Raw genomic sequence first — 461,373 nt, forward strand, 5'->3', positions numbered from 1 at the left:
ATGTCTGACGAAGAACTCACCGAACTCTGGGAAGAGATTAAGCGTCATGTAAACGCTGATCTCTCCGTTGGACCCGTCTATGGGGCACAGTTGTTGCTCGCCACTCCGCGGGGTGTTGCAGCGGGCACGCTCTACCTTGCGGTCCAAACTGATTTCACCTTGAAGCTGCTAGACGGCCGCCTTCGCCCGCCGATCATGGGCGCTCTCGCCGGCCTCACGACGGCAGAGAGTATCGACAATTTCGTTGTGATTGTTGATGAAGACGCGGTGCCGGCCCCCGAGCCGGAGGCGTTTGAGCGGAGCGAGTTTGTTTCGCCGCCGGCCCAGGTACGCGTCGACCGACCAATTCAGGAGCCGCGAAGCAGGCACGCCGCGGCAGTTCCATATGAGGATCCGCACCTGAACGAGAAGTACGACTTTGATTCGTTCGTGATCGGCCAGTCCAACAGGCTTGCGCATGCGGCAGCGCTGGCGGTATCTGAATCTCCGGCTCAGTCATACAATCCACTGTTCATTTATGGCGACTCAGGGCTTGGCAAGACTCACTTGCTTCACGCTATCGGCCATTACTCCCGAGAGCTGTTCCCTGAGATCCGAGTTCGTTACGTGAGTTCTGAGGACTTCACCAACGATTTCATCAATTCGATCGCGAACAACCAGGGTGCCCAGTTCCAAGATCGCTATCGCAACGTCGATGTCTTGCTCGTCGACGATATTCAGTTCCTTGAGGGTAAAGCGGAGACACAAGAAGCGTTTTTCCATACTTTCAACACGTTGCACAGCCATAACAAGCAGGTGGTCATCACGAGCGACGTGCAACCGAAGCAGCTGCGAGGCTTCGAGGAGCGGATCACGTCTCGTTTTGAGTGGGGGTTGTTGACTGACATCCAGGCGCCCGACCTCGAAACGCGAATCGCAATTCTCCGCAAGAAGGCTCAGCGCGAGCACCTTGACGTCGATGACGCAATTCTCGAGTTCATCGCCTCGAAATTCTCGTCAAACATTCGTGAGCTCGAGGGAACCCTCATTCGCGTGACGGCGTATGCCAACCTCAACCGGCAGCGCATCGACATGCCCCTGGTGAAAACAGTCTTGAAAGACCTCATCTCGATCGATAGCGACAACGAGGTGCAGCCCACAGACATCATTAGCCGAACCGCCGAGTACTTCGATCTTTCAGTCGACGAGCTCTATGGCCCGTCACGCGCTCAGCAGATTGCGTTGGCCAGGCAGATCGCAATGTATCTCTGCCGCGAGCTGACCCAGCTGTCACTTCCGAAGATTGGCCAGCTCTTCGGTGGACGTGATCACACAACGGTGATGTATGCCCACAAGAAGATTGCCCAGCTCATTACCGAGCGGCGCTCCGTGTACAACCAGGTGTCTGAACTCACCACGAGAGTAAGGCAGAACGGGCGGTGACACTCCACAACCCACAGGCCCCCTGTGGATAACTGTGGATAACTTCGCAAAAATGTGGAGGGTTCGGGTTCGGCTGTGAATTACAGGATTTTTGTGAGTTTGCCGTCTTCATGCGGATCTGCGGCTATCCACCCCTTGCAAACAAGTCACATGGGTGTAGTTCCAAGGCAGGACAAGGGAACGACCAAGTTATCCACAGTTTCCACAGCCCTTATTACTATTACAAGTTTTCTAATTCTTGTAAGCGACTCAATCACGCTCCGCTTCGCACCGGCCGGTTTCACCAAACACCAAGGTGTGCAAAGATTGTGGGGCTGGCGCCCCGTGCGCCTATGAAGGGAAAACACATGCGATTCACCGTCAACCGTGACGTGTTCAGCGACGCAGTGTCGTTCGCGGTGAAGTTGCTTCCTCAGCGCCCGACACAGCCGCTGCTGAGTGGAGTGCTTCTTCACGCCGAGGACGCTGAGCTCACTATTTCGTCTTTCGATTACGAAGTGTCGGCCCGCACGGGTGTTGTCGCCGATGTCGCTGAGGCAGGTAGGGCACTTGTCTCTGGTCGCCTTCTTGGTGAAATCGCGCAACGACTGCCGCACGCCGACGTTCAAGTTTCCCTTCTTGAAAGCCGTGTAGAAGTACGCTGCGGAAGTGCATCCTTCAGTCTTCCGGCTATGCCTGTCGAAGAGTATCCGCAGGTTCCTGTCGTTGATTCAGTCTCAGGCGCAGTTCCAGCGCAGGACTTTGCTGACGCAGTGGCGCAGGTGTCTCTTGCGGCCTCAAAGGACGACGTAACGCCCGTCATTACGGGTGTCCAGTTCGAAGTTTCTGAAAACTCACTCACGCTCACCGCAACTGATCGCTACCGTGTTGCAACTCGTGGCCTCGACTGGGAAGATCGCGGTGCAGGCGAGCATCTCAGCGCTTTGGTTCCGTCGAAGATTGTCACGGAGGTCGGCAAGACTTTCTCAAACGACGGCGAAGTGCGAATCACGATCGTCAAAGATGGCGAGCGCGAACTCATCGCTTTCACTGGCGGAAGCAAGACGGTTACGTCGCTGCTCATTAAGGGTAACTACCCGCCGGTTGGGCGCTTGTTCCCTGAGAACGTCGATAACTACGCAGTCGTAAATACCGCCGAGCTCATTGAAGCCGTTGGTCGTGTTGGTCTGGTCCTCGAACGCGAAGCAGCGCTTCGCTTTTCCTTTGCTGAAGGCGCGGTGATGCTTGAGGCAGCCGGCACTGAGTCAGCTCAGGCAGTTGAAAGTGTTGACGTCCACCTGCAGGGTGACGAGATGATCGTCTCCCTCAAGCCTCAGTTCTTGCTTGACGGACTTCGTTCGACTCATTCGGAGTTCGCACGGATCGCATTCACGCGAACCGATAACCCTGGCAAGCCCGGGCCGGTGCTCATCACGAGCCAGCGCAGCAAGGACGAAGCCGACGATGCTAGTTTCCGGTATCTGCTGCAGCCGAACCTACTGCTCCGCTAGACAATGAGGGTCGCTCACCTTTCACTCGGCGACTTTCGGAATTACGCGGCTGCCGAGCTGACACTGCATGAGGGCCCGAACCTCATCATTGGTAAGAACGGCCAGGGGAAGACAAACCTCGTCGAGGCAATTTCTTACTTTGCGACGCTGAGATCGCATCGCGTCTCTACTGACTCTGCGATGATTCGTGCCGAAAGGCCGGCCGCAATCTTGCGGATGAGGGTCGTGGCTGGCGACCGGGATGTGCTGCTTGAAACACAGCTCAACCGGGTTGGAGCGAATCGTGCCCAGGTAAACGGCAACATGGTGCGCTCGCGTGTGTTAACGCGGTGGTTCACGTCGATTATGTTTGCGCCTGAAGACCTCAGCATTGTTCGAGGTGAGCCCGCGGTGAGACGACGCTTCATGGACGACGCGCTCATCGCGCGCTTGCCCGTTGCCGCAGGGGTGATTGCTGACTACGAGCGTGTGGTTCGGCAGCGAACATCACTCCTCAAATCAGCGCGATCCGCGTCGCGGGGGACCGCGGCACTGCAAGCGACGCTTGAAGTCTGGGACGAGCAGCTGATTGAGCACGGGGTAAAGATCATGCTTGCGCGACGTGAGCTCGTTGCCGACCTGCGTCAACCACTCATTGACGCCTACTCAAACCTCGTTGACGCGGATCATGCGCCGGGCTTAGCTCTGAGCGAGTCCGTCTACGACAGCGTAGATGATGTTTCACGTGGAACGACGGGACTAGCCACCGGCGATCAGGTTTCACGTGAAACACTCGCGTCGGATTTTCGCAGCGCACTGAGTGCCGTTCGGTCGCGGGAGATTGAGCGGGGTGTGACTCTCGTCGGGCCTCATCGAGATGACATGGTGTTGGCCCTGAACGCACTGCCTGTCCGTGGTTACGCGAGCCACGGAGAGTCTTGGTCGTTCGCGCTCTCCTTGAAGATCGCCCTTGCCACAGTGATTCGAGCAGAGTCACCGGCCGGCGACCCAGTGATTATCCTCGACGATGTCTTTGCTGAACTCGACAGAGGCCGGCGTCAGCGACTGATGGCCGTCGTTGGTGACTTCGAGCAAGTCGTCGTAACAGCAGCAGTCGAGGGGGATGTGCCCGAGGGGCTTCCATGGCACCGCATTGAGGTATCTGCAGGTACGCTTCTCGAGCGAGATGCCGTTGAGTAGCCCAATCGATTCGTTCTCGACCTCCGCATATCTGCGGGCAAAGAGCGTGTGGCGCGGGAAGATTCAACGCAAGCGCCCGAGAAGAGCAGGAGACGATCCACTCTCCCGGCCGTTCGGCAGCGGCCGAGACCCGCGGTCTCTTAGCCTTGTGCTTGAGTCTGTTGTAGTAGACATGGGCTGGTCAAGCGAGCTTGAACAGGCCCGAATCATTGAAGAATGGCCGACATTCGTCGGCATTGCCACAGCTGAGCACACGACGGTAACTGGCATCCGCGATGGAGTGCTCGAGATCCAGTGCGATTCGACGACGTGGGCGACGGAACTTCGCAGACTTCGAGCCGAGATGCTCACTCGACTACTCACCGAGTATCCGGATTCAGATATTCGTGATCTTCGATTCAAGGCTCCCGGGGCGCCATCGTGGCGTCACGGACCACGTGTTGTACCAGGGCGAGGGCCGCGCGACACGTACGGATAGCGCATTCAACGCCATTCCGACGAGTGTTGAGTTTTTTCGGGGACGATCCTTCCAAAAAAACGGCCACCAGACGCCCCAGAAAGCCGTTTTGCGGGGCGATTCTTGATAGAGTTGGGGTGAAGTGTGCCTCAGGCCAAAAATGGCCCGTGGTTATCCGGGAGAGTGTGCATTAGAAAATGACTTTAGAACAAACTGCGGCTGAAGAATACGGCGCTGGAGAGATCCAGGTCCTTGAGGGACTCGAAGCCGTCCGCAAGCGGCCCGGTATGTATATCGGCTCGACCGGTCCACGTGGCCTTCATCACCTTGTCTACGAGATCGTAGACAACTCAGTGGATGAGGCGCTGGCTGGGCATTGCGATACGATCAACGTCACGATCCTGAAAGACGGGGGAGTGCGTGTTGTTGATAACGGTCGCGGTATCCCCGTCGACATGCACCCCACTGAGGGACGATCGACTGTGGAGGTTGTACTTACGGTACTCCACGCGGGCGGAAAGTTTGGCGGCGGGGGCTACGCGGTCTCCGGTGGACTTCACGGCGTTGGCTCGTCAGTTGTGAACGCGCTCTCCACACGATTTGACGTCTCGGTTATGCGACAAGGTTTCACGTGGAACATGTCCTTCACCAATTCGGTCCCAGACGCGCCTCTCGCGCAGGGAGAACCTACAGAGCAGACGGGCACGTCGATCTCGTTCTGGCCGAGCGCTGAGATTTTCGAGACCATTGAGTTCGACTACCAGACGCTTCGGACCCGGTTCCAGCAAATGGCCTTCCTGAACAAGGGCCTGAAGATCACGCTCACAGATGAGCGGCCACAGGAACCCGTCGAGAACGAAAGCGGCGAGCTCGTTGAGCCCAAGGCACCTTCTGACGAGTTCATGTATGAACGTGGCATCGAAGATTACGTGCAGCACCTCAACACAGCCAAACGTGCCGAGCTTGTGAACGAAGAAATTATTTCGTTTGAACTTGAGGATCCGGAGCGCAAGATCTCTGCTGAGGTCGCGATGCAGTGGACGACTTCCTACTCCGAGAGCGTCCACACCTACGCCAACACGATTAACACTCACGAGGGTGGCACTCACGAAGAAGGATTCAGGGCGGCGCTCACAACGCTTGTGAATCGATACGCTCGAGAGAAGAACATCCTTCGGGAGAAGGATGACAATCTGTCGGGGGAGGATGTTCGAGAGGGACTCACCGCGGTGGTCTCGGTGAAGCTTGGCGAGCCCCAGTTTGAGGGGCAGACAAAAACCAAGCTCGGAAACACCGAAGCCAAGGCGTTCGTCCAGAAGGTCGTCGGCGATCAGCTCGGAGACTGGTTCGAACGCAACCCAGGCCCTGCGAAAGACATTATCCGTAAGTCCATTCAGGCCGCCTCCGCCCGCCTTGCAGCGCGAAAGGCGCGCGAGACAGCCCGTCGAAAGGGCCTGCTTGAGTCAGGTGGAATGCCAGGCAAGCTCTCAGATTGCACGAGCAAGGACCCCACTGTCTCCGAGATCTTTATTGTGGAGGGCGACTCCGCCGGTGGCTCGGCCAAGACCGGCCGAAACCCAGAGACACAGGCAATTCTCCCGCTCAGAGGCAAGATCCTGAACGTCGAGAAGGCCCGTCTTGACCGTGCGCTTGGGAACGCCGAGGTACAAGCGATGATTACTGCCTTCGGTGCGGGCATCGCCGAGGAGTTTGATCCTGAGAAAGTCAGGTACCACAAGATCGTCCTGATGGCCGACGCTGACGTCGACGGCCAGCACATCACGACGCTCCTCCTCACTCTCCTCTTCAGGTACATGCGCCCGCTCATCGACCTCGGCTATGTCTTCCTCGCTCAGCCTCCGCTCTACCGCATCAAATGGACGAACGCAGAACATGAGTACGTCTACAGCGACGCCGAGCGCGACGAACGGCTCGAGGCTGGCGCGGCCGCTGGCCGCCGCCTCCAGAAGGAGAGCGGTGTCCAGCGATACAAGGGCCTTGGCGAGATGAACCACGAAGAGTTGTGGGATACCACGATGAACCCGGAGACCCGCACGCTACTGCAGGTCACCATGGACGATGCGGCTATTGCTGATGAGGTCTTCTCCACGCTGATGGGTGAAGACGTAGAGGCACGCCGCAGCTTTATTCAGCAGAACGCGAAGGATGTGCGCTTCCTTGACATCTGAAAACACCACACCAGAAGACGTGGCCGACGAGGCCCAGGCCGAGCCACAGGTCGAGCCGAATCACGGTCGCATCGACCAGGTGGAACTCAACGTCGAGATGCAGCGCTCGTACCTCGATTATGCGATGAGCGTTATCGTCGGGCGGGCCCTGCCAGACGTGCGTGACGGGCTCAAGCCCGTGCACCGCCGTGTGATTTACACGATGTACGACGGTGGATACCGCCCAGACAAGGCATTCTCGAAGTGCACCCGTGTCATCGGTGACGTCATGGGCCAGTTCCACCCGCACGGTGACACGGCAGTATACGACTCACTCGTTCGCCTCGTGCAACCGTGGTCGCTGCGATACCCGCTCGCGCTTGGTCAGGGCAACTTTGGTTCGCCGGGCAACGATGGTGCAGCTGCGCACCGTTACACCGAGACCAAAATGTCTCCACTTGCCATGGAGATGGTGCGGGATATTGACGAAGATACAGTCAATTTCCAGGACAACTACGACGGCCGCACGCAAGAGCCGACGGTGCTCACAGCGCGTTTTCCAAACCTGCTCGTGAACGGCTCTGTCGGTATTGCAGTCGGCATGGCGACAAATATTCCCCCGCACAACCTTCGAGAGGTTGCAGCGGGGGCAAAGTGGCATCTCGAGCACCCCGAGGCGACTCGTGAAGAGCTGTTTGAGGCGCTCATGGAGCGCATCAGCGGCCCCGACTTCCCAACTGGCGCGCAGATTCTTGGAACCAGCGGCATCCGCGACGCCTATCGCACGGGGCGCGGCTCCATCAAGATGCGCGCGGTTGTGAACATCGAGGAAATCCAGGGGCGCACATGCCTCGTTGTGACTGAGTTGCCGTATCAGGTCAACCCAGACAACCTTGCCGTGAAGATTGCCGACCTTGTGAAGGAAGGCAAAGTCCAGGGCATCGCAGACATTCGTGATGAGACAAGTGGCCGCACCGGCCAGCGTCTTGTCATCGTGATGAAGCGTGACGCGATCCCGAAGGTTGTGCTGAACAATCTCTACAAGCACACGCAGTTGCAAGAGAACTTTGGCGCGAACATGCTTGCCATTGTGGACGGTGTCCCTCGAACTCTCGCCATCGATGGCTTCATCACCTACTGGGTGAAGCACCAGATTGAGATCATCGTTCGGCGCACCCAGTTCCGTCTGCAGAAGGCCGAGGCTGAAGCTCACATTCAGCGCGGCTACCTCAAGGCACTCGACGCGCTCGACGAAGTTATCGCTCTGATCAGGCGTTCTTCGACGGTTGATGACGCGCGGGAGGGGCTCATGAGCCTGCTCGGTGTCGACCAGATTCAGGCCGACGCGATCCTCGCGATGCAGCTCCGCCGACTGGCAGCGCTTGAACGACAAAAGATTCTCGACCTCGCCGCCAAGCTCGAAGCTCAGATCAAGGAGTACGAGGGCATCCTCGCATCGCCTGAGCAGCAGCGTGGAATTATCGTTGAGGAGCTCGACGAGCTCGTGACTCGGTACGGTGATGACCGCCGAACGACGATTCTGCACGGTTACGACGGTGACATGTCGATGGAAGACCTCATTCCCGAAGAAGAGATGGTCATTACCGTCACTCGCGGCGGATACGTCAAACGAACGCGAATCGACAACTACAGGTCGCAACACCGCGGCGGCAAGGGCGTCCGCGGCGCACAGCTGCGCGCTGACGACATCGTCGAACACTTCTTTGTCACGACAACCCATCACTGGCTACTGTTCTTCACGAACACCGGCCGGGTCTATCGCGCGAAGGCGTACGAGGTTGCAGAGGGTGGCCGTGACGCGAAGGGCCAGCACCTTGCGAACCTGTTGGCCCTCGCTCCCGACGAGCAGGTCACACAAATCCTCGACCTGCGGCAGTATGACGACGCGAGCTACCTGCTGCTCGCGACACGCGATGGTCTTGTCAAGAAGACACCGCTTACCGAGTACGACACAAACCGTACTGGCGGCATCATCGCGATCAAGCTCCGTGAAGGGGACGAGCTCGTCCAGGCTCTCATCGCGGGTGCAGATGACGACATTCTGCTGATCTCACGACAGGGCATGTCGGTGCGATTTACCGCAACTGATCAGGCACTTCGCCCAATGGGTCGGTCGACGAGCGGCGTACGAGGCATGAACTTCCGTGACGGGGACGCACTGCTTGCAGCATCTCGACTCAGCGACGACGAGGGCTACGTCTTCGTCGTCACCGAGGGCGGCTACGCGAAGCGCACAGCAGTCAGCGAATACAGGGTCCAGCAGCGCGGCGGTTACGGCATTAAGGTCGCGAAGCTTGACGAGACGCGTGGAGATCTTGCGGGCGGCTTCATCGTGGACGAAGGCGACGAAGTGCTCGTCGTACTGGCGAGCGGTAAGGTTGTTCGATCCGGCGTCGCAGAGGTGCCGGCGAAGGGACGCAACACCATGGGAGTGGTGTTCGCTCGCTTCCCAGAAGGGGATCGTATTATTGGGATCGCCCGAAACGCCGAACGCGGTATCGACGATGGGGACTCGGAGGAGTCCGACGCGGAGAACTCCGTAGAGAAGGAAGACGTGAATGAGTAACACAGTCGCAGACCGGCTTGCGAAGAAGACTCGCAAGAAAGCACCCGCGAAGCAGGTTCGCCTGAAGCTCGTCTACGTCGACTTCTGGTCGGCAGTGAAGTTCTCCTTCCTCGTATCCATTTGTCTTGCCATTGTCGGGATCGTGACTGCAATTCTGGTCTACGTTGTGCTGCAGACGACCGGAGTCTTCGGGCGCATTGATGCGCTCTTCATGGACATCGTTGGCGAAGAGAACAGTTTGATGAACTTCATCGGTTTCCCGCAGGTCGCGTTCTTCTCTGTCGTCGTAGGCGTGCTCAACACGATCGTCGGTACGGCGCTTGGAGCCATCGGATCGCTCGTGTACAACCTGCTCGTGCGTGTTCTCGGCGGATTCCAGCTCGGTTTTTCGAGCAATTAGGCCAAAAGAGGCAACTCGATTTCGCATTCTCGTCCGGAACCGGTAATGTTGTCTCTTGGTCAAGGGGCTATAGCTCAGGTGGTTAGAGCGCTTCACTGATAATGAAGAGGTCCCAGGTTCAAGTCCTGGTAGCCCCACTGAATTTCACAAAATCGGCGAAAACCGGTAGTGTTATTCACAACGGGTCCTTAACTCAGTTGGTAGAGTGCCTGCTTTGCAAGCAGGATGTCGGGAGTTCGATTCTCCCAGGATCCACAACAGATACAAGAAATGCCTCGCCTTACGGCGGGGCATTTCTTGTTGTGTGAGAGGGCCCGAGTTTTGTCTGGTTTCCCCGATCTACGCGACACGCCGAAGCGTGGATTTCAGCGGTCATTTTCCAAAACTTCTTCTGAAGTGCCCGAGAGGAACCCCGCAGCAGTTCAATGCACAAACTGTGCATTCGACACGCCCGGGCCCTCAACAGTCGTGCATATTCGACTGGGGAAGGCTCGTCGGGGAATGACGTCTCGCAGCTCCTAGAGCGTTGCAATCCATCGCCTGGTGTCGCCAGGGTCGATGACGTCGTCGATGTCGAAGACCATTGCAGCACTCAACGCGCGTCCCTCCTCGTAGAGATCTGCCAATAGCTCTGAGAAGCGCCTGTCGCGATCCTGCGAGCTCGAAGCCGTGGCGAGTTCTTTGGCGTATCCCAGCCTGACTGCGCCTTCGAGACCCATCGCCCCAAGCTCTCCGCTCGGCCAGGCCACCGTGAATTGGCTCTCGCGAAGGGATCCCGTCGCCATGGCCATAGCTCCAAGGCCATAACTCTTTCGAATGATGATCACCCCTACTGGCACACTAAGCCGCGCCCCGGCAGCGAACAATCCACCAAATACCTTCACTCCTGGCTCTTCCTCCGCCGCAGGTCCCACCATGAAGCCCGGTGTATCGATGAATGACACGACAGGAATGCCGTGCGCTTCGGCAAAGGTCAGATGCTCGACAAACGAACGCGCTGCCTCGACGTCAATCGCGCCACCCAGGTGCTGATTGTTGTTTGCGATAATCGCAACGGCACGTCCCTCGACTCTCGCAAGAGCTGTAATTGCGCCAGGCGCAGCAATTTCGCGAACCTCAAAGAAGGAGCCGATGTCAACGACGCTTTCAATGGTTGCACGCATACTGAAGGCGCGGAGCCTATCGTGAGGCACAGCTAAGGCAGCAGCGGTTGGATCAGGTTCGGAGAATGAATCGCTTCGATCGCCAAAGTACGCCAGAAACGATTGCGCAGCTTGAACAGCAGCAGCGTCGTCCGGGACTAAGAGATCTATTGCTCCGGTGCGCGCGTGCTGCGAGGCAGGTCCAATGTCCTCGGCGGACCATTCGCCAAGCCCTCCGCCTGCAATCATTGCGGGCCCACCCATCCCGATGTTTGCGTCCTCAGTGGCGATAATGAGGTCGCCCAGACCGGCAAGTGCGGCATTCCCAGCGAAGCACCGGCCAGAGACGATCGTCACGATGGGGACTTTTCCCTTGAGCGAAGCGAATGCGGCGAAAGTCTGCACGCCAAGATGCGATCCTGGCGCAATGTCGGTGTCACCGGGGCGCCCTCCGCCGCCCTCTGCAAACAGAATCACGGGGAGCCGTTTGGCTGCGGCAACTTGCAGGAGTCGATCAGTCTTGGCGTGGCCCCGGGCACCCTGTGTGCCTGCCATAACCATGTAGTCGTAGCTCATCACGACCGCTTGACGCGAGCCCACCGGCGTCTTGACGTGGCCAATGCCCCCGACGATTCCGTCGCCACTCGTGTTCTTGATGAGCTCTGAGACCTCTCGACGTGCGGTCTGGGCCGCGATTGCCAAGGGCCCGTACTCAACGAACGATCCGGGAAGGAGGAGATCGCCAAGATTCTCTCGGGCTGTGCGGCGACCCCGCGCGTGGACGGCTGCAATGGCCTCAGGGCGCGCGTCGTCGATGGCCTTCGCATGGCGCTCGAGCACCTCTGTGATGCCCGGATGGGGTGTACTTGTCTGGTTCGTTTGGGGGAGATGCTCCTTCTCCGCAGGAACGATTGCGAACACCGCCTGGCCGCTGGCTACCTGATCGCCGACCTCGACAAGAGCCCGTGCGGCGTCATAGGGCGGCGAGGAGATGGCGTGATGCATCTTCATTGCTTCAATGAGCCCAAGCTCGCCAGGAGTCTCCTCGAGGGAGACCACCGTTCCAGTGACTGGAGACACGACGACTTGTTCGCCAGGTTCGAGCACAACGGGGGGCTCAGCCTGCTGTGCATACCGAGAGCTCCAGGGTTCCTTCCGGTCGCGGGAATCATCGCGAATATCGAGCGGGGGAAGCTTCTCTCCCGACGCCGAATCGAGCAACTCCGGCAAGTGATCATCGACCCACCGGGTCGTGCTCTCACCGAGAGTCGCGCGCGAAAGCACGGCCATGAGGAACGCGGCGTTTGTCGCGACACCGGTGCATTCGAACTCCGAGAGCGCCGCTTGCGCCCGTCGTTTCAGCGTCGCAACGTCACGGCCAGAAACGATGACCTTCGCAAGTAGGGTGTCGTATCTCGTGCTGACCCGACTGCCCGGCCGCACCCACGTGTCAATCCGGATGCCCAGCCCAGTGGGAAGGCCGAGGTGGCGAACGACACCGGCGGCGGGCTGCGGTGTTCCTTCGGCATCCATTGTCTCCGCCGCAACCCGGAGCTCGACGGCGTAACCTCCGGCTGCGGCGTCCAGGCGAGCAGGAGGGAGTTCAAGCTCGTCGAGCGAACTCCCCAGGCCTATCTCGATCTGGCACGCGACAAGATCCACACCGGTGGTGGCTTCAGTAACTGGATGTTCAACTTGGATGCGGGGGTTGACCTCGAGAAGTACCCACTCTGAGCCGTTCACGAGGAACTCGACTGTTGCAAGCGAGGTGAAGTCAATCGCGGTCAGTAGCCGCCAGGCGGCGTCATGAATGGCCTCGCGAACCGACTCGTCGAGTCGCGGTGCGGGAGCGATCTCGATGAGCTTCTGACGCCTGCGCTGTAGTGAGCAATCTCTATCCCCAAGAGTGCGAACGCCGCCTGCCGCTCCAATGGCCTGGACCTCGATGTGACGCGCCCCGTGAATGAGTCGCTCGGCGAAGACGCGATCGTCTCCAAAACCATGCAGTGCCTCTGACCGGCAGCGGGTGAGGGCCGCAGGAAGGTCGTGTGCATCAGTGACAATCGCGATGCCGCGTCCGCCCCCGCCGGCTACGGCCTTGAGCGCTATACCTTCGGGATACCGCGAAAGCAGCTCGAGCGCAGCATCTGACGATGTGAGTACGGCCGTCGCCTCGGGCACCGGAATGCCGAGAGCTATGGCGAGGTCACGCGTTGCGGTCTTGCTGCCGGCGGTGAGTAGAGCGTCAGGGGAGGGACCGAGGAACGTGAACCCAGCATCGGCACACGCTCGGGCGAAGTCAGCAGATTCTGAGAGAAATCCGTATCCAGGGTGAACGAGTGTGGCACCCGCCCGGCGTCCAGTAGCAATGATCGCCGGCCCGTCAAGATAAGCGGCCGGGCCAGAACCGGGCAGCTCGACCGCTGTGTCTGCGAGCCGAACGTGCATGCTGTCTGCGTCGTCGAGGGAATGGATGGCAACTGTCGAAAGACCGAGGTCGCGTGCCGCACGAATGATGCGCACTGCGATCTCTCCGCGATTCGCAATAAGTAGCGATGTCACTTTGCAGCGACCTGCTTCATCAGGTCGACCTTGCGTATCTTCCCAGTCGCGGTCATCGGCATCGAATCAACGAGGACAATCTCTGGCACCTTGTTGGTCGCCATCTGTTCCTTCGCCCACACGCCGATACTCCCCGCGGAGACCTGGACCTGCGCGCGTAGCTGGACGAATGCGACAGGGCGCTGGCCCGAGTCAGCATCCTCACGGGGTACAACGGCGACCCGCTCAATGTGCGGGTGCGACATCATGAGCGACTCGATCTCCGTGGGGAAGGCACTCATGCCGTTCACTTTGATCATCTCTTTGCTGCGGGCGAGATATGAGAGTCCACCGTAATCATCGAACTGGCCTGCATCACCCGTGAGCAGCCACCCATCGACGATGGCGTTTCGGGTTGCCTCCGGCTTCTTGTAGTAGGCGCGCAACACCGAGGGAGAACGTACAAGGATCTGGCCAGGGACGCCGACATCGACAGGGTTCAGGTCTTCGTCGACGACCACGATCGCGGTCCCGGGCACCGGGTAGCCGCAGTAGGTCGGTTGAGCGCGGAGATCCTGGCTATTGATGTGGAGGCCGAAGGTGAACGTATCTGCGGTGTGAGTCTCGGTCATTCCGTAGGAGGCCTCATGAAGCACAACACCGGTTGCGGTGAGCCACTGCTCACGCAGCTCGCAGTCGAGTTTTCGCACGAATGAGATTGCCACACACTCCTCGAGCGACGAGGTGTCGGTCTTCGCGAAGCGAGGCGTATCCAGCATCTCGACGTAATTGTCAGCCTGCGCTGCGACCCAGGTCACCTTCTCGCGCTCAATAAGGGCGAGTGCACTCTCGGCATTCCAGCGAGTCATTATTACGACCGTGGAACCATCGATGAGTGGATTCAGCATACCCATGTCCTCACCCGCTATCCAGAACATCGGGAGGAAGCCGAGCGACACATGCGCCTTGCCAGTTTGCGCGCTGACCGTCCCGGGTTCCCGCCCCTGGCCTTGGAGTGTGCTGAGCGCCGTGTAGACCATGTGACCTTCCGTATGCTCGCAGCCCTTGGGCATCCCAGTTGTGCCTCCGGTATAGTTCAGCGCAGCGAGTGCTTCACGGTCGCAGCGCATCGGAGCGACGGGGCTCGTAGCCATGATTGACGACCAGTCGCTCGGTACCCCGCCATGCGCATCGGGGAATGGTGGCGGCGGTGTTGGGGGAGAGAGCAGCATGTCACCAAGCTGCGTGTAGGCGACGCGCATCGTGGGGTGTACTCTTTCGTGGGCGGCACCGGCAAGTACCTCCGACGGGATCGCTCGAGCTGCCTCGACGACGCCGACGAGAGCAGGATCGGCGAGCAGCACAGATGCGCCCGAATCTGCGAGCTCGTAGGCGAGTTCGCGTGCTTTGAACATCGGATTGATGGGAACGTAGACGGCGCCGATGCGCAAGATGCCGAGCATCGCAATGGTCAGTTGTGGGCAGTTGCCAAGGTACACACCTACCCTGTCACCCTGAGCAACGCCCTGCGCGAGCAACCAACCTGCGAACGCGCCTGCGCTGCGCTCAAGGTCGGCATAGGAAATATCAGTCCCGTAGAAGTGAATCGCGGTGGTCTGGGGCCGCTCACGGGCCCACCGTCGGAGGTAGTCGTTGAGACCCGCTGCCGGATCTGGGTCGATAAACTCTCTGGCGACCGTTGCTGGCCACAGGGTGCGCCTGGCGGCGAGAGCGATCGCGGCCTCGTTCCAAAGCGTTGTTCTTGGCGTCATTGCCACTCCTCAGGGATCGTATAACTCCCCGCCGTGGGTGCATCCCCTTGGTTCTTTCCTACCCGCGAGTGTCGAGAAACTCAAGGGATTGCTCAATGTGTGCCTCAGGGATACCGCTTCAGTAGGCGCGCAATCAGCGTCTGTTGCCCCTAGTTCAGTCGTGGATCGTAGCTTGGATCCGGAAGCGGCGCGGGGCAGCCAGCTGCCTGGGCACCGTCAACGATCTCGAAGTGCCAGGGCTCATTCTCGTAGAGCTTGCACAGGCCGTACTCGGAGCCGTATTCGGGGGGGGGGGGGGGGCATGCTGTCGCTTCCATCGGGCCGAGATCGACAGCGTCGCCAAGCACGTGTGCCGAGGACTCTGGTGTGGCTACCCAGCGCGCTGCCTCCGCTTCGGAGCCGTACTCGGAGATGGCCTCGGAAAGGAGCTGCTGTTGGTCCGCTGCGGACCGCCATCCGCTAGTAACTGTGAACTCGATGCCGGAGTCGCTGGACGCTTGCCGTAGCGTCGCGAGAAGACCTGGGTCGAGTCCCTCGATCCCGTAAAAGCCAGTGGCAAAGACACTCGTGCCATTCGGCAGGTCTCCCGACGGGGGCACATCGTCCGGCCCTGCGGCCGCTTCTTCATGCTGTGCCGCAGCTGGCTGCTGTGGAGTTGATTCTGCGTCGAGAGAAGACAAGCTGTCTGCGTGAGCCGGTGTCTCAGCTCCAAAGGGCCTGCCATCGCCGTCGATCCCCTCGACGATGATGAATCCCGCCGCAACCGTGGCGGCAACTGCGCCCACAACGAGAATGGGGATCCTCAGCCGGCGGAATCTCAGCTCGGCAACTGTGTATCGCATGAAACCTAGTCCACACGGTTGCCGGTTGTCGGAGCGTATTGCGTTTTCGATACGCTGCGCATACGCAGCGCTTCGTACGATAGAGACATGCGTGTCCTGATCGTCGAAGACGAGCCCTTCCTGGCCGAGGCGATCCGCGATGGTCTCCGTCTCGAGGCAATCGCCGCCGACATCGCGAACGACGGCGACACGGCGCTTGAGCTACTGAGCGTGAACGAGTACGACATCGCGGTGCTCGACCGCGATATTCCCGGTCCGAGTGGCGACGATGTTGCTGCGACAATCGTACGCTCGGGCAGTGGCATGCCTATTCTGATGCTCACCGCGGCAGACAGGCTCGATGACAAGGCGTCCGGGTTTGAGCTCGGGGCAGACGACTACCTCACCAAGCCCTTCGAGCTACAAGAACTCGTGCTTCGCCTCCGGGCGCTCGATCGTCGACGCGCGCACCACAGGCCACCAGTGCGTGAGATCGCGGGGCTTCGCGTTGACCCGTTTCGTCGAGAGGTGTACCGAGACGGGCGGTATGTAGCGCTCACACGCAAACAGTTCGCAGTGCTCGAGGTTCTTGTCGCCGCGGAGGGCGGCGTGGTGAGCGCCGAGGAGCTCCTCGAGCGCGCATGGGACGAGAACGCTGATCCTTTTACAAACGCGGTGCGGATCACAGTCTCGGCTCTGCGCAAGCGGATCGGCGAGCCAGCAATCATCGCGACAGTGCCGGGCGTCGGCTATCGTATCGACGAGAGTGCAGGGAAAGATGCAGCCGCGGCAGAATAGCGCGCGCGGTGCCAGCGCGAGGCTGAGGCTCACGCTCAGCTACGCCGGCTTCCTGCTCGTGACAGGTGCACTGCTGCTCGCTGTCGTCTGGGCGTTTCTGCTGCGCTACGTTCCGCCAGATGCGATCTGGAACAACCACGAGTTCTTTCCTGGCCGTGACGACCTCATTCGCGCGTTCGTGCCGCGCGCACTCCTGGTGCTGGCATTGCTACTGCTTGTCGGGCTCGTTGGCGGGTGGCTTCTTGCAGGGCGGATGCTCGCACCGCTCGAACGAATGACGAAAGTCACGAGGCAGGTCAGTGCTGGGACACTCGGGGCGCGCATCAGGCTCGAGGGCGCACCTGACGAGTTTCGCGAACTCGCCGATGCGTTCGACGCGATGCTTGACAGGCTCGAGGCTCACGTCGCCGAGCAGGAGCGGTTCGCAGCAAATGCATCGCATGAACTGCGCACGCCCCTGGCGATCACACAGACGATGCTCGAAGTCGCACGGAAAGATCCGAGCGGGGTGTCGCCGGAGTTCGTCGACAGGCTGTGGACAGTGAACGCCAGGGCGGTTGAGCTGACTGAGGCGCTACTGCTCCTTGGCCGAAGCGGGAGGCGCGGATTCACTCATGAAGCAGTTGATCTCTCACTGCTCGTTGAGGAGGCTGTCGAGACACTCCTCCCGCGTGCCGAGTCCCGGAAGGTCACTATCGAGGTCGCAGGCGACCCGGTGCTCGCCTCGGGGTCGCCTGCACTGCTCCTGCAGGTCGCAAGCAACCTCATTCTCAACTCGATTCTGCACAATCTCCTTGCCGGTGGGAACTCCACCATCACAACGTGGGAGGCCGGCGGTCGTGCGCTGCTGTCTGTCGAGAACACGGGTCCGCGCGTGAGTGAGGGGCTTGTTGAGACGCTCACCGAGCCGTTTCAGCGAGGGAATGAGCGAACTCGAGCAGACGACTCGGGAGTTGGGCTGGGGCTCGCGATCGTACAGAGCATCATCCAGGCGCACGATGGAACCCTGACACTGCGTGCCCGGCCGGGCGGAGGCCTGGTGGCGAGCATAGCCCTGCCTCTGGCCCCCTCACCTGTGGCAGGACTACTGGGCGAGAGACACGACGGCGAAGGCTGAGCCGACGAGCGTGACAAGCAGTGCAAATCCACTTGCCCGCTGCAGTACTGCACGGGAGCCAAACTTCGAGTGTGTCCGAGCGCACGCGAGAAGGGCGAGGCCCACGGCGCCACCAGCGGTATTCACGAGCACGTCGGTGACGTCTGCGGCCCCAACAGCGAACACGAACTGCAGCGTCTCGTAGGTCACACTGATCGCCGCAATGAGCAGCACGCGAACCCACAACGCGCGCCGGGGCCGGAGAGCTCCAAGCAGCAAGCCGAGCGGCACAAATGCAAGGAAGTTCGCCGCTACCTCGTACGGCGCGCTCGGACCGAAGACCGTGGTGGGCGCGAACGGAACCCATTTCACGGGGGAAAAGGTGTCGCCCATGTGGGGTAGCCGTAGCTTCCACACGATTGCCCAGGTGAGCAGTGCCAGGTAGGCGCTGAACGCCGCGATGAGCACGGTCTCGGCCGCCCCCGGCGCACGCGCAGAGTTCCGTGGTCGCGTTGGGGAACCCAGTGTGCGAGTCGTATCGAGCATGACACCAGTCAAGTGTGAGGGGTGTTGCGAGAGCGTTCAGAGTTTTCGATATGCTCACGAAACATCGGGCTGGCGCATGACAGTTCGCGCGATAGTGTGATGGCGTGACTAGCGTCGAAGAACCGAACCCCGAGAATCGGGTGCCGCGTGGCAGGGCTCGCAACGGGCAGTCTCGTGCATCGGTCATTGCCGCAGCGCTCAAGAGCTTCGCAGCGAAAGGCTACTTTGGGGCGTCGATGCGTGACATCGCCTCCGAGGCGAAGATCGGACTCGCTGGGATCTACCATCACTTCGGCAGTAAGCAAGACCTGCTCCAAGCTGTCATGACAATGACGTTGCAGGACGTGCTCGCGAGCACTCGGGCTCGCGTGGCCGCGGCTCCCGCGGATGATCCCGCAGCGAGGCTTGACGCCCTCGTCCGCGCCTGGGTCGAGTTTCACACGGTACGCCAGGAGGAGGCTCGGGTCGGAGCGTCCGAGGTACACTGCTTGGAGGGGCAAGGACGCGAGCGAGTAATCGCCCTGCGGGACGAGCAGGAGCGGCTCTTCGTCGAGGTCGTCGAGCACGGCGTTCGTCTGGGGGTCTTCACCACGCCGTACCCGCGAGAAGCCGCGCGCGGGATGATCAACATGGGAATCGCCGTTGCGACCTGGTATCGGCTCGATGGCGACATCAGCCCACACGGCCTTGCTGAGCGGTACGCGCGAATGTCGCTCGACATGGTGGGCGCGCTCGCGACACGGAGGTGACGGCGCCACGACGACCATCACCGTGCGTGTGCGTGTGCGTGTGGTGTGGCAGCGTGTGAGAAGACCCTGTGTGCATACGTGCACACGGTAGGTGAATCTGTGCGTGTTGTATTTGAACGATCGTTCGTTTACGCTCGCAGTAACCGGGGAGCAATCCACAAGATCGCCTCCGAGAGTCGATGACACCTGGCCCGAAGGAGCGCCCAATGACCACTGTCGCACACCCACCACATCCCGGTGAAGCGCGAGTGCTCACCCACTTCATCAATGGAGAGCACGTCGCCGGAACATCGGGAAGGTTCAGCGACGTCTATGATCCGAGCGTTGGCCTCGTGCAAGGGCGGGTGCCGCTCGCAAGCACGGCAGAAGTCACCGCTGCCATCGACAATGCCGCTGAGGCGCAGCTCGAGTGGGCAGCGCTCAACCCGCAGCGCCGGGCGCGTGTGCTTCTGCGCTTTCTCGACCTCATCGCCCGCGATACACCCGAGCTCGCAAAACTCCTTTCGCGCGAACACGGCAAGACAGTACCCGACGCGATCGGCGACATTCAGCGAGGCGTCGAGGTCATTGAGTTTGCCGTCGGTGGGCCACACCTGCTGAAGGGGGACTACTCAACTGGCGTCGGCACTGGCGTCGACGTCTATTCGATGCGTCAGCCTCTGGGCGTCGTCGCAGGCATCACCCCGTTCAACTTCCCGGCGATGATTCCGCTCTGGAAGGCAGGACCGGCCCTCGCGGCAGGCAACTCGTTCATCCTGAAGCCCTCTGAGCGCGACCCGTCCGTGCCGCTGCGCATCGCGGAGCTTCTGCTTGAAGCGGGGCTGCCACCTGGGGTGTTCAACGTCGTGAATGGCGACAAGGAAGCAGTCGACGCACTGCTCCACGACGATCGAGTGCGTGCGATCGGGTTTGTCGGGTCGACGCCGATTGCGCAGTACATCTACGAGACTGCCGCAGCTGAGGGCAAGCGGGCTCAGTGTTTCGGAGGTGCGAAGAACCACATGATCGTGATGCCAGACGCTGACCTCGACCAGGTCGCAGACGCCCTCATCGGGGCCGGGTACGGGTCGGCAGGTGAACGCTGCATGGCGATCTCGGTCGCTGTTCCTGTGGGCAAGGAAACCGCTGACGCGCTCGCGGCGAAGCTTGTCGAGAGACTCGGCGACCTCAAGATCGGCCCGGCGCTCGACGAGACCGCTGACTACGGCCCGCTTGTGTCTGCGGAGGCCAAGGCGAGAGTCGAACACTACATTCAGTTGGGAATCGACGAGGGTGCCACGCTGCTCGCAGACGGTCGAGGCCACGTTGTTGAGGGATATGAGGGCGGCTACTACCTCGGACCGACACTCTTTGACAACGTTACCCCCGATATGACGGTCTACCTTGAAGAGATCTTCGGCCCGGTGCTGGTGATGGCTCGCGCTGAGACCTACGAGGAAGCGCTTGCCCTTGCGAGCGACCACGAGTATGGAAACGGTGTTGCGATCTTCACCCGTGACGGCGACACCGCTCGCGATTTCACAGCCCGCGTGAACGTCGGAATGGTCGGCGTGAATGTACCGATCCCAGTGCCAATCGCCTATCACACCTTTGGGGGCTGGAAGCGGTCTGGCTTTGGCGACCTGAATCAGCACGGACCCGATGCGTTCCGCTTCTACACGAAGACGAAAACAGTCACGAGCCGTTGGCCGTCGGGCGCAAAAGAGGGCGCAAGCTTCGTCATCCCAACGATGCAGTGAGCGCCGCCATGAGGGATACCGCCGCAGAAGAACGCGAAGCGCTTGTCGAGGCCGTGCGCGGCTTCGCGAACGCCCAGCTCGCACCGTTCGCGGCTGAACGCGACGCGCAAAAGATCTTCCCCATCGACGCGCTGGCGGCTGCGGGGGAGCTCGGGCTCGGAGGCATCTACGTTCGCGAGGAGTATGGTTCGGGGCTTTCGCGGCTCGACGCTGTCGCTATTTTCGAGGAACTCGCGAAAGGTGACGTCGCTGTCGCTGCGTACATCTCGATCCACAACATGACGGCCTGGATGATTGACACGTTCGGTTCAGTGCAACAGCGCGAACGCTGGCTCCCCGGCATGGTGTCGATGCAGCAGTTGGGCGCATATTGCCTGACAGAGCCGGGCGCCGGCTCTGACGCCGCCGCGATCACAACGAGTGCTCGCCGCGAGGGTGACGAGTACGTCTTGAACGGAACGAAGCAGTTCATCTCCGGTGCGGGTGCCGCGTCTGTCTACGTAGTGATGGCTCGGACAGGTGGGCCCGGTCCGGCGGGAATCAGCACGATCGTTGTCGAGAAAGACACTCCTGGCCTGAGTTTCGGCCCGAACGAGCACAAAATGGGCTGGAACGCGCAGCCCACCCGCCAAGTGATCTTCGAAGACGTCAGGGTGCCAGTCGCCAACCGCCTGAGTGAGGAAGGTGACGGCTTTCACATCGCAATGCGCGGGCTCAACGGTGGTCGAGTCAACATTGGTGCCTGCTCGATTGGGGGCGCACAGTGGGCGCTCGACCGGGCGATCGCCTACGTGCAAGAGCGCCACGCGTTCGGTGCGCCTCTCGCGGCGAACCAGTCGATCGTGTTCACGCTCGCCGACATCGCGACTGACATCCAAGCTGGCAGGGCGCTGCTCGAGCGCGCCGCCGCCAAGATGGACAGCGGTGCGAGTGACACCGCAGTCGCATGCGCACTCGCGAAGCGGTTTGCGACGGACGCAGCCTTTGACGCCGCCAATAAGGCGCTGCAGCTGCACGGCGGCTACGGCTACTTGCACGAGTACGGGATTGAGCGCGTGGTGCGGGACCTACGGGTGCACCAAATTCTCGAAGGAACAAACGAAATCATGCGAACCATCATCGGACGTGACCTGCTGCGAGGCGGGAAGCGCTAGCGTGCACGGGCCGACTGGCGTTCAAAAGGAGAGAACATGACAACGATTGCGTTTATTGGGCTCGGGCACATGGGGCGGCCAATGGCGGCAAACCTCGTGGGCGCCGGATTCACGGTCCGCGGTTTTGACCTTGTGCCTGAGCTCTGCGAGGCGGCTCGGGCTGCCGGTGTTGACATTGCAGAATCTGCCGTCGCTGCCGCGACGGATGCAGATATTGTGCTGACAATGCTGCCAGCTGGACAGCATGTGCTCGCCGCCTACGGGAGCTCCGAGGAGCCGGGGCTGCTCAGCGCGGCGCGCCCAGGCACGCTCTTTCTTGACTGTTCAACAATCGCAGTTGACGAGGCTCGTCGTGCTGCTGAACTTGCCGTCGCCGCGGGGCATCGCCCGCTCGACGCGCCGGTCTCAGGAGGTGTCGTCGGCGCTGAGAAGGGAACGCTCGCGTTTATGGTTGGTGGTGAGAGAGCTGACTTTGAGGCAGCGGCCCCCGCACTTGAGGCGATGGGTGGCAGGATCGTGCACTGCGGCGGTTCCGGTCTTGGCCAGGCGGCCAAGGTGTGCAACAACATGATCCTCGGGATCTCACAGATCGCTGTCGCCGAGGCGTTTGTGCTCGGCGAGCGGCTCGGACTGTCACATCAAGCGCTCTTCGATGTTGCGAGTAACGCCTCGGGCCAGTGTTGGGCGCTGACGACGAATTGCCCCGTGCCGGGCCCGGTCCCGGCGAGCCCAGCAAACAACGACTACGAGCCTGGGTTCGCGGGCTCCCTGATGGCGAAAGACCTCGGGCTTGCTGAGCAGATGATCTCACTCACAGGGGTCGACGCGCGGCTCGGCCTGCTTGCACACGAGCGTTACGCAGAATTCGCGGCAGGGCCAGGAGCGCTGCAGGACTTCTCTGGGATCATCAACACGATCCGCGCAGAGAGCCAGGAGTGATGGCTCTCTGCGACTATCCGCGCGCGTAGAGCCGAGTGGTGTGCTCGACGAGGGCCTCGATGCCGCTTGGAGACTCGTCGCGCCACCAGACCAGCCGCACTGCGATGCGCGGCGCGTCGGTGATCGAGATGAAACGCACGCCTGCTCGAGCATGATGAACTGCCGTCGCTTCGGCAGACACGCCAACGGCCTCGCCCGCTGAGAGTGTGTTGAGCCAGTCTTCGGTGTCTGCAACGGTGATGAATGACGCCGGTGCGGGCCCGCCATCCCAGAGTTCTCGCTTTGTCGTGCCTGAGCGCGGCTCGGCTGCAACCGTGCGCCCAGCGAACTCCCGCATTCTGAGCGAGCGACGTTTCGCCCAGATGGGGTCGTCGGCTGAAAACACAGCGTGCCTTCGTTCGAGTCCGATCACGGCGCTTGAGAACTTGGTGGGATCCGGCGGGCTCCGCATGATGGCCACGTCGCAGCGGCCTTCGGCGAGGCCTGAAGTTGGCGTGAAGTGTTGCTCGAAGTGGAGCTCGATGCTCGGCTGGTCTGAGCGCCATTCACGCAGCAGCGTGGTTGTGTGCTTGCCGAGCGCTGACCAGGCGTAGCCAAGCCGCAGTCTGTCGTGCTCGCGGGCGGCGAGTGTGTTGACAGCGTCAACCTGTGCGAGGAGGCGACGGGCTTGGGGAAGGAGCGCCTCGCCAAACGCTGTTGGCTCGCAGCCGTGACGCCCGCGACGAAGAACCCGCTGACCGAGGGCCCGTTCGAGGCCCGCGATTGCGCGGGAGGCTGAGGCTTGCGAGATGTGTAGTTCGACGGCTGCGTCAGTGATCGTGCCAAACGTCGCGGCGACGACGAAGCAGCGAAGTTCGCGCAGTGACCATTCCATACGGTAAGCGTATGCAACGAGCAAAACTTGCACAATGCGAATTGAAGCCGACGCCCTATGGTTGATCCGTGACGACCCAGCGCATGCACCTACAGGACGGCTCTCAGAGGCCGCGGGGCCCGTCCGCGCTCAGCCGCGGGGTGGCGCTGACACAGGTCGCGTCACTCGGCAATCAACTCGGCGCGGCAACCGGCGCCCTCGCATTTCCAGCAATCGGACCAGTGGGCGTTGTCGCCGTCAGGCAACTCGTCGCCGCAGCGGTGCTCATGCCCGTCGGCCGCCCAAAGTTCCGCGCCATGAAGCGCTCGGACTGGCTTGCGGTGACGGCCCTTGCGCTCGTGTTCAGCATCATGAATACCTCGGTGTACATCACTATCGAGCGACTGGGGCTGGGCCTCGCCATCACACTCGAGTTCCTTGGGCCGCTCGCGCTCGTGATCTTGAGTGCGCGCAGAGTCATTGACCTTTTTGGCGGACTCTTTGCAGTCGTTGGAGTGGTTGTGCTCGTGAACCCGGGCCCGACTTCGGACCTGCTCGGCGTCGCGGTCGGCCTCGTCTCCGCGGCTGCGTGGGCAGCCTACATTTTGCTGAACAGGCGCATCGGTCAGACGCTGCCAGGGATGCAGGGAGTCGCAACGGCGAGCCTCATCTCGGGCGTCATCTGGATCCCACTAGCCATCGCGTGGTTCGCAGCACACCCTCCGCCGCTGTGGGCGCTCGGCTTGGCGGTAATCTGTGCGCTTGCCTCGTCAGTGTTGCCGTTCTCGATCGACGTGGTTGCGCTCAGGCTCCTGCCAGCAAGCCTGTTCAGCACGCTGCAGAGCATGCATCCGGTGTGGGCAGCGGTCGTCGGGCTTGTGCTGCTCGGTCAGCAGCTCACTGCACACGAGCTCATCGGTATCGGTCTTGTTGTTGCGAGCAATGTGCTTGTCACCTCGACAAACGCGGTCCGAGTTCGCCGCTAGCCTCCTTCGCCTGCGGGCAATCCGCTCCTAGACTGGCAGCATGATTCAATGGCGACCCGATGTGCTCGGCGACGGCTTTGAGCAGCTCACCTTTGAGCTTGGCGCCGACGACGATCCAGCCTTTACTGATGGCAAGGGAAGTCACGTTGGTGACGGGGACGAGCAGCAGCGGCCACGACTTGTCGCGACCCTCGTCAGGTCGCTCCCCACGAACCGGTCTCTGTGGCAGCGCATCATCGGCCGCGCACGAGATTTCGAAGACGTCGATGTGCTCTACGTGCACGGCTGGTCAGACTACTTCTTTCAGACTGATCTTGCGAGGTTCTGGACAGAGCGCGGCGCGAGGTTCTTCGCGCTCGACCTCCGGCGCTACGGAAGGAGCCTGCGGCCCGGGCAGACAGCAGGTTACGTCGACGACCTCGAGGATTACGACGTAGAGATTGACTTCGCGCTCGCAGAGATGCGGGCCTCGAGCCAACGCAATGCAGGCGAACGGAAGATTCTGCTGCTCGGGCATTCGACAGGCGGACTTGTGCTCAGCCTGTGGGCGAGCCGACACCCGGGCGTCGCAGACGCAGTTGTGCTGAACAGTCCGTGGCTTGAACTGCAGCTCTCGACGCGCGGCAGACAGATGATCGCGCCGATCGTGACCTTGGGGGCGAAGCTGAGTCCGCTGGAGGGGATTCCGCAACTTGACTACGGCTTCTATGCGCGCGCCATGCGCGAGGTCGGGCCGGATGCGGATGTTGCGCGCATCAACCAGGAATGGCGGCCCGAACAGAGCCATCCGGTCCACACCGGATGGCTCAAGGCTATTCTTGCCGGTCACGATCTTGTGTATCGCGGCCTCAACATAGACGTTCCTGTGTGCGTACTCCTCTCAGCCCGATCCGCGATTCCCGCACGCTGGAGCCCGGAGCTCACTCGTGCCGACAGCGTGCTCGACGTCGACGGCGTTGCCAGGGCAGCGCTTCGCCTTGGCCCGTCCGTGACGATTGAGCGGATCCAAGGGGCGCTACACGACGTATTCGTCTCGGCAGAGGAGCCGCGCCACGACGCGTACACGCGGATGGAGCGCTTCGCGAAAGGGTGGCGTCGGGCGGTTGAGTGAGCCTCGCGGTAGGCTCACTATATGGATCTACGGGTAGCGGCTTACGCGGTCATTGAGCGCCGCGGCAAGATCCTGCTTACCCACTGGCGTCGGGGGCACCTACACGGATGGACGTTGCCCGGTGGGGGCATCGATCCTGGTGAGGATCCGAAGGATGCTGTCGTACGCGAGGTCTTCGAAGAGACGGGGCTGCACGCGAAGCCCGGACGGCTGCTCGGTGTCGACTCCAGGGTCATGGTGCGCGAGGAAGTTCCCGAGGGCACCGACCCTGAGATGCACACAATCAGGATCGTATATCGGGCAACCGTACAGGACGGTCCGCTTCGCAACGAGGTTGATGGCTCGTCCGACGAAGCCAGGTGGGTCTCGCTCAAGGACGTGAGCTCGCTCAAGACGCTCTCGCTCGTGCAGACTGGGCTACGGATGGCGGGTCTCAGCCGCCGCGGTACAGGCCAGGGCCGTGGCGGGCAGGGCCGTGGCGGTGCCACGAAGTCTGGCGGGGGCAGGGCCGGAGCGGCGAAGCAGGGCTCGCCGAAGAACGCAGGAGCTAAGGGCGGTGCCGCTAAACCTGCTGCGTCGCAGGGGGTTGGAAGCACGAAGGCTAGCGCCGCGCGACCAAGCGCTGGACGCTCGAAATCACGCGGTCGCTAGCCAATCGGTAGCACTCGAAACGCGCTGTTAGCTTTCTGGGGCAACCCAGAGCTCGTCGTCGGTGCGGAACGCCTGCCAGAGGGCATACCCGACACCGACCGCTGCTGCGGCCCCGAGTGTGAGTGCGATGATGCCTGAGACGTTGCGCTTCTTCTTCACAGGCTCAAGATAGCCGGCGCGCACACCGAAGTCGCGAACCTGCGCCGCGGCCTTGGGATTCTCGATCTCGTCGAGTGTGCGAATCGTCGAGGCGAGCGCACTCGCGACGGCGGGAGCAGTCGCTCGGCGCACTGTGCGGGCCGCGCTTCGCGCTGATGCGACTCCTCGATCAACAACAGGGCGCACACGGTCGACGGCCTGGTTGACGCGGGGCGCTACGTGCTCATCGCTGAGCAGGCGAGCCTGGTGGCCGGCGTGCTTGACAACCGTACCCGCGTTGCCGAGAACCTCGAGCTGCTGGTCGAGGAGTAATTGGGCGTCAGAGCGCAGTTCGCGGAGCTCGCGACGACGCTTGCGTGAGAGTTTCATTCCGGATCCTCCTTCAAGTAGCACGGGACGCGTCCACTTGGCTTCCCACGCTACACCGTACACTTGTGACATGACCATTCACACCGCAGTAGCGACTATCCACACCAACCACGGCGACATTGTTATCAACCTTTTTGGTGATCATGCACCGAAGACGGTGAAGAACTTCGTTGACCTTGCAGAGAAGGGGTTCTACGACGGTGTGATCTTCCACCGCATCATCCCGAACTTCATGATCCAGGGCGGTGACCCGACAGGCACTGGCACCGGCGGGCCTGGCTACAACTTCGATGACGAAATCCACCCCGAGCTCGGCTTCACCAAGCCGTACCAGCTGGCGATGGCGAATGCAGGCAAGCGCCCGGACATGACCGGACGCCTCGCGGGCACGAACGGCTCGCAGTTCTTCATTACGACGATCGCTCCTGACTGGCTCAACGGCAAGCACACAATCTTTGGTGAGGTTGCCGACGATGAGTCGAAGGCGGTCGTCGACACGATTTCGGCAGTGCAGACAGGCGCGGCCGACCGCCCCGTCGAGGACGTGGTGATGACCGGCGTCGACATCGCCGCGGTCTAACACCTTGGCGACCAGCGGCCCGAGCTACGGGGAGCGGGCGGAGTACGGAGAATCTGACGTCTGCTACCGCCACCCCGGGCGACAAAGCTTTACGCTCTGTCAGCGCTGCGGACGAACGATCTGCCCCGAGTGCCAGATCGCCTCGCCCGTTGGGGTGCTGTGCCGGGAATGCGTGAAGCAGACGAGCGCGGCGCCAAAGGGCGCGGCACGGTTCAGTCGCTCAGCTCGGGTCGCTGGGCGGCGTATTGCCGCCCTTGACTACCCGGTAACGACCTCGATCATTGCGCTCAACGTCATTGTGTTCGCACTCCAACTCCTCAGTCATTACTTCGGTAAGGACGGCGTGACGAGTGCCCTCTGGTACGTGCCGACGTATTCACTCGCAGACGGGACTCACCAGGTTGCCGCGGGGGCATTGCCTGGGTATCCCGACGGAGCGTACCTCAACGCCGAGTTCCAGCCGTGGCGCATGCTCACGGTGATGTTTACTCACTCGGTAGGTTTTCTCCCGCACATCCTGTTCAACATGCTTGCCCTGTACATGTTTGGCAGGAACCTCGAGCAGCTCATTGGCAAGTGGCGCTTCCTGGTGCTCTACTTGTTCGCGGGTATCGGTGGCTCCCTTGGTGTCATGCTGTGGGGCTACGCCGACACGACAGGATTGTTCACCCCAACTGTTGGTGCCTCGGGAGCCATCTTCGGCGTCCTCGCTGCGACAGTTGTCGCGTTCAAATCAATGAACGCGAACGTAACATCGTTGATCGTGCTGCTCGCGATCAACTTCGGCATCGGGTTCATGCCAGGAGCAAACATTTCGTGGCAGGCGCACCTCGGCGGAATGGTTGTCGGCGCGCTCACTATGTGGGTCATTGTGCAGACGCGCGGGCCGCGCCTGAAGACACGCCAGATCGTCGGCCTCTCGGCAGTCGGTGCGCTGCTCGTCGCGCTTTCTTGCGCGTTCCTCGTGGTGTCACCGTTGTAGGGCAGTAGGGCTGCCAAAAACGGCGTACCGTACGAAAGCGGCGCGAGTGGGAATACCCACTCGCGCCGCTTTCGTATCTTGAGGTGTCAGGCGGATGGACGCAACGGTGCGCTCATATGCCCGGGCTCCGGGCCCTGCACAATCTCAAAACTTGTGAAAAGTTATCCACAGGGTTCTCCCCAGCTGGGGAGAATTACACCGATGTAGTTCAGACGAGCCTGTGGATTACTTCCACCAGGGAGTCATCAGAAACCCGATGAGCACGAAGCCGAACCCAACGAAGATGTTTGCCTGACCCAGCTGCGGAATCGGGAGCTGAAGGTTCGAGCTCGTGATGTAAAACAGGACGATCCAGAGGAGCCCGAGCAGCATGAAACCGAACATGACGGGCTTGAACCACACAGGGTTCGGTGCATCCCGTCGCGCGGCTTCCTTTTGCTCACGTCGTGCCGCGGCCTCCGCCGCGTTGCGCTTGCTTACTTCTTTACCAGCTGCTGCCATGGTGACAGTCTACCCAGTTCGTGGTGTCTGCCCAGTGTGCTCGGCTTAGAATGGCTACAAATGAACGATGTAACTCCACGCAGAGGCCGTCGCCGTCGCGCCCGGCTGAGCCCGTTGACGGTGATCGGCGAGCTGTTGATCGTCGCCGGCCTCGCCGTGTTCGGTTACATCGTCTGGCAGCCATGGCACACAGGTCTCGTTGTGACGGGCAAGCAACTTGAGCTTTCGCACGCAACTTCTGCTGAGTGGGACAAGGCTGCCGCCGAGCAACCTCCGTTCGACGGCACGGTCCCGGTTCCTGAGGTCGGTGGTCCCGGCGAAGTCTTCGGCCAGCTCCACGTGCCAGCATTTGGCACGACCTTTGTGAACAATGTCGCCCAGGGCACCGACCCATGGGAGACGCTGAATCTTGAGGACAAGGGAATCGGGCACTACACGAACAGTGCACTGCCTGGCGAGCCAGGAAACTTTGCGATCGCCGCCCACCGCTCCGGCGGCTACATTACGCCGTTCAAGGAAGTCATGAATCTCCGCGTCGGCGACCCACTGTTCTTCGAAACGCAGGACGGGTGGTACACCTACCGTTTTCGGTCGCTTGAGTATGTGTGGCCGACCGAGGGTGAGGTGCTCAACTCGTTTCCGCGCATCGACGGAATTGAGCCGACCGATCAGATCATGACGCTGACGACGTGCCATCCGAAGAATTGGGGCACAGACGAGCGAGCGATCGCGTATTCGGTGTTCGAGAGCTTCCAGCCACGCGCCGACGGCCCGCCGGCCGAGCTTATCGAGCTCAACCCCGCGATTATGGAAGGACGGGCATAGTGTTCTCACTACTCTGGCGATTCTTTCCAGGCCCAGCCTGGTTCCGTGTGATCGTGCTTCTCGGTGCGGCAGTCGCGCTCGTGTGGGCGCTCATTACATACGTCTATCCGTGGGCACTCGAAATGCTCCCCGAACAGGAATCGACGGTTGCAACATGACCCGCGTACTCGTTATCGATAACTACGACAGTTTCGTCTACACACTCAACGGTTATCTCCAGCAGCTTGGAGCAGAGACGAGGGTGATACGTAACGACGATGTGTCAGTCGGCGAGCTCGAACAGCTCGTCACGGGTTTCGACGGCGTCCTCATCTCGCCAGGCCCTGGCACCCCGGCAGCCGCTGGCGTCTCGATTCCGATGGTCGGTATCGCTGTGCGCACGGGAATCCCGTTGCTTGGCGTTTGCCTCGGCCACCAGGCGATCGCCGAGGCGCTTGGGGCGACTGTGACTCACGCCGAGGAACTCATGCACGGCAAGGTGTCGCGAGTGCGTCACGCCGACGATGAGTTCTTCGCGGGCGTGCCAGCGGAGTTTGATGCGACGAGGTACCACTCGCTCGCGGTTGTGCGCAGCACAGTGCCTGAGAGCCTCACAGTGACCGCTGAGACTGCCGGAGGCGTGGTGATGGCGCTTCGTCACCGGGAGCTGCCGATGTTCGGCGTGCAATACCACCCCGAATCGGTGCTCACTGAGGGGGGCTACCAGCAGCTGGGTAACTGGCTACGGGTTGTCGGCCTCGAGAATGCCGCTGAGATCGCGGCAACGCTCTCACCACTCATCGCAACCGAATAGGCCAGACGGGGCGTGCTTGGCGCCTGCTTCACGCTCCGTCCGGCCTAGCCGGCGCAGTAGCTCAGCGTGATCTGCGATCCCTGCGGGCTCGACCCCACGACAGTCTGACCAGTGATGAGCAGCTGCGGGTTGTAGGTGCAGCCGGTCGCAGACGCCATCTGGGCATCAATTGTCACGTCGAGCCCCAGTCCACTCAGCGCGTTCTGGGCGGTATCAAGCGACTGATTCACGACGTCTGGAACATCAACCTTGCCCGAAGCCACTGTGAGGTCAACTGCGGCGCCAGAGTCAAGTTTGCTTCCGGCCTCCGGTGAGATGCCGAGGACTCGTCCGTCAGGCGCAACCGGGTCGTCCTTCGTAATGACCTTTCCGACGACAAGGCCGAGGTCAGCAAGTTCTTTGGTGAAGTCGTCCTGCGACTTTCCAGCGAAGTCGGGCACCACGGCCTGAACCGGACCAGACGAGATCAGCACAGTGACCTCGTCACCGATGTTCACAGTCGTACCGGCCTCTGGGTCCGTTGAAATGACGTGGTCGCTCGCGACCTTCTCGTCAGGTTGCTCGATCTGAATGACCTCAAGATCGAGGGCAGTAAGCTTTTCGACAGCCTCAGATCGGGTGAGGTCCGTGAGGTCTGGGATTTCACGCACGTTCGAAGGGGAAATCTCGTTCGGCACGAGGTTTACGAGCCAGAAGACCACGGCAATGACAATTGCCGCGATTGTCAGGATCGCGGCCCACGTCCACATGACTGGTGGGCGGCTCTGAGTGCGGCTGCCGCCGCCTTCTGCGAGCTGACGAATCGCGAGGTCAGACTCGGATACCTCTTCGCCTGCGGAGAAGAGGACAGTGTTCTGGGTGTCGTGTCTCGGCAGGTCGGGCATCTTGCCGCTCGACGCGACAGCGAGTGCCTCACGGAACTCCGCTGCGGTCTGGAAGCGACGGGCGCGGTCCTTTCCAAGGCCGTAGAGCACGACGCGGTCGAGCTCTGGCGTGACCTCGGGGTTTCGTTCGCTTGCTGGCCGTGGCCGTTCGCTGACGTGCTGGTATGCAACAGCCACTGCGGTGTCGCCGCGGAACGGGACATCCCGGGCAAGGAGTTCGTACAGCAGCACTGCGGTCGAGTAGAGGTCGGTGCGTGCGTCGACTGATTCGCCCTTCGCCTGCTCAGGCGAGAAATAGGCGGCCGTGCCGAGTATGGCGGTGGTCTGCTGCAGCGTCGACGAGGTGTCCGAGACCGCGCGCGCGATACCGAAGTCCATGACCTTGACCTGGCCGGCCTTCGTGATCATGATGTTCGCGGGCTTGATGTCCCGGTGGACGATGCCCGCACGGTGCGAGTACTCGAGCGCGGTCAGCACCGACTGAACGATGCGGGACGCCTCGGTGAGCGACAGGTCGTTCTCTTCGATGAACTGTCTGAGGTTTGTGCCCTCGACGTACTCCATCACGATGAACGGCAACCGCTTCGCGCCCTCGGCGGTTTGGATCAGGTCGTCGCCGGCATCGAAGACACGCACAATCGTTGGGTGCGCCATCCGGGAGGCAGACTGGGCCTCCTGTCGAAACCGCGAGCGAAACTGCTCGTCGCCGGAAAGCTCCGACTTCATTATCTTGATCGCCACCTGGCGGCCAAGCTTGATATCGGTGCCCCGGTAGACGGTGGCCATGCCACCCTGCCCGATGAACTCGCCGATCGCGTAGCGCCCCGCAAGAACTCGCGAGTTTCCCCCGCTCGCGGTTTCCGACATGTTCACCTCTTCCGCACTCGTCGACATAACTGAACCAAAGTCTATTGCTTGGTCCCCTGATCAAAAGCTCGAATGGCTAGCTTTCTTCATCCTCGTTGCTGTCTTGTGGCTGAATCGTGACAGTCACGGGAGCCGACACCTCGGACACGCGCTGCTGGGGCCCCTCGCAGCGGTAGCTGTAGGTGACGTTGAGCGTGCCCGGAGCGGTAGCGCGGAGCGTTGCTCCACTCGCTGAGGCGTTGTTCGTCAGCTGCGCGAGCGACTCGTCGGAGAGCTGCACCTCGTAGGCGCCGAGCTGCAGGCCGGCAGGGCACGCGGATGCGAAACTCTGCAGCACGATCGGATCGCCGACCTTGACGGTTGAGTTCGCGACGCCGGGCGCGCCGGGCGTCTGGATCGTGCCGAACGCGATGTTCACGGTGACAGTGATGAGCTCGTTGAACTCGGCCTTGCCTGTCGGCGAGATGTCGGACACCAGGCCGACCTCGCCGTCGGGAACCGGGGAACCGTCCTTCTTTGCGATATTCGTGAAGCCGAGACCCTCGAGGTACCCCTTGGCCTCCTCGAACGACTTACCGATTACCTGGTTCGAGTCGATCGAGGCGCTCGTGACAGGCGGCGGGGTAGTCGTTTCAGTTGGCTTCGTGGTTGTCTTCGTCGGTTTGGTCGTCGTCTGGGAAGTCTCGGTGGGCTTCTTGTCACCGCCGTTGTTCAGAAGCGCGATGGCTGTGCCGCCGCCGATGAGCAGCAACAAGGCGAGAAGAGTGATGAGCGGCCACGTCCAGCGGCTGCGCTTCTTCTTCTCTTCCTCCTCGGACTCCTCACCAAGAGGCTCGCCGCTCTCAGTGAGTGCGACCGTCGGGTCGAGCACCTGGGTGCTTGGCATGACGGTGGTCGCAGCGTCTCCTCCGGGCTGCTGCATAACGACTGTCGCCGTCGGGTCTTCCTTCTCACCAAGGATCTGTGGCACGTAGCTCGCGGCAAGCTCGATGTTGCCACGGTGCAGCGCCGCAGCGGCCTGGGCGAGCTTCGCCGCAGACTCCGGGCGGTTTGCGGCATCCTTCGACAGGCAAGACATGACGAGGTTGCGCACGGGCTCCGGTACGTCAGCCGGAAGCTCCGGCGGCGTGTCGTTGATCTGCGCCATGGCGATGGCCACCTGTGACTCGCCGGTGAAGGGGCGCTTGCCTGCGAGGCACTCGTACGCGACGATGCCGAGCGAGTAAATATCGGTTGACGGGGTCGCGGCGTGGCCGCTCGCCTGTTCAGGCGCCAGGTACTGGACTGTGCCCATGACCTGACCAGTCGCGGTCAGGGGCACCTGATCAGCGATCCTGGCGATGCCGAAGTCGGTGATCTTCACGCGACCCTCAGGCGTGATGAGCAGGTTGCCAGGCTTGATGTCACGGTGCACGAGACCCGCGTCGTGGGCCGCCTGTAGCGACGTTGCTGTCTGCGCGACGATGCCGAGCACGCGGTTTGCTGGGAGGCGCCCTTCGCGGTCGACGATCGCCGAGAGCGGCTCTCCCGGCACGAGTTCCATGACGATGTAGGCGGAGCCCTGCTCCTCGCCATAGTCGAATACGTTTGCGATGCCCTCGTGGTTCACGAGCGCAGCGTGGCGGGCCTCCGCGCGGAAGCGCTCGAGGAAGCCGGGGTCGCCCATGTACTCGTCTTTCAGGATCTTGATGGCGACGGTGCGACCGATGATGCTGTCGCTTGCGCGCCACACCTCGCCCATACCGCCGACTGCGATACGGGAACTCAGCTCGTAGCGCCCGCCGAATGTGATCCCTGCCGCTGGTCTCATCCGTTCAACACCGCTTCCATCACTCGTTTACCTACTGCCGTCGGGAGTTCGTACGAACCTCCCTGAAAATCAAAGCTCTCGCCGCCCCCGTTAGCGATTACGACAGCGACCGCGACCTTGGGGTCGTCCACTGGCGCAAAGCCCGTATACCAAAGGGTATAGGGAAGATCGTTCCCGTTGGCGTCTATACCTGTCTGCGCCGTACCTGTCTTACCCGCGACGCGTACGCCGTCGATCGCCGAGAGGTGGGCGAAGCCAGTCGAATCGGAGACGCCCTTTTCCATCATCCCAGCGACGGCCTGCGCTGTCTCTGGTGAGATTGGTTGGCTCAGCTCCTCCGGATCGAACTCTTGCTCGACGCGGAGGTCAGGAGCAATAACCCGATCAACGAGCTGCGGCGTCATCACCTTGCCACCGTTCGCGATCGCCGCAGAGACCATCGCCACCTGCAACGGGGTGGTACGAACGTCGAGCTGGCCGATCGAGGAGAGCGCTACCTGTGCCTTGTCGAGTGGAGTCGGCGCGACGCTTGGCGTCACCTCAAGCGGAATCGTGAGATCGTGCTCGAACCCGAAGGCGCGCGCCATCTTGGGCACCTCGTCTTTGTCCATTCCCATCGCCATCTCCGCGATCGGGATATTGCATGAGTACATGATTGCAGTTTCGAGGGAGGCTTTCGCGCCCGTGCCGCAGGTCTGCTGGTCGGAGTTGCGCATCACGGCGTTTGACTGGGGGAGCGTGAGACTTGCTGGGTTCGCAAACTCAGTCGACGGCTTCGCCGCTCCGCTTTCGATAGCGGCGGAGGCTGTGACGAGCTTGTAGACAGAGCCCGGATGGTAGAGATCCCCGGCAATCGCACGGTTCATGAGGGGTTGCATCTCTTCGGCGCTGAGCGCCTCGTAGTTCGCGATGATCTCGCTGTCGTCGTTTGAAGAGAGCAGATTCGGGTCGTAGCTTGGCGTCGACACGAGCGCGAGGATGCGGCCAGTCTTCGGCTCGATCGCGACGACCGCGCCCTCGAACGAGTACTCCTGCATCGCCTCGTAGGCGGCTTTCTGGACCTTCCCGCTAATCGTGGTGTCGATCGAGCTTCCCTGCGGCTTCACACCGTTCAGCGTGTTCTGGATGCGGGTGAAGAACTGACCGTCGGCGTTGCCCGTGAGCTCTTTATTCATCGCGGCTTCGAGGCCGGTCATGCCCTGCTGCCTGGAGTAGTAGCCGGTGACCGGCGCGTAGAGCACGCCAGGGTCGTAGTTTCGGAGGTAGCGGAACGTGTCCTGCGTTGGGGTTGAAAAGGCGACTGGCTCACCGTCGACGATGATTGAGCCGCGCTCAACCTTGTAGCCATTCTTGATTGTCCGCTGGTTCAGCGGGTTATTGCGCAGTTCGTCGGCGTTCACGAACTGGATCATCGTGACAGAGAAAAACAGCACGAGAAACATGCCGAATACCGCGCGGGAGAGAAACTTCAGCTGCTTGTTCATGAGCGGATCACCAGCTTAGGTCGGTTGCGCACCGAGTTTGAGAGCAGAAGTAGCAGCACGACAATGATCCAGTTCGATACGAGCGAGGAGCCGCCGGCTGCGAGGAATGGTGCCGTCAGACCAGTGAGCGGGATCACGCGGGTGACGCCGCCAACGACGACGAACACCTGGAGCGCGATCGCGAATCCGAGACCCGAGGCGAGGAGTTTGCCGAAGTCGTCCTGCCCAGCAAAGCCGATGCGCAGCGCGCGGCCAACGAGCAACAGGTACGCGGCGAGCACTACGAAGAGACCGATCAGACCGAGCTCTTCGCCGAGGCTCGGGAAGATGTAGTCGCTCTCGGCGACAGGGGTATCTGCTGGATAGCCCTGGCCGAGCCCGGTTCCGGTCATGCCGCCGTTGGCCATCCCGAAGAGCCCCTGCACCATCTGCAGGCCCGCGTCGTAGGGGTCTGCGAACGGATCCAACCAGTTCGCGAATCGGCGCTGCACGTAGGGCAGCGTCTGGCTCGCCGCGATCCCGCCAACAAGGAAGAGGCCGACGCCCAAGATGACCCAGCCGATGCGCCCCGTTGCGAGGTAGAGCATCGACAAAAAGAGCCCGAAGTACAAAAGCGAGGTACCGAGGTCGCGCTGGAACACGAGAACGGACATGGCAACGAGCCAGAAAGCGAGCAGCGGCCCAAGGTCGCGGCCCCGCGGGAAGCGGATGCCCGCGAACTTCTTTCCGACCATCGACAGTGCGTCGCGGTTGCGCACGAGGTACCCCGCAAAGAAGATCGCGAGGAAAATCTTCGCGATCTCGCCAGGCTGGAATGAGAACGAGCCGACCTTGATCCAAACGCGTGCGCCCCACTCCTCGTGCCCGATAAAGGGCAGCATTGGCAAGAGCAGCAGTACAAGCGCGCCGAGGCCGAACAGGTAGGTGTAGCGGTACAACACCAGGTGGTTCTTGATGACGAGCAACACAACACCGGCGAGCACGAGTGCGATTGTCGACCAGAGCAGCTGACGAACGCTTGTCGCGTCCCAGCCAGTCAGGCCGCGCGCGAGATCGATGCGATAGATCATCGCGACGCCAATTGAGTTCAGCATCACTGCGATTGGCATGATCAGCGGGTCAGCGTCGGGCGCGATGCGGCGAACAAGCAAGTGCAGCCCGAACACCGCGAGAATGAACGGGATCCCGGTTGCAAGGAGCGCCGGGGTGACCTCTTGGTTCAGCGTGAGGTCGATCGTCACGACGGCGGCAATGCCGATGCCGAGGGCGAAAATCAAGAGCGCGGTCTCGAGGGTGCGGAGCTTGCGGGGCGCGCGGATCGCTGTGATCCGCTGGAGCACCGTCTCGCTCGTCCGATTCTTCTCGAAGCTGCGTGGTTCTGACTTTTTCGACGAGTTAGGCATCTGGGAGATCTCCCAACCTGTCGACGATGTCGCGCGCATCCTGCAGCGAGCCCGCGGCGAGCGTGCGCTCGATCGTACGCCGCTCGAGACCGTCAAGGGCAGCAAGCGGGATCCCGGTGTCCTCGGCTACCGAGTAGAGCGACAGCGAACCCAGATCCTGATTGACGCCCTGGTAGATGATGACTGTGTCGCCGTCTGTGCCAACGAAATAGCGTGTTTGCGTCCACTGGTACCCAACAAGCAGCGCGCCGCCGATTGCGGCGAGCACTGCGATAACGCCGAGAAGCCACATCGCGCGCCGGCGCCGGTTACTTCTTCTCGTTTCAGCGAGCAGCTCCGCGAGATACTCGTCGGCCCTTGCCTCAAAGTGGCTTTCTTCGACTGCGGGGACACGGCGAATGCGCCTGCGACTCGCGAGACGCGTGCGAGCCGTATTCGTCGTTCCGTCGCGGAGCTGTGGCGCGTTCGCGGCTGAGCCAACGAATCGCGGGTTTCGTGGGCCGACTGGATCGCCGTCCGCGTTCGTGAGGTCTGGCAGCGGGTCGTCGTCCTCGAACAGCCGGCCGCCGATCTCAAGCGTGTCTCCTGGGCGCTGCACCGATGCGGGAGCGTCGACCTCCAGCTCCTCGGCCTCCTCGGGTGTCGTGGTCTCCACGAGCACGACGGTGACGTTGTCTGGCGCACCGTGCGAGAGGCTCTTGTCAATGAGATCGTCGACCGCGCTCTGCAACGAGCGGCGGCGGCGGAGCACTTTTTCGATGTCGTCGTCACTGACGTATCCGCACAGCCCGTCAGAACAGAGCAACCAGATGTCGTCCGGGCGGGTGTCGAGCACCATCGTGTCGACCTCGGGGGCCGACTCGACGTCTCCAAGCACACGCATGAGCACCGAGCGACGCGGGTGGTATTGCGCCTCTTCTTCAGTGATCCGCCCGCTGTCTACGAGCCGCTGCACGAAGGTGTGATCCTTCGTGATCTGCTGGAGAACGCCGTCACGAAATAGATAGAGTCGCGAGTCTCCAATGTGTGCCGCAGCCAGCTGATCGCCGACGGTGAGAAACCCGACGAAGGTCGTGCCAAGGCCTGCGAGCTCGTGATGCTCTTTGACAGTGTCGCGGAGCATCGTGTTCGCAACGAGCAGCGACTGTCGGAGCCGCTCAGCGGCGTCTGCCGGGTTCCCAGTCTGCGGTTCGTCGAGCTTCGCGACGTCGCGAGTGACGAGCGCCGAAGCGACATCGCCGCCCGCGTGCCCACCCATGCCATCGGCGACGAGGAACAACTGATCCCCGGCGTACCCCGAGTCCTGGTTGTTCGCACGAACCATACCAACGTGCGAGGCGACCGCGCTCGCGTACCCGTATGACACGCCTACGGCCTCAGCTCAAACGTTGTCTTACCGATCGTAACCGGAGTGAACGTCGGCACATTGACTGAGCGGCGCACTTTCTCGCCATTGAGGAGCGTGCCGTTTGTTGAGTCGAGGTCAGTGAGCACCCAGTTGTCGCCAGAGCGGGCAAGGCGCGCGTGATAGGTGGAGGTGTACTCGTCGACGATGACGAGTGTCGAGTCCGAGCTTCGGCCGATTGAGACAAAGTCTTCGTCGAGTGGGATCGAGGTGCCTGTCGCAACCCCCGATGTGATGACGAGTGATCGAGCCGGGCCCGACGATCCAGCAGACGGAAGCGCCCCGCCAGACGGCGTAATCACTGGTGACGGGCTAGCAGACTGCGGGCTCGGAGCGGGCGCGGCAGCAGCGTGCTGGAGCTGCGGCGCCGGTGCCGGGGGCGCAGGCTGCACTGTCGGGCCCTCGGTCTTGAGCTTCCGAGCCGGGGCACCGAAGAGGTCGCTCCTGAGCGCATAGACGATCGAGAAGATGAAAAACCAGAGCAACAGCAGAAAGCCGATGCGCATGATGAGCAACGTGAGTTCGCTCACTTGGCCCCCCAGAAATCTTGGTCGACACTTGCTGAGCCGCGCGTTGACGAACCCGCTGAGTAGCCCTGCCGTGGTGCCCGGCTTCGACCCGGCACCAGTTGGAAGCGTAGCGCAGTCTGGCCAATCATGATCACTGACCCGGTTTGCAGTCGCGCCTCGCGGAAGCGCTGCCCCTCGATTTTCGACCCGTTCGTTGAGCCGAGATCGCGGGCAAGCCCACTGGCGCCATCCCAAATGATCTCGAGGTGCTTGCGAGAAGCTGCGCTGTCAGTGATGCGAATGTCGCAGTCGGAACCACGGCCAACGACTGTCGTGCCGCGGCGGAGCTCGTGGCGCTGGCCATCGACATCGATTGCCGCGACCCAGTCGACGCTGCCCTCAACCTGGGTCGCATCGACCTGCAGCACGCCACCAGTCAGTGATCCGTCAGACACGATCTCGACGTCTGGATCTCCAAGAAACTGGTAGTTCTGTCGAGCCGCGTGCTTGCGCACAATCTCGCGGAGCTCGTTCTCAAGGGTGTTGCCGAGACGGATCAGCCTGTCGGCGTCCTGCGGAGATACGCGGACGACGAAGCGGTTCGGGGCGAGTACGCGATCGCGGTCGACAACGACAGCTCCGATATCAAGCTCGCGTTTGAGCGCGGAGCCAATCTCAACGGGCTGCACGCCCGAACGGAATGTGCGGGCGAAAGCGCCATTCACGGCGCGTTCGAGAGAGCGTTCGACGCTGTCGAGAAATCCCATGTCCCGCTCCTTTCAATTCAACCGCACTACGAGCCTTGCGAATTCGCGCAGCAGAGATGATCCGCCACGCGGGTAATTCTGCAATAGTGTACTCACTTTGTCTTGGATTGCCGTGTGCTGCTAAGCTGTACGAGTTGTCCACGCAGCTCATGCGGGGGCGGCAGACTCGCGCAAGTGGCGGAATTGGTAGACGCGCTGGCTTCAGGTGCCAGTGCCCGCAAGGGCGTGGGGGTTCAAGTCCCCCCTTGCGCACGAGTATCGAAGCATAATGACCGAGAATCCTTTGGGTTCTCGGTCATTGTTCGTTTTGGCCTGTGAATGGCTCGCGTAGGGCCTATCGTCAAGCAAAGGATTCCCCGCTTCTCTCCAGTGGCCGCAGGATAGATTTGTCGGACGAGACGGCTGCGCTGACGGCGGGTCATGACCAAGGCTTGAACCGAAAGAACGACGAATGACAGCTGTTGACGTGAAACGCGGGTTGACCGAGGCGGAGGCAGACGCACGAATGCGTGCGGGCCAGGGGAACGCGTCGCCCGACGGTTCGAGCAGGTCCCTCGGTGAAATCCTTGCAGCGAACGTCTTCACAGTCTTCAACGGGATCGTGTTTGCCGGCTTTGGAATCTTGCTGGTGCTCGGGCGTTGGCAGGACGCACTGTTCGGGCTCCCAGCACTCTTTAACACTGTCATCGGGGTTGTGCAGGAATTCAACGCAAAGCGCACCCTCGACAGGCTCGCTGTGATGAACGCGCCGTCGGCCCGGGTGCTCCGCGACGGTGTCGCACGCGAGATATCTCCTGAACTCGTAGTCCTCGGAGACCTCCTCGTTCTCAGGCCTGGCGACCAAGTGACTGCCGACGCACACGTCGTACACACAGATCACGGCGGTCCACGCGGCCTTGAAGTCGACGAGTCGATGCTCACTGGAGAATCAGACCCGATTCGGAAAGCACCTGGAGACGAAGTGCTGTCTGGCTCGAACGTCGTGGGCGGAAGCGCGCTCGCCGAGGTTGTACAGGTCGGGGCAGACTCCTACGCAGCGAAACTCACGCTTGAAGCCCGACGCTTCTCCCTCGTGCGATCCGAGCTTCGCGGGAGTATCGATACGCTCCTGCGCTGGATTTCGTGGGCGCTGATCCCACTGATCCTGATTGTGGTGAACGGCCAAATGCAGGCATTCGGTGGCTGGGGTGCCGCGATCGCTTCGGGCGCGTGGCGTGAAGCAGTCGTCGGCGCCGTTGCTGCGGTAATCGCGATGGTTCCCCTTGGGCTCGTATTGATCACGAGCATCGCTTTCGCCGTGAGTGGCCTGAAACTCGCGAAAGACAACGTGCTCATCCAGGAGCTTCCCGCGGTGGAAGGACTGGCGCGAGTCGATGCCCTCTGCCTCGACAAGACTGGCACCGTCACGACAGGCGAGATCGTCTTCAACCACGTCGCACAGCTCGCCGAGCGAGCCGGATGGGAGTCCGTGCTTGGCGCGCTTGGCACTGCGCCCGATGCAAACGGCACTGCACAGTGCCTAGCGGATCCATTCGGTGACTTCCGCACGCCGCGTGTGTGTGGTGAGATCCCGTTCGATTCTGCGCGAAAGTGGAGCGCGCTCCTCACAGACGAGGCCGACGGGTGCGAGCCCGGCAGTTGGATCTTCGGCGCTCCCGAGTTCGTGCTCGCGACAACAGATACCGAGGAATCGCGGGACGCGCTGACGCAGGCAGGTGCGATTGCAGAGTCTGGCCTTCGCACGCTCCTCCTCGCCCATTCGTACGAGCCCGTCGGTGGCGGGGAGCAACCAGAGCTGCCCGGTGGCCTCGTGCCTGTCGCGATCCTGAGCTTTCGCGAGGAGGTGCGCACAGATGCCCTCGAGACGATGGCGTTCTTTGCGAAGCAGGGCGTGGTTGTGCGCATTATTTCCGGCGACGATCCACGTACCGTCTCGGCCGTCGCCCGAGAAGTCGGAATCGAGCATGCTGGTGGCGTCGACGCCCGAACACTCCCTGAAGACTTTGACGAGCTCGCTGAGATCCTCGAGCGTGAGCGCGTGTTCGGTCGTGTCACCCCCCAGCAAAAGCGGGCGATGGTCCACGCGTTGCAGAGCCGCGGCCATGTTGTCGCCATGACTGGTGACGGCGTGAACGACGCGCTCGCCATCAAAGATGCGGACCTCGGGATTGCGATGGACACGGCAACTCCCGCCACCAAGGCAGTCGCGCGGCTTGTGCTCCTCGACGGCAGGTTCGACAGGATGCCGGGCGTCGTGGCGGAGGGTCGCCGCGTGATCGCAAACATTGAGCGCGTGTCGAAGCTCTTCTTGACGAAGACCACATACGCCCTGGCGATAGGCGTGATTTTCGGACTTCTCGCGTGGGCATTTCCATTCCTGCCACGGCAACTCTCGATCACCGACGGGCTGACGATCGGTATTCCCGCGTTTTTCCTGGCACTCATGCCGAACGCGTCACGGTACCGGCCCGGTTTCATGAAGCGATCGCTGACATTTGCGGTGCCTGCCGGGATCATCGTCACTGTCGGCATACTTGCGCTTCACCTCGTCGCTCCACGAGTCGGCGATTTCACTGTCACCGAAATGCAGTCTGCTGCGACGCTCACGCTTGCCGGAATCGCGCTGTGGGTACTCGCTGTCCTCGCCCGCCCAGTTCATCCGTTCCGCGTGCTCATCGTCCTCTCGATGTATGCGGGCCTTGGGCTCGTTTGGGCCGTGCCGCTCACGCGAGACTTTTTTGCGGTTGCGTGGCTCCCCAACGCTCTGGGGCTGCTGGTGCTCACTATCGTCGGCATTGGGATCGTACTGGTTGAGATTCTGCGGGCCTGGCACACACGGCGGATCGAATCGAGTGATGTTTCATTAACATAAAGAATCAAAATCATGCGTAGTTGAGGTATACGCAAGTGGTTTCCATCGCATAGTGTGTGTAACAAATGTGCAGGCTTGCCATCGGCAAGCAGGTGAGTAGAACTGAGCGATGGGGACAACGTGGGGCGTTTTGAGAAAGCGAAAAGATCGGGCACTCGCGGCGTAGCACTCGCGATCGGTGCCGCGCTCACCGTTGGCATGGCAGTCACAGCCCCACAGGCAGCAAGTGCTGCCGAGACCTCGGCGGTGCTGGAAGTCAAGAAGACTGCATCGGCCACGGAGCTCAAGCCCGGTGAGACGATGGAGTATCGCATCGAGGTCGGTTGCTCGTCGATCACCGACCTGGGCTGCCGCGACGCAGTGCTCTCAGACCTCATTCCTGCTGAGTTCGAGATCATCCCTGGCAGCGTCGCGGTCTCGAACGTCTCTGCCGCCCCGCCCGTCGTTGACGGCAACCAGGTGACGGTCACATTCACCGAAGAGCTTGGTGACGGCACCATCGGACTCACCGACAACACTGACGGCGTCATTACGATCCAGGTGAAGCTGCGCGAGGACTTGGAATACGAAGAGCCCGCGAAGCCGATCGTGAATACCGCCACCCTCAACGCGGACAACGCCGAGCAGGTCTCGGACAACGCCACGGTCACACCAATTGTGGATCTCGACCTGCGCACGACGGTCGAAAAATCCTTCAACCCGAAGGCTGGCCAGGCCAAGCCCGGCCAGCAGACACAGCTCACGGTTACTGGCACCAACACCTCGAACGCTGGCGTCGACGCCCTCTCGCTCACTGACCCCATCGACCCGACGGCAACGCCCAATCCGTTCGACTACCTCGAGATCACCGCGATGGAGACCCTCACATTCCCCGAGGGCGCCACAGATACGGCAACAGTTGAATACTTCATCGACGGGAACTGGGTACCGTTCGAACTGAAGTCGAGCGACATGCCCCACGCTCCGCCAAGCGCAGACGCGAAGGGCGTACGAGTCACCTTCCACGCAGCAGATGGTTCAAAGATTCCCGTGAATGCGGGCGGCGGCTTCACACTGAACCTCGAACAGCGCGACGCCGTCGCTGAGCTCACCGAGACGACACAGGTTCTCAACGACGTTCAGAGCGAGGTCACCCTCGGCGACGAGAACAAGACCGCCGAGAATGAAGCCGACTACACGATCGCTGTCGAAGACCTTTCCGTCGGCGCGGCCAAGGAATTCGACACCGACGAGCTGCTTGCCGGCGAGACGACGGGTGTCACAATCTCAGGCACAAACACCAGCCTCGTCGACCTCGAAACCCTCACGATCCGAGAGCCAGCCACCGGCGTGTTCGGCGAGGTCGACGGGACGAAAATGCTCGAGTTCACCGGCTTCACGAGCACCGTCCAGTTCCCGAGCGGGGCCACGGGCGGCGAACTCACGCTGGAGTACATCGCCTCTGACGGCACGACACAGTCTGAGACCTTTACCCTGCAGGACGGGCAGCCGTTCCCAGAACTTCCAGGTGACTTCAAGTCGCTGAACTACTTCGAAGTCACATTCACCTCCCCGGCTCCCGGCTCGATCACCTCGGGCGGTTCGAGCGAGATCAAGTTCGATGTCGTGGCAACCGAAGACTCGGAGCCAAATGCCCAGGTTGTCAACGAGATTGCAGTCACCGGAACCAACGAGAACGGCGAAGCAAACAACGACGCCGACGACACGCTGACCTTCGCGGAGCAGCACCTTGAACTCGAGACCGTCAAGAAGGTCAACCCCGGCGAGATGTGGGGCTACAAGGGCGAGACGGCCACAGTGCAGCTGCCGACGACCCTGAAGAAGCCCGAGTCGAACGCAAACGCGCACCACATCGTCATCACTGATCCTGCGCTGACCGACCCGAGCGACCCCGACAGCGCTCCAGTGAGCTCTTCGTTCTGGGACTCATTCCAGCCTAAGCAGATCACTAAGACCGACGTGCCAGCGGGCGCAACGCTCACCATCCGCTACTACGACAAGGTCGATGGCGCATGGAAGGTCCTTGAAGGTGCCGAGAACATCGTCGGTGCCACGAGCTTCTCGATGACGATCCCCGAGGAGCTCCGTGATCGCATCGGCGGCCTCCAGTTTGACTTCGCGAACGAGGACCCTGGTTTCGCACCAGGAAACACAGTGCAGCCAAACTTTGCGTCCGAGCTCAAGGAAGGCCTTCCCGCTGTCGAGGCTCCAGGCGGTCAGCACGAGATCGTCGAGAACTGCTCGGCATCAGTCGCGACCGGCGGAGTCGGCGTCGAGCCTGGCGTCTCGCCCGAGAGCTGCAACGAAGTGCAGATCAACAACCCAATTATCGGCGTGCATGATCTGCTCGAGAAGCGGTGGATTGATCCCGCCGATCAGATCCTGCCGTCGCGTTCGGGTGCGCACGCCACATCGCGCCTGTACTGGTCGACAGGTGGACGCACAGGCGTTGACCAGATGGTTATTTCTGACTCCCGCCTCGCACCGGGCGGCGTCTTTGACCCTGCCGCTGGTCCGAGTGACGCCATCGAGAAGAGCGTCTACAACGCGCTCAACCTGGTAAAGATCAAGGCGATCACGCCCGAGCTCGATCCGTCGCTCAAGTGGGACCAGGTTGCCGACGTGCAGCTCTGGAACTCCTCGACAGGCACGTGGGACACCATTTCTGCTGCCGCGGGCAAGCTGCCATTTGTTGGCAGCGTACCTGAGCTTGCGCTCACCCCTGCTGAGCAGGTCTCGACCACAGCGGTGCGACTCATCTTCGAAGAGAATGCCGCCGCACGCGAGGCGTCGAGCGACCCGCTGGCCCCTGCCGTTGGTTCAGGCGTTGCGAAGACCAACAGCGCGAGCCCGATCTCGGAAGGCGTGCGTTCGCTCGACCTCGAGTGGGAGCTTCGCGACTCAAAGCGCTCTCCCGCGGGTGAGCCAGTACTGGGAACCGAGATCTTCAACACTGAGACCGAAGGCGATGTGAACAACATCGCGAGCGGTACCTCTGTTGATGGTGATGGAACCGTGCTTGGTCACGACGACGACGGTGACATCATCTCGATCATCGACAGGCCCGTCACTGTGACCCTGAACAAGGGGTGGGCAGGCGGCGCGCTCGGGGTGCCCCCCACGGATGTTCCACAGGATCAGTACCCGACGAGTCGTGTCACTCTGGTCGCAAAGAACACCTCGGTGACCCAGCTCGAACAGCTCGACATTATTGACGCGGGCCCCGGGGGCGCAGACCCATTCGATGTGTTCAATGTCAGCCGCATCGTGTCGGCCTCGAACAATGTCGCGGGAGCAGACCCCGACAAGACCGTCGTGGTGCTCACGGACGCCGCTGGGGTTGAAACCCGACTTGCGCCGGGACAGGCCGTCGCGCTTGCCGATACTGCTGCCGGGCGTGAAACTCTCGCCAGCACGGTCAAGGTGCAGCTACATCACGAAGGAAAGGCCGACGCTGAGGGAAACACGAACTCGATCCTCAGTAACGCAACTTCCACGCTCGTCATGGACCTGCAACTGCGAAAGACGCACCGTGACGGCGGGGCGCCAGTCACGACAGTCGATTCGCCGGTCAAGAACGGCGCGATTGCGCTCGCCTGCGATCTCTGCGGTCTCCCGAGTGCACCGACCGGATCGCACGCGGAGGCGGAGGATGACGCGCAGATCAAGCTCGACACATTCGACATCGCCGTGCAGACGACAAAGGGATTCGCGCCCGACCAGCAGCTCGTCGAATACATCCGCGGTGAACCCGAGTACGACGCTGAAGAGTGGGATGCGATTCAGATGAACCTCACCGCGCGCCCGACTGGTTCGGGCCGCGTGGACAAGCTTGTCGTGACGGACTCCGGCGAGAACCGCGTTGCGGGTCAGGCCTCAGCAAAGAGCTTCTGGAACGCCTTCAGGTTCGTCGGGTTCACGGGCGATACCCTCGCTGTGCCGGCGCCGATCACCCACGTGCAGGCCGAGGTGCTCTATGGAGACTTCAGCGAACAGGCCGGAAACCGACTGAACTTCACGCCGCAGGGAGCGGGCTGGGTCGCAGGGTCAGACGTTCCGGTTGCTGCCACTGGCGGCAAGATCGACGGCGCCCGCGCTGCGCTGTTGGCAAACGTCGCAGACGCCGACTTCGACAAGATCCGCGGCATTCGACTGACCTATACGCGTGTGGGTGCTGCAGATGCTCGCGTTGCCTTCGAGAACCCCGCGAACCCCGAAGTCAAGATTTCGCTTGATGTGAAGCGCCGCGCGTATCTTGTTTCAACTCCGACAGAGCCTGTGCCGAGTTCAGGGGCCGCGATCAGCGCTCCCGGTGAGCCGGCAAACGCGCCAGGTGGACTCTTCAACAACACCGTGGACGCTGACACCGAGAGCTTCGTAAAGCAGTCGGGGGGTTCCGGGCCCATGCTGACAGCTCACGACGATGCGACAGCTCGAGTCACCTATCTGTCTGACGGCATTGAGGTCGCAGTCGAGAAAACCCCGGTCGGCGCCCAGCGCCCAGGCGAGGTTATTCCCTTCAAGCTGAAGACGACGAACACGTCAAAGCGTTCGACTGATCCGGACGAGAATGAGGAGAGCGGCATTCTGGATCCGTTCATCATCGACTACTTCCCGGTTGCCGATGGCAAGCCGCAGCTCGTCTTCGATCCCGACATGGATCCTGAGAAGTACTTCAGCTTCGAGCTCACCAACCCGCTGTACCCGTCAGCTACGAAGGTGATGCCGATCGACCCTGCCAAGATCACCGTCACCTTCCTTGACGAGACCCTCGAAGGTCCGGCAGCGCCAGGCGACGAGATCTTCGGTGTGAAGTTCGAGTTCCCACAGGGCACGGTGATGTACCCCGAAGAGGCCTACACCATCACCGCGAACATGATGTTCCGTCCAGGTCTGGTCGCCGGTTCAGAGAACGCGGTGACGAACAGATTCGCCGTGGTGTCGCCGCATCAGAACTTCAACAGCTGCAATTTCGCGTCTGAGCATGAAAGCAAGGAGTGCTGGGCCGACACTGAGGTGTACCCGACTGAGTCGGGCGCGCTGCGTGGGAAGAAGTACGTGCGTGCCAACGACACCGAGCTTGGGATCGCCGACGTGCCAAACCCGGCCGCTGGCCGCGAGTGCCAGCCTCAGTTCGCCGAGGAGTACTCGTTCAGCAACTGTGTTCCGGTGACCAAGCCATTGGGTAAGGAGACCTGGCGCGAGGAGCTGCAGAACACGGGCACGCTGCCGATGGATACCGTCGTGACGATCGACTCGCTTCCGCGCGTTGACGACCAGGGTGCCATCGTGTTGCTGCCACGCAAATCTGAGTGGCAGCCTGCGTGGATCGGGAACTCGGCGATCGTGAGCGACACCGCGCCCGATGGGCAGAGATACCGCGACGACGTCACATTCACGCAGTTCTACTCGAGTTCTGCTGGCGCAGCATGCACGGCAGACCTGAAGCCGAGCGAGGCGGTGCAGTGCGACGGTTTCTGGCAGCCCCTCACCGCAAGTGTGGACCCGGCGACAGTGTTGCACGTGAAGACGGTATTCGACTTCACTGCGAAGCCGCTGGCACCTGGCGAGCGCCTCGCATACACATTTGAGACGCGCACCCCCGCGCAGTCTCCAAAGATGACCGCTGACACCGTCGCGTGGAACTCGATTGCTGTCGGTGGGCAAACTGTCGGTGGCGACGGGCGCACATCAAGCGTTCTCCCCACCGAGGGCATTCGCGTTGGCGTCTCCCTCGCAACGGGCCCGCTTGCCGTGGAGAAGCTCGTCACTGGACCAGGTGCCGAGTTCGCCCCCGACGAGTTCCAGGTTGAGGTCCTGTGCACGGTTCCCGCACGCGAGGGCGCGGCTGCAGTCACGCTTGACCCGATCTCGGTCACCGTCCCGGCCGGCGAGGTCGTGACGCTCGACGAGCAGTTCCCGTGGGGCGCTGAGTGTGAGCTGCGCGATGTTCAGGGCGCGAACGGCGAGACTTCCTCAGAAGCCGTCAAGGTGACCGTTGGCGCGGATGAGACCACGCCCGTCGCGACCCTGACAAACACCTACGAGGTTGGGTCGTTCGAGATTCAGAAGCAGGTTGAGGGCGCTGAGAACCAGGACCAAGAGGCGATTGATTACGGCGCCTTCCCGGTGAAGGCCGAGTGCACGTTCCTTGGCGAGGAGCTCGAGCTCCCTGTTGCGGAAGCAGAGCTCACCGCAGGCGGGCTGAAGTGGCTCGTGCAGAACCTCCCTGTCGGCGCGACGTGCACAATCACGGAACTCGACGCACAGGGCGGCGCCGCAAGCCTCACGCTCAACGGTGAGGTCGTCGCGCCGAATGAGGATGGATCGTGGACGATCACCGTCACCGAGGGTGAAGCGGCGCTCAACCTGCAGCTCACGAACGTCATGCCGCTTGGGCAGGTCGAGATCGAGAAGCAGCTTGTGGGCGAGGGCGTCTCCCTCGTGCCAGACGCGACAGTCTTCGAGTTCACAGTCGAGTGCACGTTCGAGGGCAAGACCGTCTGGGCTGGCGCGCTGGAGCAGACAAAGGCCGAGGCGCTCGCGGGCGAGAAGCTCACGATTGGGAAGCTTCCTGTCGGGGCCGAGTGCGGTGTGACTGAGACGGCGACAGGCGGTGCCTCGCAGGAGCCCACAATCACGCCTGAGTCGCTCACAATTGGGTCCGACGAGGGTGCCACCTTCGCTGTCGTGAACACCTTCGACGCAGGAGACCTGCACGTCACGAAGGAAGTTGTCGGCGACGGCGCTGAGCGCTGGGGCGCTGGCCCGTTCGAGGTGAGCCTTGAGTGCACGTTCAACGACACTTCGATTCCGGTGCCTGGCGGCGCGGAGCGCGAGCTCACCGCTGAGGGCGGCTTCGAAGCCGACTACACAGGCCTGCCTGTCGGCGCCGAGTGCGGCCTCACTGAGACTGTCACTGGCGGGGCGACCTCGAGCGAAATCCTAACTGCCGAGGGCGAGGCAATCACGGGTCCCGTCACGATCGGTGGCGGAGACGCACTCCAGCTTCGGGTCGTAAACACCTTTGATGTCGGGAGCCTGCAGGTGACGAAGCAGATCGCTGGTGACGGCGCGAGCCTCGCCGCCGACAAGGTGTTCACAGTTGCGCTCACCTGCTCGGTTGAGCGTGATGGTGAGACAGTCGAGATCGAGGTGCCGGAAGGCGCCGAACGTGAGCTGTCTAAGGCTGGCGGCCTCACTGCGACTTATGAGGAGCTGCCTGCCGGCGCGGAGTGTGAGCTGCGCGAAACCGACGCTGGCGGCGCGAGCGCCGTGACTATCACCCCGAATGCCGGCGATGCGGCGGTCGGTGCGGCGACGGTTGCTGCTGACGAGGTCATCGAGCTCACTGTGGTGAACGAGTTCGTGCTTCCGCCGGTCACACCTGAGCCCCCGACAGGCGGGAAGCTGCCTGGTACTGGCGGCGGGCTGCCGGTGAGCTGGCTGCTTGGCGGAGGCGCACTGCTGCTTGCCGGTGCGGTGGCCTTGGTGGGCACACGCGTGCGGCAGCGCAACAGTGCTGAGTAAGGCCTCTGTCTCGGCAGAGTAATGCGATAAAGAAGCGGGTGGGAGCCCTGAGTTCCCATCCGCTTCTTTGTGTGTGGAAGGCCACTCGCCAGTTGATGTGTTTTCTGCTTCACCGGATGGCGAACCGTGAATTCAAGCTAACTTTGTCCGGCGTGTGACGTTCGAGGGAAAAGTAGCGCTGCCACGCGTCAGCCCGATAGGATTTCCGACGGGGGATTCAGACCTGTTTGGGCAGGTCGAAACCAAATTCTGGGGCTGCTTGAGTGGCCCTTACGCAGGGACGCGTGTGTGTATTGCGCGTCCCTCTTTTATTTGTTTCTGGGGGGAAGCGACGATGTCTGAGTACATCGCGCCGCGTTCGCGCGCGCGCATTTTCATAAATTGGTTAGCGGGGGCACTTGTTGCGCTGCTTGTCGTCGGTGGCTTCAGCGCACCGGCGATGGCCGCGGGCGGCAAGTTCTCGGTGCAACAGCCCGAGTCAGGCGAGACGTACAACGGCCTTCCCGTTCTTGTCGAGGGCCAGACCTACGACCTCGTGTTCGGTTACGGCGTGATGGACGACGGCGAGGAAGTCCGAGTCACGCTGCCGAAGGGCATTTCGATACCCGAGTCCGCGCTCGTTGTGCAGCCGGGCAACAAGGTTGTCGAATCGCTCACGATGAACGACGCAGGCGAGCTCGTTGTCAAGTTTAAGAACCCGTTCCCGAGCGGGATCAACCAGGGCTCGTTCGGCGTTAAGTTCACCCTCGACACCCTCGAGAACGTCGGCGTGAGTGAGCTCGAGTGGGGCATCAACGGCGACCCGACCACGCAGACCGTGATCGTCACCACGCCCGACAACAAGCCGCAGAAGACCGAGACCTGGTCGGACAAGCGCGTGGGGATCAATTCGATCCCGCACACAGTCAGCGACGATGGCGTCGTCACCATCGACCAGAGCGTGCTCGACACCGAGTTTCCCTACACGGTTCGCGTCTCGAGCAAGGACGCTCGCACGGTGAAGCTTTCGGACGCGCTCGACGAGGGCCTTGCGCTCGTGCCAGCCTCCCTGACCGGCACCAAGGTGGTTCGAGATGAGAACGGGATGAGCCCCGTCGAGTCCGCAATCGACGGCCTCCCCTCGATCTCGGGCACGTCGTTCGACTACGAGTTCAACGCCGAAGCGAACTCCGTCTACACGTTCACCTACGCGGCGAAGATCGCAGACTCTGACGCGCTCGCGAAGATCCAGGCCGCGCTCCAGGCTCAGCACGATGCAATCGATGCAGACAAGGGTGGCGACTACAAGGTCACCCTGAACAACAACGTCACCATCGCGGGCGAGAAGAAGAGCGCGGGCATCACGCTTCAGGGCAACGTCAAGGCCGCTCCAAGCCCCGGAGTAGGCGAGGCGTTCACGAAGTCCGTGGATCCGCGCGACGTTGCGCTCGCCGACGAACTCGTCGGCGGCGCGAAGCTCGACGAGCCCATCAAGCTGGACTACACGCTCGGCGCAGATCTCACGGTCTTCAAAGACTTCGCGGACAACCCCAAGCACAAGCTCGCGCAGAACGTCGTCATCAGTGACAACCTGCACGCTCCCGCAGTGTGGACAGGCAGCGCGCCGGTCCTCACCGACGCCGCCGGCAACGCCATTCCGCTCACGGAGGCGACCGGCCTGACCGGCGGTATCGAGACGGCGATCGCCGCCGATGAGTACGTGAATACGTACCTCTTTGACGGCCAGCGGCTCTACGTCAACATCGGCAAGGACGTCACAAAGAAGTACACCATCAAGGTTGCCGCGGAGCTTCCTGAGCTTCCGGCAAATCCTGCCGATCAGACGCAGTACGTTCTGAAGTTCCGCGCCGACAACGAGGCGAAGTTCATCTACGGCGGCGACAAATCGGTCACTAAGTGGGCGACGACCGTCATTACGACGCCCAAGGACCTCGACGGCGCGGTGATCGACGACAACCAGAAGTTCTCCAAGACGACCGCCGGCGGACCAATCACCGTCGAGGAGGGCACCTCGGTCGCCGTCCCGTACACCTTCAAAGTCGGAGCAAAGGTTGGCGACGCGGCGAAGTCGCGCATCATCGATGCGGTCGACCACGAGATCTTCAACGTTTCTGCGGCGACGCTCCCCGAGATCGCCAAGTCGATCACTGGCTCCTACGGGGGCCACAAGCTCGACGGCACGATGTTCGACCTCTCCATCGACGATAAGCAGCAGCTCGTCATTGAACCGAACGACGCGTTCACGGCGAAGCTCAAGGCCGAACAGGACGCCGACGGGAAGCTGCTCGGCGGCTGGAGCATCAAGCTCGAGCTGTCGACTTACGTGCTGAAGGGCAAGCAGACCCTGAGCGTCAAGAACTCGGCTAGCTACGAGGGCAGCGATCTCGAGTACACGCTCACGTCGTCGTCGTCGACGAAGGCAACGAGCTACGGCGACGAGATGGAGGTGCGGAAGCACGTTTACGTTCCCGGCAGCGGTGGGAAGGACTTCACGACGAACTTCCGCGCTGAGGTCGACGAAAAGTCCGGCGAGCTCATCAAGGACGAGTTCACGTACCGGGTCGAGCTCGAGCCACACGGCAACTTCAACAGCATGGTGTTTGACGTTGCTGACGTACTGCCGAAGGAGCTCGAGTTCCTCGGGTTCGTTGCAGAGCGGGATCTCGACAGCAGCAACTACAGCGCGACGAACGAGTACAACATCCCCGGTTCGCAGCTGAAGGCGATCTACGACAAGGCAAGCAACACTCTCACCGTGCCGAAGGGCAAGCTCGAGAGCGGCAAGACCGTGAGCCTGTACTTCAAGGTCAAGCTCGTTGGCGCCAAGGAAAACGTCGGTGTCACGAACCTCATCGGAACCTCCGGTGCGACGATCACCCCGACGAACGACTACCCGTTGAGCCTGCTGAAGCGCGATAGCGCGGACGCCACAAAGCTCATTACCGACGAGGATGCGGTCTTCTCGGTCCTCGACGCCGACAAGAAGACTGTTGTACTCACCGACCTGCGCGTTGAGAACGGCAAGATTGTCACCGCGGAGGGCGGCACACCCGTCGTCAAGAAGCCCGGAACGTACTGGCTCCGCGAGGACGTTGCCCCTGGCGGGTACAAGAAGGCAGACGAGCTCCTCGAGATCGGGTTCAAGGCCGACGACAGCGCGAAGGAGGTCGTGCTGTACAACGACCGCCAGAACTACGCGATCGGTGATTTCACCTGGATCGACGCGAACCGCGACGGTATCCAGGACGCCGACGAGGAGATCCTTGCTGGCGTGACCGTTGAGCTCATTAAGGACGGCAAGGTCATCGCGACCACGACGACCGACACCGAGGGCCGCTACCTCTTCGACGAGCTGCCTGCGGGTGAGTACCACGTGAAGTTCACGCTGACGGAGGAGCAGCAGAAGCTGTACACCTTCACGACGCAGAACTCAGGAAAGAACGGCGCCGCCGATTCGGATGCGGATCGCGGGACCGGCCTCACCACCAAGATCGTGCTTGGTGAGTCAAACAAGAACCTGACAAAGAGCTATGAGCACGGCAAGGTGAAGGCAACCGAGGGCATCGACCCGACGTGGGACGCCGGCGTTGTGCTGAAGAGCTACGCGATTGGTGATTACACCTGGATTGATGAGAACAACAACGGCGTGCAGGACGAGGGCGAAGAGATCCTTCCCGGCGTGACCGTTGAGCTCATCAAGGACGGCAAGGTCATTGGTTCAACTGTCACCGACGAGAACGGCCTGTACCGGTTTGACGACCTGCCTGCTGGCGAGTACCAGGTGAAGTTCACTCTCACTGAGGAGCAGCAGAAGGAGTTCCGCTTCACTGAGCAGACCGTGGGATCCGACGACGCGGTTGATTCGAACGCGAACCCCGAGACTGGGCTTACCACGACAATCGTGCTCGGCGACACGAACAAGAACCTCACCAAGGATCCGAAGTTCGGCGAGCTGAAGGCCACAGAGGGTATTGATCCGACGTGGGACGCGGGCGTGATCCGCAAGACCTACGCGATTGGTGATTTCACGTGGATCGACGCGAACCGTGACGGTATCCAGGACGCTGATGAGGAGATCCTTGCTGGCGTGACCGTTGAGCTCATCAAGGATGGCAAGGTCATCAAGGAGACGACGACGGACGACAAGGGCCGCTACATGTTCGATCGCCTGCCTGCAGGCGAGTACGAGGTGAAGTTCACGCTTACGCCCGAACAGCAGAAGCGGTACGTCTTCACTGACAAGCTTGCTGGCGAGGACGGCACTGTCGATTCGAATGCCGACCCGAAGACCGGCCTGACGTCGAAGATCGTCCTGGGTGACAGCAACGAGAACCTCACCAAGGACTACGATTTCGGCACTGTCGAGGCGACCGAGGGCATTGATCCGACGTGGGATGCCGGTGTGGTGTTGAAGACCTACGCGATCGGTGATTTCACGTGGATCGATGCGAACCGTGACGGTATCCAGGACGCTGACGAGGAGATCCTTGCTGGCGTGACCGTTGAGCTTCTGAAGGACGGGGAAGTCATCAAGACGACCACGACCAATGAGCGCGGCCACTACATGTTCGACGAGATCCTTGCTGGCGAGTACGAGCTGAAGTTCACGCTCACGCCTGAACAGCAGAAGATCTACACGTTCACGAAGCTCACCGCGGGATCCAACGACGCGCGAGACTCGAACGCCGACAGGTCGACGGGACTCACCTCGAAGGTCGTACTCGGTGACTCGAACACGAACCTGACGAAGGACTACAAGACCGCTGCGGTGAAGGCGACCGAGGGCATTGACCCGACGTGGGATGCCGGTGTGGTGTTGAAGACCTACGCGATCGGTGATTTCACGTGGATCGATGCGAACCGTGACGGTATCCAGGACGCTGACGAGGAGATCCTTGCTGGCGTGACCGTTGAGCTTCTGAAGGACGGGGAAGTCATCAAGACGACCACGACTGACGACAACGGCCGCTACGTATTCGATGGCCTCAACGCCGGCGAGTACCAGGTGAAGTTCACGCTCACGCCTGAGCAGCAGAAGATCTACACGTTCACCGACCTTACGGCCGGCGAGAACGACGCCACGGACTCGAACGCTGACCGCGGAACAGGTCTCACGACCTCGATCGTGCTCGGCGACGACAACGCGAACCTCACCAAGAAGTACGACTACGCAGAGCTCGACGCAACCGAGGGAATCGATCCCACCTGGGACGCCGGTGTGGTGTTGAAGACCTACGCGATCGGTGATTTCACGTGGATCGATGCGAACCGTGACGGTATCCAGGACGCTGACGAGGAGATCCTTGCTGGCGTGACCGTTGAGCTTCTGAAGGACGGGGAAGTCATCAAGACGACCACGACTGACGACACCGGACACTACATGTTCGACAACCTCAACGCTGGTGAATACGAGGTTCGGTTCACGCTGACTGACGAGCAGAAGAAGGTCTACACCTTCACAAGCCACGTGATCGGTGAGAACGGTGCAGTGGACTCGAATGCCGACCGAAAGACCGGTCTTACGACAAAGATCGTGCTCGACGACTCGAACCCGAGCCTGACGAAGGACTACCCCTTCGGCACCGTTGAGGCGACCGAGGGCATCGATCCAACGTGGGACGCCGGTGTGGTTGTGAAGACCTACGCCGTCGGTGACGTGGTGTGGATCGACGCGAACAAGAATGGCGTCCAGGACGGTTCCGAGAAGGTGCTCCCGGGCGTCACCGTGGAGCTCTTTAAGGACGGGGAAGTCATTGCGACGACTACGACCGATAAGAACGGGCGCTACAAGTTCGATGACCTGAACGCTGGCGAGTACCAGGTGAAGTTCACGCTCACCAAGGAGCAGCAGAAGATCTACAAGTTCACGAAGCCGTCAGTCGGCTCGAATGGCGCTGTGGATTCGAACGCTGACCCGGAGACTGGCTTCACCGCTACGATCGTGCTTGGCGATAGCAACACGGATCTCACGACCGAGTACGAGTTTGGCGAGGTCAACGCGACCGAGGGCATCGACCCGACCTGGGACGCCGGTGTCGTCGTGATCGACATCCCAGCGACTGAGGTTCCGGGCGCTGAGAACCCGGGCACCCCGGGTGTGAACGAGCTGCCGCACACCGGTGGCCCGCTCCCGCTCCTCTTTGGCGGGATCGCTTCGCTGCTGCTGCTTGCTGGCGCTTCGCTGATGATCTGGCGACGTCGCACCGCCTAGTACTGGTAGGGCGTTTAGCGTAGCGCGGGCTCCTCTCGGCACATGCCGGGAGGAGCCCGTTCTGCATTCCGTGAGGATGCTGTAACGCACGTCTGCGTGTCAGTGGTCTGCCCTAGCCTGGCTGCATGGTGAAACGTCAGGTGAAACATACTCCGAGGGTCGAACCACTCGTGCTCGCGCATCTTGCCCCAGGCATTGCCGCGGATCTGACGGCGGGCGCTGATGTGGACGGCAGGCGGATCGAAGTCGATACAGTGACGGATTCGCTCGTGGGCATGACGCTCATGGAGAGCGAAGTCGTGGGGCTCGCGGGTGATCAGGTGGATCTCCGCGGAGCCCGCTTTATCGATTCGCGCCTGACGCAGTGGGCAGTGCCTGTGTTGTCGGCCCCGGGGAGTACCTGGCGCGATGCCGAATTGCAGGAGTCACGAGTTGGCGCGCTCGACATGAGTGACGCGGAGGTGCGGCGGGTCACGATTTCTGGGGCAAAGGTCGGGTGGATCAATCTGCGGGGCTCGGTTGTTCATGATGTGGTGTTTCGTGACTGCACGTTCGACGAGGTCGATCTCGGCGGTGCGAAGATTTCGAGGGTGGCCTTTGTTGACTGTGTGACCGAGAAGCTGTCGCTCACACAGGCTCGCGGAGAGGCGCTCGACCTGCGTGGCCTCGAGTTTCACGCGCTTGAAGGCTTTGAGGGGCTTCGTGGTGCAGTTATGACGAGTGAGCAGGTTGCATTCATGGCTGACGCGTTCGCATCTCACTTTGGAGTAGTTGTCGAGGGGTAGCCGCCGTGGCTGGGCGGGAATAGTCTCGGGTGAACATTGGTTCTGGTGATTGATACCCCTGGGGGGTATGTTTAGAGTGATCCAGAAGCAACCCGAGGGGAGTCAGGATGGACAACCAGCAGAACCACCCGACGAAGCACATCGATCATGTGGACCACGCCCAGCACGCCGACGATACGCCGCACACCCACGAAGCGGGGCACGCGAGCGGAGAGAATGGTGCGCATGCTGGTCACGAAGGCCATGAACGTTCTCGCGACCACGCAGGCCATGACGCGCACGCCGGCCACAGCGGCCAGGGCGGCCACGAGAGCCACGACGGACATGCAGGCCACGGCGGCCACGAGGGGCACGTTGCGCAGTACCGGCGCATGTTCTGGATCATGCTTGTGCTTGCGATCCCGACAGTCGCGCTGTCAGGCATGTTCGCCTCGATCGTTGGGTACAGCCTCCCCGAAGTGACGTGGCTGGCTTGGGTGTCGCCGATCCTGGGCACCATCATGTACGTGTGGGGCGGCAAGCCGTTCCTCACCGGAGCAGTAGATGAGATCAAGGCTCGCAAGCCCGGAATGATGCTCCTGATCGCGCTCGCAATCACTGTGGCGTTCCTCGCCTCTTGGGCTGCGAGCCTTGGCATCGTTCACCACGAGCTCGACTTCTGGTGGGAGCTCGCCCTCCTCGTCGTGATTATGCTGCTCGGCCACTGGATCGAGATGCGCTCCCTCGCGCAGACGACGTCGGCGCTCGATTCACTCGCCGCGCTGTTGCCGGATGAGGCTGAGCGTGTCGAGGGGGACGAGATCGTCACGGTGTCGCCGAGCGCGCTCCGCGTCGGCGATGTGGTCGTCGTGCGGCCCGGCGGCAGCGTCCCCGCGGACGGTCGAGTTGTCGATGGGCGGGCATCGTTTGACGAGTCGATGGTTACTGGTGAATCTCGCACAGTAGGCCGCGGCGTCGGCGAGCACGTGTCGGCTGGCACCGTGGCGACTGACTCCGGTGTGCGGATCGAGGTCACGGCGATCGGCGACGATACCGCCCTCGCCGGGATCCAGCGCCTCGTCACGGAGGCGCAGAACTCATCGTCGCGCGCCCAGCGGCTCGCAGATACCGCCGCGGGCTGGCTCTTTTGGTTCGCGCTCGCCGCTGCCGTCGTCACGGCGATCGTGTGGACGCTCGTCGGCAACCCGGACGACGCTGTGGTTCGCACGATTACCGTGCTTGTGATCGCCTGCCCGCATGCGCTTGGCCTCGCGATCCCGCTCGTCGTCTCAATCGCGACTGAGCGTTCGGCTCGCGCCGGAATCCTCGTGAAGGATCGCCTCGCGCTCGAGAGTATGCGCCTCGTGGATTCGGTGCTCTTTGATAAGACGGGCACACTCACGAAGGGCGAGCCGACAGTCACGAGCGTCGAGCCTGCGGGCGAATACGCGGCGGACGACGTCCTCGCCCTCGCCGCAGCCGCGGAGGGAGACAGTGAGCACCCGCTCGCTCAGGCCATCGTGCGAGCTGCGCGCGATCGGGGGCTCGACGTACCCGCCGCTGCCGATTTCTCGTCCTCTCCGGCGGTTGGCGTGACCGCGACGGTGGGCGGTTCTGTCGTGCGTGTTGGTGGGCCGTACATGCTGCAGGAAGAGGGTGAGCGCGAGCTCGACGTTGCCGAGGAATGGCGGAGCCGCGGCGCAATCATTCTTCATGTGCTGCGCGGCGGTGAGGTGATTGGTGCCCTTGCGTTGAGCGACGAGATTCGCGCGGAGTCGCGTGACGCGGTTCGTGCCCTGCATAAGCTCGGGGTCGAAGTTGTTATGATCACGGGCGATGCTGAGGCGGTTGCGAACACCGTCGCCGACGAGCTCGGGATTGACAGGGTGCTCGCCGGGGTCCGACCCGAAGACAAGGCCGCTGAGGTGCTCAAGCTGCAAGGCGAAGGCAAGCGTGTTGCGATGGTCGGCGACGGCGTGAACGATGCGCCGGCGCTCGCGCAGGCAGATGTTGGGCTCGCGATCGGCGCCGGTACCGATGTCGCGATCGCATCGGCCGGCGTGATCCTCGCAAGTGACGACCCGCGTTCGGTCGTGTCAGTGATCGAGCTGTCGAAGGCCACCTACCGGAAGATGCGACAGAACCTCTGGTGGGCGGCAGGCTACAACCTCCTATCGGTGCCGCTTGCTGCAGGGGTGCTCGCGCCAATCGGGTTCGTGCTGCCAATGTCGGTCGGCGCGATATTGATGTCGCTTTCCACAGTCGTGGTCGCGCTGAACGCGCAACTGTTGCGCAGGCTCGACCTTCGGCCAGAGGTCACAACGCAACGAGTGCTTCAAAGCTGACAAACGCGTGTGCCACCGGTAGTCTCGGTGGCACACGTAAAGTCTGTTTCTGCGGGTCGGGGGGCCTGCGAGGACGCAGACGGCAGAAGGGGGAGTGCCGTGCCAGAACTCGGCCAAGGCGAGCGGGAGATCGAGCTTGCCGATCAACTGACGTTTCAGCTCTACGCAGCGTCGCGGGCGATGGTCGCCGCGTACCGGAAAGAACTGCAACCGTTCAACCTGACCTACACGCAGTATCTGACGATGCGGGCGGTCTGGAGCGGCGACGGGAGGCCGGTGACTGAGTTGTGTGCTGAACTTGAGCTCGACTCGGGCACAATCTCGCCGCTGCTCACACGGCTCGAATCCGGCGGTTTTATCTCGCGCGAGCGTGTGGGGAACGACGGCCGCCAGGTGCGAGTGTTCTGCACCGAGCTTGGTCGTCACCTGCAGGCGCAGCTCATGCACCTGCCTGGCAGCGTCGCTGAGGCCTCCGCGATTAGTGAGCCCGAGATTGAGCGTCTCTGTGGCATGCTCGGCTCGCTGCGGGAGGCTGTTCGCGGGGGCGTTTAGCGCGCCTTGCCCCGCTAGTTGGGTGGCTCGATGCCGTCCACGTAGAACCAATTGCCGTGCTCGCGCGCGAAGCGACTGCGCTCGCGCTGCTCAAAGCGCCCCTCCGGGGTTCTGCCGATGGCGGAAAACGTAACGTACCCCGTGTCGTCAAACGGTCCGCCAAGCTCGGCCTCTTCGACGATGAGTCGCAGCCACCGTGTGGTCCCATCGAGCTCAAGCTCTCTCGGTCTCGTGCCCGGATGCCAGGTGCGCAACAGATACGCCTCGTCGCCGATGGCGAACGCACTGTATCGGGACCGCATGAGCTGGGCGGCGGTGGGGGCTGGGCTCCCGCCATGGATGGGGCCACAGCACTTCAGATAGGGGTCGCCAAAGCCGCACGGGCAGGGGGCTGATGGGTTGAGCGCGGTCACGGTTCCACGCTACCCGCAACGCGGCTTGCAATCTGTACCACTGTCGTAATACAGTGGTACATGACGGGTGCTAGCCCCGTCGAAGGAAGGATCACAGCATGCAACTCGACGATTCCCGGCCCATTTGGGCGCAGCTCGTCGACGAGTTCAGGCGACGGATCGCCTCGGGGGAATGGCCGACGGGCCTCAAAGTTCCTTCGGTGCGCGAACTCGCACTCGAACTCGGGGTGAACCCAAACACCGTGCAGAAGGCGCTCGGCGAGGTCGACAGGCTCGGCCTCACACTCGCCGAACGAACGGCGGGCAGATTCGTGACCCGCGACGAGGTCGCCATCGCCAGTGCGCGTACCGCGCTCGCCGCAGCCCAGGCAACCGCGTTCGTCGCGACCGCCAAGGGCCTCGGCATGACACTTCCTGAGACTGTGCAACTGCTTGAACAACGCTGGGCGGAAGCCTCCGACGCAGCGCAGACCGAAAGGACACCCGATGAGTGAGCACCATCTGCCACCGTCGTCACCCGCGATCGAGGTGAGGGGCCTCTCAAAGGCATACCGCGGCCGTCCGGCGCTTGCCGGCCTCGACCTGAGCCTGCAGCCCGGCCAGATTGTCGGACTTATGGGCGACAATGGCTCCGGCAAGACTACGCTGTTGAAGATCCTTGCTGGGGTCCTCGCCGAGTGGGAGGGTGGTGTGCAGATCGCGGGAAGTGAGCCCGGCGCGGCGTCCAAGGCGCTCGTGTCCTTCCTGCCAGACGCGTCGTTCCTGCCCGACGCCCACAAACCCGCCGACTCAATCGCTCAATACGCGAGGTTCTTCGAAGACTTTGACACCTCTCAGGCGCGCGAGATGGTCGACTTCTTCGGCCTCCCGTGGGACCGAAGCCTGAAAGAGATGTCGAAAGGCATGCGGGAGAAACTCCAGATCTCGCTCGCGATGAGTCGCCGAGCGCGTGTGTACCTTCTCGATGAGCCGATCTCGGGCGTCGACCCGGCGTCGCGCGATGTGATCCTGCGCGGGATCCTCTCGAACTTCGCTGACGACGCGCTCATGCTCGTCTCCACCCACCTCATCCAAGATGTCGAGTCGATCGTCGACTCGGTTGTGTTTCTTCGGGGAGGCAAAGTGCTTCTCCAGGGCGCCGCAGACGACCTCCGCGAAGAACACGGCGTGAGCCTCGACGCGCTCTTCAGAAAGGTGTACGCAGCATGATCGCCAAGCTGTTGAGCCAGGAATTCATTACAACCCGCAAGACACTCCTGACCACAGTCGGAATACTGCTCATCGTGATCCTGATGGGGTACGCGATCGCGATCTTGCGCGTACCCGTTCTCGACGGGCTCGGGCTCGGCGCGGGCATAGCCGGAACGATCGCGCTCACGCCTGTCGTGCTGGCGGTGCTCGTCGCGAGCTATTGGCGCACAATGTACGGCGCGCAGGGCTACTTCACGATGACTCTGCCGGTGAGGGGCAGAACAATCTTTGCGGCAAAGGTGCTCTACGGCATCCTCGTCTCGTTTGTCGCAGCCGCGCTGACTGCCGCCCTGCTCGCACTCGCGGCGGTTGCCCTCGCAGTGTCGAAGGGCGTCGCGCCGGCAGACTTCATCCGTGAACTGCTCACGACAGTCGACCCAGGGCTCGCCTGGTTCGTAGTGGTCGCGCTGCTCATGCAGCTCGTATTCGCAGTGATAGCCGGCGCCGCGCTCATGTCAATTGGCGCCGAGGGCCGTTTCAACCACCTGGGGTTCGCAGCCCCAGTGATCTTCACCGTGGTGCTCTACTTCGTGATGCAGCTACTCGGGCTCGCGGCGATGTTGTTCATACCGTTCGGCATCCGAATCGGCGGCCCAGACGCGGGCACGTTCGTCGCGCAAGGAATGTTCCAGGACTTCCTCGCAGCGCTGAAACCTGGAGACCCGGCGGGAGCCGACCCGAGCGTCCTCGGCCTCGGAGTGCTCTTCATCTCGCTCGTGCTCGGCGTGGTGCTTGCCTGGTGGGGCGCGCTTTCGGTCGACCGACGGACATCCCTCCGCTAACGCACGACCTGCAGCTCGTGCCGTACGGCGCCCCTGATCTCAGTGAACTCGGGCGCCGTACCTGCATTCTCGATGCCGTACACCGGCGGAACCGGGAGCGAGTTGTAGTGAAACGGGTTGCTCGCGTAGTAGGCGCCGGTGTCAAGAAGCGCAACGAGGTCGCCGGGTTCAAGAAGCGGAAGCTCGCGGCCGCGAGCAACGAGGTCGCCCGCAAAACAGCACGGACCAGCGACGTCCTGCACCTCTGTGATAGCTGTCGGCTTCGAACCGCCCGCGCTATCGAACCCCTCAACCCGAAGCGGCCACGCATCGGGCATGAACACTGTGCGGGTCGCGACCTGTGCACCCGCGTGAGTGATCGCCACCCTGCGGCCACCAACCTGCTTCGTGTACTCGACATACGTTGCGATGAAGCCATGCTTCGCGAGGATACTCCTACCGAACTCGGTGACAATCTCATAGTCGCCAGAGAACAGTCGCGGGGCGCCCTCTTCGAGCGCGGCGACGTAGTCGTCGAACGCCGAGAGTGGATTGTCAGTTGCAAAGTCGACGGGAAGACCGCCGCCGATGTCTAGGGTTCTGATTTGTGCATGCCCGGCACGCGCGTTCACCTCGTCGGCGAAGCGGACGAGCTCGTTCACGCCCTCGGCGATGAGCTCGAGCGGGCAGCCCTGCGATCCGACGTGCGTGTGAGCCCTCCGTAGCCACGGTGAGGCAAGGTATGCCTCGATGAGCTGCTCGCGCATTCCAGGGTCGCGAAGCGGCACACCAAACTTCGAGTGTGCACTTGCCGTGCTCATTGCGGCGATCGAGCCCGCCCCCACCTGCGGATTCAGGCGGATTCCGATCTCTGAATCTGATCCGGCGTCCGCGAGTAGCGCCCTGACGCGTGCGAGCTCCTGGAAGTTGTCGACATTGAGCGCTGCGCCAAGCCCGAGCGCCCTGCGCAGCTCACCCCACGACTTCGCGGGGGAATCAAACACGAGCTTGTCAGGAGTGATTCCGGCCGCCAGCGCAGCGCTCAACTCGCCATCGCTCGCGACCTCGGCTCCCATGCCAAGCTCCCCGAGCCGAGCAAGTACGGGCACAAGCGGATTCGCCTTCACCGCGAACGCGTGGAGTACCGGGATGTCCCGTGGGAAGGCGCCAAGCAGGTGCTCCACGTTGAGCTGCACGCGCTCCCAGTCGAGGAACGCCACGAGTGGCGAGTGCTCTTCGTGGAGCAGCCCCTGGGCACGGGCAGCGGTGAGGATCTGTGATCGCCGGGCTGAATCGTTCATGGTTGTCGGTATCTGCGCTCTCGTGCTCGCGGTTGTGGTGCGGAAAGCGGTCGTGTGACCCCGCCCGTCAGACCAGGCTAGGAATGAAATGCACACGGCGGATCCGTCTCACAGGATGAATTCTCGTCGCATACTCGTGTCCACCGGATGAACACCGACGAGGCTCCTCCTCGTAGGGTGAAACCAAGACGGCCGGACTGCACACCTGCAGCGCGTTGAAGCCGAAAGGGGGCGCTGGATCTGTGCAGACTCATCACCAGGTTCGTGCCCCTGCCATCGCTGCCCGCGGTACGCGTCGCCGCGACCTCACCCCGGATCGTGAGGGGGCGCTGGCCGAGCCGACAAAGATCGTGCTCGTCGAGGACCACCCGATCGTGCGGCTTGGTGTTGCCACTGTGCTCGGAGCACGCGACGACCTCACGGTCGTCGCTGAAGCTGCCAACTCGGCCGCTGCGCTCGCCGCCGTCGCAGACACCTCGCCGGGGCTTGTGATCTTGCCACTTCGGCTTGGCGGAGTGAACGGCGGACTCGAACTCTGCCGCGCGCTTAAGTCCACCGAGCGGGGCCCACGCGTGATGATGTACACGTCGTACACACACCACACGGACGCGACACTCGCGTTCCTCTCGGGCGCTGACAGCTTTCTCACGAAGGATCACCCCGAGGGGCGGCTGGTCGAGACTGTGAGAGCGACTGCGCGTGGCAACCGTGTGTGGCTTGTCGGGCCAGACGCCGAGGGAGAGACCCGAAGCATCGAAGCGCGGGTGCGGGGCGCCTCACTCACCCAACGCGAGCAGGAGGTGCTCGGATTCATGCTGCAGCGCTACACGAACCAGGAGATCGCGAAGGAGCTGTTTGTGGGGGTGCCGACGGTGAAGACGCACGTGTCGAACGTTCTGCAGAAGCTTGGCGTCAACAGCCGCAAAGCTCTCTTTGCGTGACCCAAGGCCCGGGGCCGGGCAGCCCTAGCTCTGCCGGGCGCCTCATAGTTCCGCCGGGCACCTCATAGCCCCGCGATCTGCACGTGCAATGCCCAATTCGGGCGAAACCGGCATTGGGTCTGCAGATTACATACGCTGTGGCTGTGGCTGTGGCTGTGGCTGTGGCTGTGGCTGTGGCTGTGGCTGTGGCTGTGGCTGTGGCTCGGTGGTGAGAGAGCTGTGGGGCGTCGCAGCGCCCCACAGCGACTACTCGGCGCGGCTGAAGACCGCGAGTGACTCGAAGTGGTGCGTGTGCGGGAAGATGTCGAAGGCGCGAAGCTCAAGCAGATCGTAACCAGAGTCGAGCAGTGACTTCGTGTCCCGAGACAGCGCAACAGGGTCACAGGCGACGTAGACAATGTTCGCGGGCGCAAGCTCGGCGAGCTGCTGAGTGACGTCTCCGCCCGCACCCGAGCGCGGCGGATCGAGCACAATAGTGCCGCGGCGTAGGCGATCGCGCACAGGCGCTGCCGCATCGAGGAGCTCGCGGAGATACTTGTCGACGCGAGCAGTCAGCGCGCGGGCCCCGACGATCTCGGAGAGGTTCTCAGCGGCGTTGTCTGTCGCATCGGGATCGGACTCGACCGAGGTGATCTTCAGCCCAGGCCCTGCAGCTTCGGCCACAGCGGCCGCGAGCAGGCCGGCGCCGCCATACAGGTCAAGGTTGCCGGCCGCGGGGTCGAACTGGCCCGCCTCGATGAGGTCGGAGATCGCGTCGTGCACCGCCCCGAAGAGCATCGCGGGTGCCTCGCGGTGCACCTGCCAGAAGCCACCGGCGCGTACGATGAAGCCGCGATCCTCGACGAGTTCGGCGACGAGATCCTTCTCTCCCCGACGCTCCTTCTGCCCGGTTTCGGTGATGAGCATGCGGGGGTCGTCGTTCGCGGGGTCGATAAGGTCGATCGTCTGCAGACCCTGCATTGCCTCAGTGAGCGGCGCAATCTGGTTGACGCCTGCAGTCGCGAGCGGCAGTGATGACACCGGGACGACTGTGCGGCTGCGAGCCGCGTAGGGGCCGACAGCACCGGTCTCGGGATCGACGTGGAGGCGAACGCGCGTGCGGTAGCCGAGGCCATTCGCCTCGTCGTCGCCGTCGGCCGGCTCGACGAGCTCCGCGAGGGTTTCCCGGAAGTCTTCGCCATCTTCGCCAGCGAGCTCGATGTCGCCGAAGCGCGCCATCGAGTCGACGAGAACTTCAGCCTTCAGTACGCGCTGGCGCGCGAGGTCGATGTGGCCAAACTCGGCGCCGCCAGCGCGCTCTGCCGGGTCACGCTCGAGCGAAGCCTCTGCCCACACGTGCTCGCGGCGATCTTCTGAAGCGTCGATGACGCGCGTGACGGCGGCACGGGCGAACGACTTCTTCTTCTGGTCGGTGACGCGCGCGAGCACGCGCTCGCCGGGGATCGCGTCGGCGACGAACACCACGCGCCCCTCGTGGCGAGCGACGCTCACGCCGCCATGTGCAATTCCGGTGATTTCGAGCTCGATCTCGGAGCCGATTTCGAGGGGCGTGCCCTCGCGCTGTTCAGACATGAAGACTATTCTCCCACGCCAGCGAACTGATCGCGCAGGGCACAGAAAAAGGGGCCAGGGAGTAATCTCCCTGGCCCCTGATCTGAGGTGTGAAACTAGCCCTGCAGTGACGATGCGTCTGCGATCTGGTCCTTCGCGGGAGCTTCGACCTTGACAGGCTCGCCCCACTTCGTGTACTCCTGCGTACCGGTGCCAAGCCCGCCGATGTTCGGCATGACGATACGGCGCGGAAGGTCATCGGGGCCGACGAACATGTCGTAGACCATCGACTCGCCGATAGTCGAAACGAGTGCGTCGATGTCGACGCCCTCCTGCGGCTGCGCCTCGAACATCTTGCGTGTATCGAGGGTGAGCGTCAGCTGTGTGGTCTTGACGCCGTCGATCTCTGGCCCCTCGGGGTCTGCCTTGAAGTCAGTGAGGGCTTCGCCGAAGCCTTCGACCTGGGAGCCCGGGTTGACCTGATCGAGGATCGCGCCAATGTCGCCGGCGCCGCCCGGCATCGTCGACATGTCAAGGAACTTGTCGCCTGAGAGCGAGCCCATATTCATGTACATCGTGCCGTCGACAACGCGGATGTCGCCATCCATGCCGCCAGTGTTCATCTTCATCTGCATCTGGACCTTCTTCGGGTCCTTATCAATGACGACGTCTGCCTCGACAGTGCCCTCAACTGAATCGCCCATCTGCATTGACATGTGCACCGAACCCGCCGCGAACTGGGCGTCTGCGATGCGCTGCGCGAAGTCGTCCTGCGTGAGCGGGGTGCCCTTCGCAGCGGGCTCTTGAGTGGTTGTCGAGCCGCCGTCGGCGGGGGTGGAGGAGGAGCTGCACCCGGTGAGCGCGAGCCCGCCAGCGAGCAGAATGGACGTGACAAGTGTGGCCCTGCGTGAAAGCTTCATGGTTCAACGGTAACCCGCACTGCAGACATTTCGCGATTCCCCCGGGTGAATTCAGTATGTATTGCATAGGCTTGCGCGTATGCATTTGATCCTCGCCTCAACCTCACCCGCACGGCTCTCGGTGCTGCGCGGAGCAGGGATTGAGCCCGCCTGTTTCTCGCCCGAAGTTGATGAGGAAGCGGAGGTACATGCGCGGGAGGCCGAGCTCGACCGTCCGCTCACCGCTCCCGAACTCACCGAGTACCTGGGGCGGCTCAAAGCTGAGGACGTGGTGCGGCGCTACGCTGACGAGATCGCCGCACTCGGCGGCGGGCTCGTACTTGGCGGTGACTCGATGTTTCTGCTTGGCGATGAGGTTCTTGGCAAGCCACACGTCCCCGACGTCGCGCTCGAACGCTCGAAGCAGCACCGCGGCCGTACCGGAACGCTGCATTCGGGGCACTGGGTCATCGACTGCACGGCTGGCCCAGCTGACGGTGACGCAGCGCGGCTCCAGCTTGCCGACTTCGATGGGGCTCCCGCCGTCGGCAGCGTTGACACCGCGACGGTCACCCTCGCCGCAGACGTCACCGATACGGAGCTCGCACGTTACGTTGCGACAGGCGAACCACTCGAGCTGGCCGGGGGCTTCGCAATCGATGGGCTCGCAGGCGCGTTTATCGAGAAGATCGAGGGGGCGCCGAGCTGCGTTATGGGCCTCTCGCTCCCAGCGCTTCGCCGCCTTGTCCGCGACCTCGGTCACGACTACACGGCGCTGTGGAGTGGCGGCTCCCCGCTCGCGTGATAGGGGCTAGGCGCGGTCGCGTGCGAGGAGCGCGACAGTGAGCGCTGCGATAGTTTCGCCATCGGCGAGGTCGGCGCCGAGCAGTTCTTCGATGAGGGCGATCCGCTGGTAAAACACCGACCGCGACAGCCTCGCTCGTTGCGCAGCGAGTGAGCGGTTCGTTGGGTGCGCGAGGTACGCGGCGAGCACCCGCACAAGGTCTCCAGAGTGCCCGGCGCCTGCACCAGCGTCGTGCTCGACAAGGGGCCCAAGAGCAACGGCTGCGAACTCCTCGAGTTCTGGCACCCCCGCCAGTCCGCGCACGAGGTAGGCGAGTGGCCTGGCTTCCGCGAGCTGCACCGTGACGCGCGTGGCAGCGTTCCCTGCCTGCCGAACTCGCGCACCTCCGACGGGGACCGCGCCTGCGGCGGCGACCCGCTCGAGCGAGGCGATGAGTGCGCGCGGCCGCGAGGCCCCGACACCGATACTGAGGTGTGCGTGCCAGCTCGCCGGAGTCGGCTCGGGGAGCATCATCGTGAGCTCGTGGGCGAGTCGTTCTGCAAGCGGGTGAGTAGCGGGAGTGAGTGACGCGCTCGCGCGCGGGTCGTTCTGCGGGAACGACAGTAGCGCGAGCAGCGTGCGTGGCCCTGCAACCCCTTCGGGCGCCGGCGCAAGGAGTACCCGGCCCTCGGGTGCGACAGCGCGCCGGAGCGCTGTCGAGAGGATCGCCGCCTCGAGCGACTCGTGCGATCCAAAGTCCCCTGCCCCCGTGAGGGTGGCCCCAATGAGCGCCCTACCCTCGACGGGGAGGCCGCCTGATGCGAGCTGCGCTGAGAGCTCACGCTCGCCCGAGAACCTCCCGGATAGGGCCGCATCGAGCAAGCGCTTCGAGCTGAGGTCGAGCCAGGTTTCACCGTCAGGATCGGCGAGCCGCGCGAGTGCAAGCGCGAACGCCCCGAGCTCGAGGACTGTCTCTCTCCCAGCCGCATGTGGGGGGCCGTCGAACGCAGTCAGCCACCCCCAGCGGTTTCCCTGTGCCTCAACTGGAACGCGGGTCGTGCCCGCAGGCAGCGACGGGTCGGAGTCGCCTGCCGCCTGAGCGCCCGCCCAATGGTCAAGCACGGTTGCATCTGATCCTGACCAGGCAACGACACGGTGGCCTGCGTCCTCCAGCACGACAGGGGCGCCGAGGGTCGCGGCGATCCTGTCGACGACGTAGTCGACGGGGCTTCTGTTGAGTCCGAGCTCGGTGAGCATCGCGTGCACTTCGGCACGTGCCTCGAGTGCCTCGTTCTGTGCAGCGAGCACGCGCTGGTGCACGCGTTGCGTGATCTGCACGAACCTGACGACCCGGTGCAGCACGATGAGCGGGATGCCGCGCTCGCCGCAGGCCGCAACGAGCGGCGCGGGAGCCTCGCCGAATCGTGCCCCAAGCTCAAACACAATCGCTGCAGGATCGGCATCGACAAGGGCGGTCACGAGCGCGTCGAGGGCCGCGGCCTGTTCGGGGGAGGAGGTGGTGCGCGAAGGATCGGCGCCGGCTGGGGAGGCCTCTCCTCGGCCGAGGCCTACGGGGTCTGGCCAGCCGGCCCCTGTCGTAAGTACGAGCTCGCCGCCGTCGAGCAGCGCGGGGGCGTCGCTGCCTGCGACGACGTGTGCCCAGCGCACGCCGCGATCGAGGCCCACTTCTCCGGTGACGAGTTCGGGGGCACCCGCGGTGAGTTCGGCGAGTCCGAGGACATCGCGGACCGAGGGGAGGGGGCTTGCGAGTGCGTTCACATACAAAGTGTACGAAACTTTGCGGAATTGGCGATACTTTGCCGGGTGCCTACGGAGTAATTCGCTGAAAGACTTGCATGTATGCGGGCATTGCGGCCCGAACACATTGCTCGAATGCGAGCGATACTCGAGAGGAACACAGAAATGGCGCACATTCCCCACGTCATCGGCGGCGAGAAGGTCGAAGCGGCTGAGCGCACTCAGCCCGTCTACAACCCGGCGACCGGCGAGCAGCAGCACGAGCTCGGCATTGCCTCGGTCGCAACTGTCGAGCAGGCAATCGCCGCGGCTCAGGCGGCGCTCCCGATGTGGCGCAAGACAAGCCTCACCAAGCGCGCAGACGTGTTCTTCAACCTGCGCCAGCTGCTCAAGCAGCGCACCCCCGAGCTCGCGGCGATCGTCACGAGCGAGCACGGCAAGGTGCTCTCGGACGCGGCGGGCGAGATCGCCCGTGGCCTCGAGAACGTTGAGTTCGCGTCGGGCCTCCTGCACGTGCTGAAGGGCGAGCGCGACGAGCAGGTCTCGACAGGCGTCGACGTGCACTCGGTCAAGCAGCCGGTTGGCGTTGTTGCAGCAATCACCCCGTTCAACTTCCCCGTCATGGTGCCGCTCTGGATGATCGCCTCGGCAATTGCCTGCGGCAACACCGTCGTGCTGAAGCCCTCTGAGCGCGACCCCTCCGCCTCGGTCTTCATCGCCGACCTCTTCCGTGAGGCTGGCCTCCCCGACGGCGTGCTCAACGTCGTGCACGGCGACAAGGTTGCTGTCGACACGCTGCTCGACAGCCCGACAGTCAAGGCGATCAGCTTCGTTGGCTCGACCCCCATCGCGAAGTACATCTACGAGCGCGCAGCAGCAAACGGCAAGCGCGTACAGGCACTCGGTGGCGCAAAGAACCACATGATCGTGATGCCCGATGCTGACCTCGACATGTCGGCTGACGCAGCCGTTTCGGCGGCGTATGGCTCGGCCGGCGAGCGTTGCATGGCAGTTTCGGTGGTTGTCGCAGTTGGCGGCACCGGCGACGCACTCGTGCAGAAGATCGCTGACCGCATGAAGGATCTGAAGATCGGCGACGGCACCGACCCCACCTCCGAGATGGGCCCGCTCATCACGAAGGAAGCCAAGGAGCGCGTCGAGTCGTACGTCGCGGGCGCCGAGGCCGAGGGTGCAACTGTTGTCGTCGACGGTCGCGAGACCAAGTTTGAGGGAGGCGGCTTCTTCACCGGCGTCTCGCTCATCGACAACGTGCAGACCGACTCGAAGGTCTACCGCGACGAGATCTTCGGCCCAGTACTCGCGGTTGTGCGCGTTGACACCTATGAAGAGGGCCTCAAGCTCATCAACGACCACCAGTTCGGCAACGGCACTGCGATCTTCACCCGCGACGGTGGCCTCGCACGTCAGTTCGAGTTCGAGGTTGAGGCCGGAATGGTCGGCATCAACGTGCCGATCCCCGTGCCCGTTGGCTCGTTCTCGTTCGGTGGCTGGAAGGATTCGCTCTTCGGCGACTCGCACATCTACGGCCCCGAGTCGATCCACTTCTACACCCGCTCGAAGGTCATCACCACCCGCTGGCCGAACCCGGACCAGTCGAAGGTTGACCTCGGCTTCCCGAGCAACAGCTAATTCAGGAAGAGAGGGAGAGACAGACATCATGGCTGACTACATCGACCTGAACGGTGCCGAGCAGGCATTCGGCGACACCGACGCCCAGCGCGAGGTGCGCGAGAACGATCGTGGCTACGTCTTCCACTCGTGGTCGGCGCAGGGCGCGATCAACCCGATCCCCGTCGCAAAGGGCGAGGGCGTGCGGTTCTGGGACTACGACGGCAAGGAATACCTTGACTTCTCGTCGCAGCTCGTCAACCTCAACCTCGGGCACCAGCACCCCGGCCTCGTGAAGGCAATCCAGGAGCAGGCTGGCCGCATGGCGACGATCCAGCCCGCGATGGCGAATGACGTGCGCGGCGAACTCGCAAAGCGCATCGTCGAGAAGTCGTTCGACGCTGCTCGCTCGGTGTTCTTCACCAACGGCGGCGCAGAGGCGAACGAGTACGCTGTGCGCATGGCGCGTCACCACACGGGCCGTCAGAAGGTGCTCGCGCGGTTCCGCTCGTACCACGGCTCGACCGCGACGGCGATCACCCTCACCGGTGAAGCACGTCGCTGGCCGAACGGCACGCCCGACGCCGGCGTTGTGCACTTCTTTGGGCCGTACCAGTACCGCTCAGAGTTCTACTCGGAGAGCCCCGAGCAGGAAGCGGAGCGCGCGCTCACGCACCTCGAGCACACAATCGAGCTTGAGGGACCGAACACGATCGCCGCGATCATTCTTGAGACCGTCACCGGCACCAACGGTATCTTCGTGCCGCCGCCCGGATACCTCAAGGGTGTGCGCGAGATCTGCGACCGTCACGGCATCGTGCTCATCTGCGACGAGGTCATGGCCGGCTTCGGCCGCACCGGCGAGTGGTTCGCGTACCAGGGCTTCGATGTGCAGCCCGATCTCGTGACCTTCGCAAAGGGTGTCAACTCGGGCTACGTGCCGCTCGGCGGCGTCGTTGTCTCGGAAGATATTCACAACACCTTCGTTGACAAGGCGTTCCCCGGCGGCCTCACCTACAGTGGTCACCCGCTCGCGTGTGCGGCAGGCGTCGCTACCTTCGACATCTTCGAAGAAGAGGGAATCATTGAGCGCGTTCGCGACCTCGCAGCGCGCGTCATCGAGCCCCGCCTGCGCGAGCTCGCGGCGAAGCACAAGTCGGTCGGCGAGTACCGCGGCACCGGCATGTTCTGGGCGCTTGAGCTCGTTGTGGATCGCGACAGCCGCGAGCCGCTCGCTGGCGACGCGTACAACGCGGTCATCGCGGCGTGCAAGAACGCCGGCCTGTGGCCGTTCGCTGCGGGCAACCGCCTGCAGATCGCGCCGCCGCTCGTGATCAGCGAAGAAGACCTCGTGAAGGGCCTCGACATCATCGACGCTGCGCTCGAAGTGGCAGATAGCTACTACACCGGTAACTAATTCGTCAGCACTGAGGGGCCTGGTTTGCAAAAACCAGGCCCCTCGTTGTTTGCCCCTGTTTCTTTCTGTGCAGGCGGGTCAGAATAGAACAGTTCCTCCAAAGGCGGGGGAAAGAGTTTCTAGGAAGGATCCGTTCATATGAGCGCTCTCGAAGATATTCAGAAGTACGCCCCGGGCGCGAGCCCAGCGGTTGTCGCGGAGCTGGAGCGCGTGTACGCGCTCGCACTGCAGGACGCCGACGCTCGGCTTGTCTCGTACAGCGACTCGGCTGAGCTTGCGCTCGTGCGCGAGAACTTTGTCAAGGGCAAGCTCGGAGTGGCCGAGTCTGACGCCGCAATCGATGAGGCGATTGCCACCGTCGGCGACAGGGTTCCCGGCCACAAGCAGCGCCTCACGGTCTACTACCTGCTCGCCGCGCACTACGGCAAGCTCGGCGTCTTCGGGGGCTAGCCGAGGGCGGACGGCGCAGCACAGGTACACCTTTCACTCGCGACCACGGGACATTTGGCCTCATTTGGCTGCGTTCTCGTGAGGTAGATGTGCTCGGTGTCGGTGTCGGTGCCGATGTGAAGGTCGAGGTGCAGACCGGGCGCCGCAGCCCACCGCGCGGCCGAGTAGGCTGGCAACAGACCGGCCACCCACGGAGGATCGCCCATGCTCGACGCCCTCACAGGTTTTGTGGTCGTGGGGTTTGCGATTTTCATCGGCTGGGTGCTCGGGAGGACTGGCGTCCTTGACGTCTCCTCCCGGGCGGTGCTCGCGAAGCTTGTCTACTGGGTACTGTCGCCAGCGCTGCTCTTCGTCGTGCTCTCAAGCGCCGACGTTGACGCGCTGTTCTCCTCGCTGCTGCCAGTCTCTGCGATCGCAGCGCTCACGGTAATCGTGACCTACGCGGTCGTTGCTCGTGTCGTGTGGCGCCGTCCGGCCGGCGAAACGGCGATCGGTGCGCTCTCGGCGGGGCAAGTGAACTCAAGTAACATTGGAATCCCACTGTCGCTCTACCTACTTGGAAGCGCTGCGTTTCCCGCCCCCGTCGTGCTCTTCCAACTGCTTGTGCTGACCCCCGTTGCGCTCTCGATTCTTGAGGTCTCGGCCGGCGGGAGGTTTCGAGTGAGTGCGATTGCGCGGGCGCTCGTGAGTCCGATTATCGTTGGATCTGCGCTTGGAGTGCTCGTCTCAGTGCTCGGCATCAAGCTGCCCGAGGTTATCTTCGCGCCGATCGAGCTCATCGCGAACGCGTGTGTGCCAGTGCTGCTCATCAGCTACGGCGTTTCGCTGCACGGCCAGCGCGTGCTGGGAGCCGGCGGCAGGCGAGGAGAGGTCATTCTCGCGAGCGCCTTGAAGTTGCTCGTGATGCCCACGCTCGCCTGGTTCTTCGCGACCGCAGTGTTTGGGCTCGGAGCGCAGGAGACGTTCGTCGTCGTGGTGCTCGCAGCCCTGCCGACAGCCCAGAACGTATTCAACTACGCACAGCGGTTCGGCGTCGGCGAGGATGTCGCGCGAGACACCGTGTTTGTGACGACGCTCGGCTGCATTCCCATACTCGTCCTGGCGACGGTAGTGCTCGGCTAGCCGAGCACGGACTACGGTGTTGATCCGGTTGCTACGGGCATGTCAGGGGTGTTCGCCCACTGCGACCATGATCCCGGAAAGAGTGCACCGTTCCCGCCAGTCAGCGCGAACGCAAAGAGCGCGTGGCTCGCGGTGATGCCAGAGCCGCAGGAGAATCCGACCCCAGACCCGGTTGCTGCTTCGAGTGAGAACCTTGCCCGGAGCGCCTCGGTGGGAAGGAACCTGCCGGCATCGTCGAGGTTCTCAGAGGTCGGAAGGTTGATCGCCCCAGGGATGTGTCCCGCAATGGGATCCATCGGCTCGACGTCACCCCGGTAGCGTTCTGGCGCACGCACGTCGAACAACACGTGTTCCTGAGCGAACTGCCCGACGTCCTCGAGCGCGAGTGTGGGGAGGTGGCCCGGGGTGAGGATCACGGTTCCCGGGGCAGGAGAAGGCTCTGTAGTCTCGAGTGCAAATCCGGCCCCAATCCATGCTGGGAGCGCGCCATCGAGCAGTCGAACGCGATCGAAGCCTGCGTCGCGCAATAGCCACCACAATCGCGCAGAGGCAAGATTTCCGCCCCCGTCGTATGCAACAACCGAGTCGTCTGGGTGGAGGCCCCAGCGACGGGCCGAGTGCGTGAGCGCTTCGCCCCCCGGCAGTGGGTGCCGCCCGAGCTCGGCGACGCCGTGCGCGGAGAGCTCGGACTCGAGGTCGACGTAGACAGCGCCCGGGATGTGCCCGGAGCGATAGTCGCTGTGGCCCGAAGGCTGCGTGAGCGTCCAGCGGACGTCAAGCACTCTGGTTCGTGGCCCGTCGCCCGCGAGCGCCTGGGTCTGGAGGATGTCGTGGAGCTCCGCTGGGGTCACGAGAAGGTCGCGCCGTGCGTCGTCGGTGGGGTCGCTCATGGGGCGATCGTACGCGATGGCGCTCCGCGCGCGCTCAGCCAGCGAGGCGAATAGTGCATAGCACTATTATGTAAATTCTGTATACTTGCACCGTGACCGAACTCAACCAGCCAAATCCGACGCCCGACCAGGGTCCGCTCGCGCTCGAACTTGCCCGTGCGGCCGCCCGCCTCACTCGGGCCGCGAGCAGGATCCCTGGCGTGACATACTCATCGATCGCGTGGCGCGTGCTTGCCGACCTCGAACGAGACGGCGCTGCCAGGGTCACGGAGCTTGCGCTCGCGCAGCGGGTCACGCAGCCGAGTATGACCACGCTCGTGCAGCGGCTCGAAGGCGAAGGCTGGATCGTTCGCTCACCCGACGCGAGCGATGGGCGCGCGACCCTCGTCGGCATCTCCGAGGCAGGCGTGCGAGCGCTCGCTGGTTACCGCGAAGGCGCTGCCGCGCTCATCGTGCCAGCGTTGAGTCGGCTGGATGGACCCGACCGTGCAGCGCTCGCCCGCGCTGCCGAACTGATGCTCCAGATCGCTGACGAGGTCTAGCAGGAGGCGCCGTTCGAACCTTGCTCTCCTTCACCGGAGCGCAGTGACCACGAACACCTACACCCAACCAACCCACACTCACAAAGGAACGCTTACGAATACAACGGAGCCCCGCACATCACTGTTCAGGCAGCCCACGGCAGTCTGGGCAATCGCATTCGCCTGCGCGATCTCGTTCATGGGAATCGGACTCGTAGACCCGATCTTGCCGAAGATCAGTGAAGCGCTGAACGCGAGCCAAAGCGAAACCATGTTGCTCTTCACGAGCTACCTGTTCGTGACAGGCATCGCGATGTTCTTCACAAGCTGGGTCTCGGGTCGAATCGGCGTGAAGTGGGCGCTGATTGCCGGGCTGACACTGATCGTCGTGTTCGCGGGCCTCGCGGGTCTCGCAGGCTCGGTCGACGCGATCATCGGCTTCCGTGCAGGGTGGGGGCTCGGCAACGCGCTCTTCCTCTCAACTGCTCTCGCCGCAATTGTGGGAGCAGCGTCGGGCGGATCGCGGCAGGCAATCGTGCTGTACGAAGCGGCCCTGGGCGTCGGTATGGCTGTCGGCCCGCTCGTTGGTGGAGCGCTTGGCGAGATCTCGTGGCGCGGTCCGTTCTTCGGAACGGCGATCCTGATGGCGATTGCTCTCATCGCCATCCTCGTGCTCCTGCGGTTCCCCAAGCAGAGCGCGGCTGAGCGCTCGGCCGCCCGCGCGGCGGCGCCGTCGGTGACTGCGAGCTTTCGGGCGCTCGGTAACCCCGCGCTGCTCTCGCTGTCGCTCGTCGCGGTCTGCTACAACTTTGGGTTCTTCACGCTGCTCGCCTACAGTCCGTACCCTGTCGAGGCAGCGGCGCAGGCGGCCGGCTTGGACTTCGGGGCGCACGAGCTTGGCCTCGTGTTCTTTGGGTGGGGCCTCGCGCTCGCCGTCACCTCGGTCGTCGTCGCGCCGATGTTGACTCGCAGGCTGGGGCTTCGGCCCGTGCTATTCGTGGCGCTCAGCCTCTTCGCGGTCTGCCTCGTGTTGCTTGGCGTGTGTGTTGCTTCGCTTGCAGCTCTTGTGTCGCTCGTCATCGTGAGTGGGCTTTTGCTTGGTGTGATGAACACTGCGCTGACCGAGGCGGTTATGGAGGCCACTGACCTGCCAAGAAGTGTCGCCTCATCAACGTACTCGGGTGTGCGTTTCATCGGTGGAGCGGTTGCGCCCGCCATCGCCGGCCCTGTTGCGGCAGCGCTCGGTGCGCCTGCCCCATACTGGATAGGCGCCGCGGCGGTTGTCATGGCGATCCTTGTGCTCGCGTTGATGGGAAAGCATCTCGCTCACATCGGCGAAGAGCGCGACGGAGGCTCGGTACCGTCGGAAATTGCCGAGGCCCAGGCTGTTGGCGTGGGAGACGCGAGCTAGCGGCCAGGTGCCACCGGCGAGTGCGCCGCATCGCGTTGTTCAAGGACCTGCCCGAGCCGAGCAGCCAGCACGTACAGGCGATCGTCGAGCTTCTCGAGGCGTGCATCGGTGGCGATGAGGCGCGCCTCGAAGCCATCGAGCCGTGCGGTGAAGGTCTCCTCGAAGCCGTCGAGTCGTGCGGTGAAGGTCGCTTTGAAGCCGTCGAGTCGTGCGGTGAAGGTCTCCTCAAAGCCGTCGAGCCGTGCGGTGAAGGTCTCTTCAAAGCCTTCCAGCCGTGCAGTGAAGGTCGCATCGAGTGCGTCGATCCTGCGTGTGAACTTCTCGTCGAGTGCGTTGGTTTGCAGGGCAAAGGTCGTGTCGAGTGTGTCGATTCTTGCGGTGACGTTTGTGTCGAGTGCGTCGATTCTTGCGGTGACGTTTGTGTCGAGTGTGTCGATTCTTGCGGTGACGTTTGTGTCGAGTGTGTCGATTCTCGCGCCGACCGCTCCGAGCCAACCGGTGAGCTTTGCGTCGAGAGTGTCGGCTTGCCCCGAAAGCCTCACGTAGAGTGTCACCATCTGGCGAGTGAGCTTCGCATCAAGCCCCGAAACGGCCTCGTCGAGCCTCGTCGCAAGGCGCCGTTCCAGGCGTCGAAAGCCCTGGGTCATGAGCCCGCCGAGGGTTGTGGCCGCGAGGGCGATTCCGAGCAGGCTCGCCACCGTATCGAGATATTCCAAGGATGCCCTCCTATCGCCGCGATCGAGTTGCTTTTACGCTACGCCTGTTGTGTCCAGGATGGGGGGGTGAAGTGCGATATCTGTGGAAAACTCTCCACCCTGGCCAGGTCGGCCGCGGGTGGAGAGCTCGGATTTGGTGCGCGACGAAGCTCTGGGCTTCGCAGCTCCGGTAGTGCGTGTGCGACGCGAGTTAGCGCCCGCCAGCCGCCAACCGCATGAGATCTGAGTCAAGGTTGATGCCGAGCTCGGTTCCACCGGCGCTGCCGTAGGAGTGCTGGTAGGAGTCCCAGCCCTCGCCGCGCGCGTTCTCACGGAATCCACTCGCGACGAGTGCCATGAGCTCAGTCGCCGCCCTGTCGACGCGCCCGCCGAACTCGCTGCTGTTCCAGTCGTCAGGCGAGCTGACGAGCGACGTCGGGGCCGTCACCGTACGCAGGTAGGAGAAGAAGCCGCGGAGTTGATCGTCGACGACAAGTGAGTGCCTGGGGCTTCCTGCGGTGGCCGCGAGGAGTACAGGCGTGCCGATGAGGAGATCGTTGTCGAGCACCTGGAAGAACGAAGTGAACAGGCCACTCGCGGCTGCCTTGTACACGGGCGTCGCGGCGATGATCGCATCGGCGTCGCGCAGGATGTCTGACGCGCGCTCAAGCTCCGCTGAGACGAGCTGTGTGGTGAGGGCCGCCATGATGTCGCCTGCGAGCGGGCGAAGGTCGATGACGCGGGCTTCCATCTCGATGCCGCGGCGCTTCGCCTCTGCGAGCGTTTTCGTGGTTGCTCGGTCTGCGAGCAGGCGAGTGGTCGAGGGGTCGCTCGTTCCGGCGTTAACGATGACGAGCTGTTTGGTGTCTGCCATGATTGGGTTCTCCTGCATTCTGCAATCGAAAGTTCGGGTTGTGTCGCTCGCGGTCACTCGGACCGTGAAGCGATGAGTTTCTGGGTGAGGCGTTGGAGCTCGCGGAGCTCGTCAGGTGAGAGCGCGCGCATGGCTTGGCCGACGTCGCGCCCGTGCGCGCGCCCAACCTCTCGTTGCACGCGCGCCCCCTCGTCGCTGATCTCGATGAGTTTCGCGCGGCCATCCTCTGGATCCGGCTTGCTCAGCACGAGGCCGCGCGTTGCGAGGCGATCCACCATCCGTGACAGGGCTGGCTGGCTGAGCAGCACCTCTTCCTGAAGGTCACAGAGGCGCATCGCTTCGCCGCGTTTGACGAGCGTGTAGAGCACGTCGTACTCGCGCATGCTGGCTTCGCCCCAGATTGGCTTTGCACTGAAGTCGCTCGAGAGGCGCGAGTGCGCGGTCATGAGTGACTCCCAGGCCTCGTTTGCGAGCCGGATATCGGTTCTATGACTGCTCACTGTCGTGATCCTCTCAGAGTGTGGTGGGCGCGTGGGGCAGCAGGTGCAGGCTGCGGGCTACAGGCCGAAAGCCGAGCCGGCCTTCGCTGGGCTGTCCTGGTAGGGCGAGCCGCCGGTGACGTTGTCGCCGCGGTTCGGGTTCGGGCGCGGCTCGCGGGGTGCAGCGTCACCGTACTTCGCCTTGATGAGATCCGCGTGCGACGGCGCCTCAGGCACCTCGGGGTCGCGGAGCTTCGCGAGCTCGGCGCGCAGCACAGGCAGCACCTCCGAGCCGAGCAGGTCGAGCTGCTTCAGTACAGTGTCGGTGGGGAGCCCGGCGTGGTCGACGAGGAACATCTGGCGCTGGTAGTCGCCGAAGATCTCGCGGAACGAGAGGGTCTTGTCGATGATCTCCTGCGGGCTGCCGACACTCAAGGGCGTCTGGTGCATGAAGTCCTCGAGCGACGGGCCGTGACCGTAGACGGGCGCCTCGTTGAAGTATGGGCGGAAGTCGCGAAGCGCGTCTTGCGAGTTCTTTGCGACGTATGCCTGGCCGCCGAGGCCGACGATCGCCTGCTTCGCCTTGCCGTGTCCGTAGTGCTCGTAGCGCTGGCGGTAGAAGTTGACGAGGCGCAGCGAGTGGGCTGACGGCGCGAAGATGTGGTTCGAGAAGAAGCCGTCGCCGTGGAAGGCTGCCTGCTCGGCGATCTCTGGGGTGCGGATCGAGCCGTGCCACACGAAGGGCGGCACGTCGTGAAGTGGCCGCGGCGTTGAGGTGAAGCCCTGCAGCGGAGTGCGGAAGTTGCCCTCGTAGTCGACGACGTCCTCGCGCCAGAGGCGGTGCAGCAGGTTGTAGTTCTCGAGCGCGAGTGGCAGCGCCGAGCGGATGTCTTTGCCGAACCACGGGTAGACGGGGGCGGTGTTACCGCGGCCAAGCATGAGGTCCATGCGGCCGTCTGCGAGGTGCTGCAGCATCGCGTACTCTTCGGCGATGCGCACGGGGTCGTTTGTGGTGATGAGCGTCGTGCTCGTCGAGAGCTTCAGGGTTTTCGTTTGCGCCGCAATGTATGCAAGGAACGTCGTGGGGGTCGAGGAAAAGAACGGCGGGTTGTGGTGTTCGCCGATCGCGAAGACGTCAAACCCAACGTCTTCTGCGTGCTTCGCGATTGTTGCGAGGCCCTTGATGCGTGCCGCCTCGCTCGGGGTGTCTCCCGTGACTGGGTCGCGGGTGACGTCAGAGACGGAGAAGATCCCGAATTCCATTGTGTGCTCCTGGGTGTTGGTGCGGTCTGGTGCGCGAGTGCGGTGTCCGGGAGGCCCCGTCCGCACATTTATATGCGCTTGCATGTAAATGTAACGGGGAATGCTGAGAACTATTCCCGATCCCGAAAAATCGAATCTGGGACCGGGGCGAGCGCGTGCCTAGAAGACCATTGGGCGGTCGTAGTCGTCTTCGAACGTGCCGCCGAGAAGGGCTGGGTCGATTTCGGTGACGACCGGAACGTGGTCGCTTGGCGCATCACCGCGGCGCTCATCGCGGTGAATGCTCGCGCCTGTCACCGTATCCGCGAATGCCTGCGACCCCATAATGAAATCGATGCGCATCCCCTCGTTCTTCGGGAAGCGGCCTGCCTTGTAGTCCCAGAACGTGAACCCCTCGGGCACGATCGGCCTCACGACGTCGCTCACGAGCGGGGCGAACGATTCGAACGCGGCTCGCTCAGCGGGTGAGATGTGCGTCGAGCGGCCGTGGACGAAGCTGGGGTCGCCCATGTCGGCATCGACCGGCGCAATGTTCCAGTCGCCCATGAGGGCGAGTGGCAGATCAGGATCCTCGTTGAGCCATGCCTCGGTGTTGTTTCGCAGCGCGGCGAGCCACTCAAGCTTGTACTCGAGGTGAGGGTCGTCGAGCGCGCGGCCGTTCGGCACGTACAGGCTCCAGAGGCGCAGGTCGCCGACTGTGACGCCGAGCGCGCGGGCTTCGAGTGGCAGGCCGTTCGGGCCGATACCTTGAACCTCTTCTTGGCCTTTGATGGGTTTGCCGAAGCCGGGCATGCCCTCAAAGCCCCGTGCCACATCGGTCATTTCGTGCCGACTCGCGAAGGCGACGCCGTTCCACTGGTTGAGCCCGTTGATCTCGAGGTGGTAGCCGGCCTGCTCGAAGGCTTCGGCGGGGAACTGGTCGGGGCGACACTTGATCTCTTGCATCGCGAGGACGTCGATATCCTCGCGCTGTAGCCAGTCAACGACGCGGCCGAATCGAGTGCGGATCGAGTTCACGTTCCAGGTAGCGATGCGCATGGGTCAAGCCTAGCCGGGTTGCGCTTCACAGAATGGGGTCGGGGTTAGCGTCGCACCCCAGCGAGCGCCGCGGCGTCGGCGCGAAGGGTTGCTCGGCGGGTCTCCGGGGTGGTGTCGCCGGTCAGGATCGTGTCTGCGACTCGCGACAGGGTCCACCATCCGACGACGAGTGTCACGATCGAGAGCAGGAGCTGCTCGGCGTGCTCGAGATCGGGGGTGGGGAGTGCCGCCTCGAGGCCAGTGGCGAGCTCGTGGCAGCTCAGCGACCGGCATTCGAGTGCGACGGCCTCGGTAAGCTCGAGGCTCTCCCAGGCCAGGAGGCGCGCAAGGCCTGGGCGCGCCTCAAGGCGATCGAAGAGTGCGAGCGCGTAATTGCCGACGGCCTCGGGCCCCTCTCCCTCGATTGGAATTCCCGCAAGCATGTCGGAAAGCTCGTTGTCGAGCACTGCCGCAAAGAATCCGCTCTTTGAGCCGAAGTACGAATAGACGCGCTCTTTGTTGACTCCCGACTCGCGCCCAATGGCGTCCATCGTTGTTCCGGCGAAGCCGTGGCGCGCGAAAAGCGTTGATCCTGCGTCGAGCAGTTGCCGTCGCGTCTGTTCGGTGTCCCAGGCCATAACTCCAGGGTACCCCAACTCCAAACGAGCGTTTGCAGATTCGTCGAGATTCCCATATTGTCATTTCCAAACGATCATTTGGAGAATGTTATGCCCCCGATTCCACTCGCCGCCCGCCTCGTCATTACCTGGCTTGCGATCTTCCCGCTCGTCGCAATCGCGCAGGCGATTCTGCAGCCGCTGCTCGCAGACTGGCCGCAGTTGCTGGTCACCGCAGCTGTGATGACCGTCGTCGTACCTGCCGCCGTCACTGTGGCGGTACCGGCGCTCAGCCGCGCCTACCTGGCGCTCACTGGACGGCGCGCGAGCGTCGCGGGTGACGCATGAGGGCGCTCGTCCTCGGCGGCACAGGGGCGGTCGGGACAGCTGTCGCCTCGGCCCTCGAAGCGCGGGGACACGTTGCCCTGCGCGGGAGCCGCCGAGCTCCGAACGGGCCAAGCGGTGTGCAACTCGACCTCGCGAGCGAGGCGGGTCGCGCGCGGATGCGGGAAGTCGCACGTAGTTGCGATGTCGTCATTGACGCTTCGGGCCGCGAGGATCCCGCGATCGCCCGCGACCTGACGGGCGTGCCCTACGTCGACACCTCGGCGAACACGGCGTACCTCGCCGCGCTCCGCTCGGCGGCCGGGGTCGCAACGCTCGTTCTCGGCGCGGGAATCGCGCCCGGGGCGAGCACGATTCTCGCCGCGGCAACCGATCCGCGACCCGGCGACGACATCGACATCTCCGTGCTCCTCGGCACGGGGGAGGTCCACGGGCCAGCAGCAGTGGAGTGGACGGCGGCTCTCGCCGGGACTGAAGTGTATGCGGCGCCCGAGACTGCGCCTGTGCTGAACTATCGCGAACGGCGCAGGATCCAGATCGATGGAAAGGCCCGGACGCACCTGCGCACTGACTTCCCCGACCACCTGCTCCTTGACGCTGCGGGCGCGCGCATTCGCACCTATCTGACACTCGGCAGCCCGCTCGCCACCGCGGGCCTCGCGCTCGTCGGTGCGGTGCCGGCGCTTCGCGGCATCCTCGCCGCGGCTCCGCACTGGGGCGACGACAAGTGGCGTGTGGCGGCAACAAATCGGCGGACCGGTGTGTCCCTTGCCGCCTCCGGTTTCGGGCAGTCGCGCGCGACAGGCGAGCTCGCCGCCCTCGCAGGGATTCAGGCCGCCGAGCGGCCTGATCTCGGAGCGGTGACGATGGCGATTCTGTTTGGCACGGAGGTGTTCGACGAAGCGGCGAGCGTTACCTCTCGCCGCTGAACTCGGCCGGCTCGGCCGCCGCGTCGCCCTGCAGCCTCAGCGCGCGCAGGGCGACAACGAGCTCAGCCGATTCCGCAGGGTGCGTTAACCGGCGGCCCGTGAGCTCAGTGATTCGCTGCATTCGGTACAGCACTGTGTTGCGGTGACAGTGCAGCATTCGCGCCGCCTTGGCTGTCGAACCACCCGCCGTGATCCAAGCCTCGAGCGTTCGTAGGAGCGGTCGGGAGCCTGCCTCGCCGAGTGCAAGCACGCCGCCAAGCACCGACACTGTGAGCTGTTGGGCGACGTCCGGTCCAGCCGAAATTGCGAGCTCGAGTGGCAGATCGCCGTAGCGGCTCAGTGTGCGCGAGCCCGGCGCGAGGCACCGCATCGCACGCCGGGCCTCGACTGCCCCGAGGGGCGCCTCGGCGAGCCGCTCGAAGGGGCGGCTCGCGCCCGTTCGAGTGACTGTGCTCGCAGCGATCTCCTCGAGGGCTGCCTCGAGGAGATCGCGGGTGCGCGCGCCGACGATACCCGTGTGCATCCCAGCGTCGAAGGTCCACACGACAGTCGCGCCGCGGGTTGTGATCCCGGCCGCCGGTTCAGCGTCGTAGCCCGAGCCCCCAAGCGCGGCGACGAGCACCGTGTACCAGCCAGGCGTGGGAAGCCCAAGCAGCTGTTCCGAATCAGCCGGGTGCGCGGTGCCCGAGAGGAGGGCAAGGAGGTGCAGTCGGCTCGACTGGCCGCTTCGGCGCTCCTTCGCGTCAACAACCTCGCGGTACGCCTCGACCGCGAGCATCGAATACCTGTCGAGGATCTGCCAGAGCTCAGATACAGCCCCAAAGACGGCGTCTGTGTCATTCGTGCCCGCCGTCACCTCGCGGATATCGCTGAGCACGGCGAGGCCGGCGAGCCTGTACGCGTGCAACAGGCTCGCCATCGATATCCCGTTCTCCGCCTTTGCGCGCCCTGCCCACTGCGCGGGAGCCGCCGACTCTGGGCCGCCGCACAACTCGGCGATGAGCGCGGTAACGTTCGCTTCGACGATTTCGTAGAGCTCCGCTCCGACGCGATGATCGCGATAGACGGCTTCGTTCGCGACGATCTCCTCGACAACACGGGAGACGAGGCGCTCACGCCGTGCCGATATTTGTAGCAGAAACCACGCTGGCGCTGGGCGCGTCGCCGTCTGCCGCTTCGAGGACTCCGTCGTGACCATGCCGCGAGTCTAACCCCGCCGAGGTGCAGAATTGTGACGCTGCACAATGCGGGGCCCAAAATCTTGAGCCCTGGCATCTGGCCGGGGAGCGAAAGCCGCGCCAGACTGTGCGTGTACGCAGGCACGGGCAGGAAACGGTTGCGTCTCCACGCCCAGCACAGCGCGCAAGCGATCATCGTCAGCGACGCTCAACACGCCATTCAAAGGAGAAGCCGTATGTTCAAGAGCCACCATCCAGACGTCGAGATCCCGAACCTCAGTATTTTTGACTACCTGTTTGGGAGCCTGCGGCCCGACGAACTCGACAGGATCGCGCTCATCAATCCGGCGACGGGGGCAGAGACCACGTACGGCACGTTGCGCGACCAGATTGAGGCCGTCGCCGGTGCGCTCGCGGCGCAGGGCGTCGGGCCAGGATCTGTCGTTGGCCTGCTGAGCCCCAACATCCCTGAGTTCGCCACAGTCTTCCACGGAGCGCTGCGCGCCGGCGCGACAGTCACGACACTGAACGCGCTCTACACGCCCGCCGAAATCGAGAAGCAACTTCTTGACGCGAAAGCGACCTGGCTCTTCACAGTCTCCCCGCTTCTCCCACAAGCGCAGGCGGCGGCAGCGGCTGTCGGGATCCCCGCCGAGCGACTCGTCGTACTTGACGGTGCCGCCGGCCACCCGAACCTTCGCGACTTGCTGACAACCGGTGCGCCCGCCCCAGACATCACGATCGACCCGGCGACAACTATCGCCGTGCTGCCGTACTCGTCGGGTACGACAGGGATCCCGAAGGGAGTCATGCTCACGCATCGAAACCTCGTCGCAAACGTCGAACAGAGCCGTCACGTGATGGATCTGAACGGCGACGATCGGGTGCTCGCAGTGCTTCCCTTCTTCCACATCTACGGCATGACCGTGCTCCTCAACATCGCATTGCACACGCGGGCCTCGCTCGTGACAATGCCAAAGTTTGACCTCGTGCAGTTTCTCGAGAACATCCAACGGTTCGAGTGCACCTACGTCTTCGTCGCCCCACCGATCATGGTCGCGCTCGCAAAGCACCCAATCGTCGACAAGTACGACATTTCGAGCGTGCGCACGCTCTTCTCGGGCGCCGCGCCGCTCGACGGCGCGACAGCCGAGCGAGCAGCCGCCCGGCTCGGCACGAAAGTGCTCCAGGGCTACGGCATGAGCGAGCTGAGCCCCGTCTCGCACCTCATCCCTGCCGAGCGCACCGATATTCCAAGATCGTCGATCGGCCTGTCGATTCCGAACGTCGTGTGCAAGCTTGTCGACACCGAGACAGGCGAGGAACTCACCGAATACGGCGAAGACGGGTTGACGAAGCCCGGAGAGCTGTGGGTGAAGGGGCCGAACGTGATGGTCGGATACCTCGGCAAGCCAGAAGCGACTGCCGAGTCAATTACTGAGGACGGGTTCTTGCGGACGGGCGATATCGCGGTGCGGTCGAAAGACGACTGGTACGCAATCGTGGACCGCGCGAAAGAACTCATCAAGTACAAGGGCTATCAGGTCGCGCCGGCTGAGCTTGAAGCGCTGCTGCTCACGCACCCCGAGATCGCGGACGCCGCCGTCATCGGTGTGACAGCGGAGGACGGCGAGGAAGTGCCCAAAGCATTCGTTGTGCGGGCCGAGGGGAGCGCGCTCGCGGAGACCGACGTCATTGAGTTCGTGACTGAGCGCGTGGCGCCATACAAGAAGGTGCGACGGGTCGAGTTCATCGACGCAGTTCCGAAGTCGAGTGCGGGAAAGATTCTTCGAAAGGACCTGCGTGAGCGTGAGAGGAGTCTCGCGGGCTCGGTGTGACCCGTCGCAGCCAGCTGTGACCAACGCACGTCACGGGTGAGCGCGGACGAGCATACCGGCTTCGCACGTGCAATGTCTGAGCTCTGAGTACTGAATCACTCACCCTGAGCTACGCACTTAGCGCGCTGGCCAGCATCCGTGCCGTCTATAGCGGCTTAACTGGAAGTGACCCCCGGCGTGAGCCGACAACCCCGCACACCTCGGTGAGCCACAAGTCATCCCGGCCGCGCATGTCCCGCGCGGCCGGGCAGTCCTGCAGGATCATGAGGATTCGGAATCGTCGTTATTGTAGGTATCCACTCACGTCGGGGGTCAACTCGGAGCTCGCTGCGCTTCCCATGCCGGGCCTGCAGGCGCGTGGCCGGTTGTATCCGCTAATCAGGGTAGGAGAAGGATCGAAGCGCGTCGACACTGCCCAAGTCGCGACGCTTTTCAACATTCGCCTTCTTCATGAGCCTGTGCATGTGGCTCTCGACAGTTCGCCGTTCAGTTGCGCGATACGCGCCCACCGGCAGAGAAGGTGCAATTGCTCGGCAGCCGGGGCATGAGGCAGTTTTTGAGGTACCGACCAAGCTCAGCTAGTGAGATGTGGTGAGCGGGGAGACATTGCGACTGACGCTTTACATGCAACTGCAGCAGGTCTTTGGGGATACCGAGCGGCCTCTGAGGATGAGTGGGGGCGTAGCCGGTGGCACCATCTTTCAGGGCGAGAACCCTCACCCGTAGCCTCGCCTAGCTATGGCGATGCCCAGCTCCTGCATAGAATTCAATGTGTTTGACTTGAGGGGATGCGTATGGGCGCTGTCGAACACACTCGCCGCCTCGGAGTTCGCAAGATGCGGCCACGGGACCCCCTCGAAATGTTCAGGTCATCGAGCCCCCTCGAACTGTTCTTCGACCTCGTGTTCGCGATCGCAGTGTCGCTCGCGTCAGCGCAGCTCTTCCAGGCCGAGACCAGTGCGCACGTTGGCGAGGGCATTGTGTCTTACCTGATGGTCTTCTTCGCGGTGTGGTGGGCGTGGATGAACTTCACGTGGTTCGCGAGCGCCTTCGACGCCGATGACTGGTTGTACCGCGTGCTGACCCTCACGCAGATGGCTGGTGCGATTGTTCTCGCGGTCGGCGCCACACCCGCCATGATCGACGGCGACTTCGGCCTCATCATCGGCGGCTACGTTGTCATGCGTCTCGCGCTCGTGGCCCAATGGATCAGGGCGGCCCAAAGCCACCCATCGATGCGGCGCACAGCGTTGCGCTTCGCATGCGGCATCGGCGTGGTGCAGGTGTGCTGGGTGCTGTTTGCGTTCGTCCCGGACTCACTGGCGAAGATCGTCTTCTGCGTGCTTGTCCTCGCTGAACTTGCGGTTCCGATCTATGCAGAGAGCGCAGGAACCACGCCGTGGAACGCCGGCCACATCGTTGACAGATTCGGGTCATTTACGCTAATCGTGCTCGCCGAGTCTGTCCTCGCTTCGGTGACCGCTGCCGCGGGTGCCGCCGAACAAGTCACGCACCTTGCTGATCTCGCGCTCATCGGAGTGAGCGGGTTTCTTCTTGCCGCCGGAATGTGGTGGGTCTACTTCTCAGCTGACGCGAGTGCATGGTTGCAGAGCCGTCGAAGCGCGATGGTGTTCGGGTTCGGGCACTACTTCGTGTTCGCCGCGGCCGGCGCGTTTTCGGCAGGAGTCAAAGTGTTGCTTGACTACGAAGTCGGGCACGCACGGGTGGACGGCACGCTCACCTCTGTGCTGCTTGCCGGCCCGATCGCGGTGTTCCTACTCGGGGTCTGGGCCCTGGTGCTCCGCCCCCACTTCAGCCGGCCGTATGCTTCGCTGTTCGTCATCGGCGCCATGCTTATCGGCCTGAGCCCGCTCGCGTCGGTGCTGGGGGCTGCCCCGCAAGTGACCGCGCTTGTCGCTGCCGCGATCATGGTGGCTCTCGTCGTTGTGATTGAGATATCCGGGATCCGGCGCCGAGCGTAGCGGCGAGAGAGATCACCCTACGCTGCCGCCATTGGATCGAGGAATGACCGTCTTAGACATGCCGACCATGTCGCTGCGTTGAAAACCGACTTACTCGTAGCGGGCCTGTTTTTCCTTGGGCGAGAACAGGGTTACCGATGCCGCAGCCGGGGCGCGCTCCGATATGAGTCACAGCGACCGTTCAAGCGGCGCCGTGCCAATTCCACCTCTCTGAAACTCAGGTTCGACCCTAGATCCTGACCCCGGCCCCGAGCTTTGCGGAACAGGCCTGGACGCTACTGAAGGGCTCTGGCTACCTACTGGGTGGGGCGGACGGTCATGACCTGCCCGGACCTTCACACACATTCTGGCCGGTAACCCGGCAACCTGCGAATTCGCAGGCCCGTCGGCTTCCGAAGCCGGAAGCAGGAAAACGAAAAATCCCCCGCCGCTTCCGCGACGGGGGATTCAGACGTGCGCCCCAAGGGATTCGAACCCCTGACCTATCGGGTCAGGCTTCCTGTTCGAGTTGCTTCAACTCTGTAGCTTCTTCAAGAGTAGCTGCGGGCGTGTTCTAGTGAGCCTCGATTACCCGTGGGAAGTCGCGGGTCTTCAGCACGAATGGCTGTGCGACGCCTATCCTGCCGCTGGCTTGAATGCGGGACCAGGCCACGCATAGATGCGTAATGCGTCTCTCGAACTCCCGCCGGGCAACTATGTCCGTCTCGGAGGCGAGCGCGGTCGGAGTCACGGACGCCTGTAGTAAATCGTTTCGTTCAGCTTCAGCGCCCTTGCTGTGTGCCTCCCGAATCGACTCCGGCTGGCACGTAAATCCCTGATCAGGGGTACTCTCGGAACACTGACGCGCCTCGAGAGAACGGGGAGGCCGGGTCTCTTTCGTGGTGGTCTTGGGCGTACTCGAGTGCTACATGTTTTGCCTGCTCGCGGTGAACTTTCGCCAGGTCCTCGTCGCGGCGAGTAAGCCGTGGATCAGTGCGTGACCCCCGCAGCAGACCGGCCAGAGGACTTCGTGAACGGCCCTTGGCTGGATGTGCCCGCGCCGTCGGTTTGCGCCATCTTACCGATCCCAAAATGCACAGATCGAGCCGGCAGGGCGCCCAGGTCCCCTTTGTTTCATTGAGCAGGTCGACCCGCAGCGAACTCACGTCAGATTACTGGGCAGAAAAATGTCTGATATCCAAGAGAAGTAACCATCGCTCAAGGTCTAGGGGGACTGTGTGAAGAAAACAGCAAGCAAATCGGCGCGTTGGCGCCCGAGCTTCCTGTCCTGGAGTATCGCCGTTCTGGCTATCGGCGGCATGGTGACAGCTCTTTACCCTATGACTGCATCATGGCTGTCTTCGTACAACCAGTCGCAGGTTATTGAAAATGCCTCGTTTGACCTTGAGAACCTCAACCCTGGAAAGACAGAGCAGCTTGAGCTCGCACGGGTATACAACGATGCTCTGGCTGCCGGAGTGAAGCTTGAAGCGGGCGGTAATGTCCCGGTTGGTACCGGCAATCTTGCCGGCACTGATCTCAAATACAACGAACTGCTCCGAGCAAGCGAAGACGGGCTGATGGCCCGAATCCGCATCCCCGCAATTGACGTGGATCTCCCCGTGTACCACGGGACATCGGACGAGACACTCCTCCGAGGCGCGGGGCACCTTGAAGGATCCCACCTGCCCGTAGGTGGGCCCAGTACCAGGTCAGTGATTACCGCTCACCGCGGGCTCGCAAATTCCACTATGTTCACGAACCTCAACGAAGTGCGCAAGGGTGACACTTTCTCCGTTGAGGTAATGGGTGAAGTACTCACCTACCAAGTTTTCGAGGTCGAGGTCATCGAGCCCACCGAAACGAGCTCACTTCGTGCTCGAGAGGGCGAGGACCTTGTCACACTGATCACCTGTACCCCTTTGGGGGTCAATAGTCACCGAATTGTGGTGACCGGCAAACGAATCACCCCCACGCCACCTCAAGGCCTAGCCGCTGCAGGTAAGCCGCCGGTTATCCCGGGCACCCCCTGGTGGGCCGTCATTGGCGCGGGAGGAACACTGGTGATTGCGGCATATGTCGTTCATCGAGGATTCATCGACCGTCGCGGCACCCGCCGCGACGGGTGAATACATTGAAAAGCCACAGTTCAGGCAAGGGAAACAACATAGATATTGTCTGAACCGCACATGTAATCGACCAAAACACACGAACCAAACTGCGCGCACCTCTAAAAAAACAAAAACTTAGAACCCCGCGTCAGATTACGACTGCGTGTATGGTCTCAATGGGGGACGCTGTTGAATACAGTTGCGTCAATTTCCCGAGAGCCATAGGGGCACTCTCTATTAGGAAGGAGACGTTCAGTTGACTGAACGAAACACACCGCGGCGGGTTGCCGCAACGATTGGCGCAGCCGCCATCGGGCTGACCGCTCTCTTCGGAACCAGCAGCGCAGCAGTTGCTGCACCGCAGAGCTTCGGGGATATCGACTTCGACCGCACAGGGTCGCTCACGGTACACAAGTACCTGCACCAGGTCACCCCGAAGGAAGGTGACATCAGCGAGGCTCCTGCTGACGGTGATTTCACCGATCCAGTCGAAGGTGTGATCTTCACCGCTTACCCCCTGCTGAAGGACGGCGTAGCAGTTGATCTCTCCGTCGCATCGAACTGGGACGCTCTCGCAAGCCTCACCCCTGGCGATAACTGCACGGCACCCGCAGGCTACGAGCTCGGTAGCGCAATCACTCTGCCCGGTACTGACGCTAAGGGTGCAGCAAACGTAGCACTCCCGATTGGCGCGTACCAGGTCTGTGAGACTGATGCTCCGGCACAGATCATTGACTCGGCAGCGCCGTTCATCGTGACGGTCCCAATGCCGCACGAAAACGGTTGGGTATACGACGTACACGCATACCCGAAGAACGGCGAAGCATCGATCGAGAAGACGATCGACCCGCAGCAGGACATGGGCCTTGGCTCAGTCGTGAAGTTCCCGGTTACCGCTCCGATCCCCACCACGGGCGAGGACTGGACTGGGTTCGCTATCCGAGACACCCTTGATTCACGCCTCACCCCGGTTGACCCCGCTGACATGGCTGTGACCGTCGATGGTGCGGCACTTGATGCGTCGTACTACACGCTCACTGTTGATGGCCAGCAGGTTACGATGAACTTCACCGCTGCAGGTCTTGCATGGCTGAACGAGGGCCCGAACGCCCAGGCCGGCAAGAAGATCCAGGTCGTGTTCGCAGGTACCGTCACCGAACTCGGCAACGGTACGATCACTAACCAGGCTGAGCTGTGGCCGAACAACCCCGGCTTCGATCCGAACACCAACCCGCCGGTACCTTCGAACGAGGTCAAGAGCAACTGGGGCAGCCTCGAAGTTCAGAAGCGTGCCGCCGGCACCACTGGTACCGAGGGTCGCCTGAACGGCGCAACGTTCGAGGTGTACAACGCAGTTGACCCGTACGCAGACGACTGCTCGGCTGCTGAAGCAACCGGTGATGCAATCGCCGTTGCAGGTGAGACTTCATTCACCTCGGCAGGTACCGGTGTCATCTCGATCCCTGGCCTCTTCGTGAGCGACAGCGAGAACCCCGTGATCGACGCGCAGCAGCGCTGCTACGTCCTCAAGGAGATCGCTGCTCCCGCCGGTTACGTCCTCCCGGACAACCCGTTCACTGCAGTGACCGTCAAGAAGGGCGAGACGACCGTATCGGATAACGTCGAGATCCTGAACACGCAGCAGGAAGTCCCTGAGCTTCCGCTCACCGGTGGTTCGGGCCAGTTCCTGATCATCGCAGGTGGCGTTGCCGCAGTCGCAGTCGCTGCTGGCCTTGTACTGATGAACCGTCGTAAGACCTCCATCCAGTAACCCCTTCGGGGATAGCGGAGGCGTCGACGATTCCATTCGCCTGCGCCTCCGCTGTCCTCTCCCTCGAGAGGTGCATGTACTCATACATCTACTGTGTCCCGTAAATGGGGGAAAGTGACACTTCAATGTCCACACCACAACTCGCCCGGCACAGAACACGGCGCTCTCGCTCCGGTTCTGCGCCCAGAACGTCCAGCCCGTGGAGACGGGTCAAGACCGTAGCTGCAACCATCCTCACCACCGCTCTTGTGGGCTCGATGGGGTGGGCTGGCGGCGCTACCGCAGCACAGGCCGACACGGTCTACGAGATCGTCGGCAACTGGCAGCCCGGAACGCCCGACACCCTGAAGAAGGGTGACAACGTAGCATCAGTCTGGCGATTCAATGTCAATGATGATGCGCCGGCTCCATCGAACGACCCCGTTGATAACGTCACCGTCACGTTTACAGCTCACGGCGGTGAGTTCACCGAGATCCCCGGCGCTTGCCTGACTGAGGCCGCGGATCCGGCGGTACCTCTCGATCCGGTGTCAGCGATCCAAGACGGCGGTTCCACGCTGGTCTGTAACGTGGGTACCCGAGACCAGGGCACATCAGAACTGATGCTCACTGGCCTCCGAGTCGTGGGTAACACCGGAGAAATCACTTTCGTCGAAGCTGAGGTCGGCGGTGTGACCGCGGAGCTCCCCCCGCTGAACATTGTGAATCCGTTCGCAATGGACATGAAGTTTGATGGCGGAGCTATCAGCTCCATCGGCGAAGGCTCGGAGCAGTTGATCCGTTTCCCGTGGTCACTTCGTCACGGCCCTGGCGGTGAGCCCGGCCCCGACTCGGTGTCATACACCCTGAGCTTTACTCATACCGGAGGCAGTAACCTTCGGCTGAAGCCCAACGCGTGCGCACCGATTGATCGGTCGTTTGGGAACCACCCGTTCTCAGACGATGCTCACGCGGCGGAGAAGACCGCACCATTCCCTGCGACCTGCACTCTCACCAAGACAACGGGTACTGACCGGTACATTTTGACGATTTCGGGTATCGATTATTCGAAGAACACGCTTCCTTCCGAGGACAGCATGAACGGTCAGGTCCCGCTCGAGCAGGGGTGGGACGTTGTTGCTTCGGGCATGATGCAGTTGGCAATCACCTACGGTGAGCCGGGCCAGGTGAACTTCACCTCCACTGAACCCACTTACACAGGCGCGGTCACGGGGACCCAAGTAACCGGCCTTACTGCGAACAACGCGAACCAAGTCGCAGTGTCACGCGGTAGCCGAACTGGCGGTTGGGTCTTGAACCAGGTCGGGCTTCCTGGCACTGTCTGGGCTGACACTTCTCGTGCTGCGCCTGGCGACCTCGTCCGTGCAGCGGTATCGTTCCGCCCGCCAGAGACCGCCGGAAAAACCAACTATGGATGCAGCATTCTCGACACCAAGTATGTAACCTTCGAACGAGTGACAACTGGCTCTCTAGGCGCGGGGTCTGAAGTGAATCCCTACCCAGGCTCAGGTGGTATCCGCTACTGGTATTACGTGGGGAATGGTGTCTCAAATAACGTAAACCCGAACAGCCCTAACTACAACCCGGACACTTTCTCGTGCGAGACAGGTTGGGGTACATCGGACTGGACGAATTCTCCCCCAGCGGACTTGGGGGCGGTTAAGGCCGTAAGAATTCACATTCCGTACTCGGCAGCAGCGGGTATTAACGAGACCGATAGTGCAGGCATAGCGCGGAACCAGATTGAGTCGCGCGTAAAGCAGGGTGTTGCTGCTGGGCAGGATGTTTGGACTTGGGCGGGATTCTACGACTCTGAAGCCAAGGACCCAAAGTGGCAATATCCATTTAGGCTCGCGAGCGACGGTAAGCCAGGTTATGGCGTGTATACCCCCGGGACGCGCTACCCCTGGACAAGCATTGGCCGAGATCTCCTGCGTGTGGTTTCTGCAAAGCCGGTGATTGAGAAGACTGCTGATCAAGACGTCACGATGCCTGGTGCAACAGTCCAGTTCTCGCTGACGTACAAGGCGGCAGCTTTGTCGACGTTTGACGCGCATGACGCTGTCATTGTCGACGTGCTTCCTGAAGGCACCGAATACGTGCCGGGGAGCGCCTCAGTTGAGCCGACTTCGGTCAATGGGCGCACGCTTACTTGGGAAATCCCCACTCTCCCGACAAACCAGGAGCGGGTACTCACCTACTCCGTGCGTGTATCGGATGATGCGGAGCCTGGACAGACGTTCACGAACAACGCCTCGTTCAGCATCGCCGGTCAGACGGCCAAAGCCTCTGACTCAGTGAAGATCCGTGACGGCGGATTCGTGCAGCTCACGAAGAACGCTGAGGCGGACAAGGTTCCGCATGCCTCAGGTACCGCGGAGAACTCGTGGACTGTGCGCTTGACGTCGCATGACACGCAGCCCACTGCATTTACTGACACGATCGATGTGCTGCCGTTTAACGGTGATGGGCGAGGTACCTCGTTCAGTGGCACGTACAAGCTGAAAGAGGCAGTTCAGGCAGTTTCAGGTGCCACTGTGTACTACACGACCGCTGACCCGGCTACGCTCGTCGATGATCCCAAGGACCCCAGTAACGGGGCCCCCGGGGACGTGTCGGGAAACACCGTGAACTGGTCGACCACGTACACAGAGGACGCCACTGCGGTTCGAGTGATCGGACCTGCGTTGAAGCCTTCACAGCAGCAGGAGTTCACCATTTCTGTGGTGACTGCGGATGCGACCTACGAGGATCGGTACGTAAACCGCGCTGAGTCGCGGTCTGCGCGCCATCAGCTGAAGATGCGTACCTCGAGTGCTTTCGAGATCGGGGCAGTGAACTCTGTCACGATCAAGAAGTTCGTGCAAGACACGAACGGTGTCTGGCATGACGCGAACAACATCGACAACTATCCGAAGTACCAGGCTGGTGACACGGTGCCATACCGGCTCGTTGTGACGAACACTGGCGATGAAACCCTGAAGAACCTCGTGATTGAGGATGACAAGGTGGATCTCGCAAAGCTCGACCCACTCCCGGAGGGCCTGACGTTGCTCAACGGTAAGGCGGTAATCGCTGAGCTTCTCCCAGGGGAAGCGAACCGTGTGGTGATCACGTATGACGTCACCCTTGCTGCTGGTACTGGTGAAGGTAGCCTGGTGAATATCGCATGTGTCGTTCCCGACGCAGAGGCAGAGGGCGCGCCCGAAGAGGACTGTGACCCCGCAGGTATCACGGTGCTGCCTTCGTCGCTCGCATGGGAGAAGATCGCTGCAGGAACTCCTGACGTTGAACGTCTCGCGGGTTCCGAATGGGAGCTCACCCCGGTTGACGCAAACGATCAGCCTACTGGCGATGCGATCGCAGTCACCGATTGCGTCGTAGTGTCAGCTGCAGACTGTGATGGTGCGGATATCGATCCGGAGCCAGGCAAGTTCCTGGTGAAGCCGCTCGATGACGGCCGCTACCGTCTTGTTGAAACTCGCGCACCAGCGGGATATCAACTTGACCCGACACCTCGTTACATCGATGTGCTCGGCGCCACAGTGATCGAACAGCCAATTGAGAACGAGCAGTCGACGGGCCCTGTGCTCCCCCTGACGGGTGGCATGGGCACCTTCGCCATCTTCCTCGGAGCTGGTGGAGTTGGAGTACTCGTGCTTCTTGGCTTGTGGCTGCAACGCCGTCGAGGTCAGGTAGTCCGGAACTAGCCTGCTATGAAAGCCGGATCTGTCTTCTCACGAAGCGGATCCGGCTTTCTTTTCCCCGGCAGATCGCTACCCGTGAAACCCGCTAAAACGAAAGTGCCCGCTTGCCGGGACGGGGGGTCCCCGGCAAGCGGGCATGCGATGTGGTTATTCGAAACTTCCGCTGGGGGGGGCGCGGACATCTCGCTCACACTACAGGCAAGGCGATGGACCAACCAGAGAGATTCATCACCCGACCAGATACATAGACGCATATGGCGCACAGAATCTGACGCGACTCTGAAAATACTTCAAGCACTAGTCCAAACAACTATCCAGCATGGGTTTATGCTGGACCGAACCCGCAGAGACAACAATGCCTAAAATTGACATCTCAAACGCATCCGACATGGCTCTTGTCGAGCTCACGCGAAGCGGCATCAATGACGCATATGCAGAGTTGTGGAAACGGCACTCACCGAATCTCACCGTCGCGATTCGATGCTTCACTGGGTTCGACGCGGACGATATTGCCCAAGAGACGTTCATGCGCATCCTCCAGCAGATCCAGGCCGGGAAAGGCCCGCAAACAGCATTCCGGGCGTACGCGATGATGACTGCGCGAAATATCGCTACAAACATGTCCCGGAGTAACGCCGAATCAGAGATCACAGGCAACGACGATGACGTGTTTGAACTTTCCTCAGCTGGATCGCCAGATATTGGCGACACCATCCTTGAGAAATCATTCACTTACCAAGTGTTCAATACACTCCCCACGCGCTGGCAGGAAGTTCTTTGGTACCGAGAGGTGGAAGACCTCCCTGTAAAAGACTTCTGCGTCTTCCTCGGAATGAACGAGAACAGCACCTCAGCACTGCTGCTTCGCGCGCGAGAAGGGTTTAAGCAAGCATGGATTGCAGCGAATCTTGAACCTCAATCAGATCTCCCCGAGGGGTGCAGGCGGGTTGTTGAGAAACTCCCGCAGCTCGCGCGTGGAAAAACTAGCGCCGCCGCAAAGAGAAAGCTGGACGCCCACCTCGTAGACTGCACAAGGTGCTCAATCCTTGCGGGGCAATCCGAGGAAGTCCACTCGCGCCTCGCCCTTGTATTGCTGCCAGGAATTCTCGGTGGAGTGGGTGCTCAACAGTTTGTCGCAGGGCTTCAATCGGCAGCTTCAGCACCTGCTGCAGCTGAAAGCTTCGCGGCCGCACTTGCGTCGCAGCCTTCACTATTGTCCCCCGAGGTCAGCCTCGCTAAAGCAGGCGCGATCAAGTCATTTACGACGCCCATGGCGCTGATCTCGGCGGGAGCCCTTGCTGCGACCCTTGCTCTCTCTGCGACGGCAGCAGCACCCACAACCGCTCCAATTAGTCGTCTACCGGGAACTCCAACGTCCATCGATACAAAACGATCCGAACAAACCGCTGAGGATCAGAATGACAACGCGACCAACGATCAGGAAGACGCTGCTGCGGATAGTGAGTCGGAGGTTTCAAGCGAAACAGAAGCTGCACGCCAAGACCCGATTCCAACCGACAATGCAACGCCTTCAGACGTAGGTGCCACTGATGCTCTCACGCCTCCTCAGCCGGCGGCGGTGGCCCCGTCACCTTTAAGCGCGATACCAGCAGATGGCATCGAGGTGGGCGTCTACCCCAGACTCGTTGGATCCGGAGCCCCACATGCTCGTATCGACCTCACGGTTACCAATGAACGAGGTGAGGCGTTTAGCCAGAGTATCGTGGCTGACGGGCAAGGACGTTGGGTCTTCACACCTACGAAATTGATGGGAACAATCACCGTCACCGGCGTCCAGACCTACTTGCACAAAGGCTCCGAGGTCACAGATGCTATCGCCAACATCGGGACCTATCAGGTTGGTAGGGGTCTTGCGATAAGTGTTGAACAGACAGCACCGCAACAAACCACGATTCGGGTCACGGGGCTTGATACCCCGACCCTCAACCAGGTGGTGAACATTCAATCGACCGCACTGGGAGCGCTTGCCACTCACCAGCCTGCAACGGGCCCCGGCGAGTACGTGCTGACAGTCCCCTACGCGCGGTCTGAGCTCGGAGATCTTCGATACTGGCAAGGGAACTCCTCGGTGGGGCCTCAGCGCGTCTGGTGGCGAATGGCGACCTAACCGGGCCCGCGCGATGAGTTGGTTCTGACGCACGTCTAGCTGGCGAAGTCATCATCGGTGCGGAAGCCAGCGACATTGCGGTTATGCCGGGCTTTTGGCCCGGCCGTGCCTGCAGTAGTACTCGATGGAAATAGCCAGCCGGCAATTCTCGGCGACATCTCCTTTGCCAGCGAAGAAGGAGAGACGCACCAGCTTGTGGTCGTTCTCGGCACGAGTAGAGCAGCACTTTCAAGTTGCTGGAACGCTGGGTGGTGCCAGGAGCGGGCACTTGGTAGACCTCAGAGCGGGTTCTTAGGTGATCGGCATCTCCTCAGATACGAGAGTCAGGTACGACTGGGCTGTCGTCCTCAACTCCCGGGGCGCGGGCTGCCTATAGTGGAAAAGGGTACAAAGCCCGTTACCTACCTGGCCGCGGCAACATGTGGGGTAAGTACGATGGTTCCCGCGGGTGCGGCTGGGGCGGCAGTGGTGGTGGCGTCATCAAATGGAGCAACGTCGCATGGACCAAACAGGTTCAGATGATGTCCGCCTCGGTTAGCTGCCGCGTCCAGGTGTGTAGTGAAGGGTGCTCTCGCGAGATCTGTAGTGCCCGAACATTACGCTGACTCCCAAGTGCGTTTCTAGATCGCGGCACCTGTCACCGGTCTGGTTCAAGTACTCACATCTAGGTCAGTAGACATGACAGCAGGTACAGGGCTCCCTATGCGCATTGCGCAACCCTTCAAATCGCGCTTCAATCCTTTAAGGCGGATTCGGGGTTAAATGCTAACGCGCTTAGGGCGCTCCGGGCGACACGCTACGAGCGTTGGGCGGAGAGCAATTCTCCTTGTCGCCCGATGGCAGCTCGTGCAGACACCGGGAAGTCTGTGATAATCGCGTGGACTCCCAATTTCGCAAGTTCGTACCAGAGGGCTGAATCGTTGACAGTCCAGGCACGGATGGTAATTCCTGCTTCCAGTAGTCCGACAACGGTTTGCTTGTCGCGGAGAGAAGTGAAGTGCGGATGCACCTCCTGGATATCGATGCCCGCGAGATAGTCCCACGGACGAATGAGGCCGTCTGCATAGAGCGCCGCGAGCGCGAGGCCCGGTGCGTGGGTGCGCAGGTCGAGGAGCAACCTGTGGTGAAATGCGCTCACCACGATGCGGTCTGCCATGCCGGAGGCCGCGACAGAGGCTGCGATTGTCTCGGCCATCATCGGGTAGCGGCGTTCGAGGTTCTTTGCCTCGATGTTCAGCCGCATGCCCGTTGGCCGGAGAAGCTCGTAGACCTCGTCGAGCCTGCTGACACGCCCCTCAGGGCCTGTGGTTCGCGGATCGACGTAGTGACTCAGCTCGGCATAGTCGAGCGCCCCGATATCCCAGGCCTTGCCGGCCTCGTCGTAGAGCACAGGGTCATGCGCGCAGACGAGGTGGCCGTCGCGGGTGCGGTGCACGTCGAGTTCAAGGCCGTCGGGGGCTTCGAGCACCGCCTGTTCGTAGGAGGAGAGGAGGTTTGCAATTGGGGCGCCCTCGCCTCGTGCGTGGGCCCAGATCTCTGTCATTCTGCGTCTTTCTGTGCGGGGCGAGCGTCGCGCACCCGGTGGTTGGTGACAATGTGCGCGGTCGCTGCAACGGCTTCTAGGGCCCGATCGTGGTCGAGCTGGGCGATGCGGGTGTAGAGAATATCGACGAGCAGTAGTTGCCCGTGTCGCGCGGCGAACGAGGCGGTGCGGTACGTTGTTCCGGTGCCCATCGTGGTGAGGTGCAAGTCTGCGACAAGCGCCACTGGTGAGGCCGGGTCGCTCGTCAGGGCGATGGTCTTCGCCCCGCGCTCTTTCCCGGTGAGCAGCGCCTCGTAGGTTTCGCGCGTGCGCCCCGAGGCCGAGATCGCGACGATCGCGTCGGAGGAGCTGCGCAGGGCAGCCGACGTGGCTGCGGCGTGTGTTTCGACCCAGGCCCGGATGGGCACGCCGAGGCGGAAGAGCCGCAGCTCGAGCTCTTGCGCGATGAGGCCGCTCGCACCGACGCCGTAGACGTCGGTGTGTCTGGCGCCGGCGATCATCTGGGCCGCGGCCTCAATTGCCGCGAAGTCGAGCTGGCGGGCGACGAGTTCCATCGCGTCAATGTCGAGCCTGGTGAGGGTGTTCGCGACCTGCTCCAGGCTGTCGTCTGGGCTGAGCCCGCCGACAAGCGGACGATTGAGGGTCGCGTTGCCGTGCCCGACCTCTTCTGCGACGCCGAGCAGCAGCGCCTGGTAGCTCGCGAGCCCGAGCGCCTGGCAGAACCTCGTCACGGAGGGCTGCGAGACGCCCGCAGCTGTGGCGAGTTGCGCGGCCGACAGGTGGGTCACCTGCTCGATGTTGCCGAGAATGTAGTGCGCGATGTGCTGATGCGCCTGCGAGAGGCGCGGCAGCGCGAGCTGAATGCGATCGGTGATGAGCGCACCGCGCGTGGCTTCGGCCCCTGCTGCTGGGGTGGGGTGTGTGTTCATCTTGGCTCCGATCGTAGACGCGAATGCGAGATTTCGTGCGGCGAAGTAGGCGGCTTTGACATTCAATTCACCCAGAGTTCACGCAACGTGTAATAATCATTCACACTCACCCGGTTAAGTGTATTAGAGATTCACTAGTCGTGGATCAGACGCATCAAAGGAGAACCTGATGACAGAACGCATCGTGGAGTTTCACGATGAAGTCGCGCGCCGACTCGCTCAGCTGACATGCACCGCCGAGGAAGGCGGCTTTGACGCCGCCATCGAACTTCTCAGTGAAACCGTCGCGGCTGACGGGGTGATCCACGCATTTGGCACCGGCCATTCCGAGGCTTTCGCGATGGAGATTGCAGGTCGCGCCGGTGGCCTGATCCCGACGAACAAGGTCGCGCTTCGAGACGTCGTAATCCGCGGTAATCGTGACGTCAGCGCTCTCACTGGATTCCCGCCGCTGGAGCGCGATCCCGAAATAGGCGATGAGCTCTTCTCCACGATCCTTCGCGAGCCGCAAGATGCTTTCATTATCGCCTCGAACTCCGGGGTTAACGGTTCCATCGTAGGTATGGCGTTGCGCGCAAAGGCTGCAGGCCACCCTGTCATTGCGGTCACGAGTCTCCAGCACACCTCACGGGTCACCCCAACCCACCCGAGCGGAAAGCGCCTGAGCGAAATCGCCGACATTGTTATCGACAACCTCGCCCCCTATGGCGACGCCGTGCTCTCCGGATCCACGCCGGTCGGCGCTGTCTCCTCGATCACTTCGGCGTTTATCGCGCAGCTGCTCACCGTTGGCATCTCGGAACGACTCGAGCGGGCGGGGCAAGCACCCCCCGTGTTCCTCTCCGCAAACATCCCTGGAGGCGACGAGCACAACCGCCGCCACGAAACCCACTATGGCGAGCGCATCCGTCGCATCGCCTAACGCTCTGCCCTAATTTCAACGGACTTGAAGGATCACCATGTATACACCACGTTTCACCATGTCCCGTCGCGTGCTCACGGCAGCAGCGGGAGCAACCGTGCTCGCGCTTTCCCTCGGCGCGTGCGCGGCAACGCCCGGAGGGCCAGCCGAGCGCCCGAGCCAGGGCAGCGACACCACGGGTGATGCGAAGAATCCGTTCGGCGTCGCGGCAGGCAGCACCGTCGACGCGGTGATCTTTGATAACGCGAACAACGTCGCGTTCTTCGACACCGTCACCCCGACCATGCAAGAGCTCCATGAGGTTGACCTGAAGGTCACCCCGTCGACGCAGATCGCCCAGCAAGTGCAGCCCCGATTCGTCGCTGGCACACCACCAGACTTGCTGCACTCCGCCGGCTCAGGTTCCATCCCCGTCGCGTCGATGCTCCCAGACATCGAAGACCTCACCTCGGTCACGAACGCGATGAACCTGGATGGCGAGCCCATCGCCGACACGCTGTACCCCGGCGTGCTCGACCTCGCAAAGTACGATGGCAAGCTTGCGGCGGTCAACTACTCGCTCAACGTTCATGCAATGTGGTACTCGAAGTCGATGTTCGACAAGTACGGTTGGGAAGCGCCAAAGACCTGGGATGAGGCCATGGAACTTGGCGCCGCCGCAAAGAAAGAGGGGAAGTACCTCTTCACCTGGGGCAAGGAGGGTTCGGCCTACTATCTCTCGCTCGCCATCGACAGCGCAGTGAAGGAGGGCGGCCGCGATGTGCTCGCTTCCCTTGCAAACCTCGAGGCCGACTCCTGGAGCCAGCCAGAGGTGCAGCAGTCGTTCACCGCCCTCAAGGAGATCGTCGATGCTGGCTACTTCATTCCCGGCGGCGCGGGCACGCAGTTCAAGGCGGCTCAGGCGCAGTGGAGCCTCAAACAGGAGGCCCTGATGTACCCGACCGGGTCGTGGATCGAGGGCGAGATGGGCGACGAGATCGCCGATGGCTTCGAGATGGTCGGAGCCCCGGCGCCGACGATCACCACACAATCAGCTCTGCCATATGAGGCGATGCGTTTCGCGGGCGGCAACCGCTTCGTAGTGCCGTCTGATGCCGCGAATGCCGCGGGCGCAAAAGAGACGCTCCGCGTCATGCTCTCTCCTGATGCGGCCGCAGAATTCTCGCGCATCAACAAGTCGCTCACTATCGTGAAAGACACCGTGCCAGCTGACGGATTCGGCTCCACATCGCTGGTGTCGGCCCGAGACCTGCTCGACAACGCAGGCGAAAATGCGTTCGCGTGGGATTTCACCGACGCATACCCCTTCGGCGACGACAAGACCCGCATCTGGAACGACTTCCTCTCGGGCAGTATCGACGTCGACACGCTCACAAGTGAGATGCAGAAGCTCTCGGACAAGATTCGCGAAGACGACTCGATCGTGAAGATCAAGGTGGGCAAGTGACCGAGACCGTCACCGCACTACCAGGGGCCCCCGGTCGCGCTCGCGCCCGGGGGCCCCGCGGGGGCTTTGACCGGGTCTCTATGCTCGCCGTATTCGTCGGAGTGCCCCTCGCGCTCTACCTCGTCTTCGTGATCTGGCCGATGCTGCAGGCGGCCGTCTACTCGTTCACCGATTGGAGTGGCTTCAGCGGCAGTTTCGGCTTCGTTGGGCTGAACAACTACGTCGAACTCTTTCGCGACGAGTCGTTTCTCATCGCGATCCGCAACAGCCTCATTATTCTCGCGGCGCTTCCAGTTCTGTCGCTCGCGATTGGTCTGCTGCTCGCGGTCATGGTCACTATCGCCGGTCCCTCCCGCGGCGGTGTGCGGGGCGTGCGCGGCTCAGCGTTCTACCGGGTGGTCGCCTTCTTTCCTGCCGTGATCCCGTCGATCATCATCGGCATTATCTTTGCGCAGGTCTACGACCCGAACAACGGCATCCTCAACGGCGCCCTGACCGGGATCGGGCTCGAACAGTTTCAATCCTTCGCGTGGCTTGGGGAGGCATCGACCGCGATGGCAGCGACAATCGCCGCCATGGTGTGGGCCACGTCGGGTTTCTACATGGTGCTATTCATCGCAGCGATTCGCGGCATCGACACCGAGCTGTTTGAGGCAGCGCGGCTCGATGGCGCCGGCCGCATGCGCATCACCCTGTCGATCGTGCTCCCTGGTATTGCCGCGAACGTGAAAACCTCGTACGTGTACGCGGGCATCGCTGCCCTCGACTCATTCGTCTTTCTCCAGGCGTTCAACCCGAGCGGGGGGCCCAAACGGTCGACCCTTGGCATCACCCAGGAGATCTACTCGACAGCGTTTCAGGAGGGCCGGTTCGGGCTTGCGTGCGCCATGGGTATCCTACTCACTCTGCTCACATTCGCTTTTGTCGGACTCACACACAGGCCACGAAAGAAGGCTGCACGGTGACCTCATCCATTTCTACACCGAACAGGGCGGCGCTCACACCGACTCGCGCGGCCGGCCCCCGCGCGCGCAGGAAGCGCGCATCGGCACCGTCAGAGCGGCTCGTCGGAATTGGCTCGCAGGCTGTGCTCGTCATTTGGACGGTGGTGATCGCCGTTCCGCTGCTCTGGACAGTCATGAGCTCGTTCAAGTCGAGCCGGGAGATTCTTGCCTCCCCGTTTGCCTTACCGAGCTCGTGGTCATTCACCAACTATGCGACCGCTTGGGCTGACGCACGCATCGGCGAGTTTTTCATGAACACGCTTGTTGTCGTCGGCGGGGCGCTCGCGCTCACGATGTTGCTCGGCGCAATGTGCGCATACGCGCTCGCCCGCTTCGAGTTCCCTGGGCGCACCGCGATCCGGAACCTGATTCTCGCCGGGCTCACGTTCCCCGTGTTCCTCGCGGTCGTGCCGCTGTTTTTCGTCGTGCAGCAGTTTGGGCTGATGAACTCGCTCGCGGGGCTCATCGTCACCTATACGGCCTACGCGCTCCCATTCACAGTGTTGTTTCTCACCGCGTTCTTTGAACGTCTTCCGCACGAGATCGCCGAGGCAGCTGCGATTGACGGCGCCTCACAGTGGCGAACCTTCTTCTCAGTAATGCTGCCGATGGCAGGGCCAGGTATGTCGGCGATCGCCCTCCTGAATTTTGTAGGCCTGTGGAACCAGTACTTGCTTCCCGTGATCCTCATCACCGACCCCAGCAAGTCAGTGCTCACACAGGGCATACAGGTCTTCGCGGTGCAAGCAGGGTTCAACGTAGACTTTGGGGCACTGTTCGCCGCCGCGGTGATGACTATCCTGCCTGTGCTCATCGTGTACGTCATCTTCCAGAAGCGGCTTCTCGCCTCGGTCTCACAAGGAGCGCTCAAATGATGCTCATTGCCGTCGATGCCGGTGGCACCCGCACTCGCGCTGCAGTCGTAGATGACACAGGAAAACTTCACGGTTTCGGCATCGCTGGCTCTGGTAACCCGACAGCCGTTGGTAGGGAGGCCGCCGATGGGGCGGTAGTCGCAGCACTGACGGCGGCTCTCGACGCCGCGGGAACACCGGGGGAACGCATCCTGGGGGGTGCCGTGTGCTCGGCCGGACAACACGACGCTGACCGAGTTCGGTCGATCTTGACTGGCGCGGGGATCCGCACGGAGACCCCAGTGGTGCTAGTGGGCGATGCAGTGGGTGCCTATCTCGCAGTCGCCGACGAACCGACCGGCCTCGCCCTCGTAGTCGGCACAGGGAGCGTCGCTATCCGAGTCGAAGGCACAGTAATCACGGAAGTATTTGACGGAGCAGGATGGCTGCTTGGCGACCTGGGCAGTGGATTCTGGCTCGGCCAGGCCGTCGCACAGGCCGTTGCGGCAGATATCGACGGACGCGGCCCAAAAACCTCGCTCACGCAGGATGTCCTCAAACGGATCGACCGAACAGACAGCTCGCACTGGGGTTCGGGTAGACATCCGGACCTGCTGCAGCTTCTACGGCACAGCTATTCAGAATCCCCTGTGCGCCTCGCACGCCTCGCCAAATTAGCTTTCTTGCACTCGCGTACCGATTCGGTGGCAGCAAAAATCGTCGACGTCGGCGCGAAACACGTGGCAGCGACGCTTCGGGCCGCCCGCGCATCGGACACTGACCTCCCTATTGCCTGCAGTGGGTCCATCCTCATTCACGGCTACCTTGGCGTCAAAGCTCCTTCGAACTCGCTCGCAGTCGAGCTTTCTAACGCCGATTTTCGGCGATGTGAGGATGGAATTGTTGGAGCCGCAGTGCTGGCACTGCACGAAGCAGGAGTACCGCGTTCTAAAGAGCTTCGCGAAACGCTTGGAGCTGTGTTTTCGCAGGTGAAGGCGAGAAGATGAGCGCCGCCCAGGCTGAAGTGGGCTTGCGTTCTGGTAACCAGCCGACTGCACGAGTGACTTCGATTCCGAGTCGTTGAGAGCTTGATGCGTCATCTCGCGGGGGTCTTCGGAGAGGTCGCGACATACGCTAGACCTTAGAACTAACCCGCCACCTCTGGCAGCAAGCGTCATGTGGGCTCTGTCAGACGGAGGCGAGTGCGCTCCGAGACCTGCCTACTCGATCTCATCAAAGCTCTTGACTTGGTCCTCTAGCTGATGGCGCATCACCGGGTGAGGGGGTAGAAGTCAACGATGACGAATCGAACTACGCGCAACGAAGCTGTATTCGGAGATTCACCGACGTCGCTGGCGCGGACAACATGCGCGAGCTCGGTTGGTGCCACTGAGCCTTGAGGCACCCGGGCGCGCCGACGCTGAACGTTCAGTTTCATGTATAACAAACCTCTCCATCTGTCCGACGGCTCAGGACGTTTCCACCTAAAGGAACGTCCGACGTCGATATGCCAGGTGGCGGCAAGGCATTCTGAACTCATCGGCGTTTGCCTTCTAGACGCCAACTGAGAGTGCCCCCTGTTGCTGATGCCTTTAGGACGGTGTTGCAACGGCATTTCGTTTGCCTGTGTCAGTAACGCCCGAAAGTCGAGATCCTGTTGCTGCCATGTCGCCTTCGGCTCGATAATTGCTTTGTGCAAGCCGTGCCTTGGCCGAGTCAGCCCACGACGTCGGCTCCATGTAACTCTCGGTGCCATCCAAGACCGGAACGCACATAGGCGCGTTCTGCGCACAAGACTCTGACCCGCTCGCACTCGGTGCGCGCCGCGCGACTCGACAACGCCTCACGCGCGCTCCTGAATCAGAGGTAATCGGCCAGAAATGAAGCGCCTCGAGGAAACCGGACAGATAGCTTTCCTTCTCGCTCATCTCGGACGTACCCGAGTGCGACATGGTTCGCTTGCACACGAGAGAGCTTCCGCTACGTCTTCGTCGACGTCAGAAGGTCGTGGATGAGTGTGTGGCAGCCTCGGCAGAGGGCCAGAGGTCTTCGTGTTCTTCCGCGCCGAGCCGGTCGTAGGTGATGTGGTGGAGGTCGTCCTGTTTGAGTTTCCACGGCTTCCCGCAGCCCAGACATACGATTGTGCCGCCGGCAGGCAAGAGGCCGGCTTCTTCTTCCGCCCACTGTTACCGTCTTCGGTACCAAGCTGGTGATCGCATGTAGCCGGCGTAGCTCTGGCGGTGCGCTTCCCTTCCGCCTGAGCGCACCGCCCAAGGGTTCAGCTCACGCACGGTACCCGGCCTGCATCTTCGCGATAGCGTCCCCGTACTCTGACGTGTCCCGTAGATGCTGTTCGAGATTCTTCGCATCTTTCTGACACTCCGCGAACCGGGGATGCTCATGAAATGGCCTGGTCTTCGGGAGGAACGGTGGCAGGTTTCGGTAGAACACGAATGCCATGCCCTTCTCAAGCGTCCGGATCTCGTGGCCCTCAAAGATCGCCCGCTTCTCTTCAGAGAGCTGCATGTGGGCAGGACCGTTCAAAGCCATTGAATACGCCTCCCGCTCGACCCAAGTCTCACCGATGAGCTTTGACATGTCTTCGAGCGCGCGGGGGTCACCGCCGCCGGGGAGCACAATCTTGGCTGTCGCCGCGTCCCAGAGGGTGCCTGCTCCTTCTTGTCCGCCGTACTGCTGCAGCTGCGATTTGGACTGGAATACCGCGACTCCGATGCGGCCGACGCCGCCGCCGGCGGTGATGAGCTCGTACATGCCCTGGTAGTCGAAGTTGCCTGCCTCATCGAGTAGATACGTGAGCGGCGGGTCAAGGCGGCCGCCGGGGGAGCCTGCGGCGATCGCTTTGGACACGTAGTCAACTTCTGAGAGAAAGCCGTCAAGGTTCCGGAGGAAATTTGCTGACGTCTTTTTGTCACCGATGAGGTAGACGGTGCCCTTCTGGAGGATGAAATCGGCGAAATTGAAGTTGGCATCGTCTGGTCCGACCTTCATCCAGTCTCGGGCGCTTCGGGAACCGAGAAACGCGAGCACCGTCGGCAGGACCGCCCACTGGGAGGCGCGCTGCTCTGCAGACATGTTGATGACCGTCTCAATCATGGTCGCGTGCCCTGGGGTTCTCGCCGGCAGGAGTGTCGCGCAGAATGACTGGAGATACCTGGTCGCTGAATGAAACTCGGCGTGTCGCAGAGCTTCTGGATAGCACCGTCGCCTTCATTGGGGGCGAGACGGATGACCCTGCTCGACCTAAGTCAGAGATTGAAAACGAAAAATCCCCCGCCGCTTCCGCGACGGGGGATTCAGACGTGCGCCCCAAGGGATTCGAACCCCTGACCTTCTGGTCTGTAGTCGCGGAAGATTCGGAAGCTTGCATGCGCTGTCCATGGTGCACCATTGAACTCCCCGATTGGGAGGCTAAAAGTCTGCATATGACGAGCTGTGAAGATGCCACTTTTTGGCGTCTTGTCGCGCCCACTCCCGACACTGCTGAAGCGCTGTGCCGGCCGTAGAGCTCAACCGCTAGAACCGATTCACCGTTGACTGAAGCAACGTCGCTTCTAAGTGAACGGGGCAAAACTTTTCGTCTGGCACGCGCGTACCCTGCTCAACAGACTTCCTCACGGCACCGAGGCTGCGCGGGGTTACTTAAGTACCGGCGTGCCGACCTTGAACCCAGGAACATCTGCCCCAATATGTAATGTGTCATACCTGACAATTTGGGGGGAAATACTTGACCTCAAATTAGGAACAAATGATCGACCCTCGCCGGTTACCGATACCCAGCATGTGGGAAAAGGAAATTCAGGGGTACCTCAAATACTGTCGAGCCTTGGGTCTCCGGGAACAGAGCATTCGAACGTTTGAGCAAAGACTCGCTCAACTTGCGCGAAACGTCGATTCCGGCCCTTACGAGGTGACTCAAGAACAGCTGACGGATTTCTTGGCAGATCAAGGCTGGCACCAAAACACGCGGAGATCACGACTCCAGACCTATCGTGGGTTTTGGAAGTGGGCGCGGGAATACTCCAAAACGGACCATGATCCTTCCTCGGGTATCCCAAAAGTGCGGGCCTTGCCGCCCTCCCCAAACCCAGTCCCATATGTTGTATACCTCGAGTCGCTCCTTCGCTCAGATGCTCGAACGCGTCGTGTACTTCGCCTGGCTGGGGAGAACGGTCTTCGTCGAGGTGAGATTGCCGTTGGGCACAGCCGTGACGTTCTAGTCTCAGCCGAAGGGCCAAGCCTCGTCGTTCATGGCAAGGGTGGGAAAACCAGAGTGGTTCCACTTACCGATGACCTGGCGCATGAATTACTCTCGCTGCCGGAAGGGTATTTCTTCCCAGGCAAAATCAACGGACACCTATCAGCACGAAGAATTTCCGAGCTTGCAAAAGACAGGCTTCCAAACCCCTGGACGATTCACAAGCTCCGACACATGTTTGCCTCCCGAAGCTTCGCAGTGAGCAAAGACATCGTCGCTGTTCAAACCATGCTCGGGCATGCGTCGATCGCAACAACACGCGACTACGTCGCTGTCGACAAACAAGAACTTCGATCCATCGTGAATGAAGTAGCAATACGATCACTAGACGAAGCAAATGACCGTTGGATCCGCGAAAACCCGACGAACGTCGTAACAATCGACATCGACACCGTTTCAAAGAACGAAGCGGCGCGGATTATTTCAATCCTGAGCCAGAAGCTACTCGCATCGACCGGGTAGACCAGTCCCCCACCCCATCCCCAGACACCAGCGAAAGAGCACAGGCCAATGAGCGCGACCCCCGACGATCAACCACGCCAGGGCAACGAGAGGAAGGCGGAACCCAAAGGTCACCTCTTGACTCCTGCAGAAGCACTGAAATCTGCGATAGTTCCCGGAACTCATGGACTCAGAAAGGGAGACTCGATCCGCCTCGCCTGGTGGTCAAACGTCGGCTACTGGCACGGCGCCACCAAACCAACATCTGGGCGCGTAATGAGCACATTTCTAGGGCTAGCTTGGTGGCCGGTCGCCCCAGTTCTGTTGATCGCATCTCCTCTGCTGGTGCATCGTCCCTCCGTCCGATACTTCTTCAGTGAACAACACGACGCATCTATCGCGATCCGCGCAACTGCAAAGGGGTGGACCATTGGGGAACATCAGAGTTCAAAGCCCGGAACCGGGCAGGGAGGGCGACTGCGAGAGACAATGATGCCTAGCCTGGTCAGGATTGCTGATGAAAACCAGGTGACAATCTACGCCGACGCGGCAACCCCGGACCTGGCGGATCGGTACATTGCGGGCCTGCCCGGCCTTGAAGACGTTGGCCCTGCCCTCCCTCGAGGCCGTCGACTACGCCGAGATCCCCAACCCGTTGACGGAACCCGAACGCCAGGCAGCTGAACCGGACCGCTGGGCCGCGCCAGGCTGCGCGAGGGTGCTCATCTTTCAGGTAGCGGTCCACCTGGACTGTTGAGACGTTCAGTGAAATGAGTACAAAAGATGCTTGAGCAATTCGAACTACTGATACCGATTCTTTTGGTCGTCATTATCGTGTGTGCTTTGTTAGTCGCTGCTTTCATGGACTCCTGGTGGTCGCTCCTCTGGGTTGTCGTGCTAGTAGGTCTACCCGTGCTGCTGTACTACCTGGTCCAAGAAGTTGAACTCGTGTAAGAAAGGCGGCCGCTCGCGAAACCCTCGAATGCGGAGATCTCCTCAATCCCGTCCACGGTTCTACCGCGGACGGGATTCGTTCATCTAGCGTGCTTCAGCGGTGCGACTTTGGTGAATGTCCGCAGCGGGACTTACCATTGCGTTCGAACATAAGTTCGAGTCGGGGGGGTTGTTGTGCAAGTCGTGGAAGTGCGCGAGCTTCGTGCAGACGCGCCAAGCGTCGTCGTTGCCATCGCGGGCGTCGACGCCGCGTGCGGTTTCCCTTCCCCTTCGCAGGATTACCAGACCAGCGAGATCGACCTCAATGAACATCTCATGCCGAACCGGCTCTCAACATTCGTGATTCGTGCTCGCGGGCACAGCATGACCCGTGCCGGCATCTTCGACGGCGACGAACTCATCGTAGACCGGTCAATCCGTGCCCAGGACGGGCACGTCGTCATCGCCGTGGTCGACGGCGAAATGACAGTCAAGCGACTCCGTATCGAAAGCGGCCGCGCTGTGCTCGCTGCCGAAAGCTCCCAGTACCCCGACATCGAGATCCCGGAGCTCTCGGAGCTGCACATCTGGGGTGTCGTCACCCGGAGCCTTCACCGTGTCAGTCGTGGATAGCGTCGCGCACACAGTCCTGCGTGGGCTGCAGTCTCCACAATTGCCAACCCCGTCGTCCGTGCGCAGAGCGGCATGCCACATTCTTGGAAGATGACATACCCGCCAGATGGATACATCATTCCCCACGGTGCACCCCCCTGCCCGGGCTGCCATGCTCCTTACATGTCGTGGTGGCCCGACCCGGCCTGCGGCGGCTGGTGGGAGTGTGTGCACTGCAATGAAATGAGGTTGCCGGAAGGGTGAAGTTCGCAGTGGCGGTCTTGTCGTGGAGGGCCCTGTGGGCGGCATCACGAATCCTTGCTGTAAAAAGTTGACAGGTGGGCGATTGGGCTGTAAACTATTTACAGAAGCCAAGGAGGGCGACGTGATTACCAGAACCGCCACCACAGGCGCCATCGCATACACCTACACAATCGACGGCATCGAAGTCTCCGAGCTCGTTCTCGACGTTGATACCCGCAAGGTCATCAATGTCGAAACCCTTGCCAAATACCAGGGTGAAGGCTTCGCGCGAGCCCTCTGGGACCACGCCAACACCGAAGCCGAAGCATTCCACGCCCTCGAGCACCACCGCACGCCCGAAGGTGACGCATTCGCACGCGCCGTCGGCGGCGAAACCATCGCCCACGAAGACGACTTCGTGGCCGAGTGCTCCATCTGCACAGGAGAGTAGCCATGCCACAGCAACACGAAATCACCGCATGGCTCGAGGATGCTGATTTGACCCCCGACCAGATCGAAGAATTCACGCGCCTCGTCACCCTCCATGAAGACACCGTGATCCCCGCGCGACCCGACTACGGCACCCCCGATTACTCGTCCGCCGACTATGCCGACGAAGATACCGCGGCATGGATCGCGGCCCTCGAAATCGTGGAAGGCACATTCGACCTCGAAGCACGCGGCAAAGCGCTGCTGGCAGCACGCGCAGACGCACAGCAAGGCGCAATCATGGCGGTACTCGCAGGCAATGAAGAAGCCCCGACCGCCAGGGCGGCCGCAGTATCCCGGCCATGGCTTCGCAAGCAGATCGGCAAGTAGATGCTGCTCACGAGTATCCCATCCGTCACGCTCGTATCCCGAGCCGAAGCAGCCCCGCAGCTCGGATACACGGCAGCGACCCTTGGCGCAGTCATGTCCCGCAACGCAGACGCCTGGCCAGCGCCCATCGCCTGCAGGCTCAAGACCCGAGCGCTGCAGTACGACCTCGACGCGATGCTCGCCACGGCACAAGGCGACGAAACGCCGCTGTCCAGGAAACCAGCCACCGTGACCGGCGCCACAGGGCTCATCACCTGCCTCGAGTGCGGCATCGACATGCGCTCACTGGGCCGCCACCTCGTGGCAAAGCATGAGATGAACAGTGCAGAATATCGAGAAAAGTACGGGATGCCGCGCACCGCCGCACTGGAAGCACCCGGCACGCGTCGACGCAGGGTCAGGACCGCCCGCGCAGACCTTCAGGCAAGGCTCGACACGCTCGCCCCGTACCAGTCTGCCGGGCACCTCGCGGAGCTCCAGGTGAAAGGCGTCGAGAATCTTCGCGACAGCACAGCCAATCGGGCGGTCGTGAAGCAGCACCGTGCTCCCGTCCAGCGCAAAGGGGTCGCAGCCATGCGAGAGGCCCGAGCCAAAATCTTCGAGGCCAAGATCATTGAAGCCGGTTACACGTCGCTCGAGGACGCGATACGACAGACAGCGCACCTGAGTGGAAGCGGCGCAGCGAAGCGGATCGGTATCGGGGCGACCTCGGTCAGGCGGTGGCGTCAACGCCTCCTGTAGGCACTCGTGACACTGGTGGGGCGTACACTGTTCGAACAAACTTTCGGACAGGGGAAGTCATGACGCGCACCGACAAGACCAATGACATCGAACGCGAACGCATGCCATACGTGCAAATCGAGACAAACCTATCGGCCGTCAGGGGCGACACCAAAGCCCGGAGAGCGACAGCGATCATCGGCGAAATGCCGACCCTGTGTGCCAGTCAGAATTTGGAGCCGGTCCGTGAACATCGCCCATCGTCGTTCAGGATGGAGTCATAGCCTTGGTGCGGGTACTTGACCCCCAATCGCTTGGAATTCAAGACGACACTCGCACTCGCGGGTCCATTGCCCTCGTCGACTGCGTATCTTTCTACGCCTCATGCGAGCGCGTCTTTGAGCCAGCGCTCGACGGCCGCCCCATCATCGTGCTCTCCAACAACGACGGCTGCGTCGTCGCAGCCTCGCCCGAGGCGAAACAGATCGACCCCGACATCATGGGCAAACCGTGGTTCAAGATCGAAGCCTGGTCACGCATGGCCGGCGTCGTCGCCCGCTCAAGCAACTACGAGTTGTATGGATCCTTGTCGGCGCGCGTCATGGCAATCATCGGGAAGCACTCGGCCTGGCAAGAGGTGTACTCCATCGACGAATCCTTCATCGGTCTCACCGGTGAAGGATTCGAGCTCATCGCGACCGGTCAACGCATCCGGTCAGAAGTCATGCAGTCCACCGGCGTGCCAGTCCGGGTTGCGATCGGCGCCACCAAGACCCTGGCAAAAGTCGCGGCCCTCGGAATCAAGCGCACCCCGGAAATGAATGGTGTCTGCGACTTCAGCGCGTACACACCCGCGCAGCAGTCACGCATTCTCGCGTCGATCCCCGTCACGGATCTCTGGGGTGTTGCGTCACGCACTGGGAAGAAACTCGCAGCGCTCGGGATCTTCACCGCGAAAGATCTCCGAGACGCCGATGCCGCGCGGATCCGCAAACGCTTCTCCGTCGTGCTCGCCCGCACCGTGCTCGAGCTACGCGGGATCCCCTGCATCGAACTCGAAATGCAGCCACCCGCCCAGAAAGAACAACTGATCTTCTCCAGATCGTTCTCGAGGAAACTCACCAAGCCTGACGAAATGGCGCAGGTCACCGCCATGTACGCCCAGCGAGTCGGGCAACGCCTCCGAAAGCAGGGCTCGCTCGCCGGCATGATGCAGGTCTGGGCCGCGACCGGGTGGGCCGACGAGGGCACGCCCCCACACAGCACGAGCGTGACCGTGCGACTTCCCGCGCCGACGGATGATCCGATCGAGCTCGCGAGAGCGGCAGCGTTCATCCTCCCCAAGCTTTTCCCCAAAGAACTGCCCGGTGTGAGGTATGCGCGCCTCGGCGTCGTCCTGAACGACCTTCGCCCTGCGGCATCCACTCCAATGCTTGACCTCTTCAGCGCTGACGATCGCGAGCTCGGGGCAACGCTCGACGGCATCACCCAGAAACTCGGACGCGACGCGATCGGCGTCGGCGTCGGAGGATTGAAAACCCCGCCCGGTTGGGAGATGAAACGAGCAATGCTGTCCAAGCGGGCAACAACCGAATGGGACGAACTGTGTGAGGCGGCCGCGTAACCTTCAAGGGTGAAACGGCGGGCAACTTGCCAGTCCAAGATGTAGGCAAGCCCGCTTCGCGGTCTTGCGGAAAAGCGAGGGCTTGGTGACGTCCGTAGTCATCGACGTGTGCACGATGCCGAGATTCGCTGAGCCTGAAATTGGGGTGCGGGAATCATTGACGCCGCGAAACAGATGATCGAGAGTCAGCGGACGAAGAGGAGGCCTTAGCGGCTGAGCTCTCGCGAGCGAGAGGCGCCTTGAAGGGCGACTGGTCGTTGTCCTGACGCGGACAGTGAATGCAGTACGGGTTACGAACTCGCGGGAAGGAGGAGCTCTGGCCCGTCGCCGCGCAGAGGCGCGACCTCGTACTCGCGCAACTGCATGCTCAACGGCATAGACGCCTCAGCCACCGCGTCGAGAAGGAGCTGATCGCCAACGGTACCTGGGTCGAGCCAATCGCCAAGCAGCTCATCGGCAAGGAAGACCGGCATTCGGTCATGCAGCGGCTCCATCACCCCAGCGGACGCTCGAGTGAGTATCGTCGCGGTCAAATGCCATCCCTCATCATCGCCCGCGTCGGGCTCGTGCCACCACGAGTACAGCCCTGCCATGGGAATGATCGGGTCAGGGCCGAAGATCGCGTGCGGGATCCTCGAAGACTTCGGACCAGTCCACTCGTAGAACCCTGTCACCGGAATCACGCACCGCCGGTTCTTCACCGACGCTTTGAACGACGCCTTCTCAGCCGCTGTCTCGGAGCGCGCGTTGAAAGTCGGAAACTTGGTCTTGAGCTCCTTTGACCAGATCGGCACGAGCGACCAGTATGCGTACTCGAGGCGTTTCGTGCCGTCCTTGTGATCCGTAAACGCTGCAGGGATCGGCTGCGTCGGCTTGAGGTTCCAGGACGGCTCGTAGCCGGCGGGGCGCTCCCGCATCCAGTCAGCGAGCTCGCTGCCACTCGCGACCGCCATGTTCTCGTCGTAGTCGACGATGACTCTCCCACACATGTCACCAGGCTACGTCGATACGTGGCGGACGGAAACCCTGAGTATCGCGCGACCCGCGTCGTAGGCCTGCAGCGACGGGATCGCCGGGGGATTAGACAGTTTGAACATGCAGCATCGTCCATCCCTCGGGGACAAGTGCTGCAAGCTCGTCCCGGGTCGCTGCGGAGATCTCCTGTGTCTTGTCTCGACGGTGGTAGGTGCCTACTGCGGTGATCGTGCCCCCGGTTGCCGTCATCTTCACTGGAGCTTTCACGAGCTCAAATCCATCAGGGCGCTGCTCAGCGAGCTGTGAATGCACCTCCTCGAGCGACTCCCCGGCCACCTCAACCTCACGGACTTCCACCTGACGAATCGTCGCACGCAACATAACCCTGAGGATACCGGCTCGGCGCCGCACATCCCCGGGCCTCGGCAGAGTCCGGCTGCGCACCACGCGAGGGGGCAGGGCCCCCTCCCGCACCCCCTCACACCGCTTCGCGGAAGGCATCCGCTCCGCTCCTGCCAGAAGGTCACGCGCTCCGCGCGCGGCTCAGCAGGCTGCGCCTGCAATCCTTTTGCCGGGAAGCAAGCGACAGGATAGCGCCGCTCCGCCTCCACGCCAGCCGGCCGGGGATCTCTTCCGCAAGCTCCAGAGTTCTCCCGGGCGTCGCAGTCTCGCTCGTCTTCCGCTGCGCTTCAGCCGCGCGGTGTCTGCTCCTCCTGCTGGCGTTCCGGCTTCGCGTCACTGTCGGCGATTCTCGCCTCCCCGGCAAAAAGAAATCAGGGGGAGGAAACAACACGAGAAACACTCACAGAAAGAGACACACAATGACTTCCACGACCACCCCCGGAATCATCGAACACCTTGACCCGGCCACCCTGCTACTTGAAACGAACGTCCGAACGGACACCGCGATCAGCGACGCATTCCTTGAAAGCATCAAACAACTCGGAGTGCTCACCCCAATCCTGGGCCACCGCGTCGCCGACGGCACCGTGCAAGTACGTGCAGGCCAGCGGCGGACCACCGCAGCAATCCAGGTGGGCCTGGCAACCGTGCCCGTCTACGTCGTCAACGCTGCAGGCGCAGAAGCAGAGCGCATCATCGAGCAGCTCATCGAGAACGAGCAGCGCACCGAACTCACTGAAACTGATCGGATCGAGGCATGGAAGCAGCTCGAATTTGAGGGCCTCAGCGTCGCTCAGATCGCCAAACGCACCGGCACCAAGCGCGACCGAGTAAAGACCGGGCTGAACGTCGCGAAAGCCGAAACCGGTGCGGCACTAGTCGACCAAGGCGTCACCCTCGACCAGGCAGCAATCCTGATCGAATTCGCCGACGATGCCGAACTCACCGAAGAACTCACCGGCGCCGCCGTCAACGACCCGGACTACTTCCCGCACGCCGTCGAACGAGCACGACGCGACCGGCAAGAACGCATCGCCGCGCAGCCACACATCGACGCCGCGCGCGCAGCGGGCTACGAGATCCTTGAAGAAATCGGGTACTACGACGAAAGCCCGTACCCGCTGCACATTCTCCTGACCGCAACCGGAGAAACGGTGCGAAAGAGCGACGTGGAAGGCAAAGAAGGGATCGCTGTCTACATTCGTTGCTGGAACGGCGAACCTAGCATCCGCTACTACGTCACCGACCCCACAGCACATGGGTTCACCATCAACAACCAGTACGGCGGCCGCCCGGCCAAGGGGCCGATGACTGATGACCAGAAGTCCGAGCGCAAGCAGCTCATCGAGAACAACAAAGCATGGGATGCCGCCGAAACTGTCCGCCGTGAGTGGCTCGCCCAGTTCCTGTCACGAAAGGCGCTCCCCAAGAACACGGTCAACCTGGCCGCGTGGGCGCTCACGGAGAACATCTACTCGGTCGCGAACAACCTCAGCGACGGGCGCACGCTGGCCTGCGAACTCCTGGGCGTCAAGTCAGCCGGGAACCACCTCGCCGCACAGCCAGGAAAGGCCGGGAACGTGCTCCTCGCCGCAGTGATCGCGACACTCGAAAAGTCCACAAGCAGGCAGTCCTGGCGCTACCCCGACGAGCATGTCGCGCACTACCTTGCCCAGGTCGCGGACTGGGGATACCCGCTCAGCCCAGTCGAGAAAATCGCAGCCAAGATCACTGACGAGACCGCAGACGAGCCGGACGTAGCCCAGCAGTAACCCGCCCGCAAAGCCCGGTGCTCACACAGTCACGTGGGCACCAGGCCAGGCCCGGCAGTGCGGCTTCGCCCCACGCGAGAGGGGCACAGCCCCCTCGCACACCCCCAGTGTTCCGCTTCGCGGGAGGCATCCGCTTCGCTCTTGCCAGAAGGACACGCGCTCCGCGCGCGGCTGAACCGGGCTACGCCCGGATTCCTTTTGCCGGGAAGCAAGCGACAGGGTAGCGCCGCTACGCCTCCACACCAGCTGGCCGGCCGATCGGTTCCGCTTCGCTTCATCGATAGTCCGGGCGTCGCAGTCTCGCCCGTCTTCCGCTGCGCTCCAGCCGTGCGGGCCCACTCCTCCTGCTGGCGTTCCGGCTCCGCGTCACTGTCGGCGATTCTCGCCTCCCCGGCAAAAAGAAATCAGAGGGAGGAGAAACACACAGACTGCGCGGCACCAAACATCACAGCAGTAGAGACACACCGGAGGAACATCATGAACGACAACACCAACCAGAACACTGACGTACTGGTCACCGTCTACTCCAAGCCTTCCTGCGTGCAGTGCACCGCAACCTACCGCGCGCTCGATACCAAGGGCATCGCCTATGAGGTCGTCGACCTTTCAGAAGACGACGCCGCGCTCGCACTCGTACAGGAACTCGGCTACATGCAGGCCCCCGTCGTCGTCGCAGGCTCCGTCCACTGGTCAGGGTTTCGTCCCGACAAGATCCAGGGCCTCGCGTAAGGAGCATGAGCATGTACACACAGTCGCTTGAACCCGGCACGATCCAGACCCTGCTCTTTGGCCGTGACGGACGCCCCGTCACAGGAGAACACCGCAGCTTCTATGAAGCGACAAGCCCACAGGTCAGCCTCAAATTCGGGACCATCCCCGGCCACGAAATGCACGTCGTCATCGCGAACGGCGCATACATCGTCGTCACCAGGTCACGCTCGTCATCCCGGCCCTTCTACGTCCAAGACCGCATTGTCGACAGCCTCCACGCAGGCATCGATTACATCCAGAGATGGCTCCCGAAAGACGCAGCTTCGTTTTCCGGTTGAGAGCCGGCCTCCCCGTCGACGGAACCAAACAGTCTTTCGATCCCGAGCACCCCATCCCACCTGGAAGGACATTCAAATGCAAACTTTTGGCCCATCGTGCACACCACGCCTCACGAGCTCAGTAAGGTCCCGATTCTCTGCATAGGCGCAGTGGAACAGGACAATTCTGAACGCCGCATGGCCGAGCGCGATACCCAGAGTGAGGAACGAAGTGGCAAGTATTGATGACAAGGTGGAGGCGCTCAATTTCAGAGCGCAAACCACAAGGACGGCCGAGCAGATCGCTCAGCTGCTTTCAGACGCGGCCGAGGTCGGAGGGACCATCGCGATCACCCGGGTGGGCTCCGGCATGTACCGGGGTTCAGTGCAGAACTTGGTGCGCGTCGAGCAAGCCGAATTCACGGTGAAACTCACGAAGGCCGCAGGCGGAGCCGTGTACGACGTCCGTTTCACCGTCGACGACTACCTGCGCGCTCGCTCCGTGATTGGGTTCACCCCTGTCTCGCCCTGGCGCGCGCCGGCATACGAGCCGCTGCGTACCTTCGCCGAGCGACTGCAGAACGGACTGTAGGCGAACTGATCATGACCGGCTCCCGAAAGCGGAGTTCCATCCAACGCCTGCGGTTCGGACGCACCCCAACCGCCACCAACGAACAGGACCCCTCATGAACACTCTCAACACCCGTCAGAGAATCACCGCATTCATCGACCTTGCCCAAGCCCTGATCGAAGCTATCGAAACCGAACAGGCGACACCCCTCAAAATCGGTACACCCGCATACCAGGGCAACTGCCGGCACCACCCAGCCGCATTCTTCCCGCTCCGCGCCACACGCTCCGGTGCCAGCGAAGACACCGCGAGCCACAGCCACACGGCCGGCAGCCACTACGTCGAGATCACGCAGATCCCTAACTGGGACCACGGCCTCACACGGGACGAGATCGACGACCTCACCACACCGCTCACAGTAGAAAGCAGGACCCACGAATGACTCAGAACCCCACTCCCTACGACAACGGCACAAGACTGGAACCAAAAACCTGGGTCCAAGACGGGACTGCCGGCAGCGACGACCCAAGACCAGCAACACTTGACGACTACGGCCGCGTCGACTTCGACAACGACGAAGGCGCAACCGAACTCACCGTCTGGGCGATCCCCACCGAAGACGGCATCGTCCTCCGCGTTGACTCCATGAGCGACACCCCCATCACGATCGAGACCGAAGCCGACCGGCTCACACGCGAGACACAGGTCGCATCCCTCCACGACAAGCTCGAAGCTCTCGCCGCGGAAGCACATGACTACGTCACGTGGGATGACGAAGGAGATCCCTCAGCGTTTTCCCCCGGACACTACGAACTCGCGTCATTCGACCCAGAAGGCGAGCAGTTCTACGTTGAGCTCACCTACACCGGTACGAACCCATACGAGGACGAAGCCGCAGTTCCCACCGGCGCCACCTGGCACACACGTTCCCTCGAGTGCGACGGACACGGCTCCCGCCGCCAGCTCTACTCTCCTAACACCTCAGTTCCCATCAGCGAGGCCGAGACCGTGGTAGCTGCAGCCAGAGAATGGGTGACCGCGGTTGCAAACAAGCACACCCAATACGTCCACACGCAGACTCCGCCGCAGTACATTGACGTGCGCGTCACCGGCCCCGGCCTGAGCTGACTGGCCATGGCAGCATTCAAAAGAGGCAGAGCCCGAATCGCGGCCGCGATCGTCACGTTCGGCGTCCTGATTACTTGCGCCCACGTGCTCGCCCTGCAAGACGACCCGCACTCACGAACAGAAACCCGAGCCCCAGCACGCGTCGGCGAGATCGCGACCGTTATCCGCGTCGTTGACGGGGACACCATCGTCGTCCAGCGCACCGGCACCAACGACACAGACCGCGTTAGGCTCATCGGCATCAACACGCCAGAGCTCGCCCACGGGACAGGGGCAGATGAGTGCTTCGCGGCCGAAGCGACAGCCATCCTCCAAGCCATGCTCCCGGAAGCGACCAAGATAGAACTCCGGAGAGATCCGACGCAACTCCAATCCGACAAGTACGGGCGCTTACTCCGACACGTCGACGCCGAAGACACCGGTACGAACATAGTCCTGGCCCTCCTCGAAGCAGGCGCCGGCCCCGAATACACATACGACAAGCCCTACGCCGGCCAGCCCGAGTACCGGGCCGCCGAAGCGAACGCCAAAACGCACGCCACAGGCTACTGGGGCGCTTGCCAGTAACAACCCCATTGAAGGAGAACATCATGAGCTACATCACACGCGTTGGAAACCTGGCCAGCGCCCCTACCCTCCGCCACAGTGAAAACGGACCATACCTGTACGCACGGGTACTCGTCACCGACCGCATCAAACGAGACGGCAAGTGGGTAGACGGACCTCTCGTGCCATACGAAGTGCTCGTGAAGGGCTCATACGCGACGCATCTCAGCGAAACAGTGGAAACATGCGGCAACGTTCGCCTGCACTTCTCAGGCCGGTACTGGACGGAGGAGTACCACCCAGCAGATGCGCCCGCGCGAATCGTGCACAAAGTGAGCGCTGACGAGGTATCTGTCTCGCTCCAGTTCACCGCAGTCACTGAAACCGGAAAGACAGAGACGCAGACCTCACCCGCTCTACTCCCATCAGATGCAGCCACTTCGCCTTGGGACACCGTCGCAGAGATCCGACGGGACCTCGAGGAAAGCTGACCCTGACTGACCCACGTTGTAGACCCCCATAGCGTGGGGCGAACCGCCTCAGAACAGAATTCCCCGCTACCGGCACTGCCAGTAGCGGGGAATTCTTGTTGAACGGGAGTGTAGGTGGACTCAGTAGGGGTTCTCGGTTCCTTCTCCCACTTCCACCTGCCCGGGATCAGCAAGGATCTCTATGATCATGTCTCCGTTCTCGCGGTTATCGATCCACCATCGTGCAGCAGTGACGAGGCGTGCCGGCGCCAACACGTCGGCCTCGAACCTGTCCTCATCGAGAGCTCCTTCCTCGACGAGCGAGGTGTATGCATCCCGGAGGAGTTCATACCGGACACGAAGCGCCCAGGAGATTTGTTTCGATGAGCCGATGAGAATTGGAAGCTGTGATCGTTCTTGATCCTCGAGAGCATGTTCCTCTAGCTCAGCGCGTTCAGTCTGGACTTCCTTGGAGAGCTTCCTGTCTTGTCGTTTCTTCCAGCATTCGGTACAGGGCTGGTTTGCGAGCCATGCAGCAAAGCCCGCGCGTTCGCCGGCGGGTTTGTCAGCAAGGTCTCGCTCCTGGGTGTGTCCGCATTTGTGCTGGACATTGAACTGGGTAGGGACAGCCATGTGGGCTCCTTGGTGTCGTCGTATGAGGGGGGACACCCCGACGGGGTTCAACCGTCGATGATGTCCAGCGCGCAGGTCGCGAGTGCGACAGCGAATAGGACATGACGGGACAGCTGCGTGATGTCGGGGACATGCACCCTGTCCATCTGCGGTGGACAGGGTGCGGTGGGGACTGATGGACGTCTTGGCACTTGTCGTCCGTTTGGTTGCGATGCTGGGCAGTGGCAGATGTCTCGACACCTGGTGGTGTCTATCTGCTGCTGTCCAGCACCGCGTATTTGGGGAAGAGGGGGAGGACACGCGTTGTGTCCGAGGGAGTACCGGGGTGTCCAGGGCGAGGGGACACCCCGGGGGTCATGCTGAGGGGACGGCGAGGGACACTTCGAGTGTCCCGAGTTTGAACCGGGGAGACATGAGCGGTGTCGCGACACCGGGCTCGAGGACAACCTCAGTGTTGTCCTCAGCGAGGACGGACACGCCGTTGACCGAACCGAGGTCTTCCACGCACCACTGTGTCCCGTCAAACCAGACGCGTGCATGTGTCCTGGACAGTGTCTTTGTCGCGTCGGGGAGCGCGAGCGTCTGGACATGCAGGGACGCTTCGGGACGGCGTCCCACGATCGTGTCCGTGGACAACGGATACTCGCTGCCGTCCGGAAGGACAAGGACACAGTTCGTCTCCGCACTCCGGGACACCATCACCGTATTGTCCATGTCCTCTACTTCTCGGCTGACCGCGACAGTCATCGCGGACACGTCCACCTCTGACACGCGGGACATCATCCCGGACGTCGCCGGGGACAGGAGCACCGGGGCGACCGGTGCAACTGGGAACGGGGCTGGCGAGACGGGCGCCAGCGGGGGGACACCCTGTGCGGGTGTCCCGGGTGAAGGCCGTACGGGTGCTGCGCTGCTCGCGGGGGTGTCCACCTCTTCGAGGAGCTGATCGAGTAGTGACGGGGTAGGAGAATCTGTCGGTGTGCTGGCTGCGAGATTGTCTCGTGTCGGTTCGTGGCCGAGCTGAGCAAGCAGCACGCCGACGTCAAGTGGGCGGAGGTGCGCGGGGACACTGAGGTCGAGCCCGCAGCGCGTGCAGAGCGGCGCCGGCTCGCCGTCGACGTACTCGTTCAGGGTGCTGCAGAACCGGCAACGCGCGAGTCTGTTCGCTGCCGCAGGTGGAAGGAGCTGTGGCTCCGGGGCGGGGGAAACGAATGTGTCAGTCATACCCTCCGACGGGCAGTGCTGCGCACGACGGAGAGGACGTCTGGCGAGAGGGACAGGGAAGTCCTTCTCAATTCCAACTGCACATTGTCCAGCTGCGCTGTGCTGCTTTTCTCGTCTCTCATTCTTCGTTCCTCGCTTCGCGCGTTCCTCCTTCGCTTCGCTCGTCCGTCACTTCCCGAATCCTCCTCCTTCGTCGGAGTTTCTCCTTACACGACTGGCATTTGAGGGGGAACGCGTCCCCCGTTGCGTGACCTCGGGTTCTCTGGCAGCATTCGAGCATGGCCAACAAGTACGTTGCAGCACTGCACTTGCCCTCTGGTGAGATTGTGACTCTGGCAGATGTCAACGACAGCTACGGAAACGGGTGGCAGTGCCCGACGGAGGGATGCACGGTCCCTCTGAAATTCACTCCTGGGAAGTACTCACATCGTGCTGGGAATAGATTTTGGGTGAGTGCGTTCTGGAGCACATTCGACGGCCAACTGCATATTGATGGCTGTTCGGCCGAGAACGCTTCGAGTAGGTCGACGACATATTTCAGCAACGACCTGGGCCGGGAAATCAAACGATCCGATACTGTGCTGCTCTCCTTTGGAAAGCGGACAATGCAGCAAGGTGGCAGCAAGCTTGAACCGCGTCGAGGGCCTGAATACGGTGGCGATGCCGCTGAGTACGCGGGCCGGTCTGGGACTCTAGGGAACTTGCTCTCGAAGTTTGCCTATCACGGCGGACACGATGGGATGCGGAAATACTTTTACACCCACGATGGCAGACAGTACACCTGGGACGATATCGCTTACGCCTCTACGGTCGAAGGCCACCAGCGTCTGGAGAGACAACTCAAGATAGTCGTGAACGATCAAGAGAACTGGCCTTGGATCGTTGGCGGCACCATCGGTAAAGCCGGTAAAGGGGCGAGCAACGGCCGGCTACAAACCAGCATCTATGTTCCGGGCTCAGATGTTCCGCTTCTCGTCTACTGTGACGGAAAACCTGAGCTCATCGACCACCTTTCCTCATTTCAAAACGGTGACCAGGTCGTCGTGCTTCTGAACAAAATCTCAATGGGCGGACCAAATCTCGCCTCGGTCACGGGTACCTTCTTCGAAAGCAACGAGCTCCTGATCGGGAAGAACCTCAAGTCCCCGAAGGGGACGCTCGTCCTTTTCTAAAGCGCTAAGCATCGGCATCATCGGGCGCACCAAGAGCAGGATCCTCTACAAACTTGCTCCAAAATTGTTTACGGTTGAGGCGTCCTGCTGCTGTGAGCTCGTAACCGCTGCCATTTCGCTTGATCGTTCCTTTGCTTTGCAGTGCGGCGAGTACGTCTGTGGGGAAAGCCATTACCGGTAGCGCGCAAAAATAGTCAGCCAGCGAGAGCAGAATATAACTGGTGTCTCCGCGCTCGCTTGTCGTGGTGTGTGCGCCGCGGTTTTCCCAGAGTTCGAACCAACACAACACGCGATTTTCCACGATGATCATCGGATCTGTGACGAGCGCGGGGGAAGACGCGAGCTCCTCACGCACGACTTCTTCCCAAGGACGAAACCTTACAGAGAATCCAGCTTGGCGTCTCAGCTCGTCAGCGGCCAGGATTCCGTCGATTGTGGGCTCGTAGCCGAGTCCCGTCAGAACTAGCCAACCTTGTTCATATGCGCGAAGTACACCACGCCGCGGTCCTTTCAACGGCGGCTTGCAGGGCCGGGGTCCTGGGTAAGTGACTCCTAGCCGGCACCAGAGCTGGAAGACAGTGTCCAACGCCACTGCATCGTCGTCGGAAAACGTTGTCGGGCCGTACATATCCCGCACGGCCAGGATCTGCTCGTGCTCTCTGGCCTCTTGCGACCTGATCTGTTTTTGCGGCTTAGTCATGCTTTCTCCGGTTCTGGTGGGAGCTGCTCGTTCGCAGCGTCGGCTGGGACTGGTCGCCTCTTCGTCCAGCAACCTTCGACCGCATTGGGTGCGCAGACGCGTCCCGTTCTGCGTGACGTGTGCGCGGAGGGTCCGGTCGTAGGGATGAAGGCGGCACACTGTCGCCTCCCAAACAGAGGAGAAGCGATGATCTTGATATCCGCGAGTTCCAATCTCGCAGGCACCATTCTCACGGTCGTTGGGGCAATGGAAGGGGATAGAAAGCTTCGCGAGTCTGAGCGTGAAAACTATGTTGTGCCTGGTGATGCTCACAAGATTGCGGAGGAACTCAACAAGCGGCCAGGGACGCGTCTACTGAAAGCGATTGCGATGGATTGGGGTCTCGTCCCCAAACGTTTCACCTGGCGAGACTTACCACCTGAAGCTTTTCGGGTGCAGGTGGTATCACCTGACGAGCAGAGAGCAGCTGAGGGGCTCACAGTCGAGGAACGTGACTACATTTTCGCCTCTGCGTTTGAACGGTACGAGATCTTCGAGGTCATCGTCGACCGTTATAAGTCCGAACGGATGCAGGACAAGGCGGATCGGGCCGCGAAGATTCGGGCAGACCTCGATGCGATGGTTCCCATCAACGACGACAAGAACACAGACCAGTGAAGTCAACCGACCAGGAGCGAGGAACGACAATGGCGACACAAAGTGCAGGACAGTCAAGCACCGGTTCAAAGGCAACCGTGAAGCAACGATTTCGGGCCTGGTGGAGTGCCAGCCACGACGAGGTGTTTTGGGGGCTGCGTCATGCAGCCGGGACCATTATCGGAGTTGTTGGCCTGTTCGCTATCGGATATGTGGCAGGCAGAGTCTGGGCAGCTGCAGGCGGCGACACACGGATCGAGGGAACGCTGATCGCAGGGGGATTTTGGGTGTTGGCTCTCGCCCTCCTCTTCCAGAGGAACTTCGGGATGCTCGGGGCCCGCAGTACCGTCACGAGATCGGCTGCAGCACCTCACGGTGCCGCCCGTCTTCGTGCAGAAGGTTCAGGAGTCATGCATCGTGAGGCGCGCCACGCGGCCCTCCACATTGTTGTCGGCTGGCGGCTCGGGTTCATCATCACTTCGTCAGACATTCGCGACACCAGCTGCCTCTACGGTTGGTCCTTCAACGCGTCCAACAGCTCTGGCGCAGATGCTCGCTTTGCAGGTATCACCCTCCACCTCGCAGGGCTCACTGAGGGTGAGCCAGTCACCCTGGCGCAGAGCCGCGATGCAGTCCATGCTGTTTCCCTCGCCACGGAGCTCGTCGCAGCGGGTGAACGTCCGAGCGGCTACGAGGGTGTGTTTGAGATAGGGAGCCTGATCGAGGCTGCGGCTTCCAAGGCCCGAGAAATTGTGGCCGAGGAAACAGGACTGATCGCTCAGATAGCGAACGTGCATGCGCACACTCATTTTCTCGACGAGCGACTGATCGCGGAACTTCTGACGCCGTTTCTCGCCGAGTCGACCCGTGCGTGATGAAGACCGCCGCACAACGTCGCTATGAAGCGTCCCTCCGCCGAAACGCGATTGCGCATCCCGCGGCGCCTGCAGAGGACAGCGGGTGGAGCATCACTTGTGAACGCACCGGCTGTGACACCACGTTTGTGAGTCCCACCAGGCAACGAAAGTACTGCAGCGAACCGTGCCGGCGTCTTGTTGAGAAAGCTCGCCAGCGCCGCTTGTCCTTTGTTGAAGGGCTGTTACTCATGGGCTGTGCCGCACCGCGGTGCCGAGAAGTGTTCGTGCCTGTCTCGCCGGAACATCAGTACTGCTCATCGAAGTGTCGTAAGCGTGCGCACCGCGCCCACTCACACCTCGGGGCGACCAAGTGCGTATGGTGTGGCACTGCGCTTCCTGAAACAGCCACACGACGCCGGAAGTACTGCGGTGCACGGTGCAGACAACGAGCCGCTCGCGCCAAGCACACATACCGGAAACCCGTGCCGAAGCTCCCCTGAACCGGCATTCTGCTCAGCAATAGCTTTCTCAGCTCCCCCAGCACAACTACCTCACAGAAACGGAACAACCATGACCATTCCCAAGACCACCATCACGGTCAAAGCCGCACCAGTCACAGCACATCGCCTCGAATTTCCCGAGATCTACGAGGAGACCGGGCAGCCATATACGAGCGTCTGGTACGACTCTTACGATGAGGCCGTCAGGTCATGGGCTCGGCACGGCTTCACGCGTGTAGAGACCGCAGACATGCGGGTCTATGAACTCAAGAAGGTCGTTGATCAGCTCCAGCGCGCGTTTGACGAGGGCGGCAGCGAAGCAGTCACGCTCGAACTTGCTCGCATCCAGCGTGAGCACGCTGAGGACGACTACCTCGAAGCAAGCGCAGACATCGAGATGGGCGTAATTGTCCGAGACGACTTTCCGATACGCGTTGCATACGAACGCGCACTCTACTGCGACACGTTCAGGGACCCGGACAACGACGATTGGCTGATCGCTGGCCTGTCCATGATGGTCTTGTTCGACCAGGAATTTCCGCCGTCTAGAAATAACGACGAACCAGCCGGGGCTCACACACTCCAGTCAACTTTGCGGGTCTCATACGATCAAGAAGGTGGGCTTCAGTTCCACCCTGAAGCGTCCACTCCGAAGTTCAGCGTGCACCGGTACCTAGTGAATGTCGAAACCTCGGCCGCGATGTTTCATACGTTCGAGGTTGAACAGTCGACGTTTGAGTCGATCCTCGAACGGCATAGGGACAAGTTCTCTCCAGACAGTCACCTGCAGTCAGGGTCCTACGAGATCGTGCGCGGGGATCTTCCTCCAGCGCGCACCACTCTGTGCAGCCCGGAGCTGCTGCACGATCTCGCATGGTGGCAGCGGGTCTCAGGGCAGGATGAGGAATACATGAACCAGTGGACTACCGGTGAGTGGGAAGCCTGGAGCACGTCCATGCGGGCGGACCCCGACGGCGACAACCCCGCACTGCCCGACTGGGTTCACCCGCTCATCCGTACACGCTGGTATGGGGACTTCTCAATCCCGTTCCCCCACCTTGCTACGTTGCACCCCACCGAGCACAACTGGTTTCAACTCGCAGATGAGCATCCTGAATTCGAGCTCTTTCTCGAAGTCCCGGGAAACGAGGGGTTCGAGTTGAACGACCTGCGTGCCGCGTTTGAAACGGCGAAAGAGCGTGGTTGGACACCGCTACTTACAATGCGTCTGATCCCGATGGAGACACGTGGAACCTTTGCTGGAGCGATAGAGGCCTTTCACGTGGCCGCGCCAGAGGCTGACTCGGAAGCCGTCGAAGCGCTCCTACGCAAGCACAAGCTCCCCCGAATCAGCACCACGCTAGTCGCCCCCTACCTCAACGCAGCCCATCTTCTCGGCCGTGACGGGACTGGATTGGTCACGTGGGCGTCCGAGTGGATGTATGTCTAACGCCGGAATCCTCCGCCATGAGACCGGCTCATCTAACGGTAGACACATTCACCATGCAGATATCGGAGAACACTCTTGCTCACAATGACCACTATCGGTGCTGACCGAAACGCGTGGGGCTACCTCATGGGAACCGTCTCTACCGAGCACACGCTCGACCGGGCAGACAGCCGCGCCGCTTACTACATGGCCAATGGCACCCCGCCTGGAGCTTGGGCCGGCAACGGTGCGGCCGAGCTCGGACTCACCACCGCTACCGGGGACGTCCGGAAGGAAGACCTCGAAGCACTGTTCGGGGAGGGCACGCACCCGCTCACGGGTGCAGCCTTGGGGAAGCGGTTCATCACCAAAAGCGCTGTTGAGGAAAACGGCAAGAAACGGCAGTCAGTTGCAGGGTTCGAGTTCGTGTTCTCACCGCCCAAGTCCGTGAGCTCATGGTGGGCGCTTTCGGACCCGGACTTGAAGGACAAGATCCGTGCCTGCCACCAGGCCGCGATCGACGCGACGATCCACAAGCTCGAGTCAGACATCATCCGTACCCGCACCGGCGTCGACGGTGTCGCCCAGCAGCACGTTGAGGGCATCACTGCGGCGCTGTTTGACCATTGGGATTCACGCGACGGAGATCCACAGCTCCACACGCACATGCTCGTCTCGAACCGCGTCCAAGGCGCGGACGGGCGGTGGCGGACGATCGACTCGCGCTGGTCACTGTTCCCAGCTGTCGCAACGGCCGGCGCCTACTACGACACGGTTTTGATGGACGAGCTCGCGATGCGGTTCGGTGTGGATTGGACGACGCAGGCTGTCCAAGAGCATCCCACGGAATACCAAGGATGGCTGGCTGACACAGCGCGACCGGACACCGCGTCGGCGCGGCACCAGTTCGCACTCGAGCAAGGCGAAGCACCGGGGTCTGTCGCGTGGCAGATCGCCGATGTGCCGCAGGATCTCAACCGAGAGTACTCGACCCGCTCACGAGACATCGCGGCCGCGAAGGACCAACAGATCGCAAACTACGTGAAGAAGCATGGCCGGCAACCGACCGCGAAGCAGATCATCAAGTTCAGGCAGCAAGCGACACTCGCCACACGCAAGGCAAAACAGAACCGGTCGCTCAAAGCCCTCACATCACTCTGGAGGGAACGCGCGACGCGTCACGTGGGCGAATCCTTCCTATTCGCAGATCGAGTCCACGACGCCGGCAAAGCGCGGCTTGATGACCTCCCTCTGTGGTCATTCAGGCACGATGACGTCGACACTAACGCGGTGCAAGACGCGGCCGCGTGCGCGCTGACGGCGCTCTCGATCGGGAAGTCTACGTGGGGCAGGCGCAACGCCGAGACAGAAGCGTTGCGCGCGATCGCGGGCTGGCGGTTTAGGTCACCCGCGGACCGCGACCAAGTCGTTGCCAGGATCGTCGACCAGGTGCTCGCTGAAGCGATCACCCTCACCCCGAGAAACACACTCCGAGCCCCAACACGGTTCCGCACGGAATCCGGCGAATCCACGTTCCACCCTGCCGCACGGGATCTGTTCACTACTCGCGAAGTATGGGACGCAGAAGAACGCATGATCGAAGCCGGCCGCACCGTGAGCGCGGCCGCCATCGACCAGGAGCTCACGAACGCACTCGTCCACACGAAGGTCGCAGGCAGCGACCTTATCCTTGGTGCGGACCAAGCTGCTGCAGTGCAGAACATTGCCTGCTCCGGGAGGCTCGTCGACGTGCTCGTAGGCCCCGCGGGATCTGGGAAGACGACGTCGCTTGAGAAGCTCCGCGAGATCTGGGAAACACAGTACGGTGCCGGGAGTGTGCGTGGCCTCGCCCCGACAGCTCGCGCTGCCGAGGTGCTTGCCGAGTCGCTCGGGATCCAGACCGAGAACACCGCGAAATGGCTGCACGAGACCGGGCAGGGCACTGTCGAAGCAGACGGCTTCTCATATGAGCTCAATGCAGGCGACCTCATCATCATCGACGAGGCATCCATCGCCGGAACGATCGCACTCGACACCCTCCGTGCTCAGGCCGAAGCAGCAGGGGCGAAGCTCCTCCTCGTTGGCGACTGGGCGCAGCTTGCCGCAGTCGACGCCGGCGGCACGTTCGGGCTCCTCGCGGCAGACCGCGACGACGTCGCCGAACTTACCGAGCTCCACCGGTTCAAATCCGAGTGGGAAGCTGACGCGTCAAAGCTCTTACGTCTCGGGAAAGCCGCCGGCCTCGCTCAGTACATCGAGCAGGGCAGGATCACGCATGGCCTCGACGAGACCATCGTGCAAGACGCCGTGGACGCGTGGAAAGCGGACGAGCAGACACCCGGCGGGGACGGGACACTCGTGTCCCTCCTCATCGCACCTACGAACGACATGGTCGAACGGCTCAACCAGATCGCCCGCGACTGGCGGATCGAGACCGGACACGTCGACGGGACACACGAGACACGTGTCCAGTCAGGTGTCGCGTCACCGGGGGACAGGATCGTCACGCGCCGAAACGAGCGGACACTCAGGACAGACCACGACCGGTGGGTGAAGAACAACGACGAATGGGTTGTCCAGGACATTAACCCGGACACCGGGGACATTACGGCAGTGTCCGGGGACGAAACCGTTGTCCTCCCTGGCGAGTATTGCCGGGAGCATGTCCAGCTCGCATACGCGACAACCGCACACCGCTCCCAAGGACGAACAGTGGACACCGCTCACGCGATCATCGACTCCTCCGCCTCCAGGGAGACGTTCTATGTCGCAATGACTCGTGGCAAGTACTCCAACCGGGCGTATGTCGTCGACGATGAGGAAAGTGTCCTCGGGGACAACGCGGCGCTAGGGATGGAACGCGATTGGAAGGACACCCTGGAAGCTGTCCTCCGTAAGCAGAGCGCGCCGTCTGCTCACCAAGCTGCCGCCGATGAACTCGAACGAGTGTCCTCGATCCGGCAGCTCGTGGCCGAATATCAGACGCTGATCGCGACACAGCTCGAGGACGAATACCTGCCCCTCCTCACTGACCTAGGGGTTCTAGATGAAGAGGCTCACGAATCGCCATACCTCGGCCCGGTACTCGCGAACGTTCGACGTATCGAACAGCTCGGGTATGACCCGCGCGACACCATCGAAGAAGCCCTCGCGAGCCGCGAACTGGGGTCCGCGCGGGAGACCATCGCTGTCCTCCACTATCGGCTCGGGAAGCTCGTCGACGACCACACAGAGCTGGACTACCTCGCAGGCGAGTACGCGCCGATGCTGAACAACTTCGGCATCGATCTCACCAGAGAAGACCCCGCCCAGTACCGAAGCAGTCTGAAACTCGCGCGGACCCTCGCAGCGCTCGACGATCAAGGCACAGTTCCTGTCGAGGGTGCCGTGCGCGAAGCGCTGGAATCGATCGACCGACAGGAGACGAAGAACTTGCCGGCGCGCCTCGCCGGGCTGCTGCAGGCACGTCTTAATCTCACTGTCGATGCGAACATGACAGCCGCGAGACACCGAGGGGCTGGCAGGCTCGTTGCCGGCCTCATCGAACGAGCACCGGCGCATCCTGATCCTGACTTCCAGGCCGCGCTTGAAGATCGCGAGCAAGCGATCCTGTTGCGCGCCGAGCACCTGGTCGAGCAGGCGATCGCCAATAAAGAGCCATGGCTGTCAGAACTTGGGGAGCCAATACCCGGAGCATCGGAGGAGTGGCGTCGACGGGCGGTGACTGTCGCTTGCTATCGCGAACTCTACGGTATCGATAGCGAGACGGCACTTGGACCTGACGTGCATGTTGCCCGCAATAGGGAACGAGACCGGGCGATTGCGGGAGCCTCGCTTATGAATCCGGTTGTCGTTCCTCAGGCCGCTCCTAGCCAGGGACAGGACCGACTGCACTATTCGCAGCCTGACCGGTGGGTAGCGCCTACACCGTAGAACACGACAGCGGGGCGGGTACGAAATGTCGTACCCGCCCCGCCGCTTCTGTGTTATAGCCCGAGTGATGGACCATTCTCAACGATCTGATCGATGTTCGGCTGGTGAGGGGCCGGCTCAGGCTGAGCCGGCCCTATGGCTTCTTCCTCGAGCTGCCCGAGGATTTCAGCAAGTTGCGACTGCACCGCGGCAAGCTCACCTCGTTTCGGCCACTCTTCTTGCTCTAGGCGACGCAATTCCGCGACTTCCTCGGCCGCGGCCGCCACAGTCTCTTCGTGCTCCTTGATCAACCGGGGGAGGTCTCGAGCCTGCATTTCGAAGGACTGTGCGATGCCTGAAGCGTCGCCGTCTTGGATGCGTGACCAGGCCATGCGGAGCTGCATCGCCTTGTGCGTGCGACCTGCCGAGAATTCGACGATCGGGTCTGACTGCTTATAAGCATTCCACCTGAGCTGGGTTTCCCACTCGAGCCCAGCAACAGACACTTGGATACCCAATGGCCTTGGGTAGGCAGCATTGTTCGATGTAAACCCGTACGGTCCCAGCGCGTCACGTGCTCGTTCGACGGCAACCCTGAGTGCTTGCCCGAACTGTTTGCGCTCACGGTAGTTCGGTGCTTCCGCCCAGCTCTTCGGCCTGACTCGGCCCGTGAAGTTGTCGCCACGGGTATCCACGACGTTCGGCGCGAGGTTCCGCATGACTTCAAGGTCATGCTTTGCAACTTCCATGCCCTGCCCGAGTGCAAGCCGGCGTGCCTGCACCGATGAGATCTTCCTCGAGTGCGCGCGCTCCTGCCGGGACAGCTTCTGCACCTCGTTCTTCAGGTGCGCGGCTTCAAGAATGCGCATGTCGCCGGCGGCGATCGCCTGCATCTCGGAGAACTGCAACGCCATCTCGGTCGAGTTCTCGACCTCTCTGACATCGAGCCTTCCCGTGAGGACTTGCTCGATGAACGTCGCCTTCCGCGCGAGAATGCCCCACATGTACGAGTCGAATGATCCCTCGGTCGCGTAGCGGAGGATCCGAAGTTCGTCGTTCTGGTTGCCCTGCCGAATCGCGCGCCCTTCACGCTGAGTCACGTCCGCCGGTCTCCACGGTGCGTCGACGTGGTGCAGTGCGACCGCGCGGGCTTGCACGTTCGTCCCGACGCCCATCTTCTCGGTCGACCCGAAAAGCACCTGGACGCGGCCGTCACGCGCCTGCTGGAACAGTTCAGCCTTCGCCTTGTCGTTGCCGGCCTCGTGAATGAATCGAATCTGCGACGCAGGGATCCCCTTCTGGATGAGTTGCTCACGGATCTCCGTGTAGGCGTCCCAACGGCCGTCCGTCGACGGCGTCCCAAGGTCAGCGAACACGATCTGCAATGCCCCTCGGTTAGCGGCGATCTCGCCCCATTCGTCGAGGTACTCACGGTCCCGGTTTTCGGCCCAGATGTCGTACACGTTGTCGGCAACAACGTTCACTTTCGTGGTTTCCCCTTCCGCAGGCTCGCTCCCGCCGTAGAGGCGGGCGTCGAGGGCGAGTGCTCGCCCGTTCGACGTGATCTTCAGCATGTTGTCCGTCTCGGGCTGCACCATTCCTCGACGGACTGCGTCGCCCCGCTCCACCAGATCAGCCATACCCGCGGCCTGTTCCTCATTCGCCGGGACAATCACCATCTCGGGGGATCGTTCCCCGTCGACGTTTCTCGCGATCGCCGGCACAGGCAGCGCGAGATCCGCCTGCGTCTTCACATCGCCAGGCACGTGCCACATACGAAGCAGCTCCGGAACGTTCCTGAACTTCGTCGTGCGAGTTTTCACCTGGAAGCCGCCACCATCGGGTTTCGCCTCCACGGCGGTGACTTGCTCGGTGAATTGCTGCGCCCAGTCGTCAGCCGAATAGACCTGTGCGTCTTTCAGGAGGTCAGGCCGCATGTACCGCATCATGACGTACATTTCGATGATCGAGTTCGGCAGCGGTGTCGCCGTCGCGAGCGTCGCGACCCTGGATTGTCCGAGGTGTTCGCGGTGGTACCAGAGCTTCATATCGAGATCCGTCGTCTTGTCGTTGCCCTGTTTTGCGAGATCTTCCACGGACGACTGAACCGTGATGTTCTTGTACAGGTGGGCTTCATCGATACAGAGATAGTCGATGCCGGTCTCGTCCCAGGTCACGTCCTCGTCGTGGTCGAGATCAAGCATCTGCTTGAGCTTCTGTTCTTGCTTGGACAAGCTCTCCTCGAGTCGTTTCACTGACTTGTCTGACAGCTCGGACGCTAGCTTCTGCTCGAGCACGTCGCGTAGCTCATCAAGTCGCTGTTGCGCGTAATCGGCTCGCGCGGCGCCGAGCCCAATCTTCCCGAACGCACCATGCGTCATGATGACGGCATCCCAGTTCCCGCTGCGGGCCCGCGCCACGAACAGCTTGCGGCCGTCCTTCCCGCCAACGCGGGCAATATCCTCGCTGCCGGCAGACAGGACACGTGCTCGGGGGTAAATCTGCTTGAACTCGCGTGTGAACTGCTCAAGCATCTGATTCGGGACGATGATCGCAGGCTTCTCGGCCATACCAAGCCGCTTCAGCTCCATCACCCCGAGCACCATCTCAGCCGTCTTCCCTGCCCCGACCTCGTGGAACAGTCCGACTGCCGGCTCTGCGAGCATACGCGCGACGGCCGCGTGCTGGTGCGGCCGCGGGTTGAACGACTTCGCCTTGCCCGGGAACACGAGCTCGACGCCATCGTAGGAGCGGAGCGCGATCCCGTTGTACATGTCGTTGTAGCGCTCTTGCAACCGGATCACACGTTCCCCGTCCCGCCACAACCAGTCCTGAAAAACGTCGTGCAGCTCGGTTGCGCGTTCCTGTAACGCTTCGGTCGCGACCTGGTCCAACACGGACGGGCCGTCCTTGTCCGGCCGGTACCGCAGCTCCAGCTTCTCGCCGTTCATTACCTTCTTCATGACCTGGGCGGCGCCCAGTTTCACGTGGTCACCGGAGACGCCCCACTTCGCTTCAGCAGTCTCAGGAGATTTACCTGCGAGTTGGAACTTCCATTCCCCGTCGATGCGTTCGATCGTCTTCACGCCCCGCTTGAGCTCGTGCTCAAGGAACGCAGACACGTCACTCACGGGCACCCAGCCGGCACCGAACCGGACGTCGATCTCCGCTGGCCCCACCTCTACAGGGATGACCTCGGTGAGGGCGTCGACGTGGCGCTGGAACGTCGCGTCGACGACGGCGAGCTCGCGCACTTCCTTGAGCTTCTTCCGCACGTTCCCGGAGAGGTACTCGGCCGCTGGCAGATACCGGGTACGGTCCTCAGGGTCGAGAAACACGAGATCTGCGACCTGGTCGACCGCGGCAGCCTCGTCGACGTCAAGGAGTGAAGCAACAAGTGGTACGTCGACGTAGCCGGTGCGCTCGAGCGACACTCGGATTGCGTCTTCCGGGGTATCGACGCGGTCGACCAGAGTGACCGCTCCCACGACACGTTCACGGAAGATCGTCGCCTTCCTGGACGTCTGGGTGTCCTCGTTGTAGTGCTCGAGTGCTGCGACGGTGGCGTAGTGCGGGTCGATGCGGAGCGCACGGATCGCGGCCGGGAACCGCCTGGTGATCACCGGGTCTTTCCCTGGCCGCTCGCGAACAGTCGTGGTCGATCGGCCGATCGGGCCGTACGACTCGAGGTAAGAGTCGTAGATCCGGTTGAGATCCTGACGCAGGACAGCAATGTGCTCGGTGTCTTCCGCAGACGATGCTTCTGCTTCGAGGAGGGACACCGCAGCGGATCTGAGGGACACCAGGTGTGAGAGCTCACGCATTGCATTCTTTGGGACATTCACCGGTTCAAGCTCGGTGACGCCCTGCTGCATGAGGACACCGTCCTGGACGCTGATATGCCCGATGGACAGTTTCGAGTCCTGGACGATGCCTGCGACAGGACGGTCGGACACGACCTGCCCGTCTGCCGCCCATGTCCGCCCGGTGACTTGGGCGTCCTGGACAATGTCCCGGAGCCTGTCCGCAAGGAGCGGCGCGACAACGGTGGGGGAGACGTCGACAGCGGATACGGACACTTCTGGCCCGAACTGTCCACTCCGTGTCCCAAGCCGGCCAAGCACGTGTCCTGGACGTTCGTTGAAGTAGCTGTTGACGCGGGCTGTCCCCGCGTCCCCGTCGATGTCCACTGTCCGAAGCCAGGCCGGCTCGCCTTCAGGTGTGTCCCCGAGGTGCCTGCGGAGGACCAGGACATCGACGACTGCGTCTGTCCCCGCTGTCTCTCCGTGCGCGCCTGCAGGCATCCTCACCGCGCCAAGGAGCTCCCCGTAGGTGGAGATCTCGCGGCGTGCTTGTTCGGCCTTCGCGTCCATCGTCCACCTGGACGTCATCACCATGACGATGCCGCCAGGTTTTGTCTGCCGGAGCGCTTTCACGATGAAGTGGTTGTGGAGTGAGAGGTTCGCCCGGTTGTAGGCGGGATCGTAGAGCCGGGTCTGCCCGAAGGGGACGTTCCCGATGACGGCGTCGTAGCCGTCATGCGTGAGGAACGTGTCCCCGAACGACTCCGCCCGAATCACCGCCTGCGGGTTCAGGACCTGCGCGATCGCGGCCGAGGTGGGGTCGAGCTCAACGCCCGTGACCTGGTGCGTGCCGGCTGCCTTGATGAAGTTGCCCGTCCCGCACCCAGGCTCCAGTACATGTCCGGTCTCAGGGACGCCGAGGGCGTCGAGTGCTTCCCACATCGCGGCGACGTAGGCGTCGTTTGTGTAGTGGGCGTTCAGGACCGTGCGGCGCGCGGCCGCCCACTCTTCCTCGCCCCACAGGTCCGTGAGCTCGTCGCGTTCCGTCTGGTACTTCGAGTGCTTCGGGTCGAAGAGTTCTGGAGTAGCGCCCCATCCCGGGAATCGCTGGAGCTCTGCCGTTTCTAGGGGAGTGGGTGTGCGGCCTTCTGATAGAACTCGCTGGAGAGTGCGGACTGCAGACACTCCGCCTGCCACCCGGGAGACTTGTTCAAATCGTGGTCCAACGCCCGCACGACGAGCATCAAGATCGTCGCCTGGGTGAGCGTCATCAGCGGCGCCGGGGATCCGTGACGGGCCGCGGTCTGCTTCGCCCACTCGACGAGCTTCTCCTGCAACTCCGGCAGAGCCCACAACATCGCGTCGTACTCGTCGCGGAGCTCCAGAGGGGGCGACACTTCGAGAACCTCCGGAGTGGACTCCTCGCCCGCTTCGTACAGTTCCTCCTGGTCCGTATGGAACTCGAGAAACTTCGGAACCGTCAGCCTCGACTGAACCACGATTCCCTGTTGATTCAAGAACCGGAGAACTTCCATCGCTGTCGGGGTCTTCATAAAGTCGTCCTCGCTGTACCCCAGGAGTTCCAGCCATGACGGAATGTGCTCGTCCGCTGCTTTCATCTCCCTGAGTACCATCAGGTCGTTGTTCAACTGTCCGAGCTTCGTCAGGTAGTCGGTCGTCTCCGGCCACGTCGCCTGCAGCTTCGCGAGCATCTCCTGGTCGTACATGTGTTTCCTCCTGGTCTATGCTGTCGAATTCGCCCCAGAGGTCAAAAGCTAACTGGGTATCAGCAACACGCTGCCTTCTGGCCATTCTCGGTCTAACCTCCGACACATCCGAAATTCACTATCGAAAGGTCGACGTAGGAGCTCGCGCAGACTGACGCCTTGTGTGGGCTGCACTTTCTGCTGCAACGCGCAAGGAGAGGGGCTAGTACGATATTGCAGGTGCCTGCTGTTGTGGCGCTGGATGAGTGAACAATGAGGCATCCACTGCAGAAGGCGGGAGATGGGGCATTGCTGAAATTGCCGCGGGCACGCCGCGAATGTTGTTGAACGGCTCTCGAAGGTAGGTTGCGTGCCCTTCCCACAGGCCGCAACCTTGAGACGCCTGGTCGAGGCTTCGCCAGACCGAAGTATTGGAATGATCGCGTTCTGAGTGCAAAGCAAGTCTGAGATCTGAGGCCTGCTGGTCGGTGACGTATCCGTGCTGTACTAGCGCCTGGATTCGTGCTGCAACGTCCGCGCGAGCGTCTGCTACTTCTTGAACGGACACCTCACTGCCGTGGATCCGAAAAGTGCTTGTGTCAGTCAGCGTCCTATACAGCTCCATACGAGCCTCGTCCTGCACGCCGGCAGCCAGCGCTTCCGCCCACAGCGACGGGCCAAAGGCCTCCGCAGCTTCAACGGAGGCAAGCATCCCGTCAGTGCGCGTTTGATGATAGATGTCCTCCAGAAAACGCGGGTATGCAAACGACTCGGCGTCGCTATTGTTGGGAAGCGATTGCGCCTGCTCAACTGAGACCTGCCCGAGCTCGACATCGTCGTCATCGTCAGGATCTATATCCGCAAACACCACCGCGTCCATCCACGACCTTCGCTCACCCAGCAACTCAGAATACATGTCGTGGACAGTGATGAGCTTGTCGCGGACCTGCGCATCCGGGATTCCTTGAAGCGCGGCTCGAGCGATTGCAGGATCAGCCGACTGGTTGATTGCATCAACTTGTGGGCGAGACCACAAAGACGCTTGTTGTAAGGAATCTTCCCACAAGCGCGCAGGAGCTCCCGCCACATAGCGGTCGTCATAGACCCGGCTGAGGAACTTCTCAACTGCTCGGCCTTCGGTACTGTCTCTGGGGAGGCTATTTGTGACCTTGACTAGATGGGAAGCTAACGACGTCTTGCTCCGCGCACTGAAATCGTGAGCGTGGACGAGATCGTCGCGTCTGATTACGTTGGCGCTGCGGTCCCCACCCGCTACGGGGATTTCTTTCGGCAGCCCCGACAGCAGGTGACGCCGTTCTTCAAACGCTGTTGCGTTGTCCAACCGGATCTGAGGAAACACTCTCATCGGAGGGCACCTCTGTAAGCGTGAATGTTGTCCATAATCTTGTCCTGTCGTAAATGCGAAGCCTGACCTTCAGGGTTCACTTACTTGACGGATGCGCGCGCGCAGTGGCGAGGGTTCGACTTCCGCGCAAACGGAGACTGGACAGCGAAGGGGGCCGTGCCTTCCAACACAGCCCCCTTCATGTTTCAATGCTCAATAGGTCATTGCTGGCCTTGACTTCGCCACCATCTCGTGAGGCGGTACCGTGGGGACACGGTAGAGCGCTTCGTTTGCCGGCGCCGCACTCGCCGCACTCCACGACATCGGTTCCCCTCCCTCAGTGGCACTCTTTGGTACAGACTGCAGGTACTCGCGTTCGGCCCCGCTGATTCCGCGTCCCTCGCATACCCTGTCGACCTGGGTCGCCCAATCGTCGACAGAGACTTCGCTGGAGGTCGCATTGTGAAGCGCTGTTGCGTTGCTGACTGACAGCCGGTTTGCCTCTGTGAGCTCCTGCACACGTGCCCTGAAATGCCGTTTAGCGACCACAACGTTCACCGTTGGGCTGGGGCCGAGCGAGCTGGTGGCGTCCCGTTGGAAACTGTCCTCGTGCTCGGTGTCGAAGGGGGACACTAGGTAGTTTCTGTCTTCTTCCGTGAGGTCGGAGCGGTCAAGAGCGGAGCTCACTCTCTCCCACACTGGTGTGGCGTCATCCAACTGCAGCGAGTCCTTGATTGCTGCGGCGTCTGCGGTATTGAGGTGGCCCCTGGCTTCGAGCCCGTCCACGCGAGAGAGGACTGTTGCCCTGATGTCGGCCACTTCGGTGGGCGTAACTTCGGCGCCGTCCAAGCGAAGGTATGCGGTGTCGACGAGCACTCGATACTGTTCCATGCGGAGTTCGTCTGCTTGGCCAGCCTCAAGCGCTTCGCCCCATATTGCTTTCGCGTCGTGCTCGACAGTGTCCGGGTTGAGGAGTCGACCGTCAGTTCTGACTGGAGAGTAGATGTTCTCGAGGAATCGTGGGTATGCGAAGGAGAGGGCGTCGTCCTGGTTGGGCAGGTGCTGCTGTTGTACTCGAGCAGCTTGCCCTCGGACGTCCTCGACACCCCACACCGGATTGGAAGCGCCGAAATCCACTTCCTGAAACCAGTCAGTTCTCCCGTGGGACTGTTCGGAGAACTCATCATGGACCGAAATCAAAGCGGCCCGAACATCTGGGTCAGGGACCGCTTGTAGGGCGGCTCGCACATGTCCGATCGGCGCCGATGCAGACAAGTTCGAATCGGTGTTGGTGCCGGCCGGCTGCAGCTGCTCCCAGAGCTCCTGAGGTGTCGGCGGAGCGTCGAGCGCATGGGACTCGGAGTCGTACACATCGAGCAGGAACTCACGCACTGCCGCACCGCCGCGGACATCGGGCTGGACAATTTTCGCGATCCGGTTGCGATGCTCGTCGAGTGACTCGGCAAGCGCTGCGGCTTGGTCGTGGAGCGACAGCAGGTCGGAGCGTTCGATCCTTTGAACACCTCCGAAGCCGTTGGGGAGCACGACTTCCTCTGGAAAGCCCTGAAGGTACTGCCGGCGTTGCTCGAGGTCCTGCATGTTTGCAAATCTGTGTGTCGGAAAAACTCTCATAATGATTCCCTTCTGTTGGATAGCAAAGGTCCCCCAAGCATGGTTCGGGTTGGTTTTGTCAGGTTTGGGGTACCTGAAAGAACGACATGGGGTCTTGCGCAGTGGACGCACGTGGGGGCTGCACCGTGCCGGCGCAGCCCCCGGTGTCCTACATCGCTAGGCCGTGTGTTTGAGGCGATATGGAATGGGCCTCCGGCCGCTGAACCGCTGCCAACTCTGCTGACTGGCTCGACACTGGCGCGCGCTCCTCAACGAGCCTTGTGTACTCCTGCAAGCGCTGGTACTTCGCGAGGTCTGTCACCGCCCAAGCTAGCGTTATCCCCCACATTGAATCGGAGCCCGTGTCGTATTTGTCGCGATTTGGGGAATTGCAGTAAATGCCGTCGGTGTATGCGGTGATTGCGAATTCCTGAGCTGATATGCCAGTCGGCTGCAGGTCTTCCAGTCGTGACGGGAACTCATCGAACGGGACACGGTCACGCACAAGCTGGTCATGCCGCTGAATCATGTTGTTCCTGACATCCTCGTCAGGAATATGACTCAACAGAGTCCGGCTTTCCTCCGCGTAGTGCAGGTAATCGAAGTCTCGCTCATAGTCAGCGAAGCGTGTCATCTTGATCTCTTCTCGGTAGCGACTGAGCGCGAATCGCCCAGCTTGGCAACCGACAGCCCGCGACGCGCATACAGCGAGTCAGAGGTAGTCCCGAAGCGCCGCCGAACCGCGAGGGAACGGAGTCTTCAGCTTTCCTTCGCGCTCATCACGGACATACTCGAGTGCGACAGAGTTCGCCTGCGACCGGGGAAGTTTTCGCCATGTCCGTGTTGACTCGAGTAGATCGTGAATCATCGTGTGGCAGCCGCGACACAACGGCCACAAGTCCTCGTGTTCTTCTGAACCGAGGCGATCATAGGTGATGTGGTGCAAGTCGTCCCGGCTGAGCACCCACGGATTACCGCAGCCGCGGCAGACAATACCCGCGCCTTCCGGTAGGAGGCCGGCTTCGTCCTCAGCCCACCGAAACCGGCGCCGAAACCATGCGGGGGAGCGCATATATGCGGCGTAGCGCTGACGGTGCGCTTCCCGTCCGTTGGAGCGCACCGCCCACGGGCTCAGCTCACGCACGGTACCCGGCCTGCATCTTCGCGATCGCGTCCCCGTACTCGGACGTGTCCCGAAGATGCTGTTCGAGGTTCTTCGAGTCCTTCTGACACTCCACGAACCGGGGATGCTCGTGAAATGGCCTGGTCCTCGGGAGGAACGGCGGCAGGTTGCGGTAGAACACAAACGCCATCCCCTTTTCAAGTGTCCGGATCTCGCTGCCCTCAAAGATCGCCCGCTTCTCTTCAGACAACTGCATCTGGGCCGGTCCGCGAAGCGCCATCGAATGCGACTCCCGCTCCACCCACGTCTCACCGATGAGCTTCGACATGTCCTCGAGCGCGCGAGGGTCACCTCCACCCGGCAGCACAATCTTCGCAGTAGCCGCATCCCACAGCGTGTCAGCGCCTTCCTGCCCGCCGTACTGCTGCAGCTGCGATTTCGACTGGAATACCGCGACTCCGATGCGGCCGACGCCGCCGCCGGCGGTGATGAGCTCGTACATGCCCTGGTACTCGAAGTTCCCTGCCTCATCAAGTAGATACGTGAGCGGCGGGTCGAGCCGGCCGCCGGGGGAGCCTGCCGCGATCGCTTTGGACACGTAGTCAACTTCTGAGAGAAACCCGTCGAGGATCCTGAGGTAACTTGCTGACGTCTTCTTGTCACCGATGAGGTAGACGGTGCCCTTCTGGAGGATGAAATCGGCGAAATTGAAGTTGGCATCGTCTGGTCCGACCTTCATCCAGTCGCGGGCGCTTCGGGAACCGAGAAACGCGAGCACCGTCGGTAAGACCGCCCATTGAGATGCGCGCTGCTCTGCAGGCATGTTGATGACCGTCTCAAGCATGGTCGCGTGCTCAATGAGCCCTTTCGGGTGGTCTCGGATCAAACGAACAGCTTCTTCTGCTGCGCGTGGCGAGGCGACCCAGCTCCAGATGTCGTCGACAGTGCGGCCGCCACACGCGGCCGCGTGAAACAGCGCGGTCGAGAGCTGCTTACCGAGGGTATCCCAGTGACCACCGTTCGTGGTCGACCCGGAGAACGCGTCAGCAGGGATGAGCCCGTTGATCCGACGAATCAACGTTTCTTCGTTGACGCAGCCGGCGACGGCGTCCCACTTCAAGACATGGCCGAAGTCTTTCCCGCTCTGGATCCCCGGGGCGAAAATCCACACCTTCGACCCTGCCCGTTCACGCGCCTGCATCGTCATCTGTGCGTTGTCGAGTTTTGAGGTCGTCGTCACGACAGCACCTGGTGCGTCCATGATCCACGGAAGCACCAGATTCCAGCCCTTGCCCGCGCGGGAGGGACCGATCACAATCATGGGGTCTTCCACCCGCAGGAAACACTCGATGCCCCGGAACATTCCGACCCGGTACCCAACGTCTGTGGCAGTCAGCCGTGAAGCCGGAAGCGCCGGCCGGAGCACAGGTGCTCGCTCTGCGAGAAGCTGCTCCTCGCCGAGCTCCTCACGGACTTGCTCACGTGATGCGAGGCCGGGCCTGCGCTGTGGGTCCTTCCTGCGCTTCGACCCTGCGCGTACAAACAGGAACACGACGGTTGCGATCGCAGCTGAGATGCACACGATGAGTGCCCAATGCAGCACGCCGGCACCGTTCACCCCATAGCGTGCTGCAGGATCCGCAGCACCCCAGAGCCCGAAATAGCGGAACACGGGAAGCGGCGTGAACGACTCTGCCCCGGTGAGGAACGTCACGAGCATCTGGACGAAGAACTGCAGCCCCAGGAGCACAGCTGCCGGGAGACCGATCACGAGCGCGAGTATCTCCGCGAAACCGAAGGTACGCAACCGTTTCTCAAAGCCCGTCGCAGGGGCGGTACGGTCTTGGAAGTGAGACATGGTGTTTCCGTTCTAGTCGTTGGCGATCGCCATCGGGGGTACCGCCCGTACGAGGCAGTCGGTGAATACGGCGCCGGCCCGCACGGCGAGATCTAAGACGTCGACGACCGGGCGCGACTGTCGGCCTTCCGCCCGGATGAGGTACTCACCGAACGCTGACGCTACTGCCGGCACCTCTGTGAGGAACGCGACGAGCTCAGTACTGTCGTTCGTGTCTGCGATGTAGCGGCCTGCAGCGCGCAGCGGCCTTGCTGCCAGGCGCGGCACCCTGAGCGGGGATCCCTCGATCACGTTCTCGACCCGCTCAAGGTGAGCGACGTAGAGCCGCACTTCCGCGGCCGCCGAGAGGAACGGTCCGTGAGCCTGTTCAAGGAACCGGGATCCTGCTTCGTTGGTGACGGACACACACAGCTCCCACACCTCACTCAGCAGCGGGTCGTCGCTGGTGGCGGAGAGCTCCCTCAGGGCCTTTCGTGCTTCGGTCGTGAGCACTGTCACGCTGTCTTTCGTCATACTGTTTCCCCCTGCATATGTGTGTTGTCCGTTTGTCCGCCAGGTTGGTCGGTGTCGCGGCCGAGATGCCGCATGGCCGCATCAGTGTCAAAGAGTCGCCGTTCCCAAGCCGTTGACGTCGGGTTGCCGTCGATGACGTAGCTGCGCTCCCCGGCACGGAACATAAACTCGCCACGACCGAACCCCTTGATGAGGTTCGCCTCACCCTGACGGAGTGTGCCGGCCTGGACTGCGCGCTTGAGCGTTGATTCGTTTTGATAGAACGTGATTGTGTTCGCATAGCCTCGGAGGAGTTTCTGGGCGAGGTTTCGTTCTTCGTCCCCGCCGGTATCGAAATCGCCGTCCTCGTGGACGATCATCATCATCGTGATGCCGTACTCTCCAGACAGTTTCAGCTGCAGCTCGTGCGCTTCGAGCGCCGCCTTCGTCTTCATGTCACGCCACCCTTCCTCGCGGATGACGAGGTGACGGCGTCCTGACGCCTTGTTCGACACCATGTTCTGCACCCATGAGTTCGTGATGGTTTGCGTGATCGCGAGTGCGAGGTCTCCGCGCTTCTCCATCGCGTACGTGTCAAACACTGTGTACGGGGACTCTGGGTCGAGTTGGATGGTGCCTTCGTCTTCGAACATGCCCGACAGGTTTCCCTGGAGGAGGAGGTCGAACATGAGCACCAGGTCGCGCGCCATGTCTTTCTCAAACATGCCGCCGCGGGCCGTGGTGAGCTCCGGTGAGTCGATCTTCTGGATGACTTTCCGGATTGTCGGGTGGTCGTTCGTTTCTCGAATCACTTCGCTGAGTGCCCAATTCAAGATCGCAATCTCGGCCGGAAACAGGTTCCTGGAACCGGGGGAGAGGAGTGCGCCGATGAGCTGGAGCACTTGCTGCCGAGATGCGAGCATGCGCTGTGCGTGCTCCGCTTCAGATTCTCCGAAGTGGCGCTCGCCTGTCTGGAGGGGATTCACGCGGATATCGGTGCCGAACGACCCAACTTTGAACACCTGTCCGCCGAGCGCTTCCGCAACAACACCGTGCTCGCCTTTCACATCACTCGTGTTGATCGAGTACACGCCAAACAGGGCGAGAAGTGTGACGAGCCGCTTCACGATGAACGACTTACCTCGGCGGAGGCTGCCCTTCACAAGAATGTTCGGGGACGACACCATGCCGGACAGATACATGTTCCATGGATGCATCACGAAACCGCGGCCTCCGGATAGCCTCTCGACCCCAATTACGGGACCGACAATCTGAGGGAGGTCTGAGGCCGCGAATGGATTTGCTGCCGCAAACTCCCACCCTGTGCCTACATGTGGTGGAGGGCTCAAGCGTCCGATGGAGCGGAAACGATCACCCATTTGTAGAAACGGAAGATCATCCACTTCCGGTGTTCCGACGGGCTCGCCGCGCGTGAGCTCGTCCTGCAACTCTCTGAGGATCCTTCGTTCTTTCCGGGTGAGTGTTCCCGGGTCGAACATGACTTGGCTGCGGCCCACTACTTCATCCCCATCCCAGTGGGATACGCCACAGAGATCAGACCGGCCTGTTGCTCGTATGCGAGGACAAGCAGTTCGATACCAGCGTTCGCGGCCGAGATCTCCATCGCCGCGCACGCTTCCTCGAGCTCGTCACGAGTGACCGCCGTGACAACGAGGTAGCCGGAGAACTCAAGCTGTCCCTGCCCGTCAACAAGATCTTGCTCTCGCGCGTCAAGATTGTGCCAGTCCGCATTGTCCGCGATCGTCGTTCCGGCACGATCTTGCTTGAACCTCGCGTTTTGCCGCCAGGTCTTTCGCTCCTGCGCGATTCGTTTCATCGCGTCCTTCATCAGTACGGGTGTGCCGACGAGTGAAAACGTGTGCCGAACAGCGAACCCGTGATGCGACTCCGCGAACGCAACATTTCCCATAAACCCAGGGATCGTCTGGATACGGGGCCATTCGGCCACCCAATACGTGCGGTGAAACGCGGAATCTGTCTCCGCATAGTCTTTGTCCTCGTCAAGCGACATCGGGCCTGCCAGTTCCGGCGCGACTCCTTCAAACGCTTCCCCGATGCGTGCATCGATCGCTGTCTCCCCAACAGGGTCGACGGTTCCTCGCCCGGCCGCTGCCCACTCACGTGGCGTACACCATGCGACACGGGTGAATCCTGCCTGCATGAGCGCTTCAGTGGTGGACCCCATCTCTTGTTCGCACACTCCGAGCACGCCAGCCTTCCCCCCGCCGTGACTCTTTACGAGGGAGCGGCCTTCGCGGCCTCCCATGTCGAGCGTGAGGGTGATCGTGGAGGGCCTCCACACGACCTCCTGCGCGAGGAGGTTCAATGCTTCCTGGTAGGACTCCGCGAGCGGGCCGGTTTTCTTCAACGCGTCGAAGTGCTGTTGCTCAACAACGATGGAGCCGGGTCTGGTGCGTTCCTGCACCGTGACTTTCGCGATCTGTCTGCGTCTTGTCCACGCGCCCACAACGGTCATCCAGCCAGCGATCAGTCCTTCTCGTTCCTCTGGGGTGGCGACAGACACCGAGTGTTGAGCCATACCGGGAGACGCGACCACGCACGTGATCGATGCATGTTGTGACTGTTTGTCCCAGATCACGACCGAACCTTTACTTGTTTCCCAGATTTCGAATCGGTTTGGGTATCCAGGAAGTTCCAGCTGGCCCTTCACGATGGGCCCGGTTTTCTTCCGGTACTTTGCCATGCCAGTTGCCTTTCTGCGATGGAACTTGAGAATCTTCAGGACTTGGACCGTCCAAGGGATGCCTGCTTCGGTCTTGAGGAACCCGCCGAGTGCAAGCGGGGACATGATGAGGGCTGCAGTGAGCGCGCCGCCAAGGTTTCGCGCGACCAAAAAGACGAGCACAGGGGCGATCGCGATGCCGATAGACCACACCCCGTACTTGTCGATGCCGAGGATGACGCCTTGGGTGGGGCGCCTGGAGTATTGAACTTTCGCGATCTCGTAACTGTCGGTACTCATCGGACACCCCTCGTGGGTTTCGGCGCTGCCGGCCGGGCCCGTTGCCCCGGCGTCTGCCCTTGGCCTTGCGTCTTGGGGGCTGGTGTCTCAGGTGCACGGCCCCTTTGTGCGGGAGCTCCGCCCTGCTTGGGCGTTGTTGGCGTACTGCCCGGGGCCTGCTTCCCCGAAGGCCCCGTGCTGCCTGGTTTAGCGTTCTGGCTAGACTTCCCGCCCGTCTTTGACGTGCCCGAAGTTCCCTTCGGGCCTGCCGGGGCACGATTCCCTGTACTACCGCTGCCGCCGCGCGTTGCCGCGCCGCCACCGCTGCCACCGCGCGTGAGTACAGACGTGACGTTTCGCACGGCGGTCTTTGAAGACTGGCTGACGCTACGGCCCATCTGAGAGCCGGCCTGGTCGCCGGCCACTCCGTCTGCTCCGAGGAAGTCGAAGAACTTCACGACCATGAGTGGCATAAATGCCGTCATGAACAATCCAATCCCCAACGTGAGAGTGCCGCCGTCAAACAAGGTTGCGCCCTTGGTTGCACGAAGAATCATCGCGAGGAGACCAAACATGAGCGGTTCGGCGATGAGGAGCGCGATTCCAGCGTTCATCCACTTTTTCGCGAGGCCCCATCCGCCCTTCGTGGTGACAGCCATAAACGCCAGCGGCGCGAAGGCAATGAGGACCATGATTGCGAAGTTTCGAAACGCGAGCGCAAAGTTTAAGACGATCATCCCGAGGATGAGTACCAGCAGCAGGATCAGCATCGGGAGAAACCCCACGCCTAGCACTGAAAGGACCGCACCGGTTTTGTCGCTGCCTGTGCCAACCTGCATTGTTGTGCGGATCGCTGCGGCAAAGCCGTCACCGCCTCCGATCCGGTTCAGTAAGTCCTTGCTGATCTCTGCGGACACTTCCAAAAGTTTCCCACCGACCGTCAGCGCCAATATCGTTGACGGGATGCCCGAGAGCACTCCGATGATGGGCCACTTGATGTCACCTTGGAAGACACCCCGCATAATTCCCACGGAGAGGATGCCGAGGGAGACCACGATTGCGAGGCCGAACCAGTACCCGGACTCACCAATAGCGCTGTCCCAGAGCTTTGATCCGGGGGCGATGGAGTGGTTCCCGAGAGTGATATCGGCAACCCACGACAGGAACTCCGTGAGTCCCTGCGTCTGGCTCTCAAACGATTTACAGATCAGATCGACCGGGCCGCACTCGAAATCGATATCGAGGGTGTCTTCCATGTGGCGCATACTGTGCTCCCGCTAGAACAGCGGGATGCCTCCCACATACGTCATCGCTGCCGTAGCAGAACCGAGGAGCATCACGCCGCCGAGGGCAGACGCCAACACAATCCAGCCGATGTGCTGTTTGCGTTCACTCAGCTTTCCGACCGCCAGCAGAATGACTGAGAGAACCACAGCGAGAAGACAGACAGCGGTAGCGATAGCAGCCGCCATATTCACAAGGTGCATCACTGCACCCACGCCTGGAGCTCCGAAGTCTGGTTGAATATCCGGCACCTTGATAGCGGGCAGGACACCAACAGCGTCAATGAGTGAGGGAATGAAATCCATGTGAGTCTCCGTTTTCGTACCGCCACCCGGTGTGGCGCTACAAAAACGACGGGGCTGCAAGCGCACTTGGCGCTCACAGCCCCGACACATGGGACACGTGCCTCTACAAGTTGATTCCCCGCGCCGACATGACAGGTCTCGGGTCAGTCGGGATTCCATGGACGAGGGTCTCAAAGTGCAGGTGCGGGCCCGTCGAGTTTCCGGTGCTACCGACATAGCCGACGTGCTGGCCGGCTTTCACTTTCTGTCCGACCTTGAGCGCTGTCTGCCTGACCATATGTCCGTAGAGTGTGGAAAGACCCCCGGCATGCTCGATGACGATGTACCAGCCATATGAGTCCTGCCCCGCCCAATGCGTCGCAGTCACTGTCCCGGAAGATGCCGCGTAGATCGGTGTCTCCTGCGGCGCGGCAAGATCCATGCCGGTGTGCCCGTAGTAGCCCCACCATTCCGTCGTGATGATGTACGACTGCACAGGAGACGCCCAGTCCCCAACCACCGGCACCGTACCGGGAGGTCCTGGTGGCGCTACTTCCTCGGTCTCGTCCGTCGCCTGCGCGACCGCGCCAGCCACGGTCGTGCCGATGAGGACGAAGGGCAGCATGATGATCGTAAGAATGACGGCAAGGACGCCCAGGATGATGTTTCTGCCGGTCTTGCTTTGCGCGGCATGGACCGCAACTTTGACGGCTACTGCTGGCGCTGCCATTGCTTCGGGTAGCTCTTTGTCAGTGCGGCGACACCGCAGATACCGCCGTTCTCTGGCGCGTCACAGTAGATGAGCATCGACGTCGCGTTCCGGACCCTGTGAACGCCCGACCCGGACTCACCGCCAGAGTTGATCGCGCTCTCCACCCGCACCCAATACTTCGAATACGTGCCGGGAAGTGAATCGGCCTCCCAGGTCTCCTCGATGGTCGTGTTCACGTCGTAGCCTTCAGCGACCGCTTGCTCAGCATTTAGAGCCTCGATTGGGTGAGACGTGTAGGCGATGCCATGCCCGATGAGTGCGTTGTACCGTTTCTCATCGCCAAGCTCCCACCAAGCGCCGCCGTCAGGGTTCCACGTGGATTCCCTTGCCACGTCCACTTCAGTGTCGACAACGTTGCCCGTCACCCATTCAGTGTGGCCGAGGTTGGACTTGGAACGGTCAATGGTCGACCGGATCACGCCCTCAGCACCTACATAGTCAGGGGACGGATGCATGACCCGCGTGAGCGCTTCATTGAGGAAGTCTTCATAGAACGGCTGTTTACTCGCGTCCACAGACCACAGCACCCTCGCCGCAGATAAGGCTGCTTGTTCCGGATCTGTCGTAACCACCATCTCGGCCATCCCCGTGCTGTCAAGCTTGGCTGGCTCCCACAATGACATGTCCGGCTCCGAGTCCGCCGGTGCGTCATCATCGCCGGTTTTGCTTGTGTCAGTGTTCGCGCCAGGTGTCGGCCTTTGCTCCGCCTCTGACCCGTTCGGGTTCATGTCGCCGCCAGGTAGTAGCAAGAAGATCGTGATGGCGATCGCGGTGAGAACCACCACTACGCCGGATACCACACCGATCACCGTGTTCCGGTTCCACTGCTTCTTCACCATCACTCCTTCACGCCCGCGTTGCCCGCGCGGACTGTTTTCACGTGGTCTTCGAAGTCGACGACCCAGGTACTGTTCCGCACGCTACCCGGCACTACCCACACTGCGGGCGTCGTATCGTGGTGCTCTGCTGAGTTGCATCCCGTCGACGTCGTCCAATTCGTGAGCCTGCGGATCGCGAGATCGAATTGGTAATGGAAATCGAGCATCGCGGACGGCGGCGCCGTTGGTTGTACCTGTTGCTGGTTGCGGTACTGAAACAACGCGAGGAGTTCTTGTACGAGGGCTTCGTGCAGATACCAGCAGGGAGGCACGACCGAGTCGCGCAGCCCGTACCTGAGCATGAGCGTCGGGACCCACTCACCCAGCACTTCGAGTGTCTCTGCACGCTCCTCGTCGTCCAGCTTCCACCAGTCAATCGGAGAAGGGAGTGGAGCCCGAGGGGGCAACGGCGGCGGAGGAGGAGAATCGTCCTTGGGGCGGTTGCCCCGTTTGCGGCCTGTTGTTACCAACGCCTCTTCTGGCCTGCCGCCGGCCTCATGAGTTTCTTTCACCTGAGTTCCCTTCAATATCTCGTTTCCTTACTCGATGCCTGCTTTGGCGCAGGGGAACGGAGGGGAGGGAATTGTGAAGGTTTGTAGGGGAAGAGGATCTCATTGCCTGAGATCGGGCATCAAGCTGAAGGCGCCGCCCACAGAGACGTGGACTACACGGAGCTCAGCATGCCTTGTCTCCACCTCTTTGGTGGCCGGTGCGGACTGAGGCTGGTAATCGGGAAATAGCGCGGAACGCTCAAATGTGTGTAACAGACCGCTTGCGTGCCGCTTTCCACGCGGCGACTGGAAGGCCTCCAACGACTCCTGCCCCGGTAGTGGCGCTTCCGACATACATCACCTGCATGTTGTTGTGATGTGGCCCGTAGCCTTGATAAGCGCGAACTATAAAGACTCTCCCCCTTCTCGGGTTGAAGCTCCAGAACCACGCATCTTGTCGAGCCCCATCACGGTGCTCCACAATGCACTTTGTTCCGCGACGTGCGACCTGATAGACGTGGATTACGCGCACCATAACGAGGTTGTGGGCGAGGGCCCAGCTCGTGGCATCGTCGTATTGAGTCAGCAGGTGCGCATTCCGGCTGCGGGGAGCAAAAATGCCCCACCGGACAGGCCCTTTTAGCCACCATAGGACGATGCTGGCCGTGATACACGCCAGTATCGACACAACGGTCAAGGCGAGAGCAAACATGCTCACCAGCCTCAGTGCGTAAGCCCAAGAAGATGAGGGGAGAAAGCCAGCAGCGACCTGCAGCACAAACATGACAAGTAGGCATACCCAGCCGATGACGAAGGAGACCCTCCGGAACTTTGACCACAGTTGTCGATCCATGCGTCGCTTCATGTTTTGGACTGTAGCATCAACGGTTCTTTACGCAATCGTCTCGAACGGTCCTTAGAGCCGTATGCAGTGGCTCTAGCCCCCTTCTTAAGGGTCGACTGGAAGGGCAGCTGTTGGCGCCGGCGCGTACGTATCAGGCAGGAGCAGTAGAACAACGACGGCCCAGATCATGCCTGAACAGGCAGGATCGTCTGAGGCGCAGAGGCAAAGTCCTCCTCGGTGTTAGCCAAGCCTTAGGCGCTGAGATCTGTAAAAGTCAGAGATGCCGTTGAACGGCAGCAGTTCGCAGAGTGCAGCTCTCCGAAATGGGCTGTGCCCTCCCCAAGCAGCGGGGAAGGGCACAGTCTCAGAGTTTCAACGAGCTATGTTCTACGCGCCGTCCTCCTGGAGAACAGGGACGCCAGCAGCTTTCCGCCGACGCTGCACAGCGAGCAGGCCGACAAGCCCGCCACCACCCAGCAGCGCTGCAGCGAGCACGCCGAGGCTGACCGCGCCGCCGCCAGTGACCGCGAGGGGCTTTGCGGGCGCCTTCGCGTTCCACGGATCCGAGTCTGTGACTTTCTTCCCCGTGTACACGGATTCGCCAGTCACTGTCGCAGTGTCGGAGTGCACGTCGCCGAGCCCCATACCTTGCAGGATGCCGGTGCAGTTGATCGACTCGCCAACAGCAAAGGTGTTCTTCAAGCCGTCCTCGAGCGAGTCGCCTTCGGGAAGCACACACTCGATGTCCTTCACGGTGCCGGCCTTGCCCTTGTCGGTGAGATCCGAGAGCTTCACGTTCACGAGCGGCACGTCACCCGTGTTCGTAATCCGGAACCCAACCTTCACTCCATCCTTCAAGTCCTTCTTGGAGAGCGGGAGCGCTTCAGCAGGCTTGTCACGGTCGCCGTCCTTCACGCCCTCAGAGAAGGTGTACTTGACGAGCTCAACCGCCGGGTGCTCTGGCGTGCTGGTGACTACCTCGTTCGATTTCCTTTCGACCTCGTTGTAAGTTTCGGTGTGCTCGTTGACCACCTTGTCAGCGGGGGCGATACGAATCATCTTCGTGTACGCCGACCACTGGTGCTCCAGGTCATCACGCGAGTTCACCAGCCGGAAGAAGTCCTCCTGCGCGGAGATCTCGAAGGTGTAGCTCGCCTCATCAAACGATGCCGCGAACAGGGTGTCCGAGACACCGCCACCGTCCGAGTCCTGCAGGAGGTCGCCGGCCTTCGCAATCAGTTCATCACCGTCGTACAGGTCGGTGTCTGCGTACACAGCCCACATTCCCGTGTACTGGTCATGCACTCGGTCGAACGTGTCGAGGATCGACCACTGGGAGGCTTCGTATGCGCGCTTCGCGGGGAGCTTTGACGACTGCAGACGGTAGTTGAACTGGCTGTCGAGCTTCAGGGCGGTGCCGTCGATCGACTCGTCAGTGCCGGCCTCGATCACGACGTCCTTCTTGGGGTTGATTTCCTTGAGCGGGTTCGAAACGATCTTTGTCTGCTGGTGGCTGTTCTCCACGTTCTGCACCGCCTGGTTCTCGATCACATACCCGTCAGTGGTCTTGATGACCTTGGCTGGCATCGTGATCCAGTAGTGCTTGCCCATGATGTTCTGGTCAATGATCGGAGTGACTGACGGATCAATCTCGGCCTCGTTGTACGCCTTGAGATCAGTGGGCTGGGGGTCGCCCTTGATCTCGTCACCGTTCGGGCCAACTGAGTCGACCTGCTTCGCGAAGACGTACGCGACACCATCCTTCACCTGGATGTTGAACTTCCCGGTGACGTCGGCGCCGGTGGCCTTTTCAGTGATGCGAATGTCCTCAGCGTTGACTTCCAAGTATTCCTCGTCGTAGTCATCGACCATGCCGAACTTGTGCACGTTGTATGCGAGCTCGGAAGATGCCGGCATCGCGTCGAGGAGGATGCGGTACACGATGGTGTCACCCAACAGGACAGTCTTCCCGTCGATGTCGACGAGGTTCGTGTTCAGGTCTTCCTTGTCCGGCTTCGGGTTCGGGATCTTCACCTCGGGGATCTCTGTCGCCGTCGAAACGCCGTTGAGGATCTCAAAGCCCTGGTTCTTCACGGTCGACCCCGGGAGTGCTTCCTTCTTCACGGTGCCCGTGAAACGAGCCGTGAGCCAACCCTGGGTGAGCCATTCCGAGTTCGGGCCGAGGTTCTTTGCCAGCCACTCGTCAGTGAACGTTGCCGTCCACGAGTGCTCCTTGTCGTCCCACGACAGCTTGTACGCCGAACGCGGGAGCGGCTTGGGGCCCTTCGGGTCACGAGAGTCCCAGAACTCGACGCTGTCCTTGTCCGGGGTGAACATGGGATCGAACACGTCCTTCACCGCGAGCGACTTCACACCACGGGCGGTGTTGCCCGGGATGCGCAGGTCGATGCCGAGCGAGTACTCGAGCTTCTGGCCGGGCCACACGCTCATGCCGTGGATGTCCTCGTGGCCATGATCGCCAGACTCGCTGGTGTTTCCAAGAACCTGCTTGTTCGGGTCAGGAGTCCACGTGTACACGGGAGGCTCATTCGTTGGGATCTCTTCGTTGTTCCAGATCTCCGAACCGTTGTTGTGCAGCACAACGGTCTTGCCGTCGGTGTCGTAGTCCGTGCGGAACTCACCCGAGATCACGAGCTTCACCGCGCGATCGGCAGACTGGTCCTTCGTCTGGGACAGGAACGCCGGCTTCGCGGTTGCGATGGTGCGAGTCCCGTCTACCTTTACCGTGAACTGGTCAGTGACCTTCGTGTACTTCTTCGATCCAGGAGCGGTCTCGTAGAAGACGTTTGCTTTCTTCGCGTCACTGAAATCGACGTACTTCGCCGCCTTCGTCCAGTCGTCGATGATCTGATAGTTGTCGAGGTTCGAAGGCAGCTTGCCCTTCACCTTGCCATTCACCACAGCCGACACAGCGTCACCCTGGAGGAACACCTTCTCGTCGGCGCCCTCCTTGTTCGTCCAGTCAGGATCCTGCGTCGTGAGCGCGCCGTTCTCGTCAAGGACCCACACCTTGTCCGGTGTCGGGGTGACCTTGCGAGTCTGCTCGGTCGGCCCGTCAATACAGTCCTTGTCGGTTGCGGTGTAGCACACGCTGGACCTGTCCTTGATGGTGTAGTCCGCCTTGGTCGGCATCACATACGTCGGCACGACCAGCGTGTACGGCAGGTTCTGGAACTTGTTCGGGATCGACTTCACCGAAGCCGAAACCGTGACCTTGCCGCCGGCACGGTCAAGCTTCACACTCGCGCCAGAGACTTTCTTGCCGTCCGGGTCGAGCACATGGACCGCGTTCGAGTCGTCCTTTGTAGTCGACCCGACGTACACGTCAGAAGTCTCAACCAGATCAGTGATCGTCATCGACGATGCGTACCCGTTGGGGTAGGCGGTAATGACTGCGTTATGCATCATCCCGGAGGCGAGCACGTCCTGGTCGGTGAGCTTCCGGCTCATGTCCGCCGTCCACAGCTCCTTCTCCGGCGCCACTGGCGTGAGCTTCCACGTCTCGCGGGGATCCCGGTCAGGAGTGTTCACGCCGGCACTCATCATGCCCTGTTTCGGGACGATGACGTCGAACCAGTGTGTGCTCTGTGGCCACGTGCTCCAGCCGAAGTCGGCCGGGACGAAGTTCGGGCTCTTGGTGTCGCCGTGGTTCTTGATTGTCGTGTTCTTTGTGACCGAGCGGGCGTTACCTTCAACGCCATCCCAGTGCATGACGACCTGCGCGTCCACGTTCTCACGAATGTCTGAGGACCCGGCAGAGGCGTGGATCGTGTCAGACACCGCCTGAGTGCCGCCGGCCGCCGTGAAGCTCACGTTCTTGTCCGTGGTGATGGACAGGTTGTATTCCTGTGGAGGCTCGTTCTGGTTCAGCGCGATGCACACCGCAGAAGGAGTCGCACCGCCACCAGCGAGGCCTTCAGGCCAGTACTGCTGCATGAACGAGCCGGCCTTGGTGTAAATTCCGGGGAAGCCCTTGCCTGCGACTTCCTCGTTCCAGCGATCCTGGAAGAACGAAGCCGACGCTGAAGCCTTGTCTGCCCACGGGCTTGTCGGGGTGCCAACCCACATAATGCCGACGACACGGGACTTGCCCTGGTTGCCCCCGCGCGACTCGGCCCGGTTCAGCGCGATCGAGCACGCCTCACGAATCTTTGTCTTCGCGCCCTCACCCTGTGAAACATTTCCACCGTTTGAAGCGAGATTCGCGAATGAGTTGATAAACCACTCGGTGGATGCGCCCATCGAGCCCTGCATCGGAGCGTTCTGGTGCAGCTCGTCGTATTGGAAGTTGTAGAGCATGAAGTTGCCGTTGACGATGCCGCCTCCGCCAACTCCGCCGCCACCTCCGCTGTTTGCGTTCGCAAGGGACGCAGGCCCGCCGACGAGGAGCGCGGCAAGCGCAACAGCTCCGACTTTCTTCGCCAGGTTGCGGGCGAGATTTGGCGCTCTCCCGCGCTTCCTGGAACTGAGATTGGTATCCAAAATGGATCCTTCCGTGTATCCGTGAGTGCCTAGGCGGGCGCGCAGCTCACAGATACAAACAACTGCGCGCCCACAACACAGATGTGAAGGGGCGCGCAGCTTGCACAGAAAGGCTTTGGCTACAGGTAGCAGTTTCCGAGACAAACCCCGTCGCCGCCCTGCCTCGGCGGAATGACAGTGCCGCTTCCACCCCCAGTGCCTGAGCCACCGCCGTTACTGGGTGGTTGTGGTGCGGCCGGCGCAGATCCGCCACCGCTGCCAGAGTCACCGCCACCGCCAGTGCCGCCGTTTCCGTACCCGTAATCGGTGTAGCCAGGGTCGACATACTGCTCTGCCGGCGCAGTCCACTGCTCGGCTGCAGCCTGCTCGGCAGCGGCCTGTGCCGCCCGCTCCGCGGCAGCCTTCGCCTCCGCAGCCTTCTTCTTCGCAGCTTCCTTTTCCGCAGCAAGCCGTGCAGTTTCCGATTCCTTGAAATCGGTGACCGCAGCTTCGAGCTCCGCAACTGCTGCAGAGAGAACCGCGGCATCATCAGAGAAACCCTTTGCCTCGGCCTGCAACGCCTGGGCGGCCTCGCGAGTATCGCACTCAAGCGTGAGCACCAGGCCCACAGTGCGTTTCTCACCGTCCTGGACAGCCTGGATGAGCTCAGCCGCCGACGCCCGGGCCGTGATCTTCTTCTCTTCGTCTGCTTCAATCGCTGCAACCTTCGAGAACGCGGCCGCGCCGGGCACAGCTTCCTGAACAGCTGTGTCGGACGCCGCTTCAAGCGCCGCCCGCGCGTCCTCCGCGCTCTTCATGAGCTCGTCCTCGAACGCGATGGACTTGTCCATCATCGCCTCGGTGCACAGGCGAGTGGTCTCGGCCTTGTGATTATTGACCGCAATGGCCGCGGTCACCGTCCCACCAGAGAGGACAAGGCCGGCAGCGACTCCCACAGCGATGAGTGTGCGCTTCCTCAAGGCCGGCCGCTTCGACACTGCGTCAGGAGCGGCAGCTTCAGTAGCTGGGAGGTGTGGATCTGGGGTGATGTTCGTCATTGCTCTTTCACTCTCGTGACAAAAGTTGTTCTTTCCCCCTACAAGACACTGTAGAGGATGATGGAGACTTTCCTGGATGAGGCAGTAGCAACCTCACACGTCGAAGCAGTGAATCAAGCCGCAATCGAGACTTGAGGCTCCGCGTCGGTATCAATGTCATCCCATGCCAGTGGAGGCGCCCAGCCGTGTCGCCGGGCGTGACCTTTGGCACGGCTCGCAGCCCCTTTGTCCGCAGATGTCGCAAGCGGCGGGGCCGCGTCCCACAGATCATCAAACAGGGCCTGGACTGCGCGATGAGTGCGGACCTCGACCTGCCCGCGGCGAAGCATCGCTGACAGGTTCTGCACTTCCCATCCCAGCTGTGCGGCCAGTTTGGAAAGCGACCAACCGTTGTACACCAGCGCCTGTAACCGGCGGTGAGTACCTCGAGCTGAGACAAGCTGCCCTGCCGCGAGAAGATCAGGCGACGGCGTGACAGCCATGATCCGGTCAGCGGTTTCTCGCTTCACACGCTTCAACCACTCGCGATTGCGTGGCCCTGGCGCAGACCGACCGTTGAGCAAGTTCCGGACAGCGGTCTGTCCGACGCCAGCGAGCTCAGCAATCCGCGCGTACCCCAACCCGGAGTCTCTCAGAGCATGCAAGTGATAGCGGACGGGAACGGCGTCGACGAGGCCCGAGTCGTACCGGCCGTATGCCTGGAGCTTGATGCGGCGATTCGTGCGCTCCTTGTGCGCGACCCGACATTCGAGACAGCCGCATCGGTGCGTGATGTAACAGGTACTGCTTGCATCATGCCGATGCTCTACCGGGCAAATGGGTCTAGTCAATGTGACCCCTCCTCGCCACTCACGTGGGCTTCATAGAAACCCTTCCCCGGGGCGGTGCATCCCGACGCAGTAACCACGTAGGGGCTTTCCCGCGTACCCTCCCCTGAACACCGCGGCAGAGACGTACTTGGAATGAGGCCAAACAGAGTGAAGGCGACTAACACACTCATGAGTGCTGAGAAGAGAGCAATGGTACGGGTTTGCCCCTCCGGGTCTACGTCGTCGGGCCACTGAAGCATTGCTGCCGGGACCGAATGGAGCTCGAGCCGAATCAGCGAAGCCGTCATGCCAGGACCCCCGAAACATTTGCTGACACACTGACCGGCTCGGTCGCTGCCGTCAGGTCACCGGAATCCTCGAGCTTCTGAAGGAACCGCTGACCGGTCTTGTAACTCTTGCCAAGCCATTCGCCAACGATCGCGCCCGTGGGCTTCTCTCCATGCTCTGCGATATGGGCGAGGACTTTCTCTCGCACCTCAGCCTGATCAGCCGAGGCAGGTTTCTCCTGCTCCACGAGCCGTAACGACGTGGCCGGCGCAGGGGCGGCGGCAACTGCTGCTGCAGGCGCTGCCGGAGCAATTCGAGCGGCTGCCGGCTGCTGGGCAGTCTGACGATGTCGCGCTTCGGCCTCGGCCTGCTTCTCGCGTACCACCTGCAGCTTCGCGCGTTCTTTCTCATCCGGGATGAGCATCATCACCAGGTGCGTGATCGCGAGCAGCGCCGCAGGCGGGGTTGCCGCGAGGATCGCTGCCGCCCACGGTGTCGTGACCGTCATGTCTGCTGCACGCCACGCGTGCGACGCGTTCGCGACGATCGACACCGCGGACAGGGCGATGAACGCGACGTAGGCGAGCCAACGCCCGTCGATACCGCGGAGCCTGAATTGTGCGGCCGCGATCATCGTCGCGACCGTTCCGACGTCGATGAGGACAGGGAAGAGCTCCGGGAGCGGGAGCCCGTTCACGCGAGCAACGTCGATGAGGGTCGCGTAGGAGATCGCCATTGCGGAAGCTCCGACGATGGTGAGAGGGATCCCGAGCGTGAGCACGAGATGCCAGTTGCGTGACGGTTTCTTCACAGCGCACCTCCAAGAGCAACGCCGCTGTCCGTGTTTTGAGTGCGGCGTTCAGCGAGTGAGATCGAGGCGTAGAAGTGCACTGTCAGCGCGACAATCGTCGCTGTGCCGATGAACATGTTGAGCCCCAAAGCGGTGAACTCGATATTCAGCTCCTCAACGAAGCGCCCTTCTCGCATTGTCGCTACGTGCGAGTTCAAGCTCAGCAGGGCCGTAGCACCGGCCCAGAAGATCCCTAACGCGCCAGTCAAGTCAGTTCCGAGCCTGATGGCGGTCATCTTGAACTCGAGGCCGAGCATCCACCGAGCAACGAGGATTACAGCCACACTGGCCCAGACGAAGAACACCCAGCGAATCACCACACCGGCGAAACTGAGTCCCGTCTCGACTGCCTCTGAGGCCATCCCTTCGAGGAGTTCTAGAATGAGATTCACAGTGTCATCTCCAATCTGTGAGCATGCGCGAGCCGCCTTCGCCCGCACGCATCTGCTTTTTGAAATATGTGAGCGCCCGTGCATGTGTGGGCGATTCTGAGGGACGGAAGAAGTCATCGAGCAAGTACTGCCCGAATAAGCTTGTGTCCGCCTGGCGGGGCCTGCCGCCCCACGCGATATTCATCACGGCCGTGACCTGCATAATCGAGAACGCTGGCGCGAACCGGTGCGCTGCGACCTTGTCGCCGGTCTCGTAGGAGAGCCGCTGTGGCGGGTTCGTAGCAAGCCACCGCAACAGTTCCAGAAGCTCCGGGTGGAGCCGTTCAGGAGTATGGGGTGAGAGTGTCTCGAAGGTGAGCCTGACGACCTCTTCGAGGGGGGTCAGATCGTCCTCCGGTTTGCCGCCTGCCGGTACGACGTCCTCGAGAGTTTCGAGTGAGCTGCCGCGGTGTCCCCACTGCTGACGTGCCCACCCTTTGAGGCACGTGTAGAAGTACCCCCAGGGCTCTCCATCGGCGGATGCGATGTAGCGGGAGATGCGTCCGTCCTGCTCGGTGAGGAGCAGGATTGCGCCGTTGACGACGTCGTCGGGTTCGAGGACGAAGTCCATCTCGCGGGCTTCCCATACGATCATGTTCGCGGTACGGTGCCGGATCTGCTCGATGAGCGCAGCACCCTCGGCAGTGTTCAGAAAGTCGGGGCTGTCGGCGAGAGCTGTGAATGCCATGCGTTGTCGCCACACGTCGAAGTACTCGATCTGGGTTCCCATGTCACGCCCCCAGCCCAAGCTGTTTGACCGTCAGCATGTTGAGGAGCTCAAAGACTTCCTGGCCGACCGTTCCAAGCGCCGCCGTCGCGTCCTGAGACGCCCGGCACTCCACTGCGATCGCGCCAGCGAGCGCGTGAGTGAGAGCGACTCGGATCGCGCGCACGCTCTCACCTCCAGCTGGAACAACGCCGGCTGCTTCCACAAGATCGCTCCCAAGCTCACCGCTGTACTTCTCAGCAAGGAGCGTTGACTCAGTGACCTGCTTATCGAGCGTCTTCTCCAGAGCTTCCGCGCGACGCTCCGTTGGGGCTTGCCCCTTCTTGTTGAAGGCTTCCTTGAGCTTCAGGAGTTCCTTGTGGACCGGGTCGACCTTCGCCCCAGGCTTCGAGAGCTTCTCGATACCGCGCTCGGCAGCGGCCTTCAGCTCTTGTGGTGCAGTTTTTGATTCCGCGAGGGCACGCACGTCGGTGACTTTGTTCAACCAATCGATATCGCGGCCGATAGTCTCGCGCGCAACCGTAACGATCGCAGGTCCCCTATCCACGGTATTACCGTGGATAGGGGTTTCACCCGCACGGACGCCCAGGTTCATCTGGTTTGCCCGTGCCCGCTGCCTGGCGGCTGGTTCGTAGTGTTCTTTCCAGATGCGCTCAAGCTCGACCGGGCTGAAGTCCTTGCGAACGATATTCGCTTCGGCTTCAAGGATTGGCCGGTCTTCCTCGGTGACGCCGGTCCAGATGAGTGCGGATATGAACTCCCACCCTTCACGGCTTGCGGCTTCGAGTCGGTGTGCGCCGTCGATAAGGATCATTCGTTCATCGAGCACGATTGGTTGCAGCTGGAGCTGTCCACCAAGCTCTTGGAACGAGCGCCGGATGCGGTTGACGTGATCCTCATCATGGGCGCGGAGCCGCTCCTTGACGATCACGTCATCGAGACGGACGAGTTTCCAGTCTTGCTGGATTGGGGTTTGGATGATGCCGTCGTTCATGACATGACCTTCCTGAAATCAGTGACCATTTCTGGCGTTGAGATTGCGTCCCAGACGAGGTTGGCCGCTTCTCGGTTGTGTGACGTGCAGAGGGCTGCGCGCTGCGGGTGTTTTCGGCAAGTGCAGTCCCAGCAGCGGTCTGAATGTTCGAGACAGTACGTTCGAAGCTGTGGGTGGAGTACAAGTGACCAGCCGAGCGAAACGAGTCGTTCGAGCTCCTGCAGATGGTCATGCCATGTTCCGGACGCGGGGTACCCGAGATGGGTCCGAACGATCTGGTCACAGCTGCGGAGTTCGCAAGTGAACCCGACGATCTCGCGTTTGATGATCCTTCCCATCAGTTGCTCCCTTCGAACATGCGCGCTTCGATCGCCGCGTAGTCCGCGTCGACCCTGCGGCGGGCCGTGTTGCAGCGGGCTCGCACGCAGTAGCCGCGGTCGCTTTCGGCGAGCCAGGCATCGCCCCAGTCGTGTTGGCCGGCGGCGCATCCTGAATCCTGAAAGGGAGTTGGCCGGTGGTTGTCTGGTTCTTCGAGTGAGCGTTCGAGTTCAGTGAGGCCGAGGTAGGGCTTCGAGGACACCCACCGGCGTGGATCCGCTACCAGACTCTTTGCGACGTACGCGGCTGGGTGGGTTACCCCGCCGGGCTTCTTGTTCGCGTTGAGGATCTCGATGCAAGCGAGTGCCAGATCGAGCGATGCAATATCCACGCGGCCACGTACTTGGTGGGCGATAGCTGCGTAGCTCAGCGTCGGGTGGATCGCATTGAGTTGCGCATCGAGGTCGCCGCGTTCAGGAACCCCGTGTGCGGGATTGGACTGGGATGGGATGGGAGTTGTTGTCTTAATCCCATCTCTAATCCCATCCTCTTCTCTGCCTATAAAGGACTCTTGATTTTCAAGAGTGGCTTGCAAGTTATCCACAGGGCCCTTGGCTGACTCTTGATTTTCAAGAGTGGCTGCGACCTGCGGTTTTGGCGCCCACTCTTGATTTTCAAGAGTGGGCCGTGAAGCCACTCTTGATTTTCGCGAGTGGCTTTGACCTGCGGTTTCACCACGAAGGCTGACGGGCTCATTGGCCTCGACGATCGCATCCTGAAGCTCTACGAGTGTCCCTTCTGGTGGGTCTTGCAGGACCAGACGAAACCTTTTCTGGCCCCCACACGGGGTGCCGTCAGCCCTGCGCGCGTTAGATGGGTACCGATCGCGAATTTCGATCAGGAAGCCTGCCTGCATAAGGTTCTCTTTGGCGCTGCGCCAAGCAGATTGGCCAAGCCCAATCGAGTTCTGTAGCTCGGTTTGGTTGATCTCATGGGACTGATCGTGTGAAAGCAGCGCGAGGAGCACCTTGATGGCGTTTCCGGTGAGTGCGTCTCCACGGACCCACCAGTTACGGTGCTGGCCAAACTCGCGTTCAAAAGAGAGCCTGGGGCGGAAAATCGTTGTCTCGCTCATCGCAGACCCTGTCGAGCTGGAAGACTAGGGCCGTTGTTGATCAACTGGCGAACTGCACGAGACAGAACAACGGCCAAGAAGGAAAGCCCGATAGCGGCAACGAGAGCAAGCCCAGTTCCCGCAATCTGCAGATCGGGTTGCTCTGGGTTAGATCCGATCGCTGAGGCTGTGGTCCACGAGAACCTAAGGAACAGGATGATTAGTAGCTTCACGAAGGTGACAGCTACTGCAAGGAGCGCAGCGATCCACGCAAGGCCTGCGCAGTACATGAGCACGTAGGCCTTGAGGAGGAATCCAACAGGTTCGTGCGGTGAGGTGGGAAGATGGACTTCCTCGGGTGCATCACCTGTGCTGCTAGGCCCTGGTTCTGCGCGCGAGGCAGTGTCATTGGTAAGTGACACGAAGATATTCCTCTCTGGTTTATCTCTGAGCCCTCGGAGCTGCAACTCTGGGGGCTCAGTTGTTTAGAAGGATGCGGGGGTCATGCAGGCACGTTTGCTCCACGCAATTCAGCGATCTGGTCGATTGATTTGCGGATTGACGAGTACTCGTTCACACGCATGTCGACAAAGCCGTTAAGTCTCCTGCTGAGCCACGACTCTGTTACCCCCATGTGGCGAGCAACTGCTCGCGCGGTAACTCCGCGAGATTTGAGCAGAAGCGAGAGTTCTGTCGCGGCACTTTCGTTCGATTCTGGCATTTCTTCACCTCCATAATTTCTGCTGAGCGCAACTCTACGCAATTATTTGCGTTGAGCGCAAGTCGCGCCGTCTTGGCGGATAATGGAAAAGATTGCAGTATGCGCAATTTGTGAGATAATTTAGCCATGACGATGATGATTCCGGACCACGCAATTGAGCCCGACGTGGACGACGTGCTGAATGGCAGGCTGTCAGCTCTGATGATTCGAAAAGGCGTCTCAAAGGGACAGCTCGCGGAGACGATCAATGTTTCGCCTTCTGGCGTGACTCGCCGCTTTCGAGGGCAGACCGAGTGGACCCTGCAGGAGATGAAAGCTGTAGCTGGCCTTCTCGGTACCTCTGTGGGCTTTTTGCTTGGGGAAACCGACGTTTCAACTGTGTCCGAGAACGCAGAAACCCCCGCCGCTTCCGCGACGGGGGTTTCTGGTGATGCTGTGCGCCCCAAGGGATTCGAACCCCTGACCTTCTGATCCGTAGTCAGATGCTCTATCCAGCTGAGCTAGGGGCGCAGTGTTGATCTCTCAACTTGGAATACGTTACACGAGAATTCTGTGGAACTCAAAACGAGACGGGCGAATCTGCGGCAAACCGTTCTCTCAGCTCGCGTTTGAGGATTTTGCCGCTCGGGTTTTTCGGGAGCGTCGCGACGACGTGCACGACTGTTGGCACTTTGAACGCGGCGAGCCGCTCGCGCGTGTGGGCCCGCAACTCTTCCTCGGTAGCAGTTTCTCCCGCGGTGAGCACGACTGCGGCTGTGACTGTCTCGACCCACTTCGGGTGCGGTGTCGCGAATACGGCGCACTCGGCGATTGCGGCGTGTTCGTAGAGGGCTTCCTCGACCTCGCGACTTGCGACGTTCTCGCCGCCCGTATTGATCATGTCTTTGCTGCGGTCAACGATTCGCAGCCTGCCGTCTTCGTCGAACACTCCGAGGTCGCCCGAGTGGAACCAGCCGCCGCGGAACGCCTCGGCTGTCTGTTCGGGGGCGTTCCAGTAGCCGAGGGCAAGCTGGGGGCTGCGATGCACGATCTCGCCGACTTCGCCGACGGGCACCGGGTGACCGGCCTTGTCGACGACGCGGGTCTCGACGTGCAGCACTGGGCGTCCGGCAGAGCCTGCGTGGCTGAGCTGTTCGTGCGGCGGCAGGATCGTCGCGACGGGCGCGAGCTCTGTCTGGCCGTAGAAGTTCCAGAGTTGCAGGTCCGGTAGTCGGCGCTGCAGTTCGAGCAGCACCTCGACGGGCATGGCTGCGGCACCGTAGTAGCCCTTCTTGAGGCTCGACAGGTCGGCGCTGTCAAACTCTGGTGAGCGCAGGAGCGAGATCCAGACGGTGGGAGGGGCGAAGAACTTCGTCACCCGGTGTTCAGCGATCTTGCGCAGGATCGTCGCCGGATCGGGCGCGGGGAGCAGGATGCTCGTCGCCCCGAGCATGATGTCGGGGCCAAGGAAGCAGTCGAGCTGCGCACAGTGGTAGAGCGGGAGCGCGTGCAGATCGACGTCGTCGCCGTCCATGCCGCCTTCAACAACCGAGCTGAGGTATTCGGATCCGAGCGAACGACTTGAGTGCACGGCGCCCTTCGGCCGTGACTCGGTGCCGCTCGTAAACATGATGCGAATAGGGTCGTCGGCGGAGAGCGCCAGATCTGGCGCATCGTCGCGCGAGGTCGCGAGGATCTCGTCGAATGGGATCCATCCTGGTGAAGCGGCGGTGGCGGCTTCGGCGATGATCTCGACGAGCGTTGCAATGGCCGTGCCCGATTTCGCTACCGCCAGTTCTGCGGTCTCAACGAGCTCCGTCTGGGCGATAAGGATCTGTGGCTCAACAACCTCAAGGAGCGGCCCGATCTCGCCTGCGGTCAGCACGAAGTTCAGCGGGACGAGGATCGCGCCGGCCCGCACCGCCCCGTACGCTGCGACGGCGAACTGCCAGCAGTTGCGGCTGAGCAACGCGATCCTGTCGCCGCGACGCGCGCCACACTCGGTGAGCGCGTTCGCGAACCTGTTCGCGAGCCGATCGAGCTCCGCGAAAGTGAGCGTCGTGTCGCCGTCGATGAGTGCGATCTTGTTTGGGCGACGGGCGGCGGAGCGCCTGAGGTGCTCGCCAAGCGTGTCAGCTCGGGCGGAGGAGATCGTGGCCGAGAGTGCCTCGTCAAACAGCAAAGTCATACCTCACTTCGTCGTAAAGTACTCGCCCGGTCGGGCGGGGTGCTGGCAACGATAGCAACGCTCGCCTGGGACTACCACCCTCGTCGGGAGGTACGATGAAGTACGTGCCTACGAACACTGACAGTAACGAGCTTGCGATGCCGCACTTCCCTGAGCCGAGCGCCGAGCTCGCGCGCGCGGAGAAGCTGATTCTCGGGATCCCGGACCACCCGGCGCCGGGCATCGTCTTCCGCGACATCATGCCGCTGCTCGCTGACGGCCCGGCGTTCAAAGCGACAGTCGATGCGCTCATCGCCCCGTTTCTCGGCACGTTCGACGTGATCGCTGGGCTTGAGGCGCGCGGGTTTCTGCTCGCGAGCGCAGCTGCGTACTCGACGGGTGCCGGGCTGCTCCCGATCCGTAAGGCAGGCAAGCTGCCCCGCCCGGCAGCGTCGGTGGGCTACGAGCTCGAGTACGGGGTCGCCGAGGTTGAAGCTCACAACGACTTGCCCGCAGGTACCCGAGTGCTGTTGATTGACGATGTTTTGGCGACTGGCGGTACGCTCGAGGCCGCTCGCGAGCTCGTCGAGCTGCTCGGCTACACAGTCGCCGGAACCGCTGTGCTGTTTGAGATCAACGGGCTCGGCGGTCGCCTCGCGGTCGCAGACCCGAACCTGCACACCGTGTTCGCGAGCGGCGAGTAAGCGCGCTCCGGGCAGCACCAGGGACGGAGTCGGCGCGTGAAGCGAAAGCGGGAACAGTCAAGCGCCGTCGCCGAACTTCTCGATCTCGCTGGCTCCGATCCTGATCTGCTGCGGTCGGGGAGGATCCCGGACCCGCAGCCGGCGCACACGCCGCTCTTTCGATGGCTCGCCCGCGTCCTCGGGACGCTTGAGGCGTTTCTCCGCGCGCGCGGCGGTACGGTCTTGCGCAACGCGATTCGCGTCTTCTGGGCGGTGCTTGCGGCCGTCGGAATCGTGCTCCTCGTTGGCCCGGTCATCAACAAGCCGATGGACTTCGACGAAGTTATCGCTTCGGCCAAGGTTGCGGATGTGAAGTGGGTCGCGCGCGACGCGGCGATTGACTATGAGGTCGCGCGTGAGCCTGACGGCACGTTTTCGGCAGTGGTCACTGAACGCTTCACCGCGAGCTTCGTGAATGGGCCTGAGCGCAGCGTGCTGAGAACGCTCGTCACCGAGGTCGACGGGAAAGACACAGAGTTCGCGCTACGGGAGGCAACTGTCGATGGTGAGCCTGCGCTGACGGCGGTGACACGCCACGCGACAACAATTGACATCACGCTCCGCACGCCGAAGGGTGAGGCGTTCGAGGGTGAACGCGAGATCGAGCTGAGCTACGAGCTGCACCACCTTGCGCGGCAACAGACCGACGTGGCCACCGGCAACGCGGTCGACGCGTGGCAGTGGCCGTTGTTTGCCCCGAGCTGGCCGCAGGCCACGAAGGGCCTCGCGGTGTCGGTGAAGCTACCGGGTGAGCTCGACAGGGCTCTCGTGCGCCAGCCACACGCCTCCGTCGGGTGGCTGCTAGTCAGCGGAAACATCTGGCTCACGCCAGGCGAGACGGCCGGGGGCGCAGTCACCTATTCGTTCGAGAACGACGATTCGCTCCCGCCGCACTCAGACGTGTGGGTCGAGTTCACCTTCGCCGAGGGCACGTTCGCTGAGCCGCCAACGACGGCGCTCTTCTGGGTGCAGACTTGGGGCCCGGTGCTGCCGCTCGCGGTGCTTGTCGGACTCATGCTGTTTGCGCTTGCGGCTCGCTGGGTGGTGTGGGCGGACTCTGCGGGGGACCCGTGGTTCGTCGCGCGTGACTCGGCCCCGCATGGGATCTCTCCGCTGCTTGCGGCGGACCTGCTCGGTAAGCCACGGTACGCCGAGCTCGTCTCCGCGCTCGCCGCAGCCCCCGCGCGCGGGACGGCGGACGCCACCGACAGGTGGCTGCGATCCGTTGCCCGTGCCGGGCGCCGAGCTGGCAGGGTCGGTAATCTCCCCGCGGTTGTGGGGTGGCGTTCGCGGTGGGCGCGCGCGGGCGCGCCGGTGGCCGAGAAGCTCCGCTGGGTGCCCGACAGCTACGTGCGTGACACATTCTTGCTCGCTCCGCTCGCGGTAACGCTTGTGCAGTGGGGCATTCTGCGGCAGCTGTCGCACCAGGTCATCTTGAGCGTCGTCTGGTGGCCGGCGGCGTTCGTGCTCGGCTCGACCGTGATCGCGGGCGTCACGCTGTGGGCAGTCTGGCGTCCGCGCCCGCTCACGAGAGCTGGCGCGCTGGCCAAGCAGCAGTTGAGCGGCATCGCTGTCTTTGCGCGGGGAACCCGGTTGTCTGAGCGGGGTCCTGTCGATGATCCGCTGCTCCCGTATGCCGCGCTGTTCGAGCCGCCGCGCCGAGCCGGGAACGCCGTCATTGAACTGGCCGCTCGCGAGACCGGCGACCGTCGCGTCTCAGCCGGGTGGCGCGGCGAGCATTTTCTCTCAGTGCCAGCGATCTTGGCCACAGTCGCGGCTGGAGCGCTCGCGGCGGGATCGATTGTGCTCGTGAGCACGCAGCCGGCGCCTTACGGGGAGGCCGAGTACCTGACGTGGCCGTCATCGGAGGCGAGCGGGGTCATCTGGACGCAGACCGAGGGTTTCGAGATTGAAGCCGAGCTCTCGCGCGGCGACGATGGCGGCGCTCGGCTCGACGTGACTGAGCGGCTCACCGTCGGGTTTGAGCCCGGCGGAGCATCGGTGCCCCAGTTCGAGCGCGAGTGGCCGCGAGAGCGGCTGGGTCAGGATCTTGGCCTCGTCGTGGAAGAGGTTCGCGTCGACGGGGCTGTGGTGCCGTTTCACGAGACGACGGGTAGTCGGACGACGAAGGTGACGACGAAGCTTGGCGAGGTGCTCACCGGAGACCTTCCTGTCGAGGTGCGGTACGCCCTCACGAGCCCGGCCGTTGAGGTTCGAGACGGCGGTGACACCGCCCAGCAGGTGCGATGGACCGCAATGCACTGGTTCTGGGATGACACGTTCTACTCGAACCAAGCGAATCCGTACGACGGATCCGAACCTGTGCGGCCGCTCCGCGTCCAGCTCACGATCGCCCCGGAGCTCGCGGGAGAGCTCCGATCGGGCGGGTGGATCAGTCACGGCGATGCCGAGCGGGTGCCTGGCGAAAGCGGGCAGGGGTTCGAGCCGTGGGTCGCCGAGCGCGACATCTACAACGACTCGGGCCGCGTCGAGCTCGTGGTCGGGTCTCAGGCGACGGGCGCCGATGGGGAGCTTGTCGTCACGCTCGATGCGGCTGCCGTCGAGTCTCGCCCCGCACCGCTCCCTGGCGATGGCGACGGAGAACCGGGCGAGCCATTCGCGATCGACGCGGCCCTGAACGCGACACTTGGCCAATACGAGCTCGGCCTCACGGGTGACCTCGGCGCAACGCTGAACTTTACGGCCGACACGTTCTCGAACGTCGTCGATGGAGCTGCCGAGCGCTACAGGGTCTCCTACGGCGCACCGCTTGCCCTGCTCGTCGGCCTGACAGTTGCAGCGCTCGCCGCTGCGGCCGCCGTCTTTGTCGCGGCCGTGCGCCGCGGTAGGGCTGCAGGATCGTCGATCGCGCTCGTCTCGTTCGCGGCCGTTTCCCTGCTCGCCGTCGCTCAATCCATCGTGTTCTGGTGGGTCACCGGGCCGATGCCTGGCGACTCGGCTGTCGTTCCGGCGATGGTTGCCTGCTCGCTCGCGATGTGGGGCGCGGTCGTCGCGCAGTGGGTCGCGGTGGTTCGTGCCGGATCGGCCGTTGGGAAGGCGCCGGCGAAGAAAGCCGCCAAGGCGCAGTAGCGCATCACCTGGGTTACGATTGTCAATCGATTGTTGCGCTCGCTCGAGAATTCGCGGCATCCCCGTAGTCTTGGGAGGGTGAGTGACTCCTTTTTTGCAGCAAGAGATCAGCTTCTCGACCTCCAGGGGGACCCCGCACGGGCGCGGGCCGAGTTTCGCTGGCCAGACGTTGGCGACGCGTTCAACTGGGCCCACGACGTGTTCGATCGCATCGCCGACGGCAACGATACGACCGCGCTCTGGATCGCCGAGGAGGACGGCTCGGAGGTCAAGCGAAGCTTCCGCGAGCTGAAGCAGCGTTCCGACCAGGTCGCGAACTGGCTGCGCAGCCTCGGCGCGAAGCGCGGCGACATCGCGATGCTGATGCTCGGCAACCACGTCGAGCTGTGGGAGATCATGCTCGCCGCGATGAAGCTCGGCGTCGTGATCCTGCCAACCTCCGTCGTCCTCGGCCCGCAGGAGCTCGTCGACCGGGTGGCGCGAGGCAACGTGAACTGGGTGTTCGCCGGCCCGCAGGACGCGGTGAAGTTCGCGGGGATTCCTGGCGGCTTCCGCGGCGTTGGCGTACGGATCGACTCGGGCACGATGGATCAGCGTGCTGCACTGTATGACTGGGCGCGATTCGAGGAGTCGCGCTCGGCGTCGCTTGCGCCGATCGTGAAGCAGACGAAGAGCGTGGATCCGGCGCTGCTGTACTTCACCTCAGGCACGACGAAGCTGCCAAAGATCGCCGTGCACTCGCACACGAGCTACCCGCTCGGGCATTTCACCACGATGGCGTGGCTTGGCGTGCGCCCCGGCGACATTCACTCGGTCATCAGCGCACCGGGCTGGGCGAAGCACGCCTGGTCGAGTTTCTTCGGGCCGTGGAACGCTGGCGCGACTGTGTATGTCGCGAACTACGGCAAGTTCAAGGCCGAGCGAATCATCGCCGAGCTTGATCGCGTTGGAGTGACGAGTTTCTGCGCGCCGCCGACTGTGTGGCGCATGCTCATCCAGAGCGACCTTGGGCAGAAGCCGTCGGGGCTCCGTGAGGTTGTCTCGGCGGGCGAGCCGCTGAATCCCGAGGTGATCTCGCGCATCGAAGAGAGCTGGGGTCTCGTGCTCCGCGACGGCTACGGTCAGACCGAGACAACAGCCACTGTCGGCAACATGCCTGGCGACCTCGTCGTGCCGGGCGCGATGGGTAAACCGCTTCCCGGCGTAGACATCGTGCTCGTCGACCCGATGACAGGAGACGAGGGCGACGAGGGCGAAGTCTGCCTTCGACTTGGTCCTGAAGACGGCGGCCAGGGCGCCGCGCGTCCCGTCAACCTCATGAGTGGCTACTTCGGCAACGCGGAGGCGACGGCCGAGGCGCTCGCGGGCGGGCTCTACCACACGGGCGACGTCGCACAGCGCGACGAGCACGGGTCGCTGACCTTCGTTGGCCGCACCGACGACATCTTCAAGTCGAGCGACTTCAAGGTCTCGCCGTTCGAGGTTGAAAGCGTCATGCTCGAACACGATTTCGTCGCCGAGGCGGCAGTGATAGGCGCCCCAGACGACACCCGCCTGAACGTGACGAAGGCGTACGTATCGCTTGCTGCCGGCGTTGAGGCATCTGAAGCGACAGCGAGGGAGATCCTGTTGCACGCGAGGCGTGCGCTTCCCGCGTACATGCGTGTGCGCCGCGTTGAATTCTTCGAGCTGCCGAAGACGACCTCGGGCAAGATTCGCCGAGTCGAGCTACGCCAGCGCGAGGAGGCAGCCCATGCCGCAGGCGAGCGGGTCACCTCGGAGTGGCGCGAGGAAGACTTCCCTGACCTGAAGGCCTGACAGCCTCAGCTGGGCAGGCCGACGGGGTCGAGTGCCTCGTAGCACCGCTCGATCCGATCCCGCCACCAGCGGGTCCGCTCGGGTGGCGCCGCGAACCTGTCGATCGCCGCGCTGTCGAGCGTCGGGCGTGTCAGCGGAAGCTTCCCGTCTACTGGAATGAGGGGCGCAACCGCGACGTCGCCTTCGAGCAGCGCGACGGTGCCGAGACCGCACGCACCGGCCAGCAGGTGGTTGGGGAGTGCTGCCGCGAGGTGTAGCCCCATCGAAATGCCAACCGAGGTATCGAGGGCACTCGACACGATCACGGGAAGCCTGGCCTCCTTGATGATCCGCAGCGCCCCAGCAATGCCGCCGAGCGGTTGCGCCTTCGCGACGATGAGATCTGCGGCGCCGGCGCGGGCAACCGCGAGGGGATCCTCAGCTTTTCGAACGCTCTCATCGGCTGCGATCCGCACCGCGATGCCAGCGCTGGCGAGCAGCGTGCGCAGCTCCGCGAGCTCCGCGACCGACGCGCACGGCTGTTCAGCGTACTCCAGGCCAAACGGGGCGAGGCGCGCGAGCGCGGCGAACGCCTCGGCGACGGTCCAGCCGCCGTTCGCGTCGACGCGAACCGCCCCATCGGGCCCGAGCGCCTCGCGCACCGCCTGTACGCGGGCCACGTCGTCAGCGAGAGCCTGCCCGCGCTCAGCGACCTTCACCTTCGCGGTGCGGCAGCCGGGGAACCTGGCGAGAATCTCAGGTACGGCCCCGGCGGGAACCGCCGGCACCGTTGCGTTCACGGCGATCGCTTTGCGGTGAGGCAGGGGCGGGCGCTCCCAGCCGAACTCCATCGCCGCTGCGAGCCAGCGCGCGCTCTCAGCGTCGTCGTACTCAAGGAAGGGTGAGAACTCACTCGCGCCTTGCGGCCCGGTAAAGATCACGGCCTCCCGCTCGGAGATGCCGCGAAACCTGGTGCGGGTTGGGATCGACACCACACGAGCCGTGTCGAGGAGCTCTGAAAGCGTTGGGGCGGTAGCCATGTTCCGATTGTCTCACCACCCTTCGCTGCTCGACCCAAACCAGCGAATCATCTGACTAAGGTAAGCCTAAAAAATGTACTCTGACCAGGGGAAAGGCTAGCCTTCCCTTGCTTGCGGGGGTGGCGAAACAGGAGCACACTGGAGCCAGAACAACCCGCACGACGGGGGAGGGATACCCATGACACTCGAAGCAACTCGCGGCAGCAACATCAACTCCGTGGCGCCCGCTCAGGCGGCCCAGCACCCAGACTCGGCGCCCGAGCACGCAGACCCGACTGCCGGTGAGCCGCGCTCGGCGCGCATCGGCCAGAAGCTCAATTGGCTGCGCGCTGGGGTGCTCGGAGCGAACGACGGCATCGTCTCAGTCGCAGGCGTCGTCATCGGTGTCGCGGCGGCGACGCCGGGAAACACGGTGGCGGTCGCGACAGCTGGCGTCGCCGCGCTTGTCGCGGGCGCGTTCTCCATGGCTGGCGGCGAGTACGTCTCGGTGAGCACGCAGCGCGACACCGAGAAGGCACTCATCGACCAGAAGCGCCGCTCGCTCGCGTTGCGGCCAGCGGAGGAGCTCCGCGGTCTCGCCGGCTTCTACCGCCGCCGCGGTGTGTCCGCGGCGCTCGCGACCGAGGTCGCCAAGGAGCTCAGCGCGCACGACGCCCTCGCTGCACACGCTGAGGTGGAGCTCGGTATCGACCCTGACGAGTACACGAGCCCCTGGGCCGCGGCGATCTCCTCGTTCATTGCGTTTACTGTCGGCGGGGTGCTGCCGCTCATCATGATCCTGCTGCCGCTCGGCGCCGGCAGGATCCCCGCGGCAGGCTTCGCCGTGCTCCTCGGCCTCGTGCTTACCGGTTGGATCTCAGCAGCGCTTGGGGAAGCGCCGCGGGCCCGGGCGATCCTCCGCAACGTGCTGATGGGCGGGGCGACGATGATCGCGACCTACCTCATCGGCCTCATCTTCGGGGTCGCCGTCGGCTAGGCACAGCAGCACGGAAGTGCCCCCGGCCGAATAGGCTGGGGGCATGACCACACAGGTTTCTGACATCTTCGACCCGAGCGTCTGGGAGATTGCCCCCGGCGCCGAGGGCTACACAGACATCACCGCGCACCTCAGCCTTGACGGGCGCATCGCCCGCATCGCGTTCGACAGGCCTGAGGTGCGCAACGCGTTTCGTCCGCACACAGTCGACGAACTGTTTGACGCCCTCGACCGCGTGCGCGTCAACCCGAAGGTCGGCGTCGTGCTGCTCACAGGCAACGGTCCAAGCCAGAAAGACGGCGGCTGGGCCTTCTGTTCCGGCGGCGACCAGCGCATCCGCGGCCGCGATGGCTACAAGTACTCGGACTCCGAGACCGCTGTCGGGCCCGAGGCTCTCGCGCGGGCCGGCCGCCTGCACATCCTCGAAGTGCAGCGCCTCATCCGCTTCATGCCGAAGGTTGTCATCGCGCTCGTGCCAGGCTGGGCCGCCGGCGGCGGGCACTCGCTTAACGTGGTCTGCGACCTCACGATCGCGAGCCGTGAGCACGCAAAGTTCAAGCAGACGGACGCCGACGTTGGTTCGTTTGACGCTGGCTACGGCAGCGCCTACTTCGCGAAGCAGGTCGGCCAGAAGAACGCGCGCGAGATCTTCTTCCTCGCACGCGAGTACGACGCCGAGCGCGCCCGCGAGATCGGCGCCGTGAACGAGGTCGTGCCGCACGCAGAGCTCGAGACGACTGGCATCGAGTGGGCCCGCACGATCCTCGGCAAGTCGCCGACCGCGATCCGCATGTTGAAGTACGCGATGAACGCTGTCGACGACGGGATCGTCGGCCAGCAGCTCTTCGCTGGCGAGACGACACGCCTCGCATACGGCACTGACGAGGCAGTCGAAGGGCGAGATTCGTTCCTCGAGAAGCGCGATCCTGACTGGTCACCGTTCCCCTACCATTTCTAGGCAGCGGGGGAGGGGCGGCGCCCGCCGCGCCCGTCACCCATCCTGGCGCGGTACCCTAGGGGGGTGACGGCACACCACGTTCTTCGCGCGATCCCAGTTGAGGATCGAGCCTGGCTCATCGCCGCGCTCGACGACGCTCTTGCGGGTGGGGCTCCAATCCTGCCGCTCGCGCACGGGGAGGATCCCGGGGCGAGCGACATCGAGGAGATCAGGGCACTGCCGCTCCCTGAAGACCTTGCAGTCGTCGTGCGCACGTCAGGATCCAGCGGGGTTCCTAAAGCCGTTGCGCTCTCGCGGTCGGCGCTCGTCGAGAGCGCTGTTGCGACGCACGAGGCGCTTGGCGGGCCGGGGCAGTGGCTTGTCGCGCTCCCCACACAGCTCATCTCCGGGCTGCAGATGCTCGTGCGTAGCTCTGTCGCGCGCACCGAGCCCGTGTTCGCGCCAGAGGGCGCAGACGCCCGCCAGCTGCTCGAGGCAGCCGAGCAGCTCGATCACGAGCGCCGCTACGTTTCGCTCGTGCCCGTGCAGCTCGCGCGGCTGCTCGACCTTGCCGAGGGTGACGCTGAGGCCGCCGAGGCGCTGCAGCGATTCGACGCAGTGCTCGTTGGCGGCCAGGCAGTCTCGCTGGAGCTTCGCAGGCGCGCGCACACGCTTGGCGTGAGCCTTCGCCGTTCCTACGGAATGACCGAGACCGCGGGCGGCTGCGTCTACGACGGTGTTGAGATCGGCGACACGCTCGTGCGCATTCGCGGCGGCGAGGTGCAGCTCGCGGGGCCGACGCTCGCGCTCGGCTACCTCGGCGATGAGGCACAGACCGACGAGCGCTTCATCACCGAGCCGAACCGCGCGGGAGAAGATATCCGTTGGTACCGCACGGGCGACGCTGGTGAATTGCTTGGCGGAATGCTCACTGTCACGGGAAGGCTCGACAGGGTCGTGATTTCTGGCGGCGTCAACGTCTCGCTCGACGAGATCGAGCGGGTTGCGCGGGAGTTCCCGGGCTGGGGGAGCGCAGTTGCGCTTGCTACCGACCATCCAGAGTGGGGCGAGCGGCCAGTTCTCGTCGTCGAAGTTGACCCGGCGGCCGCGCCGTTCGACGAGGTGCGCGAGGGCATCCGGGCGAAGCTCGGGGCCGCAGCTGTGCCAGAGTGGGCGAACGAAACCGAGCGCCTGCCGCGCCTGCCGGGAGGCAAGCCAGATCTTCCCGCGATCCAGGCGTGGCTTCAGACACTGCGGGCAAGCTTTGCGCAGTTGCGCGATGACCGGGCCGAGACGCCTCGCTTGGCCGACGAAGGGGAGACAGAGTGAGCACGAAGAACCCGAAGCGGTCAGGCAACCCGGCACTGCGAGCTGCCGCCGATAGCCTCATCGAAGCAGGCGAAACCGCACACGTCACCTGGCGTGACTGGGTGTCGGGTGCTCGCCTTCGCACGCTTCCCCTCGCGGTCGCCCCGGTCGCTGTCGGCGCCGGAATCGCGCACATGCTGCAGGCGTTCTCGCTCACGCTCAGCCTGCTCGCGCTCGCCGTCGCGCTGTTGCTGCAGATCGGCGTGAACTACGCGAACGACTACTCGGATGGGGTGCGCGGCACCGACGCGTTTCGTGTCGGCCCGGCGCGGCTCACAGGCTCGGGCAGGGTGAACCCGAAGCACGTGCTCACCCTCGCGCTCGTCTTCTTCGGCCTCGCAGCAGCAGCGGGCCTCGCCGCAGTCGTGATCAGCGGCCGGTGGTGGTTCCTCGCCGTTGGTGTCGTCGCGATTATCGCGGCATGGTTCTACACCGGCGGCAAGCGGCCGTATGGCTACGCTGGCCTCGGCGAACTCGTCGTGTTCGTGTTCTTCGGCATCGTCGCAACAGTCGGTACCGTGTGGCTACAGACTGAGATCTCGAACCAGGAGATGTGGGTCGCGGGAGCAGGCGTCGGCTTCTTCGCGGTCGCGGTACTTGTGGTGAACAACCTGCGTGACATTCCGACGGATCGGGCCGCTGGTAAGCGCACCCTCGCCGTCAGAATAGGCGAGCGCTGGACCCGCGTGCTCTACGTCGTGTGCATGGTCCTGCCATTCGGGGTGCCGCTCCTCTACGGGTGGGCCTACTCGGGCATGCTGCTCGTCTGGTTCGTGCTCGCAGCAGCCATCCCTGCGATCATCATCACGCTCACTGCGCGAACCGCGCGCGAGCTCATTATTGTGCTGCAGCTCACGAGCTTTGCCGCGCTCGGCTACGGCCTGCTGCTCGGAACCGCGTTCGCCTTCTGACGCCGCTCGAGGCAGATCACGATTGCCGCCGCAAGTAGGGCGGCTCCTGACAACCAGGCTGTGAGGGATCCGGTCGCTGCGAGGATCACGAGCACACCGCCAGCGCCGCTCAACACCGCGAGCGTTGTTCGTGCTGCTGCGGGGCGTGCGATGAAGCGGAGCCCCGGGAGTATGCGACGCTCGAGACGTGTCGCGGCGGCGACTGAGCAGGCGACGACTATCGCTACGGCTACAAGCCAGACCGGCCGCGACAGCCACCAGTCGGCGCTGAGCGGGCGGGAAAGCGCCGCCTCAGCGTCGCCGCCAAGGTGAGCGGTGACGAGCAGCGCGCCCGCGAGCAGCACTGTTGCCGGCATGTGCCACGAATAGATCGTCATCGCGCGCCCGTTGAGCGCCGCAGCGCCCCAGCTGATCGTTGGAAGGGTCGCGAGGCGCGCGAGCGCCGGTCGCACAGCTGTGAACACCGCGAGCTGAATGACGCCGAGGAAGGCGAGTGCTGCCGTCGGTGGGTTGAGCGCCTCGAACAGGTTCATTGGAGACGCCCCGATAGCGATCCACAGTGCCCCACCCGCGAGCGCGGCCACCGCGGTGCGCGGCCCCACGATCACCCCGTCTGCGAGGAGGAAACCGAGCTGTTGCACAAACAGCCAGACGAACCCGAGGTTGACGAAGCCGATCGCGTCGACGCCTGTCGTGTGCCGCGCGAGGTCCACGAGCATGACGCACACTCCGAGTGCCGCGAGCGTGAGCCGTGGTGCCCGCTCGTGCAGGGCGAGCATCGCCGGAACGAGCGCTGAGCACAGCACGTACACTCCGAGGAACCAGAGGGGCTGGCTGATCCGCCAGCCAGCAGCCGCAACGATCTCGGGGCTTACGCCAGCAGCCGAGAGCCCAGCAAGCACACACGTCGTCGCCATTGCCGCAAGAAGTGGGACGGGGAGGAGCCTGCCGAGCCTCGCCGTGACGTACCCGGACGGTGTGACTCCCCGCGCGCGGAGCCGCCTATAGTGGGCCGCCGACGCGAAGCCGCCGGCGATGAAGAACAGTGGCATCATTTGGGTAAACCACGAGAACACGGTGAAGCCTCCCCACGATTCGAGGGCGTTCTCAAGCACGACCTCACCACCCTGCACGCTGACACCGACCATGAGCGCGTGGACAGCGACGACCGCGAGCAGACAGGCGGCCCGGATGAGGTCCACCGCGGAGTCGCGTGCGGTGCCGTCGCCTTCGGGGTCCCTGCCTGGGGACGGGGCGGTCGGGGCCGGGGGAATGCTGATGAGCGACATGGGGTTCCTTTCGGGCGGACCCCTAGCGTCCCGTCACGGTGTGGGGTGGCGCGTCACCTGCGCGAGCGAATCGGTGCCCCTACCTGGGGACTAGGGGCGACCCTGAGTTGGGGCAAGCCGGGCCCCTGCGCGAGGCCACCCGGCGCCGCACTGGCCTGGCCCTGGCCCCCGCCCCCTGGCCTGGCCCCCAGGCCGCCCCATCCAGTCTCCATCCCCTGGCTCCACCCACGCCGCGCCTGGCCCGCCCACGTCGCGCGAACGAGCACTTTCCCCGCAGGATGCCCCCTTCCCAACCGTCGGTATGGGGGTGTTCTGCAGGGAAGGTGCGAGTTCGCGAAATGCGGGCGCGGGTCCGCTGGGCCAGACCCCCTGCGCGCGGGCACCCGGCGTGGCGAACAATTGGTGCTTGCGTCGTCTCGCGAGATGTGGGTAGGGTGTCTTCTTGGAATCCCTACGACCTGGAAAGGAGAAGACAATGTTTGAAATCATCACGTTCACGAAGTCTCTCCGTCCAGGCAACCCGCTGACCGGACACTAGACCTCGGCCGTTTCTGGCCCACTCTCACTCCACAGCATTCCGCGCTTCACGAGCGCACCTCTCTCGTTTTTAGGGACCATGTCTTCTTCATCCACTGCTTCACTGTCTCTGCCCAAGGCGCTCGCCAGGCTGATTCCCTTCGCTAAGCCCGCCAGGTGGTGGGTACTTGCGGGGCTGCTCGTCGCACTTCTCGGGTCGGTCGCGAGCCTCGCCATCCCGATCGTCCTGCAGGAGGTCGTTGACGGGCCACTCCTCACCGGCAACCGTGCCGCGATCCTGTGGGGCGTTATCGCCGTGCTCGCGCTCGGCGTCGCCGAGGCGCTCTTTATCTTCCTGCGCCGACGCTTCGTGCTCCGCCCCATGACCGAGGTTGAGTTCACGATCAGGCAGACCTTTTACGAGCGTCTGCAACGCCTGCCCGTGGCGTTCCACGACAGGTGGCAGTCGGGCCAGCTGCTCAGCCGAATGATGCAGGACATCGGCATGATTCGCCGCTGGCTGACATTCGGCATGATCATGCTGATTGTGAACGTGCTCACGATGCTCATCGGCATCGGGCTCCTGTTCCGCTGGCACTGGGTGCTCGGCACGGTGTTCTTCGTCTGCTCGCTGCCAATCTGGATTGTCGGGTACAGCTTCGAGCAGAAGTACGGCGTGCTCTCGCGGCAGAGTCAGGATCAGTCTGGCGACCTCGCGACCGCTGTCGAAGAGAGCGTGCACGGCATTCGAGTGCTCAAGGCCTTTGGCCGCGGCGCGCATTCGCTGCAGCAGTTCCGCGAGCGGGCTGAGTCGCTGCGGGGAACCGAGATGCGCAAGGCTCGCGAGGTTGGGCTGATCTGGTTCTGGTACGACCTCGTGCCGTTCCTCGCCCTCGGCGCCTGCCTGTTCACGGGTATCGTGCTCGCGAGCATGGGGCAGCTCTCCGTCGGTGAGCTCTTCGGCTTCTTTGCGCTCGCCGCTGCGGTGCGCTGGCCAATGAACTCGCTCGGGTTCCTGTTCTCGTTCATGATCGATGCGCGTACTGCGACGGACCGCGTCTTCGAGGTGTTCGATGCTGAGATCACGATCACCGACCCGGAGCACCCGCGCACAGTCGAGCACCCTCGCGGTGAGCTCGCGTTCCGCGATGTGCACTTTAGGTTCCCCGACGCGCGCGACAGCGAACGAGACCTTGTCGACGGCCTTGACCTTGTGCTGCGGCCGGGCGAGACGATGGCGCTTGTCGGGGCGACGGGCTCGGGCAAGACGACACTGACAGCGCTGCCGACGCGACTCTACGACGTGACGGCTGGCTCGGTCGAACTCGACGGCGTCGACGTGCGCGAGCTCAGGCTCGAAGAGCTCAGGCGACGCATTGGCGTGGCGTTTGAGGATCCGATCCTCTTCTCGGCAAGCGTGCGCGACAACGTGCTGCTCGGTCGAGACGATCTCGACCCGGCCGGGCCCGAGGCCGACCGAGTGCTGCGAGAAGCGCTCGAGGTCGCGCAGGCTGGGTTCGCCTACGATCTGCCTGACGGCCTCGACACCGAGGTGGGCGAGGAGGGCATGAGCCTCTCTGGCGGCCAGCGCCAGCGCCTCGCGCTCGCCCGCGTGGTTGCTGCGGCGCCCGACGTGCTCGTGCTCGATGACCCGTTGTCGGCGCTCGACGTTGACACCGAGGCGCTCGTTGAGGCCGCGCTGCGGCGGGTGCTCGCGAGTACCACGGCGCTGATTGTCGCTCATAGGCCGTCGACAGTCTCGATGGCGGACCGCGTTGCGGTGATGCAGCGCGGCCGCGTCGTCGCGGTGGGCACACACAGCGAACTGCTTCGCACGAGCGAGCACTACCGCTACCTCATCACCTCGCTTGAGGCGGGTGAGGAGCCAGCGTCGGAGGAGCCCGCGGCCACCTCGGATCGGCACGCCGACAGCCCGGGACTCGACCGCACGAACGACACCAAACCGACAAACGATCCAGACACGACTGGCACCGAGGAGGTGGCACGATGAGCCCCGAGAGCGTCCGCGGAACGCGCGGCGAAGACCGCAACAGCTACACGCGCGAGGAGAGTCGCGCCATCAGACGGCGATCGCTGAGGCTGCTCGCGTCGCTTCTTGGGCCGTTTCGGCGGCTCATCATTCTCACCGCCGCGGTCGTCATCGCGTCGGCAGTGTTCCGCGCGATCGGGCCATCGCTCATCGCGTTTGGCATCGACGAGGCGCTGCCGCGCGCGGTCGAGCAGGGCGACTGGGTGCCCGCGATTGGGATCTCGCTTGCCTACCTCGTGATCGGGGGCGGCGGTGCCGCGCTCGTTGGCTGGTACGTCGTGCTCATCGCGAAGCTCACCCAGGCGGTGATGCTTGAGCTGCGCACGCGCATCTTCAGGCACACGCAGCGGTTGAGCCTCGAGTTCCATGAGGGGTACACGTCGGGACGCATCATTTCGCGCCAGACGAGCGACCTCGAGTCGATCCAGGAGCTGCTCGATGGCAGCCTTTCAGAACTCATCGATGCTGTGCTGCTCGGCTCGTTCACGCTCATCGCGCTGTTCCTCATCGACTGGCGCTCAGGGGTGCTGCTCGTGTGCATGGGCCTGCCGCTCGGCTTGCTCATGTGGTGGTTCGTTATCGAATCCCAGAAGGGCTTCCGGGCGACCCGCACCGTGAGCGCCAGGCTTATCGTGCAATTCGTTGAGACGATGACTGGCATCCGCGCAGTGCAGGCGTTCCGCCGCGAGAAGCGCAACGACAAGGCGTTCGCGAAGGTGTCTGACGACTACCGCCGCGCGAACCTGCGCGTCGTGAACCTCTTCGGTGTCCTTGACCCCGGGCTCGTGCTGCTCGGCAACATCACGATCGCGGTGGTGCTGCTCTGGGGCGCGTTCCGTGTCACAGATAACGCGCTCGCGGTCGGCGTACTGCTCGCCGCCGTGCTTCACGTTCGCAACTTCTTTGGCCCGCTTGAAGACGTCGCGATGTTCCTGAACTCATACCAGTCGGCTGTCGCCGCACTTGAAAAGGTGTCTGGTGTGCTTGAGGAGGAGCCGACTGTGAAGGATCCCGAACAGCCTGTCGCTTTGTCTGAGGCTCGCGGCGAGCTGAAGTTTGACGGCGTGAACTTCCGTTACGGCGGAGCAGACGACCCGCGGGTCGTGCTTGCGGACTGCAATCTCGAGATCCCGGCAGGGCAGACGATCGCACTCGTCGGAACGACGGGTGCGGGCAAGTCGACGCTCGCGAAGCTCGTGGCACGCTTCTATGACCCGACCGAGGGCAGGCTGACACTTGACGGTGTCGACCTGCGAAAGCTCGACCCTGTCGATATGCGTCGGGCGATTGTGATGGTCACGCAGGAGGCGTACCTGTTCAGCGGCACGATCGCGCAGAACATCGCGCTCGGGAAACCGGACGCGACGCGGGATGAGATCGTCGCGGCGGCCGCTGCTGTCGGCGCCGACGAGTTCATCGAGGCCTTGCCTGACGGCTATGACACCGACGTGAATAAGCGCGGTGGTCGAGTTTCGGCAGGTCAGCGCCAGCTCGTCTCGTTTGCGCGCGCGTTCCTCGCAGACCCGGCTGTGCTGATCCTCGACGAGGCGACAGCGTCGCTCGATCTGCCGAGCGAACGCCTCGTGCAGGATGCGCTGCAGCGCTTGCTCGCGGATCGCACAGCGATCATCATCGCGCACAGGCTCTCCACTGTCGCGATCGCTGACAGGGTTCTGGTGATGGAGCATGGCCGCGTGGTCGAGGACGGTTCCCCGGCGGAGCTCATCGCCGCGGGCGGCAGGTTCGCCGGGCTCCATGCGGCCTGGGAAGACTCGCTCGCGTAAGGTGGAACCGTGCAAAAACGGTGGGGCGAGGGGCTGCGTGCGCTCATAACGAGCACGCAGCCCCGCCTCCCGTGGCGCAGGATCGCGTTCGCCGCCATCGGTACGGGCGCAGCTGTCGCCCTGCTCGGGGCGCTCGGCACGTCGATGGATCTCACGCTGTTGTTTCTCGGCTTCGCGCCGAGCTGCCTGCTTGTTTTCGCGTTGCCAGAGGCCCCCGTTTCGCAACCGATCGCTGTCGTCGGGGGGCATATGGTCTCGGCGGCAGTTGGGCTCGGCGTCGGCGCGATCCCGCACACGGGGTGGTGGAACGGCGAGCTCGCCTCCGCGCTCGCGGGGGCGCTCGCTGCCGCCCTCTCGGTCGTCGCGATGCTTGTGCTGCGGGTACTTCATCCACCCGCGGTTGCGAACGCGGTTGTCGTGTGCGTCACGGGTGCGGGGTGGAGCTACCTTGTGGCGCCCGTGCTGCTGAGCGCGGTGTCAATCGTCGTGATTGCGCTCGTCTGGCACCGGATCACCGGCGCGACCTACCCGCACCGTTCCGCCATTCGCTGAGGCCCGTGTGCCCCGCGGCGCGTGGCGCTATAGGTACGGGTGAACGGTCGCCCGCTCGGCCTCAGTGTCGCGGATGAGCTGCGGGTCGGTCATGCCTTTGCGCGGGTCGGCGTCGGGGTCGTCTGCCTCGGTCGCGCCGTCGAGCACGGGCTCATCGACGGTATCCGGTGAGTCTTCGTGTTCGGCTGCGGCAGCCGCGGCCTTGTCGGCGTCGTGAGTGCGCTTGACATTCATTTGTGCCTCCTAGGTTTTGCGTGGGTTGCCACCGTAGAACGCGAAGCTGAAGGATTGCGCAGTAAGAGCTGAGTGCCGCCGGCCTATTCCTCGCGGCTTGAGTTCCAGAAGAGACGTGATCCATCGGCCTGCGTCGCCTGCCAGAAATCACCGCACTTTTCGGTCTGCTGGATGCCGACGTCCATGAGCAGCAGTAGGCTCGCGTACGGACCAGGGCCGTCGGTGCTTGGCACGCAATCGGCATCGATCGGGCTGCCCTTCCAAGAGGCCGCGACCTGCTTGCCCTGCTGCGCGACGCGAACGTCCTTGGCGTCTGACGGGAAGCCCTCGGGGAAGGTGCCGTCGGCGATGAACTTCTCGATCTCTGCGGCGGAGGGCGCCGAGTCCGTCGGTGCTGCAGGCTCCCCAGTGCCGGAGCAGCCCGCAAGCAGCGAGCCTGTGAAAACGATTGCCGCGACGGCGGCGAGTGGGTGCTTCATGTCGTGCCTCCCGGAGTAGCGGATGCTCAACGCTATCCAAGTACCCTGTGGGATTCACAGGCGATGCCTGAGAGAACCCCTGTTACAAGCGCTGCCGTGAACCGGCGATGAGTGTCATGCCGAGAATCGCTGCCCCACCCGCGATAAGGATCGTCAGCAGCGCCGAGGGAGAGCCGGCCCGAGCGATCCGGGGATCCTCAGCCTCCTCAGGTTTGGAGCCCTGCGGGGGAGGCGAAGGGGAGGGCTCTGGGGTGGCCCGATCCTGATCTGGGTTGTCATCCGGTGTCGCCGCGGCGTCGCCTCGCGAGGGCGCATGTGCGTCTGGTTCGGTGTGCTCGCGCTCCGCCTGTCCCTGAGGTTCCGGGGGGCCTTCGACATTGCTCTCCGCGGGGGCCTGCGCCCCGGTGTCGCGCTCCACGGGCTCGACAGTAACCGAGCAGCCGGCGACCGTGAGCGCGTGCGGCGCGCCCGGCACCCAGGCCCCCGACCCGCTGTTGAACGTCGCGTCGGTGTGGCTCGAAGTGAGACCGCTGAACAGGACGACCTCGCCGGCGGCGGCGTCGGGGACGGTGAGTGTGAAATCGAGCACGCCGGCGGACGCCGCCTTGAGCTCTGCCGCCTTGCCGCCAGCCTGTGGCGTGACCTGGCTGCCTCGCTCGTCGCTGCGCGCATCGATGTCTTGCAACCAGGTGATCGAGTGTTCTCCGACGTCGACGCGCTCCCACGGGGCGGGCTCGAGCCGGAGGTAGTTCGCGATCGGCTCATCCGTCGCGGTCCCCGCCGGCTCGAGTGCTACTGCCTGCGAGATCGACACATCTGAGACCGCGAGCCCGTCGCCAAGCTCGACCGTATTGGTGCCGACCCGCAGGTTCGGCTCAAGCGGTAGCGGCGCGAAGGCATCACCAGTCGGGTTTGGTTGGGAGACGAGCGTGAAGTCGGTGATCGCGACCCTGAAGCTGCGGCCGGCGAGCCAATCCACACGAACGTGGAACGAGTCGGCCTCGCCGCCCCAATACGAGCAGACCGTGCCGGGGTGATCGGCGTGTGCGGGAGACGGAGACGCGGCGAGCAAGCCCCCGCCGGCCGTGAGGCCGACGACGGCCACGGTGATGGCGCCTGCAAACGTCTTCCGCATCACTCCCCCTGGTGTGAGTGCCTACACGCTACCCCAATGCGTCGGGAAGGTCGAGGATGCGCGCTGGGAGTTACCATTCGCTGCGGTTACGTGCCGCACAAACACGAAGGCCCCGCTCCGAGGAGTGGGGCCTTCGTGTGTTACCTGTCTATGGCGGAGACGGGGGGATTTGAACCCCCGGTCGAGTTTAACCCCGACCCTTCATTAGCAGTGAAGTCCGTTCGGCCGCTCCGGCACGTCTCCATGAGCAGGCAACGCCACTTAGTCTAACGGGAAAATCCTGAGCCAGGAAATCCTTGGACTAGTAGTTTGTGCGACCCACCGAGCAACTTTCGACATCTGGCTTCAGGCCGGTGATCTCGGGGGGCAATTGCACGCGGTCGCCACCGCTCGAGGTGCCGCCGTCGGTCGCGGGGGTCTCGCCCTCTGGCGTCGCGGGAGCTTCGGTGGCTGGCGCTTCCGTCTCTGGCGTCGCGGGGGTCTCAGTTGTTGCGTCGTCTGGCGTTGCGACAGCGCCACCGGTGCCGGTGACATCGAACGCCTCACCGCTCTGCAGCGTCTCCATGAGCACCGCTGCAAGCTCGGTGTTCGGCAGGAGGCGGCCCGACTGGTATGGGTGGTCGACAGTCGGGTACTGCACGAAGTTGATGTTGCCAAGATCGATGTCGCGAACAGTTCCAGCGGCAGCTTGCATGAACTGGATGCTCTTCATGCTTTCGGAGAGCAGCATGTTGTCAACGGCTGCCTTTCCGAGGTTCCAGACCTTGAACGGGTCAGACAGCGTCTCGGCGCTCTTCAGCTTCCGCATGAGCGAGGACATGAAGACCTGCTGGTTGTTGATGCGCGAGATGTCGCTGCCATCTCCAACGCCGTAGCGGGTGCGGAGGAACTGGAGGGCTTCCCAGCCCTCAAGCGTGTTCATGCCCGCAGGTAGATCGAGGTCAGTCTTCGGGTCGACGAGTGGCTCGGTCAGGCAGACTTCGACGCCGCCGACTGCCTCCGAGATGCCGACAACGCCGTCGAACGTGATCATGGCCGCATAGGGGATATCCATACCCGTGAGCTCAGAGATCGTGCGCGCGACGCAGGGGAGCCCGCCGTAGCCGAGCGCAGTATTAAGCTGCTGCTCGCTCATCGCGGGGTAGTAGCCCTCCTCGCCGTCCTCACTCGGGCAGCTCGGGATGGGGACCATCAGGTCGCGCGGGAAACTGACAACCGTGGCGTTCTTGTGGTCGGCGGAGATGTGGAGCAGGAGGTTGACATCGTTGAGCTCGCCCTCCTCACCATCGTCGTAACCCTGGCCAGCGCGCGTATCAGAGCCCGCGAGCAGGATCGTGAGCTCGCCGTCGATTGTCTGCTTCCCGGCTCCGATGGCCTCGTTTGAGGTGCCAAGGTCAATTGTCTTTGCGCTGTTGACGAACCCCCATAGCGCATACGCGGCAGTAGCGACGCCCGAAAAAGCGATCACGAGGACAGTGGTGAGCAGAAACCTGCTGAAGTTCTTGACTGAGGAGGAACGGGAGAGCTTTCCATGGCGTACGACTGATCGGCGCGGCTGTTCTGCCTGCGTCCTTCTCGCCATGCGGTGTTCCCCTTGCTAGTCGCTGCGGCACAGAAAAGTCCCGCAAGATTTCCCTAATTTACCCGACAGCCCTGAGGGCAGCCTGAGGCGAGCCGGGAGAATCCTGTCAATGAGAAAGCCCCCGACCCCGGTACGAAGTACCTGATCGGGGGCTTTCACCTGGCGGAGGGTAGGAGATTTGAACTCCTGAGACGGGGTTACCGCCTGCTTGTTTTCAAGACAAGTTCCTTCGGCCGCTCGGACAACCCTCCGCAGAAGAGCCTACCAAATGTTCGCGGGGAATCGTTCCACTCGGCGTGAAAGGGGTTACAGAATTCGGGTTCGGGCCATGCAGCCAGGCCCGGAGCTAGGCCGAGAGGAGCTCGGGGAAACGCTTGCGCAGCGCGAGCAGCAGCCCGCCAGCTTCGGCGGATGCAGTGACCTCAGTTGCTGCAGCCTTCACTTCGTCGACGGCCTGACCCATCGCGACCGAAACGCCAAGCCGGCCCGCCCACTCGAGCATTTCGATGTCGTTGCGGCCGTCGCCGGCTGCGAAGACGTTCGCTGCGTTCACGCCGAGCTTCTCCCGCAGTACCTCAAGGGCGCTCGCCTTTGTTACGCCGTCAGGCGCGATGTCGAGCCAGGAGCTCGTGCCGACAGCGTAGGAGACGTGGGTGAGACCGAGCGACTCGATTGCGCTCATGAACTCCTCGACGCGATAGTCGGGGGAGAACACGATGACGCGGGCGGCCTGAACGCCGAGGAGATCCTCAAACGCGACGCGGCGCTGGTTCGCTGGGAGCGTCCCTGACGGGATCTCCTTCGTGTAGAGGAATGTGCCGTCTGCGAGCTCGACAGCGAAGTGCGCGGTGGCGAGCTGCGGGCGAATCTTCTGCAATGCATCGGTCGGGTTGAACGCCTCCACGTACTCGCGGCGGTACCCGCGGGTGCCGAAGGGGTCACGCTTCAGCGTGACGGCCCCGTTCGCCGTCACCACCCACTCGGGGCGAATGCCGAGGCGTTCGACGATCGGCAGCGTCGCGTCGACCGACCTGCCTGTCGAGACGATGACCTCCTGGCCGGCCTCGTGTAGCGTGCGGATCGCCTCAGCGAGCTCGGGATCGATGATCCCACCAGCGGCATGGTCACCCGCGCCTTCAAACCCGTGACGCAGCACGGTTCCGTCGAGGTCGAGGGCGATGATGTGGCGATCCTGCATTGATTACGTTCCTTCTACCGGGCTAAGTACTTCAAGTCCACCGAGGTACGGGCGGAGCGCCTCGGGTACCGTCACGCTGCCGTCAGCGTTCTGGTGAGTTTCGAGGATCGCGACGATCCAGCGAGTCGTTGCGAGCGTGCCGTTCAGCGTCGCAACCGGGGCGGTCTTACCGCTTTCGGTGCGGAACCGCGTCTGGAGCCTGCGCGACTGGAACGTCGTGCAGTTCGACGTCGATGTCAGTTCGCGGAAGGTGCCCTGCGTCGGCACCCACGCCTCGATATCGAACTTGCGCGCAGCGCTCGAGCCGAGGTCGCCAGCCGCCACATCGATCACGCGGTAGCTCAGGCCGAGCGCCTGCAGCATCTCTTCCTGCCATGCGACAAGGCGGTCGTGCTCGGCCTCGGCGTCCGCGGGGTCGGTGTAGACGAACATCTCAAGCTTGTTGAACTGGTGAACGCGGAGGATGCCGCGTGTGTCCTTGCCGTGCGAGCCTGCCTCGCTCCGGTAGCACGTCGACCAGCCGGCGTAGCGGACGGGCCCACGCGAGATGTCGAGGATCTCGTCGGAGTGGTAGCCGGCGAGCGCGACCTCGCTTGTGCCTGTGAGGTACAGATCCTGATCCTTGAGGTGGTACACCTCGTCGGCGTGCTCGCCCAGGAAGCCGGTTCCGCCCATGATCTCGGGCTTCACAAGCGTCGGGGTGATGAGCGGCGTGAAATCGTTGCGCATCGCGAGGTCGAGCGCCATGTTCATGAGTGCGATCTCGAGGCGAGCGCCGACGCCGCGCAGGAAGTAGAACCGTGCGCCCGAGACCTTCGCTCCGCGCTCCATGTCGATCGCGCCGAGCAGCTCGCCGAGGGCGAGATGGTCGCGTGGTTCAAAATCGAATTCGGGGACCTCGCCGACAGTGCGGAGCGTGACGAAGTTGTCTTCGCCGCCCTCGGGGACACCGTCGATGACGATGTTCTCGATGCGCGATGCGATGCGTTCGAACTCCTGATCAGCGTCTTTCGCACGAGCCTCGGCCGCTTTTACCTGCGCGGCAAACTCCTGTGCCTTGGCGATGAGTGCAGGCTTGTCTTCCTTCGCCGCGGTCTTCACGGTTTCGCCGACCGACTTCTGTTCCGAGCGCAGTCGCTCGAACTCGCCACGTGCCTCACGGCGCGCAGCATCAGCCGCAAGCGCCTCGTCTACAACCGACTCATCGTTGCCTCGGGCGCGCTGTGAGCGCTTCACGACGTCGGGATCGTTGCGGAGAAGTACTGGATCGATCACCCTCTTAGCCTAGCGCGCCGGGCTCGCGGCTACGATTGATCCATGACCATGGTCCCCAGTCGTACGCAGCCGCACGCCGCGGTCGTGTACCACCCGCTGAAAACTGACATCGCGGGGCTGCGGAGCGCCGTCGAAGCGGCCGAGTCGAAAGCCGGCTGGTCGGGCACGCGATGGTACGAGACTGAAGCCGACGATGCTGGCCTCGGTGCGGCGAAGCGAGCCGTCTCCGACGGCGCGAGCGTCGTGCTGGGGGCGGGCGGCGACGGCACGATCCGGGCGATCGCCGAGGGGCTGAGGTACACGGAGGTGTCGCTCGCCATCGTGCCCCAGGGCACCGGGAACCTCCTCGCCCGCAACATTGGCATGCCGCTCGGCGACCTCTCGGCCGCGGTGGAGGCAGCATTCTTCGGGTCTGGCCGGACAATCGACCTCGGGAGTATGACGATCGTGCGCCCTGCGGATGAGAGCGGTGCCTCGGAAGAAGAGGAGCACGCGTTCCTCGTGCTCGCCGGAATGGGCCTCGACGCCCGCGCCATCCGAGCGACCCGGTCGAGGCTGAAGAAGCGAGTCGGTTGGCTCGCCTACGTCGACGCGGGCGTGCGGACGATGGTCAAAGATAAGCCGCTCGAGATCCAGTACTCGATGGATGGATCTGAGGCGAAGCGCCTGACCGTTTACACGGTGATGATCGGCAACTGTGGTTTGCTCCCTGGCGGCGTGCTCCTCATTCCCGACGCGAGCCTAGACGACGGACTCCTCGACGTGGTCGCGCTTCGGCCGCTCGGTCCGTTCTCGTGGATCAGGATCTGGAACAAGATCGGTTGGGAGAACGGCGTGCTTCGGAAAACGAAGGCGGGGCGCCGGATCATCGACCTCGTCAACGATACGAAGAATGTGACCTATGTCCGCGCCCGCGAGTACGCGCTTGCCGTGGAGGGCCCTGAGCCTGTTCAGCTCGACGGCGATGACTTCGGCCTTGCGGTCAAGGTCCGAGGCCAGGTGGACCCGGGTGCCCTCATCGTCCGCGTGCTTCCCGGGTGGCAGCGGCCTGAATAGCATCTCACTGCCTCGCTGTGGTCTGATTCGCTGGCGTGACTGCGGAGGTCGTCGTGGCGTCGGGCGGGGTCGAGCCGTCGGCTGGCCGCTGTTGCCGGGTCGCTCCCTCGGCTAGTGTTGACTCCTCCCCCTGCTTTGCGCCCTCGGTGATGTCGCCCTCTGCCGCGGGGTTGTCGCCTTCCTCGGCGCCGTCGGCCGCCCCCTCGGCGCTCGCCGCCGGGTCGACACAGTCGCGAGACAGTGGCGGAAGTTCGCGCTTCTGGGGCTGCGCGGCCGCGGGGGTGCCTGCCTCGCCCGTGACGTCGGAGTAGGGCGCGTTGCTGAGTGGGAAGACGTTCCACGCCTCGGCATCGCGGGCGGCGGGGTTGAATGAGTGCGCGTAGCTGCGATCCTCAGCTTGAACCCAGCTGTCTGGCGCAGTCGACTCGTCTTCGCCCATGGTGGTGATGGGCTTGCCGTCTTGATCGTAGAGCCGAACCGAATCCAGGAGGTTGCCAGCGCAGTCATACGCGTAGATGTTCGTGACCTGGCCGCCGTTGTGTGCGAGGCCCTGAGTGCTCGCTTCCTCGACGACGTAGTCGTAGTGCGGAGTGCTGATGTTGGCCCACCCCGCTGCGAGGAACGGCACTGTCAGGATCACCGCTGCGACGTTGGCGATGTCGCGCACCCGCACGATCCACTGCTGCGGCAGCCATCGGCCCCGGCCCCACTGCACGCTTACGACGATCAAGCCGAGAGTGAACACCAGTGACCAGAACGAGACCGGGAAGCCGTTCACGAGTGGGTGCCGGAGGAGCAGGAGAGCAACCCAGGCGCCGACGACAGCACGGAGTACCCACCAGACAGGCCTCAGTGAGGCCATCAGGTCGCGGAAGCCCTGCCTGCCTGGGGTCGCGTCGAACCAGTCTGCGGCCCGCTGCTTCAAGCTGGTGAACTTCTCGGCGACTGTGACCTTCGCGGGCTTCTCGGGGCCGCGGGGCGGGAGCCCGGCAGCCTGCCGGAGCTCTTCGGCGTACTGGGCTGCATCCCCTAGGGCATCGCCTTCATTGAGGCGTTCGGTGAGGTCTGCGCCGAGACCGTCGAGCAGTTCGTCGAGCTCGTCTGCGGGGAGGTCGCTCAGGTGAGCCCGCACCTCGGTCGTGAACGCCTCGGCCCGCTGGGCGTTGGTGAGTGAGACGCTGGCGTTCATTCGGTGACTCCTTCGGGGCTCGTCTGGGGAAGTGATGGCTGGGGGTGAGGCGGGGGCTGGTGCGTCGGCTGCGGTGAGATCAATGCGCTGAGAGTCTCGGAGAACTGGTGCCAGCTGCCACGCTGCTCTTCGAGCAGTTCTCGCCCACCCGGGGTGATGCTGTAGTACTTCCTGTGGGGCCCGCCATCAGAGGGAACGACGTATGTCGATAGCGCCCCGGCTGCGTAGAGTCGCCGCAGCGTGCCGTAGACCGAGGCGTCGCCGACCTCGTCGAGTCCAGCCTCTCTGAGGCGCCGCACCACGTCGTAGCCGTAGCCGTCTTCGCGCTCGACTACCGCGAGGACGGCGGCGTCGAGTACGCCCTTGAGTAGCTGCGTTCCGTCCACTCGGACCCCCTCATATGTTCGCTGTTACGCACTAGTGTGCATTACGCAATAGTGCGCTGTCAAGAAGACTAGGCGCTATGGCACAGGTGCGTTCTGTGGGTCGTTCGGCTGTCGGGCGGCCTGCCTGTCTGTCGGCCTGCCTGTCTGTCGGCCTGACAGCCTGTCGGCCTGACTCTGCGGCTACGCGCCTGTTCCTTGGCTCGCCGACCAGGCCGACCTTGCCCCAAAGCTGCGCCACTCCGGCACATGGTTGTAGCGAGCGCACGCCTTGCACAGTTGGTTCAAGGTGTGCGCTCGAGATGTTTGTGCGCCGAAGCAGATCAGTCGGCGAGCCTGCCGCTGCGGACGGCTCAAGCGCTGGTTGGTAGCCCGCTTGATTTTCTGGGCCTCGACTGAAACCAAGGCGACCCTCAGTGTCGTATCTTGCTACAAGCGATATTAAATTGAGAGATATTCATCGCCAAATGTGAATTAGAGTGTTCGTACGTGCTCCTGTTCCGGCCTGCCAAGTGGCGAGGGACGCCCGTGGCATTTCATCAGAGCAGCAGCCCAGTCAATTTCAAGAAAGGGTTATGTATGCGCCTAAATTCACACGGTCTCTGGTCGCCACTGTTGTGACGGCACTCGCACTTACGTCTCTGGGCACTGGTGTTGCTAGCGCAGCCGAGCCTCCGGCAGGCGAAACCCAGGTCTCATACGATCAGGTAGGCAATGAACGGTCCGCTTACCCTGCAGGAGATGGCCTCAAGCTGAACATAGTTGAAGGCGACTCTGTAAACATCACTGACGATGTGGCTTTGTGGAGGGATGAGAATGGCGCCGTCATCGCTTCAATCGAACTCGACAACAAAGGAAACCAAAATATCACGTTCCGTTTCGATGAGGAGACGCAGACCATTCTCGCTGAGCCGAAAGGCGGCCAAGGGCCTAACGGGGCAATTTCGGCTCGGGTCTGCATGCCAAAGTGGGTGGCCTGGGCGTTTAATATCGCGTGGGGCGGGCTTGTATGCATTCCCGCAACACTTGGCGCCAGCGGTGTCGCAACTCCGATTGCTGGCATTGTAACGGGCGCTGCCTGTAATGCTGCGGGAGGCGTCTTGACTACTGCAATCTCTTGTTAGGGGGAGGCCTGTCTAGAAGGAGGGCGCGTGAGTCCATGGGAAAACTTACGAAGGCGAATCACGTATTCAATGTGCTGATCGCGGTTGTCGCGACTGCAGTAATAATCCCTTTTCACCCAGGTATCCCTTGGTTTGCGTGGATCGGAGCGTTTATGCTTTTCCTGCTCAGCGCTGAGTTCTTTTCGACCCTCATTCAACCCAAGGATCAAGAAAACCAAAAAAGAAGCAACCTGACGGCCTTCTTCATCGCCCTTGTAGCAGCGGTCGCACTGGGGCTCCTGGCGGTCGCTTATCTTATGTGGTGACGGAGGGCTCTCCAGGGAAATGGGAGTAGCTTTTGGATCTGCTTCGTAACTGCACGCGTCAAATTTCCGCGGGGAGGGGCACGCGAACTCGGCTAGCCCCTCCCCACGGCGATTCGCCCGCCACACCGCACACGTATAGCTGCAGGAGGCAGCTGACGTGCCGGGTGTGCTTGCCTGCCTAGCGCTTCATCTTGCGGGAAAGGGGGCAAGGAACGAAGCAACGGAATAGGCGCTACCGCTCGGACGCCTCGTCCACTCCCTCGATGACCTCGCGCAGCCAGTCTCGGGCGTCGCGGAAGCGGTTGTCGTCGTGCACGGGTCGAATCTCTGCAGAGACCCTGTCGGCCCGCGGATAGGATCCGAGGAACACGACGTTCGGGCTCGACCGTTTCACGCCGAGCAGGGCGTCAGCCACGCGCTCATCCTTGATATGTCCCTCGGCGTCGATGACGAACCGGTACCGGCCCATCCGATCGCCGATCGGGCGCGACGCGAGCAGCGTGAGGTTCACGCCGCGGGTCGCGAACTGTTCGAGCAGGTCGAGAAGCGCGCCCGAACGGTCCTCTGGGAGCTCGGCTATGAGCGAAGTCTTGTCGGCCCCGGTCGGCTCGCGGACGGGGCCGACTCGACTCACAAGCACGAAGCGGGTGACGGCGTCTGGATTCTCTGCGATCCCTTCGGCGAGTACCTCGACGTCGTAGTGGTCTTCGATTCCCGGGGGAGCGATTGCAGCGTCAACCTGCTTGGCATCGTCGAAGAGGTCGGCGGCCGCCTGCACGTTTGAGGTCGCTGGGAGGTGGCGGTGCTGGGGCAGAGCGCCATCGAGCCAGGCACGGCACTGGCCGTACGCGACGGGGTGACCCGCGACCACGGTCACGTCTTCGAGCTTCACGCCGGGCCGGGCGACGAGCACGAATCGCACAGGCACGAGGTACTCGCCGATGATGCGCAGACCGGGGATCGTCGCCAGCGCGTCCTGCGCGACTGTCACCCCGCCGTCGATGGAGTTCTCGATCGCGATCATCGCCGCGTCGCTGACACCCGTCACGACATCGTTCAGTGCCTCGCCAAGGTTCGATACGGGCCGCCAGGTCTGTCCCCGAGCCGCGTCGACCTGTTTGAGGGCCGCCTCGGTAAACGTCCCCGCGGGCCCCAGGTAGGAGTAGCTGCGCGTGGGTTCCGAGGAGTGTGACATGAGCCCAAGCGTACCGCGAGCGGGCGTGCGGTCGGGGGCATGCGAGCGGCGAGCTTATGCGGCGTTGCAGTAGTCGCAGCCGCACGCACCGCAGCGACTCTGCGCTGAACCGGGGCCAGCTCCCGGACTGCGCCCGGCCAGCGCCCGGCAGCGCGGAACCTAGCTCAGCACCCGCGCGACGAGCGCCTGCGCCGCCGCCTGCACCTCGATGAGATGGTTCGGCCCCGCGAACGATTCGGCGTAGATCTTCATGACGTCCTCGGTGCCCGACGGGCGGGCGGCAAACCAAGCGCGCTCGGTCGAGACCTTGAGACCGCCGATGGCCGCACCATTTGACGCCTCCGTTGCGATCGACGTGATCGGGTCGCCGGCGAGCTCGGACTCGGCAACGTCCGACGCCGAAAGCGCCGCGAGCCGGGCCTTCTGCTCGCCTGTCGCTGGAGCGTCGATGCGCGCGTAGGCTGGCTCTCCGAACCGCTCAACGAGGGCGCTGTAGCGTTCGGACGGTGACTGCCCAGTGACTGCCTCGATCTCTGCGGCGAGGAGACAGAGCAGGATCCCGTCCTTGTCCGTGCTCCACGGAGTCCCGTCGAACCGTTGGAAGGACGCGCCGGCGCTCTCCTCGCCGCCGAAGACGACGCTGCCCTCTGAGAGTCCTGGCACGAACCACTTGAACCCGACGGGAACCTCGTCGAGCCGGCGCCCGTGCGCGGCGACGACTCGGTCGATCATTGCCGACGAGACGAGTGTCTTTCCGATGCCCGCCGTGGCAGGCCAGTCTGGGCGGTGTTCGAGCAGGTAGTCGATCGCGACGGCAAGGAAGTGGTTCGGGTTCATGAGCCCGCCGTCGCGGGTCAGGATCCCGTGCCTATCCGCGTCTGCGTCGTTGCCTGTGACGATCGCGTACTCGTCGCGGTAGGGGGCCACTGTCGACATCACCTGGGCGGAAGACGGATCCATCCGGATCTTCCCGTCCCAGTCAAGGTGGAGGAACGCGAACTGCGGATCCACGCCTGCGCCGAGCACCGTGAGGTCGAGTTCGTAGCGGTCGCGGATCGCCGACCAGTAGGCGACGCTCGCCCCGCCGAGGGGATGGGCCGCGACGCGGATCCCTGACTCGCTGATCGCCCGCATGTCGATCACGTTTGCGAGCCCCTCGACGTACGCGCCGAGGAAGTCGTAGGCGCCAGGCACGACTGGCGCGCTCGGCGGCTGGGGGGCCGCGAGCGCCCACCACTCGCCGCTTTCGAGCAGGGCGTTGGCGCGCTTGGCGATCCAGCTCGTGGCGTCGGTGTCTGCGGGCCCGCCGTGCGGGGGGTTGTACTTGATGCCGCCGTCGCCCGGCGGGTTGTGGCTCGGGGTCACGATGATGCCGTCAGCGCGATCAGGATCGTCTGCCGCCCGGCCCCGGTTATGCATGAGGATTGCGTGGCTCAAGGCAGGGGTTGGCACGTATGCTTCGTCGCCCTGCCCGGCGTTTGTCAGTACGTGGACGCCGAGCGTGGTGAGCACGGAGACCGCGGTGTGCTCCGCGGGAGCGGAGAGGGCGTGGGTGTCAGCCCCGATGAAGAGCGGGCCGCGGATGCCCTGCGCCTCCCTGTACTCTGCGATGGCGGCGGCGATGGCGGCAATATGGGCCTCGTTGAAGGAGCCCGTGAGGGCCGAGCCGCGATGGCCTGAGGTGCCAAACACCACTCGCTGTGACGGCACTTCGGGGTCGGGTACGACCTCGGTATACGCGCGCACGAGCGCAGCGATATCGACGAGGTCTTCGGGGCGCGGAAGCATGCCTGCACGAACATCCATGCCTCTAGTGTGCCAGGCCAACAAAGCCACGTCGCGTTCACCTTCACGGAGTAGTCTGTGAACCATGAGCGAGATGCAGCAAGACCGTCCGTCCATTGAGTGCTGGCTGACTGACATGGACGGTGTGCTCGTGCACGAGAATCGGGCTATCCCGGGCGCCGCCGAGCTCATCGCGCAGTGGACTGCGAATGAGCAGCCCTACCTGGTGCTCACAAACAACTCGATCTTCACGGCGCGCGACCTCTCTGCCCGACTCGCCGCGAGCGGCATCAAGGTTCCCGAGGAGCGGATCTGGACGAGCGCGCTCGCCACCGCCGCCTTTCTCAAGCAGCAGAAGCCTGGTGGCTCGGCGTTTGTGCTCGGCGAGGCAGGGATCCTGACCGCGCTGCACGACGCCGGCTACGTCATGACTGAAACCAACCCCGACTTCGTCGTCGTTGGCGAGACCCGCAACTACTCGTTTGACGCGATCACGAAGGCGATCCGCCTCATCAACAAGGGCGCCCGGTTTATCTCGACGAACCCTGACGCTACTGGGCCGAGCCCAGACGGCGTGCTCCCCGCGACCGGCGCGATCAACGCCCTCATCACGAAGGCGACAGGCATGGAGCCCTACGTCGTCGGCAAGCCAAACCCGATGATGTTCCGCTCGGCGATGAACAAGATCGGCGCCCACTCGCACAACACCGGGATGATCGGCGACCGAATGGACACAGACATTGTCGCGGGTATCGAGGCAGGCCTGCACACTGTGCTCGTGATGACTGGCATCTCAGACAAGGCAGAGATCGAGAAGTTCCCGTTCCGGCCAAACGAGGTGCTCGGCTCGGTCGCCGAGCTGCTCGACTAGCGCCAGCGCGGGGCGCTACTTGGCAGCCTTGCCCCTGATCTTGCGCACGAGCATCTGCGTCGCGATGAACGCGAGGTACGCGGAGAAGGCGATGTTGCCCCAGAACGGGTCGATCCACCCTGCGAACATCGACCCGAACGGCACGCAGACCGACGCGGCGATGCCGATGTAGGCGGCGGCGCGCAGATCAACGTTGCCGCGCTTGAAATTCCCGATCGTGCCCGAGAGCGAGCCCGGGATCATCATGAGCAGCGAAGTGCCCTTCGCGATGAGGTCGCTCGCGCCGAAGAAGAACATCAGGATCGGTACCACGACAACCCCGCCGCCCACTCCGAGCAGGCCAGACAGGATTCCAGTCACGAAGCCCGTCACGACGAGCAGGGCGCCCATGAGCGCGGTCATCGTGATCTCGTCGTCGCGTTGCGGCACGACGAACCAGAGGCTCACGATCACGACAGCGAGGAAGGCGATGAAGCCCCACTGGATCGCGCCGACCGGCAGCTTGGACAGCAGGTGGCTGCCGACCTGCGCGCCAACGACGATCCCGACGGCGAGCAGCGCTGCGGCGATCCAGTCGACGTTGCCCTGGAGTGCATACGTCGTCGCGCCAACGATCGCCGTCGGCAGGATCGCCGCGACCGACGTGCCAGCAGACAGCTTCTGCGGCATGCTCAGCCAGAGCGCGAGCGCGGGCACGATGATTGTTCCTCCGCCGATGCCGAAGAGACCCGAGAGGAGCCCTCCGAGGATGCCGATGGCGATGAGGGGGAGCGGGCTTGGTCGCACTGAGGCGTTCATGGTCTGAGCTACTTTGCTTGTCGGAGTGGGGCCTGACAGGCTCGCCGCGGAACAACGCGGAAGCCGTCTCGTGACCCCGGAGGCGTGCGGCGTTTTGGTCCAGGACACGTGCGGCGTCAGGCCCGGGAAAACCCGGGCCGAGGGCCGCTACTGTGGGGCGAGGCCCAGATCTTCGAGGCCGATCGCGAAGCGGTACTCGTAGCCGGCTTCTTCGATGCGTGCCTTGGCGGGAGCCTGACGATCCACAACAACCGCGACGGCGACGACCTCGGCGCCAACCTTTTTGAGCGCTTCGATGGCGGCGAGCGGTGAGCCGCCAGTCGTCGACGTATCTTCGACAACGATGACGCGCTTGCCTGCGAGGTCCGGGCCCTCGACCTGGCGGCCGCGGCCGTGATCCTTCGGCTCCTTGCGCACAACGAACGAGTCGTACACCTCGCCGCGAGCGACACCCTGGTGCATGATCGCCGAAGCAATCGGGTCCGCGCCCATCGTGAGGCCGCCGACTGCGACGACGCCATCGATATCTGCGATGAGGTCGAGCATGACCTGGCCGATGAGCGGGGCAGCGCGGTGATCGAGCGACAGCTTACGCAGATCGATGTAGTAGGTGGCCTTCTTGCCGCTCGTGAGCGTGAAGTCGCCGTGGAAGACGGCCTCCGACTTGATGAGTTCGATGAGCTTTTCGCGTGCGGTGGTCATGCTTCGATTCTAGTGTTTGGTGACGTTACGCCGGCAGCGAGAGTTCGGTGACGAGGGGGCGTTGGGGCTCTAAGCTCGAAAGCGTGAACGTGGGAATCTCTGAAGCGCAGCTTGCTGAACTTAGTGAACTGTTCGAGCGCGGCCCTGTCGCGGTACTCACGGGGGCAGGCATGAGCACTGACTCGGGCATTCCCGACTATCGCGGGGCCGGCACTCCGCCTCGCAACCCGATGAACATCGCGCAGTTCACGGAAGACCCGCACTATCGGCGCAGATTCTGGGCAGGCGCCCGGATCGGGCAGAACCGAATGAACACTGTCGAGCCGAACGATGGGCACCGCGCGTTGGCGCGGCTCGAAGCCGCGGGACGCATCGACGGCGTCATCACGCAGAATGTCGACGGCCTGCACAAGCGCGGCGGATCGCGAAACGTGGTCGAGCTCCATGGCGGCGGTGGGATCATGCGCTGCATCCAGTGCGGAGAGCGTTGGACACGGAGCGAGGTGCTCGGCTGGTTCGACACGTTGAACCCCGGCTATGCGGAACGCAACGCGAACGCTGAGGTCGCGCCAGACGGTGACGCCCTGGTTACCGAGGTCGAATCCGTTCGGGTGCCGCTCTGCCCCGGCTGCGGGGGAACCTTGCGCCCCGACGTCGTCTACTTCGGCGAGACCGTGCCTGTCGCGGTGTTCGATGCCGCAGCTGAGCTCGTCTCGCGTTCGACGGGGCTGCTCGTCGCGGGTTCCTCGCTCGCGGTGAACACTGGGATGCGGCTCGTGCACAAGACTGAACGGCTCGGGAACCCGCTCGCGGTGATCAATCGTGGGCCGACAGCCGTCGACGGGCGCCCGTCGCTTGCTGTGCGAATCGACGGCGGGACGACTGAGACACTGACGGCACTCGCCGACGCGCTCGGGGCGTAGCGGGACGCTGGGGCAGCCCGGCCCGGGCAGGTTCTGCCCTGTCCGGCCCATTTCGGCACCTGCGCCGATGTACACGATTCCGGCGAATGTACACGATTTGGCGGCGTCAGAATCGTGTACATCTGCAGAGAGCGTGTGCACCTGCGGACTGAACGCGGCGCCGGAACGCCACGCGACGCCGGAACGCCACGCGGCTGCGGTGGCTGCGGGCGAGTCGGGCCCAGCGCCGCAACGCCAAGGGGCCGAGCCCGCAACAGCGGACCCGGCCCCTCGCCTGCGCTTGCGCGGAGCGCTACTCGACCACGATGACGAGGTCGCCAGCCTCGACGCCGCGCGTCCCCTCGAACGCGAGGCGCTTCACGACGCCCGCGACGGGTGAGGTGATCGCTGCCTCCATCTTCATGGCCTCAATCGTGCCGATGGCCTGGCCTGCGGCAACAGACTCGCCCTCGGCGACCTTCACAGTGACGGTGCCCGAGAACGGCGCGGCGATCTGGCCGGCGACCGTGCGGTCGGCCTTCTCGGCGGTTTCGGCCGTCACCGCGATGCGCTCGTCCTTCACGAACACTGGGCGCAGCTGGCCGTTCACGCGCACCATGACGGTGCGAACGCCCTTGTCGTCGGGCGCGCCGATCGCCTCGAGCCCGACATAGAGGCGCACGCCCCGGCTCAGGTCAATCGCGTGCTCGGCGTTCGGGTCAAGGCCGTACAGGTAGTCGCCCGTGTCGACGACAGAGAGGTCGCCGTACTGTTCGCGCGCGTCCTCGAACTGCGCGGTCGGGGCAGGGAACAGGAGGCGGTTCAGCGTCGAGCGGCGCTCGACACTGGTGCCGTCGAGCTTCGCCTCATCGTCAGCCGAGACCGGGGAGACCTCGATCGAGACGTCGCGACCCGCGAGCACCTTCGAGCGGAACGGCTCGGGCCAGCCGCCGGGAATCTCGCCGAGCTCGCCCGCGAGGAAGCCGACGACGGAGTCTGGAACGTCGTAGCGCTCGGGGTTCGACTCGAAGTCAGCGGGGTCAGCGTCGACGGCCGCGAGGTGCAGCGCGAGGTCACCGACGACCTTTGACGACGGGGTCACCTTTGGAATGCGCCCGAGGATCCGGTCGGCAGCCGCGTACATGTCTTCGATCTTCTCGAAGTTCTCGGACAGGCCGAGTGCGATCGCCTGCTGGCGCAGGTTCGACAGCTGGCCGCCGGGAATCTCGTGCGTGTACACACGCCCTGTTGGGGCTGCGAGGCCCGATTCGAACGGCTTGTAGAGGGTGCGCACTGCATCCCAGTAGGGCTCGAGCGCGTAGACGGCGTCGGGATCGATGCCGGTGTCGCGTTCGGTGTGCGCGAGCGACGCCACGAGGCCAGAGAGCGAGGGCTGGCTCGTGGTGCCAGACATCGGGGCCGAAGCGGCGTCTACAGCGTCGACGCCAGCAGCAGAGGCCGCGAGCAGCGTCGCGAGCTGGCCGCCGGGGGTGTCGTGCGTGTGCAGGTGCACTGGCAGGTCGAAGCGTTCGCGGAGCGCCGTGACGAGCTTCGCGGCGGCGGCCGGACGAAGCAGGCCAGCCATGTCCTTGATTGCGAGCACATGCGCGCCCGCTTCGACGATGCGTTCGGCGAGCGCGAGGTAGTAGTCGAGGGTGAACTTGTCCTCGTTCGGCGACAGCAGGTCTCCGGTGTAGCAGAACGCGACCTCGGCGACTGCGGTGCCTGTCTCGCGCACGGCGTCGATGGCGACCCGCATCTGGTCGATGTCGTTGAGAGCGTCGAAGATGCGGAAGATGTCGACGCCTGTCGCTGCGGCCTCCTGCACGAACGACTGTGCGACCTTCGGCGGGTAGGGCGTGTAGCCGACGGTGTTCTGGCCGCGCAGCAGCATCTGGATCGGCACGTTCGGTAGTGCCTCGCGCATTGCCGAGAGACGCTCCCACGGGTCCTCGCCGAGGAATCGGAGCGCCACATCGTATGTCGCGCCACCCCAGGCCTCAACGGAGAGGAGCTGCGGCGTCATACGAGCCACGTGCGGGGCGACCGCAACGAGGTCGCGAGTGCGCACTCGGGTGGCGAGCAGCGACTGGTGGGCGTCACGGAAGGTGGTGTCGGTCACGGCGAGGGCTGTCTGTGAGCGCAGTGCCTTCGCGAACCCCTCAGGGCCGAGCTCGAGCAGCCGCTGGCGACCGCCTGCCGGCGCGGGAGCCTCGAGGTCGATCGACGGGAGCTTCACCTGCGGCTCGATCGTCTGCGGGCGTGCGCCGTGCGGCTGGTTCACGGTGACGTTCGCGAGGTGCTGCAGCAGGCGGGTTGCGCGGTCCTGCGGCTTGTTCAGCGTGAGCAGCTCGGGGCGCTCCTCAATGAACGAGGTCGACACGTCGCCTGCCTGGAAGTCAGCGTCATCGAGCACCGCCTGCAGGAACGGGATGTTCGTGGCGACGCCACGGATGCGGAACTCGGCGAGGGCGCGACGCGCGCGCACTACCGCGTCCTCGAACGTGCGGCCGCGGCAGGTGAGCTTCGCGAGCATCGAGTCGAAGTGCGGGCTGATGTATGAGCCCGGGTTGATCGTGCCGCCGTCGAGGCGCACGCCGCCGCCGCCCGGTGAGCGGTACGCGCTGATGCGGCCGAGGTCTGGGCGGAACCCGTTCGCGGGATCCTCGGTGGTGATGCGGCACTGCAGGGCGGCGCCGTGCAGCTTGATCTTGTCTTGGGTCAGGCCGAGGTCTGCGAGGGTCTCGCCCGCCGCGATCCTCATCTGGGACTGCACGAGATCGACATCGGTGACTTCCTCAGTGACGGTGTGCTCGACCTGGATGCGCGGGTTCATCTCGATGAACACGTGCTCGCCTGCCCGGTCGCCCTCGGTGTCGAGCAAGAACTCGACGGTGCCGGCGTTCGCGTATCCGATCGACTTTGCGAACGCGAGTGCGTCGCGGGTCATTGCGTCGCGCTGCTCCTGCGTGAGGTTCGGCGCTGGCGCGATCTCGACGACCTTCTGGTGGCGGCGCTGCACCGAGCAGTCGCGCTCGAACAGGTGGACTGCTTCGCCAGTGCCGTCTGCGAGCACCTGCACCTCGATGTGGCGCGGGCGGAGGACTGCCTGCTCGATGAACATCGTCGCGTCGCCGAAGGCGCTTTCGGCCTCGCGCATCGCGGCCTCGAGGGCCTCGCGGAGGTCTTCGGCACGCTCGACGCGGCGCATTCCGCGCCCGCCGCCGCCTGCGACTGCCTTCGCGAACACTGGGAAGCCGATCTCCTCGGCGCCAGCGATGAGGGCGTCGACGTCTTGCGACGGGGGAGTTGAGCGCAGCACCGGCACTCCGGCCGCGATTGCATGCTCCTTGGCTGCAACCTTGTTGCCCGCCATTTCGAGGGCCTTGCGCCCGGGGCCGATGAAGGTGATCCCAACTGCCGCCGCAGCTGCCGCGAGCTCAGGGTTCTCCGACAGGAAGCCGTACCCTGGGTAGATCGCATCTGCGCCGCACTCCTGCGCGACCCGCACGATCTCGGCAATGTCGAGGTACGCGCGGACAGGGCCGCCCTCGGTGCCAATCAGGTAGGCCTCGTCGGCCTTCAGACGGTGCAGGGAGTTGCGATCCTCGTATGGGTAGACCGCAACCGTGCGCGCCCCCAACTCATTCGCTGCGCGGAACGCGCGGATCGCGATCTCGCCACGATTTGCAACCAGAATCTTCTCGAACATCGTCTTTGAGTTCCTCCCTTGGGCGGTGGGTTGCCCGGTCAGGTGCGCGCGTTGTGGGCGCGCACCTGGTCAGTGTTGTGTATTCAGGATCCGATCACTCGCCACGCGAAATACGGGTCATCTCGTCACGCGAGACAACCTTGATACGCGTGCGCCCGGCGGCATCGCCGAGCGACAGTTCGTGTTCGTCGAGACGGTGCCAGCCATCAAGGTTTGTGAACGGCACCCCCCGTTCAGAGAGTAGCTCAGGAATGGTCTCCGCGTCGGCATCTTCTGGCTGCCACCACGAATCGGCGTCGGCCATGAGGCACTCGAGCGTTTCCATCGCGTCTGATTTCGTGTGGCCAATGAGGCCGACTGGACCGCGCTTGATCCACCCCGTCGCATAGACGCCGGGAACCCGGTTTCCTTCGAGATCGAGCACGCGACCCTGTTCGTTCGGGATCACGCCGCGAGCCTCATCGAACGGGATTTCGTCGAGCGGCGACCCAAAGTATCCGATGGCACGGTACAGCGACTGCATCGGGATGACCTCGAACTCGCCGGTGTCAATCACACCGCCCTCGCCGTCGGGTCTCGTGCGCTCGATCTTCAGGCCCGCAACGCGGCCATCTTCGACAACGACCTCGACGGGCTTCGACCAGAAATGCATGTGCAGGCGGCGCGACGAGGGCTCAACCTCGCCAGCCTCGCGGGCGCGCTGCTCGTCGCGCCACTTGTCCATGATGCGGGTCATGACTGTGACCTGCTTGTTCTTCGCGAGTACCTCGTCGGCATACGGGTCGGCATGCTCGAAGTCACGCTCGTCGATGACCATGTCGACGTCGCGCACCTCGCCAAGCTCGCGCAGCTCGAGCGGCGTGAATTTCACATACTTCGGGCCGCGGCGACCGAAGAGGTGCAGCTCCTCGATCGGGTTCGCCTTGAGCCCCTGATAGACGTTGTCGGGGATCTCGGTCGGTAGCAGGTCGTCGGCGTGCTTGATAAGCATGCGCGAGATGTCGAGCGCGACGTTGCCGTTGCCGACGACGCCCACCGACGCAGCCTCAAGGGGCCAGGTGCGTGGCACATCGGGGTGGCCATCGAACCAGCTCACGAAGTCGGCGGCGCCATAGGATCCCTCGGCGTCAATGCCCGGGACGCCGAGCATGGCATCGCGGATCGCGCCTGTCGAGAAGATCACCGCGTTGTAGTGCTGCTTGAGGTCGTCAAGCGTCAGGTCCTGGCCGTAGCGGACATTTCCGAAGAACCGGATCTCGCCGCTGTCAAGCACGTCGCGCAGCGCGGTGATGATGCCCTTGATGCGCGGGTGGTCGGGCGAGACGCCGTAGCGCACGAGCCCGTAGGGGGCGGGGAGCTGCTCGAAGAGATCGATCTCGACCTCAAAGTCGCGTTCTGCTTTCAGCAGCAGGTCCGCAGCATAAATCCCTGCCGGTCCGGCCCCCACAATTGCCAGGCGCATCTTGCTCATACTGTCGGAACTACCCTTCCCTCGAAACAATGGACTCCGCCATGCGCTCAAGCCCGCGCTTCACCGGCGATTTCGGCAGCACGTCAAGCGCCGCGACTGCGTCGTCGGCCCAGCGCTTGGCGGTGGCCTCGGTCTCACGCGTCACTACGTGGTTGTAGAGCGCGTCAACCTCTGGATCCATGACCGACAGATCGGCGCCCTCAGCGATAGCCTTCACGCCCGCGTCGATGCGGGTGAGAAGCGCCTGCGCTTCGGCGTCGCCTGCTGCGGCGCGGTTTCGAAGGAGGAGGAGCGGAAGGGTCGCGACGCCCGCACGCAGGTCGGTGCCCGCACGCTTTCCGGTGCGATCCTTCTTCGGGGACAGATCGATGACGTCATCGATAAGTTGGAAGGCGACGCCGATGCGCTCGCCGTACTCGGTGACTGCGTCGGCGTGCTCGGCAGAGCCGCCGCCAAACATGACACCCATGCGGGCGGCAGTCGAGATCAGGGCGCCTGTCTTGTCGGCAAGTACCTGAATGTAGTGAGCAATGTGCTCGTCCTCAGGCTGCGGGCCGACTGTCTCGTGCAGCTGGCCGAGGCACAGGCGCTCGAAGGTGCGGGCCTGGAGCAGGATCGCGTCTTCGCCCATGCCCGCAACGAGCGACGAGGCGCGCGCAAACAACAGGTCGCCAGCGAGGATCGCGACAGAGTTCGACCACACAACCTGCGAGGCGGGAACCCCGCGCCGAAGCGTGGCGTCGTCCATGACATCGTCGTGGTACAGCGATGCGAGATGTGTCATCTCGACGGCAACTGCCGCCCGACGCACGAGCTCGTTCGGGCCGTCGCCGAGCTGGCTGGTGAGGACGGTGAGCATCGGACGAATTCGCTTGCCGCCGGCTTCAGCGAGGTAGCGGGCGGGGGCGTCGGCGACAGCCGAGGCGAATCCGAGGTTCTCGATGAGCGTTGCCTCGATGAGGTCAAGCTCCCGCTGCAGGTCCTTCGCCTGACGGCGATCTTCCGCGCTGCGGAACAGGCGCATCGGCAGCGCCTGGGTGGTGGTGTCAGCCGTGCTCTGGCGGATCACTCGTGGCCTCGCTTGTTCGTCTCGGACTTCGTGGTTGGCGTCGCGGTGGCCTCGGTAGCGGCATCAGCTGCGGGCTTCTTCGCCGCCGGTTTTTTCGCTGCTACGGGTTTTTTCGCTGCCGCCGGCTTCTGTGCTGACGTCTTCGTCGCCGGTTTCTTTCCGGTCTCGCTTTCGGCCGCTTCTTCTGTAGCTGAACCCGGCTTGGCCGCCGACTTCTTCGGTGCGGCGGGCTTCTTGGCTGATGCGGGCTTGGTTGCGGCCGGCTTGGCTGCGGCCGGCTTGGTTGCGGCCGGCTGTGCTGCGGCCGGCGTAGCAGGGGCCGCGGGCTTTGACCGCGGCACGAAGCCGCGGTGTAGTGCGACGATCCCGAGCGTGAGGTTCCGGTATGCGACGCGCTCGAGGCCCGCCTCGCGGAGCCAGCTCGCGAGTTCCTCTTGCGCAGGCCACGCCTCGATTGACTCGTTGAGGTACTTGTAGGCTTCCGCGGCGTCGCGATTGATGATGCCAGCGACGCGGGGGAGCACGTGACGGTTGTACTTCGTGTAGGCCCAGTTCACGGCCTCAGAGCTCGGCCGCGAGAACTCGGCGATCACGACTCGGCCGCCTGGCTTTACGACACGGGCCATCTCTGCGAGCGCCTGCTTGGGCTCCGAGACGTTGCGCAGGCCGTATGAGATTGTCGCTGCGTCGAAGCTGTCGTCGTCGAACGGCAGCTGCGTCGCGTCTGCCCAGACGAACTCGATGAGGTCATTGCCGGCGTTGCGGCGGCGGCCCTCTGCGAGCATGCCCTCTGAGAAATCTGCGGCCGTGACGTGCGCGCCGTGTGCGGCGAGGGCAGCGGACGAAGTGCCAGTACCAGCTGCGAGATCGAGGATCCGCATGCCCTTGCGTGGAGCGATTGCCCGCGTAGTGGCAATTCGCCAGAGGCGAGAATTGCCGGCAGAGAGCACATCGTTCAGGAGGTCATACTTGGGCGAGACCTCGTCGAACATGGCGGAAACATCCGTCGCATGCTTGGTTGTGGTGTCTGGTCGAGTCACCGTTCCATCGTAGCCGGTTGTACCTCTGTGGATGCTTGCAGATGGTGGCGAGTAGATTGGCATGGTGATGACCGAAGTGACCGTCCGCCCGACGGGGGCAGTTCCGAGGCTCTCTGCGGTGACGAGAGTGCTCCGCGAATTGCCAGATCTGCTCGCTTTTGCGAACCCGGAGTCGCCCCTGTACTGGAACCGCGGAGACCGCGGCTGTGTGGGCGTCGGCGAGGTCTTGCGGCTGAGTTTCACTGGTGCTGACCGCTTTGTGGCCGCGTCGCGTGCGTGGCGCGAGATCGCGGCTGCGGCTGTTGTTGACGATCCGGTCGGGATGCCGGGCACTGGGCTCGTGGCGTTCGGCACGTTCGCCTTTGCCGACGACAGCGCGGCTGAGAGTGTGCTCATAGTTCCTCGATTGCTGATCCATCGCCATCGGGGAACCGCCTGGGTGACTGAGGTGACGGCGGTGAGTAACCCCTCCTCAGGATCGGAGGTTGGCGCTTCAGCGCTCGCCGCGGGCCCTGAGTTCGGCCGTACCGCGCAGCTTGGCGCTGGTCGCGAGGCCGCAGAGGTGCTGCCAGCAGAGCGTGAGCTCGACGCCGCTACCTGGGCTGGCGTCGAGTTTCTGCCGGCAGATTCCAGCGGCGTGCGCGGTGCAGCCGGGGGCAGTGAGATCGAGGCGTACCTCGCGGGCGTCCGCGAGGCCACAGACAGGGTTGTTGCGGGGGAACTCGAGAAGGTCGTGCTATCGCGCCAGGTCGCAGGCGAGCTTCGCCCGGGTCAGGATCTGCGCGTCCCACTGCAGCGCCTGAGCGAACGCTACCTCGACTGTTGGACGTTCGCCGTCGACAACCTCGTCGGGGCGAGCCCTGAGACGCTCGTTCGGTCGACGAGCGGGGCGGTCTCGGCACGGGTACTTGCTGGCACCCGAGCGCGCCACCCCGAGGATGCAGTTCGAGACCGTGCGGCGCGCGACGAACTGCTTCGCTCAGCCAAGGAGCAGCACGAGCACGACTTCGCCGTGCAGAGCGTCGTCTCGGCGCTCGCCCCTCATGTGAGCGAGCTGCGCACGAGCGACGCACCGTTCGCCCTACAACTGCCAAACGTCTGGCACCTTGCGACTGACCTGGGGGCGGCACTCGGGGCAGAGGCGACCGCTCTCGAGCTCGTCGACGCACTGCACCCGACGGCCGCAGTGGCCGGGACGCCCACGGTCGACGCTGTCGCAATGATCGCTGAGCTTGAGCCCTTTGACCGCGGGCGCTACTCGGGCGCCGTGGGGTGGATTGACGCTGCCGGCGACGGGGAATGGGTCATCGCCCTCAGGTGCGCACAGCTCGACGCAGTCGGTGAACAACGGACAGCAGGCGGGGACGAGGTGCCCGCGCGCCGCATCGTCGCGACTGCAGGCGGCGGCATCGTTGAGGGGTCGGATCCGCAGCACGAGCTCGGCGAAACCGTCTCGAAGTTCCGCCCGATCACGGAGGCTTTCGGGGCGTAGCCCCGGAGCTCCGGAGCCGCCCCGCTACGGCCAGCGCAGCCCCGCTGTCTTCGCGAGACGCGCCTGCTCGGCTGCAACGTCGAAGTCGGCGTCTGGCCACTGCGGATCGATGCTGTGCAGTGCCTGGATTACCAACCGCTGCACCGCGACGCGCGCGTACCACTTCGAGTTCGCTGGCACGACGTACCACGGAGCGTCTGGGGTGTTCGTGCGCTCAATGGCGACTTGGAACGCACGCATGTACTCAGGCCAGAGCTGCCGCTCGTCGACGTCGCCTGGGTTGTACTTCCAGTGTTTGGCGGGGTCGGCGAGCCTGTCGCTCAGGCGCTGTGCCTGTTCCTCCGGCGAGACGTGCAGCATGATCTTCACGATCCGCACGCCGTCCCCCACAAGCCCGCGCTCGAATTCGGTGATGGCGCCGTAGCGTCGCTCGATCTCATCCGCGGGCGCAAGCTCGCGTACCCGTTGGATGAGCACGTCTTCGTAGTGCGACCTGTCGAATAGCCCGATGACGCCTGGCCCGGGTACACGGGGTGCGATACGCCAGAGGAAGTCGTGGTTGCGCTCCTCGTCGGTAGGCGACTTGAACGCGGTGAGCTGCAGCCCGTGTGGCTCGAGTTGTGCAAACACGTGATTGACGATGCCGCCCTTGCCGGCAGCGTCCATCGCCTGGAGCACGACGAGTACGCGCTCGCGAGCCCCGGCCCTGCTCTGGGCGAAGAGGCGTTCCTGCAGCTCTCGGAGATCCTGTGCTGAGGCCGCGAGCTCGGCTTGCCCGGCCTTCTTGCTTGCTGTCGTTCCTGGCGTTGATGAAGGGTCGACCGCGCTCAGGTCGAACCCTGTGCCAACTCGAAGGAGGTCTGCAACGTCGTCATCCCAGAACTCGCTCGCCATGTCGCCTCCGTTGTTGATCGCAGAGAGCAGCGGCCCAGGCAGCCGTTGCCGTAGTGCAACTGTATGGCCTGGGGCCCTGGCTCGCCAGAGCTGCTGCTGCCGTGGTCCCCTGGCTGCCTTAGGCGATCGGGGCCTCGACGAGCGTGGGCCCGGTGACCGGGGTCGTGAGCAGGCGCTCAAGGTCGCCTCTCGTCTCGACACGCGTGTACTCCCAGCCGTACGCTGTGGCGAGCGCGCGCATGTCCGCCTGCCGCGGCGTACGCATGACGCGCTCGAAATCTGTTGCCGTCGTCGTGCCGGCGACCTCGAGGCTGTCGAAGATCGTCCCGCCACCGTCGTTGCCGACGATGAGCTGCAGCCGCGGACGCAGCTCAGGTGCATCGGGAAGGAGTAAGGAGCCGGCGTCGTGCAGCGTGGCCAGGTCGCCGATGATCACGCGGGTTGTGCCGGCAGCACGCGCTGGATCCGGATCCGTTTGGCTCGCGACGGCGATCCCGTGCGCTGTCGCGATCGTGCCGTCGATGCCCGCGAGCCCGCGGTTTGCGTGCACGACGAGCTTGCGGGCTGGTGCCAGGCCGTCGAGCACGCGCACGAGCCGCGACGCGGCGATGACGAGCCGGTCGTGAGGCCACGTTGCCCGCCACACGCTTTCCACCAGCAGCTCGCGGGTGATCGGCTCTTTCTTGACTGCGACCTCGGCGCGCGCGTACGCGCTGCGCTCTTTATAGCCTGTCTCACGTGCGGCATCGAGGTCTGGCTCGTGCACGGTGCTGCGTGCCTGCTGCAGAGCGCGGTCCGCGGTTACCCAGGCGCCGAGCCAGCGCCTGTGCGTGCGTGGGTCGTGGTCGGCGCTCACTCGAGCCGTCTGCACGACGTGGACGCCAGCGGCTGGAGCGTAGCTGTCGCCAGTGTGTGGGTCAACGACGAACACCTCAACGTCTTCGCGTTTCAGCAGCGCTGGGATTTGCCGCGTGAGGGTGGGGTGGCCGAAGACGATGGCGCGTTCGGTGAGCCCGCCGATCTCGGGGTCGTCGATGAGCGCCGCATACGCGGTGATGGCTTCGCGGCCGAACCGGGAACCGCTCACGACCTCGGCGAGGAGAGGGAGCCCGGCGTCGCGCGCGAACTGCTCGGCAGTGTCGCCGGCACCGGCTCCGGCTATCACTACAGTGAGGGCGTCGTCGGCGTGAACGTATGTTCCCGCGATCGCCGAATCAGAACTGGCAACCGTCTCCCGGGCCCCGCCCTGCGCATCGCGCTGTGCGGGGTCCCCGGAGGCCACTGAGAGCGCAGCCCGTGCCTCGGCGCCCTCGCTGCTAGCGGCCGAGAAGCCGGCCGCGATCATCTGCTCGAAGCCTGCCGTTCCTGACAGGGGTTCGATGAACTGCAGGTTCAGCTGGACAGGCCCCGCGGGAGCGTTGCCCTCGGCTCCGAGGGCCGCACGAAGCGTGCGGGACGCAAGACGATCAGGATCAGCATCGGGGCCGCGCCCGATATCGCCTGTCGGCCCGAACGTCGGTGGCTCGACATCGAGCGACAGCCTGGCTGCGGCGCCGAACATGTCGAGCTGTGAGGTTGTTTGGTTGCTGCGTGTGCCGCGCATGTGGGCGGGCCTGTCGGCCGTCAGTGCGATGAATGGAACACGGCCCTCGCTGGCTTCGTAGGCTGCTGGCGCGAGGTTGGCAACGGCGGTGCCGCTGGTGACGATGATCGGTGCGGGCAGACCTGTCTCGCGGGCGAGGCCGAGCGCGAAGAATGCGGCAGAACGCTCGTCAACGCGCACGTGGAGCCGGATCGCGCCAGCCGACTCGGCCGCAGCAGCCGCGAGTGCGAGCGCCTGAGAGCGCGAGCCTGGGCAGACGACGACGTCTGAGACGCCGCGGCGAATGAGCCCCGCGAGCAGCTCAACTGCAAAGATCGATGCGGGGGCCGGCCCGGTCATCACCGGGTCTTGTCCTGATCCTGACCCTTGTCCTCGCCGGTCCCCTCGCCCTGACGTTCCTCTCCGGGGAACGTCTCGTTGTCGAGCTCCTTGAGCCGAGCCTCGAGGTCGCGCAGCGAGTCGCGTTCAGCATCGGAGAGCTGGCGGCCTGTGAACCGCGGGTCATCGTCGGGGGCAAGCCGTTGCTTGGACCCCGGCCCGGTCGCTGGATTTCCCTTGCCAATCATGAGCCAGAGCACCGCGCCAACGACTGGCAGCAGAACGATAATGACGATCCACACGGGCTTGCTGACTCCGCGGGCGCGGGTGTGGTCTGTCATCGCGGCGTCAACGAGTGAATACAGCGTGAACGCAACGGCGATGACGGCACCGATAATGATGAACCTGACCATGCCCTCATGTTACCCGGCGAGCCTCAGGGAGTGGAGTGAGAGTGCTCAGTCTGCGCGGGTAGACTCGGCGCTGTGAGTGAACAACGCAAAGCCTGGACCACATACATTGTGTTGCGTCTGCTGTTTTTCGCGGTGCCTTTTGCCGCGCTGTACGCACTCGGGCTCGCGCTCGGCCTCACCATGATGGTCTCGGGCATCGTCGCTGCAGTGCTTGCAGCGCTCATTGGAGTATCGCTCTCGATCCTGTTGCTCTCGAAGCCTCGCGAAGAAGCATCGGAGAGCATCTACGCATGGCGTAATCGCGACCGAACCGCTGACGACGTCGCTGAGGATGCGGCGCTCGATGGCGAGGCCGACGCCAAGTAGCCGTTAGCTCGCGTTCGTCGCGTCTGCGCTACCCGCCTGGTCGCCACCGATCCCATCGTCACTGGTTGCGTCGGCGCCGAGCTCGCGAGCCCGCTGCTCTCGGATGAAGTCGCGGGCCGTGTACAGCCTTGTCCGCTGCCCGAAGTCTTGTGACGAGAGGCCGCTGATGAGCGACCCCGCGTCGACCTCGAGGACTGTCGCGAGCCTGACGAGCGTCTCCGCCGACGGGCTCTGCGCGCCGCGCTCGATTTTGCCGACACTGGTGAGGCTGAGCTCCGCGAGGTGACTGAGGTCATCCATCGAAATTCCCAGTGCCAGCCGTGCGTCACGGATGCGCGCTCCGATGACCTGGGCGGCGGGGGAATGGAATCGGGGCACCTTACTAGGGTTGCTGGGTCGGGAGATAAGCTCCAGAAAGCAAGCGCATAGGCACAAAGATACCCGGTAGAAAAGTACGTATCAAGGCGAGATGTCTCGCGCCCCGATCCTGGCCAGGGTGGGCTTCGAGCGGCGCGGCGCAGTCCGAAGCGGTGGGGTCGGCGATCCTTGAGGGTCCCACCGGGTGCGCAGAATACACTTGAGTCGTTCGCCCACCCCTATGCAGTTAAAGGACGACAACGCACCGTGACCCAGAGCTCCGACAGCACGCCGATTCGCATTCTCCTCGGCTGCGACACATTCGCGCCAGACGTGAATGGCGCCGCGCGCTTTGCCGAGCGACTCGCCGCAGGCCTCGTTCGGCGGGGGCACGATGTGCACGTCGCGGCACCCTCGAAGAAGCACAAAACCGTCGGCGCATTCCGCGAAACGATTGAGGGTGAGCAGATGATTGTGCACCGCATCGCGAGCTGGCGCTGGTATCCGCACGATTGGCTGCGGTTCGTGCTGCCTTGGCGGGCGCGGCACTACGTCAAGCAGATCCTTGACCAGGTGAAGCCCGACGTCATCCACATCCAGTCGCACATTGTGATTGGCAGGGCGCTCGCGCACGAGGGGGCAAAGCGCGGGATCCGGGTCGTCGCGACGAACCACGTCATGCCCGAGAACGTGCTCGACTTCACGCTGCTCCCCGAGCGCGCCAAGCGGCTGTTCGTGCGCTGGGGCTGGCGCGACGCCGACAGGGTGCTCAGGCGAGCGAAAGCGATCACGACGCCGACCAGGCGCGCCGCTGACTTCCTCGAGCGCAACACATACCGCCGCGGTGTGCTGCCGGTGAGCTGCGGACTCCGTGCGAGCGACTACACCGCGATTGTCGGGCCGCGCGAGCAGAACAAGCTCGTCTTCGTCGGGCGAGTGACGCTCGAGAAGGAGATCGACGTCATTATCCGCGCGCTCGACAGGCTCGACGAGACACTCAAGGCGACGCTCACGATCGTCGGCGACGGCGACCAGCGCAAGAACCTCGAGAAGCTTGTCGCCGAGCTCGGGCTCACCTCGCGCGTGCACTTCACCGGACGTGTGACAGACGAGGAGCTGCGCGGCCACCTCACCGATGCCTCGGTCTTTGTGATTGCGTCGATCGCCGAACTGCAGTCGATCGCGACGATGGAGGCAATGGCCTCTGGCCTGCCGATCGTTGCTGCCGACGCGATGGCACTGCCTCACCTCGTGCACCACGGTGAGAACGGCTACCTGTTCCAGGCCGGCAACGATCGCGAGCTCGCAGACGCGCTGACAAAGGTACTCACGGCAGACGCGGCAGAGTACGAGCGAATGCAGCAGGAGTCGCTGACCGCGGTACAGTCACACGACATCGACCGCACCCTGGATACCTTCGAGTCCCTGTACCGGGGCACTCCAGTCGCATAGCGCGCGCTATGCACGTGCTCATCGTCACCGACCAGCACCCCGACTCGCTCGGCGGTGTGCAGGTCGCGCTGCGTCTCCAGCGCAAGTTCCTTGAGCGTGCTGGCCACACAGTGAGCATTGCCGCGCCGGCGCTTCACCGACGGGGCTATGTGGTCGCGCCAGCAGACCGTGCCGCCTACATTGACCTGCCATCGACGTCGATCACGAGAGACCGCGAGTACGGAATCACCCTGCCTGGGCGGCGCAGTGATCGCGCGCTTGACAGGGCGCTCGCAGCGCGGGCAGCTGCTGGCGCGGGTCCGGTCGACCTCGTGCATATCCAGGGTGACTTCTGGGGAGCGATGATCGGGCTACGCGCGGCGCGCCGCCACGGGCTGCCAGTCATGTTCACGATGCACAACAACGTCGACGAGGGGACGCGGGCAGTTACCCCGCTCGCTCCCCTCGCGTTCGCGGGCCTGCGCGCCTGGCGACGGTGTGCCGTTGGCAGGGTCCCACGGCAGAAGCGTGCCGAGACTCGTACAAGCGCCCCGGGAGCCTGGCGCTACCTCGCCGAGCTCACCGCCGGGGCCGCGCTCGTCACCGCGCCATCCGGGCACTTCGCGGCAGAACTTGAAGAGCACGGAGTCGCCCGCAGCGTCGAGGTCACCCAGGGCGGGGTCGACGACGAGCTCATTGGCGCAGTGCGCGCTGTCGAGCGGACTGAGCGGTCGCGCCCTCGGCTCGTGTGGCTCGGGCGAATGAGCGGCGAGAAGCGGGTGCTCGAGTTCGTCGAGGCGCTCGGGAAGTCGGGGGTCGACGCCGATGTCGCGCTCCACGGTGCCGGCCTGCTCCTTAGCAAGGTCGAGCGAAGGATCGTGGCGCTCGGTTTACAAGACCGTGTCCGCGTCGCGGGGCCCGTGCCCTACGAAGCCGCGCTCGCAGCGATGCGTGAAGCCGACGCTCTCGTGCAGACGTCGATCGGGTTCGAAACCCAGGGCCTCACCCCGTACGAGGCAGCGGCGCTCGGTACGCCGACGATCTTCTGCGACGAGAACATTTTCACAGACCTTGCCGTCTCACCCGCGTGGCTCGCAGCGGACGCAAGCGTCTCGGCGCTCGCGGAGTCGTTGCGGGCAGCGGTGTCCGAGATCGCGAAGCGGCCGGCAGAACTGCGTGTGCCGGCGGCGGCCGGAGATCGACTGCTGCAGTCCGCGAAGACCGCAGCGATGGTCAAGCTCTATGAAGGCGTGCTCGGGCGTTAGTAGATACGCTCACACACCGGATCCGTAGCCCCGGTGTGTGAACGGAATGCTCGTAGCGCTTAGAAGCGCCAGGCCACTGCCTGGAAGCCTGCCGGAGGCTTCGGTACCCACGACTCGTCGGCCTGCACGTAGCCGGAGCCCGTCGGGTTGTTGGATTCGATGATCTGGTAGGTGCCGTCGTCGTTGACGCCGGTCACGAGCACTGTGTGCACACCTGAGACCCACGAGGTCGGGAACTGGAGGTGCTCGTACTGGATCACGTCGCCGGGCTGCGCCTCGGTCGGTGACAGTCGGAGTGCGCCAGCGTAGTTCGCGACGGGATCGCCGCCGCCGGTCCAGGCGCCGCCACCGGCGCGGATCCAGCGCTGAGCCGAAACGATGCACTCACCGGGGGCTCCCCAGCCGGTGGCGCGGCTCGTTCCAAGTTCGGCGGTTGCCGCAGCGATTGCCGCGTCAACGTCGAAGCCGTGCGCTGCAGAACTGTTCGCACTTTCGGACTCCGCGAGTACCGAGCTGATCGGCGCGAGCGGCGCGGTTCCGGTGTCGGTACTCAGGGCTTGCGTCGTGAGAGAGATCGTCGGTGCAGCTGCTGCTGCGGTGAACTCTTCAGTCTCGATTGCGCCTGCGGGGGCTGCTCCCAGTGCGAAGGTCACAGCTGCAACGAGCGAGACCACAAAGGGTTTGGCGGGTGATGGCACTCAGAGACTCCAAAACGTTGATTATTGCGAGACCGGTGGGCCTGCAACCTTTCCAGTATGCGTTACGTTTCCGTTACATTCAAGCTTCGGCGGGGATTGTTGGGCGGATTCTGGTCTGCTTTGGCGCGCAATGCGTGGCGAGATGGGCGGAATTCCGCCAATTTGGGCGACTCTCCTGACAATTTACTTGGAGTGAATTGAAAGTGCCGATTGTGGCTGTGGGCGGCTGGGTCTGCCGCGGTTCTCGTGATGATGCGATGAAACGGTGCGGCCAGCGCGCACTTGCGGCTCCCTCCCAGAAGCGCGTGGCGCGAGGTGCGCCGCGAACACGCTAGACTTGTCGGCGTTGGTTCGGTTCGCCGTGCCGATAAGGAGGATTCGCCTAGCGGCCTATGGCGCACGCCTGGAACGCGTGTTGGGTTCACGCCCTCAGGGGTTCAAATCCCCTATCCTCCGCCACGAGAAACGCCCCTCACATTCGTGAGGGGCGTTTCGCATTTCGTGCCGGTATTGCCGTGTCGCCGCAGAAACACAGGTGGGTTCTGCCCTCCGAAGAGAGCGGAACCCACCTGGTGCCGTTGCGCCTCACACGTTCGCGGCTACACCGCGGGGCCGTGTGAGCCGGCCGTGACTACGCCTTCCGGCGCGCGCCCACAACCATCAGACCAACGAGTACGAGAAGTGCAGCGCTGCCGAGGAAAACAGGTGCGCTCGCCAAGCCGGTTGCAGCGATGGGGGAGTGTGCTGCTGGGGGAGTGTGCTGTTCAGCACCCGGCTTGATCGGTGGTGGAGTGGTTGTAGGGGTTTTGGTTGTGCACTTCGGGACATCGAGTGTGATCTCGATGGTTGCGGTGCGGCCGTCCGCGGCGAGGGTCCAGCCCCCGGCCTCGGTGAGGAACGAGCCCTCATTGGCGGTTGCCGTGACGGTGACGGTCGAGCCCGTCTTCACCTCACCGGCAACCTCGTAAGTAACACCTGCGGTTTCTGCGACCGTGACAGTCGGGGCGGTCGCTGTGCCGTCTTCGGTGCAGATCGCCTGGGTCACGGTTGGCGTCACCGGGGCGACGGGCTGGTCGCAGGAGACCGCCTCGAGGGTGAGCTTGATCGTCGCCGTGTTCTTGTCGGCAGAGACGGTCCAGCCCTCGGCAGGCGTCAGGAAGGAGCCCGTGCCGGCCGAGGCGGTGACGGTGACGACCGAGCCGGCCTTCATGTCGCCCGCGGTCGTGTAGGTAACACCTGCGGTTTCTGCGACGGTGACCGTCGGGGCGGTCGCTGTGCCGTCCTGGGTGCAGATGGCCTGGGTGACGGTCGGCGCGACGGGAGCGACCTTCTTCTCAGGTGGCTGGTTGCCGCTACCGTCGCCGCCGGCTCCATCGCGGCGAACCTCGGCTGTCACATGCTGGGGGCTATCGCTGTTGCCGGTGATCGTGGCGGAGTTCGTGAAGACTCCCTTCTCGCCGGGCAGCAGGTCGCTCGCGTAGCGGAAGTAAATGTTCTCACCGTCGTAGACAGCCTGCTCGCCGGGATAGTTGCCGACAAGAGTGATCGAGACGCCGTGCTCGCCGAGGCGCGAGACCGAGTAGCGCTCCTTCCGGAGGGGCTGATTGTCGAGGTAACCCTCAACCGAGTCGAGGTCTATGTGTGAGCCTGCGCCGGGCGTATCCGTGATGGTGATCGTCGGATCGACCGGAGTCGACGTGCCCGTATTGAGGTACACAACCCAACCGAGCTGACCCTTCGGGGTTACTGACCCCTGATCGTCACTGAGCCACCAGCCGACTTTCGAGTTGCTCTGACCAGTACCGGCGGGGCCATCTGGAAGCAGCGTGAGCGGAAGCGTCCACGAGCTTGTGCCAGTGAAGTGGAGGTCGTAGTCGGCGCCGTCGATGGTGTTCACGTTGTCGCGGTTCCATGCGAGGGAGAAATAGGCACTTCCCTGAATGTTCTGCTTGCCGCGCACAAACTCGGCAAGGGTGAAGGTAGCTGTATTGCCACTCCACCTGCCTTCAGCCACAACTTCGCCCGGGCTCCGCTCAAGATCGAACTTTGCGGTGCTCGCAGGGCGAACCTCGGCGGGGAGCACGATAGTAAAGGTGTCGCCTGGCTGCGCCCCATCCGGCACGGCCCAGTTGAATGACATGCGGATCTTGTCACCGCTGCCCGCCGAGCTCTTGTCGAGCTGTGCGTTGGTAATCGACACGTTGGTTGTGGCTGCGTTGGCCGCGGGCACCGTGAAAGCGGAGCCGAGGGTGAGCAGCGCGACGAGCAGCAGACCGAGGACTCCGGGAGCCCCCAACCTGTCCCTGAGCGGTACCTTTGTGATTCTCAAAATGTTTCCTTTACTACCAGTGGCAAGAGAGCCTGTGGGGGCGATTTCGGCGCGCGCGACTGAAGTCCGCAATCGGTGTTGCGGGCTCAGCAAGATGCTCTCTGCCGACTGGCGAGTGCGCACTCCCCCTCAGTGCGGTCATCACTCTCGCACGCGCACCCGGGCGGCCGTGTAGCGTTCGCGAGGGTTTCACCCCTCGGATCACCCTCCACAAGTTGCGATGCCGCAATCCGCCGATCGCTGGCGTAATCCCGCCAATTCCTCACTCGTCCGCGTGTTCACCTGGAAGTTTGCGATGCGCCGGGCGGAATCATCCGTGCGGGCGTCTTCACTGGGCACGAGAGAAGGCCAATAAGCAGTATGCTCACCTTCGACGCGCACAGGGGTGACGTGCCAACGGGCCAGGGCGCGGCCTGTGTCGATGAGGAGCGACGATGGGGAGTGAATGCACCTGTGGGGGCGTCTCCGCTAACGTGACGAAGATCGTGCGGAGTTTTCTCGCGGCTGCTGACGACGGAGACCACCGAACGGTGCGCACGCTCGTAGACGAGCACGGGCTCGTGTTGTGCTTCTATGTCCCCCCGGCGCGCTTGCTTCGGATTCTCAATGCGACTGTCGCCGCCGATCCGATGCTCAGCGACATTGCGCAGGTGCTGCAGCTATTCTTGTCGCCGCGAAAGACGCGGCGGTTGCGTATCGGTGCGGTGGCTGACGGCGTCGGGCACCGTGGCTCTGCCGCGCTGTCTTCCAAAGCACATCTCCTTTATATGCTCGATCTTCGGCTGAAGGGGCACCCGAAGGCGGCCGCGCGCCACAGCCAGGGGCTCCGCGAGGGAGCCGCGACCATCCACCCCCTGCGCGACGCCTGTGACGGCTGGCCGCAGTTCGTCGCCGTGCAGCGAGGAATCACTGAGATGCTCGCCGGCGACTTCACCGCAGCGCTTACAAGCTTCCAGGAAGCCCAGCTGCGAGCGACGACTCCTGGCTTGGAGTTCTTGCATCGTGAGGCGCTCGCCCGGGCAGCACTGATTCATGCGACCTTTGGGGACGCTGTCGTTGCGGCTAATCTAGTGGCCCGCGCCGCCTCGACCCCTCGCACCGCGAGTTGGCTGGAAGCCTCACTTGATGTGACGGTAGCTCTCGTTGAGGTGATGGTCGAACAAGATCCTGTCGTTGGCATCCGTATTCTCTCTGAGCTTGACCAATCCCATATTGGAGAGATGTGGCCCTTCTTTATCCACGCTGAGTACCGCGTTCCTGAAGTGGCTGCTGCGTACTCTCGCGTCTCGCGAAGGCTTGAGCATTTGGCGAAGCTTCCATTCGCGCGAACGGACGGGGAGGGCTACTCGGGCAGCGTACTGGCCCTCGCCGAGGCGTCCAATCACATTGCGACCGGAGCGTTGCGCCAGGCCAAGACTCACTTGGCGCGGGCGGATCAAAGTGTTGTACTGACACGGGTGATGAGCGCCCTGCTCGAGGCTCAAACGGGCACCTCGCAGAAGGCCATCGCCCTGGCCAGAGAAATCAGGCAGCACACGGTGCACCTGAGGCGAATGGAGATCTGGCGAGTATCGATCCTCGCTGGCGCCTACTTCGCGCAGGGGGACAGTGCCAGCGCCGTAAACGCGCTTCAGGAGGTTGGCCAGCTTGACCGGCCACTGGATGCGCATGAAGCGACGTACTTCTCGGCTGAGCTGAGAGCGCTCGGAGAGCAGCACGTCCCTAAGTGGCCAGAGCTCGCCAAGGTATCCGTGACATATATGGATCGGCTTCCGAATCAGGGAGAACTGCTCACAGGAAGGGAGCTGGAGGTGCTGCGTCTCCTGGCCCGCGGCCTCTCGCGCCAGGAGATTAGCGACACGCTCTTTGTGACTCTGAATACTCTCAAAAGTCAGCTCCGGTCGGTGTACAAGAAGCTCGGTGCGTCTTCGAAGGAAGAGGCGCTGCGGAAAGCGTCATCTCGGGGTCTTGTTTGAATCGTAGGTATTTCACAGTCCAGGCAGGGCGTGTCGGCAGTTCCCCGACACAGTTCGACAACAAAACCCCATGATCCAGTCCGGGTATGGAGCCGGATAGATACTCTGGCTACATCCGAAGTGGTGTAGCTCGCTACACTCGGCTTCGAGGTTTCACTGTCTGAATACCCCACCCTCACTAAGGAGGAATCGATGAAGATTCGCTACGCACTCCCAGCCCTTGCTGCAGTGGCAGCGCTCGCGCTCACTGGCTGCGTGAATAACGCCGAGAAGGAGGGGACCAGCGGCGGCAACGAAACGGCCTCGACAATTCAGGCAGATGAAGCGGCCGTTGCGCTGCTTCCCGCCGACGTCAAGGACTCCGGAGCACTCTCGATCGGCACCGACGCCGAGTACCCGCCGAACGAGTACAAGGATGCGAACGGCGAGCCCATTGGCTGGGGCGTTGACCTCGCCGAGGCGGTCGCCGCGAAGCTTGGCCTCGAACCGAAGTGGGAGATCCTCGGGTTCGACAGCATCATTCCCCGCATCCAAGAGGGCGTGCTGAACATGGGCTCCTCGTCGTTCACGGACAACGTCGAGCGCCAGAAGTCGGTCGACTTCGTCAACTTCCTGAACGCCGGCTCGCAGTGGGCGGCGCCGATTGGCTCGGACATCGACCCCGACGACGCGTGCGGGCTCACCATTGCCGTCCAGACCGGAACGGTGCAGCACACGGACGAGCTGCCGGCGAAGTCCGCGGCCTGCGAGGCGGCAGGTAAGGACGCGATCGAGATCCTGCCGTTCGACGGCCAGCCCGAGGTGACGAACGCCGTGATCAATGGCAAGGCTGACGCCTTCTCGGCCGACCTGCCGGTCACGGGCGACGCCGTTGGCAAGCTCAGCGATCAGCTCGAGGCTGTTGGCGAGATGTTCGACGCGGCTCCCTACGGCTTCGCGACGCAGAAGGGCAGCGACATGACGAAGGCTGTCCAGGCCGCGCTGCAGTCACTCATCGACGACGGCACCTACCTTGAGATCCTCAAGGGCGCGGGCATCGAGTCCGGCGCGCTCGACGAGGCAACAATCAACGCCGGGGCGAACTAGTAACCGGATGCAGGGGCGGCCAGTGACACACGCTGGCCGCCCTATTCAATGACCGAGGAAGTGTAGAGATGACACACTCACCAGCCGATGGCCCCGTGCAACACGCGGAGCCGGCGCCCATCGAAGCGATCAAGCTTCGACACCCGTGGCGGACCGTGTTCGCCGTCGTACTCATCGTGCTCGTCGGGATCTTCGTCTACGACGCCGCGGTAAACCGCCCCGTGTACAACTGGGCAGAGGTCGGTACCTACGTTTTCGATACGCGGATCGTGTCGGCAATCGGGTACACCCTGCAGCTCACTGTGTACTCGATGATCATCGCGATCGTGCTTGGCGTCGCACTCGCCGTGATGCGGCTGTCGCCGAACCCGGTGGTGCGCGTGGTGGCTTGGGTCTACCTATGGATCTTCCGGGGCACCCCTGTCTACGTCCAGCTCACGTTCTGGGGTCTTGTGCCGGCGATCTACAAGTCGATCGAGCTTGGAATCCCGTTCACTGACGCCGTGGTCACCATTGCGACGAAGGAGCTGCTCAGCTTCTTCACGCTCGCGGTCATCGGTCTCGCGCTGAACGAGGCTGCGTACATGGCAGAGATCGTGCGCGCAGGCCTGCTCGCGGTGGACAAGGGGCAGGACGAGGCTGCGACCGCCCTGGGGCTCGGGTGGTGGCATACGATGACTCGTGTTGTGCTGCCGCAGGCGATGCGCGTCATCATCCCCCCGACAGGCAACGAGGTCATCTCGATGCTGAAGACGACATCACTCGTCACAGCAGTTCCGTTCACCCTCGAGCTTTACACCCGCTCACGCGACATCGCGGCAGTCACCTACCAGCCCGTGCCGATGCTCATCGTCGCGTCGATCTGGTACCTCGTCATCACGTCGATCCTGATGGTGGGCCAGTACTACCTTGAGAAGCACTTCGCGAAGGGGGTCGGACAGCGACCCGACGTACAACGCCCGAGCGTCGCGACCGAGACAATCACAGTCGTCGGCGAGGTCGAGAACGACCACCCGACGTACACCGAAAGTGACGGGCGTACGAGCATCGTGCCCCCGCACTCCGGAACAGGGGGAGGCGGACGATGACCGGCACACTCACGACGACGCCGATGGTGAAGGCCGAGGCAATCTCGAAGTCGTACGGTTCGAACGAGGTACTGAAGTCGATCTCCCTCGAGGTTGCGCGCGGCGAAGTGCTCTGCCTTGTCGGTCCATCGGGCTCAGGCAAGTCGACGTTCCTGCGCTGCATCAACCACCTCGAGACCATCAACGCAGGTAGGCTCTCGGTCGACGGCGAACTCGTCGGATATCGGCAGCACGGCGACAAGATCTACGAGATGCGGCCACGGGAAGCGGCGAAGCAACGCCGCGACATCGGCATGGTGTTCCAGCGATTTAACCTCTTCCCACACAAGACGGCGCTCGAGAACGTGATGATGGCGCCGACGCTTCTGAAGAAGGGTTCGAAGTCCCAGCTGCAGTCGCGCGCGATGGAGCTACTCGCCAGGGTGGGGCTTGCCGACAGGCACGACTACTATCCGGCCCACCTGTCTGGCGGCCAGCAGCAGCGCGTCGCGATCGCGCGGGCGCTTGCGATGGACCCGAAGCTGATGCTGTTCGATGAGCCAACGAGCGCGCTTGATCCGGAGCTCGTCGGTGAGGTCCTTGACGTGATGAAGGGGCTCGCGGAGAGCGGGATGACGATGATCGTCGTCACGCATGAGATGGGGTTTGCGAAGCAGGTCGCCGACAAGCTCGTGTTTATGGATGGTGGCGTTGTCGTCGAATCCGGTGATCCCGTCGAGGTGCTCACGAACCCGCAGCGTGAGCGCACGAAGGCGTTCCTCTCGAAGGTGCTCTAGCCTCCCCGGCAAACGGCGTGGAGATAGCGAAGCGGCCGGCGATCCTGATCGAATGGATTGCCGGCCGCTTGCGCATTCCACGCCGCAACTGCGGCGTGCGCTCGATTGCTACGAGTTCACGCCAAGGTCACGCTTGATCTTGGTTGTCGAGACGCCCTCGGTGCGGTCGAGGTAGACGACGTTGCAGTAGGGGGTAAGGATCTCGAAGCGCTCGTCGCCCTCCCAGTCGCCCCCCATGACGACAGTGTCGATCTCGTACTTGCGGACGTCTTCGATCTTCTGATCCCACGAGTCCTCGGGGATGACAAGGTCGACGTAGCGCACGGCCTCGAGCATGTTCTTGCGCGTCTCGAAGTCGTGGTAGGTCTTCTTGCCCTTGCCCGCATTGAACTCCTCGGTCGACGCGGCGACGACGAGGTAGTCACCGAGGCTTCGCGCGCGCTTCAGGAGCCGAATGTGGCCCCAGTGGAGCAGGTCAAAGGTGCCGTAGGTCAGGATCCGCTTCATCCCGCCATCCTATTAGTCTGCGCTGAGGATCGCGCGTCTCGGAGAAAGCCCTGGTTGTGCCGCCCAAAGCTGCGTAGACTCTGTGGCACACGTTTCACCGCTGAAAGGGGAGCGACTATGGCTGAAGAAACACAGAAGGCACTGCCGGATCACGACTCTGATCCAGCCAGAACCCCGGGCGACGGCTGGGTCGGTGAGGGCGGTGCGTCGCACCTCGGCCCTGCCACGCATACTGCCTCTGGGCACGAGGGCTCAGACGATGACGCTGGTGACGACGCGGGTGAACTCGCCGAAAACACCGCCGACGACGAAGCCGAGTAGCGCGGCGTAGTCGTGCAGGGCCGTGGGTCGCGATTTCTTGCGGCTCACGGCCCTTTGGCTCGTGCGGCCCCAGTCGTCGGGACCATGGCGCTGGGGCGCTGGGGCGCTGGGGCGCTGGGGCGCTGCAAGGTCGCGAGGTGGCAGTTGTTGTCGCCTGGCGGCCGCTGAAGCGACAACAACTGCCACCTCCAAATGCGCGGCACGGTGGAGTCGGGCACGGTGGAGTCGGGCGCTGACGTGCCGGGCGCAGACGTGCCGGGCGCGGCAAGGTCGGGTCGGTCAGGGACTGGCCGGTTAGCCCGCCGTGAGTACGAGCACGCCCACCACGGCCGACACCGCGGCGATGAGGAGTGCGATCGAAATCAGCACTGCGTGCACGGTGAGGAACTTGGTCGCGCGGCCCTGCTCGTCGCGAGCGCGCGGGTCCTGAGCTACGCGGGTCCAGAACCGAGGCCACACGATCACGTTGTAGGCGGCGTTTACGAGCAACAGGATTCCTGCGAAGACAACCATGCCCTCAGTCTACGGCCGGGGCTGGCAGCGCCGTCGCCTAGGCTTTAGCTATGAGCGGGCACAGGGACATCGTACGCAAATGGGTGAAGCCGGAAGATCTGAATCAGCACGACGCACTGTTCGGCGGCCGCCTACTCGAGTGGGTTGACGAAGAGGCGGCGATTGTCGCTGTCGTGCAGCTCGGCACCACAGACCTTGTTACGCGGCACATGTCGGCGGTCGACTTCGTCGGACGAGCCAATCGCGGGGACCTTCTTGAACTCGAGTACCGCGTCGTTGCGTTCGGCCGTACCTCGATCACGCTGAGCTGCCGTGTAGACAACGTGGTTACTGGGCAGGAGATCCTGCGGCTCGACAGCATCGTGTTCGTCGCCGTCGACGATTCAGGGCACCCGATGCCGCACGGCTTTACCGGCCCTACAACGGGGACCGAGCGTCTGCGCGCGGGGATCGAGATCTCCTAGACAGTGATGTCGTAGGTAACCCAGGGCGTCTGCGTTGCGAGCTTGTCGTAGAGTCCGCGAGCGGTTGCGTTTGAGTCGGCAGTGATCCACCTGACGAGCGTCGCACCCTCGTCGCGCGCGATCTCTTCGAGCCGGCCGATGAGGGCCGATGCCGCACCCTTGCCGCGCGCCGCCGGGGTCGTGAACAGGTCGTCGAGATAGATGCCTGTCGAGCCGACGAGCGGCCGGGCGAATCGGCGGTAGTGTGCGAGACCGACGATTTCGCCGCCGAGCTCAGCGACAAGGCCGCGGGTTTCGTGGGCGGGGTCGTGGAGCCAGCCCCACACAGTGTCGAAGACGGCTGGATCGTGTTCCTTCTCGTAGAAGTCGCGGTATCCGCGGTACGTGGCTTCCCACGCGGCCCGTTCGGCGGGGTCAACGGCGCGAATGATGAGCGCGCTCACGCGAGCTTCTCCACTTCAACGAAGACGATGTCGGCGTCTGAGTACGGGTTCGAGACCTCATGCTCCGAGCCCGCGGGCCGGGTGTAGCTCACACCGTGCTCGAGCGTCGCGTCGAAGACGCTGCCGTCGGTCCCTGTCACCCGCATGGTGTCTGTGACAAGCGGGATCACCACGTACTCGAAGTCGTGGCGGTGCATCGGGATGACGCCACCGGGCTTGATCGTCCACTGGGTGACGCGGAAGTGCTCGTTTTCAAGTTGCACGTCGCCGTGCGATCCGGTGCTCATGACATCCCCTTCGAGTGTGGGTCGGCCCTGGGGCCGAGCGTTTCACAAGCCTATCGCTGCGGTGTTGGCGAGACTGCTCTGCGGATCGATTCGGGCCGTGTCGCCGCCATAAAATGCATAGCCCACTAAAAGAAAACCTACAGTCATGGCCCACCAATTCGGTCACGAAAATTCACCACTTTGCGCGCGAAAAGTGAGAAGGTGAGTACATACGCCCGCTTGAGGGCGCGAGCAATGCTGATAGGAGCATCGAATATGACTGCAACAGATACCCAGGAGCGCCCGGTCGAGGAACGGGCTACTGACGGCGCACGCGTGCTGTTCGGCGTTGGCGGTCTCATCGCCATCGTTCTCGGCCTCTTTGTGATCTTCGCGCCGAAGACTTCCGCCGGCGTGACGCTGACGCTCGTCGCGGCGCTCATCGGCGCATACGCCATCGTCACTGGCATCGTGTACTTCGGCACGGCGATCTTCTCGCGCGGGCTCGGAGGCTGGTCGCGAGTCGGGCACATCCTGCTCGGCATCCTCTATGTTGTCGGTGGCGTCATCATCATGTCGAACCTCATGTTCGCTGGTGTTGTGACCGCGCTGATGTTCTCGATCATGGTTGGCATTCTCTGGCTGTTCGAGGGCATCCTCGCATTCGCGACCGCGTCGAAGTCGGACAACAAGGTATGGACGATCATCTACGGCATCATCTCGGTGATCGCAGGTATCACGCTGATGTTCTCCCCGCTCATGGGCGCGGTGACGCTGTGGTGGCTGCTCGGAATCTCGATGGTTGTTCTTGGCGTCGTGCAGGTCGTACGCGCGTTCCGCGTCGGCAAGTAACGACACGTAACGGCACAGCCGAAGCGGGGGTACGTCCCCCGCGCATGCAAAACGCCCCCTCGCGAGAGGGGGCGTTTTGCGCGCGCGGTTACGCCTGCAGTGACTCGGCGGTGATCTCGTCGTCGCCGAGCACGATCATGATGAACTTCCGCAGGCACACGAGCGAGGACGACGCTTTGTCGAACTCGGCAGCGACGAAGCGGTCTGCTGTGATGAGCGACAACGCCGCGCGTGCGGGCATGATCGCGCCCTTGAGTTCAGCTCCACCCGAGGTGGGGGCAAGCGCGCGAAGCTCGGCCATCGATGTGAACACAGGGAGCACGAGCTGGCCCTTGGTCGACCGGATGGTGCGGACCCTTGGGCCCTTCTTCTTTGCCGAAGTGCCCGTCACGTCGACGACAAGGTAGCCCTCGCGCAGCGCAGTGAGAAACGTGGCGAGGTGCTCGTAGTCTGGCGATGCAGTGAACGCGACGAGCGCGGCTCGCGCAGCCTCGTTCTCGTAGTTCTCGTCGACGCCCTCTGGGATCTCGTGCGATTCAGCCATGGCTCTAGCCTACGGGGCCTGTGCATCGCCGATGCCCCGCGCCGCGAGCGCCTGACCCGTGAGCTGTGCCTGGGAGACGGTGCGGAGCACAAGCGGCACGGTCCGGGCGCGAAGGCTGCGGTCGAGGCCGCGAGCTCGGGCGGCCTGCTGCGCGTCGCGCGCGAGATCCTGAACCGTCGGAATCATGCGAATGGCGAGCGAGAACGTCAGCGAGACGCGTTCGGTGTCGACGCCGAAACGCGCGAGTGGGGTGAGGGCCCACGAGATCGTGTCGAGCATGTCGCTCGCCCTGGTGCTCGCGGTGACTGCGCTCGCGGCGAAGATGAGGGCGAGAATGTCGGCGATGACCTCGATGCCGCGTTCCCAGCCCGAGCTCCACGTTTGAAAGACGAAGAGCGGGACCCCGATAAGTGCAAATGCCCGAGCGACCCGCCAGAAGTCGCGCCCTCGGAGCCCCGCGAGGAGCGCGAGCGTGATGCCGATCGCAAGTGCGACGAGCGCGGCGATCCAGCCAGGAGCCGCAATGATCGCGATCGCGAAGGCGAAGAGCCCGACAAGTTTCGCGCCCGGCCGGAGTGCGTGAAGCGGTCCCGGGCGCGTGATGTAGGCGCCGAGGGGCGAGGCGATGCTCACGCCGCCGCCACGCGATCGCGATAGTGCGAGATCGCCGACGCCGCTTCGCCGTCATAGACGATGCGACCGCGATCCACGACGAGCGCCCGGTCAGCTCGCGCGGCAAGTTCGAGGTTGTGGGTGACGATCACAACCTGCTGTGGCAGCGACGTGAGTAGGTCGCCGATGATGCGGGTGTTGCGCAGATCGAGCAGGGTCGTGGGCTCGTCGGTGACGAGGATCCGTGGCCCTGTCGCGAGCACTGTCGCGATCGCGAGAAGCTGCTGTTGTCCCCCTGAGAGCGCGTGAACGCTCCGCTCGGCGAAGCCGTCGAGCCCGAAGCGCGCGAGCGCGGCGAGCGCGGCCCGTCTGCGCTCTGCCGCGTCGCGGTGCTCCTGGCGCAGCGAGAGTTCGACGTCTTCGATGACCGTCGGCATGATGAGCTGGGCGGCCGGGTCGGTGAACACGAACCCGACGGCCCGGCGGACGGCTGCCCCGTCAGTGACGGTGTCAAGCGGTGGAGCCGAGGTGTCGGCTGCCTCGATCGTGACTACCCCTGAGGTTGGCTCGACGAGGCCGTTGATGAGCCTGGCGAGGGTCGATTTGCCAGATCCGTTCGCACCGATGACCGCGATCCGCTGCTCCGTAAGCTGGAGCGAGAACGGATGCAGGATCGTGGCGCCGTCGTGTGAGACGACGCTTGTTTGGTTGAACGAGATCACCAGGCGATCCTATGCGGTGGTGGAGGCGCTGGAGGCGGTGGGGGGCGCCGCCGGTGTCGCCGCGGCGCGACCGCGGGCTGGCAACAGCCCTGGAAAAGCCCGGTGGACTGAGGTGGCGACGATCGCCATGAGTACGTTTTTCAACAGGTCGCCGGGAATGAACGAGAGGCCGAAGACGAACGCCTGGCCGAGCGTAAGGTCTGCGCGCCACGCCATGCCGAGCGCTCCGAGCGGGTAGGTGATCAGGATCGACGCCAGGGCGCCGGCAATGAAAATCAGGGGGATGCTCGTCGCGATTCGCTGACGGGGTAGCCGCTCGACGATGAATCCGGTGAAGAACGCGGCGATTGGGAAGGAAACAAGATAGCCAACCGAGGGGCCTGCGAACGGGGCGAGGCCAGCACCACCGGCGGTGAACACTGGGAGACCAATGATGCCGACAGCCATCCAGAGGAGCACGGCGAGCGCACCACGTGTCGAGCCGAGTACGGCGCCGGCGAGAATGACGGCAAACGTCTGGAGGGTGATCGGGACGACGCCGATCGGAATTGCGGGCAAGAACGAGCACGCGCCGATGAGAGCGGCAAAGCTCGCGATGAGCGCGAGGTCTGTCGCGGTGCTACGGCGCCCCCGCGCTGAGGCTGCTGGTGGTGTGGCGGTCATGAGGACTCCCAAAAAATCAAACCTGAACAGTGTTCTGGTGAACGGTGTTCAGGTTACAGATAGAATGGCTTGATGCGCAACACGAGAGCCGATGTCGTCGCCGCGGCGCTCCGTGTGCTCGCCACGCAGGGGCTCGAAGCGTGCTCGATGCGACGTGTCGCCGCCGAGATCGAGGTGCAGCCGAGCGCGCTCTATCATCACGTGCCGAACAAACAGAGCCTGCTTGCGCTCATGGCTGACGAGATCCTGCGTGGCGTACGCCTCGACTCCTCCGACCCGCGCGCACTCTGCGTCTCGCTGCGGCGCGCGATGCTCTCGGTACGTGACGGCGCCGATGTCGTCGCTACTGTCGAGGCGTTCAGGCTCGGGTCGTCGGCGATCGAGCGGCGGCTCGCCGAGCTCGTTGGTGTTGAGGGTGCGCGGACCCTCTTGCTGTACACGTTCGGCCACGCGCAGTCGACGCAGACGCACACACAGGCGGCCGAGTTTGGGGCGCTGCTCGACGACGCAAGCGGTCAAGAAGCTGCCACGGGGATCGACCTCGAGGCCTCGTTCGACGGCGGCATCGACATCATCCTCGGTGGCCTCCAAGCTCGCGAAAGATAGCGCGATCCAACTGAAATCTGTCTGAAAGTTGCGGCGAATCGGGGCGTTTTCTTTCAGGGAGCCGCGAAATACTAGTGACCCACCGCAGCAAACGAAGGGGGAACACAATGGGTTTTCTTGAAGATGCAAAGGACAACGCTGCCAAGGCGGCGAAGAAGGTCGGAGACGCCGTCGAAGAGGGCGTCGACAAGCTGAAAGACAAAGCCGACGAGGTTCGCGCAGAGGCTGACGTCAAGCGCGCCGAGGCCGAGCGCGACGCCGTGAAGGCTCGCAACGAAGTGAAGGACGAGCTCCGCGACAAGTAGTCCGAGTTTGTGCCTCAGGCATGATGAACTTGTTTGCCCCCGCCCTGTGGCGGGGGCAAATATGTTTCGGGGCAGGGGCCGCGGAAATGGGCCACGGGGAAGGCGACGGGTGTTTTCGGCGGCCGCGCGTTACGGTTGATGCATGGAGAACAACGATTCCCGCGACCCCGCGAAGCGCAAAGCGACGATCTGGATGGTTGGGAGCGTCGCCGTTCTCGGCGCGATCGGTGGTGTGATCGGCGCGCAGCTCGGCTGGGTCGGCTGGGGCGCGGGTGTCGGCATCGGCATCGGAGCCGTCGTTGGCTTCCTGATGGGTATGTCCCCCGAACAGAAGGACTAACCCGGCTGCGGTGCTTTGGCTGGGGTCAAGCCCGCGCGCTGGGTGGGCTTAGAACGACGTGCTCATGCCCGAGTCTGTGCCGAACGCGATGACTGAACCCCAGAAGAGTGTCGCAGCGATGATGATCGCGAGTGTGGCGTAGCCAAACACGAGTCCGGTGATCGCCGGCCCTCGGCCTGCACCAGTGCGCTTTGACGTGCGGAGCCCCGTGTGCCCGAAGATGATCGCGAGCAGGGCGGGAATGAACGCGATGGCCCCCGCGATGATCCCGAAGATCGGAAACGGCGCCCACACGCCGATGAGCCCGCCGATGATGCCGAGCACGAGCGACGCCACAGCCATGCCGTTGACAGGCGGCGGAACTGGCGGCTGGACGGGCTGCTGATAGACGACCCGCGGTGGTGGCGTGTAGCTCATGCCTCCGATGGTACCCACTCATTGCGCGGCAAGCACGCGCGAATTCGAGGTCCACAATGACACTCTCAGGCTAGCTGAAACGAGGTGCGGGGGATCATCTCTCGTCAGACGGGAGATGACGGGAGGAGTCGTGTGCCAAATAGAGGCCGTTGACAGGCGGCTAGAACAGGGTGTTCTTGCGCACGGGTTCTGGTGGTGGTTGGCGGTGCTCGGGATCGTTGCCACAGAGCCAAAGTGTCGGTTGTGGGTGATTGGAAGAACGCGCAGAGAGTTGGGGCTTTTGCGGACTCGGTGCGGACTGCGCGTGTTGGCGCGCAATTCTGAGATTGCGCAAGAGGTTGGGGTCGTATTTAGTTTTTCCGGTTATGTGCGCTGGCCCCCGTGACCGGAGCCCTTCGACCTCGGAGTAACACCGCTAACCTTCGGACTGTTTCGAGCCTGATTCCTCGCAAGGCAATCCCAGTGAGGCACGAATCCGTGAGCGAAGATGGGCAGCTTCTTCACTTTTCCGCGCTTTGAAAACCTGCAGCACCTCAAGCAGCAGCGCTTCATGCTCTGCCGCTGCAGCACGCAGCTCAACATGATCTTGCAGAAGCGCGTTCTCCGATTCGCCGATGACCTCGAGCAGCAAATCGTATTCATGCCGGACCGTGAAGCGCTCTCGAATGGCAGCGAGCCGGTCGCGGATCTCATCTGCGCCGATGGTCCAGCGAGAAATCGCTTGTTCAGCCCGCGCCTCTTGCTGTTCTTTTGCGAGTCGTGCCCGGTATCGTGAAAGGATATCCGCCACCTTGCGCGGGTTGCGCTCGATCAGTGAACTAACAATTGCCCAAGCTGTCTGCCAGGGGACGAGAACGGTTCCGGCGGTCGAGTAGGTTAGTGGGTCGCTGAGTAGTTCCTCGGAGGACATTCCCGTCAGCCGAGCAGCTACCGTCACGTCAGTGATCTCGAGGACGCCGAATCTATCGGGTAGGCGAAAGGCGAAGTTTCCTTTCCCTAACTCGTCGAAAATATCGTCCGAGAGGAATATCTCATGCTCGCTCGGCCGGCCTGCCTCGTACAGGGCGTCGATTTTGCGTTCGTCTTCTAGGAACGGCTCATGAGCACCCCAGAGCGTCTTCAGGCGCCCAAGGGGGACCCATGCGGTGGCTCCCTCGAATTCGTCTGCCGTGAATCCTACTTTCACGCGCGACGGCCGCGGTTTCTGCGATAGAGCAAGGATTTCCACCGGTGTCAACGGCAGCCTGCCGCGTTCTCTGTACGCCCATACTTCGCCGACTTCCATGGGCACATCCTAGACAGAGGCCCTTAGCCTGCGCTTGGCGACGTGATCCACAGAACCAGGGCTAAGGAGAGATTGGAATCACTCTCTGTGTCCGTCGCAAGGCAGGGACATAACGATAAGCGAGGCGAACGTATGCCTATCGATGCGACGTTCTTGGCGCCCTCTCCATCGGCCACCCCGTCCACCTTGATAGGAGTGTCCACTACCTCAACTACATGCCCGGGATTATCTTGTCATGCTGAGACAGCGGTCAATTTGCAGAGCACCATCGAGCGTGGCGGGGCCTCGGGGTTAACGCGTTCAACCTCGAGCGATAGGGTCCACTCGTTGGCTTCCAGCATCGCGACCTCATTGCAGAGCCAGTCGGGCAACCAGCCCAGTTGCTGCCCCGTGACAGTGTCGATAATCATAGCCAACTGGTTCACGGGATTCTCAGGGTCGGGCCGGAGCATGAGCGTGTCTCCAGCTTGCACCGACTTGATAATGCTGAGATCGACGTCCGCGTGACGCAGACCAGACACGAAGAACCGTGATTCAAACGCCCCACCGAGGAGAGAGGGCGCCTCCACAACGTGGAACGTGTCAGTTGCTCGACCTCCGCCGGTACGGGCTAGGACTTCTAGAGGAATGTCATTGCTGCTCAGGTCCTCGAGGCCCAGCCATTTAAGGTAGTCGTCATACCCCGGTCGTGACGGAGACATGATTCGGTTAGTAAAAAAGACCGGAAGCGAGTCTGACGAGTAGACGGTGTCAAGCTCTGGGTACTCATCGAGAGGATAGAACCCCTCCAACGAGTGCGCTTCCTCTAGGTAACGGAACAGAAAGCCTTCACTTGGATCCAGGTCCAATCGAGCAACGCGGGAGTACTTCCGTGTCTCCGGATTCCTCCAGATGAGCAGAAGCTCGCGAACAGATGAGACTTCGTCGCGCGTAGCGTCAACTACCTTGGAGTACATCGAGCAACCTCCTCTGATTGTCAGCAAGCAATTTCAAAACGAACATACGCGAGTCCACCGACATTACCGTTTCTGGTACTGTGCCCAGGATATCTTCAATTCTGTTGAGCTGGGCGTCCCGCAACTGTTCAACCCACCAGGTCCTTGCGCTCAATCCTGCGATATCGAGGCACTCCGTCGCCAGAGCAACAAGAGTAGGACGACCTGCGAAGTGATGGCTCTTTCCCTTTCCCAGCCAGCTTGCCCGGCGTTGATCATTTTCACACATGATTCGATGGCGATCTGGGGGCTCCTGGAACCCGAGCGCGTTTCCATGATCGTAGGTCTCTGCGAGTCTCTTGCCTTGCCGGCTAGTTATCACTCCCCAGTTCTCGTGATGTCGGTCCCGACCCGCTACCAAAGCATCCAACATGACGTAGCCTGCCCATACCCCAAAAGCACCAATATTTGGCCCGTTCCATCCTGTGGGTGCTGCGACCCCCTCCAGGGAATCCATGACTGCCTGAGGCGTGTATCCGGGATTCTCACGCTTAATGGCAGATTGATAGGTTGGGTTGCTTTCCTCAAGGAGGCTGTTTCCATGCACCAGACGCTCTGACGCAGAAACATCGACTAAATTCCGGGACAGAATCCCTCTACGAGACCTGATTTGAGCAGGCCGTACTACGGCGCAGGGTATGTTCAGCTCATGGGCGACCCAAGCCACGACCCATTCAGCCCAATCTTCTCCGCGGGTTACATCGCCGTGCTGTCTCGCAAGTTTCAAAAGCCATCGCCTGTCATCGCCGTCGAGGGTCACCCAGGTCTTCTCTTTTGTCCCTAGTGGTTCATCTTCGTCCCACCGTTCAGGGGACACTGTCGTAGTAGTCCACTTAGTCTGCTCACCGCGCATTCTCCCACGCTACCGACTATTTGGGAGAGTGAACCCTCTACCTCTCATGAAGCCGAGTATGTGAGCTGGCTCGCTGGAAGTACCTGGCGCTATGGCCGAGTGAAGACAAAGCTTCAGGGGAACGAGGAGAGGCCCTCGCTTCCACCCCGAAGAATGAGCACAAGGACGCGGCGCCTCAGTCCGCCCGGTTAGCTCGCAGGAGCAGAAAGAGCGATTCCAGAGACGCGGATATACTCTCGCCATGACGCCAGAGACGCTGAACTATTTTGGGTCCGTGCCGCTCGCAGAGGAGAGCGACTTCACAACTCTTGCTGAGATCCGCGATCGTCTCGCCGCGGCCGAGGGGCTCTTCGAAACTTGGCGTCGCCTCGCAAAAGCAACGCCGAAAGAGAACAGTGAGTGGGCCGCAGATCAAAGAGTCACCGGCCCATGGATGCTCAGCACCAGTGTCTTCTCGGCGCTCCACCATGCAGGAGACTCAATCAACACATTGCGCGAAATGCTCGGAGGAAACGAACGCATAGTTCTGCCCTACATGGCGCACTTTGCAGTAGCCAGAAGCGGCATCGAGGCCGCAAGCCTAGCGATATGGCTCTTAGCACCCGACCAGCAGCCAGAGAGAATTGACCGTCACATCCGTGAGATATGGCGAGAGGTCAACGAAGAGAGCAAGATCTACGCCAGCGCCATCGAGATCAGTGAGAGCGACCCTGCCTATCGACTCTCAATGACAGTTGACACTGCGCGGAAGGACCGAAAGAAGAGAAACAATCAACACAAGCGTTACATAAGGGATATGGCAAGGGCCCACGGGCTAAAAGACCCTTGCGAGATGCGCCACGCCGTAGGGTTTCGGGAGATCACAGGAGCTGCAGCGCAGTCTGCAGGGATATCCTCCGCAATTGGGGAAATGGTCTGGAGTGAGTTGAGTAGCCTCAGTCACCCTTCTACCCTCAGAGCAATGCGCTCAAATGTTGAGATAGTCTCTGACGATCCTGAGAAGGAGATCGTTCAAGCGCAAATCTCGACTTCGATTCCCACCATCGGACTGGCAGTGAACGCGAATTTGCGGTTGTTTGAGCACGCACTAGAGCTCGTGCAGAGGCGCAAGCTTCGACCATTCCACACCAATGTGGGACGAGATAGTTCGCTGTAACCAATCCACGTGCACGCTGCAGAGAATGTGTCTTGGATGCCGATTGAGGAACCAACAGACATAAGGAGAGATCCCCTGCAACAACAAGAATGGCGGGGTGCCCCACAAAACACGAAAGAAGCCCTCGCGCCCACTCCGGAGAGTGAGCACGAGGGCTCTCAAAACTAGACGATGAAGTTGAACTGGAAGTCGCGGCGCTCGCTCACACTTGCGACGTACTTCTCCAGATCAGCCTTCGGGAGATTCAGACCCGCGCCGGCAAGGTCGCGTTCAACTGCTTTGGTGATTGCTGCAGCAGGTTTCCCGGCATGCCGTTGCCGGATCTTACGGTCGACCGCCTTGGTATTCGTCACGAGCAGCTTCTTCAGTGCCGCGTCATTGATCTTCACTTTCACTTTGTAGTCTCCTTACTTCCTACGTACTTGAGGCGGTACCTTTGCGACGGCCTCATCGTTTCACTGACTTCAGACATTGGTCAGTACCGTGCGGTGCGGCCGGCGCGTGCCTGCTCGCCGGCGAACCCGTCGATCTCTGCGTTCGCGACGACCTTCATCGTCCCGATCATCCGGTTGTCGGCATCAAGCACCGTCACATGGGTTGGCACATGCACGACCTCACGTGTTGCGTCGTCCATGCCGAGCCGGCGTCCGGTCTCCTGCCAGATCTGCCGGTTGCGGTCACGCTCTGATTCCTTGCCGGAGATGAACGTCTCCCACGGGACGCCAGGCTCAGCGAATCCATAGAGTGTGCGGCCGCCCGAGTACGTGCCGGGCTCGATGCCGCCGTTCTCGAAGTACTTGACCCCGGCAACGTACATGCCGCCGTCCTCGTTGTACGCCGCACCAACCTGCCCTCGAGGCGCCCCTGTCTGCCGCACGACCGTATTGATCACTGTCTCTCGGTAGCCAGGGATATCGTTCAATGCTCGAATGTGGGCGTCGAGTTGGGCCTGCGAGTTTCCGCGGTCCACAATCAGCTTCGTGAGCTCTTCCTCAGACACCGCATCGAGGAGTGCTTGGTAGGCGCGGACCTTGTTCGACTCGCTTGCAGCGTTTGAGATCAACGTGAGTTCGTGATCGGTGGGGATCTTGTAGACAGCATCCGCGAACTCGATCGCCATATCGCGGCTCCCGGTAAGCGCCTCGATCTGCGCGATAAGTTTCTCCCGGCCATCAGCAAGTCGCGAGCTGTAGTTCTCGGCCGCCTTGTCCGCGCCCAGCGTTGCAGTCTCCTGCTCCATCAGCGCGTAGGCAGCCTTCTGTGAGTCTGCAGCCAGGCCCGCCATCATCTCGCGATTCTTGGCGCCCTCGACAGTGGAAGCATCCATCGACGTCGAGTACCCCTCAACGCCCGCTTTCGCCTGTTCCACCGCTTCCGCAACTTCATCAAGCGTCTGCTGATAGCGAGAATTCGCAGCCTCAGCCGACTGCCCGACACTGTTCGCTTCGTTCAGGGAGTTCAGGAGTTCCATCAGCCCCGCCGCTGCTTCAATCGCTGCGTCTGCCTGCTCGATGTACGCGGCTGCCGCGTCACTCGCCTTGTCTGTGGATTCTTGCGCAGCGGGACCGATCTCTTGCATCGCGAGACGCAGCAGCGAGTTCTCGTCAGTGGCGAGGCCTGCAGCGTCTGCCTGCTCAAGGAGCTGGTCCCTGAACTCGGGCATGGCCTGAATCATCTGAGCGGCGCTCTCGTCCGAAAGGTCATACTCCTCGCGGAGCTCCCGAAATGACTGCTGTGCAGCACTGAAGTCAGTCGCGCCGATTTCAGCGAGAGCGACACCAATATCCGAGATCCGGTCAATGATGCCCTTGTCCTGGAAGTCTTGCGTCAGCCACTTCCACAGGCCCGTCTTCGAGCTGTTCTCTTCAAGGACACCGGCAAGGTCGTTGATGCCGTCAGCCATTGACCCGATGAACACCTTCGAGACTGTCGACTGGTCCTTCACAGACAGAGTGAGTGCATCGAACTCGGACTTCGCGTTTGTTAGCGCGCTCTTGAGTTCAGCTGTGGACTTCTCGCCAGAGCGTGCAGCGGCTTCATAACTCTGGATCGCGACGCCTGTGAGGGTAGCTGCGACGCCGACCGGTCCGAGGACGCTCCGAAGTCCTGTAAAGCCGCGTTTGAGGTCCGCGCTTGTCACCCCGAGCGCTTCAAGAGCGACCTTGTACGCTGCGATCTTCGGGACCGCCGCGAGCGCTGCACCACCGGTGAGGAGGACGCCAGCGGTCACCAACCCGCCCCACGCAACGACAGCCCCCATTGGGCCGTCGAGCCCTGCGAGGGAGTCTGCGAACCCGCCGATTCCTTCAGCAGCACCACCAATGAGCGGGAGCAGGTGGTCACCGATGGAGATCGCCGCATCAGTGACCTGGTTACGCATCACAGCCAATTTCGACGCCACGGTGTCGTACCGCTTGTTGGCCTCGTCGACGAGTGCGGTGTTCTCGCTGAACGCCTTGTTGCCAGTCGCCATAGCGGCAGAGAACTGGTCAGCAGCAGAAGCCGATCGGAGCAGCGCATCACGCATACGGACTTCAGTGATGCCGAGCTCTTCAAGTACTCCGAACGTGCTCTTGCCCTGAGACTCGGCGTTCGCGAGCCCCTGCACGAACGTCGCCAGTGCAGCGCCAGGGTCTGACCGCCACTTTGTGGCAAAAGCATCTGCAGACTGGCCAGCGACAGAAGCAAACAGTTCGAGCCGCTCGCCGCCTTTGTCGACCGACGACGCGATATCGATCATGACCTTCGACATCGCCGAGCCACCAGCCTCAGCCTCAATGCCCACGCTCGACAGGGCGGTAGACAGGCCGAGTATCTGGCCCTCGCTCATGCCGATCTGAGCGCCGGCACCAGAAAGGCGCTGCGCCATCGACAAGATCTCAGCCTCAGTGGTTGCATAGTTGTTGCCGAGCTCCACAAGTGCCGATCCGAGGTTTGCGACCTGGCCTTGTGAGGTGCCCATGACGTTCACGAACCGGGCAAGCTGCGTCGCCGCGTCCTGTGCCGTGAGGTTTGTAGTCTCGCCCAGGTCGATCATCGTCTTCGTGAACGCAACCACGTTCGGCGTTTGAATACCAAGCTGACCAGCCGCCTCAGCAACCGCCGCAATCTCAGTGTGAGACGCCGGCAACACCGAAGTCAGCCCTCGTAGGCCGTCCTCCACGGCTGCGAGCTGCTCCGGGGAACCTTCAACAGTCTTCGTGACACCCGCCCAGGCCGAATCCCAGTCGATCGCAGCCTTGGACGCGATACCGAGCCCAACAGCGACCGTCGCGCCGCCCAGCATCGCAGTCCGCCCCATCAGCTCGAATGCTTCTTGCTGTTTCCCGAGCTTCTCCGCGGCCGTCCCAGTCTCACGAGTCGCCTGGGCTGCTTTCTGCATCCCATCGATATAGCCCTGCACCTGAGCGGAGAGGACTACCTTTACTGAACGATCAGACATGGGTGTCCTCCTGCCCTGCAGACTCCAACATCTGGGCATACTCCGCGCCCAGCTTCAACAGGTCAATCAGCTGCGCCCGAAACGCAGCGCCAGCAGCCCCTGCTGGGATCAGCGCCGCATACTCCTCCCATGCGGCCTCCAACGCTTTAATGTCTGCGAGGCCCACCTTCCGGCATTCCTCAACAAACACGTTGAACTCTTGATCTTTCGCCATCACGGCTCCTTACTTCTGTGTACAAAAAAGGGGAGCCCCAAAACGAGACTCCCCATGGAAACGGCTTTTCTAAGCCAATAAGCATTCGAAGCAGCACCACCGGCTCAACTTCCGCATAAACACGCCACTTTCGGCACTCCAAGCCCTGAAAAAAATGACTTTTCTGCACGCAAATCCGTGATTGCTAGCCCCGTCGGTACTTTGGCCGGCGCGTGGGGGAGTCCCCCCGGGTGGTTAGGTGAGGTTGCCGGGGTGGGGTTCGGGGGTGCGTTTGCGTGCAGTGGTGTAGCGGGCTGTTTGTGCCTCGCGTGCTTGTCGTTGTGTTTCGGTGCGGTGACAGGTGCGGCAGATCCATTCGAGTACTTCGAGGCGGTGGTCTGTGTTGTCTCCGGTGTGGTGTAGTTCGGTGCCTGGGTTGGTGCAGCGGACGCCATCTGTGTGGTGTTCGCAGATGCCGTGTGCTCTGGTCTTGGCTTGGCGTCTGAGGTCGGGCCAGTTGGCTGGGAGTTGGGAGCGTCTGCGTGAGGTGTCCCATGCCATCGCGGTACCCCTTTGGTTAGAGCCCGAACGCTTTGCCTTTGCCCTGTGCCTGTTCGGCTTCGCGGTGTGCGAGCGGTTCGAGCTCGGCGATGCGTGCGGTCCATGTCTTCTTGAGTGTGTGGAGTTGGTCGATGCGGTCTGCGTGTGCACCTGTCTCGGTGTGCTCAGTGATCTGCTGTTCGCCCATTGCGAGGATGAGACGTGCAGTCGTGAGCTGCGCGGTTGCTGTGCGTCCGTCGCTCATCGTTGTTCCTCGGTGTATCGGTCGCCGCGGTATTCCTCGTCACAGCAGAGGAGAGCGGCACGGGTAGACGGGTAGAGCGCACCACACTCGGTACAGGTGCGATCGTCAGCCATTGTGTCCCGCTTCCCGGTTGGTGGCGTATGCAATATGGTTCGAGAATGAGGTCCCGGCTGCTCTTCGTTGTTCCGTTGCTCTTGGTACTGGCTGGCTGCTCTGGCAGCAACTCAGGCCAAACGCCAACTGCCCCGTCGGCTGAAGCGGCAACGCCAGGTTGTGAGGCCGCAGCGGTGGAAGCATTGGCGGCAGAAGACGAACTGCAATCGACCCATCCTGTCTGGGTGAATGACCCACCATTTGCCGATGCTGGGACGCCGGAAGCAGAGGAGTGGGCCGCACTAACTGCGGATGAAGAAGCGCAGTGGCTAGCCATTATGCGTCCTGTGTATGAAACATGCGAGGGGCCCGATGACTGGTGGGCCGTCGTTCAACGTCATCCGGGACTTGCTGGGATGACTGGCCCGGAGTTCGTCACGCCTGACATGCTCGGAGGCTGGTGCTACGACGATCCAAGCCTGGCAGCATGCTCGGGCTATGACGAATGGCTTGAGGACAAAACGCAGTAAGAGGTTCCCCGCGCGCGCACCCATGCTGTGTGAGCGTCACGCCGTGAGCGTGCGGATGAATGGATGCCTACGATGCGGCGCGGGGAAGAATATGGGACGACAAAACCCCCGGTGAAGTTCCGGGGGTTGTCGGCTTTGAGTCGTCGAGTTTGCTAGGAAGCGAGGATCTGCTTGGCGATTTCCAGCCCAGCTGGTCCGTCCAATTCTGGGAGGTTTGCCCACCGACCGCCGGACACTGTTACTTCAACGCCTGGCACCCAAATTGTGGTTCCAATGACGGCAGAGATTCCGATGTCAACTGTCATCGTGAACGCGTCACCGTTGTTCGCAGTGACCCATTCGTCGGTGACGCGCTCGAAACCTGCCATGCCCTCTAGCGGACTGTAGTCGGGCCGCTCTGAGATCGCCGCGAATCTAACTTCCACCGAGCGAGCATTATCTGGTGTGACGTCCTCCGGTGGCGTATCCCAGCCGCAGTGAATGTCAGTCTCGGAAACGCTGTTCCAGTCGTAAGGGTTGAGGCCTTCGACCCAAGTCGCCACGAACGGTTGTACGTCATCGCAGGACTTGATGTGTGCGAATGAGAAGTCGCCGTCATTGCTAGTCTGCTCGGCTGGAGCCTTCGAGGTGTCCTCGGTTTGGGTGGGGGTGTCGTGCTGTTCAGCCGGGGTTGAGCATCCAAGAAGCGAAAAAGCGAGAGCGGTCGTTGCACACACTAAAAATGTCTTTCTCATAGCTACAGCATAAGTCGGAAGGTGTGCCCGGCGGACATTGCCCATGTTGCGGGTCTCTTTGCGGGCCATGGGACTACTCCGGGTAGCGATCGCAGCGGTATTGCTCGTCGCAGCAGAGCATCGCTGCTTTGATGGATGGGGAGCGTTTGCCGCAGTCGGGTCTGACGCGGACTCTGGGGGCAGTCAGTAGCTGCCCCCAGCGCGCCTACCTAGTTGGTGGCCGTATAACGTTGAATGGCTGGCGCCCACTCGTAGGTAATAGGTTCGGCAATAGCGCGGAGTGTAGTTTCTGCGTGTTCGATGCCGCCGCGGAGGGTGATGGGTTCGCCGTCGAGTTCAGCGCCTTCGACGGGGACGCCTGCGTTCATGAGGCGTTGTGTGCCGGTGCCGATGGTGTCGCGGTGTTTCAGCCTGGCGCGTTCAAGCGCTGCGAGACTGTCCTTCACGGTATTGATGGCGGCGTAGAGCTCGGATCTCGCGCTAGCTTCGATGGCTGTCGTGTCGGTGAGGATCTTGCGGATCTCGTCTGCGGTGCCGAGCTTGGACCGTTCTCTGTCGGCGGCTTTCTTAGCTTCACCGTGTTTGAGAGTGATGATCTCGATGGTGTCGCGGATCTCGGAGAGCCCGCGGTATGGCTGGTTGTTGTGTTCGGGGTTTTTGACGTAGGCGAGGTGGTCGCGTTCTTCGGTGCGTGAGTTCTCGAGGTCTGCGGCGAGTTCGGTTTCGAGGATTGCGGCTTTGGTGCCGGTGAGTGTGATGCTCATAGGTGGTCCTTATCGGTTAAGTGGGTCGATGAAGCGTGCGGCGCGTTTGATCTGTGGTGGTTGTCCGCCGGTGCGTCCGTTGATGCGGATCCTGGAGGCGATGTCTTTCGCGGTTGCGTCGTCGTCGAGGATGGGGGCTAGGTCACCTGTTCGGGGCGTCCCTGTTTCGTTGCCGAGGCGGATGTTGTTGGCGATGTCGCGTGCTTCTTGCCTGGTTTGGAGGCGTGCCTGTTCGGGGGTGAGTTCTGGCTCGGTTCGCGCGTTGGTGAGTTCCGCGATTTCGGCTTCGGCTTCTTCGAAGAATTCGTTCCAGGTTCGGGGTGTCTTGTTGTTACTCATGTGGTGTCTTTCTGTGTGGCCTGTCGGCTAGTGGTTGATCTTCTCGGAGAAGCTGGCGAGCATCTCGTCTGGGTTTAGCTCAGGTGTAAAGTTCTTTACACCTGAAATATCGCGCTGTGTCGTGTCGTTGCTGACACCAACGATCGGCGCGATTGGGCGGCTACTCATGCCGTCACCTGCTCCTGTTCCTTCCTGAGAAGTTCCTCGTTTGCTTCACGCAAGATCTCTGCTGCGGCACGCAACCGCTCATCCGGTGTCAGGCCTCGGTGAACAAAGGGTTCGCGATCCTTGCGATCTTCTGGGTCCTTCATCGTGCTGCCTTTCGGGTGGGGGCTAGTGGTTGAGCTTCTCGTTGACGACTCGGGTGAGGGTGTGGTTGATCTCGTTCGCTTGTTTGAGTGCGCGGCCGCGGGCTTCTGCTCGGGTCTGCCAGTGGTCGGCGTCGGCTCGAGCTTTGTCGAGCGCGTTGCTGAGGCGTGCGACTTGGGTCGCGAGGTCCCTTGGCGGGGCCGGGGCTGGGGTTGTCATGCCGTGCTCCTTTCGATGTCTTCTGCGAGGTCGTGGACGGCGTTCACGAGGTCGTAGGCCTCCGCTACTTCCACGACGAGGAAGAAGCCTCCTTTTCGGATACAGATCGCGTCTGGCTGCCCTTCTTTGCGCCAGGTGTTGATGCGGAACCGTGGAGCCGGTTTCTTGGTGGTTCTGGCATGAGGCGTCCCGTTCAGGGGTGTGTTCACTGTTTGGCCTCGATTCGTGCGAGTGTGGGGCATCCGTCGTCGTGTGAGATTTGGATGACGTGGATGTTGTCTCCGAGGTGGACGATGTTGGTGTCGGAGAGGCAGTCAGGGCAGTCGTGAGCGACGGCCGGGAGCGTGTTTTGGGTGGTCATTGCGTGGCCTCTTTCGATGATGAGGAGTTGCTGGTTTGGGGTGGGTGTACCCGTACCCGGCTATAGGTGTTCGGGTACGGGTACACCGCTGTACCCGGTACGTACCCGGTACAGTCGTAGAGCCAAATTGGGTGTACCCGGAGGTGTACCCGGGGTACGGTCGCTCCGGGTACGCTTCCGGACGCTATTCGGAGCCTCTTGTGAGAGCTTCGGGGTCGTGGATTTCGCGCCATGCCTTCAGTGCGTCGCTGGCTTTCCCGTTGCCCCAGGTCATGCGGGTGCGTACGTCTCGGACTGACCGAGGAGGCGGGTCGAGTTGCTCGAGTTCTTTCACGAGTTCTGACACGTTCGTGCCGGTCACGCTTCCGAGCATCTGGGGAGTTTCACCGGCTTGTGCGGCGACGATGTACGCGTTCAAAGCTCCGTTCGCATCGGTCATTTTGAACCGTCCCACGAGAGGTTCTTTCTCGGCAGCGACGTGACGACGCAGCCCACCGTTTCGGTCTTTCACGAGTGTCACCTCGGCTTCGCCGCCCGAGCCAGGAGTGAAGGGGCGATCCACCCGGAAGCGGAGCATGGTTCCCGAGTAGGCTCGTTTCTTCGCGCTGGTTCCGGTGGCTCCGTACGATGCGGAGTCCTTCGATTTCGCTTCGTGGTCGATGACGATGACGCAAGCGCCATACAGCGCGAATGGTTTCACTGCTGTGCGGAACACGTTGGTGAAGTCGTCGGCAGAGTTGCTGCTTGCTCCGTAGAGCGGGCCGAGTTCGCCAAACGAGTCGATGACTACAAGCGTTGGCGCCCACTCCTTCGAGTCGCGAACGATTCCTGCGATCGCTTGAACCTCATCAGGTTCGCAATACCGGAACCGTGTGGGGTCCGTGAGGATTTCGTCTGGGATGCCGAATGCCTTGAACCTGGAAACGGTTGCTTCGACGCCGTTGTGGTCGAGGTCGATCATGAGGACGCTGCCGCCGCTGAAGAGCACTTCGACTGCGGTGGCTTGCGCGAACCAGGTCTTGCCGGACTCTGGGGGCCCGAGGACACAGTTTGCGTGGCCGGCGTAGACGGTGCCGATCCCGTCGCTTCTCAGCCCAATCTCTGGCGCTGGCGGGCCTGCGAAGCCTCGTTCGAGGAGCTCGGCGATGTTCTCGTACAGGAGCGGGGTGTACCCGGTGATTGTGGGGGCGGCTGTCACTATGCGGCCCTCCTTTCAGAGTGGGGTGCTGGCCCTTGGATTTGGGGTTCAGCGAAGAAGAGTGCGGCTTGTGCCGCGAAGTGTTTGTCGAGGCGACGTTGCAGGATTTCGGCCCGGTCTTTCGGGTTGAATGCTGCGAGGTAGAGCAGGTCGAGTTGATGGTTAAGGGCGTCGATTTCGGGTTGCCGTGACGCGCGCCCGTATGCTTCGCCGGCGTGGATGAATGCAGCGACTGACGGGGGCAGGTCCTGGAGTCGGATCTGCCCCCGTTGTAGCCCGTCTAGCCAGGCGTCGAGTGTGCGTTCGGCGTGGCCGCTAAGCGTCCATCGGGCCATTGCGGCCCCAGTCGATGCCGTCGATGATCTCCCCGAACGCGGTCTCGGTGTCGTAGCTGCGTTCCATGGATGCCGCCCATTCGCGATGCCTTGCGAGTGCGGCTTCTCGGTCTCCCCCGTAGCGAGGGAAGAACACGCTCGTGCCGTACCGGGCGGTGAACCGTTCGACTACGGGGGAACCGTCGTCGTACACGTACGCGGAAGGTGCTAGCGCCGGTACGGTGATCGGCCCAATCTGCTGCTGACCGATCGCGACGTGTTCCCCGATGGCCTCGTACTGGGAGCCTTTGATGCCGTCGATGAACTCGATGAGTTCCTCCGGCACGTTGTAGCCGCCTCCGCTGAGCTGGTCGATCACGTACTCGAGCTGGTCGATGTTGCGCAGCACGAGCGCTTTCAACGTGTCGAGCGGGCTGCTCGGCGGTGTCGTGGGGTTCGTGAACCCGGTGATGAGATCCTCGCTCATGCTGTTACCTCCCAGATCTGTGCTTTGCGTCCGTACTTCGTGGGCCGCGTCTTCCCGCTCGTGGCTACGAGGCCGTGTTCTGCGAGCTCAGACACGGCAGAGCGCACTCGTGAGGGGCTGAGGCCCGGCAGGAACGCTTCTAGCTCCTGCTGGGTGACTCCGATACCTCGGGCGCGCATCGCAGCGTATACGGCGGATTGTGAACGGCTGAGGTCAGCTGCACGGCCGGCGTCAACGCTCGTCACGGGATCAGTAGGGCGCGACCTGGGCGTTGCCCCGTCGAGGATCATGGAAGTCATGCTGCCTCCTTCACCTGGATGGCGTTGAGCCGGTCGCATTCGCCCTGGAGGTAGGCGAAGTCGTTGGCCCAGTCGCGTAGAGCTTTGAGCCCGTCTACGCCTTCAAGCTGATCGCAGGTCAGCCACGATTCAACCGTCCAGGGGTCGTCATCGTGACGCTGCAGCACGATCGTGTAGTCGTCGGTGCGGATCGCGTCGTTCTCACATGATTCGGTCTTGAAGATGTCGCCGCTCGTCTCCCACTCATGCCAGTCACGAACACAGTTCGGGTCGGCGCAGGGACGAAGCTCGGGCGACCACTGCTCGGGATCGAATGGGATCCAGCTGTTCATGTAGCGGCCCGTACCGTTGTTGAACTCTTCCCATAGGCGATCGCATACGATGCCGTTCTTCAAGCGGGTAATCATCTGCTTGGCTACCGCAAGGTCTGTTCGGGTCGCTCCCGTGTACAGATGGATTGCGAAGTGGGCGCCGTACTTCACACCGATGTGGAACGCCTGCCTGAAATGTCTACCCTCAGCGTCAGCACTCGTCTGCACGGTCTTCTTGTCAGGGCATGCGGCTTCACAGAACTTCACCACGACGGGGAGATCCGCGAGGACGGACGCGGCCCAGGTGCGAGAAGCGTCGGTCGCTTCCGTAACGGGCTTGAACACAGTAAGGTCGCTCATCAGATTGCCTCCTCAAACGCAGGAGCACCAGGCTCTGTGATGCGGCGGATCTCGCGGGGCTGCTGCTCCATGACGTGCACCGCGACGGCCTGCAGCGCGGCGGCAAGGGCGCACGCGGACTCGGGCGTGAACGACTTGATGCCAGCTTCGTCTCCGAAGTCTAGTTCGACGGTGAGAGTGCCGTTGGTGCGGCTCCACGGGCTCACGGTCGCGCCGGCAACCTCGATGGTGGTGTTGAAGGTGTTGGGGTTCTCAGGGTTCTGCGTAATAATGGGTGAGACGTTCATCGTTGTACTTCCTTTGTGTTTGTCTCGGTGTTCGAACCCTCGCTGCAGGCCTGATTGGCGTTAGATCCTGCAGTGGGGGTGTTCTTTTCTGTGGGTGTGGGGAAGAGCCAGAGCAAGCCGCTCCGCATTCTCCCTGCACGGTTCTTCTTGGGCCGGGCGATCCTTGCTGTCATGCCGAGCATCATGTACTCGAGTGATTCCGCGTTGACCATCGCATGAAAGCCGTTCATCGCCGTGATGGTGAACGGACCTCCACTGTTGAGTAGCTGCCGGATCGCAGCCTCTCCTGTCGGGTCACTGTATGTCAGTGGGTCCATCCCCGAGTGATCTGCGGGGGCGCGGCTCTCTCTAAGCGTCTGCTGCATTGAATGCCTCCTCGATGAAGCGATCGAGCTCAGCAGCGGCAATGACCGTGCGTCCCCCTAACTTGCCGGTTTTGATCCGCCCCGTATGGATCAGCCATCTAACGGCAGCCTCTGAGCGGCGCAGTTCGGTAGCGACCTCGCCAACGAAATAGAAGCGAGGCTTCTCGAGCGTCGAAAGTGTCATTGCGTATCCTTCCTTTAGGTGTGGCGCATTCCTGACGAGCCACTGCCACTTACTGTAGATAGTTGGCGTCGGCTTGTCAAGGCTGTGCCGCGTGGGCTTTAATGGGACCCATGCACCACTTAATCTCCGTTCTTCTTCCTGACGGGAGCGAGCCAACCTGGGAAGACGCGATAGTCCTGAATATCGGGATCGGCGTTATCCCAGAACTGAAGGTTCAGTTTCAGGAGAAATGGCTGAATCGTGGGGACGAGGTCATGGCTCCTGTTGTTCATATGCGCATTCGATTCAGCCAGTACCAGGGGCGCTTTCTCGCACAGTTTGTGGGGCTCGAAGCGCCTGAGGTTGCAGGTACTGACTTGCGTGAAATTAGGGTTGCAGAGCTGCTGCGGATGGCTTCTTCGGCAGCAATCTATGTCAAGCATTCTGTGGACGAGGATCCAGTTAGCCTGTACGAAAGTCGCGGGGACGAAGCGATGTCTCTCGAGGGTAGTCGGCTAGGGCTCCTGGCAAAGGAGCGAGGCCCCGTGGACCCTGTTTTGAAGGAAGTCGCCCTCATATACAACGTGGCGCTGTTGTCATCTCAAGCGCCAGCGAAGGCTGTGGAGAAGGCGTTTCAGTTGCCTGCGAGGACGGCAGCTCGCTGGATTGCGAAAGCCCGAGAAAACGGCATGCTGGAGCGCCCGTCTCTTGTTGGGTTTGAGGATAGTGTCAAGGGCTATGACGAAATTCGGGCAAAGTGGGGGTCTTATGGTCCGCCACTAAACGCTGATCCACTTCCTCCTAACTTTGGTGCAGATGATGGCGAGCGTTAAACAGCGCCCCAATGGCTCCTGGCGCGCCCGCTACCGGGACGCCGATGGCAAGGAACATGCTCGCCATTTCAAGCTCAAACGGGACGCGCAACGTTGGCTGGACGAAGTCACGACATCCACGCTCACCGGCAACTATGTGGATCCGAAAACTGCGAAGCTCACAGTGAGCGAGTGGTGTGACACCTGGATCCAGGGATACAACAAGCGGCCTCGGTCAATCCTCCAAGCGAAGACGCACATCGCCCGTATCAAAGATCGTTTCGGCGGGCGCACACTCGTGTCGGTTCGCCCCTCCGAAGTGAAAGCTTGGATCGCAGATCTGCAAGCATCGGGACTGTCAGAGGCCACCGTTCGGGGCGCGCACCAAAGATTCAGCCAGATATTCAGTGATGCTGTCCTGGATGGGCTGATTCCAAGGTCGCCATCCTCGAAGCGCACAGCGCCGGCCATGCCGAAGCCAATCTCGTACGTGGCAACTACGGCGCAAATCTGGGCGCTGCATGATGCGATGCCTGAACACCTTAGGGGAGCCATCCTGCTCGGTGCATTCGCCGGGCTTCGCAGAGGGGAGATTGTCGCATTGCGGGTGGAAGATGTCGACTTCATGCGCGGCGTTATTACGCCTGCAATCCAGTACCCCAACGACCCCCTCAAGACTGAGGAGTCGAAACAGCCCATTCCGATCCCGCAGGAGCTTGCTCTGGAGCTGAATAAGGTTCCCGCGCAGTGGGGGAGCAGCAAGCTCGTAGTGAACTCTCTCGGGAAGCCAACAGCGCCGCAGTACCTGAACATGGCGTTCATCGAAGCTCGAGCCAAAGTTGAGGGCCTGCCCGAAGGCTTCCGCATTCACGACCTCAGGCATTACTACGCGAGCATGTTGATCTCCGCCGGCCTCGACGTAAAGATGGTGCAAGCGCGCTTGAGGCACAAGTCCGCCAAGACCACGCTGGACATTTACGGACACCTTTGGCCGGACTCTGACGAGGCTTCACGAGCAGCTGTCGCGGCCGTCTTTGGTCAGCGCGCTGGAAACGTTGCGGACTCCCTGCGGACAGTAGCCGCAGAACCCCAAGGTTCGTAACAGATTTACTAGAACAGGGTGTTCTTGTCTTCCATGCCGCGCATCGCGTCGTAGTCGAGCACAAGGCAGCGGATCCCGCGATCCTCAGCGAGCGTGCGCGCCTGCGGTTTGATCTCCTGCGCCGCGAAGACCCCCGACACGGGGGCGAGCAGCGGGTCGCGGTTCATGAGCTCAAGGTACCGGGTGAGCTGCTCGACGCCGTCGATCTCGCCGCGGCGCTTGATTTCTACAGCGACCGAGACGCCCGCCGAATCTCGGGCGAGGATGTCGACGGGGCCGATCGCCGTCATGTACTCGCGGCGCACGAGCGAGTGCCCGTCGCCGAGTAGGTCGATCTGATCGGCGAGGAGCTCCTGTAGGTGCGCCTCAACGCCGTCCTTGATGAGGCCGGGGTCGACGCCGAGATCGTAGGAGGAGTCGTGGATGATCTCGAACAGCGAGACCACGAGCTTGTCGGCGGTCTTCTTGTGCGTGACCTGCCACTGTTCGACGATGCCAGCTTCGCGCACGTCGTCGTCGAGTTCTAGCGGCTCGAGCGAACACGGAGGGCTCATCCAGTTCAGCGGCTTGTACGAGCCACCGTCTGAATGGACGAGGATCGAACCGTCGCCCTTCAGCATCAGTACGCGCTTCGCGCGCGGCAGGTGGGCCGACAGCCGACCCGCATAGTCAACGGAACAGTCAGCAACCACGATTCGCACCGTGACAGTTTAGCCGGTTGTGGTGCTGCCTGCCTGTCTGCCGGGTTCGCGGGCGGCCCCGGCTGCGAAGACAACGAAGATAAGGAATGCGACGAGCGGGAGAAACGCGTTCAAGAGCCCGAGATGCTCGCCGAGCAGGCCGATTGCCATCGGCCCGACAAGAAACGCAGCGTAGGCGATCGCCGAGACGGTCGCGACGCCGCGTACTGCCTTTGTCGGGTCATCGGCGGCGGCCGAGATGCCGATCGGGAACCCGAGGGCGCTGCCGACGCCCCACAGCCCGGCGCAGATGTACGCTGCCCAGCTGAAGGGAAGCACGTTGATGAGCACGATGCTTGCGCCGGCGGTGATCGCGCTCGCTCGGAGGATCCAGACGCGGCCGAATCGTTCGAGGAGCCAGCTGCCTGCCGCGCGGGTTGTGAGCATCGCAACGAAGAAGACGCCGAGTGCGAGCGCCGCCGCGGAGTTCGAGAAGCCGCGGTGGTCTGCAAGCGCGAGGGGGAGCCAGTCTGTCGCGGTTCCCTCGGTGAGGCTGAGGCTCATCGCCACGAAGCCGATGACGATGATGCGGGGGTCGCGCCACGGGTTGTAACTTGTGTGCTTGGGCGGCGCCGTCTCGGCTGCCGGATTCGCGAGCAGCTGGATGGGGCCTGTGTTCGTGTTGACTGGCACCGGCTCGGCAGCTGGTTCCACGGGCTCGACGCCCGGAATGCTGCGGATTGCCACGAGGACGCCAGCGATGATGACGATGAAGACGGCGGCGAGATGCACGGGGACTGGAATCTTTAGCATCTCGGCGAGCGCACCAACGCCCATCGCGCTCACACCGCCGAAGCTGTATCCGCCGTGCAGGATCGGCATGCGCGATTTTCCGAGTGCTCGCTCGGCTGCTGCCCCGCTCACGTTCATAGCGACGTCGCTCGTGCTGAAGAAGAACCCGAAGCACGCGAGTGCGAGCATTCCAGGGATCGGCATGCCAAACCACAGCAGCGTGGCGCCAAGCGGCATGAATAGCGCCTGGCCGAGCGCCCCGTAGAGAATCGATTGGCGGGGCCCGAGCCACGTCACCGTGCGGCCGGCGAACACGAGGCCGAGGAGCGATCCCGCGGCGAGCGTGAGCCCGATCACGCTCATCTCGAATGTGCTCGCGTCAAGGCGGTCGCGAACTGCAGGGATTCGGGCGAGCCAGTTGCCAAAGCCGAAGCCGAACATCGTGAACACGATGAGCACGCCGAACGTCCACCTCGACGGGGAGGGAGGCGAGTCTTGGGCAGCCACAGTGCTCCTGACGAAAAAGGTGACCGCGCTGCGGCTGAACCCCACTATTCTAGGCGTTTCGGTGGCGGTCGCGGCGAGGTGTGGCGCAGACCGCTACACGCCGAGCACGATCCATCGTCCGCCCCTGGCTCGCAGTCCGAGCGTCGTCGCCCTGGCGAGCATGAACGCGATCATGAAGCTCGCGGTGATCGCCACAAGCGCGGCGGTGCCGGTCGGTACGAGCGAGGTCGCGAGCCAGAGCACTGGCAGGTAGACGGCGAGGTTCACGAGGCTTGTCCATGCGAGATACCTGACGTCGCCTGCTCCCATGAGTACGCCGTCCAGCACGAACACGAACCCACCGAGCGGGAGCGAGATGCCAAGCACGATGAGGGCGGGCGGGAGCAGCTCGAGGACCCCGGTGTCGCTCGTGAACGCCCGCCCGATCACCTGACTGCCGAGCGCGAGCACCGCCCCGATTACAGCGCCCGCAACGAGCCCCCAGAAGATGCAGCGCGCAACGATCCTGCGCGCGAGGGTGGCGTCCCGCGAGCCGAGCGCGTCTCCGATAAGGGCCTGGGCGGCGATCGCGAGCGCGTCGAGCGCGAAGGCTGCGGTCGAGAAGATTGTGAAGACGACCTGGTAGGCGGCGGTCGCCTCGGTACCGTGGCTCGTGGCGGCAAACACGGTGGCGAGGAACGCGGCGCGGAGCCCGAGCGTGCGAACGAAGAGCCACCCGCCGGAGCGGCCAGCCTGCGACAGCCCGTCGCGGTGGGGGAGCCAGTTCGCGCCTGCGCGTCTCGCGTGGTGCGCGACGACTGCGATGTAGACGGCAACCATGCCCCACTGCGCGGCGACTGTGCCCCACGCGCTTCCGGCGATGCCCCAGCCGAGGCCGTAGATGAACCACCAGTTGAGCAGCGCGTTCGCTGAGAAGCCGATCGTCGCGACGTAGAGCGGGGTGCGGGTGTCCTGGAGGCCGCGGAGCAGCCCGGTTGCGGCGAATACGAGCAGCATTGCTGGGATCCCGAGGCACGACACGGTGAGGTAGGCGAGCGCCTGGTCCGTCGTCGCCGCGTCGGCTCCAAAGAGCCGCACGATTGGGGCGCTCACCAGCCAGAGCGCCGTGCCGACGACGATCCCGATCCCGAGCGCGAGCCAGAGCCCGTCGATGCCCGCCTGCACGGCGCCGCGCACGTCGCCTGCGCCACGCCTGCGCGCGACCATTGGCGTCGTCGAGTAGGCGAGGAAGATCATGAGGCCGACTGCGGTCTGCAGGATCGCGCTTGCGATCGCGAGCCCGGCGAGGGGAGCGGCGCCAAGGTGCCCGATGAAGATCGCGTCGAGGGTGAGCAGCATGGGCTCGACGATGAGCGCGCCAAGCGCCGGGAGAGCGAGGGCTGCGACCCTGCGGTCGATGGTGCTGCGCAACGGGAACTCGCTCGGCGGCATGCGGCTAGGGTACCGCGAAACCGATCCGCCTATTAGGGTGAGGAGACATTGGGGGAATAGTCGTGCCTGATGGCACATGCAGAGCCAAATCAATGATGAAAGTAGGGATGCACATGAACTCAATGCACCAAGCGACCCCGGAGGCACACGACTCCAGCCCGCCGCTTCCGCCGGTCGCGTTGACCGCGGACGAGATCGCGGCGGACTCGCGCAACAAGCGCGGCCTGAAGATCGCGCTGTGGGTCGGCATCGGGCTCATCGGCGCCATCGGCTGGGCAATGCTTGCGCTCTCGCGCGGCGAAACCATCAACGCGATCTGGTTCGTGTTCGCTGGCGTCGCGACCTACCTCATCGCGTACCGGTTCTACTCGCGCTTCATTGAAGCGAAGATTGTGCACGCCGACGACACCCGCGCGACGCCGGCCGAGTACAAAGCGAACGGCAAGGATTATGTTGCCACGCACCGCAACGTTCTTTTCGGGCATCATTTCGCCGCGATCGCCGGCGCGGGCCCGCTCGTCGGCCCCGTGCTCGCCGCGCAGTGGGGATTTCTTCCTGGCACGATCTGGATCATCGTCGGCGTCATCGTCGCAGGAGCCGTGCAGGACTACCTCGTCATGTTCTTCTCGACCCGCCGAGGTGGACGTTCGCTTGGGCAGATGGCCCGGGACCAGCTCGGCCGCGTCGGCGGCACCGCCGCGATCATCGCCACGCTGCTCATCATGGTGATCATCGTCGCGATCCTCGCCCTCGTCGTCGTGAACGCTCTCGCCGAAAGCCCGTGGGGCGTCTTCTCCGTCGGCATGACCATCCCGATCGCGCTCTTCATGGGCATCTACCTCCGCTGGATTCGCCCAGGCAAGATCACCGAGATCTCGATCATCGGCTTCGTGCTGCTCATGGTCGCGATCGTCGCGGGTGGCTGGGTCGCCGGCACCGAGTGGGGCACAGCCCTGTTCACCCTCGATAAGGTTTCGCTCGCCTGGTTTGTCGCAATCTACGGCTTTATTGCCGCCGTGCTACCCGTCTGGCTGCTGCTCGCCCCGCGTGACTACCTGTCGACGTTCATGAAGATCGGCGTGATCGTGCTGCTCGCCGCGGCAGTCGTTATCGCGAACCCGCTGGTGCAGGCGCCACGGGTCAGCCAGTTCGCCGCGACCGAGGTGAACCCAGTGGTATCGGGCAACATCTTCCCGTTCCTGTTCGTCACGATTGCGTGTGGAGCGCTCTCAGGCTTTCACGCGCTCATCGCCTCGGGCACGACACCCAAGATGGTGCAGAAGGAGCGTCAGACCCGATTCATTGGGTTCGGCGGCATGCTCATGGAGTCGTTCGTCGCGCTCATGGCGCTTGTCGCCGCAGTCACCCTCGATCAGGGCATCTACTTTGCGATGAACTCGTCAGCCGCAGCGACAGGCGGCACCGTCGAGGGCGCGGTCGAGTTCGTGATGGGGCTCGGCATCGCGGGCGTCGACGTGACCCCCGAGATGCTCACTTCAGCGGCCCAGGCTGTCGGTGAGGAAAGCATCGTCTCGCGCACGGGTGGCGCTCCAACCCTCGCCCTTGGCCTCGCAAACATCATGAAGGACGTCATTGGCGGCCCGGCAATGATGGGCTTCTGGTACCACTTCGCGATCATGTTCGAGGCGCTGTTCATTCTCACCGCCGTCGACGCCGGTACCCGCGTGGCTCGCTTCATGCTGCAGGACACGATGGGCAACTTCGCCCCGAAGTTCCGCGACAACTCGTGGCGACCAGGCGTGTGGCTCACGACACTCATCATGGTTGCTGCGTGGGGCGCGATCCTGCTCATGGGCGTGACAGACCCGCTCGGTGGCATCAATACGCTGTTCCCGCTGTTCGGCATCGCGAACCAGCTGCTGGCAGCCATCGCGCTCGCTGTGGTGATGGCGATCATCGCCGCGAAGCAGAACTTCAAGTACCTGTGGGTCGTCGCCGCGCCGCTCGCGTTCATCGCCGTGGTCACTATTACTGGCTCCCTGTATAAGATCTTCTCGCCGGTCCCAGCTGTTGGGTACTTCGCGAACCACGTGAAGTACCGTGATGCGCTCGCCGCAGGCGACACGTCGCTCGGCCCAGTCGAGAGCCTCGAAGCAATTGTGCGCAACACAATGGTGCAGGGCGTGCTGTCGATCGTCTTCGTGACGCTCGCCATCATCGTGATTATCACCGCGGTTGCCGCGGTTGTTCGCTCGTACCGGACTGGGAAGGTCGTCGACACCGAGGATCCCTACGTGCCGAGCCGGACCTTTGGGCCAGCAGGGTTCATTGCAACCCCGAGCGAGCGCAAGCTGCAGGCCGACTGGGACGCGCTGCCCGAGGAGCTGAGGCCCGATGTTCAGCAGCACTAGTCGCGCAGCGCGCCGCCCCGGCAGCGGCTTGCGCCGCAGACTGCGCGCCGCGCTGAAGTACCTGCACGAGCTCACGGGTGAGGGCGCCTACGCGGCCTATGTCGCCCACGCTGGGCGCGCGCACCCGGGTGCCGCAGTGCTCACCGAGCGCGAATTCTGGCGTGAGCGTTACGCAGACGAAGACGCTCACCCTGGATCCCGCTGCTGTTGACCATCGTCGGCGTTCACTCACAGACGGATCGCTGTGAGTGAACGCCGGTCGCGCCCTCGCGCGCCCCGGCTAGGCTGAGTGCATGAGCAACGCAGCGCCCGGCAAGTCCGGCATCGACCTCTCCGAACTTGATCAGGCGGTGCGCCCGCAGGACGACCTCTTCCGTCACATGAACGGCAAATGGATCGACCGAACCGAGATACCAGCCGACAAGGCCCGCTACGGCTCCTTCGCCGTGCTCGCCGAGAACGCTGAGGAAGCGGTGCGCGACATCATTACAGGCACCGAGGCGCCAGCGGCAGGGCTCATCGAGGGCGGCGCCGACGCGGAGGCCGACAAGGTCGCCGCACTTTACGCGAGCTTCATGGACACGGAGCGGATCGACGCTCTCGGAGCGGAGCCGATTCGCGCAGACCTCGACAGGGCGCTTTCCGTCCCGTCGATCCCCGAGCTCGTACGGGTGACCGCTGAGCTCGAGCGGAAGGGCCTCGGCGGCTTCTATGGCATGTTCATCGACAATGACCCGGGCGACCCCGCGCGCTACATCCTCTTCGTCATGCAGGGCGGCATCGGGCTGCCCGACGAGTCGTACTACCGCGAGGAGCAGTTCGCCGAGGTTCGTGAGCAGTACCGCGCGCACATCGCCCGCATGCTCACGCTCGCCGGCGTCGGCTCGAAGACCGCCGGAGACCCTGAGCGCCTCGCCGACCTCGCCTTCGACCTCGAGACGCGCATCGCCGCAAGCCACTGGGATACCGTCGCGAGCCGCGACATCCAGAAGCTCTACAACCTGCGAGACTTCGCCGGCCTGCAAGAGATCACCCCCGAGCTCGACTGGCAGTCATACATCGCTGCGATGGGCGCCCCAGAGGCGGCCTTCTCCGAGGTCGTCGCCGCTCAGCCCGACGCGCTTGCGGGGCTCGCTTCGCTGCTCGTCGAGGACGAGCTCGAGGCGTGGCAGGCCTGGCTCGCGTGGTCGATCGTCCGCTCATCCGCTGCGCTCCTTACGCAGGAGATGTCGCGCGCGAACTTCGACTTCTACGGCACCGCGCTCACCGGAGCGACCGAGCAGCGCGAGCGCTGGCGCCGCGGCGTCTCGTTCGTCGAGGGGGCCATGGGTGAGGCCGTCGGCCGCATCTACGTCGAGCGCCACTTCGACGAGAACTCGAAGGCAGCGATGGACGAGCTCGTCGGCCACCTCATTGAGGCGTACCGCGACTCCATCAAAGAGCTGTCATGGATGGGTGAGGGCACGCGTGAGCGCGCGCTCGAGAAACTCGGCAAGTTCACCCCGAAGATCGGCTACCCCGAGAAGTGGCGCGACTACTCGGCGCTCGCCGCAGACGCGGGCGACCTCGTCGGCAACTCGCAGCGCGTGGCAGAGTACGAGTTCCAGCGCGAATTTGGCAAGATCGGCAAGCCCATCGACGCGACAGAGTGGTTCATGACTCCGCAGACGGTGAACGCCTACTACAACCCGGGTATGAACGAGATCGTGTTCCCCGCGGCGATCCTGCAGCCCCCGTTCTTCGACGTGACCTGGGACGCGGCGACGAATTTCGGCGCGATCGGCGCCGTCATCGGACACGAGATCGGTCATGGATTCGACGATCAGGGTTCGCGCTACGACGGTGACGGCAAGCTCACCGACTGGTGGACCGAGCAGGATCGCGAGGCGTTCGAGAAGCTCACCGGGGCGCTCATCGGCCAGTACAACGAGCTCTCGCCCGAGGGTGCCGACGGCCAGACCGTCAACGGCGAGCTCACGATCGGCGAGAACATCGGCGACCTGTCGGGCCTCGAGATCGCGTGGAAGGCGTACCTGCGCTCGCTCGCCGGTGCCGAGTCGCCAGTCATCGACGGTCTCACTGGTGCCGAGCGCTTCTTCCTGGCTTGGGCGCAGGCGTGGCAGCAGAAGTCGCGCCCGGCTGAGGTCGTGCGGCTCCTGACTATCGACCCGCACTCGCCGAACGAGTTCCGTTGCAACCAGATCCTGAAGAATCTCGACGCGTACCACGAGGCGTACGCGACGAAGCCTGGCGACAAGCTGTACCTCGCGCCCGAGGAGCGCGTGAGCATCTGGTAATTTGACGGCTCGTCGAGCGCCCCGGGGTGTACCCCCGGGGCGCTCGATCTGTTTGCGGGTCCAATCGACCGCGGCTGGCTGCGAAACGCGCCCGACAGGCGACGGCAAGTAATGAAAACCAATATCATTAACGCATGAGATGCCGCGCCTTGCTCCATTTGTCCCAGTGTTCAGTGGCCCGCCAGCGCGAGGCGGGCCCGACTCATGCGGGCTAGCGCCGGCGCAGCGGGCAGCTTCGCAGGCAAGTGGCTGGCGAAGGTGCGCGGCGGCGGGCGCTGGCGGATGCATGCGGTGCTCGGCGCCATCGTTGGGGCCATCCTCATCGCGACGTCGCTCGCGACCGCCGCGCTCTGGCCAGACTCGGAGCAGGTCCCGATCCACGGCGATGTTGGTCCAGGCGGGAGCCAGATCCTCACCGTCCGTGTCACAGATGTCGTTGCCGCCCCTTGCGCGCAGGGTGGGCCCGGGTTCGGAGCGGCGCCCGGAGATGAGGCCGCCGACGGGAAGCGAGCAGGGGAGTGCTTTGAGGTGCGCGCGACGCTACCTATCGGTAAGCCCGTGAGCTTCACGCTCGATCACATGAACACCCACCCAGTCACCCCGCAGGAGGGCGACAGAGTGCGAGTGATCACGAGCGGGTCGGCGGAATCCGAAACCACGCAGTACTACTTCTACGACTACCCCCGCAGCGGGAAGATGCTCGCAATCGCGGTTGTGTTCGCGCTCATCGTTATCGGCGTCGGGAGGTGGCGTGGTGCCTTGTCGCTTGTCGGCGTGGCGGCGGCGGTCGGGGTGTTGGTCGCGTTTGTGCTCCCCGCCGTGCTCGCCGGCAAGCCTCCCGTTCTTGTCGCGGTGACTGCCTCTATCGGCATCATGACGCTCGTGCTGTACCTCGCCCACGGAATCTCACACCGTACGACCGCCGCACTCTTCGGGGCGATATTTGGAATCCTGTTCACCGCCGCGGCGGGCTTTGGGGCCACGAGGTGGCTTCGCTTCAGCGGGATCGCCTCGACCGAGGACGCGAGCCTGTTGGTGGCGGTGCCCGACCTGAACATGAACGACCTGCTCACCGCAACGATTGTGATCGCCGGGCTCGGCGTCTTGAATGACATCACGGTTGCCCAGGCGTCGGCGGTGTGGGAGATGCGTGAGCTCAACCCGCAGGCGACGAAGCGGCGACTCTACCTCGCGGCGATGCGGATCGGGAGGGACCACATTGCGTCAAGCATCTACACCCTCGTGTTCGCCTACGCGGGGGCGATGCTCGGAGTGCTGCTGTTGATCTACACCTACCCGCGGGACCTGTTGGACCTCATTACGTCCGAGCAGATTGCCCAAGAAGTCGTTCGCACGCTGATTGGTGCCGCTGGGCTCGTGCTCTCGATGCCGGTGACAACTGCGTTGGCCGTGCTGTTTGCGCGGGAGCCGCAGGGCGCCGACGCCTCCCCGGGTAGCGGGGAGGCTCCCGCGGTTCAGGTGAGCTGAGTTAGGGGGTCTCGACAGTTCCAGGGTCAGTGCCTGGAGCGGCGTCTGGGTCTGCGCCGAACCGCTCAAGCTGCTTTCGTTCAGCGGCGGTCTGCTTACGCTCGATACTGAGCTGCTTTCGGCCGACCGCGAGCTGCTTGCGTTCGGCGCGGCGGACCTCGCGAGGCTGCCTGGGAGGTACCGCTGCGAGGTGCTCGGGATACACGAACGGCGCGGGGCCGAAGGCGGTGCGCGCCGAGCGCACGACCTTGCGGCCGAGCAGCCTGTTCCCTGTGCCGCCAATCACCGCGCCGACGCCGTAGGGGATCGCCTTGCCGATGACCGACGCGGTTCCGGTCTTCGCGAGCTTCTTCAGAAACATCGACCGAAGCTGGTCGAGCGCAGGGCCGACGAGGTTCTTCGGCATCGCGGTTGTGACGATCTCGCTCCAGAACGCGTTTCGTGCCATCCCTCCGGCAACCTGGCCGGTGACCTGACGCAGCAGCGTTGCGCCCTCCTCACCGAGCATGAGCGCCAGGATCAGGGCGTGCGTGCGGTCGCGGTCGGTGAGCACGATCCCGTGGACCTCGGCGACGGCGTGAGCGAACAGCGCGGTTGCCTCGATAAATCCGAGGGTCTCCGCGCCGGCGAGCGCGAGGGCCGCCGCGGTGCCGACCGCAGGGATTGCGGCGGCGGCGCCGACGCCCGCGCCGCCAGTCATGACCGTGGTGAGGTAGTGACGTTCGAGCATCTCAACAAGCTGTTGCGGCGTCGCCCCGGGATGGCGTGAGCGGATGCGCTTGAGGTGCGCGAGCACGATCGGCCGCTGCACGGTGAGCACTCCGTCGAGCGCCTTCGCGACCATCGGGTGGTGCTGGCCGCCGGCTGCGCTGGAGCCAGGCCTTCCCGAGAAGCTCGGGCCTGGGGTGCCCGCTCCGGCACCGTTCTGTGAACCCTGGGCCGAGCCGCGCCCACCTGCCGGGGTGCTCGGTGCCGCATCGACGACGATGATTGGCTCCTCGGGCCGGGGCTCGTAGCGGTAGCGGGGCTGGTTCATAGCATCATGCTACGCAGCGAGGCTGTGCGGGAGATAGCTGTTCGCTGTCGGGTGAGCCTCCGGCCACCGTCCTGCAGGTGCCGGTGGCCCTGCCGCTCTGTCGCCACCGCAACCCGATCTCGTCGCCCCTGCCGCTCTGTCGTCGCCGCAACCCGATCTCGCCGCATACCCATGAGATCTACGTTAGAAATGCCCGATCCAGTCCGTGTTGCGATTCCTTCTGCAGATTGCAGGCGTATCGACTGGTGGGGTGGGCGGCCCGCACTCGAATCTGTGACTTGTCTAGGCGTGCCGTGTGGGCCAGCGAAGTCGATTGCCTCGGATTGCCGTGGACTGCTTGACAATTGCCACTCCGCCTCGTAGGTTCATTAGTGAAGTAATGAACCAAGGGAGTGGATATGATGCGAGCACGGGTACCGGGCCCGAGGTGACGAGGTGACACGTGTTTGAGGATTCAAGGCCGATCTTTCAGCAGCTCGCCGAGCGGATTGTCGACGACATTCTGCGCGGCCGCTACGAGGAGGGTGGGCAGGTGCCCTCAACTAATGAGCTCGCGAGCTATCTCCGCATCAACCCCGCGACGGCAGGCAAGGGCCTCGGCTTGCTTGTCGACAGGGGCATCCTCGTGAAGCGCCGCGGCATCGGCATGTTCGTTGCCGAGGGCGCAACCGAGCGGATCGCTGCCGAGCGACGCGACCGGTTCGTCCAAGACTTCATCCAGCCAATGCTCGCAGAGGCGAGCACCATTGGGCTCGACAGGGCGGCGCTTCGCCGCCTCATCGACGAGTCCCACACCCCCGATGAGTCCGCCCCGGGTGCGGAGGCGGGTACTCACCCCGCCGTCGGCCCCGAAACAGAATGAGAACGGATATGACCTACGCGATCAAGGCCCAAGGCCTCACGCGCGTCCACGGTGCAACCCGCGCCCTCGACGACGTCACCCTGAACGTGCACGAGAACACGATCACCGGCTTGCTTGGCCGCAACGGCGCAGGCAAGACGACGTTCATGTCGCTCGCAACGGCGCAGGATCGCCCGACCTCAGGCACCGTCAGTGTGCTTGGCTCGGAACCCTTCGAGCACGCCAAAGTGCTCGAGCAGCTCTGCTTCATCCGAGACAACCAGCGCTACCCAGACGATTACAAGCTTGGGCACGCGCTGCGCGCCGCACGGATCTTTTACCCGAACTGGGATCAGGGCCTCGCCGACGAACTCGTCGAGCTCTTTCGTATCCCGCCGAAGACAGTCGTGAAGAAGTTCTCGCGAGGGCAAACCTCGGCGCTCGGGATTGTGCTGGGTCTCGCCTCCCGTGCCCCAATCACGTTCTTCGACGAGCCCTACCTCGGCCTCGACGCGACTGCCCGGAGCTACTTCTACGACGTGCTGCTGCGGGACTATCAGGAGCACCCGCGCACGATCCTGCTCTCGACTCACCTCATCGACGAGATGGACAGGTTGCTTGAGCGCGTCGTCATCCTCGACCGTGGCCGCGTCGTGCAGGACGCCGACGTCGACGAGCTCCGCGGCGCTGCACACCAGGCGGCAGGGTCGGCCGAGGCCGTTGCTGCCTACTCTGAGGGCAGAAAGGTGCTCAGCAGGCACCGGCTCGGCGGTCTCGCCACTGTCGTTGTTGAGGGCCAGCCTGACATGGCCGCAGCCGCTGGCGACGTCGAACTGAGCGCTGTGTCGCTGCAGGAACTCGTCGCGGCCTACGGCTTTGACGGCGGAGATAGCCCCGCAAGCGAGAAGGAGGTGCGCGCATGAATCGCGTGCTGAAGGTGACACGGCTCCACATGAACAAGCCTGGCGCAATGTTCGGTGTCCCCCTGCAGATCGTGCTCGTGGTGCTCGTCGTGTCGGCGCTCATCTCCCTCATGCTGCAGCGTGGTGGCCTCGACCCGGCCTCTGCCGAGTACGTTGAGGGAGCCCGCTGGAATCAGGGCATGATCTGGTCGCTCCCCGGCTTCTTGATCTACTACGGGGTTCAGGCGATCGCGACGACCTACCCGTTCTCGCTCGCGCTCGGGGCGACCCGCCGTGCTCACGTGCTTGGGACAGCCATCGCGAACGTCGTGCTGTCTCTCTTCATTGCCGCCGTGATGGTGCTCCTGCTTGGACTCGAGCTAGTGACGGGTCACTGGTTCATCCACCTGTACGCCCTCGACGTGTACCTACTCGGTTCGGGCAATCCCCTCGTGTTGTTTGTGACGATGTTCCTCATCACGTTCGTGGCGACGAGCATCGGCGGGTTCTTCGGGGCGGTCTGGGTCCGTTTCGGGTCGAAGGGGCCGACTGTCGCAGCCCTCGGACTCGCGCTCGTGCTCGTCGTGCTGCTGCTCATCTTCGTGCCCCAGCTTGGGGAGATCATTGCGGCGATCACTCGTCCGCTGTTGGCAGGCGTCGGAGTCGGTATCGCTGTGCTTGCGATCTTCGGCACCTGGCTGTCAATGCGCCGCGCTTCGGTACGGTAGCTGCGCCCTGCGGCGTGCCGCGCTGCGGGCCGCCGCTGCAGGCCTCGCGGGCCCGCTGCTTTGACGCCCCATCCCGGGGCCAAGGTAGCGGCGCTGGCCCGCATGGGGCCGGGCGACACGCCCGGCCCCATGCAACAATGGGCCAGTGTACGTTTCGCTGAGCACCACCACTGCCCCTGTCGAGGACCTGACGTTCCTACTGCACAAGCATCCGGCTCGGGCGCATACGCGAAAGCTGTCGGTCGGTGCGGTGAGCGTCGTCTGCACTGAACTCACCGATGAGCGCTGCACTGTCGCGCTCGCCCTCGAGGTCGACCCGATCGGACTGCTTCGCGGCCAGGGCGCCGCGATGGAGAGCTTCACCCTTGGGCAGTACGTGAACGACAGGCCGTATGTGGCATCGTCGTTGCTCACCGGGGCGATTCGCGGGGTGTACGGAACCGCGCTTGCCGGAAACTGTGAGGCCAGACCAGACAAAGTCGCTGAGCCCCTTGATCTTGAGGTGCACCTTCCGACCGTCGCCTGCGCCGACGGAGCGCAGCTCATCCGCAGGCTATTCGAGCCGCTCGGCTGGACCGTGTCGGCAAGCGCGCTGCCGCTCGACCCCGAGGTCCCAGAGTGGGGCGATTCAGAGATCTTCGACGTCACCCTTACGGGAAGCGCAGTGCTGCAGGTCGCCCTGCAGCAACTCACGATCTTGCTCCCCGTGCTCGATGACGCGAAGCACTACTGGGTCGACCAGACTGAGAACGACAAGCTGCTCAGGCACGGCGGCGAATGGCTCGCAGCTCACCCTGAGCGCGGGCTCATTCTGCGCCGTTTCCTCCGGCACCAACGCGACCTCATCGCTGCCGTCGATGAGGCGAACGAAGCTGACGGCGTGGGAGCGCAGGCCGCAGGCGATCCTGACGGAGCCGCCCAGACCGATGCCCGTCGACCGTCGCTCGCGCGTGAGCGCCGCGACGCCGTACACGCCGAGCTCACACGACTTGGCGCTGCAAGCGTGCTCGACATGGGGTGCGGCCAGGGCGCTCTGCTCGCGCCGCTTGCCCGCGACCCGCGCATCACGCGGCTCGTCGGTGCTGACGTCTCGGCCCGCGCGCTCGCTCAGGCGGCCCGCAGGCTCGGGCTCGACGGCGCTTCGGACGGCGCCGCCGACGGCGCGCCCGAAGCGATCCGCGAGAAGGTCGGGCTCATCCAGTCTTCGCTGACCTATCGTGACGACAGGCTCCGCGGCTTCGACGCGATGGTACTCATGGAGGTCATCGAGCACCTTGATCCTGAGCGGGTGCCGGTGCTTGAGCAGACTGTGTTTGCCGAGGCGCGCCCCAGCCACGTGATCGTGACGACCCCGAACATTGAGTACAACGCCGCCTACCCCGGGCTCGCGCCCGGGGAGCTTCGCAACCACGACCACCGATTCGAGTGGACCCGCGCTGAGTTCGCGGACTGGGCCGACAGGGTCGCGCTCGCACACGGTTACACGGTCGTGCTGGCTGGCATCGGTCCGACAGCAGACGGGCTCGGCTCGGCGACACAGATGGCGGCGTTCACTCGGGGAGGAACCAAATGACCGAGATCTCGATCCCAGAGGTCGCACTTGTGCTGCTTGTCGGCGCGTCAGGATCGGGCAAAAGCCGGTTCGCCCGTGAGCACTTCGGCCCATACGAGACTGTGTCGAGCGATGAGTGCCGCGGAATCGTCTCGAACGATCCGAACAATCAGGCCGCGACGAAGCCGGCGTTCGAGCTGCTTCACACGATCGCGTCGAAGCGGCTCGAGGCTGGGCTGCTGACAGTCATCGACGCCACGAACGTGCAACCCGAGTCGCGCGCCTCGCTCATCAAGCTTGCTCGCGACCATGACGTGCTTCCCGTCGCGATCGTGTTTGATCTCGAGGAGTCGGTGCTCTTTGAGCACGACCGCGGGCGTGACGACACCCCGCGGGGCGAGAAAGTGATTCGCCGCCAGCAGGGGCAACTTCGCCGCTCAATGCGCGGCCTGAGGCGTGAGGGGCTGCGCGGCGTACACGTGCTCAACACGACGGACGACGTTGCCGCCGCGACGATCGTTCGGCGAAGGCTCCTCACTGACTTCCGCGACGATCACGGCCCGTTTGACGTCATCGGCGACGTGCATGGCTGCCTCCCCGAGCTTGAGGAGATGCTCGTCACGCTCGGCTATGCGATCGTGCGCGACGACGCAGGCCGTGCGATCGATGCGAGTCACCCCGGCGGGCGTCGAGCGCTGTTTCTCGGTGACCTCGTCGACCGTGGGCCAGATTCGGTGGGGGTGCTGCGTCTCGCGATGGGCATGCACCGGGCTGGCCACGCACTCGCGGTGCCAGGCAACCACGAAGAGAAGCTTGTGCAGGCGCTCGACGGTAAGCGGAAGACCATGACGCACGGCCTCGCCGAGACGATGCTCCAACTGGCGGGTGAGACTGACGAGTTTCGGCGTGAGGTGCGCGACTGGGCGCACGGCCTCGTTTCGCACCTCGTGCTCGACGACGGCAACCTTGTTGTTGCCCACGCTGGGTTGAAGGAGGCGTACCAGGGCCGCAGCTCTGGGCGGGTACGTGCGTTTGCGCTCTACGGCGACACGACTGGCGAGGTCGACGAGCACGGCCTGCCCGTGCGGCTCGACTGGGCGGCTGACTATCGCGGGAAGGCCGCCGTGCTGCACGGTCACACCCCCGTCGAAGAGGCCGAGTGGTTCAACAATGTGATGTGTCTCGACACGGGGTGCGTGTTTGGCGGGAAGCTCTCGGCGCTGCGTTACCCCGAGCGGGAGCTTGTCGAGGTGCAGGCGCGCGAGCGCTACGCGGACCCGATCAGGCCGCTCGCGCCGCCGCGGGGGAGCATGGCGACACCTGTCGGCGGTCAGGATCGCCAGCAGCTCGCCGGCCCTGCCACCGGGGTGCCGGGCGGCGCCGGGCACGGTTCTGCGCCATCGAGCTCGGGTTCGTCTGCGGCGGCGAACGCTGGACCGGGCGGTGCTGGGCAGCGCGCCAGTGGCGAACTTCGCGCGGCCGATGTGCTCGGCAAGCGCGTCATCGAGACGAGGCTCCACGGCCGAGTCGGGATCCGTGCGGAGCACGCAGCCGGCGGATTCGAGACGCTCAGCAGGTTCGCCGTCGCGCCCTCGTGGCTGCCGTACCTGCCGCCGACGATGGCGCCGTCGCCGACAAGCTCCGAGCCTGGATACCTCGAGCACCCGCGCGAGGCGTTCAAGGTATTTGCTGCAGCGGGCGTCGAGCGCGTCGTGTGCGAGGAGAAGCACATGGGTTCGCGCGCTGTCGTGCTGCTATGCCGCGACGAAGCGACCGCAGCACGACGCTTCGGAGGGCAGCCCGGAGAGACCGGAATGGTCACCACCCGCACGGGCCGGGCGCTGTTCGAGCGTGAGCTTATGGAGGAGTTTCTCGCGGGGCTCCGCGCTGCAGTCAACGCGGCAGGGCTCTGGGAGGAGCTCGAGACTGACTGGATCCTGTTCGACGGCGAGATGCTGCCGTGGTCGCTGAAAGCGGGCGACCTGCTCATGGGCGTCTTCGCCCCGGCAGGCGCTGCCGCGCGGGCGGGGCTTGGGGCTGCCGCCGAAGCGTTCGCCGCCGCTCAGGCGCGAGGCGTGGGCGCGACCAAGCTCGAAGCGCGTGCGAGCGAACGCCTCGCAGATGCCGAAGCCTTCACCCGTGCGTACCGGCGCTACGTCTGGCCGACCTCCGGGCTCGAAGGCGTGAGTTATGCGCCGTTTCAGGTGCTCGCTACCGAGGGGAAGGCTCGCTACGGCGACCCGCACCCCTGGCACCTCGACCTCGCTGGCAGGCTCGCGGACGCGGCGCCCGACCTCGTGCGACGCACCCGTGCGCTCGTGGTGATACCCGCCGACGCCGAGAGCGTTGATGCGGGCATTCGCTGGTGGGAGGAGCTCACCGGTGCTGGCGGTGAGGGAATGGTCGTGAAGCCTGAGCAGTCAGTCGTGCTCGGCAAGAAGGGGCTCGTGCCCCCGGGGTTGAAGGTGCGCGGCAGGGAGTATCTGCGGATCATCTACGGCCCCGAGTACTTGGATCCCGCGAACCTCTCGCGGCTGCGCGAGCGTGATCTTGGGCGCAAGCGCTCCCTCGCCGGGCGCGAGTTCGCACTCGGTGCAGAGGCGATTGACAGGTTCGTCGCAGGTGAGCCGCTGTGGCGGGTGCACGAGGCTGTCGCGGCGGTGCTCGCGCTTGAGTCTGACCCTGTCGACCCGCGGCTGTAGGTCAGCAGCTTGCGCCACTGCCAGTGCCAACGCCACTGCCAACGCCAACGCTGGGCCCGCAAATCTGCGGTATGAATGTCGGTCTTGTAGGTGATGCGGCATTTCTTCTGCAGATCCCAGGGTTACCGCTCGCTCGCGGAAGTGGAGCCATAGGCAATATGTACCTGCTGAGGCAGGGCTGGGGCGAGGCTGAGGTGTATCTGAGGTAGAGCTGAGGTAGAGCTGAGGTAGAGCTGGGGTGGGGCTGAGGTGGAGCTGGGGTGGGGCTGGGGTGGGGCTGAGGTGGAGCTGGGGTGGGGCTGAGGTGGGGCTGGGGCGCACCTGAGGCGGGACTGAGGTAGGACTGAGGCGAGGCTAAGGCAGCTGGGCGAGGCCGGACCATCTCCAGCTGCACACGATTCGCGGCAACCTCCCTGTCAGCCTGACCCGCAGGGGGAGTACCTTGGGAGCAGGAGGCATCATGCGAGATATTGAAGTGACACTTGCAAGCGGCGAGGTGCGGAGGTTTGGTGAGCTCGCACCCGGTGCGGCGCTCGTCATCAACGTCGCCTCGAAGTGCGGCTTCACGCCACAGTACGCGGGCCTTGAGGAGCTCTACCAAGAGTTCGGCGACAAAGGCCTGGCCGTGATCGGAATGCCCTGCAACCAGTTTCTTATGCAGGAGCCCGGCTCGGACCAGGAGATTGCCGAGTTTTGCACGCTCAACTATGGGGTCACGTTCCCGCTGCTTGCGAAGGGCAAGGTGAACGGACGTGGCACCGAGCCGTTGTTTAAAGAACTGCGGAAGGGTAAAGATGCCGCGGGCGCAGGCGGTCTGGTCCGCTGGAACTTTGAGAAGTTCGTCGTGAGCCGCGACCCCGAAGGCGGTGGGTCCCCGACGGTCACCCGTTTCCGCTCAGCTGTCGAGCCAAACGACCCGGCGATCCGCGCGGCGATTGAGGCCGCGCTCGTGGCCTAGCCCTACCGCCGCGCTTGCAGCCTAGCCCTACCGCCGCGCTCGTGGCCTCGCCCTGTCGCCGCGCTCGGAGCTCGGCACCGGCACTGGTGTGAGAGGTCGCCTAGATTCGGGCGATCTCTTGGCGCGGCCTGACAGCGAGGTCTGTGAGCTGCACGTCTGCAGGAGCGTCGACGATGAAGCGAACTGTGTCCGCGATCGACTGTGGCCTGATGTACCGCTCAGCCCGGTAGCTCTCGGCGGGGATGCTCGCGCGGAGCATCTCGGTGTCAGTCTGCCCCGGGGCGAGCGTGACGACGCGCACCAGGTGAGGCTCCTCGTCGATACGGAGGACATCGGCGAGCCCACGGAGGGCGTGTTTCGTCGCCGTGTAGATGGCGCTTCCTGGCACAGGCCGCGTTCCGGCGCCCGAACCAATGAAGACAACGGTGCCTGCTGCGGTCCGAAGAAGCGGCAATGTGAGGCGAGTGAGCTCAGCTGGGGCCGTGACGTTGAGCGCGAAGCTGTCGGCCCAGTCCTCGACGTTTGCGCTGTCGACCGACACCGCGCCGCCGCGCGCGGCCGAGTGGATGAGCACGTCAAGCCTGTCAAGGCCTGCCACCCTTTCGGCGAGCGATCTGCTGTCGGTAATGTCGATGGCCCACGTTTCGGCGTTCGCCGCATGCTCGAGCTCGGCGAGGCGGGCGGAATTTCGGCCGACAGCAATAACGTGGTGAGTCGTCGCGAGCTCGCGTACGATTGCCGACCCCATGCCGCCTGTCGCGCCCGTGACGAGTGCGACGGGGCGCGGCGAGGCGTTTGTGGCTGCAGACTCAGAGAGCGGATGAGGCACTGAGGGCTCCTTCGTAGATTCGGGGTGCTGCCGCATGCAGCGCGACCGCGAGCGCGCTCGCCGACACACGATCGGTCTCGCGGAGCATTGGCGGGTCGGTTCCAGGCATTGGGCTGATGACAGTGCCGTGCAGCGTGTCATCGACTGGGATCCCTGCGAAGTGCACAGCCTCGTCTGGGGTGCCGTCAGCGCCGATGATGCGGCCGGTGGCTTCGTCAATGTCGATGCCGCCTGTGGCCGCGGCGGCTCCGGTGCGTGAAGCAATCGAGAACACGCGGGCGCGCCCGGCGGTGAGCAGAGACACGGTGAACGGGTCTTCGCTTGCGCGGGCGTCGTGAAACTGCATCCACGAGTCGATGAGCACCCTCGCGGTGACCTCGGACCCGGTGACGGCGTGTGACGATGCGACGAAACCGCGGTCGTCGACGCTCAGCGATGCGTCTGGGCCGATGAAGCGCACGATGCCGGCAGCGACGAGCGCGAGGAGCTCGTTGTTTCTGAATGCTGGGGGACCTGAGCCGACCATGCCGCCGAGCGCGGTGAGGAGTGCGAGGCCGTTCTCTCTGGACTCGGAGTCGAACCCGCCGAGCGTGCCGACCTGGGCTGCGAAGCCGCGGGCCGAGCTCACCGACCAGAGGCCGGTTTTCACGGGGCTGTCGATGCCGAGGTCGACTTCTCGAAGATCGTCGGCGACGCGCTCTGCGACCCAGGCGGTGAAGGCGTTGGGCGTCGCGAACGTGTCGTTGACTGGCGTGATTTCGCCGGCGAGGTCGAGGCGATCCTCCGCCGCGGGAATGAACGCTGCGACTGCCGTCGACACCGCGTCGACGACGTCGCCGAGATTGGGTGCGGCCGTTCCAGACGCTGTCGGCGCGATCGCTTTGCGGATCGCTTCTTCGATGCCCGCGAGCGCACGCGAGGGGTCAGGATCACCGGGAGTCGCGTCGGTAGCCGTTGTAAGGGCGTTCGGCTTCACCCGCGCGAGCGTTTCGGCGTGTGCGAGGAATGCGTCGCCGACGATGCGCGGCCAGAGCGCGGTGTCGAAGTTGATGGGGCGCGGTACCTGTTGCCAGTCCACCTCGCGCAGGAGCCGTTGCTCAGCCCGCGGCGGCAGCGCGTTGTAGCGGGACTTTGCGCGGAAAGGGACGCCGCGGCGGGAGGTGACGTGGAGCACGGGTTCGTTTCCGGACGCGACGTACCTGAGCCCGCCGGGGGTCTCGGGCGCGTGCACATACCGCCCGCCGCGGCCCAGCGTGAGGAGCGTCACGGTGTCGAAGAAGCCCATGCCGAGGCCACGGACGATTGCATGCTCGCCGGGTCCGACCTCGGAGAGGTCCTGCTCGACTGGGCTTCCCTGCCGCACCCATGTGAGATCCGGCCGCGCCTCGACGCCCGCCGCGAGCGCGACGTCTGATCGTGACGCGGCACGGGGAAGCCACCCCGTCGCTGCAATCACGGCATCGACGGTGACTGTGTTGCCAGTCGTGGCCTCCCCGCGGTCGAGCGTGATGCGCTCGCGGCCGTCGATGCGTTCGACAGCGGTCGCTCGGGCTTCGTGATGCACGACCGTCACGGAGTCTGGCAGCTCGGCGATCGCCCGCTGCAGGAACCACGAGAGGTATTCGCCGTAGAGCGCGCGGCTTGGATGCGACTCGGGCCGGAGCTTCGCGAGCTCGTCGCGATACTCGGCCGCGAGGCCTTGCCGTGCGGGGTGGGCGTTGAACGCGGCGGCGCGGGACGCCGGGATCGCGGCTGCCGCAGCACTCTCAGGTGCTTCGTCGCCGAGCGCATATTCGCGGGCGAGAATACACCACTCGTACAGGGTTGGGCCTGGAACGACTTTGCCTTCGACGGTACTTCCGGGCTCGGTGAAGAGCGTCACCGCGTCGGCGAGGGTGTTCATGCACAGCTCGCGAGTCTGATCGGTCCGCCAAATCCTGCCGGCGCCGGGTTGGGCGTCGTCGATGAGGTGCAGTTCGAGGGGCGGTGTCGTCGGCAGTGCTTTGAGGTGAACGCCGAGCCGCTCAACCAGCGACCCGCCGCGCGGGCCGAGGCCGACGATGGCGATGCGTGCCTGGGTGGCGGGCGCATCGTGTGGTGCGAGGGGTGTCATGTGGCAAGTCCAAGTATTGATTGCTGGTTTATGGCTGATATAACCCTAGCTTGGGTTTGTGTGGGGCCGCATCAGGGATGTCGCTGGGTTACGGAGTGTGACGCGTGCCGAAGTTGCCACGTTGCGCGACAGCTTGCCCGCATGCAAGGATAACGTTTCGTAATGCCACGCAGAAGCTAATCGTATGTTTCTCGCGTTCTCGATCACAATCCACGGAGACCGAATCCATGTCACGTATACGTCGCACGGCACTCGCCGCGCTGTCCCTCGCCGCAACGACCGCGCTGCTCGCGGGCTGCGCAAGTGGCGCACCAGCAGGCGAAACGCCAACCGGTGACCCCGTCACGGGCGGCACGCTCAGCTACCTTGAGCCGCAGACATGGACGACGCTTTACCCGCCCGCAGGTGGCTTCTACCCGAACGGCGGCATCGTTAACAACATCACCGACCGGCTGCTCTACCAAGACCCAGAGACGCTTGAACTCACCCCGTGGATCGCGACGGCACTGCCCGAGGTGAACGCCGACGCAACCGAGTACACGTTTACGATTCGCGACGACGTCACCTACTCGGACGGAACGCCGCTCACCGCCGAAAACGTCGTGAAGAACATCGACCTCTACGGCAAGGGCGACGCAGACCGGGCACTCACCCCCTCGGAAGCGATCAACAACTATGACCACGGCGAGGTCGTCGACGCGACGACAGTGAAGTTCACATTCACTGCGCCCTCACCAGGGTTCGCCCAAGCCGTGTCGACAATCAACTCGGGTCTCGTCTCTGACGCGACACTCGACCTCGACAGCGAGGGCTTCGGCCCCGGTGGCGCGAAATCCGTTATTGGCAGCGGCCCATTTGTGATTGCCGATGAAAAGATCGGCACCGAAACCCAGCTGAAGGTGCGCGAGGATTACGACTGGGCACCGGAGGCCGCGGCCCACGACGGCCGCGCATACCTCGATGGCATCACGTACACCGTCGCAGGCGAGAACAGCGTGCGCGTCGGCACCGTTGTCGCGAAGCAGGCGGACGTCGCCCGCCAGATCCCCGCGCCTGACGAGCCGCAGTTCGCGGCTGACGGGCTGTCGGTGCTCGCGGCGTCAACGAACGGCGTCACGAACAGCCTGAACTTCCGGTTCACGAACCCGCTGCTCAGCGACATCCGTGTGCGCCAGGCGCTCATCGCTGGCATCGACCGCGAGAAGATCGTAGAGACACTCTTCACCGATAGCTACCCGCTCGCGACAGGTGCGCTCGCGACGACGGCGCTCGGCTACGTCGACACGTCTGAGTTCTACACCTACGACCCGAAGCAGGCCGAAAAGCTGCTCGCGGAGGCTGGCTGGAAGGCCGGCAGCGACGGCGTCCTCGAGAAAGACGGGGAGCGCCTGAGCATCACCTTCAACGAGGCGATGCCGCAGCCACGCTCCAAAGAGGTCGTGACTCTCATCCAGGAGCAGCTCGGAGAGCTCGGTATCGAGGTGAACCTCTTCGCAGGAGACTATGCGGCACAGACTGCAGCGAGCCTCGACCCCGACACGATCCAGGTCTACCACTCGATGGTTGGCCGTGCCGACTACGACGTGCTGAAGTCGCAGTTCTTCTCGACGAACCGCAACACGCTCTTGAACTACAACACGGCCACCGAGAAGAACGCTGATCAAGAGCTCGACGACCTCCTCGCACAGGTCGCCTCAGCGCCGACCCCCGAGGAACGCGCGGCAGCATCTGAGGCAGCGCAGCTCCACCTTGCCGAGCAGGCGTACATCCTGCCGCTCTTCGAGGAGCCGCAGGTCTACGGCCTCACTGACGCGGTGCAGGGCTTCGCAACCGAATCGGTCGGGCGGCCGAACTTCTACAACACCTGGCTGACGCGCTAGCGGCGCGAGCCTGTCCCCGGGAAGGAACCACAATGCCATACGTCGCAAGGCGTCTCCTGCAGGCGCTGATCGTGCTCGCGCTCGCGTACACGATCGCGTATGTGCTGCTGTCGGCCCTTCCCGGGGACGCAGTTCTCGCCCGATACGGGAGCCCTGAGCTCGGGCTCTCACCCGATCAGCTCGATGAGATTCGCGACAGCTATGGCACAGACAGGCCCCCGCTCGAGCGGTACTTCGATTCGATCCTGTCGTTCGTACGCGGCGACTTTGGATACTCGGTCAACAGCGGTGCGGCGGTCTCGACCCTGCTCGCCGCCGCGCTGCCGTCGACCCTCACACTCGCGCTCTCCAGCCTCGTCGTCGCAGTGGTGCTCGCGGTGACGATCGCCTTCACGGCGAGCTACGGCGGAGCCGCGTGGCTGCGTCGGCTCTTCCGTGGGCTGCCGCCGCTGTTTGTTTCGCTGCCTGTGTTCTGGGTGGGCATCATGCTCATTCAGATCTTCTCGTTCAAGCTTGGCCTCGTGCCGGCTATCGGGGCGACTGGGCTCCAAGGCCTCGTGCTTCCCATGCTGACCATCGCGATCCCGATCGCGGCCCCGCTCGCCCAGGTGCTGCTGCGCTCGATCGACGAGGTGCGCACTCAGCCGTTCGTTGCGGTGGTGAAGGCTCGCGGCGCGAGCACATCATGGCTGCTCTGGCGCAACGTCGCCCGCAACGCGCTGCTGCCCACCTTGACTATGGCTGGCGTGCTGTTCGGCGAACTCGTCGGTGGCGCAGTCGTCTCAGAGACTGTGTTCGCGCGAGCGGGGATCGGGCAGCTTACTGCGCAGTCGGTTGCGGCTCGTGACACCCCGGTGCTGCTCGCCATCGTCGTGCTGGCGGCGCTCACGTTTGTGCTCATCAACCTCGTCGTCGATTTGCTCTACCCAGTTCTTGACCCGCGACTGCGTGCGCGGGCGGCCGCCGCGAAGTCCGCAGCGCAGACAGCGTCAACCACCGCAGCGAATCCGCAGGGAACTGCAACCGCTGCCGCGAATACCCAGGGAGTGACACGATGAGCATCTTCACCCCACCAGTGCGCGACACGGGGAGGCAGGATCCAGCTTCCCGGAGCCCGGAGTTAGGCGGTCCGGGCGAATCTCGCCCGACTGAGAGCGGTCAGACGCGACCAGCCGGCCCCGCGAGGCGCCTGAGCCGGTTCGGCCCTGGTGCCCGAAAGACAGCGGCATTCGCGGTGCCAGCGGCAGTGATCCTGATTGGACTCGCGTGGGCGATCGCCCCCGGCATCTTCGCGCACGGCAGCCCCACGGAGACTGTCGGCCAGGCGCTCCAAGCACCGAGCGCGCAGTTCTGGTTCGGCACTGATGCGACAGGGCGAGACCTCTACACGAGGGTGATCTACGGTGCGTCAGAGTCGATCGTTGGCGCACTCGTCGCGGTGCTCGTCGGTTTTGTCGCTGGCACGACGCTCGGAGTGCTTGCGGGCTCGGTCGGCGGGCTGCTTGACGAGGCCATCATGCGCTTCGTCGACGTGCTGCTCGCAATTCCCGCACTGCTGCTCTCGCTGAGCATCGTGATCCTGCTCGGCTTCGGCACCACGAACGCGGCGATCGCTGTCGGCGTGACCTCAATCGCGGTCTTCGCAAGGCTCGCGCGCTCGCAGGTTGTGAGCGTCCGCGTGAGCGAATACGTTGAAGCGGCCTACGGCTCCGGGGGCACGTTCTGGACGGTGCTGTGGCGCCACATCCTGCCAAACTCCCTCACCCCAGTCGTCGCGCTCGCGGCGCTTCAGCTCGGGTCTGCGATTCTGCAGATCTCGACGCTCGGCTTCCTCGGCTACGGTGCGCCGCCGCCGACGCCTGAGTGGGGTCTGCTCATTGCCGAGGGGCGAAACTACGTCGCGACGGCGTGGTGGCTGACTGTGCTTCCGGGCCTCGTCGTCGTCGCCATTGTGCTCGCAACCAACCGTCTCAGCCACGCCATCCGAGGAGGAGAAGCAGCATGAGTGAACAGTCGCTCCTGAGCGTGCGCGACCTGCGGGTCGCTTACGACACCCCTGCTGGAACCGTGGAGGCCGTCCGCGGCGTCTCGCTCGATGTCCTGCCGGGCGAGGTCACTGCGCTCGTCGGCGAGTCAGGATCGGGCAAGACCACTGTCGCGCAGTCGGTCATCGGGTTGCTCGCGGGCAACGGCAGGGTCGCCGGCGGTGAAATCACCCTCGCGAGCGAGGCGCACGGTGCCGAGCAGCTTGTCGGGTTGAGCGAGCGAGCGTGGCGCGGCATTCGCGGGCGAAGGATCGGGCTCATTCCGCAGGACCCAGGCAACTCCCTCAACCCCGTGCTCCGCATTGGCGCGAGCGTTGGCGAGGCGCTCAAGATCCACGGCTGGCGTGACAAGCGCGCAGTTGCAGCCCGCGTGCTCGACCTGCTCGAGCGCGTCGGCATCGACGACCCGGAGCGCCGAGCACGCCAGTTCCCCCACGAACTCTCGGGCGGAATGCGGCAGCGCGTGCTCATCGCCGCTGCGCTCGCGCTCGAGCCCGAACTCGTGATTGCCGACGAACCGACGAGCGCGCTCGACGTGACTATTCAGCGCACGGTGCTCGACCTGCTCGATCGTTTGCGGCGCGAGACGGGTATGGGCGTGCTGTTCATCACGCACGACCTCGCCGTCGCAGCTGACCGCTCAGACTCGATCGTGGTCATGCAGGGCGGCGAGGTGCAGGAGGCTGGGCCCTCCGCCGAGGTGCTCGCGAATCCGTCGGCCGATTACACCCGCAAGCTGCTCGCAGACGCGCCGTCGCTCGCGCGCGTTGTCGTGCGCGAGCTCCCCGAGACGCGGGCCGACGCCGACGCTGCGGGGCCTAGCGTTGCTGCGGACCGCGCTGACCTCGCCGAACCGCTCGTGCGCGTGAGCAACCTCAGGCAGGAGTTCAAGACCCCGGGCAGAGCGGAGCCCTTCGTCGCCGTCGACGACATTTCGTTCACGGTTAAGCGCGGGACGACACACGCGCTCGTCGGCGAATCAGGATCGGGTAAGACCACGACAGGTCGCGCAATCTCCGGGTTCCAGCGCCCCACCTCCGGCGAGGTCACCGTCGCGGGTACCGAGCTCGTCGGGAAGCGACCGGGCAGGGAGTTCCGCAGGCACACGCAGCTCGTCTACCAGAACCCGTACGGCTCGCTCGACCCACGACACACAATCGGCGCGACGCTCGCAGAGCCCCTTCGTAACTTCAAGATCGGGTCGCGGGCCGACCGTGAGAGCCGGATCGCGCACGCGCTCGACCTCGTCGCGCTCGCTCCCGGGATAGCCGACCGCAAACCGACCGAACTTTCTGGCGGGCAGCGCCAGCGCGTCGCAATCGCGCGGGCTCTCATCGTCGAGCCCGAGCTCGTCGTCCTCGACGAGGCCGTATCTGCGCTCGACGTGACCGTGCAGGCCCAGATTCTGAGACTGCTCGCCGACCTGCAGCGCGAGCTCGGGCTCACCTACGTGTTCATTTCACACGACCTTGCTGTCGTACACCAGATTGCAGACACAGTATCGGTGCTGCAGCGCGGCCGCCAGGTCGAATACGGCGGGGCCGAGGAGATATTCAGGGCGCCCGCACACGAATACACGCGGGCGCTGCTTGACGCGATCCCGGGCGGTGGAGCGCTCGCCGCGGGGGCCGGTGCGGGTGCCGGTGCCGATGAGGCCGACGGCCGTGAACGTGCCGTGCCCGAAGGCGCCGCGAACGCCACTCTTGCGACCCCGGCACCCGATCGCCTCCTTGTCAGCACGAACCGCTGAAGCTCACTCAAACACCGTCGCGCTTGACGGTTACAACAGCCACTCAACCGAAGGAACTCATGGCCGCCGCACTCACTGCTGACATCATCGACATCCTCGCGGGCCTCGGCCCGGGGCACGACATTGCGATTCTGCGTGGCCAGCGTGCGCAGGCGCGAGACAACGCCCAATTGAGCTTCGCCGCGCTCCTCGAGCCGAAGGACTCCGGGGACTTCACCCTCGCCGAGCGCTACGCCGTCGCGCTGTTTGTCTCCCAGCTCCACGGCTTCCCAGAAGCGGTCGAGTTCTATGCCGACCTGCTCGGCGATGAGGCTCCAGAGCTCGTGGCGACGGTTGCTGCACTGGCAACTGACGCTGCTGCGATCGGCCCTGTCGGCAACTACCGGGAACCCGGCCTGCACAGCGAGAGCATCGCCGTCGAGCCGTGGGCGCCGACGGCGGCGGCAGCGGCCGCGATCGGCCACAGGCTGGCCGCCGCGCTTTCACACACCCACCTGCTCGTTATCCGTCCTCGGGAAGCGTCGGCCGATGCGCTCGCCGCGCTCGTGCGCGCAGGGTGGAGCGCCGACGACATCGTGTCGCTGTCGCAGCTCGTCGCTTTCCTGTCGTTCCAGCTGCGCTCGGCGTGGGGTCTGCGAGTTCTCGCCGGTGTGCCTCGCGGCGAGGGTGTCGACCTCGGTACGGCTGCCGTCGCTGATGCTAGCGCCGTCGCTGATGCTAGCGCCGTCGCTGGTGCCGCCGAGGCCGTTGACGGTGAATCCGTCGCCGAGCTCATCACCGAGTACCCAGACCTGAACCGGCCCGACCGGTTCACGCAGCAGAGCCTCGGGTGGGTGCCGTGGCTCGCGCCGGTTGACGAGGCTGACCTGACTCCTGAACAGCGCGACGCGCTCGTCGATCCGCTGCGCGCGAAGATGCCGTACTTCCGGTTACTCGCACGCGATCCTGAAGCGCTGCGTGCACGCACCCTGACCGACCTCGACATTTTCTTCAACACCGACGGTGGCATCGGTCGGGCTGAGCGTGAGCTCGCGGCGACGGCCGCGTCACGGCACAACGGGTGCGTCTTCTGCGCGTCGGTGCACTCCGCCGCAGCGACACGCGAGTCCGGGCGAGAATCGACAGTGCAGGCGCTCCTCGACGAGGGGGTCGGCGCAGACCTCGGCGACGCGAAATGGAACGCAGTCGTGAGCGCATCCGTCTCGCTCACGAACACGCCGCTCGGGTTCGGCGAGGCCGACATCACCGGGTTGCGGGCGGCAGGACTCTCTGACGCCGAGATCATCGACGTCATCAACGGCGCGGCCTTCTTCAACTGGGCGAACAGACTCATGCTGTCTCTTGGTGAGCCTGAGGTGCCAGCGAAGCGCGGGCAGTAATGGCCACTCCAGCGGAGCTTGACCACATTGTCATCGCGGGCCCAAACCTTCCAGAGCTCGTCGACTGGTTTGCGCGGCTTACGGGAGTTGCCGCAGAGCCCGGGGGTCGCCACCCAACTGGAACGCAGAACGCCCTCGTTGCGCTCACCGTCGAAGGCCGCCGAGGCCGCCAATATATCGAGCTGATCGGCCCCTACGCCGACCAGACAGATGGGCCGGTGCCGTCGAAATTCGGGATCGACAGCCTCACAGGGCCGACCGTGCAGACCTACGCGATCCGCGTGCCGGACATCGATGCAGGCGTCGAGAACGCTCGCGCTGCTGGCTGGGAGACGGGTCCCGTGGGCGACCTGTCGCGGCGCACCCCAGCCGGCGATCTCCTCGAATGGCGACTCACGCGCACCGATGACAGTCAGCCTGAGCAGTTTCAGCTCCCGTTTCTCATCGACTGGGGCGAGACGCCCCACCCGGGGACGACGATCGGCCCGGCTATCGAGCTCGTCGAGTTTGTGCGTCTCGAGCAGACGCCGGAGCGCGCCGAGACTCTTCGGAGGCAGCTCGCTGCAGTGGGCGGCGGGGCAATCGATGTGCGTGTCGGGGGTTCACCGGGGTTCGGGCTCACATTGCGGGCGGCAGACGGGGCACTCGTCGAGATACTGCCTGCCTGAGGAAGTGGGCGGGCGCCGAGCGCCGGGCACTGCCCGTCCCTACCACCGCGCTCGCACGCCCGTGCTCGCGCTGCCCGCGCCCGCTCGCGCCCGCCCGCGCTGCGCACGCCCGCCCGCAAGAGAGTACCTTCCTGTCCAAAGGCCCCCTTACCAACCGTGGGCAAGGGGGCCTTTGGTGAGAAACACGCTCTTTTGCGAACGTCGGGCGGCCCCTATGCCGGCGCGGAGCTCTCCGTGGATGATGCCGACGCGGCCGCCTGCTTCGGCTGCCGCTCGGCGAAGAAACGCACAACGTTCGGGTCGACGATCACATCGCGCGGCTGCAGGGGCCTTGCGAGGTAGAGCCCGTCGAGCGAGCGCACGCGGCTGAGCGCGACGTACGTTTGGCCGGCGCTAAACGCGCGGGGTCCGAGGTCGATCGCCGCAGCGTCGTAGGTGTGCCCCTGCGACTTGTGAATCGTCACGGCCCAGGCGAGACGGAGCGGGAACTGCTCAAACTCCGCGACAACTTCCTTCTCGAGCTTCTTGGTGTCGGCGTCGTAGCGGTACCTGAACCGTTCCCACGTCGCGGGTTCGACCTCGTGCTCTTCATCGCCGACGATCACCCAGACCGTGCCCTCGATCTTTGAGACGGTGCCGATGGTGCCGTTCACCCAGCGCCCGTCTGGATCGTTGCGCAGAAACATGACCTGCGCACCCTTCTTGAGCTCGAGCACCTCGTCTGCTGGATATGTGTTTTCGCGGAACTCGCCGGTGATCTCAGCGGCGGCCTTCAGGCCCGAGCCCTTGATCTCGGCGAGCCGCTCGGCGTTGATTCGGTTCACCGTCGCGTTTGTCGTCGCGAGCGTGATCACGTCGCGCGGCGCCTGGCGTGCGCCCGCCCCATTGAGCTCGTTCGCCTGCGCCTCATCGACGACCCCGTAGCGAACTGCGCCGAGGATCTGCTTGAACCTGTCGTCGCTCTGCCTGTGCACCTCGGTGAGTTCGATGACGTCGAGCGGGGTCTCTTGCCAAATCTTTGAGTCGAAGAACCAGAGCGATCGGTACGTATCGTCGAAGTAGGCGCGCTCGTGCGGGTCGCGCGGCGGCACGGGCGGCAGCTGGAATGGGTCGCCGAACATGATGATCTGCGCCCCACCGAACGGGTCGTGGCGTTTGCCGCGCGCTTGCCTGAGCGAACGATCGATGGCGTCCATGAGATCGGCAGAGACCATCGAGATCTCGTCGATGATGAGGGTGTCGATGGACGCGAGCATCTTCTTGAGCTCGGCGGGCTGCTCGAGCTCGTGGTCGGCGATCACGCCGGTCGGCAGCCGGAGCAGCGAGTGGATCGTCTGGCCGCCGACGTTCAGCGCGGCAACGCCTGTCGGGGCGCACACAGCGATGATCTTCGACGTGTTCCACGACAGGTGGTTCAGGATCGTCGACTTGCCGGTGCCAGCCCGTCCGGTCACGAAGATGTGTTCGCGGGTGTGCTCGATGCGCTCGTAGACGTTGAGTTGCTGGGGGCTGAGTTCGGGGCGCGACACTCGAATAGGCTACCCCGCAATGGGATACTAGTGCGGCGCGTACGCGCGCGGTCCGCATTCGGACCAGACATCTGCCATGGAAGGCGACAAGCTTCGTGCCCCCACTCACCACTACTCGCCGGAACCTCGCGCTCTTTGCGTTAGCCCTTGGCGGATTCGCGATCGGAACGACAGAGTTTGCGACGATGGGGGTGCTCCCTGAGATCGCACACGATCTGGTGCCTGGCTACGCCGCTGACCCGCAATGGGGCATCGCGCAGGCGGGCAACCTCATCACGCTCTATGCGCTTGGCGTTGTTGTCGGTGCGCCCGTGCTCGCCGTGCTTGGCGCGCGAATGTCGCAGACGAAGCTCGCGATCTGGCTGCTCGTCTTACTCATCGCGGGCACCGTCGGCTCCGCGCTCGTGCCGGGCTTCGGCACTGTCGCGGTCTTCCGGTTTATCTCTGGGCTGCCGCACGGCGCCTACTTTGGCGTGGCGTCGTTGCTCGCCGCGAGGCTCATGGGGCCGGGCAACATGGGCAAGGGCATCGCGCTCGCGATGAGCGGACTCACTGTGGCGAACGTCATCGGCGTTCCGCTCTCGACGGTGCTTGGGCAGCAGCTTGGTTGGCGCTGGGTGTACGCCCTCGTCGCCGTGCTGTTTGCGGCGACGCTGCTGCTCGTTGCGCTGTATGTGCCGCGATTCCCGGGGAGCCCTGAGCGTAGCCCGCTGCGTGAGCTCAGTGCGCTGGGGAGCGCGCGCGTCTGGATCATGGTGGCGGTGCTCTCAATCGGCTTCGGCGGGTTCTTCGCCGTCTACTCCTATATTGCAGAGGTGACGACGCGTGAGGCGGGGCTCGGCGCCGGAATGGTTCCTTGGGTGATTGCGACGATGGGCATCGGCATGGTGCTTGGCAACATCCTCGGCGGGATCCTCACAGATCGGAGCCCGGTTGGCACCGCCATCTGGGGCTTCGTGCTCTTCATCTCGTCGTTCGTGCTTTACTCGCTGTTCGCGGCGCACCCGGTTGGGCTCTTCGCGTTCGCGTTCCTCGTGAGCCTCGCGTCATCAATTTTGCTCCCCGGTTTGCAGGCCCGCCTCATTCGAATGTCGAGCGAGGCGCGGCTGCTGGGCGCCGCGCTCAACCACGCTGCAGGTAACGTGGCGAACAGCCTCGGGGCTTGGCTCGGCGGTCTCGTGATTGCGGGCGGGTTCGGCTATCTCGCACCGGGGTGGCTCGGCGCAGTGCTCGCCGGGGCCGGTTTCGTGCTGCTGCTTGTGAGCCTCGCGGTGCAGCGCCGAGACGGCGGGAAGAGCCTCGACACCGCCGGGATCCCTGTCAGCTAGCCGGCTGCCGCCTGTCAGCCGCCAGTTGCCGGCCGCGGGGGCCGCTACTCGAGCTCGGCTGCAGAAGTGTCGGGCTTGCGCACGAATACAAGCGTGAGGGCGAGTCCGAGCGCAACGACGATGATGAGGCCGAGGATGCCGAAGTGCGTCGCACCAAACCAGCCGATGAACGCAGCCCAGAGCCAGGGCGACAGGAAGCTCATGACTCTGCCGGTCGTGGCGTAGAGGCCGAACACCTCGCCCTGCATGTTCGCGGGCGTCATGTGGGTGAGTAGCGAGCGGCTCGAGGCCTGTGCTGGGCCGACTGCGGCGGAGAGGATGAGCCCGCCGATCCAGAAAATGGACTTGCCCTCCTCTCGGAAGAAGAAGATAAAGAGGCCGCTCACCACGAGGATCAGGAGTGATGTCACGATGATTGCGCGAGGGCCGAACCTGTCGTCGAGCCTGCCCGCGATGATCGTCGAGATACCTGCGACGAGGTTGAGTGCGACGCCGAAGATCATTACCTCGGTCGCAGAGAAACCGAACGACACTGCCGCGAGAATGCCGCCGAACGCGAAGATGCCGGCGAGGCCGTCGCGGTACACGGCGCTCGAAATGAGAAACCAGAAGGTTTGCCGCTGCTCGCGAAACAGCGCGCCGAGATCTCGCACGAGCACAGCGTAGCTTCGGAAGAACCCGACGCGTGGCCGGTCGGTGCGGGCCGGCGGCTCGGGCACCCACAGTACGAACGGGATCGAGAACACGATCGTCCAGACTGCCGCGCCGACGGCGATGAGCCTATATGCGAGCCCATCTGACACGTCCATGCCGAACCAGTCGAGTTCGGTGAGCAGGACGACGATGATGAGGGCGACGATGCCCCCGATGTACCCGAGGCCCCAGCCGAGGCCGCTTACGCGTCCGACTGTTTTCTTCGTAGACACATCGAACAGCATCGCGTTGTAGCTGACGCCCGCGATCTCGCTTGCGACGGCGCCGAGGGCGACGGCGGCTGCGCCGAACCAGAAGTACTGGGGGTCGGAGTACACGAAGAATAGCGCGAACTGGATGAGCGCAAGTGCAGCAGTTCCGAGTACCACCCAGCGCTTCTTGTTGCCGCGCGCGTCGGCCTGCTGGCCGAGCACGGGGGCGAGCAGCAGGATCAGGATCCCTGCTGCAAACGTGACCCAGCCGTAGCTCGCTGAGAGATCTGCGAGGCCAGTGCAGTACGCGGTTCCAGCGTCGCCGGTTTGTGAGCAGACGAGGCTGCCGTCGGCGTTCTGCGCGGCAACATCGTCGGGGAGAAACGCATCGGAGACGAGGTAGAGCGACACCCACACGAACGTGAGGATCACGGAGTTGAATGGTTGCGTTGCCCAGTCCCAGATCGCCCAGGAGGCGACTGTCCGCTTCGTCGCGGGGAGTGGGTTCGGTGCGGGGATTGTCTCGCTCACAGCCCCAGGCTACTGCGTACGCGGCTACTGGGCGCGGATTGTGAGGATTGCCGGGAGATGAACTCCAGGGTGCATCGGATCTGCCACAGGTTGAGGGCTACTTGGGTGGCGATTTGGGCGGACCGGGTCGGAGCCCTGGCGCTGCCCGGGACTCGGGTTTGCGCACGAACGACTGCTTCGTGAACGGATGCTGAGAGTTGAGTGAATTCGACTCAAGTTTGGGTCAATCGACTTGACTCTCGCGGCCGTCTCGCTAAACTTGAGTGCATCAGGCTCAACTTGCCAGTGAGGTGATTTGAGTCCAGCGAACCACCGGCGCACGCCGCCGGTCCCATAACAACGCAAGGAGAATATATGTCACGTGCAGTAGGTATTGACCTCGGCACCACCAACTCGGTTGTTGCCGTTCTTGAGGGCGGCGAGCCCACCGTTATTGCGAACGCCGAAGGCTTCCGCACCACCCCGTCGATCGTCGCGTTTACGAAGGATGGCGAGGTGCTCGTTGGCGAGACCGCAAAGCGCCAGGCAGTCACGAACGTCGACCGTACCCTCGCTTCGGTCAAGCGACACATGGGCACTGACTGGAAGAGCGACGACATTGACGGCAAGAAGTACACCGCGCAGGAGATCAGCGCTCGCACGCTGATGAAGCTGAAGCGCGACGCCGAGACCTACCTCGGTGACAAGGTCACCGACGCTGTCATCACCGTCCCCGCTTACTTCAACGACGCAGAGCGCCAGGCAACGAAGGAAGCCGGCGAGATCGCCGGCCTCAACGTGCTCCGCATCATCAACGAGCCCACCGCTGCGGCTCTTGCGTACGGCCTCGACAAGGGCAAGGAAGACGAGCTCATCCTCGTGTTCGACCTCGGCGGAGGTACCTTCGACGTTTCGCTCCTCGAGGTGGGCAAGGACGACGACTTCTCGACGATTCAGGTCCGCGCGACTGCCGGTGACAACCGCCTCGGCGGCGACGACTGGGACCAGCGCGTCGTCGATTGGCTCGCGACTCAGTTCAAGAACTCGACCGGCGTTGACGTGTCGGGTGACAAGATTGCACTGCAGCGTCTGAAGGAAGCCGCTGAGCAGGCGAAGAAGGAGCTCTCGAACTCGACGAGCACCCAGATTCAGCTTCCCTACCTCTCGCTCACCGAAAACGGCCCGGCGAACCTCGACGAGACGCTGACCCGCGCGAAGTTCGAGGAGCTCACCAAGGATCTGCTCGAGCGCACCCGCAAGCCGTTCGAGGACGTCATCAAGGAAGCCGGCGTGAAGGTCGCAGACATCGCGCACGTCGTGCTCGTTGGCGGCTCCACCCGCATGCCCGCAGTCACCGAGCTCGTGAAGCAGCTCACCGGCGGCCGTGAGCCCAATAAGGGTGTCAACCCTGACGAGGTCGTGGCAGTCGGCGCGGCCCTCCAGGCAGGCGTTTTGAAGGGTGAGCGCAAGGACGTGCTGCTCATCGACGTGACCCCCCTCTCGCTCGGTATCGAGACCAAGGGTGGCATCATGACGAAGCTCATCGAGCGCAACACCGCGATCCCGACGAAGCGCTCCGAGACCTTCACCACCGCAGAGGACAACCAGCCCTCTGTCGCGATCCAGGTCTTCCAGGGCGAGCGCGAGTTCACCCGCGATAACAAGAACCTCGGAACGTTCGAGCTCACCGGTATCGCACCCGCTCCGCGCGGCGTGCCGCAGGTCGAGGTGACCTTCGACATCGATGCGAACGGCATCGTCCAGGTCTCCGCGAAGGACAAGGGCACGGGCAAGGAGCAGACAATCACCATCTCCGGTGGATCGACGCTCTCGAAGGACGACATCGAGCGCATGGTGCGCGAGGCTGAGGAGCACGCCGCTGACGACAAGAAGCGTCGCGAGGCTGCTGAGCAGCGTAACAACGCCGAGCAGCTCGCCTACTCGGTCGAGAAGCTCATCACTGAGAACGAGGACAAGCTCCCCGAAGACGTCAAGACTGAGGTGCAGGGCGACCTCGACGCGCTCAAGACGGCGCTCGCCGGCGAAGACGATGACGCGGTGAAGACCGCGGCTGACAAGCTTGGCGAGAGCCAGCAGAAGCTCGGTGAGGCGATCTACGCTCAGGCGCAGGAGGCACCTGAGGCAGCAGCGGAAGGCGCGGAGTCGAACGATGAGGACGTTGTCGACGCTGAGGTTGTTGAAGACGACGAGGAGCAGAAGTAACCATGGCACACGAGGAACATCTGGGCGACGACCAGCCGGTGAACGATGTTCCGGCGGGCCAGGCCGACGACGCATCGCAGAACGATGCGGCATCGGCCCCCGGGGCGGAGGGAACCCCCTCCGCTCCCGGGCCGGAAGGCGACGATCTCACGGTAGACGACATTCTCGGCGCTGAGCAGACCGAGGCGGCCGCTGGCGCGGACGCCGACGCTGCCGAGGGCGACGAGGAGAACCCCTACCTTGAGGATCTCCGTAGGCTCACGGCCGAGTACGCGAACTACCGGAAGCGTACCGAGGCGAACGTCGAGCTCGACAAGCAGCGCGCGAAGGCCTCGGTCGTGCTGCAGCTGCTGTCGGTACTCGACGACCTCGACCGTGCAGAACAGCACGGCGACTTGACCGAGGGCAGCGCATTCGCCACGATCGCGCAGAAGCTGCGCGCCAGCCTTGAACGGCTCGGCGTCGAAAGCTTCGGCGAGAAGGGGGAGCCTTTCGACCCGCAGGTGCACGAAGCAATCGCTCAGGTGCCGGTTCCCGGCACCGAGCAGCACACTGTGCTTGACGTAGTCGAGCGGGGCTATCGCATCGGAGATGTTGAACTGCGCCCCGCCAAGGTAGCGGTGGCGGTGGGAGCTGATGGCTAGTCAAGATTGGTTAGACAAAGACTTCTACCGCACTCTCGGGGTCTCGAAGGATGCCGACGACGCTGAACTGAAAAAGGTTTACCGCAAGCTCGCGCGAAAGTATCACCCTGATTCGAACCCAGGAGATGCGGCCGCTGAAGCAAAGTTCAAGGAGATCTCCGAGGCCTACTCGGTGCTCTCCGACACAGAGCAGCGCTCTGAGTACGACCAGATTCGTGCGATGGGAGCCGGCGGTGCCCGGTTCACATCGGGTGGCCAGGGCGGCCAGGGCTTCGAGGATGTCTTCGGTGGCATGTTCGGCGGCGGCCACGGTGGCAGGAACACGCAGTACACGTTCCAGCAGGGCGGCGGCTACGACGACCTGTTCAACATGTTCGGTGGCGCGCCGCGCGGCCCCCAAAAGGGTCGCGATGTGAACGCCTCGACGACGATCGATTTCGAGACTGCGGTGAGTGGCGACACTGTCACGCTGCAGACCTCGACTGGCAACGTGAAGGTCAAGATCCCTGCCGGGGTTTCCAACGGCCAGAAGATCAGGTTGCGTGGCAAGGGCGAACAGGGGCCTGCGGGTACGCCTGCGGGAGACCTGCTGCTCACGGTTACCGTGCGCAAGCACCCGGTGTTCGAGCGCGACGGTCAGAACCTGAAGCTCAAGCTACCTGTGACGTTCACCGAGGCGACACTCGGCGCGACAGTCGAGGTGCCAACGCTTGGTGGCGACACCGTGAAGCTCAAAGTGCAGCCTGGGACCCCGAGCGGCAGAGTGCTGCGCGTGAAGGGCCGCGGAGTGAAGACCTCAAAGGGCACGGGAGACCTGCTCGCAGAGATTCAGGTCGCGGTTCCGAGTCACCTGAGCGACGAGGCGCGCGAGGCGCTCGAAGCGTTTCAGCAGGTCGAGCCGCAGGAGAACCCGCGCGCGGATCTGCTCTCGCGGGCTCGCGCCTAGCTCACAACGAAACACAACTCAGAAGAAAGGCGTAGGGAGGGGCAATGGTCAACGTGCCAATGGACAGGTTTACTCCGGTCTTTGCGATCGCCGCTGCCTCCGAACTCGCCGAGATGCACCCGCAGACGCTGCGGCAGTACGACCGAATCGGGCTCGTGGTGCCGCAGCGCACGAGCGGAAACACGCGGCGATACTCCCTCTACGACGTGCACAGGTTGCGTGAGGTCGCGAGACTCTCTGCAGAGGGCCTGAGTCTCGAGGGGATTCGCCGCGTGTTGACGCTCGAGGACCGCGTGCGCGAGCTTGAGTCCCAGGTGCATGAGCTCGAACGTGCACTGTCAGACGAAATGCTCAAGCGCCCTGAGCGCCGCGTCTTCGCGGCCGGGGCTGGCGGCGAGGTCGTCACGTTGCGGCGCGGAACTCGCACGCGTCGCAACGCGGAAGTTGTTGTGTGGAAGCCGTAGCTGCGCGGCTCGAAGAGTTCTGCGGGGCGCTCAGTCGCGACCCCGATTTCGACGCGCCAGAGCTCCAGGCGTACGACACTGCAGACGTGCACATCCTGACCGCCGCGGCCGAGCGCGTTCGCTCTGCTGCGCCTGGAACCGTCGTCACGATTGGTGACAGGCACGGGGCGCTCACTCTTGGCGCGGCAGCAGTGCTCGGCGCGGGTGCTGTCAGGTCCTATCAGGATCCAGTGCTCGGCGAGCGGGCTCTCGCGGCCAATGCGGTGAGGCTCGGCCTGCGAGACCGCTACGAGTCAGCACCCCTCGGGCCCGAGCTTCTCGATGGGGCCGAGACAGTGCTTGTGCAGTTGCCCCGCGGCCTCGAAGCGCTCGAGGAGATCGCGTGGAAGATCGCGCGCTTCGCGAGCCCAACCGTGCGGGTGTTCGCGGGCGGCCGGGTGAAGCACATGACCCGCGCCCAGAACGACGTTCTCGGGCGGTACTTCGGCGCGGTGACCGCCGGCCTGGGGTGGCGAAAGTCCCGGGTGCTGCAGGCGACGTCCCCGCTCCCGATGCTTGCCGGTGCGGAACCTCCGTTTCCGAAGTGGGGGCAGGATCGCGAGCTCACGTTTGGCCTCGCGGCGTTTGGCGCCACTTTCGGTGGCACCAAACTCGACCACGGCAGCCGCCTGCTGCTCAGCACCTTCGAACGAGGTGGGGCCGGTGCAAGCTGGGCCGACATCGCCCCGGGCGCCAACGTATTTGACCTGGGTTGCGGAAGCGGTGTGCTCGCGGTGTCCGCTGCGCTCGCATTGCCGAGCGCGCGAGTTCTTGCGAGTGATCAGTCGGATGCGGCCGTTCGCTCGGCCGCGCTGACTGCCGAGGCAGCTGGAGTCGGGGAGCGGATGGCGATTCACCGGGCTGATGGCGCTGAGGCGGTCGCTGACGGGTGGGCTGACCTCGTGCTACTCAACCCGCCGTTCCACACCGGATCGACAGTCCATGCGGGGGTGGCCCACCGGCTGATCCGCGACTGTGCGCGCGTGCTGAAGCCCGGCGGCGAACTGCGTATCGTGTTCAACTCGCACCTCAGTTATCGACAGCTCCTTGAACGCGTCATTGGCCCCGCAAGGCAGCTCCAGCGCGACGCAACGTTCACCGTGCTGGAAGTGACAAAGCGTTAGGGATTCAGCCACCGAACTCACAGGCAGCTGAAGCCTAGAATGAGTGTGTGAGCGATAAACTCTTGCACTTGGTGCGCCACGGGGAGGTCCATAACCCCGACCTCGTCCTGTACGGCCGTATCCCCGGCTTCCGCCTCTCAGAGCGAGGCCACGCCATGGCCGAGGCTGCTGCGCTTGAACTCGCAGGTAGCGACCGGAAAGTAGTCGCCCTCTACGCGTCGCCGCTTGAGCGCGCGCAGCAGTCCGCGCGACCCATCGCGAGCGCACTTGGCCTCGAGATCCAGACTGAGGATCGCATCATCGAGCCCACGAACTTCTTCGAGGGCAAGGTGAACTCGGGGCCCGACGCTGCGTTCAAGAAGCCGCGGTACTGGTACAAGTTTGTCAACCCATTCCGCCCAAGCTGGGGGGAACCCTACCGCCAGGTTGCGGCGCGCGTGCGCGAAGCGATGAACGACGCGTGGGACAAGGCGCAGGGTGGCGACATTGTGATGGTCGCGCACCAGTCCCCGATCTGGATGGCGCACCTCGACATCGCAGGCAAACCCCTGTTCCATAACCCAGCCACACGGCGCTGCGACCTCTCGAGCATCACGACATTCGAGCGCCGCGGGAACCGCTGGTTCGAGGTCGATTACCGAAACCCGGCGAAGTCACTCATGGACGACGCTACCGATGTAGGAGCTGTATGACCGCGCGACGCCGAATCGCCGCCATCGCCGCCACTGCCGCGGCCCTCGCAGTTGGCCTCGCCGGCTGCAGCACCACCGAAGGCGACTCGCTCGCCGCACAGTGGCAACAGGGTGGCGACAAGGGCTTCGTCGCAGGCGATGGCTCTTCGGCCTCGTTCCCCGCAGACAAGCGTGGCGAACCCGTTGAGTTCACGGGCGAGACCGAGTTTGGCAACGAGCTGAGCTCAGCCGACACGATCGGCAGCGTCACAGTAGTGAACTTCTGGTACGCGGGCTGCGCCCCGTGCCGGGCCGAGGCGCCAGACCTCGTCGAGGCATACAACGAGTTCGAGCCGCAAGGCGTCAAATTCGTTGGTGTGAACACTCGCGATCAGGCCGCGCAGGCGAAGCAGTTCGGAGTCGAGTTCGGTATCGAATACGAGTCGATCCTCGATAACCCCGGCGGCCGCACTGTGCAGCGCGCATTCGCAGGGCAGATCCCGCTGAACGCGGTTCCAACGACGCTGATTCTTGACGCTGAGGGGCGCGTTGCGCACACGGTAGTCGGGCAGCTTGCAGGGGTGTCGCAACTGCAAACGCTCGTCACGGAGACGCTCGACGAGCAGGCCGCTGCCGGCGCGAACTGATGGGGATCCAGGAGATCATTGCCGACGGGCAGCTGCTCGTTGCCTCGGCCATCGCAATCGCTGCAGGGCTCGTTTCGTTCCTCTCGCCGTGCGTGCTCCCGCTCATCCCGGGCTACCTTGCATACGTCTCTGGCGTGGCAGGTACGCCGAGCGCAAACGCGGCGAATCCAAAGGCTGCGGGCAGACGCGAGCGTAACCGGATGGTGCTCGGGTCGATCCTCTTCGTGCTCGGCTTCGCCATCGTGTTCGTCGTGCTGCTCACGCTGTCTGGCGCGGTTGGCGCGAGCACGTGGTACCTCGACTGGCAAGACGTGATCCTGCGCGTCATGGGCGTCGTTGTGATCGTGATGGGCCTCGTCTTCATGGGCGCCTTCGCGAAGTTTCAGCGAACAACGAGGCTGAAGATCAGCCCAAAGGTCGGCCTTGCTGGGGCCCCACTGCTGGGCATCGTGTTCGCGATAGGGTGGGCACCCTGCCTCGGCCCCACGATCGGTACCGTGAGCCTGCTCGCGATGCAGCAGGGCTCGATCGGGCGTGCGGCATTGCTCGCACTGCTCTACTCGCTTGGGCTCGGAATTCCGTTCGTGCTTGCGGCCTTCGGCTTCGGCTGGATGACGCAGACGATGAGCTTCTTCAAACGCCATATCCGTGCGGTCAACATCGTCGGCGGCGTCATTCTTATCATCCTCGGTGTTCTCATGGTGACTGGCCTCTGGGGCCTCATCATGAGCGAACTTCAGATATGGATTGGTGGCTATGTCACGCCCCTCTGATTATGACGACGGATCTGGCGCGCCAGCGCCCGTGACGAGCCCGGAGCTCGGCCTCACAGGCTGGCTCCGCTGGTTCTGGCGTCAGCTCACAAGCATGCGGGTCGCGCTGATCCTGCTGCTTCTGCTCGCTGTCGCCGCGATCCCAGGCTCGCTCGTTCCGCAGCGCGGCGCCGACCCGAACGGCGTGTTGCAGTACGAGAAAGATAATCCGACGCTCTTCAAGATCCTTGATGCGTTCCCGATCCAGGCGTTTGACGTCTACGGCTCGGTGTGGTTCTCGGCGATCTACCTGCTGCTGTTCATCTCGCTCATCGGCTGCGTGCTGCCCCGAATCAAGCATCACTGGCAGGCGTGGCGAGGCAAGCCTCCGAAGACGCCCGCAAGGCTCAACCGCATGGCTGGTTTCTCTGAGACCCGCGTGACGAACGCCGAGGCGACTGAGGCGGAGCGGCTCGAGTTCGCGCGCGCAGCAGTCGAGTCTGCCGCCGAGATCCTCCGCCGTCAGCGTTACCGCGTCGAGATCCAGGAGGCAACGCACCGCGGCGTCGCAGAGGTCTCGGTCTCCTCCGAGCGCGGCTACCTGCGCGAAACAGGCAACCTGTTGTTCCACACCGCGCTCGTCGGGGTGCTCGTCTGCGTCGGCCTCGGCAGCGCATTCACCTTCAACGGCCAGCGAGTGCTCTACGAAGGCGAAAGCTTCGTCAACCAGATCATCGACTACGACTCGGCGAACTCGGGCCGCGCGTTCAGCTCGGACACACTTGAGCCGTTCAGCTTGCGCCTCGACGATCTCGACGTCAACTACATCGCCCCCGATGACGAGGATGCGAGCCCGAACTCGATCGGGCAAGTGCGCGAGTTCATCGCGAGCATGACGCTCACAGACCCCGAAGGAAACGAGAGCGCTGAAGAGATCAGGGTGAATCACCCACTGCGCGTGCACGGCTCGCCGATCTACCTGCTCGCGAACGGCTACGCGCCGACAATCGTGATCCGTAACGCCGACGGCGAGATCGTGTTCCAGGAGTCGGTGCCGTTCATCCCGCAGGGCGCAGACCCGAACCTCACCTCGCTCGGCGTCGTGAAGGTGCTCGATGGCATGACCAACGACGCTGGTGAAGAGACCGAGCTTGGCCTGCGCGGCTTCTTCTACCCGACACAGACGAAGCTCGAATCCGGCGCGTACACCTCGAACTACCCCGACCTCGAGAACCCCGTGCTCACGCTCGACGCCTTCATGGGTGATACGGGCGTCGATAACGAGTTCGGCATCCCGCAGTCGGTCTACTCGCTTGAAACCGAGAACATGGAGCAGCTCACCGGCCGTGCCATCGACAAGCCGTCGATTGAGCTGCGGCCCGGTGAGACGGCAGACCTGCCGCGCGGCCTCGGCACCGTAACCCTCGAAGCCGTGCCCAGGTACGCGTCATTCGACGTGATGCAGAATCCGTTCCAGATCGGGATCCTGATCTTTGCCCTGCTCTCGCTCGGCGGGCTCTTGTGGTCGCTGTTCGTGCCGCGCCGCCGAGTGTGGGTGAAGGCGATCCCAACGAAGGATGGCGTCGTGCTGCAGTACGCCGGTCTCGCCCGCGGCGACGACCCAGCGCTCGACCGGGCGGTCGAGGAGATGCGTGAGGCGCACCGCGAGGTGCTGTAGCCCCGGCTCGCGTCGGCGTGCCGCAATGCTCTGCGCCACGGCCGCAGCTCCACCCGTGGCACCACGCCGCAGCCCTACCTGCACCGCCAGGCCGCAGCTCAGCCTGTAACGCCGTGCCGCAGCCCTACCTGTTGCTCCACGCCGCAGCTCCACCTGCAGCGCCGTGCCGCAGCGCCACCGTATGCGATCTGCGATTCCTATGCCCACTGCGCTGGGCTGGGGCATACGAATCGTCGATCCCAGGGGGTGGCGCTGGGAAAAGGCACGCTCTCAGGGGTCGCAGAACTCTCCGAGCAGCCGACACCAAGCCAGAGCACCCCGCGCCAAGCCAGAGTACCCCACGCAGAGCCGTGCTGCTGTGGACCCTGCCTGAGCTAGCCCTGCAGCGCCTCGAGGAACGCCGTCACGTCAGCCTCAAGCTCACCGAGCGCCCGCTCAGCGGCCGCCCTGCGCTTAGAAGCCTTGCCTTTTTCACTGAACGTATCGAGGTAGATCTTCAGCTTGGGCTCGGTGCCGCTCGGGCGGATCATGACGCGGGAGCCGTCGGTAAGGTCGTAACGCAACACATTCGAAGGAATCGCTGCAAGACCGGGCTCGAGTAGATCTTGTGCGCTACTCACAGTGCGCACACCGAATGCGGTCGGCGGCGCAAGCCTGATCTGTGCTGCGAGCTCGGTCGCTGCAGCCATCGACGCGAGCCTGAGGGTGATCTGGCCGCTCGCGAAATGCCCGAAGCGTTCTGTCGCCTCTTCGAGGAGGCCCCAGATGTCGGTTCCGCGGCCCTTCGCCCACCGCGCCATAGCGACTGCATCGGCGCCTGCAGAGATGCCATCCTTGTCTCGCACGACGTGAGGCTGCGTGAGATAGCCGAGGGCCTCTTCGAAACCGAATACGAGATTGGGTACGCGGGAGACCCACTTGAAGCCTGAGAGCGTCTCGGCGTAGTCAAGTCCGTAGTCCTTCGCAACGGCGCTGAGCGCCGGCGACGACACAATCGTGCACGCAAGGGTGCCGGTGAGCGGCACACCGCGCTGCTCGGCGTCCTGCATCGCGCGCTCGGCGGCCCGCCACCCGAGCAGCAGCCCGAGCTCGTTGCCTGTCAGTCGGCGGTAGCCCGACTCCTCGTCGAAGTGGGGGAGCGCGACCGCGAGGCGATCCGCATCCGGGTCGTGGGCGATGATGAGCTCAGCGTTCTGCTCCCGGCCGGTGCGGAACGCGAGGTCGAGCGCGCCGGGCTCCTCGGGGTTTGGGAAGTCGACTGTTGGGAAGTTGCCGTCTGGAGCGACCTGCTCGGGTACAGGCGTCGGAAGCGATAGGCCACTTGCAAGCAGGACCCTGTCGGACAGCTCAGCCCCGACTCCGTGCATTGCGGTGTAGACGATGCGGAGCGGAACTTCGGCGTTCAGCGTGCGACCGTCCTGGGTGATCGGAAAGCCCGCGAGCAGCGAGGCCGCGGTTCGCGTGACGTAGGTGTCGGCAATCTCAGAGGTTGCGACCGTGTACGCAGTGCTGCGTGGCAGCTCCGAGACAGGCCCCGAGGCCGCCACGTCGATGCGCGCAGCGATCTCACTGTCGGCGGGGGCGACAATCTGCGATCCCTCATCAGCGTCACCGAGGTACACCTTGTACCCGTTGTCGCGCGGCGGGTTGTGGCTTGCCGTCACCATTACTCCGGCCGACGTGCCGAGGTGGCGCACTGCGAAGGCGAGCAGCGGCGTGGGTCCTTGGGAGGGAAGCAGCGTGACGTCGATGCCCGCTCCTGCCATGATCTCGGCAGTGTCACGCGCGAAAACGTCTGAGTTCACGCGCGCGTCGTAGCCGATGACGATCGACGGCGGGTTGCTCGTCTCACCGCGCGCGGCCCGCTCGAGGAGGAAGGCCGCGAAGCCCGCGCTTGTCTGCGAGACGACGACTCTGTTCATGCGGGAGGGGCCAGCGCCGAGCCGGCCGCGGAGGCCAGCGGTGCCGAATGCGAGGCGCTCGCCGAAGGCCTCAGCGAGCTCAGCCGCTGCATCCTCGTCGCCCGCCTCGGCTTGCGCGGCGAGCCGCTCGGCCTCGGCCTGTGTGACCGGATCGATGTCGTGTGCGGCCCAGTTGCGCGCGCGCTCAAGTAGAGCTTCGAGCTGTTCGGTAGCCATCGCGCCCCCTCAGTGTGGTGATCGGTAGACAGTTCAAGCTACCACTCGGGTGCCGCAACGGGCAGTATCCGTCGCGGCAAGCTGGGGGAACGGTGAGTGAAAGCTTTCGGCCACAGAGAACAGGACTGGGCAACTTCGCACTTCGGGGCTATCGTTGATGAGGATTTATTTACGGTGGGGAAATTGGGGACGATGGGCGGACGCGAGTCGCACTGGTCTGAGCAGGCCGGGCACACAGTGCCTCGGCCTGAGATGCCCGGAAGCCTCACCGCCGACGTTGCGATCGTCGGGGCCGGACACTTCGGCCTGTGGACTGCGTACTATCTCAAGAAGGCGCAACCGAGGCTGCGGATCGTCGTGCTCGAGGAACGCCACGTGGGCCACGGCACCTCGGGAAGCGCCGTCGGCCGTATGACCGGAGAAGTGCCCGGCGGTAGGGAACCGTATGCGAGACGCCACGGCCGCGATGCGCTGAACCACTATCAGCGCATCATGAACGACGCGGTCGCAAACGTGCTCGATGTCGCGGCGACGGAGCGGATCGACGCCGATATCGTCAGCGGCGGAGAGCTTATCGCCGCGTACACCGCCCTTCAGGATCGACGGCTCCGGGCAGCCACTGCGCTCGCGCAGAAGTACCCGCACACGAACGTCAGGTTGCTTGACGCAGCAGAGGTCAAAGAACGAATGAACCTCGCCGGCGTTCGCTCGGCAATTTTGCACCCGCACGCCGCCCGGTTCCAGCCGGCCAAGTTCGCCCACGAACTCGCGCGCGTTGTCGAACGCATGGGAGTCGCGATCTACGAGCGAACCAGGGTGGAGGAGGCGCTTCCTTTCGTGCTGCAGACGAGCCACGGGGTCGTCGAGGCGGAGGTCGTCGTCGGCGGCAGCGATCACCTCTCGGGCGACCGCGGTTGGCGAAGGCTGCAGCGGCCCGTGGCTGCGTCGCTCATCGCGACCGAGCCCCTTACGCTCGACATGTGGGACGACATTGGCTGGGGCGGAAACGAGCTGCTCGCGAGTTTTGCATCCCCACGCACCTATGCGCAGCGAACAGCTGACGGCAGGATCGTCGTCGGCGGGCAGCGCACACCCTGCCAGACAAGCGCGGCAGCGCACACCTCAGGCAAACTCGGGGGTGGCGCATTCTCTGCGCTGCGGGCCATGCTCCATCGGGTATTCCCAAGCACGCGAGACGCCGAGATCGCGCACACGTGGGCGGGCAATGCCCGAGTCGTGCACGCTGGGGCGGCCAAGATTGGGTTTGACCGACGGACAGGTGTCGCGTGGGCAGGGGCCGCGCGTGCCGGCGTCGCTACGGCGAACCTGTCTGCCCGAACAATCACTGACCTCGTGCTCGATCGGACGTCTGAACTCACTGAGCTTCCCACGGTTCGATCTGGCGGGCCACGCCCTGCCTACGCGAGAACGCGCTGAGCGAAACCGGGAGGTGCGCGAAGGGGGCTAGTAGCCGGGTCTGTCACCGGCTACTAGCCCCCTTCGCTGCGGGTGGTCGCTATTAGAAGCGTGCGACGACCTCGGTGAGGAGGGCAGCGAGGCGTGGCTCGGCCTCCTTGCCAGCGGCGATAACCTCTTCGTGGCTGAGCGGGGTCTCCTGGATACCTGCCGCGAGGTTCGTGATGAGTGAGAACCCGAGGATCTCCATGCCGGCCTCGCGTGCGGCAATCGCCTCAAGGGCGGTCGACATACCGACGATATCGCCGCCGATGATGCCCGCATAGCGGACTTCTGCGGGGGTCTCGTAGTGCGGTCCACGGAACTGCACGTACACGCCGTCGTCGAGGGTAGCGTCGACCTCGCGGGCGAGGTCGCGCAGCCGCGACGAGTAGAGGTCGGTGAGGTCAACGAAGGTCGCACCCTCGAGCGGCGACGCTGCGGTGAGGTTGATGTGGTCCGAGATGAGCACGGGCTGGCCGGGGGAGTACGCCGGGTTCACTCCGCCGGCGCCGTTCGTGAGCACCATGATCTTCGCGCCCGTTGCTGCTGCGGTACGCACGCCGTGCACGACCGACCGCACCCCGTGATCCTCGTAGAAGTGGGTGCGTGCGCCGATGACGAGGGCGTGCTTGCCGTTCGCGAGGCGGATCGAGCGCAGCGTTCCCGAGTGCCCCGGAACAGCCGACGCGCGGAAGCCGGGAACCTTGTCTGCCTCAATGACGGCGACTGTCTCGCCGATAACGTCGGCAGCCTTGCCCCAGCCGCTGCCGAGCGTGAGGGCGATGTCGTGCTGCGCAACACCAGTGAGGTCGGCGATGACGGCGGCGGCCTCCGCAGCGAGGGCTTTCGGGTCTGTTGAAGTACTCATAGAGACAAGACTACGCCGGGTGCGGCTCCCTTGGAACGCACCCGGCGTAGTCTCTGCGCGAGTTACTAATTCTTAATGATGCGGTAGCCACGGAGCGGGTCGTAGCCGTGAATCTCGCGGGTATCGAGCACCTTCATGAACGCGAGCACCTCGGGCGAAACAACCTGACCCGGCACGAGCACGGGGAAGCCAGGAGGGTAGGGAGTTACGAAGCCAGCCGAGATCGGCTTCTCGCCAGCATCAACGCGCGCACGGAGATCATCGCCGAGCACATACTCGATGTTCCCGCGGCGCTGACCGCGGAAGAACGCGGCCCGCAGATCTCCATCGGGAAGAATCTCATCGGTCGCGTACGGCGGGGCGAACGAGCTGAAGTCGGGCAGCGGCGGCATCGGGACCTCGGCGGGGAGCGACTGCTCGGGGTCACGTTGCGCCTGCTCCTCCTCGAACCGCTCAGCGAGTTTCACGAGCACCTCGATGAGGTAGGCGACCGAGCTTCGCGAGGTGCCGATGTTCGTCATGAAGAGCACAGTGTTGCGGCTCGTCTTGTTGACCTGGATGCCGTAGCGATCCATGAGATGTTCGTGCTTGAACGTGTCGCCGTCGACGCCTGTCCGCGAGATTTCAATCGTGATGCGAGACGGGTCGACAACGAACTCGTCTGTCGCCCAGGCCTCCCACATGCTCGACAGGCCATCGCGCAGCGGCATCGCCCTGCCAGTCTCCCGGTACTGCTCGGGAATGAGATCGTGGGCGGTGAGCACGCGGAACGTGCGCCGCAGCAGCGTGTGCCTGGCGATCGCCTGGGACAGGCTCGTCGCAAGGTCAAGCTGCCGCTGCACGAGCTCGAAACCCTCGAGCTCGACCTGGCGGCGGCCGATGTCCAGCGAAGACAGGATCTGGTAGTTCGGCGATGTCGACGTGTGCGTCATGTATGCCTCGTGGAATGGATCCTGCGCGTCGCGCACCCAATCCTGATCCCACACGTGAATCATCGACCCCTGACGCAGCGCCGTGAGCGTCTTGTGCGTCGACTGGGTCGCGTAGACGCGCACGCGCGCATCAGGCGACGGGATCAGTCGCTCGCTGAGCCAGACCTCGTCGGCTGCTGGCGTCCCGTCCTCAGCGAACAGGATCGACTGCTGCTCGCGATACGCGCGCTCGTGCGCGGCCGACTTGAGCTGCTGCTCGAGCAGCTTGGCCGACGCCATCGCCGTGCGGCGACGGGTGACGGGGTGGAACGCGCCGAACGCGAACCATGCCTCATCCCACAGGAAGACAAGGTCAGGTTTGATCGCAAGGCACTCGCTCATGACGCGGAAGGGATCGTAAACGATACCGTCGAACGTCGTGTTCGTGAGCGTCACCATGCGCACCTCGTCGAGGCGTCCAGCGGCGCGGTAGTCGAGCAGCAGTTGCTTGATGCGGTCGATCGGCACCGCACCGTAAAACGCAAAGTCGTTGAGCGGGTACGCGTCGAGGTACGCCGGGCGGCCGCCAGTCAGCATCATTGAGTGGTGGTGCGACTTGTGGCAGTTGCGGTCGACGAGCACGACGTCGTTCGGGGCGACGAGGGCCTGGTGCACAACCTTGTTGGCAGTGGAGGTGCCGTTTGTGACAAAGAATGTGTGCTTCGCCCCGTATGCGCGTGCGGCGAGCTCCTGCGCCTTCTTCAGCGTGCGTACGGGGGCGAGCAGCGAATCGAGGCCACCTGACGTCGCGCTCGTCTCTGCGAGCAGCAGGTTCAGGCCGTAGAAGTCGGCGAGGTCCCGGATCCACTTTGACGACATCACCGACCCGCCGCGGGCGACAGGGAGCGCGTGGAAGACGCCGACAGGGCGGCGCGCGTGATCCTGGATCGCGGAGAAGAACGGGGTGTCGTAGAGGTGCGAGACGCGACGCAGAAGCGAGAGGTGCAGCTCAAGGTGATCCTCACGGCGGAACACGCGGCGGAAGCGCTTCGTCATCGCACCCGCGAGCTCCTCGATGTGTGCGCCAGCCATGAGATAGAGGTCGAGCTCTGGCCTGAGTGCCGCGAGGGTGTCGGCGAGGCCGAGCACGCGCTGCACCGAGGCGAGCTGGTTGCGGGCGCTCGTCTGAGGCGACGTCGTTTCGGTGTGTGCGAGCTCGATCGTCTCGCGCAGGTCTCGACTGAGTGTCTGCTTCGTGCGCTCGCTGAAGCCCGGCCGGACGACACACGCGAGGATGTTCGGGTTTGTGAGCACGGCGGCGACGGCATCGTCCGCTGAGGGGACGATGACGTATTCGTAAACGAAAGCGTCGGCCGCGCTTCGCATCCTGAGGCTTTCGGCTCGCATGCTGTCGCGGTCGGCCGGAGTCGTCTCATCGACGACAAGGACCTCGAAGCGTGGCCGAGGGTCGCCGTCGATGGAGAACTCCTCATCGGCCTCGGGGTCAGAGTCGCCTGCCGCTTCCTCGGAAGTGCCAACAGCGCGAAGCCTGTTCACGACCTTGCCGATGCGGTCGAGCGCGGCCTGATACTCGCCCGCGGCGAGCATGTCGCCGATTGCGGTGACATAGCGCTGGCCGAACCCAGCCCAGTACATCTCGACGGTTTCGAGGGCGCGCAGCGAACGGTGAATCTCGCTATCTGCAGCCAGTGCCTCGGTCGCCTCCGAGCGATCCCCAAGGGCGAGACGTTTCACGGCGAACCGCAGGTACTCCCATGCGTCGCTGCGCATCCGCCACGTGCTCGAGGGCATGCCCGGATCGCGTTCAAGTACCGGTTCTGCCTTGGACTCTGACACCAATTGCCTCCAACGTCGCTGTCGCGTATCAGGCCTGCGCGGGCGAAAGAGGTGCGCAGGGCCCTAAGTCCCCGATCATACGGTGCCGAGCATGCCTCAGCACGCCTAGACTTGAGGCATGGCGAAAGAACGTAAGCACAGGATCGTTGTTCTGGGCGGCGGCCCCGGCGGATACGAAGCCGCGCTCGCTGGCGCGCAGCTCGGTGCTGAAGTCACACTCGTGGAACGCGCAGGGGTCGGCGGTTCGGCCGTGCTCACTGATGTTGTGCCGTCAAAGAGTCTCATCGCGACCGCAGGAGCCGTGCAGTCGGTGCGCGACGCCGGCAAGCTCGGCGTGCAGACCTTCCTCCCCGGTGGAGATGGCAAGCCGGTTCGACCCGAAATCGCGGTGAACCTTGCCGCCGTCAACAAGCGACTCCTCGCGATGGCGGGCGCACAGTCGACAGATATGCGCCTGAGCCTTGAGGAGAGCGGCGTGCGCCTCGTTCAGGGCTCCGGCAGGCTCGACGGCCCGAACGCGGTGCTTGTCTCAACCTCACAGGAGGGCGGCACCGACTTCGACCGCATCGAGGCCGACACAATCGTAGTCTCTGTCGGCGCGAGCCCCCGCGAACTCGACTCTGCGAAGCCAGATGGCGAACGCATCCTTACCTGGCAGCAGGTCTACAACCTGCAGGACGTCCCAGAGCACCTCATCGTCGTCGGGTCGGGTGTCACAGGCGCCGAGTTCGCAAACGCGTACGCGACGCTCGGAGCCGAGGTGACGCTCGTATCGAGCCGTGAGCAGGTGCTCCCCGGAGAGGACCCCGACGCTGCTGCGGTCATCGAACACGAGTTCAAGCGCATCGGCATGAACGTTATGTCGAAGTCGCGCGCCGACGCTGTCGAGCGGACCGAAGACGGCGTCAGGGTGACGCTCTCAGATGGCAGCGTCCTTGAAGGATCACACTGCCTGATGGCGGTCGGCTCGATCCCCAACACCGAGGGCCTCGGGCTTGAGGAGGCCGGCGTCGAGCTGAGCGAGAGCGGCCATATCAAGGTCAACAAGGTCGCGCGCACCTCGATCCCATCGGTCTACGCCGCGGGCGACTGCACCGACTTCTTCCCGCTCGCCTCTGTCGCCTCAATGCAGGGCCGCACAGCGATCATGCATGCTCTCGGCGACTTCGTGCGCCCGATCGACCTGCGAAACGTCGCCTCGAACGTCTTCACGTACCCAGAGATCGCGACTGTTGGCTGGAATGTTCGCTCGCTTGCTGACGCGACCAACATGGCCACGGCGATCACGCATACGATCCCGTTGAACGCGAACCCGCGCGCGAAGATGATCGGGTTCACAGACGGGTTCGTGAAGCTGTTCGCTTGGAAGGCTTCGGGAACCGTGATCGGCGGCGTGATCGTCGCTCATCGCGCGAGCGAGCTCATCTTCCCGCTCGCGCTCGCCGTCGAGCACCGCCTGACCGTCGACCAGGTCGCGTCTGCATTCACCGTCTACCCATCGCTCACCGGCGCGATCACTGACGCCGCCCGCGCGATGCACGTGCACTAATGGTTAGCACAACACAGACTGTCGCCTCGCGGCGCGCGAGTGCACATTTCGTGGCGCGCGTTGCCATCATGCTCGGAATACTCGTACTCGCTGTGATGCTCGCCGCATGTGCCCCCGCCAAGCCGCCACTCGTGCCGTCTGATGACGACGCGAAGGTGACAGTGACGGTTCGCGTTGTCGACAACAAGTTTGAGCCCAAGGAGTTCACAATCTCGCAGGGTGAGGCTGTGCGCTGGGTGTTCGAGGGGCCGTCGAACGAGCACGATGTCGTTGCGAAGGACGGCAGCTTTGTGAGCGAGCTCATGCGTGAGGGCAGCTACACCCACGTGTTCAACGACATTGGTGGCTTTGACTACCTGTGCTCGATCCATCCCGAGATGACTGGACTGATCACCGTTAAGTAGTGGCTCTCGGCTGCCGCGTCTGTACGACGGCATGTGGCTGATGCCGTGGTGGCGGGTTGGGCGGCTGTGACACACGTCGTCCGCCGTACGTATGGGATCTGCAGTAGCAATGCCCGTTCCGGCCGGAACGGGCATTAGTGTTGCCGATTACATTCCCAGCGCCGGCGGCAGAGCGCCGCGGCCCAGTGTCGGCCGTACGCCTGTTGTCAGCCGTACCCCTGTGATCCCCAGTAGTAATGCCAGTTCCGGCCGGAACGGGCATTACTGCTGCAGATCACATATCTTGTGCTGGTGGCTGGTGGCTGGTGGCTGGTGGCTGGTGGCTGGTGGCTGGTGGCCTGTCTAGCCCAGGTCCGGGGCTCCGAGCCTGAGGGATTCGAGCTGTTCCTCGCGGGTGGGGGCCGGGTGGACGGTGACGAGTTCGTCGGCGTCGGCGAGCTTCGCGAAGTCGGCGAGTTGCTCGCGCACCCGTTCTGGTCCACCCACTGCCGTGTAGCGCATCATCGAACGAATCTCGGTTGCTGCCGGGGTGTCTCTGATGGCCTCGGCCTGCTCGATGGTGAGAGGCACGTCGCGGCCGCGTGAGAGGAAGGCTCGGATGCGCTCAAGCTCGGCTCGCGCGAACAGCTGCCGCGCGGCCTCGTCGTTTTCGGCAGCGATCACGTTCACCCCGGCGCTCACGTACGGCTCGGGGTGCTGCGCGCTCGGCTGATAGTTCGTCCGGTAGTGCTGCACTGCCGCGTTCAACGCTTGTGGTGCGAAGTGGGATGCGAACGAGTAGGGCAACCCCAGCTGCGCGGCGAGGTTCGCGCCGAAGAGGCTCGAACCGAGAATGGTGATCGGAACGTTCGTGCCGCGCCCCGGGTACGCGTTGACACCCGTGATGGGCAGATCGCTTCCGAGGTACGCCTGGAGCTCGAGCACGTCGTGGGGGAACGCGTCTGCGGCCTGCACTGTTCGACGGAGTGCCTGGAAGGTCGCGCCGTCGGTTCCGGGAGCGCGCCCCAGGCCGAGGTGGATTCTGCCCGGATGCAGTTCGGCAAGTGTGCCGAACTGCTCGGCGACGACGAGCGGGGAGTGGTTTGGGAGCATGACGCCGCCCGAGCCGAGGCCAATGCGCTCGGTCTGCGACGCGATGTGCGCGATGAGTACCGCTGGCGAGCTCGACGCGATTGTCGGCATGTTGTGGTGCTCGGCGTACCAGATTCGCTCGTAGCCGCCTGCTTCTGCGGTCTGCGCGAGGCGTACCGAGTGCGCGAGTGCGGAGGCGACTGTGCCCTCCCGCTCAACGGTTGCGAGATCAAGGAACGAGAGCTTCGGGGCTGCCATACTTTCTGCAACGGGGAAGGCGTGTGCGCTATTCCTCGCCGGGTGGTTTGCGCGTCGGGGAACTCCAGATGCATGCCGCACACACAGACGGCGTCCGGACTCGGCACAGCATCTAGACTGAATCCCGTGTCCGACCCAGCCCACGCAACACAGGCAGCCGCTGCCGGCCCGCTGTCGCGGCTCGTTGCCTGGGTGAAGCGCATCCCAACCGGCTGGTTTGCAAGTATTCTCACCGGCCTCTTTCTTGCCGTCACGGCCGCGTTTGGCGGTCTCGCGCCCGTAGCTGAAGCCGCCGTGGCGCCGCTCGAAGTGGGCGAAGCCCAAGACGGCGCGCAGCTCTCTGTCGCCGTTGAGCGTGCGGTACTGTTCGATTCGTTTCCAGAGGCCGGAGCCTACGCCGAGGAAGGCGAACGGGTGCTCGCGCTGCTCGTGACCGTTGAGAACCGGTGGAGCAAGCCGCTCCTCAGCTCGCACGGTGCTGTCGAGCAGGCGCTTCGGCTCGACGGTGTGACTGCAGACGTCGATGACGCCGAGCCTTCGGCGATCGCGCGGCTCGACGATGCAACATTTGGGCCATGGCTTCAGCCGGGAGTTCCTGCGGACCTCGTCGTCTCATGGGTGGTGCCGGAGACGAGCATTCAGGTGGGCGACCCAGTGAGCGTCGTGGTCCGCGAGGCAACCCTTGAAATCGGTCAGGGTCTGACAAGCGACGAGCGCTGGGTTAGCCCTCAGGCAACCGCCTCAGTCGACCTCGTCGTCGCAGCTGGCGGCGACCGCGGGGGCGCCGAGTGACTGGCGCGACGATCACCAGGCCACGCCTGCGAACCGCTGCGACCTGGGCGGTCGGCATCTTGCTGCTCGTGCTTGCGTCGCTACTCCTTCGCATCGTTCCCACTGACGCGGATAGTGAGCGGCCGTTCGTCGTGACCGCCGCGGTGGGCGAGCGCGCATCAGCGCGCACGTTTGAAATGACAGTCTCCAACGTCGAGCTTGTTGACGTGCTCCGGGCCGGCGACTGGAAGCAGCCCGGGAACTGGCTCGTGGTCGACGTGTCTGCTGAGGGGACGGGGAGCGACGTGACCGCCTATCTCGGCCGGGCCGCGTTTATGCTCGACGCTGGCGCAGGTACGGATGCAGCGAGCCGCGAATATCGTGCGAGCGAGCGGTTTATGTCGCTCGTCACTGAGCCACTTGTGACTGGAGTGCCGCGCGCCGGAACTATCGCCTTCGAGCTTCCAGTTGACGCTGCGGGAGGCGGTGCACTCGAGTTTGCCCAACATGGTGACACTCGGCTTGACTCGCTCGTGAGCTTCAGCGTCGACCTTGATGAGCTTCCGCGCGTCGCTGAGCGGGAGATCCGCGAGGCGGGATGGGGAACGGAATGAACTGGTTGAGAAGAAACCGGCTCGCCTTGCTCGCGCTCCTCGTACTCCTGCCCGTCACCGCGTGGGTGATGAGCTCAAACGCGTGGAGTGGGTACCTCGCGCATCAACCCACCAGGCCAGTTCCGATCGCGGGCGGCGCTGTGAACTATGCGGGCGCCATCATCGGCCCCGCGCAGCCGACCGAGCTTGACGCGAGGGCGCACGGCCTCCCGGAGGGCACCCGATTGGTGAGGATCGTGCTCCCTGTCCGACCGGTCGCCGGCGACCGTGCGACCTGCCATGCGCCCGAGCTGTGGGATCGCGGTGGCGAACGGCGCTGGGCAGAACTCTCCGACACGATCGGGGCCGAACCACTCGACCGTTTGACAGCGTGTACCCCCGACGAATCGCCCTACGAACTGGTGCTCGACTACGTCGTGCCCGACGATGCCCGCGAGCTCTCACTCGCGGTGCTGTCGTCGTCGGAGCTGCCTGCCTTCGCTGAAATCCCGATCAGTTCGTCGTAGCTGCTCGCGACGAGCGCCATGCGGATGGGCTCGATGATGAGCGGGATCGCGAGCAAGATCATCGAGTCAGCGAGCAGCCAGAAACTGTTGATGTCGTGCGGGCCCAAAGCTCTGAAGATGCCGACCCGGAGGGCGCCCTCGAGGAACAGTACCGCAGTGAACGCGAGCACGTACGCCCCGATAAACGCGGGGCCTGCGGTGCGCATGTGGAGCACGGCTTTCCAGATTGGGGTGAAGCGCGACGCGAAGTCACGCCAGAGGTCTCCGAGGCGCGACTGCACCTGGGCGGGCAGCAGTTTGAAACGGCGTTCGAGGTGCGCCGCGCGCGTCGGCACGGTGATCTGGGGCGTCGCGAGCTGTACCGAGCGCCCGTAGATGACACCGACGATTGCGAGCCAGGCGAGGGGCGCGATCGTCACCTTCGCTGCTTCGCCAATGACGAGTACGACGGTGTCCCACGTGGCGCCGAGTGGCGCGAGCCAGCCTGTGAGGCTCGCCCGCAAGTCCGAGAGCCAGACCATGGCCTGGCGTGAGTCGACCCATGCCGCGAGTGACTCGAGCTGGCGGGAGACTACCGTTACGGACAGGTAGATCCACAGCGTCTCGAGATACACAGCCGCGAGGGCGAAGCCTCCGGGGAGCCGATCCTGGTATCTGCCCCACAGCCACCGCAGGCAGTACGCGACAACAATGATGGCGATGGTCGTGAAGGAAACCCCAAGAACCTCGGGCGACGGTGGTTCGGTGGCGTCGCCACCGTCGACCGTCGAAGTGAACACGATATCGGCGCGCACTTCAAGGCGCCGGTGAAAGTAGCTCGTGACGTCGTCAGCAAGGTACCCGCGGGCCGCGTAGAACGCGACGAACGGGAGAATCCCTGCGAGCAGCGCGTCGGTGAACCTGCGTATGGGACGCTTGCCCGGTTCTGGGAGGGCGCCAACGTTGCTGAGCCCGTCGCGCAGGATCACGAGCATCGCGACAAGTGCCACAAGCCGCGCGAGCACAGCAAGGGGCAGCAGCACGACCCCGAGCTCGGCGACCCAGGCGCCGACGAAACCCGCGAACTGGATGAGTACGTGATGGAGCAGCATGCCCGCCAGATAGCAGGCAACGAGAAGCGGACCGTAGGCTCCGAGGAGCCGCACGGTCCGCTTCCCTGCAGCGATCATCCGCCGCGCCTTCCTGTACTAGACCGCGTCGACGATCGAGAGCAGCGGGTGGCCGCTCGGGACTGTCTGGCCGAGCGGCGCATCGATATTGCAGACAATGCCCGAGCGGTGAGCGTAGATCGACTGCTCCATCTTCATCGCCTCGAGCACGACGATAAGTTCGCCCTCGGCGACTTCCTGGCCGTCTTCAACTGCGAGCTTCACGACAGTTGCTTGCATCGGAGCAGCAACCGAGTCGCCCGTCGCCGTGGCGACGCCCGAACCCTTCGCGCGCTTCGGCGCTGGGCCGCGCGTGACATCTTGATCAGCGATGGGCAGCAGGGTTGTCGGCATCGTGACCTCGACGCGACGGCCCGCAACCTCGACCACAACTGATTGGCGGGTTGACGCGGTCGACGGGGCAGCGCTCTCGCCCTCCCACGGCTCGATGTCGTTCACGAACTCCGACTCGATCCACAGCGTGTAGACGCCGAATGTGCCGTCCTCTGCGGTGAACGCGGGGTCGCGGACGATCTTGCGGTGGAACGGCAGAACCGTGGGCAGGCCCTGGACCTCGAGCTCGTCGAGCGCGCGGCGTGACCGCTCAAGTGCTTCCTCGCGGGTCGCGCCTGTCACAATGAGCTTGCCGAGCATCGAGTCGAACGCGCCGGAGATGACGTCGCCTGACTGCACGCCGGTATCGACGCGAACGCCCGGGCCGAGCGCAGGCTTGAAGAGCGAGACCGGGCCGGGAGCGGGGAGGAAGCCGTTGCCTGGATCCTCGCCGTTCAGACGGAACTCGAAGGAGTGGCCGTGCGCGACCGGATCTTCGTAGTCGAGGACGCCGCCCTCGGCGATGCGGAACTGCTCGCGGACGAGGTCGATGCCGGTGACCTCCTCGGAGACCGGGTGCTCAACCTGCAAGCGGGTGTTCACCTCGAGGAACGAGATCGTCCCGTCTTTCGCGACGAGGAACTCACAGGTGCCCGCGCCGACATAGCCGACCTCGCGAAGGATCGCCTTGGAGGCTGCGTAGAGCTCCTCGTTTTGCGCGTCGGAGAGGAACGGCGCTGGCGCCTCCTCAACAAGCTTCTGGTGACGACGTTGCAGCGAGCAGTCGCGCGTTGAGATGACGACGACGTTTCCGTGGCTGTCCGCGAGGCACTGGGTCTCAACGTGCCGGGGCTTCTCGAGGTACTTCTCGACGAAGCACTCGCCGCGGCCGAAAGCCGCGACAGCCTCACGTGTGGCTGACTCGAAGAGGTCTGCGACCTCCTCGCGCTTGTAGGCGACCTTGAGGCCGCGGCCGCCGCCGCCGAAGGCAGCCTTGATGGCGACGGGCAAACCGACCTCGTCCGCGAAGGCGAGCACCTCGTCGGCGCCCTGAACGGGGTCGCTGGTGCCTGGCGCGAGCGGGGCGTTCACCTTCTCAGCGACGTGTCGTGCGGAGACCTTGTCGCCGAGGCGCTCGATGGCCTCGGGGCTCGGGCCGATCCAGATGAGACCCGCGCCGATGACCGCGCGCGCAAAGTCGGCGTTCTCGGCGAGGAACCCGTAGCCCGGGTGCACGGCGTCCGCGCCCGAACGGCGAGCGACGCTCAGGATCTTGTCGATTGCGAGGTAACTGTCAGCGCTCGTGGAACCGCCGAGAGCGTACGATTCGTCGGCAAGCTGCGAGTGCAGCGCGTCGCGATCCTGATCGGCGTAAACGGCGACGGAAGCGATGCCGCTGTCAGCAGCGGCGCGAATAATACGAACGGCGATCTCGCCTCGGTTGGCGATGAGCACTTTACGAATGCGAGACATAAATTACAGCCTATTCGAGGAACGGTGCCGCAAGTTGGATATTCGTCACAAACCTTTTGCGAGATCGTTGCCGAAGGCTACATCGCGTTGGCGTCGTAACCTGCGTCAACATGGCCATAATTTCGCTATTCCTCCGCGCGGTTCTGGCGGTAATGTAAACCTGTGTGAGTCGCACCCGGCGACACTCGATTGGGGACACCAAAATGGCAAATGACAACGCACTTGATGCCCTGCTTTCGCAGGTTCCGGTCGGCGAGCTCGCCGCGAAGCTTGGAGTTGACGAAGACACTGCGCTTGCAGCGGTGAAGCAGGCCCTTCCTGGCCTCCTCGGTGGTCTCGCGGTGAACGCAGCGAGCGACGAAGGCAAGCAGAAGCTCGAGGGCGCTCTCAGCAAGCACACCCCGACCGACGGCAAGATCTCGCTCGAGGCCATCGACGAGGCTGACGGTCAGAAGATCGTGAAGCATGTGCTTGGCGACAAGGAAGAGGCAGTGGCGAACGCGCTCGGCGCGCAGGCTGGCAACGCGAGCATCGCGAAGTACATCCCGATGCTTCTCCCGCTCCTTGCTCCGATCGTGATGCAGTTCCTTGCAGGGAAGTCGAAGGCTGCCCCGGAGGCTGCAGAAGACAACGGCGGCGGCATCGGTGACGTCCTTGGTGGTCTCCTTGGTGGGCTGACCGGTGGAAACCAGGCCCAGAGCACGGGTGGCGGCATTGGCGATCTGCTCGGTGGCCTCCTCGGTGGCGGAAAGTCGCAGAGCGGCGGCGGACTGGGCGGCCTCCTCGGCGGCCTGCTCGGCAAGTAGCCACAGCAAACATCGCCACACAGAGTGGCACTCGGCCCGCGCTCGTCGTATGACGGACGCGGGCTTTTGCGTCGCCCGGCTAGACTGATCCCGTGGTTAATCCAGACGTTCAGGGCCGGGTCTACCCGCCCACCCAGCCGTACCTTGTCGGGCGTGAGAAGGTGCGCGAGTTCGCTCGCGCAGTGTTCAGTAGCTCGCCGCTCCACCTCGACCCCGAGGCCGCGCGCGCAGCCGGCTTCGCCGACGTGGTGGCTCCGCCGACCTTCGCCGTGACTGTGCAGGAGGCGACACTCGCTCAGCTGCTCGCTGACGAGGAGGCAGGCGTCGACTTCTCCCGCGTCGTGCACGGCGACCAGCGCTTCAGCTACACGCGCCCGATCGTCGCTGGCGACGAGCTGACTGCGACACTCACGATCGCCGCCGTGAAGCAGCTCGGTGGGCACTCGATGGTGACGGCCTCGAGCGACATCGTTGACGCCGATGGAGCGCACGTTGTGACCGCCATCTCTACCCTTGTCGTTCGAGGAGAAGACGCATGAGCGCAGCAGTGACATTCGAGGGCCTCGCCAAGGGTGACGTCGTCGCCGAGCGCAACCACACTCTCACCCGCGACAGCCTTGTCAGGTACGCGGGCGCTTCGGGGGACTTCAACCCGATTCATTACCGCGACGACTTCGCACAGTCCGTCGGCCTTCCGGGGGTGCTTGCACACGGAATGCTGACGATGGGTGTTGCGGGTTCGCTCGCAACTGACTGGCTCGGTGCTGCCGGCTACGTCGTTGACTTCCAGTCCCGCTTCACACGGCCCGTTCCTGTCGATGCCGCGCTCGGCGCCGTGCTCACTGTCACGGCGACAGTCGGCGCACTCGACGAGGACGCTCGCACGGCTCGACTCGACCTCAAGGTGACGTTCGATGGTGCGACGGTTCTGGGTAAGTCCCAGATGGTGGTGGCGTTCGCGTGACGTCTCAGCCCCTCGCCGCGCTCACGACGATGCGGGTTGGTGGCCCCGCCGAGGAGATCCTCACGGCGCACACTCGCCAGGAGCTCACCGAAGAGGCGATCCGGCTGTGGGAGCGCGGTGACGACTGGCTGCTGCTTGGCGGTGGTTCGAACACGATCGTTGCTGACGAGGGCTACCCCGGACCCGTGCTTCTCGTCCGTACGAGCGGCCTCTCAGTCATTGACGACCCCGAGCTCGGGCCTGGCGCCGTGAGGCTTCGAGTGGAGGCGGGCCATGACTGGGACGCGCTCGTTGCGGAGTGTGTGGAGCGCGGCTGGGCGGGCATCGAAGCGCTCTCTGGTATTCCAGGCATGGCGGGTGCGGCGCCCGTGCAGAACATCGGCGCGTACGGCCAGGAGCTCTCGGACGTGCTGCACTCGATCGAGTTCCTTGACGCGAGCACGTACGAGCCCCGCCGGATGCAGGCGGCTGAGCTTGAGCTCAGCTACCGTGACTCGGTCATCAAGCAGGGGCTCGAGGGCGTGGTGCTGTCGATCGACATCGTGTTGAGCGACGCGGGTGTTGGTGTCGGCGAGGCCGGCCCCGAACCGATGTCAGAACCCATTGCTTACTCGCAGCTCGCGGGGGCACTTGCCGTTGAGCTTGGCGCGCGCGTTCCCCTGCGGACCGTGCGCGAGACAGTGCTTCGCCTACGCGCGTCGAAGGGGATGGTGCTCGACGAGGCTGACCACGACTCGTGGAGCGCCGGTTCCTTTTTCACGAACCCGATCGTGACCGAGCGGTTCGCACGTGGGCTCCCCGAGAACGCACCCCGCTTCCCAGTCGCAGAGACGGGCCCGACCGCCGCGGTGACGACGTTTGAGGAGCTCGCCGCCGGTCAGCCCCTCCGGGTTCCAGCGACGCCCCCAGAGCGTCGGGTGAAGCTCTCGGCAGCCTGGCTCATCGAGCAGTCTGGCGTGCCCCGCGGCTACAGGCTGCCGGGCTCGGGGGCGTCGGTCTCGACGAAACACACGCTCGCGATCACGAACCGCGGGGGCGCGTCGGCATCTGACGTCGGCGAACTCGCTCGCTTCATCGTGCAGCGGGTGCAGCAGGAGTTCGGGCTTGTGCTCGTGCCCGAACCGAACCTCTACGGGATTGAACTGTAGCTCGTCGCCTGGCGCGGGAACCGCGCGCTATTGTCGGCCTGCCGCGGCGATGATCTGCTGCACCTGATCGGCGGTAAACGCGAACACCTCGCCGCCGGTGATGGGTTCACTCACGGGCAGGATCCTGACCCGCGTTTCGCCCGCTTCGACGACTGTCGCGCCGGCCCAGTTCCGCGCGGACTCCTCGTCGCGCGGCCCGAATGCTTCGGCGAGGTTCGCGACACCCGGAGCCACGATCACCGGGATTCCATGCACCGTCTCGACGATTGGGTGGTGGTAGTGCCCAGCGAGTACCGCGCGAACGTCGGTGCCCCTGAGCGCGTCCCACAGCCGTGCGGCTGAATCGTCGTCGAGCGAAAGTGCCTGGAGAAGCTCGGTTTGAGCGGCGATGGGAGGGTGATGCATCACGACGAGCGTGCCGTGTTCAGCGGGAGTGGCGAGCACGTCTGCAAGGAAGTCGGTCTGCGCCGGTGCGAGCTCGCCGTAGCCTGCTCCCGGCACCGACGTGTCGAGCACGACTGTGCGCCAGCCGTCGAGTGTAACTGCCGAGGCGACGGGGGAGTCTGCTTCGTCGGCACCCGGCTCCGCAGCGAGGACACGGATCCCGTCACCTTCCTGGCCAGCGCCGAGAACCGCCCTGAATGTCGCACGATTGTCGTGGTTACCCATCGCGTACAGCGTGCGCGCACCACGCTCGCGCGCCCACGGCTCGATGATGCTGACCACGCGCTCGTATGACTCGACGGTGCCGTCCTCGCTGACGTCGCCCGAACACACGACGAGATGAAAGGGCTCGTCAGCGAACCTGTCGAGCACGCGCGCGAGGTTCCCCGCGGTGTCCACGACACCGTAGTGGCGCGAATCGTCGCCGTACAGGTGGGTGTCGCTGAGATGGAGCACACGCAAGGTAGTCATGGCTGCACTGTACTCCGCCGGCGTGAACGGCGGGTGATTACATCGACTTGAACGGAATAGGTCGGGCCTCGCACTGGTTACATTTCGCATGCATAACACCGCCACCGCGCCGCTCGGCACGCTGCTCGAGAGCATCGACGTCGTTGTCACGCAGACGACCCGCGTCACGCTTCGCCGAGGCCGCCGGACAGTGACGCCGGCTGGCGCCACCACGCTCCTCTACGTCGTTCACGGGGCGCTCGGTGGTGACTCTGCGACCTCCTGCGTGACCGACCCGCGAAGCACCGGAGGGATCGTAGCGCGCGGCCACGTCAGCGAGTTTCCGGCGGGCGCCGCACTGTTCACGATGGGCGCCGTGCCGCTCGAGTTCGAGGCACAGACAGACGCCGAACTCGTGGTGATTACGGTCGAGCTCAACGAGACCGCGCACAGGCTGCGTCGGCTGCTGCCTGACCCGCTCACGATCACCGACTTCTCCCGCCTCGACCCGGCGCTCGCTTCGCTCGCAAGCAACATGGGTGCGAAGGGTTCGCCTGATCCCGTTGTCGCTGCGGGTGGCGGGGAGGTCGTATGCCGACTGATGGCACGTACGCTGCTAGTTGGAGTGCTCAGGGCGTGGGTGTCTGCGGGCTGCGCGCCGAGCGGGTGGGCGGCTCGTGTCGCGGATCCATACCTTGATCCGGTACTCGCCGCTATTCATCGGGACCCCGGCCAGGACTGGTCGCTTGACACGCTCGCGAGTCTCGGCGCGATGTCGCGTTCGGCGTTCGCCAGGCGCTTCCGCGAAGTCCTCGGCTCCTCGCCAGGCCAGTACATCACTGGCGTGCGCATGGAGGACGCGAAGCGCAGGTTGTCGCATGGCGCGACCGTGACGCAGACTTCCCGTGAGCTCGGCTACTCGTCGGACGAGGGCTTCAGCCGGGCGTTCAGACGCCACACGGGCGTCTCGCCGTCGCGCTGGGAGTAAGCGCCGCACGCGCGGCCGGCGCCCACTCCCAGCCGGCGCCTACTGGCGCCCGCGGTGCGAGACGCCGAAGAGCGCCGACCCGCACACCAGGATGACGATCGCTGCGACGTACACGGTCGTGATGCCTGCCGCGTCGCTCAGGATCCCGCCGCCCGCGGCGGCGAGGAAGATCGCTCCTTGGAACCCGACGACGACGAGGCTTCCGCCTGCTTCGAGCGCGTCGGGGAGGCGGTGGCCCGCCCACGTGTTCACAACGAGCAGCCATGATGCGAAGAAGAAGCCCCACACGGTGACTGCAATTCCGACGGCCCAGAGCGCGCCAGGGGCAGCGAGCACAACGAACGCGGCTGTCGCGATGACGACAGGCGCGAGCATCGACAGCTGCTTGAAGGCGCGGTCGACAACGAGGCCGATCACGAAGTTGCCGATGAAGCCGCCAGCGCCGAACATCGCGAGCAGCATGACGATTGTTGCGGGCGTGAGCGGGGCTCCTGTCGCGTCGGTGACCCGCTCAAGCGCGAGCCTGATGTAGGTGTAGGCGGCGAAATGGCCGAGCACAACGAGCACGTGTCCACCGAGCCCGAGTGAGACGCCGGGCACTCGAAGCGCCCGCCCGAGCGCGGCGAACCCGCCCGACTTCATCGCCGGAATGCGGGGAAGCGTCGCGCGCAGGGAAACGGCGAGGAGTAGCATCGCCGCCCCGATGATCGCGAACACTACGCGCCAGTCGAATGCGTTGGAAAGCATGACGCCAGCAGGCACGCCCGCAACTGTCGCGAGCGAGACGCCGCCCGAGGTGAACATGAGCGCCCGCCCGAGTCGCGCGGGGCCAACGAGGCTTGATGCGGCGCTGATCGACATTGACCAGAACGTCGACAGCGCCGCGCCAAGCATGAATCGCGCGACGAGGATGAGCCAGAACGACGGCGCAAGTGCGACGAGCGCATTTGACGCGGCTCCGAGCAGCGCCATCCAGATGAGGAGGGATCGCCTGTCAATCCTCGGGAAGAGGCTGCCGACGACGAGCGCCGTGATGAGGCCTGCGAGCGCCGTCATGCTCACCGTCTGGCCGGCCTGCCCGGTGGTGATGCCGAGACCTGCGGCCATCTCGGTGAGTACCCCGTTGGGTAGAAACTCACTCGTGACGAGCAGAAAGCTCATCGCCATCAGCGTGAGTAGGGCGGTGTAGGGCATGGGGTGTTGCTTCGCCGACAGTTCGCCGGCGACTGGGATGGGCGCGGTTGTGGTCATGGTTCTAGCGTTCCAGTGCGTAGGCCGGGCCGCCCGACCTGGCGAACCCGCTTCCCGACCGAACGTGCACAGAGCGCACCGGGCGCAGCACCCGGCGCGCCTCTGGTTAGACGTTGTCGAGCGCGGTTCGCAGATCCGCGATGAGGTCCCTAGGCGATTCGAGCCCTACCGAGAGCCTGAGGAGGCCCGGTGTGATCCCGAGGCGCTCGTTGATCTCGGGCGCGAACGTCGCGTGCGTCGAGCTCAGCGGGTGAATGATCATCGAGCGGGTGTCGCCGATGCCAGTCATCCGCGAGAAGACCCGCAGCCCATCGACGAAGGCGCGCGCACCGTCGATCCCGCCGCGCACAGTCACGCCAAACACCGACCCTGTGCGGGCACCGAGCCCGTTCGATGCAAGCCCGTAGTCGCGCACCGCCAGATCGTACAGCGGTGACGAGGGAAGCCCCGCGTAGTCGACTGACTCGATCTCCGGCTGCGCCTCAAGCCACGCGGCAATCTCAAGCGAGGAATTCACGTGCCGCTCCATGCGCAGCGACAGCGTCTCCATGCCCTGATGCAGCAGGAAACCATTGAACGGCGACAGCGACGGCCCGATGTCGTTCACCACCGCCTCGCGTGCGGCGCGCGCATACGCGCCGGGCCCGAAGCGATCAACCATCGAGCCAAGCCCCGGCTTCACATCAGTGATGAACGGGTACGAGCGGCCCGCAGCCTGCGCGGCGTTCCAATCGAAGTTACCGCCGTCGACGATCGCACCGCCAACCGCTGCACCGTGGCCGGTGAGGAACTTGGTCGTCGAGTGCACCACAATGTTCGCGCCGTGCTCGATCGGCCGGATGAGTGCCGGGCTCCCGACAGTGTTGTCGACGATGAGTGGCAGGTTGTGCTTCGCTGCGACCGCGGCGATGCGGCGTAAGTCGGTGACATCGTTGCGCGGGTTCGGGATCGTCTCGGTGTAGATCGCCTTCGTGTTGGGGTGGATTGCCCGCTCCCACTCGGCGTCGTCATCGGCGTCCCAGACATAGTCGACCTCGATGCCGAAGCGCTTGAAGCTGCGCCCGAAGAGGATGCGCGTCCCGCCGTAGATCGACGCGGTCGATGCGATCCTGTCGCCGTTCTGCGCGAGTGTGAAGAGCGCGGAGGAGATCGCGGCCTGGCCGCTCGACACCGCGACCGTGGCCGACCCGCCCTCGAGCGACGCGAGGCGCGCCTCGGCGACGCCGTTCGTCGGGTTGCCCTGGCGCGAGTAGATCGGATCGATGCTGCGTCCCGCGAAGCGGTCGACCTGATCGTCGAAGCTCTCGAACACGTAGCCTGCCGAGAGCGCGATCGGCGGCACGCGCAGGCCCGTGTTGAGATCGGGGTACTCGCCAGCGTGCACCTGACGGGTGTCGAAGTCGAAGCCCTCCCAGTCAGAGACGGGCTGTGCTGGTTCGGCCATGACTATGCCTCCTGGGTGAGTGCAGCGGTGGACGCGGGCGTGGTGGGTGCGGGCGCGGTTGAACTTGGCGCGCCGGAGCTTGGCTCGGTGGGTCCCGGCGTGCGAGCGGGCAGGATCGAGGCGATGCGCCGCACCGCCTCGCGGATCGTGTCGGGCGCGCACGCGAGGTTCAGACGAACGTGGCCCGCCCCCGCCGCGCCAAAGAACGCGCCATTGTTCAGCGCGACCTTCGCGTCTTCGAGCACCCGCGTGTATGGGTCGTCGCCGAGCCCAGCGTCGCGCAGGTCGAGCCACGCGAGGTAGCCAGCGCGCGGTACGGCGAGGTGCACGCCCGGAAGCTCGGCCGGCACGAGCTCGGCGAGCAGCGAGACATTCGCCTCGATCTGCGCGACGGCGCGGTCGAGCCAGTCGCGGCCGTCATTGAACGCGGCGACCGAGGCGTGCAGACCAAGGATGCTGGCGCGGGTCACGGTCTCGGGCGGCAAGTCTGCGAGCACCCGGTTCGCTCGGTCATCCGCCGCGACGATGACCGCGCATTTGGTACCCGCGATGTTCCAGCCCTTGCTCGCCGAGATCGTGGTGACCGAGAGCGCGCCGGCTGCCGCAGCGAGCGGGGCGAACGGCGTGAACGTCACGCCCGAGTGTGTGAGCGGGGCGTGGATCTCGTCTGACACGACTGCGACCCCGTGCGCCGCGGCAAGCCGTGCAAGCTCAGTGAGCTCATCGCGTGTATACGCAATGCCGTGCGGATTGTGCGGGTTGCAGAGCAGGAACACGTCGGCGCCGGCGGCGAACTCGCGCTCGATTGCCGCGAGGTCGAGACCGGCCGGGGCGTGCCCGTCTGACGCAGAGCCCGTGGTGAGCGGCACCTCCGCGATCTCGAACGGCAGTTCTTCGAGCATCTCGAAGAACCCGGGGTAGACGGGCGTTGGCACCACGACTCGGGTGCCGTTCGGCGCGAGCACACGCAGCGACTCAACGACGCCCGTGGCGACATCGGTTGCGAGGTGGATCCGCTCGTGCGGCACCTCCCAGCCCCAGCGATCGCGTGCGAAGTCGGCAAACGCGCCAGCGAGCGGACCCGGCCCGTCGAGATAGCCGAGGTCAGAGGCCTCGATCCGCTCGACGAGCGTGCGTCGAATTTCGGGCGCAACCGCGAAGTCCATCTCTGCAACGAAGAGGGGCAACGTATCTTCGGGGAACCGTGTCCACTTCAGGCTCGTACGCTGCGTGCGCAGCAGCGCTGGGTCGAGCTCGGCGAACGGTACGCCGCTCGGGTCTGCACTCTGGGTCTCCAAACAGTCGGCCATGCCACTCATCATGCACGCGACTCGCGTGGCGCGCGAGGACGGAGGTAACGCGGCGTCACGAAGCGCCGCGCCCCCGTCTCCCTGCCTTGCGGCTACGTCCGCGTGAGTGTGCGCACGATTCCTGAGGTCAGCGCCTCGAGCGGGCCGCGCTTGCCCGTCACCGAGAGGATGACACCGATGACGAGCACTCCCGCAAGCTGGACTCCGAACGCGCCGAGACCGGCGACCCACCAATTCGCTCCGTCTGGCATCTCGACGCCGGCGTAGAGCGGCGCGTAGACGAGGGCGGTCGCGAGCAGGTGTAGCGTGTAGATCGTGAGCGGGGCGGCACCCGCAGCGCGGAATACGTCTGTGAAGCGGCTGGGGCCCCGGTCGTGGGTGTCGAACAGGGTGACGAGCAGCCCGATGACGGCGAGTGCGATACCCACTGTGCGAAGCATTTCGGCCGGTGAACCCGAGTGGGGCGCGGCGATGAGCTGCGACCAGAGCTCGGGAGAGTTTGGCGAGCCGAACTGCTGCATGCCGAGGTATTCGACGAATGTCGCCATGTCGAGGCCGTCGGGTGCAGAGACGCCGAACCGCGCGAGGTTCGCGAGCGTCCAGTTCGAGATGAGCGTCGCCGCCGTCGCGAGGAGCGCACCGAACGCTGCGAGCCCGAGAGCCGAGCGGCCGAGTGTGCCGCGGGCGTTCGCCGCGAGCAGGGCTCTGGCAATCAGGATGCCGACGAGCAGGTAGGCAACCCAGGTGATTGCGGGGTAGACGCCGGTGAGGATCATTCCGCGCAGCGTCTCGAACGGCGCGTCGGCGACAGACTCAAACGAGGGCGATCCCGCCTCCTCGACGATGTCGAGTGCACTTCTGGCGGTCGCATTCACGAAGCCGCCGCCGAGCCAGAGGGCGCCAGCGGCGACCCCGATCAGCCAGGATGGGGCGACGATGAAGACCGCGACGAGAATCATCGCAACGCCGTAGTAGCTGAGCACGACAATGATTGGCACGTCGAGCGCGCCGAGCGCGAGACCGAGGACCATGAGGATCACACCGCGCAGCATGATCGATGCGATGGCCGCGCCAGGCCTTCCGGCGCTCAGCGCGCGCCGGCTGGCGAACACGGCGCTGATGCCTCCAAGCACAGCGAACAGGGCGGCAGCGATCCCGCTCGTGAGCGTCGTTGCGATCTCGCCCGCTCGCTGGTTGAGCTCGGACGCGGTCGGATCCATTTCGGAGACCGCGACCAGGTGATTTGCCATCATGCCGAGGACGGCGAGAAACCTGGCGAGGTCAATTCCGACGTAGCGTGCCGCCCCGCGGCCTGTGCCCGCTTTCGGGCGCGTCAATGACGGTGCAGTTCGTTCCATGGTCTCCAGTCTGCACGGGAGGTCCACTCCCGCGCGTCAGCCCGTGGGGTCACGCGTGTGGCACCAGGGTACCGTCGCAGTTAGGAGGCGCGCCGAATGTGGTCGCGCGCGTGTTCGAGCGCGGGCTCAAGCTCGTCGAAAAGGTGGTGGGGATCGCGCAGCGAGCGGATCACCCCGAGGCGTTCCAGCAGCGTCCGGTGGTGAGCCTGCACGCCCTTGATGAGCACGGTGACGCCGCGGCGCTCGAGGCTCGTGACGAGCCCGGCGAGGGCGTTCGCGCCCGTGGCGTCGATGATCTGGAGGTCGGAGAGGCGGAGGATTGCAACCTCGACGCCAGGCTCGTCGGAGATTGCCTCGACGAGTCTGTCGGCTGCGCCAAAGAAGAGGGAGCCCTCGACGCGGAAGAGCGCGATCCGCTCGTCGCCTTCGGCAGCCTCGCCGGGGAGTGTCTCGCGAGTCGCGACGCTCATGTTGCCCAGTGTGCGAAGCGCGAAGAACGCCGCGACGGCCACGCCGATTCCGACGGCGACGACAAGGTCAACGCTCACTGTGATGAGCAGAGTGACAGCGAATGTCGCGGCACTCGACTTGCCTGAACTAAAGACTCGCCGCGCTGTCTGCCACGACACCATGCGCGCCGCTGTCATCATCAGCACGCCGGCGAGTGCGGCGAGCGGAATCGCCCCGACGATCGGGGCAGCGACGAGTACGACAAGTAGGAGCGCGAGCGCGTGCACGATCGCAGCGACTCGCGTACGGGCGCCTGAGCGGACGTTTACCGCAGTGCGCGCAATCGCCCCGGTCGCAGGCATCCCACCAAAGAGGCCTGACGCGACGGACGCGAGGCCCTGCCCAAACAGTTCACGGTCGGCGTTCACGGGCCCCGTGTCTGCGATCGTCGCGGCAACGCGAGCCGAGAGCAGCGATTCGATTGCCGCGAGGGCCGCGACTGCCGCAGCCGGGCCAGCGAGCGAGGCGAGCATTGCCGCATCAAATGCTGGAAGCGTTGGGGCTGGCAGCGAACTCGGCAGCTCCCCGATATTCGGGAGCGCCGAGCCCATAAGCACCGCGGCGACCGAGACAACGAGAATCGCGACGAACGACGACGGGAAGCCAGGTGCGAACCTGTCGAGGAGCAGCATGATGAGCGCCACGGCGGCAACCGCGGAGAGGGGGAGGAGCGCCTCCGGCCAGCTCGCCTCGGTGATTGTCTGCCACGCGGCCACGACGGCGTTTGACGAGTGGCCCGTGTTCTCCACGCCGAGTGCCGCCGGAACCTGTTGGAGAAAGATGATGATGCCGATGCCCGCCGTGAATCCCTCGATCACTGGCCACGGGATGTAGCTCACGGCGCGGCCAAGCCTGAATACACCGGCAGCGACGACCATGAGGCCCGCCATGAGACTGACGACGGCGACGGCCGCTGGGCCGTGCAGCACGACGATGGGGGCGAGCACCACGACCATCGCCCCCGTGGGGCCTGAGACCTGAACGTTCGAGCCGCCGAACACGGCGGCGACGAGCCCAGCGACGATGGCGGTGATGAGCCCCGCTTCGGCGCCAACACCGGAGCTCACGCCAAACGCGAGGGCGAGTGGCAGCGCGACAATACCGACGGTGAGGCCGGCTACGAGGTCGCCGCGCCAGCCTGCCTTGAGGCCGCGGTAGTCGTCTCGAGAGGGAAGCAGGGAGCGAAGCCCCGCAAGAATTGAGGACACGTGTCGCCTTTCTCCTTGTCCTTCAATCATGCCCCACTCCCGCCCCGTGATCATTTGTTAATAGGAATTTCAAAAGAAAAGCTGGGCCGGAGACCCAGCTCAGGGATAGTCTGATCCAGAAAATAGCAAATAAGGGGAACCGATGGATATCTTCCTTTTCATTACGCAGTTGCTCGTTGTGCTCGCGTGCATCGTGATGGGCACGCGTTCGAGCGGTGTCGGGCTCGGACTGTGGGGCGGCACCGGCGTCGCGATCCTCGTCTTTGTCTTCGGGCTCGCCCCCGGAGCTCCGCCAGTCGACGCGCTACTCATCGTCCTCTCGGTGGTGCTCGCATCGTCGATGATGCAAGCCGCTGGCGGTATCGACTGGATGGTGTCGATCGCGGCGAAGGTGATCGCGAAGAACCCGAAGCAGATCACGCTCATCGCGCCGCTCACCGCGTTCCTCTTCTCGGTCGGCGCCGGCACCTCGAACATTCTCTACCCCTTGCTTCCCGTGATCTACGACCTGTCGTACCGAAACGGCATCCGCCCCTCGCGGCCGCTCTCGCTCTCTGTCGTTGCTACGGGCGTCGCGCTCGCCTGTAGCCCGGTCTCGGCGGCGATGGCAGCGATGATCGCCCTCACTGATACGGCGCCGTGGAACTTCGAGCTCATGGACATCATCAAGGTGACGCTCCCCGCAGCGATCGTCGGCATCTTCCTGGCGAGCCTGTTCGTTCGTCGCCTCGGTAAGGACATCGCCGACGACCCCGAGATCCAGGCGAAGATCGCCTCGGGCAAGCTCGTCGCCCCTGGTGCGACCGCGACCGAGGTGAAAGCCGAGGTTACAGTGACCACGCAGGGCCGCTGGGCAGCAATCATCTTCTTGTTGGGCGTGCTCGCGATCGTGATCTTCGGCCTCTTCTCGGGCCTCCGCCCGCTCACTGGCGAGGGCAACCCGATCTCAATGACGCCAATCATTGAGATCATCATGTTCGTCGCGGGTACGCTCATCATGCTCGTGTCGAAGCCGAAGGTGTCAGAGATCCCGACAATGACTGTGTTCCGCGCCGGTATGGTCTCGGCGATTGCACTCTTCGGCCTCGCGTGGCTCACAAACACGTTCCTGGGCGAGCACTCGCAGCTCGTCGCTGATGGCATCGGCGGCCTCGTCGACACCGCCCCGTGGATCTTCGCGCTCGGCGTCTTCCTCGTCTGTGTGCTGACGACGAGCCAGTCGACCGCCACGAACTCGATTGTGCCGATCGGCCTCGCTGCAGGAATCCCGCTTGGCCTCATGAGCGGCATGTGGGCTGGCGCGTTCGCAGGCATCTACCTGCTTCCGACAAACGGTTCACAGATCGCCGCGGCGAACTTCGACGAGTCGGGCTCCACGAAGCTCGGCACGAAGCTCGTGGACCACTCCTTCTTCCTGCCGACACTGATTCTTGCCGTGGCGACGATCGCCGTCGGCTCGCTGTTTGGCGTGATCTGGGGCGGCTAACCTCAGCACCAACGGCTCGGGCCTCGGCGGATTCGTTCCGCCGAGGCCCGTGCTGTTCGGCCCCGACTGTAACCGGTCGCCCCGTGGGCTACGCAGCAGGTTGCCGCAGGAAGCTCTGCACCGTCGGTGAGCCGGGGATGTGGATCTGCTTCGCAGCGACGTAGCCGAGCCGCTCGTAGCGGGCGTCGTTCGCGGGGTTTGAAGACTCGAGGTAGGTCTGCATTCCCGCCGCATCGTAGCGTTCGAGCGCCGCTGAGACGAGCCGCATGCCGATTCCAAGCCCGCGCGCCCCAGGTGCGACCGCGAGCAGCGAAAGGTAGGCGTGAGGCTCGGTGGGGCGCGCCTCGGCAAAGAGCTCGCCCTCGTTGAGAAGCGAATCGGCGGCCGCGTCGCCGATCGTGCTTCGCAGCAGCGCTTCGTAGGCCGGCTCGTCGTTCACGTGCACCTCGTTCTCGCCCGGCGGGAACCATGTCGAGACGGCGCCGAGGGAGCCGTCGGGGAGCACAGCTACGAGCGGTTCGCCGTACTTCACCGCCTGGTCCGCCATGAACCGCCAGTGGGCGAGCGCATGCGCCGCCCTGTCGGGGTGCTCAGGGAAGACCGGGCCCCAGACCGGGTCGTCATTAAACCCGTCGCGCAGGATCGCTGCAGTCTCGTCGAGGTCCGACTCCCGCAAGGGGCGAACTGTAAAGGAAGCTGTGCCGCTTGTCATGGCCTGATCCTACTGCGAGCGAAGCCTCGTCGCGCCTCTGCGCTGCGACGTAGTTCCGCGCGAGACTGTGTCGGTGCGATCCGGCGCGGCGCCGGCTACGCCGTGGCGGCGCGGAACGCGTCCCAGGATCGCTTGCACGCCTGGGCGATCTCGTCGATGTGGGCCGGATCCTCTTCGATCCACTCGGTGCCAGGCTCCTGCAGTTCAGCTGCAGCGGCGTCTCCGAGCAGGAACTCGCGCAGGAACTCGGCCTGCACCGCGCCGAGTCGCAATCCCGCGGCGTCGGCCTCTGCCCGCATCGCACCGAATCGCTCGCCCGCGGCGCGGATCTCCTCGCTGCCGAGGTACGGCTGGTTCAGCAGCACGTCGTCCGGGGTTGCCGCACCAAAACCCTCGCGATGCGCAGCTGCGAGCGCGCGCAGCGCAGCTGGATCCATCGTCGGGCGATCCTCGGGGTCGCGCTCCTCGCCGTCGTGGTCGCCACGGTTTGAGAGTGCGACGATGGCGGGCAGGCGATCCTTCTCGGCGCGCTCGACGTTCACGGCGCCCTCGCGGGTCGTCGTCGTGTTCATGGTGTCGTGGAACGAGAGGCGGGTGAATGAGCCGCCCCGCTCAAGCCCCTGAGCGACGAATCTGTCGGTGAGCTCCTCGCGGGTGCGCTCGTACACGCCGAGCCCCTGCTCGGCAGTCTCGGCGAACGCGTCGACGAGGCGCTGCAGCCCCTCGTCGGTGCCCGGGATCTCGAGGATCGGGAAGAACGAGAACGTCACCGGGCGGATCGCGTCCACGCCCGTGAGGTCGACCTTCTGCCACGCTCCGGCCTCGCGCACTCGCTCAATCGCGGCGGCGAGATCGGAGCGCACATCGGCAGGCTTCTTGCGGTTTGGGTCGCGGATGAGTCGCGGGTGCGGGTTGATCACGGCGACGATGCGCGGATCGATCTCGGCCCAGCGGCGCACGATCGCGGCTGTAGCGACATCGCTGAAGTCATACTGGAGCCTGCGCGTGAGCGCTGGCGAGAGGAACTCGGCAAGCTCCTCTGGGATCGCGGCACCCGAGTGCGGGGTTGCGACGAGCAGGTCGGCGTCGGCGATCGCCTCATCGAGCGTGCGGGTGTCGGAGTTCGCGTAGTGGGTGATCTGCTCGGGAGTGAAGACGGTCCCGCGCGGGATCAGATCGAGTGCGTCATTGCCTGTTCGCTCAGTGCTCATGCGATCAGAATATCCACAGCCGACACCAAAGAACAGGGCCGATTATGCGCGGCCGCGGTTGCGCCGGCGGATCGCCGTCGGCGGCCGGCCACCGACGAACGACGCGCCCGAATCAACGACGTAGCCCTGCTTCAACGCCTCGCGGCCGATGAGCATCCGAAACACCATTTCCTCGCGGTCAGTCAACGTGACCTCGACAGGAACGACACGGCCAACAAGCCCAAGATCCATCACGACCACGAGCCTGTCTTGGGTGTGCCCCGACGAGCTTCGAACCGTGCGTCGATCATGGATTGGAAGCTCGACCTCGACCTCGTCGAGTTCGCCCTCCTGCCAGGGCTGCACGGTGAATCTCACCCATGGCTCTTGGCCGCGTTCGAAAGGAGTAATGTTGCCCGCGTGCAAGGCCGAGGTTTGCGCCCCGGTGTCGATTTTGGCCTTGATCCACGGCACTCCGATTCCGGGCAGGCTCACCCATTCACGCCAGCCCGTCAGGGTGCTTGAATAGTATTCGTCCACGACTTCTATCTTGGCAGGAAATCACCTTGAAACTGGCGATTCTTTCGCGCGCCCCTCAGGCGTACTCGACGCAGCGCCTTCGCGCGGCCGCAGAACAGCGCGGTCACAATGTGAAGGTGCTCAACACCCTTCGCTTTGCGATCGACCTCGCGACGGATGAGCCCGACTTGAGATATCGCGGCAAGCTCTTGAGCGACTACGACGCGATCCTGCCGCGTATTGGCAACTCGATCACGTACTTCGGTACCGCCGTCGTGCGGCAGTTCGAGCAGATGGACGTCTACACGCCGAACACCGCGAACGGAATTTCGAATGCGCGCGACAAGCTGCGGGCCATCCAGATCCTGTCGCGGCACTCCATCGAGATGCCGCCGACAGCATTCGTGCGCAATCGCGCGGATGTTCGGCCCGCGATCGAGTCCGTTGGCGGCGCGCCAGTTGTTATCAAGCTGCTCGAGGGCACACAGGGAATCGGCGTGATTCTCGCGCCCCAGGTGAAGGTTGCCGAAGCGATCATCGAGACGCTGCACTCGACCCAGCAGAACGTGCTCATCCAGAAGTTCATCGCCGAGAGCCGTGGTCGCGACATTCGCGCGCTCGTCGTTGGCGATCGAGTTGTCGCGGCGATGCGCCGCGTCGCGTCGGGCGACGAGTTTCGGTCGAACGTGCACCGCGGCGGCACCGTCGAGCCCGTGCAGCTCGACCCAGCCTACGAACAGACGGCGGTGCGCGCCGCCCAAATCATGGGGCTGCGCGTCGCCGGCGTCGACATGCTCGAGGGGGACGACGGTCCACTCGTTATGGAAGTGAACTCCTCGCCAGGCCTCCAAGGCATCGAGACTGCGACCGATCTCGACGTCGCCGGGGCGATCATCGACTACATCGCCAACCAGGTGAACTTCCCCGAGATTGACGTGCGCCAGCGCCTGTCGGTCTCGACAGGCTATGGTGTGGCGGAGCTCGCGATGCATGCCGGGGCGGAGCATGTCGGCAAGCCGCTCGGCGAGCTCGGATTGTGGGAGCGAGACATCACCGTGTTGACGCTGCACCGCGGCGTGCAGGTGATCCCGAACCCGCGCAAGCACGTCGTACTCGAGCCCGAAGATCGGCTCCTCTGCTTCGGCAAGCTCGAAGAGATGCGATCAATGATCCCTGAGCGGCCGCGCCGTCGCGCGCGCGTGCGCAAGCTTCCGCCGGAGGCCCAGGACCTCGTCGACGGCTAGTAGTGCAATGAAGGGTGACCTTGCTTCCCTGATTCGGCGTCTCGCGGAAGGCAAAGCGATTCCCGAGCGGGAGATTCATGCCGTCGCTGAGCCGGGGGTCGCAGACGCCCTCGTCGAGCTGGTGCGGCGCACCGCCACGCTCAGACAGCGCAGCACCGAGCTTCGTGCCGTTATGTCGTCGACTCGGGACCTTCTCACAACCACCGACGCTGAACTCTTGCTGCAGCGCATCGTCGACAGGGCGCACGAGCTCATTGACCTCGACATTGCGTACCTGTCGGTGTACGACTCGAGCAATGAGGAACTCTATGTTCGGGCGGCTACCGGTACTATCTCGCCGCGGTTCTTGTCCATGGTGGTGCCCGCGGGTATAGGACTCGCAAGCCTTGCAGTCCGCACAAAACACCCGCAGTGGGTCGAAGATTACGGAGAGCTCACTAGCGTGCCGCGGGACCCGGTGATCGACGACATTCTGCGTGAGGAACAGCTGCGGTCCCTTGTGGGCGTGCCGCTTGTCGTAGGCGACGATGTGCTCGGGGTGCTGTTTGGCGGCAGTCGCGAGCCGCACAGTTTTCAGCCCGACGAGATCTCGTTGCTTGCTACGTTCGCAGGGCATGCTGCGCTGGTGCTCCACACTGCACGGCTGCTGCAACAGGCGACGACTGCGACGGCTCAGGCCGCTGAGCGCCAGCATGCGGCGGAGTGGGCAGCGTCGCTCCATGGACGGCTCACCGACTTGGTGGTGCTTGGTCACGGTGCAGACGCGGTGGTTGGAGCACTCGGCGATGCGCTGCGGCGCAGGGTGGGAATCTTGGACGTGGCAGGACGGCCAGCGATCGGGCAGCTCAGCACCGCTGTGCCGCGGCGGGAGATGCGCGACATGATTGAGCGCGCAGCAGCTGATGGAAAAAGCGTCAGGCTTGTGGACGGAGCGGTCGAACTCGTGGCCCCTGTGGTCGCGGCGACTGGGCACTTGGGCGCAATCGTCGTTGAACGTGGTGTGTCGCCATTGACGTCGGTGGAGCAACGTGCCGTCGAGCGTTCGGCGGTCATCGCGGCGCTCGTGACGCTGCGCCGCGACGCTGTGGAGCAGGCAGAAGACCGGGTGCGGGGCGAACTCGCAGTTGAGCTGTTTCAAGCGGAACGGCGGGACTCAGCTGTGAGCCGTGCGGACGCGCGGGGGTACCCTGTTTCGGATCCGTGGATGCTGGTTATCGTGTTGCTTCCATCTGAGCTCCGGGAGGGTGCCCTCAGCGGAGTTCGCCGCCACCGTGACTACTTGGCCGCCCCAGTATGTGGTGGCATAGGGGTGCTTGCTCCCCAGCGCAGCGCTGGGGAATGTGGCGCGTTGGCTGTCGCCGCGCTGGGCCAGCCAGCTGCAGGTGCTGTCTACCTGCCTGCCAGCGATCTTACGGCTGCTGCCGCTGGAGTTGAGGAGGCAGTGCAAGCTGCGAAGCTGGCGCAGGGGCTGGGGCTGGAAAGCAAGCTCACGCCTGCATCGACTCTGGCCCCGTACGCCCTATTGTTCGGTGGTGACGGTGAGCGACTTCGGGAGTTCGTCGAGACTACCCTCGAGCGGGTGGTGAGTTGGGACGAGGCGCACGGCACTCAGCTGGTGGACACGCTTGCTGCGCTCTTCGACCATCGGTGGGCGCTGTCGGCTGCGGCTCGCTCCTTACACATTCACCTGAGCACGATGAAGCAACGTGTGCAGCGGCTGCGGCCGCTCATTGGGGAGGCCGCGGATACCCCTGAGGCGCGTTTCAGGCTCGAGATCGCCGTTCGCGTTGAGAAGGCTCGTCGAGCATTGAAATAGACACCCCAGGAGGCGTAAGACCGTCCATATTGGACCTGATATTGGGTGCCTTGGCCTGATTTGATTGCTCGGATGGCGATGACCGCGGTGTGCGCGGTCCGCACGAGAGGACAAAGACGTGGCTACAACATCCCGCCTGAGCGGACTTCGCAACCTTGACGCTTCGGAGCGGCGCGCAGCGCTGGCCGAAGCGCTCGGCCGCGATGAGGAATTTCTCGCACCGTTCGTCGACGCGGGGCTTTCTGGCGAGCAGGCCGAGCGGATGATCGAGAACGTCATCGGACAGATCGCCATTCCCGTTGGCCTCGCGACGAACTTCATCGTCAATGGCCGAGAGGTGCTCGTGCCCATGGCGACCGAGGAACCATCGGTCGTTGCAGCGGCTTCGAACATCGCCCGCATGGCACGCCCGCTCGGCGGTATTACGACGACGACGAGCGCACCCCTTATGCAGGCACAAATTCAGCTGCTCGATGTCGCGGACCCACACGGCGCGCGCGCCCGCATCTTGGAAGCCGCGGCCGAAATCATCGATCTCGCAAACGAGCAGGATCCGAAACTCGTGGAGATCGGTGGCGGTGCGCGTGAACTCCGCGTGCGAATCGTACCGAATACCACCGGCGGCGTGCACGTTATCGTACACCTGGTCGTCGACGTCGCCGACGCCATGGGCGCGAACGCCGTGAACACTATGGCGGAGGCCATTGCCCCTCGCCTTGCTGAGGTCGCCGGCGGGCGCCAGCTATTGCGGATCCTCACGAATCTTGCAGACTTGCGACTCGTGCGTGCGCGCTTGGCGATCGAGCCCGAGATGCTGGGCGGTCCCGATGTTGTCGCAGACATGGTGACCGGGGCGCAGCTCGCGGTCGATGACCCCTACCGAGCCGCGACCCACAATAAGGGCATCATGAATGGGATCTCCGCGGTGGTACTCGCGACCGGTAACGATACCCGCGCAGTCGAAGCTGGCGCGCACTCGTACGCGGCCCGCGATGGCCGCTACCGCGCGCTCTCACGCTTCGAGCGCGCGGCCGACGGCATACTCGTCGCGACCCTCGAACTGCCGATGGCGGTTGGCCTGGTAGGCGGTGCGACGAAGAGTCACCCCACCGCTCGCGCGGCGGTCGAAACCACCGAGGTGCGCACCGCCGCCGAGCTTGGCGAGATCATCTGCGCCGTCGGACTCGCGCAGAACGTTGCCGCAGTGCGGGCCCTCGCCGCCGAGGGCATTCAGCGAGGGCACATGGGGCTGCACGCGCGAAACGTTGCTGTCGGCGCCGGTGCCACGGCCGACGAGATCGATGCGGTTGCGACTGCGCTCGTCGCCGACGGTCGGGTGCGGGCTGACGTGGCTGAGCAGGTGCTCGCGCAGCTTCGGGAACAGCGATGACCGGCGTTCGCGCGCTCGGCCTCCCAGCCATGGCACCGCTGCCGGGGCTCCCAGACACCGTTGAGATCTGGGAGATGTCGCCGCGAGACGGGCTGCAGGCCGAGCGTGCGCGCCTCGGCGTCGAAGAGCGCGTCGAGCTTATCGAACGGTTGGCAGCAGCAGGGTGCGCCATCATTGAAGCAGGCAGCTTCGTGCGATCCGACCGCGTGCCGGCGATGGCCGGCTCGGACGAGGTGCTGCGCCGCGTCGCCCACCTGCCAGTGCGCACCCCGGTGCTCGTGCCAAACCTGCGCGGGTACGAGCTCGCACGTGCTGCGGGCGCGCAGGAGGTTGCAGTATTTCTCAGCGTCACTGAGTCGTTCTCCCAGTCAAATCTCGGGGCATCGCGCGAGACGATGGAGGCCGCTGCTGCGGACGTCGTCTCGCAGGCGGCCCGTGACGGCGTTCGCGTGCGCGGGTACTTGTCTATGGCGTTTGGAGACCCATGGGAAGGTACGGTTCCGCCGCGTGAGGTGCTGGGGCTCGCCCAGCGCATGCGTGCGTTCGGGGTGCAAGCGCTTTCGCTTGGTGACACGATCGGTGTGGCAACGCCGGGGCAGGTCACTGATGTGCTGCGAACCCTCACTGGAGAGGGCATTCCTGTGGGAGACATTGCGCTGCACATGCACGACACCTACGGCCAAGCCCTCGCAAATGTGAGCGCCGGCCTTGCCGCCGGGGTGCGAGTGTTCGATGCTTCCGCCGCCGGTATTGGTGGGTGCCCGTTCGCGCGATCGGCGACTGGAAACCTTGCCACCGACGATCTTCTCTGGATGCTCGCTGGGCTGGGCATTCACACAGGCATCGACCTCGATGCACTGACTGAGACCGGAGCGTGGCTCAGCGCCGCGCTCGACAAGCCCCCTACATCACGAGTCGCAATGGCGCTGGCCCGCTAGAAAGAGGACCTGACATGAACAACGATCACCTGTTGGAGGTGTGGGGTGACACAGTCGATAGTCGTCACTTGCTTGCCTCCATCGGACTCGGCGTAGGTATCGCCGTGCCGGCCTATTTTGTAGCAGAGTGGGGCTTCGGCTTGCTCACCGATGGCGACCCGCTCGCGCACTCGTATTCGCTTGTGAGCGGGCTCGCGGCGTGCGTGCTTGCTGCGGTGATAGCCGCACGCTTCTTCAAACCCAAGCGCGTCGTGCGCATTGGCGAGGAAAGCACAGGCTCCCGTGAAGCCGCGATGGACGCAATCGAGGCCGAGCTTGGCCCGCTGGGTGACCCCGATGAGCTCCCCGCGGCAACGCTAGCCGAGGTACGCGAACTCGGGCTGTACGACGACCTTCGCGCGCAGCACCTGAAGAACGTGCGGCGAGAGAATGAGCTGGGGGAGTCAAAGTAATGGAATTCTTCGAACTCGCAACTTGGGCTGTCGGCATGGCGCTTGCTGGCGCGGTAGTGTTCGGTCTGCTCGGCCTGGTGTCAGGTACCGATGAAACTGCGACGATTGCGCCGCTTACCCTACTTGTCATCCTGCTTGGGGTGCCGCCGGCTGGCGTATTCGCGTTCTTTATGTCAGCGATAGCAGCGAAGCACATCACGCATGCCATCCCGACCACTCTGCTTGGCATCCCGGGCGACACGCTCGCAGCGCCGTTGCTGCGAGACGCGCAGATGCTGCGAGAGCTAGGGGTACCTCACATAGCGTTGCGCAAAGCGATCTCCGGTGGAGTAGTCGCCGCGTTGATCGCCGTGCCGCTTGCTGTCCTTTTCGCGATGATCCTCACTCCGTTCTCGGAGGCGATCAGCTCGGTCGCGCCGTGGCTGTTCCTCGCAGCAGCAGTGCTCATCGCCGTACTGTCGAAGGGGCGTTGGGGTGCCCTAATTGCGCTCATCCCCTTCGTCCTGATCGTCGTCGGGCTGCAAGGCTGGGCGACCGGCGTGCTTGGCAAAAGCCTTTCGATCAGCTTCTTCCTTGGCATCGCCATCGGTCCTCTCATCGCCGACCTCGTGCTTGCATCGAGCCCCGCGGGCCGCAAAATGCTGAAGCGCGACGCGCCACGTACCTTCGAGCTCGCCGCAGACGTACGTACCTGGAAGGGGCGCGCTCCGAATCCGCTGCGCGTGCTTGACGGCGGGCAGTTTGCAGGAACTGCCGCCGCCGCTGTCGTCTCGAGTGCGACCTTCGTGTTCTCTCCAGTGGCGATGACCGTGCTTATGGGAGAGACGTTTGGCGGACGCATCAAGAACGGCTACCGCCGATTGACTTCGATGATGGCGATCAAGAATGGTACGACAGAATCGACCTACATTGCCGAAACCCTTATCCCGCTTATCGCGATCGGGTTACCGCTGTCCCCAATGGCCGCAGGCCCCGCGAATCCGCTGTTCAACGCACCGCCCGTTTACACAATCGACGCCGAGACTGGCACGACAAATAATCTGCACAACATGCTCGAGCCCTGGCAGTTCCTGCTGTTCGGCCTTATCGCGGTTGTGATTGCCCTGCTCATCACTTACCCATTCGCAATGACCCAAGCCCACCGCGCGGCATCGTGGATCATGCAAAAGGTGTCACACGAAGCGATCATCGGCGCATTTGCTGGGCTGATTGCGGTGATCTGCCTCTATGAGGGCGGCATCGTCGCGCTCCTCGTTGCAGTGAGCATTGGCCTCGTCGGCGGACTTCTCAACCGGTTGTTCCAGGTGCATACTGGGGTGCAGTTCATGGGGTACTACGTCGCTGCTCTGACAGTCCCCGCCATTGCTGCGCTGTTCGGCGGCTAGCCGCGGTTCGCGACGAGCTGGAACTCGACGAACCCGTCTGGTTCGACCGAGACGAAGCCGAGATTTGGCGCGGTCACCCCGTAATCCGCAAAGGTGATCGGGACTGACCCCGCCAACTCGGCCGTCGTGCCGTCGCTGCGAAGCTCAACGTCGATTGTCACTGTCTGGGACGTGCCAGCTAGGGTGAGCTCGCCAGTCGCGCTCGCGCGAACTGTCTCACCTGATTGGGGTGCTTCGGCAAGCGTCACCGGCTCGGTTAGCGTGAAGGTTGCTTCTGGATGCTCGCCTGTTCGGAGCGCCTGGTCGCGGAAGTACGCATCGCGCGATCCGCTGTCGGTGGCGATCGATGCGACGTCGACGACGACGTTCGCGGCGTCGAGAGTGAGACCATCCGAGCCAATTGTGAACGTGCCTGTCACCTCCTGGGTGCGCCCGGTCACCGTGACGTCAGTGCCGTTCAGCACCTCGTCGACGCGGTAGCCAGCCTCGGAGCCGGCCGCGACCGACCACTCGCCGGCGAGGTCTGCCGGGTTGAGGGCGCCAGCGTCGCCTGCTGCGGGTGAGTCAGCGGGGCGTTCGACAGAGGGTACGTCCGCGGCGGGGGCGGCGAAGAAATCACGGTAGATGCTTGGCCCAACGAGCGCTCCAACCGCGCCGAGTGCGAGGAGGCCGGCACCTGCGCCGATAAGGATCTTGTGTTTCTTCTGCATGAGGAGTCTTCCGTCGGAGGAACGCGGGATCTCACTTTCGCAGCTTCTCTCAGGAGATTCCTTTGAAAAGGTAGGGAAATCGCTGGAAAGTCAGTTCCTGTCTGGCTGCGGCTCAACTGTTCCAGCAGGCGCCTTGCCGCCGCCCGTGATTGTGAGCCATAGTGGCCAGCCGACGAACCAAATCCCGGTCACGAGCCATACTCTGCCGATCCACCCGGCCAGCTCAGCCGTGCGCGCGCTGTCACCGACAACCAGCACGATCGCACCGATAATGACGCTCGCGATGACCGCACACAGCAGCATCCGGCCCCACTGCTGCCATTCGTAGCGCACATGGGCACTGCCGACCTTGGGTGGCTTGACCGGGACCGGTCCTCCAGCGAACCGGTGGGCGAACCAGACATCGACTCTGCCAATGATCTGGTGGCCGAACGCCACGGTGAACCCGAGGTAGACGGCGCCGAGTCCGTGGGCGAATGTCGCTGTCGCGCCGTTCACGACGAGGTCCCACGTGATGAGGCCGAGTAGCAGCAGGTCGAGCAGAGGGACGCAGAGCAGAAGCACTGATGAGAGACGGCGCAGCCGCAGCAGATACCGCGCAGCGAGGCCAGCAGCGAGCACAGCCCAAAAACCGATCTCACAGGCGAGAATCCCGATCACGATGATGTTCATACTGCAAGGCTCGCGCCCATCCTCGACCAGCGGATCCTCCTCGCGGCCCGTTCACCCTCGTTCGATCGAAGGAGCCGGGACGCCTGCTGGTGGGCGAAGATAGGACTATGCAAGCAGACTGGGTGAAGACGCTTCCCGCGCACCCGCGCCGCCGCGATACCCTCATCGCCGGATTCTGGCTTGTCGTCGGCGCTGCGGCTTGGGCTGCCGGGTTCACCGGGATTTGGCGGCAGCTCGCGGTCATAGAGGCGCCTCGTTGGTGGTTCCTCGTGACCCTGGCTGCCGTGGTGGCGCTCCTGCTTGTTCGCTCGCGCATGCCGCTCCTCGCGCTCGCTCTCGGTGCGTGCGTCGCGCTTGTCGACACCTTGCTTGGGGCGAGCCTTGCGGTTGTCTTCGCTTTCACTGACCTGATCTACGCCGCGGTGAAGTACGGCAGCGCCGGCGCGGTACGGATCCTGTTGCGTGTCGCTGGAGTCGCTGCGGTCGCGCTTGCGGCCGCAGTGGTGCTCGTCGCGCCTGGGCACCCGACGGTCGCGGTTGCGCTCGTGCAATGGGGGCTCATTGTCGCGGTCTCTGGCCTGTGGGGCTGGAACGTCCGTGCCGAGCGGGCGAGCACCTCCGCGGAACTCGCTCGGCGACACGCAAGCGATACTCGCGAACTGCGCACGCGGATCGCCCACGACCTGCACGACCTTGTCGCGAACCAGATCGCCGTTGCAGGGCTACACGTCGAAGCGGCGAAGCTGCAGGCGGCGAAGCTTGGGCGCCCTGAAGCGGGGAGCGCTGGCGGAGGCCTCCCAGTTCACGACGATCGATCAGCGCCAGGGCCGCGACCCGAGCTTGCCGCCCTCGCACAGAGCCTCGAGCGCGCGAAGAGCGGAACCGACCGCGCGCACCACGAGCTCCGCGGTCTCATCTCTGTGCTCACGCTTGTCGACGAGGCTGATAGTGGAGCGCCCGCCAATGCGGGCGAAGAGCTCGCTGCCCTCGCCAACCTGCTGCCGGCGGGGCGCGAACTCAGATGGGTTGGCTCGGCTGAGGGCACGATCGGGCTCGCGCTCGCTGGGGAGCAGGCTGCGCGGGTGCGGATCCTTCTGCGCGCGCTTCAGGAGCTCACCGCGAACGCCGCGAAGCACGGCAGCGGTGACGTCGAGATGCGCGCCGAACTCCTCGGCGGCGATTCTGAGACGGCCGCTGGCCGCCCGCTCCAGATCACCGTCAGCAATCCACGTCGGCCAGGCGAACACGCCGCGCCGTCGGGCACCGGCCTCGGCATCGAGGGGACCCGCGTGTTGCTCGAAAGCGTCGGTGGCCGGCTACGTTCGAGCGCGGACGGAGACTCGTGGAGCGCCGAACTGGAGCTGCCGATTCTCGGAGCTCGCGGGCGGCGGGCAACTGCAACAGAAGGAAAACGATGACTCAACCGATCAGGATCCTCATCGCAGACGACCATGAGGCTGTGCGGAGCGGCGTCGCCGCGATACTCCAGGCCGACGGCGGGATCGAGGTTGTGGCCGAGGCCGAGAACGGGTTCGACGCGCTCGCGGCCTGCCACCGCGTGTCGCCAGACGTTGCGCTCGTCGACTTGCGCATGCCTGGAACCGACGGCGTGTGGGCGACCGAGCGAATCACCGCCGAGACGGCGACTCGAGTGCTTGTGCTCACGACGTACGACTCTGGCGACCTCATCGCGAGCGCGCTCGCGGCGGGAGCACATGGGTACTTGTTGAAGAGCACGAGCGGCGGCGACCTCATCGATGCGGTTCGGCACGTCGCTGAGGATCGGCATGTGCTCGACCCGGCTGTCGCTGGGTCGGTGATCGCCGGGTTTGCCGCTGCGCAGCGAGGTGGCCCGGCGGCTGGGGGAGAGACCTCGGGGGGACTCGCCGAGCTGACACCGCGCGAGCGGCAGGTGCTCGAACTGCTCGTCGCAGGCCTGTCGAACCAGCAGATCGCCGCCGAACTCAACATTGGGGTCACGACGGTGAAGACGCACGTCGGGTCGCTGTATGCGAAGAGCGGCGCGGCCTCACGCGTGCAGCTTGCGGCGCTCGGCGCGGCCGCTATCTGACGCGCAGGGCTGCAGGAAGGATCCGCGCCTCGAAAGCGATGACATCCTCGAAATCGTCGCCGTCCACTTCAAATGCGTGCGGGTGCGGCAGCTCGACGCGCACGCGCTTCGCCCGCAAATGACCGGTCGTCTCCGAGCTCTCGGCGCGATCTGCGCCAGTCAACAGTCGCTTCAACCCGTTCTCCCACACCATATTGCGCATCGTGTCGAGCCAGGCCGCGACGCCATCTGCCCGCAGCACAAGCATGTCGAGCTCACCGTCGTCGGGTTCAGCGTCGGGAAGAAGCGTGATCCCACCCTGGATCGTGCCGCAGTTCGCGACGAGCAGGGTGTGCGCCTGCTCAGGCTGCGGGTCCTTGCCGTCGAGCGAGAGCGAGAACTCGACAACCTCTGTCTCGGCTGCCGCACGCCCAAGCGACTCGACGTATGCGAGCCAGCCAGCACGCGCCTTCAGCTCGTCATCGGTTTCAACGATCATCTGCGCGTCGATGCCGAAACCAACCATCACGACGAAGGCCTGCACCTCCTCGTTGCCATCTGCATGTGTGATCGTTGCCTCGCCAAGATCAAGCGTTCGCGAGTCGCCCGTGAGCACGCGCGCGAAGGCTGCCTCGGCATCGCCGAGTGGGACGCCGAGATTTCGTGCGAGCAGGTTGCCTGTACCGAGCGGGATGATCCCGAGTTCCACGCTTGGGCCGTCCTCGGCGGCCGTCTCTCCGAGCGCCCCTGCGACGGCGCGCACGGTGCCATCGCCGCCTGCGGCCACAACGACGGAGCACCCAGCGGTGCGGGCGGCACGAGCCGCGCCGGCGCCCGGATCGTCGACGCTCGTCTCGAACCAGTGCAGCACGGGAGCATCCCCGCCCGCAGCGGTGACGGCGGCAGCGACAGCCGTGCGCAGCTCGCTCTCTGCTGCCTTCGACGGATTCCAGACGATGCCGATGGTCTCGCGCACGGTGTGCCCCCCTGCCGTGGTGCACTCAGCTCGACTGCCGAGTGCGGGTGACACTATGCTCGCGCGATTGGCTGACAGTTAGCCGATTGTGAGTTACAGCTGCGCGAGCTGTGCCTTCCAGTATGCGCGCCACTCTTCGATGCGCTCACCCGAGCTCATCCCATCTTGGCTGATAGCGAGAATTGTCTTGGTCGCATCCTTCGCAGTCGCAGACACCTCGACTTTCCCGGCGCCGGCGAGCGTGAACCGCCAGAACGAGCGCTTCTCGGTCCGCGAGCTGCGTGACCCGGAGACCTCGTGGCCAAGGTGCTCGGCAGCCTCACCGAAGCGATCGGTCCACGCGGCAAGCGCGGCGTCGCGCTCGAGCGGGAGCGTACGACTCGCGCTCACGCGAAAGTCGCCGGTAGACGACTGGCCGGGTACCCGCAGCCCGGCGTGCTGTTCGAACGCGATGGCAACGCCCTGAGCCCACCACTCCTCGTTCTCGACGTTGGGAGGCATCGTTGCAAGCGCGAGCTTCGCAATCTCAGCGTGCCCGAGCGAACGGGCTCCGTGCGCGTCGAACACGGCGACCCAGTCCGTCCACACCCTACCTGTCGCACGCTCGATCGCCGGAACACGCTCTCCGCGGGTGTTGTTTCCAGTGGTGGCGCTCGTCGCATTCATAGTGTCAGTGTATTCCGGGGGCCGATTGGTGTGGGGGTCGGGTAACGGCCCTGTTCAATACGAACGCAGCGGCCGACGAATGATTGAATGAGGGGCATGAAAGAAACGCTCACGGGCACAGCGAACCGAGCAACGAGGCGCTACGCCGAGCAAGAGTCGTCGCAGCACGCGGCCCACGGTCTCGACGCTCTAGAGCCAGGAGAGGCCGGCGACAGCACGGAGCTCGAGCAGTTTCGCATCGACCTCGAGCGCATCCGCTTCTCTTCGTACTTCGCGCGCCTCTCAGACGTGACGCAGGTCGTGCCGCAGTCGGGTGTCGGCCCGGTGATGCACAACAGGCTGACTCACTCACTCAAGGTCAGCGCGGTCGCCAGAGTCGTCGCGGCGAACCTCGCCGGAGCAGTCGCGCAACACAACGCGTTCGAGCGGGGTGAGGCGTCGACTGACGACGAGACTGGCGCAATTGTGGCGGCGCTCGGCGGCTGCGACACCATCGTCGCGCAGGCCGCCGCCCACGCCCACGACCTCGGGCATCCGCCGTTCGGTCACCTCGGTGAGCGGGTGCTCGACAGGGTCGCCCGCGAGCGCCTCGGGCTCGCCGAGGGGTTTGAGGGCAATGCGCAGACGTTCCGCATCCTCACGTCGCTCGACACACTCGGGCGCGACTTCGCAGGCCTCAATCTCACGGCAGCGGTTCGGGCATCTGTGCTGAAGTACCCGTGGACGCGGGCACGCTGGGTCGGCGTTACCGCGAACGAGCTCCCCGTCACCGAGCGGCCGCGAGGCGTCGGCAACGATCCAGTGAATGGCGCCGAGAAGTTCTCGAGCTACGTGCTCGAGGTGGGCGAGCTCGAGCAGGCGCTCTCGGCGTTCCCGGCGATCGCCGAGGGCGTGCAAACTGTCGAGTGCGCGGTGATGGATGTCGCCGACGACATCGCATACGCGGTGCACGATCTCGACGACTTCACGAGGGCCGGCGTGCTGCAGCACGCAGCAGTCGCCGCCGAGCTGCAGACCTGGCTCGCTGAAGACGCTGTGCTTGCGGCCGAGCCCCTGGCCAAGATTCAGGTGGAGTGGCGAAGGCCCGGCCGCTCGCTTGAACTCAAGTGGCGCGGCATGAGCCGGAAGGACGGCTGGATTGCCGACCGCGACGCGTTCAGGGACGCGGTGCAGCTCGTGAGCGACGAGCTTGTCGACGGCCTGCTGCTTTCCCCCTACGACGGCGGGATCGCGAGCGAACGCGCAGTGTCGGGCTTCACCCGCCGCTGGATTGAGCGACTTCGTTCCTCAATCGTCGTGGAGGCGAGGCCCCATATGCGCGGCGGCCACGTTCGGCTGAACCAGCGCGCGTGGCATGAGGTCGCCGTGCTGAAATTCGTGCACTCAAGCTTTGTGCTTGAGTCCCCAGACCTGGCGCACTCGCAGCGCGGTCAGGCCCGCGTCGTTGAGGAGCTGGTGCTCGGCTTCGACGCGTGGCTGTCAGACCCTGTCGACGCGGGTCGCGCCCCACGCAGACTCCTTGAATGGGTCGATGAGGCGACGGAGAGCCTGTTCGACCTGTCGAAGGAACGCCCGGAACTGCTGCAGGGCGATATCTCGGGCGCTGGAATCCACAGGAGGGGACGCGCGCGTGCGATCCTCGACTATGTCTCGTCGTTCACAGATCAGCAGGCGGTGGCCGCGTTCGACCTGCTCACCCGCGCCGGCTAGCGCGGGGCGGCGCTAGCCCGTCACCTCGAAGTCAGTCCCTGGCTCCCACGGCACGGCCCAGCCGACACCGTCGAAGACGCTCGAGAGCAGCATTCCGGTGAAGCCCCACACCGTATGGCCGCCGAACCGATCCTGCAGCTTGAACGCGGCGCCGCGATGCGTCGCCCCCTCTCGTCGCAGCACGGAATGGCCGCGGGCCGCGGGATCGAGCAGTTCGGCGACTGGTACTCGGAAGACCTCAACGGACTCGGTGTGATCGGCGGCCACGTTACTCGGAAGGCGCCACCAGCCGATCACGGGCGTGACAAGGTTACGGCTCACCGGCACATGGATCTCGGGGAGCGTGCCGAGAACCTCGACCCCGGTGGGGTCGAGGCCTGTCTCCTCTGCGGCCTCGCGAAGCGCGGTCTGTGCCATGTCTGTGTCCTCGGGCTCGACGCCGCCACCGGGGAACGCGATCTGACCCGCGTGGTGCCGCATCCGCGTTGCGCGCCTCGTGAGCAGCACGTCGAGCTCTGCGGCGACAGGCTCCCCGGCGGAAGGGTCGGCAGGCACCTGATCGAGCGCTCCGAACAAGATCAGCACCGCAGACCTGCGGAGCTCTCCGTCAGTCTGCGGGAAGGGAGGGGTGAAATTGATGCCGAACCCGCGGTCGACCGCGTCCTTCAGCTGCTGCCGCGCTTCCGCCTTCGTCCGTGCCATGACCTTAGCTTAGGCGGTAGACCCGCGGCGCCTTTGCTTCTAGCCTTGACGTGACTATGACTACTGAGGAACTCGACTACACGATCAGGCAGGCAGCCCCCGGAGACTACGATGCGATCATCGCCGTTGTGGATGAGTGGTGGGGACGACCCATGACAGGTGCTGTGCAGCGGCTCTTCCTGGATCACTTCTTCGACACGAGTTTCGTCGCTGAGCCCGCGAACTCATCGAACCAGGCGCCAGGGTCGGTTGTCGGATTTCTCATTGGCTTTCACTCGCCAGGGCAACCCGACACCAGCTACATCCACTTCGTCGGGGTGCACCCGGAGGTGCGCCGATCAGGCCTCGCAGGTGCACTGTATGAGCGCTTCTTCGCATCCGCGCGTTCCGCGGGCCGCAGCAGAGTTCGAGCTATCACGTCCCCGATCAACTCGCGTTCCGTGGCGTTTCATCAGGCCGTTGGCTTCACGGTTTCGGAGCGCATTTCAGCCTATGACGGCCCTGGCAACGACAGGGTGACCTTCGAGCGCGAGCTATGAGTGGCTGGGTGAACGGAGTGGACGACAGGACTGCTGATCTCATTGGCGAAGTCACGCGCGCCGTCGTCGCATTGGATCCGGGAGGCCTGCTCGGCCTATACCTGTACGGGTCGGCAACCCAGGGCGGCTTGACGCCATCGAGCGATATTGACCTGCTAGTGGTGTCCCGCCGGTCGTTGACGGAGGCCGAACGGGCGGAGCTCGTTGCGATATTATTGCCGCGCTCGGGCTGGCGCGGGCATAAGGAGACCTTCCCAGAGGCTGTTGGGAAGGCTCCGCTTGAGGTGACGGTGATCGTGGTCGGGCCAGAACTCCCGTCCCCTGTTCACGGGTGCATCGACTTCCAGTTCGGCGAGTGGCTCCGCAAGGATCTCGTCACTGGCTGGCTTCCTGCGCCCGAGCATGACCCAGATGCGGTCGTGCTGGTTGCGACTGCGCTCGCGGGTGCTACCGCGCTTCACGGACCCGAGCTATCCTCGCTACTCGAGCCGGTTGACGATGTCACGTTACGGGGGGCTGTCTGGGAACTTGTCCCCTCGATCCTTGATGGGATCGCTGGCGACGAGCGGAACGCGTTGCTCACCCTCGCCCGCATGTTCGTCACGCTAGAAACGGGAGGAATCGTCGGCAAAAGCGCGGCCGCCCTTGAAGCCTCGTTAAGGTTGGCATCCAGACATCAGTTGGTGATGGAGCGTGCGCGGCAGGAATACCTTACCGGCGCAAGCAGTGAGTGGGTGCTGGCCGAGGCCGAGGGTACCGCTCAGGCAATCGTGGAACTTGCGCAGTCGGCAAGGTCCCGTCAGGCGTAGCACCCGGAACACCCGTCAGCGTGCCATTACTCGCTATGTTTAGCCGTCGATGAGCAGGTCGGCGAAGCCGTCCGGCACACGCTGTGAGCGCGACCACGGTTCGCGGTCGCGGCGGGCGACACGCTTGACCTGCCGGGTTTCTTCGGCGCGGGCAGCGGTGAGTACCGCGATGACGGCGGCGCGCTCTTCGTCGCTCACCCCGCGAGTGACGAAGGTGATGTCGTCGCCAGAGATGGCGTCGTCTTCCTCGCCAAGATCCTCGCGCTTTGCGGCGTCGCGTGCGGCGGCGTCGGGCGGGAGGTCGCCGGTGAGCGCTTCCAGCTCGTCATCGATGTCAGTTGTCGGGTCGACAGTCGTGTCGGTGGTCTGCTCGCTCATAGCGGGATGTTGCCGTGCTTCTTCGCGGGGAGCTCATCGCGCTTGCCACGGAGGCCGCGGAGCGCCTTGATGACTGCGAGGCGGGTGCCTGCCGGTTCGAGCACGTTGTCGATCTCGCCGCGCTCGGCCGCGAGGAACGGGCTCGTCACGTCTGCCGTGTACTTCGCGGTGAGCTTGGCGCGCAGCGCCTCGACGTCCTCGCCAGCGGCCTCGGCAGCTGCGAGCTCCTTGCGGTACAGGATGTTGACTGCGCCCGCGCCTCCCATGACTGCGATCTCCGCGGTCGGCCACGCGATGTTGAAGTCAGCGCCCATCTCCTTGGAACCCATCACGATGTACGCGCCGCCGTACGCCTTGCGCGTGATGATGGTGACGAGCGGCACTGTCGCCTCCGCATAGGCGAAGAGCAGCTTTGCGCCGCGACGGATGACGCCCTGGTACTCCTGCTCGGTGCCGGGCAGGTAGCCGGGTACGTCGACGAGGGTGAGGATCGGGATAGAGAACGCGTCGCAGAAGCGCACGAAGCGCGCGGCCTTCTCGCTCGCGTCGATGTTCAGTGTGCCAGCCATCTGGTTTGGCTGGTTCGCAACGATGCCGACGGTGCGGCCCTCGACGCGGCCGAAGCCGATGAGGATGTTCGGGGCGAAGAGTGGCTGCACCTCGAGGAAGTCGCCGCCGTCAAGAATTGCCTCAATGACGACCTTCATGTCATAGGGCTGGTTCTGGCTGTCAGGAATAATCGTGTTCAGCCGGCGGTCTGCCTCGGTGATCTCGAACGCGGTGTCGCTGTCGTAGATCGGGGCCTCAGCGAGGTTGTTGTCTGGCAGGAAGCTGATGAGCGTCCGTGCGTAGTCGAGGGCGTCGAGTTCGTCGCTTGCGAGGTAGTGCGAGACGCCGCTCGTCTTGTTGTGGGTGAGGGCGCCGCCGAGCTCCTCGAAGCCGACCTCCTCGCCCGTGACTGTCTTGATGACGTCGGGGCCGGTGACGAACATGTTGCTCGTCTTGTCGACCATGATGACGAAGTCGGTCAGGGCTGGTGAGTACACCGCGCCACCTGCAGACGGGCCCATCACGATCGAGATCTGCGGGATGACTCCCGATGAGAGCGTGTTGCGCTTGAAGATGCGCGCATACTGCGAGAGCGAGAACACGCCCTCCTGGATGCGGGCACCGCCCGAGTCGAGCATGCCGATGATCGGCGCTCCGGTCTTCATCGCGAAGTCCATCGCCTTGACGATCTTCTCGCCGGCTGCTTCGCCGAGGGAGCCGCCGAACGTGGTGAAGTCCTGCGAGTAGACGACGACCTGGCGACCGTGGATGGTGCCGGCGCCTGTCACGACCGCGTCGCCGAAGGGGCGGTTCGCGTCCATGCCGAACGCAGTCGAGCGATGCTTGACGTACTTGTCGAACTCGACGAAGGATCCGGGGTCAAGGAGGGACGCGATGCGCTCACGCGCGGTCATCTTGCCTCGCGGATGCTGCTTGGCTGCTGCTGCTGCGTCGCGGTCACCGACGGCCTCTTGGTACTTCCGGCGATGGTCCGCAATGCGGCCAGCCGTCGTTGCGAGGTTCTCGGGAGCGGTCTCGTTCTCTGCGGTCACCCGTTTAGCCTAGCGCGCGTATATGCCACAAAGTTCAAGAACTCCTCCAACTGAATTGCGGATCCTTGGTTGGAATCCTCAGTTTGCTCGCCGTGGGCGCCTCCCCACGGCACGCCCAGTGCAACTCAGGCCGGTTCCGGGGAATAGGCTCGCACGTATGGAACTCAGGCAGACACGCGCCCAGCAGCCTCGCGTCGAATGGCGAGACGAGTCGCCTTCGACAAACGCCGAGCTCCGGGAGCTTTCTGCGGCAGCCGAGCTGTCGGGTGCGCCTCTCCCGCACGGAACGGTGCTGCTCACCGACAATCAGACGGCCGGGCGGGGGCGGCTCGCCCGCGGGTGGGAGGTGCTCCCGGGCCGTGCCCTCGCGGTCTCTGTGCTCGTGCATGGCTACGGTCAGAGCGTCGGCGACGGCCCAGGTGGCGCGGGCACCGCCGGATGGGGAGACCTTGGACCCGGCTGGCTGCCGTTTATCGCCGGATCGGCGGTGAACTCCGCGTTCCAACCCCTGTTCGCTGCTGCGGCGGCCCGCGACGAAACTGAATCGAAGCGTGTCGGCATGAAGTGGCCGAACGACATCCACGTGCGCGATGAGGAAGACGCGCTGGCCGGGCGAATCGGTGGGAAGCTCTGCGGGATCCTCTGCGAGCTCCTCCCAGACGGCAGCGCGATTATCGGGATGGGCATGAACCTGCTCACGCCTGAGTGGGAGCTGCCGACAGAGCGGGCGACGTCGTTGCTCGCCGCGGGCGCTGATGTCGGCGGCGCGGAGAGCTTCGCCGACCCGCTCGGGGCCGAGCTTGCCGACAGGGTTGTCGCGGCAGTCACCGCAGAGATTTCGCGCCTCACTGAGCTCGCTGCGCGCGAGCCGGAGGCGATCCGGATCCGGGCCGCGCGCCAGTCCCTCACGCTCGGCACCGAGGTTCGTGTCCACCTCCCGGGGGACGAGATCGTCGACGGCAGGGCTCGGGCGCTCGCGGAAGACGGCGCGCTCATCGTCGACCTGCCGACGGGCGGAACCCTCACCGTGAACGCGGGTGACGTGCAGCACCTCAGGTAGGCCGAGGCGGCACTTCCCGGCTGCCTGGTTGCCCGGCTGGCTGGTGGAGCCCCCTCCCGTCGCCGGCATAGCAATGAAATCTGCCCAAGGTATGCCCGATCTTGATGGTTCGGGGATATCTTGGGCAGATTGCAGGGTGTAGTGCTGGGAAGGACCAGACTGCCGCCCGATCCTGGATCCTGACCTAGCGGCGCTCACCCTCCAGCGGGAACTCGTCGCCGAGCGCATCGATCTGCTGCGTGGTCGGGTCGCCCTCCGAGAAGTCCATCTTCGGCACTGGCTTCCGGAATCCACGCGTCACGACCGCGATCACGCCGACGCCGAGCACGAGCCAGCATGCGCCGACAAGCCAGGTGATGGGCTGGAGTGACGTCCACAGCCAGATCGTGAGCCCAAACCCGATGAGGGGGGTCACGCCAAAACGGATGATCTCCCATGTCGATGCTGGGCGCGTACGACCGCCCTTCGGGAAGAGGTAGGTGCGGATCACCGACAGGTTGACCATCGCGAATGCTGCGAGCGCGCCGAAGCTAATCATGAATGCTGCAACGTCGAACGGGACAAACAGCGCCGAGAGTGCGAACACAGACACGACCACGGCCGCAACGATCGGGGTGCCGAATCGCTTGTGCAGGCGCGAGAGCGGCTTCGGCAGCATGCCGTCGCGGCCCATTGCGTACAGGATGCGTGAAACCGACACCTGGCCGGTCATGCCCGACCCGAACGCGCCCGCAACGTAGACGGCGACGAAGAATGCGGTAAACCAGCTCGCGCCGAACGAGTCCATGACGGTGGTGCCCGCCGCATCAATCTGCGCCTGATCCATCGACGCCCAGTCAGGGTTGAATGCGAGGGCTCCCGCCCAGCCGACGAGGATGAAGAAAAACCCGCCAACGAGGGTCGACAGCACGATCGCGCGGGGGATGTCGCGGCGCGGGTTTTTCGCTTCCTCGGAGAGCGTCGAGACCGCATCGAAACCGAGGAACGACAGTGCGAGGATCGCGGCACCCGACGCGACCGCACCGATCCCGCCCTCGCCGAATGTGAAGGGCTCGATGATGCCGACTGCCTGGTCGCCGCCAAGGTACTGCTTGAACGCGAGCGCCATGAACACGATGACGAGCACGACCGACAGCGCGATGATCGCCATATTGAGCTTGTTCACGAGCGTGATTCCGAGCACGTTGAATGCGAGCACGAGCAGCAGTGCGGCGAGCGTGAAGACCCAGATCGGGATCGCCGGGAACTGCGTGTTCAAGTAGATGCCGATGAGCATGAAGTTGATCATCGGAATGAACAGGTAGTCGAGCAGCATGACCCAGCCTGTGAGAAACCCGACGCCGCCGCCAAACGACTGCTGCGCATAGGTGTAGGCGGAACCCGCGACGGGGTAGCGCCGCACCATCGCCGCGTAGCTCGCTGCGGTGAAGAGCATTGTCACGACCGCGACGATGTACGCCGCTGGGAGCTTGCCGCCCGTCACCTGGTTCACGATGCCGTACGTCGTGAACACGGTGATGACAGTCATGTAGGTCACGCCGAAAAACGTGAGCCCGGTGAGCCCGAGCGCTCGCCGCATGTGCGGCTGGCTCTCGGACGAAGTTGTGGTGGGGGTTGTGGACACGATTCTCCTTTGAATCAGCGAGTGGTGTGGGGTGGGTTAGTAGGTGCGTTCGCCCGCGAGCCAGGTGCCGCGAACGTCGATGGACGGGATGGTGTTTGGGTCGACGGACAGGGGATCTGCGGAGAGCCAGACCGCGTCTGCGACCATGCCGACGTGGAGCGTGCCGCGGCCCGATGCGAGGGCCTGCCGAGCGGTGCCAGCCGTGTAGGCCGACAGGGCTGCCGCGGCGCTCACGCGCTCGTCGGGCAGCCACGCCGCTGCGTCGGGCTCGAGATGGCTGTGGCGTGTGACGGCAGTCGAGAACGCCGGACGCCAGTCCTTCGTGGTGACAGGCCAATCACTGCCGAACGACACAGTCGCGCCGGCTCGGAGCACCGAACCGATGAGGTACTGCCAGCCCTCGCGGTCGGGTCCGATGTGCGGAATCGTGAGGTCGCGCATGACGGCGTCGCACTGCGCCCAGTATGGCTCGAAGTTCGCGATGACGTCGAGCTCGGCGAAGCGTCCGACCTGATCCTGAGCGAGCATCGCGACGTGCGCGACGACATGGGCACGTTCGCGCGCAGGGTTCTCAGCCTGAACGGCCGCGATCGTATCGAGCGCGATGCGGTTTGCGTCGTCTCCGATCGCGTGAATGTGGAGCTGGAATCCCGCGAGGTCGAAGGCGCGGGCGGCGGAGATGAGTTCGTCCTCTGCCCAGTTCGGAAGGCCGCGCTCGTCTGGCCGGTCGGCGTATGGGGCTGCAAGCACCGCGGTGTGGTTCTCGATGACACCGTCCACGAAGAACTTCACGGTGTCAGCGCTCAGGCGATCGTGCGCGAGCGAACGCACCTGGTCGCGCTGCTTCTCGAAAGCTGCAACCTGACTCTGCCAGGTAGCAGGGTCTGCGCGGAACGCGAGATTGACGCGAGTGTGGAGCCTGTCAGCGCGGGCTGCCTCGAGGTAGGTTGGGAGGTCGGTCGGCTCGACCCAGGCGTCTTGAACCCACGTGGTGCCTTGCTCGGCGTACGACAGGGTTGCGGCCTCGATGGCTGCGACGCGATCTTCGATCGAGAACGCCGGAACGACGTTCGCGATGAAGTCGTTCGCCGCGGCCTCCTGGAGCGTGCCAGTGGGGGTGCCGTCGGCGTCGCGAACGTAGCGGCCGAGTTCAGGGTCAGGGGTCTCAGCCGTAATGCCGCCGGCACGCAGCGCCGCCGAGTTCACCCAGGCGGTGTGGTAGTCCCATGCGCGCAGGATCGTCGGAGTGTCACCCGTGACCTCGTCGAGCCACTCGGCCCTGAACACGCCGCCAGGTGCGAACGTCGCATCGTAGCTCGCGCCGACGATCCAATCGGCCTCCGGATGCTGCTGCTTCCACTCGGCGACCGCGGACAGGATCCCAGCGAGGTCGACGGCCTCACGTACGTTCGGGCCGACAGCTTCAAGCCCGCCAAGCACCGGGTGGGCGTGCCCCTCGCCGATCCCGGGTACGAGCGTTCCGCCCGCGAGATCGATGACATCGCTGGTACCGTTCGCCGCGAGCTCAAGTGCCTCAGCGTCGAGTGCGATGACCCTGCCGTCCTCAAACGCGATTGCGCTGGCTGTATCGACAGCGCCGACACGATCAGCTGCGACGATGACTGCCCCGCCAGTGAATACCGTGATTGCCACGCTCGCTCCATCCCTGGCGTCTCTGCCAGCTCGTCTCACCCGCTCCGTTAATGAACAGTGTTCGTTATTGTATGCACATCATGGGCGCGAACGCGAGCGCGAGCCCGAAACGTTACGCGGCTCCGATACTCTCTGTGGAGAGAAACACTCGGACGCTGAGCGCCGGGAGAAAGCGGTGCACCATGGCGGTGAGCGAAAAGCCCCAGTCGAGACGGTCTGGTAGGCCGACAACCCCGGTGCTTTCGCGTGGCCTCATCCTCGAGACGGCGCTCAGGCTGCTTGACGAGCGCGGCGAGTCCGGGGCGAGTCTGCGCCTCATCGCCCGAGAGCTCGGCGTACGCCCGTCGGCGCTCTACAACCACATTTCCGGGCAGGATGATCTCATCTCGGGGATCCGCGAGCTCGTCAGCGACAGGATCGACGTTTCCGGGTTTGGCGAGCTGCCGTGGGACGAGGCGATGGAACGCTGGGCCAAGTCCTATCGCAATGCGTTCGCCGATCATCCGCCAACGATCGCGCTGCTTGGAGTGCTGCCGATCGCGACTGGGACGCGCACGAGCGACATGTACGAGGCCGTGTTCTCGGGGCTCATCGAGGCGGGGTGGCCAGAGTCTGAGGTGCTGAGCACAGTCGTCGCCGTCGAATGCCTCATTCTTGGTGCCGCGCTCGACCATAGTGCGCCCGACAACATGCTCGACCCAGGCGACGACCCGAATGCGCCAACCTTTCGAGCGGTCTACGATTCAGGGCACGCAGCAGCAGGCACGAAGCGGCTCACGGATGTGGCGTTCGAGACGGGCCTGAGCGCCATACTTGCGGGGCTCAGGGCGCGTCACGCTGCGCTCACTGCAGGCTAGGCGGCAGACTCGCCATTTGATGGGCCCGCAGGCTCATCGAGTAGCGGCGGTCGCAGTCTTAGATCGCGCGTTCGTCGCGAGAGTATTGGCTTATGTGACTTCCTGGGGCCGAGCCCATTGTGGCCCGACGACCCCCTTCGTCTCTAGGAGCGCCCTGCAAGGCCAATAGGTCGGCCAAACTCTATTGAGCTGGCTCCGTGTGGCTGGAATCCCGCCTTCAAGCTAATTCCCTTGACGGCAAAACTGAACGGTCGTATAGTCAGTTTTATTCAGCAAAGGAGCACGAATGCGACGTCTTGTAGATCTTTCAGTCGACCTGCGAAATGGGATCCTCTCGGATCCCCCTGGTCATCTCCCCTCGATCGAGTACTTTGATCATTCGCAGACACCGAACGAGATTCTCCAGTTCTTTCCCGGGGCAACAGCCGGTGACTTACCGGATGGAGAAGGCTGGGCATTGGAGCGAGTTAGCCTCTCAACTCACAACGGAACTCACCTTGACGCTCCGTATCATTTCGCCTCCACGATGGATGGAGGGCAGCGGGCCATCACAATTGACGAGGTTCCGCTGGACTGGTGCTTCCAGCGGGGTGTGAAGCTTGATTTCCGTCATCTCGCTGACGGCTATGTCGTTACACCTGCGGACATTGATGCAGAACTTGAGCGCATTGGCGTCACGCTGCAGCCCTTGGACATTGTGCTTGTGAACACGTCCGCGGGTGTGAAGTATGGGCAGGACGACTACGTTCAAAGCGGTTGCGGAGTGGGGCGAGAGGCAACTCTGCACTTGCTTCGGCAGGGAGTGCGATTGACAGGCACTGACGCGTGGAGCTGGGACGCTCCGTTTGTGTACACCGCAGAGCGCTATGCAGCTGAGGGGAACGCGGAGATCATCTGGGAGGGACACCGTGCGGGTCGAGACATTGGTTATTGCCACATCGAGAAGCTGCACAACCTCGAGGGGCTGCCCGCCACGGGCTTTCAGGTGGCTTGTTTCCCGGTGAAGATCCACGCCGCATCTGCCGGTTGGACGCGTGCGGTCGCAATCTTTGAGGAAGGCTAACGATGCGCATAGGTGCGGCCCAAACTAGCCAGGGAACTCGCTATGGCATTGTAGAGCACGGCGAACTCATCTTGCTTGAACCGCAGGTGGAACTATACGACTGGCTTGAGTCAGGAAGGTCACGAGAGGCCCTTTCTTCGGACTCCATGGATTTCGCGATTGGCGGTGTTTCTCCGGTACCGATTCCTGTCTCATCGATCCGGGACTTCATAACATTTGAGCAGCACACCGCGGGATCGCTGAAGGCTGTCTCGGGTGCGACGGATGTGCCAGAGGCCTGGTTTGAGGCGCCCGCGTTCTATTTCACGAATCCACACGCCGCGGTAGGAACTGGAGCGGACATCCCGCTGCCACCAGGGTCCGAGCTCTTTGACTTTGAACTTGAAGTCGCGGCAGTGATCGGGCGTGAGGGCTACAACCTAACCGTCGAAGAGGCCGAGGAATGCATAGTTGGGTACACAATCCTCAATGATTGGTCGGCGCGCGATCTGCAACGTCGTGAGATGCGTGTCGGTCTAGGCCCAGCGAAAGGCAAGGACACCGCAACGACACTTGGGCCAGTGATGGTGACAACCGACGAATTGGCGCCCTTCCGTGAAGGCGATCGCTTGGCCCTGGACATGGAGGTCTCAGTCAACGGGACCCCAATAGGTCGAGACAACCTGCGCCAGATGGCATGGTCGTTCGCCGAACTCGTCGCTTACGCAAGCCGCGGCACATGGGTGCGCCCAGGTGACATCATCGGCTCAGGCACATGCGGTGGTGGTTGTCTTGCCGAGCTCTGGGGTTGGAACGGTGCCGAAACGCCTGGGCCAATTCGCGTCGGTGACACGGTCACAATGCGGGTCGAAGGAATCGGCGAACTTTCGAACACAGTAGCTCAATCCCCAACTCTTCATCCGATTCCAAAGGCGCGGAGGGTTCGCTACTCGGCCCCTGAGTAACGCCCCTGCCATCCAACATCCGACAATGTGGTCGGCGACGAAAGGAAACCCGTGGGTAGAACCAAGTGGATCGTACTGTTTGGTGCGTTCTTTGCATACATGTTCGATGCGCTCGAGATCGCGATTCTGTCGTTCTCGATTCCCGCAATTATTGAGGACTTTGGCATTACGCCAGTTCAGGCTGGCCTGCTTGCCACGGCCACCCTCATCGGGATGGGCATTTCGGGCGTGGTAATGGGGTGGGTTGCGGACAACTATGGCCGCAAACGCGCCCTCGTCCTGTGCATGCTCATCTTTATCGTTCTGACAGCATTGGCTGCAGCGGCTCCGAACTTCTATGTCCTCCTCGGACTGCGGTTCTTGTCGGGCATCGGCCTTGGCGGCGTCTGGGGTGTGCTGTCGGCTTACGTTGTGGAAACATGGCCGGTTGAATCACGCGGCAAAGCAGCGGCTTTCGTCCTGGCGGCGTTCCCGATCGGTGGGGCACTCGCAGCTTTCGCTTCGGGTTTCTTCCTCCCCGACTGGCGGATGCTGTTCCTTGTCGCCGGGCTGTCTGCCATTCTGCCGCTGCTCGTAATCGTAATGTTCTTCCCCGAGTCGGCAGTCTGGCAGGCTGAGCGCGCAAAGTCTGACAAGAACGTTTCTGTAGGTGAGGTGTTTGCGCCCGAGCTTCGACGCACCACCATTCTCGCAAGTTTGGTGGCTGTCACCGCGTTCGTTGCCTACTACGGAGCGAGCACATGGTTGCCGAGCTATCTTGCAACGGAACGTGGGATGGATCCAAAGTCAGTCGCGTCATTCATGACATTGCTGAATCTCGGGATGTTTGTCGGGTACCTGGTCTTTGGTTGGCTTGCTGACAAGATCGGACGCAAGTTTGCGCTGATGATTTCGTTCTTCGGGGCGGGAATTCTTATGCCAATCTACGGGCTTGCAACGGATCACACATTCTTGCTGTGGTTGGGACCTGCCTACGCGTTCTTTATGACATTCGCGGGGCTGTTTGGTTCCTATTTGGGGGAGCTGTACCCGACTCGTGTGCGCACGACTGGAGCGGGGTTCTGTTTCAATGTCGGGCGAGGCGTGTCGGCATTCGCGCCTCTCGCGCTCGGAGGTTTGGCTGCGGCAACTTCACTCTCTTTTGCGTTGTTCTTGAGCGGATTCGGGTTCCTCCTCGGTGGCCTCCTGATGATTGGTTTGCCCAAGAAGGGTCGTGCGGCTGACGTGCCGGCGGAGCTTAAGAGTGCTGAGGCCGCTATGCGGTAGGCCTTCAACTGGTGTCTCAAGTGCTCGGAACAACCCACCGCGGGGGTTCCGGGCACTTGCCTGTAGTGTTGAAATCCGATGTGGGTTTGAAGAAGCAGGTCACGACTATGGCAAGAGGCGGGCGCAGGGACGACATTCTGTCGGCAGCTACGCAGTGTTTCGCTGACGAAGGTTATGACCGAACCACGCTGCGCACGATCGCGAGTGCTGCGGGGGTAAAACTGTCTCTCGTTGCCTATCACTTTGAGACGAAGCTTGGCCTGTATCGTGCCGTGTTCGAACGCTATCAATACGTCAATGAGGCGCGTCTCGTGAAACTCCGAGCAGTTGATTTGGGGGCGCCGGGCGCTCTCGATGAGGTCATCGATGCGTTTCTGCATATCGGGACTCTTGCGCAGTCAGATTCGAGCTTGACGAACTATCGACGGTTGGTTCTTCGTGAAGCTAGCGATCCGGCGTCGAGTGAACGTGGCATCATCGTCGATCTTTTTGACCCGATGGCCAACGAATTCATCCAGTGTCTGGAGACACTTCTGCCGGGACGCCCTGCGGGCGCGCTGCGCTGGTCGTATCTCTTCGCGGTGGGCGCCCTGACTGGGTCGATCAACGACAGTCGCGAGCGTGCTCTTTCTGCAGGCGAGAGCTCAGAGGTGGGCGTCTTTGAAGCCTTGAAGTCATTTTTGCGGGCAGCTTGGACGGCCTGAGACTTAGGCCCGGTTCTGCGAAGCTCAGGGCGCGTCACGCTGCGCTCACTGCAGGCTAGGCGGCAGACTCGCCATTTGATGGGCCCGCAGGCTCATCGAGTAGCGGCTTCAAGCCAGTGGCGAGTGCAAACATCTGCCCGTTGACGCTGTCGATCCGGTCGCTCAGCCGAATATCGAGACTCGCGATGCGCTCGCTCAGCCGGCTATCCAAGCTGTCGATTCGGTCGCTGAGTCGCACATCGACATGTTGAATCGCGGCGGCGAGCTCTGCGCGGGTGGTGTCCAGCTGCTTGGTGAGCTGCGTGAATTGGGCCTCGATTCGCTCGAACTGCCCCGAGGTGAACGTGGCAGTGCTCGCGAACTTCCCGTCGATGCTCGCCTCAGATTCGGCGAAGCGTGAGTCGAGTTTGGCGTCGGCTGCGGCGAAGCGTGAGTCGAGTTTTGCGTCGGCTGTGGCGAACCGGGAGTCTAGTTGGGCTTCGGCTGCGGCGAATCGGGAGTCTAGTTGGGCTTCGGCCGCGGCGAAACGAGAATCTAGTTGAGCTTCGGCCGCGGCGAAGCGATTCTCGACTGTGGACTCGAGGTGGCTGAAGCGCGACTCCGTGGCGAAGTCAGTTGCGTCGAGCCGCGCGTCGTTGGCGTCAAAGCGGGCATCCATTCGATCGAGCCGCACGTCGATACCGTCGAGCCGCACGTCGATACCGTCGAGCCGTGCCTCTATCCTGTCCAGTCGAATATCGATCTGTTCAAACCTCGCGCGGAACTTCTGGTCGAGGTTCCGATGACTGAGTAACAGCATGGTGCCGATGGTGACAAACCCGGCGATCGTCGAAATGAGGTTGATGATCGGGTCCATGGGCACCTCCTTCGCTGTATGGCGTTCGATTGCTGTATGGCAACCATACGTTGACAAACGCGCGAAGGGTGTCTCCTTGCCGAGATCCGGGGATAACTCACAAAAACGGGCTGCTGCGCTCCCTGTGGAGAACGCAACAGCCCGCAAACAAAGAAGGCGACCGCCTACCTGAAGACGATCGTGCGATCGCCGTCCTGCAGCACGCGGTTCTCGGCGAACCAGCCAACGGCGTGACGGAGTACGCGAGACTCGATGTCCTGGCCGAGCTGCATGAGTTCGCGCGGCGAGTAAGAGTGGTCGACTCGTGTGGTGTCTTGCTCGATGATCGGGCCCTCGTCGAGATCAGTCGTCACGAAGTGGGCCGTCGCGCCAATGAGCTTCACGCCGCGCTGATGCGCCTGCTTGTATGGGTTCGCGCCCTTGAAACCGGGCAGGAACGAGTGGTGGATATTGATCGCTCGACCCGCGAGTGCTTCACACAGCTCGGGGGAGAGGATCTGCATGTAGCGGGCGAGCACGACGAGTTCGATGTCGTGCTGTTCGACGGCTTCAAGCACGCGAGTTTCAAACGCAGCCTTCTCGTCGGCGCCCGTCACGGGACGGAACTCGAAGTCGACACCGTAGAACTCTGCGATGTCGCGCATCGTCTCGTGATTCGAGAGAACGAGTGGTACCTCGATCGGGAGCTGGCCTGCACGCTTGCGGTACAGCAGGTCGTTGACGCAGTGAGTCGCGGTGGAGCCGAGCAGCAGGGTGCGAACTGGGCGCCCAACCTGGTCGAGTCGCCAGTGCATGTTGTAGCGCTCGGTCACGGGCGCGAGGGAAGAACGGAAGCGATCGCCGAAGGTCTCGGGCTGGGCAACGGCCTCGACCTGCAATCGCATGAAGAACCGTCCCGTGTCGGCCGAGGCGAACTGCTGGCTTTCGGCGATGTTGCCGCCAGCGGCGACGATCGCACCACTGATTGCGTGCACGATACCCGGACCGTCAATGCATGAAAGTGTCAGTACCCACTGTTGGCTCTGCGCATCGGCGACGATTGTGTTCATCCGGCCAATTCTAGTCCGCTTTACATGTCGCTCCCAGCGGTGCGGTGAAACCTATCGTCATGCGTGCGCGGGCCGCTGATAGGATTGCTGCGTCGTGACTGGCGTACAGATGGAAACCATCGGGGAGCGACACCTTTGAACGGCCGCTCGCCTGGGCCACACATCCTGGAAACATCACACAAGGGAGACTCATCGTGTCCAACCAGTCAGCTTTCTTTAACGAGCCACTTGAGGTCGTCGATCCCGAGATCGCCGAGGTGCTGAAGAACGAACTCGGTCGTCAGCGCTCGACCCTCGAGATGATCGCGAGCGAGAACTTTGTTCCTCGCGCAGTGCTCGAGTCGCAGGGTTCGGTGCTCACGAACAAGTACGCAGAGGGCTACCCTGGGCGTCGCTACTACGGCGGCTGCGAGTTCGTCGATGTCGCGGAGAACCTCGCGCGTGACCGCGCAAAGAGCCTGTTCGGTGCAGCGTATGCGAACGTACAGCCCCACTCGGGCGCGCAGGCGAACGCAGCCGTTCTCTCCGCAATCGCCGAGCCAGGCGACACCATCCTCGGCCTCGAGCTCGCGCACGGTGGGCACCTCACGCACGGCATGAAGTTGAACTTCTCGGGCAAGCTCTACAACGTCGTCTCGTATGGTGTGAACCCTGAGACGTTCCTCGTCGACATGGAGGTTGTCCGCGAGAAGGCGCTTGAGCACAAGCCGAAGGTCATCATCGCCGGCTGGTCGGCATACCCGCGCACGCTCGATTTCGCGGCATTCCGTGCGATCGCTGACGAGGTCGGCGCGACGCTCTGGGTAGACATGGCCCACTTCGCTGGCCTGGTTGCAGCTGGCCTGTACCCCAACCCGGTGCCGCACGCGCACGTCGTCTCATCGACAGTGCACAAGACGATTGGTGGCCCGCGCTCGGGCTTCATCCTGACGAACGACCTCGAGCTCTACAAGAAGCTGAACTCGAACGTCTTCCCCGGCCAGCAGGGCGGCCCGCTCATGCACGTGATCGCAGCAAAGGCGACGGCATTCAAGCTTGCCGCTACCGACGAGTTCAAGGACCGCCAGGTGCGCACGCTCTCGGGCGCGAAGCTCCTTGCAGAAGCGCTCACGAGCGATGCGGCGAAGGCAGCCGGTGTTGACGTGTTGACGGGCGGCACCGACGTGCACCTCGTACTCGCAGACCTGCGAAACTCGAAGCTCGACGGCCAGCAGGCTGAGGACGCGCTCCACGAGGTTGGCATTACTGTGAACCGAAACTCAGTGCCGTTCGATCCGCGCCCGCCGATGGTCACAAGCGGCCTGCGTATCGGTACCCCCGCACTCGCGACCCGCGGTTTTGGTGACGCCGAGTTCGCTGAGGTCTCGGAGATCATCGCGGCGACCCTCACCCAGTCCGCCGATATCGAGGAACTTCGCGCGCGCGTGACGAAGCTTGCCGACGCGTTCCCGCTCTACCCGGGCCTCGAGAACTGGTAAGCCACAACTGCTGATGCCGACCGGGGCGCGTGAGGGGTCTCCTCCGCGCCCCGGCGGCGTTCCGCCCCTTGCACATGGGGCCTCACGAATTTCAAGGAGAACACATGTCCGCTCAGAAACTTGACGGCACAGCGGCCGCGGCCGCAATCAAACTGGAGCTCACCGAGCGTGTCGCCGCGCTCGCCGCGAATGGCGTTGTCCCGGGTCTCGCGACGGTCCTCGTGGGTGAGGATCCTGGTTCGCAGTGGTACGTCGCTGGCAAGCACCGCGACTGCGCCGAGGTCGGGATCGCGTCGATCAAGCGCGAGCTTCCCGAGACCGTATCGCAGGACGAGCTCGAGGCCGTGCTCGACGAGCTCAACGCAGACGACAGCTGCACAGGCTACATTGTGCAGCTGCCGTTGCCGAAGCACATCGACACTGATCGCATCCTCGAGCGCATCGACCCGAACAAAGACGCCGACGGTCTGCACCCGACGAACCTTGGAAAGCTCGTTCTCAACGCGAACACCGAGATCACCTCCCCGCTCCCGTGCACGCCCCGTGGCGTCATCGAGCTTGTCGAACGCAACGGTCTGTCGTGGGCAGGCAAGCGCGTCGTCGTTGTCGGGCGCGGGGTGACTGTCGGCCGGCCGATTGGACCGCTGCTCACTCGCCGTGAGTACAACGCGACAGTGGTGCTCACCCACACGGGCACGGTTGATCTTGGCGCCGAGCTACGGCAGGCCGATGTGATCGTCGCCGCGGCCGGTGTCGAGGGTATTGTGCGGGCCGAGGACGTGAAGCCTGGCGCCATCGTGCTCGACGTTGGGGTGTCGCGAAAAGTTGATCCCGAGACGGGGAAGAGCCGCGTTGTCGGTGATGTTGATCCAGCTGTGGCTGAGGTCGCTGGCTGGATTTCGCCAAATCCCGGCGGAGTTGGGCCGATGACGCGCGCACTGCTGCTGAAGAACGTTGTGGAGATGGCAGAGCGCCAATCCGCCTAGAAGCTGTCAGAACGGGAGGGGGTTGCGGCGCAGATGCGCCGCAACCCCCTCCCGTTTGGCAGTTAAGCGGTTGTTTCTGGCAGCCCGTCGAGCAGGCCCATTCGGCCGGCGCGGAGAATTGCCGCATCGCGATCACGTACGCCGAGTTTCTTGTAGACGGATGCGAGGTGCTTCTTGACAGTTCCCGCTGTAATGAAGAGGCTGGCCGCAGCGTGATTCGCGTTTCGGTGCTCGCTGATCGCGGCCAGGGTGCGAAGCTCCATCTCTGTGAGTTGCTCGTATCTGTACGCACGCGACTTCTCAGGGATGGCGTCGAGCGCATCGACGATGTCGCACGCCCCCGCTTCGCGGGCAGCTACGGCAAGCTCGCGAAGTTGCTCGAACGGCACGCTCACGAGCATCGCTGGAAGAAAATACTTGTCAATGAGCGCGGCGGCCGACGCAAGCGAGTTGATCGCCTCCGTGGGACGGCCACAGCCCCACGCAGCAACGGCCGTGATCATTCGCCTGTCGACGCGTTGACGTTTCGTCGTGCCTGGGTCGCCAACGGACTGGGCGATGAGTAGCGCCTCGACGTCGTTGCCCGAGAACAGCGCGAGCCGGGCTCGTTCGAGCCTGAACACTGGTTCCTCGGAGGGAACAGCCGCGAGCAGCGCCTCGGATCTCGCAAGGTTTCCTATCGAGGAGTTCAGCATCGCTTCGAAGTTGATGACGTACTTGCACCACGCCTTCGGGATCGGCGCGCGCCCCTCAGTGTCCTCGAGCCCAGAGGCGAGGTGTGCGAGTGCGAGCTCGGTACCTCGCGAGTCGCGGATCGATGCGGCCTCTGCAATAAGGAGCAGCGGCCACGGCTCAAGCCTGTCGGCTATCGGCGCGAGCCGCTCAACGGCGACCGCGAGTTTTTCCGGGTCGCGGTTCTCCTCAGCGAGGTGGGCTCTCGCGATCTCGATTCCGACCCATGCGATCCCTGGGGCCTGCGCCTTGGTCGAAGCGACGATCTCGTCGTATTCGTGAACGAGCTCGCCTGCTCGGCGAATGTGTCCGTCAATGGTGTCGGTGAAGGCAAGTTCAGAAAGCGCAGCGAGCAACCAGTTGCCGCCGGACTCTGGGTCAGTCACCGTGCGCGTTGATGCGTGAGGGAAGCCGTGCCACGGCGTCGAGAGTTTCCGCTCGGAGCGGCGGCGCAGCCGCTTCAGGTTGCGCCGGGCGCGTCCGAAGTCGCCGACAGACAAGGCCGTCGCTGCTACCTCGCGGTAGAACACCGAAAGCGAGCCGTTGCCCGTCAACACTGCGGGGGACTCGCTGTCGGAGCCGCCCGGAATCGGGAGCGCGGGTACGTGATCGGGTGCGAGTCTTCCCTCGATGTGGTGCATGTAGGCCTCGGCGTCGTCGAGGTTGCCGAGCACACGGTTGAGCACCATCGCCTCGCAGAGGAGCTGCAGATGGATCGGGCCGGGGGGAGTTGATGCGCCCTCGGGGAGGCGGCGCTGCAAGCCAAGCTGCCAGACGCGCAGGAGAAAATTCAGTCGCGACGGGGCGACACCCACACGCGGGTTCTCGAGAAACAAGAGCGCGGCGGTAAGCGTTGGGTGCTCGAGAAGCACCTCCTCAGAGAGCGATCGGAGCGCTCGCATTGCCCCGTCGACCTCGTCAGTGATCGTCGTGAAGTTCTGAGCAAGCGTGATTTCTGCGGCTTCGAACTCCTCTGCCGCACAGAACAATCTGAAGGCGGTGAACGGGGCTGTGCCAGCAATCTCGTGCGCGCGGCTACTGTAGAGACGCTTGCGCTCAGCAACGTCAAGCGCGCTCACTGCGTAGTCAGCGAACGGCGCCCGCACGGATCGGTGGCACCGGTACTCTGGCGCTCCTGTGCTCGTGACTTCCATTAGGAAGCCGTGCTCGGTCAGGTAGTTGAGCGTTTCGCTGACCGTAGGCTCATCGGCGCCAACGATGGAGCGGATCTGGTTGACGCTCAGAAAGTCGATCTGCGCAGCCGCAAGGATGACCCGCCTGGCCTCCTCGCTCATGATCTCGAGCGAGGCCATCGCGAACGCGTTGAGGTTCGCGAGCGGATCGAAGCTGTGGGCCGCGGGCCCGTCCGCCCAGATACGGCCCTCGGCTGTGTCGGAGTAGAGTCCGTCGGCGCCAAGGTTCAGCGCGGCGCGGATTGCGAGCGGCCAGCCTTCTGTCCGTTCAAGCGCGGTCGTGAGGTTGGGGCTCTCCGGAACCCGCAGCGACTGTGTGAGCTCGAGCGCCTCCGCCGACGTGAGGCTCAGGTCATCGACCCCGATCAATCGAACTCGGGTTGTCGCGCTCACGAGGGGGCCGTCGAGGAGTGTCACGCCGCGCCCAATGATGATGAGCGTGAGCAGAGATGACTCTGCCGAGAGCTCAGCGAGGGCCATATCTGTCTCTGCCGAGGTTGCGTGGTGGAAATCGTCGATGACGAGCGTGACTGCTGTGTGCAGGCCGCGCGCAAGACGCATCACAGTCGATAGCGGATCGGCGCCCTCGCGCGCGACGTAGTCGGAGCGCGACGCGAGTGCCTCCGCGAGTTCGTCCCAGAGGGCGTGCGGTTCGCGTTTGGAAGAATGCACCCAGAACACGGGAAGTGGCCCGTCGCTGTCGTCACCGAGCCAGTCGGCAATTGTTGCCGTCTTCCCATACCCCGTCGGTGCGTACACGAGCGTCAGCCGCTGCTTCCCCGCGGATCCAGCGGTCTCCTCAACGAGCCGTTCAAGCAGGCGGCACCGGCTCGGCAGGGCAACGCGGCCGCCATCGACGAGCGGGCGTGGCAAATGGGAAGCCGATCCTGAGGCTTCATGTGTGCGCAGCATAGAGCCTTTCTCAGTGGGTTACCGGCCAGGGGTAATGAAGGGGGTAGGTCTCTCAGTAAGGGTGAAGATCAGGGGGAAGGTGCCATCAATGCTAGTGCGCACAGTCCTAGACCACCCTATGCTGAACCTCGGTGCCACGGAACTGTTTTTTTGTACCAAATTTGTTCTGGCTTTGAGCGCCGATATGACGTCGCCGCTGAGGAATGATCCTCGCGGTGACTATCTCTCACCAACGTTGGTCTTGGGGAAGACCACGAGGGTGGCGTCGCACACATGTGCGCGCATAGTAATTGGGGGAACAAAAGGTTGGGGAAGCCTCGCAATAGGGGGATTGCGACGGGCGCGCTCATATTGAGCGCGCTCGTCGGAATCATCATGCCGCTCGCAGACACAGGGATCGCTTCGGCGCAGGCCGTTGAGCGCACCCTGGCGACGCCGGAAACCGACGCTGCACAGCAGCCAGATCACTCTCAGGAGGAGACCTCGGCGGGTGCGCCGGAGGAAACCCCCGCACAGCCCGAGGGCGAGGCAACGACGCCGGTGCCCGAAGCAGAAGTGACCGCGCCCAAACCGGAGCAGCCTGCAAAACCCGCGACACCGGCGAAGCCGAAGTCGGCACGGGCGGCTGTTGCCTCGAACGCCCTGAGCTGCGTCGCTGGCAACATCTACTCGGTGTCGTCGAACGGGCAATTGCAGCAGATCGTCGTCTCGGGAGCGACAGGCACGGTGACAAATGAGGGGACCCGGGCGTCTTCTGTCTCAAGCTTCAACGGACTCGGTATCGGTGACCAAGGTCGAGCCGTCTACGCGTACGAGCGCTCGTCGTCGAGCAACAACACCGTCTACAGATATGACATTGACACGAAGACATGGCGTACCGCCTACGCGCGCGGATTCTCTGCGTCTGCGGCGAATGTGACGAGCCTCGTCGGCGGCGCGGTTGACCCCCAGGGCAGGTACTGGGCCGGTGGATTTAACTCTGACGGCAACTTTCAGCTCTGGGCGACCAATGCCGCGGGTACCGCGATGGAGCAGCGCGGCGCTGTCGATCTCTTGAACCGTGGCTGGAACACGTCCAACGGTAACGGTGATATGGCCTTCGATACGCTCGGAAACCTGTACGTGGTGCGCGGAAACAACAGTTCAACCGCACTTGACGTGTTCCGCGTCGACGCGGCGAACCTCGCGAGCAGCTCGGGTACTCGCGCTGTCCGCGTGACGGCCAAGGAGAACACGAGCAGCAGTCCGTTCGCCGGTGTCAACGGCATCGCGTACGATGCGCAGGGCAAGCTCTACGTGGGTGGCTCCTCAGGTGGCTCGAGCTCAATTGGGTACATGGACCTGCCGTTGGCCGCCAACGCTAAGCCTCAATCGGTCCGCTTGACGGGCACCCTGAGCACAACCGACCTTGCGACATGCAGCTTCCCGCCCACAGTGAAGATCCAGAAGGACCTTCCCGACGGCCGTGCATTCGCGAACGACCAGTTCAAGCTGCAGCTGAAGTCTGGCAACACCGTGCTTGGCGAGGCGACAACAACTGGCAACGACTCGGGCATTCAGGACGAGAAGGTTGGCCCGGTGCCAGTCGCGATCGGGGCGTCGATGTCGTTCACCGAGGTCGCGGGCAACTCGTCCACCGACCTAAAGAACTACGTCACGAGCTGGGAGTGCCTGCTTGATGGCAGGGTGCTCTGGAGCGACAAGAGCCTCGGAACGAGCTTCACAATGCCTGCCGAAGCGGCGGGCAAGGAGATCCTCTGCACGATCAAGAACTCCCTCATGGACGTGTCTAAGACAGCCATCGGGGCGGACGGTAAAGACCTGCCTTCCGGGACACCCGTCGACGAGAACGGCGTTGTCGGATACAAGCTCACTTTTGATAATCGTGCTGGCACGAACCCCGCCGTGGTGAACTACCGCGACTACCTCGCAGACGTGCTTGATGACGCGACGTTCTACAACCCGACGTCTCAGCAGCGTACGACAAGCCCCGTGATCACGCTCAGTGGGACAGGGCTCACGCATGCGTGGTCAGCTGCAGACAAGTGGCTCACAATTGGCGGCACGGTGCCGGCGAAGCAGATGCTCACCCTGACGATGTACGTGAAAGTCAAGGAGAACGCTGACGCGACCGCCGAGCGCCAGGCTGCGACCTCACCGCAAGGATTCTTCCTGCGCAACAAGCTCGCGCGCGGAACTGACCCGAAGCCGCCTACGGACTGCGTGCCTGGCCTGTGCGTCGAGAACCCGATTAATGCGTGGACTGTCGCGAAGAGCTCGTTGCCTGCGAGCGGTGCCCGCCTGCACAAGGGCGGCAACGCGCACTACAAGATCACTGCGACGAAGCTCACCGGCACGACGACACTGAATGATCTCGTGCTGACTGATGATGTCACGCACGTCTTCAAGACTGCTGGCTGGGCTCCAGATGCCGCAGTTCCGAGCGGCGCGAAGAAGCACGGCGTCTACCTCTTCAACGCTGACGGCCGCACGATCGGTCTCAACGGTCAGCCGAATACCTCGAGCGCTGATACCTACGCGCCCGTGCAAGATGTTGCCGCCCCCAAGCAGGTCGACGGGCGTTGGATCGTCACTTCTGGCCCCGCGCTGAAGGTGCCGGCTCAGGCAGTGAGCGCCGAGATGTGGTTCGCCGTGCAGGCTGCCGAGAGCCCCGCCGGGATCCCTGACCCCAAAATTTGGCAGGGTGCCGGCAACGCGCCGACGACTGGCTGGACCTTCGTGAACTACGCGACGGGTATTGCGAAGGGTTCGCAGGGCAATGTCTTCGCGCCGAACGTCTGCGTCACCGGCAAGAACGTGCCGGACACCGCACTCGACCCGAAGTCGACGACCCCGGCCGACGCGCAGTTCCCCGCACAGTGCCAGGTGCGGCACGAGCTGAGCCAGAACTACTTCACGATTCGTAAGGACGCGGGCGGCGCCGGACTTGAGCGCTACGCCGACGACGTGATTCCGGGAACCACTGAGAAGTGGGATCCAGACTCGACTGGGCTGTGGAACATGGTTGGCCACAAGTTTGAGGTTCGTAACGACGTCGCCGGGAAGCCAAGTGCGTACCCAGCTGTTGAGCTCTGCCGCACCGACTACGCGGCAGACGGCTGGAACGGCGCGTGGGTGTCGAGCACTCGCGCAGCGGATGCGGGCGCGTGGGACTTCGGGCAGAACTCGAAGACGCTGCAGAAGCTCATCGACTGGAACACGATGAACCCTGACAACCAGAAGCCGTTGTGCGGCACGATCTACCCGATCGCCGACGGAGGTCAGGCTGGTCGCTGGCGCTCGGAGAACCTCTCGGCCGGCAACTTCTGGCTTGTCGAGACGCAGGCACCAAACCAGCAGCGCAGCACTGACGGCAAGCATGTGCGCGACGTCACTGGCGTGCAGCGGCTCTCCCAGCCGATGCAGTTCACGATCTGGCCCGAGGCAGATGGGCCGGCGAACGGCCAATCGATGCAGGGCCGCGGGCAGCTCGACGTGTCGAACGGCAAGGGAGGCGTGCTTGACCGGTGTAATCCAGGCGAGACAAACCCGGAGACCGGCGAGATCACGAAGGGTGGCACGGTCGCGGAGCGGCCCACCGCGTGTGTGAACCCCACCGGGTACCTCATGCTCGTGAAGGATCCGGCCCCGGTCCCGCTCCCGATGACAGGCGGCCAGTGGCTTCCGATCGTCCTCGGCGGTGGCGTCGCGGCGCTCATCGCGGCACTGGCTGGAGCGGTGTGGTGGCGCAGACGTGCCGACCGTGAACCAGCGCGGGCCGGTCGCCACGCGGCATGAGTCAGGCCGAGCGAGACGCTCACTCTAGACACTCCGAACTCGGGGGCGGAGTAATCACCCCCAAGACCAACACACACCATCGTTTTCAAGAAGGGGAAACAATGTTGAATTCAAGAAAGCGCGGCTTTCTCGCGAGCGCAGGTGCGCTCGCGACCGCCGTGGCACTCGCATTCGGCGGTGCCACAGCTGCTCAGGCGGCACCGGTAGACACGATGCCCGACTCGTCCGGTCTCGTCATCACCAAGCTCGAGCAGCCCGCCGAGAATGGCGCTGCGGCAACTGGCCTCGAGCAGACCGGCCTGACCGCTCAGGCAATCCAGGGAGTCACGTTCGAGGCGTACAAGGTCCCGCTGGCGAAGAACCCGATGACGAACGAGGGCCAGCAGGAGATCGCTGACACGACCCTCGCCGCTGCGAAGGCTGCAGTTGCATCGAAGGCAGCAGACCGCACCGGCGTCACCGACGCAGCCGGCGTTGTCCGCTGGGAGGGTGCGCAGGCGCTCGAAGCTGGTCTCTGGCTCGTCCGTGAGACCAACACGCCGGCTGGCGTCGTCGCTGCGGGTGACTTCCTCGTCGCCGCACCGCTCACCCACCCGACCGACCTCAACAAGTGGCTCGACACGATCTACGTGTACCCGAAGAACCACACTGTGCTCGGCCAGAAGACGGTCGAGAATGCTTCGGACCTGAAGGTCGGCGACACCGTCACCTGGACGATCACTGTCGACAACCCGAGCCCGCGCGACAACTCGACCGGCAACTACATTGCGACTGACAAGCTGCAGATTGTCGACGTGCTCGACGACGCGTTCCTGAAGACCGCCGCTGACGGTTCGGGTGTCAAGGTCACCGCGCCTGCGGGTCTCGTGTTCGGCGAGGACTACACCGTAAAGGTTGCAGCCGCAGGCGGCAAGAGCACCGTCACAATCGATTTCACCGCCAAGGGCCTCGACAAGGTCGCTGCGACGAAGACCGCAGACGTCGTGCTCACGCTCGACACCGTCGTCACGCAGCCTGGCGAGATCGAGAACGTCGCGCACTTCTACTCGTCGAAGTCGCAGACCGAGCCGAAGGAAATCCCCGGCACCGAGGTCAAGTACGGCAACTACGCGCTCATCAAGAAGAGCGAGGGCGCCCCTGAGGGCAAGACCGCGAACCTTGCTGGCGCTGAGTTCATGGTGTTCGCATCTGCGAAGGACGCACGCGCTGCAGTGAACGGTGACGCAGACGCGCTCGCGAAGGCGCTCAAGCCTGCTGCAGGCTCGCACAAGGACGGCGTGTGGACGACAGACGCTGAGGGTCGCGTCGACATCACCGGTCTCCGCTACAGCAACTTCGCTGACGGCAAGGAGATCGCGAAGGGCCAGCCCGGTTACCAGTCGTACTGGCTCGTTGAGACCAAGGCGCTGAAGGATCACCAGCTGCTTGCCGAGCCCATCGAGTTCACTGTCACGAAGGAGTCTGCAACTCAGACGACTCAGACGATTGTGAACCAGTACGACCGCGGTGGCTTCGTGCTTCCCCTCACCGGTGGCACCGGCACGATCATGCTTACTGTTGCCGGCATCGCGCTGCTCGCTGTTGTGCTCATCGTCGCACGCCGTCGTCAGAACGCCGCGGAGTAACCCCTTCCCTCCGACAGGAAGACGATAGGTAGATGGGAAAGGAGGTGTTCGATGGCTCACGCGCTCATGCTTGATACACCGGGCACCTCCCGACCCTCCAAGCGGCGAAAGCTTGGTGTGCCTGTCGTACTGCAGGTCGTCGCGATGATCGGGATTGGCGCGCTTGTGTATCCGGCCGCTGCCGACTGGTTCGCGACGCTCTCGCACAACTCTGAACGATCAGGCTACGTTCGCACTGTCGAGGGATTGAGCGAGGCGCAGCTTGCCGAGGGGCTCAGCGCGGCTCGCGATTACAACGCGAACCTGCCCGCAGGGGCACTCATCGATCCGTACTCGGCTACGGGAGACCCTGTGGCCGCTGCCGCCGATCAGGCCTCCTACAGCGCGTACGAGGATGTGCTTCGGGCGAGCGACAACGGTGTGATCGGCGAGGTCGTGTACCCGCGCCTCGGCATTGGCTTACCGTTGTTCCACGGCACTGGCGATGACGCGATTTCACGCGGGGTTGGGCATCTGTACGGCTCCTCGCTGCCTGTTGGCGGCGAGTCGACGCACTCAGTGCTCACCTCGCACTCTGGGCTCGTGCACGCCTCCCTGTTTACGAAGTTGCCGCAGGCGAAAGTCGGCGACCTCTTCGAGGTCCGCGTGCTTGGAGAAACCCGGTACTACGAGGTCGACGGGCTTGAAACTGTCGAACCTTTTGTCACTGACTCACTCAACGTCGTCGACGGCGAGGATCGGGTCACGCTCTTTACTTGCACTCCAATCGGAGTGAACAGTCACCGCTTCTTGGTGCACGGAGTCCGCGTCCCAGCGCCACCAGGCGCGGGGGACACCGACCTTGCGGGTGATGGGCTCAGCGCAGGCTTTCCCTGGTGGGCTGCCGCGTTTGTTGGCGGATCGGGCGTCGTCGCCTACCTGCTGTTCGCCCCCCGCCGAACCAAGAAGCGTGCGGGCGCTACGATCAACATCGATACTGACGAGAAGAGGAAGTCATGACGGAAGCGCTCACGAACGGCGCATTTCGCGGATCGCGGGGCGGCACTGTCGCAACCCTGCTCGCTGTCCTTTCTCTCGTTTTGGGGATCGGGATCGCCTCGCCGGCGAATGCAGCCGACCTCGTCCTGCCCGACGGGCCTAAGACGCTTGTGGTTCACCCGGGGGTTGAACCGGATCCCGCTGGCAAGCCGGGCTCCGGGTTGCCGCCAGGCGCTGATGCGCCTACGGGAGTCGCCGGGCACACGTTTGAGATCAAGCGCGTTCCTGGGCTGAAGCTTGAAAAAACAGTCGACTGGAATCGCGCGGTCGACATGAAGCCTGCCAGCGCCGCTCGCCTTGTCGCGGGTGAGCCAGTGGCAGGAACCGGGGTGACTGCCGCCGATAACAGCGTTGTGTTCAGCGACCTGCAGACAGGGCTGTACCTCGTCACCGAGACATCCGCGCCGGCCGGGGCGATCCGCGCTGTCCCGTTCCTCGTGATGCTCCCCCTTCCGAACCCGACGAGTGCAGGCGACTGGCTTACGACAGTGCACGTCTACCCCAAGACTGCGTCTGTAGAGACAAAGCTCGGCGTGCGCGACGCCGACGCGGTGACCTGTGGAGATCCAGTCATCTGGTCGGCGCTGAACGTCATCCCTGACGTGCGCGAGCTCTCAAGCTACCGAGTGCAGCACGTGCTCGCGCAGGGCGTCGAGCTCCGCGGTACGGCTGCAGACACGACGGTGGAGATCACGGGTCAACCCGCGCTCACTGCCGGGGCCGACTACGCCGTGACGGAAACAGAGATCGATGGACGAGTCGCGCTCGAGACAGTCTTCACTGAGGCGGGTATTGCGAAGCTACTCGTCGACACGTCGGCCGAGGTCCGTATCTCGTTCGCGAGCTCAGTCAACGCGCCCGGCGAGTACACCAACGAGGTGCGGCTCTTCGCGGGCGACGCTGGTGTCGTCACTGACACGGCGACGACCAAGTTCGGCCCGCTCCGTATTCTCGTACACGAAAAGGGCCACCCGAACCACCTCATCCAGGGCGCTGACTTCAGGCTGTACATAAGCGAGTCCGACGCGCGCGCCTCGAAGCGCCCGGTCACATTCGCGGACGGCGCCGAACTGCGCACCTCCGCAGACGGCCTCATCACCGTGCCGTGCCTGCGCTACTCGAATTTCGCTGATGGCCTCGACCGCGAGCCCGGAAACAAGTTGTACCGCGACTACTTCGCGAAGCCCGTGTCCTACCCTGCAGGCTGGACGGGAGAGGACGTGATCCTGCGAGGGAGCGTCATGTCGGCGACTGACCCCGAGACGCTGCGTGCCGTCGTCTGGAAGACGACCGCGGTCATTCCCCCAGTCCCGGGTCTCTCGGAAACGGGCGGCAAGATCGCGGCCGCCGCGCTGCTCGGCGGCGTCCTCGTCGCAGTCGGTGCCGTCGTCGTGGTGCGGCGTCGGCGCGAGCCGCAGGGAAGCTGACGATGGCCGAGGCCAGTCAGGCTGAGGTCGCCCCCGCGCCCGCAGCGGAGGCAGCAGCGGCTCCCGCACGGGGGCGTGCGCGGAAGCCGAAGCGGCGCACGAAGGGCCAGCTCGCGCTCAACATTGTGTTGCAGGTTGTCGCGATGGTCGCAATCGGTATGCTCGTCTACCCAGACGCGGCCTCGTGGGTTGCGCGAATCGGGCACAACGCCGAAATCTCGGGGTACGTCAAACAGGTGGAGGGCACCGACCCTGCCGAACGACAGCGCATTCTCGACGCCGCATACGCCTACAACGACAAGCTCGAGCCCGGGCCACTGACCGACCCGTACATCTCAGTGAATGAGGATGAGGCGAAGCGCAGCGACCTGTACCTCGCTTACGAGGAGATGCTGCGGGTGAGCGGCACCGACGCGATTGGCACCATCAACTACCCACGCCTCGACATCTCGCTCCCCGCCTACCACGGGACTTCAGATCAGGTGATCTCGAAGGGGGCCGGGCACATGTACGGTACTTCGCTGCCGATCGGTGGCCCGTCGACGCGTTCGGTGCTGACTGCCCACTCGGGGTTGCCGCACTCGAAGCTGTTCACGAAGCTCCCGAAGGCACAGGTGGGCGACACGTTCTGGATCAGCGTGCTCGGCGAGGATCACCACTACCGCGTGGAGAGCGTCGAAACCGTGTTGCCGAACGAGACAGACTCGCTTGAGATTCGCGAGGGTGAGGACTGGGTGACGCTGTTCACCTGCACTCCTATCGGCGTGAACAGTCACAGGTTCATGGTGCATGCAGTCAGGTTGCCCGACTCAGAGGCGCCGCAGAACGAGACCCTCACTGGTGACGGTGCCAGCCTGGGGTTCCCCTGGTGGGCAGTGTGGTTCGTCGGCGGCTCGGGCGCGGTTGCGTGGCTCCTGTTCGCGCCCCTGCGCAAGCGAACGGCGAAGTCACACACCACCCGGTAGCCGGTCGGGGACGTCGCCGCCGCGTGGCGAGGGCTCGGCGAGGCCGGGCCCTCCGGGTCGCGGCTAGGAGTCGCTGGCGTCGATTGCCGCGATCAGCTCAGCAGTGAACCTCGAGATGGCCTCGATGTCGTCCGCGCCGTGGGTCAAGGTGAGGTACGTGTTTGGCTCCCAGCTGGCAACCTCCACGTATTCGGGCACTTCGAGCCGGGCGAGCAACTCGGCCGGGTCCGTGGTCGATGCATAGCTCAGATTGATCGCGGAGTAGGTGACCTGGATCCACCCGTCTGGAGGGAACGTGCCCTCTGCGAAGTAGTCCCGATCTCCGTTGTCGATGGCGTGGTTCAGTGCCTCGGTCAGCAGGGCGTGAATCTCTGTGGCGTTCATGCCGAGAGATTATCAGTGCGCCTCGTGAGCCTCGGCAGCTGAACCAACAGTCTGGGCGCTGGCGCCCTCGAGCCACACCCGTTTCACGTGCAACGTGTCGTCGAGCAGCACGGCGTCAGCGCGGTAGCCGGGGCGCAGCGAGCCGAGGTCGTGTGCGCGGCCGACTGCGGCTGCCGGCGTCGCGGTGAGCGCGAGGATCGCCTCCGCGAGCGGGACGCCGCACTCGGCCACGGTGTGGCGGAGGGCGGCGTCGAGTGTGAGGGTGGAACCGGCGATAGCGCCGTCGGCGACAAGACGTGCGACGCCCGCCTCGACACGCACAGGGAGCGAGCCGAGCATGTAGTCACCGTCGTGCGCGCACGCTGCGACCATCGCATCGGTGATGAGGGCGACCCTGCCGGGGGCCTCGTTGAACACGAGTCCCACGAGCGCAGGGTGCACGTGCACGCCATCGTTGATGACCTCGAGTGTGACGTGCTGCGCCTCGAATGCCGCGGCGATCGGGCCCGGGGCCCGGTGGTGCAGACCCGGCATCGCATTAAACGTGTGCGTGAGTATGCTCGCCCCCGCATCGAACGCAGCGCGGGCTTGTTCATACGTCGCGCTCGTATGCCCGACGGCGACCGCGACGCCCGCGTCGACGAAACTCGCGATCGCCGCGGAGGCGCCGGGCAGTTCTGGAGCGAGGGTGATCTGGCGAAGGGTGCCGCGCGCGGCGGCAAGCATTGCCGCAGTCTCGTCGGGCAGTGGCGACCGGAGCATCTCGGGGTCGTGCGCGCCACGGAAGCTGTCGGCGAGGAAGGGCCCCTCAAGGTGACTGCCGAGCACCCCGGGCGTGGTCTCCGTGAGGTCTGCGATCGTGGTGAGGTGCGCCAAGAGGTCGGCGGGGCGGCCAGTCACGAGTGAGAGCACGGCGCGGGTCGTGCCGTGCTCGCGGTGGGTAGCGAGCACGTTCCGGATCGCGTCGGCACCCTCCTCGTTTGCGCTGCCACCTCCGCCATGCATGTGGATGTCGATAAACCCGGGGGAGAGGGTCGACCCACTGCCGTCGACGAGGTCGCAATCGGGGCCGGCCTCGGCCGCTGCGCGTCGCCAGGAGTCTCCCGCCCCGATCTCGCGCACAGTCCCTGCCTCAAACCACACCCAGGCGTTCGCGGTCTCGGCTCCGTCGCTGACGAGCGTGACACTGTGAATGATGGTGGCTTGCATCTTGCCTCACTTCGAACGGACTGCCCAGGTCGCGAGGGCGGCGCGCAGCGGGCAGCATGCCCACAATCCATGTGATTCCGAGTTTACGGCAGGCTGCGGCTGGTAGTTTAAAGGCGTGAATTCGCTCCTCGCTCTGGCCGATCCGCTCACGCTTACCTCGACCCCGGCGCTGTTCGGCATCGACTGGCTCGACCCCGAAACCTTGCTTTCGGCGGGCGGCTGGATCGCGCTGGTGCTTGCCTGCGCATTCGTGTTTCTCGAGACCGGCGTGCTCGTGCTCGCGTTCCTCCCTGGCGACTCGCTGCTATTCACGGTCGGCCTCTTCAGTGCGACAGGCATCATCGACGTGCCGATCTGGATCACGTGCGTGCTGCTCTTCATCTTTGCGTTTGCCGGCGACCAGCTCGGGTTCACGCTCGGGCGCAAGCTCGGCCCAGCGATCTTCAACAGGCCAAAGAGCCGGTTCTTCAACCCTGAGAACGTTGAGCGCACACACGCGTTCTTTGAGAAGCACGGTCCGAAGGCGATCGTCATCGCCCGCTTCCTCCCAATCATTCGCGGATTCGTGCCCGCCGCTGCAGGCGTCGGAAACATGACGCGCAAGCACTTCATGGTCTACAACGCGATCGGCGCGCTGCTCTGGGCGGTGGGAGTGACGCTTCTCGGCTACTTCCTCGGCCAGATCCCGTTCGTGCGCGAGTACAGCGAAGTGTTCATTATCGTGCTCGTGCTGATCCCTGGTATCCCGATCCTGATCGAGATCTGGCGCGCGTTCGCGAGCTGGCGTCGCAAGCGCAGGGGCGCGGCCTCCGATGAGGCGACCGACGCCGCATAGCTAGTCCGCAGCGGTTCGCTGGGTTTTCTGGGCATACCCCTTGCGCTCATCGAGAATAGGCGTAACATACAACCAAATGGTTGTAGTAGCAGAGTATTCAGACGAAGCGGTGGACAGGCTCTTCCGGGCCCTTGCTGACGCCACGCGACGCGACATCGTGCGCAGAACGCTAGCAAGTGAGCTCTCGGTGTCAGACCTCGCGGGCGACTACGAGATGTCATTCGCGGCGGTGCAGAAGCACGTCGCGGTGCTCGAAGCCGCCGACCTCGTCGCGAAGATTCCGCGCGGGAGGGAGCGCATCGTGAGGGCGAAACCCGAGACCATTCGCCGAGCCAGAGAGCTGCTCGGGCACTTCGAACAGCTCTGGCGCGGCCGCATCGACAGGCTCGATGCGCTACTCGCCGAAGATGGCGAACAGTCGCCTTCCGACCCCTCTTGAGAGGAACACCGAAATGCCAATCACCGCAGTTACACAGGACGCCGAAGCGCTCACGCTGACAGTTGTCGCTGACTTCACTGTGCCTGTCCGCAGGCTCTGGGATGCGTACCTCGACCCCCGTCAGATCGAACGCTTCTGGGGGCCGCCAACATACCCGGCAACCTTCACACGCCACGACGGCTACCCGGGCGGCGTTAGCAACTACCGAATGACGGGGCCCGAGGGCGAGATCAGCGCGGGGTACTGGAAGTGGGTGGCAGTGAACGAAGGCACCTCGTTTGAGGTGCGCGACGGCTTCGCGAGCGAGGACGGCGAGCCAAACACCGCGATGCCAGATATGCGAATGGTGTTCGAGTTTGCAGAGACCGCCCTCGGGTCTCGGCTCACGACCACCACGTTCTTTAACACCATCGAGGAGCTCGAACAGCTCCGCGCGATGGGCATGGAAGAGGGGATGCGCCAGGCGATGGCGCAGATCGACGCTGTCGTCGAAGACCTCACCGCATTCGCCGTCGGGTCGGGTACCGAGCTGCAGCTCATCGGCGACACCCAAGCCCGGACGAGCAGAATCGTTCGCGGCACAGTCGAGCAGGTCTGGCGAGCTCATCACGATGCAGACATGCTGCGCCGGTGGCAGCTCGGCCCCGACGGCTGGTCGATGCCAGTGTGCGAGGTCGCCACGGCCGTCGGTGAGCGGCACCGCACCGAGTGGGTGTCAGACGACGGTGAGCAGCGCTTCGGGTTCACAGGAACCGTGCTCGAGATCGAACCACCGCGTCGCTCGGTGACGACCGAGGCGATGTTCACCCCCGAAGATCCCGACGCGGCGCAGAGCCCGGTGACGAGGAACGAGCTCACGCTCATCCCTGTAGCTGGCGGGACTCTCGTGTCGCTGCTCATCACCTACCCAGACACGGCGACCCGCGAGATGATTCTCTCGACAGGCATGGCTGACGGGATGGAGACGAGCTACGCGCGGCTCGACGACGAGCTAGCGGGGCACTAACAACAGCGTGAAGACTCGGGCGGCCTGCTGCAGCGCATCGCGGGCCGCCCGCGCTCCCGTGGCTTCGCGCTCTCGCGGAACCAGCCATACTCTCAGCGAGCAATCCGCTACACGGAGTATCCTGAGGAATTGTGCTGACCGAGCTTGAAACTTACTCAACGATCGCGCTGTATTCAGGCATGATCGTGTACGCGATCGCGTTTGTCTTCTACGTGGTTGACCTTGCGAACCGAAGCGGCGATGCAGAGCTCGCAGCGGCCTCCCCTGCGGCGGGCGTGAAGGCCGTCGCAGGCGGCACCACAACACTCACGAAGCCCCGCCAGAAGGCACCGGCCGCAGCACCCCGGTCGCGCTGGCTGCGCGCGGGCTTTGCACTCACCGTGCTCGGCTTTGCGCTGCACCTCGTCGCGACAGTGCTGCGCGGCATCGCTGCTGACCGGGTCCCGTGGGCGAACATGTATGAGTTCGCGCTCACTGCGACGGTTGCGGTCGTCGGCATCTTTCTGATCGTCCAGTTCTTCGTTGACCTGCGATTCCTCGGCACCCTCGTAACCGGGCTCACGCTCGTGTTCCTCGGGGTAGCGAAGGTCAACTACTACGTCGAGATCGTGCCGCTCGTGCCGGCGCTTGACTCGTACTGGCTTGTCATCCACATCATCGTCGCTGTGCTCGCGGTCGGGTTCTTCACGCTCTCGTTCGGTCTCTCGATTCTGCAACTCCTGCAGGCGCGTCGTGCGAGCTACCTCAAGGCAGGGCAGACGAACTCGCTCGCGTTCATGGGCGGGTTCCCGAACCAGGTTCGCCTCGAGGATCTCGCCTACCGTCTCGCGATCATCGGCTTCGCGTTCTGGACATTCACGCTTATCGCCGGTTCGATCTGGGCCGAGGCGGCTTGGAGCCGCTACTGGGGCTGGGACGTGAAGGAAGTCTGGACCTTCATCATCTGGGTCCTCTACGCGGGCTTCATTCACGCCCGTGCGACGCGCGGCTGGCGCGGCACGCGCTCGGCGTGGCTGAACATCGTCTCCTACGCCGCCGTGATCTTCAACTTCTCGGTCGTGAACGTGTTCTTCAAGGGCCTGCACGCCTACTCGGGTCTGTAAAGATCACGGGGGTTTGGCGGCTAGCCTTCTCATGGCTTGCGGCCTGCCGGCTCCTCGCCTGCGGCCTGCCGGTCTGCCCACTCCTAGCTTGTGACTAGCCTCCTCCAAGCACGCACTTAGACTTCGGCCACAATTGGCTCCGAGGCACGAGCCTGTCAGCAGTAAGCCATGAGATCGGCAGTAGCAATCCCTACTCCTGCGCAGGAGGGCATGTCTTCTGCAGATCTCATGGCTTGCGGCTGAAGGGTGGCCGCGGAGCCCCGGCGGGCAGGGATGGAGACCCGAAAGGCAGCCGTGGAGCCCCGACGGGCGGGCGCGGAACCCGAACGAGCCAGCTCGCCCCGCCGCCCCTACTTGCCGTTCACGACGGGGAACGTGCCAGTCGGCGTCTCGCCGTCATCGTAGACATCGTTGGGGGAGCCGATGATCTTCGCGTCTGGCGTGCCGACGACGTCGAGATCCTTCCCCGGGTAATCGAACTTCGCGAGTACCCAACGCATCGCCTCGAGGCGGGCGCGCTTCTTGTCGTTTGACTTCACAACGGTCCACGGAGCGTGAGGCGTGTCTGTGTAGAAGAACATTGCCTCCTTCGCGCGTGTGTAGTCGTCCCACTTGTCGAGGCTCGCGAGGTCGGTGGGCGACAGCTTCCACTGCTTCACCTTGTCTTGTGAACGTGACGTGAAGCGTGCGCGCTGCTCGGCCTTGCCGACTGAGAACCAGAACTTGACGAGGTGGATGCCCGAGTTCACGAGCAGCTCCTCAAAGTCAGGCGCTGACCGAGTGAACTCGAGGTACTGCTGCGGAGTGCAGTAGCCCATGACGCGCTCGACGCCCGCACGGTTGTACCAAGAGCGGTCAAACATCACGATCTCACCCGCGGCTGGGAGGTGCGCGACGTAGCGCTGGAAGTACCACTGGGTCTGCTCGCGGTCAGTGGGGATCTCGAGCGCGACCACGCGCGCGCCGCGCGGGTTCATGTGCTCGGTGAACCGCTTGATCGCCCCGCCCTTGCCTGCGGCGTCGCGGCCCTCGAACACGATGACGATCTTCTCGCCGGACTCCTTGACCCACGCCTGCAGTTTGAGCAGCTCGATCTGCAGCTTGCGCTTGGTCTTTTCGTATTCTTTGCGGCCGAGTTTCTCGTCGTACGGATAGCCGTGACGCCATGGCGCATTAGCCGAGTCGTCGTCAGCCTCGTCAGATCCGAGGAGCTCCTCGAGCTCGTCAATCTCGGGGGTGATATCGACCTGGCCGGCATCTGCCATGTCGAACTCGGGTGTCGGATTGTTGGGCTGATCGCTCATCGCGCTCCTTGTCTGTAGAGACCTGGCGCTTAAATCATCCCACGAAGCGCGATATGGCCTGGGTTGCCTCGCGAAGTTTCTCTTGCGCGACTTCGCCGCCCTCTTCGGCGGCCGAGGCGACGCAGTGACGGAGGTGGTCGTCGAGTAGCGACAGGGCTACGCGCTCGAGCGCCTTTGTTGCGGCTGAGACCTGGGTGAGGATGTCGATGCAGTACTTGTCTTCTTCGACCATGCGGTGCACTCCGCGCACCTGGCCCTCGGCGCGACGCAGTCGCTTGAGCAGGTCTTCTTTGTGCCCAATGTAGCCGTGCTCGTGCCCGTCGGGGACGTGTTCCTGCTGCTCACCCATACGAGCACTTTACCCTGCTGGCGGGGTGGGTGGCTGCGCGGTGGAGCCGCCAGTCCCCTTGCCGCGTGAGCTGCGCACGAGCTGCACAGCGCCGCCGATGACGAGGATCGCGACGGCGCCCCACACTGCCATGTACATTGGCCATTCTCCGCTCGCGATGCGCTCGCCGATAAGCAGCGATGCGACGACGAGCAGAGCGGGCTCGAGGTAGCTCATAAGACCGAAAATGCTGATACTCAAGAAGCGGGAAGCGAGGAGATAGCAGATGAGCGCGAAGCCGCTCCAGAGCGCGAAGACAGGGCCGAGCCACAGCAGGGCGGGGTTCTCGTCGAGGGTGCGCCCGTTTGTGACTTCCGCAACAACGAGCCAGACGGCCACGGGGGCGAGCACGAGAAACTCCCAGAACATGCCGCCAAGGTGGTTGATGTTCAGTGCACGGCGCAGCACGAAGTAGACGGGGTAGCCGAGCGCGACGAGCAGCGTCTCCCACGACACCGAACCGACGCGAACGATCTCCCACGCGACGCCAACTGCTGCGACGCCTGCTGCGAGCCAGTGCCACCAGAGGAGCGTGTCGCGGTACAGGAAGCGGCCCACAATCACGAGGATGAGCGGCAGCAGGAAGTACCCAAGCGCGACGTGGAGGCCGCGGCCGTGCAGGGGAGCCCAGCTGAACACCCACAGCTGCGCCGCGACGAGCAGACCGCAGATCAGGATCGGTACGATGAGGAGCGGCTTTCGCCGCAGTCGTGCCCAAATGTCGGCGATGAGCTGCTGCTGGCGGAATGCAGCAAGCGTCAGCAGAATCAGCGGCAGCGTGAAGAGGTTTCTGATACCCCACAGGGACTCGGCCGATGCGGGCGCGAGTTTTGGCGTAATGAAGTAGATTCCGGCAAAGCACAGCGACGAGATGACCGAGACAATGAGCCCACGCTCGGTTGCTGAACGACCCGGGGATGCCCCGCCAGAAAACGACTTAGAGGTCGATCGCCCCAATGACTTCTCCGTAAGGGGTTTCGCCTACGGGTGTGAAGCCGATGTGCAGGAAGAATTCTTCGGGGCCTTCGGCGCCGCGTTCCCAGAGCACGGTGAGGCGGCCGACCTCGCGACGCCTCGCCTCTTCGATGAGCGCATTGACCGCGAAGGTGCCAACGCCCTGGCCCTGAACGTCAGCTTCGACGTTGATGCGCCACAGCGCCGCGCGGAACTCCTCCTGCGGCGCGTCTGGGTCGAAATTGCCGTGGATGAACCCGACGACCTTGTCATCGAGCAGTACGACTCGCTGCCACGCGCTGTCCTGCGGGGTGACCGCGGCGGCCGCAGCGTAGGAGACGGGCGTGATGAACTGTTCCTGGCCGGGCTTCAGGCCAAGGGTGTTCACCGCAACGATTGTCGCTGCAGAGAGTTCTTCTAGTCGCAGTTCACTCATACCAACAGGCTACCCTGCGAACCCGTCTGCGCAACTGTGACTAATCATTTACTGCAATTGCTGCGCCGATTGCCGCCGCTGGGGAATCCTCGGGGAGTACCTGCAGGCGCTCTGGGAACCGCAGCGCCGCAATAAATTCGGAGGCCGCGGCCCACTCGCTCAGCTGTGCGCGAATCCCATCGAACAACGGCGCACCCAGGAGGCGGAGGCCGCCGCCGACGACGAACGCGCCTGGGTTGACTGTCAGCCCGAGCACGCGGATCGTCTGCGCTGCGCCCTCAATGAGGTAGGCAAGGGCTTGCTGTGCGTCAGCGTCACCCGCAGCGACGGCTGCGTTGAGCGTGCGGCCGGGGTGCTCGCCTCCCGCAGGCCAGTACGCCTTTAACGCCGAACCACTTGCGACGGTCTCCAGGCATCCGAGCTGCCCGCAGGGGCACGCGCGCATGCGCGGGTCGACGGCGAGGTGACCGATCTCGCCGGCGTAGCCGTCCGCGCCGCGAACCGGCACGCCATCGACTGTGACGCCGGCCGCAAGCCCGGTTCCCAGGTTCAGATAGGCGACGGTGCCGTCGAGCCGCATGATTGCTGCAGCGCCGATCGCGGCGGCTGTCACATCGTTGTCGACCGATACTGGCATGTTGACGATGCGCGAGAGTTCGGGGCCCAGCGCGAGCGACGAGAGGCCCATGTTGTACGCGTTGCGCACAGTTCCAGTGGCGCGATCGACCTGGCCGGGGATCCCGATCCCGACACCGGCGAACTCTGTTCGCGAGATCCCAGAATCGCCGACGAGGCTGGCGACGATGTCACCACTCGCCTGGAGCACGCCTAAGGGCCCGGGGACCGTGGGAACGAGGGCGCGGGCGACGATCTCGCCAGCAGGATCGAGCGCGATGCCCTCGATCTTCGTGCCGCCGATGTCGAGGCCGATGCGCGGAGCGGGTGTCATGAGGGGGTGCTTTCGAGAAGATCAATCAGCGCCGCGCCGACAAGTGCGGAGGAGCCATACGTTGCAAGTTCAGCGTAGTGCGTCGAGTCCTCACTGGGCGCGGGGGCCGCTGGCCAGCCCATTTCCACGACGAGCACCGGGGTACCGACTGCACGAAGCGCCTCAATCCGCGCAAGCACTTCGGCCGCACGATGCAGCTCGCGGCCGATGACGATCACGCCATCGCTTGGGTACGCCTCGCTCGGGTCGAACTGCGCGCGCGCACCGAACGCCGCCGCTGCGGCTGCCTGGCCGGGAAATGGCGTCTCCGCGGCCGCGAAAGGCCCCCACGGCGCGAAGCCGACAGCCATGTTCGCTTCGGAATTAACGCGCAGCACGGCTGCACTCGGGTGCTCGCGCGCCCAGCGCCCAGCTGCGTCAGCGCCGTCGAAGGACGCGGCGACGCGTTTTAGTTCGGCTTCGGTGATTGCCTCGCGTGGTTCGCCGCCGTCGGGTGAGCCCGCGGTAGCGCTCGCTAGCGGTCCCGCCGTCGCACCGAGCGTGCGCACGCGGTGCGCGGCGTCGGCGATCCTGTCGGCACCGAGCCTGCCTTCCGCGACCGCCGCTGCGACGTGCGTCACGATCTCGGTCAGCTGCTCGTGAGTCGTATCGACACCGACGCAGAGCAGGTCGCAGCCGGCGGTGAGCGCGCGCACGGCTGCCTCGGGGATGCCGATCTCGCCGCTTGCTCCCTGCATGTCGAGCGCGTCAGAGACGATGACGCCCGTAAAGCCGAGCTCGCCGCGGAGCAGATCCTGCAGGATCAGCGAGCTGAACGTCGCGGGCACGGCGCTGTCGAGCGCAGTGAGCACAATGTGTGACGTCATCACGCTGCGGGCGCCGGCGGCGAACGCGGCGCCGAACGGCGGCAGATCACGCTCGCCGAGGAGCTCACGCGATGCGGTGACAGTCGGAAGCTCGTGGTGTGAGTCCTGCCCCGTGTCGCCGTGGCCAGGGAAGTGTTTCGGGCAGGCGACCGCGCCCTCACCCTCGAGACCGCGCACCCACGCCGCCACGTGGCGGGAGGCGAGTTCGGGCGTCGGACCGAAGCTTCGTGTCCCGATCACTGGGTTCAACGGGTTGCTGTTCACGTCGGCGACAGGCCCGAGCGCCAGATTGAAACCCGCGCTCAAGATCTCGCGGGCGACACGTCGGCCGATCTCCTCTGAATACGCCTCGTCGTTGACGCGGCCGAGCACGGCCGCACCTGGGTACGGCGATCCTTCGAGGTAGCTCAGCCGGGTCACCTCGCCGCCCTCTTCGTCGATCGCGAGGAGGGCGTGTGGCGCGAGCTCGCGAAGCGCGAGTCCGAGCGAGCGCAGCTGCTCGCGGTCGCGCACGTTGTTGCCGTAGACGCACGCCGACGCAAGGCCCGCGTCGAATGCCTCCGAGAGCCAGGCGGGCGGCTCGAAGCCGACAAAGCCGGGCATAAGCGTCGCGAGGATGTCGCGTTCGAGCTCGCTCATCCCTTCACCGCCCCGCTCACGAGACCGCTCGTCATGCGGCCCTGCACAAACATGAAGAAGATGATGACTGGCACGGCGACGAGCGTCGACGCGGCCATGACCTGGCCCCAATCGATCGCTGTGCTCGCCGACTGCTGGATGAAGCCGCGCAGCCAGAGCGGCAGCGTCTTGTTGTCTGCGTCAAGCAGCACGAGGGCGACAGTGAACTCGTTCCAGGCCTGCAAGAAGGCGTAGATGCCGCTCGCGACGAGGCCAGGCGCGAGCAGCGGGAACGTGATGCGCAGGAACGCCTGGGTGCGGCTCAGGCCATCGACCATCGCGGCCTCCTCGAGGTCCGCTGGGATGCCAGCGACGAAGCCGCGGAGCATCCAGATCGTGAACGGCACGACGGCCGCGATATAGATGATGCTCACGCCGATGATCGAGTTGAGCAGCCCGAGGCCAGCCATGAGCTTGTACTGGGCGATGAACATGCCCTCTGCTGGCAGCATCTGGATGAACAGCACGGCGAGCACAAAACTGCGGCGGCCCTTGAACCTGAAGCGGCTGATCGCGAGCGCGGCGAGGAACGCGAAGATGAGGCACACGACGACAACGATCGCCGCGATCGACACGCTGATGCCGAGGGCTTTGAAGAATGAACCGTCAGCGATGACTGCCTGGAAGTTCTTGAGGGAGCCGCCGAACGGGAGGAGCGTCGGCCTCGTCTTCTCGAGGACGACATTCGGCAGCAAAGCCGAGTTCACCATCCAGTAGACGGGGAACGCCCAGACAACGGCGAGCAGGACGCCGACGACGTTGAGCACGATTCGCCACGGTTTGCCTGTGCGAAGGCGGCCGCGCGCGGAGACGATCTCGACGGGGGCCGTCATCGTGGTGGTTCGGGGTGCGGAACCCGCGAGTGAGGCCTGGCTCATGACTCGTCGTCCTCCTTGATGAGATTACGGACGTACGCCCAGCTCAGCGCGATTGTGAGCAGCAGCACGAAGATTGACATGGCGCTAGCCATTGCGAAGTCTGAGGAGCCAACGCCGAGCTGGTAGATGTAGGTGCCGAGCACGTCGGTCTTTGACGCGATCGAGCCGCGGTCCTGCAGCAGCTTGATCTGCGTGAAGACGCGAAGGTCCCAGATGATCTGCAGCAGCATGACGATGCCGAGGATCGGCTTGATGATCGGCACGATGATGAGGCGGAGGCGCTGCCATGGGCTCGCGCCGTCCATCTGCGCGGCCTCGAGCACCTCACCCGGAACCTGGGTGAGCCCAGCGTAGACCGAGAACGCGACGAATGGCACGCTCATCCAGACGACGATGATGAGGGCGACAGCGAAGAAGCTGAGGGGCTCCTGCAGCCAGTTGTGGCCGTTGAAGGGGAGCCCGAGGTTTGTGAGCAGCCAGTTGACGAGGCCGCGGCGCCAGTCAAAGATCCAGTTCCAGATTGTCATTGCTGCGACCACTGGCGTTGCCCAGGCGAGCAACAGAGCAATCTGCAACGTGAGGCGAACGCTCTTGGAAGTCGCCTGCATGAGCAGCGCGAGGCCGATGCCGACGACCATCGTCACCGTGGCAGCGGCGAGGCAGAACAGCACGGAGCGCAGCACCACGAACCACGTTGTCGGGTTGCTGAAGAGCGTTGCGTAGTTCTCGAACCAGACCCACTCGGGCGGTGCACCGAACTGCTGGGCGAGCCCGAACTGCTGCATCGAGGTGATGAGCTGCCAGATCACGGGGTACGCCATCGCGAGGAGCACGATGATGCTTGCTGGCAGCAGCAGCATGTAGGGGGCGAGGCGGCGGCGGGGCTTCCGGGGGGCTGGGGCCGTGTGATCCGACGCGGCGGTGCTCTCGCGTGTTCCCGTGCCGACCGGTGGAGCTGTGTCGACGCTCATCGCGGTTCTCCTTGAAACGTTTGGGGGTGTGGACGGGGGCCCGCAGCTGTCGTGCGGGCCCCCGGTGCCGACGTTACTTCTGGTTGAGCAGTGCGTCGAGCTGTGCGTTGGTGTCCTGAGCGAGCTGCTTCAGGTCCTTCGCGTCGCGGATCTTGGAGAAGAACTCCTCCATGATGTTCTTCGACTCGATTGCAGCCCAGCCGGGTGCGGCGGGGGTGAGCTTCGAGTTCGACGCCGACTCGATGAGCGCCTTCGCGAACTGGTCTGAACCGAGCGAATCAGCGAAGTCCGAGTTCGCCGGGCCGAGGCCCTTCTCGCCGAGCATCGTCTGGTACTCCTCGGAGTAGATGATGCGCATGAGATCCTTGGCGAGCTCAGGGTTCTGAGTCTTCGCCGAGATGCCGATGTTCGAGCCGCCTGCGAAGACGGGGGCAGGCTTGCCGTCGTTGCCCGGCAGTACGAGGGTCGCGAACGTATCGTCGTTCCACTCGCGTGCGGGCTCGCCCTTATCGTTGGTGACGAGGTCGCCGATCGACCAGTGTGCCCAGCCCGGAGCCATGATTGTGGCCGCCGCGAGCGAGAGGTCCTCGGTCACGTTGCCGTCCTCATCCTTCACCTGGTCGGAGTCGTTGAGGTACTGGTACTGGTTCGCGTCCTTCATGTCGTTCGGAGCGTTCGACGCGTTGTTGTAGAGATCCTGCAGCTGCTCGAGGCCCTTGAGTGCCTCGGGCGAATCGAGGGTCGCAACCCACTTGCCGTCCTTGAACTCTGCGATCTCGCCGCCGTTCGCGAAGATCCACGAGATGCCGTCGCGCCAATCCTGGCCGCCGAGGAAGAAGCCCGAGAAGTTGTCGATGCCCTTCGGGTTTGCCTTGGTGATCGCCTTGACCGACTCGTTGAACTCGTCGAGCGATGCCGGTGTGATGCTCTGACCTGCGGCATCCCAGACGTCCTTACGGAGGAACGTGTAGCGCGAACCGAAGTAGTAGGGGAGCGTGTAGTTCTTGCCCTCAACGGCTCCAACCTCGACGAACGAGGGGAGCAGCTTGTCGCCGCCGAGCTCGTCGTACATGTCGCTGATGTCGAGGAACGCGCCCGCGTTTGTGAATGCCGGCGATTGGGTGTTGCCAATCTCGGTCACATCGGGGGTGTTCTTCTCGTCGGGAAGCTTCGTGGTGAGGTTCGTGATGATGTCGCCCCAGCCCTGCTCCTGGATCTTGAGCGTCGCGCCGGTCTTCTCGTTGAACTCGGTTGCGAGGTACTCGCGAAGCTCGGGCGGGGTGTCACCGCCAATAACCCACATCGTCAGGGTCTTGTCGCTGTTGTTGCCGCTGTCGCCACCCGACGCAGCCGGGCTGCACCCGGCAAGGACGAGAGTCGAAGCCATAGCCGCTGCTGCGAGGCCAACGAGCTTTCTCTTCATTGTTGTGTTCCTTTCGGTGTGCGACTCGGCGGTGGCCGAGACGCGGGTTCGTGTCTTCATCGATACGTGTTGTGTGACTGGGAGTGTGTGTGGCGTCGGGGCTAGCTCACGCCGAGGCGTTCGCGCAGCACGATGGCTGCCGCGCCGCGCAGGATCAGGTCCTCACCTTGGCTACTCGCCCGGATCACGAGCGTGTCGTGCGAATCGGGCATGGTGCGGCGGGTGAGGATCTCGAATGCGGCGTCGGCGAGGGTGCCGCCGACGAGCTCGGGCGGACCCGAGAGGACGATCTCGGCGAGGTTGAGCATGCCGATGACTGGGGCGAGCGCGACGCCGAGCCGGTTGCCGGCTTCGCGGAGCACAGCCTCGCGGCCTTCGGGCCCCGCTTCGGCGAGCGCGCGGGAGAGCGTTGGAACTGAGAGCCAGTGCTCGAGCACCTGCTCGCGTGCGTAGGGTGCGTCAATGCCGAGGTCGGTGCCGACCATGACCTGGCCGATCTCACCTGAGGCGAACTTGCTGCCAGGCACGCTGCGGCCACCGAGCATGATGCCAGCGCCGACGCCGTAGCCGATTCGTACGAGGGCGAAGTCTTCACTCGTGTCGCCGAAGCTGTACTCGGCGAGCGCGGCAACGTTTGCGTCGTTGCCGATCGAGGTCGCCAGCCCGGTGCGCTCCATGAGGATGCGCTTGAGGGGGAGGCCTTCCCAGTCGAAGTTGGGCGCCACGCGCACAACCCCGTCGTCGTCGACAACGCCCGGGGTGCCGACGCCGAGACCGAGGATAGGGATTTCGCTCGCGTCTCGCAGGGTGAGGGCGAGGTCTACGACGAGTTCGCAGGCTGCGTCGCCGGTGACTGCGTTGCCGGCCGAGTCGAATCGCGGCGCCTCGACGCGCGCGAGCGTGCGTCCTGCAAGGTCGATAACGGCGCCGCGGAGCAACTTGTCGTCTGAGAGGTCGAGCGCGACGATCGCGTGGGAGCTGCGAGCGAGGTCGACAAGGATCGCTGGCTTTCCTGGCCTGTGGGACTCCTGCTGACCGAGCTCCTCGATGAGGCCTTCACCTATGAGCTCGGCGACGAGGCCCGAGATCGTGACCTTGGTGAGCTGGGTCGTTCGAGCGATGTCTGCGCGGCTGAGCGGGCCAGAGATGTAGAGCGTCTGCAGCACGAGCGTGCGGTTGTGGAGCTTCGTGTCTCCAGGGGTTGCCTTCGCCGCAACCCTGAGATCGCGGGCCCGGCGTGGGTTCATCGCCCATGCAGTGGCGCCCGCGGGACGCGTCGTTACGTGCTTCATATTGGTTAGTAAAGCTAATGAACTAAATAAACGCAAGTCAAGCGGCAAAGTTTTTTTGACGCCACAACGCGAGCGGCGCCCGCGGCACGCGTTTTTGGCCAAGTGAACAGGAAGTTACCCCGGGGCCCGGCTGGCCAGCATGTATAGACAACTTTGGTGATGGCCGCGAGCGTCCTGGCGTGTGGACTGGCGTGTGCGCTGTCCGCCCGCGGCGTGTGCGGCCCCCGAGTCGAGTCCGTGCGAGCAATGTTGCCGTCACATGACTTTTGGGTAACGGGTCTGGCGGGCCGCATTTGGCGCTGCCTAGGCTGCGAGAAGGGCACAGTCAGGGGTAACTGACGTGTGCCCTGCCAATGCCACACGCCACACACAATCGAGGAGTGCAGTACGCATGAAGCAAGACTCACAGAGTCGAACGGGAGAAGCTTTCTTCCGGCGGAGAGAACGAGCGACGGCGCTGGGTCTCACCGCAGCCATCGCGCTCGGAATGGGGATCACGGGAACCGCGCCCGCGTTCGCCGCGCCAGACGGTTCAGGGGTGGTGATCAGCGAAGCCTACCTGTCGGGCGGAAGCCGCGACGCGGCGTTCACGAAGAAATTCGTGGAGCTCTTCAACCCGACCGGCGAGGCAATCACCCTTGACGGCACCTCGCTACAGTACCGACCGGCGGGTGGAACGGCAGCGTTCGGCGGCGTCACACCACTCACCGGCACGATCCCTGCGGGCGGGCACTTCCTTGTCGCCGGCGGTTCGAACGGCGAAGCAGGCGGCGAGCTTCCCGCACCAGACGTGTCCTCGAGCTTCAACCCGAGCGGCAGCGCAGGCACGATTGCCCTTGTCGAGGGCACTACGCCAGTCACCATCCCCGCAGGGCAAGCGGCAGGGGCCGCGGGAGTGATCGACCTGCTCGGCTACGGGACCTCCAACACGTTTGAGGGCGCTGCGGCCACCGCGCCCTCAGGCAACACCGACGTGAAGTCACTCAACCGCAGCGGCGCCGCCGACACCGACAACAACGCCGCCGACTTCTCCCTCTCAGGCGACATCACGCCGACAAATGCGGCGGGGGCGACCGCGCCTGATCCCGGCACGGACCCTGACCCTGGAACTGACCCCGACCCCGGCACGGATCCGGGAACCACCACTCGCACGATCGCAGAGGTGCAGGGCACCGGTGACGCGTCGCCGCTTGTCGGTCAGACCGTCACCGTCGAGGGTGTCATTACCGCCGACCACCGCACAGGCGGCTACGCCGGCATCGTGATCCAGACCGCGGGCTCGGGCGGCGCGGCCACCGAGCCGCGCACCGCATCCGACGGCATCTTCGTCTACCTGGGCGGCAAGGACGTGCCCGGTGAGATCGGCGATCTCGTCTCGGTCACGGGTGCTGTCAGCGAGTACTACGGGCAGACTCAGATCGCGCCGGCAAACTCGGCGGGAGTCGCCCTGAAGCAGCAGGACGCCGGTCTCCCCGAGCCCACACCGCTGCCCGCCACAGTGGTCGGGGCAGACCGCGAGGCCTACGAGAACATGCTCGTCCGGCCGACTGGAGACTACTTCGTCGCGTCGAGCCATCAGCTCTTCAACTACGGCACGCTCTGGCTGAACCCCGGCGAGATGCAGGTGAAGAGCACGGAGACCTCGCGGCCGGGCGCTGAGGCCGACGCGATCGCCGCGGCGAATCGCGCGAGTCGGATCCTGCTCGACGACGGCTACTCGATCCAGACCACGAACAACGCCCACCCAGGAGGACAGCCGTACTTCACCGCCGACACTGTCGTGCGCAACGGCGACACCGTCGAGTTCGCCGACCTGAGCTTTGTACTGCAGTACGGCTTCGACGAGTGGCGGCTCCAGCCAGTTACCCCGCTCGACAGCACCTCGCCTGCGGCGCAGAAGGTGACGTTTGAGTCAAAGAACACGCGCCCCGAAGCGCCGAAGGTCTCAGGCGACGCGCGCGTCGCAGCGTTCAACGTCTACAACTACTTCACCACACTGAAGAGCGAAAACAAGGACGCGCGTGGCGCGACGACGGCGAAGCAGTTCGAGACGCAGAAATCGAAGATCGTCTCGGCGATCAACAGCCTCGACGCCGACGTCGTCGGGCTCATGGAGATCGAGAATTCGGTGAAGTTCGGGGAGCCCGCCGACACCGCTCTGAAGGATCTCGTCGACGGGCTGAACGCCGCAACCGGCGAAAAGACGTGGGACTACGTGCCGACCCCGAAGTCGCTGCACAACGCCGCCACAACCGACTTCATCACGAACGCGATCATCTACAAGAAGAACGCGGTCACCCCGAAGGGCGACGCTCAGACGATCGTCGATGAGAGCGTCTGGGGCAATGCGCGAGAGCCCATCGCGCAGGCATTCGACTTCGACGGACGCACGGTCACAGTCGTCTCGAACCACTTCAAGTCGAAGTCGGGCAAGGAGCCCGAGCCCGCCGACGGCCAGGGGCACTTCAACGCCGACCGCGTGAAGCAGGCGAAGTCGCTCCTCGCGTTCACGAAGGAACTCGAGAAGTCGACGGGCAGCGCAGACATGCTGCTCGTCGGTGACTTCAACGCCTACGGCCAGGAGGACCCGGTATTCGAGTTCACCTCGCAGGGGTGGATTGATACTGTGCCGGCGCTCGCCGCAGGCCAGTACAGCTACTCATTCAACGGCGAGCTCGGTTCGCTCGATCACGTCTTGGCGTCGCCATCACTTTCCGACTCGCTCGGTGGGGCAGGGATCTGGGCGGCGAACTCGGCCGAGTGGGGTGACCGGGGCTACGGCTTCGGCGCCGCCGAGGCAGGCACGCCGTACCGCGCGAGCGACCACGACCCGATCATCGTGGGCATCACCACGACGCCGCAGCCGGTGAGTATTGATATCGCAACGATCAACGACTTCCACGGCCGCATTGAGGCCGACGGGAAGGCAGCTGGGGCCGCGGTGATCGCAGGCGCCGTCAAGGAGTTCGAGCGGCAGAACCCGAACTTCATCTTCGCTGGTGCAGGCGACCTCATCGGTGCCTCCACCTTCACGTCCTTCATTCAGCAGGACGAGCCGACGATCGACGCACTCAACCTCGCCGGGCTCGACGTGAGCGCCGCGGGTAACCACGAGTTCGACGAGGGCTGGGAAGACCTCAAGGGTCGCGTACAGGATCGCGCCGACTGGGAGTACATCTCTGCGAATGTGTTCGTTACCGAGACGGGCGAGCCCGCGCTCGCGCCGTCGTGGGTCAAGGAGGTCGACGGCGTGAACGTTGGCTTCGTCGGCGCCGTCACTGAGGATCTCGACACGCTCGTGTCGCCCGAGGGCATTAAAGACCTCGAGGTGCGCAGCGTCGCAGACTCCGTGAACCAGGCGGCTGCCGCGCTGCGCGACGGCAACGCCGCGAACGGTGAGGCCGATGTCGTGATCCTGCTCGTACACGAGGGGGCCGCGACCGCCGACCTCGCGAGCATCACGCCAGAGTCGCAGCTCGGCAAGATCGTGAACGGTGTCGGCGACGACGTCGACGCGATCGTCTCCGCGCACACCCACCTTGCCTACAACCACGTCATTGATGGCCGCCCGGTCGTCTCGGCTGGCCAGTACGGTGAGAACCTTGGGCTCATGAACCTCAAGGTCGACCGCGAGTCGAAGGAGCTCATCTCGATCACGAACGAGATCAAGCCTCTCGTCGTCGACGGGAAGCCGCAGTACGCGGCCGACCCCGAGGTGCAGGCGATCGTCGACGCTGCGAAGGCCGAGGCCGACGTGCTCGGCGGCGTCTCGGTCGGCAGTATCACTGCCGACTTCAACCGCGCGCGCCAGAGCGACGGCAAGACCGAGAACCGCGGTGGCGAGTCGACGATCGGCAACTTTGTCGCTGACGTGCACAAGTGGTCGACCGACGCCGACATCGCGCTCATGAACCCGGGCGGGATCCGCGCGAACCTGAGCTACGCGTCGACAGGTGAGAACGACCCAGACGGCAACGTCACGTACCGCGAGGCCGCGACGGTGCAACCGTTCGCGAACACGCTCGTGACGCTGAAGCTCACGGGCCAGCAGGTGAAAGACATCCTCGAAGAGCAGTGGCAGCCAGAGGGATCGGCGCGGCCGTTCCTGAAGCTCGGCCTCTCCGAGGGGCTGAGCTACACGTACGACCCGGAGGGCGAGCGCGGCGCGCACGTCACCTCGATCACGCTCGACGGTGGGCCGCTCGACCTCGGTGCGACGTACACGGTCGCAGCGAACGCGTTCCTTGCGGGCGGCGGTGACAACTTCGTGTCGTTCCGCAAGGGTACCGACGTGAAGGACACTGGCCGTAGCGACCTGCAGTCGATGGTCGAGTGGTTCGCAATCAACAAGGAGGCGACGCCGGATCTCGGCAAGCGCGCGGTCGGCGTGCAGCTGAGCCCGCCGCCAGCGGCCGCGGCCGCTGCGCAGCTCTCGGCGCGCGTGAGCGTTGCAGCCTCGAGCACCGGCGAGTACACCGCCGGCGACGAGGTCACCGTCTCGCTCACCTCGCTCGCGTTCTCGGGCGGCGAAGTCCCGGCAGGGTCTGTCTCAGCTGAGATCGACGGGAAGCAGGTCGCGACCGCGCCGGTCGACCCGACGGTCACCGACGCGTGGGACAAGGCTGGAAGCGCCACGCTCACCTTCGCTGTTCCGGCCGGCCTGAAGGGGAACCAGACGATCGAGATCGCGACGAGCGACGGGGCGACCCGTGTCTCGATCCCGATCGCGGTCGCCGGTGGTGACACCGAGAACCCCGGCACGGAAGAGCCCGGCACCGAGAACCCGGGTACTGAGACCCCTGGCACCGGTGGTCCCGGCGGCGAGAAGCCAGGCACCCCCGGGTCAGGCACTGGCGGCGGTTCGACGGGCGGTGGCCTGTCGAACACCGGTCAGGAGCTCGGCTGGATCGGCGGCGCGACGGTGCTGCTCCTCGCGCTCGGCGGTGGCCTGCTGGTCGCCGCCCGCCGGAAGCAGCACGCCGCGCAGTAGCCCCTGAAGGCTCGCGCACGGCAGTGTGCAGCGCCCAAACGCCCGCCCCGCCAAATGCAGGTGGGGCGGGCGTTTGCCTGTGTTAGCCTGTCCTTGCCCAATGATGGGCAGCGGCGGAGGATTCTGCCGTCATTCCACTACGGATCGTCCGGCACGTACCTGCCGGTGGAGGAAAACAATGGCATCAGTCACGTTTGAAGGCATTACTCGCGTCTACCCGGGCACAGACCGCCCGTCGGTTGACAAGCTCAGCCTCGACATCGAAGACGGCGAATTTCTCGTGCTCGTCGGTCCCTCCGGCTGCGGCAAGTCGACAACGCTGCGCATGCTCGCCGGCCTCGAAGAGGTGAACGAGGGCCGAATCCTCATCGGTGATTCAGACGTCACTGACGTCGCCCCGAAGGATCGCGACATCGCGATGGTCTTCCAGAACTACGCGCTCTACCCGCACATGACAGTCGCCGACAACATGGGCTTCGCCCTGAAGATTGCTGGCGTCTCGAAGGAAGAGCGGGCCGAGCGCGTGCTCGAGGCCGCGAAGCTCCTCGACCTCGAAGACTACCTCGACCGCAAGCCGAAGGCGCTCTCCGGTGGCCAGCGCCAGCGCGTCGCGATGGGCCGTGCGATCGTGCGCCAGCCCCGCGTGTTCCTCATGGACGAGCCGCTGTCGAACCTCGACGCAAAGCTCCGCGTGCAGACCCGTACCCAGATTGCATCGCTTCAGCGTCGCCTTGGGGTCACCACCGTCTACGTGACCCACGACCAGACCGAGGCGCTCACCATGGGTGACCGTATCGCCGTGCTCAAGGACGGCCTGCTGCAGCAGGTCGGCACCCCGAGTGAGCTCTACGAAACTCCAGTCAACGTCTTCGTTGCGGGCTTCATCGGCTCGCCCGCGATGAACCTCTTCCCGACGACGCTCACCGCCGAGGGTGCAGTCTTCGGCTCGCTCACGGTGCCGGTGCCCGCTGGCGGCGCGACGTCGAACGCTGTCACAGTCGGCATCCGCCCTGAAGACCTCGTGCTCGCTGCCCCGGGCGAGGCTGGCCTCACCGTGCAGATCGATCTCGTCGAAGAGCTTGGCGCTGACGGCTACCTCTACGGTCACACGACCGGGGGAGAGGGCACCCAGATCGTCGCTCGAGTTGACGGCCGCAATCACCCGCAGGCAGGCGAGACCGTCACCCTCGTGCCGAACCCCGCGCACCTGCACGTGTTCGACACCGCAACTGGCAACCGTATCTAATCGGGGCGGGGCGCGGGCGTTGTGCTTGCTCCCTGTGCTGCCCGCCCCGCCTCGCCGCCGCACTCCGCCTCGCCGCCGCGAAAGAGTAGCGTTCCTGCACAAGACCCCGTTTCCAGCGGTAGGTTTCGGGCATTCTCGCGAGAAACCTGCTCTTTGGCTGGGGTGGGCTGGGGAATTGGCGAGGGCGTGAACTCGCCGTCACCAGCTTTGGGCTAGAAGATGACCCGCTGGCTGGTGAAAGCATCCGCGGGAGTTGAGGGCTGGAGCTGCGCGGAAGCGGTGAGGAGCTTGGCGGTTTGGGCGGCAGCTTCAATTGCGAGCTGCCCCAGCCTGCGAACCGTGTCCGGGGTGATGCGGTAGGTGGGCCCACCAATCCAAATCGCAAAACGGGGCAAATCACCAATGAGGACGGGTGCCGCTACGGAGGCGGCGTCTCGTTCTAGGGCTCCATAAAGCCAGGCGTAACCGTGGGTACGGGCTGGCTCGAGGGTGTCGATGAACATCTCAAGCGTCGAAGGATTCTCCTTCGGGTAGCTCGGTTCGAGAAGCTCGCGCACTACTTCGGGGTCGCGATATGACAACAAAGACTTGCCAGTGGAGGTGAGCCACGGAGGTTGCACTCGCGGCGTTGACTTGAGGGTCTGGCCAATAAGAGAGGGGCCCACGTTCTGCAGCAGGACCACGATGTCGTTGTCCTGCAGCATGTCGAACCCTGTCGTCTCCCCTGAAGCGTTCGACAGATTGGTCAAGATCTCGCGGATCGCCCGGAGCGTGCCTGTCTCCGTGAGTAGACCGCCGATGACTGATAGCGAGCCGACCGAAATGCGCGTCTTCTTCGTTTCATCATCCGTCACCAACATGCCTTCTTCTTCCAGCGTGGTGATGATGCGGAAGCAAGTTGCCTTAGGCACGCCTGACAGGCGAGTGAGTTCGCTGAGCCCGATCCCTTGCGGAAAAGTCGAGATTACTCGGAGCACGCGCATGGATCTATTGAGAAGTCCGTCGCGGCCTTTGCCTGTGTCTTCTGCGGTGTCGGGGCTCGTTGTTGAGGTCACAATCGCACTATATCAAACCGATAGTCCACTTTTGGAGGCGTTTGTGAGCGTCGTCACGGACTCCATGAGCGCGTCAATGATGCGGTTGTCGGCTTCGTCCTGGCTGAAGAGAAGCGGCACATGTGTAATGAGCCCAGCAAACGTGTTTGGCAGGTTCTCGTCAAGGGGGTCTGCAAGCCAAGCGTCGAGCAATCCGCCGGTGGAGCGGTCACCGTACCGCGCCGCGACTGCAGGTGAGGCGCATTCGACGCCAACGACGGCAAGGCAGCGGTCGAGCCATCCCCGGACCGGGCGGCCACCGATAACCGGTGAGAGTCCTATCACCGGCGCCGCGGCCTCGGCGATAGCCGCGCGAATGCCGGGTATTGCAAGAATCGGATCGATTGAGACGACTGGGTTGGAGGGGGCGATCACGATGATGTCGGCAGTGGCAAGTGATTCGAGCACGCCAGGCGCGGGCTTTGAATCCGTAGCGTGGGGAAATGCGAACGCGGTTGGTGAGGGATTCGCCTGGTTCCGCACCCACCACTCTTGAAACCCCATGGGAGCTGAAGCAGCGTGCTCGACGATTGTTGGCGAGGGGTCATCCGTTGCTGGAAGTACTGTGAAGCTGACGCCGTAGCGAGAATTTAGGAGGCGGGTCGCCTCGCTGAGCGAATGGCCGTTTTCGAGGAGCTGCGTGCGCATGAGATTGTGGGCGATATCTAAGTCACCGAGCTGGAACCAGCCCTCCTCCGGAAGAACGCGTGATATCTCGGTCAAGGTTCGGGTTGAATCGTCGGCCCTTCCCCACCCGCGCCCCTTGTCTCCCATGTCAGCAAGGTGATATGCCACCGAGTCTAGGTCGGGAGAGATGCGCAGGCCCATGTGAGTGAAATCGTCGCCCACATTCACAATCGCCGTGCAATTGAACGGACGACCGGAAGCTTCATTCCACGAATGGAGCGCTCTGGCGAACCTGGCGCCCCCAACGCCTCCGCTAAGGAACGTAATATTTCGGGTCATGTCAGTGCCTCCAAGGGTTCGATTGGTGCCCGCAAGGCAGCCGGTGGATCGTCGCGGGTCCCCGCGAGTTGTGCAGCCTCTGTGGCCTGCGAAGTGCGAGGTGGGAAGTCGTGTCGAAGGAGGTAGCGGCTTCTACTGCCGTCACTGGTGTGGATCATGTCCACGCCCCAATGATTTTGAATCATCGCGGGCGTGACCACACTTGCCGTTGGCCCCGCCGCGACAACGCTGCCGCAGTTCACAATGGCGGCACGGTCGGTGAACACCGAGGCAAGGTCGAGGTCGTGCAGGCTGACGATGAGTGCAACGCTGGTGCTCGCAAGAGTGCGAAGAAGCTCGACTGTGTCGCGGATGGCTGCAAGGTCGAGGTGGTTCGTCGGCTCGTCAAGGAGGAGGGCGCGTGGTTCCTGCGCGAGCGCACGAGCAATCTTCGCCCGTTGATGCTGGCCGCCGGAGAGTCTGTCGATCGATGTGTGCTGGATGGAGTCGAGCCCGCATTGTTCAAGCGCGTGATCGACGACATACCTGTCCGTTCGGGTGGTCGGGCGGAGCCAGCCGGTAAACGGGACGCGGCCAAGCTGTACGAACTGCCGAATCGAAAGATCCGAAGGGGCAGTGGAATCCTGCGCGACGAACGCAACGCGCCTTGCCCACTCGCGTTGCCCGAGCTTGGCCCGAGAAACACCATCCCACGAGACGGCCCGACGAGACTCCGGAAGGTGCCCTGCGAGGCTGTGGAGCAGTGTGCTTTTCCCGGCGCCGTTCGGGCCGAGGAGCCCAAAGATCTCGCCAGGGCGGAAATCGAGTGCGGGAACGGAGAGCTTAAAGTCGTGCCCGCGGCTTGCTGAGAAGGGGAGCGTGTGAAGGGTCATGAGTGTCCTTTCTGCTGCCGAAACATGATGACTCCAAACGCGATAGCGCCGAGCACGGAAGTGGTGATCCCGACCGGAAGCTCTTGTGGTTGCGCCGCGATGCGTGAGAGCGTGTCAGCCCACGTGAGAAGCAGCGCGCCAATGAGCGCAGAGGCCACGAGGTGCCTCGTGACGCTCCCAGAGGCAAACGGTCGAGCAAGGTGAGGAACGATAAGGCCGACAAAGCCGATCGCGCCAGAGACCGAGACCATTCCTGCCGCGACAAGCGCCGCGAGGGAGAGAACCCACGCCCGTGAGACCCGCACATTGATTCCTAGCGACTCGATGTCGTTGTCACTGAGCTTGAACACTCCGAGCAAACGGGATGAGGTCGCCAACGCCGACCCGAAGACTGCTAGCGTGACGGCCGCGATCAAAACGGTGCTCCAGTTTGAGCCGCCAAGTGACCCGAGTAGCCAGTGCAGTACCTGGCGGTAGCTGTCGCTGTCTGGGGATTGGAAAATGATGAAAGAAGTGCATGCGCTGAACAGTGCCGTGGTGGCCACTCCGGCAAGAATCACTCTTTCCGACGATGATCGGCGTTGACTACCGCTGAGGAAGAGAGTGGCGGCGAGCGCGAGTGCTCCGCCCACGAAGGCGGCAAATGGGAGCGCGAGTGTAAGCCCAAGCAAAATGACTGAGACCGCTCCAAGCGAGGCTCCCGAGGATACGCCGAGTAGGTAGGGCTCAGCGAGCGGGTTGCGAAGCACCGTTTGTAATGCAACACCAGAGACTGCGAGCCCCGCGCCAACACATGCCGCTGTGAGTACGCGCGGAAGCCTGACTTGCGTCAGGATGACTTCTTGGGTGCTCCAAGAGGTGGGATCAGTGCTCAGCGCCGAGGCAAGCGTTTGCCAGGGGATAGGGACTGCTCCGACGGAAGCGGCAAGAAAGAGCGAGGCAAGGAGCGCTGCGAGCAACAGGGCGGCGGCAACGGTGAAGCGTGACCTTGCGGACGTTGCCCGCGGTGGAGCTGCCTGCCCGCGTTGACGCACCTGCTCGCTTGTCACTGTGAGGCCGCTGCGTTTGCGATTGACTCGACGGCGTCGATGTTTCGCACGCCGGCCTCCGTGGTTGCGAAGTCGACAACGATAAAGCGCTCGTCTTTCACTGCGCGCATCGAGCTGGCTGCTGGGTGACCTTCGAGCAACGCACGCTTCTTCTCCGCGGAGTTCCATGGCGCGTCTACCAGCACGATGACATCGGGATCGCTTGCGACAAAGCTCTCCCAGGGCATGCTGAACCAGCTTTGCGCTTCCGACTCTGCAACATTCGTGAGACCTGCTGCCCGCATGATCATGCTGGGAGTTCCAGTGCCACCGCCGACGAACGGCACGTCCTCGCCAGAGCTAAACCAGAGGGCGGATAGTGCGCCGTCGTTCTTTGGAATAGCTTTCAGCCTGCTGCGCTGATCACTGATGATTGACTCTGCTTCGTTGCTTGCATCGAACATCGCCCCGACCTCCGAGATCATGTCGAATACGTCATCGAACTCGAGCGGATCGGAGCTCTCGCTGCCAAACACGCAGGCGGGTGGAGCAACGTAGGTGTTGATGCCGAGACCCAGGAGCTCCGTTCGAGTACCCAGCCCGTCCTGGCCGAGGTTCGACTCCCAGCCAGCGAACACAAAGTCGGGCTCTGCGGCAAGGAGTACCTCACGGCTGGGAAGCTGGTCTGCCAGCACATTCGGTTCCCACTCTGCTGGTGCGAGGCCCTGCGGCACGGGACCATCAAGCATCGCAGAGCCAACGATGCGGCTTGACTGACCGAGGGCCAGCAGCAGTTCGAGCGGCGTTGATTTCACGGTGACCACGCGCTCAGGCGGGACGTCGAGTTCAACAGTGAACCCGCAGTTGTCTATGGCGGAAGCTGGCCCTGGAGTGACCTGTGCGGGGGCCTCCGGAGAGAGTGATGAGCACCCAGGGAGAAGCGCTAGAGCGCCGACAGTGAGAAGTGAGACCGTACATTTGAACCGACGGTTCGTTTTAATTTTCATCGTTGAAAACCAATGCCTTGAGTTGGCCGCTGGGTCGCGGGGGTTCGTTGGTGCCTCATAGTCTGAGGAATTTAAAGGATAGCGCAAGGCGTCCGTGGTGGATAGTGTGGATTCCTCGGAGCTCAAGGGGTTAAGAAAAATGAGCTTGCAAAAATTATGAACCGATGGTTCACTGTATTTACGTCGCTAATGTCAGGGAGGACATGATGTCACTACAGATCCGCAAACTCGTTCGTTTGGTCGAGGAAATCCACAGCGAGAACGGTCAGCAGCTCGCCAAACCACACCGTGTTGCAGTTGCCGCGGCTGTCATTGCGAACCCGTATGGCGCGGGCTACGTTGAAGATGTCGTCACGCTCGCTGACGAGCTTGGGGAAGCGATCGGGGAACTACTTGGCCCCGAATGTGTTCGGCTCTTGGACGATGAGGTTGAGGCCTTTGGTAAGGCAGCGTTGGTGGGCGTCGACGGCGAAACCGAGCACGGATCTGCGTTGATCCACAACCTGCGGTTTGGCAACGTATTCCGGCGTGCAGCCGGCGGAACGGAACTGTTGCCTGCAGCGGAAAAGATTGGCTTGCAGGGAGCTTCCATCGACGTTCCGTTGAAGCACAAGACTGACGCCAAGACGCGTTCGCATCATCAGACGGTCACCTTCCGCATTGAAGATGCCCCGCGCGCTGACGAGATTGTTGTCGCCTGCATCGCAGCGAATTCGGGGCGACCGCTTGCTCGTCTTGCGACCTTCGGGGCCGAGGCTCCCGTGAGCATCGCCTAATGGCGAAGGCACCGACGAAAAGAGTCAGAATTATGAACGCAGTCGCATGGTCAAAAGAAGAGCTCGTCGCGGCAGACAGTGAGTTCGTCATCCACTCGTGGTCGAAGCAGGGTGGTCTCAACGCCCGCCCCATCAAAGGCGCCGAGGGATCCTGGTTCTGGGATTACGATGGCAATCGTTTCCTGGACTTTCAGTCGCAGCTGGTGAACAGCAATCTTGGACACCAGAACCCCAAGCTTGTGCAGGCGATCAAAGATCAGGCTGACACGATGTGCTACATCGGGCCGGGATTTGCCGAGGAACAGCGAGCCCGTCTGGCGCAGAAACTCGCAGAGATTACGCCAGGTGACCTGAAGATGAGTTTCTTCACCACAGGTGGTGCCGCTGCGAACGAGAACGCCATCAGACTCGCGCGCCATGTCACGGGGCGCAACAAGATTGTTGCGCGATATCGCTCCTACCACGGGGCGACCGCGGGCGCGATCGCCTTGACCGGGGACCCGCGTCGTTGGCACGCTGAGCCCTCGATGCCGGGCGTGGTCCGAATGCTTGATCCTTACACTTACAGGTGCCCGGCGGGGCACCCCTCCCCGTGTCCTGTCTGCTCTGGTGGACCGCACCTGGAAGAGATTTTGCAGTTCGAGGACCCGTACTCGGTTGCCGCCGTCATTCTCGAACCAGTCACTGGGACTAACGGCCTCATCTACCCTGGTGAGAACTACCTGAGATCGATTCGTGAGGTGTGCAACAAGTACGGCATCATCCTCATTTTCGACGAAGTGATGGCTGGTTTCGGTCGCACGGGTGAGCTGTTCGCCTGTGACCACTGGGGCGTTACCCCAGACATTCTGATCACCGCAAAGGGGCTCAACTCAGGGTATGTCCCTCTCGGAGCGATGACAGTTTCGTCGAAGATCTCTGACTGGCTTCAGGACAATAAATTCTGGGGAGGGCTCACCTATGCGGGGCATCCTCTCGCGTGCGCCTCCGCTGTCGCGTCGCTCGAGATCATGGAAGAAGAAGGGGTTGTCGACAACGCGCGGCGCCAGGGCGAGCGACTTGGAGCCGGCCTCGCTGAACTTGCGAAACGCCACCCGTCTATTGGTGACATTCGTGGGCGTGGACTGTTCTATGGGCTCGAACTGGTTCGGAACCGTGACACCCGCGAGCCGCTCGTGCCGTTCAACGCGGTTGGGGAAGCCGCCAAGCCGATGCAGGAGATCAACAAGGCTGCAATGGCGAAGGGGCTGTACCTGGCATCGAACTTCAATGTGCTTCGGCTTACGCCGCCCCTCGTGATCAACGACGAGGAGATTAACTTGGCGCTCGAGATCCTCGACGAGGTGCTCGACATCGCCGATGTACACTACGACACTGCGGGAGGCCCCGCATCATGACGATGGAATCAGCGACAAACGCGGGGCACACTACACTCATCGCCGGTGGCACCGTGGTGAACGCGGAAGGCTTCGTCCGTGCTGATGTGCTGGTGCGCGGCGAACGGATCGTTGGCATCGGGGTTGAGCAAGCGTGGGATGCTGACGAGACGATCGACGCAACCGGGAAGTACATTTTGCCTGGTGGAATCGACGTTCACACTCACCTTGAGTATCCAATTGACGGCTTTACGACGCGAACGGCTGATGACTTCGCAACAGGCTCGGTTGCCGCTGCGTTCGGTGGCACTACTACCTTTATCGACTTCGTCAAGAAGCGCCCAGACGCTTCGCTGTTCGACACTTTTGTTGAGCGGCGCTCGATCGCAGAATCCAAGAGTGTTGTCGATTTTGGACTGCATGCGATCGTGCCGCCATTGGTTCAGCAGCCGGATGTCCACGACGATCTTGTTCGGCTCTTCACCGAGCAAGGCGTGTCGAGCTGGAAGTTCTTTATGGCGTACCCGGGTACGCAGATGGTTGAAGACGACGAACTTCTCGCTGGAATGGACCTCGCTCTCAAGCTCGGTGCGTTCCCGATGGTGCACGCTGAAAACGGGCACATGGTGAACCGGGCCGCTCAGCAGCTTCTGGATGAAGGGAAGACTGCCGAGATTCACCACGTCGATGCTCACGGCCATTCCCAGGAGGCTGAGGCGGTTCACCGGGCGATTGTGCTCGCTGCAGAAGTGGGCACGCCCCTGTACGTTGTTCACGTCTCGAGCGAGCAGGCTGCGGCCGAAATCGCAGCTGCGCGCAGTGAGGGCCTGCCCGTTTGGGGTGAAACTTGCCCGCAGTATCTCGTCACCGCGCTGGAAGATTATCAAGAGCTGGGGGAGCGGGCCGCTGGCTACATTTGCTCACCACCGATTCGTGAACGAGCAAATCAGGCCGCCCTCTGGAAATACCTTGGTGCAGACGGACTCTCGACGCTCGCGACGGACCATGCTGCGTTCTGTATGGAGCAGCCCGAAGACTTGCCTCCGCAGAAGCTTCGGTCTCCAGGGTATTTCCCGAAGACTCCGAATGGGGTGCCCGGACTCGAAGACCGCATGATGGTCGCCTGGGAAGCCGGCGTCGTGGGCGGAGCGCTCGACCTCTGCAGGTTTGTCGAGATCACGGCTGCTCGACCCGCCAAACTCTTTGGAATGTACCCCAACAAGGGAACGATCTCCGTCGGGGCAGACGCGGACATCGTGGTGTGGGACCCTGAGGCAGACCACACGATCACCGCTGCGGGTGGACATTCCCGAACCGACTACAACCTCTATGAGGGTATGCGCGTAAGCGGCCTTCCCGTAACGGTCATGAGCCGTGGGCGGACGCTGATCCTTGACCGTGAGCTGCAGGAGGTGGCCCGGACAACCCGTGGCCGCTACCTCTCTCGCGGCGCAGCCCAACTTTTCTAACCCACCGCTTACTGCCGCCAACGCAGGTTGGCAGAGCACCCCACGAAAGGCATCACAATGAAGTTTCCCATTGGAATCCATGTCGGCGACCGGATGACGCTCCCCGAGACATACGAGGTCGCGCAGTACACCGATGAGAAGGGTTTCGACTCGTTCTGGGTTGCAGAGGGCCGAATGGCTCGCGACGGCATTGTGCCCGCCGCGATTGTTGCTTCACAGACCAAGCAGATTCGCATCGGTACCGGCGTTGTCAACAATAAGAGTCGTAACGTCGCGCTCATGGGTGTGACATTCAAGACGCTCGACGAAGTCGCACCCGGTCGTGCGATTCTCGGCATTGGTGCGTGGTGGGAACCGCTCGCCACGAAGCTTGGCGCGCCCATCCGCAAACCTGTCGCCTCGATGCGCGAATACATTACGATCCTCAAGCAGCTCTTCAACAACGACACTGTGACGTTCAATGGTGAGTTCTACACGATCGACGGTGTTCGCTTCGACAGCATGTATCGCGAGAACACTGAGGTGCCGGTGCCGATCTATGTCGGTGCCGTCGGCCCGCGCATGCTTGAGCTTTCGGGTGAGATCGCAGACGGCGTACACATGGACTTCCTGTTGCCCCCCTCATACCTCGAAGGTGCGAAGCAAGCGATTGATGCCGGCCTCGCGAAGCGAACAGACGGTAAGTCAGAGATCGATCTGACACAGATCATCGCGTGCAGCGTGAACGATAAGGACCCGCAGGAAGCGATCGACCACTGCAAAGCCTTCTTGACCCTGTACCTGATGCAGCAGCCGCACATTGCCGCGCACTCGGGCGTCGAACCGGAGCTTGTCGAAGAGATTCAAAAGATCGCTGGTTGGCCTGCAACGAAGGAGGATATCCGACGTGCGATGCAGCTCGTCCCCAACGAGCTCGTGCAGAATGTCACTGCCTGCGGGTCGACGGACACGGTCGTGCAGAAGCTCGAAGAATACCGTGAGGCAGGGGTGCGAGTGCCTGTCCTCTCGACTCACGGAGACCACCGTACGACGCTCGTCAACATCACCGAAGCGCTGCAGTAGGGAATCGGCATGACCATCGCAATTGTTGGGGGCACTGGCCCCCAGGGAAGCGGGATCGGGCTGCGGCTCGCCCTTGCTGGTGAGACCGTGATCCTTGGATCACGCGACGGTGAGCGGGCAGCGACCGAAGCTGCCAAACTTACCTCCGAGCACGCGCCGCTGGGAGCAATCACCGGAGCGAACAACCGGGACGCAGTGGCCTCCGCCGACACCGTTATCCTCGCTGTGCCCTATAAGGGACACGAAGAACTCGTAGGCGGACTTGCTGACGTCATCGGGCACAAGCTCGTGGTGAGCTGCGTGAACCCGCTCTCATTCGACAAACAAGGTCCGGTTGGTACACAAATCCCCGATCTGAGCGCAGCCGAGGAAGCCGCGAGGCTGCTTCCCGAAGCAAATGTGACGGGTGCGTTTCACCACCTCTCGGCAGTCAACCTGCACAAGGTAGAGACTGACCTGAGCCACGAGGACGTGCTCGTTTGCGGCAACGACGAGTCGGGGAAGGCAGAGGTGATGCGCCTCGCATCGCTCGTGACTGGCGGTCGTGGCATCGATGTTGGAGCGCTTCGGCTAGCGCGGCACCTTGAGCCGTTCACTGCGGTGCTCATCTCGGTGAATAAGAAGTACCGCACCAATTCGAGCGTGGCGCTCACCGGCGTCCCTCAGACTGGAGAGAAGTAATGAAACTGGCAGCACTTCAACTGCGTGCGACAGATGACCGCGAGGCGACGCTTATGCGCGCCGGCGAGCTTATCGACGAGGCTGCCGTGCAAGGCGCGAAGGTCGTGCTCATGCCCGAGTTCTTCGCGATTCCCTTCGTGCAGCCTGAACCAGACCCCGCATACATCAAGTGGGCCGAGGATTTTGACGGACCCTCGAATGAGCTCGTGCGAGTGAAATCAGCGCAGCACGGCATCACGATCGTGTCGTCCTTCTTCGAAGGAACTGACCTGCCAGGTGTGTTCCACAACACTGCTGTGACGTTTGTGAACGGCGAGGCGCGTCATACCTACCGTAAGTCACATCTTCCGTTTTCGAATGGGTTCCCAGAGAAGTTTTATTTCAGGCCCGGTCAGGAAGCCCCTTCCGCTGTCGACACAGGTGAGGTGTCTGTTGGCACGATCATCTGCTACGAGAGGCACTTCCCCGAACTGTCTCGAGCCGTTGCGATGGCTGGTGGCGAGGTGCTCTGTGTGCCTGTTGCTTCCGCCTCTGCGCCGATGAAGGAGGTCTTCCAGCTCGAGCTCCGGGCGCACGCCGCCTTCAACCAGTTCTTTGTGATCTGCTCGAACCGGGTCGGTCTCGAAGGCACGAAGGATTACTTTGGCCTGAGCGCGGTTTACGGGCCTGACGGCACGGTGCTCGCGCAGGTCGCTGACGGTGAGGAAGGGGTCGCCGTCGCGGAAGTCGATCTCGATGAGATGCGTGCTTCGCGCATGCGACGTCCGTTCTTCCGCGACCGCCGGCCAGAACTCTACTCGGCCCTGACTGAGCAGTACTAGCCGAGCTGGGCGACGCGCGTTTTCATGCGCGCGTCGTCCGACTCGGGGTAGCGGCGTCACCGAAGACGGCCGACCCACACACAACAGACTTTCATCTCAGAGGTTTTCATGACAATCAACGAAGATTCAACCGGGCGCATTGAGCTCGTATCGACCCAAAACATTGAGACGAGTCGTCTCTACAACGATGACCTTGCGCCCGTCCCGTTGGCAGGCCGCACTTGGCACACCTACAACTATGCTGCGCTGTGGATGAGTATCGCCCACGGCATCCCGACCTATTACCTTGCATCCGGGCTCATTGACATGGGTATGAGTTGGGTGCAGGCCGTTGGCATTATCGGGCTTGGCAACCTGATCGTGATGATCCCCCTACTTCTTAACAGCCATGCTGGTGCGAAGTACGGGATTCCGTTTCCCATCATCGCGCGGGCGGCATTTGGAATTCGCGGAGCCAACGTCCCTGCGATCATTCGGGCTCTGTCTGCCTGCGGATGGTTCGGGATCCAGACCTGGGTCGGTGGACAAGCCATCTTTACCTTGAGCTCGGTATTCTTTGGCAGTTGGTGGTCAGAGGCCACGCCGATCGGAGGCCACCCCTGGACGATGTGGGTGTCGTTTGGCATCTTTTGGCTCATTCAGATGGGCCTCGTTCTTCGAGGTATTGAGTCGATTCGAACACTTGAGAACTGGGCCGCGCCGCTCATCCTTGTCGTCGCGTTCATCCTGATGATCTGGGTGATGAACCTCGCGGGAGATCTCGGAACCGTGCTGACCCCGCACTCCACACTCGGCTGGGGGCCGGAGTTCTGGACGATTTTCCCCGGCGCGCTTATGGGCATGATCGCCTTCTACGCCACGATGTCAGTGAATATCTCGGATTTCACTCGTTTTGCGCGCTCGCAGAAGGCACATATTGTTGGCCAGTCTGTTGGACTCACTCCCACTGTCGTCGTCTTCACAACCATTGGCGCCCTGACCACGGCTGCGACGGTTGAGGTTTGGGGTCGTCCAATTTGGGACCCTGTGGAGCTCGTCGGGATGATTCCGAACGCGGTCGTCGTCTTCTTTAGCCTGCTGTGTGTCATCGTTGCTACGGTCGCCGTCAACGTGGCTGCGAACACGGTCGGCCCGGCGTACGATTTCTCGAATGCATTCCCGCGCTTCGTCAGTTTCAAGATGGGCGGTCTCATCACTGGTGTGATCGCGATTCTCATGCAGCCCTGGAACCTTATGGCGAGCTCCAACCTCTACATTTTTGTGTGGCTTGGCATTACGGGTGCCTTCCTCGGGTCTGTCGGCGGGATTCTTGTAACTGAGTATTGGATTAACCGTAAGCGCTACCTCAACGTGGAAGAGCTCTACCAGTACGGGGGGCGGTACACCTACACCCGCGGCTTCAACTGGCGCGCCCTCACCGCTATGGCCGTTGCGCTCGTGTTGTCGGTAGGTGGAGCGTACTCCGATCCTGCGACCGGTGGACCTTTCCCGGAACACGGACTAATTCCCGTGCTCAAGCCACTCTTCGACCTCAACTGGGCGGTCGCTTTCCTCACCGGGTTACTCGTGCACCTGCTGCTCTCAAAGGCGTTCCCACCCGCTTCGTTCGCGCTCGATGAGGCTGATCGAGCGACGGGACAGCCTGGTACGGGAGCAATCCAGGTGCCCGGGATGCAGGAGCCGGCGGCCAGATACAGTGCCCCCAACAGCCCCAAATCTGCAGACACCGAAGTCTGACACAGGCCCCCGATTTACGAAATCACACAAAGGACAGCAGCAATGAAAACACCAGCAGCGGCCGTGCTCAACGCAGGCGAGGAGTGGACGGTTACCGAGATCGATCTCGCAGAACCGCAGGCGGGGGAGGTGCTCGTCGAGTTTACTCATGCGGGCCTGTGCTTTTCAGACGAGCATCTCAGGCACGGCGGGCTCGGTGAGCTCCCTGCAGTCGGCGGACACGAGGGGGCTGGAATCGTGCGTGCACTCGGCCCGGGCGTCACGAGTCTGGCTGTCGGAGATCATGTTGCAGCCGCGTTTGTGCCCACATGTGGTCAATGCGACTGGTGCGTCACCGGCCACTCGAACCTCTGCACACAATCCGCAAATGCTCCCGGCGCGGCAGACCGGAGTCTGTACCGCTTCTCAACGGGAGGTGAAGCGATTGCGGCCAATTGTGGGCTCGGCACGTTTGCACAGTTCTCTGTCGTCTCAGAACGCTCACTTATTGCAGTCGATCCTTCGATCCCGCTATCCGTTGTCGCGGTCGCGAGTTGCGGGGTGCTGACCGGATGGGGCGCCGCAGTGCATGCCGCAGAGGTCTCTGTTGGCGACGTCGTAATCGTGCTCGGTGGCGGTGGGGTTGGGGTGAACGCCGTGCAGGGAGCCCGTCTGTCTGGTGCGCGAGAAGTCATCATGGTGGATACGAACCCGGCGAAGCTCGAAACTGCCACGCTTTTTGGTGCGAGTCGGACCTTCCAGTCGATGGATGACGCAGCTGAGTACGCTCGCGAGATCAACGGCGTCGTTGGAGGCGCGGACGCCGTGATTGTTTGCACTGGAAACACGGTCGAACCAATCGTGACGGCCGCCTACGGTGCTCTCGGAACCCGCGGGCGACTCGTGCTCGCAGGTATGTCGCAGGACGTTATGGAGAAGAATGTGCAACTGCCAGGAACACAGATCATCTTCAGAGAGCAGACGATCCGCGGAACGATCTATGGCTCGTGCAACCCGCGGCGAGATGTACCGTTGCTGCTTGACCTCTACAAGCGGGGGCTTTTGAAACTCGATGAGCTTGTCTCGCGGGAGTACTCGCTGTCGGATATCAATGAGGGTTTCGAGGATCTTCGAAAGGGTCGGAACCTGAGAGGAGTAGTCGCACATGGTTAGTGCAACGTTGTCGGCCGCCGCTGTGGACGAGGCTCGAACGGGCCCCCACGAAGCGGCGCTCCGCACACTGCGACAGGCTACTGAACACCTCGGACTGAGTGATGTGGTGCGGCAAGCGTATGCTCATTGCAAACGAGAGGTCGCCGTGTCGTTCCCGGTGCGTATGGACGACGGCAGCAGCCGTATCGTTACGGGCTACCGAGTGCATCACAATACCGCGCTTGGCCCGGCAAAGGGCGGTATTAGGTTCTCCCAGAACGTCGACATTGATGAGGTCCGGGCGCTCTCCATGTGGATGACCTGGAAGTGCGCGTTGCTCGGAATTCCATACGGCGGAGCAAAGGGCGGGCTTGCGATCAACCCCCGCGATTTCAGCAAAGCAGAGCTGGAGCGTGTGACACGTCGTTATACACGCGAGCTTGCGGATGTCTTTGGGCCGGACAAAGACATCCCCGCGCCCGACATCGGCACAGATCAACAGGTCATGGCTTGGATCCTTGACGAGTATTCGGTGGTCGCAGGACATCTTGCTCACGGTGTTGTTACCGGGAAGCCGCTCGAGCTTGGCGGGTCGCTAGGCCGAGCACTCGCCACCTCGCGTGGCGTGACTGAGATCGCCTTGGCTGCGGTCCGCGAAGAGATCGGCGAACCGACTGGGGCGACCGCGATCGTGCAGGGGTTTGGCAAGGTCGGAGAGGGAGTTGCGCAGCTCCTCCACGAGGCAGGAGTGCGGGTCGTTGCGGTGAGCGATGAGTTTGGAGCGCTGAGCAATGTGGACGGCCTCGACATTCCCGCACTGCAGCTTCACGTTGTAGAACATGGTCGCCTCGAGGGCTTCGCTGGTGCGATAGCCCGAGAGCGGGACTCGGTCTTGTTTGATGAGGCAGACCTGCTCGTTCCCGCTGCGGTCGAGGGCGTGTTACACGAGGGCAACGCTCACCTTGTTCGGGCGCGCATAGTTGTGGAAGGCGCGAATGGGCCAACCACGCCAGAGGGAGACCGACTCCTCGGCGAACGAGGGATTATCGTTGTCCCCGATATCCTCGCCAATGCAGGCGGTGTTGTGGTGTCGTACTTCGAATGGGCACAAGCCAACCAGGGATACCGTTGGAGTGAGCAGGTTGTCGAGGAACGTCTTCAGCAGCGAATGCTTTCTGCCTGGAATCGGGTGAAAGCATTCGCCGACAACGAAGATCTAGATCTTCGCGCGGCTGCGACAGTGCTTGCTGTCTCTGAAGTGCACCGAGCCCAACAGCTGCGCGAAGAACTTGTCGCCGGCTAGCAACTGACAGATTTGGGTGGCAACAGAGACCGTTCGCCACCAGAACACGGAGAAAACAATGGAACGGAATGAACTCTATGTTGGAGGGTCGTGGGTCACGCCAAGCACTTCCAGCCGCGGGGAGAACTTCGACTCGAACACAGAGGAACACCTAGGGAGCTACGCTCTGGCGGGCCCAGAAGAGGTCGATCGTGCGGTGGCAGCAGCGCGCGCTACGCTCAACGACCGCAATGGCTGGGCGGGGTACTCGCCCCAGCAGCGAGCCGCCGTAATGCGTCGGTTCGCCGACGCGATTGAGCGACAACGGGACGCGATTGGCGGTCTCATCTCCCGAGAGGTCGGAACTCCATTCGAGCGTTCGCGGTTCAGCAATGCCGACACTGCTTCGTCGCTTCTGCGGTTCTACGCCGACATCATCGGGTCAACTGAGCTGGAGGATTTGCGGCCTGCCGGCCGGGGGCATTCGCTTGTGCGCCGCGAGGCCATCGGTGTCGTCGGGATGATCGCGCCCTGGAATTTTCCGCTCAGCACGTTGTTCTTCAAGCTTGCTCCTGCGCTCGCCGCTGGATGCACCGCCGTGATCAAGCCAGCATCGCTCACCGCGCTGAACTCGTTTCTGATTGCTGATGCGGCGGCCGAAGCGGGTATTCCCGCTGGCGTGATCAACATCCTGCCGTGTGACCGTGCGACGGGTGACCACCTCATCGGACATCCCGGGATCGACAAGATCGCGTTCACTGGCTCGACGCCTGTCGGTCGCAAGATTGGGCGTATGTGTGGCGAGAACCTGAAGCCAGTCACGCTCGAACTTGGTGGAAAATCGGCAGCGCTGCTGCTCGAGGACGCTTCCATCGACACGCTCATTTCCGAGTTGCACGACTTGAGCTTCTCGAACAACGGACAGGCCTGCACGAATAACTCACGCCTTATCGTGCCCGATGTGCTGTACGACGATGTCGTCGATGCCGTTGCGGCCGAGGTAGACCGATGGAAGGTAGGGAACTCGTTTGACCCGGAGACAGTCATTGGGCCGGTCGTGAGCGCAGGGCATCGCGAATCCATTGAACGCTACTACCGGATCGCGCGCGAGGAAGGTGGACGGGCTGTTGCGGGCGGGAACGCCGTGACCGGCAGGGGGTTCTTCGTCGAGCCGACCGTGTTCGCAGATGTAACACCCGACATGACGATCTTCCGCGAAGAGGTGTTCGGCCCGGCTGTATCGATCACGCGCTACAGCGGGGACCTCGAGGAGGGAATCGATCTCGCCAACGACTCGGAGTACGGGCTGTCGGGCGCCGTCTACACCGCCGACGAGACCCTAGGCATCGAAACCGCGCGGCGCATTGAGACTGGGACCGTTGCGTACAACATGTCGAACTTCGACATCGGTGCACCGTTCGGGGGTAGGAAGAACTCAGGGGTGGGCTTCGAGCTCGGTGCGGAAGCAATCATCCCGTACCTGCACTACAAGACGATCTTCACGCCGCAGGTTCCCGCGGGGTTCTGATCGTCCGCGCGGGGAGCCGGAACCCCCGGGCTCCCCTCGATCACCACAACTCACGTATCGCAAAGGAGCGAGGCGCATGCAACGAACACCTGGGTTAGAGATTATTCCGCTCATTGGCCTGCCCGAATTCACGCCGGACCACTCACTCGCGACGGAGATTGTTCGTTCGCTCGTTGGAATTGCGGTCGATGACGGTGACGTGCTTGCTGTCACAAGCAAGGTTGTCTCAAAGGTTGAGGACTGTTTCATCCCTGCCTCGGAACGCGCCAAACTCATCGAACGAGATACGGTCCGCGTTGTCGCGCGTATGCGCGGTCCCAACGCGTCTGCAATCGTCGAGAACCGCCTCGGGGTGGTCGCCGCAGCCGCGGGCGTGGACGCAAGTAACGTTGCTGGAGACTGGGTGCTCGCGCTCCCCGAGGATCCTGATGCGTCTGCTCGAAGGCTCGCGAACGAACTAAGAGATGCACTCGGCATTGATCTTGGGATCGTGATCACGGACACTGTCGGTCGGCCGTGGCGCTACGGGCAAACTGACATTGCGATCGGAAGTGCGAATGTTGCCCTCTACGCAGACGAGCGGGGAGGCGTGGACACCGCAGGGAAACCGCTTACGGTCACACAACGCTGCGTCGCTGATGAGATCGCAGCTGCTTCAGACCTCGTGAAAGGAAAGACAGCCGGAATCCCCGTAGCCCTCGTGCGGGGGTTGGGCGAGTATGTTGTTCCTGGGACTGATCAGCGCGCCCGGCATATCAACCGAGACCTCGAGTTGGATCTTTTCTCCCTCGGAACGCAAGAGGCTTTCGAAGAAGGGTACCGGTCCGCACTCGCCGCAGTTGCGGCGGGCAAGGTGCTGGACCCTCGGGCGGAGTAGGCCGATGGACGCTGCGACTGGGTGGACCGCTATCGTTCCTGTTCGCGGGTTTGGCACTGCGAAATCACGGTTGCGACCCGACCTGCCCGCTTCAACTGTGTCGGATATTGCGCGGCGTCTTGCCCAGGGATGCGTGAGAACCTTGAAACGTACGGCGCAAGTCGACGAGGTTATCGTCGTGTCTGACGTTGCAGTTCAGGAGCACTTTCCAGATGCTCAAGTGACCTTCCTTGTGCAGCAGGTTGGGGGCGGGCTCAACGGGGCCGTCCGCGAGGGGCTCGCGCTAGCTGCCAGGCGCAGTCCCCGTGCCCCACGTCTGGTGATCCATGCTGACCTTCCCGGGATCAACCCTCAGGCCGTGGACTCGCTCCTTGCCGACCTGCCAACCGGGGGCAAAGACGTTTACATTCCGGATCGTGCTGGCACAGGAACGACTGCTCTTGCTTTGCGCGCAGGCAGCCGACGCCCGGTTGGGTTTGGGGTGGGCTCTGCCGCGCGCCACTTGGCCCTCGGGTACGCACCGGTCAGGCTGCCGGCTGACAGCGTGCTGCGCAATGACCTCGACACGCTCGAGAGCTTGCGGGCACTTCGGTGGGGGTCAACCATCGACCTTTTCTCCGAGAATCCCGCGGCCTGAGCGCAAGAATCGAACCCCGTTCGGCGCACAAAGCTGTGTGATCGAAATGTGATGAGATTCGTAGCTGCGGATTCCGGAGCCGTCGGCTACCATAAATAGAACCAATGGTTCACTTTTGAAAGGGATGCAATGGCGCAGACCACATTGGCTCGGCCTTTAGCCAGTCAAAATAAGGAATTTAGGGATAAGCCGCGAGGGCCTTCCCGTCAAGGTATTCAAGCGGTCTATCGATTCATAATCACCGTTCTCGTTGCGATCCTGTCAGTTGTGCTGCTATGGGAAGGGTATAAGGCTCTTGGAACGCTCACCGGAGACAAGGTTCCGTTCACGCAGATTCCGCTGCCAATCTCAAGCTCTGACTACGCCATGCCCCATGTCGGAGTCATTCTTGGGGCGCTGGCTGAGCCCACAAGCGGAGGGGGCGGACAGACGCTCTTTGGGTATCTACTTACCCAGCTCTCTGTCACTCTCCGCGAGGCCGGAATTGGGCTCGTCATAGGCGCGTTTATCGGCTGTGTCCTGGCAGTTGCTCTTCGCGAGGTCGTTGTTCTGAGCCGCGGGCTGCTTCCGTGGCTCGTAATGTCACAAACCATCCCGCTTGTCGCATTGGCACCGATCATTGTTGTCTGGGCGGGTGCTGCTGGGCTCCCGAGCTGGGTCGCCGTCACCATCATTGCCGCGTACCTCTCGTTCTTTCCCGTTGTGATCAATATGCTTACTGGGCTGAACAGCCCTGACCCTGTGCAAGTGGAATTGATGCAGAGCGTCTCGGCCTCGCGCTGGCAGATCTTGTGGTGGCTGCGTTTCCCCTCCGCAGTGCCAAGCCTGTTCACTGGTTTGCGGCTGGCTGCGACTGCGTCGGTGATTGGTGCAATCGTTGGTGAGCTGTCCGCGGGAACGGGGCTGGGGATTGGCCGGGCCATCCTTACAGCCGCGTATTACTACAGCAACTCTCCGGAGACACTTTTCGCCGCGGTACTCGTGGCCTCTCTCGGCGGGGTTGTCTTCGTGCAAATCATTACTCTCGTAGAACTCTTCGTACTGAGAAAGAGGAACGTCAATGGCTAACGCAATTTCCATCACAAACGCCAGTAAGACCTTTCACGTGTCTGGCCAGGCAATCCCGGCGCTCGCAGATATCAACCTTGATATCGAGGAGGGGGCCTTTGTCTCGCTACTCGGCCCTTCTGGATGCGGTAAGAGCACCCTGTTGAGGCTCATTGGTGACCTGCTTGACCCTGACGAGGGAGCGGTTGGAATCTTTGGCAAGAGTGCAAAGACGAGCCGTCGTGACCGTGACTACGGCATGGTCTTTCAGCAGCCGGGACTCATGGACTGGCGCACCATCCAACAAAACGTAGAGCTCCCGCTGCAGGTTGCAGGCGTGAATGCGCAAAAGCGCGCGTCAAAGGCTCGTGAGCTGCTCGAGCTCGTGCGGTTGGACGGATTCGAAAACCACAGGCCACGTCAGCTCTCGGGCGGAATGCAGCAGCGAGCCGCAATCGCCCGTGCTCTTTCCTTCGAGCCCAAGATCTTGTTGATGGACGAGCCGCTGGGGGCCCTCGACGAGATGAACCGTGAGTATCTGCAGAGAGAATTGTTGCGAATCTGGCGTGAGACTGGCACGACGATCGTGTTCGTTACGCACAGCGTTTCTGAGGCCACGTTCCTCTCCACCGAGGTAGTCGTGATGTCCCCACGCCCAGGGCGTATCGCAACGCGCATCCCCATTGACCTGCCGTACCCGCGGGTCGATGACACTCGTTCGAGCGAGGCGTTTCATGACGCCGAGACTCATGTTCGCGAGGCGCTGCATTCCGTACTCGAACCGACTGTGGCGGGTGTCTGATGACCGCAACACAGGCAATCGGGATCGGACGACAGCCGACGGTCCGGCTCGGGCAACTCCCCAAGCTCAAAGCCGCCGTACCCGCTCTCGTTGTTGGCCTTATCGTACTGGTGGGGTGGGAGTTGATCGTGCGAGGCGCAAACGTGCCAACGTACATTCTGCCGGCACCATCAGGGATCGTTGCCCGGTTCTTCTCTGACTTCGGTGCGCTCGTGTCAGCAGCTCGTGTTACCACCGTGGGCGTCTTTGGTGGGATCCTGCTTGGGGCGAGCCTGGCGATTGTCGCTTCCCTCGTTGTGAGCCTGTTCGAACGATTCGCGAAGACGGCGCTTGTTCTCGTTGCGATACTCAGCTGCGCTCCCGTGGTTGCTCTCGCACCGATCTTTAACGCGTGGTTTGGGAGTACGAACATTTTCTCCAAGATTGCCGTTGCGGCGATCATGGTGTTCTTCCCAGTGATGGTGAACACAACAAGAGGGCTGTTGGCGGTGAATCCGTTGCACCGGGAGCTCCTTGACTCTCTTGGCGCCTCGCGTCGCCAACTTCTGCTCTACGTTCGGATCCCTGGTGCGCTCCCGTCGCTCATCGACGGGCTCAAAGTCGGCGCGACGCTCTCGGTGATCGGCATCATTGTTGCCGAGTACTTTGGCGGCACAGCGAACGCTCTCGGTGTGATGATTGCGAACTCCGCAGCGCTCTCACAGTTCACTCTCACTTGGGCCGCTGTATTCGCAGCGAGCATTCTTGGCCTTGTCGCCTACGGAGTCGTTCTGCTCGTGGGCCGTGTGCTCGTGCCATGGCAGCAGACAGTTTTGTAAATACCTATACCGAAGTTCTGTACCTCAATTAAAGGAGACATCAATGAAGATGCAACACCTCTCTAGCCGGGCTCTGCTCGCGCTTGGGGCAACGTCAGCCCTCGTCGTCGGGCTCGCTGGCTGCTCGGGTATGTCGGACCCGGGAAGCTCGAGTCAGCCCGCAAATGAGAATTGCGAAAAGGTCGACGACGTCACCGTTGTGCTGCAGTGGGTCGCGCAGGCGCAGTTCGCCGGGTACTTTGCCGCTGCCGAGGAGGGATTTTATGCGGATCAATGCCTGAACGTCACGATTCAGGAGGGAGGCACGAATGTCGTGCCCCAACAGGTTCTCGCGTCAGGCAACGCGCAGTTTGCGGTGAGTCACGTGGTGAAGAGCATGGCCTCTCGGGAAGAGGGCGCGGACATTGTGAACATTTCGCAGATCTTCCAGCACGGAGCGTATCTCGAAGTGGCGTGGGCCGACTCCGGGATCGAAAAGCTCCAGGACTTTGTGGGGAAGAAGGTCGGTTCCTGGGGCGGCGGCAACGACCTGACCTTGAGATCGGCCCTCGAAGGCGAGGGTGTCGACTTCGAGAAGGACTTTGATGTCGTCCAGCAGCCGTTCGACATGTCGCTGCTGTTGAACCGCGAAGCTGACGTCGTTCAGGCGAAGACGTACAACGAGTATGCACAGCTGCTCGCCACGAAGAACCCCGACACGGGCGAGCTCTACCAGCCCGAGGACTTCTCTGTCATTAACCTCCAGGAGCTCGGCTACCAGACACTGGAGGACGGGATCTACGCGGGAGGAAAGTGGCTCAACGAAGGCGACAACGCTGACATCGCAGCCCGATTCCTCGCCGCAACTTATCAGGGGTGGGCTTCGTGCCGCGACGACGCCAAGCAGTGCGTTGGCTACGTTCTCGAACGGGGCAGCGCGCTCGGAGAGAGCCACCAGATGTGGATGATGAATGAGATCAATAAGCTCATCTGGGATGGGGCAACGGCAGAGATCGGAACGCTCAAGCAGGCTGATTGGGACCAGACGATCGACATAGCTTTGGCTGGCGGAGTGATCTCGGAGAAGCCTGATGCGGACGCCTTCCGGACCGATGTTCACACAGCAGCACTTGGATTGCTCGAGGAAAGTGACGTCGATTTGATCGGGGCTGACTTCGAACCGATGACGGTTACTCTCACCGAGGGCGGGAAGTAAACCGATGGTTGACCCGGACGAACGCTCGAGCACCAGCATCGTCGTAGCGTGCGCGCAGACGGACCCAATTCTGGGCGACATCGAAGCAAACACTGACATGACGGTGGAAGCTATCCGGGGCGCGGTAGCGCTCGGAGCGGACGTTATTGTCCTTCCAGAGTGTGCGAGTGGGGGCTGGGCGTTCGCCGACCGGGCAGAGTCTGCGGCTGCTGCGCAACCGCTCACCGGCTCGACAATTCGCGCCTGGGAACAGTTGGCCAAGGAGCACAACGTCTGGGTCAGCGGCGGCTTCGGCGAGAAGGCAGACGGGGGCGCGCTGTACAACAGCGCGGTGCTCGTTGGTCCGAACGGGGTCGAATCGCTCTACCGCAAGGTCCATCTTTGGAACTCGGAGAACCTGGCGTTTGATCCAGGCAACCTTGGGTACCCCGTTACCGAAACCCCGTTTGGACGGGTGGGGATGTTGATCTGCTACGACGCGTGGGTACCTGAGAGCTTTCGATCGCTGGCCGTGGAGGGTGCCGACCTGGTTCTCGCTCCGAGTGACTGGGTACCCAACCCACACCAACCCGCAGACATGCCGCCCCTTGCGCACCTCATGGTCACCGCAGGAGCGCACAGCAATCAAATGTATGTCGCAGCTGCAAGTAGGTACGGCATCGAGCGCGGACAGCAGTTCATCGGAAGCAGCATGATCGCCGATCACACCGGATGGCCGTTGGCACGGGCCGGAGGGGGCAAAGAGATCATCGTCGCGCAGATTGACCCCATAGGCTCTCGTAGCGCACGTCGAAACGACCCCTTCAACAGGCCGCTATGGGACCGGCGTGTAAGCCAGTACGAGATGGGTGAGGTCAGAGCACGCTGACACGAATACGGCGGCCTGGGGCAGGTTCCGCGAACGCGGGATCAACCCCAGGCCGCCTTCGTTGTTCCCATTTCCTAGCCGGCCCGGCGCGTGCTCGCGTAGTGGTCGAGCGCACCGTCGCGCATCGCCGCCCGAAGCACCTCGATCTCTGTCTAGTTGGGCAGCACGATCGACTGATCGTCACCATGGATGAGAGACATAGTCTTCGCGGACGGACCCAGGCGAGCTCTTCGGGGCCTTGTGAATCAAGTTGCTGCGGCGGGTAGCTGGATCTTGTCGTGCGGGGGCTGCGGGGCACGCTCTCCCTAGCCGCCGCGAAAGAGTAGTGTTCCTGCCAAACGGCCTGTTTTCAGCGGTAGGTTTCGGGCGTTTTGGCGAGAAACGTGCTCTTTGGCGGGACTGGGCGAGGCATGGCCGGGCTAGGCTGGGCTGAGCCTGGGATGCCGCTAGGGCGTGAACTCGCGCTCGAACCCGGCGATGAACACATCGAGGCCGTGGTCAAACGCCGTGAGCGTGCGGAGCGCGGTGAGTGGCGAATCGTCGGCAGGCTCAGCGGCCTCGTCGAGGGGTAGCGTGCGCGCCCACACCATGAGAAACCCGGTCGCGTACGCGTCGAGGGCGCCGAGCACCTCGTATGCTCGATCGGCTGGAACGCCCGCGCGGCGCAGCGACTCGACGATTCCCTCGAGGTGCTCGGCGACGGCGGCGGCCCCGTAGGGCGCGAGCGCGAGGAGCTCGAAAGACGCCGGGTAGGCGGCGGCGAGGTCGCGGTACGCGAAGAGCGAAGCGCGGATCTGCTCTTGCCAGGTGGGGTAGGTGGTGCCTGTCACCAGCAGGAGCCTGCTGCGCTCAAGAAGCTCCTGCACGATGGCTGCGATGAGGTCGTCGCGGTTCTTCACGTGCGAGTACAGGCTCATCGTGCCGCAGCCAAGCGTCGATGCGAGTGTTCGCATCGACAGCTTCGTCAGCCCGTTCTCCTCGATGAAGGTGATTGCCGCGTCGGTGATTGAGGCCCGGCTCAGGGGGGCTGGCTGTTCGGCTCCCTGATCGGCGTTCGACTGAAACTCTTGACACTCGGACATTTCTTCACTTTACTAGCCATACATCGCGCACCGTACAGTGTACGGCGACGCAACGAAGCGTCCGATACTAAGGGAGAAGTATGTCAATCACCCACCTGACAGCCACAGAGGCGACGGCACTGTTCGAGTCGGGAGAGCTCTCGCCAGTCGAGCTCCTCACCCAGACGCTCGCGCGGCTCGACCACGCGGAGCCAGCGATCAACGCAGTCAGCGAAGACCTGCGTGAGTCGGCATACGCTGCCGCGAAGGAGTCCGAGCAGCGTTTCAGGGACGGCACCGCTCGGCCGCTCGAAGGGATCCCACTGATCCTCAAGGACGAGCAGCCGATCAAAGGACATCTTGCCCAGGACGGCTCCCTGCTGCTCAAAGGAGAGCGCGCCGACGTCACACACCCACTCGTCGAGCGCATCGCCGCGGCGGGCGCCGTCATCCACGCGCGCGCGACCAACCCCGAGTTCTGTTGCTCCTCGGTGACGCACTCGAAGCTGTGGGGCGTGACCCGCAACCCGCACAACACCGACATCACGCCCGGTGGCTCCTCGGGCGGCTCTGGTGCGGTGCTCGCCGCAGGATCGACTCTGCTCGCCACGGGCTCAGACATCGGTGGATCGATCCGCATTCCCTCCTCCTTCTGCGGCGTCGTCGGCTTCAAGCCGCCATTCGGCCGAATCCCAGGCCTTGCCCCGTTCAACAGCGACACCTACTGCGCAGACGGGCCGATGGGGCGATCGGTTGCAGACGTCGCGCGGTTGCAGAACGTGATGGCTGGCGCGTGGCCGGGGGACCAAGCCTCGCTCCGCGAACGGCTCACGCTCACCGCTCACCCTGACGCACTCGCGGGCACGCGGATCGCGCTCTGCCTCACGCTCGGCGACTACGAGCTCGACCCCGCGGTCCGCGCGAACACCCTCGCCGTCGGCGAAGCGCTGCGGGCAGCGGGAGCCACTGTCGACGAGGTCGAGCTGCCATGGACGAAGCACGAGATCTTCGAGCTCATGTGGACCCACTTCGGCGCGATCATGGGCACCTCGATCGAGGACACGCTGCACGGTGATGAGAGCCGCCGCGAGCTCATGATGCCGTACACCCGCGCGTTCGTTGACCGCGCCGGCAGCTCGCTGAGCTACGCGGAGGGGCTCGAGGGAGAAACGCGGTTCTACCGCCCGCTCGGTGAGCTGCTCGAGAGCTACGACGCTCTTGTCTGCCCGACGGTCGCGAGCACCGACCTCGCGGCCGACGCCCCAGCCGACAACATCGACGAGGTGTTCAGCACCATGCTGACGATGCCGTTCAACATCATCGGCAGGGTGCCTGTGCTCGCAGTACCCTCGGGCCGCGCCTCAAACGGGGTGCCCACCGGCGTACAAATTGTCGGGCGCACGTACGACGACCAGACTGTGTTCAGTATCGGCGCGGCGCTTGAGGCCGAGCTTTCGCTCTGGACCGGAGCTGACTGGTGGCCGAGCCTGTGAACGGCGAGGAAGCCGTGACCGGAGGGAGCGGCTCCCGCGCGCTCCCTATCGCGCTCATGCAGCTGACCTCGTCGCCGTCGCTCGACGCGCTTGAGGCGGAGGTCTCCCGGGTGCTCGCCTCGTACCCCGCGACAGAACTCATCGTGTTCCCGGAGCTGCACCTCACGAACCCCGCGGAGGGCTTCACAGGTAGCGACGCGCTCGCCGACAACGCCGAGCCGATCGACGGCCCCCGATGCGCGCGACTCGCTGAGATCGCACGGACGCACGGCGTCTGGCTCATTCCCGGCAGCGTCGTCGAGGCAGACGGCGACGCGCGCTTCAACACGATGCCCGTCTACTCGCCGGCCGGCGAACTCGTCGCAAGCTACCGCAAGATTTTTCCGTGGCGGCCCTACGAAACCTGCACGCCAGGCAACCAGATCGTCTCATTCGACATCCCAGGCAGAGGGCGGATCGGGCTCACCATTTGCTACGACGCCTGGTTCCCCGAGATCCACCGACAACTCGCCTGGGACGGCTGCGAGGCGATCATCAACGTCGTGCTCACGCCGACGATAGACCGAGAGCAGGAGCTCGTGCTCGCCCGCGCGAACGCGATAGTCAACCAGGTCTTCATCGCGAGCGTGAACGCTGCGACCCCGGCGGGCGTCGGCCAGAGCCTCATCGTCGACCCCGAGGGCCGAGTGCGCAGCCGTGCGGTCGGCGCGGAGCCCTGCGTCGTGACCGACGTGCTGAGGCTCGGTACCGCCCGCGAGGTCCGCACGTCGGGCACTGCCGGGCTCAACCGAGTCTGGCAGCAGTTCGACGGCATCGAAGACGGCGCCGCCATAGACCTTCCCATCTACGGGGGCCGGATCACGCCAGCAACCTGGCGCCCCGCTTCCCACTAACACCAACCCAGCCACCCGATCTCAAAGGAGCGATCAGCAATGTCAGAACAGGTGAAGAAACTCATTCCCCAATTGGGGCTCACAGGCCTGGTGGTCTTCGGCCTCTCGTACATGGCGCCAGCCGTCGTCATCGCGACCTTCGGGGTCATCGCGACGCTGTCGCACGGCGCTTCAGCGCTCGCATACGTCTTCGCGACCCTCGCGATGGTGCTCACGGCCCTGAGCTACGGAAAGCTCGCGCGGGCGTTCCCTGCGGCCGGCTCAATTTACACGTACGCAAGGCGCACGCTCGGCGGCAAAGTCGGGTTTCTGTCGGGCTGGGTGATCCTGCTCGACTACATGTTCCTCCCGATGGTCGCCTGGCTCATCACCGCGCTCTACTTCTCAGCGCAGTTCCCCTTCCTGCCGCCGTGGGCGTGGGGCCTGATCCTTATCGCGTTCTGCACCCTCGTGAACGTCGTCGGGCTAAAACTCGCCGACAGGTTCAACAGGGTGCTGCTCCTGCTCACCCTCGTCGGTGTGCTCGCGCTCATCGGCTTCGGCATCGCGTTCGCCTCGGGAACCACGAACGAAGTGAGTGTCGCGATCTGGCCCGAGGGCGCGACGATCTCCGCGGTCGCTGCGGGCGCGGCAGTCGCCGCCTACTCCTTCCTCGGGTTTGACGCGGTGAGCACGCTCAGCGAGGAAGTCAAAGACCCGAAGCGCAACGTTCCGCGCGGCATCGTCTACGTGGTACTTGCAGGTGGCGTGATCTTCGTGCTCACCTCCTTCGTCATGCAGTGGTCGCACCCCGGCACCGAGTTCGCAAACACCGACACCGCCGGCTTTGAAGTGCTGAACCTCATTGGCGGGCCGGTGTTTGCGGGGCTCGTGAACTCGACGATCCTGATCGGCGGGATCGCCTCCTGCGTCGCCGTACAAGCGAGCGGGAGCCGACTGCTCTTCGTGATGGGCCGCGACGGCGTCTTCCCGCGGAAGGCGTTCGCGTTCTTGCACGACAAGTTCCGCACACCGGTCTTCAACCTCCTGCTCATCGCCGCGATCGGCCTCATCGGACAGTTCCTCACCGTCGGCGACGCGACCTCGCTCATCAACTTTGGCGCGTTCCTCGCCTTCACCGTCGCGAACGTCTGCGTCTTCGTGCTCTGGTTCAAAAACCGCGACAGGATGCCGATTCGCACCCACTTCTTCGGGTTCATCCTCATCCCCGTGCTCGGCGCGGCAGTCGACCTGTTCCTGCTCTTCAGCCTCGGCCCGCTCGCCCTGACTGTCGGGGGCCTCTGGCTCGCGGCAGGAGTCGTCTACCTCGCGTTCCTCACGAAGGGCTTCCGCAGGCCGGCTCCCGGGCTTGACATCGACGGCGCCGAGCGCGGCGACGCTGGCGCGCAGGTGAGCACACGCACCGCCGCCGCGCCCGCCCTCGGGGAGGAGATCGAATGAGCGAGGCGACTGACCAAGGCGCACTGGCTGGCGCAGGGGCCGGAGTAGCGGCCGATACCGGAACGGGAAGCGCTGCGGCGTTCGGTTCCGGAGGCTCCCTCGCCGTCGTGGGTGCCCGCCTGCGGCGGAACGTCGCGGAAAGCGGTGAAGGTGCTGCGACAGCGATCCTTATCGAGGGCGGCGTCATCACCGCTGTCGGCACCGACGACGAGATCCGTCAGGCGGCGCCCGCAGGCATCGAGATCATCGACGCTCGCGGCGGCACGCTCACGCCAGGCCTCTGGGATTCGCACGCCCACCCAGACTCCGGGGCAGTGTCGACCCGAGGTATCGACCTCGGCGGTGTGAGCACGATCGCCGAGCTGCGTGACCGCCTTGCCGCCGAGCACGCGAGGCTCGCCCCGGGCGAGTGGCTCGAGGGGTGGAACCTCGAGTACGAGATGTTCGAGGTGGGCGGCATCGACCGCTCGGCGTTTGAGGAAGTGACTGGCGACCGCCCAGTCTTCCTCAGGTTCTACGACGGGCACACAGGTCTCGCCTCGGGGGCGGCGCTCGCCGCAGCCGGGGTCGAAGAGCCGATCCGCTACCCAGACGGCAGCGAGACCGTCGTCGACGAGACGGGCCGCTTCACTGGCGAGCTCTGCGAGATGTCGGTGCTGAGCTTCATGACCGAGGCCGTACCGATGGCCGACCTCGAGGCCGAGCTCGACAGGCTCGAAGCCGTGCTGCTGCGGTTCGCAGCCGCCGGACTCACAGGCTGCGCCATCATGGACGGCGGCCCGCGCACCCGCGAGATGCTTCGCGAACTCGAATCGCGCGGGAGGCTCCCGCAGCGCATCGTCGTGCACGAATGGCACAGGGTGCATTTCACGGATGCGGATCAGGATCGGATCATCGCCGCGAAAGACGAACGCGGCCGCCTGTGGGAGGGCGGCGCAGTAAAACTCTTCTCAGACGGAGTGATCGACACTGGGACAGCGCTGCTGCACGAGCTCGACACGCAGGGAGAGGGGCTGCGCGCGGCGTGGCCGGAATGGCCCGAATATCTGCGGGTGCTCGGCCGCTACCACGACGCGGGGATGCTCGTCGCGACGCACGCTGTCGGAGACCGGGCGGTGAACGACGTGCTCGACGCCTACGCAGACCTGCCGGCGCGGGCAGCCGGGCTCCCCGCGCACTCGATCGAACATCTCGAGGTGATGAGCGACGCAGACGTTGCGAAGCTCGGCGGCTCTGGCATCACCGCATCCATGCAGCCCCTGCACATGCAGTGGCGCAGGGAAGACAACTCAGACAACTGGTCGCAGCGCCTTGGCGAGGATCGCTGGGGCACAGGCTACCGGGCCCAGAGCGTACTCGACGCCGGTGCGCGGCTCACACTCGGATCTGATTGGCCCGTCGCCGACTACGACCCCCGCGTCGGAATGGCATGGGCACGCGGACGCCACGACCCGTCGGCCGGGCAGGCGCCCTTCGAGCCAGGCGAACGGCTGACAGGCGAAGACACCCTCCTCGCGTACACGCTGTGGCCTGCCCTTGCCCGCGGACACAGCGACAGGGGGCACCTCTCGGTGGGGGCTGTCGGCGACGTCACACTGTTCGGTGGCGACCCAGTGGCGGCGAAGCCTGAGGCGCTGCCCGGCCTGCCAGTGCTGCTCACCGTCGTTGACGGGCGCGTCGTGCACCGAAGCGAGGGCGTGTAGGCGGCTCCGGGGTGCCTGGGGCCCTGGGGCCTGGGGTGCCTGGGGCCCCGGGTGCCTGGGGCCTGGGTGACTGGGCCCCTGGGGCCTGGGTGACTGGGGTGCCGGGGGCCTGGTGACGCGGTTCTCTCGTGCTCGAGTGGGCAGTCGTTGTCGCATGGGCTGTCGGTTGGCGACAACAACTGTCAACTCCGGGCAGGCTGAGTCCGGCCCGGGCTGCCTGCTGCCCTAGCCTGGCTGCTCGGAGCCCGGCTGGCGTGTCTCCGCGTAGTGGTCGAGTGTGCCGTCTCGCATCGCGTCGCGGAGCAACTCAATCTCGGCCCAGTCGGGCAGCACGATTGACTGCCCGTCGCCCGACGTGCCGGTGCCGAGGGTCGGGCTCGTGAAGAACGAGATATCGCCCTTGCGGATGTTTCGCATGTCGTAGCCAAGTCCTGCGGCCTTCGTCAGCGTGAGATCCTGATCGACGATGAGGTATGGCTTCAGCGCATCGAACGTTGCCGTGATCTTGCCCGGGTTCGTCAGCGTCTCCTTGCTGAGCATCTGCGAGAGCAGGCCCTTCAGGTAGATCTGCTGGTTACGGGCACGCTGGTAGTCACCATCGTCGAACGCGTAACGCTCGCGCACGAACCCGAGCGCTTCCTCGCCGCTGAGAGTGATCTTGCCCTGTGCGAAGTCGAAGCTGCCGTGATGCGAGGTGAACGCGATCGGGTTGTCGACTGTTACGCCGCCGACGGCGTCGGTGAGGCCTTTGAATGAGTCGAAGTCGACGAGCGCGACGTGGTCGATGCGTGCGTCGATGAAGTTCTCAACCGTATTCACCGCGAGCGGGATGCCGCCGAAGGCGACAGCGGCGTTGATCTTCGCCTCGCCGTGGCCTTGGATCTCGACCCAGTTATCGCGCATGATCGACATGACCGTGACGTGGTCGCGGTTCGGTGAGATCTGCGCGACCATGATCGCGTCGCTGCGGAATCCTTTCAGGTCTTCGGCGCTCGCATTCGGGTCTGTGGTGTCGCGCGAGTCGGATCCGAGTAGCAGCACGTTGATCGGTGCATTCTTGCCTGCGGGAGGCTCGACGGCCGCGGGGCGTTCGAGGGTCGGGTCGACTGTGTCGACGCGTTCGATCTCGTTGTACGCGTTGCTCAACAGGGCGTAGGCGACACCCGCGCCGATGCCGATGAGGGCGAGGATCGACCCGATAACGATGAGGGTGTTGCGCAGACCGTGCCGCTTCTTTGGTGCTTGATTCTTCGACTCCTCGGAGGCTTCAGACAGCATCTTTTCGAACTCGGTTAGGTTGTCACCCATGCGGTGCTCCCTCGGGGTAGGTGTGGCGCGACGACGCTCGGCCAACGGCGGGAGCAACGTAGATTCGGCAGCTTTCAGGGTAACCGAGGCGTCTCGCGTTCGCCAATCATCGAGAGTATTGCCAGGCTCCAAACGGCTAGACTGCGTGTTTGCGCGGTACGCGTACGCACGAGGGAGGCCCACAGTGACCGATTCACCGGACGGGATTAAGGGATCGCGCAGGCGCCTCTCAGCCCGTCAGCGGGTTGGGATCGTCGGCCTCGGGTTGGTTCTTCTCGTTGCACTCGCGATCACGCTCAACCCGACCCCGGTAGATCGCGGGCGCGGCGATGACATCCGCGCCTTCCTTAACGTGCTGCATGGGTGTGGTGTTCCAGAGTCGTTTGGCTACCTGCAGCTTGAGTTCACGGCGAACGTCATCATGTTCGTGCCGCTCGGTCTCTTCTTTGCTTTGCTCGGGGCTGGACGCAGGTGGTGGGTCGCGGCGATCCTCTTCCCGTTTGCGCTCTCGTGCGGCATCGAGTTAGCGCAGCTCATGTTTCTGCCCGAGCGCTTTGCGGACGTATCCGACATCATCGCGAACACGATAGGTGGCTGGATCGGGGTCGCGATCGCCGCCCTCTTGCCAGGCAGGCGCGTTTCAGGCGCTGCTCAGGAGTCGTTCAGCGCTTCGTAGGCTTCCCGTAACCTGGCTCTGACGTAATGAAGGCATGAGGAAATTGCTGCACCGCCTGCTTGACCTGCGCAGTGATGCACCCGCCTACCGCACACTCGATTGCCGCCACGGACTGCACGCAGGCTGCGCCGTGTGTGATTGCGGGTGCCACACGTAGGTGCGGAGCGGCCGCACGCGTAACCGCACAGGCTTGCACGCCTATTCTCGGTCGGGCCGCACGGTCTGGCATGCAATTCCTATGGGTATAGCTATGATTGGCTAAGGACCAAGCGCAGAAGCTCCGTGTCACGTGGAGTGCAATTCCGCCCGTGAACGGAGTAGGCTACGCCTGTTGGGTTTTTTGCTCGGCATAGGCGCCTCGACTCTACCCGGAGACATACAACAGAGCATGTTGGCAAAATCTCGCACCAGCCCACTGGTGAGCGTGATCGTGCCTGTTTTCAACGGCGAGCAGTTCTTGTCGCGCTGTCTGGACTCGATATTCGCGCAGACAATGCCCGATTTCGAGGTGCTCGTCGTCAACGACGGGTCGACCGACCGCACCGCGAGTATCCTCGCTGACTATGCGGCACGCCACCAACAGCTCGTCGTTCTGGAACAGGCGAACGCGGGCCAGGGTGCGGCGCGCAACCGGGCCCTCGACCTAGCGCGCGGCGAGTTCGTGCTCTTCGTGGACGCTGACGACTTCATCGAACGCGTCACACTCCAGGTGACGACGGAGCGGGCGCTCGAGGACGAGTCTGATCTCGTGCACTTTGATTGGAAGTTCATCCGGCCAAAGCCCGACCACTTGGGCAAGTACGACTACTACAACATCGAGCCCTTCTGGCACCAACGGATGCTTGAGGGGGCTGAATGCGAGCAGCTGTTTCGCATGCACAGCTACTTCAGCGTCACCAACCTCTATCGGCGCTCGTTTCTTGAAAGGCACGACCTGCGCTATGAGGAAGGGCAGATTTACGAAGACAATCCCTTCCTCGCGCAGGTGTTCTCTCTGGTTGAGCGTGTCTCGCTCGTTCACTCGCCCCTATACATAATCCAGGCAAGCCCAAACTCATCAACGAAATCGGGAACTGATACTCCCAGACATATGAGAGACCACCTTTCTGCAGTTCGAAAGAGTTTCGCCACAATATCGCCACGAACCCCCGCAACGCTTGGTGACCTCGCCGAATATCACCTCGAGAAGTTTTCCACCTACTACGGACGCCGGGTGCCTAAGCAGTTGCGAGCAGAATATGCGCGAGAGTTCGTCGAGATTCTCGCCGCGCAAGACCTCCAATTCACGACCTTTGGTAGAAAGACCAGCTGGCTCACGAAGGCGTGCCTCAAGCTTCGAGTCTTCGAGGATGACAAACCACAGACTCTCCAGCGTCTGATCGTTTGGAAGGACTTCGCGACGCCCCCTGCGAAGAAGCTTGTATCCGCAGGTAAAAAGACGAAGCGGCGGCTACGGCATCCGTTGCGGACCATCAACACGGTCGTCTCTGGCAGATCTCCTGAGGTTGCTCCGGGTACGATTCTTTTTCTTGGGTTCGACTACCGTTACACAGGGAACTCGCGAGCGCTTTTCGAGGAACTGCTCGCCGACGAGCGCTTCCGAGATCGTGACATCCGCTTTGCAACGACGGATGCACGTGTGCCATCCAGACACCGAATTCGCCCCGAATCTATTGCCTTTACACGTGCAGCCGAACGCTCTGAGTTCGTCATTGCTGAGACCTGGGTTCCTGCGTCCGTTCCAAAGAGCGCGGGCTCTACATGGGTTCAGCTGTGGCACGGTACACCGATCAAGCGGATGCTCTTTGACTCGCATGAACGGGAAATCACTAAGGCTCGACCGGCGCATAAGGTCAACAAGTACAAGGACATCCAGCGGTGGGACTATTTCGTCGTTGATGGGGAGCTTGCTGCTGAGCGATTCTCGACGGCATTTTTGCTGCCGCAAGAGCGGTTGCTTTTCTCGGAGTACCCGCGAACTAAGGTGACTCGGCAGGGATCGTTGTCCGGTCGTTCTGACTCACTCTCGTTCTCGGCTGACCGCGCGAAGCTATCGGTTGCCCGGAAGGAAGGGAAGATTGCTCTCTATTTGCCGACGTGGAGGGACTACAATTACGCACGTGGCGAGTCGGGCAGATGTGACTCCTACCAAAACGGTGTGCTTGAGCACTTCCTGCATGCATCGGGAAATGATCTGCTTCTGTTTAAAGAACACCAGTACCTGCCATCAAAAGAAGTGCGGGCAGGTGCGAGAATACTGACCGTCAACGATGTCGATGCCGAAGACTTGCTCGCCGTGTGTGATTTTGTTGTGTCTGACTATTCTTCGGTAATATTCGATGCTCATTCTCTCGGTATCCCGGTTGTTGTTCACCGCCCGGATGAAAGGGAATTTGAGGCTTCGCGGGGCTCGTATCCGGACCCGTTCCCTATGCCTCTATGGGGCACGACGGATCCAAATGCAGTGAGTTCTGCACCGCTGATTCCGGGACACGCAAGTAGCAGTCAGAACAACCTCATGGAGTTTCTTGAGTCGGCCAGCAAAGCCTGACGCTGGTCTTAGCGAGCCCAGAAGTCGGGTTCTGCGGCGCGTTCTCTTGCGTCAGAGGGGCGCTTGATTGTTAGCTCCTGCATAGCGCCAAACACTCTCTCGCAGTTCCTTCCGTCTTTGACGGGAAATGTCGAGAGCATACGTGTCGTATAAGGGGAAGAAACTTGGGCGAGTCCAGTCTCGAGGGCCTCTAACAGCGACTCAACGGTAAGACACACAGGTCCGAACCCATCCTCCAGATAGTTGAAGTAGCCAGGCCGTTCTGTGTGTCCATTGAAGTATTCTTCGTGATCAAACTGAAAGTATGCCATCGGTACATCCAAGTATGCGGCGTTAAACGCCATTGAGGAATAGTCCGTAATTAGGAATGCTGATCGCGCAAGTAGAGGGCGAAGATCCGTCTCCTCGTAGGAAGCCACGGTAAAGTCCTTTGGTACGTCGAACGACGCTAGGTGGGCCTGCATATTAGGATGAGGCATGAAGACGACCTGGAAACCTGACTGTCGTGAAATCGTTTTCAGCTTGTTGGAACGTAGAAGAGCGCCCCATTCTTGTGCGAAAGTGCTTTCGGCAAACTTAGACGCGCCCTCGCGCTGAGCGGACGTTCCCCCCATTTCGCTGACGAGGTAGTTTCGCCATGTAGGCATGATCAGAATGATCCGCTTTCCATCATTCAGTTGATTCGCCTTCAATCGTGCAAGCGCGTCATGCCGTGGTAAGCCGGTTAGGCGTACCTCTTTCTTGCTGAATCGGAACGGTGAGTCCCCCGACACATAGCTGTATTCGGCTTCTGTGGAGGTGATGAAGAGGTCGATGTGCTTCGGGTTGAGCCAGCTTGAGATGTCACCCTTGATCACACCGTGCTGCAAGAAAGTGAATTTATAGCCTCGACGGATCTTTCCCGGCACGGAGTGCGAAATGAAGCGATCAGCATGGCTGGAGGCTAGGTGGGCAGCGTTAGCGAGAGCAGCCCAATGCCTGAGGGTTCCGTATGGGATCAGACGGACACCATCGGCTTCAAGCCGCTCCCAATCTGCTGACGTCTTCCTAATGAGAAACCAACTGTTTACTTCGGGCCTATTGGCAGCAGTCCAGCGGTAGAGGTCTTCTGCGGAGTCGTTTGCGTCGGTGTCACGGTCGATGAATACCCACGCGTGATCATACCGGCGTCGGTACAAGCCAAGACGTGTCACTAGGTCAAGCCAAATATACTCTCGACGACCGGGGCGTAGCCGACGTTCCACCGCTTTCGCTAGCTTGCGAAGCACGACCTTCGGAGAGAATCGTGGAGAAGCAACCCGATCTGACGGAGGTTGCAATATAGATTGTGTTGTCCACGGAAGAGGAGGCTTGCGCGGGCGGTGAGTGACGTCGCGCACCTCTCCAGCAATCCTGATCGAGACTGAGCCATCATCCGGAAGCCAAACGATTCGTTGCCACGCAATTGGTCTACCCGCGTACTCAAGGCCGACGTTCTTCGAGTATCTGGGCTCAATCCGCAAGCCGTTGCGAGTGAACTCTTCGTCTGGTTGCTGGCCTGAGTACCGGTAAATGTAGGCTTGCAAGCCGCGTTGTGCGTCATGGGTTGACTTGTAGACGATGACGCCGTGGTTCCCCGTCTTAATAGCCATCAAAGCTTCGCGCATCCAAGGAAGCACCGGCATAAGGGAAAACTCTTGTATGGTTTCGATGTCAATGTAGTTCAGGAACCAAGGAATAAGGGCCGACAAGGAGTCATACATCTCTTGGGGGAACTTCGTCCGTCGCAGAGGCCCGCCCTGCGACGCCCGGAGTACCCAAAACTGATCGTACAGGAACAACGTCTGGAGCCACCGAGGCAAATCCCTATCTTGCTCGTCGGTAATTTTAACCAAGTGCCGAAAACCCACGTCGATGGTGTCAACGTAGGTTTGGGGCATATGCCTGCTAATTTGGATAGTCGACGATTCGTCTTCCCGCTGCCGGTAATAGTAGGCCGCTTGAGGGACAAAAAGTACTGTCGGCTTCTCCGTTGAACGTAAGAAGTACTCTGACATGAAGCAACCGTCTTCAAATCGATAGCGAAGGGCCGTTGGGAACGTGACGCCGAATCGCTCAACAACCTCGCGTCTAACAAATCCAGAGGTAGCGTGTGGTTGAACCCAGTTAGGGTGCTCCGAGAGGTCGACCAATTTGTTTCCGTGCGCGTACCGCCAGGTGAGTGCGTGATTGTCTCGGACCGGCTCCGCGAGCTTGTGGGGATGCCACATGAGTATTTTGGCTGACATCGCGTCGACGCAGGCGCCGTTGCCGATAGCGTCTGCAAGGCTATCGGATACGGAACTGAAATAGTTCGGGCCCAGCTTATCGTCGGGGTCAGGGAAAGTGAGCCATGTCCCGGTGGCAATCGCGATGCCAGCATTTCTTGCTGATGCCTGTCCGGAATTTCTCTGGTAAATATACTTACGCGAAGCAGGGTTCTTCTCGCAAAAGCGTCGCGCAAGCAAGGAAGTATCGGAATCAGAGGATCCATCGTCGACCAGAATGATCTCTAAACGATTTACGCCGTAGTCTTGCTTTTCCAGCGAATCAAAGAATTCTGGCAGATAGCGCCCGACATTGTATAGAGGGCATACCAAAGAGAACTCATGCAGGTGAGGCCGGCCGTCGTTAGGGGTCAATCCAAGGTCGCTAGTTACTCGTCCGACCACTTGTAAAGCGACTCCTTTATACGGGGCTGCAGGCTCCGTCGCACTGCCGACCACTTCCAGTGAACTCCTTCCAAGTAGTATAGATGTGTAAGTGATCTGGGAACCTAGCGGGTAGCAGCCGTATGTGAAATGCGTCTGGATACCCGAGATCAAACTCAATAGGGAGTTCTGCTCGTGATGAAACATGTCGGTTGGGGGGTCCTGCGTCCCAACCGGGTGTGCGTTGTTGTATTCTCCGGTGACCGGGGGCCAGATGTAGCCACCACCCTCGCCTCGTTGGAAGAGCACTCGCAATGCCAGGAGCTTAGCGTTCTAATCTGTGGCGCTCTGGCAGACGAGTCGGCGCTGTCCCCGCACATTGCGTCATTTGAGAGCCTGGTGTTTCTCGGTGATACGAGTCCTGAAGACCTTCGATCGCGCATAGGGAGTTCACGTCATTTGAATCCCCGGTGGGTGACTTTTGTAAAGGCAGGCGACACCTTCTCCGAGGGCGGTATTCAAGCCCTCTTGGGCGGGGGTGGAGGCGCAGACATCCTAGTCGGGCATGTGGCCACTCGTGAATCTCCCCAGCCACCAGAGTGGTACACAAAGCTAGCTAAGCAGAGGCAACGTCTCGACGTCGAATCTCAACCGAGGTTGCTTTCCTCTTCTGATCCGGCTGGGAAGATCTTCTCGGCAGTCTACTTGGATGGTCTGCTTGCCAACCTTGCGGCGGTGGACTATTACTCACTAGCAGAACTGACGTATCTTGCTCTTCTTGGGGCCCGAAGCGTTCAGTTAAGGACTCACGCAGTGGTTGCGACAGCGGGTTTCACTTCAGACGTACCTGTGGTGTGTGACCGCGAACGCTTTTTCCTTCCGCTCATTCTCGCCGAAGCGGGCTACGCGCGGGGTGACCGCTTGAGCGCGAAGCGCCTCCGAGCCGTCGACTATCATTTTGTCCGGGAGAATATGGAGCTTCTGCTCGAGGCACGTCTGTACCTTGATGCCGCAGACCTCTCCGAGTACTTCGTTAAGGCGTCGGCGCTCGCGGCAAGGTGTCCACTAGGGAGAATCATGGGCATCGCCTCCAGTCTGAGACTGAGGCTGGGGTTCTACGCTTTGCTCACCGAGAACTTTGACCTATTCGCGAACCCTCGACCGTCTATTCAGGGCCTTTCGGTTTTCGAGCAAAAGCCGTTCCTGGATATTCTGGGCGAGGAAGACTCGGGCCTTGCGGCGCTCTTAGAAGTTCAGGCCCCTCGCGCATTCGCTGAACACACCTTTGTGAAAAACGGAAGACTGTATATTTCTGGCCGATTGGTTCTGCCCGGGTCCTTTGGTGCTGTTCTGTCTGACGTGCACGTAAGAGTAGCTTCACAAGGTGTGGGCTTGGGCACATTTGTGCCCCTCGTTGTCCGCACACCACGTCCAACAAACGACTCAATGGGTCTTTACGAATGGACGGCCGAAGTTAAGCCACCGGACCACGCTGCAGATGCGCCTCTCGACTTTAGAATCGAAGGCAGTGGTGGAGGCTTGACGGTGCGGCTTCGTTACACGTTGGGCTGTGCTCGCACTTCCCGTACTCTCCGAACAGCGCAAGGGATCACTCAGTTCTTCCCGTCTGATGAGCACAGACTTCACATTGTTCACTTGCCTGCAGGTGATTCAAAAGGCGTCGGACAGGCCTGGCGTCGTCAAATGGTGAAGCGGGACGCCAAAGCTTGGAGGGAAGGACGGAAGCTTGCCCCTTGGCTTATTCTGCGCCTTCTCACCCTCTTTATGCGTCGGCGAAACTACTGGGTTCTCGCCGAACGCAGCGACACTGCACAGGACAGCAGCTACTTGCTTTTCTCCTGGTTGCGGAAGAATAGCCGAGACGTGAGAGCGTTCTATGTGCTCCGAAAGGGCTCAGCCGCGTGGGACCGGGTTCACCAAGCGAAGGGAATCGTTGCGCATGGAAGCTTTCAGCACAAGTTGCTGATGCTACACGCCAAAGTGCTTATTTCTACCCAAGATATTGATAGCTACTTAGTGCCAGATGACTGGAACAGAGTTTCATTCAGAAATGAACTTGCCCCTAGATTGGCACAGAAACGCGTATTTCTTCAGCACGGCGTCACACACAATGGAGTCGGTCCTCAGCTTCATCGAGGAGTTACAGGGTTGGACTTGTTGGTTTGCGCTTCGCCCCAGGAAGCACAGTATTTGACTGCTACCACCGGGTACGGGAGCGAAATCGTTCAAGCCGGATTCCCAAGATTTGACAGGCTTTACGAAGCGCGGTCCAAGCCGAAATCGCGACGCATACTTCTCATGCCCACGTGGAGGCGGTATCTTGTTGCACCGTCCTACAGTCAGGACGCAAAAGATCCAGGAAACTTCGTCGGCTCCACCTACGAGAAATTCTTCTCAACGCTTCTTGCAAGTCCCGAGCTTCATCGTATTCTTGATCAGTTCGACGTCGATATCGACTTCGTTCCTCACTATGAGACGGCATCGTATTTTGCGAACGAAGCGCTACACGACCGAATCCAGATTGTCACGGATGGAGGCGCCCAACTTCCTCAGATGCTGAGATCGACTCCACTGCTAATCACGGACTACTCGTCCGTAATGTTCGACGTTGCATATGCAGGCGGTTCAGTTCTGCAGGTGCCTTTTGATCTCAATGACTTCTACTCAAGGCACTACCAGCGTGGGTGGTTTGACCCCCTGCAAGGTGGACTGGGGGAAGTGGCTACAAATGTGAAAGAAACGCTGCAGCGTTTGACCGAAATTGTCGAACGAGGATTTGTCCAAGATGATCAAACAAAAGCACGGGTGTTCACGTACTTTTCCCACCATGATGATGGGAGTTGCGAACGCGTGTACGATCAAGTTCGATCCCTCTACTAACTGGTGAAAGATGCGGAGAGGCGGATTGATGTCTAGGGAGATTCACCATCGAGTCAGCCGACTCGGAGCCTATGAAGACGAACATGGCAACCGTATCGTCGTTGAGGACCCGGCAACGTTGGGGAGTCCTCCTTGTAATGTCACATTCAGGGGTTCAGGAAACAAGCTGATCGTTAAGAGTGGCGTCGCGTTGGGGAGCCTGACGATTGTATTCGAGGGAGATTTTGGGTCCTTCTGCCTCGGGATGACACCGCCGGAGAAGGCCGGACAGTGGAAGGCTCGGATCGGTTCAGCCGCACGGGTGCAAATCGGGACCCACGTTATGACTGAGAGTGCATGTACGGTAGTTGCCCAGGCACATGCAAAAGTTGTCATAGAAGAAGAAGTCATTATCGCCGAGGATTGCGAGATCAGTGCTGTCAGCCCGGCTTCGTTGCGCGATCCAGGTGTTGGAGACGCGGAGGTGGCTGACGCCGACGTACTTGTTAGTCGGGGAGCGCGTCTGGAACAAGAGATACTGGTGAGCGGTGGCGTTTCGATTGGCGCGGGAAGCCTGGTCTTGCGACGGTCTGTGGTTCGTGACTCAATTCGATCGTTCGTCGTTGCGTCTGGCAATCCCGCCGTTGCTGAGATCGATACTGTTGCCGGGGACGAGAGCTAAGGGCGACACTGACTCAATCTTGCTTGGGCAGGGCGACGCTGTCTTCAATACCTGAGCCCTCGGTAGCTTTGAGCGAAGGAGGAGTAGTCCTCTGTGATTCTCGCATAACGCAGGTTGGCCCGTTCCCGCTCGACGTAGATACTCGAATAGTCAGTGACTACCAGGTCCGCTACGCCAAACAGCTCGTATGTCGTAACTTCATGTTCGCGTAGCGAATCGACGTCGAATGACGGAAGTCCCAGTTTCTCACTTGGGTCTTGGTCATGAGGATGGATCTTCAAGACAAGTGTCGCACCAAGGCCTTGTGCTAGTCGCTGAACCTCGGCTGCTGCTACGGTTCCGTCAATGCTAAGCGGCACGCCACTCACTCGAACCTCCCGCCCCCGTCGTGTCACCCGGTACGTCGGCGCCCACACCACGAGCGGCTTCGTCGGGTCCAAGCCGAGCTTCTCAAGGATCGAGGTGTCGCCCACGGAGCGCCGCATGATCTCGAGGCGCGGCATGTACTCGATGACCTCGGTGTCCGCGGGTAGCTTGTATTCCTTCAGCTGCTGTTCGACCCACTGAGGCGTGATTGACGCGAGCACGTTGGTCGGGGCGCGGAAGGTTGTGTCAGGCTTCGGGCCGCTGCCGTGCGTAAGGTGCACGTGGCGCCTCCGCTTTGAGAAGTCGCGCCCGGGCAGCAAGACGTGCGTCGAGTACGTCTCGCGGCTGCGTCGGTACTCACCGAGGAGTGCGCCGTAGCTGAGCTTGCGGTACTCGAGTTGAGGCGGCACCTCGAGCTCGAGCCTGCGTGCTGCCATGCCGACAGCGATGCGCGAGATCTCAGGTGACGGAGTCACGAGCACGATGCGGTCAAAGTCACCGGAGTCACCGAGGAAGACCGCCTGAACTGTCGCGTTCTCCTCATCTGCGTTCAACGTGACGACGGTGGCGTGCCTGGGATGGGGGCGGGTGGTCGACAGCGTCGCCGTGGTTATCACCGAACGCAGCTCGCGCACAGCGCGGCCCCACCCCCGGGAGAGGAGGTGGCCTCGGCGCAACCTGGCGATGAACGACTCGGCCAAAACGGACCAGCTACTTCTTCTTCGGCGCGATGAGCTTCAGCGCCTCGTCGAGTGGGCCGTCATGGATCTTGCGGCCACGTTCGAGCACAATTCCCCGGTCGCAGAGCTTCTTGAGCTGCGCGGCACTGTGACTCACGATGAACATGGTCTTGCCCTGCTCGCGGAGCTCCTTGAGTTTCGCGTTGCACTTCGCCTGGAACTCGGCGTCGCCAACAGATAAGACCTCATCGACGAGCAGCACGTCGAGTTCGGTGTGGATCGCGACGGAGAAGCCGAGTCTGGCGTACATACCCGACGAGTAGCGCTTGACCTCGGTATCGATGAAGCCGGCGAGCTCCGAGAATTCAACGATCTGGTCGAATCGTTCGTCGGTCTCCTTCTTCGTCATGCCGAGAATCGACGCATTCATATAGATGTTTTCGCGGCCGGTGAGTTCGGGGTGGAAACCCGCGCCGACCTCAAGCAGACCGGCAATGCGGCCGCGCACTCGAATCCAGCCGTCGCTCGGACGGAGCACGCCAGAGAGAAGCTTGAGCGTTGTCGACTTGCCAGAGCCGTTCTTGCCCATCAACGCGACCGATTCGCCAGGGCGCACCTCGAAGCTGAGCCCGTTTACGGCGGTGAACTCCTCCGCGATGGTGCGCCGTTGAACTGCATCCATCACAGTGCGCTTGAGCGACCGTGCGTGGCGCAGTCTGAAGCGTTTTGAGACGTCTTCGAAGACGATCATCGGGTCTTGGTCGTCAGAGATTCTGGGCAAAGTCACCCTCCAGTTTGCGGAATACGACCTGGCCGATCAGCAGTGTGCCGAGTGCGATGCCGACTCCGCCAATCGTGTTGGTCAGTGCGAAGTCGGGAATCTGTGGCTCGGACACAACTGGCGCCCAGAACACTTCGTGGAAGAGCTCGACCGCGACGGTCACGGGGTTCACCATGTAGACCTGGTAGACCCATGCTGGCACAACGCTGCGAAGCATTTCGTGCGAGTAAATGACGGGCGACATCCACACCGCGAACATCAAGAACACGTCGATGATGTTCTTTGCGTCGCGGTAGGCGACGTTGAGCGCACCGAACAGCAGCCCGAGGCCGAGCGTGAACGCCAACAGGATGATGAGGGCCACGACTACCTTGACGACCGCTAGGAACGAGAACGCGAAGTTGCCGTAGATCAGGCTGACCGCGAGCAAAACGACCAACTGCGGGAGGAAGTGGATGAAGGCTGAGCCGACCGCCGATACTGGAAAGAGTTCGCGGGGGAGGTAGATCTTTTTGATCAGCGCGGCGTTGCCTGTGATCGAGTTTGTCGCGGCGCGGGTCGCCTCGGTGTAGAAGTTGATGAGCACGATACCCGAGAGAAGGTACAGCGGGAAGAGCTCTAGGCCGCGGGTGAGCCCGAGTACGACTCCCATGACGAAGAAGTACATGAAGAACTGCATCGCGGGCTTCACATACGACCAGCCCCAGCCCATCACCGAGCCGTAATAGCGTGTCGATGTGCCCTTCTTGAGCAGCATGCTCAACAGATGCGGGTAGCGGAATGTATCGAGTAGCCAGCGGCTGTCTCCGGGGGCGCGGTAGCGCGCATCGTCGAGCGGAGAGAGGCTCGGAGCGGCTCGGCGCCTAGTCTGCCGACGTTCGCCTCCGCCCACGATGCGCACAGGCTGGGTGTCGTCAAGCGTCATTCAGCGTCTCCCAATTCCACGGTAGTGCCAACCGGCGGCCGCCCATGAGGCCCGGTCGAGGCAGTTGCGGCCATCAAATACTGTCTGCTCGGCGACGAGCTCGGCCGCAGCCACGGGGTCAATCTCACGGTATTCGGCCCATTCTGTCGCGATCACGAGGCACTCTGCGCCGCGCACCGCGTCGGTCAGGTCGCCAGTGAGGCTCAATTCAGGATACCTGCCCGCCACGTTCGCCAGGGCAGCCGGGTCAGTGACTGTGACATTCGCGCCGAGTCTATGCAGTTCGAGCGCGATGTCGATTGCGGGGGAGTCCCGGATGTCGTCTGAATCGGGCTTGAACGCGGCGCCGAGTACTGCGATCTTTCGCCCAGCGACCGCGCCGCCGAAGTGATCCGTGATCGAGACAACGAGCCCTGAGCGCTGACTGAGGTTGATGTCGTCGACGGTCGCGAGGAGCGCCGCTGGAGCCTTGGCACCGAGCTCGGTTGCGCGCGCCGCGAATGCTCGAATGTCTTTGGGGAGGCAGCCGCCGCCGAAACCGATTCCAGCGCGCAGGTAGTGCGGCCCGATTCGTTCGTCGTGCCCGAGCGCCTCGGCGAGACCTGAGATGTCTGCGCCTGCGCGTTCGGCGACGTCGGCCATCGCGTTCATGAACGAAATTCTTGTCGCAAGGTACGCGTTCGCAGCGCCCTTCACGAGCTCGGCGGTTGCAAGGTCGGTGACGACGAGCGGTGTCCCGAGGTCGAGCATCGGCGCGTATGCCGTTCGGAGTATGCCAATCGCGTCACCGCCCTGGCCCGGGCGACGGCCATGACCATGCGCCTCGCCCTGACCCTGCTCCTCGCCCGTACGGCCAACGCCGATCACGATCCGATCCGGCGAGAGACTGTCGGCGATCGCGCGTCCCTCACGAAGGAACTCGGGGTTCCAGACGAGCGCCGCCCCAGCGGTCTCGAGCATGTCTGCAATGCGTACGGCCGTGCCGACGGGCACTGTCGACTTCCCTGCGACGACGCTGCCCGGGCGCAGGTGCGTCGCAAGAGCCTCGGTCGCCGCGAAGATCGCGGTGAGGTCTGCCGCGTCGCCGTCTGCAGATTGCGGGGTGCCGACGCAGACGAAGTGCAGGTCGGCTGCCGCCGCCTCACCCATGTCAGCCGAGAAACGGAGGCGACCCGAGGCGAGAGCCGACTCGAGGCGCTCGGGGAGCCCTGGCTCGAAGAACGGCGCGCGGCCAGCCGCCAGGAGGGCGATGCGGTCGACGTCGACGTCGATTCCGACAACGTCGTGCCCAAGCGCCGCCATCGCCACCGCGTGCACAGTGCCGAGGTAGCCGCAGCCGATGACTGAGATTCTGAGGGGTGCAGCCGTGCCTGTCATGCGTCTCCGCTCATCGGTTGGTCGTGTGCTGGCCGGTCAAGCCCGTGCCCAAGTCCGTGCCCGTGCCCGGCCCCGTTCCTGCCCTCGAACCGGGCCGCAAGCCCGAGCGCTGCCCGCACAGCGTCGAGGCCGCGCCGCTGTTCCCCGATCCTGATCGCACGGACCCGAGCGAGCGCGGCGACAAGCTCCGCTCGCCGCTCGGTCAGATCGCGCACAGCTGCCACGATCGCGTGAGCGGCGGGTACGGCGAACACGCCGCTCTCCGCGTAGAACTCGCGAAGCTCAGGGAAGTCGCTCGTGATGTGTGGGACTCCGGCGCTGAACGCCTCGTAGCCCGCTCGCTGCATCGTGCGCGCGCGGGTCGTGAGCGCGACCACGGCGAGGCTCGTGCGCACGAGCTCCGAGTACTCAACGTCGGAGACGAACCCGGTGAACGTCACGTTTGGCGGGGCGGCTGCAACGACAGACTCGGGCGCCCTGCCCGTGAGGCGCCACTCGATGTCGGGGGTGAGCGCTGCTGCGGCCAGGATCTCGGCGACAGGCTCATCGTTCGCGTAGCTCAGCGGACAGAGCAGGAAGCCTGAATGCTCCCGCGGCGGCTCGGCCTCGCCGATGGCGTCGTGGAGCACGACCGCTGGCACGCCCGCACGCTCGCACTCGCGACGAAGGGCGTCACCGGTGACGATCGCCGTGCCACCGAGGCGCCGCATGAGCCGCAGCGCGGGCCTCGCCGACCACGCCCATTTGGGGTCAAGGAAGAACCCTGTGTGCAGGTCGAAAACGAGGCGCTTGGGCCGATGCCGACGTGCGCCGACGAACGAGAAGAGCGCGGGGGCAGGCGGCAGCATGAGCACCGCGCGAGCGGGCGCGGTGCGCCTGAGGAGCGTGCGGGTGGCGCGCAGTTGCCTGGCGTACCTGCCTGGCAGGCCCAAGGCTGACTCAAGGTACACGTACTCGGGCGTGAGCCCAAGCGCGAGTGCGAGATCAGCTGTGCGGCCGTTCTGCCGCGTCCAGCTGATGAAGACGCCTGTCACAGTCCGCCCTCCGAAAGCCTCGTTCGGTGCGCGGCCGCCGCAAGCAGGCCATCGCGGGTGAGCTCCTCCACCGCATACGGGTCGGCGACGCCCGAGTCCTTGAGCAGCTGCCAGATCTGCAGCTGATGGTCGTCGACGTGCTCGCGGTGCTGGCGCCTGCGCGGCACGACAACCGGCGAGATTCCCTCGCCGAGCATTTGCAGGATCGTCCCGACACCCGAATGCGTGATGACGACGTCGGCGGAGCGGGCCTCCGCAAGCAGCGCGCTCGTGTCCATGAGCGAGTGCGTCGTCCCTGGGAGGTCGTCGCGGGCAGTTTCGCCGAGCTGCCAGACGATCTCGTCGCCGTCGCGGGTGATGTTGAGCACGCGATCGACGAGGCGGTCGAAGCGGTAGGGGCGGATGGTGCCGAGCGTGACGAAGACGCGCAGCGGCCTGTCGGTTTCCGCGGTCCTGCCATCGGCGGCCCGTGCTGCGTCGAGCTCCCTCGCGAAACCGCGCATCACCGACGCGGTCTGCGGCCACGCGCGCGACGCCCACGCCCCATGTTGCGTGTAGGTGTCCGCGAGCCGCATGAACCTGACGAGGCGACCGGTGAGCGACGGCCCGTCTGTGCGCGAGACGCTCTCGATATACCTGCCTGGCACACGATTGGCTCGGCCCCAGAGGAACGCGGACAGCGCGACTGCAGCGCCTGTCGAGACGACGCCATCGAAGGCGCCCGGGTCAAGCTGCTCACCGAGTGCTCGGCGAGCGCGCAGGGTCCCAGGGACGTCGCGCGGCGCTACGTAGTCGACCCACACGACGCGCTCGCCGGCGAGCATGCTGCGGCTCTGCGGAGAGTCAAACGTCACCCAGGTCGCGTCGCCGGCGACTCCGGCCGCACGGGCGAACCTGCTGAGCTGGGTGAGATGCCCGCCGGTTGACGCCGCGAGCAACAGCCGAGGGCGTTCGACGCCGAAGCTTGAGAAGGGGGCAGATCGCAACTCGCTCATCAGTACGCACCATCGCCCTTGGCAACGGCACGGATCGTGCGCCACAGAATGAGCAGGTCGCCCATCATTGACCAGTTCTCGACGTAGTAGAGGTCAAGGCGAACGCTCTCATCCCAGCTGAGGTTGCTCCGGCCACTGACCTGCCACAGGCCGCTGATCCCGGGGCGAACGAACATGCGTCTGTGCATCCACTCCTCGTACCCCTCTGCCTCCTGCGGCAGGGGCGGTCGCGGCCCGACGAGCGACATATCGCCCTTCAGCACGTTGAACAGCTGCGGAAGCTCGTCGAGGCTGTGACGGCGAATGAACTTGCCAAACTTCGTCACGCGCGGATCATCGCGCATCTTGAAGAGCACGCCGTTGCCGTCGCTCTGATCGAGCAGCCCGATGCGCTCCTGCTCGGCGTCGACGTGCATCGAGCGGAATTTCACCATGGTGAATGCCCGGCCGCGCAGGCCGAGTCGCTGTTGCGGGAAAAAGACTGGCCCGGCGCTGTCGACGCGAATCAGGATCGGGATCAGGATCAGAAGCGGGCTCGTGATGACGATTCCGACAATGGATCCGAAGATATCGAGCGCGCGCTTCGCGAGGTAGCGCCACCCCTGGAACTGTGGGGACTCGACGTGGATGAGGGGGAGCCCCGCGACCGGGCGGGTGTGGATCCGTGGGCCAGCGACATCGGTGAGCGCCGTCGCGACGATGAGCTTCACACCCATCGGCTCGAGCTCCCAGCCCAGCCGGCGAAGCCTTCGCGGGGTGAGCGCGTCGGCGCTCGTCACGATGAGCGTGTCGGTCTCGAACCGCTCAACTGTTGAGAGGAGGTTGTCGTAGGAGGCAACCACCGGAACTCCAGGCAGCAGATCTGGTTCTTCTGGGTCAGTGGTGACGACTCCGACAATGTTGAACCCGGCAAGCGTGTTCGAGCGCAGCAGCCGGGCCACATCGGCAGACTTGCGACGCTCACCGATGAGTAGGGTTCGGTAGGAATTGCGTTTGCGGCGGCGCTGCTGGTGCAGCCGTTTGCGCCAGGCCCAACGTCCGAGCAGCAAGAGCGGGATGCCAACTCCGCCCGCGACTAGAAGGAACGTTCGCTGCGGCGCCAGATCGACAAGGTAGAGCAGGAGCGTGAGGAGCCCAAGCGTCGACAGGCTCGCAGCGAGCACACGGTTGTACTCGTCAGCTCCCGTGCCGAACACTGCCGGCCGACGTGAGTCATGCACGCCGAGGGCCAGGATCCAGACGAGCCAGTACGTCACCCCGAGTGCGAACGAACCAAGCGCGTAGGTGTCCTCGGTGAAGGGCGTGCCAACAGGGTTGCTGCGATACACCGACGACGCGGCGATGATCCCGGCAGCGACTGCAGCGGTGACGACTGCTGCGTCAGTCCAGATGAGTTTTCGCGAGTACCGCAGCTCCCATGAGGGCGCGACGGCCCCGGAACGCGTACTCGCGGTCACACTCAATCAACGACGTCCTCTGGCTGAGCGGCGGAAGGCCGCATACCTGCAAACCGCCATCGTTCGGTACTAGATGTTTCCCATAGCTTAACCAGCTGGACAGGTATAGTAAAATTGCTCACACTTTGCGTATGCGAGGTCGAGGATCGCAGTAGTGCAACGAAGAAGGTGACGGAACTGGCGCGACGAGGCAACGCCCACGGCGACGACGGCGCAACTGCCGAGTCGCCGAGAGTTGTCGCGCGCCGACGCAGGGTGACCTCGAAGGCGCTCACGACATCGCTTGCTATCGTCGCCGTGCTGCTCACGACAGGCGGAATTGCCGCGCCGCAGGTGCTTTACGCCCGCGAGGCTGCAACCTTCCACGAGCTCGCTGAACAGGTGAACGCCCAGGCCGAAGCGCTCACGCAGCTCGAGATGCAGGCAGGCTCTGAACAGTTGTTGCTTGAGCTGCGTTCTGCTGAAGTACACGGGCTCCCCGCGAAACTCACTGCGTTTACAAAACCCGCGGACGGGCCGCTGAGCCCCGAGTTCAAGCGGGCACTCGCCGAGGCCACGACTGCGCTCTCAGCTGCCATCGCCGTCGACGCAGTCCCGAAGAACCACTCGAGCGCGGCGAAGAAAGCGTTGACGGCCCGTGAGGCCGAGCAGCCAGACCCGCAGAACTGGTTCGACGTTGACGCAGACCTTCTCGCCTTTTACGCAGACATCACGCCGGAGGGTGTCGAGCACGTTGACACCACAGGAACAGTCACCCTTGAGCGCGTGCAACAAACGAAGCGGCTGCATGCGACGAACCAGAAGCTCGCTGAAGACTTCGCGGTGACAGTAGATGGGCTTTCGGCGGACAACACGGCACTAAAGGCCGCGCTGACTGAAGTCCAGGAACTTACCACGACTGAAGCTCAGCGGGTGGCGAAGCAGATCATCGATGAACTCGCGGAGCGCGACGCCGAGGCGGAGGCCGCCGGGCTTGATCCTGAAGTCGAGAAGCTCGAAGAGACGAAGCAGCTGCTCGCCGATGCGACGGACTTGCAGGCACGTGCGAACGCCGCCTTTTTCGTCGTCGACGGCGACGGCAAGGTAAGCGGCCTCCCTGAGGGAGCTGAGGCTCCCGAAGGGGCAATGCGGATCCCTGGTGGGCCAGTCGTGCAGATGCGCTACATCATGCCGAAGTTCCAAAAGCTCATCGGTTCGTACGAGGCCGAGCGCAAAGCGGTGGAAGAGGCAGCCGAGAACGCTGCTGCCGCCGAGGCTCAGCAGCAGCAAGACGCTGAAACACCAGCGCCGGAGACGCCCGCCGATCCGGGCGCGACGAACCCTGAGCCGCAAGCCGGCACGGGAGGGCAGCCGAGCCCGCCAGCCACCTCGCCGCCAGTCACGACGCCCCCTGCTCCGGGCGCCGGTGACGGTGACACCGGCGGCGCGGATCCCGGCGGGGCCGGCGGCGGCGAAGCGGGCGACGCCTAGCTTGCTGCCCTACCGGCGGCGATCTTCGCACCCGATCACCCCGATATCTTGACGTCGAGATAAATCTAGGCCGCATCGGCTAGACTAGAAGGCGGAAATTTGATCGTTGAAACAGGGAGTTACGTTGGCGAAGATCAAGGTTGAAGGCACCGTCGTTGAGCTCGACGGCGACGAGATGACACGAATCATCTGGCAGTTCATCAAGGATCGGCTGATCCACCCGTACCTCGACGTCACGCTCGAGTACTACGACCTCGGTATGGAGCACCGCGACGCAACCGACGATCAGGTCACGATCGACGCCGCGCACGCGATCCAGAAGCACGGCGTCGGCGTGAAGTGCGCGACAATCACGCCTGATGAGGCGCGCGTCGAAGAGTTCGGCCTGAAGAAGATGTGGAAGAGCCCGAACGGCACCATCCGCAACATCCTTGGCGGCGTGATCTTCCGCGAGCCGATCATCATCTCGAACATCCCCCGCCTCGTGCCGGGATGGAACAAGCCGATCATCATCGGCCGCCACGCGTTCGGCGACCAGTACCGCGCAACCGACTTCCGCTTCGCGGGTGAGGGCACCCTCACCGTCGAGTTCGCGCCCAAGGACGGCGGCGAGCCCCAGAAGTTCGAGGTCTACCAGGCCCCGGGCGACGGCATCGCGCAGGTGCAGTACAACCTCGACGCGTCGATCGTTGACTTCGCACGCGCATCGCTGAACTACGGCCTCTCGCGTAACTACCCGGTGTACCTCTCGACGAAGAACACCATCCTCAAGGCGTACGACGGCCGCTTCAAGGACATCTTCCAGGAGATCTTTGACACCGAGTTCAAGGAGCAGTTCGAGGCTGCGGGCCTGACCTACGAGCACCGCCTCATCGACGACATGGTCGCTTCCGCTATGAAGTGGGAGGGCGGCTACGTCTGGGCATGCAAGAACTACGACGGCGACGTGCAGTCTGACACCGTCGCGCAGGGCTTCGGCTCGCTCGGCCTCATGACCTCCGTGCTCGCGACACCGGATGGAAAGGTCGTCGAAGCTGAGGCTGCTCACGGCACCGTGACCCGTCACTACCGTCAGCACCAGCAGGGGAAGCCGACCTCGACGAACCCGATTGCGTCGATCTTCGCGTGGACCCGTGGTCTCGCACACCGTGGCAAGCTCGACAACAACCAGGAGCTCATCGAGTTCTCGCACACGCTCGAGGACGTTGTCATCAAGACCGTTGAGTCGGGCAAGATGACGAAGGATCTCGCGCTCCTCGTTGGCCCTGAGCAGGGCTACCAGACGACCGAGGAGTTCCTCGCGTCGATCGACGAGAACCTGCAGCAGCGTTTGGCATAGAGCGAAACGCGCAGCGTTTCGCCGCCAAACGCTGGTCGCGCTACTGCGCGAGTTGGCATAGAGCGAAACGCGCAGCGTTTCGCCGCCAAACGCTGGTCGCGCTACTGCGCGAGTTGGCATAGAGCGAAACGCGCAGCGTTTCGCCGCCAAACGCTGGTCGCGCTACTGCGCGAGTTGGCATAGAGCGAGACGCGCAGCGTTTCGCCGCCAAACGCTGAAGGGCCGGTGGAGAGTATCTCTCCACCGGCCCTTCGCCGTTCCGAGGAAACCTTACGTCCCAACGACGTAGTACCCGCCTGTGACCGCGTCGACAAGGATCTGCAGCCTGCGGCCCGCTAGCCGGGCCTCGAGCAGCCAGTTCGGCTTCCAGAGTGTGTTGATGGTCCGTACCCCGGTGACTGTCGAGGGCGTGGAGAGGCGGTGTTTTCGGATGGCCGCGGTGGCTACGAGACGGTGCGCGCGGCTTCCCGCCTCTGCGAAACTCGTCGTGTTCCAGCCAGGATCCGTGACGAGGTTTGTGCGCTGACGCTCGTCGAGTTCCACGAGGTCAGGCCACGGGTCGGTGAGTGTAGCCTGACCCGTGAGCCGATCCACGATTGCGAAGGCACGCTGCGGTGAGCCGCCCATGTTCAGTGGGTGCGTGATCTTGTACTCGAACCCTGAGAATGGGTGCCAGCGGAGCCGCTCGCTCACCATGGCGATTCCAGGTGCGCGGTCCAGTACAACTGACCACGCGTGTGCGGAGGTGAGTTGCGCTGGAAGCGCCTGAAAGCTCTTCGTGTCCGCAGGCATGTCACTGACTCGCGATCTCGGCCTGGGCCGACAGCTTGCTATCTTGCCCGAGCAATAGCTTTGCTGGGATCGGGCCAACCTTCTTGGTCTCGTCGAGTGCGCGAGCGATGTGCTCGGGCACAGGGTGGCTGCGCTGCGTGGCGAGGCTACCGACGATCATTGCGACGGTGGAGCCTAGGATGCCAACGACCATCGGGTCGAGCCCGGTGAATCCGGCGAAGCCAGCGAGCTCCCACCCGACGGCGAGTACGGTCCCCGTGATCATCGAGGAGATCGCCCCGACGGTGTTCGCCTTCTTCCACCACACCGCGCAGACGTAGGAGGGCACGAAAGCGCTGCCGAGCACGGTCGTCGAGAAAATAACGATAGCCGCAACTGCGGGCGGCTCGACGACGGCAATGAGATAGCCGACGATGGCGAGCGTGAGCACGATGACGCGGGAGACGAGCACCATCTGCTTGTCGGTCATGTTCTTGTTGAAGAACCGCGCGTAAATGTCCTGGCTCGCGACGGTTCCCGACTGCAGCAGCAGCGCGTCGGCTGTCGACATGATTGCCGCCATCACTATCCCGACGGCGAAAGAGGGCAGCACATTTGACGCCATTTCGAAGATTGCGAGCTCGGGGTTCACGAGGTTTGGGAGCAGCACGATCGCAAAGATGCCGACGATGTAGGGCGCGGGAATGAAGACGAGATTGAATAGTGTCGAGTAGAGACCCGCTCGGCGCGCGACGCTCGGCCGTTTCATCGCCATGTGGCTGACGACGACGTGCGGCCACCCCATGTACCCGATCGAAAAGATGAGCAGCGCTCCCAAGATGATGCCCCACTGGCCGTCGTAGACACCACCACTGCCGAACATGCCAAGCAGGGTCTCGTCGATCGCTCCGACCTTCGCGTTGCCGGCAGAAAAGCCGCCGATGGCGGTGAGGGTGCCGATGAGGATCCACACCATTCCAACGAGCATGATGATTGCCTGTACGAAGTCCGTGTACGCGACCGCGAGGTACCCGCCGAGGAATGTGTACAGCACGATGACCCCGATCGCCACCGCGAGCGCGATCGGATAGCTGATTCCCGAGACCATCTCGAGGCCGCGCCCACCCGCGATGAACTGGGCCATCACGTAAAAGAACATGCAGAACAGGGCGACTGGAGCCGCGATCATCCGCACCCACTTCGAGGGGTACCGGTGTTCGAGGTATTCAATAGAGGTGATCGAACCGAGGATCTGCGAGAGTTTTCGCATCCGCCTGCCGAGCACTGACAGGTTGAGTACGCCACCGCCGATGTCGCCGAGCGCGTACCACATGCCGAAGTAGCCCTGCGTGTACCCGAGCGAGCCCGCGCCGAGGAACATGTAGCCCGACATAGACGAGCTCTGCAGTCTCAGTGCCGTCACCCCGGGCCCGAGGCTTCGCCCCGCGAGCAGGAACCCCTCTGCGTTCTTCGAGCTGCGGCGCATGGCCCAGACGCCGATCCCGGCCATAGCGACGAAGTAGATGATGAGGAACCAGAGCTCAATCTTCATGGGTCACCTCACTGTCGTCGCGCGACCAGGATCTGGAGACCCACAGGAACACGACCGTGTACAGCACCCAAAAGCCTGTCACGCTCGCGATCGAGACCAACGTAAAGGTTGGAAGATTGAACATGTGCACCGCCTCTTTGCGTCGTAGCCGAGCGTTTCGCCACGCTCGACACTGATCTGCGGCGAAACACTGCCCCGGTTGTTCCGGGGTGCGTGGTCAGTCTTTCAGCGGGATATCGTGCTTGTCCAGGGAACCGCAGTTCGTTCTGACCGCACGTGAAATTGCCCGCTCACAGCAGGAAAACTTAGGAAACAAGGGCTAGGTAGGGTGATTACTTCGGATTTTCACAGCAGCGGGACCGACGGCAAGATGCCGCTGGATCCGCACCCCTCCGGCTCTGGCGGATGACGACCCACCCCAAACGCCCGGGCCTCCGGGCTACCATCAAGGCATGTCAGCGACGACGCACCAGCAAGACGATCCTCTGAACCGAGACCAGCGGGCCGAGCTGGCCGTACAGGCGGCGGCCCGCATACAGAAAGATGGCCCGCGCACCGCTCTCATCACCGGTGCGAGCTCAGGGCTCGGGGCCGAATATGCGACTCAGCTTGCTGAGCGCGGTGAGCACCTCGTGCTCGTCGCTCGTGACGGAGAGGCGCTTGAGGCGCTCGCCGCGAACCTGCGCGCGAAGTGCGGAGTCGACGTCGAGGTGCTCGCTGTCGACCTCCTCGACCCGGAGGGTGTGCGCAGGGTTGTCGCGCGTCTTGAATCTCGCACAAACCCCGTCAGCACCCTGGTCAATAACGCGGGTTTTGGTCTGCCGCTCGCGTTTGAGCTGAACGATATTGAAGCGGAGGCGCGCCACTTGCGTATCCACAATGAGGTGCCGATGCGGCTCATGCATGCGGCGCTGCCTGGGATGCTTGAGCGGGGGAGCGGCCGCATCGTGAACGTCGCCTGGGTCGCGGCGTTCATTCCGCGCAGTACCTATTCGGCGGTCAAGCAGTGGCTTGTGACGTTCTCGCGCTGGGCGAATGGGCGGTACCGTTCGCGCGGCGTGACTGTCACCGCGGTCTGCCCCGGCTATACGCACACGAACTTCCACGAGCGGCTCGGGCTCCCTCCGGGCGAGGAAGGGATCCCGCGCTGGATGTGGCTGAGTGCGCCGCGAGTTGTCGCCGATTCGCTGAGGGACCTCGAACGGGGGAAGGCAGTCTCGATCCCGTCCGTGAAGTACAAACTGTTGACCGCGGCCGCACGCCTCGCCCCGCCAGCGCTCTCGGCGCGCATCGGCGAGCGCGGGCGATAGCTGCGGCGCGGATGGCGTCTTGCCACGGTGCTCAATCGGGCGGGTGCCCGGTCACTATAGTTGAGTGAGCAACGCGATCAGGCTGGTCATGGGTGGCGAAACGCCTGACCGTAACGGGCCGTCCTGGCGCACGCGGCAGAGCAGCCCGCGCGGGGCACCCGCCCCCACGGCGGCGTGACGCTGCCCGCGGTCAGAACGCATAGTTAGGAGTTTCTGGTGAGCTATTTCATTGGTAAGGATCAGGCGCACTCAGGTTTCTCGGCAGCGGACGAGCCAGCGCTGAGGATCGATCCGGGCACCGGTGAGCACATCCAGTTTGAGACGTCTGACTACTCGTATGCGGAGAGTGCCGCGAAGGGAAGCAGCGACGACCTCGAGTCGCTCTTGAACCCGATCACCGGGCCCGTCTACGTGAACGGCGCCGAGCCGGGCGACACGCTCATCGTTGACATTGTCGACATCACGCTCGGAGACCACGGCTGGTCGGGCTACTTCCACGGCGCTGGTGCCCTCGCCGGCGTCATGGGCGACGAGCCGTACATGCGCACGGTGCCGATTTCTGATGGCATGGTGCACCTCACCGACACCATCTCGGTGCCGGCCCGCCCGATGGTTGGCTGTTTCGGCACGGCACCAGCGTCTGGCCGCAACTCGTCGATGGCGCCCGTCTACTCCGAGGGCGGCAACCTTGACCTCACCTACGCTGGCATCGGTAGCCGACTGTACCTGCCCGTGCGTGTCGCTGGAGCATTCCTCGGCCTGGGCGACATCCACGCTGTTATGGCGGAGGGCGAAGCCTCTGACGTCGCTATCGAAGCTGCCGGCACGATCACCGCGACCGTGTCGCTGACAAAGGAGTTCTCTGTCTCGGGGCCAGCGATCGAGACCGCAACCGAGGTGATCTTTGTGGGGCTCGGCGACACGATCCAGGAGTCGCTTGCACACGGCTACCAGCGCGCCTTCCGCTTCCTGACGACGCAGCACGGCTTCAGCCGCGGTGACGCGTTCACTGTCATGAGTGCGATGGTGAACTCGGCGCTTGGTGGGCCCGCCGGTTCGGCCGAGGTCCCCGCGGGATCGCCGCTCGCGGCCGGGTCGATCACGACCCACCACGTGCCGAAGTCGATCCTGCAGCCCCGCGGCTAGCCTGTGCGCCGGCTCTGGCCAGTGAGTTGGCGCCGCGCCCGGCCGAGACCGCATCTCTCATCCGAGACCGCATCCCCTGTTGTGACAGGGCGTGCGGTCTCGGTGGTCGTAGGCGGTCTCGAGCCTGGGTGGGGTGCCCTCGCCGGCCGAAGGGTGCACAAACCGCGACCGGAAGGGTGGCGTCGCGGGCGCCTAGCCCTCTGCGCGCCCGATTCGCCAGTAACCCATGAACGCGACGGCCTTGCGGTCGATCCCGAGGTCGCGCACTAGGTGGCGGCGCATGCGCGTGACGACGCCCGCTTCGCCGGCGAGCCAGGCGTAGTCTTCGCCGACGACGTGCTCAGGAACGTCCCACAGGACCTCGTCCGAATCGACCGCCTCGGCGTCGGTACTGGCATCGGCGTCGGCACTGGCGCCAGAGTCGGTTCTGGCGCCAGCGACGTCCCCCTGCTCTGGATCGCCCGCCCGCGCGCCCGCCCCCGGAAGTCGCCGCGCGCCCCACTCCGCGATGGCGGGCTCAAGGAACGTGCCGTGCGGGGCGCCGTCGCGTCCGAGCCAGGTCACGGTGACGCCGCTCGGGTGCGAGAGTTCGAGTGCGTCGCCGGCCTCGGGCACCTCGATGAACGCTTCCCCGGTGAAGTCGCTGGGGAGAGACTCGAGGATGGCGCAGATCGCCGGCGCCGCGGTCTCGTCGCCTGCGAGGAGTACGCGTCGGGCGGGGCCCGGGTTCCACTCGATGCCGCCCGCTGGTTCCAGGGCACGCGAGTCCGGGCCGACGATGATGAGCTCGTCTCCGGGCGTGGCTGCCTGCGCCCAGGCGGAAGCGGGTCCTTCGGTGCCATGCAGCACGAAGTCGACGTCGATCTCCGCGAGCTCTGGGCGTACAGCGCGGATCGTATAGGTGCGGATCGGGTTGCGCTCGTCGTCGGGTAGCTCCCGCCACTTGCGGTACCAATCGAGCATCGCGGGGCTCTCATCGCCGAAGAGCCCGAGCTCGGGGAACGTGCCGTCAGGGAGGGGCAGGAGCAGCTTGATGCGCTGATCGAGGCCGTCGATGCCGAAGTGCGGAAGGTCGTCGCCGCCGAACGTGATCCGCGTGAAGTGGGGTGAGAGCTGCGTGATGCGCAGTACCCGGGTGAGGAAGGCGTCGTACGGCTGGCGGGAGGTCATTCGGAAGGGCTCCTTTGGGGCGGTAGGTGGCGGGTGGGCGTTCGTGCCGGTCTGGCGCGCACGATGCGTAGGTGATCGGTGGTGTGCGGCTTGCGCGAGCTGGGAGAACGGCGCGAATCCACACCCACTCTATTCATCAGATCAATGTTAGGCTAGGCTTACTTAACTGTGAAAGCATCGACTCTTTGCGGAACAGAACTGTGCCTGGGCTATCGGGGCACCGAGGTCGTGCACTGCGCGAGCCTCACGCTGCGGCCCGGCAGGGTGACCGCGCTCGTCGGCCCGAACGGCAGCGGCAAGTCGACGCTGCTGAGGGCGATCGCCCGTCTCCACGACACAAACTCCGGCGATGTGACGCTCTCCTCGGCGAACGCTGAGCCGAGGAGAGCGAGCGCGCTGAGCGCCAAAGAGTTTGCCCGCGAAGTTGCGATGCTGTCGCAGTCGCGGCCGCACCCGTCGGGCCTCTCGGTGCGCGACATTGTCACCTACGGTCGTCACCCGCATCGCGGACGGTTTTCGGGCCTGCAAGATCAGGATCGCGCGGCCGTCGACACAGCCCTCGAGCTCACCGGTCTCACGCAGATGGCCGACCGTTCAGCAGACCAGCTCTCGGGCGGCGAACTCCAGCGAGTCTGGCTGGGCACGGCGCTCGCGCAGGACACCGGTGTGCTGCTGCTCGACGAGCCAACGAACCACCTTGATCTCAAGCACCAGATGGATACGCTCGACCTGATCTGCGACCTCGCCGCCCGAGGCACAGCTGTCGGCGTCGTGCTGCACGACCTCGACCAGGCCGCGGGCGTCGCTGACGAGGTTGTGCTGCTCGCGGGCGGGAGCGTGCTCGCCTGCGGTGCCCCCGAAGAGGTGCTCACTGGCGAGCATCTCTCGGCTGTCTACGGACTTCCCATCGACACGACCGTCGACGAGGAAACGAAACGCGTTCGGGTGTTCCCGCGCGCACGCCACCGGCAGCGCCAGCGCCGCCTTGAACCGGAAGTCTGCACCGCATGAGTATCAGCCCCTCGACCACTCGTCGTCGTACGTCCCGCCTCGCGGCGATCGCCGCCCCAGCCGCCGCTCTCGCGCTCGCGCTCTCGGGGTGCGGCACGACCGTAGCGCCTACAGGTGAGACCGAGACCGCCCCGGCCTCGTCGATCGCTGGCTGTGAGAACGACTCGACAACGACGAGCACTGGCGCAGTCGAACTCACCGACTCGTTTGGGCGCACCGTCAGCCTTGACGCGCCAGCGAAGCGAGTCGCCGTGCTTGAATGGCAGCAGATTGAAGACGTGATCACCCTGTGCGTCGCCCCGGTCGCCGTTGCTGACGCCGACGGATTCACCACCTGGGACACCGCGGTTGAGCTTCCCGAGGGCGCGACCGACGTCGGATCCAGGCAGGAGCCGAACCTCGACGCCCTCTTCGGAACGAACCCCGACCTCGTGATTGTGGAGGCATACACAGCGGACGATGAGATCATCGGCAAGCTCGAGAAGTACGGCGTCCCTGTACTCGCGACGAAGGGCGCAGACGCCGCAGATCCGATCGCGAACATGAAGAACACATTCTCGCTCATCGCCGACGCGACAGGCCGCGAGGAGCGCGCCGCCGTGGTGCTCGACGAGTTCGACGCGCACCTCGCTGAGGCGAAGGGCAGCCTCGCCGATGCTGGCCTGAAGACGACCGATTTCGTCTACTTCGACGGCTGGATCGACGGCGGCAACGTCGCGCTGCGTCCCTTCGGGCAAGGATCGCTCGTCGGTGAGATCGGCGAAGAGCTGGGCCTCACGAACGCCTGGACGGGCGAGGTCGACCCCGCTTATGGCCTCGGCCAGACCGACATCGAGGGAATGAAGGCCGTCGGTGACGCGACGCTGCTGCACACCGCGACAGAAGAGAAGTCGGAAGACGAGTTCGCGACTGCGCTCGAGACGAACCCGGTATGGGCGGCGCTGCCTGCCGTCGCCGACGGTCGCCTGTACGCGTTCCCGACTGGCATCTGGACGTTTGGTGGCCCCCGGTCGGCGCAGCAGATCATCGACGCCTACGTGTCGGTGCTGGCTGAACCCGGCGCGGGCGAGTGACCCGCACCGCCTCCGAGCTCGCCGTCGCGGGCGCCGAGGCGCGCCCCCGCGCCCGCGCGTTCGGGGGCGGGGCCGCGATCGCGGTCATCGCCGCCTCGCTCGCCGTCGTTGCGGCTTGGCATCTCTCGCAGGGAACGTCTGGCGTCGGTGCGGGTGAACTGCTCCAGGTGCTTACCGGCGGCGGTACTGACGACGCCAGCAACGTGCTGTGGGGTTCCCGGCTCCCGCGCCTCGCGGCCGGCGTCGCCGTCGGTGTTGCTCTCGGCGTCGCGGGCGTGCTCATGCAGACGCTTGCCCGGAACCCACTCGCCTCGCCCGACACCCTCGGCGTCACGGCGGGGTCGTATCTCGCGGTGACTGCTGTCGCAGCGTTCGGGATCGCCGTGCCCCTGTGGGCTTCGGGACTGCTCGCCTTCGCCGGCGGGCTCGCCGCCGCGGTCCTCGTGCTCGGCCTCGCAGGCGGCGCCGGCACCTCAAGTACCAGGCTCGTGCTCGCTGGCTCCGCACTTGCGCTCGCCTTTCAGGCGCTCACGTCTGCGCTCCTGATCCTCTTCCAAGAGGAGACGAAGGGTCTCCTTGCGTGGGGGAGTGGGAGCCTCGCCCAGCTCAACCTCGATGCTGCGCTGCGCGCGCTGCCGCTCATTGCGATCGCGGTTGTGGCCGGCCTCCTGCTGTCGCACCGCCTTGACGTGTTCAGTCTTGGCGACGATCTCGCGAAAAGCCTCGGCGTTCCGCTTCGCGCGACTCGGGTATCCGGGATCCTGATCGCCGTCACGCTCTCCGCGACCGCCGTCACGCTTGCCGGGCCCATCGGCTTTGTCGGCCTCTGCGCCCCGGTGCTCGCGCGACTGCTCGCTCGCTGGGTTCCCGCGCTCGAACGGCACGCGTTCAGGCTGCCAGCCGCCGGGCTCATTGGCGCCGTGCTCGTGCTCGGTGCAGACGCCGTGCTCAGGGCAGTGCTCGGCGCGGCGGCGGCAGTGTCGGTACCAACTGGCGTCGCGACGACGCTCGCCGGCGCAATCGTGCTCGTGATTCTCGCGCGGGGACTGCGCGGTGGCTCCACACAGGCCGCACGGGTGCGTGCGGCGGCGAGGAGCGCGCGCAGGTTCTGGATCACGATCGTCATCCTCGCCGCTGCGCTCGTCGCGGTCGTTGTGCTTGGCGCGCTCTCCGGCAACACACTGTTGCGCACAGGCGACCTCGCGCTGTGGCTTCAGGGGACCGCGCCGCCCCCAATCGCGCTCGCCCTCGACGAGCGCGCGCCTCGCGTGATCGCGGCCATCCTCGCGGGCGCGGCGCTCGCGGTTGCCGGTGGCATCACACAGTCGATCAGCCGAAACCCCCTCGCCGATCCGGGCCTCCTGGGCATCACCGGCGGTGCCGGCCTCGGCGCGGTGCTCGTCGTCACTGGCGGGCTTGCAAACACTGTCGGGATCACGGTGGCCGCGACCGTCGGATCCCTCCTTGCGTTCGCCCTCGTCTACGGCCTGAGCTGGCGCGGCGGCCTGAGCGCAGACAGGCTCGTGCTCATCGGCATCGGTGTCTCGGCCGGTGCAACAGCGCTCACGACGTTCTTCCTGCTGCGCGCCGACCCGTGGAATACGCCGGCGATCTATACCTGGCTTTCAGGCACGACCTACGGGCGCAGCTTCGCACAGGTGCTTCCAGTGCTCATTGTGCTCGCGATTGGGCTACCGCTCGTGCTCGCCGCTCGCCGCGAGGTCGACCTCATTGCGCTTGACGAGGACACCCCGCGTGCGCTCGGGGTGCGCCTCGAGCGCACGCGGCTTGGCCTGCTCGCGCTCGCCGCACTACTCGCCGCTGCGAGCGTCACGGCGGTTGGCGTCGTCGGGTTCGTTGGTCTCCTCGCCCCGCACGCAGCCCGAGCGCTGGTGGGCGCTCGGGCGGCTCGCTTCCTGCCAACAGCCGCCGTGCTCGGTGCGGTCCTTGTCGGGGTGGCCGATGCCGTCGGGCGCACGGTCATCGCGCCCGCGCAGCTCCCCGCGGGCCTCATGGTCGCGCTGCTCGGTGCACCGTACTTCGTGTGGTTGCTCTGGCGGACACGCGACGCCTGAGCGCGGAGGGGCATATGGCTGCCGCGCCGCTGATCTGCAACGCAAGGATTTGCGCATCGTTCGTGGCGTATTGGTTGACGAATGTCGCACACGTGCGTAGCCTGGCCGGGATACGCGCGCGGCGGAGCCGCCGCCCGTGAAGGGAGAGCCGCTTCATGACAGACGTGCCAGCACTCGACACGATACGCCTCGAGTTTGACGGTGACCTGCTCATCGCGACGCTCTCGCGACCGAGCCGAGCCAACGCGGTGAGCCGGCAGATGCTTCGTGAGCTCATTGAGCTTGCCGACTGGCTCGACGGCAATGAGGCGGTGCGGTTTCTGATCCTGACGGGCGACGGTCCGATCTTCGCCGCCGGACAAGACCTGCAAGAGATGCGCGAACCGCTCTCGGACGAGTCTCAGGCGCGCGCGGCAATGCGCGCACTGCAGCGGCTCGCGCAGGAGGTGATGCACAAGCTCGAGGGTCTCGAGCAGATTGCGTTCGCGGTGATTCAAGGATCTGCCTACGGGGCCGGTGTCGCGATCGCAATGACCGCCGACTTTCGGCTTATGGCGGCAGATGCGGTGCTGAATCTGCCAGAGACGAACCTCGGAATGTTTCTCACCTACGGCGCGACACCGCGACTCGTGTCAGTCATGGGGGCGAGCGCTGCGAAAGAGTTCGTGATGTTTGCGCGTGACATGCCCGCGGCCGACGCGCTGCGACACGGGCTCGTGAACGTTGTCGCCCCGCGGGGCGAACTCATGGCGGCCGCGCTCGCGCAGGTGAACGAACTACGCGGAAAAGACTTCAGATCGCTGCGCATCACAAAGCGCATCGCGCAGGCGGCCGCTGCGGTGAACGTTGGTGACATTCTCGTCGGCGAGCCCGAGCTGAGCGAGGGCGCCCTTTCTGACGGCACGACGCTCGAACTCGTCGATAGGTTCTTCAAGAACAAGCGGTGAGCCCAGCACAGAACCACGTCCCATGGGCGCTGCCGCCCGTGGGACGTGGTTCAGAGGCGACGCTTCCGCCTCTCGCGGGCCCAGTGCTCGGGCCCGCGCCTGGCCTACTCGCTGAGTAGTTCGCGGACCCGTGGGATCACGTCGCGTCCGTAGAGCTCAATGCTCGTCATGAGCATGTCGTGTGGCATCGTGCCGTTCGCATACTTGAGATCGAATCGGTCAGCGCTGAGTGTGCGCACGGTGTTCGCGATCTTCCGTGCGACGGTCTCGGGAGATCCGACGTAGAGGGATCCTGACTCGACCTCGGCGTCAAACTCGGCGCGTGACGCCTCGGGCCAGCCGCGCTCACGCCCGATGCGGTTGCGGTTCGCCGCGAAGTGCTCCCAGAGTTCTTCGCGGGCGAGCTCGTCGGTCGCCGCCACGTGCCCGGGCGAGTGGACGCCGAGCGGCATCGGGTCACGCTCGAGTTCCTGCTGGGCGCTGCGGTATAGGTCAGCGAATGGGAGGAATCTCGCCGGGTCGCCGCCGATGATTGCGAGCATCATGGGGATGCCGACCTGAACTGACCGTACGACTGACTGGGGGCTGCCGCCGACACCGATCCAGGCGGGGACGCCGCCCGGGTGCTCGGTCTTGGGGTGCACCTCTTGGTTGACGAGCGGCGTGCGGTGTTTGCCCGCCCAGGTGACTGGGCCCTCGCTGCGAAGCTTTGCAAACAGGTCGAGCTTCTCGCTGAAGAGAGCGTCGTAGTCGTTCAGGTCGTATCCGAAAAGCGGAAAGGACTCGGTGAAGGAGCCTCGCCCCAGAATCACCTCGGCGCGGCCGCCGCTCACGCCGTCGAGTGTCGCGAAGCGCTCGTAGACCCTGACAGGGTCATCGCTTGAGAGCACCGTCACGCCAGTGCCGAGCAGGATCTGCTCGGTCGCGCCGGCGATTGCGCCGAGCACGATCTCAGGTGACGAGATCGCGAAGTCGTCTCGGTGATGCTCGCCGAGAGTGATCGCGTCTACACCGAGGGAATCAGCGAGCTTCGCCTGCTCGACGACGTCACGCAGCACCTGTGCGGGGTGAGTGCGGCTGCCATCGGGCTGCTGGGAGATGTCGCCAAACGTGTCGAGCCCCAGGGCTACATTGCTGCCGGCTGTGCCGCCGCTGTGCTGTGATGTGGTCATGCTCTATGCAACAGCGGCCCTAGGGTGGCTATTCCGGGGGCGGGCTCTGTAGCTGGTGCTGACCCTGGCTGCTGAGCCTGATTGCGGAGCCTCGCTGTCGGCGACGCGCGCCGTTGCCGGCGCTTCCAATGTGATCGTCAGAAGATATGCCTGGATCCTTAGGTTGGTGGCATTGGTTCTGTTGATCCCAGGCGTACTGTGTGCAGCGGAGTGGCTGTGCTGAAGTGAAGCGTGCTACTGGGCTGCGTCGGATTCTGGGGATGGCGCTCTGTTTTCGGCGTTTCCAATGTGATCGTCAGAAGATATGCCTGGATCCTTAGGTTGGTGGCATTGGTTCTGTTGATCCCAGGCCTACTGCGTGCAGCGGAGCGGGGGTGTAGCTGAGAGGCGCGTACTACTGGACTGCAGCCGCAGATTTGGCAGCTCAGCGATTCACAGACGCCGCGCCACCGACTACTTGCTGCGAAGCGAGGTGACGAAGCCGAGCGTCGCGCCAGCGAGTCCGAAGACGACAGCGACGATCCAGTTGATGCCGAGTCCGAGCATAGCCCCGACACCGGCTGCGAGTAGCAGCAGCTCGATCAGCGCGCGCCCGAAGCGGTCGGTTGCGAGCACGGGCTTGGGTGACAGGAAGAGTGCCCAGAGCAGCAAGCTCAGCGCGAGCAACCCGAGGCCCGTGAAGATGCCAGGAAACGGCATTTCCCAGCTCATGAAGCCCCACACAGTGATCGCGATGATTGCGATGAGGTGGAAGAGTCCGCGCACCGCCTGCTGGATCGTCTGAGAGCGGGCCTGCGAGTCTGATGGAGTAGGGCTAGTCACTCGGTCAAGTCTACCCGGCCCTCCCCGGGCAGCCGATTCCCGGTCTCGTGGGTGCGAGGTGCGTCGGTGTGGCGGCCCTCCCCGGAGTCCCGAGGAGCGATGCCCGGATCCCGCAGTCCTGAAGCTCGCAGCCAGCCCCACCCCAGCCTGTGGTTCACCCCAGCGCCGACAATGTGGTCCACTACGCGGCCAGATCGTAGCCTAACTACATAGACCAGCCGGAGCACGCGGCACCTGCCGCCGCTGCCACCCCGCTGCCGAGAGGAACCAATGACCCCGAACTCACAGCGAGCACTTGTCGCACTCGCGCTCGCCGCAACGCTCGGACTTGCGGGCTGCGCCCCCGCTGCACAGGGCGGGGGCTCCGAGCCAGCGCCGACCGCCGGCGGCACGCTCACCTATGGCAGGCTCGCGAGCGCGAACGATCTCGACCTGCACACGCAGATCACCGCGAACAACGCATTCGCGATTGACAAGATCTTCGAGTCGCTCGTCTCGTTCGATGAGCACGGCAAGATCATCGACTGGTTGGCGAAGAGCCACGAGATCTCGGCAGACGGACTGACCTATACATTTACGCTGCGCGAGGGGCTCAAGTACTCCGATGGGTCTGACGTGCAGGCCTCTGACGTGAAATTTTCGCTCGAACGCAACCTCGCGAAGCAGGGGCCCCTCACTCTCACCGCCCCGATCTCGGAAATCGTGACCGATGACGCTGCCGGTACCGTCGTCATGACGCTCGGTGAGGCGTACACGCCGTTCCTGTCGGAGCTCACGAGCTTCTCCGCGGGCGTTCTGCCCACGGACTTCGGCGGCAAGACCGAGGAGGACTTCTTCAAGGCCCCGGTTGGTACCGGGCCGTTCGCGGTCAGCGAGTGGGACCCTGCGGGTGACCTGAATTTCGTGAAGAACGAGCACTACTGGCAGGACGGGAAGCCGCTCCTTGACGGCCTCGACTACGTCTTCGTTGCCGACGACAACCAGCTGCTCCAGCGCCTGAACGCTGGCCAGATCGACGCTGTCGAGCAGGTGCCTGCGGCGAACGCAGACGCGGTCGAGAACGGGGAAGCAACGAAGCTTTTGAAGAGCGATTCGTGGGCGATCGAGCAGGTCTTCTTCAACACGCAGAAGCCCGAGTTCGCAGACGTGCACGTCCGCCGCGCGGTCGCGCAGGCGCTCGACCTGCCCGGCATCACGCAGGCGACCACGTTTGGCACCGCCCGTGCGGCGTCCTCGCTCATTCCGCCGGCGATCGAGTACAGCGCGGCCGACGCGTTCGACGCGAAGCCGGTGCTCACACACGACGTCGACGCGGCGAAGCAGGAGCTCGCGAAGTCGGACTTCGCGGACGGCTTCGAGGCGACGATGCTCATCCCGAGCGGGAACTCAGCTCGCGCCCAGATCGCCCAGGTTGTGCAGGAATCACTCGCGCCCCTCGGCATCGACGTGCAGATCGAGTCCATCGACCTCGCCTCATTCCGCGAGCGCTTCAAGGCGTTCGACTACGACTTCATGATCAACTCGGGGCAGTCCGACGCCCCCGACCCCAACGGGCTCGTGACGTTCCAGGCCGATCCCGAGGGCTTCAGCAACTCGTTCTGGACCCACTACACGAACCCCGAGGTCACGAAGCTCATGCACGAGGGCCGCACGACCGCAGACGGGCCCGAGCGGGAGCAGATCTACACCGACATCCAGCGGATCCTTGCTGGCGACGTGCCCTACATTCCCGTCTACTACTCGCCGAACCTGCACGGCACGACGGCGAAGGTGCACGGCCTCGAATCGCTGCCGAACGGGAGCGTCAGGTTCCAGGACGCGTGGGTCGAAGCGAAGTAGCCGGCGGAAGAGCCGCGCGTCCGCAGGCACGCCCTGCGGGGCCCAACAGGGTCTGGCAGGGCGCGCCAGCGCAGCGGATAGAGTAGGCGAGTGTCAGCGGCTCTGCGATCCCTCCCGCGCCAGGTGCTGCGCCAGGCCCTGCGCGTCGCGGGAACGGTGCTGCCGGTCATGCTCGGCGTCGTCACAGCTGTGTTCTTTCTGCTGCGCCTGGTGCCCGGCGATCCTGCCGTGATGATCCTCGGGGATCGCGCGACGCCGCAGGCGCTCGCCGAGCTCCGCGCCAAGCTTGGGCTCGACGCCCCGCTCTGGCAGCAGTACACCGACTTTGTCTCAGGGGTGCTCACGCGCGGTGATACTGGCGACTCGCTCGTGACTGGCGTGCCAACCGCAGAGCTTGTACTGTCTCGCGCGCCTGTGAGCCTCGGCATCGTCGCGCTCGCGCTCATGCTTGTGCTTGCGATTGCCGTGCCGCTTGCGCTCGCGGCGGCGAATCGACCCGATGGCTTCGTGGATCAGCTTGTGCGCATCGTGCCGACGATCACGCTCGGAATGCCGCTGTTCTGGATCGGACTCCTGCTCATCATCGTGTTCGCCGTGAACCTTGGGTGGTTTCCGGTCGGGGGTGTCGGCGCGGCGGGGTCGGCCCCGTTCGAGCCGGTGCGTTCGCTGGTGTTGCCTGCGCTTGCGGTCGCGCTGGGTATGGCGCCGCCGCTTATCCGCTCGCTTCGGGCTCAACTGCTCGAGGTGACGGAGGCCGAGTTCGTGACGACGTTGCGGGCTGCGCGCATCCCGGAGCGGCAGATTCGTTGGCGCCACGTGCTGCGCGGCGCGGCGTTGCCGACGCTGAATCTTCTGAGCGTGAACCTTGCATACCTCATCGGCGGGACGCTGGTTGTCGAGAAGGTGTTTGGCATCAACGGCCTTGGCACGCTCCTGTTCCAGTCGATCTCGACCCGAGACTTTCCTGTGGTGCAGACGATCGCGTTGTACTGCGCGATCCTTGTCGTGCTCGTGACGCTCGTGGCCCAGCTGCTGTCGGCGCTCATCGACCCGAGGTTGCGGGGTGCGCGATGAGTGGTGCGCGGCGCGCGCTCGGGTCGCGGAGCTTTGTCGCAGGCGCGCTGCTTCTCTCGGTGATCGTGTTTGTCGCGGTGCTCGCCCCCGCGCTCGCGCCGTACTCGCCGACCGCGCAGGATTTGTCGGCCGGCCTGCTCCCTCCCTCGTTCGCGCACCCGTTTGGTACGGACCAGCTCGGTCGTGACGTGTTCTCACGGGTGCTCTTTGCGGCGCGCACTGATCTCGGGATCGCTGCCATCGCGGCGATCACCCCGTTCGTCGTTGGCGTGACGCTTGGCCTCGTCGCTGGCTACTTCGGACGCGGCACGGACTGGGCGATCTCGCGTGTCACCGACACTGTTATCGCGTTCCCGTTTTATGTGCTCGTCATCGCAATCGTGTTCGCGGTCGGTGCGGGGGGACCGGGCATCATCGCCGCGTTCGCGCTCGTCGGGTGGGTCGGGTATGCCCGGGTGATCCGCGCTCTTACCGCGTCGATGCGCGATCATGGCTGGGTGCGCGCGGCGCGAGGGGCGGGCCTGTCGCACGGGCAGATCCTTGTCAGGCACCTCCTGCCCAACGTGCTGCCGCAGGCTGTCGTGCTGCTCGCGACTGAGATTGTGCTCATCATGGTTGCGATCGTCACTCTCGGGTTTCTCGGGCTCGGCATCCAGCCGCCAACGCCAGACTGGGGCACGATGATCGCCGATGGACAGGCGTTCGTGACGAGTCACTGGTGGCTCTCGGCGTTGCCGGGACTTGCCGTCGTGGTGACTGGCGTCGCACTCTCGCTGCTTGGCGACGGCATCGGTGACGCGCTGAGAGTGACGGGTGAGCCGCGCAAAACCGGCAGGGCCCGCGGCGGGCGTCGGGGCCCACGCCCGGCGACTGCGGGGGTGCCTCTCGGGTCGCTCCACGTCCGCGGGCTCACCCTCGAGTTGGCAGCTGTTGTCGCTTCGCGTGCGCCCAAGCGACAACAACTGCCAGCTCCCGCGCTTGTCGGCGGGGCGCCGGGCAGGGCGCCGGGCAGGGCAGAGGGCAGGGCGCCGGGTGGCAGCGAGGGGCACAGCGCCCAGGGCGTGAGTTTCGATCTCACCCCAGGCGAGGCACTCGGCATTGTCGGCGAATCAGGATCGGGCAAGAGCCTCACCCTCCGCGCCATCGCCGGCCTGCTCCCGAACGGTGTGGTGCACACTCACGGCGAAGTCGCCATCGGGGGCGCCGTTGGCATGGTGTTCCAGGATCCACTGAGCGCACTCGATCCGCTGACGCGAGTTGGCACCCAGCTGCGCGAAGCGTGCGTCGCGGCGGGGGAGCCAGACCCGGTGGCACGGGTGCGCGAGCTACTCGGTGCTGTCCGGCTCGGTGACCCAGAACGCATCGCCCGCGCGTACCCGCATGAACTCTCGGGTGGACAGCGCCAGCGCATCGTGATCGCGATGGCGCTCGCTGGGAGGCCGGCGATTCTGCTCGCTGACGAGCCGACGACGGCGCTGGATGCGACAGTGCAGCGTGAGGTACTCGAGCTGCTGAAAGCCCTCCGGCGGGAACGCGGCCTGACTCTCGTGTTCGTGAGCCATGACGTCGCTGTTGTCGCCGCAATGTGCGAGCGGATCGCGGTCATGCGCGGAGGGTGCGTCGTCGAGGAAGGGGCAACGGCCGCGGTCCTCGCCCGACCAGAACACCCGTACACTCGGGAGCTGCTCAGCGCGATCCCTCGTGCCCCCCGCCCCGCGGAAAGGATCAACGATCGCGTTGCCCTCGCGCCAAGCGCAGGCGCGATCAGCATACACACGACGGGTGCGCCCGGCGTCGAGAAGACCGCCCCGCCCAGCATCGAGACGGCCGCCGCGCCAGCGGCAGCGACGTCTGACGGCGCGCCCGTGCTCGCCGTCAAGGACCTGCGCGTGAGGTATGGCGGCCGCGAGGCGGTTGGTGGCGTCTCCTTCGACGTACGCGGCGCGCTGGGCATCATCGGCGAGTCGGGTTCGGGAAAGACGACGATCGCGCGTGCGATCGTCGGGGAGCTACCGCGCGCGCACGGAGCATTCAGCTTCGCGGGCGAGCGGGAGGAGATCCAGCTCATCCCACAGGATCCCTCGTCGTCACTCAACCCGCGCCGCACAGTCGGTGCGACGCTCGGCGAGGTTGTGCGCGCACACGATCGCCGCGCTCGAGCCAGAGGAGGCGATCTCGCGCGCTCCCCGCGCGGCTCGACCGAGGGACGCGTCGCGGCGCTCCTCTCGGAAGTCGGCCTCGCCCCTGAACACGCGAGGCGCTACCCGCACGAGCTCTCGGGCGGGCAACGGCAACGTGTCGCGATCGCGAGGGCGCTTGCCGCCGAGCCGAAAGTGCTCGTCGCTGACGAGGCGACAAGCGCGCTCGATGTGTCAGTGCAGGCCGCAATTCTCGACCTGCTCGCGCGGCTTCGCAGGGAGCGCGGCCTCGCCCTCATCGTGATCTCCCACGACCTCGCCGTTGTCCACGCGCTGTGCGACGATGTCGTCGTGCTGCGCGCCGGCGCCATTGTCGAGCAGGGGCCGCGGGCCCTCCTTGACCCGCAGCAGGCCTACACGCGAGAACTGCTCGACGCGGTCGTGCAGCTGCCTGCCGGATCGTTCGATGGCTCCTCCTAGCCAGATCCTGTACTCTCGGATCACCTGAGCCAAGGGAGGTCCCAGGTGCGCAACAGTCGACACGCACTCCAGCGCGGCGAATCAGTGAGGCAGCGCCGCCTGCTGCTCGAGCGTGCGCACGAGCGCTTCGTTGCCGACCATTCGCTCGCCGAGGACCCGGACTCCCGGCGCACCTTCGCTGCTCAGAGCGATCTTCGCCCGGTCGTGCTCGAATCGTGGGTGCGCTCGAAGCGGCACTCGATCGACCCGAACGTGACCCCGGGCGCGAGGCCACTGTCGCCTGACGAGCTCGAGGAGCTGCAGCGCCTCCATCCGATCGCACGAGTACTTCCAGTCGTGAACAGGCTCCTGCTCGACGAGGCGACCCAGGCTGGATTCGTCGTTGCCATCGGCGACGCCGCGGGCAGGCTGCTGTGGGTCGATGGCGACAGGCGGCTGCGGTCGGAAGCCGAGGAGATGGGGTTCGCCGCTGGCGCCGACTGGTCTGAGAATGCTGTCGGCACGTCGGCGCCGGGCTCGGCGCTGCTGCTCGGCGACTCGATCCAGGTGCTCGGCGCTGAGCACTACAACCGCGCCGTGCACCAGTGGAGCTGCACCGCGGTCCCGGTACACGAGCCCGAGAGCGGCGCGATCATCGGTGTCATTGACGTGACAGGCAATGACGCTGCAGCCTCGCCGCACATCCTGCCGCTCGTGGAAGCCACGCGGGCTGCGGTCGAGGCCGAGCTCAAACTTGTCGCCATGCGCGCGGCACTCGAGCGCAGTCACGAACGTTCGAGCGAGCGACGCGTCACGTCGACTGCTCATCCACCGCCCAAACGCGAGCCGAAGCAGGCAACGCCGCGGCTCATGCTCCTCGGGCGCGACCCTGCGCTGTTTGAACACAGCGGCGGGTTCGTGAGCGTCAGTAGACGCCATGCCGAGATCCTCGCGGCACTTGCTGAGGCGCCGAACGGGCTGTCTGCCGCGGCGCTCGCGGATCAGGTCTACGGCGAGCCTGGTGCGGAGCACAGCCTCAGACCCGAGGTCGTTCGTCTTCGCAAATGGTTGATTCAACACAGAGTCGGTTTCGAACTGCTGTCTCGCCCATACCGGCTGAGTGGCCCGCTCAGGCTCGACGCGCTTGAAACACTTGAAGCGCTCGAGCGGGGCGCGCACAGGCTCGCGCTCGCAGCGTACGAGGGGCCCGTGTTGCCATCCTCAGATGCGCCCGTCATCGAGCGGCTGCGACACGAGGTGGACTCGACGCTGCGCGAGTCAATGTTGCAAACAGCGGCCGCTCCGCTGCTCTTCGAGTACGCCCAGAACTGGGCGGTCGATGACGCGCAGGTGTGGGAGGCGCTGCTGCACGCGCTCCCCCCGCTCTCGCCGAAACGCACGCGCGTAGTTGCGAGGCTCGAGACCATCGAAGCCGGGCGATGACGGCGGTGCCGCGGACCCGGCGCAACCTAAATGCAACCTTCGCAGACCTACTCTGACACCACGAAGCGCGGGTACTCCCGGCTTCGGCACTTCGACAACGACGTCAGAGAGAGGTAGCACCATGACTGTCTACGCATTCCCAGGACAGCCCGATTCGCTCGTGACCTTCAAAGGCCGCTACGAGCACTACATCGGGGGCGAGTGGGTCCCGCCTGTGAAAGGCCAATACTTCGAGAACATCACCCCGGTGACCGGGCAGGCGTTCTGCGAGGTCGCCCGTGGCACCGCTGAAGACGTTGAGGTGGCCCTCGACGCGGCACACGCGGCAGCTCCCGCGTGGGGAAAGACGAGCCCGGCCGAGCGTGCCGTGATCTTGAACAAGATCGCCGACCGCATGGAGGCGAACCTCGAGATGATCGCCGTCGCCGAGACGTGGGACAACGGAAAGGCTGTGCGCGAGACGCTGAACGCCGACATCCCACTCGCGATCGACCACTTCCGCTACTTCGCCGGCGCGATCCGCGCGCAAGAGGGCGGCCTCTCCCAGATCGACGACGACACTGTCGCCTACCACTTCCACGAGCCACTCGGGGTTGTCGGCCAGATCATCCCGTGGAACTTCCCCATCCTCATGGCGGTGTGGAAACTTGCCCCTGCGCTCGCCGCAGGCAACGCGGTCGTCTTGAAGCCTGCCGAGCAGACCCCGGCGTCGATTCTCGTGCTGTTTGAACTCATCGGTGACCTGCTGCCGGCCGGCGTGGTGAACATCGTTAACGGCTTCGGCGCGGAGGCAGGGAAGCCCCTCGCGTCGAACAAACGTATCCGCAAGATCGCGTTTACAGGCGAGACGACCACTGGTCGGCTCATCATGCAGTACGCCTCAGAGAACATCATCCCGGTGACGCTCGAGCTCGGCGGTAAGAGCCCCAACATCTTCTTCGATGACGTTGCGGCGAAAGACGACGCGTACTTCGACAAGGCAAAAGAGGGGTTCACGATGTTCACCCTCAACCAGGGCGAGGTGTGCACGTGCCCGTCACGCGCCCTCATTCAGGAATCGTTCGCCGACGACTTCCTCGACGCAGTTGTCGCGCGTACCGAGCTCATCAAGCGCGGCAACCCGCTCGACACCGACACGATGATGGGTGCGCAGGCATCGAACGACCAGTTCGAGAAGATTAAGTCGTACCTCGACATCGGCCGCCAAGAGGGTGCGAAGGTGCTGACGGGTGGGGGAGTCGACGACCTCGGCGGGGATCTCTCCGGCGGCTTCTACATTCAGCCGACAATCTTCCGCGGCGACAACTCGATGCGCATCTTCCAGGAAGAGATCTTCGGCCCTGTGGTCTCGGCGACAACATTCACCGACTTCGACGACGCGATTCGCATCGCGAACGACACACTGTACGGCCTGGGGGCCGGTGTCTGGAGCCGCGATGGTAACACCGCGTACCGTGCGGGCCGGGCGATTGAGGCGGGTCGTGTCTGGGTGAATAACTATCACGCGTACCCGGCGCATGCGGCGTTCGGTGGCTACAAGTCGAGCGGCATCGGGCGCGAGAACCACCTCATGATGCTCGACCACTACCAGCAGACCAAGAACCTGCTCGTGAGCTACAGCCAGAACGCGCAGGGCTTCTTCTAGGCCCTCCCTAGGTCAGCTCGTTCGACCTCCCGAACACACACCCCAGATTCACAACGGGTTGCAGCGTGGCAGCCCACGAAAGGAATACGACAATGACAACAACCACTATGCGTGCCGCCTCCGTGCCGGCATTCGGCAAGCCGCTCGACGTCGGCGACCAGAGCGTCCCGACGCCCGGTCCCGGGCAGGCGCTCGTTCGGGTGCTCACTACTGGCGTCTGCCACACAGATCTGCACGCCGTCGAGGGCGACTGGCCTGTGAAGCCGAGCCCACCGTTCATTCCGGGCCACGAGGGCGTCGGACTTGTCGAGGCCGTCGGCGAGGGCGTCACAAACGTCGCAGTCGGAGATCTCGTCGGTAATGCGTGGCTGTGGTCCGCATGCGGGCACTGCGAGTTCTGCCGCACAGGCTGGGAGACGCTCTGCGAGCAGCAGCAGAACGGTGGCTACTCGGTCGACGGCTCTTTCGCTGAGTACATGCTCGTCGACGCGACCTACGCCGCCGTTGTGCCCGCGGGGTCAGACCCTGTCGAGGTTGCGCCCGTGCTCTGCGCAGGGGTCACTGTGTACAAGGGCCTGAAGGTGACTGGCGTGCTTCCCGGGCAGTGGGTAGTGATCTCGGGAATCGGTGGCCTTGGCCACATCGCAGTGCAGTACGCGGTTGCGATGGGGATGCGCGTCGCCGCCGTCGATATTGCCGACGACAAGCTTGCGCTTGCGAAGAAGCACGGCGCTGAGGTGACTGTGAACGCGTTGAGTGAGGATCCGGTCGAAGCCATCCAGCGCGAGACAGGTGGAGCGCACGGTGTGCTCGTGACAGCCGTGCACCCGTCGGCGTTCGGGCAGGCGATCGGTATGACGAGGCGCGGCGGCACGATCGTCTTCAACGGCCTGCCTCCCGGGGACTTCCCCGCGCCGATCTTTGACATCGTGCTCAAGGGCCTGACGATCAGGGGGTCAATCGTCGGCACCAGGCAAGACATGATCGAGGCACTTGACTTCTACGCGAGGGGCCTTATCCACCCGACAGTCTCCGAGCGCCCGCTCGACGACGTCAACGATGTGCTCGACGAGATGCGTGCAGGCAAGATTGACGGCCGCGTCGTTCTCAGGCTCGCGAGCGCCTAACTCATAGGCCTCGGGAGGCGGCTCACCGCCTCCCGAGGCCAACTCAGTTTTCAGGATGGAGACGATGATGACACCGGAGTCAACGCCCGATCCGGCCGAAGTGCTTGGGGACGAAACCCGTGGGGCCGTCGACGCGTGTGAGGTGGGCGGCGCTGTCGCGCCTGGGCCAGAAGACACAGCTTCGATTCCCGGCGTCGTCGATGCGCGCCCGGAGATCGCGGGTGAGCATGCGAGCAGGCTCGCTTTCACACCAGCCGCGATCGAGCTCATCGAGCGGCTCTGGGCGATGCACGGCCCCCTCATGTTCCACCAGTCCGGCGGGTGCTGTGATGGCAGTGCCCCCATGTGTTACCAGGAAGGCGAGTTCAAGACGGGCGGGCAGGATCTGAAACTCGGCACGCTCGAGCTGCCGCCAAGCGCCGGTGAGAACGCGCCGCGCGAGATCGGGTTCTGGATGTCTCGTGAGCAGTTCGCAGTGTGGGCGCACACGCATCTGACGATCGATGCAGTGCCAGGGCGAGGGTCGGGATTCTCGCTCGAGGCCCCGGAAGGCAAGCGGTTCCTCATCCGCTCGCGACTCATCTCGTAGTCGCCCTCCGCCACCTCGAGCTCGCAACGGCGTCCTTTCGGGGCGTGCGTGGCCTTGCTACGCTGGAGGGGATCCCGACAACTGTTGAACGAGGTGCGCTATGGGAGCGATCATGGACTGGCTGAATGGCCTGCTCGACGGGTCGCTCATCGCGGGCGGCATCTTTCTCATCATTGGCGTCGTCGGCGGCATCCTCCTGCTGCTTTCGCTCGTGCTCGACGGAATCTTCGATGCATTCGATTTCGGCGATGGCCCGCTGAGCCTCACGACAATCGCAGCGTTTACCGCGATCTTCGGCTTTACGGCTTTTGCGCTTGTTGGCGCGGGCCTCCCCACCCCGCTCGCGGGGCTCCTCGGTGCGCTCGCGGGCGTGCTCGGCGGCGCAGCTGCGTGGTGGTTGAGCAAGGTCATCAGAAGCGCTGAATCGTCAACGGCGGTGAGTGGCGATGAGCTTGTCGGCTCAGTCGCAGGCGTGGTGCTTGCGATCCCTGCCGGTGGTCTCGGCGAGGTCGCGCTCGTGCGGCACGGTGAGCGCGTCTCGCTCTCGGCGACCGCAGACACCGCCATCGCGCGGGGCACGCAGGTGCGCATCGCCCAGACAATCACCGCGACATCGGTGCGGGTTGAACCCGTCGCCGCGACGGCTGACCCGAGCGCACAGCCCACCTAACTCGTCCGTGCCGGCATTGGTGTCGGCTTCATTCACAACTGAACTTCCCCGGGAGGGAAAATGTTCTTCATTACCCCAGCAATCGTCGGCGTGTTCGGCGCGGTGGTTGCGCTCGTGCTTATCGCGCTTGTCATTATCAAGCGCTACCGCATTGCGAAGCCTGACGAGGCGATCATCGTCACCGGAGGCAAGGGGAAAGAGATCAAGTCGGCTGACGGCGCGACAGTTCGCGACATGTCTGGCCAGAAGGTTGTGACGGGCGGCGGTGTCTTTGTGCTGCCGTTCGTGCAGAAGTCGTTCACAATCTCGCTGCGCTCGCGCCGCCTCTCAATCACCACCGAGGCGCAGAC

393 protein-coding genes, 7 tRNA genes, 1 pseudogene and 1 riboswitch (1 of these 402 only partly in view) are annotated in these 461,373 nt (G+C 63.5%); of the genes and pseudogenes, 217 read left to right on the plus strand and 184 right to left on the minus strand.

Annotation, left to right across the window (positions count from 1 at the left end):
* From dnaA to KI794_RS00045, 9 genes are all read left to right on the plus strand, one after another.
* Entirely contained in the window at positions 1-1,422 is a 1,422-nt protein-coding gene (gene dnaA, locus KI794_RS00005) for a chromosomal replication initiator protein DnaA (RefSeq protein WP_119285408.1), read from the plus strand.
* Between the two features lie 347 nt (positions 1,423-1,769).
* Entirely contained in the window at positions 1,770-2,912 is a 1,143-nt protein-coding gene (dnaN, locus tag KI794_RS00010) for a DNA polymerase III subunit beta (RefSeq protein WP_119285407.1), read from the plus strand.
* Between the two features lie 3 nt (positions 2,913-2,915).
* The gene (gene recF, locus KI794_RS00015) at positions 2,916-4,091 is read left to right on the plus strand and encodes a DNA replication/repair protein RecF (protein ID WP_255808658.1); all 1,176 of its coding nucleotides are present in this window, start codon (positions 2,916-2,918) and stop codon (positions 4,089-4,091) included.
* On the plus strand, positions 4,078-4,569 hold the full coding sequence (locus tag KI794_RS00020) for a DUF721 domain-containing protein (protein ID WP_119285405.1): 492 nt from the start codon (positions 4,078-4,080) through the stop codon (positions 4,567-4,569). The genes recF and KI794_RS00020 overlap by 14 nt, the downstream gene beginning before the upstream one ends.
* 176 nt (positions 4,570-4,745) lie before the next feature.
* Positions 4,746-6,737 (plus strand): DNA topoisomerase (ATP-hydrolyzing) subunit B, encoded by a 1,992-nt coding sequence (gyrB, locus tag KI794_RS00025; protein ID WP_119285404.1) that lies wholly within the window; start codon positions 4,746-4,748, stop codon positions 6,735-6,737.
* The gene (gene gyrA / locus KI794_RS00030; RefSeq protein ID WP_119285403.1) at positions 6,715-9,303 is read left to right on the plus strand and encodes a DNA gyrase subunit A; all 2,589 of its coding nucleotides are present in this window, start codon (positions 6,715-6,717) and stop codon (positions 9,301-9,303) included. The genes gyrB and gyrA overlap by 23 nt, the downstream gene beginning before the upstream one ends.
* A complete protein-coding gene (locus tag KI794_RS00035; RefSeq protein ID WP_119285402.1) occupies positions 9,296-9,703 on the plus strand; it encodes a DUF3566 domain-containing protein in 408 nt (135 codons plus the stop codon). The genes gyrA and KI794_RS00035 overlap by 8 nt, the downstream gene beginning before the upstream one ends.
* 63 nt (positions 9,704-9,766) lie before the next feature.
* A tRNA-Ile gene (locus KI794_RS00040) sits at positions 9,767-9,840 on the plus strand.
* A 45-nt stretch (positions 9,841-9,885) separates the two neighbouring features.
* Positions 9,886-9,958, plus strand: a tRNA-Ala gene (locus tag KI794_RS00045).
* A gap of 263 nt (positions 9,959-10,221) precedes the next feature.
* Here the strand turns inward: KI794_RS00045 and KI794_RS00050 are convergent.
* The 3 genes from KI794_RS00050 to KI794_RS00060 form a co-directional block, all read right to left on the minus strand.
* Complete coding sequence (locus KI794_RS00050; RefSeq protein WP_255808659.1) at positions 10,222-13,407, minus strand: acetyl-CoA carboxylase family protein; 3,186 nt, start codon at positions 13,405-13,407, stop codon at positions 10,222-10,224.
* Positions 13,404-15,158 carry an AMP-binding protein gene (locus KI794_RS00055; protein ID WP_255808660.1) on the minus strand — a complete coding sequence of 585 codons (1,755 nt, stop codon included), beginning with the start codon at positions 15,156-15,158 and terminating at the stop codon, positions 13,404-13,406. The genes KI794_RS00050 and KI794_RS00055 overlap by 4 nt, the downstream gene beginning before the upstream one ends.
* A gap of 149 nt (positions 15,159-15,307) precedes the next feature.
* Positions 15,308-16,000: a M15 family metallopeptidase gene (locus KI794_RS00060; protein WP_255808661.1), complete on the minus strand. Its 693-nt coding sequence runs from the start codon at positions 15,998-16,000 to the stop codon at positions 15,308-15,310.
* A gap of 87 nt (positions 16,001-16,087) precedes the next feature.
* Here KI794_RS00060 and KI794_RS00065 point away from each other — a divergent pair, with 87 nt between their 5' ends.
* Together KI794_RS00065 and KI794_RS00070 are read left to right on the plus strand one after the other, a co-directional pair.
* Complete coding sequence (locus KI794_RS00065; protein ID WP_119285399.1) at positions 16,088-16,777, plus strand: response regulator transcription factor; 690 nt, start codon at positions 16,088-16,090, stop codon at positions 16,775-16,777.
* Positions 16,758-17,894 carry a sensor histidine kinase gene (locus KI794_RS00070; RefSeq protein ID WP_255808662.1) on the plus strand — a complete coding sequence of 379 codons (1,137 nt, stop codon included), beginning with the start codon at positions 16,758-16,760 and terminating at the stop codon, positions 17,892-17,894. The genes KI794_RS00065 and KI794_RS00070 overlap by 20 nt, the downstream gene beginning before the upstream one ends.
* Here KI794_RS00070 and KI794_RS00075 read toward each other — a convergent pair.
* Positions 17,862-18,419 carry a VanZ family protein gene (locus tag KI794_RS00075; protein ID WP_255808663.1) on the minus strand — a complete coding sequence of 186 codons (558 nt, stop codon included), beginning with the start codon at positions 18,417-18,419 and terminating at the stop codon, positions 17,862-17,864. The two genes, KI794_RS00070 and KI794_RS00075, sit on opposite strands and share 33 nt — an antisense overlap.
* Before the next feature lie 104 nt (positions 18,420-18,523).
* On the opposite strand from KI794_RS00075, the gene KI794_RS00080 reads away from it, so the two are divergent.
* From KI794_RS00080 to mmsB, 4 genes are all read left to right on the plus strand, one after another.
* Positions 18,524-19,168 carry a TetR/AcrR family transcriptional regulator gene (locus KI794_RS00080; RefSeq protein ID WP_255808664.1) on the plus strand — a complete coding sequence of 215 codons (645 nt, stop codon included), beginning with the start codon at positions 18,524-18,526 and terminating at the stop codon, positions 19,166-19,168.
* Between the two features lie 206 nt (positions 19,169-19,374).
* Complete coding sequence (locus KI794_RS00085) at positions 19,375-20,907, plus strand: CoA-acylating methylmalonate-semialdehyde dehydrogenase (protein WP_255808665.1); 1,533 nt, start codon at positions 19,375-19,377, stop codon at positions 20,905-20,907.
* Between the two features lie 8 nt (positions 20,908-20,915).
* Positions 20,916-22,061 (plus strand): acyl-CoA dehydrogenase family protein, encoded by a 1,146-nt coding sequence (locus KI794_RS00090; RefSeq protein ID WP_255808666.1) that lies wholly within the window; start codon positions 20,916-20,918, stop codon positions 22,059-22,061.
* A gap of 36 nt (positions 22,062-22,097) precedes the next feature.
* Positions 22,098-23,000 (plus strand): 3-hydroxyisobutyrate dehydrogenase, encoded by a 903-nt coding sequence (mmsB, locus tag KI794_RS00095; RefSeq protein ID WP_119285394.1) that lies wholly within the window; start codon positions 22,098-22,100, stop codon positions 22,998-23,000.
* A gap of 13 nt (positions 23,001-23,013) precedes the next feature.
* Here the strand turns inward: mmsB and KI794_RS00100 are convergent, their stop codons facing one another.
* Positions 23,014-23,874, minus strand: coding sequence for a LysR family transcriptional regulator (locus tag KI794_RS00100; RefSeq protein ID WP_255808667.1), 861 nt, complete (start codon positions 23,872-23,874; stop codon positions 23,014-23,016).
* Between the two features lie 68 nt (positions 23,875-23,942).
* On the opposite strand from KI794_RS00100, the gene KI794_RS00105 reads away from it, so the two are divergent.
* The 3 genes from KI794_RS00105 to KI794_RS00115 are packed head-to-tail and all read left to right on the plus strand — an operon-like array spanning position 23,943 to position 26,601.
* Entirely contained in the window at positions 23,943-24,839 is an 897-nt protein-coding gene (locus tag KI794_RS00105; RefSeq protein WP_255808668.1) for an EamA family transporter, read from the plus strand.
* A 40-nt stretch (positions 24,840-24,879) separates the two neighbouring features.
* A complete protein-coding gene (locus KI794_RS00110; RefSeq protein WP_255808669.1) occupies positions 24,880-25,950 on the plus strand; it encodes an alpha/beta hydrolase in 1,071 nt (356 codons plus the stop codon).
* Positions 25,951-25,971: 21 nt separating this feature from the next.
* Positions 25,972-26,601, plus strand: coding sequence for an NUDIX hydrolase (locus tag KI794_RS00115; RefSeq protein ID WP_370647834.1), 630 nt, complete (start codon positions 25,972-25,974; stop codon positions 26,599-26,601).
* A 27-nt stretch (positions 26,602-26,628) separates the two neighbouring features.
* On the opposite strand, the gene KI794_RS00120 is transcribed toward KI794_RS00115, so the two are convergent.
* Entirely contained in the window at positions 26,629-27,129 is a 501-nt protein-coding gene (locus tag KI794_RS00120; RefSeq protein WP_255808670.1) for a DUF5324 family protein, read from the minus strand.
* A 70-nt stretch (positions 27,130-27,199) separates the two neighbouring features.
* Between KI794_RS00120 and KI794_RS00125 the strand changes: the two genes are divergently transcribed.
* Entirely contained in the window at positions 27,200-27,709 is a 510-nt protein-coding gene (locus KI794_RS00125; protein WP_119285389.1) for a peptidylprolyl isomerase, read from the plus strand.
* Positions 27,710-27,881: 172 nt separating this feature from the next.
* Positions 27,882-28,691: a rhomboid family intramembrane serine protease gene (locus KI794_RS00130; protein WP_255808671.1), complete on the plus strand. Its 810-nt coding sequence runs from the start codon at positions 27,882-27,884 to the stop codon at positions 28,689-28,691.
* Positions 28,692-28,916: 225 nt separating this feature from the next.
* On the opposite strand, the gene KI794_RS00135 is transcribed toward KI794_RS00130, so the two are convergent.
* Positions 28,917-29,192, minus strand: coding sequence for a cell division protein CrgA (locus KI794_RS00135; protein WP_119285387.1), 276 nt, complete (start codon positions 29,190-29,192; stop codon positions 28,917-28,919).
* 60 nt (positions 29,193-29,252) lie between these two features.
* Between KI794_RS00135 and KI794_RS00140 the strand changes: the two genes are divergently transcribed.
* From KI794_RS00140 to KI794_RS00150, 3 genes are read left to right on the plus strand one after another with little or no spacing between them, the layout of a single operon-like run.
* A complete protein-coding gene (locus tag KI794_RS00140; protein WP_255808672.1) occupies positions 29,253-30,017 on the plus strand; it encodes a class E sortase in 765 nt (254 codons plus the stop codon).
* Positions 30,017-30,175, plus strand: a complete 159-nt coding sequence (locus KI794_RS00145; RefSeq protein ID WP_162921436.1) for a hypothetical protein — start codon at positions 30,017-30,019, stop codon at positions 30,173-30,175. The genes KI794_RS00140 and KI794_RS00145 overlap by 1 nt, the downstream gene beginning before the upstream one ends.
* Positions 30,172-30,810, plus strand: a complete 639-nt coding sequence (locus KI794_RS00150; protein ID WP_119285385.1) for an anthranilate synthase component II — start codon at positions 30,172-30,174, stop codon at positions 30,808-30,810. Before KI794_RS00145 ends, KI794_RS00150 begins: the two co-directional genes overlap by 4 nt.
* Before the next feature lie 44 nt (positions 30,811-30,854).
* Here the strand turns inward: KI794_RS00150 and pknB are convergent, their stop codons facing one another.
* The 7 genes from pknB to KI794_RS00185 are packed head-to-tail and all read right to left on the minus strand — an operon-like array spanning position 30,855 to position 39,939.
* Positions 30,855-32,588 carry a Stk1 family PASTA domain-containing Ser/Thr kinase gene (pknB, locus tag KI794_RS00155; RefSeq protein ID WP_255808673.1) on the minus strand — a complete coding sequence of 578 codons (1,734 nt, stop codon included), beginning with the start codon at positions 32,586-32,588 and terminating at the stop codon, positions 30,855-30,857.
* A 49-nt stretch (positions 32,589-32,637) separates the two neighbouring features.
* The gene (locus KI794_RS00160) at positions 32,638-34,371 is read right to left on the minus strand and encodes a serine/threonine-protein kinase (protein WP_255808674.1); all 1,734 of its coding nucleotides are present in this window, start codon (positions 34,369-34,371) and stop codon (positions 32,638-32,640) included.
* On the minus strand, positions 34,368-35,855 hold the full coding sequence (locus tag KI794_RS00165; RefSeq protein WP_119285383.1) for a peptidoglycan D,D-transpeptidase FtsI family protein: 1,488 nt from the start codon (positions 35,853-35,855) through the stop codon (positions 34,368-34,370). The genes KI794_RS00160 and KI794_RS00165 overlap by 4 nt, the downstream gene beginning before the upstream one ends.
* A complete protein-coding gene (locus KI794_RS00170; RefSeq protein WP_255808675.1) occupies positions 35,852-37,258 on the minus strand; it encodes an FtsW/RodA/SpoVE family cell cycle protein in 1,407 nt (468 codons plus the stop codon). The genes KI794_RS00165 and KI794_RS00170 overlap by 4 nt, the downstream gene beginning before the upstream one ends.
* Positions 37,251-38,624 (minus strand): PP2C family protein-serine/threonine phosphatase, encoded by a 1,374-nt coding sequence (locus KI794_RS00175; RefSeq protein WP_119285381.1) that lies wholly within the window; start codon positions 38,622-38,624, stop codon positions 37,251-37,253. Before KI794_RS00175 ends, KI794_RS00170 begins: the two co-directional genes overlap by 8 nt.
* Before the next feature lie 2 nt (positions 38,625-38,626).
* On the minus strand, positions 38,627-39,193 hold the full coding sequence (locus KI794_RS00180) for an FHA domain-containing protein FhaB/FipA (protein ID WP_119285380.1): 567 nt from the start codon (positions 39,191-39,193) through the stop codon (positions 38,627-38,629).
* A complete protein-coding gene (locus tag KI794_RS00185) occupies positions 39,190-39,939 on the minus strand; it encodes an FhaA domain-containing protein (protein ID WP_119285379.1) in 750 nt (249 codons plus the stop codon). The genes KI794_RS00180 and KI794_RS00185 overlap by 4 nt, the downstream gene beginning before the upstream one ends.
* Before the next feature lie 168 nt (positions 39,940-40,107).
* Here KI794_RS00185 and KI794_RS00190 point away from each other — a divergent pair.
* From KI794_RS00190 to KI794_RS00220, 7 genes are all read left to right on the plus strand, one after another.
* Positions 40,108-40,191, plus strand: a tRNA-Leu gene (locus tag KI794_RS00190).
* A gap of 199 nt (positions 40,192-40,390) precedes the next feature.
* Positions 40,391-42,811: an HAD-IC family P-type ATPase gene (locus tag KI794_RS00195; RefSeq protein WP_255808676.1), complete on the plus strand. Its 2,421-nt coding sequence runs from the start codon at positions 40,391-40,393 to the stop codon at positions 42,809-42,811.
* 120 nt (positions 42,812-42,931) lie between these two features.
* The gene (locus KI794_RS00200) at positions 42,932-50,341 is read left to right on the plus strand and encodes a DUF5979 domain-containing protein (protein WP_255808677.1); all 7,410 of its coding nucleotides are present in this window, start codon (positions 42,932-42,934) and stop codon (positions 50,339-50,341) included.
* A 334-nt stretch (positions 50,342-50,675) separates the two neighbouring features.
* The gene (locus tag KI794_RS00205; RefSeq protein ID WP_255808678.1) at positions 50,676-56,552 is read left to right on the plus strand and encodes an SdrD B-like domain-containing protein; all 5,877 of its coding nucleotides are present in this window, start codon (positions 50,676-50,678) and stop codon (positions 56,550-56,552) included.
* A gap of 125 nt (positions 56,553-56,677) precedes the next feature.
* Positions 56,678-57,337: a pentapeptide repeat-containing protein gene (locus KI794_RS00210; RefSeq protein ID WP_255808679.1), complete on the plus strand. Its 660-nt coding sequence runs from the start codon at positions 56,678-56,680 to the stop codon at positions 57,335-57,337.
* A 107-nt stretch (positions 57,338-57,444) separates the two neighbouring features.
* Complete coding sequence (locus KI794_RS00215; protein WP_255808680.1) at positions 57,445-59,661, plus strand: heavy metal translocating P-type ATPase; 2,217 nt, start codon at positions 57,445-57,447, stop codon at positions 59,659-59,661.
* A 99-nt stretch (positions 59,662-59,760) separates the two neighbouring features.
* Positions 59,761-60,213, plus strand: a complete 453-nt coding sequence (locus tag KI794_RS00220) for a MarR family winged helix-turn-helix transcriptional regulator (RefSeq protein ID WP_119281862.1) — start codon at positions 59,761-59,763, stop codon at positions 60,211-60,213.
* A gap of 14 nt (positions 60,214-60,227) precedes the next feature.
* On the opposite strand, the gene KI794_RS00225 is transcribed toward KI794_RS00220, so the two are convergent.
* Complete coding sequence (locus KI794_RS00225) at positions 60,228-60,626, minus strand: YchJ family protein (RefSeq protein ID WP_255808681.1); 399 nt, start codon at positions 60,624-60,626, stop codon at positions 60,228-60,230.
* A gap of 98 nt (positions 60,627-60,724) precedes the next feature.
* On the opposite strand from KI794_RS00225, the gene KI794_RS00230 reads away from it, so the two are divergent.
* The 3 genes from KI794_RS00230 to KI794_RS00240 are packed head-to-tail and all read left to right on the plus strand — an operon-like array spanning position 60,725 to position 62,659.
* Complete coding sequence (locus tag KI794_RS00230; protein WP_255808682.1) at positions 60,725-61,120, plus strand: GntR family transcriptional regulator; 396 nt, start codon at positions 60,725-60,727, stop codon at positions 61,118-61,120.
* Positions 61,113-61,835, plus strand: coding sequence for an ABC transporter ATP-binding protein (locus KI794_RS00235; protein ID WP_255808683.1), 723 nt, complete (start codon positions 61,113-61,115; stop codon positions 61,833-61,835). The genes KI794_RS00230 and KI794_RS00235 overlap by 8 nt, the downstream gene beginning before the upstream one ends.
* Complete coding sequence (locus tag KI794_RS00240) at positions 61,832-62,659, plus strand: hypothetical protein (protein ID WP_119281858.1); 828 nt, start codon at positions 61,832-61,834, stop codon at positions 62,657-62,659. Before KI794_RS00235 ends, KI794_RS00240 begins: the two co-directional genes overlap by 4 nt.
* Here KI794_RS00240 and KI794_RS00245 read toward each other — a convergent pair.
* Positions 62,656-63,939 (minus strand): diaminopimelate decarboxylase, encoded by a 1,284-nt coding sequence (locus KI794_RS00245; RefSeq protein WP_255808684.1) that lies wholly within the window; start codon positions 63,937-63,939, stop codon positions 62,656-62,658. The two genes, KI794_RS00240 and KI794_RS00245, sit on opposite strands and share 4 nt — an antisense overlap.
* Before the next feature lie 242 nt (positions 63,940-64,181).
* Here KI794_RS00245 and KI794_RS00250 point away from each other — a divergent pair, with 242 nt between their 5' ends.
* Positions 64,182-64,880, plus strand: coding sequence for a response regulator (locus KI794_RS00250; RefSeq protein WP_255808685.1), 699 nt, complete (start codon positions 64,182-64,184; stop codon positions 64,878-64,880).
* Between the two features lie 246 nt (positions 64,881-65,126).
* On the opposite strand, the gene KI794_RS00255 is transcribed toward KI794_RS00250, so the two are convergent.
* Together KI794_RS00255 and KI794_RS00260 are read right to left on the minus strand one after the other, a co-directional pair.
* Positions 65,127-66,452 carry a class I SAM-dependent RNA methyltransferase gene (locus tag KI794_RS00255; RefSeq protein ID WP_255808686.1) on the minus strand — a complete coding sequence of 442 codons (1,326 nt, stop codon included), beginning with the start codon at positions 66,450-66,452 and terminating at the stop codon, positions 65,127-65,129.
* A gap of 95 nt (positions 66,453-66,547) precedes the next feature.
* Positions 66,548-67,351 carry a hypothetical protein gene (locus KI794_RS00260; protein WP_119281854.1) on the minus strand — a complete coding sequence of 268 codons (804 nt, stop codon included), beginning with the start codon at positions 67,349-67,351 and terminating at the stop codon, positions 66,548-66,550.
* A 79-nt stretch (positions 67,352-67,430) separates the two neighbouring features.
* On the opposite strand from KI794_RS00260, the gene KI794_RS00265 reads away from it, so the two are divergent.
* Positions 67,431-68,135, plus strand: coding sequence for a Maf family protein (locus tag KI794_RS00265; protein WP_119281853.1), 705 nt, complete (start codon positions 67,431-67,433; stop codon positions 68,133-68,135).
* A gap of 6 nt (positions 68,136-68,141) precedes the next feature.
* Here the strand turns inward: KI794_RS00265 and KI794_RS00270 are convergent, their stop codons facing one another.
* Entirely contained in the window at positions 68,142-69,893 is a 1,752-nt protein-coding gene (locus tag KI794_RS00270) for a PucR family transcriptional regulator (RefSeq protein ID WP_255808687.1), read from the minus strand.
* Positions 69,894-70,037: 144 nt separating this feature from the next.
* Here KI794_RS00270 and KI794_RS00275 point away from each other — a divergent pair, with 144 nt between their 5' ends.
* The 4 genes from KI794_RS00275 (at position 70,038) to KI794_RS00290 (ending at position 74,490) form a co-directional block, all read left to right on the plus strand.
* Entirely contained in the window at positions 70,038-71,522 is a 1,485-nt protein-coding gene (locus KI794_RS00275) for a CoA-acylating methylmalonate-semialdehyde dehydrogenase (RefSeq protein ID WP_119281851.1), read from the plus strand.
* A 28-nt stretch (positions 71,523-71,550) separates the two neighbouring features.
* Positions 71,551-72,918 (plus strand): aspartate aminotransferase family protein, encoded by a 1,368-nt coding sequence (locus KI794_RS00280; protein WP_119281850.1) that lies wholly within the window; start codon positions 71,551-71,553, stop codon positions 72,916-72,918.
* A gap of 138 nt (positions 72,919-73,056) precedes the next feature.
* Positions 73,057-73,368, plus strand: a complete 312-nt coding sequence (locus KI794_RS00285) for a DUF2853 family protein (RefSeq protein ID WP_119281849.1) — start codon at positions 73,057-73,059, stop codon at positions 73,366-73,368.
* A gap of 204 nt (positions 73,369-73,572) precedes the next feature.
* The gene (locus KI794_RS00290) at positions 73,573-74,490 is read left to right on the plus strand and encodes an AEC family transporter (RefSeq protein ID WP_255808688.1); all 918 of its coding nucleotides are present in this window, start codon (positions 73,573-73,575) and stop codon (positions 74,488-74,490) included.
* A gap of 11 nt (positions 74,491-74,501) precedes the next feature.
* On the opposite strand, the gene KI794_RS00295 is transcribed toward KI794_RS00290, so the two are convergent.
* A complete protein-coding gene (locus KI794_RS00295; RefSeq protein ID WP_119281846.1) occupies positions 74,502-75,380 on the minus strand; it encodes a sulfurtransferase in 879 nt (292 codons plus the stop codon).
* 92 nt (positions 75,381-75,472) lie between these two features.
* Between KI794_RS00295 and KI794_RS00300 the strand changes: the two genes are divergently transcribed.
* Both KI794_RS00300 and KI794_RS00305 read left to right on the plus strand, forming a co-directional pair.
* Complete coding sequence (locus KI794_RS00300; RefSeq protein ID WP_119281845.1) at positions 75,473-75,922, plus strand: MarR family winged helix-turn-helix transcriptional regulator; 450 nt, start codon at positions 75,473-75,475, stop codon at positions 75,920-75,922.
* A 43-nt stretch (positions 75,923-75,965) separates the two neighbouring features.
* Complete coding sequence (locus KI794_RS00305) at positions 75,966-77,312, plus strand: MFS transporter (protein WP_370647836.1); 1,347 nt, start codon at positions 75,966-75,968, stop codon at positions 77,310-77,312.
* On the opposite strand, the gene KI794_RS00310 is transcribed toward KI794_RS00305, so the two are convergent.
* From KI794_RS00310 to KI794_RS00335, 6 genes are all read right to left on the minus strand, one after another.
* The gene (locus tag KI794_RS00310; RefSeq protein ID WP_255808689.1) at positions 77,309-78,028 is read right to left on the minus strand and encodes an apolipoprotein A1/A4/E family protein; all 720 of its coding nucleotides are present in this window, start codon (positions 78,026-78,028) and stop codon (positions 77,309-77,311) included. The two genes, KI794_RS00305 and KI794_RS00310, sit on opposite strands and share 4 nt — an antisense overlap.
* Positions 78,029-78,218: 190 nt before the next feature.
* Complete coding sequence (locus tag KI794_RS00315; RefSeq protein WP_255808690.1) at positions 78,219-78,881, minus strand: CE1759 family FMN reductase; 663 nt, start codon at positions 78,879-78,881, stop codon at positions 78,219-78,221.
* Between the two features lie 53 nt (positions 78,882-78,934).
* Positions 78,935-79,381, minus strand: coding sequence for a MarR family winged helix-turn-helix transcriptional regulator (locus KI794_RS00320; protein ID WP_255808691.1), 447 nt, complete (start codon positions 79,379-79,381; stop codon positions 78,935-78,937).
* A 57-nt stretch (positions 79,382-79,438) separates the two neighbouring features.
* Positions 79,439-80,623 carry a CE1758 family FMN-dependent luciferase-like monooxygenase gene (locus tag KI794_RS00325; RefSeq protein ID WP_119281840.1) on the minus strand — a complete coding sequence of 395 codons (1,185 nt, stop codon included), beginning with the start codon at positions 80,621-80,623 and terminating at the stop codon, positions 79,439-79,441.
* A gap of 159 nt (positions 80,624-80,782) precedes the next feature.
* The gene (locus KI794_RS00330; RefSeq protein WP_255808692.1) at positions 80,783-81,661 is read right to left on the minus strand and encodes an exodeoxyribonuclease III; all 879 of its coding nucleotides are present in this window, start codon (positions 81,659-81,661) and stop codon (positions 80,783-80,785) included.
* 44 nt (positions 81,662-81,705) lie between these two features.
* Positions 81,706-82,278, minus strand: coding sequence for a TetR/AcrR family transcriptional regulator (locus KI794_RS00335; RefSeq protein ID WP_255808693.1), 573 nt, complete (start codon positions 82,276-82,278; stop codon positions 81,706-81,708).
* Between the two features lie 90 nt (positions 82,279-82,368).
* On the opposite strand from KI794_RS00335, the gene KI794_RS00340 reads away from it, so the two are divergent.
* On the plus strand, positions 82,369-82,605 hold the full coding sequence (locus tag KI794_RS00340) for a hypothetical protein (RefSeq protein ID WP_255808694.1): 237 nt from the start codon (positions 82,369-82,371) through the stop codon (positions 82,603-82,605).
* Positions 82,602-83,531, plus strand: coding sequence for an NAD-dependent epimerase/dehydratase family protein (locus tag KI794_RS00345; RefSeq protein ID WP_255808695.1), 930 nt, complete (start codon positions 82,602-82,604; stop codon positions 83,529-83,531). Before KI794_RS00340 ends, KI794_RS00345 begins: the two co-directional genes overlap by 4 nt.
* Here the strand turns inward: KI794_RS00345 and KI794_RS00350 are convergent.
* Entirely contained in the window at positions 83,515-84,729 is a 1,215-nt protein-coding gene (locus KI794_RS00350; RefSeq protein ID WP_119281835.1) for a PucR family transcriptional regulator, read from the minus strand. The two genes, KI794_RS00345 and KI794_RS00350, sit on opposite strands and share 17 nt — an antisense overlap.
* A gap of 216 nt (positions 84,730-84,945) precedes the next feature.
* Between KI794_RS00350 and KI794_RS00355 the strand changes: the two genes are divergently transcribed.
* The 6 genes from KI794_RS00355 to KI794_RS00380 all read left to right on the plus strand — a co-directional run bounded on the left by KI794_RS00355 (position 84,946) and on the right by KI794_RS00380 (position 98,225).
* Complete coding sequence (locus KI794_RS00355) at positions 84,946-86,547, plus strand: AMP-binding protein (protein ID WP_119281834.1); 1,602 nt, start codon at positions 84,946-84,948, stop codon at positions 86,545-86,547.
* A 794-nt stretch (positions 86,548-87,341) separates the two neighbouring features.
* A complete protein-coding gene (locus tag KI794_RS00360; protein WP_255808696.1) occupies positions 87,342-88,529 on the plus strand; it encodes a low temperature requirement protein A in 1,188 nt (395 codons plus the stop codon).
* 1,217 nt (positions 88,530-89,746) lie between these two features.
* Entirely contained in the window at positions 89,747-90,637 is an 891-nt protein-coding gene (locus tag KI794_RS00365) for a class C sortase (RefSeq protein ID WP_255808697.1), read from the plus strand.
* Between the two features lie 238 nt (positions 90,638-90,875).
* Entirely contained in the window at positions 90,876-92,390 is a 1,515-nt protein-coding gene (locus KI794_RS00370; protein WP_255808698.1) for a SpaH/EbpB family LPXTG-anchored major pilin, read from the plus strand.
* Between the two features lie 257 nt (positions 92,391-92,647).
* Complete coding sequence (locus KI794_RS00375) at positions 92,648-96,100, plus strand: DUF7507 domain-containing protein (protein ID WP_255808699.1); 3,453 nt, start codon at positions 92,648-92,650, stop codon at positions 96,098-96,100.
* A gap of 385 nt (positions 96,101-96,485) precedes the next feature.
* Positions 96,486-98,225, plus strand: a complete 1,740-nt coding sequence (locus tag KI794_RS00380) for a sigma-70 family RNA polymerase sigma factor (protein ID WP_255808700.1) — start codon at positions 96,486-96,488, stop codon at positions 98,223-98,225.
* A gap of 796 nt (positions 98,226-99,021) precedes the next feature.
* On the opposite strand, the gene KI794_RS00385 is transcribed toward KI794_RS00380, so the two are convergent.
* Together KI794_RS00385 and KI794_RS00390 are read right to left on the minus strand one after the other, a co-directional pair.
* Positions 99,022-99,768 carry a glycerophosphodiester phosphodiesterase gene (locus tag KI794_RS00385; RefSeq protein ID WP_255808701.1) on the minus strand — a complete coding sequence of 249 codons (747 nt, stop codon included), beginning with the start codon at positions 99,766-99,768 and terminating at the stop codon, positions 99,022-99,024.
* Complete coding sequence (locus KI794_RS00390; RefSeq protein WP_255808702.1) at positions 99,765-100,697, minus strand: MurR/RpiR family transcriptional regulator; 933 nt, start codon at positions 100,695-100,697, stop codon at positions 99,765-99,767. Before KI794_RS00390 ends, KI794_RS00385 begins: the two co-directional genes overlap by 4 nt.
* A 169-nt stretch (positions 100,698-100,866) precedes the next feature.
* On the opposite strand from KI794_RS00390, the gene KI794_RS00395 reads away from it, so the two are divergent.
* From KI794_RS00395 to KI794_RS00415, 5 genes are read left to right on the plus strand one after another with little or no spacing between them, the layout of a single operon-like run.
* Entirely contained in the window at positions 100,867-101,619 is a 753-nt protein-coding gene (locus KI794_RS00395) for a sugar isomerase domain-containing protein (protein ID WP_255808703.1), read from the plus strand.
* 37 nt (positions 101,620-101,656) lie between these two features.
* On the plus strand, positions 101,657-103,066 hold the full coding sequence (gene ngcE, locus KI794_RS00400) for an N-acetylglucosamine/diacetylchitobiose ABC transporter substrate-binding protein (RefSeq protein WP_237463446.1): 1,410 nt from the start codon (positions 101,657-101,659) through the stop codon (positions 103,064-103,066).
* Complete coding sequence (locus KI794_RS00405) at positions 103,063-104,031, plus strand: carbohydrate ABC transporter permease (RefSeq protein WP_255808704.1); 969 nt, start codon at positions 103,063-103,065, stop codon at positions 104,029-104,031. Before ngcE ends, KI794_RS00405 begins: the two co-directional genes overlap by 4 nt.
* Positions 104,028-104,945 carry a carbohydrate ABC transporter permease gene (locus tag KI794_RS00410; RefSeq protein ID WP_255808705.1) on the plus strand — a complete coding sequence of 306 codons (918 nt, stop codon included), beginning with the start codon at positions 104,028-104,030 and terminating at the stop codon, positions 104,943-104,945. The genes KI794_RS00405 and KI794_RS00410 overlap by 4 nt, the downstream gene beginning before the upstream one ends.
* Complete coding sequence (locus KI794_RS00415; protein ID WP_255808707.1) at positions 104,942-105,931, plus strand: N-acetylglucosamine kinase; 990 nt, start codon at positions 104,942-104,944, stop codon at positions 105,929-105,931. The genes KI794_RS00410 and KI794_RS00415 overlap by 4 nt, the downstream gene beginning before the upstream one ends.
* 1,276 nt (positions 105,932-107,207) lie before the next feature.
* On the opposite strand, the gene KI794_RS00420 is transcribed toward KI794_RS00415, so the two are convergent.
* Positions 107,208-108,038 (minus strand): type IV secretory system conjugative DNA transfer family protein, encoded by an 831-nt coding sequence (locus KI794_RS00420; protein ID WP_255808709.1) that lies wholly within the window; start codon positions 108,036-108,038, stop codon positions 107,208-107,210.
* Positions 108,039-108,723: 685 nt separating this feature from the next.
* Between KI794_RS00420 and KI794_RS00425 the strand changes: the two genes are divergently transcribed.
* The 6 genes from KI794_RS00425 (at position 108,724) to KI794_RS00450 (ending at position 114,592) form a co-directional block, all read left to right on the plus strand.
* The gene (locus KI794_RS00425; RefSeq protein ID WP_255809791.1) at positions 108,724-109,662 is read left to right on the plus strand and encodes a site-specific integrase; all 939 of its coding nucleotides are present in this window, start codon (positions 108,724-108,726) and stop codon (positions 109,660-109,662) included.
* Between the two features lie 1,107 nt (positions 109,663-110,769).
* Complete coding sequence (locus tag KI794_RS00430) at positions 110,770-111,207, plus strand: LexA family protein (RefSeq protein WP_255808711.1); 438 nt, start codon at positions 110,770-110,772, stop codon at positions 111,205-111,207.
* A gap of 364 nt (positions 111,208-111,571) precedes the next feature.
* Positions 111,572-111,880, plus strand: a complete 309-nt coding sequence (locus KI794_RS00435) for a hypothetical protein (RefSeq protein WP_255808713.1) — start codon at positions 111,572-111,574, stop codon at positions 111,878-111,880.
* Between the two features lie 2 nt (positions 111,881-111,882).
* Positions 111,883-112,248 (plus strand): hypothetical protein, encoded by a 366-nt coding sequence (locus tag KI794_RS00440; RefSeq protein ID WP_255808715.1) that lies wholly within the window; start codon positions 111,883-111,885, stop codon positions 112,246-112,248.
* The gene (locus tag KI794_RS00445) at positions 112,249-112,989 is read left to right on the plus strand and encodes a MucR family transcriptional regulator (protein ID WP_255808716.1); all 741 of its coding nucleotides are present in this window, start codon (positions 112,249-112,251) and stop codon (positions 112,987-112,989) included.
* 268 nt (positions 112,990-113,257) lie between these two features.
* On the plus strand, positions 113,258-114,592 hold the full coding sequence (locus KI794_RS00450) for a Y-family DNA polymerase (RefSeq protein ID WP_255809792.1): 1,335 nt from the start codon (positions 113,258-113,260) through the stop codon (positions 114,590-114,592).
* Positions 114,593-114,882: 290 nt separating this feature from the next.
* Here the strand turns inward: KI794_RS00450 and KI794_RS00455 are convergent, their stop codons facing one another.
* Together KI794_RS00455 and KI794_RS00460 are read right to left on the minus strand one after the other, a co-directional pair.
* The gene (locus KI794_RS00455; protein WP_255808717.1) at positions 114,883-115,581 is read right to left on the minus strand and encodes an SOS response-associated peptidase; all 699 of its coding nucleotides are present in this window, start codon (positions 115,579-115,581) and stop codon (positions 114,883-114,885) included.
* Between the two features lie 91 nt (positions 115,582-115,672).
* The gene (locus KI794_RS00460; protein ID WP_255808718.1) at positions 115,673-115,948 is read right to left on the minus strand and encodes a hypothetical protein; all 276 of its coding nucleotides are present in this window, start codon (positions 115,946-115,948) and stop codon (positions 115,673-115,675) included.
* Positions 115,949-116,388: 440 nt separating this feature from the next.
* Between KI794_RS00460 and KI794_RS00465 the strand changes: the two genes are divergently transcribed.
* The 8 genes from KI794_RS00465 (at position 116,389) to KI794_RS00500 (ending at position 121,505) form a co-directional block, all read left to right on the plus strand.
* Complete coding sequence (locus KI794_RS00465) at positions 116,389-117,741, plus strand: ParB/RepB/Spo0J family partition protein (RefSeq protein WP_255808719.1); 1,353 nt, start codon at positions 116,389-116,391, stop codon at positions 117,739-117,741.
* Between the two features lie 477 nt (positions 117,742-118,218).
* A complete protein-coding gene (gene nrdH, locus KI794_RS00470) occupies positions 118,219-118,470 on the plus strand; it encodes a glutaredoxin-like protein NrdH (RefSeq protein ID WP_255808720.1) in 252 nt (83 codons plus the stop codon).
* A 5-nt stretch (positions 118,471-118,475) separates the two neighbouring features.
* Positions 118,476-118,790 (plus strand): hypothetical protein, encoded by a 315-nt coding sequence (locus tag KI794_RS00475; protein WP_255808721.1) that lies wholly within the window; start codon positions 118,476-118,478, stop codon positions 118,788-118,790.
* Positions 118,791-119,001: 211 nt separating this feature from the next.
* On the plus strand, positions 119,002-119,361 hold the full coding sequence (locus KI794_RS00480) for a hypothetical protein (RefSeq protein ID WP_255808722.1): 360 nt from the start codon (positions 119,002-119,004) through the stop codon (positions 119,359-119,361).
* A gap of 94 nt (positions 119,362-119,455) precedes the next feature.
* Positions 119,456-119,782 (plus strand): hypothetical protein, encoded by a 327-nt coding sequence (locus KI794_RS00485; RefSeq protein ID WP_255808723.1) that lies wholly within the window; start codon positions 119,456-119,458, stop codon positions 119,780-119,782.
* The gene (locus KI794_RS00490) at positions 119,779-120,468 is read left to right on the plus strand and encodes a hypothetical protein (RefSeq protein ID WP_255808724.1); all 690 of its coding nucleotides are present in this window, start codon (positions 119,779-119,781) and stop codon (positions 120,466-120,468) included. Before KI794_RS00485 ends, KI794_RS00490 begins: the two co-directional genes overlap by 4 nt.
* Before the next feature lie 6 nt (positions 120,469-120,474).
* Positions 120,475-121,035: a thermonuclease family protein gene (locus KI794_RS00495; protein ID WP_255808725.1), complete on the plus strand. Its 561-nt coding sequence runs from the start codon at positions 120,475-120,477 to the stop codon at positions 121,033-121,035.
* Positions 121,036-121,058: 23 nt separating this feature from the next.
* A complete protein-coding gene (locus KI794_RS00500; protein WP_255808727.1) occupies positions 121,059-121,505 on the plus strand; it encodes a single-stranded DNA-binding protein in 447 nt (148 codons plus the stop codon).
* Positions 121,506-121,625: 120 nt separating this feature from the next.
* On the opposite strand, the gene KI794_RS00505 is transcribed toward KI794_RS00500, so the two are convergent.
* Together KI794_RS00505 and KI794_RS00510 are read right to left on the minus strand one after the other, a co-directional pair.
* Complete coding sequence (locus tag KI794_RS00505) at positions 121,626-122,117, minus strand: hypothetical protein (RefSeq protein ID WP_255808729.1); 492 nt, start codon at positions 122,115-122,117, stop codon at positions 121,626-121,628.
* Between the two features lie 354 nt (positions 122,118-122,471).
* Positions 122,472-123,341, minus strand: a complete 870-nt coding sequence (locus KI794_RS00510) for an FHA domain-containing protein (RefSeq protein ID WP_255808730.1) — start codon at positions 123,339-123,341, stop codon at positions 122,472-122,474.
* A 278-nt stretch (positions 123,342-123,619) separates the two neighbouring features.
* Between KI794_RS00510 and KI794_RS00515 the strand changes: the two genes are divergently transcribed.
* A complete protein-coding gene (locus tag KI794_RS00515; protein ID WP_255808732.1) occupies positions 123,620-124,513 on the plus strand; it encodes a hypothetical protein in 894 nt (297 codons plus the stop codon).
* Positions 124,514-124,517: 4 nt separating this feature from the next.
* On the opposite strand, the gene KI794_RS00520 is transcribed toward KI794_RS00515, so the two are convergent.
* On the minus strand, positions 124,518-125,213 hold the full coding sequence (locus KI794_RS00520) for a hypothetical protein (protein ID WP_255808733.1): 696 nt from the start codon (positions 125,211-125,213) through the stop codon (positions 124,518-124,520).
* Between the two features lie 186 nt (positions 125,214-125,399).
* Here KI794_RS00520 and KI794_RS00525 point away from each other — a divergent pair, with 186 nt between their 5' ends.
* The 4 genes from KI794_RS00525 to mobF all read left to right on the plus strand — a co-directional run bounded on the left by KI794_RS00525 (position 125,400) and on the right by mobF (position 132,568).
* Positions 125,400-125,870 (plus strand): hypothetical protein, encoded by a 471-nt coding sequence (locus tag KI794_RS00525; protein WP_255808735.1) that lies wholly within the window; start codon positions 125,400-125,402, stop codon positions 125,868-125,870.
* A 29-nt stretch (positions 125,871-125,899) separates the two neighbouring features.
* On the plus strand, positions 125,900-126,724 hold the full coding sequence (locus KI794_RS00530; protein ID WP_255808736.1) for a hypothetical protein: 825 nt from the start codon (positions 125,900-125,902) through the stop codon (positions 126,722-126,724).
* Between the two features lie 552 nt (positions 126,725-127,276).
* Positions 127,277-128,656, plus strand: coding sequence for a hypothetical protein (locus KI794_RS00535; protein WP_255808737.1), 1,380 nt, complete (start codon positions 127,277-127,279; stop codon positions 128,654-128,656).
* Between the two features lie 84 nt (positions 128,657-128,740).
* The gene (gene mobF / locus KI794_RS00540; protein ID WP_255808739.1) at positions 128,741-132,568 is read left to right on the plus strand and encodes a MobF family relaxase; all 3,828 of its coding nucleotides are present in this window, start codon (positions 128,741-128,743) and stop codon (positions 132,566-132,568) included.
* 53 nt (positions 132,569-132,621) lie between these two features.
* On the opposite strand, the gene KI794_RS00545 is transcribed toward mobF, so the two are convergent.
* From KI794_RS00545 to KI794_RS00655, 23 genes are all read right to left on the minus strand, one after another.
* Complete coding sequence (locus KI794_RS00545; protein ID WP_255808741.1) at positions 132,622-137,535, minus strand: helicase-related protein; 4,914 nt, start codon at positions 137,533-137,535, stop codon at positions 132,622-132,624.
* Positions 137,475-138,077 carry a hypothetical protein gene (locus KI794_RS00550; protein ID WP_255808743.1) on the minus strand — a complete coding sequence of 201 codons (603 nt, stop codon included), beginning with the start codon at positions 138,075-138,077 and terminating at the stop codon, positions 137,475-137,477. The genes KI794_RS00545 and KI794_RS00550 overlap by 61 nt, the downstream gene beginning before the upstream one ends.
* Before the next feature lie 202 nt (positions 138,078-138,279).
* Positions 138,280-139,422, minus strand: a complete 1,143-nt coding sequence (locus tag KI794_RS00555; protein ID WP_255808744.1) for a hypothetical protein — start codon at positions 139,420-139,422, stop codon at positions 138,280-138,282.
* 192 nt (positions 139,423-139,614) lie between these two features.
* On the minus strand, positions 139,615-141,000 hold the full coding sequence (locus tag KI794_RS00560; protein ID WP_255808746.1) for a hypothetical protein: 1,386 nt from the start codon (positions 140,998-141,000) through the stop codon (positions 139,615-139,617).
* A 181-nt stretch (positions 141,001-141,181) separates the two neighbouring features.
* Positions 141,182-141,646 (minus strand): hypothetical protein, encoded by a 465-nt coding sequence (locus KI794_RS00565; RefSeq protein WP_255808748.1) that lies wholly within the window; start codon positions 141,644-141,646, stop codon positions 141,182-141,184.
* Positions 141,647-142,148: 502 nt separating this feature from the next.
* The gene (locus KI794_RS00570; protein WP_255808749.1) at positions 142,149-143,993 is read right to left on the minus strand and encodes a type IV secretory system conjugative DNA transfer family protein; all 1,845 of its coding nucleotides are present in this window, start codon (positions 143,991-143,993) and stop codon (positions 142,149-142,151) included.
* 12 nt (positions 143,994-144,005) lie between these two features.
* Positions 144,006-144,506: a hypothetical protein gene (locus KI794_RS00575; RefSeq protein ID WP_255808750.1), complete on the minus strand. Its 501-nt coding sequence runs from the start codon at positions 144,504-144,506 to the stop codon at positions 144,006-144,008.
* Positions 144,503-145,702: a hypothetical protein gene (locus KI794_RS00580; protein WP_255809793.1), complete on the minus strand. Its 1,200-nt coding sequence runs from the start codon at positions 145,700-145,702 to the stop codon at positions 144,503-144,505. Before KI794_RS00580 ends, KI794_RS00575 begins: the two co-directional genes overlap by 4 nt.
* A 299-nt stretch (positions 145,703-146,001) precedes the next feature.
* Complete coding sequence (locus KI794_RS00585; protein WP_255808751.1) at positions 146,002-147,489, minus strand: SCO6880 family protein; 1,488 nt, start codon at positions 147,487-147,489, stop codon at positions 146,002-146,004.
* Complete coding sequence (locus KI794_RS00590) at positions 147,486-148,724, minus strand: hypothetical protein (protein WP_255808752.1); 1,239 nt, start codon at positions 148,722-148,724, stop codon at positions 147,486-147,488. The genes KI794_RS00585 and KI794_RS00590 overlap by 4 nt, the downstream gene beginning before the upstream one ends.
* A gap of 21 nt (positions 148,725-148,745) precedes the next feature.
* Positions 148,746-149,057, minus strand: coding sequence for a hypothetical protein (locus KI794_RS00595; protein WP_255808753.1), 312 nt, complete (start codon positions 149,055-149,057; stop codon positions 148,746-148,748).
* 103 nt (positions 149,058-149,160) lie between these two features.
* The gene (locus tag KI794_RS16225) at positions 149,161-149,766 is read right to left on the minus strand and encodes a M23 family metallopeptidase (protein WP_304941398.1); all 606 of its coding nucleotides are present in this window, start codon (positions 149,764-149,766) and stop codon (positions 149,161-149,163) included.
* Entirely contained in the window at positions 149,748-150,647 is a 900-nt protein-coding gene (locus tag KI794_RS00605) for a hypothetical protein (protein WP_255808754.1), read from the minus strand. The genes KI794_RS16225 and KI794_RS00605 overlap by 19 nt, the downstream gene beginning before the upstream one ends.
* Positions 150,647-151,198: a hypothetical protein gene (locus KI794_RS00610; RefSeq protein ID WP_255808755.1), complete on the minus strand. Its 552-nt coding sequence runs from the start codon at positions 151,196-151,198 to the stop codon at positions 150,647-150,649. The genes KI794_RS00605 and KI794_RS00610 overlap by 1 nt, the downstream gene beginning before the upstream one ends.
* 1,210 nt (positions 151,199-152,408) lie before the next feature.
* Positions 152,409-156,524, minus strand: a complete 4,116-nt coding sequence (locus KI794_RS00615) for an LPXTG cell wall anchor domain-containing protein (RefSeq protein WP_255808756.1) — start codon at positions 156,522-156,524, stop codon at positions 152,409-152,411.
* 119 nt (positions 156,525-156,643) lie between these two features.
* Positions 156,644-157,561 (minus strand): hypothetical protein, encoded by a 918-nt coding sequence (locus tag KI794_RS00620; protein WP_255808757.1) that lies wholly within the window; start codon positions 157,559-157,561, stop codon positions 156,644-156,646.
* Between the two features lie 1,113 nt (positions 157,562-158,674).
* Positions 158,675-159,469: a hypothetical protein gene (locus tag KI794_RS00625; RefSeq protein WP_255808758.1), complete on the minus strand. Its 795-nt coding sequence runs from the start codon at positions 159,467-159,469 to the stop codon at positions 158,675-158,677.
* On the minus strand, positions 159,466-159,900 hold the full coding sequence (locus KI794_RS00630; RefSeq protein ID WP_255808759.1) for a hypothetical protein: 435 nt from the start codon (positions 159,898-159,900) through the stop codon (positions 159,466-159,468). Before KI794_RS00630 ends, KI794_RS00625 begins: the two co-directional genes overlap by 4 nt.
* Positions 159,901-159,904: 4 nt before the next feature.
* Positions 159,905-160,669, minus strand: a complete 765-nt coding sequence (locus tag KI794_RS00635) for a hypothetical protein (RefSeq protein ID WP_255808760.1) — start codon at positions 160,667-160,669, stop codon at positions 159,905-159,907.
* Between the two features lies 1 nt (position 160,670).
* Positions 160,671-161,660, minus strand: coding sequence for a ParB N-terminal domain-containing protein (locus KI794_RS00640; RefSeq protein ID WP_255808761.1), 990 nt, complete (start codon positions 161,658-161,660; stop codon positions 160,671-160,673).
* Between the two features lie 337 nt (positions 161,661-161,997).
* Complete coding sequence (locus KI794_RS00645) at positions 161,998-163,113, minus strand: hypothetical protein (protein WP_255808762.1); 1,116 nt, start codon at positions 163,111-163,113, stop codon at positions 161,998-162,000.
* Entirely contained in the window at positions 163,110-163,514 is a 405-nt protein-coding gene (locus tag KI794_RS00650; protein ID WP_255808763.1) for a hypothetical protein, read from the minus strand. Before KI794_RS00650 ends, KI794_RS00645 begins: the two co-directional genes overlap by 4 nt.
* Positions 163,515-163,594: 80 nt before the next feature.
* Entirely contained in the window at positions 163,595-163,813 is a 219-nt protein-coding gene (locus KI794_RS00655) for a helix-turn-helix domain-containing protein (RefSeq protein ID WP_255808764.1), read from the minus strand.
* Positions 163,814-163,939: 126 nt separating this feature from the next.
* Here KI794_RS00655 and KI794_RS00660 point away from each other — a divergent pair, with 126 nt between their 5' ends.
* Positions 163,940-164,284 (plus strand): helix-turn-helix domain-containing protein, encoded by a 345-nt coding sequence (locus tag KI794_RS00660; RefSeq protein WP_255808765.1) that lies wholly within the window; start codon positions 163,940-163,942, stop codon positions 164,282-164,284.
* Here KI794_RS00660 and KI794_RS00665 read toward each other — a convergent pair.
* Both KI794_RS00665 and KI794_RS00670 read right to left on the minus strand, forming a co-directional pair.
* Positions 164,250-164,323: transfer RNA gene (locus tag KI794_RS00665), tRNA-Arg, on the minus strand. The genes KI794_RS00660 and KI794_RS00665 overlap by 35 nt on opposite strands.
* A 49-nt stretch (positions 164,324-164,372) precedes the next feature.
* Positions 164,373-165,980, minus strand: coding sequence for a fatty acyl-CoA synthetase (locus KI794_RS00670; protein WP_119281831.1), 1,608 nt, complete (start codon positions 165,978-165,980; stop codon positions 164,373-164,375).
* Positions 165,981-166,117: 137 nt separating this feature from the next.
* Here KI794_RS00670 and KI794_RS00675 point away from each other — a divergent pair, with 137 nt between their 5' ends.
* The 3 genes from KI794_RS00675 to KI794_RS00685 all read left to right on the plus strand — a co-directional run bounded on the left by KI794_RS00675 (position 166,118) and on the right by KI794_RS00685 (position 171,610).
* A complete protein-coding gene (locus KI794_RS00675; protein WP_255809795.1) occupies positions 166,118-166,663 on the plus strand; it encodes an adenine phosphoribosyltransferase in 546 nt (181 codons plus the stop codon).
* 36 nt (positions 166,664-166,699) lie between these two features.
* Positions 166,700-169,792, plus strand: coding sequence for a DUF2207 domain-containing protein (locus KI794_RS00680; RefSeq protein WP_255808766.1), 3,093 nt, complete (start codon positions 166,700-166,702; stop codon positions 169,790-169,792).
* Positions 169,793-169,870: 78 nt separating this feature from the next.
* Positions 169,871-171,610 (plus strand): AMP-binding protein, encoded by a 1,740-nt coding sequence (locus KI794_RS00685; RefSeq protein ID WP_255808767.1) that lies wholly within the window; start codon positions 169,871-169,873, stop codon positions 171,608-171,610.
* 5 nt (positions 171,611-171,615) lie between these two features.
* Here KI794_RS00685 and KI794_RS00690 read toward each other — a convergent pair whose 3' ends face one another.
* The gene (locus tag KI794_RS00690; RefSeq protein ID WP_119281828.1) at positions 171,616-172,629 is read right to left on the minus strand and encodes an o-succinylbenzoate synthase; all 1,014 of its coding nucleotides are present in this window, start codon (positions 172,627-172,629) and stop codon (positions 171,616-171,618) included.
* A 178-nt stretch (positions 172,630-172,807) separates the two neighbouring features.
* On the opposite strand from KI794_RS00690, the gene KI794_RS00695 reads away from it, so the two are divergent.
* From KI794_RS00695 to KI794_RS00710, 4 genes are all read left to right on the plus strand, one after another.
* Complete coding sequence (locus KI794_RS00695) at positions 172,808-173,605, plus strand: VIT1/CCC1 transporter family protein (RefSeq protein WP_119281827.1); 798 nt, start codon at positions 172,808-172,810, stop codon at positions 173,603-173,605.
* Between the two features lie 43 nt (positions 173,606-173,648).
* Positions 173,649-174,563 carry a 1,4-dihydroxy-2-naphthoyl-CoA synthase gene (locus KI794_RS00700; protein ID WP_255808768.1) on the plus strand — a complete coding sequence of 305 codons (915 nt, stop codon included), beginning with the start codon at positions 173,649-173,651 and terminating at the stop codon, positions 174,561-174,563.
* A gap of 63 nt (positions 174,564-174,626) precedes the next feature.
* Positions 174,627-175,871, plus strand: coding sequence for an AMP-binding protein (locus KI794_RS00705; protein WP_119281825.1), 1,245 nt, complete (start codon positions 174,627-174,629; stop codon positions 175,869-175,871).
* The gene (locus KI794_RS00710; protein WP_119281824.1) at positions 175,868-176,821 is read left to right on the plus strand and encodes a 1,4-dihydroxy-2-naphthoate polyprenyltransferase; all 954 of its coding nucleotides are present in this window, start codon (positions 175,868-175,870) and stop codon (positions 176,819-176,821) included. Before KI794_RS00705 ends, KI794_RS00710 begins: the two co-directional genes overlap by 4 nt.
* Here the strand turns inward: KI794_RS00710 and KI794_RS00715 are convergent.
* The gene (locus KI794_RS00715; protein ID WP_255808769.1) at positions 176,785-178,110 is read right to left on the minus strand and encodes an acyltransferase family protein; all 1,326 of its coding nucleotides are present in this window, start codon (positions 178,108-178,110) and stop codon (positions 176,785-176,787) included. The genes KI794_RS00710 and KI794_RS00715 overlap by 37 nt on opposite strands.
* Positions 178,111-178,726: 616 nt before the next feature.
* On the opposite strand from KI794_RS00715, the gene KI794_RS00720 reads away from it, so the two are divergent.
* The 3 genes from KI794_RS00720 to KI794_RS00730 are packed head-to-tail and all read left to right on the plus strand — an operon-like array spanning position 178,727 to position 183,012.
* On the plus strand, positions 178,727-180,637 hold the full coding sequence (locus KI794_RS00720) for an ABC transporter ATP-binding protein (protein ID WP_255808770.1): 1,911 nt from the start codon (positions 178,727-178,729) through the stop codon (positions 180,635-180,637).
* On the plus strand, positions 180,634-182,460 hold the full coding sequence (locus KI794_RS00725; RefSeq protein WP_119281821.1) for an ABC transporter ATP-binding protein: 1,827 nt from the start codon (positions 180,634-180,636) through the stop codon (positions 182,458-182,460). The genes KI794_RS00720 and KI794_RS00725 overlap by 4 nt, the downstream gene beginning before the upstream one ends.
* A 9-nt stretch (positions 182,461-182,469) precedes the next feature.
* Entirely contained in the window at positions 182,470-183,012 is a 543-nt protein-coding gene (locus KI794_RS00730; protein ID WP_255808772.1) for an HPP family protein, read from the plus strand.
* Positions 183,013-183,039: 27 nt separating this feature from the next.
* Here the strand turns inward: KI794_RS00730 and KI794_RS00735 are convergent, their stop codons facing one another.
* The 8 genes from KI794_RS00735 to serS form a co-directional block, all read right to left on the minus strand.
* Positions 183,040-183,246, minus strand: a complete 207-nt coding sequence (locus KI794_RS00735; protein ID WP_119281819.1) for a hypothetical protein — start codon at positions 183,244-183,246, stop codon at positions 183,040-183,042.
* A gap of 83 nt (positions 183,247-183,329) precedes the next feature.
* A complete protein-coding gene (locus tag KI794_RS00740; RefSeq protein ID WP_119281818.1) occupies positions 183,330-183,725 on the minus strand; it encodes a hypothetical protein in 396 nt (131 codons plus the stop codon).
* A gap of 82 nt (positions 183,726-183,807) precedes the next feature.
* Positions 183,808-184,860, minus strand: a complete 1,053-nt coding sequence (locus KI794_RS00745) for a hypothetical protein (protein ID WP_255808773.1) — start codon at positions 184,858-184,860, stop codon at positions 183,808-183,810.
* Between the two features lie 151 nt (positions 184,861-185,011).
* Positions 185,012-185,103: transfer RNA gene (locus tag KI794_RS00750), tRNA-Ser, on the minus strand.
* Positions 185,104-185,161: 58 nt separating this feature from the next.
* On the minus strand, positions 185,162-186,442 hold the full coding sequence (locus tag KI794_RS00755) for an LCP family protein (RefSeq protein ID WP_119281816.1): 1,281 nt from the start codon (positions 186,440-186,442) through the stop codon (positions 185,162-185,164).
* 160 nt (positions 186,443-186,602) lie between these two features.
* Positions 186,603-186,693: transfer RNA gene (locus tag KI794_RS00760), tRNA-Ser, on the minus strand.
* A 95-nt stretch (positions 186,694-186,788) separates the two neighbouring features.
* Positions 186,789-187,640 carry an HAD family hydrolase gene (locus KI794_RS00765; RefSeq protein ID WP_255808774.1) on the minus strand — a complete coding sequence of 284 codons (852 nt, stop codon included), beginning with the start codon at positions 187,638-187,640 and terminating at the stop codon, positions 186,789-186,791.
* 3 nt (positions 187,641-187,643) lie between these two features.
* Positions 187,644-188,915, minus strand: coding sequence for a serine--tRNA ligase (gene serS, locus KI794_RS00770; protein ID WP_119281814.1), 1,272 nt, complete (start codon positions 188,913-188,915; stop codon positions 187,644-187,646).
* A 42-nt stretch (positions 188,916-188,957) separates the two neighbouring features.
* On the opposite strand from serS, the gene KI794_RS00775 reads away from it, so the two are divergent.
* Entirely contained in the window at positions 188,958-189,971 is a 1,014-nt protein-coding gene (locus KI794_RS00775; protein WP_119281813.1) for a diacylglycerol/lipid kinase family protein, read from the plus strand.
* 4 nt (positions 189,972-189,975) lie between these two features.
* Here KI794_RS00775 and KI794_RS00780 read toward each other — a convergent pair whose 3' ends face one another.
* Positions 189,976-191,160, minus strand: coding sequence for a hypothetical protein (locus tag KI794_RS00780; protein WP_255808775.1), 1,185 nt, complete (start codon positions 191,158-191,160; stop codon positions 189,976-189,978).
* On the minus strand, positions 191,157-191,546 hold the full coding sequence (locus KI794_RS00785) for a PadR family transcriptional regulator (RefSeq protein ID WP_119281811.1): 390 nt from the start codon (positions 191,544-191,546) through the stop codon (positions 191,157-191,159). Before KI794_RS00785 ends, KI794_RS00780 begins: the two co-directional genes overlap by 4 nt.
* Positions 191,547-192,702: 1,156 nt before the next feature.
* Between KI794_RS00785 and KI794_RS00790 the strand changes: the two genes are divergently transcribed.
* The gene (locus KI794_RS00790) at positions 192,703-192,972 is read left to right on the plus strand and encodes a hypothetical protein (protein WP_255808776.1); all 270 of its coding nucleotides are present in this window, start codon (positions 192,703-192,705) and stop codon (positions 192,970-192,972) included.
* Between the two features lie 232 nt (positions 192,973-193,204).
* Here KI794_RS00790 and pheA read toward each other — a convergent pair whose 3' ends face one another.
* Together pheA and KI794_RS00800 are read right to left on the minus strand one after the other, a co-directional pair.
* The gene (pheA, locus tag KI794_RS00795; protein WP_255808777.1) at positions 193,205-194,167 is read right to left on the minus strand and encodes a prephenate dehydratase; all 963 of its coding nucleotides are present in this window, start codon (positions 194,165-194,167) and stop codon (positions 193,205-193,207) included.
* A gap of 159 nt (positions 194,168-194,326) precedes the next feature.
* A complete protein-coding gene (locus KI794_RS00800) occupies positions 194,327-195,973 on the minus strand; it encodes an alpha-D-glucose phosphate-specific phosphoglucomutase (RefSeq protein WP_119281809.1) in 1,647 nt (548 codons plus the stop codon).
* A gap of 64 nt (positions 195,974-196,037) precedes the next feature.
* On the opposite strand from KI794_RS00800, the gene KI794_RS00805 reads away from it, so the two are divergent.
* Positions 196,038-196,823 (plus strand): HAD-IIA family hydrolase, encoded by a 786-nt coding sequence (locus KI794_RS00805; protein ID WP_246055859.1) that lies wholly within the window; start codon positions 196,038-196,040, stop codon positions 196,821-196,823.
* Positions 196,824-196,838: 15 nt separating this feature from the next.
* Here KI794_RS00805 and KI794_RS00810 read toward each other — a convergent pair whose 3' ends face one another.
* Positions 196,839-197,621, minus strand: coding sequence for a sulfite exporter TauE/SafE family protein (locus tag KI794_RS00810; protein WP_119281808.1), 783 nt, complete (start codon positions 197,619-197,621; stop codon positions 196,839-196,841).
* 147 nt (positions 197,622-197,768) lie between these two features.
* On the minus strand, positions 197,769-198,323 hold the full coding sequence (pyrE, locus tag KI794_RS00815) for an orotate phosphoribosyltransferase (RefSeq protein ID WP_119281807.1): 555 nt from the start codon (positions 198,321-198,323) through the stop codon (positions 197,769-197,771).
* Between the two features lie 83 nt (positions 198,324-198,406).
* Between pyrE and KI794_RS00820 the strand changes: the two genes are divergently transcribed.
* Positions 198,407-199,246 (plus strand): Sir2 family NAD-dependent protein deacetylase, encoded by an 840-nt coding sequence (locus tag KI794_RS00820; protein WP_255808778.1) that lies wholly within the window; start codon positions 198,407-198,409, stop codon positions 199,244-199,246.
* 292 nt (positions 199,247-199,538) lie between these two features.
* Here the strand turns inward: KI794_RS00820 and KI794_RS00825 are convergent, their stop codons facing one another.
* The 4 genes and pseudogenes from KI794_RS00825 to KI794_RS16240 form a co-directional block, all read right to left on the minus strand.
* Positions 199,539-202,937: a pyruvate carboxylase gene (locus tag KI794_RS00825; protein ID WP_119281806.1), complete on the minus strand. Its 3,399-nt coding sequence runs from the start codon at positions 202,935-202,937 to the stop codon at positions 199,539-199,541.
* Between the two features lie 94 nt (positions 202,938-203,031).
* On the minus strand, positions 203,032-204,408 hold the full coding sequence (locus KI794_RS00830; RefSeq protein WP_119281805.1) for an FAD-dependent oxidoreductase: 1,377 nt from the start codon (positions 204,406-204,408) through the stop codon (positions 203,032-203,034).
* Between the two features lie 10 nt (positions 204,409-204,418).
* Complete coding sequence (locus tag KI794_RS00835) at positions 204,419-205,432, minus strand: polyprenyl synthetase family protein (RefSeq protein ID WP_119281895.1); 1,014 nt, start codon at positions 205,430-205,432, stop codon at positions 204,419-204,421.
* A 380-nt stretch (positions 205,433-205,812) separates the two neighbouring features.
* A pseudogene (locus tag KI794_RS16240) lies at positions 205,813-206,469 on the minus strand (class I SAM-dependent methyltransferase); the annotation flags it as partial.
* Positions 206,470-206,578: 109 nt separating this feature from the next.
* Between KI794_RS16240 and KI794_RS00845 the strand changes: the two are divergent.
* The gene (locus KI794_RS00845; protein WP_255808781.1) at positions 206,579-208,009 is read left to right on the plus strand and encodes an isochorismate synthase; all 1,431 of its coding nucleotides are present in this window, start codon (positions 206,579-206,581) and stop codon (positions 208,007-208,009) included.
* 24 nt (positions 208,010-208,033) lie between these two features.
* Here KI794_RS00845 and KI794_RS00850 read toward each other — a convergent pair whose 3' ends face one another.
* The 3 genes from KI794_RS00850 to KI794_RS00860 form a co-directional block, all read right to left on the minus strand.
* A complete protein-coding gene (locus KI794_RS00850) occupies positions 208,034-208,903 on the minus strand; it encodes a PPK2 family polyphosphate kinase (RefSeq protein ID WP_119281803.1) in 870 nt (289 codons plus the stop codon).
* A 118-nt stretch (positions 208,904-209,021) separates the two neighbouring features.
* Positions 209,022-210,845 carry a 2-succinyl-5-enolpyruvyl-6-hydroxy-3-cyclohexene-1-carboxylic-acid synthase gene (menD, locus tag KI794_RS00855; RefSeq protein WP_119281802.1) on the minus strand — a complete coding sequence of 608 codons (1,824 nt, stop codon included), beginning with the start codon at positions 210,843-210,845 and terminating at the stop codon, positions 209,022-209,024.
* Positions 210,845-211,237, minus strand: a complete 393-nt coding sequence (locus KI794_RS00860; protein ID WP_119281801.1) for a PLD nuclease N-terminal domain-containing protein — start codon at positions 211,235-211,237, stop codon at positions 210,845-210,847. Before KI794_RS00860 ends, menD begins: the two co-directional genes overlap by 1 nt.
* Positions 211,238-211,309: 72 nt before the next feature.
* Here KI794_RS00860 and KI794_RS00865 point away from each other — a divergent pair, with 72 nt between their 5' ends.
* On the plus strand, positions 211,310-211,603 hold the full coding sequence (locus tag KI794_RS00865; RefSeq protein ID WP_119281800.1) for a DUF4229 domain-containing protein: 294 nt from the start codon (positions 211,310-211,312) through the stop codon (positions 211,601-211,603).
* A 3-nt stretch (positions 211,604-211,606) separates the two neighbouring features.
* Here the strand turns inward: KI794_RS00865 and KI794_RS00870 are convergent, their stop codons facing one another.
* Positions 211,607-211,981 (minus strand): helix-turn-helix domain-containing protein, encoded by a 375-nt coding sequence (locus tag KI794_RS00870; RefSeq protein WP_119281799.1) that lies wholly within the window; start codon positions 211,979-211,981, stop codon positions 211,607-211,609.
* Between the two features lie 246 nt (positions 211,982-212,227).
* On the opposite strand from KI794_RS00870, the gene KI794_RS00875 reads away from it, so the two are divergent.
* Positions 212,228-213,412, plus strand: coding sequence for a glycosyltransferase (locus tag KI794_RS00875; protein WP_119281798.1), 1,185 nt, complete (start codon positions 212,228-212,230; stop codon positions 213,410-213,412).
* 8 nt (positions 213,413-213,420) lie between these two features.
* Positions 213,421-214,656 (plus strand): glycosyltransferase, encoded by a 1,236-nt coding sequence (locus KI794_RS00880; protein WP_119281797.1) that lies wholly within the window; start codon positions 213,421-213,423, stop codon positions 214,654-214,656.
* Between the two features lie 59 nt (positions 214,657-214,715).
* On the opposite strand, the gene KI794_RS00885 is transcribed toward KI794_RS00880, so the two are convergent.
* Positions 214,716-215,354: a CHAP domain-containing protein gene (locus KI794_RS00885; RefSeq protein ID WP_119281796.1), complete on the minus strand. Its 639-nt coding sequence runs from the start codon at positions 215,352-215,354 to the stop codon at positions 214,716-214,718.
* Positions 215,355-215,725: 371 nt separating this feature from the next.
* On the opposite strand from KI794_RS00885, the gene KI794_RS00890 reads away from it, so the two are divergent.
* Positions 215,726-215,813 (plus strand) — tRNA-Ser (locus tag KI794_RS00890).
* A 172-nt stretch (positions 215,814-215,985) separates the two neighbouring features.
* Here the strand turns inward: KI794_RS00890 and KI794_RS00895 are convergent.
* Positions 215,986-217,683: an Ig-like domain-containing protein gene (locus KI794_RS00895; protein WP_255808782.1), complete on the minus strand. Its 1,698-nt coding sequence runs from the start codon at positions 217,681-217,683 to the stop codon at positions 215,986-215,988.
* 434 nt (positions 217,684-218,117) lie between these two features.
* On the opposite strand from KI794_RS00895, the gene KI794_RS00900 reads away from it, so the two are divergent.
* The 4 genes from KI794_RS00900 to KI794_RS00915 all read left to right on the plus strand — a co-directional run bounded on the left by KI794_RS00900 (position 218,118) and on the right by KI794_RS00915 (position 222,609).
* On the plus strand, positions 218,118-219,659 hold the full coding sequence (locus KI794_RS00900) for a helix-turn-helix transcriptional regulator (protein ID WP_255808783.1): 1,542 nt from the start codon (positions 218,118-218,120) through the stop codon (positions 219,657-219,659).
* A 192-nt stretch (positions 219,660-219,851) separates the two neighbouring features.
* Entirely contained in the window at positions 219,852-220,745 is an 894-nt protein-coding gene (locus KI794_RS00905; RefSeq protein ID WP_119281793.1) for an ABC transporter substrate-binding protein, read from the plus strand.
* A gap of 68 nt (positions 220,746-220,813) precedes the next feature.
* Entirely contained in the window at positions 220,814-221,833 is a 1,020-nt protein-coding gene (locus KI794_RS00910) for an amino acid ABC transporter permease (RefSeq protein ID WP_119281792.1), read from the plus strand.
* The gene (locus tag KI794_RS00915) at positions 221,830-222,609 is read left to right on the plus strand and encodes an amino acid ABC transporter ATP-binding protein (RefSeq protein ID WP_304941399.1); all 780 of its coding nucleotides are present in this window, start codon (positions 221,830-221,832) and stop codon (positions 222,607-222,609) included. The genes KI794_RS00910 and KI794_RS00915 overlap by 4 nt, the downstream gene beginning before the upstream one ends.
* Before the next feature lie 108 nt (positions 222,610-222,717).
* Here the strand turns inward: KI794_RS00915 and tagD are convergent, their stop codons facing one another.
* The gene (gene tagD / locus KI794_RS00920; RefSeq protein ID WP_119281790.1) at positions 222,718-223,116 is read right to left on the minus strand and encodes a glycerol-3-phosphate cytidylyltransferase; all 399 of its coding nucleotides are present in this window, start codon (positions 223,114-223,116) and stop codon (positions 222,718-222,720) included.
* 117 nt (positions 223,117-223,233) lie between these two features.
* On the opposite strand from tagD, the gene KI794_RS00925 reads away from it, so the two are divergent.
* Positions 223,234-223,437, plus strand: a complete 204-nt coding sequence (locus KI794_RS00925) for a hypothetical protein (RefSeq protein WP_119281789.1) — start codon at positions 223,234-223,236, stop codon at positions 223,435-223,437.
* 294 nt (positions 223,438-223,731) lie between these two features.
* Here KI794_RS00925 and KI794_RS00930 read toward each other — a convergent pair whose 3' ends face one another.
* A complete protein-coding gene (locus KI794_RS00930) occupies positions 223,732-223,950 on the minus strand; it encodes an SCO4848 family membrane protein (RefSeq protein WP_119281788.1) in 219 nt (72 codons plus the stop codon).
* A 50-nt stretch (positions 223,951-224,000) separates the two neighbouring features.
* On the opposite strand from KI794_RS00930, the gene KI794_RS00935 reads away from it, so the two are divergent.
* A complete protein-coding gene (locus tag KI794_RS00935; protein WP_119281787.1) occupies positions 224,001-224,414 on the plus strand; it encodes an acyl-CoA thioesterase in 414 nt (137 codons plus the stop codon).
* Here KI794_RS00935 and KI794_RS00940 read toward each other — a convergent pair.
* Together KI794_RS00940 and KI794_RS00945 are read right to left on the minus strand one after the other, a co-directional pair.
* The gene (locus KI794_RS00940; RefSeq protein WP_119281786.1) at positions 224,411-224,857 is read right to left on the minus strand and encodes a GNAT family N-acetyltransferase; all 447 of its coding nucleotides are present in this window, start codon (positions 224,855-224,857) and stop codon (positions 224,411-224,413) included. The genes KI794_RS00935 and KI794_RS00940 overlap by 4 nt on opposite strands.
* The gene (locus KI794_RS00945) at positions 224,854-225,144 is read right to left on the minus strand and encodes a cupin (RefSeq protein WP_119281785.1); all 291 of its coding nucleotides are present in this window, start codon (positions 225,142-225,144) and stop codon (positions 224,854-224,856) included. Before KI794_RS00945 ends, KI794_RS00940 begins: the two co-directional genes overlap by 4 nt.
* Before the next feature lie 255 nt (positions 225,145-225,399).
* Here KI794_RS00945 and KI794_RS00950 point away from each other — a divergent pair, with 255 nt between their 5' ends.
* Entirely contained in the window at positions 225,400-225,975 is a 576-nt protein-coding gene (locus KI794_RS00950) for an HdeD family acid-resistance protein (RefSeq protein ID WP_119281784.1), read from the plus strand.
* A gap of 88 nt (positions 225,976-226,063) precedes the next feature.
* Here the strand turns inward: KI794_RS00950 and KI794_RS00955 are convergent, their stop codons facing one another.
* The 4 genes from KI794_RS00955 to KI794_RS00970 are packed head-to-tail and all read right to left on the minus strand — an operon-like array spanning position 226,064 to position 228,516.
* Entirely contained in the window at positions 226,064-226,519 is a 456-nt protein-coding gene (locus KI794_RS00955; protein WP_119281783.1) for an SseB family protein, read from the minus strand.
* Between the two features lie 9 nt (positions 226,520-226,528).
* Positions 226,529-227,152, minus strand: coding sequence for an energy-coupling factor transporter transmembrane component T family protein (locus tag KI794_RS00960; RefSeq protein WP_119281782.1), 624 nt, complete (start codon positions 227,150-227,152; stop codon positions 226,529-226,531).
* The gene (locus KI794_RS00965; RefSeq protein ID WP_119281781.1) at positions 227,149-227,853 is read right to left on the minus strand and encodes an energy-coupling factor ABC transporter ATP-binding protein; all 705 of its coding nucleotides are present in this window, start codon (positions 227,851-227,853) and stop codon (positions 227,149-227,151) included. The genes KI794_RS00960 and KI794_RS00965 overlap by 4 nt, the downstream gene beginning before the upstream one ends.
* A gap of 9 nt (positions 227,854-227,862) precedes the next feature.
* Positions 227,863-228,516: a biotin transporter BioY gene (locus KI794_RS00970; protein WP_119281780.1), complete on the minus strand. Its 654-nt coding sequence runs from the start codon at positions 228,514-228,516 to the stop codon at positions 227,863-227,865.
* A gap of 72 nt (positions 228,517-228,588) precedes the next feature.
* Here KI794_RS00970 and KI794_RS00975 point away from each other — a divergent pair, with 72 nt between their 5' ends.
* The 3 genes from KI794_RS00975 (at position 228,589) to KI794_RS00985 (ending at position 229,767) form a co-directional block, all read left to right on the plus strand.
* Positions 228,589-229,122: a TetR family transcriptional regulator gene (locus KI794_RS00975; protein ID WP_119281779.1), complete on the plus strand. Its 534-nt coding sequence runs from the start codon at positions 228,589-228,591 to the stop codon at positions 229,120-229,122.
* Between the two features lie 107 nt (positions 229,123-229,229).
* Positions 229,230-229,427, plus strand: a complete 198-nt coding sequence (locus KI794_RS00980; RefSeq protein ID WP_119281778.1) for a hypothetical protein — start codon at positions 229,230-229,232, stop codon at positions 229,425-229,427.
* A gap of 142 nt (positions 229,428-229,569) precedes the next feature.
* Positions 229,570-229,767 (plus strand): hypothetical protein, encoded by a 198-nt coding sequence (locus KI794_RS00985; RefSeq protein WP_119281777.1) that lies wholly within the window; start codon positions 229,570-229,572, stop codon positions 229,765-229,767.
* Positions 229,768-229,815: 48 nt separating this feature from the next.
* Here KI794_RS00985 and KI794_RS00990 read toward each other — a convergent pair whose 3' ends face one another.
* From KI794_RS00990 to KI794_RS01000, 3 genes are all read right to left on the minus strand, one after another.
* A complete protein-coding gene (locus KI794_RS00990) occupies positions 229,816-230,184 on the minus strand; it encodes a DUF4190 domain-containing protein (protein WP_119281776.1) in 369 nt (122 codons plus the stop codon).
* A gap of 415 nt (positions 230,185-230,599) precedes the next feature.
* Complete coding sequence (locus KI794_RS00995; RefSeq protein ID WP_255808784.1) at positions 230,600-231,469, minus strand: hypothetical protein; 870 nt, start codon at positions 231,467-231,469, stop codon at positions 230,600-230,602.
* A 233-nt stretch (positions 231,470-231,702) separates the two neighbouring features.
* On the minus strand, positions 231,703-232,425 hold the full coding sequence (locus tag KI794_RS01000; RefSeq protein ID WP_255808786.1) for a hypothetical protein: 723 nt from the start codon (positions 232,423-232,425) through the stop codon (positions 231,703-231,705).
* Positions 232,426-233,558: 1,133 nt separating this feature from the next.
* Here KI794_RS01000 and KI794_RS01005 point away from each other — a divergent pair.
* On the plus strand, positions 233,559-234,473 hold the full coding sequence (locus KI794_RS01005; protein ID WP_255808787.1) for a hypothetical protein: 915 nt from the start codon (positions 233,559-233,561) through the stop codon (positions 234,471-234,473).
* A gap of 164 nt (positions 234,474-234,637) precedes the next feature.
* Here KI794_RS01005 and KI794_RS01010 read toward each other — a convergent pair whose 3' ends face one another.
* The 4 genes from KI794_RS01010 to KI794_RS01025 all read right to left on the minus strand — a co-directional run bounded on the left by KI794_RS01010 (position 234,638) and on the right by KI794_RS01025 (position 238,913).
* Complete coding sequence (locus KI794_RS01010; RefSeq protein WP_255808788.1) at positions 234,638-234,862, minus strand: hypothetical protein; 225 nt, start codon at positions 234,860-234,862, stop codon at positions 234,638-234,640.
* A gap of 86 nt (positions 234,863-234,948) precedes the next feature.
* A complete protein-coding gene (locus KI794_RS01015; RefSeq protein WP_255808789.1) occupies positions 234,949-237,915 on the minus strand; it encodes a phage tail tape measure protein in 2,967 nt (988 codons plus the stop codon).
* Positions 237,908-238,129 carry a hypothetical protein gene (locus KI794_RS01020; RefSeq protein ID WP_255808790.1) on the minus strand — a complete coding sequence of 74 codons (222 nt, stop codon included), beginning with the start codon at positions 238,127-238,129 and terminating at the stop codon, positions 237,908-237,910. The genes KI794_RS01015 and KI794_RS01020 overlap by 8 nt, the downstream gene beginning before the upstream one ends.
* 556 nt (positions 238,130-238,685) lie before the next feature.
* Positions 238,686-238,913 (minus strand): hypothetical protein, encoded by a 228-nt coding sequence (locus KI794_RS01025; RefSeq protein ID WP_255808791.1) that lies wholly within the window; start codon positions 238,911-238,913, stop codon positions 238,686-238,688.
* 287 nt (positions 238,914-239,200) lie between these two features.
* Here KI794_RS01025 and KI794_RS01030 point away from each other — a divergent pair, with 287 nt between their 5' ends.
* Positions 239,201-239,536 carry a hypothetical protein gene (locus KI794_RS01030; RefSeq protein WP_255808792.1) on the plus strand — a complete coding sequence of 112 codons (336 nt, stop codon included), beginning with the start codon at positions 239,201-239,203 and terminating at the stop codon, positions 239,534-239,536.
* A 152-nt stretch (positions 239,537-239,688) separates the two neighbouring features.
* Here the strand turns inward: KI794_RS01030 and KI794_RS01035 are convergent, their stop codons facing one another.
* The 15 genes from KI794_RS01035 to KI794_RS01105 form a co-directional block, all read right to left on the minus strand.
* The gene (locus tag KI794_RS01035; RefSeq protein WP_255808793.1) at positions 239,689-240,270 is read right to left on the minus strand and encodes a hypothetical protein; all 582 of its coding nucleotides are present in this window, start codon (positions 240,268-240,270) and stop codon (positions 239,689-239,691) included.
* A 209-nt stretch (positions 240,271-240,479) separates the two neighbouring features.
* Complete coding sequence (locus KI794_RS01040) at positions 240,480-241,034, minus strand: hypothetical protein (RefSeq protein WP_255808794.1); 555 nt, start codon at positions 241,032-241,034, stop codon at positions 240,480-240,482.
* A gap of 9 nt (positions 241,035-241,043) precedes the next feature.
* Complete coding sequence (locus KI794_RS01045; RefSeq protein WP_255808795.1) at positions 241,044-241,373, minus strand: hypothetical protein; 330 nt, start codon at positions 241,371-241,373, stop codon at positions 241,044-241,046.
* Between the two features lie 27 nt (positions 241,374-241,400).
* Positions 241,401-241,541: a hypothetical protein gene (locus KI794_RS01050; RefSeq protein WP_255808796.1), complete on the minus strand. Its 141-nt coding sequence runs from the start codon at positions 241,539-241,541 to the stop codon at positions 241,401-241,403.
* A complete protein-coding gene (locus KI794_RS01055; RefSeq protein WP_255808797.1) occupies positions 241,538-241,684 on the minus strand; it encodes a hypothetical protein in 147 nt (48 codons plus the stop codon). The genes KI794_RS01050 and KI794_RS01055 overlap by 4 nt, the downstream gene beginning before the upstream one ends.
* A gap of 22 nt (positions 241,685-241,706) precedes the next feature.
* Entirely contained in the window at positions 241,707-241,901 is a 195-nt protein-coding gene (locus KI794_RS01060) for a hypothetical protein (protein ID WP_255808798.1), read from the minus strand.
* Positions 241,898-242,110 (minus strand): hypothetical protein, encoded by a 213-nt coding sequence (locus KI794_RS01065; RefSeq protein ID WP_255808799.1) that lies wholly within the window; start codon positions 242,108-242,110, stop codon positions 241,898-241,900. Before KI794_RS01065 ends, KI794_RS01060 begins: the two co-directional genes overlap by 4 nt.
* Positions 242,107-242,262 carry a hypothetical protein gene (locus KI794_RS01070; RefSeq protein WP_255808800.1) on the minus strand — a complete coding sequence of 52 codons (156 nt, stop codon included), beginning with the start codon at positions 242,260-242,262 and terminating at the stop codon, positions 242,107-242,109. Before KI794_RS01070 ends, KI794_RS01065 begins: the two co-directional genes overlap by 4 nt.
* Positions 242,263-242,446: 184 nt before the next feature.
* Positions 242,447-243,460, minus strand: coding sequence for an AAA family ATPase (locus KI794_RS01075; RefSeq protein WP_255808801.1), 1,014 nt, complete (start codon positions 243,458-243,460; stop codon positions 242,447-242,449).
* Positions 243,461-243,775: 315 nt separating this feature from the next.
* Positions 243,776-244,261 (minus strand): hypothetical protein, encoded by a 486-nt coding sequence (locus KI794_RS01080; protein WP_255808802.1) that lies wholly within the window; start codon positions 244,259-244,261, stop codon positions 243,776-243,778.
* Positions 244,258-244,560, minus strand: coding sequence for a MarR family transcriptional regulator (locus KI794_RS01085; protein ID WP_255808803.1), 303 nt, complete (start codon positions 244,558-244,560; stop codon positions 244,258-244,260). The genes KI794_RS01080 and KI794_RS01085 overlap by 4 nt, the downstream gene beginning before the upstream one ends.
* On the minus strand, positions 244,557-245,231 hold the full coding sequence (locus KI794_RS01090) for a hypothetical protein (RefSeq protein WP_255808804.1): 675 nt from the start codon (positions 245,229-245,231) through the stop codon (positions 244,557-244,559). Before KI794_RS01090 ends, KI794_RS01085 begins: the two co-directional genes overlap by 4 nt.
* Entirely contained in the window at positions 245,231-245,518 is a 288-nt protein-coding gene (locus KI794_RS01095; RefSeq protein WP_255808805.1) for a hypothetical protein, read from the minus strand. The genes KI794_RS01090 and KI794_RS01095 overlap by 1 nt, the downstream gene beginning before the upstream one ends.
* A complete protein-coding gene (locus KI794_RS01100) occupies positions 245,515-245,883 on the minus strand; it encodes a hypothetical protein (RefSeq protein WP_255808806.1) in 369 nt (122 codons plus the stop codon). Before KI794_RS01100 ends, KI794_RS01095 begins: the two co-directional genes overlap by 4 nt.
* Positions 245,867-246,067, minus strand: coding sequence for a helix-turn-helix domain-containing protein (locus KI794_RS01105; RefSeq protein ID WP_255808807.1), 201 nt, complete (start codon positions 246,065-246,067; stop codon positions 245,867-245,869). Before KI794_RS01105 ends, KI794_RS01100 begins: the two co-directional genes overlap by 17 nt.
* 110 nt (positions 246,068-246,177) lie before the next feature.
* Between KI794_RS01105 and KI794_RS01110 the strand changes: the two genes are divergently transcribed.
* The gene (locus KI794_RS01110) at positions 246,178-246,879 is read left to right on the plus strand and encodes a hypothetical protein (protein ID WP_255808808.1); all 702 of its coding nucleotides are present in this window, start codon (positions 246,178-246,180) and stop codon (positions 246,877-246,879) included.
* On the plus strand, positions 246,863-247,960 hold the full coding sequence (locus tag KI794_RS01115; protein WP_255809797.1) for a tyrosine-type recombinase/integrase: 1,098 nt from the start codon (positions 246,863-246,865) through the stop codon (positions 247,958-247,960). Before KI794_RS01110 ends, KI794_RS01115 begins: the two co-directional genes overlap by 17 nt.
* Positions 247,961-247,968: 8 nt before the next feature.
* Here KI794_RS01115 and nucS read toward each other — a convergent pair whose 3' ends face one another.
* From nucS to KI794_RS01130, 3 genes are all read right to left on the minus strand, one after another.
* Entirely contained in the window at positions 247,969-248,661 is a 693-nt protein-coding gene (nucS, locus tag KI794_RS01120) for an endonuclease NucS (protein WP_119281759.1), read from the minus strand.
* Between the two features lie 9 nt (positions 248,662-248,670).
* Entirely contained in the window at positions 248,671-249,939 is a 1,269-nt protein-coding gene (locus KI794_RS01125; RefSeq protein ID WP_255808809.1) for an MFS transporter, read from the minus strand.
* A gap of 93 nt (positions 249,940-250,032) precedes the next feature.
* Entirely contained in the window at positions 250,033-251,370 is a 1,338-nt protein-coding gene (locus KI794_RS01130) for an MATE family efflux transporter (protein ID WP_255808810.1), read from the minus strand.
* A 113-nt stretch (positions 251,371-251,483) separates the two neighbouring features.
* Here KI794_RS01130 and KI794_RS01135 point away from each other — a divergent pair, with 113 nt between their 5' ends.
* From KI794_RS01135 to KI794_RS01150, 4 genes are all read left to right on the plus strand, one after another.
* A complete protein-coding gene (locus KI794_RS01135; RefSeq protein ID WP_255808811.1) occupies positions 251,484-253,742 on the plus strand; it encodes a carbon starvation CstA family protein in 2,259 nt (752 codons plus the stop codon).
* On the plus strand, positions 253,726-253,953 hold the full coding sequence (locus tag KI794_RS01140) for a YbdD/YjiX family protein (protein WP_255808812.1): 228 nt from the start codon (positions 253,726-253,728) through the stop codon (positions 253,951-253,953). The genes KI794_RS01135 and KI794_RS01140 overlap by 17 nt, the downstream gene beginning before the upstream one ends.
* Before the next feature lie 82 nt (positions 253,954-254,035).
* Entirely contained in the window at positions 254,036-256,039 is a 2,004-nt protein-coding gene (locus KI794_RS01145; RefSeq protein ID WP_255808813.1) for a M13 family metallopeptidase, read from the plus strand.
* A gap of 204 nt (positions 256,040-256,243) precedes the next feature.
* Positions 256,244-257,527, plus strand: coding sequence for a YibE/F family protein (locus KI794_RS01150; RefSeq protein ID WP_255808814.1), 1,284 nt, complete (start codon positions 256,244-256,246; stop codon positions 257,525-257,527).
* A 1-nt stretch (position 257,528) separates the two neighbouring features.
* On the opposite strand, the gene KI794_RS01155 is transcribed toward KI794_RS01150, so the two are convergent.
* Positions 257,529-258,563, minus strand: coding sequence for a hypothetical protein (locus KI794_RS01155; protein WP_255808815.1), 1,035 nt, complete (start codon positions 258,561-258,563; stop codon positions 257,529-257,531).
* Positions 258,564-259,005: 442 nt separating this feature from the next.
* Here KI794_RS01155 and KI794_RS01160 point away from each other — a divergent pair, with 442 nt between their 5' ends.
* From KI794_RS01160 to KI794_RS01185, 6 genes are all read left to right on the plus strand, one after another.
* Positions 259,006-259,425: a GntR family transcriptional regulator gene (locus KI794_RS01160; RefSeq protein ID WP_119281753.1), complete on the plus strand. Its 420-nt coding sequence runs from the start codon at positions 259,006-259,008 to the stop codon at positions 259,423-259,425.
* 8 nt (positions 259,426-259,433) lie between these two features.
* Positions 259,434-260,327, plus strand: a complete 894-nt coding sequence (locus KI794_RS01165; RefSeq protein ID WP_119281752.1) for an ABC transporter ATP-binding protein — start codon at positions 259,434-259,436, stop codon at positions 260,325-260,327.
* On the plus strand, positions 260,324-261,034 hold the full coding sequence (locus KI794_RS01170; protein WP_119281751.1) for a hypothetical protein: 711 nt from the start codon (positions 260,324-260,326) through the stop codon (positions 261,032-261,034). Before KI794_RS01165 ends, KI794_RS01170 begins: the two co-directional genes overlap by 4 nt.
* Before the next feature lie 145 nt (positions 261,035-261,179).
* Positions 261,180-262,607 carry a 3' terminal RNA ribose 2'-O-methyltransferase Hen1 gene (locus KI794_RS01175; RefSeq protein ID WP_255808816.1) on the plus strand — a complete coding sequence of 476 codons (1,428 nt, stop codon included), beginning with the start codon at positions 261,180-261,182 and terminating at the stop codon, positions 262,605-262,607.
* Complete coding sequence (locus tag KI794_RS01180; RefSeq protein ID WP_255808817.1) at positions 262,604-265,288, plus strand: AAA family ATPase; 2,685 nt, start codon at positions 262,604-262,606, stop codon at positions 265,286-265,288. The genes KI794_RS01175 and KI794_RS01180 overlap by 4 nt, the downstream gene beginning before the upstream one ends.
* A 460-nt stretch (positions 265,289-265,748) precedes the next feature.
* A complete protein-coding gene (locus tag KI794_RS01185) occupies positions 265,749-266,246 on the plus strand; it encodes a glutathione peroxidase (RefSeq protein WP_255808818.1) in 498 nt (165 codons plus the stop codon).
* 100 nt (positions 266,247-266,346) lie between these two features.
* Here KI794_RS01185 and KI794_RS01190 read toward each other — a convergent pair whose 3' ends face one another.
* Together KI794_RS01190 and KI794_RS01195 are read right to left on the minus strand one after the other, a co-directional pair.
* The gene (locus KI794_RS01190) at positions 266,347-267,075 is read right to left on the minus strand and encodes an SDR family oxidoreductase (RefSeq protein ID WP_255808819.1); all 729 of its coding nucleotides are present in this window, start codon (positions 267,073-267,075) and stop codon (positions 266,347-266,349) included.
* Entirely contained in the window at positions 267,056-269,188 is a 2,133-nt protein-coding gene (locus KI794_RS01195; RefSeq protein WP_255808820.1) for an FAD/NAD(P)-binding protein, read from the minus strand. The genes KI794_RS01190 and KI794_RS01195 overlap by 20 nt, the downstream gene beginning before the upstream one ends.
* A 227-nt stretch (positions 269,189-269,415) precedes the next feature.
* On the opposite strand from KI794_RS01195, the gene KI794_RS01200 reads away from it, so the two are divergent.
* From KI794_RS01200 to KI794_RS01225, 6 genes are read left to right on the plus strand one after another with little or no spacing between them, the layout of a single operon-like run.
* A complete protein-coding gene (locus KI794_RS01200; RefSeq protein WP_119281745.1) occupies positions 269,416-271,068 on the plus strand; it encodes a TIGR04028 family ABC transporter substrate-binding protein in 1,653 nt (550 codons plus the stop codon).
* A gap of 32 nt (positions 271,069-271,100) precedes the next feature.
* A complete protein-coding gene (locus KI794_RS01205; RefSeq protein ID WP_119281744.1) occupies positions 271,101-272,126 on the plus strand; it encodes an ABC transporter permease in 1,026 nt (341 codons plus the stop codon).
* The gene (locus KI794_RS01210) at positions 272,123-273,073 is read left to right on the plus strand and encodes an ABC transporter permease (protein ID WP_255808821.1); all 951 of its coding nucleotides are present in this window, start codon (positions 272,123-272,125) and stop codon (positions 273,071-273,073) included. The genes KI794_RS01205 and KI794_RS01210 overlap by 4 nt, the downstream gene beginning before the upstream one ends.
* A complete protein-coding gene (locus KI794_RS01215; protein WP_255808823.1) occupies positions 273,070-274,863 on the plus strand; it encodes a dipeptide ABC transporter ATP-binding protein in 1,794 nt (597 codons plus the stop codon). The genes KI794_RS01210 and KI794_RS01215 overlap by 4 nt, the downstream gene beginning before the upstream one ends.
* 59 nt (positions 274,864-274,922) lie before the next feature.
* Positions 274,923-276,242 (plus strand): alkylhydroperoxidase domain protein, encoded by a 1,320-nt coding sequence (locus KI794_RS01220; RefSeq protein WP_255808824.1) that lies wholly within the window; start codon positions 274,923-274,925, stop codon positions 276,240-276,242.
* The gene (locus KI794_RS01225) at positions 276,242-276,910 is read left to right on the plus strand and encodes a VOC family protein (RefSeq protein WP_255808825.1); all 669 of its coding nucleotides are present in this window, start codon (positions 276,242-276,244) and stop codon (positions 276,908-276,910) included. Before KI794_RS01220 ends, KI794_RS01225 begins: the two co-directional genes overlap by 1 nt.
* 212 nt (positions 276,911-277,122) lie before the next feature.
* Here KI794_RS01225 and KI794_RS01230 read toward each other — a convergent pair whose 3' ends face one another.
* The gene (locus KI794_RS01230) at positions 277,123-278,439 is read right to left on the minus strand and encodes an ATP-dependent DNA helicase (RefSeq protein WP_119281739.1); all 1,317 of its coding nucleotides are present in this window, start codon (positions 278,437-278,439) and stop codon (positions 277,123-277,125) included.
* Between the two features lie 95 nt (positions 278,440-278,534).
* Between KI794_RS01230 and KI794_RS01235 the strand changes: the two genes are divergently transcribed.
* A complete protein-coding gene (locus KI794_RS01235; protein ID WP_255808826.1) occupies positions 278,535-279,767 on the plus strand; it encodes an MFS transporter in 1,233 nt (410 codons plus the stop codon).
* A 44-nt stretch (positions 279,768-279,811) separates the two neighbouring features.
* On the opposite strand, the gene KI794_RS01240 is transcribed toward KI794_RS01235, so the two are convergent.
* On the minus strand, positions 279,812-281,203 hold the full coding sequence (locus KI794_RS01240) for an MFS transporter (protein ID WP_255808827.1): 1,392 nt from the start codon (positions 281,201-281,203) through the stop codon (positions 279,812-279,814).
* A gap of 354 nt (positions 281,204-281,557) precedes the next feature.
* Between KI794_RS01240 and dnaK the strand changes: the two genes are divergently transcribed.
* From dnaK to resB, 9 genes are read left to right on the plus strand one after another with little or no spacing between them, the layout of a single operon-like run.
* On the plus strand, positions 281,558-283,405 hold the full coding sequence (gene dnaK / locus KI794_RS01245) for a molecular chaperone DnaK (protein ID WP_255808828.1): 1,848 nt from the start codon (positions 281,558-281,560) through the stop codon (positions 283,403-283,405).
* A 2-nt stretch (positions 283,406-283,407) separates the two neighbouring features.
* Positions 283,408-284,049: a nucleotide exchange factor GrpE gene (locus tag KI794_RS01250; protein WP_119281735.1), complete on the plus strand. Its 642-nt coding sequence runs from the start codon at positions 283,408-283,410 to the stop codon at positions 284,047-284,049.
* On the plus strand, positions 284,042-284,995 hold the full coding sequence (locus tag KI794_RS01255; protein WP_255808829.1) for a DnaJ C-terminal domain-containing protein: 954 nt from the start codon (positions 284,042-284,044) through the stop codon (positions 284,993-284,995). Before KI794_RS01250 ends, KI794_RS01255 begins: the two co-directional genes overlap by 8 nt.
* 44 nt (positions 284,996-285,039) lie before the next feature.
* A complete protein-coding gene (locus tag KI794_RS01260) occupies positions 285,040-285,459 on the plus strand; it encodes a heat shock protein transcriptional repressor HspR (RefSeq protein ID WP_255808830.1) in 420 nt (139 codons plus the stop codon).
* The gene (locus KI794_RS01265; RefSeq protein WP_255808831.1) at positions 285,447-286,622 is read left to right on the plus strand and encodes a class I SAM-dependent methyltransferase; all 1,176 of its coding nucleotides are present in this window, start codon (positions 285,447-285,449) and stop codon (positions 286,620-286,622) included. Before KI794_RS01260 ends, KI794_RS01265 begins: the two co-directional genes overlap by 13 nt.
* Before the next feature lie 47 nt (positions 286,623-286,669).
* Positions 286,670-287,314: a histidine phosphatase family protein gene (locus KI794_RS01270; RefSeq protein ID WP_119281732.1), complete on the plus strand. Its 645-nt coding sequence runs from the start codon at positions 286,670-286,672 to the stop codon at positions 287,312-287,314.
* Positions 287,311-287,940 (plus strand): TlpA family protein disulfide reductase, encoded by a 630-nt coding sequence (locus KI794_RS01275; protein WP_119281731.1) that lies wholly within the window; start codon positions 287,311-287,313, stop codon positions 287,938-287,940. Before KI794_RS01270 ends, KI794_RS01275 begins: the two co-directional genes overlap by 4 nt.
* A complete protein-coding gene (locus tag KI794_RS01280) occupies positions 287,940-288,713 on the plus strand; it encodes a cytochrome c biogenesis CcdA family protein (RefSeq protein ID WP_119281730.1) in 774 nt (257 codons plus the stop codon). The genes KI794_RS01275 and KI794_RS01280 overlap by 1 nt, the downstream gene beginning before the upstream one ends.
* A complete protein-coding gene (gene resB, locus KI794_RS01285; RefSeq protein WP_119281729.1) occupies positions 288,697-290,370 on the plus strand; it encodes a cytochrome c biogenesis protein ResB in 1,674 nt (557 codons plus the stop codon). The genes KI794_RS01280 and resB overlap by 17 nt, the downstream gene beginning before the upstream one ends.
* Positions 290,371-290,744: 374 nt before the next feature.
* Here resB and KI794_RS01290 read toward each other — a convergent pair whose 3' ends face one another.
* A complete protein-coding gene (locus KI794_RS01290) occupies positions 290,745-292,508 on the minus strand; it encodes a phospho-sugar mutase (RefSeq protein WP_255808832.1) in 1,764 nt (587 codons plus the stop codon).
* Between the two features lie 174 nt (positions 292,509-292,682).
* Between KI794_RS01290 and KI794_RS01295 the strand changes: the two genes are divergently transcribed.
* Positions 292,683-293,945 (plus strand): NAD(P)/FAD-dependent oxidoreductase, encoded by a 1,263-nt coding sequence (locus KI794_RS01295; protein WP_255808833.1) that lies wholly within the window; start codon positions 292,683-292,685, stop codon positions 293,943-293,945.
* 82 nt (positions 293,946-294,027) lie between these two features.
* Here the strand turns inward: KI794_RS01295 and KI794_RS01300 are convergent, their stop codons facing one another.
* A complete protein-coding gene (locus KI794_RS01300; protein ID WP_119281726.1) occupies positions 294,028-294,834 on the minus strand; it encodes a purine-nucleoside phosphorylase in 807 nt (268 codons plus the stop codon).
* A gap of 65 nt (positions 294,835-294,899) precedes the next feature.
* On the minus strand, positions 294,900-297,557 hold the full coding sequence (locus KI794_RS01305; RefSeq protein ID WP_119281889.1) for an aminotransferase class I/II-fold pyridoxal phosphate-dependent enzyme: 2,658 nt from the start codon (positions 297,555-297,557) through the stop codon (positions 294,900-294,902).
* Positions 297,558-297,720: 163 nt separating this feature from the next.
* Between KI794_RS01305 and KI794_RS01310 the strand changes: the two genes are divergently transcribed.
* Together KI794_RS01310 and KI794_RS01315 are read left to right on the plus strand one after the other, a co-directional pair.
* The gene (locus tag KI794_RS01310) at positions 297,721-299,151 is read left to right on the plus strand and encodes an NAD(P)H-quinone dehydrogenase (RefSeq protein ID WP_119281725.1); all 1,431 of its coding nucleotides are present in this window, start codon (positions 297,721-297,723) and stop codon (positions 299,149-299,151) included.
* Positions 299,151-299,555 carry a cupredoxin domain-containing protein gene (locus KI794_RS01315; RefSeq protein ID WP_255808834.1) on the plus strand — a complete coding sequence of 135 codons (405 nt, stop codon included), beginning with the start codon at positions 299,151-299,153 and terminating at the stop codon, positions 299,553-299,555. Before KI794_RS01310 ends, KI794_RS01315 begins: the two co-directional genes overlap by 1 nt.
* A 342-nt stretch (positions 299,556-299,897) precedes the next feature.
* Here the strand turns inward: KI794_RS01315 and KI794_RS01320 are convergent, their stop codons facing one another.
* The gene (locus KI794_RS01320) at positions 299,898-300,884 is read right to left on the minus strand and encodes an LLM class flavin-dependent oxidoreductase (RefSeq protein ID WP_119281722.1); all 987 of its coding nucleotides are present in this window, start codon (positions 300,882-300,884) and stop codon (positions 299,898-299,900) included.
* Positions 300,885-301,010: 126 nt separating this feature from the next.
* On the opposite strand from KI794_RS01320, the gene KI794_RS01325 reads away from it, so the two are divergent.
* The 3 genes from KI794_RS01325 to KI794_RS01335 are packed head-to-tail and all read left to right on the plus strand — an operon-like array spanning position 301,011 to position 302,775.
* A complete protein-coding gene (locus KI794_RS01325) occupies positions 301,011-301,676 on the plus strand; it encodes a hypothetical protein (RefSeq protein ID WP_255808835.1) in 666 nt (221 codons plus the stop codon).
* Positions 301,673-302,269 (plus strand): DUF4352 domain-containing protein, encoded by a 597-nt coding sequence (locus KI794_RS01330; protein ID WP_255808836.1) that lies wholly within the window; start codon positions 301,673-301,675, stop codon positions 302,267-302,269. Before KI794_RS01325 ends, KI794_RS01330 begins: the two co-directional genes overlap by 4 nt.
* Positions 302,266-302,775, plus strand: coding sequence for a hypothetical protein (locus tag KI794_RS01335; RefSeq protein WP_255808837.1), 510 nt, complete (start codon positions 302,266-302,268; stop codon positions 302,773-302,775). Before KI794_RS01330 ends, KI794_RS01335 begins: the two co-directional genes overlap by 4 nt.
* On the opposite strand, the gene KI794_RS01340 is transcribed toward KI794_RS01335, so the two are convergent.
* Together KI794_RS01340 and KI794_RS01345 are read right to left on the minus strand one after the other, a co-directional pair.
* Entirely contained in the window at positions 302,679-303,944 is a 1,266-nt protein-coding gene (locus KI794_RS01340) for a hypothetical protein (protein ID WP_255808838.1), read from the minus strand. The two genes, KI794_RS01335 and KI794_RS01340, sit on opposite strands and share 97 nt — an antisense overlap.
* A gap of 18 nt (positions 303,945-303,962) precedes the next feature.
* Complete coding sequence (locus tag KI794_RS01345) at positions 303,963-305,729, minus strand: acetyl/propionyl/methylcrotonyl-CoA carboxylase subunit alpha (protein ID WP_119281718.1); 1,767 nt, start codon at positions 305,727-305,729, stop codon at positions 303,963-303,965.
* A gap of 203 nt (positions 305,730-305,932) precedes the next feature.
* On the opposite strand from KI794_RS01345, the gene KI794_RS01350 reads away from it, so the two are divergent.
* The 4 genes from KI794_RS01350 to KI794_RS01365 all read left to right on the plus strand — a co-directional run bounded on the left by KI794_RS01350 (position 305,933) and on the right by KI794_RS01365 (position 308,647).
* Positions 305,933-306,535 (plus strand): DUF937 domain-containing protein, encoded by a 603-nt coding sequence (locus tag KI794_RS01350; protein WP_119281717.1) that lies wholly within the window; start codon positions 305,933-305,935, stop codon positions 306,533-306,535.
* A 92-nt stretch (positions 306,536-306,627) separates the two neighbouring features.
* Positions 306,628-307,074, plus strand: a complete 447-nt coding sequence (locus KI794_RS01355; protein WP_119281716.1) for an FAS1-like dehydratase domain-containing protein — start codon at positions 306,628-306,630, stop codon at positions 307,072-307,074.
* Entirely contained in the window at positions 307,071-307,499 is a 429-nt protein-coding gene (locus KI794_RS01360; protein WP_119281715.1) for a MaoC family dehydratase, read from the plus strand. Before KI794_RS01355 ends, KI794_RS01360 begins: the two co-directional genes overlap by 4 nt.
* On the plus strand, positions 307,496-308,647 hold the full coding sequence (locus KI794_RS01365) for a UDP-N-acetylmuramate dehydrogenase (protein ID WP_255808839.1): 1,152 nt from the start codon (positions 307,496-307,498) through the stop codon (positions 308,645-308,647). The genes KI794_RS01360 and KI794_RS01365 overlap by 4 nt, the downstream gene beginning before the upstream one ends.
* Before the next feature lie 27 nt (positions 308,648-308,674).
* Here the strand turns inward: KI794_RS01365 and KI794_RS01370 are convergent, their stop codons facing one another.
* Positions 308,675-309,562: a metallophosphoesterase family protein gene (locus KI794_RS01370; RefSeq protein WP_255808840.1), complete on the minus strand. Its 888-nt coding sequence runs from the start codon at positions 309,560-309,562 to the stop codon at positions 308,675-308,677.
* An 88-nt stretch (positions 309,563-309,650) separates the two neighbouring features.
* Here KI794_RS01370 and KI794_RS01375 point away from each other — a divergent pair, with 88 nt between their 5' ends.
* The gene (locus tag KI794_RS01375; RefSeq protein ID WP_255808841.1) at positions 309,651-310,529 is read left to right on the plus strand and encodes a helix-turn-helix transcriptional regulator; all 879 of its coding nucleotides are present in this window, start codon (positions 309,651-309,653) and stop codon (positions 310,527-310,529) included.
* 39 nt (positions 310,530-310,568) lie between these two features.
* Here KI794_RS01375 and KI794_RS01380 read toward each other — a convergent pair whose 3' ends face one another.
* The 5 genes from KI794_RS01380 to KI794_RS01400 form a co-directional block, all read right to left on the minus strand.
* The gene (locus KI794_RS01380; RefSeq protein WP_255808842.1) at positions 310,569-311,780 is read right to left on the minus strand and encodes an MFS transporter; all 1,212 of its coding nucleotides are present in this window, start codon (positions 311,778-311,780) and stop codon (positions 310,569-310,571) included.
* Positions 311,781-311,886: 106 nt separating this feature from the next.
* Positions 311,887-313,224 carry an O-acetylhomoserine aminocarboxypropyltransferase/cysteine synthase family protein gene (locus KI794_RS01385; protein ID WP_255808843.1) on the minus strand — a complete coding sequence of 446 codons (1,338 nt, stop codon included), beginning with the start codon at positions 313,222-313,224 and terminating at the stop codon, positions 311,887-311,889.
* A gap of 2 nt (positions 313,225-313,226) precedes the next feature.
* The gene (locus tag KI794_RS01390; protein WP_255808844.1) at positions 313,227-314,534 is read right to left on the minus strand and encodes a MalY/PatB family protein; all 1,308 of its coding nucleotides are present in this window, start codon (positions 314,532-314,534) and stop codon (positions 313,227-313,229) included.
* A 92-nt stretch (positions 314,535-314,626) separates the two neighbouring features.
* A complete protein-coding gene (locus KI794_RS01395; protein ID WP_255808845.1) occupies positions 314,627-315,892 on the minus strand; it encodes a heparan-alpha-glucosaminide N-acetyltransferase domain-containing protein in 1,266 nt (421 codons plus the stop codon).
* Between the two features lie 80 nt (positions 315,893-315,972).
* Positions 315,973-317,610, minus strand: a complete 1,638-nt coding sequence (locus KI794_RS01400) for a SulP family inorganic anion transporter (RefSeq protein ID WP_255808846.1) — start codon at positions 317,608-317,610, stop codon at positions 315,973-315,975.
* Between the two features lie 142 nt (positions 317,611-317,752).
* Between KI794_RS01400 and KI794_RS01405 the strand changes: the two genes are divergently transcribed.
* Complete coding sequence (locus KI794_RS01405) at positions 317,753-319,096, plus strand: anaerobic C4-dicarboxylate transporter (protein ID WP_119281709.1); 1,344 nt, start codon at positions 317,753-317,755, stop codon at positions 319,094-319,096.
* 88 nt (positions 319,097-319,184) lie between these two features.
* On the opposite strand, the gene KI794_RS01410 is transcribed toward KI794_RS01405, so the two are convergent.
* The 3 genes from KI794_RS01410 to KI794_RS01420 all read right to left on the minus strand — a co-directional run bounded on the left by KI794_RS01410 (position 319,185) and on the right by KI794_RS01420 (position 321,538).
* Positions 319,185-319,808, minus strand: coding sequence for a GNAT family N-acetyltransferase (locus tag KI794_RS01410; RefSeq protein WP_255808847.1), 624 nt, complete (start codon positions 319,806-319,808; stop codon positions 319,185-319,187).
* 95 nt (positions 319,809-319,903) lie between these two features.
* Positions 319,904-321,019, minus strand: a complete 1,116-nt coding sequence (locus KI794_RS01415; RefSeq protein WP_255808848.1) for an N-formylglutamate amidohydrolase — start codon at positions 321,017-321,019, stop codon at positions 319,904-319,906.
* A 42-nt stretch (positions 321,020-321,061) separates the two neighbouring features.
* Complete coding sequence (locus tag KI794_RS01420; RefSeq protein WP_255808849.1) at positions 321,062-321,538, minus strand: ATP-dependent zinc protease family protein; 477 nt, start codon at positions 321,536-321,538, stop codon at positions 321,062-321,064.
* 26 nt (positions 321,539-321,564) lie between these two features.
* Here KI794_RS01420 and KI794_RS01425 point away from each other — a divergent pair, with 26 nt between their 5' ends.
* The 6 genes from KI794_RS01425 to KI794_RS01450 all read left to right on the plus strand — a co-directional run bounded on the left by KI794_RS01425 (position 321,565) and on the right by KI794_RS01450 (position 328,742).
* Positions 321,565-322,761 (plus strand): RimK family alpha-L-glutamate ligase, encoded by a 1,197-nt coding sequence (locus KI794_RS01425; RefSeq protein ID WP_119281706.1) that lies wholly within the window; start codon positions 321,565-321,567, stop codon positions 322,759-322,761.
* A gap of 7 nt (positions 322,762-322,768) precedes the next feature.
* Positions 322,769-324,577 carry a helix-turn-helix domain-containing protein gene (locus tag KI794_RS01430; protein WP_255808850.1) on the plus strand — a complete coding sequence of 603 codons (1,809 nt, stop codon included), beginning with the start codon at positions 322,769-322,771 and terminating at the stop codon, positions 324,575-324,577.
* A 118-nt stretch (positions 324,578-324,695) separates the two neighbouring features.
* A complete protein-coding gene (locus tag KI794_RS01435) occupies positions 324,696-325,967 on the plus strand; it encodes a hydroxymethylglutaryl-CoA reductase, degradative (RefSeq protein ID WP_255808851.1) in 1,272 nt (423 codons plus the stop codon).
* Positions 325,964-326,905: a hydroxymethylglutaryl-CoA lyase gene (locus tag KI794_RS01440; RefSeq protein WP_255808852.1), complete on the plus strand. Its 942-nt coding sequence runs from the start codon at positions 325,964-325,966 to the stop codon at positions 326,903-326,905. The genes KI794_RS01435 and KI794_RS01440 overlap by 4 nt, the downstream gene beginning before the upstream one ends.
* 14 nt (positions 326,906-326,919) lie before the next feature.
* Positions 326,920-327,357, plus strand: a complete 438-nt coding sequence (locus tag KI794_RS01445; RefSeq protein ID WP_255808853.1) for a hypothetical protein — start codon at positions 326,920-326,922, stop codon at positions 327,355-327,357.
* A complete protein-coding gene (locus KI794_RS01450; RefSeq protein ID WP_255808854.1) occupies positions 327,357-328,742 on the plus strand; it encodes a tripartite tricarboxylate transporter permease in 1,386 nt (461 codons plus the stop codon). Before KI794_RS01445 ends, KI794_RS01450 begins: the two co-directional genes overlap by 1 nt.
* Here KI794_RS01450 and KI794_RS01455 read toward each other — a convergent pair.
* Both KI794_RS01455 and KI794_RS01460 read right to left on the minus strand, forming a co-directional pair.
* On the minus strand, positions 328,739-329,452 hold the full coding sequence (locus tag KI794_RS01455) for a YceI family protein (protein ID WP_255808855.1): 714 nt from the start codon (positions 329,450-329,452) through the stop codon (positions 328,739-328,741). The two genes, KI794_RS01450 and KI794_RS01455, sit on opposite strands and share 4 nt — an antisense overlap.
* 90 nt (positions 329,453-329,542) lie before the next feature.
* Entirely contained in the window at positions 329,543-330,124 is a 582-nt protein-coding gene (locus tag KI794_RS01460; protein ID WP_255808856.1) for a hypothetical protein, read from the minus strand.
* A 107-nt stretch (positions 330,125-330,231) separates the two neighbouring features.
* On the opposite strand from KI794_RS01460, the gene KI794_RS01465 reads away from it, so the two are divergent.
* Together KI794_RS01465 and KI794_RS01470 are read left to right on the plus strand one after the other, a co-directional pair.
* A complete protein-coding gene (locus tag KI794_RS01465) occupies positions 330,232-331,542 on the plus strand; it encodes a sensor histidine kinase (RefSeq protein ID WP_255808857.1) in 1,311 nt (436 codons plus the stop codon).
* Positions 331,539-332,195 carry a response regulator gene (locus tag KI794_RS01470; protein WP_255808858.1) on the plus strand — a complete coding sequence of 219 codons (657 nt, stop codon included), beginning with the start codon at positions 331,539-331,541 and terminating at the stop codon, positions 332,193-332,195. Before KI794_RS01465 ends, KI794_RS01470 begins: the two co-directional genes overlap by 4 nt.
* Here the strand turns inward: KI794_RS01470 and KI794_RS01475 are convergent.
* Positions 332,188-333,150: a diacylglycerol/lipid kinase family protein gene (locus tag KI794_RS01475; protein ID WP_119281702.1), complete on the minus strand. Its 963-nt coding sequence runs from the start codon at positions 333,148-333,150 to the stop codon at positions 332,188-332,190. The two genes, KI794_RS01470 and KI794_RS01475, sit on opposite strands and share 8 nt — an antisense overlap.
* Before the next feature lie 93 nt (positions 333,151-333,243).
* The gene (locus tag KI794_RS01480) at positions 333,244-333,816 is read right to left on the minus strand and encodes a hypothetical protein (protein WP_255808859.1); all 573 of its coding nucleotides are present in this window, start codon (positions 333,814-333,816) and stop codon (positions 333,244-333,246) included.
* Between the two features lie 96 nt (positions 333,817-333,912).
* On the opposite strand from KI794_RS01480, the gene KI794_RS01485 reads away from it, so the two are divergent.
* Positions 333,913-335,526 carry a deoxyguanosinetriphosphate triphosphohydrolase family protein gene (locus tag KI794_RS01485; RefSeq protein WP_119281700.1) on the plus strand — a complete coding sequence of 538 codons (1,614 nt, stop codon included), beginning with the start codon at positions 333,913-333,915 and terminating at the stop codon, positions 335,524-335,526.
* A 12-nt stretch (positions 335,527-335,538) separates the two neighbouring features.
* Here the strand turns inward: KI794_RS01485 and KI794_RS01490 are convergent, their stop codons facing one another.
* Positions 335,539-336,228, minus strand: a complete 690-nt coding sequence (locus KI794_RS01490) for an NUDIX hydrolase (protein ID WP_255808860.1) — start codon at positions 336,226-336,228, stop codon at positions 335,539-335,541.
* 56 nt (positions 336,229-336,284) lie between these two features.
* Between KI794_RS01490 and KI794_RS01495 the strand changes: the two genes are divergently transcribed.
* Entirely contained in the window at positions 336,285-336,767 is a 483-nt protein-coding gene (locus KI794_RS01495) for a GNAT family N-acetyltransferase (protein ID WP_119281697.1), read from the plus strand.
* Between the two features lie 17 nt (positions 336,768-336,784).
* A complete protein-coding gene (locus KI794_RS01500) occupies positions 336,785-337,576 on the plus strand; it encodes an aminoglycoside adenylyltransferase domain-containing protein (protein WP_255808861.1) in 792 nt (263 codons plus the stop codon).
* A 39-nt stretch (positions 337,577-337,615) separates the two neighbouring features.
* Here the strand turns inward: KI794_RS01500 and KI794_RS01505 are convergent, their stop codons facing one another.
* Both KI794_RS01505 and KI794_RS01510 read right to left on the minus strand, forming a co-directional pair.
* Positions 337,616-337,954, minus strand: a complete 339-nt coding sequence (locus KI794_RS01505) for an acyl-CoA carboxylase subunit epsilon (RefSeq protein WP_255808862.1) — start codon at positions 337,952-337,954, stop codon at positions 337,616-337,618.
* Positions 337,951-339,555 (minus strand): acyl-CoA carboxylase subunit beta, encoded by a 1,605-nt coding sequence (locus KI794_RS01510; protein WP_119281695.1) that lies wholly within the window; start codon positions 339,553-339,555, stop codon positions 337,951-337,953. Before KI794_RS01510 ends, KI794_RS01505 begins: the two co-directional genes overlap by 4 nt.
* Before the next feature lie 157 nt (positions 339,556-339,712).
* On the opposite strand from KI794_RS01510, the gene KI794_RS01515 reads away from it, so the two are divergent.
* Positions 339,713-340,615, plus strand: a complete 903-nt coding sequence (locus KI794_RS01515) for a biotin--[acetyl-CoA-carboxylase] ligase (protein WP_119281694.1) — start codon at positions 339,713-339,715, stop codon at positions 340,613-340,615.
* Between the two features lie 184 nt (positions 340,616-340,799).
* Here KI794_RS01515 and KI794_RS01520 read toward each other — a convergent pair whose 3' ends face one another.
* Both KI794_RS01520 and KI794_RS01525 read right to left on the minus strand, forming a co-directional pair.
* Positions 340,800-342,194, minus strand: coding sequence for an APC family permease (locus tag KI794_RS01520; protein ID WP_119281693.1), 1,395 nt, complete (start codon positions 342,192-342,194; stop codon positions 340,800-340,802).
* 81 nt (positions 342,195-342,275) lie between these two features.
* Entirely contained in the window at positions 342,276-343,892 is a 1,617-nt protein-coding gene (locus KI794_RS01525) for an amidohydrolase (RefSeq protein ID WP_255808863.1), read from the minus strand.
* 182 nt (positions 343,893-344,074) lie between these two features.
* Between KI794_RS01525 and KI794_RS01530 the strand changes: the two genes are divergently transcribed.
* From KI794_RS01530 to KI794_RS01550, 5 genes are all read left to right on the plus strand, one after another.
* Positions 344,075-344,749 carry a TetR/AcrR family transcriptional regulator gene (locus KI794_RS01530; protein ID WP_119281691.1) on the plus strand — a complete coding sequence of 225 codons (675 nt, stop codon included), beginning with the start codon at positions 344,075-344,077 and terminating at the stop codon, positions 344,747-344,749.
* A gap of 286 nt (positions 344,750-345,035) precedes the next feature.
* A complete protein-coding gene (locus KI794_RS01535) occupies positions 345,036-345,812 on the plus strand; it encodes a cyclase family protein (RefSeq protein WP_119281690.1) in 777 nt (258 codons plus the stop codon).
* A gap of 146 nt (positions 345,813-345,958) precedes the next feature.
* Positions 345,959-346,756 carry a fumarylacetoacetate hydrolase family protein gene (locus tag KI794_RS01540; RefSeq protein WP_255808865.1) on the plus strand — a complete coding sequence of 266 codons (798 nt, stop codon included), beginning with the start codon at positions 345,959-345,961 and terminating at the stop codon, positions 346,754-346,756.
* 51 nt (positions 346,757-346,807) lie between these two features.
* Positions 346,808-348,022, plus strand: coding sequence for an MFS transporter (locus KI794_RS01545; RefSeq protein ID WP_255808866.1), 1,215 nt, complete (start codon positions 346,808-346,810; stop codon positions 348,020-348,022).
* A gap of 86 nt (positions 348,023-348,108) precedes the next feature.
* Positions 348,109-348,726 (plus strand): TetR/AcrR family transcriptional regulator, encoded by a 618-nt coding sequence (locus KI794_RS01550; protein WP_162921014.1) that lies wholly within the window; start codon positions 348,109-348,111, stop codon positions 348,724-348,726.
* Positions 348,727-348,781: 55 nt separating this feature from the next.
* Here KI794_RS01550 and KI794_RS01555 read toward each other — a convergent pair whose 3' ends face one another.
* Entirely contained in the window at positions 348,782-349,582 is an 801-nt protein-coding gene (locus tag KI794_RS01555; protein WP_255808867.1) for a hypothetical protein, read from the minus strand.
* Positions 349,583-349,746: 164 nt separating this feature from the next.
* Positions 349,747-350,631 (minus strand): formyltetrahydrofolate deformylase, encoded by an 885-nt coding sequence (gene purU, locus KI794_RS01560; RefSeq protein WP_119281686.1) that lies wholly within the window; start codon positions 350,629-350,631, stop codon positions 349,747-349,749.
* 84 nt (positions 350,632-350,715) lie between these two features.
* Positions 350,716-350,795: riboswitch (ZMP/ZTP riboswitch) on the plus strand.
* A gap of 30 nt (positions 350,796-350,825) precedes the next feature.
* Between purU and glyA the strand changes: the two genes are divergently transcribed.
* Positions 350,826-352,109, plus strand: a complete 1,284-nt coding sequence (gene glyA, locus KI794_RS01565) for a serine hydroxymethyltransferase (protein ID WP_119281685.1) — start codon at positions 350,826-350,828, stop codon at positions 352,107-352,109.
* Positions 352,110-352,213: 104 nt separating this feature from the next.
* On the plus strand, positions 352,214-353,095 hold the full coding sequence (locus KI794_RS01570; RefSeq protein ID WP_255808868.1) for a bifunctional methylenetetrahydrofolate dehydrogenase/methenyltetrahydrofolate cyclohydrolase: 882 nt from the start codon (positions 352,214-352,216) through the stop codon (positions 353,093-353,095).
* Between the two features lie 62 nt (positions 353,096-353,157).
* On the opposite strand, the gene KI794_RS01575 is transcribed toward KI794_RS01570, so the two are convergent.
* Complete coding sequence (locus KI794_RS01575) at positions 353,158-355,932, minus strand: helix-turn-helix transcriptional regulator (protein ID WP_255808869.1); 2,775 nt, start codon at positions 355,930-355,932, stop codon at positions 353,158-353,160.
* 375 nt (positions 355,933-356,307) lie between these two features.
* Between KI794_RS01575 and KI794_RS01580 the strand changes: the two genes are divergently transcribed.
* The 5 genes from KI794_RS01580 to KI794_RS01600 all read left to right on the plus strand — a co-directional run bounded on the left by KI794_RS01580 (position 356,308) and on the right by KI794_RS01600 (position 364,785).
* Entirely contained in the window at positions 356,308-359,730 is a 3,423-nt protein-coding gene (locus KI794_RS01580; RefSeq protein ID WP_255808870.1) for a DUF7927 domain-containing protein, read from the plus strand.
* Positions 359,731-359,831: 101 nt separating this feature from the next.
* Positions 359,832-361,355, plus strand: coding sequence for a SpaH/EbpB family LPXTG-anchored major pilin (locus tag KI794_RS01585; protein ID WP_162921012.1), 1,524 nt, complete (start codon positions 359,832-359,834; stop codon positions 361,353-361,355).
* 51 nt (positions 361,356-361,406) lie between these two features.
* A complete protein-coding gene (locus KI794_RS01590) occupies positions 361,407-362,354 on the plus strand; it encodes a class C sortase (protein ID WP_255808871.1) in 948 nt (315 codons plus the stop codon).
* Entirely contained in the window at positions 362,351-363,820 is a 1,470-nt protein-coding gene (locus KI794_RS01595; protein ID WP_255808872.1) for a SpaH/EbpB family LPXTG-anchored major pilin, read from the plus strand. Before KI794_RS01590 ends, KI794_RS01595 begins: the two co-directional genes overlap by 4 nt.
* A gap of 2 nt (positions 363,821-363,822) precedes the next feature.
* Positions 363,823-364,785: a class C sortase gene (locus KI794_RS01600; protein WP_255808874.1), complete on the plus strand. Its 963-nt coding sequence runs from the start codon at positions 363,823-363,825 to the stop codon at positions 364,783-364,785.
* A 63-nt stretch (positions 364,786-364,848) separates the two neighbouring features.
* Here KI794_RS01600 and KI794_RS01605 read toward each other — a convergent pair whose 3' ends face one another.
* Both KI794_RS01605 and KI794_RS01610 read right to left on the minus strand, forming a co-directional pair.
* Positions 364,849-365,169, minus strand: coding sequence for a hypothetical protein (locus KI794_RS01605; RefSeq protein WP_119281680.1), 321 nt, complete (start codon positions 365,167-365,169; stop codon positions 364,849-364,851).
* 12 nt (positions 365,170-365,181) lie between these two features.
* Complete coding sequence (locus tag KI794_RS01610) at positions 365,182-366,378, minus strand: N-acetylglucosamine-6-phosphate deacetylase (RefSeq protein WP_255808875.1); 1,197 nt, start codon at positions 366,376-366,378, stop codon at positions 365,182-365,184.
* Positions 366,379-366,493: 115 nt separating this feature from the next.
* On the opposite strand from KI794_RS01610, the gene KI794_RS01615 reads away from it, so the two are divergent.
* The 4 genes from KI794_RS01615 to ccsB all read left to right on the plus strand — a co-directional run bounded on the left by KI794_RS01615 (position 366,494) and on the right by ccsB (position 369,761).
* Complete coding sequence (locus KI794_RS01615) at positions 366,494-367,213, plus strand: VTT domain-containing protein (RefSeq protein WP_255808876.1); 720 nt, start codon at positions 366,494-366,496, stop codon at positions 367,211-367,213.
* A 76-nt stretch (positions 367,214-367,289) separates the two neighbouring features.
* Positions 367,290-367,652 carry an ArsR/SmtB family transcription factor gene (locus KI794_RS01620; RefSeq protein ID WP_119281678.1) on the plus strand — a complete coding sequence of 121 codons (363 nt, stop codon included), beginning with the start codon at positions 367,290-367,292 and terminating at the stop codon, positions 367,650-367,652.
* A 13-nt stretch (positions 367,653-367,665) separates the two neighbouring features.
* Complete coding sequence (locus KI794_RS01625; RefSeq protein WP_119281677.1) at positions 367,666-368,658, plus strand: SRPBCC family protein; 993 nt, start codon at positions 367,666-367,668, stop codon at positions 368,656-368,658.
* A gap of 179 nt (positions 368,659-368,837) precedes the next feature.
* Complete coding sequence (ccsB, locus tag KI794_RS01630) at positions 368,838-369,761, plus strand: c-type cytochrome biogenesis protein CcsB (RefSeq protein WP_255809798.1); 924 nt, start codon at positions 368,838-368,840, stop codon at positions 369,759-369,761.
* A gap of 350 nt (positions 369,762-370,111) precedes the next feature.
* Here the strand turns inward: ccsB and ppk2 are convergent, their stop codons facing one another.
* The 10 genes from ppk2 to KI794_RS01680 form a co-directional block, all read right to left on the minus strand.
* Complete coding sequence (ppk2, locus tag KI794_RS01635) at positions 370,112-371,065, minus strand: polyphosphate kinase 2 (protein ID WP_119281676.1); 954 nt, start codon at positions 371,063-371,065, stop codon at positions 370,112-370,114.
* Between the two features lie 34 nt (positions 371,066-371,099).
* Complete coding sequence (locus tag KI794_RS01640; RefSeq protein WP_119281675.1) at positions 371,100-371,414, minus strand: metal-sensitive transcriptional regulator; 315 nt, start codon at positions 371,412-371,414, stop codon at positions 371,100-371,102.
* A 9-nt stretch (positions 371,415-371,423) separates the two neighbouring features.
* A complete protein-coding gene (gene rarD / locus KI794_RS01645) occupies positions 371,424-372,410 on the minus strand; it encodes an EamA family transporter RarD (RefSeq protein ID WP_255808877.1) in 987 nt (328 codons plus the stop codon).
* A complete protein-coding gene (locus KI794_RS01650) occupies positions 372,391-372,843 on the minus strand; it encodes a GNAT family N-acetyltransferase (protein ID WP_119281673.1) in 453 nt (150 codons plus the stop codon). Before KI794_RS01650 ends, rarD begins: the two co-directional genes overlap by 20 nt.
* Before the next feature lie 40 nt (positions 372,844-372,883).
* Positions 372,884-373,792, minus strand: coding sequence for an ROK family protein (locus KI794_RS01655; RefSeq protein ID WP_255808878.1), 909 nt, complete (start codon positions 373,790-373,792; stop codon positions 372,884-372,886).
* Complete coding sequence (locus KI794_RS01660; protein ID WP_119281671.1) at positions 373,789-375,297, minus strand: glycoside hydrolase family 3 protein; 1,509 nt, start codon at positions 375,295-375,297, stop codon at positions 373,789-373,791. The genes KI794_RS01655 and KI794_RS01660 overlap by 4 nt, the downstream gene beginning before the upstream one ends.
* Positions 375,294-376,214 (minus strand): carbohydrate ABC transporter permease, encoded by a 921-nt coding sequence (locus KI794_RS01665; RefSeq protein WP_370647838.1) that lies wholly within the window; start codon positions 376,212-376,214, stop codon positions 375,294-375,296. Before KI794_RS01665 ends, KI794_RS01660 begins: the two co-directional genes overlap by 4 nt.
* Positions 376,211-377,074 carry a carbohydrate ABC transporter permease gene (locus KI794_RS01670; RefSeq protein WP_255809800.1) on the minus strand — a complete coding sequence of 288 codons (864 nt, stop codon included), beginning with the start codon at positions 377,072-377,074 and terminating at the stop codon, positions 376,211-376,213. The genes KI794_RS01665 and KI794_RS01670 overlap by 4 nt, the downstream gene beginning before the upstream one ends.
* A 184-nt stretch (positions 377,075-377,258) precedes the next feature.
* Entirely contained in the window at positions 377,259-378,608 is a 1,350-nt protein-coding gene (locus tag KI794_RS01675) for an extracellular solute-binding protein (RefSeq protein ID WP_119281669.1), read from the minus strand.
* Between the two features lie 101 nt (positions 378,609-378,709).
* The gene (locus KI794_RS01680; protein ID WP_255808880.1) at positions 378,710-379,900 is read right to left on the minus strand and encodes an ROK family transcriptional regulator; all 1,191 of its coding nucleotides are present in this window, start codon (positions 379,898-379,900) and stop codon (positions 378,710-378,712) included.
* A gap of 391 nt (positions 379,901-380,291) precedes the next feature.
* On the opposite strand from KI794_RS01680, the gene KI794_RS01685 reads away from it, so the two are divergent.
* Together KI794_RS01685 and KI794_RS01690 are read left to right on the plus strand one after the other, a co-directional pair.
* A complete protein-coding gene (locus KI794_RS01685) occupies positions 380,292-384,890 on the plus strand; it encodes an ExeM/NucH family extracellular endonuclease (protein WP_255808881.1) in 4,599 nt (1,532 codons plus the stop codon).
* Positions 384,891-385,068: 178 nt separating this feature from the next.
* On the plus strand, positions 385,069-386,136 hold the full coding sequence (locus KI794_RS01690; RefSeq protein ID WP_119281666.1) for an ABC transporter ATP-binding protein: 1,068 nt from the start codon (positions 385,069-385,071) through the stop codon (positions 386,134-386,136).
* Between the two features lie 212 nt (positions 386,137-386,348).
* On the opposite strand, the gene KI794_RS01695 is transcribed toward KI794_RS01690, so the two are convergent.
* From KI794_RS01695 to KI794_RS01715, 5 genes are read right to left on the minus strand one after another with little or no spacing between them, the layout of a single operon-like run.
* Positions 386,349-387,191, minus strand: coding sequence for an IclR family transcriptional regulator (locus KI794_RS01695; RefSeq protein WP_185985911.1), 843 nt, complete (start codon positions 387,189-387,191; stop codon positions 386,349-386,351).
* Between the two features lie 12 nt (positions 387,192-387,203).
* A complete protein-coding gene (cofD, locus tag KI794_RS01700) occupies positions 387,204-388,196 on the minus strand; it encodes a 2-phospho-L-lactate transferase (protein ID WP_255808887.1) in 993 nt (330 codons plus the stop codon).
* Positions 388,193-389,068, minus strand: coding sequence for an ABC transporter ATP-binding protein (locus tag KI794_RS01705; protein ID WP_255808889.1), 876 nt, complete (start codon positions 389,066-389,068; stop codon positions 388,193-388,195). The genes cofD and KI794_RS01705 overlap by 4 nt, the downstream gene beginning before the upstream one ends.
* On the minus strand, positions 389,065-390,117 hold the full coding sequence (locus tag KI794_RS01710) for a FecCD family ABC transporter permease (RefSeq protein ID WP_255808891.1): 1,053 nt from the start codon (positions 390,115-390,117) through the stop codon (positions 389,065-389,067). Before KI794_RS01710 ends, KI794_RS01705 begins: the two co-directional genes overlap by 4 nt.
* Entirely contained in the window at positions 390,114-390,920 is an 807-nt protein-coding gene (locus tag KI794_RS01715; RefSeq protein ID WP_255808893.1) for an ABC transporter substrate-binding protein, read from the minus strand. The genes KI794_RS01710 and KI794_RS01715 overlap by 4 nt, the downstream gene beginning before the upstream one ends.
* A 389-nt stretch (positions 390,921-391,309) precedes the next feature.
* Between KI794_RS01715 and KI794_RS01720 the strand changes: the two genes are divergently transcribed.
* The 17 genes from KI794_RS01720 (at position 391,310) to KI794_RS01800 (ending at position 409,210) form a co-directional block, all read left to right on the plus strand.
* The gene (locus KI794_RS01720) at positions 391,310-391,879 is read left to right on the plus strand and encodes an amino acid synthesis family protein (RefSeq protein WP_255808895.1); all 570 of its coding nucleotides are present in this window, start codon (positions 391,310-391,312) and stop codon (positions 391,877-391,879) included.
* A 32-nt stretch (positions 391,880-391,911) separates the two neighbouring features.
* Entirely contained in the window at positions 391,912-393,276 is a 1,365-nt protein-coding gene (locus KI794_RS01725; protein ID WP_255808897.1) for an aminotransferase class III-fold pyridoxal phosphate-dependent enzyme, read from the plus strand.
* Positions 393,273-394,724, plus strand: coding sequence for a dihydropyrimidinase (hydA, locus tag KI794_RS01730; protein WP_255808899.1), 1,452 nt, complete (start codon positions 393,273-393,275; stop codon positions 394,722-394,724). Before KI794_RS01725 ends, hydA begins: the two co-directional genes overlap by 4 nt.
* A gap of 57 nt (positions 394,725-394,781) precedes the next feature.
* Complete coding sequence (locus KI794_RS01735) at positions 394,782-395,786, plus strand: LLM class flavin-dependent oxidoreductase (RefSeq protein WP_255808900.1); 1,005 nt, start codon at positions 394,782-394,784, stop codon at positions 395,784-395,786.
* 9 nt (positions 395,787-395,795) lie between these two features.
* Positions 395,796-396,467, plus strand: a complete 672-nt coding sequence (gene npdG, locus KI794_RS01740) for an NADPH-dependent F420 reductase (protein ID WP_255808902.1) — start codon at positions 395,796-395,798, stop codon at positions 396,465-396,467.
* Positions 396,467-397,288: a carbon-nitrogen hydrolase family protein gene (locus KI794_RS01745; RefSeq protein ID WP_255808903.1), complete on the plus strand. Its 822-nt coding sequence runs from the start codon at positions 396,467-396,469 to the stop codon at positions 397,286-397,288. Before npdG ends, KI794_RS01745 begins: the two co-directional genes overlap by 1 nt.
* Before the next feature lie 108 nt (positions 397,289-397,396).
* A complete protein-coding gene (locus KI794_RS01750) occupies positions 397,397-399,025 on the plus strand; it encodes an NCS1 family nucleobase:cation symporter-1 (RefSeq protein WP_255808904.1) in 1,629 nt (542 codons plus the stop codon).
* A 42-nt stretch (positions 399,026-399,067) separates the two neighbouring features.
* Positions 399,068-400,177 (plus strand): zinc-binding dehydrogenase, encoded by a 1,110-nt coding sequence (locus KI794_RS01755; protein ID WP_255808905.1) that lies wholly within the window; start codon positions 399,068-399,070, stop codon positions 400,175-400,177.
* Complete coding sequence (locus KI794_RS01760) at positions 400,170-401,459, plus strand: Glu/Leu/Phe/Val family dehydrogenase (protein ID WP_255808906.1); 1,290 nt, start codon at positions 400,170-400,172, stop codon at positions 401,457-401,459. The genes KI794_RS01755 and KI794_RS01760 overlap by 8 nt, the downstream gene beginning before the upstream one ends.
* Positions 401,460-401,517: 58 nt before the next feature.
* The gene (locus tag KI794_RS01765) at positions 401,518-402,966 is read left to right on the plus strand and encodes an aldehyde dehydrogenase family protein (protein ID WP_255808907.1); all 1,449 of its coding nucleotides are present in this window, start codon (positions 401,518-401,520) and stop codon (positions 402,964-402,966) included.
* Positions 402,967-403,042: 76 nt separating this feature from the next.
* Positions 403,043-403,843 (plus strand): coenzyme F420-0:L-glutamate ligase, encoded by an 801-nt coding sequence (gene cofE, locus KI794_RS01770; protein WP_255808908.1) that lies wholly within the window; start codon positions 403,043-403,045, stop codon positions 403,841-403,843.
* A gap of 4 nt (positions 403,844-403,847) precedes the next feature.
* Entirely contained in the window at positions 403,848-404,480 is a 633-nt protein-coding gene (locus tag KI794_RS01775) for an NTP transferase domain-containing protein (protein ID WP_255808909.1), read from the plus strand.
* Positions 404,481-404,747: 267 nt separating this feature from the next.
* Complete coding sequence (locus tag KI794_RS01780; RefSeq protein ID WP_255808910.1) at positions 404,748-405,548, plus strand: ABC transporter permease; 801 nt, start codon at positions 404,748-404,750, stop codon at positions 405,546-405,548.
* On the plus strand, positions 405,541-406,329 hold the full coding sequence (locus tag KI794_RS01785; protein ID WP_255808911.1) for an ABC transporter ATP-binding protein: 789 nt from the start codon (positions 405,541-405,543) through the stop codon (positions 406,327-406,329). The genes KI794_RS01780 and KI794_RS01785 overlap by 8 nt, the downstream gene beginning before the upstream one ends.
* A complete protein-coding gene (locus KI794_RS01790) occupies positions 406,329-407,147 on the plus strand; it encodes an ABC transporter permease (RefSeq protein ID WP_255808912.1) in 819 nt (272 codons plus the stop codon). Before KI794_RS01785 ends, KI794_RS01790 begins: the two co-directional genes overlap by 1 nt.
* A 43-nt stretch (positions 407,148-407,190) precedes the next feature.
* Positions 407,191-408,342 carry an ABC transporter substrate-binding protein gene (locus KI794_RS01795; protein WP_255808914.1) on the plus strand — a complete coding sequence of 384 codons (1,152 nt, stop codon included), beginning with the start codon at positions 407,191-407,193 and terminating at the stop codon, positions 408,340-408,342.
* A gap of 4 nt (positions 408,343-408,346) precedes the next feature.
* Positions 408,347-409,210 (plus strand): nitrilase-related carbon-nitrogen hydrolase, encoded by an 864-nt coding sequence (locus KI794_RS01800; protein WP_255808916.1) that lies wholly within the window; start codon positions 408,347-408,349, stop codon positions 409,208-409,210.
* A gap of 446 nt (positions 409,211-409,656) precedes the next feature.
* Here the strand turns inward: KI794_RS01800 and KI794_RS01805 are convergent, their stop codons facing one another.
* Positions 409,657-410,292, minus strand: coding sequence for a TetR/AcrR family transcriptional regulator (locus KI794_RS01805; protein ID WP_255808918.1), 636 nt, complete (start codon positions 410,290-410,292; stop codon positions 409,657-409,659).
* Positions 410,293-410,372: 80 nt separating this feature from the next.
* On the opposite strand from KI794_RS01805, the gene KI794_RS01810 reads away from it, so the two are divergent.
* The 4 genes from KI794_RS01810 to KI794_RS01825 are packed head-to-tail and all read left to right on the plus strand — an operon-like array spanning position 410,373 to position 415,800.
* Entirely contained in the window at positions 410,373-411,764 is a 1,392-nt protein-coding gene (locus tag KI794_RS01810; RefSeq protein WP_255808919.1) for an amidase, read from the plus strand.
* On the plus strand, positions 411,749-412,657 hold the full coding sequence (locus tag KI794_RS01815) for a carbon-nitrogen hydrolase family protein (protein WP_255808920.1): 909 nt from the start codon (positions 411,749-411,751) through the stop codon (positions 412,655-412,657). The genes KI794_RS01810 and KI794_RS01815 overlap by 16 nt, the downstream gene beginning before the upstream one ends.
* 39 nt (positions 412,658-412,696) lie before the next feature.
* On the plus strand, positions 412,697-414,097 hold the full coding sequence (locus KI794_RS01820; RefSeq protein ID WP_255808921.1) for an APC family permease: 1,401 nt from the start codon (positions 412,697-412,699) through the stop codon (positions 414,095-414,097).
* Positions 414,094-415,800, plus strand: coding sequence for an amidohydrolase (locus KI794_RS01825; protein WP_255808922.1), 1,707 nt, complete (start codon positions 414,094-414,096; stop codon positions 415,798-415,800). The genes KI794_RS01820 and KI794_RS01825 overlap by 4 nt, the downstream gene beginning before the upstream one ends.
* A gap of 225 nt (positions 415,801-416,025) precedes the next feature.
* On the opposite strand, the gene KI794_RS01830 is transcribed toward KI794_RS01825, so the two are convergent.
* Entirely contained in the window at positions 416,026-417,108 is a 1,083-nt protein-coding gene (locus KI794_RS01830) for an LCP family protein (RefSeq protein ID WP_255808923.1), read from the minus strand.
* Between the two features lie 184 nt (positions 417,109-417,292).
* Between KI794_RS01830 and KI794_RS01835 the strand changes: the two genes are divergently transcribed.
* Positions 417,293-417,784: a VanZ family protein gene (locus KI794_RS01835; RefSeq protein ID WP_255808924.1), complete on the plus strand. Its 492-nt coding sequence runs from the start codon at positions 417,293-417,295 to the stop codon at positions 417,782-417,784.
* Between the two features lie 331 nt (positions 417,785-418,115).
* Complete coding sequence (locus KI794_RS01840) at positions 418,116-420,335, plus strand: bifunctional glycosyltransferase/CDP-glycerol:glycerophosphate glycerophosphotransferase (protein WP_255808925.1); 2,220 nt, start codon at positions 418,116-418,118, stop codon at positions 420,333-420,335.
* An 8-nt stretch (positions 420,336-420,343) separates the two neighbouring features.
* Here the strand turns inward: KI794_RS01840 and KI794_RS01845 are convergent, their stop codons facing one another.
* Positions 420,344-423,025 carry a CDP-glycerol glycerophosphotransferase family protein gene (locus KI794_RS01845; protein ID WP_255808926.1) on the minus strand — a complete coding sequence of 894 codons (2,682 nt, stop codon included), beginning with the start codon at positions 423,023-423,025 and terminating at the stop codon, positions 420,344-420,346.
* A 453-nt stretch (positions 423,026-423,478) separates the two neighbouring features.
* On the opposite strand from KI794_RS01845, the gene KI794_RS01850 reads away from it, so the two are divergent.
* On the plus strand, positions 423,479-425,905 hold the full coding sequence (locus KI794_RS01850; RefSeq protein WP_255808927.1) for a CDP-glycerol glycerophosphotransferase family protein: 2,427 nt from the start codon (positions 423,479-423,481) through the stop codon (positions 425,903-425,905).
* A gap of 28 nt (positions 425,906-425,933) precedes the next feature.
* Entirely contained in the window at positions 425,934-426,566 is a 633-nt protein-coding gene (locus KI794_RS01855) for a hypothetical protein (RefSeq protein WP_255808928.1), read from the plus strand.
* Positions 426,567-426,610: 44 nt separating this feature from the next.
* Here the strand turns inward: KI794_RS01855 and KI794_RS01860 are convergent, their stop codons facing one another.
* From KI794_RS01860 to KI794_RS01890, 7 genes are all read right to left on the minus strand, one after another.
* On the minus strand, positions 426,611-427,567 hold the full coding sequence (locus tag KI794_RS01860) for a CDP-glycerol glycerophosphotransferase family protein (RefSeq protein WP_255808929.1): 957 nt from the start codon (positions 427,565-427,567) through the stop codon (positions 426,611-426,613).
* Positions 427,568-427,643: 76 nt separating this feature from the next.
* Positions 427,644-428,399: an ABC transporter ATP-binding protein gene (locus KI794_RS01865; protein WP_370647839.1), complete on the minus strand. Its 756-nt coding sequence runs from the start codon at positions 428,397-428,399 to the stop codon at positions 427,644-427,646.
* Positions 428,377-429,318 (minus strand): ABC transporter permease, encoded by a 942-nt coding sequence (locus tag KI794_RS01870; protein ID WP_119281657.1) that lies wholly within the window; start codon positions 429,316-429,318, stop codon positions 428,377-428,379. The genes KI794_RS01865 and KI794_RS01870 overlap by 23 nt, the downstream gene beginning before the upstream one ends.
* Entirely contained in the window at positions 429,319-430,695 is a 1,377-nt protein-coding gene (locus KI794_RS01875) for a UDP-glucose dehydrogenase family protein (RefSeq protein ID WP_255808931.1), read from the minus strand.
* Positions 430,692-431,729: a glycosyltransferase gene (locus tag KI794_RS01880; RefSeq protein ID WP_255808932.1), complete on the minus strand. Its 1,038-nt coding sequence runs from the start codon at positions 431,727-431,729 to the stop codon at positions 430,692-430,694. Before KI794_RS01880 ends, KI794_RS01875 begins: the two co-directional genes overlap by 4 nt.
* Positions 431,726-432,724, minus strand: coding sequence for a glycosyltransferase (locus tag KI794_RS01885; RefSeq protein ID WP_255808933.1), 999 nt, complete (start codon positions 432,722-432,724; stop codon positions 431,726-431,728). The genes KI794_RS01880 and KI794_RS01885 overlap by 4 nt, the downstream gene beginning before the upstream one ends.
* Complete coding sequence (locus KI794_RS01890; RefSeq protein ID WP_255808934.1) at positions 432,724-434,181, minus strand: sugar transferase; 1,458 nt, start codon at positions 434,179-434,181, stop codon at positions 432,724-432,726. Before KI794_RS01890 ends, KI794_RS01885 begins: the two co-directional genes overlap by 1 nt.
* Before the next feature lie 168 nt (positions 434,182-434,349).
* Between KI794_RS01890 and KI794_RS01895 the strand changes: the two genes are divergently transcribed.
* Positions 434,350-435,651: a hypothetical protein gene (locus KI794_RS01895; protein WP_255808935.1), complete on the plus strand. Its 1,302-nt coding sequence runs from the start codon at positions 434,350-434,352 to the stop codon at positions 435,649-435,651.
* A 124-nt stretch (positions 435,652-435,775) separates the two neighbouring features.
* Positions 435,776-436,990 carry an NADP-dependent isocitrate dehydrogenase gene (locus tag KI794_RS01900; RefSeq protein WP_119281651.1) on the plus strand — a complete coding sequence of 405 codons (1,215 nt, stop codon included), beginning with the start codon at positions 435,776-435,778 and terminating at the stop codon, positions 436,988-436,990.
* Between the two features lie 270 nt (positions 436,991-437,260).
* Here the strand turns inward: KI794_RS01900 and KI794_RS01905 are convergent, their stop codons facing one another.
* The 3 genes from KI794_RS01905 to KI794_RS01915 are packed head-to-tail and all read right to left on the minus strand — an operon-like array spanning position 437,261 to position 439,437.
* The gene (locus KI794_RS01905; RefSeq protein WP_255808936.1) at positions 437,261-437,782 is read right to left on the minus strand and encodes a hypothetical protein; all 522 of its coding nucleotides are present in this window, start codon (positions 437,780-437,782) and stop codon (positions 437,261-437,263) included.
* A gap of 1 nt (position 437,783) precedes the next feature.
* A complete protein-coding gene (locus KI794_RS01910) occupies positions 437,784-439,313 on the minus strand; it encodes a sodium/proline symporter (RefSeq protein ID WP_255808937.1) in 1,530 nt (509 codons plus the stop codon).
* The gene (locus tag KI794_RS01915) at positions 439,303-439,437 is read right to left on the minus strand and encodes a hypothetical protein (RefSeq protein ID WP_255808938.1); all 135 of its coding nucleotides are present in this window, start codon (positions 439,435-439,437) and stop codon (positions 439,303-439,305) included. The genes KI794_RS01910 and KI794_RS01915 overlap by 11 nt, the downstream gene beginning before the upstream one ends.
* Before the next feature lie 328 nt (positions 439,438-439,765).
* On the opposite strand from KI794_RS01915, the gene KI794_RS01920 reads away from it, so the two are divergent.
* Positions 439,766-440,623: an SDR family NAD(P)-dependent oxidoreductase gene (locus KI794_RS01920; RefSeq protein ID WP_255808939.1), complete on the plus strand. Its 858-nt coding sequence runs from the start codon at positions 439,766-439,768 to the stop codon at positions 440,621-440,623.
* A gap of 216 nt (positions 440,624-440,839) precedes the next feature.
* On the plus strand, positions 440,840-441,769 hold the full coding sequence (locus KI794_RS01925; RefSeq protein ID WP_255808940.1) for an acetamidase/formamidase family protein: 930 nt from the start codon (positions 440,840-440,842) through the stop codon (positions 441,767-441,769).
* Between the two features lie 192 nt (positions 441,770-441,961).
* On the opposite strand, the gene KI794_RS01930 is transcribed toward KI794_RS01925, so the two are convergent.
* Positions 441,962-442,939 carry a siderophore-interacting protein gene (locus tag KI794_RS01930; RefSeq protein ID WP_255808941.1) on the minus strand — a complete coding sequence of 326 codons (978 nt, stop codon included), beginning with the start codon at positions 442,937-442,939 and terminating at the stop codon, positions 441,962-441,964.
* 168 nt (positions 442,940-443,107) lie between these two features.
* Here KI794_RS01930 and KI794_RS01935 point away from each other — a divergent pair, with 168 nt between their 5' ends.
* The 4 genes from KI794_RS01935 to KI794_RS01950 all read left to right on the plus strand — a co-directional run bounded on the left by KI794_RS01935 (position 443,108) and on the right by KI794_RS01950 (position 448,045).
* Positions 443,108-443,950, plus strand: a complete 843-nt coding sequence (locus KI794_RS01935; RefSeq protein WP_255808942.1) for an ABC transporter ATP-binding protein — start codon at positions 443,108-443,110, stop codon at positions 443,948-443,950.
* Positions 443,947-445,023 (plus strand): iron-siderophore ABC transporter substrate-binding protein, encoded by a 1,077-nt coding sequence (locus tag KI794_RS01940; RefSeq protein ID WP_255808943.1) that lies wholly within the window; start codon positions 443,947-443,949, stop codon positions 445,021-445,023. Before KI794_RS01935 ends, KI794_RS01940 begins: the two co-directional genes overlap by 4 nt.
* A complete protein-coding gene (locus tag KI794_RS01945) occupies positions 445,020-447,098 on the plus strand; it encodes an iron ABC transporter permease (RefSeq protein ID WP_255808944.1) in 2,079 nt (692 codons plus the stop codon). Before KI794_RS01940 ends, KI794_RS01945 begins: the two co-directional genes overlap by 4 nt.
* A 155-nt stretch (positions 447,099-447,253) precedes the next feature.
* Entirely contained in the window at positions 447,254-448,045 is a 792-nt protein-coding gene (locus tag KI794_RS01950) for an enoyl-CoA hydratase/isomerase family protein (RefSeq protein WP_255808945.1), read from the plus strand.
* A 104-nt stretch (positions 448,046-448,149) separates the two neighbouring features.
* On the opposite strand, the gene KI794_RS01955 is transcribed toward KI794_RS01950, so the two are convergent.
* Together KI794_RS01955 and KI794_RS01960 are read right to left on the minus strand one after the other, a co-directional pair.
* The gene (locus KI794_RS01955; RefSeq protein ID WP_255808946.1) at positions 448,150-449,217 is read right to left on the minus strand and encodes an LLM class flavin-dependent oxidoreductase; all 1,068 of its coding nucleotides are present in this window, start codon (positions 449,215-449,217) and stop codon (positions 448,150-448,152) included.
* A 453-nt stretch (positions 449,218-449,670) separates the two neighbouring features.
* Positions 449,671-450,039, minus strand: a complete 369-nt coding sequence (locus KI794_RS01960; RefSeq protein WP_162921005.1) for a DUF2568 domain-containing protein — start codon at positions 450,037-450,039, stop codon at positions 449,671-449,673.
* A gap of 270 nt (positions 450,040-450,309) precedes the next feature.
* Here KI794_RS01960 and KI794_RS01965 point away from each other — a divergent pair, with 270 nt between their 5' ends.
* The 9 genes from KI794_RS01965 to KI794_RS02005 form a co-directional block, all read left to right on the plus strand.
* Positions 450,310-451,878: an ABC transporter substrate-binding protein gene (locus KI794_RS01965; RefSeq protein WP_255808947.1), complete on the plus strand. Its 1,569-nt coding sequence runs from the start codon at positions 450,310-450,312 to the stop codon at positions 451,876-451,878.
* A 90-nt stretch (positions 451,879-451,968) separates the two neighbouring features.
* Positions 451,969-452,952, plus strand: coding sequence for an ABC transporter permease (locus KI794_RS01970; protein ID WP_255808948.1), 984 nt, complete (start codon positions 451,969-451,971; stop codon positions 452,950-452,952).
* A complete protein-coding gene (locus KI794_RS01975; RefSeq protein ID WP_255808949.1) occupies positions 452,949-455,570 on the plus strand; it encodes an ABC transporter ATP-binding protein/permease in 2,622 nt (873 codons plus the stop codon). The genes KI794_RS01970 and KI794_RS01975 overlap by 4 nt, the downstream gene beginning before the upstream one ends.
* Positions 455,571-455,615: 45 nt before the next feature.
* Positions 455,616-456,992 carry a transcriptional regulator gene (locus KI794_RS01980; protein WP_255808950.1) on the plus strand — a complete coding sequence of 459 codons (1,377 nt, stop codon included), beginning with the start codon at positions 455,616-455,618 and terminating at the stop codon, positions 456,990-456,992.
* Positions 456,993-457,113: 121 nt separating this feature from the next.
* Entirely contained in the window at positions 457,114-458,637 is a 1,524-nt protein-coding gene (adh, locus tag KI794_RS01985; RefSeq protein WP_255808951.1) for an aldehyde dehydrogenase, read from the plus strand.
* Between the two features lie 107 nt (positions 458,638-458,744).
* Positions 458,745-459,764 carry an alcohol dehydrogenase AdhP gene (gene adhP / locus KI794_RS01990; protein ID WP_255809801.1) on the plus strand — a complete coding sequence of 340 codons (1,020 nt, stop codon included), beginning with the start codon at positions 458,745-458,747 and terminating at the stop codon, positions 459,762-459,764.
* A gap of 184 nt (positions 459,765-459,948) precedes the next feature.
* Positions 459,949-460,353, plus strand: coding sequence for a DUF779 domain-containing protein (locus KI794_RS01995; RefSeq protein WP_255809802.1), 405 nt, complete (start codon positions 459,949-459,951; stop codon positions 460,351-460,353).
* Positions 460,354-460,465: 112 nt separating this feature from the next.
* Positions 460,466-461,023: a hypothetical protein gene (locus KI794_RS02000; protein ID WP_255808952.1), complete on the plus strand. Its 558-nt coding sequence runs from the start codon at positions 460,466-460,468 to the stop codon at positions 461,021-461,023.
* A gap of 60 nt (positions 461,024-461,083) precedes the next feature.
* A protein-coding gene (locus KI794_RS02005; protein WP_119281634.1) for a flotillin family protein crosses the window boundary here: on the plus strand, positions 461,084-461,373 show its start. 1,267 nt of this gene lie beyond the right edge of the window; only the first 290 of its 1,557 coding nucleotides appear in the window; the start codon lies at positions 461,084-461,086; the stop codon falls past the right edge of the window.

The organism is Leucobacter aridicollis (genome assembly GCF_024399335.1).
Classification (GTDB): domain Bacteria; phylum Actinomycetota; class Actinomycetes; order Actinomycetales; family Microbacteriaceae; genus Leucobacter; species Leucobacter aridicollis_A.

What these genes read in the sequence shown, in the direction of transcription:
- dnaA (WP_119285408.1), top strand. Translation starts at nt 1, where the DNA reads ATGTCTGACGAAGAACTCACCGAACTCTGGGAAGAGATTAAGCGTCAT.
- dnaN (WP_119285407.1), top strand. Translation starts at nt 1,770, where the DNA reads ATGCGATTCACCGTCAACCGTGACGTGTTCAGCGACGCAGTGTCGTTC.
- recF (WP_255808658.1), top strand. Translation starts at nt 2,916, where the DNA reads ATGAGGGTCGCTCACCTTTCACTCGGCGACTTTCGGAATTACGCGGCT.
- KI794_RS00020 (WP_119285405.1), top strand. Translation starts at nt 4,078, where the DNA reads ATGCCGTTGAGTAGCCCAATCGATTCGTTCTCGACCTCCGCATATCTG.
- gyrB (WP_119285404.1), top strand. Translation starts at nt 4,746, where the DNA reads ATGACTTTAGAACAAACTGCGGCTGAAGAATACGGCGCTGGAGAGATC.
- gyrA (WP_119285403.1), top strand. Translation starts at nt 6,715, where the DNA reads ATGTGCGCTTCCTTGACATCTGAAAACACCACACCAGAAGACGTGGCC.
- KI794_RS00035 (WP_119285402.1), top strand. Translation starts at nt 9,296, where the DNA reads ATGAGTAACACAGTCGCAGACCGGCTTGCGAAGAAGACTCGCAAGAAA.
- KI794_RS00055 (WP_255808660.1), bottom strand. Translation starts at nt 15,158, where the DNA reads ATGACGCCAAGAACAACGCTTTGGAACGAGGCCGCGATCGCTCTCGCC.
- KI794_RS00060 (WP_255808661.1), bottom strand. Translation starts at nt 16,000, where the DNA reads ATGCGATACACAGTTGCCGAGCTGAGATTCCGCCGGCTGAGGATCCCC.
- KI794_RS00065 (WP_119285399.1), top strand. Translation starts at nt 16,088, where the DNA reads ATGCGTGTCCTGATCGTCGAAGACGAGCCCTTCCTGGCCGAGGCGATC.
- KI794_RS00070 (WP_255808662.1), top strand. Translation starts at nt 16,758, where the DNA reads ATGCAGCCGCGGCAGAATAGCGCGCGCGGTGCCAGCGCGAGGCTGAGG.
- KI794_RS00075 (WP_255808663.1), bottom strand. Translation starts at nt 18,419, where the DNA reads ATGCTCGATACGACTCGCACACTGGGTTCCCCAACGCGACCACGGAAC.
- KI794_RS00085 (WP_255808665.1), top strand. Translation starts at nt 19,375, where the DNA reads ATGACCACTGTCGCACACCCACCACATCCCGGTGAAGCGCGAGTGCTC.
- KI794_RS00090 (WP_255808666.1), top strand. Translation starts at nt 20,916, where the DNA reads ATGAGGGATACCGCCGCAGAAGAACGCGAAGCGCTTGTCGAGGCCGTG.
- mmsB (WP_119285394.1), top strand. Translation starts at nt 22,098, where the DNA reads ATGACAACGATTGCGTTTATTGGGCTCGGGCACATGGGGCGGCCAATG.
- KI794_RS00100 (WP_255808667.1), bottom strand. Translation starts at nt 23,874, where the DNA reads ATGGAATGGTCACTGCGCGAACTTCGCTGCTTCGTCGTCGCCGCGACG.
- KI794_RS00110 (WP_255808669.1), top strand. Translation starts at nt 24,880, where the DNA reads ATGATTCAATGGCGACCCGATGTGCTCGGCGACGGCTTTGAGCAGCTC.
- KI794_RS00115 (WP_370647834.1), top strand. Translation starts at nt 25,972, where the DNA reads ATGGATCTACGGGTAGCGGCTTACGCGGTCATTGAGCGCCGCGGCAAG.
- KI794_RS00120 (WP_255808670.1), bottom strand. Translation starts at nt 27,129, where the DNA reads ATGAAACTCTCACGCAAGCGTCGTCGCGAGCTCCGCGAACTGCGCTCT.
- KI794_RS00125 (WP_119285389.1), top strand. Translation starts at nt 27,200, where the DNA reads ATGACCATTCACACCGCAGTAGCGACTATCCACACCAACCACGGCGAC.
- KI794_RS00135 (WP_119285387.1), bottom strand. Translation starts at nt 29,192, where the DNA reads ATGGCAGCAGCTGGTAAAGAAGTAAGCAAGCGCAACGCGGCGGAGGCC.
- KI794_RS00140 (WP_255808672.1), top strand. Translation starts at nt 29,253, where the DNA reads ATGAACGATGTAACTCCACGCAGAGGCCGTCGCCGTCGCGCCCGGCTG.
- KI794_RS00150 (WP_119285385.1), top strand. Translation starts at nt 30,172, where the DNA reads ATGACCCGCGTACTCGTTATCGATAACTACGACAGTTTCGTCTACACA.
- pknB (WP_255808673.1), bottom strand. Translation starts at nt 32,588, where the DNA reads ATGTCGACGAGTGCGGAAGAGGTGAACATGTCGGAAACCGCGAGCGGG.
- KI794_RS00160 (WP_255808674.1), bottom strand. Translation starts at nt 34,371, where the DNA reads ATGAGACCAGCGGCAGGGATCACATTCGGCGGGCGCTACGAGCTGAGT.
- KI794_RS00165 (WP_119285383.1), bottom strand. Translation starts at nt 35,855, where the DNA reads ATGAACAAGCAGCTGAAGTTTCTCTCCCGCGCGGTATTCGGCATGTTT.
- KI794_RS00170 (WP_255808675.1), bottom strand. Translation starts at nt 37,258, where the DNA reads ATGCCTAACTCGTCGAAAAAGTCAGAACCACGCAGCTTCGAGAAGAAT.
- KI794_RS00185 (WP_119285379.1), bottom strand. Translation starts at nt 39,939, where the DNA reads ATGGGATTTCTCGACAGCGTCGAACGCTCTCTCGAACGCGCCGTGAAT.
- KI794_RS00195 (WP_255808676.1), top strand. Translation starts at nt 40,391, where the DNA reads ATGACAGCTGTTGACGTGAAACGCGGGTTGACCGAGGCGGAGGCAGAC.
- KI794_RS00205 (WP_255808678.1), top strand. Translation starts at nt 50,676, where the DNA reads ATGTCTGAGTACATCGCGCCGCGTTCGCGCGCGCGCATTTTCATAAAT.
- KI794_RS00210 (WP_255808679.1), top strand. Translation starts at nt 56,678, where the DNA reads ATGGTGAAACGTCAGGTGAAACATACTCCGAGGGTCGAACCACTCGTG.
- KI794_RS00215 (WP_255808680.1), top strand. Translation starts at nt 57,445, where the DNA reads ATGGACAACCAGCAGAACCACCCGACGAAGCACATCGATCATGTGGAC.
- KI794_RS00230 (WP_255808682.1), top strand. Translation starts at nt 60,725, where the DNA reads ATGCAACTCGACGATTCCCGGCCCATTTGGGCGCAGCTCGTCGACGAG.
- KI794_RS00235 (WP_255808683.1), top strand. Translation starts at nt 61,113, where the DNA reads ATGAGTGAGCACCATCTGCCACCGTCGTCACCCGCGATCGAGGTGAGG.
- KI794_RS00240 (WP_119281858.1), top strand. Translation starts at nt 61,832, where the DNA reads ATGATCGCCAAGCTGTTGAGCCAGGAATTCATTACAACCCGCAAGACA.
- KI794_RS00245 (WP_255808684.1), bottom strand. Translation starts at nt 63,939, where the DNA reads ATGAACGATTCAGCCCGGCGATCACAGATCCTCACCGCTGCCCGTGCC.
- KI794_RS00255 (WP_255808686.1), bottom strand. Translation starts at nt 66,452, where the DNA reads ATGTCTGAACAGCGCGAGGGCACGCCCCTCGAAATCGGCTCCGAGATC.
- KI794_RS00260 (WP_119281854.1), bottom strand. Translation starts at nt 67,351, where the DNA reads ATGAAGCTTTCACGCAGGGCCACACTTGTCACGTCCATTCTGCTCGCT.
- KI794_RS00265 (WP_119281853.1), top strand. Translation starts at nt 67,431, where the DNA reads ATGCATTTGATCCTCGCCTCAACCTCACCCGCACGGCTCTCGGTGCTG.
- KI794_RS00275 (WP_119281851.1), top strand. Translation starts at nt 70,038, where the DNA reads ATGGCGCACATTCCCCACGTCATCGGCGGCGAGAAGGTCGAAGCGGCT.
- KI794_RS00280 (WP_119281850.1), top strand. Translation starts at nt 71,551, where the DNA reads ATGGCTGACTACATCGACCTGAACGGTGCCGAGCAGGCATTCGGCGAC.
- KI794_RS00285 (WP_119281849.1), top strand. Translation starts at nt 73,057, where the DNA reads ATGAGCGCTCTCGAAGATATTCAGAAGTACGCCCCGGGCGCGAGCCCA.
- KI794_RS00290 (WP_255808688.1), top strand. Translation starts at nt 73,573, where the DNA reads ATGCTCGACGCCCTCACAGGTTTTGTGGTCGTGGGGTTTGCGATTTTC.
- KI794_RS00295 (WP_119281846.1), bottom strand. Translation starts at nt 75,380, where the DNA reads ATGAGCGACCCCACCGACGACGCACGGCGCGACCTTCTCGTGACCCCA.
- KI794_RS00315 (WP_255808690.1), bottom strand. Translation starts at nt 78,881, where the DNA reads ATGGCAGACACCAAACAGCTCGTCATCGTTAACGCCGGAACGAGCGAC.
- KI794_RS00325 (WP_119281840.1), bottom strand. Translation starts at nt 80,623, where the DNA reads ATGGAATTCGGGATCTTCTCCGTCTCTGACGTCACCCGCGACCCAGTC.
- KI794_RS00330 (WP_255808692.1), bottom strand. Translation starts at nt 81,661, where the DNA reads ATGCGCATCGCTACCTGGAACGTGAACTCGATCCGCACTCGATTCGGC.
- KI794_RS00335 (WP_255808693.1), bottom strand. Translation starts at nt 82,278, where the DNA reads ATGGCCTGGGACACCGAACAGACGCGACGGCAACTGCTCGACGCAGGA.
- KI794_RS00340 (WP_255808694.1), top strand. Translation starts at nt 82,369, where the DNA reads ATGCCCCCGATTCCACTCGCCGCCCGCCTCGTCATTACCTGGCTTGCG.
- KI794_RS00345 (WP_255808695.1), top strand. Translation starts at nt 82,602, where the DNA reads ATGAGGGCGCTCGTCCTCGGCGGCACAGGGGCGGTCGGGACAGCTGTC.
- KI794_RS00350 (WP_119281835.1), bottom strand. Translation starts at nt 84,729, where the DNA reads ATGGTCACGACGGAGTCCTCGAAGCGGCAGACGGCGACGCGCCCAGCG.
- KI794_RS00355 (WP_119281834.1), top strand. Translation starts at nt 84,946, where the DNA reads ATGTTCAAGAGCCACCATCCAGACGTCGAGATCCCGAACCTCAGTATT.
- KI794_RS00360 (WP_255808696.1), top strand. Translation starts at nt 87,342, where the DNA reads ATGGGCGCTGTCGAACACACTCGCCGCCTCGGAGTTCGCAAGATGCGG.
- KI794_RS00375 (WP_255808699.1), top strand. Translation starts at nt 92,648, where the DNA reads ATGGGGTGGGCTGGCGGCGCTACCGCAGCACAGGCCGACACGGTCTAC.
- KI794_RS00380 (WP_255808700.1), top strand. Translation starts at nt 96,486, where the DNA reads ATGGCTCTTGTCGAGCTCACGCGAAGCGGCATCAATGACGCATATGCA.
- KI794_RS00385 (WP_255808701.1), bottom strand. Translation starts at nt 99,768, where the DNA reads ATGACAGAGATCTGGGCCCACGCACGAGGCGAGGGCGCCCCAATTGCA.
- KI794_RS00390 (WP_255808702.1), bottom strand. Translation starts at nt 100,697, where the DNA reads ATGAACACACACCCCACCCCAGCAGCAGGGGCCGAAGCCACGCGCGGT.
- KI794_RS00395 (WP_255808703.1), top strand. Translation starts at nt 100,867, where the DNA reads ATGACAGAACGCATCGTGGAGTTTCACGATGAAGTCGCGCGCCGACTC.
- ngcE (WP_237463446.1), top strand. Translation starts at nt 101,657, where the DNA reads ATGTATACACCACGTTTCACCATGTCCCGTCGCGTGCTCACGGCAGCA.
- KI794_RS00415 (WP_255808707.1), top strand. Translation starts at nt 104,942, where the DNA reads ATGATGCTCATTGCCGTCGATGCCGGTGGCACCCGCACTCGCGCTGCA.
- KI794_RS00420 (WP_255808709.1), bottom strand. Translation starts at nt 108,038, where the DNA reads ATGATTGAGACGGTCATCAACATGTCTGCAGAGCAGCGCGCCTCCCAG.
- KI794_RS00425 (WP_255809791.1), top strand. Translation starts at nt 108,724, where the DNA reads ATGTGGGAAAAGGAAATTCAGGGGTACCTCAAATACTGTCGAGCCTTG.
- KI794_RS00440 (WP_255808715.1), top strand. Translation starts at nt 111,883, where the DNA reads ATGCCACAGCAACACGAAATCACCGCATGGCTCGAGGATGCTGATTTG.
- KI794_RS00445 (WP_255808716.1), top strand. Translation starts at nt 112,249, where the DNA reads ATGCTGCTCACGAGTATCCCATCCGTCACGCTCGTATCCCGAGCCGAA.
- KI794_RS00455 (WP_255808717.1), bottom strand. Translation starts at nt 115,581, where the DNA reads ATGTGTGGGAGAGTCATCGTCGACTACGACGAGAACATGGCGGTCGCG.
- KI794_RS00460 (WP_255808718.1), bottom strand. Translation starts at nt 115,948, where the DNA reads ATGTTGCGTGCGACGATTCGTCAGGTGGAAGTCCGTGAGGTTGAGGTG.
- KI794_RS00465 (WP_255808719.1), top strand. Translation starts at nt 116,389, where the DNA reads ATGACTTCCACGACCACCCCCGGAATCATCGAACACCTTGACCCGGCC.
- nrdH (WP_255808720.1), top strand. Translation starts at nt 118,219, where the DNA reads ATGAACGACAACACCAACCAGAACACTGACGTACTGGTCACCGTCTAC.
- KI794_RS00475 (WP_255808721.1), top strand. Translation starts at nt 118,476, where the DNA reads ATGAGCATGTACACACAGTCGCTTGAACCCGGCACGATCCAGACCCTG.
- KI794_RS00485 (WP_255808723.1), top strand. Translation starts at nt 119,456, where the DNA reads ATGAACACTCTCAACACCCGTCAGAGAATCACCGCATTCATCGACCTT.
- KI794_RS00490 (WP_255808724.1), top strand. Translation starts at nt 119,779, where the DNA reads ATGACTCAGAACCCCACTCCCTACGACAACGGCACAAGACTGGAACCA.
- KI794_RS00495 (WP_255808725.1), top strand. Translation starts at nt 120,475, where the DNA reads ATGGCAGCATTCAAAAGAGGCAGAGCCCGAATCGCGGCCGCGATCGTC.
- KI794_RS00500 (WP_255808727.1), top strand. Translation starts at nt 121,059, where the DNA reads ATGAGCTACATCACACGCGTTGGAAACCTGGCCAGCGCCCCTACCCTC.
- KI794_RS00505 (WP_255808729.1), bottom strand. Translation starts at nt 122,117, where the DNA reads ATGGCTGTCCCTACCCAGTTCAATGTCCAGCACAAATGCGGACACACC.
- KI794_RS00510 (WP_255808730.1), bottom strand. Translation starts at nt 123,341, where the DNA reads ATGACTGACACATTCGTTTCCCCCGCCCCGGAGCCACAGCTCCTTCCA.
- KI794_RS00515 (WP_255808732.1), top strand. Translation starts at nt 123,620, where the DNA reads ATGGCCAACAAGTACGTTGCAGCACTGCACTTGCCCTCTGGTGAGATT.
- KI794_RS00520 (WP_255808733.1), bottom strand. Translation starts at nt 125,213, where the DNA reads ATGACTAAGCCGCAAAAACAGATCAGGTCGCAAGAGGCCAGAGAGCAC.
- KI794_RS00525 (WP_255808735.1), top strand. Translation starts at nt 125,400, where the DNA reads ATGATCTTGATATCCGCGAGTTCCAATCTCGCAGGCACCATTCTCACG.
- KI794_RS00530 (WP_255808736.1), top strand. Translation starts at nt 125,900, where the DNA reads ATGGCGACACAAAGTGCAGGACAGTCAAGCACCGGTTCAAAGGCAACC.
- KI794_RS00535 (WP_255808737.1), top strand. Translation starts at nt 127,277, where the DNA reads ATGACCATTCCCAAGACCACCATCACGGTCAAAGCCGCACCAGTCACA.
- mobF (WP_255808739.1), top strand. Translation starts at nt 128,741, where the DNA reads ATGACCACTATCGGTGCTGACCGAAACGCGTGGGGCTACCTCATGGGA.
- KI794_RS00550 (WP_255808743.1), bottom strand. Translation starts at nt 138,077, where the DNA reads ATGTACGACCAGGAGATGCTCGCGAAGCTGCAGGCGACGTGGCCGGAG.
- KI794_RS00555 (WP_255808744.1), bottom strand. Translation starts at nt 139,422, where the DNA reads ATGAGAGTGTTTCCTCAGATCCGGTTGGACAACGCAACAGCGTTTGAA.
- KI794_RS00560 (WP_255808746.1), bottom strand. Translation starts at nt 141,000, where the DNA reads ATGCAGGACCTCGAGCAACGCCGGCAGTACCTTCAGGGCTTTCCAGAG.
- KI794_RS00565 (WP_255808748.1), bottom strand. Translation starts at nt 141,646, where the DNA reads ATGACACGCTTCGCTGACTATGAGCGAGACTTCGATTACCTGCACTAC.
- KI794_RS00570 (WP_255808749.1), bottom strand. Translation starts at nt 143,993, where the DNA reads ATGTCTCACTTCCAAGACCGTACCGCCCCTGCGACGGGCTTTGAGAAA.
- KI794_RS00575 (WP_255808750.1), bottom strand. Translation starts at nt 144,506, where the DNA reads ATGACGAAAGACAGCGTGACAGTGCTCACGACCGAAGCACGAAAGGCC.
- KI794_RS00580 (WP_255809793.1), bottom strand. Translation starts at nt 145,702, where the DNA reads ATGCATCCATGGAACATGTATCTGTCCGGCATGGTGTCGTCCCCGAAC.
- KI794_RS00585 (WP_255808751.1), bottom strand. Translation starts at nt 147,489, where the DNA reads ATGAGTACCGACAGTTACGAGATCGCGAAAGTTCAATACTCCAGGCGC.
- KI794_RS00590 (WP_255808752.1), bottom strand. Translation starts at nt 148,724, where the DNA reads ATGGAAGACACCCTCGATATCGATTTCGAGTGCGGCCCGGTCGATCTG.
- KI794_RS00595 (WP_255808753.1), bottom strand. Translation starts at nt 149,057, where the DNA reads ATGGATTTCATTCCCTCACTCATTGACGCTGTTGGTGTCCTGCCCGCT.
- KI794_RS16225 (WP_304941398.1), bottom strand. Translation starts at nt 149,766, where the DNA reads ATGGCAGCGCCAGCAGTAGCCGTCAAAGTTGCGGTCCATGCCGCGCAA.
- KI794_RS00605 (WP_255808754.1), bottom strand. Translation starts at nt 150,647, where the DNA reads ATGGTGAAGAAGCAGTGGAACCGGAACACGGTGATCGGTGTGGTATCC.
- KI794_RS00620 (WP_255808757.1), bottom strand. Translation starts at nt 157,561, where the DNA reads ATGACGAACATCACCCCAGATCCACACCTCCCAGCTACTGAAGCTGCC.
- KI794_RS00635 (WP_255808760.1), bottom strand. Translation starts at nt 160,669, where the DNA reads ATGGGAACCCAGATCGAGTACTTCGACGTGTGGCGACAACGCATGGCA.
- KI794_RS00640 (WP_255808761.1), bottom strand. Translation starts at nt 161,660, where the DNA reads ATGAACGACGGCATCATCCAAACCCCAATCCAGCAAGACTGGAAACTC.
- KI794_RS00645 (WP_255808762.1), bottom strand. Translation starts at nt 163,113, where the DNA reads ATGAGCGAGACAACGATTTTCCGCCCCAGGCTCTCTTTTGAACGCGAG.
- KI794_RS00655 (WP_255808764.1), bottom strand. Translation starts at nt 163,813, where the DNA reads ATGCCAGAATCGAACGAAAGTGCCGCGACAGAACTCTCGCTTCTGCTC.
- KI794_RS00660 (WP_255808765.1), top strand. Translation starts at nt 163,940, where the DNA reads ATGACGATGATGATTCCGGACCACGCAATTGAGCCCGACGTGGACGAC.
- KI794_RS00670 (WP_119281831.1), bottom strand. Translation starts at nt 165,980, where the DNA reads ATGACTTTGCTGTTTGACGAGGCACTCTCGGCCACGATCTCCTCCGCC.
- KI794_RS00675 (WP_255809795.1), top strand. Translation starts at nt 166,118, where the DNA reads ATGCCGCACTTCCCTGAGCCGAGCGCCGAGCTCGCGCGCGCGGAGAAG.
- KI794_RS00690 (WP_119281828.1), bottom strand. Translation starts at nt 172,629, where the DNA reads ATGGCTACCGCCCCAACGCTTTCAGAGCTCCTCGACACGGCTCGTGTG.
- KI794_RS00695 (WP_119281827.1), top strand. Translation starts at nt 172,808, where the DNA reads ATGACACTCGAAGCAACTCGCGGCAGCAACATCAACTCCGTGGCGCCC.
- KI794_RS00700 (WP_255808768.1), top strand. Translation starts at nt 173,649, where the DNA reads ATGACCACACAGGTTTCTGACATCTTCGACCCGAGCGTCTGGGAGATT.
- KI794_RS00715 (WP_255808769.1), bottom strand. Translation starts at nt 178,110, where the DNA reads ATGTCGCTCATCAGCATTCCCCCGGCCCCGACCGCCCCGTCCCCAGGC.
- KI794_RS00720 (WP_255808770.1), top strand. Translation starts at nt 178,727, where the DNA reads ATGTCTTCTTCATCCACTGCTTCACTGTCTCTGCCCAAGGCGCTCGCC.
- KI794_RS00725 (WP_119281821.1), top strand. Translation starts at nt 180,634, where the DNA reads ATGAGCCCCGAGAGCGTCCGCGGAACGCGCGGCGAAGACCGCAACAGC.
- KI794_RS00735 (WP_119281819.1), bottom strand. Translation starts at nt 183,246, where the DNA reads ATGAATGTCAAGCGCACTCACGACGCCGACAAGGCCGCGGCTGCCGCA.
- KI794_RS00740 (WP_119281818.1), bottom strand. Translation starts at nt 183,725, where the DNA reads ATGAAGCACCCACTCGCCGCCGTCGCGGCAATCGTTTTCACAGGCTCG.
- KI794_RS00745 (WP_255808773.1), bottom strand. Translation starts at nt 184,860, where the DNA reads ATGCGGAAGACGTTTGCAGGCGCCATCACCGTGGCCGTCGTCGGCCTC.
- KI794_RS00755 (WP_119281816.1), bottom strand. Translation starts at nt 186,442, where the DNA reads ATGGCGAGAAGGACGCAGGCAGAACAGCCGCGCCGATCAGTCGTACGC.
- KI794_RS00765 (WP_255808774.1), bottom strand. Translation starts at nt 187,640, where the DNA reads ATGCAGGATCGCCACATCATCGCCCTCGACCTCGACGGAACCGTGCTG.
- KI794_RS00775 (WP_119281813.1), top strand. Translation starts at nt 188,958, where the DNA reads ATGACCATGGTCCCCAGTCGTACGCAGCCGCACGCCGCGGTCGTGTAC.
- KI794_RS00780 (WP_255808775.1), bottom strand. Translation starts at nt 191,160, where the DNA reads ATGAACGCCAGCGTCTCACTCACCAACGCCCAGCGGGCCGAGGCGTTC.
- KI794_RS00790 (WP_255808776.1), top strand. Translation starts at nt 192,703, where the DNA reads ATGGGAAAACTTACGAAGGCGAATCACGTATTCAATGTGCTGATCGCG.
- pheA (WP_255808777.1), bottom strand. Translation starts at nt 194,167, where the DNA reads ATGTCACACTCCTCGGAACCCACGCGCAGCTACTCCTACCTGGGGCCC.
- KI794_RS00800 (WP_119281809.1), bottom strand. Translation starts at nt 195,973, where the DNA reads ATGGATGTTCGTGCAGGCATGCTTCCGCGCCCCGAAGACCTCGTCGAT.
- KI794_RS00805 (WP_246055859.1), top strand. Translation starts at nt 196,038, where the DNA reads ATGAGCGAGATGCAGCAAGACCGTCCGTCCATTGAGTGCTGGCTGACT.
- KI794_RS00810 (WP_119281808.1), bottom strand. Translation starts at nt 197,621, where the DNA reads ATGAACGCCTCAGTGCGACCAAGCCCGCTCCCCCTCATCGCCATCGGC.
- pyrE (WP_119281807.1), bottom strand. Translation starts at nt 198,323, where the DNA reads ATGACCACCGCACGCGAAAAGCTCATCGAACTCATCAAGTCGGAGGCC.
- KI794_RS00825 (WP_119281806.1), bottom strand. Translation starts at nt 202,937, where the DNA reads ATGTTCGAGAAGATTCTGGTTGCAAATCGTGGCGAGATCGCGATCCGC.
- KI794_RS00830 (WP_119281805.1), bottom strand. Translation starts at nt 204,408, where the DNA reads ATGAGCAAGATGCGCCTGGCAATTGTGGGGGCCGGACCGGCAGGGATT.
- KI794_RS00835 (WP_119281895.1), bottom strand. Translation starts at nt 205,432, where the DNA reads ATGCGCCTGTTCCGCAGCGCGGAAGATCGCCGTCAGGCGAAGGACCTG.
- KI794_RS00845 (WP_255808781.1), top strand. Translation starts at nt 206,579, where the DNA reads ATGGTGATGACCGAAGTGACCGTCCGCCCGACGGGGGCAGTTCCGAGG.
- KI794_RS00850 (WP_119281803.1), bottom strand. Translation starts at nt 208,903, where the DNA reads ATGGCGAGCGAGTTCTGGGATGACGACGTTGCAGACCTCCTTCGAGTT.
- menD (WP_119281802.1), bottom strand. Translation starts at nt 210,845, where the DNA reads ATGACCGGGCCGGCCCCCGCATCGATCTTTGCAGTTGAGCTGCTCGCG.
- KI794_RS00860 (WP_119281801.1), bottom strand. Translation starts at nt 211,237, where the DNA reads ATGGTCAGGTTCATCATTATCGGTGCCGTCATCGCCGTTGCGTTCACG.
- KI794_RS00880 (WP_119281797.1), top strand. Translation starts at nt 213,421, where the DNA reads ATGCACGTGCTCATCGTCACCGACCAGCACCCCGACTCGCTCGGCGGT.
- KI794_RS00900 (WP_255808783.1), top strand. Translation starts at nt 218,118, where the DNA reads ATGGGGAGTGAATGCACCTGTGGGGGCGTCTCCGCTAACGTGACGAAG.
- KI794_RS00905 (WP_119281793.1), top strand. Translation starts at nt 219,852, where the DNA reads ATGAAGATTCGCTACGCACTCCCAGCCCTTGCTGCAGTGGCAGCGCTC.
- KI794_RS00910 (WP_119281792.1), top strand. Translation starts at nt 220,814, where the DNA reads ATGACACACTCACCAGCCGATGGCCCCGTGCAACACGCGGAGCCGGCG.
- KI794_RS00915 (WP_304941399.1), top strand. Translation starts at nt 221,830, where the DNA reads ATGACCGGCACACTCACGACGACGCCGATGGTGAAGGCCGAGGCAATC.
- tagD (WP_119281790.1), bottom strand. Translation starts at nt 223,116, where the DNA reads ATGAAGCGGATCCTGACCTACGGCACCTTTGACCTGCTCCACTGGGGC.
- KI794_RS00925 (WP_119281789.1), top strand. Translation starts at nt 223,234, where the DNA reads ATGGCTGAAGAAACACAGAAGGCACTGCCGGATCACGACTCTGATCCA.
- KI794_RS00930 (WP_119281788.1), bottom strand. Translation starts at nt 223,950, where the DNA reads ATGGTTGTCTTCGCAGGAATCCTGTTGCTCGTAAACGCCGCCTACAAC.
- KI794_RS00935 (WP_119281787.1), top strand. Translation starts at nt 224,001, where the DNA reads ATGAGCGGGCACAGGGACATCGTACGCAAATGGGTGAAGCCGGAAGAT.
- KI794_RS00945 (WP_119281785.1), bottom strand. Translation starts at nt 225,144, where the DNA reads ATGAGCACCGGATCGCACGGCGACGTGCAACTTGAAAACGAGCACTTC.
- KI794_RS00950 (WP_119281784.1), top strand. Translation starts at nt 225,400, where the DNA reads ATGACTGCAACAGATACCCAGGAGCGCCCGGTCGAGGAACGGGCTACT.
- KI794_RS00955 (WP_119281783.1), bottom strand. Translation starts at nt 226,519, where the DNA reads ATGGCTGAATCGCACGAGATCCCAGAGGGCGTCGACGAGAACTACGAG.
- KI794_RS00970 (WP_119281780.1), bottom strand. Translation starts at nt 228,516, where the DNA reads ATGACCGCCACACCACCAGCAGCCTCAGCGCGGGGGCGCCGTAGCACC.
- KI794_RS00975 (WP_119281779.1), top strand. Translation starts at nt 228,589, where the DNA reads ATGCGCAACACGAGAGCCGATGTCGTCGCCGCGGCGCTCCGTGTGCTC.
- KI794_RS00980 (WP_119281778.1), top strand. Translation starts at nt 229,230, where the DNA reads ATGGGTTTTCTTGAAGATGCAAAGGACAACGCTGCCAAGGCGGCGAAG.
- KI794_RS00985 (WP_119281777.1), top strand. Translation starts at nt 229,570, where the DNA reads ATGGAGAACAACGATTCCCGCGACCCCGCGAAGCGCAAAGCGACGATC.
- KI794_RS00990 (WP_119281776.1), bottom strand. Translation starts at nt 230,184, where the DNA reads ATGAGCTACACGCCACCACCGCGGGTCGTCTATCAGCAGCCCGTCCAG.
- KI794_RS00995 (WP_255808784.1), bottom strand. Translation starts at nt 231,469, where the DNA reads ATGGAAGTCGGCGAAGTATGGGCGTACAGAGAACGCGGCAGGCTGCCG.
- KI794_RS01000 (WP_255808786.1), bottom strand. Translation starts at nt 232,425, where the DNA reads ATGTACTCCAAGGTAGTTGACGCTACGCGCGACGAAGTCTCATCTGTT.
- KI794_RS01005 (WP_255808787.1), top strand. Translation starts at nt 233,559, where the DNA reads ATGACGCCAGAGACGCTGAACTATTTTGGGTCCGTGCCGCTCGCAGAG.
- KI794_RS01015 (WP_255808789.1), bottom strand. Translation starts at nt 237,915, where the DNA reads ATGTCTGATCGTTCAGTAAAGGTAGTCCTCTCCGCTCAGGTGCAGGGC.
- KI794_RS01020 (WP_255808790.1), bottom strand. Translation starts at nt 238,129, where the DNA reads ATGGCGAAAGATCAAGAGTTCAACGTGTTTGTTGAGGAATGCCGGAAG.
- KI794_RS01025 (WP_255808791.1), bottom strand. Translation starts at nt 238,913, where the DNA reads ATGAGCGACGGACGCACAGCAACCGCGCAGCTCACGACTGCACGTCTC.
- KI794_RS01035 (WP_255808793.1), bottom strand. Translation starts at nt 240,270, where the DNA reads ATGAGAAAGACATTTTTAGTGTGTGCAACGACCGCTCTCGCTTTTTCG.
- KI794_RS01040 (WP_255808794.1), bottom strand. Translation starts at nt 241,034, where the DNA reads ATGAGCATCACACTCACCGGCACCAAAGCCGCAATCCTCGAAACCGAA.
- KI794_RS01045 (WP_255808795.1), bottom strand. Translation starts at nt 241,373, where the DNA reads ATGAGTAACAACAAGACACCCCGAACCTGGAACGAATTCTTCGAAGAA.
- KI794_RS01050 (WP_255808796.1), bottom strand. Translation starts at nt 241,541, where the DNA reads ATGAGTAGCCGCCCAATCGCGCCGATCGTTGGTGTCAGCAACGACACG.
- KI794_RS01055 (WP_255808797.1), bottom strand. Translation starts at nt 241,684, where the DNA reads ATGAAGGACCCAGAAGATCGCAAGGATCGCGAACCCTTTGTTCACCGA.
- KI794_RS01060 (WP_255808798.1), bottom strand. Translation starts at nt 241,901, where the DNA reads ATGACAACCCCAGCCCCGGCCCCGCCAAGGGACCTCGCGACCCAAGTC.
- KI794_RS01070 (WP_255808800.1), bottom strand. Translation starts at nt 242,262, where the DNA reads ATGACCACCCAAAACACGCTCCCGGCCGTCGCTCACGACTGCCCTGAC.
- KI794_RS01080 (WP_255808802.1), bottom strand. Translation starts at nt 244,261, where the DNA reads ATGAGCGAGGATCTCATCACCGGGTTCACGAACCCCACGACACCGCCG.
- KI794_RS01085 (WP_255808803.1), bottom strand. Translation starts at nt 244,560, where the DNA reads ATGACTTCCATGATCCTCGACGGGGCAACGCCCAGGTCGCGCCCTACT.
- KI794_RS01090 (WP_255808804.1), bottom strand. Translation starts at nt 245,231, where the DNA reads ATGAGCGACCTTACTGTGTTCAAGCCCGTTACGGAAGCGACCGACGCT.
- KI794_RS01095 (WP_255808805.1), bottom strand. Translation starts at nt 245,518, where the DNA reads ATGAACGTCTCACCCATTATTACGCAGAACCCTGAGAACCCCAACACC.
- KI794_RS01100 (WP_255808806.1), bottom strand. Translation starts at nt 245,883, where the DNA reads ATGCAGCAGACGCTTAGAGAGAGCCGCGCCCCCGCAGATCACTCGGGG.
- KI794_RS01105 (WP_255808807.1), bottom strand. Translation starts at nt 246,067, where the DNA reads ATGACACTTTCGACGCTCGAGAAGCCTCGCTTCTATTTCGTTGGCGAG.
- KI794_RS01110 (WP_255808808.1), top strand. Translation starts at nt 246,178, where the DNA reads ATGCACCACTTAATCTCCGTTCTTCTTCCTGACGGGAGCGAGCCAACC.
- KI794_RS01115 (WP_255809797.1), top strand. Translation starts at nt 246,863, where the DNA reads ATGATGGCGAGCGTTAAACAGCGCCCCAATGGCTCCTGGCGCGCCCGC.
- KI794_RS01130 (WP_255808810.1), bottom strand. Translation starts at nt 251,370, where the DNA reads ATGCCGCCGAGCGAGTTCCCGTTGCGCAGCACCATCGACCGCAGGGTC.
- KI794_RS01135 (WP_255808811.1), top strand. Translation starts at nt 251,484, where the DNA reads ATGAACTCAATGCACCAAGCGACCCCGGAGGCACACGACTCCAGCCCG.
- KI794_RS01140 (WP_255808812.1), top strand. Translation starts at nt 253,726, where the DNA reads ATGTTCAGCAGCACTAGTCGCGCAGCGCGCCGCCCCGGCAGCGGCTTG.
- KI794_RS01145 (WP_255808813.1), top strand. Translation starts at nt 254,036, where the DNA reads ATGAGCAACGCAGCGCCCGGCAAGTCCGGCATCGACCTCTCCGAACTT.
- KI794_RS01150 (WP_255808814.1), top strand. Translation starts at nt 256,244, where the DNA reads ATGCGGGCTAGCGCCGGCGCAGCGGGCAGCTTCGCAGGCAAGTGGCTG.
- KI794_RS01155 (WP_255808815.1), bottom strand. Translation starts at nt 258,563, where the DNA reads ATGAACCAGCCCCGCTACCGCTACGAGCCCCGGCCCGAGGAGCCAATC.
- KI794_RS01165 (WP_119281752.1), top strand. Translation starts at nt 259,434, where the DNA reads ATGACCTACGCGATCAAGGCCCAAGGCCTCACGCGCGTCCACGGTGCA.
- KI794_RS01170 (WP_119281751.1), top strand. Translation starts at nt 260,324, where the DNA reads ATGAATCGCGTGCTGAAGGTGACACGGCTCCACATGAACAAGCCTGGC.
- KI794_RS01180 (WP_255808817.1), top strand. Translation starts at nt 262,604, where the DNA reads ATGACCGAGATCTCGATCCCAGAGGTCGCACTTGTGCTGCTTGTCGGC.
- KI794_RS01185 (WP_255808818.1), top strand. Translation starts at nt 265,749, where the DNA reads ATGCGAGATATTGAAGTGACACTTGCAAGCGGCGAGGTGCGGAGGTTT.
- KI794_RS01195 (WP_255808820.1), bottom strand. Translation starts at nt 269,188, where the DNA reads ATGACACCCCTCGCACCACACGATGCGCCCGCCACCCAGGCACGCATC.
- KI794_RS01200 (WP_119281745.1), top strand. Translation starts at nt 269,416, where the DNA reads ATGTCACGTATACGTCGCACGGCACTCGCCGCGCTGTCCCTCGCCGCA.
- KI794_RS01205 (WP_119281744.1), top strand. Translation starts at nt 271,101, where the DNA reads ATGCCATACGTCGCAAGGCGTCTCCTGCAGGCGCTGATCGTGCTCGCG.
- KI794_RS01210 (WP_255808821.1), top strand. Translation starts at nt 272,123, where the DNA reads ATGAGCATCTTCACCCCACCAGTGCGCGACACGGGGAGGCAGGATCCA.
- KI794_RS01215 (WP_255808823.1), top strand. Translation starts at nt 273,070, where the DNA reads ATGAGTGAACAGTCGCTCCTGAGCGTGCGCGACCTGCGGGTCGCTTAC.
- KI794_RS01220 (WP_255808824.1), top strand. Translation starts at nt 274,923, where the DNA reads ATGGCCGCCGCACTCACTGCTGACATCATCGACATCCTCGCGGGCCTC.
- KI794_RS01225 (WP_255808825.1), top strand. Translation starts at nt 276,242, where the DNA reads ATGGCCACTCCAGCGGAGCTTGACCACATTGTCATCGCGGGCCCAAAC.
- dnaK (WP_255808828.1), top strand. Translation starts at nt 281,558, where the DNA reads ATGTCACGTGCAGTAGGTATTGACCTCGGCACCACCAACTCGGTTGTT.
- KI794_RS01250 (WP_119281735.1), top strand. Translation starts at nt 283,408, where the DNA reads ATGGCACACGAGGAACATCTGGGCGACGACCAGCCGGTGAACGATGTT.
- KI794_RS01255 (WP_255808829.1), top strand. Translation starts at nt 284,042, where the DNA reads ATGGCTAGTCAAGATTGGTTAGACAAAGACTTCTACCGCACTCTCGGG.
- KI794_RS01260 (WP_255808830.1), top strand. Translation starts at nt 285,040, where the DNA reads ATGGTCAACGTGCCAATGGACAGGTTTACTCCGGTCTTTGCGATCGCC.
- KI794_RS01275 (WP_119281731.1), top strand. Translation starts at nt 287,311, where the DNA reads ATGACCGCGCGACGCCGAATCGCCGCCATCGCCGCCACTGCCGCGGCC.
- KI794_RS01280 (WP_119281730.1), top strand. Translation starts at nt 287,940, where the DNA reads ATGGGGATCCAGGAGATCATTGCCGACGGGCAGCTGCTCGTTGCCTCG.
- resB (WP_119281729.1), top strand. Translation starts at nt 288,697, where the DNA reads ATGTCACGCCCCTCTGATTATGACGACGGATCTGGCGCGCCAGCGCCC.
- KI794_RS01290 (WP_255808832.1), bottom strand. Translation starts at nt 292,508, where the DNA reads ATGGCTACCGAACAGCTCGAAGCTCTACTTGAGCGCGCGCGCAACTGG.
- KI794_RS01300 (WP_119281726.1), bottom strand. Translation starts at nt 294,834, where the DNA reads ATGAGTACTTCAACAGACCCGAAAGCCCTCGCTGCGGAGGCCGCCGCC.
- KI794_RS01305 (WP_119281889.1), bottom strand. Translation starts at nt 297,557, where the DNA reads ATGCCCTCGAGCACGTGGCGGATGCGCAGCGACGCATGGGAGTACCTG.
- KI794_RS01310 (WP_119281725.1), top strand. Translation starts at nt 297,721, where the DNA reads ATGGCGAAAGAACGTAAGCACAGGATCGTTGTTCTGGGCGGCGGCCCC.
- KI794_RS01315 (WP_255808834.1), top strand. Translation starts at nt 299,151, where the DNA reads ATGGTTAGCACAACACAGACTGTCGCCTCGCGGCGCGCGAGTGCACAT.
- KI794_RS01320 (WP_119281722.1), bottom strand. Translation starts at nt 300,884, where the DNA reads ATGGCAGCCCCGAAGCTCTCGTTCCTTGATCTCGCAACCGTTGAGCGG.
- KI794_RS01335 (WP_255808837.1), top strand. Translation starts at nt 302,266, where the DNA reads ATGAACTGGTTGAGAAGAAACCGGCTCGCCTTGCTCGCGCTCCTCGTA.
- KI794_RS01340 (WP_255808838.1), bottom strand. Translation starts at nt 303,944, where the DNA reads ATGATCGCTGCAGGGAAGCGGACCGTGCGGCTCCTCGGAGCCTACGGT.
- KI794_RS01345 (WP_119281718.1), bottom strand. Translation starts at nt 305,729, where the DNA reads ATGTCTCGCATTCGTAAAGTGCTCATCGCCAACCGAGGCGAGATCGCC.
- KI794_RS01350 (WP_119281717.1), top strand. Translation starts at nt 305,933, where the DNA reads ATGGCAAATGACAACGCACTTGATGCCCTGCTTTCGCAGGTTCCGGTC.
- KI794_RS01360 (WP_119281715.1), top strand. Translation starts at nt 307,071, where the DNA reads ATGAGCGCAGCAGTGACATTCGAGGGCCTCGCCAAGGGTGACGTCGTC.
- KI794_RS01370 (WP_255808840.1), bottom strand. Translation starts at nt 309,562, where the DNA reads ATGACTACCTTGCGTGTGCTCCATCTCAGCGACACCCACCTGTACGGC.
- KI794_RS01375 (WP_255808841.1), top strand. Translation starts at nt 309,651, where the DNA reads ATGCATAACACCGCCACCGCGCCGCTCGGCACGCTGCTCGAGAGCATC.
- KI794_RS01380 (WP_255808842.1), bottom strand. Translation starts at nt 311,780, where the DNA reads ATGACCACAACCGCGCCCATCCCAGTCGCCGGCGAACTGTCGGCGAAG.
- KI794_RS01385 (WP_255808843.1), bottom strand. Translation starts at nt 313,224, where the DNA reads ATGGCCGAACCAGCACAGCCCGTCTCTGACTGGGAGGGCTTCGACTTC.
- KI794_RS01390 (WP_255808844.1), bottom strand. Translation starts at nt 314,534, where the DNA reads ATGGCCGACTGTTTGGAGACCCAGAGTGCAGACCCGAGCGGCGTACCG.
- KI794_RS01395 (WP_255808845.1), bottom strand. Translation starts at nt 315,892, where the DNA reads ATGGAACGAACTGCACCGTCATTGACGCGCCCGAAAGCGGGCACAGGC.
- KI794_RS01405 (WP_119281709.1), top strand. Translation starts at nt 317,753, where the DNA reads ATGGATATCTTCCTTTTCATTACGCAGTTGCTCGTTGTGCTCGCGTGC.
- KI794_RS01410 (WP_255808847.1), bottom strand. Translation starts at nt 319,808, where the DNA reads ATGACAAGCGGCACAGCTTCCTTTACAGTTCGCCCCTTGCGGGAGTCG.
- KI794_RS01415 (WP_255808848.1), bottom strand. Translation starts at nt 321,019, where the DNA reads ATGAGCACTGAGCGAACAGGCAATGACGCACTCGATCTGATCCCGCGC.
- KI794_RS01430 (WP_255808850.1), top strand. Translation starts at nt 322,769, where the DNA reads ATGAAGGGTGACCTTGCTTCCCTGATTCGGCGTCTCGCGGAAGGCAAA.
- KI794_RS01440 (WP_255808852.1), top strand. Translation starts at nt 325,964, where the DNA reads ATGACCGGCGTTCGCGCGCTCGGCCTCCCAGCCATGGCACCGCTGCCG.
- KI794_RS01445 (WP_255808853.1), top strand. Translation starts at nt 326,920, where the DNA reads ATGAACAACGATCACCTGTTGGAGGTGTGGGGTGACACAGTCGATAGT.
- KI794_RS01450 (WP_255808854.1), top strand. Translation starts at nt 327,357, where the DNA reads ATGGAATTCTTCGAACTCGCAACTTGGGCTGTCGGCATGGCGCTTGCT.
- KI794_RS01455 (WP_255808855.1), bottom strand. Translation starts at nt 329,452, where the DNA reads ATGCAGAAGAAACACAAGATCCTTATCGGCGCAGGTGCCGGCCTCCTC.
- KI794_RS01460 (WP_255808856.1), bottom strand. Translation starts at nt 330,124, where the DNA reads ATGAACATCATCGTGATCGGGATTCTCGCCTGTGAGATCGGTTTTTGG.
- KI794_RS01465 (WP_255808857.1), top strand. Translation starts at nt 330,232, where the DNA reads ATGCAAGCAGACTGGGTGAAGACGCTTCCCGCGCACCCGCGCCGCCGC.
- KI794_RS01470 (WP_255808858.1), top strand. Translation starts at nt 331,539, where the DNA reads ATGACTCAACCGATCAGGATCCTCATCGCAGACGACCATGAGGCTGTG.
- KI794_RS01480 (WP_255808859.1), bottom strand. Translation starts at nt 333,816, where the DNA reads ATGAATGCGACGAGCGCCACCACTGGAAACAACACCCGCGGAGAGCGT.
- KI794_RS01485 (WP_119281700.1), top strand. Translation starts at nt 333,913, where the DNA reads ATGAAAGAAACGCTCACGGGCACAGCGAACCGAGCAACGAGGCGCTAC.
- KI794_RS01490 (WP_255808860.1), bottom strand. Translation starts at nt 336,228, where the DNA reads ATGGCACGGACGAAGGCGGAAGCGCGGCAGCAGCTGAAGGACGCGGTC.
- KI794_RS01495 (WP_119281697.1), top strand. Translation starts at nt 336,285, where the DNA reads ATGACTACTGAGGAACTCGACTACACGATCAGGCAGGCAGCCCCCGGA.
- KI794_RS01505 (WP_255808862.1), bottom strand. Translation starts at nt 337,954, where the DNA reads ATGAGCGAGCAGACCACCGACACGACTGTCGACCCGACAACTGACATC.
- KI794_RS01515 (WP_119281694.1), top strand. Translation starts at nt 339,713, where the DNA reads ATGGAACTCAGGCAGACACGCGCCCAGCAGCCTCGCGTCGAATGGCGA.
- KI794_RS01520 (WP_119281693.1), bottom strand. Translation starts at nt 342,194, where the DNA reads ATGCGGCGAGCGCTCGGGCTCACCGGGCTCACGTTTTTCGGCGTGACC.
- KI794_RS01530 (WP_119281691.1), top strand. Translation starts at nt 344,075, where the DNA reads ATGGCGGTGAGCGAAAAGCCCCAGTCGAGACGGTCTGGTAGGCCGACA.
- KI794_RS01535 (WP_119281690.1), top strand. Translation starts at nt 345,036, where the DNA reads ATGCGACGTCTTGTAGATCTTTCAGTCGACCTGCGAAATGGGATCCTC.
- KI794_RS01540 (WP_255808865.1), top strand. Translation starts at nt 345,959, where the DNA reads ATGGATTTCGCGATTGGCGGTGTTTCTCCGGTACCGATTCCTGTCTCA.
- KI794_RS01555 (WP_255808867.1), bottom strand. Translation starts at nt 349,582, where the DNA reads ATGGACCCGATCATCAACCTCATTTCGACGATCGCCGGGTTTGTCACC.
- purU (WP_119281686.1), bottom strand. Translation starts at nt 350,631, where the DNA reads ATGAACACAATCGTCGCCGATGCGCAGAGCCAACAGTGGGTACTGACA.
- KI794_RS01570 (WP_255808868.1), top strand. Translation starts at nt 352,214, where the DNA reads ATGTCCGCTCAGAAACTTGACGGCACAGCGGCCGCGGCCGCAATCAAA.
- KI794_RS01575 (WP_255808869.1), bottom strand. Translation starts at nt 355,932, where the DNA reads ATGCTGCGCACACATGAAGCCTCAGGATCGGCTTCCCATTTGCCACGC.
- KI794_RS01580 (WP_255808870.1), top strand. Translation starts at nt 356,308, where the DNA reads ATGCCGCTCGCAGACACAGGGATCGCTTCGGCGCAGGCCGTTGAGCGC.
- KI794_RS01585 (WP_162921012.1), top strand. Translation starts at nt 359,832, where the DNA reads ATGTTGAATTCAAGAAAGCGCGGCTTTCTCGCGAGCGCAGGTGCGCTC.
- KI794_RS01590 (WP_255808871.1), top strand. Translation starts at nt 361,407, where the DNA reads ATGGCTCACGCGCTCATGCTTGATACACCGGGCACCTCCCGACCCTCC.
- KI794_RS01595 (WP_255808872.1), top strand. Translation starts at nt 362,351, where the DNA reads ATGACGGAAGCGCTCACGAACGGCGCATTTCGCGGATCGCGGGGCGGC.
- KI794_RS01600 (WP_255808874.1), top strand. Translation starts at nt 363,823, where the DNA reads ATGGCCGAGGCCAGTCAGGCTGAGGTCGCCCCCGCGCCCGCAGCGGAG.
- KI794_RS01605 (WP_119281680.1), bottom strand. Translation starts at nt 365,169, where the DNA reads ATGAACGCCACAGAGATTCACGCCCTGCTGACCGAGGCACTGAACCAC.
- KI794_RS01610 (WP_255808875.1), bottom strand. Translation starts at nt 366,378, where the DNA reads ATGCAAGCCACCATCATTCACAGTGTCACGCTCGTCAGCGACGGAGCC.
- KI794_RS01620 (WP_119281678.1), top strand. Translation starts at nt 367,290, where the DNA reads ATGGTTGTAGTAGCAGAGTATTCAGACGAAGCGGTGGACAGGCTCTTC.
- KI794_RS01625 (WP_119281677.1), top strand. Translation starts at nt 367,666, where the DNA reads ATGCCAATCACCGCAGTTACACAGGACGCCGAAGCGCTCACGCTGACA.
- ccsB (WP_255809798.1), top strand. Translation starts at nt 368,838, where the DNA reads ATGATCGTGTACGCGATCGCGTTTGTCTTCTACGTGGTTGACCTTGCG.
- ppk2 (WP_119281676.1), bottom strand. Translation starts at nt 371,065, where the DNA reads ATGAGCGATCAGCCCAACAATCCGACACCCGAGTTCGACATGGCAGAT.
- KI794_RS01640 (WP_119281675.1), bottom strand. Translation starts at nt 371,414, where the DNA reads ATGGGTGAGCAGCAGGAACACGTCCCCGACGGGCACGAGCACGGCTAC.
- KI794_RS01650 (WP_119281673.1), bottom strand. Translation starts at nt 372,843, where the DNA reads ATGAGTGAACTGCGACTAGAAGAACTCTCTGCAGCGACAATCGTTGCG.
- KI794_RS01655 (WP_255808878.1), bottom strand. Translation starts at nt 373,792, where the DNA reads ATGACACCCGCTCCGCGCATCGGCCTCGACATCGGCGGCACGAAGATC.
- KI794_RS01660 (WP_119281671.1), bottom strand. Translation starts at nt 375,297, where the DNA reads ATGAGCGAGCTCGAACGCGACATCCTCGCGACGCTTATGCCCGGCTTT.
- KI794_RS01665 (WP_370647838.1), bottom strand. Translation starts at nt 376,214, where the DNA reads ATGAGCCAGGCCTCACTCGCGGGTTCCGCACCCCGAACCACCACGATG.
- KI794_RS01670 (WP_255809800.1), bottom strand. Translation starts at nt 377,074, where the DNA reads ATGCTGCTGCTGCCAGCAAGCATCATCGTGCTCCTCGCGATGGCGTAC.
- KI794_RS01675 (WP_119281669.1), bottom strand. Translation starts at nt 378,608, where the DNA reads ATGAAGAGAAAGCTCGTTGGCCTCGCAGCAGCGGCTATGGCTTCGACT.
- KI794_RS01680 (WP_255808880.1), bottom strand. Translation starts at nt 379,900, where the DNA reads ATGAAGCACGTAACGACGCGTCCCGCGGGCGCCACTGCATGGGCGATG.
- KI794_RS01685 (WP_255808881.1), top strand. Translation starts at nt 380,292, where the DNA reads ATGAAGCAAGACTCACAGAGTCGAACGGGAGAAGCTTTCTTCCGGCGG.
- KI794_RS01690 (WP_119281666.1), top strand. Translation starts at nt 385,069, where the DNA reads ATGGCATCAGTCACGTTTGAAGGCATTACTCGCGTCTACCCGGGCACA.
- cofD (WP_255808887.1), bottom strand. Translation starts at nt 388,196, where the DNA reads ATGACCCGAAATATTACGTTCCTTAGCGGAGGCGTTGGGGGCGCCAGG.
- KI794_RS01705 (WP_255808889.1), bottom strand. Translation starts at nt 389,068, where the DNA reads ATGACCCTTCACACGCTCCCCTTCTCAGCAAGCCGCGGGCACGACTTT.
- KI794_RS01720 (WP_255808895.1), top strand. Translation starts at nt 391,310, where the DNA reads ATGTCACTACAGATCCGCAAACTCGTTCGTTTGGTCGAGGAAATCCAC.
- KI794_RS01725 (WP_255808897.1), top strand. Translation starts at nt 391,912, where the DNA reads ATGAACGCAGTCGCATGGTCAAAAGAAGAGCTCGTCGCGGCAGACAGT.
- hydA (WP_255808899.1), top strand. Translation starts at nt 393,273, where the DNA reads ATGACGATGGAATCAGCGACAAACGCGGGGCACACTACACTCATCGCC.
- KI794_RS01735 (WP_255808900.1), top strand. Translation starts at nt 394,782, where the DNA reads ATGAAGTTTCCCATTGGAATCCATGTCGGCGACCGGATGACGCTCCCC.
- npdG (WP_255808902.1), top strand. Translation starts at nt 395,796, where the DNA reads ATGACCATCGCAATTGTTGGGGGCACTGGCCCCCAGGGAAGCGGGATC.
- KI794_RS01745 (WP_255808903.1), top strand. Translation starts at nt 396,467, where the DNA reads ATGAAACTGGCAGCACTTCAACTGCGTGCGACAGATGACCGCGAGGCG.
- KI794_RS01750 (WP_255808904.1), top strand. Translation starts at nt 397,397, where the DNA reads ATGACAATCAACGAAGATTCAACCGGGCGCATTGAGCTCGTATCGACC.
- KI794_RS01755 (WP_255808905.1), top strand. Translation starts at nt 399,068, where the DNA reads ATGAAAACACCAGCAGCGGCCGTGCTCAACGCAGGCGAGGAGTGGACG.
- KI794_RS01760 (WP_255808906.1), top strand. Translation starts at nt 400,170, where the DNA reads ATGGTTAGTGCAACGTTGTCGGCCGCCGCTGTGGACGAGGCTCGAACG.
- KI794_RS01765 (WP_255808907.1), top strand. Translation starts at nt 401,518, where the DNA reads ATGGAACGGAATGAACTCTATGTTGGAGGGTCGTGGGTCACGCCAAGC.
- cofE (WP_255808908.1), top strand. Translation starts at nt 403,043, where the DNA reads ATGCAACGAACACCTGGGTTAGAGATTATTCCGCTCATTGGCCTGCCC.
- KI794_RS01775 (WP_255808909.1), top strand. Translation starts at nt 403,848, where the DNA reads ATGGACGCTGCGACTGGGTGGACCGCTATCGTTCCTGTTCGCGGGTTT.
- KI794_RS01785 (WP_255808911.1), top strand. Translation starts at nt 405,541, where the DNA reads ATGGCTAACGCAATTTCCATCACAAACGCCAGTAAGACCTTTCACGTG.
- KI794_RS01790 (WP_255808912.1), top strand. Translation starts at nt 406,329, where the DNA reads ATGACCGCAACACAGGCAATCGGGATCGGACGACAGCCGACGGTCCGG.
- KI794_RS01795 (WP_255808914.1), top strand. Translation starts at nt 407,191, where the DNA reads ATGAAGATGCAACACCTCTCTAGCCGGGCTCTGCTCGCGCTTGGGGCA.
- KI794_RS01800 (WP_255808916.1), top strand. Translation starts at nt 408,347, where the DNA reads ATGGTTGACCCGGACGAACGCTCGAGCACCAGCATCGTCGTAGCGTGC.
- KI794_RS01805 (WP_255808918.1), bottom strand. Translation starts at nt 410,292, where the DNA reads ATGTCCGAGTGTCAAGAGTTTCAGTCGAACGCCGATCAGGGAGCCGAA.
- KI794_RS01810 (WP_255808919.1), top strand. Translation starts at nt 410,373, where the DNA reads ATGTCAATCACCCACCTGACAGCCACAGAGGCGACGGCACTGTTCGAG.
- KI794_RS01820 (WP_255808921.1), top strand. Translation starts at nt 412,697, where the DNA reads ATGTCAGAACAGGTGAAGAAACTCATTCCCCAATTGGGGCTCACAGGC.
- KI794_RS01825 (WP_255808922.1), top strand. Translation starts at nt 414,094, where the DNA reads ATGAGCGAGGCGACTGACCAAGGCGCACTGGCTGGCGCAGGGGCCGGA.
- KI794_RS01830 (WP_255808923.1), bottom strand. Translation starts at nt 417,108, where the DNA reads ATGGGTGACAACCTAACCGAGTTCGAAAAGATGCTGTCTGAAGCCTCC.
- KI794_RS01855 (WP_255808928.1), top strand. Translation starts at nt 425,934, where the DNA reads ATGTCTAGGGAGATTCACCATCGAGTCAGCCGACTCGGAGCCTATGAA.
- KI794_RS01870 (WP_119281657.1), bottom strand. Translation starts at nt 429,318, where the DNA reads ATGACGCTTGACGACACCCAGCCTGTGCGCATCGTGGGCGGAGGCGAA.
- KI794_RS01875 (WP_255808931.1), bottom strand. Translation starts at nt 430,695, where the DNA reads ATGACAGGCACGGCTGCACCCCTCAGAATCTCAGTCATCGGCTGCGGC.
- KI794_RS01885 (WP_255808933.1), bottom strand. Translation starts at nt 432,724, where the DNA reads ATGAGCGAGTTGCGATCTGCCCCCTTCTCAAGCTTCGGCGTCGAACGC.
- KI794_RS01905 (WP_255808936.1), bottom strand. Translation starts at nt 437,782, where the DNA reads ATGCCTGCGGACACGAAGAGCTTTCAGGCGCTTCCAGCGCAACTCACC.
- KI794_RS01910 (WP_255808937.1), bottom strand. Translation starts at nt 439,313, where the DNA reads ATGAAGATTGAGCTCTGGTTCCTCATCATCTACTTCGTCGCTATGGCC.
- KI794_RS01915 (WP_255808938.1), bottom strand. Translation starts at nt 439,437, where the DNA reads ATGTTCAATCTTCCAACCTTTACGTTGGTCTCGATCGCGAGCGTGACA.
- KI794_RS01920 (WP_255808939.1), top strand. Translation starts at nt 439,766, where the DNA reads ATGTCAGCGACGACGCACCAGCAAGACGATCCTCTGAACCGAGACCAG.
- KI794_RS01930 (WP_255808941.1), bottom strand. Translation starts at nt 442,939, where the DNA reads ATGACCTCCCGCCAGCCGTACGACGCCTTCCTCACCCGGGTACTGCGC.
- KI794_RS01940 (WP_255808943.1), top strand. Translation starts at nt 443,947, where the DNA reads ATGAGTATCAGCCCCTCGACCACTCGTCGTCGTACGTCCCGCCTCGCG.
- KI794_RS01950 (WP_255808945.1), top strand. Translation starts at nt 447,254, where the DNA reads ATGACAGACGTGCCAGCACTCGACACGATACGCCTCGAGTTTGACGGT.
- KI794_RS01955 (WP_255808946.1), bottom strand. Translation starts at nt 449,217, where the DNA reads ATGACCACATCACAGCACAGCGGCGGCACAGCCGGCAGCAATGTAGCC.
- KI794_RS01965 (WP_255808947.1), top strand. Translation starts at nt 450,310, where the DNA reads ATGACCCCGAACTCACAGCGAGCACTTGTCGCACTCGCGCTCGCCGCA.
- KI794_RS01975 (WP_255808949.1), top strand. Translation starts at nt 452,949, where the DNA reads ATGAGTGGTGCGCGGCGCGCGCTCGGGTCGCGGAGCTTTGTCGCAGGC.
- adh (WP_255808951.1), top strand. Translation starts at nt 457,114, where the DNA reads ATGACTGTCTACGCATTCCCAGGACAGCCCGATTCGCTCGTGACCTTC.
- adhP (WP_255809801.1), top strand. Translation starts at nt 458,745, where the DNA reads ATGCGTGCCGCCTCCGTGCCGGCATTCGGCAAGCCGCTCGACGTCGGC.
- KI794_RS02000 (WP_255808952.1), top strand. Translation starts at nt 460,466, where the DNA reads ATGGACTGGCTGAATGGCCTGCTCGACGGGTCGCTCATCGCGGGCGGC.